General features: G+C 61.9%; 419 protein-coding genes, 6 tRNA genes, 8 rRNA genes, 1 other RNA gene and 2 riboswitches (1 of these 436 cut by a window edge). Of the genes, 272 read left to right on the top strand and 162 right to left on the bottom strand.

From position 1 onward, the window contains the following. From ubiE to C8C89_RS02050, 20 genes are all read left to right on the top strand, one after another. Positions 1-128: the 3' portion of a bifunctional demethylmenaquinone methyltransferase/2-methoxy-6-polyprenyl-1,4-benzoquinol methylase UbiE gene (gene ubiE / locus C8C89_RS02145; RefSeq protein ID WP_034753359.1), read on the top strand. It extends 607 nt beyond the left edge of the window; only the last 128 of its 735 coding nucleotides appear in the window; the start codon falls outside the window, past its left edge; its stop codon occupies positions 126-128. 31 nt (positions 129-159) lie between these two features. After that, the gene (locus C8C89_RS02140) at positions 160-1,107 is read left to right on the top strand and encodes a Tim44-like domain-containing protein (protein WP_133988792.1); all 948 of its coding nucleotides are present in this window, start codon (positions 160-162) and stop codon (positions 1,105-1,107) included. 152 nt (positions 1,108-1,259) lie between these two features. Then, complete coding sequence (locus C8C89_RS02135) at positions 1,260-1,898, top strand: SCP2 sterol-binding domain-containing protein (RefSeq protein ID WP_166674655.1); 639 nt, start codon at positions 1,260-1,262, stop codon at positions 1,896-1,898. Beyond that, positions 1,895-3,466, top strand: coding sequence for a ubiquinone biosynthesis regulatory protein kinase UbiB (ubiB, locus tag C8C89_RS02130; protein ID WP_101483640.1), 1,572 nt, complete (start codon positions 1,895-1,897; stop codon positions 3,464-3,466). Before C8C89_RS02135 ends, ubiB begins: the two co-directional genes overlap by 4 nt. A gap of 19 nt (positions 3,467-3,485) precedes the next feature. Then, positions 3,486-4,088: a methyltransferase gene (locus tag C8C89_RS02125; protein WP_101483641.1), complete on the top strand. Its 603-nt coding sequence runs from the start codon at positions 3,486-3,488 to the stop codon at positions 4,086-4,088. 91 nt (positions 4,089-4,179) lie between these two features. Further along, positions 4,180-4,488, top strand: a complete 309-nt coding sequence (locus C8C89_RS02120) for an FmdB family zinc ribbon protein (protein WP_101483642.1) — start codon at positions 4,180-4,182, stop codon at positions 4,486-4,488. A gap of 41 nt (positions 4,489-4,529) precedes the next feature. After that, entirely contained in the window at positions 4,530-5,171 is a 642-nt protein-coding gene (locus C8C89_RS02115) for a DUF502 domain-containing protein (protein ID WP_101483643.1), read from the top strand. Positions 5,172-5,234: 63 nt separating this feature from the next. After that, positions 5,235-7,037, top strand: a complete 1,803-nt coding sequence (gene aspS, locus C8C89_RS02110; RefSeq protein ID WP_166674654.1) for an aspartate--tRNA ligase — start codon at positions 5,235-5,237, stop codon at positions 7,035-7,037. An 85-nt stretch (positions 7,038-7,122) separates the two neighbouring features. Beyond that, entirely contained in the window at positions 7,123-7,587 is a 465-nt protein-coding gene (gene nudB, locus C8C89_RS02105) for a dihydroneopterin triphosphate diphosphatase (protein ID WP_133988791.1), read from the top strand. Between the two features lie 19 nt (positions 7,588-7,606). Further along, a complete protein-coding gene (locus C8C89_RS02100; RefSeq protein WP_046682130.1) occupies positions 7,607-7,900 on the top strand; it encodes a hypothetical protein in 294 nt (97 codons plus the stop codon). A gap of 108 nt (positions 7,901-8,008) precedes the next feature. After that, entirely contained in the window at positions 8,009-8,272 is a 264-nt protein-coding gene (locus C8C89_RS02095) for a hypothetical protein (protein ID WP_133988790.1), read from the top strand. 71 nt (positions 8,273-8,343) lie between these two features. Continuing rightward, on the top strand, positions 8,344-9,165 hold the full coding sequence (locus C8C89_RS02090; protein ID WP_101483646.1) for an endonuclease/exonuclease/phosphatase family protein: 822 nt from the start codon (positions 8,344-8,346) through the stop codon (positions 9,163-9,165). A 9-nt stretch (positions 9,166-9,174) separates the two neighbouring features. After that, the gene (gene clsB, locus C8C89_RS02085; RefSeq protein WP_133988789.1) at positions 9,175-10,338 is read left to right on the top strand and encodes a cardiolipin synthase ClsB; all 1,164 of its coding nucleotides are present in this window, start codon (positions 9,175-9,177) and stop codon (positions 10,336-10,338) included. After that, on the top strand, positions 10,335-10,724 hold the full coding sequence (locus tag C8C89_RS02080; protein WP_077398991.1) for an RNA-binding S4 domain-containing protein: 390 nt from the start codon (positions 10,335-10,337) through the stop codon (positions 10,722-10,724). The genes clsB and C8C89_RS02080 overlap by 4 nt, the downstream gene beginning before the upstream one ends. A 257-nt stretch (positions 10,725-10,981) precedes the next feature. Next, on the top strand, positions 10,982-11,584 hold the full coding sequence (locus C8C89_RS02075; RefSeq protein WP_070278980.1) for a TetR/AcrR family transcriptional regulator: 603 nt from the start codon (positions 10,982-10,984) through the stop codon (positions 11,582-11,584). Between the two features lie 79 nt (positions 11,585-11,663). Beyond that, a complete protein-coding gene (locus C8C89_RS02070) occupies positions 11,664-13,454 on the top strand; it encodes an acyl-CoA dehydrogenase C-terminal domain-containing protein (RefSeq protein ID WP_034753387.1) in 1,791 nt (596 codons plus the stop codon). 14 nt (positions 13,455-13,468) lie between these two features. Next, the gene (locus C8C89_RS02065) at positions 13,469-15,868 is read left to right on the top strand and encodes a 3-hydroxyacyl-CoA dehydrogenase/enoyl-CoA hydratase family protein (protein ID WP_101483648.1); all 2,400 of its coding nucleotides are present in this window, start codon (positions 13,469-13,471) and stop codon (positions 15,866-15,868) included. Between the two features lie 62 nt (positions 15,869-15,930). Next, positions 15,931-16,377 (top strand): YiiD C-terminal domain-containing protein, encoded by a 447-nt coding sequence (locus C8C89_RS02060; protein WP_101484831.1) that lies wholly within the window; start codon positions 15,931-15,933, stop codon positions 16,375-16,377. A gap of 60 nt (positions 16,378-16,437) precedes the next feature. Beyond that, positions 16,438-17,634 carry an acetyl-CoA C-acyltransferase gene (locus tag C8C89_RS02055; RefSeq protein WP_133988788.1) on the top strand — a complete coding sequence of 399 codons (1,197 nt, stop codon included), beginning with the start codon at positions 16,438-16,440 and terminating at the stop codon, positions 17,632-17,634. Between the two features lie 73 nt (positions 17,635-17,707). After that, entirely contained in the window at positions 17,708-18,487 is a 780-nt protein-coding gene (locus tag C8C89_RS02050; protein WP_101483650.1) for an enoyl-CoA hydratase, read from the top strand. Between the two features lie 157 nt (positions 18,488-18,644). Here the strand turns inward: C8C89_RS02050 and C8C89_RS02045 are convergent, their stop codons facing one another. Next, a complete protein-coding gene (locus tag C8C89_RS02045; RefSeq protein WP_133988787.1) occupies positions 18,645-19,577 on the bottom strand; it encodes a LysR family transcriptional regulator in 933 nt (310 codons plus the stop codon). A gap of 148 nt (positions 19,578-19,725) precedes the next feature. Here C8C89_RS02045 and C8C89_RS02040 point away from each other — a divergent pair, with 148 nt between their 5' ends. From C8C89_RS02040 to C8C89_RS02025, 4 genes are all read left to right on the top strand, one after another. Further along, positions 19,726-21,123, top strand: coding sequence for an amidohydrolase family protein (locus C8C89_RS02040; protein ID WP_133988786.1), 1,398 nt, complete (start codon positions 19,726-19,728; stop codon positions 21,121-21,123). A 208-nt stretch (positions 21,124-21,331) separates the two neighbouring features. After that, complete coding sequence (locus tag C8C89_RS02035) at positions 21,332-21,940, top strand: TetR/AcrR family transcriptional regulator (protein WP_133988785.1); 609 nt, start codon at positions 21,332-21,334, stop codon at positions 21,938-21,940. Between the two features lie 81 nt (positions 21,941-22,021). Continuing rightward, positions 22,022-23,185: an iron-containing alcohol dehydrogenase gene (locus tag C8C89_RS02030; protein WP_133988784.1), complete on the top strand. Its 1,164-nt coding sequence runs from the start codon at positions 22,022-22,024 to the stop codon at positions 23,183-23,185. A gap of 22 nt (positions 23,186-23,207) precedes the next feature. Next, a complete protein-coding gene (locus C8C89_RS02025) occupies positions 23,208-23,885 on the top strand; it encodes a type 1 glutamine amidotransferase domain-containing protein (protein WP_133988783.1) in 678 nt (225 codons plus the stop codon). Between the two features lie 49 nt (positions 23,886-23,934). Here the strand turns inward: C8C89_RS02025 and C8C89_RS02020 are convergent, their stop codons facing one another. Then, positions 23,935-24,522, bottom strand: coding sequence for a helix-turn-helix domain-containing protein (locus C8C89_RS02020; RefSeq protein WP_166674653.1), 588 nt, complete (start codon positions 24,520-24,522; stop codon positions 23,935-23,937). 40 nt (positions 24,523-24,562) lie between these two features. On the opposite strand from C8C89_RS02020, the gene C8C89_RS02015 reads away from it, so the two are divergent. After that, positions 24,563-25,090, top strand: coding sequence for a dihydrofolate reductase family protein (locus C8C89_RS02015; RefSeq protein WP_101483655.1), 528 nt, complete (start codon positions 24,563-24,565; stop codon positions 25,088-25,090). Here the strand turns inward: C8C89_RS02015 and C8C89_RS02010 are convergent. After that, complete coding sequence (locus tag C8C89_RS02010) at positions 25,087-25,890, bottom strand: metallophosphoesterase family protein (protein ID WP_133988781.1); 804 nt, start codon at positions 25,888-25,890, stop codon at positions 25,087-25,089. The genes C8C89_RS02015 and C8C89_RS02010 overlap by 4 nt on opposite strands. A 140-nt stretch (positions 25,891-26,030) precedes the next feature. On the opposite strand from C8C89_RS02010, the gene bla reads away from it, so the two are divergent. After that, entirely contained in the window at positions 26,031-26,975 is a 945-nt protein-coding gene (gene bla / locus C8C89_RS02005; protein ID WP_133988780.1) for a subclass B3 metallo-beta-lactamase, read from the top strand. A gap of 307 nt (positions 26,976-27,282) precedes the next feature. Beyond that, the gene (locus C8C89_RS26880; protein WP_166674652.1) at positions 27,283-27,456 is read left to right on the top strand and encodes a hypothetical protein; all 174 of its coding nucleotides are present in this window, start codon (positions 27,283-27,285) and stop codon (positions 27,454-27,456) included. Here C8C89_RS26880 and C8C89_RS02000 read toward each other — a convergent pair. Both C8C89_RS02000 and C8C89_RS01995 read right to left on the bottom strand, forming a co-directional pair. Then, positions 27,453-28,256 carry a metallophosphoesterase gene (locus C8C89_RS02000; RefSeq protein ID WP_133988779.1) on the bottom strand — a complete coding sequence of 268 codons (804 nt, stop codon included), beginning with the start codon at positions 28,254-28,256 and terminating at the stop codon, positions 27,453-27,455. The two genes, C8C89_RS26880 and C8C89_RS02000, sit on opposite strands and share 4 nt — an antisense overlap. Before the next feature lie 46 nt (positions 28,257-28,302). Next, a complete protein-coding gene (locus C8C89_RS01995; protein WP_133988778.1) occupies positions 28,303-29,208 on the bottom strand; it encodes a LysR family transcriptional regulator in 906 nt (301 codons plus the stop codon). Between the two features lie 118 nt (positions 29,209-29,326). Between C8C89_RS01995 and C8C89_RS01990 the strand changes: the two genes are divergently transcribed. Beyond that, positions 29,327-30,193, top strand: a complete 867-nt coding sequence (locus tag C8C89_RS01990; protein WP_133988777.1) for a pirin family protein — start codon at positions 29,327-29,329, stop codon at positions 30,191-30,193. Positions 30,194-30,401: 208 nt separating this feature from the next. Here C8C89_RS01990 and C8C89_RS01985 read toward each other — a convergent pair whose 3' ends face one another. Then, on the bottom strand, positions 30,402-31,163 hold the full coding sequence (locus C8C89_RS01985; RefSeq protein WP_133988776.1) for a transporter substrate-binding domain-containing protein: 762 nt from the start codon (positions 31,161-31,163) through the stop codon (positions 30,402-30,404). A 135-nt stretch (positions 31,164-31,298) separates the two neighbouring features. On the opposite strand from C8C89_RS01985, the gene pnuC reads away from it, so the two are divergent. Both pnuC and C8C89_RS01975 read left to right on the top strand, forming a co-directional pair. Continuing rightward, entirely contained in the window at positions 31,299-31,901 is a 603-nt protein-coding gene (gene pnuC / locus C8C89_RS01980) for a nicotinamide riboside transporter PnuC (RefSeq protein WP_101484834.1), read from the top strand. 332 nt (positions 31,902-32,233) lie between these two features. Then, positions 32,234-34,801 carry a TonB-dependent receptor gene (locus C8C89_RS01975; RefSeq protein ID WP_133988775.1) on the top strand — a complete coding sequence of 856 codons (2,568 nt, stop codon included), beginning with the start codon at positions 32,234-32,236 and terminating at the stop codon, positions 34,799-34,801. On the opposite strand, the gene C8C89_RS01970 is transcribed toward C8C89_RS01975, so the two are convergent. After that, positions 34,798-35,604 carry a response regulator gene (locus C8C89_RS01970; protein ID WP_133988774.1) on the bottom strand — a complete coding sequence of 269 codons (807 nt, stop codon included), beginning with the start codon at positions 35,602-35,604 and terminating at the stop codon, positions 34,798-34,800. The two genes, C8C89_RS01975 and C8C89_RS01970, sit on opposite strands and share 4 nt — an antisense overlap. A gap of 12 nt (positions 35,605-35,616) precedes the next feature. Continuing rightward, entirely contained in the window at positions 35,617-35,745 is a 129-nt protein-coding gene (locus tag C8C89_RS27480; protein WP_257561356.1) for a hypothetical protein, read from the bottom strand. A 208-nt stretch (positions 35,746-35,953) separates the two neighbouring features. On the opposite strand from C8C89_RS27480, the gene C8C89_RS01965 reads away from it, so the two are divergent. The 4 genes from C8C89_RS01965 (at position 35,954) to C8C89_RS01950 (ending at position 40,669) form a co-directional block, all read left to right on the top strand. Continuing rightward, the gene (locus C8C89_RS01965) at positions 35,954-36,484 is read left to right on the top strand and encodes a spore coat U domain-containing protein (protein ID WP_101483663.1); all 531 of its coding nucleotides are present in this window, start codon (positions 35,954-35,956) and stop codon (positions 36,482-36,484) included. A gap of 36 nt (positions 36,485-36,520) precedes the next feature. Then, positions 36,521-37,225: a fimbria/pilus periplasmic chaperone gene (locus C8C89_RS01960; protein ID WP_243857872.1), complete on the top strand. Its 705-nt coding sequence runs from the start codon at positions 36,521-36,523 to the stop codon at positions 37,223-37,225. A gap of 64 nt (positions 37,226-37,289) precedes the next feature. Continuing rightward, complete coding sequence (locus C8C89_RS01955; RefSeq protein ID WP_133988773.1) at positions 37,290-39,665, top strand: fimbria/pilus outer membrane usher protein; 2,376 nt, start codon at positions 37,290-37,292, stop codon at positions 39,663-39,665. Continuing rightward, positions 39,665-40,669 (top strand): spore coat U domain-containing protein, encoded by a 1,005-nt coding sequence (locus tag C8C89_RS01950; RefSeq protein WP_133988772.1) that lies wholly within the window; start codon positions 39,665-39,667, stop codon positions 40,667-40,669. Before C8C89_RS01955 ends, C8C89_RS01950 begins: the two co-directional genes overlap by 1 nt. Here C8C89_RS01950 and C8C89_RS01945 read toward each other — a convergent pair. Beyond that, complete coding sequence (locus C8C89_RS01945; RefSeq protein WP_101483667.1) at positions 40,666-40,902, bottom strand: hypothetical protein; 237 nt, start codon at positions 40,900-40,902, stop codon at positions 40,666-40,668. The two genes, C8C89_RS01950 and C8C89_RS01945, sit on opposite strands and share 4 nt — an antisense overlap. A gap of 253 nt (positions 40,903-41,155) precedes the next feature. Between C8C89_RS01945 and C8C89_RS01940 the strand changes: the two genes are divergently transcribed. The 3 genes from C8C89_RS01940 (at position 41,156) to C8C89_RS01930 (ending at position 43,380) form a co-directional block, all read left to right on the top strand. Beyond that, on the top strand, positions 41,156-41,713 hold the full coding sequence (locus C8C89_RS01940; protein ID WP_101483668.1) for a helix-turn-helix domain-containing protein: 558 nt from the start codon (positions 41,156-41,158) through the stop codon (positions 41,711-41,713). Positions 41,714-41,887: 174 nt separating this feature from the next. Continuing rightward, positions 41,888-42,325, top strand: coding sequence for a CHRD domain-containing protein (locus C8C89_RS01935; protein WP_133988771.1), 438 nt, complete (start codon positions 41,888-41,890; stop codon positions 42,323-42,325). A 101-nt stretch (positions 42,326-42,426) separates the two neighbouring features. After that, positions 42,427-43,380 carry an AEC family transporter gene (locus tag C8C89_RS01930; protein WP_101483670.1) on the top strand — a complete coding sequence of 318 codons (954 nt, stop codon included), beginning with the start codon at positions 42,427-42,429 and terminating at the stop codon, positions 43,378-43,380. On the opposite strand, the gene C8C89_RS01925 is transcribed toward C8C89_RS01930, so the two are convergent. Both C8C89_RS01925 and C8C89_RS01920 read right to left on the bottom strand, forming a co-directional pair. Next, positions 43,364-44,014 carry an FMN-binding negative transcriptional regulator gene (locus C8C89_RS01925; protein ID WP_133988770.1) on the bottom strand — a complete coding sequence of 217 codons (651 nt, stop codon included), beginning with the start codon at positions 44,012-44,014 and terminating at the stop codon, positions 43,364-43,366. The genes C8C89_RS01930 and C8C89_RS01925 overlap by 17 nt on opposite strands. After that, positions 44,015-44,476, bottom strand: coding sequence for an OsmC family protein (locus C8C89_RS01920; protein WP_133988769.1), 462 nt, complete (start codon positions 44,474-44,476; stop codon positions 44,015-44,017). A gap of 110 nt (positions 44,477-44,586) precedes the next feature. On the opposite strand from C8C89_RS01920, the gene C8C89_RS01915 reads away from it, so the two are divergent. The 11 genes from C8C89_RS01915 to C8C89_RS01865 all read left to right on the top strand — a co-directional run bounded on the left by C8C89_RS01915 (position 44,587) and on the right by C8C89_RS01865 (position 55,950). Further along, entirely contained in the window at positions 44,587-46,071 is a 1,485-nt protein-coding gene (locus C8C89_RS01915) for a PLP-dependent aminotransferase family protein (protein WP_133988768.1), read from the top strand. Positions 46,072-46,109: 38 nt separating this feature from the next. Further along, entirely contained in the window at positions 46,110-46,673 is a 564-nt protein-coding gene (locus C8C89_RS01910; RefSeq protein ID WP_133993084.1) for a DNA-3-methyladenine glycosylase I, read from the top strand. Beyond that, positions 46,673-48,304, top strand: a complete 1,632-nt coding sequence (gene mnmC, locus C8C89_RS01905; RefSeq protein ID WP_133988767.1) for an FAD-dependent 5-carboxymethylaminomethyl-2-thiouridine(34) oxidoreductase MnmC — start codon at positions 46,673-46,675, stop codon at positions 48,302-48,304. Before C8C89_RS01910 ends, mnmC begins: the two co-directional genes overlap by 1 nt. Positions 48,305-48,501: 197 nt before the next feature. Beyond that, the gene (locus tag C8C89_RS01900; protein ID WP_133988766.1) at positions 48,502-48,999 is read left to right on the top strand and encodes a rhodanese-like domain-containing protein; all 498 of its coding nucleotides are present in this window, start codon (positions 48,502-48,504) and stop codon (positions 48,997-48,999) included. A 19-nt stretch (positions 49,000-49,018) separates the two neighbouring features. Then, positions 49,019-50,005 carry a serine O-acetyltransferase EpsC gene (gene epsC, locus C8C89_RS01895; protein WP_133988765.1) on the top strand — a complete coding sequence of 329 codons (987 nt, stop codon included), beginning with the start codon at positions 49,019-49,021 and terminating at the stop codon, positions 50,003-50,005. Between the two features lie 7 nt (positions 50,006-50,012). After that, positions 50,013-50,237 carry a helix-turn-helix transcriptional regulator gene (locus tag C8C89_RS01890; RefSeq protein WP_101483677.1) on the top strand — a complete coding sequence of 75 codons (225 nt, stop codon included), beginning with the start codon at positions 50,013-50,015 and terminating at the stop codon, positions 50,235-50,237. A gap of 104 nt (positions 50,238-50,341) precedes the next feature. Further along, entirely contained in the window at positions 50,342-51,271 is a 930-nt protein-coding gene (locus C8C89_RS01885; protein WP_034753448.1) for a family 2A encapsulin nanocompartment shell protein, read from the top strand. Continuing rightward, the gene (locus C8C89_RS01880) at positions 51,246-53,051 is read left to right on the top strand and encodes a family 2A encapsulin nanocompartment cargo protein cysteine desulfurase (RefSeq protein ID WP_133988764.1); all 1,806 of its coding nucleotides are present in this window, start codon (positions 51,246-51,248) and stop codon (positions 53,049-53,051) included. The genes C8C89_RS01885 and C8C89_RS01880 overlap by 26 nt, the downstream gene beginning before the upstream one ends. A gap of 157 nt (positions 53,052-53,208) precedes the next feature. After that, a complete protein-coding gene (locus C8C89_RS01875) occupies positions 53,209-53,928 on the top strand; it encodes a HAMP domain-containing sensor histidine kinase (RefSeq protein ID WP_133988763.1) in 720 nt (239 codons plus the stop codon). Between the two features lie 11 nt (positions 53,929-53,939). After that, positions 53,940-55,670 carry a response regulator gene (locus C8C89_RS01870; RefSeq protein ID WP_101483680.1) on the top strand — a complete coding sequence of 577 codons (1,731 nt, stop codon included), beginning with the start codon at positions 53,940-53,942 and terminating at the stop codon, positions 55,668-55,670. A gap of 16 nt (positions 55,671-55,686) precedes the next feature. Further along, positions 55,687-55,950, top strand: a complete 264-nt coding sequence (locus C8C89_RS01865; protein ID WP_225317168.1) for a hypothetical protein — start codon at positions 55,687-55,689, stop codon at positions 55,948-55,950. Positions 55,951-55,970: 20 nt separating this feature from the next. Here C8C89_RS01865 and C8C89_RS01860 read toward each other — a convergent pair whose 3' ends face one another. Next, the gene (locus C8C89_RS01860) at positions 55,971-56,678 is read right to left on the bottom strand and encodes a PhaM family polyhydroxyalkanoate granule multifunctional regulatory protein (protein WP_133988762.1); all 708 of its coding nucleotides are present in this window, start codon (positions 56,676-56,678) and stop codon (positions 55,971-55,973) included. A gap of 149 nt (positions 56,679-56,827) precedes the next feature. On the opposite strand from C8C89_RS01860, the gene C8C89_RS01855 reads away from it, so the two are divergent. From C8C89_RS01855 to C8C89_RS01820, 8 genes are all read left to right on the top strand, one after another. Then, positions 56,828-57,946, top strand: a complete 1,119-nt coding sequence (locus C8C89_RS01855; RefSeq protein WP_133988761.1) for a DUF3108 domain-containing protein — start codon at positions 56,828-56,830, stop codon at positions 57,944-57,946. Next, positions 57,947-58,711 carry a DUF3108 domain-containing protein gene (locus C8C89_RS01850; RefSeq protein WP_101483684.1) on the top strand — a complete coding sequence of 255 codons (765 nt, stop codon included), beginning with the start codon at positions 57,947-57,949 and terminating at the stop codon, positions 58,709-58,711. A gap of 211 nt (positions 58,712-58,922) precedes the next feature. After that, positions 58,923-60,305: a hypothetical protein gene (locus C8C89_RS01845; protein WP_243857871.1), complete on the top strand. Its 1,383-nt coding sequence runs from the start codon at positions 58,923-58,925 to the stop codon at positions 60,303-60,305. Next, positions 60,298-61,032 carry a hypothetical protein gene (locus tag C8C89_RS01840; protein ID WP_101483686.1) on the top strand — a complete coding sequence of 245 codons (735 nt, stop codon included), beginning with the start codon at positions 60,298-60,300 and terminating at the stop codon, positions 61,030-61,032. Before C8C89_RS01845 ends, C8C89_RS01840 begins: the two co-directional genes overlap by 8 nt. A gap of 8 nt (positions 61,033-61,040) precedes the next feature. After that, positions 61,041-63,872 carry an ATP-binding protein gene (locus tag C8C89_RS01835; protein WP_133988760.1) on the top strand — a complete coding sequence of 944 codons (2,832 nt, stop codon included), beginning with the start codon at positions 61,041-61,043 and terminating at the stop codon, positions 63,870-63,872. Then, positions 63,809-64,876, top strand: coding sequence for a DUF4424 family protein (locus tag C8C89_RS01830; RefSeq protein ID WP_133988759.1), 1,068 nt, complete (start codon positions 63,809-63,811; stop codon positions 64,874-64,876). The genes C8C89_RS01835 and C8C89_RS01830 overlap by 64 nt, the downstream gene beginning before the upstream one ends. Positions 64,877-64,888: 12 nt before the next feature. Beyond that, positions 64,889-65,494: a nucleotidyltransferase family protein gene (locus C8C89_RS01825; RefSeq protein WP_243857870.1), complete on the top strand. Its 606-nt coding sequence runs from the start codon at positions 64,889-64,891 to the stop codon at positions 65,492-65,494. 67 nt (positions 65,495-65,561) lie between these two features. Beyond that, positions 65,562-66,371 (top strand): hypothetical protein, encoded by an 810-nt coding sequence (locus tag C8C89_RS01820; protein WP_133988758.1) that lies wholly within the window; start codon positions 65,562-65,564, stop codon positions 66,369-66,371. 12 nt (positions 66,372-66,383) lie between these two features. On the opposite strand, the gene C8C89_RS01815 is transcribed toward C8C89_RS01820, so the two are convergent. Then, on the bottom strand, positions 66,384-66,902 hold the full coding sequence (locus tag C8C89_RS01815; RefSeq protein WP_101483690.1) for a hypothetical protein: 519 nt from the start codon (positions 66,900-66,902) through the stop codon (positions 66,384-66,386). Positions 66,903-67,091: 189 nt separating this feature from the next. Between C8C89_RS01815 and C8C89_RS01810 the strand changes: the two genes are divergently transcribed. Genes C8C89_RS01810 through C8C89_RS01805 form a run of 3 tightly spaced genes read left to right on the top strand, consistent with a single transcriptional unit; the run spans position 67,092 to position 70,072 of the window. Beyond that, positions 67,092-69,599, top strand: a complete 2,508-nt coding sequence (locus tag C8C89_RS01810) for a prolyl oligopeptidase family serine peptidase (RefSeq protein ID WP_166674651.1) — start codon at positions 67,092-67,094, stop codon at positions 69,597-69,599. 56 nt (positions 69,600-69,655) lie between these two features. Continuing rightward, positions 69,656-69,808, top strand: a complete 153-nt coding sequence (locus tag C8C89_RS26875) for a hypothetical protein (RefSeq protein ID WP_166674650.1) — start codon at positions 69,656-69,658, stop codon at positions 69,806-69,808. Positions 69,809-69,832: 24 nt separating this feature from the next. Further along, positions 69,833-70,072, top strand: coding sequence for a hypothetical protein (locus C8C89_RS01805; protein ID WP_133988757.1), 240 nt, complete (start codon positions 69,833-69,835; stop codon positions 70,070-70,072). A gap of 170 nt (positions 70,073-70,242) precedes the next feature. Here C8C89_RS01805 and C8C89_RS01800 read toward each other — a convergent pair whose 3' ends face one another. Beyond that, complete coding sequence (locus C8C89_RS01800; protein WP_133988756.1) at positions 70,243-74,667, bottom strand: translocation/assembly module TamB domain-containing protein; 4,425 nt, start codon at positions 74,665-74,667, stop codon at positions 70,243-70,245. After that, positions 74,667-76,589 (bottom strand): autotransporter assembly complex family protein, encoded by a 1,923-nt coding sequence (locus C8C89_RS01795; protein WP_133988755.1) that lies wholly within the window; start codon positions 76,587-76,589, stop codon positions 74,667-74,669. Before C8C89_RS01795 ends, C8C89_RS01800 begins: the two co-directional genes overlap by 1 nt. A 223-nt stretch (positions 76,590-76,812) precedes the next feature. Here C8C89_RS01795 and queC point away from each other — a divergent pair, with 223 nt between their 5' ends. Together queC and C8C89_RS01785 are read left to right on the top strand one after the other, a co-directional pair. Then, the gene (gene queC / locus C8C89_RS01790) at positions 76,813-77,526 is read left to right on the top strand and encodes a 7-cyano-7-deazaguanine synthase QueC (protein ID WP_101483693.1); all 714 of its coding nucleotides are present in this window, start codon (positions 76,813-76,815) and stop codon (positions 77,524-77,526) included. Between the two features lie 89 nt (positions 77,527-77,615). Next, complete coding sequence (locus tag C8C89_RS01785; protein WP_133988754.1) at positions 77,616-78,521, top strand: sterol desaturase family protein; 906 nt, start codon at positions 77,616-77,618, stop codon at positions 78,519-78,521. Here C8C89_RS01785 and C8C89_RS01780 read toward each other — a convergent pair. Next, positions 78,518-79,261, bottom strand: coding sequence for an AraC family transcriptional regulator (locus C8C89_RS01780; protein WP_208327663.1), 744 nt, complete (start codon positions 79,259-79,261; stop codon positions 78,518-78,520). The genes C8C89_RS01785 and C8C89_RS01780 overlap by 4 nt on opposite strands. Positions 79,262-79,460: 199 nt before the next feature. On the opposite strand from C8C89_RS01780, the gene C8C89_RS01775 reads away from it, so the two are divergent. Next, positions 79,461-82,505 (top strand): CHASE domain-containing protein, encoded by a 3,045-nt coding sequence (locus tag C8C89_RS01775; RefSeq protein ID WP_243857869.1) that lies wholly within the window; start codon positions 79,461-79,463, stop codon positions 82,503-82,505. Here C8C89_RS01775 and C8C89_RS01770 read toward each other — a convergent pair whose 3' ends face one another. Beyond that, complete coding sequence (locus tag C8C89_RS01770; RefSeq protein WP_133988753.1) at positions 82,506-82,880, bottom strand: hypothetical protein; 375 nt, start codon at positions 82,878-82,880, stop codon at positions 82,506-82,508. 211 nt (positions 82,881-83,091) lie between these two features. Here C8C89_RS01770 and C8C89_RS01765 point away from each other — a divergent pair, with 211 nt between their 5' ends. Together C8C89_RS01765 and C8C89_RS01760 are read left to right on the top strand one after the other, a co-directional pair. Further along, complete coding sequence (locus C8C89_RS01765; RefSeq protein WP_101483697.1) at positions 83,092-83,328, top strand: hypothetical protein; 237 nt, start codon at positions 83,092-83,094, stop codon at positions 83,326-83,328. Positions 83,329-83,450: 122 nt separating this feature from the next. Beyond that, positions 83,451-83,960 carry a hypothetical protein gene (locus C8C89_RS01760; RefSeq protein ID WP_101483698.1) on the top strand — a complete coding sequence of 170 codons (510 nt, stop codon included), beginning with the start codon at positions 83,451-83,453 and terminating at the stop codon, positions 83,958-83,960. 73 nt (positions 83,961-84,033) lie between these two features. Here C8C89_RS01760 and C8C89_RS01755 read toward each other — a convergent pair whose 3' ends face one another. The 5 genes from C8C89_RS01755 to C8C89_RS01735 all read right to left on the bottom strand — a co-directional run bounded on the left by C8C89_RS01755 (position 84,034) and on the right by C8C89_RS01735 (position 91,751). Then, on the bottom strand, positions 84,034-87,213 hold the full coding sequence (locus C8C89_RS01755; RefSeq protein WP_133988752.1) for a CusA/CzcA family heavy metal efflux RND transporter: 3,180 nt from the start codon (positions 87,211-87,213) through the stop codon (positions 84,034-84,036). A gap of 25 nt (positions 87,214-87,238) precedes the next feature. After that, complete coding sequence (locus C8C89_RS01750) at positions 87,239-88,441, bottom strand: efflux RND transporter periplasmic adaptor subunit (protein ID WP_133988751.1); 1,203 nt, start codon at positions 88,439-88,441, stop codon at positions 87,239-87,241. 12 nt (positions 88,442-88,453) lie between these two features. Further along, on the bottom strand, positions 88,454-89,692 hold the full coding sequence (locus tag C8C89_RS01745) for a TolC family protein (protein ID WP_133988750.1): 1,239 nt from the start codon (positions 89,690-89,692) through the stop codon (positions 88,454-88,456). 106 nt (positions 89,693-89,798) lie between these two features. Continuing rightward, a complete protein-coding gene (gene czcI, locus C8C89_RS01740; RefSeq protein WP_101483701.1) occupies positions 89,799-90,161 on the bottom strand; it encodes a cation efflux protein, CzcI family in 363 nt (120 codons plus the stop codon). A 42-nt stretch (positions 90,162-90,203) separates the two neighbouring features. Continuing rightward, positions 90,204-91,751 carry a C13 family peptidase gene (locus C8C89_RS01735; protein WP_133988749.1) on the bottom strand — a complete coding sequence of 516 codons (1,548 nt, stop codon included), beginning with the start codon at positions 91,749-91,751 and terminating at the stop codon, positions 90,204-90,206. A gap of 186 nt (positions 91,752-91,937) precedes the next feature. On the opposite strand from C8C89_RS01735, the gene C8C89_RS01730 reads away from it, so the two are divergent. Continuing rightward, positions 91,938-93,884, top strand: a complete 1,947-nt coding sequence (locus tag C8C89_RS01730; protein ID WP_133988748.1) for a GAF domain-containing sensor histidine kinase — start codon at positions 91,938-91,940, stop codon at positions 93,882-93,884. Between the two features lie 284 nt (positions 93,885-94,168). Here the strand turns inward: C8C89_RS01730 and C8C89_RS01725 are convergent, their stop codons facing one another. After that, positions 94,169-95,680, bottom strand: coding sequence for a response regulator (locus C8C89_RS01725; protein ID WP_133988747.1), 1,512 nt, complete (start codon positions 95,678-95,680; stop codon positions 94,169-94,171). A 434-nt stretch (positions 95,681-96,114) separates the two neighbouring features. Between C8C89_RS01725 and C8C89_RS01720 the strand changes: the two genes are divergently transcribed. After that, positions 96,115-96,618, top strand: a complete 504-nt coding sequence (locus C8C89_RS01720; RefSeq protein ID WP_101483705.1) for a DUF3016 domain-containing protein — start codon at positions 96,115-96,117, stop codon at positions 96,616-96,618. A gap of 19 nt (positions 96,619-96,637) precedes the next feature. Here C8C89_RS01720 and C8C89_RS01715 read toward each other — a convergent pair whose 3' ends face one another. From C8C89_RS01715 to C8C89_RS01705, 3 genes are all read right to left on the bottom strand, one after another. Continuing rightward, positions 96,638-97,426 carry a transporter substrate-binding domain-containing protein gene (locus C8C89_RS01715; protein WP_133988746.1) on the bottom strand — a complete coding sequence of 263 codons (789 nt, stop codon included), beginning with the start codon at positions 97,424-97,426 and terminating at the stop codon, positions 96,638-96,640. A gap of 71 nt (positions 97,427-97,497) precedes the next feature. After that, positions 97,498-97,941 (bottom strand): thioesterase family protein, encoded by a 444-nt coding sequence (locus tag C8C89_RS01710; protein WP_071079638.1) that lies wholly within the window; start codon positions 97,939-97,941, stop codon positions 97,498-97,500. 146 nt (positions 97,942-98,087) lie between these two features. After that, the gene (locus C8C89_RS01705) at positions 98,088-99,539 is read right to left on the bottom strand and encodes a PQQ-dependent sugar dehydrogenase (RefSeq protein WP_133988745.1); all 1,452 of its coding nucleotides are present in this window, start codon (positions 99,537-99,539) and stop codon (positions 98,088-98,090) included. Positions 99,540-99,807: 268 nt separating this feature from the next. Here C8C89_RS01705 and C8C89_RS01700 point away from each other — a divergent pair, with 268 nt between their 5' ends. Next, on the top strand, positions 99,808-100,914 hold the full coding sequence (locus tag C8C89_RS01700) for an S-(hydroxymethyl)glutathione dehydrogenase/class III alcohol dehydrogenase (RefSeq protein ID WP_133988744.1): 1,107 nt from the start codon (positions 99,808-99,810) through the stop codon (positions 100,912-100,914). Positions 100,915-101,058: 144 nt separating this feature from the next. After that, the gene (locus tag C8C89_RS01695) at positions 101,059-101,292 is read left to right on the top strand and encodes a hypothetical protein (protein WP_133988743.1); all 234 of its coding nucleotides are present in this window, start codon (positions 101,059-101,061) and stop codon (positions 101,290-101,292) included. Between the two features lie 12 nt (positions 101,293-101,304). On the opposite strand, the gene C8C89_RS01690 is transcribed toward C8C89_RS01695, so the two are convergent. Beyond that, on the bottom strand, positions 101,305-102,309 hold the full coding sequence (locus C8C89_RS01690) for a helix-turn-helix domain-containing protein (protein WP_133988742.1): 1,005 nt from the start codon (positions 102,307-102,309) through the stop codon (positions 101,305-101,307). 354 nt (positions 102,310-102,663) lie between these two features. Between C8C89_RS01690 and C8C89_RS01685 the strand changes: the two genes are divergently transcribed. From C8C89_RS01685 to C8C89_RS01675, 3 genes are all read left to right on the top strand, one after another. Continuing rightward, on the top strand, positions 102,664-105,495 hold the full coding sequence (locus C8C89_RS01685; RefSeq protein WP_166674649.1) for a DUF6701 domain-containing protein: 2,832 nt from the start codon (positions 102,664-102,666) through the stop codon (positions 105,493-105,495). A 98-nt stretch (positions 105,496-105,593) separates the two neighbouring features. Further along, positions 105,594-106,292, top strand: a complete 699-nt coding sequence (locus C8C89_RS01680; protein WP_101483712.1) for a dienelactone hydrolase family protein — start codon at positions 105,594-105,596, stop codon at positions 106,290-106,292. A 153-nt stretch (positions 106,293-106,445) separates the two neighbouring features. Then, on the top strand, positions 106,446-106,862 hold the full coding sequence (locus C8C89_RS01675) for an SRPBCC family protein (RefSeq protein ID WP_101483713.1): 417 nt from the start codon (positions 106,446-106,448) through the stop codon (positions 106,860-106,862). Positions 106,863-106,937: 75 nt separating this feature from the next. Here the strand turns inward: C8C89_RS01675 and C8C89_RS01670 are convergent, their stop codons facing one another. After that, positions 106,938-108,554 carry a M28 family peptidase gene (locus C8C89_RS01670; protein ID WP_133988740.1) on the bottom strand — a complete coding sequence of 539 codons (1,617 nt, stop codon included), beginning with the start codon at positions 108,552-108,554 and terminating at the stop codon, positions 106,938-106,940. 133 nt (positions 108,555-108,687) lie between these two features. Between C8C89_RS01670 and C8C89_RS01665 the strand changes: the two genes are divergently transcribed. The 3 genes from C8C89_RS01665 (at position 108,688) to C8C89_RS01655 (ending at position 114,071) form a co-directional block, all read left to right on the top strand. After that, entirely contained in the window at positions 108,688-109,533 is an 846-nt protein-coding gene (locus tag C8C89_RS01665) for an alpha/beta hydrolase (RefSeq protein ID WP_101483714.1), read from the top strand. A 281-nt stretch (positions 109,534-109,814) separates the two neighbouring features. Continuing rightward, complete coding sequence (locus C8C89_RS01660) at positions 109,815-111,977, top strand: DEAD/DEAH box helicase (RefSeq protein ID WP_101484840.1); 2,163 nt, start codon at positions 109,815-109,817, stop codon at positions 111,975-111,977. Between the two features lie 438 nt (positions 111,978-112,415). Then, positions 112,416-114,071: a PAS domain-containing methyl-accepting chemotaxis protein gene (locus tag C8C89_RS01655; RefSeq protein ID WP_133988739.1), complete on the top strand. Its 1,656-nt coding sequence runs from the start codon at positions 112,416-112,418 to the stop codon at positions 114,069-114,071. A 109-nt stretch (positions 114,072-114,180) separates the two neighbouring features. Here the strand turns inward: C8C89_RS01655 and C8C89_RS01650 are convergent, their stop codons facing one another. Genes C8C89_RS01650 through C8C89_RS01630 form a run of 5 tightly spaced genes read right to left on the bottom strand, consistent with a single transcriptional unit; the run spans position 114,181 to position 117,630 of the window. Beyond that, positions 114,181-114,489, bottom strand: coding sequence for an outer membrane protein assembly factor BamE (locus tag C8C89_RS01650; protein ID WP_133988738.1), 309 nt, complete (start codon positions 114,487-114,489; stop codon positions 114,181-114,183). Further along, complete coding sequence (locus C8C89_RS01645) at positions 114,486-115,286, bottom strand: hypothetical protein (protein ID WP_133988737.1); 801 nt, start codon at positions 115,284-115,286, stop codon at positions 114,486-114,488. The genes C8C89_RS01650 and C8C89_RS01645 overlap by 4 nt, the downstream gene beginning before the upstream one ends. Positions 115,287-115,334: 48 nt before the next feature. Beyond that, on the bottom strand, positions 115,335-115,694 hold the full coding sequence (locus tag C8C89_RS01640; protein WP_133988736.1) for a nucleotide pyrophosphohydrolase: 360 nt from the start codon (positions 115,692-115,694) through the stop codon (positions 115,335-115,337). Beyond that, positions 115,691-116,152, bottom strand: a complete 462-nt coding sequence (locus C8C89_RS01635) for a GNAT family N-acetyltransferase (protein WP_133988735.1) — start codon at positions 116,150-116,152, stop codon at positions 115,691-115,693. Before C8C89_RS01635 ends, C8C89_RS01640 begins: the two co-directional genes overlap by 4 nt. A gap of 35 nt (positions 116,153-116,187) precedes the next feature. After that, a complete protein-coding gene (locus C8C89_RS01630; protein ID WP_243857868.1) occupies positions 116,188-117,630 on the bottom strand; it encodes a cytochrome P450 in 1,443 nt (480 codons plus the stop codon). Between the two features lie 114 nt (positions 117,631-117,744). Here C8C89_RS01630 and C8C89_RS01625 point away from each other — a divergent pair, with 114 nt between their 5' ends. Then, the gene (locus C8C89_RS01625) at positions 117,745-118,611 is read left to right on the top strand and encodes an AraC family transcriptional regulator (protein WP_243857867.1); all 867 of its coding nucleotides are present in this window, start codon (positions 117,745-117,747) and stop codon (positions 118,609-118,611) included. A 91-nt stretch (positions 118,612-118,702) separates the two neighbouring features. On the opposite strand, the gene ilvB is transcribed toward C8C89_RS01625, so the two are convergent. Beyond that, positions 118,703-120,451, bottom strand: coding sequence for a biosynthetic-type acetolactate synthase large subunit (gene ilvB / locus C8C89_RS01620; protein WP_133988733.1), 1,749 nt, complete (start codon positions 120,449-120,451; stop codon positions 118,703-118,705). Between the two features lie 99 nt (positions 120,452-120,550). On the opposite strand from ilvB, the gene C8C89_RS01615 reads away from it, so the two are divergent. After that, the gene (locus C8C89_RS01615; protein ID WP_101483722.1) at positions 120,551-121,012 is read left to right on the top strand and encodes an Lrp/AsnC family transcriptional regulator; all 462 of its coding nucleotides are present in this window, start codon (positions 120,551-120,553) and stop codon (positions 121,010-121,012) included. Positions 121,013-121,105: 93 nt separating this feature from the next. Continuing rightward, positions 121,106-123,598, top strand: coding sequence for a TonB-dependent receptor (locus C8C89_RS01610; protein WP_243857866.1), 2,493 nt, complete (start codon positions 121,106-121,108; stop codon positions 123,596-123,598). Positions 123,599-123,726: 128 nt separating this feature from the next. On the opposite strand, the gene C8C89_RS01605 is transcribed toward C8C89_RS01610, so the two are convergent. Both C8C89_RS01605 and C8C89_RS01600 read right to left on the bottom strand, forming a co-directional pair. Beyond that, a complete protein-coding gene (locus C8C89_RS01605; protein ID WP_243857865.1) occupies positions 123,727-124,401 on the bottom strand; it encodes a response regulator transcription factor in 675 nt (224 codons plus the stop codon). Continuing rightward, positions 124,398-125,306, bottom strand: a complete 909-nt coding sequence (locus tag C8C89_RS01600) for a histidine kinase (protein WP_166674648.1) — start codon at positions 125,304-125,306, stop codon at positions 124,398-124,400. Before C8C89_RS01600 ends, C8C89_RS01605 begins: the two co-directional genes overlap by 4 nt. Positions 125,307-125,591: 285 nt before the next feature. Here C8C89_RS01600 and C8C89_RS01595 point away from each other — a divergent pair, with 285 nt between their 5' ends. The 3 genes from C8C89_RS01595 to C8C89_RS01585 are packed head-to-tail and all read left to right on the top strand — an operon-like array spanning position 125,592 to position 127,636. Next, positions 125,592-126,245: an AIM24 family protein gene (locus C8C89_RS01595; RefSeq protein ID WP_101483725.1), complete on the top strand. Its 654-nt coding sequence runs from the start codon at positions 125,592-125,594 to the stop codon at positions 126,243-126,245. An 8-nt stretch (positions 126,246-126,253) separates the two neighbouring features. After that, the gene (locus C8C89_RS01590) at positions 126,254-126,895 is read left to right on the top strand and encodes an AIM24 family protein (RefSeq protein ID WP_101483726.1); all 642 of its coding nucleotides are present in this window, start codon (positions 126,254-126,256) and stop codon (positions 126,893-126,895) included. A gap of 3 nt (positions 126,896-126,898) precedes the next feature. Then, positions 126,899-127,636 (top strand): AIM24 family protein, encoded by a 738-nt coding sequence (locus tag C8C89_RS01585; RefSeq protein ID WP_133988730.1) that lies wholly within the window; start codon positions 126,899-126,901, stop codon positions 127,634-127,636. Between the two features lie 6 nt (positions 127,637-127,642). On the opposite strand, the gene C8C89_RS01580 is transcribed toward C8C89_RS01585, so the two are convergent. Continuing rightward, the gene (locus tag C8C89_RS01580; protein WP_133988729.1) at positions 127,643-128,449 is read right to left on the bottom strand and encodes an enoyl-CoA hydratase; all 807 of its coding nucleotides are present in this window, start codon (positions 128,447-128,449) and stop codon (positions 127,643-127,645) included. Between the two features lie 43 nt (positions 128,450-128,492). Further along, positions 128,493-129,122, bottom strand: a complete 630-nt coding sequence (locus C8C89_RS01575; protein WP_133988728.1) for a head GIN domain-containing protein — start codon at positions 129,120-129,122, stop codon at positions 128,493-128,495. A gap of 178 nt (positions 129,123-129,300) precedes the next feature. Here C8C89_RS01575 and C8C89_RS01570 point away from each other — a divergent pair, with 178 nt between their 5' ends. Then, a complete protein-coding gene (locus tag C8C89_RS01570; protein ID WP_101483730.1) occupies positions 129,301-129,858 on the top strand; it encodes a flavin reductase family protein in 558 nt (185 codons plus the stop codon). 60 nt (positions 129,859-129,918) lie between these two features. On the opposite strand, the gene gdhA is transcribed toward C8C89_RS01570, so the two are convergent. The 4 genes from gdhA to C8C89_RS01550 form a co-directional block, all read right to left on the bottom strand. Beyond that, positions 129,919-131,262, bottom strand: coding sequence for an NADP-specific glutamate dehydrogenase (gene gdhA, locus C8C89_RS01565; protein WP_133988727.1), 1,344 nt, complete (start codon positions 131,260-131,262; stop codon positions 129,919-129,921). 248 nt (positions 131,263-131,510) lie between these two features. Next, complete coding sequence (locus C8C89_RS01560) at positions 131,511-132,758, bottom strand: DUF819 family protein (RefSeq protein WP_101483732.1); 1,248 nt, start codon at positions 132,756-132,758, stop codon at positions 131,511-131,513. Positions 132,759-132,941: 183 nt separating this feature from the next. Continuing rightward, positions 132,942-134,303, bottom strand: a complete 1,362-nt coding sequence (gene yegQ / locus C8C89_RS01555; RefSeq protein ID WP_133988726.1) for a tRNA 5-hydroxyuridine modification protein YegQ — start codon at positions 134,301-134,303, stop codon at positions 132,942-132,944. A gap of 89 nt (positions 134,304-134,392) precedes the next feature. Next, on the bottom strand, positions 134,393-135,031 hold the full coding sequence (locus tag C8C89_RS01550) for a TetR/AcrR family transcriptional regulator (protein ID WP_133988725.1): 639 nt from the start codon (positions 135,029-135,031) through the stop codon (positions 134,393-134,395). Between the two features lie 105 nt (positions 135,032-135,136). Here C8C89_RS01550 and C8C89_RS01545 point away from each other — a divergent pair, with 105 nt between their 5' ends. After that, positions 135,137-136,357 carry a TCR/Tet family MFS transporter gene (locus tag C8C89_RS01545; RefSeq protein ID WP_133988724.1) on the top strand — a complete coding sequence of 407 codons (1,221 nt, stop codon included), beginning with the start codon at positions 135,137-135,139 and terminating at the stop codon, positions 136,355-136,357. Between the two features lie 29 nt (positions 136,358-136,386). On the opposite strand, the gene C8C89_RS01540 is transcribed toward C8C89_RS01545, so the two are convergent. The 4 genes from C8C89_RS01540 to C8C89_RS01525 all read right to left on the bottom strand — a co-directional run bounded on the left by C8C89_RS01540 (position 136,387) and on the right by C8C89_RS01525 (position 139,897). Further along, complete coding sequence (locus C8C89_RS01540; RefSeq protein ID WP_101483736.1) at positions 136,387-136,638, bottom strand: DUF1059 domain-containing protein; 252 nt, start codon at positions 136,636-136,638, stop codon at positions 136,387-136,389. Between the two features lie 66 nt (positions 136,639-136,704). After that, entirely contained in the window at positions 136,705-139,059 is a 2,355-nt protein-coding gene (locus C8C89_RS01535) for an acyl-CoA dehydrogenase (RefSeq protein WP_133988723.1), read from the bottom strand. A 123-nt stretch (positions 139,060-139,182) separates the two neighbouring features. Beyond that, complete coding sequence (locus C8C89_RS27475; protein WP_101483738.1) at positions 139,183-139,542, bottom strand: hypothetical protein; 360 nt, start codon at positions 139,540-139,542, stop codon at positions 139,183-139,185. A gap of 279 nt (positions 139,543-139,821) precedes the next feature. Beyond that, positions 139,822-139,897, bottom strand: a tRNA-Phe gene (locus tag C8C89_RS01525). A gap of 117 nt (positions 139,898-140,014) precedes the next feature. On the opposite strand from C8C89_RS01525, the gene C8C89_RS01520 reads away from it, so the two are divergent. Next, positions 140,015-140,785 (top strand): hypothetical protein, encoded by a 771-nt coding sequence (locus tag C8C89_RS01520; protein ID WP_143452638.1) that lies wholly within the window; start codon positions 140,015-140,017, stop codon positions 140,783-140,785. A 42-nt stretch (positions 140,786-140,827) separates the two neighbouring features. On the opposite strand, the gene C8C89_RS01515 is transcribed toward C8C89_RS01520, so the two are convergent. The 5 genes from C8C89_RS01515 to C8C89_RS01495 form a co-directional block, all read right to left on the bottom strand. Continuing rightward, a complete protein-coding gene (locus C8C89_RS01515; RefSeq protein ID WP_101483740.1) occupies positions 140,828-141,265 on the bottom strand; it encodes a hypothetical protein in 438 nt (145 codons plus the stop codon). 172 nt (positions 141,266-141,437) lie between these two features. Then, positions 141,438-143,855, bottom strand: a complete 2,418-nt coding sequence (locus tag C8C89_RS01510) for a S9 family peptidase (protein WP_166674647.1) — start codon at positions 143,853-143,855, stop codon at positions 141,438-141,440. A 104-nt stretch (positions 143,856-143,959) separates the two neighbouring features. Next, a complete protein-coding gene (locus C8C89_RS01505; protein WP_243857864.1) occupies positions 143,960-146,251 on the bottom strand; it encodes an EAL domain-containing protein in 2,292 nt (763 codons plus the stop codon). An 86-nt stretch (positions 146,252-146,337) separates the two neighbouring features. After that, on the bottom strand, positions 146,338-146,748 hold the full coding sequence (locus C8C89_RS01500) for an energy transducer TonB (protein ID WP_101483742.1): 411 nt from the start codon (positions 146,746-146,748) through the stop codon (positions 146,338-146,340). 90 nt (positions 146,749-146,838) lie between these two features. Beyond that, positions 146,839-147,144 (bottom strand): PsiF family protein, encoded by a 306-nt coding sequence (locus tag C8C89_RS01495; RefSeq protein WP_101483743.1) that lies wholly within the window; start codon positions 147,142-147,144, stop codon positions 146,839-146,841. A 265-nt stretch (positions 147,145-147,409) separates the two neighbouring features. On the opposite strand from C8C89_RS01495, the gene C8C89_RS01490 reads away from it, so the two are divergent. From C8C89_RS01490 to C8C89_RS01480, 3 genes are all read left to right on the top strand, one after another. Then, entirely contained in the window at positions 147,410-147,949 is a 540-nt protein-coding gene (locus tag C8C89_RS01490) for a DUF2058 domain-containing protein (RefSeq protein ID WP_010393404.1), read from the top strand. A 246-nt stretch (positions 147,950-148,195) separates the two neighbouring features. Then, complete coding sequence (locus C8C89_RS27575) at positions 148,196-148,345, top strand: DUF2256 domain-containing protein (RefSeq protein ID WP_101484844.1); 150 nt, start codon at positions 148,196-148,198, stop codon at positions 148,343-148,345. Continuing rightward, positions 148,342-149,691 (top strand): DASH family cryptochrome, encoded by a 1,350-nt coding sequence (locus tag C8C89_RS01480; RefSeq protein WP_133988722.1) that lies wholly within the window; start codon positions 148,342-148,344, stop codon positions 149,689-149,691. Before C8C89_RS27575 ends, C8C89_RS01480 begins: the two co-directional genes overlap by 4 nt. Positions 149,692-149,804: 113 nt before the next feature. On the opposite strand, the gene C8C89_RS01475 is transcribed toward C8C89_RS01480, so the two are convergent. Continuing rightward, positions 149,805-149,880 (bottom strand) — tRNA-Phe (locus C8C89_RS01475). Between the two features lie 186 nt (positions 149,881-150,066). Between C8C89_RS01475 and dkgB the strand changes: the two genes are divergently transcribed. The 9 genes from dkgB (at position 150,067) to C8C89_RS01430 (ending at position 160,795) form a co-directional block, all read left to right on the top strand. Then, entirely contained in the window at positions 150,067-150,891 is an 825-nt protein-coding gene (gene dkgB / locus C8C89_RS01470) for a 2,5-didehydrogluconate reductase DkgB (RefSeq protein ID WP_101483745.1), read from the top strand. A 7-nt stretch (positions 150,892-150,898) separates the two neighbouring features. Beyond that, positions 150,899-151,834 (top strand): LLM class oxidoreductase, encoded by a 936-nt coding sequence (locus C8C89_RS01465; protein ID WP_101483746.1) that lies wholly within the window; start codon positions 150,899-150,901, stop codon positions 151,832-151,834. A gap of 66 nt (positions 151,835-151,900) precedes the next feature. Then, positions 151,901-153,133, top strand: coding sequence for an FAD-dependent monooxygenase (locus C8C89_RS01460; protein ID WP_243857863.1), 1,233 nt, complete (start codon positions 151,901-151,903; stop codon positions 153,131-153,133). Positions 153,134-153,282: 149 nt separating this feature from the next. Then, complete coding sequence (locus C8C89_RS01455) at positions 153,283-153,999, top strand: DsbC family protein (RefSeq protein WP_101483748.1); 717 nt, start codon at positions 153,283-153,285, stop codon at positions 153,997-153,999. Positions 154,000-154,131: 132 nt separating this feature from the next. After that, the gene (locus tag C8C89_RS01450) at positions 154,132-154,590 is read left to right on the top strand and encodes a (2Fe-2S)-binding protein (RefSeq protein WP_034753534.1); all 459 of its coding nucleotides are present in this window, start codon (positions 154,132-154,134) and stop codon (positions 154,588-154,590) included. A 10-nt stretch (positions 154,591-154,600) separates the two neighbouring features. Then, positions 154,601-156,865, top strand: a complete 2,265-nt coding sequence (locus C8C89_RS01445; protein ID WP_133988721.1) for a xanthine dehydrogenase family protein molybdopterin-binding subunit — start codon at positions 154,601-154,603, stop codon at positions 156,863-156,865. 13 nt (positions 156,866-156,878) lie between these two features. Continuing rightward, the gene (locus C8C89_RS01440; protein WP_133988720.1) at positions 156,879-157,457 is read left to right on the top strand and encodes a nucleotidyltransferase family protein; all 579 of its coding nucleotides are present in this window, start codon (positions 156,879-156,881) and stop codon (positions 157,455-157,457) included. A 48-nt stretch (positions 157,458-157,505) separates the two neighbouring features. After that, a complete protein-coding gene (locus C8C89_RS01435) occupies positions 157,506-159,404 on the top strand; it encodes a M61 family metallopeptidase (protein WP_279587373.1) in 1,899 nt (632 codons plus the stop codon). Positions 159,405-159,619: 215 nt separating this feature from the next. After that, the gene (locus C8C89_RS01430) at positions 159,620-160,795 is read left to right on the top strand and encodes a GGDEF domain-containing protein (RefSeq protein ID WP_101483750.1); all 1,176 of its coding nucleotides are present in this window, start codon (positions 159,620-159,622) and stop codon (positions 160,793-160,795) included. On the opposite strand, the gene C8C89_RS01425 is transcribed toward C8C89_RS01430, so the two are convergent. The 7 genes from C8C89_RS01425 to rpe all read right to left on the bottom strand — a co-directional run bounded on the left by C8C89_RS01425 (position 160,746) and on the right by rpe (position 166,868). Next, entirely contained in the window at positions 160,746-161,219 is a 474-nt protein-coding gene (locus tag C8C89_RS01425) for a hypothetical protein (protein ID WP_133988718.1), read from the bottom strand. The two genes, C8C89_RS01430 and C8C89_RS01425, sit on opposite strands and share 50 nt — an antisense overlap. Before the next feature lie 20 nt (positions 161,220-161,239). Next, the gene (gene trpC / locus C8C89_RS01420; protein ID WP_133988717.1) at positions 161,240-162,040 is read right to left on the bottom strand and encodes an indole-3-glycerol phosphate synthase TrpC; all 801 of its coding nucleotides are present in this window, start codon (positions 162,038-162,040) and stop codon (positions 161,240-161,242) included. Positions 162,041-162,074: 34 nt separating this feature from the next. Continuing rightward, positions 162,075-163,118, bottom strand: a complete 1,044-nt coding sequence (trpD, locus tag C8C89_RS01415; protein WP_133988716.1) for an anthranilate phosphoribosyltransferase — start codon at positions 163,116-163,118, stop codon at positions 162,075-162,077. Between the two features lie 65 nt (positions 163,119-163,183). After that, entirely contained in the window at positions 163,184-163,747 is a 564-nt protein-coding gene (locus tag C8C89_RS01410) for an aminodeoxychorismate/anthranilate synthase component II (protein WP_101483754.1), read from the bottom strand. Position 163,748: 1 nt separating this feature from the next. Beyond that, complete coding sequence (trpE, locus tag C8C89_RS01405; protein ID WP_133988715.1) at positions 163,749-165,245, bottom strand: anthranilate synthase component I; 1,497 nt, start codon at positions 165,243-165,245, stop codon at positions 163,749-163,751. A 232-nt stretch (positions 165,246-165,477) separates the two neighbouring features. After that, the gene (locus C8C89_RS01400; protein WP_133988714.1) at positions 165,478-166,194 is read right to left on the bottom strand and encodes a phosphoglycolate phosphatase; all 717 of its coding nucleotides are present in this window, start codon (positions 166,192-166,194) and stop codon (positions 165,478-165,480) included. Next, a complete protein-coding gene (gene rpe, locus C8C89_RS01395; RefSeq protein ID WP_133988713.1) occupies positions 166,194-166,868 on the bottom strand; it encodes a ribulose-phosphate 3-epimerase in 675 nt (224 codons plus the stop codon). The genes C8C89_RS01400 and rpe overlap by 1 nt, the downstream gene beginning before the upstream one ends. Before the next feature lie 169 nt (positions 166,869-167,037). Here rpe and apaG point away from each other — a divergent pair, with 169 nt between their 5' ends. Further along, positions 167,038-167,412, top strand: coding sequence for a Co2+/Mg2+ efflux protein ApaG (apaG, locus tag C8C89_RS01390; protein ID WP_034753698.1), 375 nt, complete (start codon positions 167,038-167,040; stop codon positions 167,410-167,412). A gap of 24 nt (positions 167,413-167,436) precedes the next feature. Here the strand turns inward: apaG and C8C89_RS26870 are convergent, their stop codons facing one another. Further along, positions 167,437-167,583: a hypothetical protein gene (locus C8C89_RS26870; RefSeq protein ID WP_166674646.1), complete on the bottom strand. Its 147-nt coding sequence runs from the start codon at positions 167,581-167,583 to the stop codon at positions 167,437-167,439. Between the two features lie 97 nt (positions 167,584-167,680). Here C8C89_RS26870 and C8C89_RS01385 point away from each other — a divergent pair, with 97 nt between their 5' ends. Continuing rightward, the gene (locus tag C8C89_RS01385; protein ID WP_306821374.1) at positions 167,681-168,862 is read left to right on the top strand and encodes a murein transglycosylase A; all 1,182 of its coding nucleotides are present in this window, start codon (positions 167,681-167,683) and stop codon (positions 168,860-168,862) included. Between the two features lie 40 nt (positions 168,863-168,902). On the opposite strand, the gene C8C89_RS01380 is transcribed toward C8C89_RS01385, so the two are convergent. Continuing rightward, entirely contained in the window at positions 168,903-169,340 is a 438-nt protein-coding gene (locus C8C89_RS01380) for a universal stress protein (RefSeq protein ID WP_101483758.1), read from the bottom strand. 137 nt (positions 169,341-169,477) lie between these two features. After that, positions 169,478-170,779: an MFS transporter gene (locus C8C89_RS01375; protein WP_243857862.1), complete on the bottom strand. Its 1,302-nt coding sequence runs from the start codon at positions 170,777-170,779 to the stop codon at positions 169,478-169,480. 76 nt (positions 170,780-170,855) lie between these two features. Here C8C89_RS01375 and C8C89_RS01370 point away from each other — a divergent pair, with 76 nt between their 5' ends. The 7 genes from C8C89_RS01370 to rrf (C8C89_RS01340) all read left to right on the top strand — a co-directional run bounded on the left by C8C89_RS01370 (position 170,856) and on the right by rrf (C8C89_RS01340) (position 177,502). Then, complete coding sequence (locus tag C8C89_RS01370) at positions 170,856-171,632, top strand: enoyl-CoA hydratase (protein ID WP_133988712.1); 777 nt, start codon at positions 170,856-170,858, stop codon at positions 171,630-171,632. 403 nt (positions 171,633-172,035) lie between these two features. Continuing rightward, positions 172,036-173,566: ribosomal RNA gene (locus tag C8C89_RS01365) — 16S ribosomal RNA — on the top strand. A gap of 81 nt (positions 173,567-173,647) precedes the next feature. Next, a tRNA-Ile gene (locus C8C89_RS01360) sits at positions 173,648-173,724 on the top strand. Between the two features lie 25 nt (positions 173,725-173,749). Next, positions 173,750-173,825, top strand: a tRNA-Ala gene (locus C8C89_RS01355). Between the two features lie 243 nt (positions 173,826-174,068). Then, positions 174,069-176,958 (top strand): 23S ribosomal RNA (locus C8C89_RS01350). Between the two features lie 138 nt (positions 176,959-177,096). Further along, positions 177,097-177,209, top strand: a 5S ribosomal RNA gene (gene rrf / locus C8C89_RS01345). Between the two features lie 180 nt (positions 177,210-177,389). After that, a 5S ribosomal RNA gene (rrf, locus tag C8C89_RS01340) occupies positions 177,390-177,502 on the top strand. A gap of 60 nt (positions 177,503-177,562) precedes the next feature. Here rrf (C8C89_RS01340) and C8C89_RS01335 read toward each other — a convergent pair. The 4 genes from C8C89_RS01335 to C8C89_RS01320 form a co-directional block, all read right to left on the bottom strand. Next, positions 177,563-177,907, bottom strand: a complete 345-nt coding sequence (locus C8C89_RS01335; RefSeq protein WP_133988711.1) for a DUF1840 domain-containing protein — start codon at positions 177,905-177,907, stop codon at positions 177,563-177,565. Between the two features lie 180 nt (positions 177,908-178,087). Continuing rightward, the gene (locus C8C89_RS01330; RefSeq protein ID WP_133988710.1) at positions 178,088-178,633 is read right to left on the bottom strand and encodes a hypothetical protein; all 546 of its coding nucleotides are present in this window, start codon (positions 178,631-178,633) and stop codon (positions 178,088-178,090) included. A 64-nt stretch (positions 178,634-178,697) separates the two neighbouring features. Further along, entirely contained in the window at positions 178,698-180,218 is a 1,521-nt protein-coding gene (locus C8C89_RS01325; protein WP_133988709.1) for a YifB family Mg chelatase-like AAA ATPase, read from the bottom strand. 111 nt (positions 180,219-180,329) lie between these two features. Beyond that, positions 180,330-180,578, bottom strand: coding sequence for an accessory factor UbiK family protein (locus C8C89_RS01320; protein WP_102122177.1), 249 nt, complete (start codon positions 180,576-180,578; stop codon positions 180,330-180,332). A 269-nt stretch (positions 180,579-180,847) separates the two neighbouring features. Between C8C89_RS01320 and C8C89_RS01315 the strand changes: the two genes are divergently transcribed. The 13 genes from C8C89_RS01315 to C8C89_RS01255 all read left to right on the top strand — a co-directional run bounded on the left by C8C89_RS01315 (position 180,848) and on the right by C8C89_RS01255 (position 193,623). Beyond that, entirely contained in the window at positions 180,848-181,615 is a 768-nt protein-coding gene (locus tag C8C89_RS01315) for a TorF family putative porin (RefSeq protein ID WP_133988708.1), read from the top strand. An 11-nt stretch (positions 181,616-181,626) separates the two neighbouring features. After that, positions 181,627-181,965, top strand: coding sequence for a P-II family nitrogen regulator (locus C8C89_RS01310; RefSeq protein WP_010393464.1), 339 nt, complete (start codon positions 181,627-181,629; stop codon positions 181,963-181,965). A gap of 11 nt (positions 181,966-181,976) precedes the next feature. Further along, the gene (gene amt, locus C8C89_RS01305) at positions 181,977-183,512 is read left to right on the top strand and encodes an ammonium transporter (RefSeq protein WP_101483764.1); all 1,536 of its coding nucleotides are present in this window, start codon (positions 181,977-181,979) and stop codon (positions 183,510-183,512) included. Positions 183,513-183,717: 205 nt separating this feature from the next. After that, entirely contained in the window at positions 183,718-185,016 is a 1,299-nt protein-coding gene (gene gshA / locus C8C89_RS01300) for a glutamate--cysteine ligase (RefSeq protein WP_101483765.1), read from the top strand. Between the two features lie 97 nt (positions 185,017-185,113). Continuing rightward, positions 185,114-186,082: a glutathione synthase gene (gene gshB / locus C8C89_RS01295; protein WP_133988707.1), complete on the top strand. Its 969-nt coding sequence runs from the start codon at positions 185,114-185,116 to the stop codon at positions 186,080-186,082. Between the two features lie 2 nt (positions 186,083-186,084). Further along, complete coding sequence (locus C8C89_RS01290; protein WP_029496035.1) at positions 186,085-186,489, top strand: PTS fructose transporter subunit IIA; 405 nt, start codon at positions 186,085-186,087, stop codon at positions 186,487-186,489. A 92-nt stretch (positions 186,490-186,581) separates the two neighbouring features. Beyond that, complete coding sequence (locus C8C89_RS01285) at positions 186,582-186,851, top strand: HPr family phosphocarrier protein (RefSeq protein WP_034749416.1); 270 nt, start codon at positions 186,582-186,584, stop codon at positions 186,849-186,851. 44 nt (positions 186,852-186,895) lie between these two features. Continuing rightward, positions 186,896-188,638, top strand: coding sequence for a phosphoenolpyruvate--protein phosphotransferase (gene ptsP, locus C8C89_RS01280; RefSeq protein ID WP_101484849.1), 1,743 nt, complete (start codon positions 186,896-186,898; stop codon positions 188,636-188,638). A gap of 134 nt (positions 188,639-188,772) precedes the next feature. After that, a complete protein-coding gene (locus C8C89_RS01275) occupies positions 188,773-189,972 on the top strand; it encodes a homoserine O-acetyltransferase (protein ID WP_101483767.1) in 1,200 nt (399 codons plus the stop codon). Then, entirely contained in the window at positions 189,969-190,580 is a 612-nt protein-coding gene (metW, locus tag C8C89_RS01270) for a methionine biosynthesis protein MetW (RefSeq protein WP_070222822.1), read from the top strand. Before C8C89_RS01275 ends, metW begins: the two co-directional genes overlap by 4 nt. Next, positions 190,580-191,839, top strand: coding sequence for an AmpG family muropeptide MFS transporter (locus C8C89_RS01265; RefSeq protein ID WP_101483768.1), 1,260 nt, complete (start codon positions 190,580-190,582; stop codon positions 191,837-191,839). The genes metW and C8C89_RS01265 overlap by 1 nt, the downstream gene beginning before the upstream one ends. Then, positions 191,820-192,722: a M48 family metallopeptidase gene (locus C8C89_RS01260; protein WP_101483769.1), complete on the top strand. Its 903-nt coding sequence runs from the start codon at positions 191,820-191,822 to the stop codon at positions 192,720-192,722. The genes C8C89_RS01265 and C8C89_RS01260 overlap by 20 nt, the downstream gene beginning before the upstream one ends. A gap of 1 nt (position 192,723) precedes the next feature. Continuing rightward, entirely contained in the window at positions 192,724-193,623 is a 900-nt protein-coding gene (locus tag C8C89_RS01255; protein WP_133988706.1) for a pseudouridine synthase, read from the top strand. Between the two features lie 6 nt (positions 193,624-193,629). Here the strand turns inward: C8C89_RS01255 and C8C89_RS01250 are convergent, their stop codons facing one another. Next, complete coding sequence (locus C8C89_RS01250) at positions 193,630-194,406, bottom strand: exodeoxyribonuclease III (RefSeq protein WP_101483771.1); 777 nt, start codon at positions 194,404-194,406, stop codon at positions 193,630-193,632. 108 nt (positions 194,407-194,514) lie between these two features. On the opposite strand from C8C89_RS01250, the gene pyrE reads away from it, so the two are divergent. Next, positions 194,515-195,177 (top strand): orotate phosphoribosyltransferase, encoded by a 663-nt coding sequence (gene pyrE, locus C8C89_RS01245; RefSeq protein WP_010393161.1) that lies wholly within the window; start codon positions 194,515-194,517, stop codon positions 195,175-195,177. Here pyrE and C8C89_RS01240 read toward each other — a convergent pair. Next, positions 195,174-195,419, bottom strand: a complete 246-nt coding sequence (locus tag C8C89_RS01240) for a GNAT family N-acetyltransferase (protein ID WP_166674644.1) — start codon at positions 195,417-195,419, stop codon at positions 195,174-195,176. The two genes, pyrE and C8C89_RS01240, sit on opposite strands and share 4 nt — an antisense overlap. Beyond that, positions 195,416-196,159: a sulfite exporter TauE/SafE family protein gene (locus C8C89_RS01235; RefSeq protein ID WP_133988704.1), complete on the bottom strand. Its 744-nt coding sequence runs from the start codon at positions 196,157-196,159 to the stop codon at positions 195,416-195,418. Before C8C89_RS01235 ends, C8C89_RS01240 begins: the two co-directional genes overlap by 4 nt. A 124-nt stretch (positions 196,160-196,283) precedes the next feature. On the opposite strand from C8C89_RS01235, the gene C8C89_RS01230 reads away from it, so the two are divergent. The 5 genes from C8C89_RS01230 to C8C89_RS01210 all read left to right on the top strand — a co-directional run bounded on the left by C8C89_RS01230 (position 196,284) and on the right by C8C89_RS01210 (position 199,203). Further along, positions 196,284-197,177 carry a LysR substrate-binding domain-containing protein gene (locus C8C89_RS01230; RefSeq protein WP_070222806.1) on the top strand — a complete coding sequence of 298 codons (894 nt, stop codon included), beginning with the start codon at positions 196,284-196,286 and terminating at the stop codon, positions 197,175-197,177. A gap of 21 nt (positions 197,178-197,198) precedes the next feature. Continuing rightward, positions 197,199-198,074, top strand: a complete 876-nt coding sequence (locus C8C89_RS01225) for an alpha/beta fold hydrolase (RefSeq protein WP_133988703.1) — start codon at positions 197,199-197,201, stop codon at positions 198,072-198,074. Positions 198,075-198,167: 93 nt separating this feature from the next. Next, positions 198,168-198,359 (top strand): YqaE/Pmp3 family membrane protein, encoded by a 192-nt coding sequence (locus C8C89_RS01220; protein WP_092716721.1) that lies wholly within the window; start codon positions 198,168-198,170, stop codon positions 198,357-198,359. A 65-nt stretch (positions 198,360-198,424) separates the two neighbouring features. Then, positions 198,425-198,889 carry a carboxypeptidase-like regulatory domain-containing protein gene (locus C8C89_RS01215; protein ID WP_101483775.1) on the top strand — a complete coding sequence of 155 codons (465 nt, stop codon included), beginning with the start codon at positions 198,425-198,427 and terminating at the stop codon, positions 198,887-198,889. Further along, entirely contained in the window at positions 198,889-199,203 is a 315-nt protein-coding gene (locus tag C8C89_RS01210) for a hypothetical protein (protein WP_101484850.1), read from the top strand. Before C8C89_RS01215 ends, C8C89_RS01210 begins: the two co-directional genes overlap by 1 nt. Before the next feature lie 21 nt (positions 199,204-199,224). Here C8C89_RS01210 and C8C89_RS01205 read toward each other — a convergent pair whose 3' ends face one another. From C8C89_RS01205 to gatC, 6 genes are all read right to left on the bottom strand, one after another. Then, positions 199,225-200,262, bottom strand: coding sequence for an oxidoreductase (locus C8C89_RS01205; RefSeq protein ID WP_133988702.1), 1,038 nt, complete (start codon positions 200,260-200,262; stop codon positions 199,225-199,227). A gap of 97 nt (positions 200,263-200,359) precedes the next feature. Then, on the bottom strand, positions 200,360-201,607 hold the full coding sequence (locus tag C8C89_RS01200; protein WP_133988701.1) for a M56 family metallopeptidase: 1,248 nt from the start codon (positions 201,605-201,607) through the stop codon (positions 200,360-200,362). Next, positions 201,604-201,987 (bottom strand): BlaI/MecI/CopY family transcriptional regulator, encoded by a 384-nt coding sequence (locus tag C8C89_RS01195; protein ID WP_133988700.1) that lies wholly within the window; start codon positions 201,985-201,987, stop codon positions 201,604-201,606. The genes C8C89_RS01200 and C8C89_RS01195 overlap by 4 nt, the downstream gene beginning before the upstream one ends. 189 nt (positions 201,988-202,176) lie before the next feature. Next, positions 202,177-203,652, bottom strand: coding sequence for an Asp-tRNA(Asn)/Glu-tRNA(Gln) amidotransferase subunit GatB (gatB, locus tag C8C89_RS01190; RefSeq protein WP_279587407.1), 1,476 nt, complete (start codon positions 203,650-203,652; stop codon positions 202,177-202,179). 35 nt (positions 203,653-203,687) lie between these two features. Then, positions 203,688-205,172: an Asp-tRNA(Asn)/Glu-tRNA(Gln) amidotransferase subunit GatA gene (gatA, locus tag C8C89_RS01185; protein ID WP_133988698.1), complete on the bottom strand. Its 1,485-nt coding sequence runs from the start codon at positions 205,170-205,172 to the stop codon at positions 203,688-203,690. A gap of 177 nt (positions 205,173-205,349) precedes the next feature. Further along, positions 205,350-205,652, bottom strand: coding sequence for an Asp-tRNA(Asn)/Glu-tRNA(Gln) amidotransferase subunit GatC (gatC, locus tag C8C89_RS01180; protein WP_101483781.1), 303 nt, complete (start codon positions 205,650-205,652; stop codon positions 205,350-205,352). A gap of 351 nt (positions 205,653-206,003) precedes the next feature. Here gatC and C8C89_RS01175 point away from each other — a divergent pair, with 351 nt between their 5' ends. The 6 genes from C8C89_RS01175 (at position 206,004) to C8C89_RS01150 (ending at position 212,879) form a co-directional block, all read left to right on the top strand. Then, positions 206,004-207,047: a rod shape-determining protein gene (locus C8C89_RS01175; RefSeq protein ID WP_010393186.1), complete on the top strand. Its 1,044-nt coding sequence runs from the start codon at positions 206,004-206,006 to the stop codon at positions 207,045-207,047. A gap of 104 nt (positions 207,048-207,151) precedes the next feature. Continuing rightward, a complete protein-coding gene (gene mreC, locus C8C89_RS01170; RefSeq protein ID WP_101483782.1) occupies positions 207,152-208,219 on the top strand; it encodes a rod shape-determining protein MreC in 1,068 nt (355 codons plus the stop codon). Then, the gene (gene mreD, locus C8C89_RS01165) at positions 208,216-208,728 is read left to right on the top strand and encodes a rod shape-determining protein MreD (protein ID WP_035824494.1); all 513 of its coding nucleotides are present in this window, start codon (positions 208,216-208,218) and stop codon (positions 208,726-208,728) included. The genes mreC and mreD overlap by 4 nt, the downstream gene beginning before the upstream one ends. A 12-nt stretch (positions 208,729-208,740) precedes the next feature. Then, on the top strand, positions 208,741-210,711 hold the full coding sequence (gene mrdA / locus C8C89_RS01160) for a penicillin-binding protein 2 (protein WP_133988697.1): 1,971 nt from the start codon (positions 208,741-208,743) through the stop codon (positions 210,709-210,711). Positions 210,712-210,720: 9 nt separating this feature from the next. After that, positions 210,721-211,836 carry a rod shape-determining protein RodA gene (gene rodA, locus C8C89_RS01155; protein ID WP_133988696.1) on the top strand — a complete coding sequence of 372 codons (1,116 nt, stop codon included), beginning with the start codon at positions 210,721-210,723 and terminating at the stop codon, positions 211,834-211,836. Continuing rightward, a complete protein-coding gene (locus C8C89_RS01150) occupies positions 211,836-212,879 on the top strand; it encodes a septal ring lytic transglycosylase RlpA family protein (RefSeq protein WP_101483785.1) in 1,044 nt (347 codons plus the stop codon). Before rodA ends, C8C89_RS01150 begins: the two co-directional genes overlap by 1 nt. Here C8C89_RS01150 and C8C89_RS01145 read toward each other — a convergent pair whose 3' ends face one another. The 7 genes from C8C89_RS01145 to argS are packed head-to-tail and all read right to left on the bottom strand — an operon-like array spanning position 212,880 to position 219,092. After that, entirely contained in the window at positions 212,880-213,572 is a 693-nt protein-coding gene (locus C8C89_RS01145) for an SPOR domain-containing protein (protein WP_133988695.1), read from the bottom strand. Beyond that, entirely contained in the window at positions 213,566-214,324 is a 759-nt protein-coding gene (locus tag C8C89_RS01140) for a type III pantothenate kinase (RefSeq protein ID WP_133988694.1), read from the bottom strand. The genes C8C89_RS01145 and C8C89_RS01140 overlap by 7 nt, the downstream gene beginning before the upstream one ends. A 4-nt stretch (positions 214,325-214,328) precedes the next feature. Continuing rightward, on the bottom strand, positions 214,329-215,123 hold the full coding sequence (locus tag C8C89_RS01135) for a biotin--[acetyl-CoA-carboxylase] ligase (RefSeq protein ID WP_133988693.1): 795 nt from the start codon (positions 215,121-215,123) through the stop codon (positions 214,329-214,331). Positions 215,124-215,138: 15 nt separating this feature from the next. Then, positions 215,139-215,921, bottom strand: coding sequence for an SDR family oxidoreductase (locus C8C89_RS01130; protein ID WP_101483789.1), 783 nt, complete (start codon positions 215,919-215,921; stop codon positions 215,139-215,141). 37 nt (positions 215,922-215,958) lie between these two features. Then, the gene (locus tag C8C89_RS01125) at positions 215,959-216,630 is read right to left on the bottom strand and encodes a thiol:disulfide interchange protein DsbA/DsbL (RefSeq protein ID WP_101483790.1); all 672 of its coding nucleotides are present in this window, start codon (positions 216,628-216,630) and stop codon (positions 215,959-215,961) included. A gap of 9 nt (positions 216,631-216,639) precedes the next feature. Further along, positions 216,640-217,362, bottom strand: a complete 723-nt coding sequence (locus tag C8C89_RS01120) for an SPOR domain-containing protein (RefSeq protein WP_133988692.1) — start codon at positions 217,360-217,362, stop codon at positions 216,640-216,642. Positions 217,363-217,382: 20 nt separating this feature from the next. Next, positions 217,383-219,092, bottom strand: a complete 1,710-nt coding sequence (gene argS, locus C8C89_RS01115; protein ID WP_133988691.1) for an arginine--tRNA ligase — start codon at positions 219,090-219,092, stop codon at positions 217,383-217,385. Positions 219,093-219,468: 376 nt separating this feature from the next. Between argS and rsmB the strand changes: the two genes are divergently transcribed. The 8 genes from rsmB (at position 219,469) to C8C89_RS01075 (ending at position 227,697) form a co-directional block, all read left to right on the top strand. Further along, positions 219,469-220,896, top strand: a complete 1,428-nt coding sequence (rsmB, locus tag C8C89_RS01110) for a 16S rRNA (cytosine(967)-C(5))-methyltransferase RsmB (protein WP_133988690.1) — start codon at positions 219,469-219,471, stop codon at positions 220,894-220,896. Positions 220,897-220,939: 43 nt separating this feature from the next. Further along, the gene (locus tag C8C89_RS01105) at positions 220,940-221,500 is read left to right on the top strand and encodes a DUF4390 domain-containing protein (protein WP_243857861.1); all 561 of its coding nucleotides are present in this window, start codon (positions 220,940-220,942) and stop codon (positions 221,498-221,500) included. Continuing rightward, entirely contained in the window at positions 221,500-223,797 is a 2,298-nt protein-coding gene (locus C8C89_RS01100; protein WP_101483796.1) for an ATP-binding protein, read from the top strand. The genes C8C89_RS01105 and C8C89_RS01100 overlap by 1 nt, the downstream gene beginning before the upstream one ends. A 98-nt stretch (positions 223,798-223,895) precedes the next feature. Then, on the top strand, positions 223,896-224,615 hold the full coding sequence (locus tag C8C89_RS01095) for a response regulator (RefSeq protein WP_133988689.1): 720 nt from the start codon (positions 223,896-223,898) through the stop codon (positions 224,613-224,615). Then, complete coding sequence (locus C8C89_RS01090) at positions 224,612-225,013, top strand: GTPase (protein ID WP_101483798.1); 402 nt, start codon at positions 224,612-224,614, stop codon at positions 225,011-225,013. Before C8C89_RS01095 ends, C8C89_RS01090 begins: the two co-directional genes overlap by 4 nt. A gap of 151 nt (positions 225,014-225,164) precedes the next feature. After that, positions 225,165-225,422: a DUF3567 domain-containing protein gene (locus C8C89_RS01085; protein ID WP_071079509.1), complete on the top strand. Its 258-nt coding sequence runs from the start codon at positions 225,165-225,167 to the stop codon at positions 225,420-225,422. 77 nt (positions 225,423-225,499) lie between these two features. Next, entirely contained in the window at positions 225,500-226,279 is a 780-nt protein-coding gene (locus C8C89_RS01080) for a class II glutamine amidotransferase (protein WP_101484851.1), read from the top strand. A gap of 137 nt (positions 226,280-226,416) precedes the next feature. Continuing rightward, positions 226,417-227,697 carry an EAL domain-containing protein gene (locus C8C89_RS01075; protein ID WP_133988688.1) on the top strand — a complete coding sequence of 427 codons (1,281 nt, stop codon included), beginning with the start codon at positions 226,417-226,419 and terminating at the stop codon, positions 227,695-227,697. 329 nt (positions 227,698-228,026) lie between these two features. On the opposite strand, the gene metH is transcribed toward C8C89_RS01075, so the two are convergent. Continuing rightward, a complete protein-coding gene (gene metH / locus C8C89_RS01070; RefSeq protein ID WP_243857860.1) occupies positions 228,027-231,821 on the bottom strand; it encodes a methionine synthase in 3,795 nt (1,264 codons plus the stop codon). Between the two features lie 640 nt (positions 231,822-232,461). Here metH and C8C89_RS01065 point away from each other — a divergent pair. Then, positions 232,462-234,939 carry an IPT/TIG domain-containing protein gene (locus C8C89_RS01065; RefSeq protein ID WP_133988687.1) on the top strand — a complete coding sequence of 826 codons (2,478 nt, stop codon included), beginning with the start codon at positions 232,462-232,464 and terminating at the stop codon, positions 234,937-234,939. Between the two features lie 78 nt (positions 234,940-235,017). On the opposite strand, the gene fmt is transcribed toward C8C89_RS01065, so the two are convergent. Continuing rightward, entirely contained in the window at positions 235,018-235,974 is a 957-nt protein-coding gene (fmt, locus tag C8C89_RS01060) for a methionyl-tRNA formyltransferase (RefSeq protein ID WP_133988686.1), read from the bottom strand. A 97-nt stretch (positions 235,975-236,071) separates the two neighbouring features. Next, on the bottom strand, positions 236,072-236,614 hold the full coding sequence (def, locus tag C8C89_RS01055) for a peptide deformylase (RefSeq protein WP_133988685.1): 543 nt from the start codon (positions 236,612-236,614) through the stop codon (positions 236,072-236,074). A 302-nt stretch (positions 236,615-236,916) separates the two neighbouring features. On the opposite strand from def, the gene dprA reads away from it, so the two are divergent. From dprA to C8C89_RS01040, 3 genes are all read left to right on the top strand, one after another. Further along, a complete protein-coding gene (dprA, locus tag C8C89_RS01050) occupies positions 236,917-238,020 on the top strand; it encodes a DNA-processing protein DprA (protein ID WP_133988684.1) in 1,104 nt (367 codons plus the stop codon). Positions 238,021-238,114: 94 nt separating this feature from the next. After that, on the top strand, positions 238,115-238,579 hold the full coding sequence (locus tag C8C89_RS01045; protein ID WP_101483804.1) for a DUF494 domain-containing protein: 465 nt from the start codon (positions 238,115-238,117) through the stop codon (positions 238,577-238,579). A 373-nt stretch (positions 238,580-238,952) separates the two neighbouring features. Further along, complete coding sequence (locus tag C8C89_RS01040) at positions 238,953-241,619, top strand: DNA topoisomerase III (RefSeq protein ID WP_101483805.1); 2,667 nt, start codon at positions 238,953-238,955, stop codon at positions 241,617-241,619. An 80-nt stretch (positions 241,620-241,699) separates the two neighbouring features. Here the strand turns inward: C8C89_RS01040 and C8C89_RS01035 are convergent, their stop codons facing one another. The 3 genes from C8C89_RS01035 to C8C89_RS01025 all read right to left on the bottom strand — a co-directional run bounded on the left by C8C89_RS01035 (position 241,700) and on the right by C8C89_RS01025 (position 245,353). Further along, a complete protein-coding gene (locus C8C89_RS01035; RefSeq protein ID WP_133988683.1) occupies positions 241,700-242,425 on the bottom strand; it encodes a hypothetical protein in 726 nt (241 codons plus the stop codon). Positions 242,426-242,498: 73 nt separating this feature from the next. Next, complete coding sequence (locus tag C8C89_RS01030; RefSeq protein WP_243857859.1) at positions 242,499-243,923, bottom strand: alkaline phosphatase; 1,425 nt, start codon at positions 243,921-243,923, stop codon at positions 242,499-242,501. Positions 243,924-243,952: 29 nt separating this feature from the next. Next, entirely contained in the window at positions 243,953-245,353 is a 1,401-nt protein-coding gene (locus C8C89_RS01025; protein ID WP_243858226.1) for an alkaline phosphatase, read from the bottom strand. Positions 245,354-245,708: 355 nt separating this feature from the next. Here C8C89_RS01025 and C8C89_RS01020 point away from each other — a divergent pair, with 355 nt between their 5' ends. The 4 genes from C8C89_RS01020 to C8C89_RS01005 all read left to right on the top strand — a co-directional run bounded on the left by C8C89_RS01020 (position 245,709) and on the right by C8C89_RS01005 (position 249,368). Further along, positions 245,709-246,578: an MBL fold metallo-hydrolase gene (locus C8C89_RS01020; RefSeq protein ID WP_166674643.1), complete on the top strand. Its 870-nt coding sequence runs from the start codon at positions 245,709-245,711 to the stop codon at positions 246,576-246,578. Positions 246,579-246,598: 20 nt separating this feature from the next. Further along, positions 246,599-247,255 carry a DsbA family protein gene (locus C8C89_RS01015; RefSeq protein ID WP_133988681.1) on the top strand — a complete coding sequence of 219 codons (657 nt, stop codon included), beginning with the start codon at positions 246,599-246,601 and terminating at the stop codon, positions 247,253-247,255. A 93-nt stretch (positions 247,256-247,348) separates the two neighbouring features. Continuing rightward, a complete protein-coding gene (locus tag C8C89_RS01010; protein ID WP_133988680.1) occupies positions 247,349-248,812 on the top strand; it encodes a catalase in 1,464 nt (487 codons plus the stop codon). Between the two features lie 172 nt (positions 248,813-248,984). Beyond that, positions 248,985-249,368, top strand: coding sequence for a hypothetical protein (locus C8C89_RS01005; RefSeq protein ID WP_101483810.1), 384 nt, complete (start codon positions 248,985-248,987; stop codon positions 249,366-249,368). Positions 249,369-249,417: 49 nt separating this feature from the next. On the opposite strand, the gene C8C89_RS01000 is transcribed toward C8C89_RS01005, so the two are convergent. From C8C89_RS01000 to C8C89_RS00985, 4 genes are all read right to left on the bottom strand, one after another. Next, positions 249,418-252,996 (bottom strand): M1 family aminopeptidase, encoded by a 3,579-nt coding sequence (locus tag C8C89_RS01000; protein ID WP_133988679.1) that lies wholly within the window; start codon positions 252,994-252,996, stop codon positions 249,418-249,420. Positions 252,997-253,006: 10 nt separating this feature from the next. Next, complete coding sequence (locus tag C8C89_RS00995) at positions 253,007-253,900, bottom strand: ABC transporter ATP-binding protein (protein ID WP_133988678.1); 894 nt, start codon at positions 253,898-253,900, stop codon at positions 253,007-253,009. A 191-nt stretch (positions 253,901-254,091) separates the two neighbouring features. Then, the gene (locus tag C8C89_RS00990; RefSeq protein WP_101483813.1) at positions 254,092-255,288 is read right to left on the bottom strand and encodes an ABC transporter permease; all 1,197 of its coding nucleotides are present in this window, start codon (positions 255,286-255,288) and stop codon (positions 254,092-254,094) included. Between the two features lie 3 nt (positions 255,289-255,291). Then, complete coding sequence (locus C8C89_RS00985; RefSeq protein WP_101483814.1) at positions 255,292-256,071, bottom strand: ATP-binding cassette domain-containing protein; 780 nt, start codon at positions 256,069-256,071, stop codon at positions 255,292-255,294. Positions 256,072-256,219: 148 nt separating this feature from the next. Between C8C89_RS00985 and C8C89_RS00980 the strand changes: the two genes are divergently transcribed. Together C8C89_RS00980 and coq7 are read left to right on the top strand one after the other, a co-directional pair. Beyond that, complete coding sequence (locus C8C89_RS00980; RefSeq protein WP_101483815.1) at positions 256,220-256,651, top strand: hypothetical protein; 432 nt, start codon at positions 256,220-256,222, stop codon at positions 256,649-256,651. Positions 256,652-256,736: 85 nt separating this feature from the next. Continuing rightward, positions 256,737-257,381 carry a 2-polyprenyl-3-methyl-6-methoxy-1,4-benzoquinone monooxygenase gene (coq7, locus tag C8C89_RS00975; protein WP_133988677.1) on the top strand — a complete coding sequence of 215 codons (645 nt, stop codon included), beginning with the start codon at positions 256,737-256,739 and terminating at the stop codon, positions 257,379-257,381. Between the two features lie 75 nt (positions 257,382-257,456). Here the strand turns inward: coq7 and C8C89_RS00970 are convergent, their stop codons facing one another. Then, the gene (locus tag C8C89_RS00970) at positions 257,457-257,879 is read right to left on the bottom strand and encodes an OsmC family protein (protein WP_133988676.1); all 423 of its coding nucleotides are present in this window, start codon (positions 257,877-257,879) and stop codon (positions 257,457-257,459) included. A gap of 225 nt (positions 257,880-258,104) precedes the next feature. Between C8C89_RS00970 and rplM the strand changes: the two genes are divergently transcribed. From rplM to erpA, 5 genes are all read left to right on the top strand, one after another. Further along, the gene (gene rplM, locus C8C89_RS00965) at positions 258,105-258,533 is read left to right on the top strand and encodes a 50S ribosomal protein L13 (RefSeq protein ID WP_010393282.1); all 429 of its coding nucleotides are present in this window, start codon (positions 258,105-258,107) and stop codon (positions 258,531-258,533) included. Positions 258,534-258,542: 9 nt separating this feature from the next. Further along, positions 258,543-258,935, top strand: coding sequence for a 30S ribosomal protein S9 (rpsI, locus tag C8C89_RS00960; RefSeq protein WP_010393285.1), 393 nt, complete (start codon positions 258,543-258,545; stop codon positions 258,933-258,935). Between the two features lie 168 nt (positions 258,936-259,103). Beyond that, entirely contained in the window at positions 259,104-260,141 is a 1,038-nt protein-coding gene (argC, locus tag C8C89_RS00955) for an N-acetyl-gamma-glutamyl-phosphate reductase (RefSeq protein ID WP_101483818.1), read from the top strand. A 91-nt stretch (positions 260,142-260,232) separates the two neighbouring features. Next, positions 260,233-260,622 carry a polymer-forming cytoskeletal protein gene (locus C8C89_RS00950; protein ID WP_101484855.1) on the top strand — a complete coding sequence of 130 codons (390 nt, stop codon included), beginning with the start codon at positions 260,233-260,235 and terminating at the stop codon, positions 260,620-260,622. A 98-nt stretch (positions 260,623-260,720) separates the two neighbouring features. Beyond that, positions 260,721-261,083 carry an iron-sulfur cluster insertion protein ErpA gene (gene erpA / locus C8C89_RS00945; protein WP_029496047.1) on the top strand — a complete coding sequence of 121 codons (363 nt, stop codon included), beginning with the start codon at positions 260,721-260,723 and terminating at the stop codon, positions 261,081-261,083. 65 nt (positions 261,084-261,148) lie between these two features. Here erpA and C8C89_RS00940 read toward each other — a convergent pair whose 3' ends face one another. Next, positions 261,149-262,243 carry an anhydro-N-acetylmuramic acid kinase gene (locus C8C89_RS00940; RefSeq protein ID WP_133988675.1) on the bottom strand — a complete coding sequence of 365 codons (1,095 nt, stop codon included), beginning with the start codon at positions 262,241-262,243 and terminating at the stop codon, positions 261,149-261,151. A gap of 146 nt (positions 262,244-262,389) precedes the next feature. Then, on the bottom strand, positions 262,390-263,757 hold the full coding sequence (locus tag C8C89_RS00935) for a M23 family metallopeptidase (RefSeq protein ID WP_133988674.1): 1,368 nt from the start codon (positions 263,755-263,757) through the stop codon (positions 262,390-262,392). Positions 263,758-263,911: 154 nt separating this feature from the next. Between C8C89_RS00935 and tyrS the strand changes: the two genes are divergently transcribed. The 11 genes from tyrS (at position 263,912) to C8C89_RS00880 (ending at position 273,151) form a co-directional block, all read left to right on the top strand. Further along, positions 263,912-265,177, top strand: coding sequence for a tyrosine--tRNA ligase (gene tyrS, locus C8C89_RS00930; RefSeq protein ID WP_133988673.1), 1,266 nt, complete (start codon positions 263,912-263,914; stop codon positions 265,175-265,177). Beyond that, positions 265,174-265,623 (top strand): D-aminoacyl-tRNA deacylase, encoded by a 450-nt coding sequence (dtd, locus tag C8C89_RS00925; protein WP_133988672.1) that lies wholly within the window; start codon positions 265,174-265,176, stop codon positions 265,621-265,623. Before tyrS ends, dtd begins: the two co-directional genes overlap by 4 nt. Positions 265,624-265,648: 25 nt before the next feature. After that, positions 265,649-266,281: a YbhB/YbcL family Raf kinase inhibitor-like protein gene (locus tag C8C89_RS00920; protein WP_133988671.1), complete on the top strand. Its 633-nt coding sequence runs from the start codon at positions 265,649-265,651 to the stop codon at positions 266,279-266,281. Between the two features lie 3 nt (positions 266,282-266,284). Beyond that, a complete protein-coding gene (locus tag C8C89_RS00915) occupies positions 266,285-266,929 on the top strand; it encodes a histidine phosphatase family protein (protein ID WP_133988670.1) in 645 nt (214 codons plus the stop codon). 162 nt (positions 266,930-267,091) lie between these two features. Next, positions 267,092-268,132: a tRNA dihydrouridine synthase DusB gene (gene dusB, locus C8C89_RS00910; protein ID WP_133988669.1), complete on the top strand. Its 1,041-nt coding sequence runs from the start codon at positions 267,092-267,094 to the stop codon at positions 268,130-268,132. A 178-nt stretch (positions 268,133-268,310) separates the two neighbouring features. Then, a complete protein-coding gene (locus tag C8C89_RS00905) occupies positions 268,311-268,544 on the top strand; it encodes a helix-turn-helix domain-containing protein (protein ID WP_008445162.1) in 234 nt (77 codons plus the stop codon). Between the two features lie 106 nt (positions 268,545-268,650). Then, positions 268,651-270,237, top strand: coding sequence for a bifunctional phosphoribosylaminoimidazolecarboxamide formyltransferase/IMP cyclohydrolase (gene purH / locus C8C89_RS00900; protein ID WP_133988668.1), 1,587 nt, complete (start codon positions 268,651-268,653; stop codon positions 270,235-270,237). Between the two features lie 182 nt (positions 270,238-270,419). After that, positions 270,420-270,959, top strand: coding sequence for a crossover junction endodeoxyribonuclease RuvC (gene ruvC, locus C8C89_RS00895; RefSeq protein ID WP_101483826.1), 540 nt, complete (start codon positions 270,420-270,422; stop codon positions 270,957-270,959). A gap of 42 nt (positions 270,960-271,001) precedes the next feature. Continuing rightward, positions 271,002-271,580 (top strand): Holliday junction branch migration protein RuvA, encoded by a 579-nt coding sequence (gene ruvA, locus C8C89_RS00890; RefSeq protein WP_070222695.1) that lies wholly within the window; start codon positions 271,002-271,004, stop codon positions 271,578-271,580. 6 nt (positions 271,581-271,586) lie between these two features. Next, positions 271,587-272,642: a Holliday junction branch migration DNA helicase RuvB gene (ruvB, locus tag C8C89_RS00885; RefSeq protein ID WP_101483827.1), complete on the top strand. Its 1,056-nt coding sequence runs from the start codon at positions 271,587-271,589 to the stop codon at positions 272,640-272,642. A 32-nt stretch (positions 272,643-272,674) separates the two neighbouring features. Continuing rightward, entirely contained in the window at positions 272,675-273,151 is a 477-nt protein-coding gene (locus C8C89_RS00880; protein WP_133993064.1) for a YaiI/YqxD family protein, read from the top strand. Between the two features lie 46 nt (positions 273,152-273,197). Here the strand turns inward: C8C89_RS00880 and C8C89_RS00875 are convergent, their stop codons facing one another. Both C8C89_RS00875 and C8C89_RS00870 read right to left on the bottom strand, forming a co-directional pair. Next, the gene (locus C8C89_RS00875) at positions 273,198-273,665 is read right to left on the bottom strand and encodes a DUF2147 domain-containing protein (RefSeq protein ID WP_101483828.1); all 468 of its coding nucleotides are present in this window, start codon (positions 273,663-273,665) and stop codon (positions 273,198-273,200) included. A gap of 114 nt (positions 273,666-273,779) precedes the next feature. Continuing rightward, a complete protein-coding gene (locus C8C89_RS00870) occupies positions 273,780-276,587 on the bottom strand; it encodes a valine--tRNA ligase (RefSeq protein WP_133988667.1) in 2,808 nt (935 codons plus the stop codon). 493 nt (positions 276,588-277,080) lie between these two features. Here C8C89_RS00870 and C8C89_RS00865 point away from each other — a divergent pair, with 493 nt between their 5' ends. After that, positions 277,081-278,130, top strand: a complete 1,050-nt coding sequence (locus C8C89_RS00865) for a porin (protein ID WP_133988666.1) — start codon at positions 277,081-277,083, stop codon at positions 278,128-278,130. Here C8C89_RS00865 and C8C89_RS00860 read toward each other — a convergent pair. Next, complete coding sequence (locus C8C89_RS00860; RefSeq protein ID WP_133988665.1) at positions 278,127-280,211, bottom strand: EAL domain-containing protein; 2,085 nt, start codon at positions 280,209-280,211, stop codon at positions 278,127-278,129. The genes C8C89_RS00865 and C8C89_RS00860 overlap by 4 nt on opposite strands. Before the next feature lie 237 nt (positions 280,212-280,448). On the opposite strand from C8C89_RS00860, the gene C8C89_RS00855 reads away from it, so the two are divergent. The 12 genes from C8C89_RS00855 (at position 280,449) to C8C89_RS00800 (ending at position 292,247) form a co-directional block, all read left to right on the top strand. Further along, positions 280,449-281,189, top strand: coding sequence for a Crp/Fnr family transcriptional regulator (locus C8C89_RS00855; protein WP_133988664.1), 741 nt, complete (start codon positions 280,449-280,451; stop codon positions 281,187-281,189). A 56-nt stretch (positions 281,190-281,245) separates the two neighbouring features. Beyond that, positions 281,246-283,489: a PAS domain-containing hybrid sensor histidine kinase/response regulator gene (locus tag C8C89_RS00850; RefSeq protein WP_133988663.1), complete on the top strand. Its 2,244-nt coding sequence runs from the start codon at positions 281,246-281,248 to the stop codon at positions 283,487-283,489. Between the two features lie 28 nt (positions 283,490-283,517). Then, complete coding sequence (locus tag C8C89_RS00845) at positions 283,518-284,324, top strand: response regulator (protein WP_101483834.1); 807 nt, start codon at positions 283,518-283,520, stop codon at positions 284,322-284,324. Between the two features lie 39 nt (positions 284,325-284,363). Beyond that, positions 284,364-284,618, top strand: coding sequence for a hypothetical protein (locus C8C89_RS00840; RefSeq protein WP_101483835.1), 255 nt, complete (start codon positions 284,364-284,366; stop codon positions 284,616-284,618). 107 nt (positions 284,619-284,725) lie between these two features. Then, a riboswitch (TPP riboswitch) is annotated at positions 284,726-284,841 on the top strand. Between the two features lie 90 nt (positions 284,842-284,931). Continuing rightward, the gene (gene thiC, locus C8C89_RS00835) at positions 284,932-286,845 is read left to right on the top strand and encodes a phosphomethylpyrimidine synthase ThiC (protein WP_101483836.1); all 1,914 of its coding nucleotides are present in this window, start codon (positions 284,932-284,934) and stop codon (positions 286,843-286,845) included. 11 nt (positions 286,846-286,856) lie between these two features. Then, entirely contained in the window at positions 286,857-287,069 is a 213-nt protein-coding gene (gene thiS / locus C8C89_RS00830; protein ID WP_170840567.1) for a sulfur carrier protein ThiS, read from the top strand. A 14-nt stretch (positions 287,070-287,083) separates the two neighbouring features. Next, positions 287,084-287,878 carry a thiazole synthase gene (locus C8C89_RS00825; protein WP_133988662.1) on the top strand — a complete coding sequence of 265 codons (795 nt, stop codon included), beginning with the start codon at positions 287,084-287,086 and terminating at the stop codon, positions 287,876-287,878. Between the two features lie 32 nt (positions 287,879-287,910). Further along, the gene (locus C8C89_RS00820) at positions 287,911-288,654 is read left to right on the top strand and encodes a hydroxymethylpyrimidine/phosphomethylpyrimidine kinase (protein ID WP_101483838.1); all 744 of its coding nucleotides are present in this window, start codon (positions 287,911-287,913) and stop codon (positions 288,652-288,654) included. A gap of 10 nt (positions 288,655-288,664) precedes the next feature. Beyond that, complete coding sequence (thiE, locus tag C8C89_RS00815; protein WP_133988661.1) at positions 288,665-289,288, top strand: thiamine phosphate synthase; 624 nt, start codon at positions 288,665-288,667, stop codon at positions 289,286-289,288. Positions 289,289-289,365: 77 nt separating this feature from the next. After that, positions 289,366-289,998, top strand: a complete 633-nt coding sequence (locus C8C89_RS00810) for a response regulator (protein WP_096233822.1) — start codon at positions 289,366-289,368, stop codon at positions 289,996-289,998. 100 nt (positions 289,999-290,098) lie between these two features. Then, positions 290,099-291,205, top strand: coding sequence for an S-(hydroxymethyl)glutathione dehydrogenase/class III alcohol dehydrogenase (locus C8C89_RS00805; protein WP_034749160.1), 1,107 nt, complete (start codon positions 290,099-290,101; stop codon positions 291,203-291,205). 187 nt (positions 291,206-291,392) lie between these two features. Beyond that, positions 291,393-292,247: a hypothetical protein gene (locus C8C89_RS00800; protein WP_133988660.1), complete on the top strand. Its 855-nt coding sequence runs from the start codon at positions 291,393-291,395 to the stop codon at positions 292,245-292,247. 13 nt (positions 292,248-292,260) lie between these two features. Here C8C89_RS00800 and C8C89_RS00795 read toward each other — a convergent pair whose 3' ends face one another. Further along, positions 292,261-292,785, bottom strand: coding sequence for a GNAT family N-acetyltransferase (locus C8C89_RS00795; protein WP_166674642.1), 525 nt, complete (start codon positions 292,783-292,785; stop codon positions 292,261-292,263). Then, positions 292,782-293,060, bottom strand: coding sequence for a hypothetical protein (locus C8C89_RS00790; RefSeq protein ID WP_133988658.1), 279 nt, complete (start codon positions 293,058-293,060; stop codon positions 292,782-292,784). Before C8C89_RS00790 ends, C8C89_RS00795 begins: the two co-directional genes overlap by 4 nt. 109 nt (positions 293,061-293,169) lie before the next feature. Here C8C89_RS00790 and C8C89_RS00785 point away from each other — a divergent pair, with 109 nt between their 5' ends. Next, a complete protein-coding gene (locus C8C89_RS00785) occupies positions 293,170-295,479 on the top strand; it encodes a UvrD-helicase domain-containing protein (protein WP_133988657.1) in 2,310 nt (769 codons plus the stop codon). Between the two features lie 114 nt (positions 295,480-295,593). On the opposite strand, the gene C8C89_RS00780 is transcribed toward C8C89_RS00785, so the two are convergent. The 3 genes from C8C89_RS00780 to C8C89_RS00770 all read right to left on the bottom strand — a co-directional run bounded on the left by C8C89_RS00780 (position 295,594) and on the right by C8C89_RS00770 (position 297,823). After that, positions 295,594-296,385, bottom strand: coding sequence for a BPSS1780 family membrane protein (locus C8C89_RS00780; protein WP_101483845.1), 792 nt, complete (start codon positions 296,383-296,385; stop codon positions 295,594-295,596). 2 nt (positions 296,386-296,387) lie between these two features. After that, positions 296,388-297,344: a homoserine kinase gene (locus C8C89_RS00775; RefSeq protein ID WP_133988656.1), complete on the bottom strand. Its 957-nt coding sequence runs from the start codon at positions 297,342-297,344 to the stop codon at positions 296,388-296,390. An 83-nt stretch (positions 297,345-297,427) separates the two neighbouring features. Beyond that, on the bottom strand, positions 297,428-297,823 hold the full coding sequence (locus C8C89_RS00770; protein ID WP_101483847.1) for a hypothetical protein: 396 nt from the start codon (positions 297,821-297,823) through the stop codon (positions 297,428-297,430). Positions 297,824-298,123: 300 nt separating this feature from the next. Between C8C89_RS00770 and polA the strand changes: the two genes are divergently transcribed. Both polA and C8C89_RS00760 read left to right on the top strand, forming a co-directional pair. Next, positions 298,124-300,883: a DNA polymerase I gene (gene polA / locus C8C89_RS00765; RefSeq protein WP_133988655.1), complete on the top strand. Its 2,760-nt coding sequence runs from the start codon at positions 298,124-298,126 to the stop codon at positions 300,881-300,883. Positions 300,884-301,017: 134 nt separating this feature from the next. Beyond that, complete coding sequence (locus C8C89_RS00760; protein ID WP_101483849.1) at positions 301,018-301,902, top strand: dienelactone hydrolase family protein; 885 nt, start codon at positions 301,018-301,020, stop codon at positions 301,900-301,902. Between the two features lie 145 nt (positions 301,903-302,047). Here the strand turns inward: C8C89_RS00760 and C8C89_RS26865 are convergent, their stop codons facing one another. Further along, positions 302,048-302,248 carry a hypothetical protein gene (locus C8C89_RS26865; RefSeq protein ID WP_166674637.1) on the bottom strand — a complete coding sequence of 67 codons (201 nt, stop codon included), beginning with the start codon at positions 302,246-302,248 and terminating at the stop codon, positions 302,048-302,050. Here C8C89_RS26865 and C8C89_RS00755 point away from each other — a divergent pair. Further along, complete coding sequence (locus C8C89_RS00755; protein WP_101483850.1) at positions 302,160-302,918, top strand: ZIP family metal transporter; 759 nt, start codon at positions 302,160-302,162, stop codon at positions 302,916-302,918. The genes C8C89_RS26865 and C8C89_RS00755 overlap by 89 nt on opposite strands. A 276-nt stretch (positions 302,919-303,194) precedes the next feature. Beyond that, a complete protein-coding gene (locus tag C8C89_RS00750; protein ID WP_133988654.1) occupies positions 303,195-304,931 on the top strand; it encodes an ATP-binding cassette domain-containing protein in 1,737 nt (578 codons plus the stop codon). A 43-nt stretch (positions 304,932-304,974) separates the two neighbouring features. Here C8C89_RS00750 and C8C89_RS00745 read toward each other — a convergent pair whose 3' ends face one another. The 3 genes from C8C89_RS00745 to C8C89_RS00735 are packed head-to-tail and all read right to left on the bottom strand — an operon-like array spanning position 304,975 to position 307,919. After that, on the bottom strand, positions 304,975-305,826 hold the full coding sequence (locus C8C89_RS00745) for a sulfurtransferase (protein WP_133988653.1): 852 nt from the start codon (positions 305,824-305,826) through the stop codon (positions 304,975-304,977). A gap of 13 nt (positions 305,827-305,839) precedes the next feature. Beyond that, the gene (locus C8C89_RS00740; protein WP_133988652.1) at positions 305,840-306,763 is read right to left on the bottom strand and encodes a DMT family transporter; all 924 of its coding nucleotides are present in this window, start codon (positions 306,761-306,763) and stop codon (positions 305,840-305,842) included. Between the two features lie 55 nt (positions 306,764-306,818). Further along, positions 306,819-307,919: an aromatic ring-hydroxylating dioxygenase subunit alpha gene (locus tag C8C89_RS00735; protein WP_101483854.1), complete on the bottom strand. Its 1,101-nt coding sequence runs from the start codon at positions 307,917-307,919 to the stop codon at positions 306,819-306,821. Between the two features lie 405 nt (positions 307,920-308,324). Between C8C89_RS00735 and C8C89_RS00730 the strand changes: the two genes are divergently transcribed. From C8C89_RS00730 to C8C89_RS00695, 8 genes are all read left to right on the top strand, one after another. After that, a complete protein-coding gene (locus C8C89_RS00730) occupies positions 308,325-308,576 on the top strand; it encodes an exodeoxyribonuclease VII small subunit (protein WP_010394784.1) in 252 nt (83 codons plus the stop codon). Continuing rightward, a complete protein-coding gene (locus C8C89_RS00725) occupies positions 308,573-309,484 on the top strand; it encodes a polyprenyl synthetase family protein (RefSeq protein ID WP_243857858.1) in 912 nt (303 codons plus the stop codon). The genes C8C89_RS00730 and C8C89_RS00725 overlap by 4 nt, the downstream gene beginning before the upstream one ends. Continuing rightward, the gene (gene dxs, locus C8C89_RS00720; RefSeq protein WP_133988651.1) at positions 309,485-311,353 is read left to right on the top strand and encodes a 1-deoxy-D-xylulose-5-phosphate synthase; all 1,869 of its coding nucleotides are present in this window, start codon (positions 309,485-309,487) and stop codon (positions 311,351-311,353) included. Between the two features lie 191 nt (positions 311,354-311,544). Then, entirely contained in the window at positions 311,545-313,632 is a 2,088-nt protein-coding gene (locus C8C89_RS00715) for an FUSC family protein (protein WP_133988650.1), read from the top strand. An 87-nt stretch (positions 313,633-313,719) separates the two neighbouring features. Beyond that, on the top strand, positions 313,720-314,859 hold the full coding sequence (locus C8C89_RS00710) for a cytochrome c peroxidase (protein WP_208327662.1): 1,140 nt from the start codon (positions 313,720-313,722) through the stop codon (positions 314,857-314,859). Between the two features lie 309 nt (positions 314,860-315,168). Next, entirely contained in the window at positions 315,169-315,546 is a 378-nt protein-coding gene (locus C8C89_RS00705; RefSeq protein WP_133988649.1) for a glutaredoxin family protein, read from the top strand. Positions 315,547-315,577: 31 nt separating this feature from the next. Then, positions 315,578-315,769, top strand: a complete 192-nt coding sequence (locus C8C89_RS00700; protein WP_101483857.1) for a hypothetical protein — start codon at positions 315,578-315,580, stop codon at positions 315,767-315,769. A 91-nt stretch (positions 315,770-315,860) separates the two neighbouring features. Then, positions 315,861-316,061 carry a hypothetical protein gene (locus C8C89_RS00695; RefSeq protein WP_101483858.1) on the top strand — a complete coding sequence of 67 codons (201 nt, stop codon included), beginning with the start codon at positions 315,861-315,863 and terminating at the stop codon, positions 316,059-316,061. A gap of 53 nt (positions 316,062-316,114) precedes the next feature. Here the strand turns inward: C8C89_RS00695 and C8C89_RS00690 are convergent, their stop codons facing one another. Beyond that, positions 316,115-316,669, bottom strand: a complete 555-nt coding sequence (locus C8C89_RS00690; RefSeq protein WP_101484860.1) for a cob(I)yrinic acid a,c-diamide adenosyltransferase — start codon at positions 316,667-316,669, stop codon at positions 316,115-316,117. A 151-nt stretch (positions 316,670-316,820) separates the two neighbouring features. Between C8C89_RS00690 and C8C89_RS00685 the strand changes: the two genes are divergently transcribed. From C8C89_RS00685 to glcF, 3 genes are read left to right on the top strand one after another with little or no spacing between them, the layout of a single operon-like run. Beyond that, positions 316,821-318,311, top strand: coding sequence for an FAD-linked oxidase C-terminal domain-containing protein (locus tag C8C89_RS00685; RefSeq protein ID WP_133988648.1), 1,491 nt, complete (start codon positions 316,821-316,823; stop codon positions 318,309-318,311). Positions 318,312-318,326: 15 nt separating this feature from the next. Continuing rightward, positions 318,327-319,397, top strand: a complete 1,071-nt coding sequence (glcE, locus tag C8C89_RS00680; RefSeq protein WP_101483860.1) for a glycolate oxidase subunit GlcE — start codon at positions 318,327-318,329, stop codon at positions 319,395-319,397. 6 nt (positions 319,398-319,403) lie between these two features. After that, complete coding sequence (gene glcF / locus C8C89_RS00675; RefSeq protein WP_133988647.1) at positions 319,404-320,627, top strand: glycolate oxidase subunit GlcF; 1,224 nt, start codon at positions 319,404-319,406, stop codon at positions 320,625-320,627. Positions 320,628-320,684: 57 nt separating this feature from the next. Here glcF and C8C89_RS00670 read toward each other — a convergent pair whose 3' ends face one another. The 4 genes from C8C89_RS00670 to C8C89_RS00655 form a co-directional block, all read right to left on the bottom strand. After that, the gene (locus C8C89_RS00670) at positions 320,685-322,784 is read right to left on the bottom strand and encodes an EAL domain-containing protein (RefSeq protein ID WP_133988646.1); all 2,100 of its coding nucleotides are present in this window, start codon (positions 322,782-322,784) and stop codon (positions 320,685-320,687) included. 185 nt (positions 322,785-322,969) lie between these two features. Beyond that, positions 322,970-323,455 (bottom strand): glutathione peroxidase, encoded by a 486-nt coding sequence (locus C8C89_RS00665; RefSeq protein ID WP_133988645.1) that lies wholly within the window; start codon positions 323,453-323,455, stop codon positions 322,970-322,972. A 1-nt stretch (position 323,456) separates the two neighbouring features. After that, complete coding sequence (locus C8C89_RS00660) at positions 323,457-324,596, bottom strand: PilT/PilU family type 4a pilus ATPase (protein ID WP_133988644.1); 1,140 nt, start codon at positions 324,594-324,596, stop codon at positions 323,457-323,459. 3 nt (positions 324,597-324,599) lie between these two features. Further along, positions 324,600-325,643 carry a type IV pilus twitching motility protein PilT gene (locus tag C8C89_RS00655; RefSeq protein WP_133988643.1) on the bottom strand — a complete coding sequence of 348 codons (1,044 nt, stop codon included), beginning with the start codon at positions 325,641-325,643 and terminating at the stop codon, positions 324,600-324,602. A gap of 70 nt (positions 325,644-325,713) precedes the next feature. Here C8C89_RS00655 and C8C89_RS00650 point away from each other — a divergent pair, with 70 nt between their 5' ends. Next, positions 325,714-326,418 (top strand): YggS family pyridoxal phosphate-dependent enzyme, encoded by a 705-nt coding sequence (locus C8C89_RS00650; RefSeq protein ID WP_133988642.1) that lies wholly within the window; start codon positions 325,714-325,716, stop codon positions 326,416-326,418. 18 nt (positions 326,419-326,436) lie between these two features. After that, positions 326,437-327,267, top strand: a complete 831-nt coding sequence (gene proC / locus C8C89_RS00645) for a pyrroline-5-carboxylate reductase (protein ID WP_133988641.1) — start codon at positions 326,437-326,439, stop codon at positions 327,265-327,267. Positions 327,268-327,274: 7 nt separating this feature from the next. On the opposite strand, the gene C8C89_RS00640 is transcribed toward proC, so the two are convergent. The 8 genes from C8C89_RS00640 to C8C89_RS00605 all read right to left on the bottom strand — a co-directional run bounded on the left by C8C89_RS00640 (position 327,275) and on the right by C8C89_RS00605 (position 332,404). Beyond that, positions 327,275-327,991, bottom strand: a complete 717-nt coding sequence (locus tag C8C89_RS00640; protein WP_208327661.1) for an anti-sigma factor — start codon at positions 327,989-327,991, stop codon at positions 327,275-327,277. Next, entirely contained in the window at positions 327,988-328,563 is a 576-nt protein-coding gene (locus C8C89_RS00635; RefSeq protein ID WP_243857856.1) for a sigma-70 family RNA polymerase sigma factor, read from the bottom strand. The genes C8C89_RS00640 and C8C89_RS00635 overlap by 4 nt, the downstream gene beginning before the upstream one ends. Positions 328,564-328,637: 74 nt before the next feature. Then, on the bottom strand, positions 328,638-329,195 hold the full coding sequence (locus C8C89_RS00630) for a DUF3455 domain-containing protein (RefSeq protein WP_133988640.1): 558 nt from the start codon (positions 329,193-329,195) through the stop codon (positions 328,638-328,640). A 91-nt stretch (positions 329,196-329,286) separates the two neighbouring features. After that, positions 329,287-329,637, bottom strand: a complete 351-nt coding sequence (locus C8C89_RS00625; protein WP_133988639.1) for a hypothetical protein — start codon at positions 329,635-329,637, stop codon at positions 329,287-329,289. Beyond that, complete coding sequence (locus C8C89_RS00620; protein WP_101483871.1) at positions 329,634-330,020, bottom strand: phage holin family protein; 387 nt, start codon at positions 330,018-330,020, stop codon at positions 329,634-329,636. The genes C8C89_RS00625 and C8C89_RS00620 overlap by 4 nt, the downstream gene beginning before the upstream one ends. 56 nt (positions 330,021-330,076) lie before the next feature. Then, the gene (locus tag C8C89_RS00615) at positions 330,077-330,433 is read right to left on the bottom strand and encodes a DUF883 family protein (protein WP_046683402.1); all 357 of its coding nucleotides are present in this window, start codon (positions 330,431-330,433) and stop codon (positions 330,077-330,079) included. A gap of 107 nt (positions 330,434-330,540) precedes the next feature. Continuing rightward, positions 330,541-331,395 (bottom strand): 4-hydroxybenzoate octaprenyltransferase, encoded by an 855-nt coding sequence (gene ubiA / locus C8C89_RS00610; protein WP_133988638.1) that lies wholly within the window; start codon positions 331,393-331,395, stop codon positions 330,541-330,543. A gap of 76 nt (positions 331,396-331,471) precedes the next feature. Beyond that, positions 331,472-332,404 carry a hydrogen peroxide-inducible genes activator gene (locus C8C89_RS00605; RefSeq protein ID WP_101483873.1) on the bottom strand — a complete coding sequence of 311 codons (933 nt, stop codon included), beginning with the start codon at positions 332,402-332,404 and terminating at the stop codon, positions 331,472-331,474. Positions 332,405-332,538: 134 nt separating this feature from the next. Between C8C89_RS00605 and C8C89_RS00600 the strand changes: the two genes are divergently transcribed. From C8C89_RS00600 to C8C89_RS26855, 8 genes are all read left to right on the top strand, one after another. Next, positions 332,539-332,784, top strand: a complete 246-nt coding sequence (locus C8C89_RS00600; protein WP_101483874.1) for a DUF3717 domain-containing protein — start codon at positions 332,539-332,541, stop codon at positions 332,782-332,784. A 29-nt stretch (positions 332,785-332,813) separates the two neighbouring features. Beyond that, positions 332,814-333,296: a D-glycero-beta-D-manno-heptose 1-phosphate adenylyltransferase gene (rfaE2, locus tag C8C89_RS00595; RefSeq protein ID WP_133988637.1), complete on the top strand. Its 483-nt coding sequence runs from the start codon at positions 332,814-332,816 to the stop codon at positions 333,294-333,296. 124 nt (positions 333,297-333,420) lie between these two features. After that, a complete protein-coding gene (locus C8C89_RS00590; RefSeq protein WP_133988636.1) occupies positions 333,421-334,905 on the top strand; it encodes a hypothetical protein in 1,485 nt (494 codons plus the stop codon). Beyond that, a complete protein-coding gene (locus C8C89_RS00585) occupies positions 334,902-336,371 on the top strand; it encodes a hypothetical protein (RefSeq protein ID WP_133988635.1) in 1,470 nt (489 codons plus the stop codon). Before C8C89_RS00590 ends, C8C89_RS00585 begins: the two co-directional genes overlap by 4 nt. 44 nt (positions 336,372-336,415) lie before the next feature. Continuing rightward, positions 336,416-336,883 (top strand): hypothetical protein, encoded by a 468-nt coding sequence (locus tag C8C89_RS00580; RefSeq protein ID WP_133988634.1) that lies wholly within the window; start codon positions 336,416-336,418, stop codon positions 336,881-336,883. Positions 336,884-336,920: 37 nt separating this feature from the next. Then, positions 336,921-340,616, top strand: a complete 3,696-nt coding sequence (locus tag C8C89_RS00575; protein WP_133988633.1) for a tubulin-like doman-containing protein — start codon at positions 336,921-336,923, stop codon at positions 340,614-340,616. Positions 340,617-340,955: 339 nt separating this feature from the next. Then, a complete protein-coding gene (locus C8C89_RS26860) occupies positions 340,956-341,885 on the top strand; it encodes a hypothetical protein (protein WP_166674641.1) in 930 nt (309 codons plus the stop codon). Between the two features lie 15 nt (positions 341,886-341,900). Further along, a complete protein-coding gene (locus C8C89_RS26855) occupies positions 341,901-342,647 on the top strand; it encodes a hypothetical protein (RefSeq protein ID WP_166674640.1) in 747 nt (248 codons plus the stop codon). Here the strand turns inward: C8C89_RS26855 and trmL are convergent. Next, positions 342,644-343,114: a tRNA (uridine(34)/cytosine(34)/5-carboxymethylaminomethyluridine(34)-2'-O)-methyltransferase TrmL gene (trmL, locus tag C8C89_RS00555; RefSeq protein ID WP_133988631.1), complete on the bottom strand. Its 471-nt coding sequence runs from the start codon at positions 343,112-343,114 to the stop codon at positions 342,644-342,646. The two genes, C8C89_RS26855 and trmL, sit on opposite strands and share 4 nt — an antisense overlap. A gap of 36 nt (positions 343,115-343,150) precedes the next feature. Further along, positions 343,151-343,906, bottom strand: coding sequence for a ComF family protein (locus tag C8C89_RS00550; protein WP_133988630.1), 756 nt, complete (start codon positions 343,904-343,906; stop codon positions 343,151-343,153). Positions 343,907-343,963: 57 nt separating this feature from the next. Between C8C89_RS00550 and C8C89_RS00545 the strand changes: the two genes are divergently transcribed. Beyond that, the gene (locus C8C89_RS00545; protein WP_243857854.1) at positions 343,964-344,887 is read left to right on the top strand and encodes a methyltransferase domain-containing protein; all 924 of its coding nucleotides are present in this window, start codon (positions 343,964-343,966) and stop codon (positions 344,885-344,887) included. A 159-nt stretch (positions 344,888-345,046) separates the two neighbouring features. On the opposite strand, the gene C8C89_RS00540 is transcribed toward C8C89_RS00545, so the two are convergent. After that, complete coding sequence (locus C8C89_RS00540; RefSeq protein WP_133988629.1) at positions 345,047-345,274, bottom strand: hypothetical protein; 228 nt, start codon at positions 345,272-345,274, stop codon at positions 345,047-345,049. A gap of 78 nt (positions 345,275-345,352) precedes the next feature. On the opposite strand from C8C89_RS00540, the gene coxB reads away from it, so the two are divergent. From coxB to C8C89_RS00515, 6 genes are all read left to right on the top strand, one after another. Continuing rightward, a complete protein-coding gene (gene coxB, locus C8C89_RS00535; protein WP_101483885.1) occupies positions 345,353-346,561 on the top strand; it encodes a cytochrome c oxidase subunit II in 1,209 nt (402 codons plus the stop codon). Between the two features lie 13 nt (positions 346,562-346,574). Next, positions 346,575-348,161, top strand: coding sequence for a cytochrome c oxidase subunit I (gene ctaD / locus C8C89_RS00530; RefSeq protein WP_133988628.1), 1,587 nt, complete (start codon positions 346,575-346,577; stop codon positions 348,159-348,161). A gap of 68 nt (positions 348,162-348,229) precedes the next feature. Then, complete coding sequence (locus C8C89_RS27220) at positions 348,230-348,346, top strand: cytochrome oxidase small assembly protein (RefSeq protein WP_216350353.1); 117 nt, start codon at positions 348,230-348,232, stop codon at positions 348,344-348,346. A gap of 13 nt (positions 348,347-348,359) precedes the next feature. Continuing rightward, the gene (locus C8C89_RS00525) at positions 348,360-348,920 is read left to right on the top strand and encodes a cytochrome c oxidase assembly protein (RefSeq protein WP_101484862.1); all 561 of its coding nucleotides are present in this window, start codon (positions 348,360-348,362) and stop codon (positions 348,918-348,920) included. Between the two features lie 9 nt (positions 348,921-348,929). Beyond that, positions 348,930-349,136, top strand: a complete 207-nt coding sequence (locus C8C89_RS00520) for a DUF2970 domain-containing protein (protein ID WP_101483887.1) — start codon at positions 348,930-348,932, stop codon at positions 349,134-349,136. A 40-nt stretch (positions 349,137-349,176) separates the two neighbouring features. Continuing rightward, complete coding sequence (locus C8C89_RS00515; RefSeq protein WP_101483888.1) at positions 349,177-350,037, top strand: cytochrome c oxidase subunit 3; 861 nt, start codon at positions 349,177-349,179, stop codon at positions 350,035-350,037. 123 nt (positions 350,038-350,160) lie between these two features. Here C8C89_RS00515 and C8C89_RS00510 read toward each other — a convergent pair whose 3' ends face one another. Then, a complete protein-coding gene (locus tag C8C89_RS00510) occupies positions 350,161-350,361 on the bottom strand; it encodes a twin transmembrane helix small protein (RefSeq protein WP_101483889.1) in 201 nt (66 codons plus the stop codon). Between the two features lie 36 nt (positions 350,362-350,397). Here C8C89_RS00510 and C8C89_RS00505 point away from each other — a divergent pair, with 36 nt between their 5' ends. From C8C89_RS00505 to C8C89_RS00480, 6 genes are read left to right on the top strand one after another with little or no spacing between them, the layout of a single operon-like run. Beyond that, the gene (locus tag C8C89_RS00505; protein WP_133988627.1) at positions 350,398-351,153 is read left to right on the top strand and encodes an SURF1 family protein; all 756 of its coding nucleotides are present in this window, start codon (positions 350,398-350,400) and stop codon (positions 351,151-351,153) included. Then, complete coding sequence (locus C8C89_RS00500) at positions 351,134-351,763, top strand: cytochrome C oxidase subunit I (protein WP_101483891.1); 630 nt, start codon at positions 351,134-351,136, stop codon at positions 351,761-351,763. Before C8C89_RS00505 ends, C8C89_RS00500 begins: the two co-directional genes overlap by 20 nt. A gap of 18 nt (positions 351,764-351,781) precedes the next feature. Then, positions 351,782-352,951, top strand: a complete 1,170-nt coding sequence (locus C8C89_RS00495; protein ID WP_101484863.1) for a COX15/CtaA family protein — start codon at positions 351,782-351,784, stop codon at positions 352,949-352,951. Beyond that, positions 352,952-353,851, top strand: a complete 900-nt coding sequence (cyoE, locus tag C8C89_RS00490; RefSeq protein ID WP_101483892.1) for a heme o synthase — start codon at positions 352,952-352,954, stop codon at positions 353,849-353,851. It begins immediately after the preceding gene. Further along, entirely contained in the window at positions 353,848-354,441 is a 594-nt protein-coding gene (locus C8C89_RS00485) for an SCO family protein (protein WP_101483893.1), read from the top strand. Before cyoE ends, C8C89_RS00485 begins: the two co-directional genes overlap by 4 nt. 42 nt (positions 354,442-354,483) lie before the next feature. Continuing rightward, the gene (locus C8C89_RS00480; RefSeq protein ID WP_101483894.1) at positions 354,484-355,560 is read left to right on the top strand and encodes an AI-2E family transporter; all 1,077 of its coding nucleotides are present in this window, start codon (positions 354,484-354,486) and stop codon (positions 355,558-355,560) included. Here C8C89_RS00480 and C8C89_RS00475 read toward each other — a convergent pair whose 3' ends face one another. Then, positions 355,561-356,901 (bottom strand): hemolysin family protein, encoded by a 1,341-nt coding sequence (locus C8C89_RS00475; RefSeq protein ID WP_101484864.1) that lies wholly within the window; start codon positions 356,899-356,901, stop codon positions 355,561-355,563. Between the two features lie 120 nt (positions 356,902-357,021). Continuing rightward, a complete protein-coding gene (locus C8C89_RS00470; protein WP_133988626.1) occupies positions 357,022-358,356 on the bottom strand; it encodes an MFS transporter in 1,335 nt (444 codons plus the stop codon). A 183-nt stretch (positions 358,357-358,539) separates the two neighbouring features. Between C8C89_RS00470 and C8C89_RS00465 the strand changes: the two genes are divergently transcribed. Beyond that, positions 358,540-359,559, top strand: coding sequence for a serine hydrolase domain-containing protein (locus tag C8C89_RS00465; protein ID WP_133988625.1), 1,020 nt, complete (start codon positions 358,540-358,542; stop codon positions 359,557-359,559). 11 nt (positions 359,560-359,570) lie between these two features. On the opposite strand, the gene nhaR is transcribed toward C8C89_RS00465, so the two are convergent. Then, complete coding sequence (gene nhaR / locus C8C89_RS00460) at positions 359,571-360,473, bottom strand: transcriptional activator NhaR (protein ID WP_133988624.1); 903 nt, start codon at positions 360,471-360,473, stop codon at positions 359,571-359,573. 115 nt (positions 360,474-360,588) lie between these two features. On the opposite strand from nhaR, the gene C8C89_RS00455 reads away from it, so the two are divergent. The 5 genes from C8C89_RS00455 to C8C89_RS00435 all read left to right on the top strand — a co-directional run bounded on the left by C8C89_RS00455 (position 360,589) and on the right by C8C89_RS00435 (position 364,191). Further along, positions 360,589-361,668, top strand: a complete 1,080-nt coding sequence (locus C8C89_RS00455) for a DUF475 domain-containing protein (RefSeq protein WP_101483898.1) — start codon at positions 360,589-360,591, stop codon at positions 361,666-361,668. Between the two features lie 143 nt (positions 361,669-361,811). Continuing rightward, positions 361,812-362,387, top strand: coding sequence for a TerD family protein (locus C8C89_RS00450; RefSeq protein WP_034784897.1), 576 nt, complete (start codon positions 361,812-361,814; stop codon positions 362,385-362,387). Positions 362,388-362,575: 188 nt separating this feature from the next. Continuing rightward, positions 362,576-363,271 carry a TIGR00266 family protein gene (locus C8C89_RS00445; RefSeq protein WP_101483899.1) on the top strand — a complete coding sequence of 232 codons (696 nt, stop codon included), beginning with the start codon at positions 362,576-362,578 and terminating at the stop codon, positions 363,269-363,271. A gap of 39 nt (positions 363,272-363,310) precedes the next feature. Continuing rightward, positions 363,311-363,892: a TerD family protein gene (locus tag C8C89_RS00440; protein ID WP_133988623.1), complete on the top strand. Its 582-nt coding sequence runs from the start codon at positions 363,311-363,313 to the stop codon at positions 363,890-363,892. A gap of 80 nt (positions 363,893-363,972) precedes the next feature. Next, on the top strand, positions 363,973-364,191 hold the full coding sequence (locus tag C8C89_RS00435; protein ID WP_101483901.1) for a YqaE/Pmp3 family membrane protein: 219 nt from the start codon (positions 363,973-363,975) through the stop codon (positions 364,189-364,191). Between the two features lie 70 nt (positions 364,192-364,261). On the opposite strand, the gene C8C89_RS00430 is transcribed toward C8C89_RS00435, so the two are convergent. From C8C89_RS00430 to C8C89_RS00410, 5 genes are all read right to left on the bottom strand, one after another. Further along, on the bottom strand, positions 364,262-365,914 hold the full coding sequence (locus C8C89_RS00430; RefSeq protein WP_166674639.1) for a patatin-like phospholipase family protein: 1,653 nt from the start codon (positions 365,912-365,914) through the stop codon (positions 364,262-364,264). Between the two features lie 67 nt (positions 365,915-365,981). Then, positions 365,982-368,306 (bottom strand): CPBP family intramembrane glutamic endopeptidase, encoded by a 2,325-nt coding sequence (locus C8C89_RS00425; protein ID WP_133993057.1) that lies wholly within the window; start codon positions 368,304-368,306, stop codon positions 365,982-365,984. Continuing rightward, positions 368,306-369,037 carry an ABC transporter ATP-binding protein gene (locus C8C89_RS00420; protein ID WP_101483904.1) on the bottom strand — a complete coding sequence of 244 codons (732 nt, stop codon included), beginning with the start codon at positions 369,035-369,037 and terminating at the stop codon, positions 368,306-368,308. Before C8C89_RS00420 ends, C8C89_RS00425 begins: the two co-directional genes overlap by 1 nt. 73 nt (positions 369,038-369,110) lie before the next feature. After that, positions 369,111-369,965, bottom strand: coding sequence for a DUF3667 domain-containing protein (locus tag C8C89_RS00415; RefSeq protein WP_243858224.1), 855 nt, complete (start codon positions 369,963-369,965; stop codon positions 369,111-369,113). A gap of 139 nt (positions 369,966-370,104) precedes the next feature. Continuing rightward, positions 370,105-370,803 carry a helix-turn-helix transcriptional regulator gene (locus C8C89_RS00410; protein WP_133988621.1) on the bottom strand — a complete coding sequence of 233 codons (699 nt, stop codon included), beginning with the start codon at positions 370,801-370,803 and terminating at the stop codon, positions 370,105-370,107. 76 nt (positions 370,804-370,879) lie between these two features. On the opposite strand from C8C89_RS00410, the gene C8C89_RS00405 reads away from it, so the two are divergent. Then, on the top strand, positions 370,880-371,995 hold the full coding sequence (locus C8C89_RS00405; protein ID WP_133988620.1) for a cytochrome P450: 1,116 nt from the start codon (positions 370,880-370,882) through the stop codon (positions 371,993-371,995). Next, positions 371,992-372,339 (top strand): antibiotic biosynthesis monooxygenase, encoded by a 348-nt coding sequence (locus C8C89_RS00400; protein WP_101483906.1) that lies wholly within the window; start codon positions 371,992-371,994, stop codon positions 372,337-372,339. The genes C8C89_RS00405 and C8C89_RS00400 overlap by 4 nt, the downstream gene beginning before the upstream one ends. Positions 372,340-372,342: 3 nt before the next feature. Here the strand turns inward: C8C89_RS00400 and C8C89_RS00395 are convergent, their stop codons facing one another. Continuing rightward, complete coding sequence (locus C8C89_RS00395; protein ID WP_101483907.1) at positions 372,343-372,795, bottom strand: hypothetical protein; 453 nt, start codon at positions 372,793-372,795, stop codon at positions 372,343-372,345. 172 nt (positions 372,796-372,967) lie between these two features. Here C8C89_RS00395 and C8C89_RS00390 point away from each other — a divergent pair, with 172 nt between their 5' ends. Next, complete coding sequence (locus tag C8C89_RS00390) at positions 372,968-373,234, top strand: hypothetical protein (RefSeq protein WP_101483908.1); 267 nt, start codon at positions 372,968-372,970, stop codon at positions 373,232-373,234. 89 nt (positions 373,235-373,323) lie between these two features. Here C8C89_RS00390 and rpoH read toward each other — a convergent pair whose 3' ends face one another. From rpoH to C8C89_RS00365, 5 genes are all read right to left on the bottom strand, one after another. After that, entirely contained in the window at positions 373,324-374,223 is a 900-nt protein-coding gene (gene rpoH / locus C8C89_RS00385; protein WP_170932923.1) for an RNA polymerase sigma factor RpoH, read from the bottom strand. Positions 374,224-374,747: 524 nt separating this feature from the next. Next, positions 374,748-375,668: a permease-like cell division protein FtsX gene (gene ftsX, locus C8C89_RS00380; RefSeq protein ID WP_101483909.1), complete on the bottom strand. Its 921-nt coding sequence runs from the start codon at positions 375,666-375,668 to the stop codon at positions 374,748-374,750. Beyond that, positions 375,665-376,408, bottom strand: a complete 744-nt coding sequence (locus C8C89_RS00375; RefSeq protein ID WP_133988619.1) for an ATP-binding cassette domain-containing protein — start codon at positions 376,406-376,408, stop codon at positions 375,665-375,667. The genes ftsX and C8C89_RS00375 overlap by 4 nt, the downstream gene beginning before the upstream one ends. Positions 376,409-376,416: 8 nt before the next feature. Then, positions 376,417-377,475, bottom strand: a complete 1,059-nt coding sequence (gene ftsY / locus C8C89_RS00370) for a signal recognition particle-docking protein FtsY (RefSeq protein ID WP_101483911.1) — start codon at positions 377,473-377,475, stop codon at positions 376,417-376,419. A gap of 165 nt (positions 377,476-377,640) precedes the next feature. Beyond that, a complete protein-coding gene (locus C8C89_RS00365) occupies positions 377,641-378,591 on the bottom strand; it encodes a MerR family transcriptional regulator (RefSeq protein ID WP_101483912.1) in 951 nt (316 codons plus the stop codon). 202 nt (positions 378,592-378,793) lie between these two features. Here C8C89_RS00365 and C8C89_RS00360 point away from each other — a divergent pair, with 202 nt between their 5' ends. The 10 genes from C8C89_RS00360 to C8C89_RS00315 all read left to right on the top strand — a co-directional run bounded on the left by C8C89_RS00360 (position 378,794) and on the right by C8C89_RS00315 (position 388,467). After that, positions 378,794-380,104, top strand: a complete 1,311-nt coding sequence (locus C8C89_RS00360; protein WP_133993055.1) for an FAD-dependent oxidoreductase — start codon at positions 378,794-378,796, stop codon at positions 380,102-380,104. Beyond that, complete coding sequence (locus tag C8C89_RS00355) at positions 380,094-380,888, top strand: DUF1365 domain-containing protein (RefSeq protein ID WP_133988618.1); 795 nt, start codon at positions 380,094-380,096, stop codon at positions 380,886-380,888. The genes C8C89_RS00360 and C8C89_RS00355 overlap by 11 nt, the downstream gene beginning before the upstream one ends. Before the next feature lie 26 nt (positions 380,889-380,914). Then, entirely contained in the window at positions 380,915-382,141 is a 1,227-nt protein-coding gene (locus tag C8C89_RS00350; protein WP_166674843.1) for a cyclopropane-fatty-acyl-phospholipid synthase family protein, read from the top strand. 2 nt (positions 382,142-382,143) lie between these two features. Continuing rightward, complete coding sequence (locus C8C89_RS00345) at positions 382,144-382,692, top strand: chalcone isomerase family protein (RefSeq protein ID WP_101483914.1); 549 nt, start codon at positions 382,144-382,146, stop codon at positions 382,690-382,692. After that, positions 382,689-383,951 (top strand): MFS transporter, encoded by a 1,263-nt coding sequence (locus C8C89_RS00340; protein ID WP_133988617.1) that lies wholly within the window; start codon positions 382,689-382,691, stop codon positions 383,949-383,951. The genes C8C89_RS00345 and C8C89_RS00340 overlap by 4 nt, the downstream gene beginning before the upstream one ends. 14 nt (positions 383,952-383,965) lie before the next feature. Beyond that, a complete protein-coding gene (locus C8C89_RS00335) occupies positions 383,966-384,517 on the top strand; it encodes a DUF3833 domain-containing protein (RefSeq protein ID WP_243857852.1) in 552 nt (183 codons plus the stop codon). After that, complete coding sequence (locus tag C8C89_RS00330; protein ID WP_101483917.1) at positions 384,514-385,281, top strand: SDR family NAD(P)-dependent oxidoreductase; 768 nt, start codon at positions 384,514-384,516, stop codon at positions 385,279-385,281. The genes C8C89_RS00335 and C8C89_RS00330 overlap by 4 nt, the downstream gene beginning before the upstream one ends. Beyond that, positions 385,278-385,733 (top strand): nuclear transport factor 2 family protein, encoded by a 456-nt coding sequence (locus tag C8C89_RS00325; RefSeq protein WP_101483918.1) that lies wholly within the window; start codon positions 385,278-385,280, stop codon positions 385,731-385,733. Before C8C89_RS00330 ends, C8C89_RS00325 begins: the two co-directional genes overlap by 4 nt. A 973-nt stretch (positions 385,734-386,706) precedes the next feature. Next, complete coding sequence (locus C8C89_RS00320) at positions 386,707-387,771, top strand: porin (protein ID WP_101483919.1); 1,065 nt, start codon at positions 386,707-386,709, stop codon at positions 387,769-387,771. A 150-nt stretch (positions 387,772-387,921) separates the two neighbouring features. After that, a complete protein-coding gene (locus tag C8C89_RS00315; protein ID WP_133988616.1) occupies positions 387,922-388,467 on the top strand; it encodes a hypothetical protein in 546 nt (181 codons plus the stop codon). A 73-nt stretch (positions 388,468-388,540) separates the two neighbouring features. On the opposite strand, the gene C8C89_RS00310 is transcribed toward C8C89_RS00315, so the two are convergent. Then, positions 388,541-390,244, bottom strand: a complete 1,704-nt coding sequence (locus C8C89_RS00310) for a thiamine pyrophosphate-binding protein (protein WP_133988615.1) — start codon at positions 390,242-390,244, stop codon at positions 388,541-388,543. A 235-nt stretch (positions 390,245-390,479) separates the two neighbouring features. Here C8C89_RS00310 and rnpB point away from each other — a divergent pair. From rnpB to C8C89_RS00225, 17 genes are all read left to right on the top strand, one after another. Continuing rightward, an RNA gene (gene rnpB, locus C8C89_RS00305) (RNase P RNA component class A) lies at positions 390,480-390,819 on the top strand. 662 nt (positions 390,820-391,481) lie between these two features. Beyond that, positions 391,482-391,910 carry a division/cell wall cluster transcriptional repressor MraZ gene (gene mraZ / locus C8C89_RS00300; protein ID WP_101483922.1) on the top strand — a complete coding sequence of 143 codons (429 nt, stop codon included), beginning with the start codon at positions 391,482-391,484 and terminating at the stop codon, positions 391,908-391,910. A 9-nt stretch (positions 391,911-391,919) separates the two neighbouring features. Continuing rightward, positions 391,920-392,897: a 16S rRNA (cytosine(1402)-N(4))-methyltransferase RsmH gene (gene rsmH, locus C8C89_RS00295; protein ID WP_101483923.1), complete on the top strand. Its 978-nt coding sequence runs from the start codon at positions 391,920-391,922 to the stop codon at positions 392,895-392,897. Further along, the gene (gene ftsL / locus C8C89_RS00290) at positions 392,894-393,163 is read left to right on the top strand and encodes a cell division protein FtsL (protein ID WP_034748894.1); all 270 of its coding nucleotides are present in this window, start codon (positions 392,894-392,896) and stop codon (positions 393,161-393,163) included. The genes rsmH and ftsL overlap by 4 nt, the downstream gene beginning before the upstream one ends. Next, the gene (locus tag C8C89_RS00285) at positions 393,163-394,941 is read left to right on the top strand and encodes a penicillin-binding protein 2 (protein WP_101483924.1); all 1,779 of its coding nucleotides are present in this window, start codon (positions 393,163-393,165) and stop codon (positions 394,939-394,941) included. Before ftsL ends, C8C89_RS00285 begins: the two co-directional genes overlap by 1 nt. Positions 394,942-394,949: 8 nt before the next feature. Then, positions 394,950-396,458 (top strand): UDP-N-acetylmuramoyl-L-alanyl-D-glutamate--2,6-diaminopimelate ligase, encoded by a 1,509-nt coding sequence (locus C8C89_RS00280; protein ID WP_133988614.1) that lies wholly within the window; start codon positions 394,950-394,952, stop codon positions 396,456-396,458. 11 nt (positions 396,459-396,469) lie between these two features. Beyond that, entirely contained in the window at positions 396,470-397,900 is a 1,431-nt protein-coding gene (murF, locus tag C8C89_RS00275; protein WP_133993052.1) for a UDP-N-acetylmuramoyl-tripeptide--D-alanyl-D-alanine ligase, read from the top strand. 2 nt (positions 397,901-397,902) lie between these two features. Continuing rightward, positions 397,903-399,078 (top strand): phospho-N-acetylmuramoyl-pentapeptide-transferase, encoded by a 1,176-nt coding sequence (mraY, locus tag C8C89_RS00270; RefSeq protein ID WP_101483926.1) that lies wholly within the window; start codon positions 397,903-397,905, stop codon positions 399,076-399,078. After that, positions 399,078-400,634 (top strand): UDP-N-acetylmuramoyl-L-alanine--D-glutamate ligase, encoded by a 1,557-nt coding sequence (gene murD, locus C8C89_RS00265; protein WP_133988613.1) that lies wholly within the window; start codon positions 399,078-399,080, stop codon positions 400,632-400,634. The genes mraY and murD overlap by 1 nt, the downstream gene beginning before the upstream one ends. Next, positions 400,634-401,845, top strand: a complete 1,212-nt coding sequence (ftsW, locus tag C8C89_RS00260; RefSeq protein ID WP_101483928.1) for a putative lipid II flippase FtsW — start codon at positions 400,634-400,636, stop codon at positions 401,843-401,845. The genes murD and ftsW overlap by 1 nt, the downstream gene beginning before the upstream one ends. Next, entirely contained in the window at positions 401,842-402,936 is a 1,095-nt protein-coding gene (murG, locus tag C8C89_RS00255) for an undecaprenyldiphospho-muramoylpentapeptide beta-N-acetylglucosaminyltransferase (protein WP_133988612.1), read from the top strand. The genes ftsW and murG overlap by 4 nt, the downstream gene beginning before the upstream one ends. 10 nt (positions 402,937-402,946) lie before the next feature. Then, positions 402,947-404,350, top strand: a complete 1,404-nt coding sequence (gene murC / locus C8C89_RS00250) for a UDP-N-acetylmuramate--L-alanine ligase (protein ID WP_101483930.1) — start codon at positions 402,947-402,949, stop codon at positions 404,348-404,350. A 1-nt stretch (position 404,351) separates the two neighbouring features. Further along, positions 404,352-405,320 carry a D-alanine--D-alanine ligase gene (locus tag C8C89_RS00245; protein WP_243857850.1) on the top strand — a complete coding sequence of 323 codons (969 nt, stop codon included), beginning with the start codon at positions 404,352-404,354 and terminating at the stop codon, positions 405,318-405,320. 1 nt (position 405,321) lies between these two features. Then, positions 405,322-406,140, top strand: coding sequence for a cell division protein FtsQ/DivIB (locus C8C89_RS00240; protein WP_101483932.1), 819 nt, complete (start codon positions 405,322-405,324; stop codon positions 406,138-406,140). 45 nt (positions 406,141-406,185) lie between these two features. After that, entirely contained in the window at positions 406,186-407,418 is a 1,233-nt protein-coding gene (gene ftsA, locus C8C89_RS00235; RefSeq protein ID WP_010394955.1) for a cell division protein FtsA, read from the top strand. 154 nt (positions 407,419-407,572) lie between these two features. Further along, positions 407,573-408,781 carry a cell division protein FtsZ gene (gene ftsZ / locus C8C89_RS00230; protein WP_101483933.1) on the top strand — a complete coding sequence of 403 codons (1,209 nt, stop codon included), beginning with the start codon at positions 407,573-407,575 and terminating at the stop codon, positions 408,779-408,781. 234 nt (positions 408,782-409,015) lie between these two features. Continuing rightward, positions 409,016-409,522: a peroxiredoxin gene (locus C8C89_RS00225; protein ID WP_101483934.1), complete on the top strand. Its 507-nt coding sequence runs from the start codon at positions 409,016-409,018 to the stop codon at positions 409,520-409,522. A 65-nt stretch (positions 409,523-409,587) separates the two neighbouring features. Here C8C89_RS00225 and C8C89_RS00220 read toward each other — a convergent pair whose 3' ends face one another. After that, a complete protein-coding gene (locus C8C89_RS00220) occupies positions 409,588-410,355 on the bottom strand; it encodes a class I SAM-dependent methyltransferase (protein ID WP_133988611.1) in 768 nt (255 codons plus the stop codon). Positions 410,356-410,459: 104 nt separating this feature from the next. On the opposite strand from C8C89_RS00220, the gene C8C89_RS00215 reads away from it, so the two are divergent. The 3 genes from C8C89_RS00215 (at position 410,460) to lpxC (ending at position 413,247) form a co-directional block, all read left to right on the top strand. Next, entirely contained in the window at positions 410,460-411,233 is a 774-nt protein-coding gene (locus C8C89_RS00215) for a helix-turn-helix transcriptional regulator (RefSeq protein ID WP_133988610.1), read from the top strand. A gap of 160 nt (positions 411,234-411,393) precedes the next feature. Next, positions 411,394-412,236, top strand: a complete 843-nt coding sequence (locus tag C8C89_RS00210) for a DMT family transporter (RefSeq protein ID WP_101484870.1) — start codon at positions 411,394-411,396, stop codon at positions 412,234-412,236. Between the two features lie 75 nt (positions 412,237-412,311). After that, on the top strand, positions 412,312-413,247 hold the full coding sequence (lpxC, locus tag C8C89_RS00205) for a UDP-3-O-acyl-N-acetylglucosamine deacetylase (protein ID WP_133988609.1): 936 nt from the start codon (positions 412,312-412,314) through the stop codon (positions 413,245-413,247). Between the two features lie 146 nt (positions 413,248-413,393). Here the strand turns inward: lpxC and C8C89_RS00200 are convergent, their stop codons facing one another. Further along, the gene (locus tag C8C89_RS00200; RefSeq protein WP_101483938.1) at positions 413,394-413,903 is read right to left on the bottom strand and encodes a DciA family protein; all 510 of its coding nucleotides are present in this window, start codon (positions 413,901-413,903) and stop codon (positions 413,394-413,396) included. Positions 413,904-414,181: 278 nt separating this feature from the next. Here C8C89_RS00200 and secA point away from each other — a divergent pair, with 278 nt between their 5' ends. The 6 genes from secA (at position 414,182) to C8C89_RS00170 (ending at position 420,515) form a co-directional block, all read left to right on the top strand. Further along, a complete protein-coding gene (gene secA / locus C8C89_RS00195) occupies positions 414,182-416,950 on the top strand; it encodes a preprotein translocase subunit SecA (protein ID WP_101483939.1) in 2,769 nt (922 codons plus the stop codon). A 140-nt stretch (positions 416,951-417,090) separates the two neighbouring features. After that, positions 417,091-418,329 (top strand): bifunctional glutamate N-acetyltransferase/amino-acid acetyltransferase ArgJ, encoded by a 1,239-nt coding sequence (argJ, locus tag C8C89_RS00190; RefSeq protein ID WP_133988608.1) that lies wholly within the window; start codon positions 417,091-417,093, stop codon positions 418,327-418,329. Beyond that, positions 418,326-419,192: an ATP-binding protein gene (locus C8C89_RS00185; RefSeq protein ID WP_101483941.1), complete on the top strand. Its 867-nt coding sequence runs from the start codon at positions 418,326-418,328 to the stop codon at positions 419,190-419,192. Before argJ ends, C8C89_RS00185 begins: the two co-directional genes overlap by 4 nt. After that, positions 419,189-419,623 (top strand): NUDIX domain-containing protein, encoded by a 435-nt coding sequence (locus tag C8C89_RS00180; protein WP_101483942.1) that lies wholly within the window; start codon positions 419,189-419,191, stop codon positions 419,621-419,623. The genes C8C89_RS00185 and C8C89_RS00180 overlap by 4 nt, the downstream gene beginning before the upstream one ends. 259 nt (positions 419,624-419,882) lie before the next feature. Continuing rightward, entirely contained in the window at positions 419,883-420,092 is a 210-nt protein-coding gene (locus C8C89_RS00175; RefSeq protein WP_101483943.1) for a DNA-binding protein, read from the top strand. Positions 420,093-420,098: 6 nt separating this feature from the next. Continuing rightward, entirely contained in the window at positions 420,099-420,515 is a 417-nt protein-coding gene (locus tag C8C89_RS00170) for a VapC toxin family PIN domain ribonuclease (RefSeq protein WP_133988607.1), read from the top strand. A gap of 3 nt (positions 420,516-420,518) precedes the next feature. Here C8C89_RS00170 and yacG read toward each other — a convergent pair whose 3' ends face one another. From yacG to C8C89_RS00140, 6 genes are all read right to left on the bottom strand, one after another. Continuing rightward, positions 420,519-420,707: a DNA gyrase inhibitor YacG gene (gene yacG / locus C8C89_RS00165; RefSeq protein ID WP_101483945.1), complete on the bottom strand. Its 189-nt coding sequence runs from the start codon at positions 420,705-420,707 to the stop codon at positions 420,519-420,521. 11 nt (positions 420,708-420,718) lie between these two features. Beyond that, positions 420,719-421,474, bottom strand: a complete 756-nt coding sequence (zapD, locus tag C8C89_RS00160; RefSeq protein WP_133988606.1) for a cell division protein ZapD — start codon at positions 421,472-421,474, stop codon at positions 420,719-420,721. 62 nt (positions 421,475-421,536) lie between these two features. Further along, on the bottom strand, positions 421,537-422,184 hold the full coding sequence (coaE, locus tag C8C89_RS00155) for a dephospho-CoA kinase (RefSeq protein WP_133988605.1): 648 nt from the start codon (positions 422,182-422,184) through the stop codon (positions 421,537-421,539). 34 nt (positions 422,185-422,218) lie between these two features. Beyond that, positions 422,219-423,088 (bottom strand): A24 family peptidase, encoded by an 870-nt coding sequence (locus C8C89_RS00150; RefSeq protein WP_133988604.1) that lies wholly within the window; start codon positions 423,086-423,088, stop codon positions 422,219-422,221. A gap of 107 nt (positions 423,089-423,195) precedes the next feature. Then, complete coding sequence (locus tag C8C89_RS00145; RefSeq protein ID WP_101483948.1) at positions 423,196-424,392, bottom strand: type II secretion system F family protein; 1,197 nt, start codon at positions 424,390-424,392, stop codon at positions 423,196-423,198. Positions 424,393-424,465: 73 nt separating this feature from the next. After that, on the bottom strand, positions 424,466-425,938 hold the full coding sequence (locus C8C89_RS00140) for a DHA2 family efflux MFS transporter permease subunit (RefSeq protein WP_243857848.1): 1,473 nt from the start codon (positions 425,936-425,938) through the stop codon (positions 424,466-424,468). A 207-nt stretch (positions 425,939-426,145) separates the two neighbouring features. Between C8C89_RS00140 and C8C89_RS00135 the strand changes: the two genes are divergently transcribed. After that, on the top strand, positions 426,146-427,300 hold the full coding sequence (locus tag C8C89_RS00135) for a hypothetical protein (protein WP_133988603.1): 1,155 nt from the start codon (positions 426,146-426,148) through the stop codon (positions 427,298-427,300). Between the two features lie 3 nt (positions 427,301-427,303). Here the strand turns inward: C8C89_RS00135 and C8C89_RS00130 are convergent, their stop codons facing one another. From C8C89_RS00130 to cobT, 13 genes are all read right to left on the bottom strand, one after another. Continuing rightward, positions 427,304-428,758: a cobyric acid synthase gene (locus C8C89_RS00130; protein ID WP_133988602.1), complete on the bottom strand. Its 1,455-nt coding sequence runs from the start codon at positions 428,756-428,758 to the stop codon at positions 427,304-427,306. Further along, on the bottom strand, positions 428,755-429,552 hold the full coding sequence (locus tag C8C89_RS00125; protein ID WP_133988601.1) for an ABC transporter substrate-binding protein: 798 nt from the start codon (positions 429,550-429,552) through the stop codon (positions 428,755-428,757). Before C8C89_RS00125 ends, C8C89_RS00130 begins: the two co-directional genes overlap by 4 nt. Next, positions 429,549-430,448: a cobalamin-binding protein gene (locus C8C89_RS00120; RefSeq protein ID WP_133988600.1), complete on the bottom strand. Its 900-nt coding sequence runs from the start codon at positions 430,446-430,448 to the stop codon at positions 429,549-429,551. Before C8C89_RS00120 ends, C8C89_RS00125 begins: the two co-directional genes overlap by 4 nt. Further along, complete coding sequence (gene cobD, locus C8C89_RS00115) at positions 430,445-431,431, bottom strand: threonine-phosphate decarboxylase CobD (protein WP_133988599.1); 987 nt, start codon at positions 431,429-431,431, stop codon at positions 430,445-430,447. Before cobD ends, C8C89_RS00120 begins: the two co-directional genes overlap by 4 nt. Beyond that, complete coding sequence (cbiB, locus tag C8C89_RS00110; RefSeq protein WP_101483955.1) at positions 431,424-432,377, bottom strand: adenosylcobinamide-phosphate synthase CbiB; 954 nt, start codon at positions 432,375-432,377, stop codon at positions 431,424-431,426. The genes cobD and cbiB overlap by 8 nt, the downstream gene beginning before the upstream one ends. Then, complete coding sequence (gene cobU / locus C8C89_RS00105; protein ID WP_133988598.1) at positions 432,371-432,937, bottom strand: bifunctional adenosylcobinamide kinase/adenosylcobinamide-phosphate guanylyltransferase; 567 nt, start codon at positions 432,935-432,937, stop codon at positions 432,371-432,373. The genes cbiB and cobU overlap by 7 nt, the downstream gene beginning before the upstream one ends. 7 nt (positions 432,938-432,944) lie before the next feature. After that, positions 432,945-433,589 carry a cob(I)yrinic acid a,c-diamide adenosyltransferase gene (gene cobO / locus C8C89_RS00100; RefSeq protein WP_133988597.1) on the bottom strand — a complete coding sequence of 215 codons (645 nt, stop codon included), beginning with the start codon at positions 433,587-433,589 and terminating at the stop codon, positions 432,945-432,947. 2 nt (positions 433,590-433,591) lie between these two features. After that, a complete protein-coding gene (locus C8C89_RS00095) occupies positions 433,592-434,359 on the bottom strand; it encodes an ABC transporter ATP-binding protein (protein WP_101483958.1) in 768 nt (255 codons plus the stop codon). Beyond that, a complete protein-coding gene (locus tag C8C89_RS00090) occupies positions 434,356-435,381 on the bottom strand; it encodes an iron ABC transporter permease (protein WP_101483959.1) in 1,026 nt (341 codons plus the stop codon). Before C8C89_RS00090 ends, C8C89_RS00095 begins: the two co-directional genes overlap by 4 nt. An 89-nt stretch (positions 435,382-435,470) precedes the next feature. Next, entirely contained in the window at positions 435,471-437,342 is a 1,872-nt protein-coding gene (locus C8C89_RS00085) for a TonB-dependent receptor (protein ID WP_133988596.1), read from the bottom strand. 126 nt (positions 437,343-437,468) lie between these two features. After that, positions 437,469-437,710, bottom strand: a riboswitch (cobalamin riboswitch). A 44-nt stretch (positions 437,711-437,754) separates the two neighbouring features. After that, the gene (locus C8C89_RS00080) at positions 437,755-438,309 is read right to left on the bottom strand and encodes a histidine phosphatase family protein (protein WP_133988595.1); all 555 of its coding nucleotides are present in this window, start codon (positions 438,307-438,309) and stop codon (positions 437,755-437,757) included. Between the two features lie 4 nt (positions 438,310-438,313). Beyond that, a complete protein-coding gene (locus C8C89_RS00075) occupies positions 438,314-439,120 on the bottom strand; it encodes an adenosylcobinamide-GDP ribazoletransferase (protein WP_133988594.1) in 807 nt (268 codons plus the stop codon). Between the two features lie 4 nt (positions 439,121-439,124). Continuing rightward, positions 439,125-440,165: a nicotinate-nucleotide--dimethylbenzimidazole phosphoribosyltransferase gene (gene cobT, locus C8C89_RS00070; RefSeq protein WP_133988593.1), complete on the bottom strand. Its 1,041-nt coding sequence runs from the start codon at positions 440,163-440,165 to the stop codon at positions 439,125-439,127. Positions 440,166-440,628: 463 nt separating this feature from the next. On the opposite strand from cobT, the gene C8C89_RS00065 reads away from it, so the two are divergent. From C8C89_RS00065 to rrf (C8C89_RS00045), 5 genes are all read left to right on the top strand, one after another. After that, positions 440,629-442,159, top strand: a 16S ribosomal RNA gene (locus C8C89_RS00065). 98 nt (positions 442,160-442,257) lie between these two features. After that, positions 442,258-442,334 (top strand) — tRNA-Ile (locus C8C89_RS00060). Between the two features lie 67 nt (positions 442,335-442,401). Beyond that, positions 442,402-442,477: transfer RNA gene (locus C8C89_RS00055), tRNA-Ala, on the top strand. A 249-nt stretch (positions 442,478-442,726) separates the two neighbouring features. After that, a 23S ribosomal RNA gene (locus tag C8C89_RS00050) occupies positions 442,727-445,616 on the top strand. 138 nt (positions 445,617-445,754) lie between these two features. Continuing rightward, positions 445,755-445,867 (top strand): 5S ribosomal RNA (gene rrf / locus C8C89_RS00045). Positions 445,868-446,272: 405 nt separating this feature from the next. On the opposite strand, the gene C8C89_RS00040 is transcribed toward rrf (C8C89_RS00045), so the two are convergent. Then, a complete protein-coding gene (locus C8C89_RS00040) occupies positions 446,273-447,529 on the bottom strand; it encodes a DUF4214 domain-containing protein (protein ID WP_133988592.1) in 1,257 nt (418 codons plus the stop codon). 798 nt (positions 447,530-448,327) lie between these two features. Here C8C89_RS00040 and C8C89_RS00035 point away from each other — a divergent pair. The 4 genes from C8C89_RS00035 (at position 448,328) to C8C89_RS00020 (ending at position 452,558) form a co-directional block, all read left to right on the top strand. Continuing rightward, complete coding sequence (locus tag C8C89_RS00035; RefSeq protein WP_243857847.1) at positions 448,328-448,519, top strand: histidine kinase dimerization/phospho-acceptor domain-containing protein; 192 nt, start codon at positions 448,328-448,330, stop codon at positions 448,517-448,519. Between the two features lie 327 nt (positions 448,520-448,846). After that, a complete protein-coding gene (locus C8C89_RS00030) occupies positions 448,847-449,536 on the top strand; it encodes an acid phosphatase (protein WP_133988591.1) in 690 nt (229 codons plus the stop codon). 62 nt (positions 449,537-449,598) lie between these two features. Continuing rightward, positions 449,599-451,077, top strand: coding sequence for a DUF2868 domain-containing protein (locus tag C8C89_RS00025; protein WP_133988590.1), 1,479 nt, complete (start codon positions 449,599-449,601; stop codon positions 451,075-451,077). After that, positions 451,074-452,558 (top strand): DUF3482 domain-containing protein, encoded by a 1,485-nt coding sequence (locus C8C89_RS00020; protein WP_133988589.1) that lies wholly within the window; start codon positions 451,074-451,076, stop codon positions 452,556-452,558. The genes C8C89_RS00025 and C8C89_RS00020 overlap by 4 nt, the downstream gene beginning before the upstream one ends. Positions 452,559-452,562: 4 nt before the next feature. Here the strand turns inward: C8C89_RS00020 and C8C89_RS00015 are convergent, their stop codons facing one another. Then, positions 452,563-453,462, bottom strand: coding sequence for a LysR family transcriptional regulator (locus C8C89_RS00015; RefSeq protein ID WP_133988588.1), 900 nt, complete (start codon positions 453,460-453,462; stop codon positions 452,563-452,565). Positions 453,463-453,565: 103 nt separating this feature from the next. Here C8C89_RS00015 and C8C89_RS00010 point away from each other — a divergent pair, with 103 nt between their 5' ends. Then, positions 453,566-454,645: a tartrate dehydrogenase gene (locus C8C89_RS00010; RefSeq protein ID WP_133988587.1), complete on the top strand. Its 1,080-nt coding sequence runs from the start codon at positions 453,566-453,568 to the stop codon at positions 454,643-454,645. Positions 454,646-455,048: 403 nt separating this feature from the next. Further along, positions 455,049-455,254 (top strand): 16S ribosomal RNA (locus C8C89_RS00005); the annotation flags it as partial.

Raw genomic sequence — 455,254 nt, 5'->3', positions numbered from 1 at the left:
AATCGATCCGCATGCACCCGGACCAGGAAACGCTGAAGACCATGATGGAAACGGCGGGCCTGGAGCGCGTGCAGTACTACAATTTGACGGCAGGCATTGCCGCTTTGCATACCGGCATCAAGATGTAGTTCACCCTTGCCGGTGATTTTAGGAGATGGAATGAAACTGAAGAAATTTATGGTTGGCATGATGCTGGCCGCGACCACGGTATCCATGCTGGGCGAGGCGCTGGCCCGTCCGATGGGCGGTGGCCGTTCGTTTGGCCGCCAGTCGCAAAACGTGGGCCGCCAGGCGCCCGCCCCGGCACCGACCCCGGCACCGGCTGCCACGCCACGCCAGGCGCAACCTGCGCCAGCCCCCGCACCGGCCCCTGCCGCCAAGGCACCGAGCCGCTGGAAGGGCTTGCTGGGCGGCGCCTTGCTGGGCCTGGGTCTGGGCGCGCTGCTGTCGCATTTCGGCCTGGGCGGCGCCCTGGCCAGCATGATCAGCACCCTGCTGATGGTGGCTTTGCTGGCCGGTGTGGCCTTCTTCATCTACCGCATGGTGCGCGGCAAGCGCGACAGCAACGGTAACGCGGGCAATGCGCCGTTCGCGGGTTTTGGCGGCAACCAGCCGGCACCGGCCGGCAACGTGCCCGACATCGGTTCGCGCATCCCGCCGCTGCCGTCGCTGCAGCCCGTTTCGTCCGGCGTCGGCCTGGACAAGCCGGCACCGGCTGCTGCGCCATGGGGCGTGCCTGCCGATTTCGACAAAGATGCCTTCCTGCGCCACGCGAAAAGCAATTTCATTCGCCTGCAAGCGGCCTGGGACAAGGCGGACGTCAACGATATCCGTGAATTCACGTCGCCGGAAGTGTATGCGGAACTGCGCATGCAAATCCAGGAACGGGGCGCGCAGCCAGACTTTACCGATGTCGTCACCATCGATGCCGAACTGCTGGGCATCGAGACGAGCGTCAACGATTACCTGGCCAGCGTGAAGTTTACGGGCCTGATCCGTTCGGCGCCGGGCGCCGCGGCCGAGCCGTTCGCGGAAGTATGGAATATGTCGAAACCCGTCAGCGGCAATAGCGGCTGGGTCTTGGCAGGCATCCAGCAATTGAATTAATTGTCAAAACTTGCTGAATCATGGCTTAAGTCCATGCGGAATGCATGATGCTTGACAGATATTTCCTGCCGAACTGGTAAGATCGAAACCGCCCACGTTGTTTTACGGGCGGTTTTTTCTTTTTTGGGGCGCGCGCGGCGCGCGGTATAGACATGTCACCACTTTCCGATCTCTCCCTGATGACGCCCGTCATCGCGACCATCAACCATTTGCTGGCGCAGGAGCCGTGGGCGCGCCAGCAGTTGGCACTGCACGCGGGCAAGCTGGCCTGCATCGACACGGGGGCAGTGGCTTTGCGCCTGCGGGTAGACAGCGCAGGCATGCTGGAAGCGGCGCCGGCCGATATGCCGGCTAACGTCACCATCCGCGTGAAATTGTCCGATGTGCCGCTGATCCTGCAAAACCGCGAACGGGCGTTTTCCTACGTCAAGATCGAAGGCGATGCCGAGTTTGCCAATGCGATTTCGCAATTGAGCAAAGGCTTGCGCTGGGAAGCCGAGCATGACCTGGAAAAGGTATTCGGTCCCATGCTGGCCACGCGCCTTGTTTCCGGGGCGAAAGATGCGGCCGCTTTTGTGCGCACGGGCCAGCAGAAGCTGGCGGAAAGCGTGGCTGAATATTTTCTCGACGAAGAGCCCATGCTGATCCGTCCTTCTACCTTGCAAGAGTATTCCGCGGGCGTGACGCGCGTGCGCGATGACGTCGAACGCCTGGCCAAGCGCCTTGCCCGGCTGGAAAAGGCGGCAGCCGCCGCCCAGCCTTTGTCTCCCACACCGGATTTGTCTACATGATATTGAAATTCCTGCGCCTGTTTAAAATCATCCGTGTTTCCATCAAGTACGGTCTGGATGAGATAGCGATTTCTGGTCTGCAAGTTCCCCGCACCGCCAAATTGATCGACACCCTGATTTTCTGGCGCGACCTGTCGTCGCCACGGGGTTTGCGCCTGCGCCTGGCGCTGGAAGAGCTGGGTCCCATTTTCGTGAAATTCGGCCAGGTGCTGTCGACCCGGCGCGACCTGATGCCGCTCGACATCGCCGAAGAACTGGCGCGCCTGCAAGACCGCGTGCCGCCCTTTGATTCCGACCTGGCCATCGCGCAAATCACCAAGTCGCTCGGTGCGCACCCGGACCAGCTGTTTGCCAGCTTCGAGCGCGAGCCGGTGGCTTCGGCCTCGATTGCCCAGGTGCACTTCGCCACCCTGAAAGATGGACGCGAAGTGGCCGTGAAGGTCTTGCGTCCAGGCATGAAAAAGCTGATCGACGAAGACGTGGCCCTGATGCACATCGCCGCCGACTGGACCAGCCGCCTGTGGGCCGACAGCAAGCGCCTCAAGCCGAAAGAGGTGGTGGGCGAGTTCGACAAATACCTGCACGACGAGCTGGACCTGATGCGCGAGGCAGCCAATGCCAGCCAGCTGCGCCGCAACTTCGCCAACTCGGACTTGCTGCTGGTGCCGGAAATGCACTGGGATTATTGCTCCAGCAGCGTCATCGTGATGGAACGCATGGTTGGCATTCCCGTGTCGCAGATCGACCGCCTGGTGGCGGCCGGGGTGGACTTGCGCAAGCTCTCCAGCGATGGCGTGGAGATTTTCTTCACGCAAGTGTTCCGCGACGGCTTTTTCCATGCGGATATGCACCCGGGTAATATTCTCGTATCGATCGCGCCCGAATCGTTCGGCCGCTACATCGCCCTGGACTTTGGCATCGTGGGCACCCTGAACGACTACGACAAGGATTATCTGTCGCAAAACTTCCTCGCCTTCTTCCGCCGCGACTACAAGCGCGTGGCCGAGGCGCACATCGAATCGGGCTGGGCGCCGAAGGATACGCGCGTCGATGAGCTGGAAGCGGCCGTGCGCGCCTGCTGCGAGCCGATCTTCGACCGCCCGCTGAAGGATATTTCTTTTGGACAAGTTTTGCTGCGCCTGTTCCAGACCTCGCGCCGCTTTAACGTGGAAGTGCAGCCGCAACTGGTGCTGCTGCAAAAGACCCTGCTCAATATCGAAGGCCTGGGCCGCCAGCTCGATCCGGAACTGGACCTGTGGCAAACGGCCAAGCCTTATCTGGAAAAATGGATGAGCAACCAAGTGGGGCCGCAAGGCTTCATGGAGCGCCTGCGTGCCGAGGCGCCCCGTTATGCGCATATCTTCCCGCAACTGCCGCGTTTGCTGCACCAGGCCTTGACGGTGCATGGCGAACCGCGCGAAAACGACGTGGAATTGATGAAAACCTTGCTGGCAGAGCAACGCCAGACGAATCGATTGCTGAGCTTTATCGTGTACTTCGTGGGTGCCTTTGCCCTCGGTGCGCTGGGCTTGCAAGTGTTCATGCGCTGGCATCAACTGCCGTTTTAACTGGCTGAGGACGTAAGTGATGGCTGACTTTCAAACCCGCGATCCGCTCTCGCCCGCCTTCTGGGACGAGCGTTTCGAGAAGCAATTTACGCCCTGGGACCAGGGCGGCGTGCCCGCGCGCCTGCGCAGTTTCGTTGCCGGCAGTCCCGCGCCGCTGCGCTGCCTGATTCCCGGCTGCGGCTCGGCCTATGAACTGGTCTTCATGCTCGATCACGGCTGGCATGCCACGGCCATCGACTTTTCACCGGCCGCCGTGGCCGCCGCGCGCGCTGTCGTCGGTGCGCGGGCAGGGCAGGTGATGGAAGCCGATTTCTTTGCCTGGCAGCCAGAAGCGCCTCTGGACCTGATCTATGAGCGGGCTTTCCTGTGCGCCATGCCGCGCGCCATGTGGCCGCAAGTGGCGGCCCGCTGGGCGCAGCTGCTGGCGCCGGGCGCCATGCTGGCCGGTTACTTTTTCTTCGACGACAATGCCAAGGGGCCGCCATTTGGTATTTCGCGTGAGCAATTGCAGGCCTTGCTTGCGCCGCATTTCGACTGCCTGGCCGACGAAGCCGTGGACGATTCCATTGCCGTCTTCGCAGGCAAGGAGCGCTGGATGAGCTGGCGCCGCCGGGCGGACTGAGCCTGGCAGGCCGAGCGAGCGGGCATTTTCCGCTGGGAAGGGCGGAAAAGCTTTATAATTCAGGGTTTTTGATGATTTTCTCGGAGTAGAGATGCCGATTTACGCTTACCGTTGTGACGAGTGTGGTTTTGCCAAGGATGTCTTGCAAAAGATCTCCGATCCAGTACTGACGGTGTGCCTGTCGTGCGGCAAGCCCAGTTTCAAGAAACAATTGACGGCCGCCGGTTTCCAATTGAAGGGCACTGGCTGGTACGCGACCGATTTCCGCGGCGGCACGGCGCCCACCACAGCTATTCCGACCGGCCCGGCCGATAACGCCAAGCCCGCCCCAGCCGCCGAGAGCGCGCCTGCCGCGGCGCCTGCGTCCACCCCGGCTGCTGCTGCGCCGAAAGCGGATTGAAAAAGCGCGCCGCGCCGATACGATCCATTACCGAGAAACCGATGCGTAAATACTTTATTACCGGATTACTGATTTTGGTTCCCCTGGCCATTACCGCCTGGGTCTTGAATCTGGTCATCAGCACAATGGACCAGTCGCTGTTGCTGGTGCCCGGCAGTACGCAGCCCAGCGTATGGTTCGGTCACAAGGTTCCCGCGCTGAGCACCATTCCCGGCCTGGGGACGGTATTGACGGTACTGATCGTTTTCTTCACGGGCTTGCTGACGAATAACCTGGTCGGCAATTACGTGGTGAAACTGTGGGAAAAATTGCTGCAACGCATACCCATCGTCAATTCCCTGTATTCAAGCGTCAAGCAAGTGTCCGATACCTTGTTTTCCCCTTCGGGCAATGCCTTCCGCAAGGCTGTGCTGGTGCCGTATCCGCACCAGAACTCCTGGACCATCGCCTTCCTGACCGGCGTGCCGGGCGGCGATGCGGCGAACCACCTGGTGGGCGACTATGTCAGCGTGTATGTGCCGACGACGCCCAACCCGACGTCAGGCTTTTTCCTGATGATGAAGCGTAGCGATGTTGTCGAACTCGACATGAGCGTCGATGCGGCGCTCAAATATATCGTCTCGATGGGCGTGGTAGCGCCTGCGGAAGTTGTTGCTGTACCGGCCCCGGCAGCCAAAGAATAAAGGCAGGCGTCCCACGAGGGACGTGGCCGGATTGAACACTCACTAACCTGAACTGAGAATTTTATGTCTATGCGTACTGAATACTGCGGCCTCGTTACCGAAGCCATGCTGGGACAAACCGTCAGCCTGTGCGGCTGGGTACATCGCCGCCGCGACCACGGCAGCCTGATTTTCATCGACTTGCGCGACCGTGAAGGCCTGGTGCAAATCGTCTGCAACCCGGAACAAGCGGAGATGTTCAAGGTCGCCGAAGCCGTGCGCAACGAATTCTGCCTGCGCGTGACGGGCGTCGTGACCAGCCGTATCGACGGCACCATCAACAACAACCTGAAATCGGGCAAGATCGAAGTGGTCTGCTCGGAACTGGAAGTGCTGAACCCTTCCGTACCCGTGCCGTTCCAGCTCGATGACGACAACCTGTCGGAAACGACGCGTCTGACGCACCGCGTGCTGGACCTGCGCCGCCCGCAAATGCAAAACAACCTGCGCCTGCGCTACAAGGTGACGATGGAAGTGCGCAAGTACCTCGACGCGCTGGGCTTCATCGACATCGAAACGCCGATGCTGACCAAGTCCACGCCAGAAGGCGCGCGCGATTACCTGGTGCCGTCGCGCGTGAACGCGGGCAGCTTCTTCGCCTTGCCGCAATCGCCACAGTTGTTCAAGCAACTGCTGATGGTCGCCAACTTCGACCGTTACTACCAGATCACCAAGTGCTTCCGCGACGAAGACTTGCGCGCTGACCGCCAGCCTGAATTCACGCAGATCGATTGCGAGACCTCGTTCCTGACGGAACAGGAAATCCGCGACCTGTTCGAAGACATGATCCGTGTCGTCTTCAAGAACACCTTGAACATCGACTTGCCGAACCCGTTCCCGGTGATGGATTTCGCCGAAGCGATGGGCCTGTACGGTTCCGACAAGCCGGACATGCGCGTCAAGCTGGCGTTCACGGACTTGACCGAAGTCATGAAGACGGTCGAATTCAAGGTCTTCAACGGCGCCGCCAACATGAAGGGCGGCCGCGTGGTGGCCCTGCGCGTGCCGCAAGGCGGCAGCATGCCGCGTTCGGAAATCGACGCTTACACGCAGTTTGTCGCCATTTACGGCGCCAAGGGCCTGGCTTACATCAAGGTCAACGAGAAAGCCAAGGGTCCTGAAGGCTTGCAGTCGCCGATCGTCAAGTTCCTGCCTGCCGACGTGCTGGCCACGATTCTCGAGCAGACGGGCGCGCAAGACGGCGACTTGATCTTCTTTGGCGCGGACAAGGCCAAGGTTGTCAACGACGCCATCGGCGCACTGCGCGTAAAAATCGGTCACAGCGAGTTCGGCAAGAAAGCCGGCCTGTTCGAGGACGTCTGGAAGCCATTGTGGGTGGTCGACTTCCCAATGTTCGAACACGACGAAGAAGCGGACCGCTGGACGGCGACCCACCATCCGTTCACGGCACCGAAAGACGGCCATGAAGACATGCTGGAAACCAATCCGGGCGCCTGCATCGCCAAGGCCTACGACATGGTCTTGAACGGCTGGGAACTGGGTGGCGGCTCGATCCGTATCCACCGCGAAGAAGTGCAAAGCAAGGTCTTCCGCGCATTGAAAATCGATGCCGAAGAAGCGCAGCTGAAGTTCGGCTTCCTGCTTGACGCCCTGCAATACGGCGCGCCACCGCATGGCGGCCTGGCATTCGGCCTGGACCGAATCGTGACCATGATGACGGGTTCCGATTCGATCCGCGACGTAATCGCCTTCCCGAAAACCCAGCGCGCCCAGTGTCTGCTGACACAAGCGCCGTCGGAAGTGGACGAGAAGCAATTGCGCGAACTGCACATCCGTTTGCGTGGCGCCGAGCCTAAAGTAGCGTAATGCAGCATGCGGCCGCTGCGGCGGCCGCTGTTTGATAATGCTATGCAAAAAGAGGCGCTGACGAGGCGCCTTTTTCATTGTTGATATGAACCATAAAATTCCCGTTTCCGTCCTGGTCGTCATTCATACGATTGATCTGGACGTCTTGCTGATCGAACGCGCGGGCCAGCCTGGTTTCTGGCAATCGGTGACCGGTTCCGTCGACGCCGTCGACGAGCCGCTGCTGCAGACGGCCGCGCGCGAATTGTGCGAGGAGACCGGTATCGTCGTCGATGGACACGACATCGTGCTGCGCGACTGGAACTTGTCGAATGTGTACGAGATCTATCCGATCTGGCGCCACCGCTACGCCCCCGGCGTGACGCGTAACACGGAACACGTGTTCAGCGTGCAAGTGCCGCGCGATACGGTGATTACGCTCAGTCCCCGCGAGCACTTGCAATACGCGTGGCTGCCCTATCTGGCGGCGGCCGACCGCTGTTTCTCGTCGTCCAACGCGGAAGCGATTTTGCAATTGCCGGCCATGACGGGCCTGGCGCGCCCTGCCTGATTTCCCTAGAAAGCATTCCATGTTGAACTGGTTACATTTGACTGCGCAGCAAAAACTGCTGGGCACCCTGGGCATTGTTTTTTGCCTGTGCTTCATTTTTCTGCTGTTTAGCTCCACCGTGCCTGGCCGCACGCCGCCCATCGGCATGCCGCTGATGGCGATCGGCTGGCTGCTGCATCCGGGCGCCTTTGCCAAGGGCAAGCGCACCGTGGCCTGGCGCGGCGCACCCTTGCTGGTCAAGATTGTCTGGGCTGCCGGCATTACCGCGCTGATCGTCAGCGTGACGGCAGGCGTGGGACGCATGCTGGCTTGATCCACTGCAAATATTGTCACATGGTATTATTGCCTTAATGGTAATTTCACTTGATGACGCAAGGCTAACATGCTGAACTGGGCTCAACTTTCTTTTCAACAGCGCCTCTTGGGCGCCATATTCCTGTCCTGGATTTTTGGCGCCCTGTATGCCGTGTGTTTTCCCGATCAGCCACATGCCCGCTTGCCACAGGCAGGCTTGCCCTTGCTGATGCTGGGATTTCTCCTGCACCCCCGTTGCTTTGCCGGGGGACGGGGCGCTTTTAGCTGGAGCAGCGCCCCCAGGCTGGTGAAGGGCTTGTGGGTAATCGGCATCGTGGTGGGCAGCATCAGTGCCGCCGATAGTTTGCTGCAAGCGATAGCCGGCAAATAATGTGGGACATGGGTGCGCACGCGCACCTATGCTGGCGCCGCAGGAGACCCGTCAGGGAGTAGAATCGATGCATGAAAATCCGCGTAGCAACTTATAATATACACAAGGGCGTCTCCTCCGTTCGTGGCTTGCCCAGAGTGCATGCCTTGAAGCAGGCAATCGCTCTGTTCAATGCCGATGTCGTCTTTTTGCAGGAAGTGCAAGGCAAGCATGACCGTAATGCGGCCCGCTATGGCGCCGAGAAGAATGGTCACAAGCATTGGCCGGAAGCGTCGCAGCATGAATTCTTTGCCGGCGCCGAACACCATTCCGCGTATGGCATGAATGCCGTGTATGACCATGGCCATCATGGCAACGCCTTGCTGAGCAAGTTTCCCATCGCCTCGCAAACCAACCACGACGTGTCCGACCATGCCTACGAGCAGCGCGGCATCCTGCATTGCGTGCTCAAGACGCCGCAGGCCGACGTGCATTGCTATGTCGTCCACCTGGGCCTGTTCGAATCGGGACGGGGCCGCCAGACGCAGGCGCTGATCGACGCCGTCATGGAATCGGCGCCGAATGGCGAGCCCGTCATCATCGCCGGCGACTTCAACGACTGGCGCAATACGCTCAGCGACAAGCTGCGCAATGCGCTGGGCGTGGTGGAAGTATTCGACCAGCGCGCGTCGAACTCGGCTCTGGGCGACCTGGTGCGCACCCTGGCGCGGCGCCAGACGAAAACACCCGTGCCCGTGCCGGCGCGCACCTTTCCCGCCGCCTTGCCTTGGTTCCGCCTGGACCGCATCTATGTGCGCGGTTTCCACGTGGAAGGCGCGCAAGTGATGCACGGCACCTTGTGGGCAAAATTGTCGGACCACGCGCCGATCGTTGCTGCTTTAAAACTCGCGTAGACTGCCGGCATGCGCACAGTCAATTTCATCGCCCACAACGACATCCAGCTGCTGTATTGCGGCACCGATTACTTTCCTGCCTTGATAGCCGCCATCGACGGCGCACGCTCGGAAGTGTATTTCGAAACGTATATCTTTGCCGACGACGCCACGGGCACCCTGGTGCTCGATGCGCTCAAGCGTGCTGCCGCGCGCGGCGTGCTGGTGTGCATGATCACGGACTGGTTCGGCACCGGCAACCGCCGCGTGAAAGCCATGCATGCGCAGCTGGAAGCGGCCGGCGTGCACCACCGCATCTTCAACCCGTGGTTCCGGCGCGGCATCACGCGCACGCACCGCAAGATCTGCGTTGCCGATGGCGAGATCGCCCTGGTGGGCGGCATCAATATCAACGATGACATGTTTTGCGACTACGACCACAATATCAGCCTGGAAGCGCCGCGCTGGGACTTCGCCGTGCAGGTGAAGGGGCCGCTGGTGGATGCCATCCATGAGGAAGTGCAGGCCCAGTGGGCGCGCTTGGGCAAGATGAACCTGGTGCGGCGTATCAAGCTGTACCGCAAGATGCGGGTCGTCAGCAAGGAGCTGGCGAAGAACCCCGTCGTGGCCGGCTTCGTCGTGCGCGACAACTTGCGCAACCGCCGCACCATCCAGCGCGCCTACTTGCAGGCGCTGGGCCAGGCGCGAAAAAGCGTGATGCTGGCCAATCCGTATTTCGCGCCCGGGCACAAGCTGCGCCACGCCCTGGCCCAGGCGGCTCAGCGGGGCGTCGACGTGGTCTTGCTGATCGGCGTGGGGGAGTTCCGCATGCAAGATGCCGTGGCGCACTCGTTTTATCCGAAACTGCTGGCTGCCGGCGTGAAAATCGTTGAATACCGCAAGACGCAGCTGCACGCCAAGGTGGCCGTCGTCGACGATGATTGGGCGACGGTCGGCTCCAGCAATATTGATGCGCTGAGCCTGTTCCTGAACCAGGAAGCCAACGTGGTCATCAAGGACGTGGCCTTCGCGCAAAGCTTGCGCCAGCATATCGAGCAGGGCGTGGCGGACGGCATCGTGATTCACCAGGATGATTTCAAGCACATCGGCCGTTTCCGGCGCATCGGCTACGAAGCCGCCTTCCTCCTGTACCGGCTGGTGATGCGCATTTTTTCAGTAGGCAAGTACGCATGAACGAGATGACAACGGTAAGGCTGGACAAATGGCTGTGGGCGGCGCGCTTCTTCAAGACGCGCTCGCTGGCCAGCGAGGCCGTCGACACGGGCAAGGTGAAAGTGGGCGGCGAACGCGTGAAACCGGCGCGCAGCCTGCGCGTGGGCGACGAGCTGGCCATCGACAATGGTGCGGAGACATGGGAAGTGGCCGTGCTGGGCCTGTCCGACAAGCGCGGTGCAGCACCCGTGGCGCGCCTGCTGTACGGGGAAACGCCGGCCAGCATTGCCCGCCGCGAGCAGCTGGCCGAGGAGCGCAAGCTGTTCCGCGAGCCAGGTACCACCATCAAAGGGCGGCCGACCAAGCGCGACCGCCGTCAACTGAGCAAGGCAGGCGACCTTTCCTGAGGCGCAGCTGTTGTTGTAAGGCAATGGCGCGCAACGCTTTTGTCCTCGTGAAATTGCTATAAACACTTAGCCAAAAAATGCTGCGCTGCACCAATAGAACGCCGGCTCTAAAGTTCCCGTTTGACTTTTACGTGGTAGTGGATAATAGTACGAGCGTTCGGATTTTTTCGGAGCGTGCTTTTTTTACCCGCGTTCCCATCCGCCAGACCGGCAACATCACTTTTAGAACGGACCTCTTGAATACTTCAGTCAAATTCATGCGCAAGGGCGAACTGACCCGTGCAGCCATCCTCGACGTGGCGCTGGACCTGTCCAGCCGCGACGGCCTGGAAGGCCTGACCATTGGGCTGCTTGCGGACAAAATGAACATGAGCAAGTCGGGCGTGTTTGCCCACTTTGGCTCGCGCGAAGACTTGCAGATGGAAGTGCTGAAGCTCTACCACTATCGTTTCGAGCAAGAAGTCTTTTTCCCCAGCATGAAAGAACCACGCGGCATCCAGCGCCTGCAATCGATGTTTGCGCGCTGGGTCAAGCGGGTCAGCGTGGAAATCGCTTCCGGCTGCATCTATATCAGCGGCGCCGTCGAGTATGACGACCGTCCCGGCCCCATCCGCGAGGCCCTGGTGGCCATGGTGCGGGCCTGGCAGGGTGCGCTGCTGCGCTGTGTCGAGCAATCGATCGCCACGGGCGACCTGAAAGCGGACACGGACGCCCAGCAGCTGGTATACGAGATGTATGGCCTGATCCTGGCCCTGCATCACGACGCGCGCTTCCTGCGCGTGCCAGGCAGCATCGAACGGGCGCAGGCCGGGTTTGTCCGCTTGCTGGCGTCGTACCAGAATTCTGTAACAAGCAAATAAGCCGTCAGGCAGTATCCGCAGCAACGCACACGCAGTTCACAAGTACAACACTTTAGCTAAACGCCTTCAGGAGAAAATTATGGGTCAATACGTCGCGCCAATCCGGGATATGCAATTCGTTCTGCATGAGTTCCTGCAAGTGGAAGAAGAACTGAAGCAAATGCCGTCGTACGCCGACGTCGACGCCGACATCATCAACCAGGTACTGGAAGAGGGCGGCAAGTTCACTTCCGAGGTATTGTTCCCCCTGAATCACTCCGGCGACCGCGAAGGCTGTCACCACGATCCTGTCACGAAAAGCGTGACCACGCCTAAAGGTTTCAAGGAAGCGTATAAACAGTACGTCGAAGGCGGCTGGGCGGCCTTGGCTTGCGATCCGGAATACGGTGGCCAGGGCTTGCCGGTCGTGCTGAACAATTCGTTCTATGAAATGCTGAACTCGTCGAACCAGGCCTGGTCCATGTACCCTGGCCTGTCGCACGGCGCCTACGAGTGCCTGAAGGAGCACGGCACCGACCACCAGAAGGAAGTGTATCTGCCGAAACTGGTGTCGGGCGAATGGACGGGCACCATGTGCCTGACCGAGCCGCATTGCGGCACCGACCTGGGCCTGCTGCGCTCGAAGGCATTGCCTGAAGCGGACGGTTCCTGGACCATCACCGGCAACAAGATCTTCATCTCGGCCGGCGAGCACGACATGGCGGAAAACATCCTGCACCTGGTGCTGGCCCGCGTGCCGGACGCGCCGGAAGGCTCGAAAGGCATTTCGCTGTTCCTGGTGCCGAAATTCCTGCCGAATGCGGATGGCACGGTCGGTGAGCGCAACCCGATCACCTGTGGCGCCATCGAAGAAAAAATGGGCATCCATGGCAATTCGACCTGCCAGATGAACCTGGACGGCGCAAAAGGCTGGATCATCGGCCAGCCGAACAAGGGCCTCAACGCCATGTTCGTCTTCATGAACGCGGCCCGCCTGGGCGTGGGCATGCAGTCGCTGGGCCTGACGGAAATCGCCTACCAGAACGCGCTGATCTACGCCAAGGACCGCACGCAAATGCGTTCGCTGTCCGGCATCAAGAACCCGGAACTGCCGGCCGACCGCATCATCGTGCACCCTGACGTACGCCGCATGCTATTGACGGGCAAAGCCTATGCCGAAGGCGCGCGCGCTTTCACTTCCTACGTGGCGCTGCAGATTGACCGCGAACTGCACCATCCGGACGCCGATGTGCGCAAGGAAGCGGCCGACGAAGTGGCGCTGCTGACCCCTGTCATCAAGGCTTTCATCACCGACAATGCCTGGATCGCCACCTCGGACGCGATGCAAGTGTTCGGTGGCCACGGCTACATCTCGGAATGGGGCATGGAGCAGTATGTGCGTGACGCGCGCATCAACATGATCTACGAAGGTACGAACACGATCCAGTCGCTGGACCTGCTGGGCCGCAAGATCCTGGGCGACAACGGAGCCAAGCTGCGCAAGTTCGGCGAAAAGATCAAGGCTTTCGTCGAGGACAACGGCACCGATGAAGCGATGAGCGAATTCGTCACACCACTGGGCGACCTGGGCGACAAAGTCACCAAGCTGACCATGGAAATCGGCATGAAGGCATTCCAGAATCCTGACGAAGTGGGCGCGGCATGCGTGCCTTACCTGCGCGTCGTCGGCCACATGATCTACAGCTACCTGTTCGCGCAGATGGCCAAGATCGCCCTCGAAAAAGAATCCAGCGGCGACAAGTTCTATACCGCCAAACTGGCTACCGCACGTTTCTACTTCGCCCGTTTGCAGCCTGAGACGGCAACCCTGATCCGTCAGGCACGTTCCGGTTCGGCCAACCTGATGGCACTCGACGCAGACCTGTTCTAAGACTTGAGGAAAATATGACCAATTTCATCGTTAAAAAAGTAGCCGTCCTCGGCGCCGGCGTGATGGGCGCGCAGATTGCCGCCCATTGCATCAACGCGAAAGTGCCGGTCGTGCTGTTCGACCTGCCGGCCAAGGAAGGCCCGAAGAATGGCATCGTGCTGCGCGCCATCGAGAACCTGAAAAAGCTGTCGCCTGCGCCGCTGGGCAACAAGGATGACGCCGCGCTGATCCAGGTGGCCAACTACGAAGACAACCTTGACCTGCTGGCCGGTTGCGACCTGATCATCGAAGCCATCGCCGAGCGCATGGACTGGAAACACGACCTGTATCAAAAGGTCGCGCCGCACATCGGCCCGAACGCGATCTTCGCCTCGAACACTTCGGGCCTGTCGATCACCAAGCTGGCCGAAGGCTTCGACGCCGACCTGAAAGCGCGCTACTGCGGCGTGCACTTCTTCAACCCGCCGCGCTATATGCACTTGGTCGAGATCATCCCGACCGCGTTTACCAAGCCTGAAATCGCCGACCAGCTGGAAGGCTTCCTGACCACCACCCTGGGCAAGGGCGTGGTACGCGCCAAGGATACGCCGAACTTCATCGCCAACCGCGTTGGCGTGTTCGGCATCCTGGCCATCGTGCACGAAGCCGAGAAATTCGGCCTGTCCGTGGACGTCGTCGATGACCTGACGGGCTCCAAGCTGGGCCGTGCCAAGTCGGGCACCTTCCGCACCGCGGACGTGGTCGGCCTGGACACCATGGGCCATGTGATCAAGACCATGCAGGACTACCTGCCGAACGATCCGTTCGCTGCCGTCTACAAGACGCCAGCCGTGCTGGCGCAACTGGTGGAAAAAGGCGCGCTGGGCCAGAAGAGCGGCGCGGGCTTCTACAAGAAAGTCGGCAAGGAGATTCAGCGCCTGGACTTCGCCACCGGTGAATACGTCGCCGGCGGCGCCAAGGCTGCCGACATCATCGCCCGCATCCTGAAGGAAAAGGATCCGGTCAAGAAGATGAAGGCGCTGCGCGAATCGACGAATCCGCAAGGCCAGTTCCTGTGGGCGATCTTCCGCGACGCTTTCCACTACATCGCCATCCACCTGGACACCGTGGCCGACAATGCGCGCGATATCGACTTCGCCATGCGCTGGGGCTTCGGCTGGAACGTCGGTCCGTTTGAAACGTGGCAGGCATCGAACTGGCTGCAAGTGGCCAACTGGGTCAAGGAAGACATCGACGCCGGCCACGCGCTGTGCAACGCACCGCTGCCAGCCTGGGTCTTCGAAGGTCCGGTCGCTGAAAAAGGCGGCGTGCATACGCCGGAAGGTTCCTACTCCGCCGTGTCGAACAGCTTCGTGCCCCGTTCGACCCTGTCCGTGTATGACCGCCAGCCATTCCGCGCGCCAGTACTGGGCAGCGGCGCCATCGACGGCAAGACCGCCGGCACCACCGTCTTCGAAGACGAATCCGTGCGCGTCTGGCATACGGGCGACGATGTCTTGATCATCTCGTTCAAGACCAAGATGCACGTGATCGGTGAAGGCGTGATCAATGGCCTGAAACTGGCCCTGGCCGAAGCCGAAAAGAATTTCAAAGGTTTGGTGATCTGGCACGCCGACGCAGCCGAAGGCGGTGCCTTCTCGGCCGGCGCCGACCTGCAATCGGCCCTGCCAGCGTTCATGCAAGGCGGCGTGAAAGCCGTCGATCCGATCATCGCCGAACTGCAGAACACCTTCATGTCGCTGAAATACGCGAACGTGCCGGTGATCGCCGCAGTCGCTGGCCTGGCCCTGGGCGGCGGTTGCGAACTGGCGCTGCACGCGTCGAAGCGCGTGGCCTCGATCGAGTCCTACATCGGCCTGGTGGAAGTGGGCGTGGGCCTGATTCCTGCCGGTGGCGGCTTGAAGGAAGCAGCGCAGCGCGCCTACAAGGAAGCCAAGGGTAACGACATCCTGCAATTCCTGAAAACGGGCTTCACCAATGCGGCCACCGCCAACGTGTCGAAATCGGCACTGGAAGCCAAAAAAATGGGCTACCTGAAGGAAGACGACGTGATCGTGTTCAACGCCTACGAGCTGCTGCACGTGGCCAAGGTCGAAGCGCGCGCCATGTTCGACGCGGGCTTCCGTCCCCAACTGCCGTCGCTGATCCAGGTCACAGGCCGTTACGGCTGGGGCACCATCAAGGCGCAGCTGGTCAATATGCGCGACGGCGGCTTCATTTCGGCGCACGATTTCAAGCTGGGCGAGATGATCGCCGAGATCGTATCGGGCGGCGACGTGGACCAGGGCAGTTTCGTCAGCGAACAGTGGCTGCTGGATATGGAACGCAAGGCATTCCTGGAGCTGTTGAACCATCCGAAAACCCAGGAACGGATCATGGGCATGATGCAGACCGGTAAGCCGGTACGCAACTAAGCCCATCGTCGATGAAGATCCTGTCGTTGGTATTTAAAGTATTACTGCGCGTGAGGCCAAGCATGGTGTATGACCGTATCAAACAACAGATGATGGACACCTTGCCCTTCGTGCGGCTGCTGGGGATCAGCATCGACGACATCGGCGCCGGCACCTCCAGGGTGTCGATGCCGGAAGATCCAAAACTGAATAATCACCTGGGTACGCAGCATGCGGGCGCCTTGTTTACCCTGGCCGAAACGGCTTCCGGCGCGGCCATGGCTGGCGGCTTCGCCGAGCTGATACTGGGCTTGCGCCCGGTGGCCAAGGAGTCGCGTATCGCCTACCAGAAGCTGGCCCGGGGCGCGACGCGCGCCGAAGGCCGGGTACCGGGCGACCTGGCTGCCTTGAAGGCGCAGCTGGCACAGGACGGCAAGGTTGCGTTTCCCGTGGAAGTCGATATCTTCGACTCTGAAGGCACGCTGGCGGCACAGGTGACGGTGGACTGGTATTTGTCGCAGAAGCGATAGACCAGCATCCCGGACATTCGACAGAACACGAACCTCGTTCAACATCTTTGAAAGAATAAAATGAGCAAACAACTTCAAGACGCTTACATCGTCTCTGCAACCCGCACCCCGATCGGCAAGGCGCCGCGCGGCATGTTCAGAAACACCCGCCCGGACGACCTGCTGGTGCGCGTGCTGCAATCGGCCCTGGCGCAAGCACCTGGCCTCGACCCGGCGCTGATCACCGACGCCATCATCGGCTGCTCGTTCCCGGAAGCGGAGCAGGGCTTCAATATCGCCCGTAACTCGGTGCTGCTGGCCGGCTTGCCGAAAACCGTGGGCGGCGTGACCGTCAACCGTTACTGCGCTTCGGGCATCACGGCCATTGCCATGGCGGCCGACCGCATCCGCGTGGGCGAGGCCGACGTCATGATTGCCGGCGGCATCGAATCGATGTCGATGGTGCCGATGATGGGCCACCACCCATCGATGAACCTGGACATGTTCAGCGATGAAAACATCGGCATGGCCTACGGCATGGGTCTGACGGCCGAAAAAGTGGCGCAACAATGGAAAGTGTCGCGCGAACAGCAGGACGCGTTCTCGGTCGAGTCGCACCGCCGCGCCATCGCCGCGCAGCAAGCCGGCTTCTTCAAGGCCGAAACGACGCCCGTGGAGATCATCACGCGCACGCCGAACCTGGCTACCGGCCAGGTCGATGTGACGCGCCGCACGGTCGACACCGACGAAGGCGCGCGCGCCGATTCGACGATGGAGTCGCTGGGCAAACTCAAACCCGTGTTTGCCGCCAAGGGTACCGTCACGGCCGCGAACAGCTCGCAGATGTCCGATGGCGCTGGCGCGCTGTTGATCGTCAGCGAAAAGATTTTGCGCGAGCATAACCTGACCCCGCTGGCGAAATTCTCTTCGTTCGCCGTGCGCGGCGTGCCGCCGGAAATCATGGGCATCGGTCCGAAATTCGCGATTCCTGCAGCGTGCGCCGCTGCCGGCATCACGCAAGACCAGCTGGACTGGATCGAACTGAACGAAGCATTTGCCGCACAGGCGCTGGCAGTCATCGGCGACCTGGGCCTGGACCCATTGAAGGTCAACCCGATGGGCGGCGCTATCGCCCTGGGTCACCCGCTGGGCGCCACAGGCGCCATCCGCGCGGCCACCGTGATCCACGCACTGCAGCGCACCAAGCAGAAGTACGGCATGGTCACGATGTGCGTCGGTGCCGGCATGGGCGCCGCCGGAATCTTTGAGCGCGTATAAGCTTGACGGGCTGAAGCAATAAAACAGGGCGCTGCGGGATTACCCCGGCGCCCTTTATATTTTTGGAGACGACATGGATATTTTGTGCAGCAAGAGCGAGGGCATCCTCACCCTGGAATTCAACCGCCTGGAACGCAAGAATGCGATCACGGGCGCCATGTACCAGACCCTGGCCGATGCGCTGGTGGCTGCCGAGACGGACAACGACGTGCGCGCCATCCTGATCTGCGGCAAGCGCGAGATTTTCACGGCTGGCAACGACCTCGATGACTTCATGAAGACGGCGCGGCCGAAGGATGGCTCGCTCGACCATGACCGTCCCGTGTTCCAGTTCATGCGCGCCCTGTACGGCAGCAGCAAGCCCGTGGTGGCAGCGGTCTCCGGCCCCGCCATCGGCATCGGCACGACGCTGTTGATGCATTGCGACCTGGTCTACGCGGCCGACAATGCCAGCTTCTCGATGCCGTTCACGCAGCTGGGCCTGTGCCCGGAATTCGGCTCCAGCCTGTTGCTTACGCAACTGGCCGGTTACCCGCGTGCGGCGGAAAAACTGATGCTGGGCGAGTCGTTCCCGGCACAGGAAGCGCTGGAGATGGGCTTGGTTTCGAAAGTCGTGCCCCTGTACGAATTGATGACGTACGCGCAAGGCCAGGCCGCCAAGCTGGTGGCCCTGCCAGCCGCATCCATCCGCGCCACCAAGCGCCTGATGAAACAAAGCCGCATGGAACCGGTGAAGGCGGCCATCGCGGAAGAAAACAAACTGTTCAGCGCCATGCTGGGCGGCGCCGAAGCGAAGGAAGCGTTTACGGCCTTCTTTGAAAAGCGCAAGCCGGACTTCAAGAAGTTTGCCTAGGCTGGATGCCGACCATCTGCTGCACCTGGACGCAGACTGGGATAGCATCCCAGCTGCTCCAAGATGCTGGTGATAACGTCGAAGGCAATTCGGCAAGCGTCCAGTCAGGGATGCGTATCGGTACTGCCGCATTCGCAAAGTGCCGATGGATGCGCAGTCAGATTTTAAGTGTAGTGTGACGAAGCGATTGCTCTAATGTGGCGTTGCTGAACAGCTCAATAGTCCAGTCGGTGAACGCTCGCATCGCCGGGGACAGAAAGCGGTGATGGGGGTAGAGTAGTGATACCGGCACCGGCGCTGGCCGCCTGTCGGCCAGCACCTCGACCAAATCCCCGGCTTGCAAATGGTCGGTCACCAGGATCTCGGCCAGCTGCATCAAGCCGTGGCCGTCGAGGCCCAGCTTGATGTACAGCCCGGTCTCGTTGACCGCTACCGTGCCCGGCACCGGGACGGCAATGCTGATGCCCTCGTCGACGAAATGCAGATCGCTCCCCCGCCGCGCGGTACTGGAAAAATAATGGACCGCCCGGTGTCGTTGCACATCCTCCAGGACCTCGGGAACACCCAGCTCGGCCAGGTAGGAAGGGGCTGCGCAGGTGATCCAGCGCAGTTCGCCCAGGCGGCGCGCGACCAGCGTCGAGTCATCGAGGCTACCGGTGCGGATGACGCAATCGACTCCCTCCTGTATCAAGTCCACCTGGCGATCATTGACGCCGATCATCAGGTAGATATCCGGGTAGCGCTGCTGGAATTGCCGTAACTGCGGCAGGATTAGGGCATGGGCAATGCCGCCAGGCATATCGACGCGCAATCGTCCTTGCGGGCGCTCGTTTGAGCCTTGCAGGCTGGCTTCGGTGTCGGCGATCAGGTCGAGTATTTCGCGGCAGCGGTGGAAGTAGCGCTCACCTTCCGGTGTCAGGCTGAGGTTTCTGGTGGAACGATTCAGCAAGCGCGTCTGCAAATGTTTTTCCAGCCGCTTGATGACGCCGGTGACCGACGATGCCGGCAAGCCCAGGGTCTCTGCTGCGCGCACAAAACTCCTGCTCTCGACCACGCGAAGGAATACCTGCATTGCTTGTACGCGATCCATGGCTTGTCCGTATGGCGGTAAAGGAAACGGCACTATAACCCAACATTGTTCCGATTTTCTGCATGGTGAAAACCTCCATGCCTACTTTTTCTGCATGCTTGCCTGCACTAGACTGGGTGCAACTCATTACCTATGGCAGGAATCAATCATGCTTGAACAAACCCCTCAATTGCAGGCTCTGCTTGCGCCGCTGGCCGCAGTCCCACACAAGATGCTGATTCGAGGCGCAACGATCATCAGCATGGATGGCAATGTTGGCAATTTGCCCAAGGGCGATATCCTGATTGCCGATGGCGCCATTGCCGCCATCGGCTTGCACCTGGAGGCTGATGGTGCCGAAGTGATCGATGCCGCGGAGATGATTGCCATTCCGGGCATGGTCGATACGCATCGCCATTCCTGGGAAGGCCAGCTGCGCCGCATCAACCCGAATGCGGCAACGCTTGAGGACTATTGCAACGCCACGCATTTCTCGTTTGCCAAATACTACAGGCCGCGCGACATCTACGTGGGCAACCTGCTCACGGCCTTGGGCTGCATCGATGCCGGCATCACGACCGTGATCGACAACTCCCACAACAGCCGCACAGGGGCGCACTCCGACGCGGCAGTCGAAGCACTGCTCGATACGGGCATCCGCGCGGTGCACGCCTCCGGAGCACCCGTATCGGGTGTCTGGGATGAGGCGCACTGGCCTGGCAACCTCGCGCGCCTGCAGGCCAAGTATTTCAGCAATCCTGACAGCCTGGTGACACTGGCCATGATGGCGCAGCTGGAACCTGAGCAGTGGGCCGTCGCGCGAGCACTGGGTATTCCCATCGTGACCGAGTTTTTTGGCGGTGGCATGGCAGCCGAGCTCGAAGGCTTGCACCAGCAGGGGCTGCTTGGCAGCGACAACATCTTCAACCACTGCACCTGCCTGCCGGAATCGGGCTGGAAAATCTTGCGCGAGGCAGGTGTGCGCGTCAATGTATGCCCGCGTTCGGATGCCCACTACGGTATCGAGGATGGCATGAACGCCTGGCAGGCCGCGTTCCAGCACGGCATACGCCCCGGTCTGAGTGTCGACAACGAGACTTCATATAGTGGCGACATGTTCATGGAAATGCGCGTGGCGTTCTACCTGCAAAGGGTCATGGGACATAGCCAGCGCCTCCATGGTCATCACCATGTGGCGGCGCCCACCGATGCGTTTCGCTTGCTGGAGGCTGCCACGATTGACGGCGCCGCTTGTGCGGGGCTGGAACAACGCATTGGCAGCTTGAGCCCAGGCAAGCAGGCCGACCTGGTACTGATACGCACCAGCGACCTCAACCTGTACCCGGTCAACAACGCCATCGGTACCGTAGTGCACGCGGCGGAGCGCAGCAATATCGATACCGTCATCATCAAGGGGCGCGTGCGCAAACGCGGTGGCGTCGTGCTGGGCGTGGATCAGGCAAAGCTGCGCGCCGCCATCGACGAGTCCTGTGCCCATCTGTTCAATGCCGCCGGTTACCAGCCCGATCTGTTTGGGGTATCGTTCGCACCGATCCACCATGCGTAAGCGGTGCCTGATGAATGCGATACTGTTAACGTGTTTTCTACCAGCCGCGCCAATGCCCGTTCATTCATGGCAAGAAGGTCAGCCCATAGACGAAGGGGCGTGCGATCACAGGGATAGGCGATGAGGGTATCGGGGAGGCGCCTGATTTTCGGATGGTTGGACATCGGCAAATGTAGACGACTGGTCTAATTGTGCTATCATGCAGCGCATGAAAGCTGAATACACCGACGTGCGCCAGCACATTATCGACCAGGGCAAGGCCATCATCACGCGCAAGGGCTTTGCCGGCGTGGGGCTGAACGAGATTTTGTCGGCCGCCGACGTGCCCAAGGGTTCGTTCTACCATTACTTCAAGTCCAAGGAATTGTTTGGTGAATCGATGCTGGAAGATTACGTCACCGGCTACCTGGCCGGGATGGAAGACGTGCTGGGCCAGCCGGGCCAGAGCGCGGCGCAGTCGCTGATGGCGTATTGGGCCAGCTGGACCAGCGAGAGCCTCGATGGCAGCGGTTGTGACTGCCGCTGCCTGGTGGTCAAGCTCAGCAGCGAAGTGGCGGACATGTCCGAACCGATGCGCGTGGCGCTGCTGGACGGTACCCACCGCATCATCGCCAGGCTGGCCCAGGCCATCGCACGGGGCAGGGCGGACGATTCGCTGCCATCGGTGGCCGATCCCGCGCAGATGGCCGCCACCTTGTACCAGCTGTGGCTGGGCGCGGCCCTGCTGACCAAGCTGCGGCGCGACGCCAGCGCCTTGCAAACGGCCTGGCAGGCGACCCTGGACATGTTGCAGCTGTCGCCGGACAGCTACCGATAGCCAGCAAGCAAGCGGACGCACCACGTCCGCGTTTTTTTGAGTGAATCGTAGACGACCAGTCTAATAATAAGGAGCGACAGCATGAAAAATTTTGAATTCCATAACCCGACCCGCATCGTGTTCGGTGCCGACACTGTCACCACATTGTCCACCCTGGTGCCGCACGATGCGCGCGTGCTGATTTTGTACGGCGGCGCCAGCGCGGAAAAGACGGGCACCCTGGCCGAAGTGCGAACTGCTCTTGCGCTGGGCCAGCGCAGCGTGCAGGAGTTTGGCGGCATCGAACCCAATCCCAGCTATGAAACCCTGATGCGCGCCGTGGCGCAGGTGCGTGGCGCCAAGCTGGACTTCCTGCTGGCCGTCGGTGGCGGCTCTGTCATCGACGGCACCAAGTTCGTCGCCGCTGCCGCCCTGTACGACGGCGAGCCATGGGAAATCGCCGAACGCGGCGGCGCCAATGTACGTCAAGCCCTGCCTTTTGGCACGGTGCTGACCTTGCCGGCCACGGGTTCGGAAATGAACAGCGGCGGCGTGGTGACGAAAAAAGCTACGCATGACAAGCTGAGTTTTCGCAGTCCCCTGCTGTACCCGCAATTTTCCGTGCTCGATCCGAGCAAGACTTTCACGTTGCCGGCCAGACAGGTGGCCAATGGCCTGGTCGACGCCTTTGTCCACACCACGGAACAGTATTTGACCTATCCGGCGCAAGCGATGGTGCAGGACCGCTTTGCCGAAGGCTTGCTGCAGACCCTGGTCGAGATCGCGCCGCAAGCGGTGGCCGCGCCCGACGATTATGCCACCCGCGCCAACCTGATGTGGACGGCCACCCTGGCCCTGAATGGCCTGATCGGCGCGGGCGTGCCGCAGGACTGGGCCACCCACATGATCGGCCATGAACTGACGGCCCTGTACGACATCGACCACGCACGCACCCTGGCCCTGGTGCTGCCGGCACTGCTGGACGTACAGCGCGAGCAGAAACGCGGCAAATTGCTACAGTATGGCGAGCGTGTCTGGAACATCACCGTCGGCAGTGAAGACGAGCGCATCAGCGCCGCCATCGCCAGCACCCGCGCCTTCTTTGAAGGCCTGGGCATCCCGACCCGCTTGTCCGCTTACCAGCTGGGGCAGGAAGCGGTGGAAGCGGTCTTGACGCAACTGGAAGCACATGGCATGACCTCCCTCGGCGAACACCGCGATATTGACCTCGCGCGTAGCCGCCGTATCCTCGAAGCAGCACTGTAACCCTGACATAAAAGGACACAAGATGAACATCCTGATGGTACTGACCTCGCACGATCAACTCGGCGACACCGGCAAGAAAACCGGCTTCTGGCTGGAAGAATTCGCCGCGCCTTACTATGTCTTGCAGGAAGCGGGCGCAAAGCTGACGGTCGTTTCGCCCAACGGCGGCCAGCCGCCGCTGGACCCGAAAAGCGACGAGCCCGATTCGCAAACGGATGCCACGCGCCGTTTCAAGCTGGACGCCGATGCACAAGCCGTGCTGGCCAACACGGGCAAGCTGTCCGAGGTGAAGGCGGCCGACTTCGACGCCGTGTTTTACCCGGGCGGCCATGGCCCGCTGTGGGACCTGGCCGAAGACCCGCACTCGATCGCCCTGATCGAGCAGATGATTGCCGCCGGTAAGCCGGTCGCCGCCGTCTGCCACGCGCCCGGCGTGCTGCGCCACGTGAAGGCAGCCGACGGCACGCCGCTGGTGCGCGGCAAGCAGGTGACGGGCTTTACGAATACCGAGGAAGACGCCGTCGGCTTGACGGCCATCGTGCCTTTCCTGGTCGAGGATATGCTCAAGCAAAACGGCGGCGTCTACTCCAAGCTGGGCGACTGGCAGCCGTACGCCGTCACCGATGGCTTGCTGGTCACGGGCCAGAACCCGGCATCGTCGGAAGCAGCCGCCCAGGCGCTGCTCAAGCTGCTGGCCTGATGGCAGATGTCCGGCTGTGCGTTCGTCGAGGAAGCCGGGCTTGAATGCTTTATGCCCCGGCGGCCATGCCAGCAAGGATCAGGCCGACCGAGGCGTGCCATTGCGTCTCGCTGGTCGGCCTGCCCGCCAGCGCATAGCCGTGCAGGAAATCGACAAGCGCATCGCGCCCGCGCAGCCGGATTTTTTTCTCCAGCGAGAGACCGTCGACGGCCAGCTCGAACAGCGCCGTAAACCGCTCGGCCACGTCGTCTTGCGTCACCAGCCCGCGCGCCATCAGGCGCACGAAGTAGGGCGTGGCGCTGATCAGTTCCAGGTACAGCGCGCACAGCGCGAGCAGGCGCCGCAGGGGCGTCTGGCGCCGCGTAAACGGCGGCTGGCGCGGATCGAGCGCGGCAAAACGCTGCACCATCAATGCCAGCAATAACTCCTCTTTTCCTGCGTAGTAGTGATACAGGGCCATGGCATCGACGCCCAGGCCTCGCGCCAGCGCGCGCATGGAAAACGCCTCGCCTTGCTCTTCCAGCAGGGCCAGGGCAGCGTGCAGGATGCTGGCGCTGTCCAGTGCGGGCGCGGCGCGGCGCGGACGCCCCGCGCGGCGCACGGGAGATTCTATGGCTTGAAGTTTTGGAGTTTTCATGGGCATAATTCTACACTGTAGAATTAATTGAGGGAGCACCATGCAAAAAACTTCTGTCAGCGTTTTTCTCGGCATCAGCATCGATGGCTGCATCGCCGGAGAAAACGGCGACCTGTCCTGGCTGGCCGAACTGGCCCCCGACTCGCCCGACGCCACCGGCTACACGGCCTTGATGGATCAAGTCGATACCCTGCTGATCGGCCGTACCACCTATGAGGCCGTGCTGGGGTTCGAGCCGTGGCCGTATGCGGGCAAGCGCGTGGTGGTATTGAGTCACCGCGACTTCGCGCCACGGCATGGCGAACAGCGCCGCGAAGGCAGCGTGCGGGAAGTGCTGGAGGGGCTGGCAGAGGAGGGTTGCCGCCACGTGTATCTCGATGGCGGCGCCGTCATCCGCGCCGGCTTGCGCGAGGGCGTCATCGACAGCCTGACCTTGTCCGTGCTGCCCGTGGTGCTGGGCAAGGGCGTGCGCCTGTTCGATGACGCGCTGCCGCGCAGCGACTGGCGCCTGGAAGATACGCGCCCGCTACCGAGCGGCGTGATGCAGCTGCGCTATCGAAAAAATTAAACCGTGCTGGCGATGTCGACGATGAAGCCGGTGTCAAAGCGTTCGTTTTCGGGCGTGCCGTCCGGCTTCTTGTAGCCGCAGGGGTTGCACACGACGCGGCACTCGCCTATCTGGTAGTCGAGCGATGCGTGCATGTGGCCATGCACCCACAGGTCAGCTTGCGTCACCAGCGCGTCCAGCTGCGAGGCGAATGCGGGCGAGCCCAGGTTCGTCGCGTATTGCTCTTCCACCGACAGCATCGATGGCGCCATGTGCGTGATGACTACGGTTTTCCCGGCGAACGGCTGCGTCAGCTGCTGTTCCAGCCAGCAGCGGTGCTGTGCGTGCAGCTGCGCCGTGTCGCTGGCGCACAAGAGGCGCGGCGTCTCGCCACCTGTACTGATGTGCTTGTAGTCGGGCATGTAGGCTTGCGCCGCGTTAAGCGCTTCTTCCTGGCGCTCGGCACCGAACAGCAGAAAATCCGTCCACAGCGTGATGCCAAGGAAGCGTACTCCATCGATTGTCACGGCGTCGCCGTCGAGCAGGCGGATGTTGGCGCCGTGCGCATTCGCGCTGGCGCAGGCATCGCGCACGGCGTCCTGCATGTGTTCGAGCTGGTGGCCATAGCCTTCGTGGTTGCCGTGCACGTACAGCACGGGCAGGGCGCCGAAGGTGCGCGCGGCCCAGGCGATGGCATGGTTACCTGTAGCGATGTCGCCGGCCAGGATCACCACGTCGGGGCGGCTGGCGGCAAGGTTGATGGCGGGTGTGTCTTCACCCCAGACTTCCAGGTGCAGGTCGGACAGGATCAGCAAACGCATGGCAGTGGGCGCGGCAAGGCGCACGGCAGGTCTATGGGCCTCTATCGTAGCGCAAGTCGCAGCGCCCGTCTGCTTGACCGCGCCAGGCTGGCGACGTTACCCTATGGCATCGATTACCACACACTCATTCCTGGAGCCGCATGCCGCCTTTCTTCATTCCCAAGACCTTGCTGAACATCGCGCTGGCCGCCATGGCGCTACCGTTGACGGCGCATGCCGCCACGCCCGCCGTCGATCCTCTGACGCAGCCGATTGCCTCACCCTATGCGGCGCAGTGGAACCGCCCGCAGCAACCGGCGCGCATCCATGGCGACACCTATTACGTGGGCGTGGGCGGCTTGAGCGTGGTGCTGATAGACACGCGTGCAGGCTTGATCCTGATCGACGGCGCGTTGCCGCAATCGGTGGCCGCCATCAAGGAGCATATCCTCGAGCTGGGCTTTCGCCTGGAAGACATCAAGTTCATCCTGAATACGGAAGCGCATTTCGACCATTCGGGCGGCATCGCCGCCCTGGCCCGCGACAGCGGCGCGCAAGTGGTCGCCAGCCCGCTGGGAGCGGAGGCGCTGCGCGCGGGAGCGGTGCTCGCCGCAGATCCGCAAGCGGGCGAAATCGATCCCATGCCGGCCGTGGAAAACGTGCGCGAGATCGCCGATGGCGAAACCCTGCAACTGGGCGACGTGACCATCACGGCGCGCTACACGCCTGGCCATACGCCGGGCAGCACCAGCTGGACCTGGGTTTCATGCGAGGATGCAGAGCGTCAGGAATGCCTGAACGTGGTGTTCGGCGCCAGCCTCACGCCGGTGGCGGCCGACGATTTTCACTACCTGGCCGATGAGCGCCATGCGGACCTGACGCCGGCCTTCCGCCGCGTCATGCAGGACTTTGCCAGGCTGCCGTGCGACATCCTGATCTCGGCCCATCCTGACCACTCCGGCGGCGACAGCAAGCTGACGCAGTTGCTGGAAGGCGTCACACCGAATCCCTTCATCGATACGCAAGCGTGCAGCAACTACGCTGCCAAAAATGAAGCCAAGCTCGATGCCCGCATTGCGAAAGAAAAAACAGATGCGAAAAAATAGCAAGCTTGGAGCATGCGCCATGAAAGGTGGTTGACGCACTGCAGCATACGGTGCAGAATCAGCGTCCGTAGTGCACATTAAACAAACGAAAGAAAGGAAACCCATGTTCGAGCAGGCTGGCAGCAAGTTGACTTAGCACTAGCCCCGCGCATGACGCTCGGGGCCATCGGCAGCATTGCCGATCCCGAGCCGGTGTCCTTCAAACCCCGGTGAGGAAACTCGCCGGGTTTTTTTTGTTTTGGGCGACCCCGGCATAAGGACAGGAAATACCGTGATGCCGATGCATCAAGGGTTGAAAGGAGACACCATGAAAATCAAAGTGAAAGCCACGCCCAAGCCGCGCAATCCGCTGGTGGCGGCCGCCAGGTTGCGAGGCGGCGCCGGTGCGCACCAGTCGGAGTCCTCGCCGCGCGCGGCGCGCCGGGCCGGCAAGCACCGCCTGCAGCAATGGCTGGCGGGCCGGCTCAAACCTGACGATTAGCGGGCCGGCAGCTCGACGATGAAGTTCGGATCAAAATCGGGATTTTGCGGCGTGCCGCTGCGCGTCTTGTAGCCGCAGGGGTTGCTCACCACGCGGCACGGGCCGATCCGGTAGTCGCGTGAAGCATGGATGTGCCCATGCACCCACAGGTCCGCCTGCGCGGCCAGGTCGTCCAGGCGCGAAGCGTAAGCGGGCGAACACGCCTCGCTGCCATACGCGCCGTCGATGGATTGCAGCGACGGCGCCATGTGGCTGATGACGACGGTCGCGCCATCGAAGGGTTGCGCCAGTTCGCGCGACAGCCAGGCTTTTTGCTGCGCGTGGAACATGGCCGTGTCGGCCGCGCGCAGCTTGCGAAAGCCCATGTTGGCCAGGCGGATGCGCTTGTAGTCATTCATGGCGGCTTCCGCGTCGCGCATGGCCGACTGGCGCGTATCGTCGCCCAGCAGGCGGAAATCCGTCCATAGAGTGGCGCCCAGGAAGCGCACGGCGTTGCCCGCCTGGTCGGCGATGACGTGGCTATCGGCGTCGAGAAAATGCACGTTGTCCGTGGCGGCGCAGGCGCTGCGCAGCTCCTGGCGCACCTTGTCCAGATGGTGGCCATAGCCTTCGTGGTTGCCATGCACGTACAGCACCGGCAGTCCCGCGAATGCGCTGGCGGCCCAGGCGACGGCGCGGGCGCCCGTGTCGATGTCGCCGGCCAGGATGACGGCGTCGGGGCAGCTGAGCGCTAGGTCGCCTTGCGGCGCTTCGTCGCGCCATAACTCATGGTGCAGGTCCGACAAAATCAGTAAACGCATGCGGTATCCAGGCGATTGGAGAGTACGCCATCGTACCTGAAAACCCTCACTCTTCCTCCAGCGCGGCGAAGCTGTGCGCCAGGTAGTCGATCAGCGCGCGCACGGCCGGCAGCAGGCCGCGCCGTGAAGGAAACACGGCGTGGATGATTTCGCGCTGCGGCCGCCATTGTTCCATCAGCGGCAGCAGGCTGCCATTGGCCACCTGCTCGGTGATCATCATGGTCGGCAACTGGACCACGCCCACGCCGGCCACGGCCGCGTCGCGCAGGGTCAGCATGTCGCCCGTGACGAAGCGCGGCGTGTGGCGCAACTGGGCGCGCGCGCCATCGGGGCCGTACAAATCCCACTGGTAGTGTTGTTGCGGCATGCCCAGGGCCAGGGTGGGCCAGTCGGCCAGGTCGGCCGGCGCCTTCGGCACGGGCGCGCCGGCGAACAGCAGCGGGCTGCCCACCATGCACTGGCTGCGTTCGGCCAGCACGCGCAGCACCAGATCGCTGTCGGGCAGCGGCGGCGGACGCACGCGGATGGCCACGTCGATGCCTTCGGCCACCAGGTCGACACGGCGGTTGCTTGCTTCGAGCAGCAGGGTCACTTGCGGATGCGCGCGCATGAAGCCGGCCAGCATGGGCGCGACCAGGGAGTGCAGCAGGGCGATGGGGCAGGACAGGCGCACCGTGCCGCGCGGCGCGGCCCGCGTCAGTTCGATCGCTTCCTGCGCCGCCTCCGCTTCCACCAGCATCGCCTTGCAATGCTCGTAAAACGTCTGGCCCACGTCGGTGACGGAAAAATGCCGCGTCGTGCGCTGCAGCAGGCGCGCGCCGAGGCGCTCTTCCAGCAGCGCGATGCGCCGGCTCAGTTTTGATTTCGGCATGCCCAGCGCGCGCCCGGCCGGCGCGAAGCCGCCATGGTCGACCACTTGCACAAAGTAATACAAGTCATTCAAGTCCTGCATGCCACCTCCTTGATCGTTCTATTTTTAGAACGCTGATGGCATATTTTACCTTCTACCCGCTTCATCGTTGCAAGCGTATTCTGTCTCCATCGTCATGCACACCCCACAGGAGATCGAGATGAACACAGTCACAGGTATCTACAGCGCACCGCGCCAGCACTGGGTCGGCGACGGTTTTCCCGTGCGCTCGATGTTTTCGTACAACGGCCATGGCAAGCAGCTGAGCCCCTTCCTGCTGCTCGACTATGCCGGCCCGGCCGAATTCGCGCCCGGCACGCGTCCGCCCGGCGTCGGTTCGCACCCGCACCGCGGCTTTGAAACGGTAACCATCGTCTACAAGGGCGAAGTGGCGCACCGCGATTCGACGGGCCAGGGCGGCCTGATCGGCCCCGGCGACGTGCAGTGGATGACGGCCGGTGCCGGCATCCTGCATGAAGAGTTTCACTCGCCTGCCTTCACGCAGTCCGGCGGCACCCTGGAAATGGTGCAGCTGTGGGTGAACCTGCCGGCCAAGAACAAGATGACGGCACCGGGCTACCAGGCCATCACCAGCGACACCATTCCCACCGTGGCGCTGCCCGATGCCGCCGGTTCGGTACGCGTGATCGCCGGCACCTTCGATGGCCAGCATGGCCCGGCCCGCACGTTCTCGACTATGCAGGTGTGGGACCTGCGCCTGGCCCAGGGCAAGCTGACGGAACTGCCCGCACACGCCGGCTGGAGCACGGCGCTGATCGTCCTGCATGGCACGGTGCTGGTGAATGGCGAGAGCGTGGTGCGCGAAGCGCAGATGGCGCTGTTCGAACGCGATGGCGACAGCATCACCGTCGAGGCGAACAGCGATGCCGTGGTACTGCTGCTGAGCGGCGAACCGATCGATGAGCCCATCGTCGGCCATGGCCCCTTCGTCATGAATACCGAAGCGGAAATCGCGCAGGCGTTCGAGGATTTCAACAGCGGCCGCTTTGCCCGCATCGCGACGTAATGCCGGCCATGCTCAAGGGTATCGAGCATGGCCGTGAAACCAGGCTGGTGATACTGGAGACGGCTGGCAAGATGCCGCTTCAGCGTTCCAGCATCTGACAAAACTGTAGCGAGTGGCAGTGAGTTGTGGCTGGGAAGTGGGGCAGTGCGCATGCACAGTGAGCATTGCAAGCCGCATTTTGCGGCGCGCAGCAGGTTGGATGGATGTTCTACGGTGCTTCATAGCGGGCGCGTATCGCCGCCAACACGCCGCGCTGTTCCAGGTGCGTGATGGCGGCGTTCAGGCGCGCCAGGTCGTCGGCGCTGGTCGTGCGCACATTGAGCATCAGGTGCACGGGTGCGCGCAGGACCAGGAAGGGCAGGCTGCTCAAGGCGACGCCCTGCAGGTGCGCTTCGTGGCGTACGGCCAGCACGTCGCCCAGCAGCAGGTCGGCGCGGCCCGCGTCGAGCATGAGGATGCCCTGCCGGAAGTTGCCGAAGGTATTCAGGCGGCCGGCCTTTTCCAGCGCCGGCCGGGCCGCCGCATACTGCGCGCCATACCAGCCCACCTTGGGCGCCAGCAAGGTTGACTTGCCGCGGGCCAGCTGGCCAAAGCTGCCGACATGGCGCTGCGCGGCGGGCGTGCCGGCCTTGCCGAAGATGCCCACGGTTTCGTCGCGGTAGCTCACGGTGAAACGCGCATACGCATGGCGTTCGGACGTGTCGGAGGCGGCGGGCAGCAAGTCCAGTTCGCCTTTCTGGAACAGCAACTGGCGCCGCGCCGTGGGCAGCTCCGGCACGCTCAGCAAGGTACAGCGCGCTTCCTTGAAGATGGCGCGCAGCAGCTCCAGGTCCAGCCCCGTGTAGTTGCCTTGTGCATCGCGATACAGGTAGGGCGGCCATTGCTCGAGCGCCATCGTCATGCGGCAGGCCTGGGCGGGCAGGACGCTGCCGAGCAGCGTTGCCGCAAGCAGTACGTGGCGCAAGCGCATGGAACATCTCCGCAGTGGTTCTTGGGTACTGTTACCCAATTTGCCAGAATGGCCAGGGAAGTCAAGCAGTGCGTGGCTGGTTTCGGATATCAAATGGGCTATAGTGGCAGCGTGCCTTCATTCAAAGGAATCCGCTTGACTCCCCCGCTCGAGATCGCCGCCAATGTCTTGATGACTGTTTCCATCATCCTGGCCGGACGCAATAATATTCATTCCTGGTGGATAGGCATCGTCGGCTGCGTGCTGTTTGCCGTGCTGTTTTTCCAGGTTAATCTGTATGCTGACGTGATGCTGCAGCTGTTTTTCATCGTCACCTGCGTCATCGGCTGGCTGCAATGGCGGCGCGGTGCCAGCGGCAAGCCGTTGCCGATCACGCGCACGGGCTGGCGCAGCCTGGCCTGGGTGGTGCCGGCAGGCATCGCCTCCGTGGTCATCTACGGCATGCTGCTGCACCGGTTTACGAATGCCTACGCGCCCTTCATCGATTCGGCAGTGTTGGTATTTAGCATCATCGCGCAATTTTTGCTGATGAGCCGACGCATCGAAACCTGGGCCTTCTGGCTGTTGGTCAACACCGTGGCCGTGCCGCTCTACTACAGCCGCGGCCTGCACCTGACGGCCGTGCTATATGCGGCCTACTGGGTCAATGCCCTGATTTCCTGGTACTGGTGGGGCGTCCAGGCACGCCGCGCGGCGCTGGCGCCCGCAGCGCCGTCCACGGCGATCGCCGACGCCTGATGTTGCCAAACGCCAAGTCCTTAGATTCAAATCATATATACAATCAATTTTTAATTCGTTCACGCCATAAATACACCGGGATATAGTGGTCTTTCCCCGCTTACCGGTGTCTTTTATGTTGCGCTTTAGTCTTTCTACCTATTTTTACGCCGCCCGGCACCTACTGACCATGCAATGCATGGCGCAGTGGATGCCGATGCGTGCCCGTCCACGCATCCCCTAAGTCATTCCCATTCATTTCGTTGTCGTTTGCCCGCTGGCCCACCCGGTCCGCGTGCCCCTGCTCGGCCTTTTTTATCGGAAAAAGGCTGCAATCCCAATAAGAGGAAACCATGTTCAAACCACTCGCCATCAGTCTTGCCATCGCCGCCGCCTTTCCCGCTTTCCCCACCCTTGCCCACGCCGGGGACGACATGCTGCGTGTTAACGTCACCGGATCGAATATCCGCGTCAGCGAAAAGGAGGGCGCCAGCGCCGTGCAAGTCATCACGGCCAAGGAATTGAAAGCCAGCGGCAAGACCAGCGTGTCGGACGTGCTGCGCGCCATCTCCGCCAACAGCGGCAACAGCTACAACGAACAATATACGGGCAGCTTCTCGGCCGGTACTTCGGGCCTGTCGCTGCGTGGTATCGGCCAGAAAAATACCTTGATCCTGGTCAATGGCAAGCGCGTGGCCAGCTATGCGACGGCGCAAAACCTGCAGGAAACCTTTGTCGACCTGAATAGCTTGCCGATGGCGGCCGTGCAGCGCATCGAGGTGCTCAAGGATGGCGCCTCGTCCGTCTACGGTTCCGACGCCGTGGCCGGCGTGGTCAACATCATCCTCTACAAGGAATTCACGGGCACGGACATCACGGCGCAATGGGGTGGCTCGACCGAAGGCACGGGCCAGCATGAAAAGAGCGCGGCGCTGCAAACGGGTTTTGGCAAGCTGGAGGAAGACGGCTACAGCCTGGTCTTCTCGATAGATGCACAGCAGCGCGACAAGCTGCAGCAGAGCGACGTGGAGTGGATGCGCGATGCGGACTTCCGCAACCAGCAGCGCGGTAGTCTGGGCTGGGCCATCACCAACTATGCGGGCACCGACCCGACCAGGACCTTGGGCGGCGTGCGGGGACCATTGCAGCTGGTCAATTATGGCGACATCACGCCCGGCAAGACGGGACAAGTGCTGGCCTACAACCCATCGCCGTACAAAACCCTGATTCCCGGCATCCAGCGCGTGCACACGGCCGCGCGCGCCACCGTCAAGCTGAACGCGGACACGGAAGCGTATGTCGATTTGCTGCACAGTTATTCGCGCGCCGACCAGACTTTCAGCGCGCCGTTGACGGTGAACAATGCCACGCGCGTGTGGAACAACGCCACCCAGGCACTCGACACCATCCCCGTCGTGCTGCCCGTGGGCCATCCGAACAATCCGGGTACCGCGCCCCTGCCGTTCACGGCCACCCTGTTCGACCTGGGGCCGCGCCTGAAGCAGGACAAGGTCACGTTCTACCGTGCGCTGGCCGGCGTCAAAGGCACGCTGGCGGGCTGGGACTGGGATGCAGCCGTGGGCCACTCCAGCAGCAAGCTGGAAGAAACGGTGCAGAACTTCGTCAACCGCTATGAATTCCAGAAAGTGCTGGCCGATGGCAGCTACAATTTCTTTGATCAGTCGCAAAACAGCGAAGCCGTGCGTAACCGCCTGCGCCTGTCGACCCTGCGTCCGGCCGAATCGACGCTCGACACGCTCGACTTCTCGGCGGCCAAGGATATCTGGGACTTGCCCGCCGGCCCGCTGGGCTTTGCCGCCGGCGCACAGTGGCGCCGCGAAAAGATGGATTCGCAAACCTCGACTGCCGTGCTGTCGGGTACGGAGCTGCGCCCGGCCATCAACATCATCAACGGTACGCGCAGCGTCTCGGCCCTGTTTGCCGAATTCAACGTACCTGTAGTGAAAGACCTGTCTGTCAACCTGGCGGGCCGCGCCGACCATTACAGCGATTTCGGCAATGCATTTTCGCCGAAAGCCAGCGCCCGTTACCAGGCGGCGCCGTGGCTGCTGGTGCGCGGCACCGTGTCGCGTGGCTTCCGCGCGCCATCGCTTCCGGAAATCACGCAAAGCACGGCCGTCAGCTATGTCAGCGTGCTCGATCCGCGCGACCCGATCACGCCGACGCAGACGCGCGGCGTGACGGCCATTACCATTGCCAATACGGCGCTGCGTCCCGAGCGCTCGAACAACCTGAACCTGGGCGTGGTGGTCTCGCCGACCAGCAGTTCGAGCATCGGCCTCGATTATTACCGCATCAAGCAGGAGGGTGTGATCGGCACGGAAAGCGCCACCACCACCATCGCCAACGAAGCGACGGCGCCGCAAAAGGTCACGCGCGACGCCGATGGCCGCATCACGACCTTGTACCGCCAGTACCGCAACCAGGGCCAGCGCGAAGTGTCGGGCATCGATATCGACCTGCGCCAGCGCTTCGTCGACAAGGACTGGGGCAAGCTGACCCTGGCCGGCCAGCTGAGCCGGGTGCTGCGCTTCGCCGAACCGCTGTCGGACGGCGCGCCGCTCACGGATGGCGCCGGCACCAATTACTTCGGTTCCATCCCGAAATGGCGCGGCGTCAGCTCGGCCACCTGGGAGCAGGGCAAGTGGTCGTCCACGCTCACATGGAATTACGTGGGCAGCTATGCGCAAAACACGCATCTCGATGAATCGGTGGCCGCCTTCAGCACCTTTGACGTGACCAGCAGCTGGCAGGTGACATCAAAGGCGAACGTCACGTTCATCGTGCAAAACCTGGCCAACAAACGTGCGCCCTGGGACTATGCGTCCACCGGCTTTGACTTTACCCAGGCCGATCCGCGCGGACGCGTTGCGGCGCTCAAGCTGAACTACAAGTTCTAGTAGCCGCCCGCCGCCTGCCGCTGTCCTGTTTGCTCCTGCAGGCGCTGGCGGTAGGCGCTGGGCGTGACGCCCATGCGTTCTCGGAAGGCCGTGGCGAAGTTGCCCGCGTTGTGAAAGCCAATCAGCAGGGCGATATCCTGCACGTCGATTTCCGTCTGCTGCAGCAGTTCCACGCCGCGGGCGATGCGCGCTTCGCGGATGAAGGCGAAGACCGTCATGCCCGTCTGCTCGCGGAACATCAGGGTCAGCTTTTCGCGGTAGGTGCCCACGCTGCGGGCGATGTCGGACAGGTTGGGCAGGCTGCCCAGGTTGTCGAGGATGAGCTGTTTGACGGCATTGACGAACACCAGGTCGGGATGCTGCAGTTTGTCGCGGATCAGCGTCGTGGCTGGCAAGGTACTGTTGCTTTTACGCATCAACCCCAGGTGGATATGGATGCGTGCGGCCAGTTCTTCCGGCGTGAACGGCTTCGAAATGTAGTCGACGCCCCCCACCTGCAAGCCCATGATGCGTTCCTTGGCGGAATCGGCGCCGCTGAGAAAGATCACGGGTATCTCTTCCGTTTCGGGATTGGCCTTGAGCAAACGGCAGGCCGTGTAGCCATCCATCTCTGGCATGCGCACGTCGAGCAGGATCAGGTCGGGATGCGTGGCCAGTGCCAGCTGGTAGCCCTGGTAGCCGTTGAACGCGATGCTGAAACGGTAGGGCTGTTCGCCGAGCAGGTCCATCAGCATGCGCTGCTCGAACGCGGAATCGTCCACGATCAAGATGTTTTTTTTGATGGTTTCGCTGGTCAATGGCATGGCATGGATGACTTAACCAAATAGCAAGTAGTGGCTTATTATGCCTCGCTTTTTCTTTTTTTTCTGCTTTTCTCGTGTTTCAAAAGAGGTTTCTCCGCCAGAAGAAGCGCGGATTTTCCAGATCGCCAATAATTCATTCATGCATTGATTTTAAGCAATGTCGATTGCCAAAAAATCTGTTTTGCCAATGCTGCAAAAAGTGCCGGAGTCCCCGGGTTCCTGACTCTCGGCACAGGTATTTTGTCGTCCTGGTTTGCGTGCCCCAAAAAACGCCGGCAATACCGTGACTATCCTCGATGCCCTTCATATTGGCGGGCTCATTAATGATGTTCCATCATCAGGAGGTATCATGTTGCGAGTCATTTTCCCCCGCCTTGCCGTTGCCGCCAGCGTGGCTTTTGCCAGCACGGCGCTCATGCCTCGCGTCGCCGACGCAGCCGTGTATCTGAACGGCAGCAACACCGCAACCTTTGATGTCACCCTGAAAATCATCGCCAATTGCACCATTGCGGCGGCCGGTCTCGACTTTGGCCAAAGTCAGGGTGTACTGGCTACTGCCGTGAACGTCAATACGACCGTGAATGTCACCTGTACCAGTACCACCCCGTATAACGTGGGCCTGACGGCGGGCACGGGCACGGGGTCGAGCGGCACCACGCGCTACCTGAGCGGCACCGGCGGCAACGTGGGGACGGTGCAATTCAACCTGTACCAGACCGCTGGCAGCACCTTGTGGGGCGATACGCAGGGAACGAATACCGTCAGCGGCACCGGCAATGGCGCATCGCAGCCGATCACGGTGTACGGCAATATTCCGCCGCAAGCGACACCGGCGCCCGATACCTACAAGTCGACCATCACAGCCACCGTTTACTTTTGAGCGGGGGGCTGCGTGAAGGCCGGTTTCGCTTCCCTGATGAAAAACATGCTGGCGCTGCTGGCCTGCTGCGCGGCGGGCGTGCACGGCGCCAACTTGCAGATTTCGCCGGTGACGCTCAATTTGCGCGCCCCACAGAGTGCGGCCGGAATCAACCTGCAAAACCTCGGTGATCAGCCCATGTACGGGCAGGTGCGGGTGTTCGCCTGGGAGCAGCGCGACGGCGATGAGGTACTGGCACCGACGCAGGAACTGGTGGCCAGTCCGCCGATCGTCGAAATCGCCGCCAACAGCCGGCAGACCATCCGCCTGGTGCGTGCCCAGGGCGGCCCCGTCGCGCAGGAAAAGACGTATCGCGTACTCATTGATGAAGTCGGCCGCGACGATGATCCGGGCCGCAGCGGCGTCGATATCCGTCTGCGCTACTCGGTGCCTGTGTTCGTGCTGCCGGCCGGTGCGCCGGGCAAGGAAATTCTCGACTGGCAAGTCTTTCGCGAGCAGGGTGCATGGATGTTGCGTATCAAGAACAGCGGCAACGTCCATGCGCAGATCGGTGCGATGACATTCACGAATCAGGCGGGCAAGGTGTTTGTCATCAGCAAGGGGCTGTTTGGTTATGTCCTGGCGGCACGCATGCGCGTATGGCGCCTGCCCGTCGCCGGGGAGGCTGAACTGGATGGGCCGTTGAGTATTGCGGTGCATGTGAATGCAAAGGCGCTCGTTGCCACGAATTCGACACCTTGAACATGGCCACCATGACGGGCGAGCTTGTCGCGCGCCTTCGGCATGGGCGCAACCGGCTTAAACCATGAGACGCGTACTGACATGGCGGATTTGCTGGACTTTGCTGCTGCTGGCCATGGCGGCACTGGCCAGGGCCGATGGATCGGCCGCCGTGACGGGCGCCGACCCGGGGCCGGCCAGCTTGCCCAGCGATCCGATGGCCCCGAATGAACTGTATCTGGAGGTGAGTGTGAATGCTGTATCAACCGGGTTGATCTTGCGTTTTACCCAGGTGGGTAAAGGCTTGCTCAGCAGTGTGGCGAACTTGCAGCAGCTTGGGCTGGACCCGGCGCGCCTGGGTGCGCCCGCTTGGGCCGACGTGGCGCTCGATGCGATTCCCGGGCTCAGCTATGATTATGATGCGGCGCGCCAGAGCGTGTCGCTGCAGGTCGCGGACGACTTGCGCTCACCGTTCCGCATCAACGCGCGCCTGGCGGCGCAGGCGCCGCCGTCGCGCGTCACGCCCGGCGCCGTCCTCAATTACGAAGCCTATGCGGAACTGGGGCAAACGCGGCGCGCCGCCATCTTCAACGACTTGCGCTATTTCAATGACAGCGGCGTCTTCAGCAATACGGGCACCGTGAACCTGGGGTCGGACCAGCACAAGTACATGCGCTTTGACACTTTCTGGAGCCACGCCGACCCCGAGACCCTGCAAACGTGGCAAGTGGGCGACCTGATTTCCTCCTCGCTCAGCTGGAGCCGCGCCGTGCGCGTCGGCGGTGTGCAGTGGCGCAAGAATTTCCAGCTGCGTCCCGACCTGCTGACCTTTCCCGTCGCCTCCGTCGATGGCACGGCGCTCGTACCCTCGTCGCTGAGCCTGTATGTCAATGGCGTGCAGCAATATGCTGCCAGTGTGCCCAGCGGTCCGTTTGTGCTGAACCAGGTGGCGGGCATCAATGGTGCCGGGCAAGCCACCATCGTCACGCGCGATGCTCTGGGGCGTAGCGTGACGACCGTGCTGCCCCTGTATGTCGATACGCGCATGCTGGCCAGCGGCTTGAGCGATTACTCGGTCGAGGCGGGCGCCATGCGGCGCGGCTATGGCCGACGCCTGTTCGGCTATGAGCGGCAACTGGTCGCCAGCGCTTCCGGCCGCCATGGCGTCAATGACAGCGTCACCCTCGAAGGCCACGCGGAACTGGCTGCCGGCCTGTACCAGGCGGGCGCGGGCGTGCTGGTGCGCCTGGGTCAGGCGGGCGTGCTGAACGGTTCGCTGTCGGCCAGCGGGGGACAGCGCCGCGGCGCGCAACTGGGCGCCGGCTACCAGTACATGGGGCCAAGCTTCAGCGTCGATGTGCAAAGCGTGCGCGCCAGCGCCGCGTTTGGCGACCTGGCCTCGCGCGACGGCAGTGCCGTGGTGCGCGCGGCGGACAGATTCACCGTCAGCCTGCCACTGCCGGCAGGAAGCAGCATCAGCAGCAGCTACATCAGTTACCGCACGCCCGGCGCACCGCCATCGAAGCTGGCCACCGTGGGCTATTCGGCTACCCTGTTTCACGGCTTGTTCCTGAATGCCAGCCTGTTCCAGGACTTGCTCCAACGCGAGAAGCGGGGGTTTTACTTCGGCCTGAGCATGGCCTTCGACAACAATCTGGCCATCAGCACGACCAGCAGCCGGCAAAACGGCGAGAGCGGCCGCAGCGTCAGCGCGCAGCGCCCGGCGGACTTTGGCGGCGGCTTCGGCTGGAATTTGCAGGCTGGCACGGTGGGCGGCAACACCTACCGGCAGGCGCAAGTGGAATACCTGGGCAATGGCGGCCGCGTGAGCGCGCGCACGCAAAGCAGCGGCATGGGCAATGTTTCCTCGCTGGGCGCGGCTGGTGCGCTGGTGCTGATGGATGGTCATGTCGAGGCGGCACGCCAGGTGGGCAACGGTTTTGCGCTGGTGTCCACTGGGGGCGTGGGCAATATTCCTGTGTTGCATGAGAACCGCCAGATTGGCGTGACGGGTAGTAGCGGTTATCTGCTCGTGCCGAATTTAAATCCTTATGGCAATAACCAGATCAGCATCGCCACGGAGGAACTCGACGTCGATGCGCGGGTGCCCGTGACGAATATCAATGTCGTGCCGCGACACCTGGCCGGTGCGCTGGCCGCTTTTCCCATCGAACGCTACAGCGCGGCCACCGTCATCGTGCAGGGCGCCGATGGCAAGCCGCTGACGACGGGCTTGCCCGTGCTGCACGTGCAAAGCGGCAAGCGGACGGTGGTGGGATTTGACGGCATCGTTTTCGTCGATGATCTGCTGGAGCAGAATCAGTTGCAAGTCGGCGAGGGCGACAGCGTGTGCACGGTGCGTTTTGCCTATGCGCGTCCGGCGGCGGGCGGCTTGCCCGTGATCGGCCCGCTACGCTGCGCTGCCGCTGCCGCTGCCGTTGGCGCCGGGGGAGGCCGCTGATGCGCCGCCTGCTGCTATGGCTGACCCTGCTGCTAGGCTGTGCCTGGGGCGGTACGGCGCAGGCCGATACCTGCTCGGTCAGCATGACGAATATCGATTTCGGCGCTGTCAGCCCGATTTCCGGTACCGATCACGTAGCGCAGGCAACGGGCACCTTCAGCTGCGTGTTTTCCTCGCTGAACCTGGGACAGTTGCTCACGCCGAATGCGCAAGTGTGCATCTCGCTGGGGCTGGGCACGAATTCCACCTCGGCCTTGCCGCGCAAGCTGGGTAATGGCAGCAATCGCATGGAGTACAACGTGTATGTGGACAGTTCCTATGCCACGGCGAAGATATGGGGCGGCGCCGGCGTGACTGGCGCGCCAGCGACCTTAGGCATGACTTTGTCGGCCGGCTTGCTGGCGCCGCCCGGCACGTATTCGACGACGTTTACCGTGTACGCGAAGATCCCTGCCGGCGCCGCCCTGGCGGCCGTGCCCACGGTGGGTAACGCCAATACCGTGTATACCTCGAGCTTTGCCGGGCAGGGCACGTATACCTACACCACGTATGGCCTCGTCAACTTGTTTGGCTGCACGGTCAACAGCGGCAGCTTCGGTTTTACGGTGAATGCCACGGCCGTCAACGATTGCACCATCACCGCCACGCCGATGGCGTTTGCGAACGCCACCATCCTGACGGGCAACTTGCGCAGCACCAGCACCTTGTCGGTGCGCTGCGTCAATAACAATGCCTATCAGATTGCCCTGAACGGCGGCAGCGTGGCACTCAATGTGGCCAACCGGCAAATGAAGAATACGGTGACGACGGAGAAGGTCAGTTACCTGTTATCCGCCACCCTCGATGGTGCGCCATGGGGCGATGGCACGGCAGGCACGAGCATGGTGACTGGTACGGGCACGGGCGCGAGCGTGCCGCTGACGATCTACGGTCGCGTGCCGGCGCAGGTGTCGCCGCGCCCCGGTGACTACAAGGATACGGTGACGGCAACGATTTATTTTTAGAACGTGACGGTGACGAGGCCGGCGCCTGATGGCGTTGCCTGCTGGAGCAGCAGATACGGTGTGTTGTGCTGGCAGCGCACCCGGGCGCTGCTGCGCTGCGAGACGATGGTGCACGCTTCGTTGATGACGAAGGTGGCCTGGAGCGTCGCGGAAGACATGGTGCCGGCGGTGGTGGTCTGGCAAAGGGACAGGGCGAGCAGGGCAGGCAGTACGGCAAGCTTCAAAGGGGTCATCGTAAACGCAGCGAGTGAAAACGGGCGTGGGCAGCAGCGCTGGAAGGCGTGGCTGGCACCGTTTTTCGCACCGGGATTGGGAGAACAGAACCAGCCATGATTGTACTTGAAGTAGGAAAGTGTGAGTTTTCGCGTATTTTCAGGCCGTCGGCATGGTGGGTAGGTGACTTTGCTTTTGATAGTAACTGATGTTTCCGTGTTGCAACTGAGATATTTTTCGATTGTTGTGTTGAATCAACGTGAGGAGATGGTCATGAAACATACCAACTTTAATAATTTGCCCTGCCCGATCGCTCGCAGCCTGGGCAAGGTGGGCGAATGGTGGAGCATCCTCATCCTGCGCGAGGCGTTTTATGGCAAGACGCGCTTCGACGAATTTGAAAAAAGCCTCAAGATCGCGCCCACCATCCTGACGCGCCGCCTGGCCGATCTGGTGGAAGGCGGCTTGATGACGCGCCGCCTGTATTGCGCCAAGCCGCCCCGCTACGACTATGTGCTGAGCAAGTCCGGGCGCGCCTTCAAGCCGGTCTTGCTGGCCTTTATTGCCTGGGGAAATGAAAACTTTGCGCCGGAAGGTGCCAGTCTCGTCATCGCCAGCCGCGACACGGGCCTGGCCGCCGATCCCGTGCTGGTCGACGCCATGACGGGCTTGCCCATCAATGACGAGTATTACGCCTTCGCGCCAGGGCCGGCCGCCAGCGACAGCATGCGCAGCATCATCCTCGATGCGGAAAAAAGCAGCGGCATCGCGCCCAAACCGAAGGCCGCGCCCGCCAATCGGGGCTGGGTGGCAGAAGGTCACCTGGCCTGAAGACGGGCCGGCAGGCGAGCAGCAAGTTTGGCGAAAAGCAAAGCGGACAAGGCGGCATGGCCTTACAGTCGCACTATGCAACACCAGAGTGGCGCAAGCCCGGTTGTGCGGGGCCGGGCGCCCTTCGTGACCCGCTGTCCGCTGTCCGTTACTGTCCGTTGAAGGAGACCTGCGATGAGCACATTGCAACAACACCTGCGCCGCGCCGCCACCGTGCTGGCGCTGGCAGCCCTGCTGGGCGCCTGTTCCCATGGTCCGCATCATCCGGGCGGCCATGACGTCACCTTGACGGGCGCGCAGGAGGTGCCGGCCAACACCAGCACGGCCAGTGGCAGCAGTACTATCCGCGTCGCCCAAGACCGCAGTGTCAGCGGCGGCGTGCGCTACACGGGCATGCTGGCGACCGTCGCGCATATCCACGAAGCGCCGACCGGCGCCAACGGCCCTGTCATCTTGCCGCTGGTGAAAACCGCCGAAGGCATGTTTTCCGTGCCGGACGGCACCCTGCTCACGCCGCCCCAGTATGCGAGCTACCAGGCCGGCAAGCTGTACGTCAACGTGCACAGTGCCGCCTACCCGGCGGGCGAGATCCGCGCCCAGCTCACGCCATAGCCTGCCAGCGGCGCTTTCCCCCGAAACCTCCTTGGGCCGCGTGAGCGGCCTTTTTTTTACGTCCGGCGGCCAGCCAGAGCAGCGCGCTACAATGGCGCTCCATGCTGACCATCCTTGCCATCACCTTTCCCTTCTTCGCCCTGGTGCTGTGCGGCTATCTGGCCGTGCGGCGCAAGCTGCTGCCGCTGGCCGCCATCGGCGGCTTGAACAGTTTTGTCCTGTATTTCGCGCTGCCATGCATGTTGTACCGTTTCGGCGCCGCCACGCCCATCGCGCAGCTGCTCGACGCCAGCGTGTTTGGCGTCTACCTGCTGTGCGCCCTGATCATGGTGGGCGTCACCATGGCCATGACCCTGAGCCACCGCATCGACTGGAACAACGCCGCCTTCGGCGCGCTGGTGGCCGCCTTCCCGAACACGGGCTTCATGGGCGTGCCCTTGCTGTTGACCTTGCTCGGACCCCGTTCTTCGGGACCCGTCATCGTCACCATCGTCGTCGACATGCTGATTACCAGCTCGCTGTGCATTGCCCTGTCACGCATCGGCAGCGGCGGCGCGCACGGCAGCCGCGCCGCCGTCGGCAACGCCTTGAAGGGCATGGCGGGCAATCCCATGCCGTGGGCGATCGTGCTCGGCGCCCTGTCGTCGTGGCTGGAACTGGCCTTGCCCAAGCCTTTGACGCAGACGGTGGGCTTGCTGGCCGACGCCGCCTCTCCGGTCGCCCTGTTTACCATCGGCGCCGTGCTGGCCCGTTCGCAGATGAGCACGGCCGATCCGGCGCCGCTGGGGGAGTATGTGCCGGTGGCGCTGAAAAAACTGCTGCTGCATCCGCTGCTGGTGTGGTCCATCGGCCACGCGGCCATCGCGCTGGGTGCGCCGCTCGATCCGTTCGCGCTGACCTGCATGGTACTGGTGGCTTGCCTGCCCAGCGCCAGCAATGTGTCGCTGCTGTCCGAGCGCTTCGGGGCAAACACGGCGCGCATCGCCCGCATCATCCTCGTGTCGACGGCGCTGTCGTTCCTGACGTTTTCGGCGGCTGTCAGCTGGCTGGCGTGACGTTGGCGGCGATCAGTGCGCCCAACGCCCGGGCCGCGCCGGGTTGAGTGTCCAGCGCCAGGCCATGCGCCATGCTGGCCTGGTCTTGCAGGCTGCGGTTCTGCCCCAGCTTCCATTTTCCCGTGATGCGCGTGAGGGGGATTTCGATGCCGACGATGGCTTTGAGCATCTTGTCGATGTAGTCGGCCGGCGCATCGCTCACCCGCCATGGTGCGGCTTGATTTGCCTCATGGCGCGCCGTCAGCCGCTCCAGCAAGTCCATCAGCCACGCCGCGTCATCGATGGCGCGCAAGGGGCCGTGCGTGTGCACGACCGCATAATTGAAGGTCGGCACTACCTTGCCGCTACCCTGCTTTTCCGCATACCAGGCGGGCGTGATGTAGGCGTGCGGCCCCTGGAAAATCACCATGCAGTCATCGTCCCCGCCGGCGCGCCACAGCGGGTTGGCACGCGCCACGTGGGCGCGCAGGATGCCGAACGGGGCCTCGGGCGTGGGCGCGGCGATCTCGAACGGCACATGGTCGGCGCATAATCCATCGGCGCCGTGGCGTACCAGCGCGCCCAGGGGATGTGCCTGGATCAGGCCATGCAGCACGTCGAGGCGCTCTTCGCGAAAACTGGCGGGCGTGTACATCTAGGGCGCTCCTTCCACGACCACATCGGCCGTGAGCGAATTGGCGATGTAGCAGCGTTCGTGCGCGTCGTGGTGCAGGGCGGCCAAGGCCTCTGGCGAGGGTGCCGCGCCTGAAAACACGATGCGCGGGCGCAGCACGATGCGCGTCATGGCCAGCCGCCCCGCAGCGTTTTTTCCCAGCTCGCCGACGGCATCGTCGCGGTAGTCGTCGATGACGTAGCCGCGCTGCGCTGCCAGCGACAGGAAGAACAGCATGTGGCAGCTCGACGTGGCGGCCACCAGCGCTTCTTCCGGGTCGATATTTTCCGCCACCGACATGGGCAGCGGCACGGACAAGGGAGACGACGAGGCGGGTACGTGCAGGCCGCCGTCGAACTGCCATTCATGGCCGCGGCTGTAGCGCTGGCCGGCGAAATCCTGGCCGTCGCGCTGCCAGGCGACGGTAGCGAAAAACTGATGCATGGGTGCTCCGCAAGAGTCGAAAGGGAAGCGCCATCTTAGCGCTTGTTTTGGCTATTTAAAACAGCCAATAAGTGCTATCTTGAAGATACCAATTCAAGAGCCATTGCGCCATGCCAGCTTCCCACCTGAATCAGATCATCGCCGCCTTGCCGCTGCAACGCGGCGCCATCGAGCCGCTATTTCGCCAATTGTATGCTGCCATCAAGGCAGCCATCCTCGATGGCCGCATGAGTCCCGGCATGCAGTTGCCACCCACGCGCGACTTTTGCCATCTGCTGGCCGTGTCGCGCCAGACGGTGCTCAATGCCTATGCGCTGTTGACGGCGGAAGGTTATCTCGATGGCGCCGTGGGACGCGGTACTTTTGTCAGCGTCGACGTGCCTGTGGCCGCGTCGGCCGGCAAGACCGAGGCGCCGGGTCTGCTACGGCCCCTGTCAGCGCGCGGGCAGGGAGTGGTGACGGCCATGCGCCAGGTGGCATACCACCGTGGCCCATTGCGCGCTTTCCGCGTCGGCATGCCGCGCATCGACCATTTTCCGTTTGACGTGTGGAACCGCCTGGAAGCGCGGCGCTGGCGTCGCCCCGACCACCAGTTCGGCTACAGCGATCCGGCCGGCTACCTGCCACTGCGCGAGCTGCTGTGCGTGTACCTGAAGGCGTCGCGCGGCGTGCATTGCACGCCGCAGCAGATCGTGATTACCTCGGGCTCGCAGCAGGCGCTGTTCTTGCTGTCGACCATCCTGCTCGCGCCGGGCGATGCGGCCTGGATGGAGTCGCCCGGCTACCGGGGCGCCAGCGGCCCGCTGCGCGCCGCTGGCGCGCGCGTGTTTCCCGTTCCCGTCGATGCGCAGGGACTGGATGTGGCATATGGCGTGGCGCACTGTCCGCAGGCGAAACTGGCCTACGTGACGCCATCGCACCAGTTGCCACTGGGCGTGAGCATGAGTTTGCCCCGCCGCCTGGCCTTGCTGGCCTGGGCCGCACAGAACAAGGCCTGGCTGGTGGAAGACGATTACGACAGCGAATACCGCTACACGGGCGCGCCGCTGGCCTCCCTGCAAAGCCTGGACCGGGCCGGCTGCGTGGTGTACGTGGGCACCCTGTCAAAAGTGATGTTCCCCGGCCTGCGCCTGGGCTATATGGTGGCGCCGCCCGCGCTGGCCGAAGCGCTGGTGCAAGCCAAGGCCGTGATGGACCGCCACACGGCCATCGTGCCGCAGATGGCGCTGGCCGACTTCATCGCCGAGGGCCATTTTGGCCGGCATATCCGCCGCACGCGCGACAGCAATGCCGAGCGGCGCGACCTGCTGGTGCGCGGTATCGCGCGCGAACTCGACGACCAGCTCGCATGCGGGCCGGCCGACAGCGGCCTGGAATTGTGCGCGTATTTTCGCGGCGGCCACGATGAAGAAACGGTCTCGCGCGAGGGGCTGGCACGGGGAATTGAATTGCGCCCGCTGGGGCACTATGCCGACCCTGACGCCGGCGTCGCCTGCGCCACCCCGCCAGGACTGCTGCTGGGCTTTGCGGCGATTCCCCCGGCCGAGATGGCGCACGGTTTGCTGGAACTGGGGCACATCCTGCGCGGCCGATAAACTATACTGGCGTTTGCCCGCACATGAAGAACACGACCATGACCACCATCCGCTGCTCCTGGGCCAATCCGGCCAATCCCCGCTATCTCGCGTATCACGACACGGAGTGGGGCGTGCCCTGCCACGACGAGCGCCAGCTGTTCGAGATGCTGAACCTGGAAGGTGCGCAGGCGGGACTGAGCTGGGAAACCATCCTCAACAAGCGCGACACTTACCGCGCAGCCTTTGACGGCTGGGACGCGGAAAAGATCGCCGCCTATGGCCCGGAGAAGGTGGCGCAGCTGCTGGCCGACCCCGGCATCGTGCGCAACCGCCTGAAGGTGGCGGCAGCCATCACGAATGCGCAAGCCTATTTGCGCCTGCGCGCGGAAGGCCAGACCCTGGACAGCTTTCTGTGGGCCTACGTCGATGGCCAGCCCATCGTCAACAGCTGGCAGCCCGGCGACTTCCCGTCCAAGACGGCCTTGTCGGACAGGCTCTCGAAAGACCTGCTCAAGCGGGGCTTCAAATTTGTCGGCTCGACCATCATCTACGCCTACATGCAGGGCATCGGCATGGTCAACGACCACGCGCCTTCCTGTTTCTGCCGCGCGGGGCGCTGATGGCCCACGTGCTCGTCGTGCTCGACACGGATTTCGACGGCGCGCGCTTTGGCGCCGCCTGTGGCGCCCATGGCGGGCGGCGCCTGCACTACATCGCGCTGGCGCCGCGTCCCGTCGATGCCAGCCATTTGCCGCAGGAATGGCGCGTGCAATGGCCGCCCTGCGTGCCTGGCCAGCACCGCATGGTCTCGCGCGATGGCCTCGTCACGCTCGATGTGCTGATCGGCCAGCCCGATGCCTGCCTGGCGCAATTGGCGGCGCGTGTCGATGAAGTGCACCTGGCCTGGGTGCCGGCAGCCATGCCGGTGCTGGCGCGCCTGATGGTCGATGGCGCGCGCCTGCAGGCCGTGCACCTGGACGAGGCGCAGCGCGCGGAGTTGCAAAAAAACGGCTTTGTTTTTGACGAGAGCCGATTGCGTGCCGTGTTTTATGCGCGTCGCGGCGAGCACGCAGCCTTCACCGCGCCCGAGCGTCGCGCCATCGTCATCGGCGCGGGCGTGGCCGGCGCGGCCGCCTGCGAACGGCTGGCCGCGCGCGGCTGGAAGGTGACCCTGGTCGAGCGCCACGCGCAGCCTGCCAGCGAAGCGTCGGGCAACCTGGCCGGCATCTTCATGCCGCTGATGTCCAAGGATGACAATATCGCCACGCGCCTGGTGCGCGCCGCCTACCTGTATTCGCTGGGCCGCTGGAAAGACCTGGGCGGCATCGGCGCCGCCATCGAGGGTGTGCAAAGCGGCGTGCTGCACCTGGCGCGCGACGGCGCGCATGCGCAGGTGCAGCGGCAGATCGCCGCCAGCGGCTTGTATCCGCGCGAATTCGCCCGCTGGCTCGAAGCGCCCGAGGCGACCGCCATGCTGGGCGCACCGGCGCCCGATGGCGCCTGGTGGTTCGAACAGGGCGGTTGGGCGCGCCCGTCTTCCATCTGCGCGGCCATGCTCGCCGCCTGCGGCGCCTTGCTCACGCGGCGCTTTTCCAGCAGCGCCCTGCGCCTGGAGCGTGGCGATGAGGAATGGCTGGTGCGCGATGCGGACGGTGCCCTGATCGCTGCGGCACCCACCGTCATCCTGGCGGCAGGCACGGGTGCCGTGGATTTCGAACAGGCGGCCGGTCTGCCGCTGGACGCCGTGCGCGGCCAGGTCACGCACCTTGCCGAAGGCAGTCTGCCATCCTTGCCGTTTGTTGTCTGCCGCGAAGCCTACATGACGCCGGCGCACCAGGGCATCGTGTGCGTGGGCGCCAGCTACGATGCGGACGCGGATGCCGAGGTACGCGCATCGAGCCAGCACGAGAATATCCACAAGATCGCCGCTATCCTCGATGTGCCGGCGTTTGACGCGCCGCTGGCCGGGCGCACGGGCTTTCGCTGCATGGCGCCGGACCGCCTTCCGCTGGCGGGCGCCTTGCCCGACCCGGGCGTGCCGGGCCGCTGCGAACGCTTGCGCGACGTGCCCCGCTGGCCAGGCCTGTTTGGCTTGCTCGGTTACGCCTCGCGCGGCCTGATCTGGGCGCCGCTGGCGGCCGAGTTGCTGGCTTGCCAGCTGGAGGGCGAGCCGCTGCCGCTGGAGAGTCAATTGGCCGCTGCGCTTGACCCAGCGCGCTTTTTATTACGAGAGCGCCGTAGAGCATATTGATTCTGGTCTTTTTCTAATTCACCCCCCAAACAAGTTCCGGGGTCAGACGCGGCGGGTCTGACCCCGGATTTACGCTGCAATATCTCCATATACGTTTTTCAGCTTTCCAAACTCTTTTTAATTTGTTTTCCGAACAACATAAGTTCGCTACAGTGGACGTGTGCTGGTTTTTGACGACGGAATAAAGAGGTGGAACGATGGCTGCTGCAGAACTGATTTTCGACCCTCGTGCCGCGCACGGCGAGGCGGCCTTTGATGAAGTGCTCCATCTCGCGCGTGTCCAGGCGCAGGCCCAGGGCTTGCCGTATGCGGGCATCGTCAGTGCGCAGGATGCATGGCAGCTGGTGCAGGCTGGCAAAGCCGTACTGGTCGATGTGCGCACCAACGAGGAACGCACTTTTGTCGGCTACGTTCCCGCCTCGCTGCACGTGGCGTGGGCGACCGGCACGTCCATGAACCGCAATCCCCGCTTTGTGCGCGAACTGGAAGCGAAGGTGGGTGGCAAGGATGTCGTCGTGGTGCTGCTGTGCCGCAGCGGCAAGCGCTCTGCCGCAGCAGCCGAAGCGGCGGCCAAGGCGGGTTTCACGCACGTCTTTAATATCGCGCAAGGCTTCGAGGGCGATCTCGACGCGCAGCAGCAGCGTGGCCACAGCGGCGGCTGGCGCTGGCATGCGCTGCCCTGGCTGCAAGATTAAACCTCTTCCCGGGACCACCATGAACCAGCGAGCCCTTCCCCCTGCCTCCCTTGCCGCGCAGCCGCAATGGGAACTGCACCAGATCGTCGATGAATTGCGCGCCGTGCGCGCGCAGTGGCGCCTGGGGCTGGCCAGCAGCCAGGAGTGCGGCGCGCGCGAATTCCCGTCGCGCCAGCACCTGCGCGATATCGTCGGCGCCCTGTGCGCGGCCCTGTTTCCCATGCGCCTGGGCCCCCTCGACCTGCAGCAGGAGAGCGAAGATTTCTTCGTCGGCCATACGCTCGACACGACCTTGACGGGCCTGCACGAACAGGTGCGGCGCGAACTCAGTTACCACGCGCGCCAGCACGGCTTGCAGCAGACGGTCTCCATCGAACAGCAGGCGCTGGCCATCGTGCAGCGCTTCGCCCGCGCGCTGCCGCGCATCCGCGCCCAGCTCGACACGGACGTGGCGGCTGCCTTCCATGGCGACCCGGCCGCGCACAGCGTCGATGAAGTGCTGCTGTGCTATCCGGGCATCCTGGCCATCATCCACTACCGCCTGGCCCATACCTTGTACGCGCTGGGTGCGCCTCTGGTGGCGCGCATCATCGCCGAAGTGGCCCATTCGCAGACGGGCATCGACATCCATCCTGGCGCCATTATCGGCAGCAGTTTTTTCATCGACCATGGCACGGGCGTGGTGATTGGCGAGACGGCCATCATCGGCGAAAGGGTGCGCATTTATCAAGCGGTCACCCTGGGCGCCAAGCGCTTTCCCGCCGGCGCTGACGGCGTGCTGAAGAAGGGACTGGCGCGCCACCCCATCGTGCAGGACGACGTGGTCATCTATGCGGGCGCGACGATCCTGGGACGGGTGACCATCGGTCAGGGCTCCGTCATCGGCGGCAATGTCTGGCTGACCCGCAGCGTGGCACCGGGCAGCCATGTCACGCAAGCGCACAACCAGCAGGAGGCACCGGACTTGTCGGCGCCATCCCAACCCGCTTTTGCCCACCACCCATGAGGACAGCATGTTGATCAAACAGTTTGGACTGGCCGTGCGCCAGTTGCGCGAAGGGCAAGGCTGGTCGCAGGAACGCCTGGCCGAAGCGGCCGACTTGAACCGCTCCTTCATCGGCGAAATCGAACGTGGCGCCGCCACGCCGTCGCTGCTGACGGTGGAAAAACTGGCCGGCGCCCTGGGCATCGGCCTGGCGGGATTGATGGCCCGCTGCGAACCGGAACTGGTGGATTAAAACGCCGCGTTGGTGGCGATAGCATGTTGAGAGAAGAGGGGAGACGTCCGATACTTTATTCGTTTTTCAGATAAGCATATTCACTTTTCTCATCAGGAGTAGTCATGGCAGAAGCAACAGAGAGCCAGTTTGCGCTGGGCGATAACGCCGCGCGCCAGCTGGCCAATGCAAGCAAGAGCGTCCCCCAGTTATCCACCATCACGCCGCGCTGGCTGGTGCACCTGCTGCAATGGTTGCCCGTGGAAGCGGGTATCTACCGCCTGAACCGCGTGAAAAACCCGAAGGATGTGCGCGTGGCCTGCTCGCAGCGCGACGAGTCGGAATTGCCGCAAACCTTCGTCGACTACGACGACCAGCCGCGCGAATATTTTCTCAATGCCGTCAGCACGGTGCTCGACGTGCACACCCGCGTATCGGACCTGTACAGCAGCCCGCACGACCAGATCAAGGAGCAACTGCGCCTGACCATCGAAACGATCAAGGAGCGCCAGGAAAGCGAATTGATCAACAATCCCGACTACGGCCTGCTGGCCAGCGTGCATGACGACCAGCGCATCTTCACCCTGACGGGCGCGCCCACGCCGGATGACCTCGACGAACTGCTGACGAAAGTGTGGAAGGAACCGGGCTTTTTCCTCGCCCACCCGCTGGCCATTGCCGCTTTTGGGCGAGAATGCACGCGCCGCGGCGTGCCGCCTCCCACCGTCAGCCTGTTCGGTTCCCAGTTCCTCACGTGGCGCGGCGTGCCTCTGGTGCCGTCCGACAAACTGCCCATCGAAGACGGCAAGACGAAGATCATTTTGCTGCGTGCGGGCGAACAGCGCCAGGGCGTGATCGGCTTGTTCCAGCCTGGCCTGGCGGGCGAGCAAAGCCCGGGCCTGTCCGTGCGCTTCATGGGCATCAACCGCCACGCGATTTCGTCCTACCTGATTTCGCTGTATTGCTCGCTGGCCGTGCTGACCGACGATGCGCTGGCCGTACTGGAAGACGTGGAGATCGGTAAATACCATGACTACCCAGACACCTACAAGTGATGGCGCGGCGGGCTTGCCTGCCGTCCCGTTTTTACCCGATGAAGCGACCCTGAACCGGCTGGCGGGCGAGTTTTTCGCGCGTTTGCCGGGGGTGCCCCCTGCGTTGGACAAGCCTCCCAGTCTCGGTGGCTCCGGCAGCGTGCTCGATGCGGCGCCCCGCTATGCGAACCGTCCGCCGCCGCAGCCCGGCCCTTCGTTCGCCGCCATCGCCCCCGGCGTGGCGACGGCGCAAGTGCCGCCCGTGACGGCGCCCCTGGAGTCGCCGATTGCACCGGCGCCTGCTTCCGTGCCGACGCCACGCTTGTCCGCCCTCGGTGCACCGTCGCCCTACTATTTTGTCGGCGGCGCGCATGGCTATCCCGTGTCGAACGGCAAGCTCGATGGCCTGGCACAGCAGGGGTTGGGACAGGCTGCTCCCGACGATTTGCGGGGACTGTTTGCCACGCCGCAACAGGCACCCGCGCGCCAGCTGCCCGTATCGCCGGCTAACAGCCAGCCCGTGTTTTATTTCCAGACCGAGCTGCCTTCAGCGACGAAACCGGGCCAACACCAGGCGCCGGCACCGTTCGACGTGCATGCCGTACGGCGCGACTTCCCCGTGCTGGCCGAACGGGTCAATGGCAAGCCGCTGGCCTGGTTCGACAATGCGGCCACCACGCACAAGCCGCAGTCGGTGATCGACCGGGTGTCGTATTTCTATGCGCACGAGAATTCGAACATCCACCGCGCCGCCCACGCGCTGGCTGCGCGCGCCAGCGATGCGTACGAGGCGGCGCGCGCCAAGGTGGCGAACTTCCTGGGCGCCGCGTCGGCCAATGAAATCATTTTTGTCCGTGGCGCCACCGAGGGCATCAACCTGATCGCCAATACCTTTGGCCGCAAGGTCATCGGTAGCGGCGACGAAATCATCGTCTCGCAGCTCGAGCACCACGCCAATATCGTGCCATGGCAGCAACTGGCGGCGGAAAAGGGCGCGATCCTGCGCGTGATTCCTGTCGATGACAGCGGCCAGATCCTCCTCGATGAATTCCGCAAGCTGCTCAATGGGCGCACCAAGCTGGTGTCCGTGACGCAGGTGTCGAATGCGCTGGGGACGGTGACGCCCGTGGCGCAGATCATCGCGCTGGCGCATGCGGCCGGCGTGCGCGTGCTGGTCGATGGGGCGCAAGCCGTGTCGCACCTGCGCGTGGACGTGCAGGCGCTGGGCGCCGATTTTTACGTGTTTTCGGGGCATAAAGTGTTCGGCCCGACGGGCATCGGCGCCGTATACGGCAAGGCGGACTTGCTGGAGCAGCTGCCGCCATGGCAGGGCGGCGGCAACATGATCGCCGACGTCACGTTCGAGCGTACCGTCTACCAGGGCGTGCCGAACCGTTTCGAGGCGGGCACGGGCAATATCGCCGATGCCGTGGGCCTGGGTGCGGCCATCGATTACGTGCAGCGCATCGGCCTGGACAACATCGCCGCCTATGAGCACGCGCTGCTGGAATACGCCACCCACCATTTGCAGGCCATTCCCGGCGTGCGCCTGATCGGTACGGCGCTCGAGAAGGCCAGCGTGGCCTCGTTCGTGCTGGCCGGCTACGAGCCGGCGGAAGTGGGGCGCGCTCTGAACGACGAGGGCATCGCCGTGCGCTCGGGCCACCACTGCGCCCAGCCGATTTTGCGCCGCTTCGGCGTGGAAGCGACCGTGCGGCCATCTTTCGCCTTCTACAACACGTATGAGGAAATCGACCGCATGATCGTCGTGGTCAAACGCCTGGCGGGCGCGCGCCGCTGATCTTGCCGGCTTATCAAGACTATGCCGCCCTTGCGCAAGCGGGGGCGGCATTGTTGCGTCAGCTCACGGTCTTTGCGCGCGGCTGGCTGGCGCCGGCATGCTGGCGGTATAATTTATCCTTGGCAATAATCAAGCTGCGGCCCCAAGGAGATATCCGGTGGAAGATCAACACAGCTCGCCCGAGCTTTTCCTGTTCCTGGCGTCGACCGTGCACGACATGAAAAACTCGATCAGCGTGGTCAGCGGCACCCTGGAATCCTTGCTGGCGGCCGAGCAGGCCAAGCCCGCGCCCCAGGCCGACCCCGCCTATCTGCAAATGGCGCAAATGCTATACCAGACCAAGCGCCTGAACGATAACCTGATCCAGCTGCTGGCCCTGTACAAGGAAGTGGGCAAGCCCGGCTACCCCTTCGACGTGCAGCCGCAACTGGTGAGCCAGGTAGTCGACCAGGTGGTGGACCAGGAAAAGATCCTGCTGGCTTCGAAAGGCATCCGCCTGGAGACAGTCTGCCCGCCGGAGCTGATCTGGACCCTGGATGAAGACCTGGTCATCGGCGTGCTGGCGCATGCCATCAACAACGCCATCCGCTACACGAAAGACACGATCCGCCTGTCGGTGCGCCAGGCGGACGCCTTGCTGGAGCTGCGCGTGGAAGACAATGGCGACGGCTACTCGCAGGCGCTGCTCGATGCGGGCAGCGCGGCCATGGATGGCATGGCGGCCGGCGTGAACTTTTCCACCAACAGCACGGGCCTCGGCCTGTATTTTTCCAGTGTGGTGGCGAAGATGCACAAGCACCGGGGCAATAGCGGCAGCATCGCCCTGGAAAATGGCGGCGTGCTGGGCGGCGGCTGTTTCATCCTGCGCCTGCCCTGAACGAGGAATTCATGACAACAGACAGCCACGCCACCGCCGCCGAAGCGGGCAGCACCGACTGGGCCGACAAGCATTATCTGCTGGTCGATGACTTCATCGGCATTCGCATCCTGCTGCGCGAATCGCTGCGCAACCTGGGCGCGCGCCATATCGACCAGGCGGCCAGCGGCGGCGAAGCCATGAAGCTGCTGGCCAAGACGCGCTATGACGTGGTGCTGTGCGACTACAACCTGGGTGAAGGCAAGAATGGCCAGCAAGTGCTGGAAGAGACGCGCGTGCGCAACCTGACGGCGCCGTCGAGCGTGTGGCTGATGGTGTCGGCCGAGAAAAGCGTGGAATCGGTGATGGGCGCGGCCGAGCACCAGCCCGACGCCTACCTGATCAAACCGATCACGGAAGGCGTGCTGCTGACGCGGCTGAACCGCGTGTGGCACAAGAAGCAGGTATTCCGCGAAATCGACCAGGCCTGCATGGAAAAGGATTATTTGCGCGCGGCCAAGCTGTGCGACGCGCAGATCGAGCTCAACAAGCTGCACGCGCTGGAACTGCTGCGCATGAAGGCATCCCTGCTGCTGAAAAGCGGCGAGCCGGAAAAGGCCCGCGCCGTGTACGAAAAAGTGTTGGCCGAGCGCGATTACAGCTGGGCCAGGGCAGGATTGGGCAAGATTCGCATGAATAACGGCGAACACGAGGCGGCGCGGCAGATCTTCCAGGGCGTGATCGTCGAAAACAAGTATTACATCGACGCCTACGACCAGATGGCCGTGGCTTACCAGCTGATGGGCCAGCACGAGGAAGCGTGCGGGGTACTGGAAAAGGCGGCGCGCCTGTCGCCCAATTCCGTGCCGCGCCAGCGCAACCTGGGACTGGCCGCCTTGAAAGTCGGCAATGTCAGCATGGCGGAAAAGGCTTTTCGCAAATGTATTGCCATCGGTGAATTTTCCGTCATGAAGACGCCTGACGCGTATCTGGGGCTGGCGCGCGTGTGCGGCCTGAAGAAGGATGCCAAGGAGGCGCTGCAATGGCTGCTGCTGGCGCAGCGCGAATTTCCGCCCGAGAAAATTGGTTTGCGCGCGAAGATCACGGAAGGCATGGTGCACCACGAAACGGGCGATTACCGGCGTGCGCGCAAGTGTGGCGACGAACTGGAAGTCATGCTGCTTGACGACCCGGCGCGGCCCGAGAAAAGCATTTGCATGGAACTGGCTACCTTGCTGTTCGCCGTCGGCGTCAAAGATGCACCGTCCAGCCTGCTGTGCTATGTGGTGAAGAACAACCACGACAACCAGGTGGTACAGGACGAGGTGCAAAAAATCTTCGACAAGGCGAAGATGGGCGACGAGGGCACCAGCCTGATCATCGCTTCGCGCAAGGAAGCATCGGATTTGATGAACAAGGGCGTGCTGCTGTGGAAGACGGACAAGCTTAACGAGGCGGTCGCCTGGATGCGCGCGGCGCGCGAAAAGCTGCCGAACAACCTGCGCATCCTGTTCAACTCCGCGCAGATCATCGTGTCTTTCCTGGAGCAGCGCGGTTACCAGGCGGAATTGGCGGCCGAAGCCATGGAAGTGTTGTTGTATGTAGACAAAATTGCACCAGGACAGCAGCGCTTCGCGCAATTGATGGAGCAACTGGTGCAGCTGACGCCGCCGCCCGGGCCGGAAGTGGCCGTCGAGGTGCCGGATAAAACGCCGCCGGCGCCGGAAAAAGGGGGAAAATCCGTGCGCGAGCGTGCCGGATGATAAACTAGGGGCCAGCGTGGGTTCGCCCGTGCTTGAGTTGCTTTACAACAATAAGGAAGAAACTATGCGTGATGTGGTCAATGAAGTGTACAAAAAAATGAAGGTCGGCAGTATTGCCTGGGTACGCCCGGTCGCCGCCAAGGGAGACACGCTGGAAACATTCCAGTCTTCGTACGAGCACGCCAAGGCGCTGGCCGACGAAGGCCTGATCACGATCGGTGACGTAAAACGCCAGGCCGACAACATGATCGAGGCGATCCGCATTCATCGTATCGCCTGATCATATCGCCGGCTTGCGTATCAGGCCTTGCCTGGTGCTTTGGACTTGGGCGCTGCGCGTTTTGCGGGCGCCTTGCGCAGCGGGGCCTTGGCCTTGGCTGCCGTGCCTGCTTCCGCAGGCTTGCCAGCGGCAGGTTTGGCCTTGCTGCCCTGGCCTAAGCTGGCTGCTGCTGCACCGGCGGCGTCGGGCGACATGGCTGTCGATACCGCCTGCTTGAACTGATCTTGTAACAAATTCCACCAAGCACTTGGATTGGCCAGCTGGGCTGCCGCCTGGCTGCCGGCATCGTCGGGCGCCGCCGCAGCGGGTTCTGGCGCGGGTGCCGGTGCCGGTTTCGGCGCAGGCGCGGGTGCAGCAGGCGCTGCCTGCTGGAAAAACGCGGAAGCGTAGGGCACCGATTCAAATACGGTTTTCTCGCTGGCGCCGGGCTGGGTGATGGCCGCCGCCAGCGAAGCACCCATCGATTTCAGGGTGGCGATGGTGCCGCGCTGTACTTCCAGCGCCTGGATACTGCCGCGCAGCATGCTGGTATTGAGGTTCAGCCATGCTTCGACGGCTTTCAGGTCGCTGATCTTCTTGTCCAGCTCTTCCACCGACATGGTGGGCGCCGTGATGCCGGGCATACCCATGCCGGGCACGCTCATGCTGCCCCACAGGTTCTTGACGAAGTCGAGGGTATCGGTCACAACTGCTGCGCCCGGCATTTGGGGCATTTGCGGGTTTGCCATGCGAAATCTCCTGGTAGGTGGATGTCCCTAGCGTAGCAGATATCAGCTTGCAACTGACGCAAGCTCACCAACATTTTCTTACATAAAACATCAGGAGTTGAGCACGGGCAAGAAGCGGGAAGCGGGGCGGAGGCGTTACACTACGGCCTATGATGCCCGATTCCTTCTTTTCGCGCCCGCGCCGCCGTACCGTCATTTTTGTCGCGGTCATCGGCGCACTGCATTACATGGCGCTGGAATGGCTCACCTCGCGTGCCAGCATGGTGGCGCTGGGGCAGGATCATGGGCAGGTGGTCAGCATGGCATTGATCGCCGAAGCACCCAAACCCCAGCCGGTGCTGGCGCCGCTTCCGCCGCCCAAGCTGCGGCCCGTTCCCGAGCCCCGCCTGCCGCCACCGCCGCCGCCGACGGACCTGCCGTCGAGCGAGATAGCCCAGTGGACGGCGCCCGCCAGTGACGTGCCGGAAGGTCCGGTTACGTCCGAGCCGGCTGCTGTGGCCGCCCCCGCCATCACGGCGCCTGCGCCCGCCGTGGCCGCCGTGCCCGCACCGGCCAGCGCGCCGCCGCCAGCCGTCGAGCAGGCACGGCACTACAAGACGAATGTGCCTGCCTCGGCCCAATTCGACCTGCACGTGGACCGGCGCGATGCCGACGGCACCAAGTGGCAGGGCGTGGCGGCCATGGCGTGGGAAAACAGGGGCGATACCTACCAGCTGAAACTGGAAGTGGGCTTGAGCATGCTGATCACGCGCATCAACCTTCTGGTGCTGACCAGCGAGGGCGTGATCGATGCCAGCGGTATCGTGCCCGTCACGGCCACGGAGAAGCGCAAGGGCCGCGCGCAAACGGCCACGCATTTCAACCGCGACGCCAAGGCCATCACGTTTTCGGCCGTGACAGCCACAGCGCCGTGGCAAGAGGGGGCGCAAGACAAGGCCAGCGTGCCGTTCCAGCTGGCCGCCATCGGCCGCGCCGACGTCAACCAGCTGGCGGGCAACATCGATATCCTCGTCGGCGAGGAAAAGGAAGCGACCGTGTTCCGCTTCCAGCTGGTGGGCGAGGAAGAGCTGGATACCAAAATGGGGCGCCTGGTGACCTGGCATGTGCGCCGGCCACCGAAGCCCGGCACCTATTCGTCGCAGCTCGACATCTGGCTGGCGCCGTCCATGCAATGGTATCCGGTACAAATACGCAATACAGAAGCGAACGGGGCGCTGACCACGCAAACCGTGACCAAGATCTCCGTAAATGATTCAACAGGAAAATAAATGACTACTTTGACTACTTTGAAACGCGTCCTGGCTGCCAGCCTGCTGGCTGCCACCCTGACGCCCGCCATGGCGGCGGACGAGCCCGTGGACCACCCCGTCATCAAGCGCCCATACAAGCTGGCGCCATCGGCAGACCTCGTGTATTCGATCAAGGCGAAGCAGCGCGGCATTGCGCTGTCCGGAGAATCGGTCAGCAACTGGCGCGCCGGCGAAGGCAAGTATTCGCTGCTGGCCGAAACCAAGGCTGCGCTGTTCGGCAAGATCCTCGAGCAGCGCAGCGAAGGCACGGTCGACGATTACGGCCTGGCGCCTGCCCAGTTCGTGGAAAAACGCTTCCGCAAGGAAGCGGCCACGACCACGTTTAAGCGCGACAGCAAGACCATCGTCTTCAGTGAGGGCGATGACAGCTATCCGTTGAAGGGCGGCGAGCAGGACCGCAACAGCACCGTCTGGCAACTGGTCAGCGTGGCGCGCGCCACGCCCGAGAAATTTACGCCGGGCTCGGAATGGAGCTTCTTCGTTGCTGGCCGCCACGACGCCGAGCCGTGGACCTTCAAGGTCGTCAAGCAGGAGACCGTCGCCACCGGCCAGGGTTTGGTGGAGGCCGTGCACCTGGTCAAGGCGCCGCCGCCGGACAAGAAGGGCCAGCAAGTGGACCTGTGGCTGGCGCCGTCGCTGGAATGGTATCCCGTGAAGGTGACGTTCGCCGATGAAGATGGCGATTATGTCGAGCAAACCTTGCAGAAGATCATTAAAAAGTAAGTGCTCACCAATGTGCAGGGCCAGGCATGCCGGGTTTGCTTCCCTGTTTTGCCATCCTGGCCCGGCATGGCGCCGCGGCTGTGTTGCGCCGCGTCCGCAGCACCCCCTCCCGCACGCTAAATTGCATGTCAGAACTGATATACTGACGCCCCCGCCCCGCAGCGCCGCGTTAGCCCGCTGCGCCGCCCGCTGAACACTCATCCGGAAAAGAATGATTGATATAATGGCAAGTGCAGCCGTGGCTACGGATGCAAATCAGACAGAGCAAGAGCATCACGATTCCTTGCAGGCGCATTTCCAGCCCAATATTTCGGCCGATGAAATTGAGCAAGTTTTTCACTTGAAGCGGGCGCAGCCCTTGCTGCAAGTGTTTACGGCCCTGTTCCATGGTGGTTTCGATGGCGTGCTGGTGCGGCTGCTGGTGTTGCGCGAGCTGGCGTCCGATGCGGCCACGTCCGCCTATACGCGCGCCGATATCAATACGAAACTGGCGTATCTATTGCCGGAAAGCCTGGAAACGGTCTTGCTGCGCCTGCGCTCGAACCAGTTGCTGGCATGGGATGCGCAGCAGGGCGTGTACCGCGTCACGCCCATGGCGCGCAATGTGCTGTCCGCCATCGACAGCTTGCTGGGCCTGGGCCAGACGGAAGATGAAGCGGAAATGGGTTTCCTGCTGTCGCAGGTGGCCGGTGCGCAAGCCGTGGGCGGCGTATCCGTTGAACAACTCCAGCATTTGCTGGGCCGCCTGGTGGACTTGACGGAAGAATTCTCCGACGCCATCGCCTCCGGTTCCGAATTCCGTTTGCGCACGGCGCAGGCGAAGTGGAACATGGCGTGCGACTGGGTGGAAAAAGGTTCGGAAATTCTGGTGGCCATCACTTCCGATGAAAACGCGGACAGCGCCACGCACAAGGCAGCGCAGGCGATCGGCCGCGCGCAAAGTAAATTGTTGAACATGCAAGGCATGTTTTCGCGCGCGCTGAACCAGATCGAGCGCCAGCGCGTGCACCTGGGCCAGTCGGGCCTGTCGACCACCGACATCAAGCGCTGGCTCTTGCTGCATGAAGACCTGGCCAGCCTGGCCGAGGGCGCCATCGACCAGCCTGTCGTGCCCCTGTTCTCCACGCCGGCCGAGATGATCGACGTGGCCGAAACGGAACTGCTGTCCGAACGGGCGGCGGGTGTCATCAACACGGGCCTGCCCAGCGGAGAGGACGCGCCCACTACCATCAGCGACGGTCCCGCCATGCAACTCGAACTCGATGACTTGCTCGAACGCCTGTCGAACTTCGCCAGCCTGGGCAATTTCCCCAGCATCGGCGAAGAAGGGCCGAAGTCCGTACCGGTGCAGGACTCTCTGCTGCCGGCCAGTTTTGCCGTGGCGTCCTACCGCGCCTCGATGCTGCCGCTCCTGGGCGATGTGTCCGAAGCGAGCTTGCAAGGCTCGACGGCCGAACTGGCGCGTTTGCCGATCACCTTTACACCGACCGACGAGATGGTCCAACTGACCGACCCCCACGTGGCGGCCATGTCGATCGCCTCGCTTTCACTGAATGTTTCACTTGATTTAGATAGCGGCACAGCCGATGAATGACGATTCCCAAATCCTGATTGCGCGCCTGCTCACGCATCAAACCCTGCGCCGCGACGACAAGCTCGTCAAGCGTGTGCTATCCGACGAGCTGTTCCGCGCCGAAATCGATGCGCGCCTGCTGGCCTGCGGCTTGAAATTGCTCGACAACGTGTACGCCGACCATGTCACCCTGGCCCTGACGCGCACCATCGAACCGAAGATTTTCGGCGCGCGCGACGTGTGGCAAAACAATAATTTTGGCCTGGCACGCGATGGCGTGGCCTTGCTGGTGGTGCTGTGGGCGCAGATCATCCTGCCCAAGCGCGAACGCCAGGAAACGCACCAGCATGCGGATGATGATCAGAACGATATGTTTGGCACGGAAAAGCCCCTGCCGCGCGCGGAAGACGCATCGATCGGCATTTCCTACAAGGCGCTGCTGTCCGACTTCGGCGACAAGCTGGGCAAGAAGACGCGCATGGACATGAATCTGGGTACCCTGGCCAAGCTGGGCTTCATCGAGCGGCGCGGCGACTTTATCCTGGAAGGTCCGCTGCTGGACTTGATGATGGATACAGACGTCCTGAAAGAGCGCATCATCAACGGCGCCCTGGCCGACGTGTTCAAGCGGGCGCCTGCGCGCCTGGTGGCTGTCGACCCCGATGCCGACCTGGCAGACGACCTGTCCGCCGACATCGGCGACTTGCCCGACGCCGGCGACGAGCCCGTGTCCGACCTTCCTCACTGAAAGCACCCATGTTTCATATCAAATCACTTGAACTGGTGCACTGGGATTACTGGCAGCGCATCAAGAATATTCCGCTCGACGCGAAGATCATCACCATCGCGGGGCAGAACGGCTCGGGCAAGACCACCTTGCTCGACGCCTTGCGCACCTTGTTCGGCCTCGACTGTTCGATGGGGCGCACCTATAAACACTATGCGCGCCACTCGGGCCAGCAAACGGCATGGCTGCGCGCCGTGGTCGACAACAAGAACGTGGGCAAGCAGCTGTCGAACCGTCCGTTCCGCAGTTCCGGCTTCTTCAGCGACGATGAAGTGACCCTGTTTTGCCAGATCCAGAAGAATGGCGGCGACTGGAAGCGTCAGTATCTGATGCGTCCGGGCAATGTGCAGATCGAAGACATCACGGATGCCAACGACTGGCTGGGCGTGGAAAACTACCGCAAGCGCCTGGCCAATGCGGGCCTGTCGCCCGCCATGTCGAAAGTGCTGGCGCTGGAGCAGGGCGAGACGGACAAATTGTGCGAATACGCGCCGCGCCAGCTGCTCGACCTGGTGTTCCAGGTGTTCGGCGACAAGGAAGTGCTGGATGCCTACGATGAAGCCAAGCGCCACCAGCGCGATACGGAAGTGGAGCTGAAGCGCTTCGAGACGGAACTGGAAGCGTCCAAGACCAACCTGGAAGGCTTGCGCCTGCGTGTGGCCAATTACCACCAGTGGGAAAGTCTGCACAAAGAGCGCCGCAACTTGCTGGAAGAAGTGCTGCCCAGCCTGCAATACCACGAGGCGCGCGAAAAGGCGGCCACGGCCAGCCGGCAATTGCGCGATGCGCGCAAACCGATGGCGCAGGCGGATCAGCAGCTGACCGACAAGCGCAATGCGCTGGCCGCGCAAGCGAAGGCCCTGTCCGACGCGCAAATGAACGAAACCCTGCTGGAGCAGGAATCCATAGGCCTGCAGAGTCGCCTTTCACTGATCAATGTAAAACTGAAACCGCTGGACAGCCTGCTGGAACAGAAAGACCGTTTGCAGAAGCTGGCGGCCGACTCGGGCAGCGATATCGCCGAAGTGGCTGCCCAGCTGGAACAGAAGGAAGCACAATTGCTGCAGCAGCGCCAGCAGCGCGACGCCTTGTCCGCCCGCATCGCGGGTGAGCAGGCGACGATTGCCGCGCTGCAAGGCAAGACGGCCATGCCGGAGCCGGACAATGTGCGCGGCATGCGCCGCGCGCTGCGCGATGCTGGCATTGCACATGCGATGTTGTCGGACATCGTCGAAGTGACGGACAGCCGCTGGCAGGGTGCCGTCGAAGGCGTGCTGGGCGGTTACGCCTCGGTCGTCCTGCTCGATAAAGCCAAGGATGCGGCCGCTGCCTACCGCCTGGCCGAGAAAGAACGCTATCGCCACTTCATCGTGCCGGAGCTGGTCACGGCACCTGTCGCCAACGACGAAAGCCTGCTGGCCGTGGTGAAATTCTCCGCGCCCGTGCCTAGCTGGCTGATCGAGCAACTGTCGCGCATTGCGCGCGTCGATTCCGTCGAAGCGGGCTTCAAGCTGGGCAACCACGAAGAGTGGATCACACCCGAGGCGTATCACCGCGAACGCCGGGGCGGACGCTCCCTGTTCGTGGAAGCATCGCGCTACCGCTTCGGCCAGGCAGGCCGCAGCGGCCGCCTGGAAGCGCTGCTGCGTTCCTTGCCGGGCCTGGAAGGGCAGGAAGACACGCTCACCCTGGCGATCTCGAAGCTGGCGGCGGAAGTGGGCGCTTTAAAAGCGCGCATCGCCGGCGTCGACGCGGCCAAGGAACTCAGTGCGCGCCAGGAAGAATTCGCCGAAGCGCTGCGCAATTCGAAACCGCTCAAGGAAGAGCGCCTGGAAGTCGGCGGCCGCCTGGGCGAGCTGCAGAATCTGACCAAGAACGCCACCGTGGCGCGCACGCGCGCCGATACCGTGTGGCAAAACGCGCGCCTGGCCCTCTCGGAAGCGGAAGCCGGTTCGCGCCTGGGCTACAAGAAACAAATTGAACAGCGCGCCGAGCACGCGCGCGCCTTGCTGGCTTTGCGCCATGCGTGGCGCCATCTGCCGAAAAGCTGGCGCCGTCCCGCGCGCCGCGCGGCCCTCGTGGCCGAACACCAGAATGCGCACCAGGTCGACTTGCGCGTGGCCAGCCTGCAAAACAGCCTGGCGCGCGACGACTGGGAACTCGACGCCACCGTCATCGACCAGCACCACCGCCTGTCGGACCAGTTGCATGGCCGCCAGTCGGAAACGGACGAGCGCCGCTACCAGAACAACCGCGCCATCGAAGCGACGGGCAATGCGCGCGGCGCCTACATGGAGCGCTTGCGCTACACCATCAAGACTTATAGCAAGAACATCAAGGAGCTGGGCGAGCTGGCCGGCATCGAAGTGCATGCGGACCCTGTGCGCCTGGAAAATGACGACGTGCAACTGTCGCAGGCGGGCTTGCACGTGCGATTCAAGTTTGACGGCAAGGGCGTGATCGGCATGAACGATGGCGAAGCGTCGGGCGGCCAGCAGGTGATGAAGTCGCTGGTGCTGCTGATCGGCTTGCTGAAATCGGAAGACGGTTCCGGCGGCTTCGTCTTCATCGATGAACCGTTTGCCCACCTCGATATCCGCAACATCCAGCTGGTGGGCGAGTTCCTGAAAAACACGGAAGCGCAATACCTGATGACGACGCCGTTGACGCACAACACGGATGTCTACGATCCATCGGAGCTGACGCTGATCACCAGCAAGAAGAAAAAGGATACGCAATGGGCGCAACCGATTTTCGTGCTGCAGCGCAGAGTCGAACCCGTACCGGGCAAGGCCGCGTGATGGCCGTGCGCAAGCTCGTTTTGGCCGCTGCCCTGTCGCTGGCCTTGGCCGGCACGGCCGTGGCCAACGACGGCATCGGTTCCGTTAGCGCGGGCGGCATCCTGTTCGGCAAGACCGATGCCGTGGCCATGAAAAAGGAAGTGCTCAGCGTGAGCACGGACTTGATCAAGGTCGAATACGAATTCCTCAATGAATCGGCGAAGGATGTGGAAGAGACGATTTTCTTCCCGCTGCCCGAATACGCGGCCGGCTACCATGGCTCGCCCACGTATTATGGCCAGCCGCAGCAGTTTACTGTCGACGTGGACGGCAAGCGCAAGGACTATAAAACCACCTTCGTCGCCAAGCTCGACAGCAACGATGTGACGGCCCGCTTGCGCCAGCTGGGCTTGTCGGACGCGCAGATCGCCTATTTCCCCTCGCACACGCCGTTCGACAGGAAAGTGGCGCCGCTGACGGCCGCGCAGAGCAAGATCATGATCGGCGAAGGCTTGCTGGCGCAGTTGTATGACGAAGAATGGGTGCCGGCCTGGACCGTGAAAGTCATCTACCTGTGGCAGCAGAAATTTCCCGCCGGCAAAGTCGTGCGCGTGCGCCATCAATATGCGCCATTCGTCGCGGCCGGGCCCGGCGCTTCCTACCTGGGCGATGGCAATGCATTTGAAAAGAAATACTGTGGCGACCAGGCCTTCTACAAGACGTGGAACCGCCTGGCGGCCAAGCAGGGCGAAAGCGGCTTCGTCAATGCTGTCTGGGTGTCGTATATTTTGACGACGGGCAACACCTGGAAGAATGGCATCGAAGACTTCACCTTGAACCTGATCAAGGGCAAGCCGGATGAGCTGATCAGCCTGTGCTTCCCTGGCACGTTCACCAAAATTAACCCCACCACCTTGCAAGTCAAGCTGCGCAACTTCCATCCGAAGCAAGACCTGGATGTGTACTTCGGCAATGTAGAAGGGACGGTTAGCCACGACGGCGTGGCGCCGCAGATCCGGCCATAGCAGAATGAGCACATGAGTGGGCAGGAGGCACTGGCGGCGCGCCTGCGCGCCATCGCCCGCGCCACGCCGTGGTGCATGCAAGCCTTGCAGGCCGTGCAGCAGTTGGGCTTGCCCCACTGCTGCATCGGCGCCGGTGCCGTGCGTACGCTCGTGTGGGATGCCTTGCACGGCTACGCACAAGCGTCGGCACTGAGCGACGTCGACGTGGCGTATTTCGATGCGCACGATGTGCAAGCCCGGCGCGAGGTGGAACTGCGCCAGCGCCTGGAAACCCTGCTACCCGGCGTGCCGTGGGAAGTGTGCAACCAGGCCAGGGTGCATCTGTGGTTTGAAGACGCGTTCGGCTATGTCGTGCCGCCCTTGCTGTCGCTGGACGACGCCATCGCTTCCTGGCCCGAGTTTGCCACGGCCGTCGGCATTTATCTGCAGCCTGATGGCGAGATCGGCATCATCGCGCCACACGGCCTCGATGAGCTGTTCGCCATGGTGGTGCGGCGCAACCCGGCGCGCATCAGCCTGGATGGGTATGTGCAGCGGCTGGCCAGTAAAAACTATGCGGCGCACTGGCCGCGCGTCACCATCATCGCCCCCGAAGATGATGGTGTAAAACACAATTAAATGCACCGTGGATACATTTTTCATATAATTGCCAATTATCCAATAGTGCTTTCAGCATCCTCATCCAATGTCCTTATCGATTTCCACGCCGCTGCGCCGCATCGGCCAGCTGTTCTTCCTTTCCTCCGCCTTCGTGGTGCCCGCCGCCTGGGCCGACAGCTACGGCGATTTCCAGCAAGCCAGCGGCCAGCTGGAAGCGCTGATGGCCAAGGCGACGACGCACAGCGGCTTGCCGCGCCTGGGCGACCCTGACGTGGCAGCATTGTTTGCCCGGATTACCGATGCGCCGCGCCTGTTCCAGGCGCCCGTCGCCGCGTTGCAGGACATGAATCAGAGCGTGGCCCTGTGCGAGCGGGCGACCAAGCTCGGCAAGGCGTATTACGCGTTTGACTTGGAGCGGCCGTTGCCGCTGTCGGGGGCGGAATTGCAGCAGGCGCGCGCGGACCAGGTAAGGCAGAACCTGGCCAATTATGGCGATGAAATGAGTACTTTTTTTGCCTTTGGCATGCATTGCCATGGTCATTTGATTCAGCTGATGGAGCAGGAATTCAGTGCCCTGCCCGCCGATGCGGTGAGCGGGACCGAGCGTCTGCGCGCGCGCGCCTTCAGCAAGGGCTCGACCACCATGTATGTTGGCGTGGTGCAATTCGTGCAAGTGCCGTACTGGAACGTGGCGCAAAAGAAGCGGATGCTGGAAGCGGCGGCACAGCACGCCACGGCGAATGTTGCGTTGATGCCGCCGCCGTTGCGCGAGCGTTTGCTGGGTACTCTTGCGCAGGCGGACCAGGACCTCGATCCAACCCTGGCGCCGGCGCTGGCGACGATACGCCAGGCGCTGTCCGTGACGACGTGCGAAGGCCTGTGCCAGTTCTATTGAGCTAGGGCGGACTTACTCGGGTGCCTGCAAAGGCTTGTTGCGCTTGCGCCAGCGCAGCAAGCCCCAGGCGTAGACGGCGTAGTAGCCGATGACCAGGCCGTAGGCGGCCATGGTCAGCGGGCTCTGGCCGAACGGCGGCGGCGGCACGGGCACGTCCAGGCGCGTGTTCAGGTAGATTTCCATGCCACGGTACAGCAAGCGGGCGATGAACAGCATCGTGATGGCCAGGCCAAGGTAGCGGTGCTGGGTAAAAAAGAAATCTTGTCCTACTTGCTCGAAGCGCGTCAGCTTCAAGCCCAGCACGCCCAGCCAGCCACCGGCCAGCGCGCCTGCGCCCAGGCTGGACAGGGGCAGGACCTCGAATTTCGTCGTCGTCGCCAGGAACAGCAGCAGCGCGGGAAACGCGACCGCCACGCTCCAGTGCCGCCACAGCTGCGACTTCTGGCGCGCCACCAGTTTCTTCAGGCGCGAATAAATGCGCCAGACCAGCAGCGGGACCAGGAACAGCAGGGCGAGGGTAGTGGTTTCCATGTAGGCATTCGGGTGCGGGTAAAACAGCGATTGTAAGCGAGATGGGGGCGGCCGGCGATGCTTGTCAAACAGTAAAAGTTGCTGGTTGACATTTACATGGCATGAACGCACTATGCCTTGTCACAAAGCGCCGCCATGAGCGGTGCCGTGCGCTCGCTGCCTGTCACCACCTTCATACACTGGAGTCCCATGTCTACTCGTTTGCCTTTGCTGCCTCTCACTGTTGGCCTGATGGCCTCGTCTTCCCTGGCCATGGCGCAAGATGGCGCTTATCAAGCCCCGCCGGCGCCCCTGCAAGCCATCGTCGATGCGCCGCGCGCGCCGACCCTGAGCCTGAGCCCGAAACGCAACCTGGCCGCCGTGCTGCCCACGCCATCCTTGCCCAGCATTAGCGAAGTGGCGCAGCCAGAACTGAAGCTGGCGGGCTTGCGCATCAATCCGCGCACGTATTCGGCCAGCCGTTTCAGTTTTCACACGGGACTGGGCTTGCTCGACATCGATACGCAGAAGGAAATCAAGGTCAGCGGCTTGCCCGCCTCACCCCGCATCGCCGATCTGGCCTGGTCGCCCGACCAGCGATACCTGGCGTTTACGCACATCGCCTTTGCCGATCCCGCCAGGGGCGTGAAGGAGTCCGGCGTGGAGCTGTGGCTGCTCGACGTGCAGACGAAAGCGGCGCGCAAGCTGGGCAATCAATCGCTGTCGGCCGTTTATGGTCGCGGCTTTTCCTGGATGCCCGACAGCAAGACCTTGCTGGTCCAGCTGAAACCGGCCAAGCTGGGAGCGGCGCCCGTGGCGAGCGGCATTCCGACGGGCCCATCCATCCAGGACAGCGTGCCGGGCAGCGGCGTCAAGCAATTGCGCACCTATCCCGACTTGCTGAAAAACGAACAGGATGCGCAGCTGTTCGAACACTACATTACCGTCCAGCTGGCCTTGCTGGACGTGGCGGGCAAGCAGCGTCTGGTTGGCCAGCCGGGCCAGTTCTCGCGCGTGTCGGCCTCGCCCGATGGCAAGCACCTGCTGACGACCAGCATCGTGCGTCCGTATTCCTATATCGTGCCGGCGCATGACTTCGGCCATAAAATCGACGTGCGCGACCTGAATGGCAAGGTGGTGCATGCGGTGGCGGCCCTGCCGCTGGAAGAAGGGCTGCCGCCAGGCAATGATGCCGTGTCCGCCGGCGTGCGCTCCGTCAGCTGGCGCGTCGATGCGCCCGCCACCCTGGTGTGGGCTGAAGCGCAGGATGGCGGCGACCCGGCCAAGGCGGTCGAGATCCGCGACATCGTCTATACGCAGGCGTCACCGTTCACCAACAAGCCGGCCGTGCTGGCCAAGCTCGGCTCGCGCTATGCGGGCGTGGCCTGGGGCCGCGGCGACCTGGCCCTGCTCAGCGAAGCGTGGTACAAGACGCGCGCCGTCAAGCAATGGCGCATCCAGCCGGATCAGCCGTCCGCCGTGGCGGGCACGCCTGGCGACCTCGTGTATGCCGGTTCCTTCGAAGACCGCTACAACGATCCGGGCCAGCCCGTCATGCGCGCGGACGCTGCCGGCTTGCCGCGCCTGCTCATCGCCGCCGATGGTTCCATCCTGCTTGACGGCCAGGGCGCTTCGAAGGAAGGCGACCGTCCCTTCATCGACCGCCTGAACCTGGCGACGAAACAGAAGGAGCGGCTGTTCCAGAGCGCCGCACCGTATTATGAAAATGTGGTGGCCGTGCTGGACGAGGATGGCAGCCGTTTGCTGTCGACGCGCGAATCGCCGACCGAGCAGCCGAATTTCTTCGTGCGCAACCTGAAACAGCAGGGCGCCGCGCAATTGACGGCCCTCACGCATTTCCCCCATCCGTTGCCGCAACTGAAGGACGTGCAGAAAGAGCTGATCCGCTACAAGCGCGCCGATGGCGTGGACTTGACGGCCACCCTGATGCTGCCGCCAAACTACGACGCCCGCCGCGACGGTCCGCTGCCGACCCTGATGTGGGCGTATCCGCAGGAATTCAAGACGGCCAGCGCGGCCAGCCAGACCAAGGGTTCGCCGTACAAATTCAATGCCGTCAGTTACTGGGGCCCGGCCGCCTTTCTGTCCATGGGCTACGCCGTGCTCGACAATCCATCGTTCCCCATCGTCGGCAATGGCGAGCAGGAGCCGAACGACACCTACCTGCCGCAGCTGGTGGCTGACGCCGAAGCTGCCGTCGACGAGGTGGTGCGCCGTGGCGTGTCCGACCGAAACCGCATCGCCATCGGCGGCCACTCGTATGGCGCCTTCATGACGGGCAATTTGCTCGCGCACACACGGCTATTCCGCGCCGGCATCGCCCGCAGCGGCGCCTATAACCGCACCTTGACGCCGTTCGGCTTCCAGGCGGAAGAGCGCTCGTTCTGGCAGGCGCCGGCCGTCTACCAGGCCATGTCGCCGTTTAATTATGCGGACAAGATCAAGGATGCGCTGCTGATGATCCATGGCGAGCAGGACAACAACTCGGGCACTTTCCCCATCCAGAGCGAGCGCATGTTCCAGGCCGTCAAGGGACTGGGCGGCACGGCGCGCCTGGTGATGCTGCCGAACGAAAGCCACGGCTACCGCGCGCGCGAATCGATCATGCAGATGCTGTATGAAAGCAACAACTGGCTGGAGAAATATGTGAAGAACGCGGCGCCGCCGGCCGCCGACGTCAAGCCGGCAGGCAAATAAGGGCAGCGGCACGCATCTCGTGGTATGGTCTTCCTTTGTCTGCAGGGAGGCCAGCCATGTCAGTCATCAACGCCCACCGCGCGCCCGACCCGGCGCCAGTCGATGAACCCATGCCGGCGCCGGAGCCGCAAGAAGCACCCGGGCGCCAGCCGGGGCCCGTGCATCCGGTGCCGCAGGACGATCCTGTGCCGCACCCGCATCCCAGTTAATCTCGTCAAGAAAGGCTGTTTTAGATGGCAATTGTCAAGGAAGTCTACACACGCAAAGTCAGCGGAGAATCGTTCGACTATGAACTCGATTACACCCAGGGCGCGGACGTGGCCTGGATTGCGCGCGTGTACCACGACGGCGTGCTGAAAGGCTCGCCGCACGGCGCGCTGACGGCCAACGTGCTGTCCGGCCCCGCGCTGGAACAATATCTGCGCGCCTACGTCGAAGGCATGATCGAGCGGGGGCTTGACCTGGCCGAATAAACTGTTTGTGGTAGAGCAAAGAAAAGGGCGCCGAGGCGCCCTTTGTTGTTTCTGGTGGTGTCGGATTACGCGGCTGCGCCGCTAATCCGACCTACGCACTTTGTTGTTTCGTGGCGTCGGATTAGCGCGGCAACGCCACGCGTAATCCGACAACATTGTTGGCCGCCACTCTAGTCAAACGCCCACGTGTACAACACGTCCAGTGCATTGTTCGTGCCCGTCTGGAATTGCAGGGTAATGCGGCGGTTCAGCTTGTAGCGCAGCTTGACCAGGCTCGTCGCCGTGCTCGTGCCTTGTTCGAACGTCAGGTAGGCGCGCGACGACAGGCGCTTGCCGACAGTGACGACCGTGCTTTCCAGCCCTTGCGCCTGCGACAGGCCCACTTCGTCGAGGCCCAGCGAATTGGCCAGCTTGCCCTGCAAGCCGCCGCCGGAGCCGCCGAAGAGGGCGCCTGCGGCCGTCGTCAGCAGGGCCATTTCATCGCCGGCCGCCGTTTCCGCGCCGTGGCCGAGGATCAGCCAGGCCAGCTTGTCGCTGTCCGACACGCTCGGCGTGGAGACCAGCTTGGCCGTCGGCGACTGCGCCGTGCCGCGCACTTCCACGCCCGCTTCCACATTCGTTTCCGACAGCGCTTCGCCCTCGGGCCGCTTGCGCACGGCCAGGATGTTCAGGGACGGGTTGTCGTAGGCGCCCGTGAAGGCGATCAAGCCCCGTTCGATCGACAACTTTTGCCCATAGGCCGCGTACTGGCCGTTGCTGACTTTGATGCTGCCCGTCACGCGCGGCGCGGCGCGGTTGATGACGCGGGCGCGTATATTGCCCGCCAGGTCGGCGTCGAGGCCCATGCCGCGCAAGTGGAAGGCATTGCCCAGGTCGAACTCGAGGTCGATATTCAGGGGCAGCGAAGGCGCTTCCTTGCTGCCCTTGACTTCCTTGCCCAGCACCACCACGTCGCTGCTTTGCGTGGGGGTATCTTGCGGCGCCAGTTCGATCAGCGCACGGTTGGCCTTGAACTTGCCCTCGAAGCTGAAGCGCTTGTCGTTGCGCACCAGGGTACTGTTGCCCGACAGGATCAAGGTGCGGTCGGGACGCGACAGCGCCTGCAGGCGGTCGGCCATCAGTTTCAATTCCAGGCTCGCTTCGCCATTCGCAAAGCGTACCCAGCCATCAGCCTGCACCTTGCCATCGCCGCCGTCAAAGCTCAGGCGCTGCAATTGCAATTGATCGCCGGCCAGCTTGGCTTGCAGCACGCCATTGCGCAACTTCAAGCCCTGGTCGGCCCAGTTCACCAGCAGCTTGCTGCCATTGATGTCGCCATTCAATTGCGGCGCGCCGATGCTGCCGCTGCCGGCCAGCGCGATTTTCAGGGCGCCGCCCAGCTCCAGGCCTGGCTGGCCCGTCAGCGGCGCCAGCCAGGCCAGTGTATCGACGTTGGTGGTGGCCGTCAGCGAGAGGGCACTGTCGTTGCTGATGCGTCCACCCAGCATTTGCACGGTGGCATTGATATCGCTCTGGCCTGCGCGCGCGCCATCGAGTTTTACGGCCAGGCGCAGTTGCTGGTTCGCTACATCCACGCGGGCATCGAAGGTGCGCAAGCCCAGCGCCAGCGGCTGTTCCACGCCCACCGTCACGTCGCCTTTTTCGCGGTAGATGTGCAGCATGCCGGCCAAAGACGGATCTTTCTGCTTGGCCGTCGGTACCTGCATGTCGAGCGACCATTGCGCGCCCAGGGTCAGGTCGCTGCGCGCATTGGCTTGCAGCGAGGGTATCACTTGCGCCAGATAGGTCAGCGCCACGCCGGCCGCCTGGCCGGAACTGGTCCAGCGGGGGCCGTTCTTGACCAGGCTTTGCATGGTGATGCTGCCTGCGGGTAATTTGATGACGGTGTTGCCCACGCTGATCTGTTCAGGCTGGCCCAGGCCCGCCACGCCGCTGCCGGCGGGACCGGCCACTTTCACGGGCACGGGCGCTTGCAGCACCAGCGCATAACGGCCCTTGTTTTGCAGGCTGTCGATCGTGCCTGTCCAGTTGGCACCGCTCTGGCTGCCCCGGATTTGCACGGTGGCATCGAAATCGTCATTGCGCGCCGTCAAACTGACCGTATGGCTGCCGCGCGTGCCCGTCGTACCCAGGCGGGCGCTGGCCAGCTTGAAGGTGGGCGTGCTGTAGCCCGTGATGTCCAGGCTGCTGACCATGGGGTCGAGCGCGCCCTGGCCGGCGCCCACGCTGGCGCTGCCTTTGATGGCTTTCAATTGCTGGTCGCCAAAGAAGGTCAGGTCACGGCCATCGAGCGTCAGTTGCGCGGCCGGCGCATCCATCTTGCCGCTCACGGAACCGGCTGCCTGCAGCACGCCGGCAAAGCGCGGACCCAGGGTCGACAGTTGCGGCGCGTCGAGTTTCCACGCCAGCTTGTCCGTGGCGCCGCCCAGCGCGCCCTTGGCCTGCAGGCTGTTCGGCCCCAGGCGCAGTTCCGCATCCACGCTGTCGACGCGTTTCGCGTTGGCCGACAGCCTGGCATAGCCGGCCAGCGGCGCGTTTTGCAGCGTCGATTCGCGCAAGCCGAGGTTCAGGGCCACTTGCCAGTCGCCGCTCAGGCGGCCGCTGCCGTTGAAATCCGCATTGACGTTGCCGTTGGGCAGTGATGCGCCAAACGCGGCCGGGTTGATCTTTTGCAAGGAACCCGTCATCTTCAATTCCGCTTCCTTCTTCGGTCCCGTCAAGCCCACGTCGCCGCTGGCGTGGATGGCGCTGTCTGGCGCGGGGCGCTTGCCGCTGGTGAGGCCCAGTCCTTTTGCATCGGCAACAAAGCTCGTGCGCGGTTGCTGCAGGGTGCCCTGCACCACGCCGCTGGCCAGCACGCTGCCCAGCAAGTCGCCCTGCAGGGCGGAAAGTTGCCGTGCATCGACGTTCCAGTTGAGCTTTTCGCCGGCGCCGCCAAAGTTGCCCTTGGCCGTGAGATTATTCTTGCCCAGCGCCAATTGCACGTCGATGCCGCTGAAATGAGCCGCATCGGCCGTCAGCTTGCCCTTGCCGGACAGGGGTTGGTCGAGCAGTTTGCTGGGGCGCACGGTGAAGTCCGCATTGGCCAGCCATTGTGGCGCCACGTGGCCGCTGGCGCGCACGTCGAGGTTCAGGTCGGCCACGGGGAAGGCGCCGAAGTCTGCGGGATTGAGGCGGCTGGTATTGGCCACGGCCTTGAATGGCTGTTCATCCTTCAGGCTGATCTGGCCCGTCGCGTTGACGCTGCTTTTGCCTGCTTGCAAGGTTGCCTTGCGTAGTTGCACCAGGGAATCTGCCAGGGTGGCTTCCACGTCCAGGCGCAACTTGGCTTCACCGAGCCTGGCGCGCAGGGTTTGCGTCTTGCCGTCGCTGTCGAGCACGATATCGCCGACGATCTTCGTGCTATTGATGCTGCTGTAAATATGCTGCAAGTCGATCTTGTCCGTGTGCAAGGTCAGCTGCGCAGTGCCGATGGGAGCATCGGCCGCATCGCGGTTGAGTTTGCCACTGCCCGTGAATTTGCCCGCGTTGCCGAAATCGATGATGGCCGACTCCAGGGTGGTGGCTGTCAGGGTGCCGCCCAGGCGCGCTTCGAACTGGCGCAGCGGCAGCTTTTGCTGGTCGATGGGGCCGGGCGGGGCGTGGTTGAGGATGGCCAGCTTGCCCGACACGGTTTGCGCATTGGGCCGCGTGTCGATGGCGGCATCGAGCTCCAGGCTCAGGTCCGCCTGCGGCAGGGTCGCGTCGAACTTGCCCGGATTGATGTTGCGGCCTTTGATGCTGGCCGAGCGCAGGATGATGACGGGGTCGAACGGTACCAGCGCCAACTGGGCGTCGGCCGTAGCAGCACCCGCGCTGCCCTTGGCTGTCACGTTCAGCACGTTCAAGTCGCCGCCCAGCTGCAGGGTCAGGGCGGCTGGTTTTTCACCGGCAGCGGCATTGAGCTGCGTCAAGCCCGCCTTGCCGCTGAGCTTGAACGGCTGCGTGGCGGCAATCGTCGCGCTGGCCGTGGCCTGGCCGAACGGCGTCAAGGCCGAGGCGTCTTCCAGCTGCCATTGGGTCTTGTCGCCCGACAAGGTGAAATGAATTTTTTCAAATACCGTGTTGCCGCCCGCGCTGATGAGGGTGACCTTGTCCAGGCGCGCGTCGGAAATGCCGATCTTGAACGGCGACGCCAGGCTGGCGGGCATGGTCGACGGTTCATCGGAGGGCGCCGTACTCTCCACGGACAGGCTGGCCACATGCAGTTCGCTGATGGCGATGCCTTCCGAAAAGAATTGGAAGGGTGACCAGTTGATATCGATATTGTCGGCCGTGATGTGCTGCGTCTTGCTGCGGTAGCTGACGTGGCCCAGGTGCATGCGATTGTAGAGCGAGCCGGACACGCCCGACACTTCGATTTCGCCGCCGCTGGCACTGGCCACTTTTTGCACCAGCATCTGCAAGGTCGATTCGCGGCCCAGGAACCAGAAGGCACCACCCAGCAGCACGGCCAGGCTGGCAACGGCGATCAGGAGGTAGCGCAGCGCCCGGCGCGGTTTTTTCGCCGGCGGTGGCGGCGCGGTGTCGTGGGACTCGGTAGTAATATCAGACATCAGAAAGTGAATCCCAGAGAGAAGTGCAAACGGTATTTTTGGACGGCATGGCCATATGCCACGTCGACATTGATGGGGCCGACGGGGCTCTTGTAGCGCCCGCCCAGGCCGTAGCCCGATTTCGGCGTCATGGCCGCTTTCACGGTATCGGCCGCGTTACCGGCGTCATAGAAGGCGGCAATCGCCCATTTCGGCTTGAACCAGTATTGGTATTCGGCGCTGCCGGTCAGCATGTAGCGTCCGCCGACGGTGGCGTCGCCTTCCTTGACGCCCAGTTCCTGGTAGCCATAGCCGCGCACCGACTGGTCGCCGCCCGCGCGGAACAGGTAGACGGCCGGCACGCCGCGCTTTTCCTTCGAACCCAGCGCGCCCATTTCGCCACGCACGATCAGCTCGCCTTTTTCGCCCAGCGGACGGTAATACACGGCCTTGCCGGCCACACGCACGAAGCGCTCGTCCGTCAGCACGGGCAGCAGGGCGCCGCCCACCTGGGCATTGATGACATAGCCCTTGGTGGGGAACAGCAGGCTGTCGAGGCTGCGCTTGGTGATGGCATAGGTCAGGGGCAAGCTCTTGCTGCGCGTCTGTTCCAGGCCCACGACGGTCTTGTCTTCGCTGAGGAACTCGAACGTCAGGCTGCGTTCGAGGTTGGTGCCGCCCCAGTTACGCTTGGCCGAGATGGTGGTGACGGCCGTGATTTCATTGGAAATGTCGCTGCGTTCGAACGAAGCGCCCGCGCTGTCGTTGTAGCCGCGTTCGGTCGTCGGAAAGTAAAAATTGGCGTGCGCCGCCTGTTTCTTCGTTTCCATGGTGAGGGCGCTCTTGAAGCGCGTGCCCCACACGTTCAGGTTGTCATAGTTGAGCTGGGCGCGATTGCCCGTATTCGTACTGAAACCAAGGCCGGCGCTGACGTTCTGCTGCTTGTTTTCCGTCACGCGCACCACCAGCGGCAGCTGCGGCGCGGGGCCGCGGTTGACGGGCCTGGCTTCGGGGACGGCGCCGGAGGCCTCGGCTTGCTGGCTTTCCTGGCCCGCCTCAATCTGCTCGCCCAGGATGCTGCTCATGTCGGCGCTCACCTCCACGCTGGCAAAGTAGCCCGTGTCCTGCAGGCGAGCCTGCAACGATTGCAACGCCGATTCGCTGTAATAGTCACCCGGGCGTATCTTGTCGAGGTTGCGGATGATGGCTTCCGGGTAGCGTTTCAGGCCTTCGATGCGCAGTTCGCCAAAGCGTAGTTCAGGGCCGCTGTCGAGCACCACCAGCAAGGATACCTTGTGCGTTTCCGGGTCGACCACGGCTTGCGTATCGACCAGTTGGGCGCGCGGATAACGCGTCTGCACCACTTCGCGCAGCAGCGCGCGCTTGGCCGATTCCCAGTCGGCCTGGCGAAACACGCTGCCTGCCTTCAGCGGCCAGCTGCGCTTGAGCGCTTCCGTATCATATGGTTCGGATGCGGCCAGCGGCGGCGTGGGATCGAAGCCGCGCAATTCCAGCTCGACCTTGTCAATGGTCACCGGTGCACCCGGCTCGACGTCGACGATGACGACAGGTTTGGCGCCCGTCGTATCGACGCGCACCGTGACGACGGGCGTATAGTAGCCAGCCGTGGCGACGAGGTTCCTGGCTTGCTCAGGCGTATCACGCACGAGGCGCTGCAATTGCACACGGTCCATGCGCGGGTTGCCGCGGAAGCGTTCCAGGTCCAGGTTTTTTTCCAGCAAGTCATCGAGGTCACCGGGCGCGTTGACCTTGACCTCGTACTGCAGCGGGGCGGGAGCCGCTTCCGTGCTGACGGGGCCGTCTGCAACGGCGTCTTGCGGACGCTCTTGCGTGCGCTCCTGTGTTCCGTCCTGCGCGCGGGCCTGGGCGATCGGGCATATCAAGATGACACTACCAGCGGCCGCCAGTGTCAGTTGACCCATTACTTTTGTCACTACTTGTGCCAAAATTCGTGGTCGTATCGCCTTGCCGGCAGCCGTATGCCGTATGGGTCGTGCAGAAAACATGGTGCTCCAGATGAGTAAATGCTGACTGCATGTTACCGGAATCGGTAAACTGATGGCGGACGAATAAGTATTTTTTGCGCAGGGAATCATGTTTCCCCGCGCACGATTGCAACAGAGTAAAACTGAAAAGAAAGAAATTATGCTAGCAACTGATTCCGCACTGGTGCTCTTTAGCGGTGGGCAAGATTCCACCACCTGCCTGGCCTGGGCCCTCAAGCACTATAGCCGCGTGGAAACCATCGGCTTTGACTATGGACAGCGCCATGCGATCGAGCTGACCGTGCGTCCGGGCGTGCTCGAGCAGATGCGCCAGCAATCGCCCGAGTGGGACAGCCGCCTGGGCCAGGATCACATGATAGACCTGTCCCTGATTTCCGCCATTTCCGATACGGCCATGACGCAGAACGTCGAGATCGTCATGCAGGAAAACGGCTTGCCGAACACCTTCGTTCCTGGGCGCAACTTGCTGTTCATGACGGTGGCCGCCACCGTGGCGTACCGCCGCGGCTTGACGGTCCTGGTAGGCGGCATGTGCGAGACGGATTTTTCCGGCTATCCGGATTGCCGCGACGACACGATGAAGGCCCTGCAAGTGGCGCTGAACCTGGGCATGAACACGCGTTTGAAACTGGAAACGCCGCTGATGTGGCTGGACAAGGCGCAAAGCTGGGACCTAGCGGAAGACCTGGGCGGCCAGCCGCTGGTCGACCTGATCCGCAGCGGCACCCACACCTGCTATCTGGGTGAGCGGGGCGAGCTGCACGACTGGGGCTATGGTTGCGGCACTTGCCCCGCCTGCGCCCTGCGCGCCAACGGCTACCAGCAGTACGCTGCGCGCAAAGCCCTGAAGTAAGCAAGTTGTAACGAAGTTGCGTCGTTTCTTCAAGCGGCGCGGCAGGGTTGACGGTCATGCTGTGGTTTTTGCCACAGGAGCGTCTTGCCATGAAATCTCTCTTCGCCGCGCTGTACGGCCCCGTCTTCTGGGCCGGCTTCATCGGCGCCGCCGCCTGCTTGGTGGCGGCTTGCCATTTTTCGCTCTGGGTCTTGCCGCCCTTGTTGCTGCTGGCCCTGCTCACTTCCTTGTTTGCCGAACGCTATCTGCCGTATGACGGCGCGTGGAACCGCGATCATGGCGACGGCTGGCGCGACAGCCTGCATGCGCTCGTCAACGAAGCGCTGTACCTGCTGGGCCTGGCGGCTTTCCCCTTGCTGGCTGGCCATCTGGCGCTGGGGCCACTCTGGCCCGGCCAGTTGCCATTCTGGCTGCAACTGCTGCTGGCCATCCTGATCGCCGATTGCGGCATTACCTTGGTGCATTACCTGAGCCACCGTTATTACTTTCTGTGGAAATTGCATGCAGTACACCACAGCGTGCAGCGCCTGTATGGTTTTAATGGCTGGATGAAACACCCGCTGCATTTGCTGCTGGAAGCGGCGGGCGGCATGCTGCCGCTGTTGCTGTTGGGCATACCGGAAGCTGTCATGGCCGTGCTGGCGTTTGCCGTGGCGGTGCAATTGTTGTTGCAGCACGCGAATGTCGACATGCGCATGGGGCCGCTGCGCCACGTGTTTGCCTGGGCGCCATTACACCGTTTCCACCACATGAAATACGGCACGGCGGGCGACGTGAATTTCGGCCTGTTCTTTACCTGCTGGGATCGCCTGCTGGGCACAGCCTTCGACGCGCCCGGCTACCGCATGCGGGGCGAGGACCTGGGCATCGGCAGCCGTCCCGACTATCCCGTGGCCTACCTGCGGCAATTGATCGAACCGTTCCGCGCGGAAGAGGGCGTGCGCGCACCCGAGCTGCCGGCCAGCTTGCGCCACGGGCCTCAATCGACAAGTTAATCAAGCAGCTTGACGTTGAGCTGGCGCAAGCTGCGGTCGGCGCGCACGCCGAACAGGGTGCGCATGGTGCGCGAAAAATGCGCTGCATCGGCAAAGCCGGCGCCGTGGGCTGCCTCCGTCAGGGTGCTGCCGAGCAAGATGAAACGGATGGCCAGGCGCAAGCGGCGCCACAGCACGAGACGCCGCACGGGCAAGCCCAGCTGGGCGCTGAACAGGCGTTCCAGCTGGCTCAGCGACAAATGCGCCGCCTCGGCCACGGCCGCCGCGCTGACCTTGCCGGACAACAAGACATCGACCTGGTCCAGCGCGCGCTGAACGCGTGCGTCGGCCAGGATTTCGCGCGGCTGTGCCTGCAGCGCGGCTGCCAGGCTGTCCAGGCTGGGCGCGCCTGCGCTGCCGGCGGCCGCCAGCAAGGCCGCGCCGCCCAGGCGCTGCGGTTCCGCATAGATGGTCAGCACGGGTGACGGTGCAGCAACGATGGCGTGCGGGTGCAGGCTCTCGACCAGTAAGTGCTGCGCCGTATGGACGATGCCGTCGAGCTCGGCCGTGAAGGGCGCCCCGGTGCTCAGCATCAGCTGGTGCGCGTAATGGGCGTGGCTATCCGTGGCGCCCGCTGCGCCATGCAAGATGGCAAAGTCCGGCGCCAGCCATAATGTTCCCTGCCAGCTATCGTGCTGCAAACGCGGCTCCTTGGTGATGACTGCGGGGCGATCATACCAGCCGCTGGGGATGGTTTTCACGGCATCGAATTTTCCTGGAGTACGCATCATTGCATTGACGAAATATGTGATCTTTTTAATACAATATTCAGTATTGCAAGGGCGCCCGCTGTAACGTACTATCATTCTCATCGACTACCGATGGTAATCGTGCAGCCCGCTGCCAGCCATGCTGCTGAGCGTGTAGCGGTTTGAGGTCCGTTCTGCTTGTCCGCCTGTCATGCCTACACGCGCGCCTACGTCGTGGTTTGCTCGCTCAGTGTCGCACTGGGTGGGGCCGCGCGTGCTGGCTGCGCTGGTACTGGCACTATGCCTGGGACTGACGTATGGCGCCTGGCGCAATGCCCGCGACGCCAGCGAACAGCAGGTACAGGCCGATTTTGACTTCCGCGTGCGCGAACTGGTGGGCAACATCGTTGTCCGCATGCAGACCTATATCCAGGTGCTGCACGGGGTGCAGGGACTGTATGCCAGTTCGCAGGACGTCGCGCGCCGCGAATTCCAGGCCTATCTGGCGGTGCAGCAGGTGGACCGCCACTTTCCCGGCATTCACGGCATCGGCTACCTGCCCCTGTTGCCGGTTGCCGGGCTGGCGCGGCACGAAGCCCGCGTGCGCGCGGAAGGCTATCCCGGCTATGCCGTGCGTCCGCCCGGCCAGCGCGCCTGGTACGCGCCCATTACCTATCTGGAACCTTCAAGCGAGAGCAACCTGCTGGCCATCGGCTACGACATCGGGTCCGAAGCCGTGCGCCGCGCAGCGCTCGAGCAGGCACGCGACACGGGCCAGGCCGCCATGACGGGCAAGATCCACCTGGTGCAGGATGGCGGCAGCGCGCAGGCGCATGGCTTCCTGGTCGTGTTGCCCGTCTATGACAATGGCTTGCCGCATGCCAGCCTGGCGCAGCGGCGTGCCGCCTTGCGCGCCTGGGTGTTTGCGCCGTTCCGCATGGGCGACCTGATGGCGGGCGTGGGTGGCGAGGGGGCGCGCCAGCTGGACCTGGAAATCTATGATGGCGCGCAACTAACCGAGGCGGCCCTGATGTATGACAGCTTGCCGGGCGCGCAGTCGTCTGCCGCGTCGGACAGCCTGGTGTCGCAGCAGGCGATCAGCATCGCAGGCCATGCCTGGACCTTGCGCATGCGCGCCATGCCGGGCTTCGATGGCGAGCTGCTTGCGCGGCCCCGCCTGGTGGCCTGGGCCGGCTTGCTGGCCAGCGTCGTGCTGGCGCTGGCGGCCTGGCTGCTGGCGGCGGGCCGTGCCCGCGCCCAGGCGGCGCTGGCGCGATCGAGCGAGCTGACTGGCCAGCTGGAGCAGGGGCAGGCGAGCGTGCTGGCGATGGCCGAGGCAGCGCAGCGTAGCCAGGCCATGCTGCGCAGCATCCTCGATTCGACCATCGACGGCATCCTGGTCGACAACGTCGATGGTCGCATCTTCACCTCGAACCGGCGCTTCCGCGACCTGTGGCAAGTGCCCGATGCGCTCGACTGGCAGGCCGATGGCGCGGCGCTGGTGCGCCATGTGGAATGCCAGCTGGAGCAGGCGGCGCCTTTCCTGGGAGCACGCGCCCACGCGCCGCATGGCCACCGCGAGCGGCGCGACGTGCTGCATCTGCGCGATGGCCGGGTGGTCGAGCAATACGTGCGCAGCATGCAGCTGGGCAATGAACAGGCGCGCTTGTGGACCTTCCGCGATATCAGCGAGCGCAGCCAGATGGAGCGGCGCGAGCACACGCGGCGGCAGGTGCTGGAAATGCTGGCCACGGGCGCGCCGCTGGAACGGGTGCTGGAAAGCGTGGTGCTGAGCGTGCAAGCCGACCATCCTGCCATGCTGTGCAGCATCTTGCTGCTCGATGAAAGCCGCCACCGCCTGGTGCTGGGCGCGGCGCCGAGCTTGCCCGCGTTTTTCAATTTGGCCAGCCATGGCCATGACCTCGACACCCTGCAGGGCGTGCATGGCATCGCGGTGCAGGCCTTGCGCGACGGCCAGCGCGTGATCGTGGGCGACCTGCATGCCGCTGCCGATGCGCAAGAGACGATGGAACTTGCGTGGCGAGCCCAACTGCAATCGTGCTGGGCCGAGCCCGTACGGGGCGGCTCGGGCAAGCTGCTGGGCGTGATGATGGCGTATCACCGCCAGCCCACGCTACCGGGCGCGGCACATCTGGCGCGGCTCAGCGAGGCGGCGCATCTGGCCGGCATGGCCATCGAACAGGCGCAGGTGGCGCTGGCCCTGCGCGCCGGCGAAGCGCGTTTCCGCAGCCTGTACGACCATGCACCCGTGGCCCTGTGGGAACAGGACTGGTCGGCCGTGCGCGCTGCGCTCGATGCGCTCGAGCAAGCGGGCGTGCGCGACCTGGGTGCCTACTTCCACGCCAATCCGGACGCGCTGCAGCGGCTGGCGGGGCTGGTGCGCATCATCGATGCGAATGGCGCCGCGCTGGCGCAGGTGCGCGCCAACGAGGATGACCAGCGGCGCGGCGCGCTGGGCCTGGCGCAGAATTTCGATGATAGCGCCTTGCCCTGTTTTGGCGATGCGCTGCTGGCGCTGGCTGGCGGCGCCCACCTGTACGAGTGCGAGAGCAGTTTTGTGCGTCTCGATGGTGCGGCGCGGCAAAATGAATTGAGCTTGCTGGTGATGCCCGGCCATGCGGACAGCCTGGACTTTGTCATGGTGTCTACGCTCGATATCACCGAGCGCAAGCGCATGAACGCGGAATTGCTGCAGCTGGCCACCACCGATTTCCTGACTGGATTGCCGAACCGACGCCACTTCATGGCGGCGTTGGAAAACGAGCATGCACGGCTGCAGCGCGAACTGGCCAGGTGCGCCAGCGTGCTGATGCTCGACATCGATCATTTCAAGCGTGTCAACGACGAGTATGGCCATGCGGTGGGCGATGCCGTGCTGCGCCACTTGGGCGCGCTGATGTGCCAGGCGCTGCGCAAGGTCGATGTGCCAGGCCGCGTGGGCGGCGAAGAATTCGCCATCTTGCTGCCGGGCACGGACCTGGCGGCGGCAGCCGTGTTTGCCGAACGGCTGCGCCGGCGGGTGGCGGAAAGTTCGCTGACCACCGATGGCGGCATCCTGATCACCATTACGGTGAGCATCGGCATGGCCGCCATGGCCGGCACCGATGCCGATTGCGACGCCGTGCTGGCGCGCGCCGACGAGGCGCTGTACCGGGCCAAGCGTGGCGGGCGCAACCGTATCGAACAGAATGATGGCGGCAGCGACGGCGTGCTCAGCAAGTTCATGGCGCAGTGATTACAGGCTGTGCTGACGCGCTTGCGCCTGCTTGTGCTTGCGGCTGAGGATCAGCCAGACGATGGCGACGGGTATCAGCAGCGGCAGCAGCACGGGCGTGCTCAGCGCCAGTACCAGCACCACGCAGAAGGCCACCACGGCGATCAGCACCACGCCCACGCCAGCCAGGACGACCCCTGTCACGACGGCGGCACACACCAGCGCAATGGCGGCGATCAGCAAGCCGCCACCGGCAAACACCAGGCCGAACAGCCATTCCAGAGGACCGTCGACATCGTCGCCGTTGAACTGCATGTGCATGTCGCTGCCGCTTATCTTGTCGAGGAACAGGCAGGCGAGCATGACGATGAGGACGAAGGTGAGCAATTTTTTCATGGTAAGCCTCAGTGGGTGTGTGATGGGGTGTTGCATGGTCACACTGTAGGGGGGCGCCGGGCTGGCCGCCAGCAGTGTGCGACAGGCGGTTGTTTTCACGGTATGGGAGGTCTGTACGGGCAGAAAACGCTGATCTGGAACAAGATTTCTTTTCTTGTAAAACGCGCAAGCCGTCCTATACTGAACACCTCAGTCTCGCAAGGAGGGCAACATGCTTTTGTTTGCAGATACCGGGGATCAATCGCTATCCCTTTCCCACCATCGAACCACGCGCCAGCCTGGCGCCACGCAGTCCTGCGCCGAGCCCGTCGGCGCGCCATCGGCGATACCGCCGATCATCATCAACCCCTTTAATTACCACGCGCCGCTGCCAGCCATCGACCCGCGCTGGGTGCCGCCCGGTCCGCCGCTGACCTGGCCCAACCGGCCTGCCATGTCCATGTGTTGATCGCCGCCGTGGCGGCAGGCTGGGCCGTGCTGTGTGACGTTCCGTCGCCATTGCGGCAAGGCGGCACGGGAGGGCGTTTTCGACTATCATGCTAGCCCCGACCCTCCATCACGAGCACCGCCATGAGTACCGATTTTCCCGACTTTTCCGACGAAGCAGCCGAGCAAGACAATGATGCCCCGATCCAGGAGCCGCGCCTGTGGGTAGGCAATGGCTGGACGGCGCGTGTGATCAAGAACGAGGAAGATGAAGGTTGGGCCGTGGCCATGATCAAGGATGGCGAACCGGAGCCGGCGCTGGTGGGCCCGTGGACCATGGGCCGCGACAAGAAAAACCCGAAGCCGCTCGACGTCAACGCGTTTAATACGCTGGTCAAGACAGCTTCGGAAGTGCTGCGCCGTCACGAGCAGCAGCTGCATGCACAATTGCACAAGAACCTGTTTGTCGCCACCGACGAGGGTCAAATCAAGGTGATGTTCGACATCGTGCCTGATGAAGACCACCCGTACGCGGAACTGAGCGCCTACGACGCGGACGGCGAACAGATCGCCAAGGTACGCACCTCGGCGGCCTTCAAGTTCAATGCCACTGCAGCAGCGAACTGGATCGAGGGCGGCTACCGCAAGCCATGACCAGGTAGGTCGGATTAGCGGGGCTTTGCTCCGCGTAATCCGACACCACCACCGGCGCCAACAATGTGTCGGATTACGCGTGCCCTTCGGCCACGCTAATCCGACCTACCTCCTCTTCCTCCTCCTCTTGCCGGCGGTATGCCAGCCGGTACAGCAATGGCAGCACCAGCAAGGTCAAGGCCGTCGACGACAGGATGCCACCGATCACCACGGTGGCCAGCGGGCGCTGCACTTCGGCGCCCGTACCCGTGGCAATGGCCATCGGCACGAAGCCCAGCGACGCCACCAGCGCCGTCATCAGCACGGGCCGCAGGCGGGTAATGGCGCCTGCACGTATCGCTTCCTGCAGCGGCATGCCCTGTTCGCGCAGCTGGCGGATGTAGGCGATCATCACCAGACCATTGAGGACGGCCACGCCGGACAGGGCGATGAAGCCCACTGCTGCCGAGATCGACATGGGAATGTCGCGCAGCCACAGGGCGACGATGCCGCCCGTCAAGGCGAACGGGATGCCGCTGAACACCAGTAGCCCATCCTTCACGTTGCCGAACATGGCGAACAGCAGCACGAAGACGAGCGCCAGCGCCACGGGCACCACCAGTTCCAGGCGTTTCGTGGCCGACTGCAATTGCTCGAACTGGCCGCCCCAGCTGGTCCAGTAGCCGGGAGGGATGGCCACCTGCGATTGCAACTGCTGCGTGGCGTCGGCCACGAAGGAGCCGATATCGCGTCCGCGCACGTTGGCGCTGACGACGATGCGGCGCTTGCCGTCTTCGCGGCTGATCTGGTTCGGCCCCGGCGCCACTTGCAGGCTGGCGACTTCACCGAGCGGGATGAAGCGCGCGCGGCCTTCCGCCGCCGCCCCCACAGGCAGGGCGATGGGCAGGCGCTTCAATTGCTCCAGGTCGCTGCGCAGACTGTCGGGCAGGCGCACGACGATGTCGAAGCGGCGGTCGCCCTGGAACAGGGTGCCTGCCTCTTGCCCTCCGATGGCCGTGGCTATTGCCGATTGCACGTCAGCAATGTTGAGGCCGTAGCGGGCCGTCTGCTCGCGGTCTATCTGCACCGTCAGCATGGGCAAGCCCGTCGTTTGTTCCACTTTCACTTCGGTGGCACCCGGAATCTTGCCCAGTACGCCCGCGATCTTCGCCGCCGTGCTGTCGAGCACGGCCATATCGTCGCCGAACAGTTTCACGGCCACGTCGCTGCGCACGCCGGAAATGAGTTCATTGAAGCGCAGCTGGATCGGTTGCGAAAACTCATAGTTATTGCCCGGCAAGCTCGTGGCCGTCGCTTCGATTTCCGCCAGCAGTTGCTCGCGCGATTTTGTCGGCTGCGGCCATGCGTCGCGGGGCTTGAGCATGATGTAGCCGTCGGAAATGTTCGGCGGCATGGGGTCCGACGCGATCTCGGCCGTTCCCGTGCGGGCGAACACGCGCGCGATTTCCTTGTGGTTTGCCATCAGCTTGCTTTCCAGTTGCTGCTGCATGGCCAGCGATTGCGTCAAGCTGGTGCCGGGGATGCGCAAGGCCTGGATGGCGATGTCGCCCTCGTTCAGGCTGGGCACGAATTCGCTGCCCATGCGCGTGGCCAGCAAGCCTGACAGCAGTACGGCCACCGCCGCGCCCGTCAGCACCACGGGCGTATTGCGCATCACCTTGCCCAGCAGCGGCGCATACCAGCGCTTGGCGGCGCGCATGATGGCGTTTTCCTTCTCCGCCACCTTGTCGCCAATAAACAGCGCCACGGCGGCAGGGATGAAGGTGATCGACAGCAGCATGGCGCCCAGCAGGGCGATCACCACCGTCAGGGCCATCGGCGTAAACATGCGGCCTTCCACGCCCGTCAGCGCGAAGATGGGCAGGTACACGACCATGATGATCAGCTGGCCATACAGCAAGGGCCGGCGCGCTTCTTGCGATGCCGCAAACACTTCATGAAAACGCTCCTGCAAGGTCAGCGGCCGTCCCAGTTTTTGCTGCGCATGGGCCAGGCGGCGCACGCAGTTTTCCACGATCACCACGGCGCCATCGATGATGATGCCGAAGTCCAGCGCCCCCAAACTCATCAGGTTGGCGCTCACATGGTATTGCACCATGCCCGTAAACGTGAACAGCATGGCCAGCGGAATCACCATGGCCGTGATGAGGGCCGCGCGGATATTGCCGAGGAACAGGAACAGGATGGCGATCACCAGCACGGCGCCTTCCAGCAGGTTTTTCTTCACCGTATTGATGGCCTTGTCGACGAGGACCGTGCGGTCATACACGGTGACGGCGTGCACGCCTTTCGGCAGGCTGCGGTTGATTTCCACCATCTTCTTGTCGACGGCTTGCGAGACGGCGCGGCTGTTTTGTCCGATCAGCATGAAGACCGTGCCCAGCACCACTTCGCGGCCGTTTTCCGTGGCCGCGCCCGTGCGCAGCTCGCGCCCCAGCACCACATCGGCCACGTCGCGGATGCGGATGGCCACGCCCTGCACATTGGCGACGACGATGTTGCCGATGTCGTCTTTCGATGCCACCTGGCCCGGCGCGCGTATCAGCAGTTGCTCGCCCTGTCTTTCGATATAGCCGGCGCCCACGTTGCTGTTGTTGCGCTCGAGCGCAGTCACCACGTCTTGCAGGCTGATGCCGTAGGCGGCCAGTTTTTCCGGGTAGGGCGCTACCTGGTATTGCTTGGCGTAGCCGCCGATGGCATTGATCTCTGTGACGCCCGTGACGTTGCGCAATTGCGGTTTGATGATCCAGTCCTGGATTTCGCGCAAGTCCGTGGGCGTGTACGGCGTGCCATCGGGCTTCTTCGCGCCGTCTTGCGTCTCCACCGTCCACAGGTAGATTTCGCCGAGGCCCGTGGAGACGGGCCCCATCTTTGGCGTGATGCCAGCGGGCAAACTTTCCTTGGCTTCCTGCAAGCGCTCGTTGATCATCTGGCGCGCAAAATAAATGTCCGTGCCATCCTTGAAGATCACGGTCACTTGCGACAGGCCGTAGCGCGACAGTGAGCGCGTCTGTTCCAGGTTCGGCAAGCCGGCCATGGCCGTCTCGATGGGGAAGGTGACCCTCTGCTCGGTTTCCAGCGGCGAATAGCCCGCGGACTGGGTATTGATTTGCACCTGCACATTGGTGATATCGGGCACGGCGTCGATGGGTAGCTTTTGATAGCTGTAGATGCCCAAGCCGGCCATGGCGGCCACAGCCAGCATCACCAGCCAGCGCTGGTCGATGGCGAAGCGGATCAAGCGTTCAAACATGATGGTTTCCTTAGCTTTGACGTGATCAATGTTCGTGGCCGGCGGAATCTTTGCCCAGCTCGGACTTCAGCACAAAGCTGCCTTGCGCCGCGTACGGCGTGCCGGCGGCCAGGCCCTGCTTGATATGCGTCAAGGTGCCATCGCTGCGCCCCAGCACCACGGGCGTGGCCTGGTAACCCTCCTTGACTTGCACGAAGACGACGGGCTTGTCTTCCACCGTCTGGATGGCCGTGCTGAGCACGGTGACGGGCGCGTCCGCTTCACCGGACACCACTTCCACCGTGACGAACAGGCCCGGGCGCCAGGCCATGTCGGGGTTCAGCAAGCTGATGCGTGCCTTGGCCGTGCGCGTCTGCTCGCCCAGCAGCGCGCCCACATAGGTGATCGTGCCTTGCGCGCTGGCATCAAAAGCGCTGGCTTTCACTTTCGCCTTGCCTCCCATGCGCACGGTGGCCAGGTCTTTCGCTGGCACGGCGATTTCCGCCCACACGGTCGAGAGGTCGGAAATGACGAAGATGTTCGCGTCTTCCTTGACGGCCTCGCCCAGGGTGATGTGTTTTTCCAGCACCATGCCGTCGAACGGCGCGCGGATGTCGTAGCGGTTCAGCGGCCCTTTGCCGGAAGCACCGGCGCCCAGCGCGCTGAGCTTTTGCTGCGCATTATGAACGGCGATTTCCGCCTCGCGCCACGTTTGCTGCGCTTGCAGATAATCTTGCTCCGCCGAAATTTTCTCGCGCCACAGTTTTTCTTCGCGTTCATACGTGGAGCGGGCCAGGGATAAACGCCGCTGCGCCGACAGCAATGCGCTGCGCTGTTCCGACAGTTCCGTGCTGGCGATGACGGCCAGGATCTGCCCCTTTTTCACCAGCTGGCCCAGGTCAGCCTGTACGGCTTCCACCACGCCTGCCAGGCGCGGCACGACGTGGGCCGTGCGGTCTTCATTGAAACGGATTTCGCCGGGCAGGGCGATTGTCGTCTTGATGCGGCCTGGCGCGGCCGTGGCGGTGACGACGCCGGCTGCGCGGCTTTGCGCAGCCGTCAATTCCAGCCTGCCTTCCACTTCCTCGTGGCCATGTTCGTCTTTCTTTTCCGCATGTGCTTCCGCCTTGACGGCAGGCGGCGGTGTCTTGGATGTGCCCGTGCCGAGGATGAGAATGGCCAGGACGATGCCGGTGGCCGCGATGGAAGCGATGGCAATCGCCTGCTTTTTATTCAGTGTGATATTCATGGCTGGTGTTCCTTACAGGGAGGAGGGGGCGCCCAGCAGGCGCTCGATCTCGGCAGCGGCGTGCTGCGCTTCGGTCAGCGCGCGCAGGTATTGGTTTTTGGCTTGCAGCAAGGTGCGCTGGGCATCGAGCACGTCGAGGAAGGCGAACTTGCCGAACTCAAAACCCTTGCTGGCCGCGTCGTAGGCGCTTTGTGCGCCAGGCAAAATGTCCTGGCGCAAGCTTTCCACGTCAAGCCGGGCCGTGGCCAGCCGTTCGCTGGCGGCGGCTACATTGGTCTGCACGGCGATGCGGGCGGCGGCCAGCTCGTCGCTGGCCTTGTCGCTGCGGCGCAGGGCGTCGAGCCTGTTGCCGGCATTGCGGTCGAACAGGGGCAGCGGCAAGGCCAGGCCGATGATGGCCTGGTTGCGGCCCAGCTCTTCCGAGCGCTTCATGCCGATGCTGACCGTGACGTCGGGCGTGGCGCGCCGCTGTTCCACGTCCAGCATGGCTTGCCGCTGGGCCAGCGCGCTGTGCGCCTGGCGCACGGCCGGGGCCTGGTCCAGGCGTGCCGCCAGTTCGCTGGCGGATGGCAGCTCCGGCAAGGTTTCCAGGCGTCCTTCCGCGACGCTGAAGCGCGGCGTGGCATTGCCCCACAGGGCGGCCAGGCGCTTGCGGGCGCTGGCCAGGGTACTGCGGGCCAGGTTCAGCTCCAGCCGCACGCTCGCTTCGGCAACCTTGGCACGCGTTTCTTCGACAGGGGACGCCTTGCCGGCCGTGACCCGGCGCGCCGTGATGTCGCTGGCGCGCGCGGCCAGCGCCTGCGCGCTGTCGGCCAGGCGCAAGCCTTCCTGGGCGGCCAGCACGTCGACAAAGGCGGTGGTGACGGCGGCGCGCGTGTCGGCTTGCTGAAGGAACAGGCCCGCTTGCGCCAGGTCTTCGCCGCGCTGGGCGACGACCGTGCGGGCACCGCGCTTGCCGCCCAGTTCTATGAGCTGGTTGAGCTGCACGGTGGTGCTGCGCGTGGCGCGCCGCGTGTCTTCCAGCACGGTTTGCAGTTCCGGATTGGGCAGGGAGCGCGCCTGTTGCAGGGCGCCCCCTTGCGCCGCCAGTTCATGGCGGGCGGCCGACAGGGTGGCGTTGCCGCCTTCGGCGAGCAGCAGCGCGGCGGGCAAGGTCAGGGGTCCGGCGGGCTCCGCAGGTGTTTGCGCATGGGCAAGATTGCCGGCCAGCAGGCCGGCGGAGAGCAATAACAGATGAATGGATCGGTACATCGAATTCTCCAAAAGCATGGAAAAGAATTCGACGGGACGCGCAGGCTGGCGCCCAGGTCAATCAGGCGCGTGTATTGCGATCAGTGGAATGAAATGTCCCGTCGGCCTAAATGGCCGACGACCAGTCAGGGCGCTTGGGAGCGTCCGGGATGTGAGACGCGTAAAAGAAGGGGGAAGTGTCCGCGTTGACGGAGGCCATGTCGCCGACCGGCAGGCTGGAGCCGGCCGGTAGCCACGCATGGCCGATGCCATGGCAGACGTTGCAATCGCTGTGCGGCTGGCCTTTTTTCTGCTGGTCAGCTTTGTCAGCCACGGGTTTCTTGTCAGCATCCGCCTTGTGCTGGTGGCTGTGGTGGCCCAGGTGCTGCGCCGCCTTGCCTTCTTCGTGCAGGCAATACGCGCTCGCCGCAGCCCAGGACATCTGGAGCGGAAGCACGAACAGCAGCAAAATGAGGAAGAATCGTCGCATAGTGAAGGCTATTGTACAGAAAGGCGGGCGACCGTGCCCAGCTTAGCGCGGCTGGGCGCGCCACGCCTTCAGCTGCGCGGCGATGGCCTTGCCCTGGAACATTTGCGGCTCGGAATGCTCTTCCGCTTCCATGCCGCCTTCGCGGAAATCGGCCGCCTCGCGCGCCTGCACCAGCACCCTGGCCTGGTCGAACGCTTCGGCAAAGCCGGCACTCTTTGGCAGCGCTTCCTTGAAATACGCTTCGCTGAAATACGTGAAATCGCTCTGGTCGTCGCACCCGAACGAGGTGCGGTCGCTGCGCGCGGCCGTGATGACCAGCGTCTGATCATCCTTCAGCGCATCGATGAAACCGCCCGCGTAGCAGGCCGAGATCACGATGACCTTCCAGCGGATGCCGCTGTGCTTGAGCATGGTGGCAAGCTCCTGCGCGGGCAGGCTGTGCAAGTCCATGCCGTTCTGCGCCAGCGCCAGTTCGTGCTCGGGCGAGCCGTGGCTGGTGAGGAACAGGAACAGGATGTCGTTCCGCTTGTCCATCTTCGCGCCCAGGGCGTCGAGGCTGGCGGCTATGCTGGTACGCGTGGCCATCGGCTGCTGCGCCACCGTGTTGCGGCTATTGACCAGCATCAGGGAGCGGCCTACGGTGCCGTAATCGCGGTCGAACTGGCGCTGCACGAAGGCCGTTTCGCGGTGAAACACTTCCTGCGCGCCATCGCCCGCCACGCCCAGCAAATACAGATTGATCTTCTTCGCCGCATCGCGCGGCGCGATGCGCGCCAGGGCACCGTCGAGCAGGGTGCGCTGGTTATACAGGGCCAGTTCGATATTGTCGCGCGTGAGCTTATCCAAGGCCGGGTCGTCCAGCTGGCCTTCGGTCCAGTTGCCGCTGTCTTCGCGCCGGCCATCGGCCTGTGCGACGGCGTAGCGCAGCACGCCCTTGCCGTCGAATTGGCCATTCTTGAAACTGCCCCGGTATTCATCGCCGTCGGCCGTGCGCAGCACGCCTTCGCCTTCGAATTTCCAGTCTTTCAGCTCGCCTTCGTAGTGGATGCCGTCGCTGGTGCTGACCTTGGCCTTGCCCTGCAGCTGGCCCTGTACGAAGTCGCCTTCGAAGACGGTGCCGTCCGTGTCGGTCAGCTTGCCTGCGCCGTGCGGGCGCCAGTGTTTGAAATGGCCTTCGAAGGTGGCGCCATCGGCGCCCTGGAAGCGGCCTTGTCCTTCGAAGCTGCCCTTGACGAAGTCGCCCGCATAGATCTCGCCCTTGGGCGAGGTGTAGCGGCCGATGCCATCGAAGGCACCCTGGCGGAAGGCGCCCGTGTATTCGACGCCGGACGCCTGGCGCAGCGTGCCCTGGCCGGAAAACACGCCGCGCGCGAAGCCCCCTTCGTAAAACGCACCGCTCGCGTACTCGAGCCGGCCCTGTCCGTGCATCTTGCCCGCGACGAGGGGGCCAAAATAGCGTCCGCCATCGGCCGTTTCCGCTGCCGGCGCCTTGGCTGGCGCGGCGCACAGCGGCGGCATGCCCAGCGCGGCAAAGGCCAGCAGGCCAGCGAGGGTATAGGGGCGAAGCGAGGCGCGTAGCGTGGCAGTCATGAGGACGGTCTGGTCTGTAGGAAGGGGCCTAGTCTGCCACTGTATCGCCAGCGTGGCAAATGCCGGCGTTGCGTGTGTTGCTCTGCCTTAAGGCAAGATTGTGCGTTTTATGCCGTGCCAAGGCTGGGCTGAACTGATAATATTGATTTTCAGAACATTATATGTACACAAGGCACACAGTTACCCATGGAAAGCCGTCTTAGCCGCCTGGAAGCCGTCCAGACCGTGTTGCTGGAAATCGGGCAGCGCTCGAGCACCTGCAGCGATATCAGCGAATTCCTGCAGGCGGTGCATGCGGCGCTGGGGCGCATCATGTATGCGGCCAATTTTTATGTGGCCCTGAGCGACCGTGACGACGGCCTGGTGCGCTTTCCCTATTTTGTCGATGAATTCGATGCGGCGCCCGACCCGGACATCGGCGTGCGCCTGGCCAGCGCCGCGCAATCGCCCACGGCGTGGGTCATCGTCAACCGCAAGCAACTGGTGATGACGGCCGACGACGACGCCATGCGCGCCATCGGTGGCGGCGCATGGGGCGGCGGCACGGCGGCCGAGCACTGGATCGGCTGTCCGCTGCTGGACCAGCAGCACCAGGTACTGGGTGCCATCGTCATCCAGAGCTATGACGCGCAGCACCGCTTCAGCCTGGAAGACCAGGCCCTGTTCGCGCTGATCGCCACACACGTGTCGAGCGCCCTGCAAGGCATGCAAAGCATGGACCGGCTGGAAAAGGCGGTGCAGGAGCGCACGGCCCTGCTGGCGCACGAGGTGGCCGAGCGGCGCCGCGCGGAAAACCTGCAGCATGCGCTATATGAAATCGCCAACCTGTCGGCGCAGGCGTCCGATGCGACGACCCTGTATGCGCGGCTGCACGCCATCATCAGCGAGCTGGTGACGGCGAAGAACTTCCTCATCGCCCTGTACCATCCGGACAACAAGGACATCACGATCCCGTATTTTGTCGATGAAAAGGACGCGCAGGCGCCCGTGAAGCGCTTTCATTACGGCATCGGCATGAGTTCGTACGTGCTGGCGCGCCGCCAGGCCTGCCTGCTCGATGCGGACAGCTATGCGGCGCTGGTGGACAGTGGCGAGATGGACGAGCCGCTGGGCAATGTGGGCATCGCCAGCTGGATGGGTGCGCCCATGCTGCTGGGCGAGCGGAAATATGGCGTGATCATCGTGCAAAGCTACGATACTTCCGTCGTGTATGGGCAGGCGGAACTGGACGTGCTGGCCTTCATGGCCAGCCATGTGGCCGTGGCGATGGCCCGTATTCAGGCCGACAGCGCCATGCGCCAGGCCAAGGAAGCGCTGGAAGAGCAGAACGCGGCCCTGAACAGCGCCCTGAGCGCCTTGCAGGAGGCGCAGTCGGAACTGGTACGCCAGGAAAAGCTCGCCTCGCTGGGCCGCCTGGTGGCGGGCGTGGCGCATGAAATCAATACGCCGCTGGGCATTTGCGTCACGGCCACCAGTCACCTGGTGCAGGAATTGAAGCTGACGCGCGAAGACCTGGACGGCGGCCAACTCGATGAAGACGGTTTGCGGCAGTTTTTCGACATCATCGACCAGACCCTGCGCATCATGACGACGAATACGCAGCGTGCCGCGGCGCTGGTGCGCAGCTTCAAGCAGGTGGCCGTGGACCAGTCGTCGGATGAGTTGCGCAGCTTTAATTTGCGCAAATATCTCGATGAAATCCTGCTCTCTCTGCAGCCCAAGCTGAAGGGCAAGCCGATCAAAGTAGACATCGATTGCGCGCCCGAGGTGCAGCTGCGCAGCTATCCGGGCGCTGTCTCGCAGATCGTCACGAACATGGTGGTCAATTCACTGGTGCACGGCTTTGTCGAAGGCGAGCCGGGCAAGATCAAGATCAGCGTGCGGACGGCCGGCGAGATGCTGGAACTCGACTACAGCGATGACGGCATGGGCATGGATAACGCCACCCTGGGCCAGCTGTTTGATCCCTTCTTCACGACGAAGCGGGGCTCGGGCGGCAGCGGCCTCGGTGCGCATATCCTGTACAACCTGGTGACGGGGCCGCTGGGCGGCACGGTGAAGGTGGTCAGCGCGCCGGGCATGGGATTGCATTACAAGATCCGTTTCCCACTCGAACCACGTAGCTCGGATTAGCGGCAAGGCCGCGTAATCCGACGCCGGCGGCGGTTTCAATGATGTGTCCTTGAAAACCTAAAACGGCGGGCCGGAGACGCGGGCCTGAGAAAATGCCGATGGCGGCGTTGCAGCTCCTTGCCGTACATGCGTACTGTCTGCGTCGCTGCGCCTTGCCCTCGACATTTTTCAGGCCCGCTTGGCCCGGAACGCCCGTATTGGGGGCTAGTGCCGAAGCGTGTTTTGCCGGCGTGCGTATCGCTCTGGGGCACTTGGCTTTTTGATGAACCGCGTAATCCGACCTACTAATCAGGGAAACGCTGATTCAACGCAAGCGCTTCGTCGAGATTCGCAATCAGCAACTCCACATACTGCGGGTCGAGGTGGCTGCCGCTCACTTCGCGCAGGTAGCTGACCACGCGCTCCAGGGGCCAGGCGTCCTTGTAGCAGCGCTTGTGCATGAGGGCGTCGAAGACATCGGCGACGGCGGCGATGCGCGCGTATTTGTGGATGTTTTCGCCGACCAGGCCTTGCGGATAGCCGCTGCCGTCGTACTTTTCATGGTGCTGGTGGGCGATCACGGCCGCTGCTTTGAGCAGCGGGCGCTGCGAGCCGTCGAGGATGGACATGCCCACCGTCGGATGCTGCTTCATGATTTCCCATTCGGCCGCGTCGAGCTTGCCCGGTTTGAGCAGCACGGCGTCAGGCGTGGAAATCTTGCCGATATCATGCATGGGCGCCGCGTGGCGCAGCACCATGGTTTCCTCTTCCGACATGCCGGATGCCTGCGCCAGCAGCTGGCACACTTCGGCCATGCGGCGCACGTGGTTGCCGCCTTCGTGCGAGCGTGATTCGACCACGTCGCCCAGGCGCAGGATCAGTTCGGCCTGGGTATCGGTGATTTCCTGCGTCAGCAGGATGTTGTCGAAGGCGATCGCCACGCCGGAGCAGAATACTTCCAGCAATTGCGCATCGAGGTCGGAAATCTCTTCCACGCCTTTGAGTACCAGCAAGGATGCCTTGCCGCTGCTGTTCGGAAAATAGCCGACATAGGTGTCGCCGTGCAGGCGCGAGATCTTGTTGCTCTTGGCATCGTCCAGCTGCGACAGCAGTGACGGGCTGAGGATGCCGCCATCGGCTTCATGGTCGCCGATCTGCGCAAGGATTTCATAATCCTGTTCGCCCGTGATGGCGCTGGCGCCGCGCAGGCGCAGCAGCATGCTCGTTTCCAGGCGCAGCAGGGCGACGACTTGCTGCAGCAGGCCGCTGGCGAAGTCGCGCAGGTTGCGCTGCTTGAAGATATGCGCCGACGCCGCGATGACTCTTTCCAGGCCTTCGCGATAGTGCAGCTGGGCCAGGCGCGCCTCTTCCACCTTCATGATGTCGCGGTAGGCGCGCAGGGCGGCAAAGGTGGTGGTGAACAGCTTGGTGCGGTCCAGTTCCGTCTTTTCCTTATAGTCGTTGATGTCGTAATTGACGATCACCCGTTCTTCCGGCGCCTGTCCCGGCTGTCCCGTGCGCAGCACGATGCGCGTAAACTGGTTGCCCAGGTCTTCGCGCATCCAGCGCGCCACCTCCAGGCCGCTGTCTTCGCGTTCCATCACCACGTCGAGGAAGACTAGCGCGATGCCTTCTTCGCGCGCCAGCACCTGCTTGGCTTCGGCGCCGCTATACGCATGCACGAAGCTCAGGGCGCGGCCCTCGAGGCGGAAACGGCTCAGTGTCAGTTTGGTGATGTCGTGGATGTCGGGTTCATCATCGACGAGCAAGACTTTCCAGGGGAGTAACTTGGGTGAGGCTGAAGACAAAAATGACATAAGGGCGAGTTCCGCTAAAAGGCATAACTGACGCAATGCTGAGACGCCCGCGCCAGGCTAGCCTGTGCGCCACGACTGGCGTTGCGCGTTTTTTGGGCGCATTTTATCGATTGTAGACTGACGGCCAAGTATTAACAATAAGCAAGAAAAATTGACCAACAACATGCAACACAGCTGCTAAAAAAACACTTTAAATGCCTGCTGCTGACACTATCTATACTTTATCGCTTAGGCAACTATATTTTCAAGACAATACTTTGTTTTAATTAATATTGCCAATGAATCTGCAAAAAAATACGCCGTTCCGCCTTTCTCACGGAAAATCAGAAAAGTAACAAGGTATGAATTTCGCGTCAGAATGGGGTGGAGCGCGCTATATTGAATAGGCATAAGAAGTGGCCCCATGCCACTCACTTTTCCTGAAAGGGTACATCATGCAAAAGCAAACGACGCGCGCCCTGATCGCCGGCCTGGCCTTGCTCGCCAGCAGTGCGGCCTGGGCAGGAACCGAGGTGCATTTCAGCAAACCGGATCAATTCACGGATGTCCCGTTCAATCCGCACGAACGGGAAGAGGCGTTAAAGGAACTGAGTCGGCATTTCGCGAAGCTGGGCGCATCGCTGCCACCCGGGCAGACCTTGAAAATCGACGTCACGGACGTGGATCTGGCGGGACGTGAAGATCCCGCGCTGCGTGCAGGCCAGGATATCCGCGTCATGAATGGCCGGGTCGACTGGCCGCGCATGCGCCTGCACTATGTGCTGGAACAGGATGGCAAGGTCATTCGCAGTGGCGATGCAGCCTTGTCCGACATGTCGTACCTGACCCGCATCAATCATTACTTCAGCAATGAAAAGCTGCGCTATGAGAAGCTGATGATCGATGACTGGTATGGTGACACCTTCGGCATCAAGGTGAAGCGCCAGGCGCGCAAGTAAGCGAGCATGCACCGCTATGTCAGCGCAGGTACGCCCCTTCGATGCGTGCCAGCTGGCCGTTCTGCCGCATGGCAAGCAGGGCCGCATTCATCTTGTTGATGAAGTCGGCCTTGTAGGCGGGCGTATTGCGCGCGCTGTAGGCAATGTAGGTGGCTTCGGATGACAGTTCCAGCACTTCGTGCAATTGAAAGGCGTATCTGTCCAGTTCGCCTTGCAGTTGGCGCGCCGTGTGGCGTGCCGCGCCGCGGTCGCTGGCGTAGCAATCGATGCGCCGCAGTGCCAGTTTCTTCAGATTGGCTTCATTGCCCTTGGCCGCTTCCAGGTGCAGCAATCCCTGGCGGGCCGGCGCCATCAATTTTTCCGACAGCAAAAAACCCGTGTTGACGCCTATGGTCAGGCCGGCGAAATCGGCAGGAAAATGCGTGCGCGGCGTGCGCATCACGGCATCATGGCAAAACAACACCACCGATTCGCGGTACAACATGGTCGAATACGGTTGCACGTACGGCCGTTCCGTCTTGTACCCGGGCGGGAACAGGCCGAATACCTGGCCTTTTTCCAGCGCATCGAGACCCCGTTTCCAGGGACGCGGCTGCAGTTCCAGCCGGTAGTCGGGCATCGTGCTGGCTGCCAGGCGCAGGATATCGATGTACATGCCCTTGAAGACGCCGTTTTCCACATAGCTGTACGGGGCATAGTCGTCGTCGCCGTACAAAATGACGGTTTGCGGCGCGGCCAGGGCGGTCGTCGGCCACAGGCCCGGCAAGGCCAGGGCCAGGCATAGTCTTGCCGTTATCGCTGCTTGCATGCCGCTCCAGTGTTAATGTCTTCCTGGCAAGCATACAGCATGGCGGCAAGGCGACCCGCTTAATCCAGCCCTTAATCGATCCAGTTCACCTGCGGGAACTTGCTACCGAACTCTTCCGGCATCGGCACGACCTGGCTGCGCTTGTAGTTGAAAAACACAAAGCCGGACTTTGCCATCGCGATCAGGGTGTTGTCGCGAGGACGCGTGATGCGGAAGGTGATGTCGCCCCCATATTTATTAAAATCCATGACGCCCACTTCGAACAGCAGCTGGTCGCGCGCATGGGCTTCGGCACGGTAGGTAGTGGCCAGGTCGGTGACGATGATGCCGGTGCCGTCCGCTTCGATGTCGCGCACGCCGAACTCGAACAGGAAGCGGGCGCGGGCCTCGGAAATCATGGAAATCATGGAGTCGTTGCCGAGATGGTTGCCGGCATTGATGTCCGTGGTGCGTACCGTCAGTTGCGAGGAATAGCAGTACTGGTCTTCGGGAAATTCAAGTTTCAAACGGGCCATGGTGTTCTCTTGGGCTGATGCGCAGGGCGCGGCGTAAAAAAACCATTTTAGCCGGTTCCCCGCGCCCCGTCGAAAAACGCCCTCAGCCGCGTGCGCCACCATGTCCGCCTGCGCACGCTTATTTGCGTACGCTTATTTATGTACGCTTATTTACGGACGATCTGGTAGACCTTGCCCGTGCCGCTCAACATGTACAGCTCGTTTTGCGCATCCTGGCCAAACGACAGGATATTGCCCACGTTAGTGATGCCCCAATCTGTCACGGCGGAAGCCGTGCCATTGCCGTAGCTGAAGCTTTTTAGCCAGCCGCTGCAGTAGTCCGAATACAAGTACTGCCCGACCAGTTCCGGCAGGGCCGAGCCCCGGTATACATAGCCGCCCGTGACCGAGCAACCGCCGGCAGCATCGTGGCTGTATTCGATGGCGGGCAGGACCAGAGCCGCCTGCGTGCAACTGCTGCTGTTGTAGCAGTGCGCGCCTTCCATGATGTTCCAGCCGTAATTGTTGCCCGCCTGGCCCATGGGGCGCACATCGACCTCCTCCCAATTGGCCTGGCCCACGTCGGCGATATACAGCAGCTGGGCCGGCATGTCGAAGGCGTAGCGCCACGGGTTGCGCAAGCCATACGCCCAGATTTCCCCGCGTGCGCCGGGCATGCCGGCAAACGGATTGCCAGGTGGAATTGCGTACGGCTGGGCCACCGTGCTGGCGTTGACGTCCAGGCGCAGCAGTTTTCCCAGCAGGACGTTCGTATTTTGCGCATTGCCGGACGGATCGCCCGCGCTGCCGCCGTCACCCGTGCCCGCATACAGGTAGCCATCCGGGCCAAAGCTGAGCAAGCCGCCATAGTGGTTGCTGAACGTGGGGTGGGGTATCGTGAGGATGGTCAGGGCGGACAGGGGATCGGCCACGTTGGCGTTGCCCGCCGACACTTGTCGGCGCTCGATGACGATATCGCCGGCCAGGTTGGTGTAATACAGGAAGAAATAGCCGTTGCTGGCATATTGCGGATGGAAGGCCATGGATAACAAGCCCCGTTCGCCGCTGGTGCTGGTCAGGCTGCTGATGTCGAGGAAGGGCGTGGCCAGCAGGCCGCCGTTCTGTACTACGCGGATGCGGCCGGGGCGTTCGAGAATGAAGAGGCGGCTGTCGCCGGGCGGCGCCGTCAGGAAGATGGGCGCGCTCAAGCCGCTGGCCACTTCTTGCAGGGCCAGGGCCAGCGGTGCCGTGGCTGCATAGGTGACGCCGGCGCTGGCCGTGGCGTCCGCATTGATTTGCACCTGCTGCGTGACGGGCGTGGGGGCCAGCGTTACCGTGCCTTGCGCAACGCTGGCGGCGCTGAGCATGTAGGCGCCGGGCGCCAGCTTGGTGAGCGTGGTGCTCGCCGTCAGCAGCTTGCTGTAGGACGCGGGCCCCGTGACCGTGACTGCGCCCGCCACGCCGGCCGGCAAGCCGCCGATGGTGACTGCCAGGCTGCCGGTGGTGGCGCCGGGTGGTGGGTGGTCTTGGCCGCCGCCACAGGCGGCCAGCAGGGCCAGGCAGCATGCCAGCAGCAGCGCTGGCCAGGTGATGGGCAGTCGAAATAGCGAGTTGCGCATGTCAGTCTCCTGCGGGAACGATGAAATGGCGAGTCAGTGAGATGCATCAAGGGAATGCTGTTACGTCAAGAATGCACGTTTTTGTGCCCGCAAGATTGAGCTTGCGCAAGCGTACGCCTGTCATACACCGCGCTTCCGTGCGCTGCTGCACGGTACGGCGGCATCGGACAAATGCGCCGCGTTTTCAGACAAGCACGGGGCCAGCTGCCCCATCGCGTCCGCCGGCGCCCGATAATGGCGAATCTGAAACCGAGCAGGAAGAATCCCCATGAAAACCAAAGCCGCGATTGCCTGGAAGGCGGGTGCCCCGCTGACCATTGAAGAAGTCGACCTGGCCGGCCCGCGCGCCGGCGAAGTGCTGGTCGAGCTGAAAGCCACTGGCATTTGCCATACCGATTACTACACCCTGTCGGGCGCCGACCCGGAAGGTATCTTCCCGGCCATCCTGGGCCACGAAGGCGCCGGCGTCGTCGTCGATGTGGGTCCGGGCGTGACGACCCTGAAAAAGGATGACCACGTTATCCCCCTGTACACGCCGGAATGTCGCCAGTGCAAGTTCTGCCTGTCGCAAAAGACGAATTTGTGCCAGGCCATCCGCTCCACGCAGGGCCGCGGCCTGATGCCCGATGCCACCAGCCGCTTTTCGCTGAATGGCCAGCCGCTGTTCCACTACATGGGCACCTCGACCTTTTCCAATTACATCGTCGTGCCGGAAATCGCTCTCGCCAAGATCCGCGAAGATGCGCCGTTCGACAAGGTCTGCTACATCGGCTGCGGCGTGACGACGGGCGTGGGCGCGGTATTGTTCTCGGCCAAGGTGGAAGCGGGCGCGAATGTGGCCGTATTTGGCCTGGGCGGCATCGGCCTGAACGTGATCCAGGCGGCGAAAATGGTCGGCGCCGATAAAATCATCGGCATCGATATCAACCCGGCGCGCCAGGCCATCGCGCGCAAGTTTGGCATGACGCATTTCATCAATCCTAACGCGGTGGAAAACGTCGTCGATGCCATCGTGCAATTGACCGATGGCGGTGCCGATTATTCATTTGAATGCGTCGGCAACACGACGCTGATGCGCCAGGCGCTCGAGTGCACGCACAAGGGCTGGGGAAAATCGTTCATCATCGGCGTGGCGGCAGCGGGCGAGGAAATTTCCACGCGGCCATTCCAGCTGGTGACGGGGCGTGAATGGCGCGGTTCGGCCTTCGGCGGCGCACGGGGCCGCACGGACGTGCCGAAGATCGTCGACTGGTACATGGAAGGCAAGCTCAATATTGACGACCTGATCACGCACCGCTTGCCGCTCGAACGCATCAATGAGGGTTTCGACCTGATGAAGAGCGGAGAATCGATCCGTTCCGTGGTGCTGTATTAATCTTCTTGTATTAATCTTCCTGTATTGATCGCACCGTAATGTACTCAATGCGCAACACTTGACGGACGGGGCAGGGCGGCAGGCTGTACTTCGCTGCCTGCGCCTGCTAGTGTGAAGGCATCCGCCTTGCTTTGGGAGCCGTTCATGTTTGCCACTGCCTACCTCGCCACGTTGCGCCGCATGCTGCCCATCTTCTTCGGCGCGGCCCTATCCTCCCTGCTGGCCTTGTGGTGGAGCAATGCCGCCATCCTCGCCTCGCCCGCCATCTGGCTGGCGCTGCTGGCCACCTATCTGCTGTGCGCGCTGATGTTTACGCCGCTGGCCTGGCACCGCCAGCAGTTGGCCACGCGCCACGTGCGTACCAAGAAGTCGCGCTGATTCTCGCTGCGCCTAACGCGCCGTGCTGGAAAAGCGTTCGCGGTAGTCGCGTGGCGTGATGGCGAGTTTCTTTTGAAACAGGCGGCGCAGCCTTTCCTCGCTGTGCAAGCCTGCCTGCACTGCCACCTGTTTTAAGGAGGACACATTGTCTTCCAGCAAGCGGCGCGCCACTTCAAAGCGGGCCGTTTCGATGAATTCCGTGGGGCTGCTACCCGTTTCGCGCTGGAACACGCGCGTAAAATTGCGCTCGCTCATGGCCAGCCTGGCCGCCAGCAGCGGTATGCCGAGTTCTTCGTCCAGGTGTTCCATGATCCAGCCCTGCAACTGGCGGATGGTTGGGTGCGTGGTCATCTGGCTCGACAGGTGCACGGAAAACTGCGACTGGCCGCCGGGCCGTTTCAGGTACACCACCAGGTCGCGCGCCACTTCCAGCGCGATATCGCGGCCGAAATCGTCTTCCACCAGGGCCAGGGCCAGGTCGATACCTGCCGTCACGCCGGCCGACGTCCAGAATTTCCCCTCTCGCACGAAAATCGCATCGGCATTGACCTGTATCAAGGGATAGCGCTGACGCAGGCTGTCCACGGCGCTCCAGTGCGTGGCGGCGCTCTTGCCGTCGAGCACGCCCGCTTCGGCCAGGAAGAAGCAGCCCGTGCACAGGGCCGCCAGGGTCGTGATGCGCGGCGCCGCCTCGGCCACCCAGGCGGCGAGGGCGGGGAGGTCCTGCAAGACTTGCTCGACATGGTGGCAGCCGACGATGACGGCCAGGTCGGGAAGGCGGCTGGCATCGAGCGCCTTGCTGGCGTGCAGCGACATCAGGGTGTCGGACTCGACGGGGCCGATGGCCGTCGACGCGATGCGCACGTCGTAGCCACCGGGCAGATTGCGCAGGCGCAAATGGGTGTTGGCGTAGTCAAACACTTTCATGGCGCCGATGGCTTCGAGCGCCTTGAAGCCTGGATAGACGATGATGTCGACGGTGCGCAGGGGGAATTCTTTGGGGCTTTGCTTGATCATGCGAAGTACGTGTGGGTGGAAAACACTGCCATAATGCAACACCTGCGATGGTACAGCTTAGCATGAGATAGTTAATGTGCCGCCCGCCACCTCCCATTTATCCGATTTCTGAACATCGTGCGCATACACATTTTTTTCCTTGGTTTGTTCTTCTTGTTATCGACCGGCATGGCCCAGGCGGCCACCCTTAATTTCGATGGCGGCGCTGTCGCTGGCTGCAACGTGAACGAAGCCAGGACAGAGTATACCTGCGCGTCCCTGGCGATGGAGTGGAACGACGCCGTCGTTATTGCCACTGGCATCAGCGTTGTAGTCAACAGCCCTGTGACCATAACGTATAACCAAGGCTTGACGATGAGAGGCACAGCTACCCTGACGGCCAAGGGAGATATCAATGTCAGCGACAACCCGCCATCGAGTTTGAAAATAAGTGGCGGTACCATTATCGCCAATGGCGGCACCTTCATCGCAGGCGGGCAGAACGGGCAAAACATAGTCGCCAATATCATAGCGTCGTCGATCAAGCTGGGTGGTAGTCCGATCAGCGTGACAGGCAATCTTAATACAACGGGTGCCGTCACTATCTCTGCCCGTTCGACCGTGAATGGCGCTATCCAAGGCGGCTCCGTGGCCATCGAGGCTGATTCCAAGGTCACAAACGGTATTAGCTCGACAGGGCCAATAAATCTCGCATCGAGAGTGAATGTCACGGGGGCTATTACCGGTACTACCATCGTTACCGCTTCCGCTGTCGTTATTGATGGCAGCATCACCGCCAGCACCTCGCTCTTGATCGAGTCTGCAAGCAAGGTGACGGGCAACCTGACTGCCCCTTCCATCCAACTCAAGTCGACGGACCTGGTTGTGACGGGCGATGTGAAGGCATCCCAGACGCTGGTCGTTGAGAACAAAGCTACCATCAAGGGCAATGTAGAAGGTGGAAACGTGACCCTTGGGAATTCCGATGCGACCATCACCGGCAACGCCTTGGTCGATCACATTACATTGGGATATCACGGCCGGGTGCAGCAGACCATTACCTGCAAGGCCTACACGCCGTCCAATCCGTGCAGCTGCGTGACGAACAACAGTGGCTGGGCCTTCAATGAACCGATGGGGCCGAAGTGCGGCCCTGGCACCCAGGCGGGGCCGCATCATTTCCAGATCACGCATCCGCCCTCGGCGCTGAGCTGCGCGCCTGCGCCCGTGACCGTGACGGCCTGCGCCGACGCGGCCTGCAGCGCCATCTACACAGGCGCGGCCGAGGTCACGCTGACGCCGGGCGGCGCGGTGGCGCAAATCAACGCCACCCAGCCGGCGACGGGCACGGCCACGTCCAGCGTGGCGCAGACCACGCCGGCCAGCAACGTTCCCCTGAGCCTGAGCAGTACGCTGGCGACGACGGGGGCGCTGGTCTGCAAGAGCAGCGTCGACGGCAGCATGACCAATTGTCAGATGGCATTTGTGAGCAGCGCGCTGCAGGTGAGCGGCATACCCCGTTATGCCGAGGTCGAGGAGCGCATCGCCATCAGCGCGCTGCAGGCGTCGCCATCGAATCCGCGCGCCTGCGTGCCCCTGTTTGCCAACCAGAACAAGACCTTGCAGCTGCGCTGCACCTATGCCAATCCCGGCACGGGCACCTTGCCCGCGCGCATACAGGACAAGGATGGCACCTACATCCCCCTGGCCGCCAATACGGGCAGTGCCTGCAGCGCGGGCGGTGCCGCCGTGCCGCTGGCCTTCGATGTCAACGGCCAGGCCACGCCGAACATGCAGTACGCCGATGCGGGCGCGCTGGGCCTGACGGCCGCGTATGCCTCGACCAGCGGCAGCGACAGCGGCTTGAGCATGACGGGCAGCGGCAATGTCATCGTGGGTCCCAAGCGTTTCGCGTTCAGCGCCATCGCCACACCGCAGCGCGCCGGGCTGGCCGCGGTGCCGGCGGCGCCGGCCACCCGCATCAGCGTATCGGCCTTGAACGCGGCCGGTGCCGTAACAGGTAACTTTGGCCGGGAAACGACGGCGCAGACGGTGATGCTGGGCAGTATCCTCGTCGCTCCCACTTTTGGCGCGGCCAACCCCGCAGTCGCGGGCAGCCTGGCCTTCAACAATGGCAACGGCATAGGCACCGCCAGCAACATGAGCTGGCCGGAAGTAGGCACTATCCAATTTACCGCCACCTTGCCTGCCTACCTGGGGTGGACGTTGCCACCTGTCAATGGCATCACGCCACCGGTGGCAACAGGCAATAGCGCCAATGTGCAATTCATTCCCCACCACTTTGCGACGGCAGTGACCGGGACGGTGCCCATGCCATGCGTTGCGCCACTGACGTGCGTGGGTGCGCAGGCGGGCCAGACCGCGGGCAAATTTGTGTATTCCAGACAAGCGTTTGGCTTGCGCATCACGGCGCAGAATGCATCGAATGCGACGACGATCAATTTCGACGGTCAGGACAAGAGCTTGCCGGCGAACGTGGCTTTGCAGGCCTATGATGCAGCCACTGGCAAGACGGCTTTGCCACCGGTCGATCCTGCGGGTAGCCAGCTCACCGATGGCACCGCCGCGCAGACTGTCGTGAGCGGCATCGCCGCAAGCAATTTCAAAAAAGGCGTGGCCGACACCGTCATCGCTTATCGCTTTCCCGGCGCCTATGCGGTGCCAGCCGGTGCTACAGTGCTGGCGCCACCCACCGACGTGCTGTTCCGCGCCACCACCACGTACCCAGGCGTCGGCGTCGTGACGTCGGCGCCGTCCGCCTCGGGCACGGAAGGAAAGTTGACCGTCCTGACGGGCCGCATGATGGTGCCGAACAGCTATGGTTCCGAGCGCCTGCCCATCCGGCTGCCCGTGCAAGTGCAGTACTGGAATGGGCGCTGGGTGAGCAATACGTCCGACAGCGTCACTACATTTACCCAGGCCGCCGTCGTTCTGGCCAACTGCCGCAAGATGCTCACTTCCGGGGACGGCGTGTGCAATGGCGCCACGAAGGTGCAGGGCGGGACCTATGCCTTTGTCGCAGGGCTTTTGCCTCCCAACGGGAGCCTGATGTTGCTGGCCCCTGGCGTGCCGGGCAGCGTCGATGTCTCCGTGCCCGGCCTGACCTACCTGCCCAGCACGGTGGGCAGTGTCGTGTTTGGTGTCTTGCGATCCGGTCCCGTTATTTATTTGCGCGAGATGTATTAACTCCTGGCCAAGAGCCGAGAGGTGCCGGCACGGGAAGGGAGAAAAACCAGTAACATGCCTGGCTGTGGCATTCCCCTCAACCTCAGACTGGAGTTTCTATGAGCACAACTTCGCAGTGGATCGATATCGCCGGCCCGGACGGCAGCTTCCAGGCTTATCTGGCCGTGCCGCATGTGGGCAAGGGCCCCGCCATCATCCTGTTGCAGGAAATTTTCGGCGTCAACGAGCACATCCGCGCCGTGGCCGATCAGTACGCGGCCGATGGTTACGTGGTGCTGGTGCCCGACCTGTTCTGGCGCGCTGGCGCGCACATCGAGCTGGGCTATGACGCGGACGGCTGGAAGCGCGCTGTGGAATTGATGCAGGCCACCGATAATCCGCATGCCGACGCCGATATCGCCGCCACCGTTGCCGTCTTGCGCGCGCGCCCGGAAGTGACGGGCAAGCTGGCCTCGGTCGGCTACTGCTTCGGCGGCCGTTTGTCGTTTCAAACGGCTGCGGCCGGCCTGGTCGACGCGGCCATCGCTTATTACGGCGGCGGCATCCAGAACAAGCTGGACCTGGCCGACCGGATCAAGGTGCCGCTGCTCATGCATTTCGGCGACCAGGACAGCCACATCCCGCTTGACGCCGTGCAAAAGATCGCCGAACGCTTCGACGACCGGCAAGACGTGGAAATCCATATCTACCCGGGCGCCGAGCACGGTTTCAATTGCACCCACCGCGACAGCTACCAGCAGCGCGCCGCAGCCCACGCGCACGGCAATTCCTTGATTTTCCTGGCGGAAAACTTGTAAGACTTCCTCGCCAGGCTGGCCAGCCGCTATTGTCTAGCCCAACGCGCGCTCAGCAGCAAAGCCGCATGGGCGCTAAAATAGCGGCTGTGCCGGGCAACTCCGGCCGGCCGGGCGGAGTTGCCCGGCAAACCTGGATGAGGAACCGAATTAAAGATGGCCCAAGTAATTGTTTCTGTAACATTGGCGGCAAGCGCCGAACGCGTGTGGGATTTTATCGGCGGCTTCCAGTCGCTGGCTGAATGGTCGAGCTCGATCAAAACCAGCCTGTCCGAGCATGGCGGCCGCGTGCGCCGCCTGAAAACCACGGACGGCGCCATCATCGCCGAACGCCTGCAAAGCTACAGCGAGGCGGACAAGAGCTACAGCTACACCATCGTCTCGGGCCCGATCCCCGTCAAGAATTACCGTTCCACCTTGCGCGTCACGGGCGAGCCGGGCGCAAATGAGTGCGTGGCGGAATGGTCTAGCGAGTTCGACGCGGCCGAGGGCGTGGAAGAGGTCATGGTGGGCGCGTTTCAACATTTGTATGAAACGGCGTTCATCGACTTGAAACGCATCATGGCGATTTGAATCAACCAGTGTAGGTCGGATTAGCGGCTACGCCGCGTAATCCGACACCACCGCTAATCCGACCTACGCTAGACGTTACCGCTTCACCTTTCCAAACGCCTCGCCCTTGTTCCAAGTAGGCAAGTTCTTGTCGTTTGCGACTTCATAGCCGAGGTTCAGTGTGAATTGCGCCTGCTGCACCATGCCCGACAAGTCCCACGACGGGTGGTATTCATCCGTTACCTGATGGTAATCCTTTTTAAACGCGACCAGGCGCTCGCCGGAGGCTTTCGGCTCCTGCACGAAGTCGAACGAGCCGTCGCCGGAAAACACGGCCGAGCCCACGTTGAAGGCGGGCACGCCAGCCTTGGCGAAGGCAAAATGGTCGGCCCGGTAAAAGGCGCCGGACAGGTCGGGTATCGTCGGCGCCAGGCGCAGGCCCATGCGCTTGGCTACCTTGGCGGCGCTCGCGTACAGGCTGCTGCGCTCGGCGCCGGCCACGCCGATGTCGTGCGTCTTGCCGACGAAATTCATGCTGTCGAGGTTCAGGTCGGCGGCCGTCTTGGCCAGCGGCCACAGGGGCGCGCGCGTGTAGGCCGTGCTGCCCAGCATGCCCGTTTCCTCGCCGGCCGGCCACAGGAAGATCTGCGTGCGGCGCGCCGGCTGTTTCACGGCCACCTGCGCCATGGCCAGCAGGGCCGCCGCGCCCGAAGCGTTGTCGATGGCGCCGTTGTAGATATGGTCACTCTGGCCGCTGCGGCCGTTGCCTACGTCATCCTTGCCCAGGTGGTCCCAGTGGGCCGAGTAAATGACGGCTTCGTCCTTCAGTTTCGGGTCCGTGCCTGGCACGATGCCGGCCACGTTGAATTGCTCGATGCTGCGGATCTGGCTGTCGACTTGCACTTTGACCGTGGCATTCAAGGCCACGGGGCGGAACTCGCGCGTTTCCGCCTGTGCGCGCAAGGCGTCCAGATCCTGTCCGCCCGCCTGGAACAGGGCGCGCGCCGTGTCTTCCTGCAGCCAGCCTTCCATGGCATTACCCGCGCCAGCCAGGCTGAAGCGCTCGTGGCCGAAGCCATTGGCGGGCACCGACCACGGATACGAAGCGGACTCGGTCGTATGGATCAGCAAGACGCCGGCGGCGCCCTGGCGCAGCGCTTCCTCGTACTTGTAGACCCAGCGGCCGTAATATGTGAGGGACTTGCCGGCAAAGCGCTTCGGCTCGGCAGCGGTCGGCTGCGGATCGTTGACCATCATGATGAGCAACTTTCCTTTTAAATCTACACCCTTGAAATCGTCCCAGCGCTCTTCGGGAGCACGGATACCGTAGCCGGCAAACACGACGGGCGCGTCGAATGCCACCTTGTCCTTGCCATTGGCGGCACCAAAGACGATGTCCTTGCCGAATGCGGGAGCGAGGGTCTTGCCGCCGACGCTGAACGTCACCTTGCTCGATGGCAAGGCCTTGCTGCCGACGATGCTCAGCGCCTGGCGGTACGTGCCATCCTTCAATGGCTGCAAGCCGGCCACGGCCGCCTGGGTTTCCAGGTAGCGCACGGCCAGGTCGCCGCCGCGCTGGCCCGTGCCGCGTCCTTCGAGCAAATCGTCGGCCAGGAAGGACAGATGGGCGCGTAGGGGCGCTTCGGCAACGAGCGGTTGGGCGAGGGCGGCCGTGCTGAACAGGCTGGCGGCGAGGACGTAGGGAAAACGCATGACAACTCCAAAAGTGAATACGGGAAAGCAAAGCAGCGGCAATCTTACTCTACCGCAATGCCCAGCGTAGCGCGCGGCGTGTGCGCGACATTGCGGCCACAATGGCAGTTGGCCCACCGACAAGGAGCGTTCCATGACTGCCACTGACTTGCAATCGAGCAATACCCTGCGTACCGCCGACGGCACCCTGATCTACTACAAGGACTGGGGCAGCGGTCCGCCCGTCGTCTTCAGCCACGGCTGGCCGCTGTCGTCCGACGCCTGGGAAGACCAGATGTTTTATTTGGCCTCGCATGGCTACCGCGTCATCGCGCACGACCGGCGCGGCCATGGCCGCTCCAGCCAGCCCTTCGACGGCAACGACATGGATACTTATGCCGATGACCTGGCCGCCCTGATCGAGGCGCTGGACTTGACGGGCGCCACCCTGGTCGGTCACTCGACGGGTGGCGGCGAGGTGGCGCGCTACATCGGCCGCCATGGTACGGACCGCCTGGCGGGCGCGGTGCTGGTAGGCGCCGTGCCGCCCCTGATGCTGCAGACGCCGGACAACCCGACGGGCTTGCCGCTATCCACCTTTGACGCCATCCGCGCGGGCGTGCAGGCCGACCGCAGCCAATTCTTCCGCGACTTGAGCGAGGCCTTCTATGGCTACAACCGCCCCGATGCAAAGCCGTCGCAGGGCGTGCGCGACAGTTTCTGGCGTCAAGGCATGCAGGCCGGCATGCCGGCATCCTATCTGTGCATCAAGCAATTTTCAGAAACGGATTTCACCGGCGACCTGGCCAGGTTCGACGTGCCGACTTTGGTGATCCATGGCGACGACGATCAGATCGTGCCCATCGCCGCCTCCGCTCGGCGCACGGCTGAGCTCGTCATCGGCAGCAAATTGCTCGTGTATGCGGGCGCGCCGCACGGCCTGGCGACAACGCACAAGGACCGCCTGAATGAAGACTTGCTGGAGTTCCTGCGCACCTGAAAAGGGGCGGGCGCCTTAGTCGCGAGGCGCCCGCCGTTGCCGTTGCTGCGCAGAACAGGCGCAGGCGGCACATTGTTGTGTATCGTTTAATGTTGGCAAAAGTTAGCTAAATCACGCGCCAATTGCGTGCGGATCACCGATTTTTCTGCCTTTTTTCGGTCCATATGCCGCAAAAAACGGCGTTCTGCGGCATGCAGCCACCCGGTAAGGTCCAGTAAAGAGTAAACTAGCAGATACACTCTTTCGCATTGGGCGATTCGAGCGAACTTGTGAGTGATTTCATGTCTGATACACCAATTTCCTTATTTTCCGACCTCAACCTGAGCGAGCCGCTGATTCGCGCGCTCAAGGATGTCGGTTACGAAACACCGTCGCCTATCCAGGCGGCCACGATTCCATTGTTGCTCGCTAACCGCGACGTGCTGGGCCAGGCGCAAACAGGCACGGGTAAGACCGCCGCCTTCGCCTTGCCTATCCTGTCGCGCATTGATCTGAAACAAAGCTCACCCCAAGCCCTGGTCCTGGCACCGACGCGCGAACTGGCCATCCAGGTCGCCGAAGCGTTCCAGGTGTACGCTGCCCACATCCCCGGCTTCCATGTACTGCCGATCTACGGCGGCCAAAGCTACGGTCCGCAACTGTCGGCCTTGCGCCGCGGTGTGCACGTCATCGTTGGCACCCCTGGCCGCGTCATCGATCACCTGGACAAGGGTTCGCTCGACCTGTCCAAGCTGAAAACGCTGGTGCTCGACGAAGCCGATGAAATGCTGCGCATGGGCTTTATCGACGATGTCGAACGTATCTTGAAAGAAACGCCGGATGGCCATCAAACGGCCCTGTTCTCGGCCACCATGCCTTCCGTCATCAAACGCATTGCCACGACGTACCTGGTGAACCCGGCCGAAGTGACGGTTGCCGCCAAGACGGGCACGGCCGACAACATCCGCCAGCGCTACTGGCTGGTGTCGGGCATGCACAAGCTCGACGCGTTGACCCGCATCCTGGAAGCGGAAGCGTTTGACGGCATGATCATCTTCGCCCGCACCAAGCTGGGCACGGAAGAGCTGGCTGGCAAACTGCAAGCCCGCGGCTTCTCGGCTGCCGCCATCAATGGCGACATCCAGCAAGCGCAGCGCGAGCGCACGATCCAGCAGTTGAAAGACGGCAAGATCGACATCCTCGTGGCAACCGACGTGGCCGCCCGCGGCCTGGACGTCGAGCGCATCAGCCACGTCGTCAACTACGACGTGCCGCACGATCCGGAAAGCTATACCCACCGCATCGGCCGCACTGGCCGCGCTGGCCGCAGCGGCGAAGCGATTCTGTTCATCACCCCGCGTGAAAAGAACTTGCTGAAAGCCATCGAACGCTCGACTCGCCAGCCGATCAGCATGCTGGAACTGCCAACGATCCAGGCCGTCAACGACGTGCGTATCGCCAAGTTCAAGGAACAGATCAGCGAAACCCTGGCCCTGGGCGAACTGGAGCAGTTCCAGTCGCTGATCGAAGATCTTGAACGCGAAAAGAACATTCCCGCCATCGAAATCGCCGCCGCCCTGGCGAAGATGGCGCGTGGCAATGTGCCTTTGTTGCTGGACAAGAACAAGGCGCGCGAGCAAGCCACGTGGCAAGACGACCGTCCTGTGCGCCAGGACCGTTTCGAGCGCAACGATCGTCCGGAACGGGGCGACCGCTTCGAGCGTAACGAGCGCAGCGAGCGTGGCGAACGCCCGGCCTTCCCGAAAAAGGAACGCATTCAACGTCCAGCCGACGCCGGCATGCAAACTTTCCGTATTGAGGTAGGTCATCAGCATGGCGTGAAACCGGGCAATATCGTGGGCGCCATCGCCAACGAAGCGGGCATCGATTCTAAAAATATCGGCCGCATCGAAATCTATGACGATTACAGCGTCCTGGACTTGCCAGACAGCATGCCGAAAGAATTGCTGGACCAGCTGAAAACCGTGTGGGTAGCGGGCCAGCAGCTGCGCATCAGCCGCGACGGCGATGCACCTGACCTGGCGCCGCCAGCCGCGCCGCGCAAGCCGTTTGCCGCCAAGTCCGCGCCAGCGTTCAAGGATGCCCCGGCCGACGCGGGCGACGCAGCACCAGCGCCGCGCGCGCCGAAGAAGGAACGTCCACGCCCGGGCGTGACGGCTTACCGTATCGAAGTGGGCCGTGAGCACGCCGTGACGCCAAGCAACATCGTCGGCGCCATCGCCAACGAAGCGAACCTGGAAGCCAAGCATATCGGCCGCATCGATATCTTTGACAACTACAGCGTGCTGGACCTGCCGGAAGGCATGCCGCCGGAAATCCTCGACCACCTGAAATCGGTCGTGGTCTCGGGCCAGAAATTGCGCATCAGCCTCGATGACGGCACGACGGAACGCAAGCCTGCGGCTCCGCGTCCGAAGTCGCCACCGCGTAAGACATTCAAGTAAGCCATCCCCACGGGCGCTCCGGCGCCTGTGTCGCGGATTGGAGACATATCCCCCACTGGCGCGTTCGCGCCAGTTTTTTATTTTCCCTCAGTAAATGTTCATGATGGCTAAGTCATGCCTGCCGGCAGGCGTCGCCAAGTGCCGCCAGTGATTGCAATGCTTCCGCGTCTTTTTATCGGCATACACACCATATTTATTGTCTGCCGCATCGTTACATAAATTTTTATTAATTATTGTGTGTGCACGCAATTTGAATATCGCATTTCAATAAAATCAATTAAGTTGAATCAAAGTAAATTGTAAAACATAAATAAATTAACTTTTATTAAATTGTTTGACCAGCATCACTGTCGCCTTGGCGATATCTTGCCGGTGCTTGATGTGGTATATTGTTTTTATGTTTTTGTTATGCTAGTTGAAAAAAATAGAGGAGCGACGATGCGGGTCAATACGCCAATCACGCAAAATGAATACGTATTAAATGAAGGCATGACGATTGTTTCCACCACGGATTTAAAGGGAAACATCAATTACGCCAATCAGTATTTCATTGAAGTCAGCGGTTTTTCAGAAATGGAACTGCTGGGTGCGCCACAGAATATCCTGCGTCATCCCGATATGCCGGCCGAAGCCTTTGCCGACCTGTGGGATACCATCAAGACGGGCATGCCATGGACTGGCATGGTCAAGAACCGCTGCAAGAATGGCGATTTTTATTGGGTCTTCGCCAATATCACCCCCGTCATTGAAAACGGCCGTCCGATCGGCTATATGTCCGTGCGTACCAAGCCCACGCGCGAGCAGATCAATGAAGCGGCAGCCCTGTATAAAAGTTTTAAAGATGGCAATACCGCCAGGCTGGCGATTCGCAAGGGCCGCGTCGTGCGCCAGGGCTGGGCCGCCAAGCTGGCCGAATGGCGCAAGCTGAGCCTGTCGCAAGACCTGGCCCTGCATTGCATCGTCTTTGGCGTGGTGCTGGCCATCCTCGGCTGCGCCGTGTGGAATATCGATGGCGATACGAGCACGGCCACGCGCAGCTGGCTCAGTGGCGCGGCCGCCGCGGCTGTCGCGCTGATGCTGTATTTCTGGGCCCATCTGCACAATTCGCTGGTCGCGCCGCTGGGCGACGCCATCACGGTGGCGCGCAAGATGGCAGGTGGCGACCTGACGGGCGTGATCGACAAGGTGCGTGATGATGATATGGGTCAATTGATGGCGGCCTTGCGCCAGACCAACATCAACTTGCACAGCATCATCGGCGACGTGCGTGCCAACTTCGAGGATATCCGCGTCACTACGGCGGAAATTGCCACCGGCAATATGGACTTGTCCAGCCGCACGGAATCGCAGGCTTCCAGCCTGGAGCAGACGGCGGCCAGCATGGAGGAATTGACGTCCACGGTGCAAAACAGCGCCGACCACGTCGCCACGGCCAACGACCTGGCAGTGCAGGCATCGACCGTCGCGGCCAAGGGCGGCACCATCGTCAGTGAAGTGGTCACCACGATGAATGAAATCAGCACCTCGTCGCGCAAGATTCTCGACATCATCGGCCTGATCGACGGCATCGCTTTCCAGACGAACATCCTGGCCTTGAACGCGGCCGTGGAAGCGGCGCGTGCGGGAGAGCATGGCCGCGGCTTCGCCGTCGTGGCCGGTGAAGTGCGCAGCCTGGCGCAGCGCTCGGCAACGGCGGCCAAGGAAGTCAAGAATCTGATCGACCATTCGATCGCCACCGTGAATGCGGGCAGCGTGCTGACCAGCAATGCGGGCGCCACCATGGCGGAAGTGATTGCCTCGGTGGCCCGCGTGACGGAAGTGATGGACGAGATTTCTTCCACCACGCGCGAGCAGAACCAGGGCATCGGTCAAGTCAACCAGGCCGTTATCCACATGGACGGCATCACGCAGCAGAATGCGGCGCTGGTGGAGCAGGCCGCTGCGGCTGCCACCAACCTGGCGCGGCGCACCGACAGCGTGGCCCAGTCGATCGGTATCTTTAAATTGAAGGCATCGCCCAAGCGCAAGGCTGCCGGCGTGGGCCGCAGCGTGGGTGCGGGCGTGACGGCAAGGGCACTGTTAAAGGCGAGGTAGCAAAATGCCGGGGTCAGTCACTGCGTGATCGGTATGCTCCCCATTGGGGCGCATACCCCCCGTCGGGTCTGCCCCCAATTTACCCGCCTTCAGCTACGCGCTACAGTCATTACCTCTTTACCCGATACACTTCCCCGCTGCGCACCTTCTGCACCACCCCATCCCCGCCAAACAAAATCACATATTCTCCCTGCGCGCCCGCAGCGGCGGGGTAGTTGTACATCCACACTTCATTGCCGCTGTCGAAACGGATGGACGTGCTGTCGCCTAGCGCCGTGCGCACCTGTTCGCGCGTGCTGCTGCCCGGCTGCACCGTCTGCTCCAGGGTGGCGTAAGGCACAGTCTTGCTTGCCTGTAATGCGCGCGTGCCGGAGCAGGCGGCCAGCGTTGTCAAGATGATCAGTGACAGCCATTTCATGGCGCCACCTCGTCCATGTAAGTAAATTCCAGCAAGGTATCGTCGGGCCAGCTGGCGTCCCACAGGGGTGCGTAATACGTGCGGTCGAGCAAGACCTGGCAATCGCAATAGGGCAGCGAGGCGGGCGTTTGCTCGCCGCCCGCGTACAGCATGGTGAACGGCAGGGCAAGGCGGCGCTCGCCATGCACGAGGGTTACGCCAAACAGGGGACGGTCCGTGAAAAACAAATAATTGCCGTCCGCTTCGGAACACACCTTGTCGGTGCTGTAGAGCATGCTGGACAGCCAGGCGATGATTTGCGGGTTGTTTGAAATCAGGCCCGAATCCATGCCGGCGCGGCATTCCAGGCGCAAGTCGCCCAGGCGCCGCGTGCCGGGCGGCAAGCCGGGCGTGATGACCTGCGCGCGCCAGCTCATGGTGGAAGCCCTGCGGTTGGCGATCAGGATGGCATCCTCGCGCGCGGCTTGCGCGTTGCGCACGGGGGCAAAGCTGTTGTCCTCCGCCAAGGGCAGAGGAATGCTGATGGTGTCGCCGGCGATGCGCAGCTGCACGCCTCTCATGTCCACGCCAGGTTGGCGCGGCAGCAAACGGAAGCGCAGTGTCGCCTGCGGCGCCAGCGCATGGTCGCGCTCGAAGCGGTCCACGCCCTGCAGCATCTTGCGGTAGGATTTGTCGACGGGGTCGCGCGTGGCGTCCACTTTCACTTGCGGCACGGACGCGGTTTGCGCCAGCGCAGCAGCGCTGGACAGTGAACCAGCGAGCAAGCCAGCAAGCAGCAGGGAGAGAGGGATGCGCATGGCTTGATGCTACGCCTTTTTTGCGCGGCAGCCACGCACGCATGGTTGTCAGTATTGCGTCGATTTGCGCGCGTCGCCGCGGACCTGCTGCGCCGGGTACTTCTGTGCGTTGAGCAGCATCTTTTCCAGCACGGCCGCATGCAGGTCGACGCCGCTCTTGTCGGCCAGGCGCACCAGGTACATCAGCACGTCGGCCAGTTCGTGGCGGATGCCCGTGCGCGACGCTTCGTCCAGCTCGCTGTCCGCACCCGTGGGCAGCCACTGGTAGTGCTCTGCCAGTTCCGCCACTTCCACGGACAAGGCCATGGCCAGGTTTTTGGGCGTGTGGAACTGGTCCCAGTCGCGCTCGGCGGCAAAGGCGCGCAGGCGCGCGCGGATGTCGAGCAGGCTGTCGGATGGCGCATTCATGCGGCCACCTGCAGCGGTTTTTCCATGAAGACACTGAACGGATCGTCGGGGTAGTCGCCGTACGGTCCGCGCTGTTGATAGCCGTGGCGCGCGTACAGGGCGATGGCTGCAGGCTGGTGGATGCCCGTCTCCAAGGTCAGCAAACGGCAGCCGCGCGCCAGCGCCTGTTCTTCCAGCAGGGCCAGCAGACGCCTGGCCAGGCCCTGGCCGCGGCTGTCCGGGTGCACATACATGCGCTTGACTTCGCCGAAATCGGGTGTGACGACGATGGCGCCGCAGGCGCGCGCCGTGCCTTCTGCATCGCGGGCAACGGCAAACAGCAGGCTGTCCGGCGGCACGGACGCCAGGTCCAGCGAGTACACGCATTCGGCCGGATACAGGGTTTGTTGATAGGCATCAAGCTCGGCGATCAGGAGCTGCACATCGGCTTGCTGCGGCGATTCCAGGCGGATTGTCATGGGGAATTCAAGTAGATGAGATGTTCTCCATGGTATCACTGTGGTCGCGCCAGGCGCATGGACAGGCCGATGGGCGACATCACAAAGCCCATCAGTTCCTGTGCCTCGCCGCCATCGGGCGTATCGACGCCAGCGATGTCGAAGCTGCCCAGCAGCATGGCCATGGCGATCTTGATTTCCAGCAAGGCCAGATAGCGGCCGGGGCAGGTGCGTAGCCCGGCGCCGAAGGGCATGGCGGCGCGCTTGTCGTTGGCTTCTTCATTGCCGGCCAGCCAGCGCTCGGGCCGGAAAGCCTGGGCGTCGGGAAAGTGCGCATCGGACACGCTGTCATGGCGCATCACGCACCACAGCATGCTGCCGGCGGGGACGGCCACGTCCCCCACCACCGTGTCGCGCAGCGCTTCGAGCGGGATGTAGGGCGCCACCGGCTTCAGACGCATGGCCTCGCTGGCGCAGGCGCCAAGATAGTCGAGGCTGTCCATTTGCGCCAGGCTGAAGTGCGCCACGTCGGGCGCCAGACGCCGCACTTCCTCGCGCGCCTTGGCCAGGGTGTGCGGATGGCGTTGCAGCAGGTAAATCATCCAGGACAGCGTGTTGGCCGTCGTGTCTTCGCCCGCCAGCAGCATGGTCAGCACATTGCCGGCCACGGCGCGGTCGTCCACGCCACTGTCGGCTTCGTCGGCGGCGGCGATCATGGCTTCGAGCAGGTTGGGCGGGCGCACGCGCCGCGCGGGATCGTGCTCCAGGCGGGCCCGCGCTTGCCGCACCAGGTCGGCCACGGCCACGTCCAGCGCCGCCACGTCGCGGTCCAGGCGCCGGTCGACGGGTAGTTTGACATAGCGCCAGTACGGCAGCATCGACAGGCTGCGCCGCGCCACGGCAGGCAGGATCGAATCGAGGTGGCGCTGGATCACGTCCTCGCCCGATTCGAGCGTATTGACTGCCGTGCCGAAGGCCAGGCCGGCGATGATGTCGACCGTGTAGCGTTTCAGGTCGCCATCGAGGCTGATCGTCTGGCCTTGCGTGGCGGCAATGTGCCAGCGTCGCTGCAGGCGCTGCGCCACCGTCACCAGCGCCGGGAAGTAGGCCTTGATGGCGCCCGGCGCCATGCCGGCCATGACCATGCGGCGCTGGTTGCGCCATTGCGTGCCCTCGGCCAGGAACAGGCCCGGGTTGCCGCCCATTTCCACCGAAACCGTATAGCTCGACAAGGGGCGCCGGAAGCCATCCGGGCGGTCGCGCAGCACGGCAGCCACGACTTCGCTGTCGGCCACCACCAGCACCAGGGTGCGGCCGAACCAGGCGCGCACGTAGGGGCCATAGCGCCGGACCCAGCCTTCCACGTCGCGGTGGATACGCGGCAGTTTCACTTGCAGCGCGTTGCCGATAATGGGCAGGGCAAACGGCCCCGGCAATTGGCGGATCTGCCGCAGGGGCGGAGTGGTGGCGGGCGCGGCGGCGTGGTCGAGTGGTGGCATGACAAGCTCCTGTTTCAGTGGGAACGATGACATGACTGTAGCGCGCTTGCGTTCGCGCGTCTTGAACGAATACGACATCGCGCGGCGCCCGCAATTGCCGGTACAATCGTCGCCATGCCTGCCGCCCAGACGCCCCCACCGCCCCTGACCCGCCTGATCGCGCCGCGCACCGCGCTCGCTTCCTGCGTGCGCGCCTTCCTCGTGCGCGACACCACCGGCTGTGCGCTCTTGCCGCCGGCGCAGCGCCTGAACCGTTTCCCCGCCACGCCCATGTGCTGCCTGCTGTGGACCGTCGCGGGCGAGGTCGAGGCGGCGGCACCTGGCCCCGACCTGCTGCATGTGCGCATGCCGCCAGCCCTGTTCAGTGGCCCGCGCGGCTATCCGCTGGTCAGCTACAACCCCGGCCCCGTGCACTCGTTCATGGTGATGCTGTATCCGGCCGCGCTGCACGCGCTGACGGGCATCGACATGGCAGTTATGTTCGACCAGGTGCGCCCGCTCGAACCGCTGTTCGATGCCGACTGGCTGGCGCTGTCCGATGCCGTGCTGGCCGCACCCGACGACGCGGCACGCATCGCGCTGGTGGAGGCCTTCCTGGCGCCGCGCTGGGCGGTGGCGCGCGGAAATGGCGACCATCCGGCCGGCGCCATGCAGGACTGGGTGCGCCGCCTGGGTGTGCAAGCGGCATCGACGGGCCTGGCCAGCGGCGTGCGCAATATCGAGCGCCGCATCAAGGCCTGGGCCGGCCAGCCCATGCGCACCTTGCGCCGCATGCGCCGCGCGGAGCAGTCGTTTCTCGACGCGCGCGAGGCCATGCTGCAAGGCAATGCTTCATGGAGCGATATCGCCGCCGAGGGCGGCTACGCCGACCAGGCCCATCTGTGCCGCGAGGTGCGCGCCATCACGGGCTTGAGCCCCACCGAACTGGCGCGCGCCAGCCGCGATGATGAAAGTTACTGGGTCTACCGAGTGTGGGCGTAGGTCGGATGAGGTCCGAAGGGCCGTCATCCGACAACGTCGTTGGCGAGGCCGGTGGTGGTGTCGGATTACGCGGCGTTGCCGCTAATCCGACCTACCGTTCGCTGTACACTTTTCCCTTGGATAGGGTGACTTCATGGTGGCCCGCGCCGGGCGCCATCATGGGGAAGCAGTTTTCTGCGCCGTGCACGCGCACGTCGAGGAAGCAGGGGCCTTCGGATGCCAGGCAGGCGGCCAACGCTGCATCGAGTTCCTCGCGCCGGCTCACCGTGTGCGCTTGCCAGCCAAACGCACGCGCCAGGGCGACGAAATCGGGCAGCGCTTCCGTGTAGCTGTGGCTGTAGCGCTCGCCGTGGTGCAGCTCCTGCCACTGGCGCACCATGCCCATATAGCCATTGTTCGACAATACCACTTTGACGGGCAGGCGGTGCTGCACTGCCGTCGCCAGTTCCTGGATATTCATCAAAATCGAGGCGTCGCCGCTGACACACACGACGCGCTTGCCGGGATGGGCGACCTGCGCGCCGATGGCGGCCGGCAAGCCATAACCCATGGTGCCGGCGCCGCCCGAGGTGAGCCAGCGGCGCGGCTGCTCGAAACGCAAGTGCTGCGCCGCCCACATCTGGTGCTGGCCCACGTCGGTGGATACGATGGCGTCCTGTCCGTCCAGGGCCGCCTGCAGCCGCTGCATCAGCGCCTGCGGCGCGATCACTTCCGGCGTGTCGTCGAAGGCCAGCGAATTGTGCGCGCGCCAGCCATCGATGCGCCGCCACCACGGCTGGCGGTCCGCCAGCAAGCGTCCGCGCAGCTGCGCCAGCAGGGCGGTGAGCACGGGCGCGCAGTCGCCGCGCAGGGCCACGTCGGCGCGCACCACCTTGTCTATCGACGCCGGGTCGATATCGACGTGGATGATCTTTGCGCCAGGACAAAAGGCATCCAGGCGCCCCGTGACCCTGTCGTCGAAGCGGGCGCCGACGCAGACGATCAGGTCCGCATGGTGCATGGCCAGGTTCGCTTCCAGCGTGCCATGCATGCCCAGCATGCCCAGGAAGGCGGGGTGCGAGGCGGGAAAGGCGCCCAGGCCCAGCAGGGTCAGGGTACAGGGCGCGGCAGCCAGTTTCACCAACTGCCCGAAGGCGGCGCAGGCGTCCAGGCCGGAATTGATGAGACCCCCGCCGCCATAGAACACGGGCTGGCGCGCGCCCGCGATCAGGCTGGCGGCCCGTTCCAGGTCGGCGCTGGCGGGCAGGGGAACCCGGGCGGCGGCGGGTGGCAGCGGCGTGTGGTGCGTGACGGGCGCCAGCTGCATATCCTTGGGAAAGTCGATCAGCACGGGGCCGGGCCTTCCCTGCGTGGCTTGCGCGTACGCTTCCTGCACCACGGCCGCCGTTTCTTCTGCCGTGCGGATCTGCCGGTTCCACTTGGTGACGGGGCGCGAAATGCCCAGCGCATCGCATTCCTGGAAGGCGTTTGTACCGATGCTGGTGGTGGCCACCTGGCCACTGATGCAGATGACGGGAATCGAATCGCACAGGGCGTCGAGCAAGCCCGTGGTGGTGTTGCTCATGCCGGGGCCGGAGGTGACGAAGACGACGCCGGGCCGGCCCGTGCTGCGCGCATAACCTTCGGCCGCGTGCACGGCTGCCTGTTCGTGGCGCACCAGCACGTGGCGCAAACGGGGCTGGGCGTGCAGCGCGTCGTACAGGGGCAGCACGGCGCCGCCCGGATAGCCGAAGACGGTGTCGACGCCCAGGGCGAGCAGAGTGTCGATGAGGGTGCTGGCGCCGCTGCGCGGCGCAAGATCGTGGGCGGGAGCGAGGAGGGGGGCGGGATCGGGTTTCATGGGTCTATTTTCTGCTTGCCCTGGCAGAAAAGGCTGCTGGTTTTCTCGGATAGAATGTAATATTCAGTAAAATTTGCTGTGAAATAAGGATATGACAGAATGAAGCTGGACAAATTCGACCTCGCCATCCTGACGGCCTTGCAGCAGGATGCCCGCATCAGCCTGCACGAGCTGAGCGCCAGGGTGGGCCTGACCTCGTCACCATGCTGGGCGCGCATCAAGCGCATGGAAGACGATGGCGTCATCGAGGGCTATACGGTGAACGTCAACGCGGCCAAGGTGGGGCTGGCCGACACCGTCATCGTGCAAGTCACGCTGGACGACCATTCGGACCAGGCCCTGTTCGAATTCGGCCACGCCCTGGCCATGATCCCGGAAGTGCTGGAAGCGTTTCTCGTCTCCGGCGACTACGATTACTACCTGCGCATCGCCGTCAGCGACACGCGCGACTACGAACGCCTGCTGCGCGAGCGTTTATATAAAATCCCCGGCATCCGCCACAGCAAATCGAGCTTTGTCTTGCGCCAGCTCAAACAGAGTTACTTGCCACTGCAACGTTAATCCCCTGCACGGCGGGAGTTTTTCCCTAGTCCATTGGTGGCCGCTGCCTGATACTGGACAGTAATAAAAACCATGATAAAACTGGGGACCCGCATGAAATTGACTTTATTCGCTGCCGCCGCCATGGCGCTGTGCCAGGCGCAGGCCGCCGACCTTGCCGCTGACGCCAGCACGATCATCGCCGTCGACTTGCCCACCGTCATCATCACGGGCAGCATGCCGCTGCCTACCGTGGATCAGCCGCGCGATACCTTGGCCGCACCCGTGCAGACGGCCAGCGCGCAGCAGATCGCCCGCAGCGATGCGCTCGACATTTCAGCCTTCTTGCGCCGCAACCTGGGCAGCGTGGTGGTGAACGAGGTGCAAAACAACCCGTTCCAGCCCGACGTCAGCTACCGCGGCTACACGGCTTCGCCCTTGCTGGGCACGCCGCAAGGCCTGTCCGTGTATCTGGACGGCATGCGGCTGAACCAGCCCTTTGGCGATGTCGTCAGCTGGGACTTGATCCCGCGCATGGCGATAGCCTCTCTGACCCTGATGCCCGGCTCGAATCCCCTGTTCGGCCTCAACACCCTGGGCGGCGCGCTGGCCCTGCAAACCAAGGATGGCAAGAGCAGTCCCGGCACCGCCATCGAAGCGCGCCTGGGCTCGAACCAGCGGCGCGCCGTCGAGTTCGAGCATGGCGGCAGCAATGCGCAGGGCTGGCACTGGTATGGGACGGGCAACCGTTTCAAGGAAGATGGCTGGCGCGACGATTCACCGTCCGACGTGCGCCAGGTGTTCGGCAAGCTGGGCTGGAGCGATGCACGCACGGACATTGCCGCCACCGTGGCGCACGCGGACAATGCGCTGACGGGCAATGGCTTGCAGGAACAGCGCCTGCTGGCGCGCGACTACCGCAGCGTGTACACCAAGCCCGATTTGACGCAGAACAAGTCGACCCTGCTGAACCTGTCGGGCAAGCACCAGGCCAGCGATGCCTTGCTATTGTCCGGCAATGTGTACTACCGCAAGATCGACACGCACACCTTCAACGGCGACTTGAACGACGAGTCGCTCGACCAGTCCGTCTACCAGCCTGGTGCGGCCGAGCGGGCGGCGCTGGCGGCGGCCGGCTACACGGGTTTTCCCGCCAGCGGGGCGAATGCAAGCAATACGCCTTTCCCCAAGTGGCGCTGCATCGGCAATGTGCTGCTGAACGATGAGCCAGCCGAAAAATGCAACGGCATGATCAACCGCAGCCACACGCAGCAGGAAAACTATGGTTTTTCGGGCCAGTTCACCGTGCTGGCCGACGTGGCCGGCGCGCGCCATGCCGTCACGGCCGGCGCCGCCTTTGATGCGAGCCACGCTACGTTCCGCCAGAGCAGCCAGTTCGGCTATCTGAATCCGGACCGCAGCATCACGCCCGTCGCGTTCTTTGCCGACGGCACGGAAATCGATGACGACGGCACGCCCGTGGACAACCGGGTCGACTTGAGCGGGCGCATGCGCACCTGGAGCGTGTATGCGAGCGATAGCATTACGCTCAATCAAGATTTAACGTTGACCGTTTCCGGCCGCTACAACCGCAGCACGGTGCGCAACCGCGATGCCATCACGCCCGGCGGCGGCAGCGGTTCGCTCGATGGCGACCACCGTTTCAGCCGCTTCAATCCCGCCATCGGCCTGGCTTATGCGCCGGCCGCCGGCATCGGCGCCTACCTCGGTTACAACGAAGGCAGCCGCACGCCGACGGCCATCGAACTCGGTTGCGCCGATCCGGAAAACCCATGCCGTTTGCCCAACGCCATGGCCGGCGACCCGCCATTAAAACAGGTGGTGACGAAGACGTGGGAAGCGGGTGTGCGCGGCAAGCTCTCCAGCGTGGCCCGCTGGAGCGCGGGCGTGTTCCGCGCGGAAAACCACGACGATATCCTGTTCGTGGCCGATAACCAGGCCGGCTTTGGCTACTTCAAGAATTTCGGCAAGACGCGCCACCAGGGCGTCGAGCTGGCGGTCGATGGCAAGGCGGGCGCGCTGGATTTCGGCGTCAATTACACGTGGTTGCAGGCGACGTATCAAAGCCGCGAGCTTGTCAACGGCAGCGCCAACAGCAGCAGCGACGCGCAAGCGCCCGGCCTCGAAGGCAATATTGTCATCACGCCGGGCAACCGGATTCCCCTGACGCCCAGCCATATCTTCAAGGCGCACGTGGATGTCCAGGGCGGACGCGACTGGACGGTGGGCCTGGCCATGACGGCCGTCTCCAGCGCCTATGCGCGCGGCAATGAAAACAACCAGCACCAGGCAGGCGGACCAGCGTATCTGGGATCGGGCAAGAGCGGCGGCTATGCCGTGGTCGAGCTGAATGGCAAATACCAGCTGACGCCGCGGCTCAGCATATTTGCCCAGGTGAATAACCTGCTCGACCGGAAATATGCGACGGCGGCCCAACTGGGCGCGACGGGTTTCGATGCCAGCGGCAATTTCAGTGCCCGGCCGCTGCCCGCCGTGAACGGCGCGTATCCGATGGTCAACGCGACCTTCTATGCGGCCGGGGCGCCGCGCAGCGTGAATGCGGGCTTGCGCTATGTATTTAATTAGGTTTTCTTGACACTCAAGATGCCTGACAAAACCGTAGCGAGCGGATGGGATTTGTGGCTAAGAAGCGCAACCGTACTCTAGTACGGTGAGCATCGCAGGCCGCAAAGCGTGCCGCGCAGTAGGTTTGGTCAGGCATTCGGCAGAACGTGTTCGATGACCCCGTTGCGTAAGGCCAGGTGGACCAAAGCGGCGGGGCCGGGCACGTCGAGCTTTTCCTTGATGCAGGTCTGGTGGTTGGCCACCGTCTTGCTGCTCACGTGCAGCAGGCGGGCGCAGTCGGCGGCGCTGCGGCCTTCGGCCAGCAGGCGGAAGATTTCGAATTCGCGCTGGCTCAGACTGCTCAAACGCTGCGCTTCCATGCGGGCCGTACCCTGTAGCATGGCGGGGGCGCTACGCGGGTCGAGGTAGCGCCGGCCTGCGTGGGCGGCGCGCACGGCATCTACCAGGTGCTCCGGGTCGGCTTGCTTGCTGACGAAGCCGCAGGCACCACCATCGAGTGCACGCGCGATCAGCTGCGGCGTGTCGTGCATGCTGAATACCAGCACGCGCGCGTCGGCATCGCGGGCCAGCAGCTTGCGCAGCAATTCCAGGCCGCCGATGCCGGGCATGGACAAATCCGTCACGCACACATCGGGGTCCTGCTCCAGATACAGGGCATACGCCGTTTCGCCATTTCCCGCCTCGGCCACGACGGCGATGTCGCCGCCCTGTTCCAGCAGGCGCCGGTAGCCCGTGCGCACCACCGGGTGGTCATCCACCAGCATCACGCGGATCGCTTGCAGGGCGCTGTTCATGGCGTTCATGCCGCGCACCGTGCCGCCAGGGCCACTTCGATGCGCAAGCCGTTGCCCAGCGCGCTGATCCAGCGGATATGGCCGCGCAGGCCCGCCACTCTTTCACGCATGCCCAGCATGCCGAAGCCATCTGCTGGCGTTTTTTCCTGGGGCAAACCCTGGCCATTGTCTTCGATGGCCAGGTGCAGCAAGCCGTGCGTATCGGCGCGCAATTCCACCGTGGCCTGGTCGGCGCCCGCGTGGCGCGCCACATTCGTCAATCCTTCCTGCACCAGGCGGTAGATGGCCGTGGCGACGCTGTCGTCTAGGCTGGCGGGAATGGCGTGCGGCGCAAAACGGCAAACGATGCCGTGCTGCTGCGCCCAGCTGTCGCACAGCGTCTGCAGGGCCGCTTCCAGGCCCAGGCTGTCGAGTACGGGCGGGCGCAATCGGCGCAGCATGGTGCGCACCATCGCATGCAGCGTTTCCGCCGAGCGGGCGATACTGGCGGCGCAGGCTTGCACGTTCGCCTGGTCGCCATCGCGCGCGCGCAGGATGTAGCTGGCGGCGGCGCGGATGGCCGTGCAGTCTTGTCCCACTTCATCGTGCAGCTCGCGCGCCAGCGCGCAGCGCTCCTCCTCCTGCGCGCGCAGCAGGCGCTGCGTGAGGGCGCGGTTCTGCGCCAGCAGCAGGGCCACCTGCCGCCCGCGCCGCACGGCAAAGGCAGCCATCGCCAGCACCAGCAGCAGCAGGCTCAGGGCTAATTCGTCGAGTTGCCAGTGTTCTTGGCGCCAGAGGGCGTGCGTCAGCCGTTCGGCCAGGTCCAGCCTGGCGGCCAGCAGGAAAAAAGCCAGTGCCAGCGCGCAGCACACGATGCTGCGCCGGACCGGCCGCGTGCCTGAGCGGCCGCTGCCGGCCAGTTGGTAGTGTTCCATGATGCGGCTCCCTGAGCACGGTCGATCCCCTTGTTGTGCAAGCTTCATGCCATCGGCACAGGAGGGGGCTGGGGCGCAAGTGGTGCGTCTGGCGGAGCGCCGGCGGACCAATACCTGTTCCAGGATGGAACAGGTGTACCGCGATGTGACGGTGCGGCAAGCGCGGCATTTCAGGCGCGAGCGCAAGGCACGCCTCCGGGCACGCTTTTTTCTATTCAAACACCCCCGTCCGGGAGGAATAGCACTTGCATGGCGCTAAGGCCCCCGGTATCTTGTCGGATAGCCATGGCTTTGTGCCCTGGCATTCTTGGGGAGTCGCGCGTGACCAGTTTCCGCACCAATACCGACCGCCTGCTGGAAGTGCGCCTGCAGGATGAAAAAGTGCTGGCGATCGCCGGCGCCATGGTCGCCTATACGGGCAGCATCAAATTTGAAAAATCCTTGCTCGGTGGCGAGGGCATCTTCGGCGCGCTCAAGCGCAAGGTGACGAACGAAGGCATGCAGGTGATGCAGGCCGCCGGCACGGGCACCGTGTTTTTTGCGCAGAATGCGGCCGAGATCACCGTCATGGCGCTGGCCGGCGAAAAGCTGACCATCGAAAGCAGCAGCCTGCTGGCCTACGACACGAGCCTGAAGACGGGCACCAGCTTTGCCGGCCTGCGCGGCGCCAGTTCGGGCCAGGGCCTGTTTTCCACCACCGTCGAAGGTCACGGCAACCTGGCCGTCATTTCGCGCGGCAACCTGATCATGCTGGAAGTGACCCCCGCGCACCCGCTGCGCGTGGACCCGGACGCCTTCGTCGGCTTCAAGGGCGATATTCGCCAGGAATTCGTCTTCGACGTCAACTGGCGCACCATGATCGGCCAGAGCTCGGGCGAATCGTACCAGCATAAATTCACAGGCCAGGGCGTGGTGTTCATCCAGCCCGCCGAACGCTAGGAGTCGCCATGCCTGTCTATCAGCAAATCAACGAAAAGATGCTTGAGGTCAAACTCGGCAATGAGGAAGTGTTTGCGCGCAAGGGCGCCATGGTGTCTTACCAGGGCGACGTGGCGTTTAGCCGCTCCTTCCTGGCGGGCCAGGGCGTGCAAAGCCTGGCCATGCGCGCCGTCACGAATGAGGGTTATGCCCTGATGTCGGCGCGTGGCACGGGCAGCGTGTTTTATGCGCAGGGAGGCCTGTTCGTCAGCATCGTGCCCGTGCGCGGTGAAACGTTTTATGTGGAAAGCGATTCCCTGCTGGCCTTCGATGCGCGCCTGACGGCCGGCACCATGTTTCTGGGCAACCAGGGCGGCGTGCAGGGCGTGGTGCGCGGCATGGCCTCGGGCCAGGGCTTGTTTACCACCACCTTGCAAGGCACGGGCGAAGTGGCGATTTTGTCGGATGGCAATGCCATCGGCTTGCCCGTCACGCCGGACGTGCCCGTGTTTGTCGACCCGCAAGCGTATATCGGCCACACAGGGCAGCTGAGTTCAACCATCGTCACGGACCTTAACTGGAAAACCTTTGTCGGCCAGGCGTCGGGCGAGTCGTACCAGGTGAAGTTCACTGGCCAGGGTACGGTCTACATCCAAGCGAGCGAAAGGTAAGCCATGACGATTTACAATCCCGATACCTTGCCGAAGAACGATAATCTGAACCGCTTTTCGTATGTCATCGACGTCAAGGAACAGATCTTCATCCGCAAGGGCAAGATGATCGCCTTCTATGGCGAGTTGCGCTTCGAATCCATGGGCAGCAGCGTGCTCGACTTGATCGTGCGCAATGCCTTCAATGCGCCCAAGTACGTGCATCACTTTGTCGTGGCGCAAGGCCAGGGCCAATTGATTTTGGGCGACAACGGCAATGACCTGGCGTGCTACGACCTTGACAGCGCCAACATGACCATCCGCGCGAAAAACCTGCTGGGCTTTACCAAGGATGTGATTTGCCAGGAATCGACCCTGCCCGGCTATCTGACCATGATAGGCACGGGTAAAGTCATCGCCTCGTCGAACGGTCCCGTGCACTTCCTGGAGTTGCCTTGCCGCGTGGATGAGCAGGCCGTGCTGGGCTGGGCCGACTGCCCCAGCCCTTCGTATCACTACGACTATGCCCACGTTCAGGGCTGGGCCTCGGCCGCCGGCGCGCTCACGGGTTTTACCCTTTCGGGCGAGGAAAAGCAGATCGACTTCACGGGCGTCGGCACGGTGCTGGTGCAGTCGTCCGAGCTGGACGTGACGGGCAGCTCGGCCCTGATGCAGCTGCTGGCGCAATTGCCACTGCTGGGCAAGGAAGACCTGGGGACCTTGAGTCTTTCCGTCCAGCAGCAGATGAAGCAAGAGCGTTAAACTACTTTACGGCCGCGCCCAGCTGGGCGGCCGTTTCTCCAGGAAGGCGGCGACGCCTTCGTCCGCATCCTCTTCCATCATGTTGCGCGCCATCACGTCGCCCGCATACGCATACGCGTCGTCCAGCGGCAGCTGGCGCTGCCGGTAGAACATGGCTTTGCCATAGCGGATGGCTGTCGGGCTTTTCGCCATGATTTGCTGTGCCAGGCGCGCCACGGCTTCGTCGAGCGCCGCGTCGGCCACCGTTTCATTGATCAGGCCCCAGTCGACGGCCGTGTCGGCATCGATGAAGCGGCCCGTCACCAGCATGTCGAAGGCCCGCTTGGGCGAGACATTGCGCGACAGGGCCACGGACGGCGTGGCGCAGAACAGGCCCACGTTGATGCCGGACACGGCGAAGCGGGCGGACGCGCCCGCCACGGCCAGGTCGCAGCTGGCCACCAGCTGGCAGCCGGCCGCCGTGGCGATGCCATGCACGCGGGCAATCACGGGCACGGGCAAGGACTGGATGGCTTGCATCACGCGCGAGCATTGCGCGAACAGGGTTTGATAATACTCAAGCTCACGCGTGGCTTGCATCTGGCGCAAATCGTGGCCCGCGCAAAAGGCCTTGCCTTCGGCGGCCAGCACCACACAGCGCACCTGCGGTTGCTGCGCGATGCTATCGAACGCCTCTTGCAACGCCGCCAGCATGGCGACGGACAGGGCGTTGAATTGCAGCGGGCGGTTCAGGCGCAGGGTGACGAGGCCATCGTGCTCCTCGCGCAGCACCAGCGGTGCGTCGGTATCTTGGGTATCGGGTGTTGCGCTCATGCGGTCTCCAGCGGCTTGATGGCCTTGTTTTTGTCAGGAAGTCTTACTTGGCGGCGTTGACGCTGCCGATGCCGGCGATCGATTTGTGCACGATCTTCGGCTTGCCGTAATACGTCAGTTCGCCCATGCCGCGCACCACGGCGTTCAGTTCGCCCGAGGAATACACCTTGACGGAGCCGATGCCGTCGAAATTGACATCGACGTTTTTCGCCAGCAAGGCTTTCGTATCGACTTCGCCCACGCCTTGCGCCTTCAAGCGCAGCCAGTCGACCTGGCCTTCGGCGGTCAGGCGGCCCGCGCCCTTGTAGCTGATGTCGACCCTGGGGCCATTGAGCTTGGTCAAGATCTTCTCGCCTGCGCCTTCCGCGATCAGCTTGCGCAAGGCGGGCATGGTGATGATGACCCGCGGGTCGCCCTCGGTCTTCTTGATATCCTTGTCTTTCATGGAAATTTTCAACTCGCCATCGACCACCTCCGTGATCACGCCGCTGAGGAACTTATGGTCGCCGCGCAGCAGCAGGCTTTGCTCCTTGCCCGATTCCACCTCGATGCTGATGGGGCCACGGATGTCGATGGCGTTGAAGGCGGCGACCGTGCGGCTTTGCTCGTCGGCATGCGCGAGGGTGGAGAGGCAAGCGAGGGACAGGACTGACAACAGGAACAGAGGACGCATGGCGGTTTCCTTGAGTAGTTGATCAGTGTATTCTAGGGCGCAAGTTCTCCGAGAGGGAGAAATTTGCGATGAACTGCACAAATCTCGGCGCGGATGCCACCGCGCGGCCATCGGCCAGGCGCGCGCCCGCCGAGGCGCCATTGGTCTATGCTATGGCGTACCGCGTCCTGGAGAGCAGATGAAAAATTACCACAAAGAAGATTATCCCGTCGCCGATATCCGGCGCTTCCTCGAGCCCGGGCCGGTGGTGCTGGTCAGCTCCACCTGGAAGGGCGAGAGCGACGTCATGACCATGGCCTGGCACATGCTGATGGAATTGTCGCCATCGTTGCTGGGCTGCTTCATTTCCGACGCGAATCACAGCTATGAAATGATCAAGCGCAGCATGGAGTGCGTGATCAACCTGCCCACGGCCGACATGGTCGACCAGGTGGTGGCCATCGGCAATTGCAGTGGCGAAGACACGGACAAGTTCACGGCCTTCGGCCTGACGCCGCAGCCGGCCGAACGGGTGGGCGCGCCCCTGATCGCCGAGTGCTACGCCAACTTCGAATGCAAGCTGGCGCAGGTGGCGGGTAATCCGAAGGGCGGCTTTTTCATTTTCGAGTGCGTGAAGGCCCACGTGGCCACCTCGCCCAAGCTGCCCGAAACCCTGCACTACCGCGGCAACGGCGAGTTCATGGTGTCGGGCCGCACCATCAGCCGCAAGAGCCTGATGAAGCCTGAAATGTTGTAGGCCGGCGTAGGTCGGATTAGGCGCAAGGCGCCGTAATCCGACAACACCGTTGGCCGATGATTAAATCACCCCTTGCGCCAGCATCGCATCGGCCACTTTGACAAAACCGGCGATATTGGCGCCATCCACATAGCTGACGGTGCCGTCAGGACGCGTGCCGTACTGCTTGCACGCCGCATGGATGCCTTGCATGATCTGCAGCAAACGCGCGTCGACTTCTTCGCGCGGCCACGCCATGCGGGCCGCGTTCTGGCTCATTTCCAGGCCCGACGTGGCCACGCCGCCCGCATTGCTGGCCTTGCCCGGCGCATACAGCACGCCGGCCGCCTCGAACGCCTTGGCCGCCTCGATGGTGGTGGGCATGTTGGCGCCTTCGGCCACGCACTGCACGCCATTGGCGATGAGAAGGCGCGCGTCGTCGATGTTTAATTCATTCTGCGTGGCGCAGGGCAGGGCGATGTCGACCGGCACGTGCCATGGCGACACGCCCGCCTCGAAGCGCACGCCCGTGCGCTCGGCGTAATCGCTGACGCGGCCGTACAGGTGGTTCTTGATTTCCATCAGGATGGCCAGCTTTTCCGGCGTAAAGCCGTCTTCGTCGATGACGGTGCCGCTGGAATCGGAGACGGTGATGACTTTCGCGCCCATTGCCATGGCTTTCTCCACCGCGTACTGCGCCACGTTGCCCGACCCGGAAACGGACACGCGCATGCCTTCGAACGAGCGGCCCTGCGTTTTCAGCATTTCTTCGGCGAAATAGACGGTGCCGTAGCCCGTCGCTTCAGGCCGCATCAGCGAGCCGCCAAAGCTGGCGCCCTTGCCCGTAAACACGCAGTCGGCGCGGTTGCTGAGCTTTTTCATCATGCCGGCCATGTAGCCCACTTCGCGGCCGCCCACGCCGATGTCGCCAGCCGGCACATCCGTGTCCGAACCCACATGGCGGAACAGTTCACTGACGAAGGCTTGGCAAAAGCGCATCACTTCGCCCGGGCTCTTGCCCTTCGGATCGAAATCGGCGCCGCCCTTGCCGCCGCCCATCGGCAAGGTCGTCAGGGCATTCTTGAACGTTTGCTCGAAGGCGAGGAATTTCAGCACCGACAGGGTGACGGACGGATGGAAGCGGATGCCGCCCTTGTACGGCCCGATGGCCATGCTGTGCTGGATGCGGTAGCCGCGATTGACTTGCACCTGGCCATGGTCATCGACCCACGAGACGCGGAACATGACCACGCGTTCCGGCTCGATCAAGCGTTCCAGCAAGCCTTGTTCCGCGTATTTCGGGTGCTGCTCGAGGAACGGCCACAAGCTCTCCATGACTTCGGTGACGGCTTGCAGAAACTCGGGCTGACCTGGATTGCGTGCGGCGACATGCTGGACATACTCGTGAGCAGATGCGTATTTCATCAGAATTCCATGGAGGTGATCGGTTATTTGGGCAACTATCATCGCAGATTTTGCACGAAAATAGTGCAAAAATTTGGTTTTGAGGGGTTTCTGCTACATTTTGGGGATTTTTTGGAGGCTCTCAGGCCGAAGCAAGGGCGAATGCCTTATTGCGAAAAAACACGTGACGAGGCGGTTTCAGCGGCATGCCAGGCCCACAAACGACAACGCCAGCCCTAAGGCTGGCGTCGTTGTCATGGCCGGGTGAATCACCCCGCCATGGCGCGCAATATCAAACCCGTGATGTAAGCGCCATAGGTGCCCAGCGCGTAGCCGAGCACGGCCAGCAGCACGCCGACGGGGGCCAGGGCCGGGTGGAAGGCGCTGGCGATGACGGGGGCGGAGGCGGCGCCGCCGATGTTCGCTTGCGATCCCACGGCCATGAAGAACAGCGGCGCACGTATCAGCTTGGCGACGAGCAGCATCAGGCCGCCGTGCACGGCGATCCAGATCAGGCCCAGCAGGAACAGGAATGGCTTGTCGAACAGGGCTTTCAAGTCCATGTGCATGCCGATGGTGGCCACCAGCACGTACAGCATGGCCGAGCCGATGGTCGAGGCGCCCGCGCCTTCCAGGCTGCGCGCCCGGGTAAAACTGAGCAGCAGGCCGAAGGTAGTGGCGAGCACGACGATCCAGAAGAAGTTCGACGTCAGGCTGTAGTCCTGCAGGCGCCATTCGGCGGGCAGGGTGTTGATCCAGCTGATGATGGGGCCGGCCAGGAAGTGCGACAGGCCCGTCACGCCCAGGCCCACGCCGAGGATGATCATGATGTCGGTCAGGCTGGCAACGCGCGCGTGCTGGGCCCGGTAGCTCTCGATGCTGTCCTTGAGCGCATTGATGGCTGTCAAGTCGGCGCCCGTCCAGCGATCGAAGGCGCCCGCGCGGCCGGCCAGGAACAGCAGCACGGCCGTCCAGACGTTGGCCACCAGCACGTCGACGGCGACGAACTGGCCGAACAGGGTGGCGTCCACTTCAAACACTTCCTTCATGGCTGCCTGGTTGGCGCCGCCGCCTATCCACGAGCCGGCCACGGTGGTCATGCCGCGCCAGGTGTCGCCCGCCACCGTTTCCGGGTGGATCAAACGCAAGGCTTCGAACGAGACAAGGGCGCCCAGCATGACGCCAAGCGTGCCAGTGAGAAACATGATGATGGCTTTGGGCCCCAGGCGGATGATGCCGCCGAAATCGATGGCCACGCACAGCAGGACCAGCGCGCTGGGCAGCAGATAGTCGCGCGCCACGGCGTACAGGCCGGACGTGTTGCCATCGATGATGCCGAAGGTGTTGAGCAGCGCCGGGATCAGGTAGCACATCAGCAGCGACGGGATATACGTGTAAAACTTTTTCCAGAAGCCGTTCGTTCGGGAAGCGGTCCAGAAAACGGCCCCCAGGGTCATGGCGAGCAGGCCGAGGACGACGGCGTCATTGGTGATCAGGGCAGGTGTGGCAGGTGGCATCGGGGATTCCGGTGAACGTGTCAGGAACGCCCGGGATGCCGATAAGGCTCCCGGACGCAGGGTGGCCGTATCGTATAGTAATGTTGAGGCTTAAACAAATTGTTTAAGCGGTGCTGTGTGGATTTTTACTTGTCAAATCAAACACTTAGAAACTGCTCGCCACAGCACGCGCTAGACTGGTGGTTACAAATAGCGGGCCAGCAAAGCCTTGTCGAGGGCACCGTCGAGTTCGATGCGCACGAAGTGGCCGCTGCCGGGCGCAACCTGGATTTCCTTGCCGTCATCGCTGAGCATGCGTGCTAGGGTGAAATCGCGGTTGCCGCCCGGATGCAGGGCCTCGATGCGGTCGCCCACGGCGAAGCGGTTTTTCACTTCCACCCTGGCCCAGCCGTCCGCCACGCCCAGCACGTCGCCCACGTACTGGCTGCGGTCCGCTTCCGAGGCGCCGCGCATGTAGTTCTGATGTGTTTGCGTGTGGTGGCGCTGGTAAAAACCATCCGTGTAGCCGCGGTTGGCCAGGCCTTGCAGCTGGCCCAGCAGGCTGATGTCGAAAGGACGGCCCGCCACGGCGTCATCGATGGCCTGGCGGTAGACTTGCGCCGTGCGCGCCGCGTAGTACAGCGACTTGGTGCGGCCCTCGACCTTTAGCGAATCGACGCCGATCTTGACCAGGCGTTCGATATGCTCGACAGCGCGCAAGTCCTTCGAGTTCATGATGTAGGTGCCGTGCTCGTCTTCGAGTATTGGCATCAGCTGGCCAGGGCGCTGTGCTTCTTCAATGAAATAGGGCTGGTCGGCCAGCGGGTGGCGCGGCTGCTGGTGCAGGGCCGAAAACGCGTTGTTGTCGGCCTCGGCCAGCGCCTGGTGAAATTCCAGCGGCACCACCTGCATGCCGCCCAGATCGCCGCTGGCGTCTTCCGAAGCATTTTTCACCTTGTAATCCCAGCGGCAGGAATTCGTGCACGTGCCCTGGTTCGGGTCGCGGTGGTTGAAATAGCCGGACAGCAGGCAGCGGCCAGAGTAGGCGATGCACAGGGCGCCGTGGACGAACACTTCCAGTTCCATCTCCGGGCAGCGCTGGCGGATTTCCTCGATCTCGTCGAGCGACAGTTCGCGCGACAGAATCACGCGCGTCAGGCCCATGCGGTGCCAGAATTTTACATCCGCCCAGTTCACGGCATTCGCCTGCACGGACAGGTGGACGGGGACGTCCGGCCACTTGTCGCGCACCATCATGATCAAGCCCGGGTCGGCCATGATCAGGGCGTCGGGACGCATGGCGATCACAGGTTCCATGTCGCGCAGATAGGTTTTCAGCTTGGCATTGTGGGCGAAGATATTGCTGGCGACAAAGAACTGCTTGCCACGCGCATGGGCGCCATCAATTCCCTCCTGCAAGGCTTGCAAGGTTGAAAAATCGTTATTGCGCACGCGCAAACTGTAGCGCGGCTGGCCCGCGTAGACGGCATCGGCGCCATAGTCGAAGGCGGCGTGCATCTTGGCCAGGGAGCCGGCAGGAAGGAGGAGTTCGGGAGCGTGGCGCATGGAGGAGGAGCAAAGCCGGCGATTGTAGGCGGCTTGGCGCCAGATTGCCTTGCCTTGGGTCAAGGGATTGACAGCCGGCACCAAGGCGCTCAGGCGTAAGGCGTGCCCGCCAGCGCCGCGTTCAAGCCGATATGTCCCTGGTCCAGCAGCGCGAGAAAGCTGGCCTTGGCCTGCCGCGCGTCGCCATGCTGGCGAAAGTGCCGGTGCGCTTCGATGAGGGCGGTGCTCCAGGTTGCCAGCAGCAGGCTGGCCGCCAGTTGTGCCAGAGGATCGTGCGCGTCGCGCCCGGTGCTCTCGGTCAGTGCCTGCGCCACCACGTGCGCCAGCTCGTCGCGTATCGCCCGCGCCCGCGCCTTCAGGGTATCGCTGGCCTCGATGGTGGCAATGAAGCCCTGGCCGGCGGCGGAAAATGTGATGTAGGGACTGTCCTCCAGTACCAGCCGGTGCGCCAGCAGGCGCAGGGTGTCGATAGGCGCGATGGCGGGATCGCGCTGGCGCAAGGCGGCACGCAGCAGTTCGCGTCCCTCTTCCTCGCGGTCGAAGAACATGTCTTCCTTGCGCGGGAAGTGGTTGAACACCGTCATGCGTCCCACGCTGGCGGCCGCTGCGATCTCGTCCACCGTCACTTGCTCGAAGCCGCGTACGAAGAACAGGCGCGTGGCGGCATTCGAGATGGCTTGCCGGGTGGCAAGGCGTTTGCGGGAGCGGAGGTCGGCAGGAATCGTCATGTTGCCGCAATCATACACCAGGTGTACTGAGTACAGATAAGGCTTGATGACACAGTCAGGCGGGGCGTATTATTTATGTACTGAGTATATATTTGGATTGAGTATATGAAGCCATCCGTTCCGACGACAGCGCTGTCTGTCATCTTCGCCACGGTCGTGCTCGATGCCGTCGGCATCGGCCTGATCTTCCCCATCCTGCCTGCACTGCTACGGGATGTCACGCATGCCGCCAACGTGGCGCCGTATATCGGCATCATGACGGCCTTGTACGCGCTGATGCAGTTCATCTTTGCGCCCGTGCTGGGAGCGCTGAGCGACCGCCTGGGGCGGCGCCCCGTGCTGCTGGTTTCGCTGGCGGGCGCCGCCGTCAACTACCTGTTCCTGGCGTTTGCGCCCAGCCTGTGGATGCTGTTGCTGGGGCGCGCCATCGCGGGGCTGACGAGCGCCAACGTCTCCGTGGCCACGGCTTACATCACCGATATTTCGGCCGAGAAGCAGCGGGCGCGCCGCTTCGGCTTGCTCAACGCCATGTTCGGCGCAGGCTTCATCATCGGCCCCGTGCTGGGCGGTGCGCTGGGCGATTACGGGCTGCGCCTGCCGTTCATGGCGGCGGCCATCTTGAATACCGGCAACCTGTTGTTGACGTTTCTTACCTTGCCCGAGTCACGTCCCCCCATGCGCCAGCCCACGCGCGCGAAAATTGACCTGGCGGCATTGAATCCCTTGCGTCCGCTGCGCTGGGTTTTCTCGCAGAAAACCTTGCTGCCGATCACCGTCATCTTTTTTACCTTCAGCGCGGCCGGTGAAGTGTATGGCGTGTGCTGGGCCTTGTGGGGCCACGATGCGTTCGAGTGGAACGGCCTGTGGATCGGCCTGTCGCTGGGCGCCTTTGGCCTGTGCCAGGCGCTGGCACAGGCCTTCTTGCCCGGCCCGGCCGTGAAACTGCTGGGCGAGGGCGCCACCATCCTGACCGGGGTGGCCTGCGCCTGCCTGGCGCTGGTCGTCATGGCCTTTGCCAGCCGCAGCTGGATGATCTTCGCCATCATGCCTGTGTTCGCCTTGGGCGGCATCGGCGCGCCGGCCCTGCAGTCGCTGGCCACGCGGCAAGTCGCCGACGACCGGCAAGGCCAGTTCCAGGGCGTGCTGGCCTCGTCCGTGAGCCTGGCGTCCGTGCTCTGCCCGCTGGTGTTTTCCAGCCTGTATTTTGTGTTCAAGGAACACTGGCCCGGCGCCATCTGGCTGTCGGTGATCGTCGTGTACGCGGCGCTCGTGCCGCTCGTACTGGGTCTGGACATCAGGACGCCAGCCAGCAAGCTGGCATCCTGAACTAGCAAGCCGGCGTGGCCGGCACGGACTTAATGTGTGTGCGTGTGCGCGGCGCTACTGCTGCCGGCCTGTCCCGCCATGGGCAGGTGTTCGGGCGGCATGCCGTCCTTGAACAATTGACGCAGCTGCTGGCGCAGCTCCGGCGTGTCGTGGTGATGGTGTACCGAAACCGCGTGTTCCACAGCAATTCCCAATAGCTCTTCCTCGCTGTCGGCCGAGATGGCCACCGAGCAATGCGTGTCGCTTGGAAATTCCCGGCAATCGATGAATTTGCGTGTCATGATCGACTCCTTTCTGCCAAGAGCGGGTACCGCACCCGCCCCCTTCAGTATAGGCCGCAATCTGGCCTAGGCCACGCGGCTGCTGGCATTCGTCCTGTGCGCAGGCAAGTGTCTGGGCTGTGCCGTATCGGCGGGGAAATCGTTGACCTGTATCAAGCCATCGACCAGGCACGCATATTCCAGCAAGGTATTGTGCTCCTGGCAGCTGACCAAGTTTGCTGGCTTGGCCGCAGCCAGCCACTGTTGCATGGCAGACAGGCTTTGCGGCAGGCGCCTGAGGGACGCCCCTTCGGGCGTGTCTTTCAGGCGTTTTTCGATGTGCAGCACGTCGGGCAGCAAGGCCAGCGCCCGTTCGGCGCAAGCCAGCGTATCGTCGGTGTCGCTGGCGACATGGTCGTCGGCCAGCAGGCGCTCGCGGTCGGCGCCCGGCGTTTGCAGGGCCAGCGCCACCTCGCTGCCCAGTTCGTCGGACGGCGGACGATGGGGCAGGCCGAAGGGCAAGAGCAGCATGCGCAGCAACACCGCCAGCACGCGTGCGGGAAAATTGTCCAGTACGCCCGTCAAGCCCTGCTGCGCCTTGACCAGCGCATCTTGCAGCGCCCAGTGCACGTAAGGCAGGTCGGCGGCGAAACGGCCATCGTCCTCGTAACGCTTCAGCACGGACGACGCCAGGTACAGTTGCGCCAGCACGTCGCCAAGGCGGGCGGACAGCCGCTCGCGGCGCTTGAGCTCGCCACCGAGCACGAACATCGACATATCCGTCATGACGGCAAAGGCCGTCGACATGCGCGTCAGCGCGCGGTAATAGGGAGCCAGTACGGGTGCGCTGGCGTCGGGCACGGCCACCAGGCGCGCGCCGCCCAGTGCGTACCACAATCCCCTGGCCAGGTTGCCCAGCACAAAGCCTACGTGGCCAAAGAAGGCTGCATCGAAATCGCGCACGGCTTTGCGGCCATCGCTTTCGCTGACGGCCGCCATTTCCCGGAGTACATATGGATGCGCGCGGATGGCGCCCTGGCCAAAGATGATCAGGCTGCGCGTGAGGATGTTGGCACCCTCAACGGTAATCGCGATGGGGATTTGCTGGTAGGCGCTGGCGAGGAAATTGTCCGGCCCCACGCAGATGCCCTTGCCGCCCAGGATGTCCATGCCGTCATTGACGAGCGCGCGTCCCCGTTCCGTGACGTGGTATTTGACGATGGCGGAAATGACGGCCGGCTTTTCGCCCAGGTCGACGGCGTGCGCAGCCAGGGTGCGGGCCGCGTCCATCAGGTACAGATTGGCGCCCATGCGGGCCAGCGCTTCCTGTACCCCCTCGAATTTGCCGATAGCCATGTTGAACTGGCGCCGCACGGCCGCATATGCGCCGGTGCCGCGCACGGCCATCTTGCCCATGCCCACGCTGGACGAGGGCAGGGAAATGGCGCGCCCGGCCGCCAGGCATTCCATCAGCATGCGCCAACCTTTACCCACTTGCGCCTGGCCGCCGATGACCCAGTCGATGGGGATGAAAACATCGTTACCGGACGTGGGGCCGTTCTGGAACGCGGCGTTCAAGGGGTGATGGCGGCGGCCGATCACCACGCCGTCGTGGCTGGCGGGGATCAGGGCGCAGGTGATGCCCGGCGCATCGTTGTCGGAGAGCAAATGATCGGGGTCGCTGGTCTGGAATGCCAGCCCCAGCAAGGTCGCCACGGGTGCCAGGGTGATGTAGCGCTTGTTCCAGCTGAGGCGGAAACCCACAGTGGCGCGCCCTTCATGCATGCCCATGCACACGATGCCAAGGTCGGGAATGGCAGCCGCATCGGAACCCGCATACGGGCTGGTCAGTGCAAAGCAGGGAATCTCCGTGCCGGAAGCCAATCGCGGCAGGTAGTAATCCTTTTGTTCTTCGGTGCCGTAGTGCAGCAGCAGTTCGGCCGGTCCCAGCGAATTGGGCACCATCACGGTCACGGCCAGCGCCGAGCAGCGGCTCGACAATTTCATCACCACCTGCGAATGCATGTAGGCGGAGAATTCCTTGCCGCCGTATTGTTTCGGGATGATCATGCCGAGGAAACCCTGCGCCTTCATGTAGGCCCAGGCTTGCGGCGGCAAATCCTGCGCCTGCTGCGTTTCCCAGTCGTTGACCAGTTCGCACAGCCGCTCGACGTCGTGGTCAAGAAAATGGCGCTCGTCGGCAGTGAGCGAGGCGCGGCCATAAGCCAGCAGCCTGGACCAGTCGGGCCGGCCGGAAAACAGCTGGGCATCCCACCAGGTGGTGCCCGCCTCAAGGGCGTCGCGTTCCGTGTCGGACATGCTCGGCAAGATGCGCTTGAACAGGGCCAGCAAGTGTGGGGTAATCAGGGCGCGGCGCACGGGGCCGGGCGCGAACAGTGCAAGCAGGCCCAGCAGGGCCACCATCAGTACGATCATCAGCATGCGATATCTCCCTGTGTAATAAGTACAGGGTAGGCCGATATGGCCGATGTTACTGTGCGGTACTGCGCATACGCACAACGCCAACCGGATGGGTTGGCGTTGTGGTGTGTGGCGTGAGGCGTATTAGCGTTGTGGAACGACAATCACCGTGTCGCCTGTCTTGCCCTTGGCACCGTCGTCGCCCTTGGCACCGTCGTTGCCTTGGACACCATCGTTGCCTTGAACACCATCGTTGCCTTTTGCGCCAGTGGCGCCCTTGGCGCCATCATATCCGGCGGCACCGCTGTCGCCGGTCTGGCCAGTGGCGCCGGTCGCACCGGTTGCGCCGGCAGGAGCTTCGGCACCCGTGGCACCCGTTGCGCCGGCTGGACCAGGCGCGCCGGCAGGGCCGGGGACGACTTGCACGACGGGTGGCGCTTCGCGCTGGCAAGCGGTCAAGGCGAGGGTAGAGGCGAGCGCGAGCAATATCAGGGTTGTTTTCATGATGCATCCTTTGGAGTGTGCCGTTATGTACGGAACGGCTCGACGGCGTCGGGCGCGAGTTTCGCATGGCGGGGAGAGATGACCAGTTGACCCGTCTGCCGTGTTGCGCATGGCGCGGACGGCGGGAAGGGAATTAGTGGTCTGCCTGCAGCATGTGCTCCTGGACGGCTGCAGTCCGTACGTTTGCGTACACAGCGGTGGGCGCGATGGTGGTTTTGTGCAAAGACAAACAAAAACGCCACCCGAAGGTGGCGTTTTTGATAAGTTCTGCTGAATTCTTGGTGGCCCGGGGCGGAATCGAACCACCGACACAAGGATTTTCAATCCTCTGCTCTACCGACTGAGCTACCAGGCCAAGGCGGCGAATTATAGCAGAAAGACTTTCCACCTGACCAGAGCTAGCTGTGTTCAAATGCAACAGATGGCCAAAACATAGTGTTTTGGCATCGATATGCGACATAAGGATGCGACGATGCAGCGACGTATTGGAGTGCAAGGCTTGGCGGTGGCGGGCTTGTTCAGTTTGTTTTGCAGTACGGCGCGGGCCGACGGGCTGGCCGATTTGAATGCGGCGCTGGCGCGCTTGCAGGGGCAGATGCCTATCAAGGCACAGGTGGAATCGAAAACCTGGCGCCGCGAGGGCGAAGGCAAGGCGGCGGAAGAGGATAGCGGTCAGGCCATGGTGACTGTCGACGGCGGGTCGGCGGGCTTGCAGGTGCTCTACGGCAAGGATTTGCTGGCGAAAGTGGAAGCCGAGCAGCGCGCCAAGGTGAAGGATCCCAAGGTCAAGACGCCGATCGGCTTTGCGCTGGGGGAAATGAAGGCGACGGAGCTGCGTTCCATGGTGTCGGCGGCGGACGCCCTGTCGCGCGAGATCGAGGAAGCCGTGTTCAGCGGCGAAAAAATGGATAGCTACAAGGGCAAGCCGGCGCGCCTGATCAGCTTTACCCTGTCGCTCGACAAGGTGCCTGAGAAAGACCGCAAGTATGTGAAGAAGTTCGAAGGCGGCATCGAGGTGTGGATCGCTGCAGACGGCACGCCGCTGGCCAGCCATTTCCACGTGGATGTGAGCGGACGCGCCTTTGTCGTCATCAGCTTTACGCAAAAGACGGATGAGACGCGCCAGTATGGCGTCAGCGGTGACCATTTATTGTTGCTGCGCAAGGAAAGCAAGAACGCCACCTCGGGTGCGGGCGAGAAGGTGGAAAGCAAAATTATCAAGACCTTGCAGCTGCAATCCTGAAGCGTTGCAAAACCTCCCAAGCCGCTGATCCAGTGGCTTTTTTTACATCGCCGAGCTGCCGCCCATGACGCTCTTTTGCAGTACGCATCGTCCCGCTTCGCAGGTGGCGCCCGGGTCCGTGACGATGGAGCAGGTCGACATCATGCCATCCGCCTGCTGCTGCTTGCGGCTGGCCTCGGCTTGCGCCTGGGCCAGTGCCTTGAGTGTCTTGCCGTCATGGTCCTTGCTGGACCACGCCAGATAGCGCTCGGGCCCACCGCAGGCCTTGGCGCCGATGGCGAGGGTGTGGCATTGCTGGGTGGAGTCGCAGGCGGCGGCACCCACTTCCGCCTGGATTTGCGCCAGCAAGCCGGCATTGCCGGGGGCGGGCGGCGCATCCTGTGCGGGGGCGCTGCCACAGGCACTGGCGGCCAGCAGCACGATGGAGGAGCACGCGGCGCGCAGCAGTGGTAACAGGATGGGGGAGGTAGGTATATGCATGCCTTCATCATGTGCCACGCTTGCCCGAATGGCAAGCGCGATTCGCACGCTGGACGCACATGCTGTTGCCGATCCTGCCGTCATCGAGCGACACGACGCCGCGGCCCCTGCCGTTTGACTGACGTCAAGATGCCGTACATAAAAATGCCCGCATGAAAGCGGGCAGTTAAACTTACTTCAGCGTGCGCTGGAACAACTGATAAATCCTGCGGTACTCGTCATACCACGCTTCGGGCTGCACGAAGCCGTGGCGCTCCATGGGGTAGCTGGCCATTTCCCAGTTATCCTTTTTGAGCTCGATCAAACGCTGCGACAGGCGCACGGAATCCTGGTAAAACACGTTGTCGTCGATCATGCCATGGGCAATCAAGAGGTTGCCCGTCAGTTTGTCAGCGTATTCGATCGGCGAGGAGATTTTGTACGCTTGCGGATCGATGTCCGGCGTGTTCAGGATATTGGCCGTGTACTCGTGGTTGTAGGTAGTCCAGTCCGTCACGGGACGCAGCGCTGCGCCGGACTTGAACACGTCCGGCGCGCGCATCAGGGCCATCAGGCTCATGAAGCCGCCATAGCTGCCGCCATAGATGCCCACGTTCTTGATGTCCCCCTGGTGCTGCTGTGCCAGCCAGTTGGCGCCGTCGAGGAAATCTTCCAGTTCCGGGTGGCCCATCTGGCGGTAGATGGCCGTGCGCCACGCGCTGCCGTAGCCCATCGAGGCGCGGTAGTCGACGTCGAGCACGATATAGCCTTGCTCCACCAGCAGGTTGTGGAACATCTGTTCGCGGAAGTACACAGGGTAGCGCTCGGTCACGTTCTGCAGGTAGCCGGCGCCGTGCGCGAACATGACGATGGGATAGCGCTTGCCCGCTTCCAGTTGCGCAGGGCGGTACAGCTTGGCCCAGATGGGCGCCGCGCCATGCGTGGATGGCACTTGCACCAGTTCCGGCATGACCCAGCTGCGCGCCTTGAAGGCCTCGCTGCGCGTATCGGTCAGGATAGTCGCCTTGCCGCCTGCAACGGAAATCGTCGCCAGCTGGGCCGGCAGGTAGCTGTTCGAGTAGCGCAGCAGCAGCTTGCCGTTATCCGGCGACAGGCCGAAGTTTTCCACGCCTTTCAAATTTGTCACTTCGCGCACGCCGCCCTCCCTGGCCGTGCTGGCGCACACTTCATAGGTGCCGGGCGCCTGCGGGTTGCACATAAAGTAGGCGGTCTTGCCGTCGCGGCTCCACTCGACGGCGCTCACTTCCCATTGGCCTTGCGTCAACGCGCGCGCCGGAGCCGCGCCCGTTTTTGTGTACAAGTGGGCGTAGCCGCTTTCCTCGGACAAATACCACAGGGTGGCGTTGTCGGCCAGCCAGCCGAATTCGTCGGCGCGGCGGTTCACCCACGCCGTGTCGCTCATGCGGTGTACGGGCAGGAGGGCGCCATTGGCCAGGTCGACGTTGGCGATCCAGCGGTCCTTGTTGTCGATGGCGCGCACGCGCACGGCCACGCGCGAACCGTCATCGGTCCAGGCGATGCCGTCGCGCTGGGCGTCGATGCGCACGGGACGGTTGCCTTTCAGTGGCGGCAGCTTCTGTTCGGCGCGCAAGGCCGCCAGCGGATCGGTGGCGATGCCGGGCAGGCTGTCGAAAGCGATCTCGCGCACCTGGCCCGTGCGCAGGTCGGCCAGTTTCAGGCTTTGCGCGATGGGCATGTTGCGGCCCACGCGCGTACGCTCGTCATCCGCTTCCGGGTAGCCTGTTTCCGTGACGTAGCGGGCCAGTTTGCCCAGCTTGCCTTTTTCGGCGGCCTTGTCTTGCGTGACGAACAGCAGCCAGCGGCCATCCGGCGACAGGGCGCTGCCCGATATCGTCACTTTTTCGCCCAGGTAAATCGGTTCCGGCGCGCGCGTGGCGTCCAGGCGGCGCTCTTCGTGGCGGCGCTCGCGGCTTGCATCGCGATCTTCCTTCTGGCGCGCCAGGTTGACGATCAGGCGCAGTTGCAGCTCGCGCAGGGCGTCCGCTTCGGGCTTGGCATCCGGGTCTTTGGCTGTGCGCAGCAGGGCGACGGGTGCACTCAGGCGGTCAACGCGGCTCCAGCTGAACCAGTCGCTGCCGCTACGGTACTGCACCGCGCTGCCGTCGGCGGAGTATTGCGGGTCGCTGATGGCCGAGACGCCGCGCGTGATCTGGATCAAGGCGCCGTTTTTCAGGTCGCGCTCGAACAAGTCGCCATTGCGCAGCAGGATGGCGCGCGTGCCGGCCCGGTTGACGACCATCTGCTGGCCATCGAGGTTCGCCAGTTGCGCATCGGCAACCTTCTTGCCGCTATTGAGCTTGGCGTTCGCGCCTGGCAATTGATAGGTGTCGCGCAGAGGCGAACCAAGGCGTTTTTGCTTGTAATACAGCTGCCCATTCCAGCCCCACCACGCCGCTTCGACGGGTGTGCCGATCCAGTCGGGATCGGCCATGGCCTGGTCCAGGGTGATGGACGTGGGAGCTGCGGTAGTGGATGGGGCCGCATGCGCGGCGGGCAGGGCGGTGGCCAGCAGAGACAGTAGCAGAGGTGTCAGCAGGGGTTGGGCCAACAGGGGAAGAACCAGACGCATCGGGGATCGCTTTATTTGACGAGATGATAAAAGGGGATGGTGAAGGTACAGGCCATGAGGCCGGTATTCTAGCGGAGGAGTTTCGTGCAGGAAATGTCGGAAAGCTAAGCTTGATGTTGGGCCAGCCAGGCGAGAAAGTCATCGAGCGGCATGGGCCGCGCATACAGGTAGCCCTGCAAGCCATCGCAATCGTGGGCGACCAGGAAGTCGGCCTGCTCCTGCGTTTCCACGCCTTCGGCCACGACGCGCAAGCTCAGATGGCGCGCCATGGCCAATATCGCTTGCACGATGGCCGTATCGCGCGCATCGCGCGGCGTGTCGTCGATGAAGCGCTTGTCGATTTTAAGTTCGTACAGCGGCATCGAGGTCAGGTAGGCGAGGCTGGAATAGCCGGTGCCGAAATCGTCGATGGAAAAGCGGATGCCCAATGCCGCCAGTTCGCGCATGCGCGCCAGCGAGGCGTCGCGCTGGTCGATCAGCAAGCCTTCCGTCAATTCCAGGATCAGGGCGCCGGCCGGCGTGCCGTACTCGGCCAGCGCCGCCTGCACACGGGCGGCGAAATCAGGCTGGCGAAATTGGGCCGGACTCACGTTTACCGACAGCGCCACGGGCGATCCCGCCTGCGCCAGCAGGCTGGCGGCGCGGCACGCTTCGCGCAGGGCCCAGTGCCCCAGCCTGACGATCAGTCCCGATTCCTCGGCGATGGGGATGAAGACACCCGGCCCGATATGCGTGCCGTCCGCCTGTGGCCAGCGCATCAGCAGCTCGGCCCCCGTCACCCGGCCTTGGCGGTCGACCTGCGGCTGCACGTGCATGCATAATTCATGCTCATCGAGGGCGCGCGCAAGCGCCCGTTCCAGGGTCAGGCGCCGTTCCACGCCTGCCTGCATGGCCGCTTCAAAGAAGGCGATGCCGTTGCGCCCTTCCGCCTTGGAGCGGTACATGGCGATGTCGGCTTCGCGCAGCAGGTCGTGCGCCTGTTGGCCCGTTTTTGGCAGCAGGGTCACGCCGATGCTGGCGCTGCAATGATAGGACTGCCCCTCGATATCGAAGTCGCGCGCGATGGCGGCGCGGATTTTCTCGGCCACCTGGGCTGCCGCGCGGGCGGCGCAGTCCAGGTCATTGGCCAGGTGCGCCAGCAGCACGACGAATTCGTCACCGCCGATGCGCGCCACCGTGTCGGCTTTGCGCATCAGCTGCGCCAGTCGTTCACCGGCCAGGCGCAGCAGCGCGTCGCCGGTGGCGTGGCCGCGCGCGTCGTTGATGTGTTTGAAGTGGTCGAGGTCGATGAACATCAGCGCGCTGATTTTATTGTCGCGCGGCGCGGCGGCCAGCAGGTGGGCGATGCGGTCCATCAGCAGGCGCCGGTTGGGAAGGCCCGTCAGCACGTCGTAGAAGGCCAGGCGGTGGATGTCCGCTTCCGATTTCTTGCGCTCGTCAATTTCGCGCTCGACAGCCACCCAGTGCGTCTGCCTGCCGTCCGCATCCGTAAACGGCACCAGTTCCGCTTCGACCCAGTACGCCTTGCCGGCCTTGTTGTAGTTCAGTAACTCCGCCCTGGCCGGCTGGGCGCTGGCCATGGCGGCGGCGACGCGGGCCAGTTCGTCCGCATCGGTGGCGGGGCCCTGCTGGAACAGCAGGCTGCGGCCCAGCACCTCGGCACGCGTATAGCCGCTGCTGCGCGTGAAGGCGTCGTTGACGAAGATGATGCGCGTGGCCGGCACCGCGCCGGGGCCGGGCGGGCCGTCCAGCACTTCGGCGATCATCACCATGTCGTTCAGGCGGGCCAGCGCCGTGGCCGTCAAGCGCAGCTCGGCGTTGCGTTGCGACAGGGCCTTGCTGCTGTCTTCCAGGTGGCGCAGCAGGAAGGCGCAGGACAGGGTCAGCACGGCGGCGATGAACAGGAAATTCAGGGCCACGATCAGCGCGCGCAGCGCGGGAGAATCAGGCGTGCCCGGCAAGTGCAGGGCGACGTCGGGATACAGGCCCAGGAAAAAGATGGTCAGAGACGTCAGGGCCAAGGTTGACAGGGCTGGCCGCATGCCCAGCAGCAGTGCCGCCAGTACGGGCATGAGCATCATGTAGATCTGGCTGACGGGGCCGATTTTCAGCAGCAGGCCCACGCCCACCAGGTAGGCGACGATCAGGAACTGCCACACGCGCCAGCGGTAGGACATGGCACGCAGATGCCAGATGACGCCGACCCAGCCGATGGCCAGCAGGTCGAGGACGACAATGGACCAGATGGCTTCGCTCGCGGCCAGCAGTGCGCTGGGAATGGCCGTCACGAAGCCAAGCAGCAGAACCACCTGCAGCAGGCGCTTAAAGACCTGGCCGCGCCAATGCGCGAGATCGTTCGACGCCACCACGCTGCCGTCCTTTCTCCAGAATGCCATGTAACCGTACTGAGCAGTAGGTTGATTAAATACTACGCGCTATCTTTCCTCATGTCATCTTGATCATTCATCATGATTGCCGGCGTTCAGCGTTCAGCGTTGTCGACGGATTCATTGATCCATTGGTAGGGCATGATGACCTTGCTGGCGACGGGCTTGCCGTCCAGCGTTTCAGGCTGGAAGACGCACTTGCCCAGCGCATCGCGGGCCGCCTGGTCGAGAGCGGGATAGCCGCTGGAGCGGATGACAGCCGCTTTGCTGACCTTGCCGTCTGCTTCTACCGTGAAGTGCAAGGTCACTCTGCCTTGGGCGCCGCGACGTTTCTCGCCCGGGGGCCAGGCTGGCTGGGTGCAAGCGGCCGGCATGCTGGCTGGCACGCGCACGGCCGGTGTCGAAATGGGCGCCGGCGTGCTTGTGTGACAGCCTGGCAAGAGAATGGCGAGGCAGGTGGCGGCCAGCAGGCTGCCGGCAGTGGAAGGGGACAGGCGATAGGGCAAGAGGAGACTCCAGGTGGTGGGAACAAAAAAAAGCCAGCCTTTCGGCTGGCGCTGTGGGGTGAAGCGCACACTGGCGCTTCGAACCGGCGCTTATTTCTTGGGCGCGCTCAGGCATTCTTTCATGAACGCCTTGCGCGCGTCGCCCTTCATGTCCTTGGCGTCGGCATTGCACGTTTTCATCTTGGTTTGCTGCGTCATGGCCGGCGCCGGCTTGGCGCTCAGGCATTCCTTCATGAAGGATTTGCGCTCATCGCCTTTTTTGCCTGCGGCATCGGCATTGCAGGTGGTCATTTTCGACTGTTGCGCCGTCTTGGCGGCGGGGGCCGCTTCCGGTGCGGCGGCAAAGGCGGTGCTGGCAAACGCGGCAGCGATGCAGAGGGCGATTAATTGTTTCATGGCAAATCCTTGTAGACGCAGGCGATGGAAGGGGACAGGCAATCGGCAGCTCACTGCCGATATACAGAACGTAACTAACTATATGACATTTATCAACAAAATTTCCAATCGAGTGTGTCTTTTTGTTACTGCCGGGCGCCAGGCGTCGACCGGCAGGCCCGGCCAGTCATTCTGCGGCGGCAGCGGCCCTGTTTTTTGCTATGCTAACGTCTTTCCACCGGCCGATGCCGCAGTCTCGGCTGGCGCACCCTCATACGGAGTAGTTATGGTCTCGTTGCAAGAGCAGTTTTTAAAGGCCGGCCTGGTCGACAAGAAGAAGGTCAAGCTGGCCAACCAGGACAAGAGCAAGCAAAAAAAGGACGAGCGCAAGAGCGGCACGCAAAGTGTCGACGAGGTGCGCCTGGCCGCGCTCGAGACGCAGCGCAAGAACGCCGAGCGCGCGCGCGAATTGAACGCGCAGCGCGACGCGGCCGCCAACCAGAAGGCCATCGTGGCGCAGATTGCGCAAATGGTGCAAAAGAACCGTCAAAGCAAGGGCAACCACGGCGAGCTGCCGTACAACTTTACTTTTAACAACAAAATCGAGCGCATCTATGTGACGGCTGCCGTGCAAGCCCACCTGGTGGCGGGCCGCCTGGTGATCGTCTGCCTGGGCGGTGCCGTGGAGCTGGTGCCGCGCATCATCGCCGACAAGATCGCCGAACGCGATCCGGCCATCGTCGTACGTGTAAAACAGGCCAGCACCGAAGTGGACGAGGACGATCCGTATGCGGCGTTCCAGATTCCTGATGATTTGATGTGGTAAAGCGGATTGCCCGGCGCCAGGTGCGTCGGCTGATGTAGCGAGCGGGCCGGAGATGGCTCGTTCAGGACGGCGCTTATAGCAGCGCCAGATCCGTTTTTTCCGTAAGATTGTGGCACCGCCAGAATGTGGCATGCTCGATCGTGCTGGCCGTCAGGCCGTCCAGTGGCGGCCGGTTTCTGCTTCGGTTGCCTCCTGCGACACCCTGCGTCCTTCGTCCTTCGTTCTACGTTAGCCAGAGTGATCAACATGCGTATGCGAAAAAAATCTGACCTTCCGACCAAACGCTGTCAGCAATGCCAGTTGTCGTTTGCATGGCGTAAAAAATGGGAAAAGGTCTGGGACGAGGTGAAATACTGTTCAGATCGCTGTCGCCAGGATAGCAAGCGTCAGACATGAATACCGACCCCGCCGCAAGGTCGGCACAAACGCATATTTACTGGTTCCGCAATGATTTGCGGCTCGAGGATAATCCGGCTTTGCGCCAGGCCTGCCAACGCGCCGGCCATCTGTTGTTTGTGTATTGCCATCGCAGCGCGCCGGTCGCGACGCGCTGGAATGTGCCGCGCACCAGCCCGCATCGCCAGCATTTTCTCCGCTCGGGCCTGGCGGACTTGGCGACGCAGCTGGGGTCGTACGGCAGTCAGTTGCTGGAGGTCGAGGGCGACCCCGCCCAGGTGTTGTTGGCACTGGCGCACTCCATCGGCGCGACGACTATCCATTGCGAGGAGATTGCCGCGCCAGAAGAGCAGGGCGACCTTGCCGCACTGCGTGCTGCAGGCCTGACAGTTGAAGCGCTGTGGCAATCGAGCTTGCTCGATCCGGCCGCGCTGCCGTTTCCGTGCGCTGCCTTGCCTGATGTATTCACCAACTTCCGCATACTCGTAGAGCGAGAGCAGGTGGCGCCGTCGGCCCCGCTCGCGCGGCCGACGACGATTCCGCCCTTGCCGCCGGACTTCGAAGCACTGGCTGAAACCTGGGCTGTGGTGCCGGACGTGCTCCAGGACGCGCATCTTGCCACCGCACGGTCGTCGTTCCCGTACGCGCTACCGGCTTTTTACGGTGGCCCGAGTGCCGCCGCTGCACATCTGCGCCAGTATTTCGGTGGCGAGCTGGCGCACACCTACAAGCTCACACGCAATGGTTTGACCGGCGTGGACTACTCCACCAAATTTTCTCCATGGCTAGCCTGCGGCGCACTATCCGCGCGCGTGGTGTGCGCCGCGCTCAGGCAATTTGAAGCAGAGCACGGCGCCAACGACAGCACATACTGGATCTGGTTTGAATTGATGTGGCGCGACTATTTTCGCTTTCTGCACCTGCAGCATGGGGGCGCGCTGTACCGGGCGCAAGGCTTGAGCAGCCTGGGCCAGCCCAGTCACGATGCGCATCGATTCGAAGCATGGTGCCAAGCCCGCACCAGTGAACCGCTTGTCAATGCGGGCATGGCCGAGCTCAGTGCCACCGGTTATCTCTCCAACCGGCTGCGTCAAATTGTTGCCAGTTACCTAGTGCACGATCTGGGCTGCGATTGGCGCGCCGGCGCTGCCTGGTTTGAAGCGCAACTGATCGACTACGACGTTTACAGCAATCAGGGTAACTGGCTGTACGTTGCCGGCCGAGGAACCGACCCGCGCAATGGGCGACGGTTCAACCTGCAAAAGCAAATGCGTGACCATGATCCAGACGGGGCCTATCGGCGCCTCTGGGCGACGCAAGGCACGGCGCAGGTCGAGCTGAAGTGAGGGATGTCAACGGGGCGCAGCTTTTGCGCCGGAAATGAACCGGCGCCAAGGACTGCGCACCCCGGAAACGACAACGCCCACTAGCATGAGTGGGCGTTGCGTGAACGAATTCTTGGTGGCCCGGGGCGGAATCGAACCACCGACACAAGGATTTTCAATCCTCTGCTCTACCGACTGAGCTACCAGGCCAAGGTGGCGAATTATAGCAGACCAAAACGGGAATGCAAGAGCCGGCTGTGACTTTTCCCGGATTTCTTGCAGCGGCAGGTCTTTACTTGCCTGTGGGTCAAATATTATTTGAGGTAAGCGGTATTTTTCTCAACAAAAGAACGGTGCATAGTGTGCTCATCGTTACTGATTTGAGAGGACTACCGCATGAACGCCACTACCAATCGCACCGCCATCCCCGCCATCGGCCTGGGCACTTTCCGCCTGCAGGGGCAGGTCGTCATCGATTCCGTCGCCACGGGCCTGGACGTCGGCTACCGCCATATCGATACGGCGCAAATCTACGGCAATGAAGCCGAAGTGGGCCAGGCGATTGCCGCCAGTCCCGTCCCGCGCGACGAACTGTTCGTCACCACCAAGATATGGATCGACAATCTGCAGCGCGACAAACTCATTCCAAGTTTAAAAGACAGCCTGCACAAGCTGCAACTGGAGCAGCTGGACCTGACCCTGATCCATTGGCCGTCGCCGCAGGACGCGATTCCCGTCGCCGACTACATGGCGGCGCTGCTGGAAGCCAAGGCGCAAGGGCTGACCAGGGCCATCGGCGTATCGAATTTCACCAACGCGCAGCTGCGGCAAGCCATCGCTACCGTGGGCGCCGGGCAAATCGCCACGCAGCAGGTCGAGATCCACCCGTTTCTGCAAAACCGCACCGTCATCGATTTCGCGCGCAGCCAGGGCATCCACATGACGGCCTATATGCCGCTTGCGTATGGCAAGGTGGTGATGGACCCCGTGATTGCGGCCATCGCCGCCAAACACGGCGTGACGCCAGCGCAAGTGGCACTGAGCTGGTCGCTGCAGCAGGGCTTTGCCGTGATCCCGTCGTCGACCAAACGCGCCAACCTGGAAGCAAACCTGCATTTCCAGCGCATTACCCTGTCGCCGGACGAGATGGCGCAGATGGCAACTCTGGAGCGTGGCGAGCGCCTGGCCAACCCTGACGGCCTGGCGCCGCAGTGGGATTGAGGAGAAGATGATGACTGCGATGAACAAGCTGGGGCAGGGCGGCGGATTGAGTATCGGCCTGGAATTGCCGCTTGATAATGACTGGTCGTCCACGGGGCGCCAGGCGAATGCGGCGTCCGTCCGCGTGCCGGGCGAGCCTGACATGAAGCAGCACGCGGCGCTGGCGCAGCTGGCCGACCGCCTGGGTTTCAGGGCCCTGTGGCTGCGCGACGTGCCCCTGTATGACCCCTCGTTCGGCGACGCGGCCCAGGTCTTCGAGGTGTTTACCTACCTCGGCTACCTGGCTGGCATCACCGAGAACATCTTGCTGGGCACGGCCGCCGTGGTGTTGCCGCTGCGCGAACCCGTATTGACCTTGAAGGCGGCGGCCAGCGTCGACCAGTTGAGCGGCGGGCGCCTGCTGTTGGGCGTGGCCAGCGGCGACCGGCCCGTCGAGTATCCCGTGTTTGGCCGCGACTTCGACCAGCGCGGCGCCGCCTTCCGCGAGCAGGTGGCCATGCTGCGCGACTGGGGCGTAACGCGCCTGCCGTCCGGCATCCGCCTGTTGCCCAGGCCAGCCGCGCGCTTGCCGCTGCTGGTGGCAGGGCTGGCGCAGCAGTCGCCCGCCTGGATCGGTGAACAAATGGATGGCTGGCTCGCCTATCCGGGGACGCCCGACGACCATGCGCGCCGTTCGGCACAATGGCGCGCCGTGGCCGGTGGCGACAAGCCGTATGTCAGCTTCATCCACCTGGACCTGGACGAAGATCCCGCCATGCCGCTGCAGCGTTTCCGCTTTGGCGGGCGCACGGGGCGTGATGGCCTGATCGCGGAGCTGCACGCGATGCGCGAGGCCGGCGTGCGGCATATCGGCCTGCAACTGCGGCAGAACCGCCGCCCGCTGGCCGAGACCTTGCAGGAGATCGCGGACCACGTGCTGCCTGTATTTCATGGAGCCGCTTGATCTGGGGCACGCGTCCTGTACTTCCGGACTATCTGAAAAGGGTGGGGCAAACGCTATAATGGCCGTATGAACAGTCCCACTCCCCCCACCATGCGGCGCTTCATGCATAGCCACAGCGACGTTTGCATCGTCGGCGACGGCGCCATCGCGAAAACCACGGCGCTGGCGTTTGCCCAGGCAGGACAAAGCGTCACCCTGTTATCCCCGGTGAGCCCTCCGGCACCCACCGTCAAGCCGGTCGAAGCCAGCTGGGATGTACGCGTGTATGCGCTCAATCACACGGCGCACCAGTTGCTGTCGTCGCTGAAGGTGTGGGGCGCTTTGGCGGCCGACAGGGTGGCGCCCATCGATGCCATGCTGGTCAACGGCGACGGTGTGCAGGCGGGCGGACTCGGTTTCGACGCTTACGGCGCCCATGTGGGCACGCTGGCGTGGATCGTCGAGGACCGCAACCTGGGCCAGGCGCTGGACGCCGCGCTGAAATTCGCACCTAACGTCAATGTGGTGCAGGGCCGCGCCAGCCGCCTGGAATGGACGAATGATACGGCCATCGTGCACCTCGATGGCGGCGACACCATCACCTGCGCGCTGGTGGTGGGCGCGGACGGCGCCCAATCGTGGGTGCGGGGCCAGTGCGACATCGGTCTCGATTACCGCTCGTATGGCCAGCGCGGCGTGGTCAGCAACTTCGCCTGCGAAAAGCCGCACCATGGCGCGGCCCACCAATGGTTTACCGGCAGCGAAGGCATCGTCGCGCTGCTGCCGCTGCCGGGGGACCGCGTTTCGCTGGTCTGGTCGGCGCCCGATGCGCTGGCCGATACCTTGATGAGCGAATCGGCCGACGCCCTGGCCGAGCGCCTGGCCGCGTATTGCCACGACAAGCTGGGCAAGCTGATACCTTTGCAGCCGGAACTGGTGCGCGCGTTTCCACTGACCCTGATGCGCCCGCACGCCATGGTGGCGCCACGCGTGGCCCTGGTAGGCGATGCCGCCCACGTGGTGCACCCGATGGCCGGCCACGGCATGAACCTTGGCTTTGCCGACGTGGCGCAACTGGTCAAGACGATCAGCGAACGCGAGGCGCACCGCGGCATCGGTGACGAGCGCGTGCTGGCCCGCTATGCCCGCGCGCGCAAGGAAGACGTGCTGCTGATGCAGCTGGCGACCGATGGCCTGGCGCGTTTGTTCGGCGCCGATCTTGAACCGTTGCGCGTGGTTCGCAATTTGGGATTAAACTTGCTGGATAAATTACCTGCCCTGAAGCGAAAAATGATTTCTCACGCGTTGGGACATCATTAAGTCTTAAGATATCGCTGGATAATGGAAGCAGTGAAAATTCAAGGTCGCCGCAGCTGGTCTGCGGCGCTCGTTTTGTTAAGAAGATAGTTGCGCCGGGCCAGAGGCCAGTTCCGCCAGGCGTTTCAAGTGGAGAAGTGATAGTGATAAAAATGAGTAGAATCGCATTAGTGCTGGCCTCGGGCCTGATGATGTCGTGCGCCGGCGCGGAAACGCCTACGGAAGCGAGCATTAAAAAGCTGATCGAACCGCGCCTGGGCGAAGGCGCCAAGGTTGATTCGGTCAAGGAAACCCCGTATGGAGGCCTGTACGAAGTGCGCACGGGTGGCGATATCCTGTACACGGACAAAGCCGCGCAATACCTGTTTGTTGGCCACGTCTTCGACGCCAAGACGTCGCAAGACCTGACCAAGGTGCGCCTGGACGAAGTCAACCGCATCAAGTTCTCCGACCTGCCGCTCGATTCGGCCATGAAATCCGTCAAGGGCAATGGCAAGCGCGTGATCGCCGTGTTCGAAGATCCGAACTGCGGTTATTGCAAGCGTTTCCGCCAGAATGCGCTGAAGGAAATCGACAACGTCACCGTCTACACCTTCATGTACAACATCCTGTCACCGGACTCCATCGTCAAGTCGCGCAACGTGTGGTGCGCGCCGGACCGCAACAAGGCCTGGGACGACTGGATGCTGAACGGCAAGGCGCCAGCCACGGTCGCTGCCAATTGCGCCAACCCGCATGAGAAAATCCTGGCCCTGGGCCAGCAATTGCGCGTCTCGGGCACGCCTGCCATCTTCTTTGCCGACGGCAGCCGCATTCCGGGCGCAGTCGATGCGAAAACGCTGGAACAGAAATTCTCGACCATTAAGTAATCCGGGCTGTCGCCAGAAAGGCTGGACGGCGCGCCCTCGCAAGGCGCGCTTTTTTTTGCACTTTTTTCCGCTGTCGTATTATCAAGTGTTGTTTGTAGACGCCATAACAATCCAAAAAAGGGGAAGCAGCAGATGATTACCTTGAATATCAACGGACGAGACACGCAGGTCGATGCCGATCCTTCCACGCCCATTCTGTGGGCGCTGCGCGATAACCTGAACATGACGGGCACCAAATTCGGTTGCGGCGCGGCCCTGTGCGGCGCCTGCACGGTGCACCTTGACGGCCAGCCTATCCGCTCGTGTATCACGCCGATTTCCTCGGTCGGCGCGCAAAAGATCACCACCATCGAAGCGATGGAAAACGACCAGGTGGGCAAAGCGGTGCAGGCGGCGTGGGTGCGCCACGACGTGCCGCAATGCGGCTACTGTCAAAGCGGCCAGGTGATGAGCGCCACAGCGCTGCTGCGCACCAACAAGGCACCCAGCGATGCCGACATTGACGGCGCCATGAGCGGCAATATCTGCCGCTGCGGCACCTATCAACGGATCCGCGCAGCCATCAAGGACGCGGCCAAGACCCTGGCCTGAGGAGAGAGACATGCGTATCGAATGGTTGAATCAGGAAGCATTGCAGCATGGCGGGGTGACCCTGGGCGCGGCGCTGGCATCGGCCCCGGTGGCGCTTGCAGATGGTGTGTCGCGGCGCGGTTTCATGAAAGCCGGCGCGGTGGCGGGCGGCGGCTTGATGCTGGGCTTTTTCCTGCCCGGCGCAGGGAAACTGGCACAGGCGGCCGATGCTGCATCCGCCAAGCCCGCGTACGCGCCGAACGCCTTTTTGCACATCGCCCCCGATAATATGGTGACAGTACAGGTGAACCGCCTGGAATTTGGCCAGGGCGTGCAAACGAGCTTGCCCATGCTGATCGCCGAGGAACTCGACGCCGACTGGAGCCTGGTGCATGGCGCGCTGGCGCCAGCCGGCGAACAGTACAAGGATGCCGCCTACGGCATGCAGATGACGGGAGGCTCCGGCAGCATCGCCCATTCGTTCACCCAGTACCGCGAAATTGGCGCCAAGGCGCGCGCCATGCTGGTAGGCGCCGCCGCCGCACAGTGGAAAGTCAGTCCCGACCAGGTGCGTGCCGCGAAAGGCGTGCTGTATGGCCCCGGCGGGCAAAAGGCGACATATGGCGAGTTTGCCGACGCGGCCATGCGCCAACCCGTACCTGCCAGCGTCATGCTGAAGGACCCACGCGACTTTTCCATCATCGGCAAACCCGTGAAACGGCTCGACGCGGCGGCCAAGTCCACAGGAAAACAGCAGTTCGGCATCGACTTCAAGCCGCCTGGCGCGAAAGTGGCCATGGTGGCCCGCCCGCCCGTGTTTGGCGCCAAGGTGGCGAAATTCGACGCCAGCAAGGCCAGGGCTATCAAGGGCGTGCTGGAAGTACTGGAAGTAAAGACCGACCGTGGCGGTAGCGGCGTGGCCGTCATCGCCGACGGCTACTGGCCCGCCAAACAAGGGCGCGACGCGCTGGTGATCGAGTGGGATTCGAGCGCCGTGGAAAAAGTCAGCAGCGCCCAGCAACTGGCCGCCTTCAAGGCGCTGGCCAAAACGCCGGGCACTGTCGCCAAACCTGCCGACATGGGCAAGTTGGCCTCCGCGCCGAAAAAGATCGAGGCCGTCTATGAATTCCCTTACCTGGCACATGCGCCGATGGAACCGCTCAATTGCGTCGTCGACCTGCAGACCGACAAATGCACGATGTGGGTGGGCTCGCAATTCCAGACGGGCGACCAGGCGGCGATTGCTGCCACCTCTGGCCTGAAACCGGAGCAGGTGACCTTGCATACGATGATGGCGGGCGGCGGCTTCGGCCGGCGTGCCGTGCCATCTTCCGATTACGTGGTCGAAGCCGTCAACGTCGCCAAGGCTTATCGCGCGGCGGGCAAGAGCGGTCCATTGAAGCTGATGTGGAGCCGCGAGGACGACATCAAGGGCGGCTACTACCGGCCGTCGCATGTGCACCGCGCGCAGATCGGCCTCGACGCCAAGGGCAAGATACTCGCCTGGGACCACACCATCGTGGGCCAGTCCATCATGGCCGGCACGCCGTTCGAAGCCTTCATGGTGAAAAATGGCGTCGACGGCACCATGGTCGAAGGCATGGGCGAACCGTACACCCTGCCGATGAAGCTGTCCGTGCACACGGCCAAGGCGAACGTGCCCGTGCTGTGGTGGCGTTCCGTCGGCTCGACGCATACGGCCTTTGTCATGGAAACCCTGATCGACGAAGCGGCGCACGTGGCGAAGATGGACCCCGTCGCCTACCGCAAGCAGCTGATCGACGCCAAGCATACGCGCCACATCGCCGCGCTGGACCTGGCCGTAGCCAAGTCCGGTTATGGCAGGAAGAAGCTGCCGAAGGGACAGGCCTGGGGTGTGGCCATGCATGAATCGTTCAATTCCGTGGTCGCCTACGTGGTGACGGCGTCGGTGGTCGAGGGCGCGCCCAAGCTGCACCAGGTATGGGCGGGCGTGCATTGCAACCTGGCCGTCAACCCCCTGACGATCGAGGCGCAAGTGCAGGGTGCCGCGCTGATGGCGCTGGGCATGACCATTCCCGGCGCGGCCATCACGCTCAAGGATGGCTTGGTGGAGCAGCAGAACTTCGGCGACTATCCGGTGCCGCGCATGCCCGACATGCCGGTGATCGAGGTGCATCTGGTACCGTCGGGCGACGCGCCGACGGGCATGGGTGAACCCGGCGTGCCGCCGCTGGCGCCCGCTTTCGCCAATGCGTTGTTCGCCCTGACGGGCAAGCGCCTGCGCAAGCTGCCGTTTGATCTGGCGGCCGCATGACGGTAGCAGTTTTTTGAGTACGGTCGGCATCCTGCTGGCAGCCGGAAGGGGACGCAGGTTCGACCCTTCCGGCGCACAGAACAAATTATTGCAGCCTTTGACGGAAGGCCCGCATGCTGGCTTGCCGGTGGTGGTGGCGGCCGCAAAGTCCATGCTGGCGGCCTTGCCGCGCGTGCTGGCCGTGGTGCGCGCCGACGACACGCAGGTGGCACGCGCACTTGGGGCGCTGGGCTGCGAGGTGCGCGTCTGCCATGATGCCGACACGGGCATGGCGGCCTCGCTCACCTGCGCCATCGATTACGTGCGCGGCGCGCCGGGTTGGCTGATCGCCCTGGGCGACATGCCTGGTGTGGAAGCGGCTACAATCGCCGCCTTGTCGCAAGCCATCGGCGATGGCGCACACATCGCCGTGCCCGTCTTTCAGGGGCGGCGCGGCAATCCTGTCGCGTTCAGTGCCTTTCACTTGCCGCTGCTGCTGGCGCTCGATGGCGACCAGGGTGCGCGCAGCATCGTCAACAGCCATGCCGTATGCGAAGTGACAGTGGACGACTGCGGCATCTTGCGCGATATTGATACACCTGACGATTTGTAAGGCGGGGCAGTGGCGCTCCCGGGAAGACAAGCCAGACACGAGGAAAACATGAAAAAAGCTCCAATTAAAAAAAGCATCGCCAAGGCAGGAGCCAAGGCGAGCGGCAAAGCCACAAGCAAAGCCGCGGCGAAAACCGCAGTGAAAACCACACCGGCCGCCGGCATCATCTACAGCATCGCCGCCCTTGATCTGGCGGGCCACATGTTCAAAGTGACGTTGACAGTCAAGTCGCCGGCCGCCATCGGCCAGGTCTTGTCCCTGCCGGCCTGGATCCCGGGCAGCTACATGATCCGCGAATTTTCGCGCAACATCGTCAGCATCCGCGCCGAGTCCGGGGGCAAGGCAGTCGCGCTGACCAAGCTGGACAAGCACTCGTGGCAAGCCGCGCCTTGCCAGGGCGCCCTGACGGTCGAATATGACGTCTACGCCTGGGATTTGTCCGTGCGCGCCGCTCACCTGGACCAGAATCATGGCTTCTTCAACGGTACCAGCGTGTTCCTGCGCGTGCTGGGCCAGGAATCCGACGCCCATGAAGTGCACATCGTGCAGCCGAAGGATGCGGCCTGCAAGACCTGGAGAGTCGCCACCACCCTGCCGGAACTCAAAGCGAAGCGCTATGGCTTCGGCAGCTACCAGGCGGCCAACTACGATGAGCTGATCGACCACCCGGTGGAGATGGGCGACTTCGCGCTGGCCACCTTCAGCGCGCATGGGGTGCCCCACGATATCGTCGTCACGGGCAAGGTGCCGAACCTGGACCTGGACCGTCTGTGCCGCGACCTGAAAGCCATCTGCGAAACGCAGATCGCCTTCTTCGAGCCGAAAACCAAAAAAGCGCCGATGGACCGCTATGTGTTCATGACCATGGCCGTCGGCGACGGTTACGGCGGCCTGGAACATCGCGCCTCGACGGCGCTGATCTGCGCGCGCGCCGACCTGCCGACGACGGCTTCAAACAGCACCGAGATCGGCGACGGCTACCTGAAATTCCTGGGCCTGTGCAGCCACGAGTACTTCCATACCTGGAACGTCAAGCGCATCAAGCCGGCTGCCTTTGCGCCGTATAACCTGCAGGCGGAGAGCTACTCGCCGCTGCTGTGGCTCTTCGAGGGTTTCACCAGTTATTACGATGACCTGATGCTGGTGCGCGCGGGCCTGATCGACGAGGCAGCCTATTTCAAATTGCTCGGGAAAACCGTCAACAGCGTGCTGCGCGGCAGCGGCCGCACCAAGCAAAGCGTGGCCGATTCCAGCTTCGACGCCTGGGGCAAGTACTACCGCCAGGATGAAAACGCGCCGAACGCCATCGTCAGCTACTACACCAAGGGTTCGCTGATCGCGCTGGCATTCGACCTGACGATCCGCGCCAAGACGAACGGCGAAAAATCGCTGGACGACGTGATGCAGGCTCTGTGGCAGCGCTATGGCCGCGATTTCTACAAGGGCAAAGCGCGCGGCGTGACGCCGGCTGAAGTCGAAGCCCTGTTCGATGAGGTTTCCGGCACGCGCATGAAACCGTTCTTCGAGCGCTACATCCGCGGCACGGACGACGTGCCACTGGCGCGCCTGCTGGCGCCATTCGGCGTGAAATACAGCGACGCGCGCAAGGCCGAAAAAGCCAGCCTGGACGTCAACCTGGGCCGCGACGGCAACGATGCCAGGCTGGCGCAGGTGCACCAGGGCGGTGCCGCCCACCTGGCTGGTCTGTCTGCCGGCGACGTGCTGGTGGCTGTCGATGGCTTGCGCGTGACGGGCAACCCGGCCAACCTGGACACTTTGCTGGGTCGTTACGCCGTCGGCGCCAGGGTGGCGATCCATGCTTTCCGCCGCGACGAGCTGATGACGTTTGCGGCCGTGCTGCAAGGCGACCGCGTGCCGGGTGTCAGCCTGGCGTTGCTGCCGGCGCCAAAGAAAGCCACGGGACCGAAGCGTCCTAGCGCGGCATGATGCTGTTTGTCGTGCAGTAAGACAGAAAACCGGCCTTTACTGGCCGGTTTTTTCTTTCAGGATATATTTCCTCAAATGTAATTCACCTGCCGACACTGCCGGGTTGCCATCATATTTCCTGCAAATGAACTAATTTTTCTTTAACTAAACTAAAATTGCCGCACTGTCTCTTTTAGATCGCGCCCAACGTGCAAACCCTCGATCCACGAACGATTATGTTGATGACGACCCTGATGTGCGGGGCGATGTGCATCGTCATGTTCTCGGTCTATCACAGCTTCCGGCGCGAGGTGCATGGCCTTGGGCATTGGGCGGCCGGTTTGCTGTTGCTGGTGTGCGCGTCCCTGCTGTTCGGCACCCGCGAGGTGCTGCCGCCTGAATTGTCCATGATCGCGGCCAATGCGGCGCTGGTGGCCGGCATCGGCCTGTCGATGCTGGGCACGGAGAAATTCTTTGGCCTGGCGCCCAGCCGCCGCGCTTATTGGCTGATACTTGCCCTGGCCATCGCCGGCAATAGCTGGTGGCTGCTGGCGCGCCCCGATTTCTCGGCGCGCGTGGCGGTCTTCTCCCTGCTGGTCTTCCTGTTTTATGCGCGCCAGGTGCAACTGGTGTGGCACCATGGCGAGCGCCATTTCTCAAGTTTTTTCTTTGGGGCGCTGATGCTGCTGCAAGCTGTCGTGGTGCTGGCGCGCGGCGTGTCGGCGTTGCTGCATGGCGGCGCCAGCGTGAACCTGGCGGTGGCAAGCACACCGGCCGGCATCTATCTGGCGGTCGCCAATTTCATGGCGCTGCTGCTGACGGTGGGCTTCATGACGGTGGCGACGCGCCGTCTGCAGCAGATACTGGAGCGCCGCTCGACCCACGATCCATTGACGCAGGTGCTGAACCGGCGCGGCTTTGGCGATGCCTATGCCCGCGAGATAGGCAATCTGCGCCGCCGCCGTTTACCGCTGACACTGCTCAGCATCGACCTCGATTACTTCAAATCGATCAATGACCGCTACGGTCACGCGGTGGGTGACCAGGTGCTGGCGCATGTGGCCACCGTCATCGGAGGCGCCCTGCGCGAATCGGATTGCGTGGCGCGTTTCGGCGGCGAGGAGTTCGTCGTACTGATGCCGGATATGCCTGTGCATAATGCCTTGGGCGTGGCCGAACGCATTCGCACCTTGCTGCGCGAGTCCAGTCATGCGGGACTGCCTTCGTGTACCGTCAGCATTGGCGTCGCTTGCCAGGCATCGGTGGTGGAGGGGCTGGAAGGATTGCTGTCGCGCGCCGATGCGGCCCTGTACCTGGCCAAGGAGCGGGGACGCGACCGCATCGAGCTCGATGCTGCCGCGTTTACTGAGGACCGGACAATGTCCGCAGCTGGAATCGGTACTGCTCGTTGAACAGGAAGGTTTCGGAAAAATCGAAGGTTTTGGCGCGGCTGTGCATCAGGTGTGCGGCCGGCGGAAAGAGGGTTTGCACGCGCCGCACGGCGGCCAGCGCCACGGCCGATGCTTCGCTGTCGCGTGAACGGTGTACATGCACGCTTTTCAGCGCGCCGTCTGGGCCAACGCTCAGGTCGAGTACGACGATGGCCGGCAACATGGGCGGCAGGCGCCCGCTGAATGTGTATTCCACATTGGCCGCCATGATCTGCTGGGCCACCAGCGACTTGTAGGCGTCGATGTTGGCGGCAAGCTGTATCGCGGCTGGCGTGCCAGGGGGCGTGCGCTCCAATGGCGAGGGTCTGCGCTCCCCTGGAGGGGATGCAGTCTGGCAAGCCGACAGCAGGACAGTGGCGGCAAGGGCGATGATCGCGTGTCTCATGGCTGCCAGACTAGCATGTTTTAACTAAACAGGCGTTCCAGCTCCACGCCGGGGTCTGGTGCGCGCATGAACGCTTCGCCCACGAGGAAGCTGTGGATGTGCGCATCGCGCATGCGCTTCACGTCGGCCGTGCTGTGGATGCCCGATTCCGTGATGATCAATTTGTCTTGCGGGATGCGCGGCAAGAGATTGATGGTCGTGTCGAGCGAGGTCTCAAACGTGCGCAGGTTGCGGTTGTTGATGCCGATCAGCGCGCTCTTGAGCTTGAGCGCTGCCGTCAGTTCTTCGCCGTCGTGGCTTTCGATCAGCACGTCCATGCCCAGTTCGTGGGCGCACGATTCCATTTCGGCCATCAGGCCGTGGTCGAGCGCGGCCACGATCAGCAGGATGCAGTCGGCACCCATGGCCCGCGCTTCATAGATCTGGTACATGTCGACCATGAAATCCTTGCGCAGCACGGGGATGGCGCAGGCGGCGCGCGCCTGCTGCAGATAGTCCACGGCCCCCTGGAAGAACTGCTCGTCTGTCAGCACGGACAGACAAGCCGCGCCATGCGCCGCATAGCTGGCGGCGATGTCGGCCGGGCGGAAGTCCGCGCGGATCACGCCTTTCGATGGCGACGCCTTTTTTACTTCGGCGATGATGCCGGGTTTGCCGGCGGCGATGTGCTGGCGCAGGCTCGCTTCAAAGCCGCGCAGGCCGGCGCGCAGAGCACTGTCGCTTTCCACGTCGCCGCGCAGGCTGGCCAGGCTGCGGTGGGCTTTGGCCTTGGCCACTTCGTCGGCCTTCACGGCCAGGATTTTATCGAGTATGTCGGACATGATGGTCGCTATTCTAAAAAGGAGGGCGGGGAGCTTACGCCTGCGCCGGGGTGCCCAGTTGCTGCGTCACCTGCACGAACTGATCGAGTTTCGCCAGCGCGGCGCCCGAGCTGACGGCCTTGCGCGCACGGGCCAGGCCGTCTTCGATCGAACTGGCCACGCCGGCCGCGTACAGCGCCGTGCCCGCATTCAGGGCGACGATGTCAGCTGCCGCACCGGGTTCGCCGCGCAGCGCTTCCATCATCTTGGCTTTCGATTCGATGGAATCGGCCACCTTCAGGTTGCGGCTGGCGATCATCGACATGCCGAAATCTTCGGGATGGATTTCATACTCGCGGATCTCTCCGTTGATCAATTCGCCCACCATGGTGGCTGCGCCCAGCGACACTTCATCCATATTGTCGCGGCCATACACGACGATGGCATGCTGCGCGCCCAGGCGCTGCAGCACGCGTACCTGGATGCCGACCAGGTCGGCGTGGAACACGCCCATCAGAATGTTCGGCGCGCCGGCCGGGTTCGTCAGAGGCCCCAGGATATTGAAAATCGTGCGCACGCCCAGTTCCTTGCGCACGGGCGCCGCATGCTTCATGGCCGCGTGGTGGTTCGGTGCGTACATGAAGCCGATGCCCGTCTGCGCGATCGACTGGGCGATCTGCTCGGGCTGCAGGTTGATGTTGACGCCCAGGGAGTCCAGCACGTCGGCGCTGCCGGACGAGGACGAGACGCTGCGTCCGCCATGCTTGGCCACGCGCGCGCCGGCTGCCGCCGCCACGAACATCGAGGCGGTGGAGATATTAAAAGTGTGCGCGCCGTCGCCGCCCGTGCCGACGATGTCGAGCAGGTTGGTGGTGTCGGCCATGGGCACCTTGGTGGAAAACTCGCGCATCACTTGCGCGGCGGCGGCGATTTCGCCGATGGTTTCCTTTTTCACGCGCAAGCCCATGGTGAGCGCCGCGATCATGGTGGGCGACATTTCGCCGGACATGATCTGGCGGAACAGGTAGAGCATTTCGTCGTGAAAGATTTCGCGGTGTTCGATGCAGCGCAGCAGGGCTTCTTGTGGGGTGATCGGCATGATGCTTCCTTCTTCAATGATGGCGCAGGAGGACACTGATGGCACGCCGTGGCGTGCGCATGGAATCAGCGCTCGAGGAAATTCTTCAGCAGGGCGTGGCCGTGCTCCGAGAGGATCGATTCGGGGTGGAACTGCACCCCCTCGATATCGTATTCCCGGTGGCGCACGCCCATGATTTCGCCGTCGTCCGTCCACGCCGTCACTTCCAGGCAGGAAGGCAGCGAGGCGCGTTCGATCGCCAAAGAGTGGTAGCGGATCACTGTGAAGGGGCTGGGGATGTCCTTGAAGACACCCACACCCGTATGCGCGATGACGGAAGTCTTGCCATGCATGACCTGCTTGGCGCGGATGACCTTGCCACCAAATGCTTCGCCGATGGCCTGATGGCCCAGACAGACGCCCAGTATCGGTTTCTTGCCGGCGAAGTGCTTGAGCACTTCCACCGAAATACCCGCCTGCTTTGGAGCTTTCGGGCCGGGCGAGATGCAGATGCGGTCCGGGTTCAGCGCTTCGATCTGTTCGATCGTGATTTCATCGTTGCGGTAGACCCGCACGTCTTCGCCCAACTCGCCGAAATACTGCACGATGTTGTAGGTGAAGGAGTCATAGTTGTCGATCATCAGCAGCATCTTAAAACTCCCCATCCAGGCCATCTTGCACTTGTTCGGCGGCGCGCAATACGGCGCGCGCCTTGTTTTCGGTTTCCTGCCATTCCATTTCGGGGATGGAGTCGGCCACGATGCCGGCCGCAGCCTGCACGTACAGCATGCCGTCCTTGATCACGCCCGTGCGGATGGCGATCGCCACGTCCATTTCGCCGCCAAACGACAGGTAGCCGCATGCGCCGCCATAGATGCCGCGCTTGGTGATTTCCAGCTCGTCGATCACTTCCATGGCGCGCACTTTCGGCGCGCCCGTCAGGGTGCCGGCCGGGAAGGTGGCGCGCAGCACGTCCAGGTTCGACAGGCCGTCTTTCAAAGTGCCTTCCACGTTCGAGACGATGTGCTGCACGTGCGAGTATTTTTCGATGACCATGCGGTCGGTGACTTGCACGCTGCCCGTTTCGGCGATGCGGCCGATGTCGTTGCGGGCCAGGTCGATCAGCATCACGTGCTCGGCGATCTCTTTCGGATCGGCCAGCAGTTCGGCCGACAGCTCGGCGTCGCGCTCTGGCGTGGCGCCGCGAGGACGGGTGCCGGCGATGGGGCGCAAGGTGACTTTCTTGCCGCCGTCCGCCAGCTTCTCGTTGCGCACCAAAATCTCGGGCGAGGCGCCGATGATCTGCATGTCGCCGAAATTATAGAAGTACATGTACGGCGACGGATTGAGCGACCGCAGGGCGCGGTACAGGGTCAGCGGAGAATCGACATACGGTTTGCGGATGCGCTGGCCGATCTGCACTTGCATCAAGTCGCCGGCCATCACGTATTCGTGCGCCTTGGCCACCGCCTTCAAATAGTCTTCCTTGGAAAAATCGCGGATGGTTTCCGTACGCACGGAGGCGCTGGTAACGGGCGCATCGACGCCGCGGCGCAACATCATGCGCAAGTCTTTCAGGCGCTGGCGAGCCTTGCTGAACGACTCGGGCTGCGCCGTGTCGGCGTAGACGATCAGGTACAGTTTGCCGGACAGGTTGTCGATGACGGCCAGTTCCTCCGTCACCATCAACTGGATGTCGGGCAGGTTCAAGTCGTCTTTCGGCGCGCCCCCTGCCAGTTTTTTCTCGATGTGGCGTACGGTGTCGTAGCCGAAGTAGCCAGCCAGGCCGCCACAGAAACGCGGCATGCCAGGGCGCAGGGCCACCTTGAAGCGAGACTGGTACTGTTCGATGAAGTCGAGCGGATTGCCTTCGTGCTCTTCGATCACGGCACCGTTCTTGACGATCTCGGTGCGGTTGCCATGGCTGCGCAAGACGGTCGTGGCGGGCAAGCCGATGAAGGAATAGCGGCCGAAGCGTTCGCCGCCGACGACGGATTCGAGCAGGAAGGTGTTCTTGCCGCCTTGCTGGGTTTGCGCCAGTTTCAGGTACAGCGTGAGCGGGGTTTCCAGGTCGGCAAAAGCTTCAGCGATCAGGGGGATGCGGTTGTAGCCTTGTTGGGCCAGCGATTTGAATTCGAGTTCGGTCATGTGTCTCTCCATGCCGCCAGGGTACGCGTGTGCGTCGTGCTTATAAAACACAAACCCTGCGGTGGGTTATCAAAAAACCTGCCGGTGCGCGCGCGCAGCCGACAGCAATCTTACACGGCTCGGCCCTTAGGCCTGCCAGGATTGCCAGCGTCGCCAAAGCCAGGCCTCAATCGAGCCGGTTTGGGTGACATTGTGTTTTTTGATGAGAAACGTGTTCACGATGTGGTGTTGGTCAGTATGCTGGTCTGTTGTGCATGCTTATAAAATGCGCTGCTTCGAGCAGCGTATTTACTATACCATCGGAATCGGTGTCGTGTATAGAGTGTCCGTGGTTGTAACCATACGGTACGGTCAAGACGGGGCAAGCCGCAGCCCGTGCCGCTTGCGCGTCATTCGAGGAGTCGCCGATGGCCACCACTTTGGCGGGCGCCAGATCGAAGTCCGCGCACACTTGCAGCAGTGGCATGGGGTGTGGTTTTTTCTTCGGCAGCGAATCGCCCCCGTAGACGATCTCGAAATACTGTGCCAGGTTTTTCTGCTTCAGCAGGGGCAGGGCGAAGGCGATCGGCTTGTTGGTGACGCAGGCCAGGCGCAGGCCCGCCGCCTTCATTGCCCCCAGCCCTGCTTCCACGTCCGGATACAGGGTGCTGAACTGGCCATTGATGGCCAGGTAGTGGCGCTGGTAAGCCTCCATTGCCTGCTCGAAACGCTGTTCCACGCCGGCCGCATCGAAGTCGAGCGCCAGCACGGTGCGGATCAGGTTTTCCGAGCCCTTGCCCACCATCAGTTTGATGGCGTCGGCGCTGATGGGCGCCAGATCCAGTTCCGCGCGCATGCCATTGATGGCGACATGAAAATCGGGCACGGTGTCGAGCATCGTGCCATCGAGGTCGATGATGGCGGCGCGCACGCCGGCCAGTACGTGGTCTTTCACCGTGCCCGCTTGCATCAGGCGCCCTTCACTTTTGCCAATTCGGCACGCATGGCGTCGATGACTGCCTTGTAGTCAGGCTTGCCGAAGATGGCCGAACCAGCGACGAAGGTGTCGGCGCCGGCAGCGGCGGCCGCGGCGATGTTGTCGATCTTGATGCCGCCATCGACTTCCAGCATGATGTCACGTCCGGATTCGTCGATCATGCGGCGTGCTTCTGCGATTTTCTTCAGCGCTTGTGGAATGAAGGACTGGCCGCCGAAGCCCGGGTTGACCGACATGATCAGGATGATGTCGATCTTGTCCATCACGTGTTCCAGGTAGTGCAGCGGCGTGCCAGGGTTGAAAACCAGGCCTGATTTGCAGCCATTGTCGCGGATCAGCTGCAAGGAACGGTCAACGTGATCCGACGCTTCCGGATGGAAGGTGATGATGTTCGCGCCAGCCTTGGCGAAATCCGGGATAATGCGATCGACAGGCTTCACCATCAGGTGCACATCGATGGGTACTTGCACGTGCGGGCGGATAGCCTCGCACACCAGCGGGCCGATGGTCAGGTTCGGCACATAATGGTTATCCATCACGTCGAAGTGGATGATGTCGGCGCCGGCGGTAACGACGTTGCGCACTTCTTCGCCCAGACGGGCAAAGTCGGCGGACAGGATGCTGGGAGCGATACGGAATGTTGTCATGGTGGCTAAGGGCTTAGAGTAGAAAATGCGAAGATGCGCTATTTTACGCTTGGCGCCGTTACCATGCCTCATTGAAGTACAGTGAAACACAGAATACGCATCGCGCGATGGCCAATGCGGCGCGCGCGACACACAATATACGACTGGCAATGTCTGAATAGGAATGACGATGGCGACTTATGAATTTACGGTAACGGTCAAGACGCAATATCTGCCCGAGCAATCGGCACCGGACCAGGGGCGGCACGTGTTCAGCTACACGATACGCGTCGTCAACACGGGCACAGCTGGCGCGCAGCTGATTTCGCGCCACTGGGTCATCACGGATGCGAACAACAAGGTGGAAGAGGTGCGCGGCCTGGGCGCCGTCGGCCACCAGCCGTTGCTGCAGCCGGGCGAGCAGTTCGAATACACGAGCGGTACCATGCTGGGTACGCCGCAAGGCTCGATGCACGGCGAATACTTTTGCGTGGCCGAGGATGGCCATCAATTCGAAGCGCCGATTCCCGAGTTCGTGCTGTCGGTGCCGCGCACCCTGCATTAACGAGTGACGTGGGGCTCGCGCCCCTTATTTCAGTTTTTCGGTGCGGTCCTGTTCTTCGCTGAGCTGCTTGCGTGCAGGTGGCGCGGGTTTTTTACCCGAATACATGGTCCACCAGACTATAAATGCCAGCAAGAAGAACGCCACCAGCGCCTCTATCATCAAGATCCACATACGCACCCCTATGTTATTTACCCGCAGCTTAGTATTTACCCGCCGTCTACTGACACGCGGTAGTCTACCCGTTTCAATCGGCGCCGTCGCGCTTGCTTTGTCCGCATGCACCACGCCGCCCACGCCGTCCGCTGCCTCCAGCGGTAAGGCGCCCGCCATTGCTCCGACCGTCGTCAAGCCTGTACCTGCCAAGCCGGCGGATGCCAAGGATGCCACGGATGTGGCGGCGCCCACTTTTGTGCCCGCCAAGTTTGCCGCCTTGCCAGGTTGGGCCCGCGACGACATGCGCGCCGCCTGGCCAGCGTTCATGGCTTCGTGCGGGGTGCTGGTGAAACGCCCGGACTGGAAGGAGTCGTGCACGATTGCGCGCCAGGTGAATGCGGATAGCGACAAGGCCATCCGCCTGTTCTTCGAGACCTTCTTTGTGCCCAATCAAGTCGTTACCGCCGATGGCGCCAGTACCGGTTTGGTGACCGGCTATTACGAACCGCTGCTGCACGGGGCGCGCAAGCGCGGCGGTCCATATCAGACACCGCTGTACAAGGTGCCCGACGATCTGGTCTCGGTCGATTTGTCCGGCGTATATCCGGAATTGAAGAATATGCGCTTGCGCGGCAAGCTGGTCGGCAAGAAGGTGATACCGTATGCGACCCGTGCCGACATCGAGCGCGCCACGTCCGTCACGGGTAAGGAATTGCTGTGGGTGGATGACGAAGTCGAAGCGTTCTTCCTGCAGGTGCAGGGTTCCGGGCGCGTGCAGCTGACCGATACGCAGGAAACCGTGCGCGTGGCGTACGCGGACCAGAACGGTCACCCGTACAAATCGATCGGACGTTACCTGGTCGACAAGGGCGAGCTGACGCTGAGCCAGGCGTCCGCGCAGGGCATCAAGGCGTGGATCGCCGGCCATCCCACGCGCAAAGATGAATTGTTCAACGCTAACCCGAGCTATGTCTTCTTCAAGGAAGAGCGCCTGCCCGATCCCAAAGTGGGACCGAAGGGCGCATTGGGCGTGCCGTTGACGCCGCAGCGTTCGGTCGCCATCGATTCGCGCTTCCTGCCGCTGGGTGCGCCCGTGTTCCTGTCCACCACGCAAGCCAACAGCGAGATTCCCATGCAGCGCCTGGTGATGGCGCAGGATACGGGCGGCGCCATTCGCGGGCCCATCCGGGTCGATTACTTCTTTGGTTTCGGTGCGGAAGCGGCGGAGAACGCGGGCCGCATGAAGCAGAGCGGCGCCGTGTGGGTGTTGCTGCCGAAGCAGGCGCCGGCGCGCTGAGTTTGTCGCGGCGCCGGACGGGGATTGCGCTAGCGCAAGGTTAGCGCAGGACCATGACTGGCAGCTGGGTATGCGCCAGTACTTTTTGCGTTTCGCTGCCCACGAACAGCTTGTTCAAGCCTTTGCGGCCATGCGAGGCCATCAGGATGATGTCGCAATGGTAGGTTTGCGCCGCATTGACGATTTCCTCGTGTGGGCTGGGCGAGACGACGACTACGCCTTCGAAGGGCACGCCGACAGCGCGCGCCGCTTCGCCGATCTTGTCAACGGCGCGTTGCGAGGATTCCTGCATTTGTTGCTCGTACAAACCGGCGTCGAGCACGATGCCGCCATCGGCCATCGGCGAGAATGGGAAGGGCTGCACCACGCTGATGGTAACCAGCTTGGCCTTGTTCAATTGAGCGAAGGCGAGGGCCGTCTCGGCGGCTTTGTCGGACAGCGGCGAACCGTCGGTGGGAAATAAGATGGTGTTAAACATGACGTGCTCCTAGAGTGATGTAAGACAGCTTATGGATTTACATCAATGAAAACCTTGATGTAAATCAAACCTCACAGGCTTTGGCATGAATAGTGTCGCCAAGGCAATCTTTCAGCAGTGTATGCCCGTTCGTCGCTTCAGGTGCGCACGCTACGCAGCGGCGTGCCCCACACCATGGCGATGGTCAGTGCAATGCCGCCTGCCGCGATGCACGCCAGGCCATTGCGCACGCCAAAGTGTTGCGCTACCCAGCCGGCAGCCAGCGCGCCCAGCGGCGCCGTCGCCACCGTCAGGAAACGCATGGTCGAGGTCATGCGGCCCAGCATGGGGTCGGGCGTAACCTTCTGGCGCAAGCCCAGGTAGGGAATAAAGAACAGCATCACGCCGCAATCAAAAAAGAACATCAGCACGGCATATGCCACGGCGCTGGCAGCTGTGCTGCCGAACAAGGCGGCGGGGATGGTGGGCGTCAGGGCAAAGCACACGGAGGTGGAAGCGAGTCCGATCAGGATGGTTCTGCCGGCGCCATAGCGGCGCGTCAGCGGCTTGACGATAAAGGCGCTGAGCAGTACGCCGGCGCCACCGAGCATCTGCGTCATGCCCAGCACGCCAGGACTCATGCCCAGGTCGCGCGTGGCGAACAGCACCGTCAAGGCCATGCTGGCGTAAAACAGGAAGTGCCAGATGCCGGCGCCCCAGGCCAGCGCGCGCAGCAGTGGTTCACGCCAGACAAACAGCAAGCCGTCAGCGATGTCGCGCAGGGCGTGCTTGTCGGACGGCGCGGGACGCGGGTCGCGCACGCTCATGGCGCGCAGGTTGCAGACCGAAACTAAATAGCCACAAGCCGTGCACAGGATGGCGACGGGCGCCGACAAGACCTGAACCAGCACGCCGGCCAGGCCGGGACCGATCAGGCGCGAAGTCGATTCGGTGGCGGCAAATTTCGACTGCGCATCGATCAAGCCATCGCGGCCCACCAAAAAGGTCAGGAAAACCTGTTCGGCGCCGCCACCGACGACAAAGCCCGTGCCGATGATGAATCCCACTATATATAACCACGGCATCGACAGCACGCCGCACCAGTAGGCGACCGCCACGCTGGCCAGGGCCAGGCCCGACATGCTTTCGCTGAGCAGCATGATGGGGTGCTTGCTGCGCCGGTCCAGCAGTACGCCGACGGGCAAGCCGAAGAGGGCGAACGGCAGCGCCTGCAGGGCGACCAGCACCCCCATCTGTTCCGGCGTCGCATGCAGTAGCAGCACCGCGCACAGGGGCAGGGCCAGCGAGGTGATCTGGGCGCCGAAGCAATTGAGGCCGTTGCTGAACCATAGGCGGCGAAAATTGACGCTGGCGACGCTGCCGTCGCCGCGCAGGTAGCGGGCGCAGTACTGGAAGAGGGAGGTGAAAATACGCTGCTCGATAAAGGTGATCGGGCTCACAATAATAGCAGTGCGCCTGTCGTATCGCCGCCGTTAGCCGCTACAATCGTCACACCGTTCATCGAGAGGAGACACTATGCAATACGAAGACCTGATCATCGACATCCAGGACAAAGTGGCGGTCATCCGCCTGAATCGCCCGAAGGCGCTCAACGCCTTGAACGACAACATGATGAATGAGCTGGGCGACGCCCTGTTGAAGTTCGACGCGGATGACAATATCGGCTGTATCGTGCTCACGGGCAGCGAAAAGGCGTTTGCCGCTGGCGCCGACATCGCTGCCATGGCCGATTACACCTATCCGGACACCTTCACCCAGGGTTATATCAGCCGCAACTGGGAGCATATCTTGCGGGTGCGCAAACCCGTAGTGGGCGCCGTAGCGGGTTACGCACTCGGTGGCGGCTGCGAACTGGCCATGATGTGCGACTTCCTGATCGCTGCCGACAGCGCCAAATTTGGCCAGCCGGAAATCAAGGTGGGTGTCACGCCAGGTGCTGGCGGCACGCAGCGTCTGCCGCGCGCCATCGGCAAGGCCAAGGCCATGGATCTGCTGCTGACGGCACGCACCATTGATGCAGTGGAAGCGGAACGCATCGGCCTGGTATCGCGCGTGGTACCGGCCGATAAATTGCTGGAAGAAACGCTGGCCGCTGCCAAGACCATCGCCGCCATGCCCACCTCGGTCGCCATGATGATCAAGGATTGCGTCAACCGCGCCTTTGAAACCACCCTGACCGATGGCGTTGCCTACGAGCGTCGCTTGTTCCAGGCCGCCTTTGGTACGCCCGCGCAAAAAGAAGGCATGCACGCTTTCTTGGAAAAGCGCTTGCCAAACTTCGGCGGTCTTTGATATGATTCGCCTCCCCGATGAGACGCACTAGTTTGCGGCGCAAAGGGGACAGCCTTCCGGGGCTGGATAGTAAAAAGTTTTTAAGCGCAATGCGCTGAAAAACGGGGGTTGACGGACGTAGCAAAATGCTTCATACTCTTCCTTCTTCGCAGCTGACAAACACAACGCTTTGTCGATAGCGCGAAAGCAGTACCGAATACCGTTCTTTAACAATTAACAGTCGATAAGTGTGGGCATTTGATGTAAGTGCAGCAGTGATCTTCGGATCGCTGTAAAACTTAAAATATCAAATGTTCACAAGAAATAATGAAATAGGATACTTCTTCGGAAGTAGCCTGTCAGTTTTTTGAGTGAGCGACCCGTCGCAAGACGGTGCCAATAAAATGGCAAAGTAACAGAGATTAAACTGAAGAGTTTGATCCTGGCTCAGATTGAACGCTGGCGGCATGCCTTACACATGCAAGTCGAACGGCAGCACGGAGCTTGCTCTGGTGGCGAGTGGCGAACGGGTGAGTAATATATCGGAACGTACCCTAGAGTGGGGGATAACGTAGCGAAAGTTACGCTAATACCGCATACGATCTAAGGATGAAAGTGGGGGATCGCAAGACCTCATGCTCGTGGAGCGGCCGATATCTGATTAGCTAGTTGGTAGGGTAAAAGCCTACCAAGGCATCGATCAGTAGCTGGTCTGAGAGGACGACCAGCCACACTGGAACTGAGACACGGTCCAGACTCCTACGGGAGGCAGCAGTGGGGAATTTTGGACAATGGGCGAAAGCCTGATCCAGCAATGCCGCGTGAGTGAAGAAGGCCTTCGGGTTGTAAAGCTCTTTTGTCAGGGAAGAAACGGTGAAAGCTAATATCTTTTGCTAATGACGGTACCTGAAGAATAAGCACCGGCTAACTACGTGCCAGCAGCCGCGGTAATACGTAGGGTGCAAGCGTTAATCGGAATTACTGGGCGTAAAGCGTGCGCAGGCGGTTTTGTAAGTCTGATGTGAAATCCCCGGGCTCAACCTGGGAATTGCATTGGAGACTGCAAGGCTAGAATCTGGCAGAGGGGGGTAGAATTCCACGTGTAGCAGTGAAATGCGTAGATATGTGGAGGAACACCGATGGCGAAGGCAGCCCCCTGGGTCAAGATTGACGCTCATGCACGAAAGCGTGGGGAGCAAACAGGATTAGATACCCTGGTAGTCCACGCCCTAAACGATGTCTACTAGTTGTCGGGTCTTAATTGACTTGGTAACGCAGCTAACGCGTGAAGTAGACCGCCTGGGGAGTACGGTCGCAAGATTAAAACTCAAAGGAATTGACGGGGACCCGCACAAGCGGTGGATGATGTGGATTAATTCGATGCAACGCGAAAAACCTTACCTACCCTTGACATGGCTGGAATCCCGGAGAGATTTGGGAGTGCTCGAAAGAGAACCAGTACACAGGTGCTGCATGGCTGTCGTCAGCTCGTGTCGTGAGATGTTGGGTTAAGTCCCGCAACGAGCGCAACCCTTGTCATTAGTTGCTACGAAAGGGCACTCTAATGAGACTGCCGGTGACAAACCGGAGGAAGGTGGGGATGACGTCAAGTCCTCATGGCCCTTATGGGTAGGGCTTCACACGTCATACAATGGTACATACAGAGCGCCGCCAACCCGCGAGGGGGAGCTAATCGCAGAAAGTGTATCGTAGTCCGGATTGTAGTCTGCAACTCGACTGCATGAAGTTGGAATCGCTAGTAATCGCGGATCAGCATGTCGCGGTGAATACGTTCCCGGGTCTTGTACACACCGCCCGTCACACCATGGGAGCGGGTTTTACCAGAAGTAGGTAGCTTAACCGTAAGGAGGGCGCTTACCACGGTAGGATTCGTGACTGGGGTGAAGTCGTAACAAGGTAGCCGTATCGGAAGGTGCGGCTGGATCACCTCCTTTCTAGAGTTTGCACGAATCATGTAAATGATTCACGCATCAAATGTTCACACTTATCGGCTGTTAATATAAAGAACAGCATTTGGGGCTGTAGCTCAGCTGGTTAGAGCACCGTGTTGATAACGCGGGGGTCGTTGGTTCGAGTCCAACCAGCCCTACCAGTTTCTGCAGTCTGGAAATACCCTAGGGGGATTAGCTCAGCTGGGAGAGCACCTGCTTTGCAAGCAGGGGGTCGTCGGTTCGATCCCGTCATCCTCCACCAAAAGTTCAAACGTAAATCAGTGCTGATTAATGCACCGGGATTTAGGTTTGGTCTTTTCGAGATCAAGTGCTGTATGTTCTTTAACAATCTGGAAGAAGTAAAGATTATTTATTGATTGATTTGCCGTAAAAAGCAAATCGATGGGTAATGATTGTATGTATCAACAAACAAGCAACAACGTTGTACTTTCTTATCCCTGTAGCGCTCTTTCATTATGCAAATGATGAGAGGCTAACGTTATAGGGACAAGCGAATAAGTGCACATGGTGGATGCCTTGGCGATTACAGGCGATGAAGGACGTAGTAGCTTGCGATAAGCTGCGGGGAGTGAGCAAACACACTTTGATCCGCAGATTTCCGAATGGGGCAACCCACCCTTTTAGGGTATTGCATACTGAATACATAGGTATGCAAGGCGAACGCGGCGAACTGAAACATCTAAGTAGCTGCAGGAAAAGAAATCAACCGAGATTCCCAAAGTAGCGGCGAGCGAAATGGGAAGAGCCTGTACGTGATAGTCGGACCGATAACAGAATCCTCTGGAAATAGGAGCCATAGTGGGTGATAGCCCCGTATGTGAAATTGGACCGGTGATACTAAGCGTACGACAAGTAGGGCGGGACACGTGACATCCTGTCTGAATATGGGGGGACCATCCTCCAAGGCTAAATACTCGTAATCGACCGATAGTGAACCAGTACCGTGAGGGAAAGGCGAAAAGAACCCCGGAAGGGGAGTGAAATAGATCCTGAAACCGTGTGCATACAAACAGTAGGAGCGGACTTGTTCCGTGACTGCGTACCTTTTGTATAATGGGTCAGCGACTTACATTCAGTGGCAAGGTTAACCGAATAGGGAAGCCGTAGAGAAATCGAGTCCGAATAGGGCGATCAGTCGCTGGGTGTAGACCCGAAACCAAGTGATCTACTCATGGCCAGGATGAAGGTGCGGTAACACGCCCTGGAGGTCCGAACCCACTAATGTTGAAAAATTAGGGGATGAGCTGTGGGTAGGGGTGAAAGGCTAAACAAACTTGGAAATAGCTGGTTCTCTCCGAAAACTATTTAGGTAGTGCCTCAAGTATCACCATCGGGGGTAGAGCACTGTTATGGCTAGGGGGTCATTGCGACTTACCAAACCATTGCAAACTCCGAATACCGATGAGTGCGAGCTTGGGAGACAGACGTCGGGTGCTAACGTCCGGCGTCAAGAGGGAAACAACCCAGACCGCCAGCTAAGGTCCCAAAGATTGGCTAAGTGGAAAACGAAGTGGGAAGGCTAAAACAGTCAGGATGTTGGCTTAGAAGCAGCCATCATTTAAAGAAAGCGTAATAGCTCACTGATCGAGTCGTCCTGCGCGGAAGATGTAACGGGGCTAAGCCAGTCACCGAAGCTGCGGATATTGTTCTGTGATTTATCACAGATATATATGGTAGGAGAGCGTTCTGTAAGCCTGCGAAGGTGTCTTGTAAAGGATGCTGGAGGTATCAGAAGTGCGAATGCTGACATGAGTAGCGATAATGGGGGTGAAAAGCCTCCACGCCGTAAGCCCAAGGTTTCCTGTTCAACGTTCATCGGAGCAGGGTGAGTCGGCCCCTAAGGCGAGGCAGAGATGCGTAGCTGATGGGAAGCAGGTTAATATTCCTGCACCGTCGTATGATGCGATGGGGGGACGGATCGCGGAAGGTTGTCCAACTGTTGGAATAGTTGGTTTTTGGCTCATAGAAGGCACTTAGGCAAATCCGGGTGCGGAATTCAAGGGGTTGAGACGAGTGAACTTGTTCACGAAGCAATCGGAAGTGGTTCCAAGAAAAGCCTCTAAGCTTCAGTCATACGAGACCGTACCGCAAACCGACACAGGTGGGCGAGATGAGTATTCTAAGGCGCTTGAGAGAACTCGGGAGAAGGAACTCGGCAAATTGGTACCGTAACTTCGGGAAAAGGTACGCCCCGGTAGCTTGATTGGTTTACTCCATGAGGGTGAAAGGGTTGCAATAAACTGGTGGCTGCGACTGTTTAATAAAAACACAGCACTCTGCAAACACGAAAGTGGACGTATAGGGTGTGACGCCTGCCCGGTGCTGGAAGATTAAATGATGGGGTGCAAGCTCTTGATTGAAGTCCCAGTAAACGGCGGCCGTAACTATAACGGTCCTAAGGTAGCGAAATTCCTTGTCGGGTAAGTTCCGACCTGCACGAATGGCGTAACGATGGCCACACTGTCTCCTCCCGAGACTCAGCGAAGTTGAAATGTTTGTGATGATGCAATCTACCCGCGGCTAGACGGAAAGACCCCATGAACCTTTACTGTAGCTTTGCATTGGACTTTGAACCAATCTGTGTAGGATAGGTGGGAGGCTTTGAAGCGGGGACGCTAGTTCTCGTGGAGCCAACCTTGAAATACCACCCTGGTTTGTTTGAGGTTCTAACCTTGGTCCGTTATCCGGATCGGGGACAGTGCATGGTAGGCAGTTTGACTGGGGCGGTCTCCTCCTAAAGTGTAACGGAGGAGTTCGAAGGTACGCTAGATACGGTCGGACATCGTGTTGATAGTGCAATGGCATAAGCGTGCTTAACTGCGAGACTGACAAGTCGAGCAGGTACGAAAGTAGGACATAGTGATCCGGTGGTTCTGTATGGAAGGGCCATCGCTCAACGGATAAAAGGTACTCTGGGGATAACAGGCTGATTCCTCCCAAGAGTTCATATCGACGGGGGAGTTTGGCACCTCGATGTCGGCTCATCACATCCTGGGGCTGTAGCCGGTCCCAAGGGTATGGCTGTTCGCCATTTAAAGTGGTACGTGAGCTGGGTTTAAAACGTCGTGAGACAGTTTGGTCCCTATCTGCCGTGGGCGTTGGAAATTTGAAGGGGGCTGCTCCTAGTACGAGAGGACCGGAGTGGACGAACCTCTGGTGTACCGGTTGTCACGCCAGTGGCATTGCCGGGTAGCTAAGTTCGGAAGAGATAACCGCTGAAAGCATCTAAGCGGGAAACTTGCCTTGAGATGAGATTTCCCAGAGCCTTGAGCTCTTTGAAGGGTCGTTCGAGACCAGGACGTTGATAGGCTGGGTGTGGAAGTGCAGTAATGCATTAAGCTAACCAGTACTAATTGCCCGTACGGCTTGTCCCTATAACCTTAGCAGGTACAGAGGATAAGACGGTACAACGTTGTGAGTTTGTTGATACTACTATTCATTACCCCAATCTTTGCTTCTTCCAGATTCAGGCTTTGTCGCTCAATTGAGGACAAATGCCAGTACAAGTTATGCCTGATGACCATAGCAAGTTGGTCCCACCCCTTCCCATCCCGAACAGGACCGTGAAACAACTTTGCGCCGATGATAGTGCTGCAACCAGTGTGAAAGTAGGTTATCGTCAGGCTTGTTATTCGTAGTAGAGAAAAACCCCACCAGCAATGGTGGGGTTTTTTTTCGTCTGGAGATTTATTTCAATAAAAACCGGGGCTTTTGGCACCGCATTGAGGCGAATTGCTATATAATTCGCCTCCTCAGATCAGATGGTTTGCTGCCCCGTTGGGAGCAGGCTGTTGAAAAAGTTATGCCTGATGACCATAGCAAGTTGGTCCCACCCCTTCCCATCCCGAACAGGACCGTGAAACAACTTTGCGCCGATGATAGTGCTGCAACCAGTGTGAAAGTAGGTTATCGTCAGGCTTGTTATATAAAAAAACCCCGCGTGCGCGGGGTTTTTTTTCGTCTTCAGTGTTCATCGAACTAGATGCCCCAGGTGATGCTTTCACCTTCCGCCTTGGCTGAGCGCAGCATTTCCATCAATGGGTAGGCACGCTGCGAAAAATGCACTTTCTGTGCGCGCGCATGGGTGCCCGTTTCGCCATCTTCCAGCGATTCAGGCGTATGCGCATCGTGTTCGATGTCGTTCTCCGGATGCAGTTTGCTTTCCGCGACTTCCTTTTCCAGCAAGGCCAGGGCATCTCCCGCTTCCATCGGCGTGATCACGCCGCGGGTGGGGTTTTTGTGCAGGATGTCGAGGATACGCTGGGCATGTTCCTGGTACATCAGCACTTCAGGGGAGGATTTGGATTTGAATGAGATCAACATAAGCGCTTTCTGAAACTTGTTGTTAGTGTCGAAACAATATCACGACTTGAAATATTGCACAGGCTGTCCGATTGCCCGGATGACGCATTTGCGAGCCGGATAGGGCTATCTGTTGGACAGCACACGTATTTACAAGGGCGGCTGCTCCAGGCAGCTGCCTGTTTAAGCGATCATTAAGTCTCAATCCAGTTTCACTGAGTCCATGAAAGTGTCGATGGTGTCACGCGACAGCTTGCGCTCTTCACCGAGAATGATGATCTGGAAGATGTGCTTGTCCTGTGCCACGAAACGGCCGACCAGCAAGACAGGCTTGCCTTGCTGCGTGCCGCTCGTCTCGATGCTGAGCGAAGTGCGCTGGCGCGTTCCGGAAGCAGTGCTGCTGGCCGCCGATGCGGTTTTTTCGCTGCGCACGGTGCCGTTGATATTTTTCAACAGAGCTGTCTGCATGGCGGGCAGGGCAGCTTGCGCCTGTTCTGCGCTGTCGAGCACCGCGCTGCCGATGGCGAAGGTATTGCCATCGATTTCGCTCGCTGTCATGGTCAGGCTGACTTTCTTGCCATCGAGATCGATCTCGCGCGTCAGCACGGCCGGCTTGCCTGGAAACAGGGCCGTGAACTGGGCGTCGGGGCTGCGATAGTCGCGCCAGTCGAATTTCGGACTGCAGGCGGCCAGCGTGCAGGCTGTAGCGAGCATGGCAAGGAAGAGGGCAAGTGATGGTTTTTTCATCAGCAGATGGTAGCAGTGCCGCCAATCACGCGCAATCGCGCACGTGTGGCGGTCACTGGCCGCTTTATATCTCGCGCAGCACGCGCCGGTACTGGATCGCTTCGGCGACATGCGGCTGCGTGATAGCGGGGCTGCCCGCCAGGTCTGCGATGCTGCGTGCCACGCGCAGTACCCGGTGGTAGGTGCGTGCCGACCAGTGCAGGCGGGACATGGCGCCATGCAGCAACTGCTCACCATGTATTTCCAGATGACAATGTTGTTCGATTTCCATGCTGCTCAGGTGCTGGTTTGCTTTCCCCTGGCGTGCCAATTGCAGAGCAAAGGCTGCCGCCACCCGGGTGGCGATGGCTTGCGTGCTTTCGCCAGCGCCTGCGTGCCTGCCCAGCGCCGCAGGCGGCATGGCGGCAACTTCGATTTGCAAGTCGATACGGTCGAGCAGCGGGCCGGACAGGCGACTGTGATAGCGCAGCACGGCGTCCGGTGTGCAGCGGCAGCGGCCGGAAGCGTGGCCCAGATAGCCGCATGGGCAGGGATTCATGGCGGCGATCAACTGAAAGCGGGCAGGAAATTCGGCCTGGCGGGCCGCGCGCGAAATGCTGATGACGCCCGATTCCATAGGCTGGCGCAAGACATCGAGTACCCGGCGCTGGAATTCGGCGATTTCATCGAGAAACAACACGCCGCAGTGGGCCAGCGAGATTTCTCCTGGGCGCGGCACGTTGCCGCCACCCACCAGGGCCACGCCGGACGCCGTCTGGTGCGGGGCACGATAGGGACGACGTTTCCAGTGTTCCACTTTGAAGTGGCCGCTCAGGGAATGCACGGCGGCCGATTCCAGCGCCTCTTCATCGCTCATGGGCGGCAGCACGCCGGGGAAGCGGCTGGCCAGCATGGTTTTGCCCGCGCCCGGTGGCCCCACCATCAGCACGTTATGGCCGCCTGCGGCCGCTACCTCCAGTGCGCGCCGCGCCTGCTGCTGCCCCTGTACGTCAGCAAAGTCGGGATACGCAAAAACCTGCGCTGCCAGCACGGGCTGATGGCGCTGCAGCGCGGTCTTGCTGGCATGCGCGGCAAAATGGGCGCAGACCTCGAGCAGGCTGTGGGCGGGATAGATGCAGGCATCACTGACCAGCGCCGCCTCGTCCGCGTTCGCCTGCGGCAGGATGAAGGCGCGTGGCGCGCCAGCCTGGCTGCGCTGCATGGCAAAGGTCATGGCCAGTGCGCCACGGATGGGGCGGAGCTGTCCCGATAGCGACAGTTCCCCCGCGAATTCGTAATGGTGTAATTGGTCGCCTGGCAACTGGCCGGAGGCGGCCAGGATGCCCAGCGCAATGGGCAAGTCGAAGCGGCCCGATTCCTTGGGCAGGTCCGCAGGCGCCAGATTGGCTGTAATGCGCCGCGCCGGCATGTCAAAGCCACAGTTTTGCAGCGCGGCACGGACGCGGTCGCGCGATTCCTTCACTTCGGTGTCCGGCAGGCCGACTATCGTAAAGGAGGGCAAGCCATTGGCAAGGTGGACTTCGACACTTACCTCGGGTGCCTCCATGCCGGCCAGGGCGCGGCTTTTCAGGACGGCCAGACTCATCAGACTCCCCTTTAGCGCGGGCGCGGTCAGGATCAGTCTAGTCCTTGAAAAGGTGTCAGGCTTGAGGTATGCCAGCAAGGTTGTCAATAACGCGACCTTGCTGGCGATACTTTATGCCTTTGCTTCGTTCAGGCGCGTTTCCAGTTCGATCAGGCGCAATTCCAGTGCGTCCAGCTTGGCGCGGGTCTTGGCCAGCACTTGTGCCTGGATATCGAATTCCTCGCGCGTGACGAGATCGAGACGGGCGAAGCCCTGGGTCATCATCGATTTCACGTTTTTCTCGATATCCTTGGCAGGCGAGTTTTCGATGGCTTGATGGATCTTGCCTTGCAAGTCGTTAAAGAAGGTATTCATGTCCATGGTCAGTCCTTTTATGGTGCGGCCTGTGCATCGCACCATTGCGGTGCACAGCGGCGTTAATCTGGTGCGAAACTGGGCGGTTCATTGTGCTTCAGCAGTCCATTAGCGCAGTCCTGGCGGCTTGCAGGGTATGTATGGACGGAAATGCACCTGTCAAGGTGGCAAGAGAGCTGGCACGTATTCTGCTAAAGAAGCTATGAACGCTTTGTGATCTCCAGCCAAGATTTTAAACCTCAACCGCTTTAAAAGTTCAATAAAAGGGAATCGCCATGAAGAATCTGTCCAAGAACATGACTTTAGTAGCAGCGTTGACGCTGGCCATGACCGCCGTGTGCGGTAGCGCCATGGCCCAGGATGCAGTGGCAGCGCCTGCTGCGGCCGAAGCCGTACCTGATAACGTGGTGAGCTATAACGTGGCGCTGACCAGCGACTATCGTTACCGTGGGATCTCGCAAAGTCGACTCGATCCTGCCATCAGCGGTGGTGCCGACTACACCCACAATCCGACGGGCCTGTATGTAGGCACCTGGCTGTCGAGCATCAAATGGATCAAGGACGGCGGCGGCGATACCAACCTGGAATGGGATATCTACGGCGGCAAGCGTGGCGAGATCAGCAAGGACTTCACCTACGATGTGGGCGGCCTGTACTACTTCTATCCCTCGAATGGGCTGAGCACCAACGCGAACACCTTCGAGCTGTATGGCCAGCTCGGCTATGGTCCGGCCTACATCAAGTACTCGCACTCGACGACCAATCTGTTTGGCGTGGCTGACAGCAAGAACAGCGGCTACCTCGATGTGGGCGCGAATATCGATGTATACGAAGGTTATCTGCTGAACCTGCATGTGGGCCGCCAGAAAGTCGAGCACAACGATTCCCTCAGCTATACCGATTACAAGCTGGGTGTCACCAAGGATTTCGGCGTGGCAACAGTCGCCCTGGCCTACGTCAAAGCCAATATCACGTCGCTGGCGCCGAATGGCAAGAACCTGGCGAAATCCGGTCTCGTGCTGACCGTGTCCAAAACCTTTTAAGCGAGAATGCCATGAAAATGATTACAGCAATCATTAAACCGTTCAAACTGGACGAAGTGCGCGAAGCCTTGTCGGCTATCAATGTGCAAGGCATTACCGTCACCGAAGTCAAAGGGTTCGGTCGCCAGAAAGGTCACACGGAACTCTACCGTGGCGCTGAGTATGTCGTCGATTTCTTGCCAAAAACTAAGATTGAAGCGGCCGTGGATGACGCCATTGTCGACCAGGCCATTGAAGCGATCGAAGGTGCCGCGCGTACCGGTAAAATCGGCGATGGCAAGATCTTCGTCTACAACCTGGAACAAGTCATCCGCATCCGTACCGGTGAAACCGGCAACGAAGCGCTCTAAGGGGAATATTGATGCGTAAAAATATAACAAAATTGCTCGCTGGGATAGCCTGTCTGTGTGCTTTTGGCCTTGCCACGCCGAGCTTTGCCGATGCCCCCGCCAAGGCGGAAGAGGCCACGACTACTGTCGTCGCCGCTCCCGCCGTGACGCCGGTTCCTGACGCAGCGCCCGCAGCTGCCGCTCCGGCACCGGCAGCTGCCGCGCCAGCAGCTGCGCCCGTCGCCAACAAGGGCGATACCAGCTTCATGATGATCAGCACCTTGCTGGTGATTTTGATGACCATCCCCGGCCTGGCCCTGTTCTACGGCGGCCTGGTGCGGTCGAAGAACATGCTGTCGGTGCTGATGCAAGTGTTCATGGTGTTCGCGCTAGTGATCGTGCTGTGGTGTATTTATGGCTACTCGATCGCCTTCACGGAAAAAACCGCCTTCTTCGGTGGCTTCGACCGCCTGTTCCTGAACGGCATCTGGGATCCGGCCAAGGGCACGTTTGCCGCCGCCGCCACCTTCAGCAAGGGCGTCGTCATTCCCGAGTTCGTCTTCGTGGCTTTCCAGGGCACGTTTGCCGCCATCACGTGCGCACTGATCGTCGGCGCCTTTGCCGAGCGCGCAAAGTTTGCCGCGGTGCTGGCCTTCGTCGTGCTGTGGTTCACGTTCGCCTACCTGCCGGCCGCCCACATGGTGTGGTTCTGGACCGGTCCTGACCTGATCACGAATGCCGCCACCTCGGCCAGTGAAGCCCTGAAGGCTGGCTGGATCTGGCAAAAAGGCGCGCTGGACTTCGCCGGCGGCACCGTGGTGCACATCAATGCCGCTGTCGCCGGCCTGGTGGGTGCGATCATGATCGGCAAGCGCGTTGGCTACGGCCGTGAATCGATGGCGCCGCACTCGCTGACGATGACCATGATCGGCGCCTCCCTGTTGTGGGTGGGCTGGTTCGGTTTCAATGCCGGTTCCTCGCTGGAAGCGGGCGATGTGGCTGCCTTGGCCTTCGTCAACACACTGCTGGCAACTGCTGCCGCCACCCTGTCGTGGGTATTTGGCGAGTGGATCAGCAAAGGCAAGCCATCCATGCTCGGTGGCGCATCGGGCGCCGTTGCCGGCCTGGTGGCGATCACCCCGGCGGCCGGCTTTGTCGGCCCGATGGGCGGCCTGGTCATCGGCTTGCTGGCCGGTGTCATCTGCCTGTGGGGCGTGAACGGCTTGAAACGCCTGATCGGCGCCGACGATTCGCTCGACGTGTTTGGCGTGCATGGCGTGGGCGGCATCCTGGGTGCCTTGTTGACGGGTGTGTTTGCTGCACCACAACTGGGTGGTCAAGGCATCTTCGACTATGTCACCAACAAGATGTCGGCTGACCCGTATTCGATCGGACACCAGGTATGGGTGCAGGCGCAAGCGGTCGGCACCACCATCATCTGGTCGGCCGTGGTCTCCCTCATCGCGTATAAGCTGGTCGACATCGTCATCGGCCTGCGCGTACCGGAAGAAGAAGAGCGCGAAGGCCTCGATATCACCAGCCATGGCGAACAGGCATATCATGGCTAAATGATAATGATCTGGCATGTCAGCGCCCCGGCGCGGCATGCTAGGCTTGAAAAGGCGCCTCTTTGAGGTGCCTTTTTTTTCGTTGTGGGAATGGAAAAGGTCTTTAAAACAAGGCTTTTGCCCCGATTTGGGGTACTTACACGGTAATATAGTCGGCAGTTCTGTGTGCTTTTTTGAATACTGCACATAATTTAAGGATGTAACTATGGTTCCCCATCTCGTCACGGCCCTGACCGGACCGCTGCTCGACCTCGAAAAAAAGATTCTGGCCGCGACGCCGGCCATTGAGCGCTGGTTCCGCATGGAGTGGCAAGAGCACACGCCGCCCTTCTATTGCTCGGTGGATTTGCGTAATGCGGGCTACAAGCTGGCGCCCGTCGATACCAATTTGTTCCCCGGCGGTTTTCATAACCTCGCCACGGAAATGCTGCCCTTGTCAGTGCAGGCGGCCATGGCTGCCATCGACAAGTATTGCCCGGACGCCCGCAACCTGCTGATGGTGCCGGAATTGCACAACACCACGCCGCAATACTTGCAAAACGTGGCGCGATTGATGCAGATCTTCCGCCAGACGGGACTGCACGTGCGCCTGGGCTCGTGGTCGCCCGAGATCACCCAGCCGACACCGCTGGCGTTGCCAGATGGCAACATGCTCGTCATCGAGCCGCTCGTGCGCCTGAATAACGGCCGCCGCCTGGGCTTGAAGGATTTCGATCCGTGCACGATCTTGCTGAATAACGACTTGTCGGACGGCATCCCCGATATCTTGCAAAATATTCATGAACAAAGCCTGCTGCCGCCTTTGCACGCGGGCTGGGCCCTGCGCCGCAAGAGCAACCACTACACGGCCTACGATGAGGTGGTGAAAAAATTCGGCAAGATGATCGATGTCGATCCATGGATGCTCAACCCGTTTCACGCCAAGTGCAGTGACGTCAACTTCCAGGAAGGCGAGGGCGAAGATGCGCTGGCCGCCAGCGTCGACGTGCTGCTGGCCAAGATCCGCAAGAAATACAAGGAATACGGCATCAAGGAAAAGCCCTTCGTCATCGTCAAGCCCGATGCGGGCACGTATGGCACGGGCATCATGACGGTGCGCGACGCCAGCGAAGTGCGCGACTTGTCGCGCAAGCAGCGCGACAAGATGTCCATCGTCAAGGACGGCAAAGTCGTCACCGACGTCATCATCCAGGAAGGCGTGCCCACGTTTGAAAGCATCAAGGATGCCGTGGCCGAGCCTGTTGTCTACATGATCGACCGCTACGTGGTGGGCGGTTTCTATCGCGTGCACGCGGAGCGGGGCGTGGACCAGAACCTGAACGCGCCCGGTTCGCAGTACGTGCCGCTGGCGTTTGCCCAGCAGCATGCCGTGCCGGACTTGAAGGCCAAGCCGGGCACGGCCGCGCCGAACCGCTTCTATGTGTATGGCGTGGTGGCGCGACTGGCCTTGTTGGCTGCATCGCTGGAAATGGAGCGCACGGACCCGAATCCCGAGGTGTATTGATCGATCCCAGCAGCTTGCCGGGCGCGGTGACTACTGCGCCTGGCGATCTCGGCTAGAATCAAGCATTCCTTATCCAGGCTCCCCGATTGGACGCACCATGAAAATTGCATTCCTTGCCGACCCGCTGGCAGGCTTCAAGACTTACAAAGATTCCACTTTCGCCATGATGCGCGAAGCGGCCAAACGCGGCCACGCCGTCTACGCCTTCGAGCAGAAGGACATGGCGCTGGAAGAGGGCATCGTCACGGCCCATGTGCAGCACATCGAGCTGACCGGCGACGAGCACGACTGGTACAAGGTTGTCTCGCGCGAGGAAGTGCGCCTGTCGGCCTTGGACGCCATCATCGAACGCAAGGACCCGCCGTTCGACATGGAATACGTGTACGGCACGTATCTGCTGGAACTGGCGGAAAAGCAGGGCGCGCATGTCTTCAACAAGCCGTCCGCCATCCGCGACAACAATGAAAAGCTGGCCATCGCCCAGTTTTCCGAATTCACTTCGCCCACCCTGGTGACGTCGAATGAAGCGCGCCTGCGCGCCTTCCACGCCAAGCACCAGGACGTCATCTTCAAGCCGCTCGACGGCATGGGCGGCACGGGCATCTTCCGCGTCAAGGCCGATGGCCTGAACCTGGGCGCCATCATCGAGACCTTGAGCGAGAACGGCGCGCAAACCATCATGGCGCAGCGTTTCATTGCCGACATCGTCAAGGGCGACAAGCGCATCCTCGTCATCGGCGGCAAGCCGGTGCCATTTTCGCTGGCGCGCATCCCGCAGGCGGGCGAAGTACGCGGCAACCTGGCGGCCGGTGGAACGGGCGTGGCGCAGCCCTTGACGGCGCGCGATCTGGAAATAGCAGAAAAGCTGGGCCCGATCCTGGCCGCGCGTGGCCTGATGCTGGTAGGATTGGATGTGATCGGCGACTATCTGACGGAAGTCAATGTCACCAGCCCGACCTGCTTCCAGGAAATCATGCAGCAGACGGGTTTTGACGTGGCGGCCATGTTTGTCGACGCCGTCGAACATGGCGTCGCACAAGCGCAGCAGCGCCAGAAGGTGAAATGACTATGGTAGGGATTTTGCTCATGACACATGCCCCGCTGGGACAGGCGTTCATCGCCGCCTGCGCGCATGTGTTTCGCGGGCCAACAGAACGTTTTGAAGCCATCGATGTCGTCGCCGACCAGGACCTGGCGGAAGTGCAAAAGCTGGCTTCCGAAGCCATTTGCCGCCTCGACGACGGCTCCGGCGTGCTGGTAATTACCGATGTGAAGGGCGGCACGCCGTCGAACTGCTGCAACAAGCTGGCCGATGCTGGCCGGGTGGAAGTCATCGCCGGCATCAGCCTGCCGATGCTGCTGCGCGCCATCACGTATCGCCGCGACACGCTCGACGTGGTGGTGGAGATGGCGCTGGCCGGTGCGCAAAGCGGCGCCGTGCGCGTCGATAACCGCATCCGTGTGGGCGAATAAGGAAGTGCATGGCCGCCGCCCTGAAGGCGGCGGGTTTTATAGGCCAAGATTGTCATCAGCGTAGTGCATTCAGGGATAGAGACCATACAAAAATGATTCAAAGAGAACTCGAAATCATCAACAAGCTGGGACTGCACGCACGCGCCTCCGCCAAATTTACCCAGCTCGCCGCCAAGTTCAAGAGCGACGTCTGGCTGACACGCAACGCGCGCCGCATCAACGCCAAGTCCATCATGGGCGTAATGATGCTGGCCGCCGGCAAGGGCGCGAAAGTGACCCTGGAAGCCGAGGGCGATGATGAGCAGGCATGTGTCGATGCGCTCACCGCCCTGATTAATGACAGGTTTGGCGAAGGCGAGTAATGCCCGCCGAACGCAGCCGCAGCCGCATTCCGACAGGTCACCCCATGGCATCTTTCACGCTCCACGGCATCCCGGTCTCCCGCGGCATCGCCATTGGCCGCGCGCATCTGCTGGCGCCGGCAGCCCTTGACGTCAAACATTACCTGGTCGCCCAGGAACAGATCGAAGCCGAAGTCCAGCGTTTGCAAAACGCCATCGCCGCCGTCCACAAGGAACTGCAAACCCTGTGGAACGAGCTGCCGAAAGATGCGCCCACCGAGCTGGGTGCGTTCATCGATGTGCATGCGCTGATCCTCTCGGACCCGATGATCGCCGAAGCGCCGCTCGACATCATCCGTTCGCGCCATTACAACGCCGAATGGGCGCTGCTGACGCAAATCGATGAATTATCGGCGCAGTTCGACGAAATCGAAGACCCGTATTTGCGCGAGCGCAAGGCCGATATCCAGCAAGTGGCCGAACGCGTGCTGAAGGTCTTGCTGGGCACCGAACAGCTGCTGCCCAAGGCGGCAGCCGAAGATGAGGTGCTGGCGCAGATGATCGTGGTCGCCCACGATATTTCGCCCGCCGACATGCTGCAATTCCGCGACCGTTCCTTCATCGGCTTCATTACCGACGTGGGCGGACAGAACTCGCACACGGCCATCGTCGCGCGTAGCCTGGATATCCCGGCCGCCGTTGGCATGTCGCAGGCGTCGATGCTGATCGAGCAGGACGACTGGCTGATCATCGACGGCGACGCCGGCGTGGTCATCGCCAACCCCAGCGCCCTGGTGCTGGAGCAGTACCGCGAGCGCCAGGTGGCCATGCAGCGCGCGCGCAAGAAGCTGGGCAAGCTGAAAAAGACGCCGGCCGTCACCAAGTGCGGCACCCCCATCACCCTGCTGGCGAATATCGAACTGCCCGAGGATTGTCCGTTTGCGCTGGAATCGGGCGCCAGCGGCGTGGGCCTGTTCCGTTCTGAATTCCTGTTCATGGGCCGCGCCCACAAGATTCCTACAGAGGACGAGCAGTTCGAGGCTTACCGCAGCACGGTGCAGTCGATGAAAGGGCGCGTGGTGACCATCCGCACGCTCGACATCGGCGCCGACAAGCCGCTCGATCAGTCCGACCATACGGCCTTGAATCCTGCCCTGGGCCTGCGCGCCATCCGTTACTGCCTGGCCGAGCCGCAACTGTTCCTGACGCAGCTGCGCGCGATTCTGCGCGCCTCGGCCTTTGGCAAGGTGCGCATCCTGATCCCCATGCTGGCGCATGCCTTCGAGATCGATCAGTCGCTGGCCATGATCGCCCAGGCGAAGGCCAGCCTGCGCGAGGAGGGCGTCAAGTTCGACGACGCCGTCGAAGTGGGCGCCATGATCGAGATTCCCGCCGCTGCGCTGGCCTTGCCCATGTTCGTCAAGCGCATGGATTTCCTGTCGATCGGCACGAATGATTTGATCCAGTACACCCTGGCCATCGACCGCGTCGATTACGAAGTGGCGCATTTGTACAATCCGCTGCACCCGGCCGTGCTGCAGCTGATCTCCATGACGATTGCGGCTGGCCACAAGGCGGGCATCGACGTGGCCGTGTGCGGCGAAATGGCGGGCGACGTGAAGCTCACGCGCTTGCTGCTGGGTATGGGGCTGCGCGAGTTTTCCATGCATCCGGCCCAGCTGTTGGCGGTCAAGCAAGAGATCCTCAACAGCGACCTGGGTCTGATCGCACCACAAATGCGCAAAATTATGCGCTCCATGGAACCAAATGTGATCGCGGAAGCCGTACAACAGTTGCAGCTCATGTAAACTGTCGCTTTATCAGCACCAGGAGGCATCGCGCGCGGCAAGATGTTTCCTGGTGTTAAAGTTGCAGAACCTATCATCGCGGTGCTGCATCGACCATGGCCCGTGGGGCCACCCCCTTTTATAAACCGACACACATGTCATCCATTGGAATCGTTTCGCCGCAAACCATGTATTTTGCGCAACCCCTGCAGCTGCAAAGCGGAGCATCGCTGCGGGACTATATGTTGATGTATGAAACCTACGGCACCCTGAACGCCGACAAATCGAACGCGGTGCTGGTTTGCCACGCCCTGAATGCCTCGCACCACGTGGCCGGCGTGTATGCCGACGAGCCGAAGAGCACGGGCTGGTGGGACAATATGGTGGGGCCGGGCAAGCCGCTCGATACGAACAAATTCTTTGTCATCGGCGTCAACAACCTGGGTTCCTGCTTCGGTTCGACGGGCCCCATGCACACCAATCCCGCCACCGGCAAGCCATATGGCGCCTCTTTCCCTGTCGTGACGGTGGAAGACTGGGTCAGCGCGCAGGCGCGCCTGGCCGATGAGCTGGGCATCAGACAGTTCGCCGCCGTGATGGGCGGCTCGCTGGGCGGCATGCAGGCGCTGGCGTGGAGCATCATGTTCCCCGAGCGGTTGAGGCACTGTGTGGTAATCGCCTCGACGGCCAAGCTGTCGGCGCAGAACATCGCCTTCAATGACGTTGCGCGCCAGGCCATCCTGTCCGACCCCGATTACCATGGCGGCGACTTCTATGCACACGGCGTGGTGCCGAAGAACGGCTTGCGCGTGGCGCGCATGGTGGGCCACATCACGTATCTGTCAAATGACGACATGGCCGAAAAATTCGGCCGCAAGCTGCGCGATGCGGCGCAGACGGGCGACTACAAATTCGGCTTCGGCATCGATTTCGAGATCGAATCGTACTTGCGCTACCAGGGCGACAAGTTCTCCGAGTACTTCGACGCGAACACCTATCTGCTGATTACCAAGGCGCTCGATTATTTCGATCCGGCGCGCGCGCATGGCGGCGACCTGGCCAAGGCCCTGTCGGGCACCCAGGCCAAGTTCTTCCTCGCCTCGTTTTCCACCGACTGGCGTTTCTCGCCCGAGCGCAGCCGCGAAATCGTCGAGGCGCTGGTGTGCAACCGCCGCCAGGTGACCTATGCGGAAATCGACGCGCCGCACGGCCACGACGCTTTCCTGCTGGAAGATGCGCGCTACATGAACATGGTGCGCGCCTATTATGGCCAGGTATGGAATGACATCAACGTGGGCGCGCCCGCAGCAGCCAGGAACACCGCCGTCCGCCAGGGCGCCAAGGAGATAGCATGACTTTTGACGAATTGAGCGCGTTGCGCCCCGACCTGGCCTTCATCGCCCACTGGGTGCCGAATAACGCGCATGTGCTGGACGTGGGCTGCGGCGAAGGCGTGATGCTGCAGTACCTGCAAAGCGACAAGGAGTGCAGCGGCTATGGCATCGAGATCGCCGACGACAAGGTATTGGCCAGTACTTTACGCGGCGTCAATGTGATCCAGCAGGACATGGAAAAAGGCCTGGCCATTTTTGGCGACAACAGCTTCGACACGGTGCTGTGTCTGTCGTCCTTGCAGATGATGAAGCAGGTCGAGCCGCTGCTGCGCGACATCGTGCGCGTGGGCGCCGAGGCTATCGTCTCGTTTCCCAATTTCGCCTACTGGCCGCACCGCGTGGCGCTGCTGAAAGGGCGCATGCCCGTGTCGAAATCGCTGCCTTACCAGTGGTATGACACGCCCAACGTGCGCTGCGCTACCATCAATGACTTCCGTGAACTGGCCGAAGAATGCGGCCTGGAAGTGATCGAATGCGTGGCCCTTGCCGAAGGCAAGATGGTCTCCGTGCTGCCGAACCTGCGCGGCGACCTGGCCGTCTTCCGTCTGCGCAAAAAAGCGGTGCATTGATGACGACAAGTCCGGCGCCAGGCTGGCGTTCCTACGCCAGCGGCCGTATGCTGGCCGTGCTGGTGCTGGGCTTCAGTTCCGGCCTGCCCCTGTTCATCCTGCTGTACCTGCTGCAGGCATGGCTGGCCAAGTCGGGCCTGAACGTAAAAGCGCTGGGGCTGTTCGCCCTGGTGCAGTTCCCCTACATCTGGAAATTCCTGTGGGCGCCTCTGATGGACCGCTACCGCATCCTGGGACTGGGTCGCCGGCGCGGCTGGATGGCACTTACGCAGGTGGCGCTGTTCTTTTCCATCGGCGGCATGGGCATGCTCGATCCGCTCACGCAGATCGGCCTGATCGCCGCCGCTGCGGGCGGCGTGGCCTTTCTGTCGGCCAGCCAGGACATCGTTATCGACGCCTACCGACGCGAAATCCTTTCCGATAACGAGCAGGGCCTGGGCGCCGCCGTCATCGTCAACGCCTATAAAGTGGCGGGCATGGTGCCGGGTGCGCTGTCGCTGATCCTGGCCGACCGCATGCCGTGGCAGCCCGTCTTCTGGATCACGGCCGCCTTCATGTTGCCGGGCCTCGTCTGTACCTTGCTGATCAAGGAACCCACCGTCTACGGTTCGCCGCCGAAGACCATGCGCGAAGCGATCATCTTGCCGTTCCAGGAATTCATCGCGCGCGATGGTTGGCGTAACGCAATGTGGATCCTCGCCTTCGTACTACTCTACAAAATCGGCGACAGCATGGCCACGGCGCTGGCGACGAAGTTTTACCTGGACCTGGGGTTTAGCATGACGCAGATCGGCCTGGCCGCCAATACCACGGGTTTCTGGGCCAGCCTGGCCGGCGGCGTGGTGGGCGGCGTGTGGATGCTCAAGCTGGGCATCAACCGTGGCCTGTGGGTGTTTGGCGCGCTGCAGGCGATCGCCATTCTCGGCTTTGCCTGGCTGGCGCAGGTGGGGCCGAACACCATGCTGCTCAGTGCCGTGATCGGTTTTGAAGCATTTGCCAGCCTGGGCCTGGGTGCTGCCGCCTTTGTCGCGTTCCTGTCGCGCACCACGGATCCGCGCTACACGGCCACGCAATATGCGCTGTTTTCCAGTTTGAGCGCCGTGCCGCGCACCCTGATCAATGCCTCGGTGGGCTTTCTGGTTGCCGAGCTGGGCTGGTTCTCGTTTTTCATTGTTTGCTTCTTCCTGGCCTTCCCGGCCATGATGATGTTGCCTAAAATTGCCCCATGGAGGTCTGCCAATGGCACCAATATCCCTTAAACGTTATACCGTCCTGGCCAGCCTGTGCGCGGCCACCGCGCTGGCGCCCCTGTCCGTCTTTGCCCAGCAGGCGACGGTACAGGATGGCATCAAGGTGCGTCCTTTGTCGACCTCGCGCATCTTTGCCGGCGGCGCCGATTTCAACGCACAATCGAAGCAGCAATATACGCAGCTGGTCAACGAAGCGAAGGAAAAAAATGCGCTGGTGCCGGACAGCGACCCGCAAGTGAAACGCCTGCGCGCCATCGCCCAGCGCATCATCCCGTTCGCCACGCGCTGGAACGAGGCGGCGGCTAACTGGAACTGGCAGGTCAACCTGCTCAACTCGGATGAGGTCAACGCCTTTTGCATGCCGGGCGGGCAGATCGCTTTTTACAGCGGCATTATCACGAAGCTGAATTTGACCGACGATGAAGTGGCCGTCGTCATGGGACATGAAATTTCGCATGCCTTGCGCGAACACGCGCAGGCGCAGGCAGGCAAGGGCAACCTGGCCGCCGTCGGCGCCAAGCTGGCCGGTGCCGGCCTGTCGGCCTGGCTCGGCGTCGACCCGAATCTGACCAGCACCGCCACGAATATGGCGGCCAAGGGCGTGATGCTGAAGTTCTCGCGCGACGATGAACGCGAGGCGGATTTGATCGGCATGGACCTGGCCGCGCGTGCAGGTTTCGATCCGCGCGCCGGCGTCATCCTGTGGCAGAAGATGGCGGCCGCAAGCGCGGGCGCGCCGCCGGAATTCCTCTCGACCCACCCGTCGGGCAAGGACCGCATCTCGCAGATGAACAGCCATATGGCGCAGGTGCTGCCCCTGTACGCGCGCAGCAAGGGCGTCAGTGTCGAGGCATTGCCGCCCTACCGCAGCAACGCTATCGCGCAGCGCTAGGATGTCCAGCCGCCACGCTGCCTCACCCTTGCCCATGCGCGATGGCGTGGCGCCCAGCTACCTGTGGCTGCCGGAAGGACAATGGCCCGACATGCTGTCGTTTCTGCTTGATCGCTATCCGCAGATCAGCGCCGCGCAATGGCAGGACCGCATGGCGCGCGGTGACGTGGTCAATGGCGACGGCGCCGTGCTGGCGCCCGACAGCGCATACCGGCGCGGCATGCGCATTTTTTACTACCGCGAGCTGGAGCGCGAAACGCCGATCCCGTTCCAGGAAGAGATCCTGTTCCAGGACGAACACCTGGTGGTGGTCGACAAACCGCATTTCCTGCCCATGACGCCGGCCGGGCGGTTCGTGCAGGAGACCTTGCTGACGCGCCTGAAGAAAAACCTGGACTGCGCCGAGCTGACGCCGATCCACCGCCTCGACCGCGAGACGGCCGGCGTGGTGATTTTTTCGCGCCTGGTAGCCAGCCGTGGCGCCTACCAGTCGCTGTTCCAGCGCCGCGAAGTGCGCAAGACGTATGAGGCACTGGCGCCGCACCTCGATGGCCACGATTTTCCGTTCACCTATCGCAGCCGCATGGTCGAGGGCGAGCAGTTCTTCCTCATGCGTGAGGAGGCGGGCGAGCCGAACTCGGAAACCGTCATCGACGTGATCGAACGGCGCGGCGAGGTGAACCTGTACCGGCTGTACCCGCACACGGGGCGCAAGCACCAGCTGCGCGTGCACCTGGCTTCACTCGGCATCCCCATCGTCAACGATGCGTTTTACCCGCTGGCCCTGCAGTGCAAGGAAGATGACATGTCGCAGCCCTTGCAGCTGCTGGCGCGGGCGATCGATTTCACGGACCCGTTGACGGGCGACCTGCGCCATTTTGAAAGCCGGCGCAGCCTGTAGCAGTGCTTACGCCTTGATCGTGTAATCGATGATCAGTGGCGCATGGTCGGAGAACCGCTCGTCCTTGTAGACGCTGACCGTATGCGCCTGGGCCGCGATACCGGGCGTGGCGACATGGTAGTCGATGCGCCAGCCCACGTTCTTCGCGTAGGCCTGGCCCCGGTTGCTCCACCATGTGTACTGGTCTTCGCGCTTGTCCAGGCCGCGGTGCACGTCGACAAAGCCCACTTCGTCGAAGACGCGCGTCAGCCACGCGCGCTCTTCCGGCAGGAAGCCGGAATTCTTCTTGTTGCCCTTCCAGTTCTTCAGGTCGATTTCATGGTGAGCGATATTCCAGTCGCCGCAGATGACCACTTCGCGGCCCAGCGCCTTCAATTCCAGCAGATGCGGCAGGAATAGCTCCATGAAACGGAACTTGGCTTCCTGGCGCTCCGGGCCGGACGAGCCGGAAGGGCAGTACACGGAAATGACGGACAGCTTGCCAAAATCACAGCGCACGTAGCGGCCTTCGGCGTCGAATTCCGGGCTGCCGAAGCCGATATGCACGGCGTCCGGTTCGACCTTGCTATATATGCCCGTTCCCGAATAACCCTTCTTCTCGGCATAGTGGAAATGGCCATGATAGCCGTGGGGATTGAGGAATTCCGGCGTCATGTCGGGCAGTTGCGCCTTCAATTCCTGCACGCAGATGAAATCGGCCGTCTGCGTGCCCATCCAGTTGAAAAAGCCTTTTTTGGCGGCGGAACGGATGCCGTTCAAGTTGGCGGAGATAATTTTTGGCATAAGTCGAGAGTGAAAGGGCGCTGGACGGGGCCGGCGGGCGCGGCATGGCGATTGTCTCGCCGGTGCGCGCGGATTAAAATACAGGCACTTTTAAAAAATGAGGCTAATGTGAATAATTTACGCCAGCAGTTTATCGCGTTTTCAGTATCCAAGGGAGTCTTGCGGTTTGGCGAGTTCACCACCAAGGCCGGACGCCAGTCGCCATACTTCTTCAATGCGGGCCTGTTCCATGATGGTGCTACCCTGGCCGAGCTGGCGCAGTTCTACGCGCAGACCCTGCTCGACTCGGGCGTCGAATTCGACATGCTGTTCGGCCCCGCCTACAAGGGCATCACCCTGGCATCGGCCACCGCCGTGGCGCTGGCCGGCAAGGGCCGCAACACTTCGTTCGCCTTCAACCGCAAGGAAGCCAAGGACCATGGCGAAGGCGGCACCATCGTCGGCGCCAAGCTGCATGGCAAGGTTGTCATTATTGACGATGTGATCTCGGCCGGTACCTCGGTACGCGAGTCGGTGGACATGATCCGCGCCGCCGGCGCCGAGCCATGCGCCGTGCTGATCGCCCTGGACCGCATGGAGCGTTCGGGCCCGGACGGCCAGCTGTCGCCAAGTTCGGCGGTGCAGGAAGTGTCGAAACAGTATGGTATTCCCGTCATCTCAATCGGCAACCTGGACGACTTGTTCGGCTACCTGAATGGCGCGGGCGCCGATCCGGAACTGCTGAAATATAAAGAGGCTGTTTCCGCGTACCGCAATCGGTATGGAATTTAAGTAGTCCTCTCCAGCAGCGCCCGCAGCCGCGGGTCGCTGCAGGTAGCGCTGGCCGATGGGTGGCATTGCAACAAGCGCCGCAACAGCGCGCCGCCGATGCCGCGCCGCCGGAACGGCGGTTTCACGAACAGCATGTTCACCGTCACTTCATCGGCGCGCCTGCTGATATCGAGCATGGCCACTTGCTGGCCGTCGATCCACGCGCACAGCGCGCTGTCCCCTTGCCACTCTATCTGCATCATGCCAGCCATGGTTTCAGCGCGGCATGCAGGCCCAGGGCGAACAGCCCGACAAAAAAGCACCGCTTGAATACTTGCTGCGCGATGCGCCCGCGCAGCCATTGGCCGGCCAGCATGCCGACCAGCGCCGGCAGCAGCGCATACGCGGAAGCGGCCGCCGCGCCCAGGCTGAAGTTGCCGTGCAATGCCAGGCTGGCCGCCAGCGCCACGGTCGATGCCGTAAACGCCAGGCCCAGCGCCTGCACCAGCGCGTCGCGTGCCAGCCCCAGTCCCTGCAGATACGGCACGGCGGGGATCACGAAGACGCCCGTGGCGGCAGTCAGCAATCCCGTCACGGCGCCTGCCATGGGCCCCAGCCAGGCTTCGTGCCGCGTCGGCACGCGCAGTTGCAGCGAGAACAGTCCCGCCAGCGCGTACAGCATCAGCGCCACGCCCAGCGCAACGACGGCCCAGGCGCCGCTGTCCTGCGGCAGCAGGGCGCCGCCCGCCAAGGTGCCTGCCATGACTGCGGCCAGCATGGGCCACAAACGGCGGAGCAGGGCGCGCAGGCCCGGGCCGGCCGCCAGCTGCCATACATTCGTCACCATCGACGGCACGATCAGCAGGGCTGCCGCCTGCACGGGTGGCATGACGAGGCTGAGCGTGCCCATGGCCACCGTCGGCAGCCCCAGTCCGACTACGCCCTTGACGAAGCCAGCGACGAGGAAGCTGGCGCCGACAGCCAGCAGAAATGATGTCTCCATTTTTTATTCCACAGTGGTTTTGCAAGGATTCTGCGCCTGCCCGCGCCTTTCGCCAAGGTGGATTATCTTGAGTCAGCCTTAGGGATGGACGAAGGCTGATAAGATGGCGAAAAGGAGAGCTGCCATGCGTTTTGATCTGGTCGATTTGCAGCTGTTTGTCAACGTGGTGGAGGCGGGCAGCCTGACGGCGGGGGCTGCGCGCAGCCACCTGGCGCTGGCCTCAAGCAGCGCGCGCGTGCGCGGCATGGAAGAGATGCTGGGCATGCCCCTGCTGCTGCGCGGGCGGCGTGGCGTTGAGCCGACACCGGTAGGGCAGACCTTGCTGCATCACGCGCGCCTGGTACTGCTGCAAATGGAGAAAATGCGCGGCGAGTTAGGTGAATTTGCGCGCGGCTTGAAAGGACAGTTGCGGCTGCTGTGCAATACGGCGGCGCTCAGCGAATTTTTGCCTGAGGCACTCGGTGCTTTTCTCGACCGCCATCCGAACCTGACCATCGACCTGGAGGAGCGCCTCAGTTACGATATCGTCAAAGCCGTTTCGGAAGGGCTGGCCGACATGGGCATCGTGTCCGACTCGGTCGACATGCGCGGCTTGCAGACGTTTTTGTTCCGCCCCGACCGTTTAGTCGTCATCGCGGCAGCCGACGGCGTGCATCACCGCGCGCTCGGCCAGGATGGCGTCGTCGCGTTCTCCACGCTGCTGGATCACGATTTCATCGGCCTGGCCGATGACAGCGCGATGCAGCAGTACCTTGGCATGCATGCGGCGCGCCTGGGTCGTCCGTTGAAGGTGCGCGTGCGCCTGCGCAGTTTCGATGCCGTGTGCCGCATGGTCGCCAGCGGCGTGGGCATCAGCGTGGTGCCGCTGGCGGCGGCCAGCCGCTGCCAGCAGACGATGGCGCTGCGCTGCCTGGAATTATCCGATCCCTGGTCGGTACGCAATCTGACGATTTGCGTACGCCAGTTCAGTGAATTACCCCTGTACGCGCGCCAGTTGATCGATCATCTGAAGGCGTAACAGGGCACGACAGGAGCAGCGATGCGTTTCTCAGAAGACAAGATGGCCTGCCTGCTGTGCAGCGACCAGGTCGAGCGGCCCATTCATATCTGGCAGCCGCCACAGCCCCAACGCCCCCGCGCCGTGATCCTGGCGATCCACGGCGGCATGGCGCACGCGGGCGATTACGTCACGCCGGCGCTGACCTTCCGCCAACATGGCTTCGCCACCGTCAGCTTCGACATGGTGGGCCACGATGGCAAGCGCAAGGTGGATATCCCTTCGTTCGAGGCCTTCCTCGACGACGAGGAACTGTTCCTCGCCTGGATCAAGCAGGCGTATCCGGGCTTGCCGATTTTCGTCATGGGCCATTCCATGGGGGGCTTGATCGCCACGCACCTTGGCCTGCGCCGTTTTGCGGGCGACCCGGCCATCCGGGGTTTCATTATCTCCTCGCCGTATTACGTGAATGCGATTCCCGTGCCGAAGGTGCTGCAGATGCTGTCCGGCTGGCTGGCCAAGCGCTACCCCACGATGAAGGTGCCGCTGGGCAACCTGACCATGTTGCTGACGCACGATCAAACCATCACCGCGCGCCATTTTCAGGATGAGCGCGATGGCATACGCGCCAGTGCAGCGTCGGTGCGCTTCGCCCATGCCTTGACGTCGGCGCAAAAGGAACTGGCGGGCGGCTTGTCGGATTGGCGCTTCCCCCTGTTTGCCGTGGTGGCGGGCGACGACAAGCTGGCCAACAGCCGCGCCACGGAAAGCCTGCTGCGCAGCGTGCCCGAGGGCCTGCTCGACTATCATTACTATCCGGCCAATTACCACGAGAATTTCAATGAAGTGAACCGCGACGTGATCTTTGCCGCCATCCTGGCCTGGATCGAAAAGCTGCTCCCACCCGTGCCGGCGTGAGTCGCAGGTATCGTTATAATCGGATAAATTGATTTTATCGCCGGCGCGCCGGCCCGGTCCCCGCGGCACAGGGGAATACTCAAGGAACGAACGATGCGCTTGCTGATTGCCCTGATACTCCCGTGGCTGACCTTTTTCACCATCGGCCGCCCCATTGCCGGCATCATTTGCCTGATCCTGCAAATCACCTTGATCGGCTGGCTGCCAGCCACGATCTGGGCCGTGTATGCGCTGAGCCAGTACAAGACGGACCAGAAGATCGCCGAAGCCATGCGCCGGCGCTGATCGTGTTCTAAGGCTGGCCTAAGCTGCGCTTCCTATCTTGATTCAAGCAATATGAGGAGAGTGAGATGGCACCAGACAGACGCGGTACCCTGAGCCTGGCGGCGGTAATGCTGGCAGCCGGGCTGTTGCTGGGAAGTGCGGTGCAAGCCCAAACCGACAGCGCACTGCCGCCCGTGCAAAAGAGCGGCGCGGTGGAATATCTGAGCGGCGGTATCGGCCTCGACGAGTCGACTGCCATCAAGAGCGCCAGCCGGCATTGGCCCTTGAGCCTGGTGTTTTCCGTGCAGGCGGGGGGCAAGGCGGAATTTGCCTCCGACGTGAAGCTGGAAATACACGATGCCAAGGGCGCGCAGGTGCTTGAAACGACGGCCAGCGGACCGTTCCTGCTGGCGAAACTGCCGCCGGGCAGCTACAGCTTGCGCGCTACCTTGGCCGGCAATACTTTGGCGCGCAAGGTGCAGGTCAAGGCGGGATCGTCCGCGCGCGTTGAGCTGGTCTGGGCGGCGGGAACGAACCAGGGCCGGCCTTGATGCCAGGCGACGGCAAGGCGTCCGAACGGGGCTTGTCGGCGCATATCCTGCCCACATCGGCGACGATGGTCGGCGTGTGCATGACGGTGCTGTCGATCGGGCACCTGGCGCCGCGCGGCGAGGTGCGCGTGGCCATCGACAAGCTGCTCGCCGTCGATGCCATCGTCTTTCTCGTCAGCGCCGTGCTTTCGTTCATGTCGCTGCGCCCGGGCCAGTCGCGCTTGCGCTACGAATGGTGGGGGGAACTGCTGTTCATTTGCGGCCTGGCCCTGCTGGCGCTGGGTGCCGTGGTGCTGGCCTTCGTCATCAACTGACCTCGGTCAGTTGACATCGAATCAGCTGACTGCGAGCACGCGTCCTTCGGCGGCGCTTTGCAGCGCCAGTTCGATCAGGCGTATTGTCGCTGCCGCATCCTCGGCTGCTACGGGCGCCGGTGCGCCGTGGCGGATGGCGTCGGCCATGCCCTGGTAAAAGTCCTGGTAGCGGCCCGCCTGCATGTCGAGGTGTTCAAAATGTCCGTCCGGCTGGGTGCCCAGGTGCAGCGCGCCGCGCACGGGGTCCACGCCCCAACCGGGCTGTCCCGGCCTGCCGCCCGCCTTCAGGGCATCTTCCTGCGGGTCGAGGCCAAACTTCACGAAGCTGCCTTGATCGCCATGCACGGCGAAGCGCGCCGTCGGCGCCTTCACCAGGCAGCCGGCTTGCAGCACCACGCGCAAGCGGTCGTAGTACAAAACGATGTGCATATAGTCGACTGCTTGCGCCCCATCGCGCTGCAGGACGATATCGGCGTACAGTTTTTCCGGCTGGCCGAACAGCTGCATGGCCTGGTCCAGCATGTGCGGGCCCAGGTCGTACAGCAAGCCGCCACCGGGTGCGCCAGACTCGCGCCAGCGCTGGCGGATCTCGGGGCGGAAACGGTCGAAATGCGATTCGACGCTGGCGATGCGCCCCAGGGTGCCCTGTGCCAGCAGTGTTTTCAGGGTCAGGAAGTCGCCATCCCAGCGCCGGTTGTGATACACGCTGAGCACCAGCTTGCGTTCCTTGGCCAGGGCGATCAGGGTCTGCGCCTCGGCGCTGGAAATGGTAAATGGCTTGTCGACCACCACGTGCTTGCCCGCCTGCAGGGCCGCCAGGGCCAGGCTGAAATGCGCTTCATTGGGCGCGGCGATGACGACCAGCTCGATCGACGCATCGGCAAACAGCTGCGCCGCTTCCGCATACACGGTCGTATTCGGCCAATCCTTGTGCACGAGCTCCGGTTTGCTGGAGGCGACGGCGGCCAGTTCCAGGGCAGAGACGGTAGACAGGACGGGGGCGTGGAAGGTGGAGCCGGCAAAGCCGTAGCCAACCAGGCCGGTTTTGATCTTGTTCATGGCGGGTTCACAGGTGCGTGGAAGAATCCATGATCATACCCGCAAGCGGGCGGCGGCAGCGCTGCTGCAATGTTGCTACGATGCCGCCGCGCATACATTAGTTCAGGCTCCAGACGTATTGCACCTTGACGCTGGCGCTGACAGGCTTGCCGCCAGCAAGGGCAGGCTTGAACGTACACTTGGCAATGCCGCTGCGCGCCGCCTCGTCGAGGGCCGGATGGCCGCTGCTTTTGACCACGCTCGAGCCCAACACCTTGCCGGAGGCATTGACGTCAAAGGACATGTTGACCGTGCCCTCTTCTTTCGCCTGCAGCGATGCGGCTGGGTAGACCGGTTTGCCGCAGACGCCAAAGTCGATGATGGGCCGGCGCTCCAGTACAGGTGCACTGTCGGCGGCGACGGCCTGGCCGTAGATGCCGAGGCAGGCGCCGGCGAGGGCCAGCAGCGGCACGGCCGCTTTCCAGTTCAAGGTTTGTGGTGCAGGGCGCAGCAATCGTTTGATACGTGACATAAGATCTCCTCCGTTGGCCGCTTGGGCCAGGTGGTGGGTTGAGAACTGGAGACGTTCCAGTTCCGAGAGTGCAAGAGCCAGACGCCGCGGTTCGCCCAGTTGTCTTGCTGCGAAATCATCTGCAATATGTTCGCGTTCGAGGCGCACGCCGCGAGAGATCCACCAGACGGCAGGGTGGAAGAACAGCAGCGTCTCGATGGCGTTTTGCAGCAGGTTGATCAGATAATCGTGGCGCCGGATGTGCGCCAGTTCGTGCGCCAGCAGCGCATCGAGCAGGTGCGGCGGCATGCCGGTGATCAGCGCTGCAGGCACCAGCACCATGGGGCGCCAGATGCCGGCCGTGAGCGGGCTGGCAATGTTGTCGAGCACGCGCAGACGCACGGGCCGTCCCACGCCGGCATGCTGCGCCATGCGCGACAGCCTTGTCTGCAGTTGCGGGTGCGTGGCCCCGGTGTTCCTGGCGCTGCGCTCTATCCACAGCATGCCCAGCGCCATGCGCACGGCCAGCACGGCGGCGCACAGGGCCCACACGCCGACGACGGCGCGCAGCAGCAGGTCCAGGTCGGGCAAGCTGTCGGGCGCCAGCAGGGCGGCCGGCAGCAAGGCACTGGAGAACAGCGCGCCCGTGGCATCGCCGCCGGCCAGGCGCAGATACAAGCCCGCCGCCGGCCATGCCAGGCTGGCCAGCAAGGCGCCGCAACCGATGGCGTAGCGCGCCTCGGGACGCGCGTTGCGCAGGGCCGCCCACGCCAGCGCCGTGGCGCAGCCGATCAGCAAGCCTTGCCACAGGAAGTGCAGCAGGGTCCAGCCCAGCGCTGGCACGAAGCCGTTCATGATTGATCCTCCTTGAGCATTTTTTCTATCTCTTCACGTTCTGCGCGCGACACGCCCGTGCGCAGCGCCGCCAGCACCAGCGCCTTGGCCGAACCGGCAAAGGCCTTCTGCATCAATTCCTTGAGCAGGTTCGTCTGCAGGCTGTCCTGCGCCTGGGCCGGCGCATACACGTGCGAACGCTGGCTTGCGTCGCGAATCAGCAAGCCCTTGGTGTGCATGATCTGCATCAGGCGCAGCACGGTGCCATACGTGATGGCCGGCTTGGCCAGGGCCATCGCCTCGTGCACCTGCTTGGCCGTGGCGGCGCCCAGCGGCCACAGTGCCTGCAGCAGATCGAGTTCGGCTGCCGTCGGTTTCGGGATGTCGTGCGTCTTGGCCATGCTGTTTTCCTCTTGCCTGAAAATCAATAAGGTTAGAATAGTCGTTGTAGACAGAAATGTATACTTTAATTTTATGTGCCGCATAAACGCCTTCCAGCCATGCGGGAAAAACTAGACAAGCTTGTTTATGAGTGAAGTGGCCAGGCAAAAAAAAAGACGCCGCGGCGTCTTTTTTGGGGGGCGTGGGAATTATCCCGCCAGCTTGGCCTTCAGCAGTTCCGTCAGCTGGGCCGGGTTGGCCTTGCCCTTGGACGCTTTCATGGCCTGGCCGATCAGCGCGTTGATGGCCGCTTCCTTGCCGGCGCGGTATTGCTCCACCGACTTGGCGTTGGCCGCCAGTACTTCATCAACGATGGCTTCCAGAGCGCCCGAGTCCGAGATCTGTTTCAGACCCTTGGCGTCGATGATGGCGTCGACCAGGTTCTCGTCGCTGGACTTGGCTTCCCACATGCCGGCGAAGACTTCCTTTGCCGCCTTGTTCGAGATCGTGCCATCGGCGATGCGCTTGAGCATGGCGGCCAGCTGCGCGGCGGAGACGGGGGCGTCGTCCAGGTCCACGCCTTCGCGGTTCAGGGTCGACGACACGTCGCCCATCAGCCAGTTGGCGGCAGCCTTGGCGTTTTCCTTGCCGGCCTTGTCCACCACGGCGACGAAATAGGTCGCCATGGCTTTCGATTGCGTCAGCACCAGCGCATCATATTCAGGCAGCGCGTATTCGCTGATGAAGCGCGCGCGCATGGCGGCCGGCAGTTCCGGCATCGAGGCCTTGACGGTGTCGATCCACGCTTGCGAGATGACCAGCGGCGGCAGGTCGGGGTCCGGGAAGTAGCGGTAATCCTGGGCGTCTTCCTTGCTGCGCATTTCGCGCGTTTCCTTGCGATCCGGATCGTACAAACGCGTGGCTTGCACGACCTTGCCGCCGTCTTCGATCAGCTCGATCTGGCGGCGCACTTCCACGTGCACGGCTTCCTCGATGAAGCGGAAGGAGTTCAGGTTCTTGATCTCGCAGCGGGTGCCGAATTCTTTCTGGCCGACAGGACGCACGGAGACGTTGACGTCGCAGCGGAACGAGCCTTCCTGCATGTTGCCGTCGCAAACGCCCAGCCACATGACCAGCGAGTGCAGGGCCTTGGCGTAGGCCACGGCTTCGGCAGCGCTGCGGATCTCCGGTTCCGAGACGATTTCCAGCAGCGGCGTGCCGGCGCGGTTCAAGTCAATGCCGCTCATGCCTGCGTAGTCTTCGTGCAGGGATTTACCCGCGTCTTCTTCCAGGTGGGCGCGCGTCAGGTTCACCGTCTTGGTGACGAATTCGCCATCCTTTTCATAGCCGAAGGTCAGCGCACCGCCGATGACGACAGGGTCCTCGAACTGGCTGATCTGGTAGCCCTTGGGCGAATCCGGATAAAAATAATTCTTGCGCGCGAAGACCGAGTGCGGCGCGACGGTGGCGCCGACGGCCAGGCCGAAGCGGATTGCGCGGTCGACCGCTTGCTTGTTCATGACGGGCAGCACGCCTGGCAGCGCCAGGTCTACCGGGCTGGCCTGCGTGTTGGCTTCGGCGCCGTACTTGATCGGCGAACCGCTGAAAATTTTGGATTCGGTCGTGAGCTGCACGTGGTTCTCAAGACCGATGACGACTTCCCATTGCATAGTGTTCTCGCTTATTTTTTAGTGGCGCCGCCAGGGCGGCGCGTCTGTTCTTAAATGCCGGCAGGGCTGCGCGTATGCCAGTCCGTCACTTGCTGGAACTGGTGGGCCACGTTCAGCAGCTTGGCTTCGCCAAAATAATTGCCGATGATTTGCAGGCCAACGGGGCGCTTGGCGTTTTTCTCGCCGGTGCCGAAACCGCAAGGGATCGACATGCCGGGCAGGCCGGCCAGGCTGGTCGACAGGGTGTAGATGTCGGCCAGGTAGTTCGCCACCGGGTCATCCGTCTTGTCGCCCAGGTCCCAGGCGACAGTTGGCGCGACCGGTCCCATGATGACGTCACAGACGGCGTTCGGACCATTTAATACGGCATCGAAATCCTGCGCGATCAGGCGGCGGATCTTTTGCGCCTTCAGGTAGTAGGCGTCGTAGTAGCCGTGGCACAGCACATAGGTACCGACCATGATGCGGCGCTGCACTTCCGGGCCGAAGCCCTGTGCGCGCGATTTCTTGTACATGTCCTGCAAGTCCTTGTACTCGGCGGCGCGGTGGCCGTAGCGCACGCCGTCGTAGCGCGACAGGTTCGACGACGCTTCAGCCGGGGCGATCATGTAGTAGGCGGGAATCGACAGGGCCGTGTTCGGCAGCGAGATGTCGACCAGGGTGGCACCCAGTTTTTCATACTGCGCCAGTGCGCCGCGCACGGCCGCTTCCACGTCCTTGGCCAGGCCCTCGCCGAAGTACTCGCGCGGCACGCCGATGCGCAAGCCCGTCAACGGCTGGCCCAGTTCACGCGAAAAATCTTCCGCCACGCCGCCTTGTTCCGGGGAGAGGCTGGTCGAGTCGCGCTCGTCGAAGCCGGCCATGGCGGTGAGCAGCAGGGCGCAGTCTTCGGCCGAGCGAGCCATCGGGCCACCCTGGTCCAGCGACGAGGCAAAGGCGATCATGCCGAAGCGCGACACGCGGCCATAGGTTGGCTTGATGCCGGTGATGCCGCAGAAGGCGGCAGGCTGGCGGATCGAGCCGCCAGTGTCGGTGCCGGTTGCCGCTGGTGTCAGGCCTGCAGCAACGGCGGCGGCCGAGCCGCCGGACGAGCCGCCCGGCACTGCTGTTGTATCCCAGGGATTCTTCACGGCGCCGAAGGCCGAGTTTTCGTTGCCGGAACCCATGGCGAATTCATCGCAATTGACCTTGCCCAGGGTGACCATGCCAGCCGCCAGGAATTTTTCCACCACGGTGGCGTCAAACGGGCTGGCGTAGTTGGCCAGCATTTTCGAGCCGGCCGTGGTGCGCCAGCCACGGGTCACGAACAGGTCCTTGTGCGCGATCGGCACGCCCGTCAATGGTGTGGCCGTGCCGGCGGCGATGCGCGCGTCGGCCTCTGCAGCTTGCGCCAGGGTCAAGGCACGGTCGACGTGCAGGAAGGCGTTCGAGTTGTCCGCTTCGATGCGGTCGAGGAAGTGCGTCGCCAGTGCAACGGCGGAAATTTCCTTGTTCTGCAAAAGCGTGGACAGCTGTTTGATGGATTTTGTATGCATGGCGTTTCTATTTTTATCTATTCGCAAGGTTGTTTTTCGTGCACTGCGCCGTTCTAGCGCCTGACAGAAGCGTAGCGAGCGAAAGTGAGTTGTGGCCGAGAAGCGGAGCTGTGCTTTGGCACAGTGAGCATCGGAGGCCGCAAGTCGCGACGCGCAGTAGCTTATGTCAGGTGCCAGTTATTCGATCACTTTCGGCACCAGATACAGGCCATCCTGGACTTTCGGTGCCACTGCCTGGTAGGCGTCGCGGTGATTTGCTTCGGTGGCGATGTCCTCGCGCAGGCGCAGGGCGATATTGTCCATGTGGGCGGCCAGCGGGTGGCTCAGGGGGGCCACGCCATCGGTATTGACGGCTTGCATTTGTTCCGCCAGTGCAAAAATCTTGTTCAATTGGGCCAGCGACGTGACGGCCTGATCGTCGGCCATTTCAAGTTGTGCCAGGTGGGCGATGCGTTTTACGTCGGATAGTGTCAGGGACATGGCGAATGGCGCGGAGTGCCGCGCATGAGTATTAAGTTGGCGTTTTGTTAAAACGCGGGTATATGCTGCTTTTTTGCTCACAAAAGCCAAGGAATGCCGCGTAACTCGCGGCTGCAAGAGTCGCACTTTTCCATGGTTTTTGAGCAAATCGCATTCAAATTATAAGGTAGAATGGCGGGTTAATGCGTTGCCGGCGCTGATGGACTGCTGCCGCAGCATAGAAAAGATTGCGCAAGCGCCAAGCGAAACCCGGGAAAATCGCCTTCATGGATTTTCAGGGTGCCTGAAAGCGCCCGCTTTGAAACTCCCCATAAACAGCTTTTGCGCAGCTCGATGCGCTACAGGACACTCATGTTTGGTTTTTTACGCAGGTATATCTCCACCGATCTGGCCATTGACTTGGGCACGGCCAACACCCTTATTTATGTGCGCGGCCTCGGTATCGTCCTGGACGAGCCATCCGTCGTCGCCATCCGCCAGGAAGGCGGTCCGAATGGCAAGAAGACCATTCAGGCAGTCGGCAAGGAAGCCAAGCAGATGCTGGGCAAGGTGCCGGGCAATATCGAAGCGATTCGTCCGATGAAAGATGGCGTGATCGCCGACTTCACCGTGACCGAACAGATGCTCAAGCAGTTCATCCGCATGGTGCACGACTCGAAATTCTTCCGTCCTTCGCCACGCATCATCATTTGCGTGCCGTGCGGTTCGACCCAGGTCGAGCGCCGCGCGATCCGCGAATCGGCCCTGGGCGCCGGGGCCTCGCAGGTATACCTGATCGAAGAACCGATGGCAGCGGCCATCGGCGCGGGCTTGCCCGTGTCCGAAGCGACCGGCTCGATGGTGGTCGACATCGGCGGCGGCACCACGGAAGTGGGCATCATCTCGCTGGGCGGCATGGTCTACAAGGGTTCCGTGCGCGTGGGCGGCGACAAGTTCGATGAAGCCATCGTCAACTACATCCGCCGCAACTACGGCATGCTGATCGGCGAACAAACGGCCGAAGCCATCAAGAAGGCCATCGGTTCGGCTTTCCCGGGTTCGGAAGTGAAGGAAATGGAAGTCAAGGGCCGCAACCTGTCCGAAGGCATCCCGCGCTCGTTCACCATTTCCAGCAACGAGATTCTCGAAGCGCTGACCGATCCGCTGAACAACATCGTCTCGGCCGTGAAGAACGCGCTGGAACAGACACCGCCGGAACTGGGCGCCGACATCGCCGAAAAAGGCATGATGCTGACGGGCGGCGGCGCACTGCTGCGCGACCTGGACCGCCTGCTGATGGAGGAAACCGGCCTGCCGGTGCTGGTGGCCGAGGACCCGCTCACCTGCGTGGTGCGTGGTTCCGGGATGGCCCTGGAGCGTATGGACAAGCTCGGCTCGATCTTCTCCTACGAATAATCTGACAGAAGGGCCGGAAACCAACTCCGGCCTTTTTTTGGTTTTGGCGCCGGCGTTCGACCGGGCCTTGCACGTTGGCGCACTGCGCCTGATTATTGGATGTCATGGAATACAGTCCTCCGCCACTTTTCAAACAAGGCGCCTCCGCCCGCGTCAAGATGATGGTGTTCGCCGGCATTTCTATCGCCCTGTTGCTGGTCGATTCGCGCATGCACGCCTTGACGGCCGTGCGCCAGGCAGTCGGCACCGTGCTGTATCCGGTGCAGATGGCAGCCCTGGTGCCGCGCGATGTGGCGCTTGGCGTCGGCAACTACTTTTCTTCGCTGTCTTCCCTGGAAAAACAGGTGCGCGACCTGAAGCACGAACAAATCGCTTCGGCGCAGATCATGCAGCAGGCGCAGCTCAATATCGTTGAAAACAACCATTTGCGCAAATTGATGGAGGCGCGCGAAAGAGTCCCCGTCAAGACCCTGATGGCTGAAGTGCTGTATGACACGCGCGATTCTGCCACGCGCAAGATCGTGCTGGACAGGGGCATCCAGAATGGCGTCGAACTGGGCCGCCCCGTGATCGACAACCTGGGCGTGGTGGGACAAGTCACGCGCGTGTTCCCGTTCACCTCGGAAGTGACCTTGCTGACCGATGAAGAACAAGCCATTCCCGTGCAGCTGCTGCGCAATGGCGTGCGCAGCGTGGCCATCGGTCGCGGCAAGTCCGGCACCATGGAGCTGCGTTTTACAGCGCCCACCGCCGATATCCAGATCGGTGACATCGTCATTACCTCTGGCCTCGACGGCCTGTACCCGGCCGGCCTGGCAGTGGCGCGCGTGACACTGGTCGAGCGCAACGCGCATGGCCCGTTTGGCCGCGTCGTGTGCCAGCCGCTGGCCGGCATCGAACGCAACACCCAACTGCTTATCTTGATGACGTCGCCCGAGATGCCCGCCCGCCCGCCGACCGAAGAAGTCAAGACGGGCCGCAAGATCGCCGGCAAGATGGCGCCGATCAAGGACCCTGTCAAGGAGGCTGCCGCCGGCGGGGCGGCGACAGCGCCGGCCACCGCACCGGCCACACCGGCCGCGAAGCCGTCCGCTAGCCCGGTTCCGAAACCGGCGGCGCCGGCCGCTGCCACAACACCTGCTGCCGTGCCACCGAAGGAAGCGACACGATGAACCGCCCGCATTACATCCTGCTGCCGGTCAGCCCCCTGTTCATCGGATTTTCCCTGCTGTGCGCTTTTCTGCTGAACCTGCTGCCATGGGGACAGTTTGTCGGCGTGCCCGATTTCGTCGCCCTGGTGCTGGTCTTCTGGGGTATCCACCAGCCGCGCAAGGTCGGCATCGGCGTGGCATTCTTCATGGGTTTGATGATGGACGTGCACGACTCGACCCTGCTGGGTGAGAATGCGCTGGCCTACACCTTGCTGTCTTATTTCGCCATCATGATGCACCGCCGCGTGCTGTGGTTCCCCATCCTGACGCAAGCGCTGCACGTGCTGCCGCTGCTGCTGCTGACGCAGGCGCTGCAATTGCTGACGCGCCTGATCGTCTCGGGCCGTTTCCCCGGATGGCTCAATTTCATCGAGAGCTTCGTCGCCGTGGCCCTGTGGCCCTTCGTCACGTGGATCTTGCTGGCGCCGCAGCGCCGCGCCGTGGACCGCGACCATAACCGGCCGATTTGACGGGCGCCTGCCATGACTGAACTTAAGAATACCGAGCGCGAACTGCATTTTTTCCGCATGCGCCTGACCATCCTGGGCGGGCTTGTCTTCGTCTGCTTTTCGCTGTTGCTGGCGCGCTTCATCTGGCTGCAGGTGATCAAGCACGAGGACTACGCGACCAAGGCCGAGGACAACCGCATCGCCGTGGTGCCCATCGTGCCCACGCGCGGCCTGATCCTCGATCGTAACGGCGTGGTATTGGCGCGCAATTACTCGGCCTATACGCTGGAAATCACGCCATCGAAATTGAGTGCCAGCCTCGATTCGGTGATCGACGAGCTGTCGACACTGGTGCAGATCGACATCAAGGACCGCCGCCGCTTCAAGAAGCTGCTGGAAGAGTCGAAGAACTTCGTCAGCGTGCCGCTGCGCACGCGCCTGACGGACGAGGAAGTGGCGCGCTTCACGGCGCAGCGCTTCCGCTTCCCCGGCGTCGAGGTGCAGGCGCGATTGTTCCGCCAGTATCCGATGGGCGAGGTGGCGTCGCACGTGGTGGGCTTCATCGGGCGCATCAACCGCAATGAAGCCAAGGCGCTGGAAGAGGGCGAGGACGCGGCCAACTACAACGGTACCGACCATATCGGCAAGGAAGGCCTGGAAAAAAGCTACGAAAAGCAGCTGCATGGCACCACCGGCTACGAAGAAGTGGAAGTGTCGGCTGGCGGGCGCGCCATGCGCACCCTGTCGCGCACGGCAGCGACGCCTGGTAACAACCTGATCCTGTCGATCGACATTGAACTGCAAAAAGTGGTCGAGGAAGCGTTTGGGGAATGGCGTGGCGCAGCCGTGGCGATCGACCCGGCCACGGGCGACATCCTGGCTTACGTCTCCAAGCCCGGCTACGACCCCAACTTGTTCGTCGACGGCATCGACCAGCAAAGCTGGAATGAACTCAATACCTCTCTGGACCGGCCGATGGTGAACCGTCCCCTGTCCGGCACCTACGCGCCCGGCTCGACCTTCAAGCCCTTCATGGCGCTGGCCGCACTCGAATTGGGCAAGCGCACGCCGAGCCAGTCGATTTCCGATCCCGGTTTCTTCATCCTCGGTGGCCACACCTTCCGCGACGACAAGGTGGGCGGCCATGGCACGGTGGACATGCACAAGTCCATCGTTGTCTCCTGCAACACCTATTACTATCAGCTGGGCCGCGACATGGGCATCGATGCCATCCACGACTTCATGAAGCCGTTCGGTTTCGGCCAGTTGACGGGCATCGACCTGAATAATGAAAAGACGGGCGTGCTGCCGTCGACGGAATGGAAGCGCAACCGCTTCAAGACGCCACAGCAGAAAAAATGGGTGGGCGGCGACACGATTTCGGTGAGTAACGGCTCCGGCTATAATTCCTACACGCCGCTGCAGATCGCCCACGCGACAGCCAACCTGGCCAATAACGGCGTGGTGATGAAGCCGCATCTGGTGAAGATCATCGAAGACGCCGCCACGCGCGCGCGTACCCTGACGGTACCGAAGGAAAGCTACCGCATCGCGCTCAAGCAGGAAAACATCGACACCATCAAGCGCGCCATGGTGGGCGTGACCAGCGAGCAGGGCGGCACGGCCGCGCGCATCTTCGCCGGCGTGCAGTACACGGTGGGCGGCAAGACGGGTACGGCGCAGGTGGTAGGCATCAAGAAAAACGAGAAGTACAATGCCAAGCTGCTGGCCGAACGCCTGCGCGACAACGCCTTGTTTACGGCCTTCGCGCCGGCCGACAAGCCGCGCATCGCGATTGCCATCGTGGTGGAAAATGCGGGCTTCGGCGCCGGCGTGGCTGCGCCGATCGCGCGCAAGGCACTCGACTACTACCTGCTGGGCAAGCGCCCGAGCGACAAGGAAAGGGACACTACCAAGGTGCCCAAGGAAGATGTCGACGAAGTGCGTACCCTGGAAGAAATCACTGACGAGCAGGCTGCCCCGGCGCCGCCTGCCAGGCAATAAAGGAAGCACATGCCCATTAACGAGAGGCGCTCGCTGTGGCGGCGCGCCAAACCCTATCTGGCGGTGTTCGATCCACCGCTGATGATCATCATCCTGATGTTGCTCAGCACCAGTCTGCTGACCCTGTATTCGGCCAGCATCGGCATCCCCGGCAAGATCGAGGACCACCTGCGCAACATCCTGTTGTGCTTTTTCGTCATGTGGGTGGCGGCCAACGTCACGCCGCAGATGATGATGCGCATCGCCGTGCCGGCGTACACGGTATCGGTGATACTGCTGGTGGCCGTGGCGCTGTTCGGCACCATCAAGCTGGGCGCGCGGCGCTGGCTGCATATCGGCGTGATCGACATCCAGCCCTCGGAATTCCTGAAGATCGCCACGCCCCTGATGCTGGCCTGGTTCTTCCAGCACAATGCGGGCGCCCTGCGCTGGAAATCGTTCCTGATTGCGGCCGTGCTGTTGCTGGTACCCGTCTACCTGATCGCGCGCCAGCCCGACCTGGGCACTGCATTGCTGGTGGTGGCGGCCGGCTTTACCGTCATCTTCCTGGCCGGCCTGTCGTGGAAGGTGCTGGCCGGCTTGCTGATCACCTTTGTTTCCTGCCTGCCGATCGCCTGGTCGCATCTGCATGATTACCAGCGTGACCGCGTGATGATGCTGATCGATCCGACCAAGGACCCGCTGGGCAAGGGCTTCCATATCATCCAGTCCATCATTGCCATCGGCTCCGGCGGCATGACGGGCAAGGGCTGGACGCACGGCACGCAGGCCCACCTGGAATTCGTCCCGGAGCGCACGACCGACTTTATCTTCGCCGTGTATTCGGAGGAGTTTGGCCTGGTGGGTAATCTGATTCTGATGCTGATGTATTTGCTGCTGGTGGGACGGGGCATGATGATTGCCGCCAACGCCCCCAGTTTTTTCACTCGCCTGCTGGCAGGAGCGATAACAATGATTTTCTTTACGTATGCGTTTGTAAACATGGGCATGGTCAGCGGCATCGTGCCGGTGGTCGGCGTTCCCCTTCCTTTCCTCAGCTATGGCGGCACCGCGCTGCTGACCCTGGGCGTGGCCACCGGTATCTTGATGAGCATCCAGCGTCATCGCAAGCTGGTGCAGACCTGATGCGCGCGCCTTTCGACACTCTCGCCATGCGCGGACTGAGCCTGGCGGTCTTGCTGACCCTGGCCGCCTGCGGCACCACGCCGCACAAACCGGCATCGAATAACGTGCCGCTGCCGTCAGGCGGCAAGGTCAAGTCCCCCGTGCGCCAGGACCCTACCTTGCCGGCGCTGCCGGCGGCCGGCTCCGGACGCGGCGGCTACTACAAGGACGATGGTCCGGGCGACAATCCGCCTGCCAACCTGCGCGACGTGCCCGACGCGGAAGTACGCAACGAGCCGTATTCGACGCGTTCGAACCGTCCCTACGTCGTGTTTGGCAAGACGTACACGCCGATCACCGACAACGAACCGTTCAAGCAGAAGGGCACGGGGACCTGGTATGGCAAGAAATTTCATGGCCAGCGCACCTCCTCGGGTGAAATCTACGATATGTACAAGATGACGGCGGCCCATCCCACCTTGCCGATTCCGTCGTATGCGCGCGTGACGAGCATCGACAGCGGCGAACAGGTGATCGTGCGTATCAATGACCGTGGCCCCTTCCACGCCACGCGCGTGATCGACGTATCCTACACGGCGGCGCTGAAACTGGGCTTCCTGGGCAAGGGCAGCCACCAGGTGGTCGTCGAACGCTTGCTGCCGGCCGATATCGACGCCATCCTGGCTGCCAGAGCGGCGCCCAAGCCGGTGCCTTCCGTGGTGGCCATCTCCATCGACACGCCGGTGGAAACGGGCGCCGTGGTGCAGCCGGAAGTGTCGTCGCAGATGTTGCCCGTCGATGCGACGGTGGCCATGCCTGCCCCGGCGGCGCTGGCCAGCGGCTTTTATTTGCAGCTGGGCGCTTACTCGCGCGCCGACAATGCGGAAACGGGGCGTACGCGCCTGGCGCCATACGCGGCGGCCCTGGGTACGCTTGGGGTGGTGCAGACCGGTAACCTGTTCCGCCTGTACGGCGGACCGTTCTCCAGCCGTGCCGAGGCGGCACGCGCGGCGGCTAATTTACCGGAATCGACTGGTATCAAGCCTATCGTTATTCAAAGGTAGTTATTTGCAATTACGCAATTCCTGCTCCGGGAATTGCGCTTTGATTTTCTCCAGCCGCGCGCGCGTGGCGGCGTCGAGGTCGCGGAATTGGTAGGCCATCTGCTTGCTGGCGCTGTAGCGCGGCGCGATGCGGGCGCTGTGCACGCCCTGCTTGTTGAGCGATGCCAACTGGCTTTGCGCGCTGTTTTCCGACTTGAATACGCCCAAGGAAATGCCCCAGCGCAGCGGGCTGCTGTCGTTCATGATGAAGTAATTCGTCACGCCCAGCTGCTTCAATTCGCCTGCCTTGCGGTCCGCGCCTTCCTTGCTGCCCTGCGGCGGGATGTACACCATGTAGCTGGAAATCTCCTGGCCGGCCACGTTGCGGCGCGACTGCCGGTCGCCCAGATCCAGCGCTGCCACTTGCGCTTCGAAGCGGCGTCCGTCGGCCAGCAGGAAATTGCCCACCTCCGTACAGGCATACGTAGGCTGCGGCGCCGGCACTGCGGGCGTCGCCGCCGCCTCGGCGGCTGGCGGCGCGGCTGCCGCCGTGGCCTGCTCCTGCGTGAGCAAGGTTAGCTTGGTCACCTGCAGCTGGTTTTTCAGACGCGCCGGTTCGCGCGTCTCGCTGCGAAAACTGCCTAGATAACCCTGGCCGATGGCCAAGACCAGCAGGTTGACGCCGGCCAGCAGCCAGAAGACGAATTTCAGCATACGTGGTTTCCTTGTGTTCCTGCCGCGCCGGCGCGCGCGGCTGCCTGCAGGCCGATCATGACGATATTGTCCACCAGATTCAGCGGTACCGGCAGTGCCAGGGCCGGTGCGATACGCGGCGCGGCGCCGCCTGACAATACACAGGTGCTGGCGCCGTGCATGCGCACGGCCCGTTCAATGGCGCCCGCCTGGGCCGCCAGGCAACCACTCAAAATCGCGTCGTCCGTGTTGTCGGCAAAGCCGGCCGGCAGCATGGTGTCGCCGGCGATTTGCGGCAGCTGTGCCGTATTGCGCGCCAGCGAACTGGCCATCAATCCCAGCCCGGGCAAGATCATCCCGCCGAGGAAAACGCCGTCGGCGGTGATGGCGTCGATGGTGGTGGCAGTACCGCAATTGGCGACGATGACGGCCTGGTCAGGCGTCAGCGCCCGTGCGCCGATGGCGGCGGCAAAACGGTCGCAGCCCAGTTGCGAAGGCGCGCGGTAGGCGTTCGTCAGTCCGGCCAGCTGCGGCAGCGAGGCGAAGTCGCGGGGCACCACCGGCAGCATGGCGCGCAGGCGCGTGCCGATGACGCTGCCTGCCACGTTCGACAGCAGCACCTCATTGATGGCGAGTGTCTCCCACTGCGTAGCCAGCGTATCGATCTGCGCATGCGTGACGGCGCCGCTGGCCAGCCAGCCGCCGAGGGGGCTATCGGCGGCCACGAGTGCCCATTTGATGCGCGTATTGCCGGCGTCTATCAGCAGTAGCATGCGCTTACTCCCCGGCCAGGCGCAAGGACACATCGCCGGACATGATTTCCTGCAAGCCGCCGTCGGTACGCAGCAGCAGGCGGCCCAGCTGGTCCACGCCGGCGGCCACGCCTTGCTGCATCAGCTGGCCGTTGTCGAGGATTTTCACGTGCTGGCCCTGCCAGGCATGCAGCAGGTTCCAGCGTTCGGCAAAGGGCGCGAAGCCCGTGTCGTCGAATTCGGCCAGCACGCCAGCGAGGCGGCTGAGCAGGGCTGCCACCAAGGTATTGCGCTCCATCTGCGCCAGCCAGGGCACGGCCGAGGCGCTGCGGCCGATCTGCCGCTCCAGCGCATCGGGCATCAACAAATTGATGCCGCAGCCGATGACGGCCCACACGCCGCCATCCGCTGCCTGCTGCGTCTCGACCAGGATGCCGGCCAGTTTATGGCCATCCCTGAGCATGTCGTTCGGCCACTTCAGTTGTACCGGCACGCCCAAGGAAGTCATGCTTTCGGCCAGCGCCACGCCGACGGCCAGTGGCAGGCCGACCAGTTGATGCAGCGGCCCCTTGAAGCGCCAGGCCAGCGAGAACATCAGGCTGGCGTCCGGCTGCGACACCCACGGCCGTCCGGCGCGTCCGCGTCCGGCCGTCTGCTGGCCGGCGATGCGCAATGTCGGCCCGCCCAGGGTGGCGCAGCGCGCCAGCAGGTCGGCGTTGGTCGATCCCGTTTCGTCGACCACTTCGATGGCCACGTGGGAAGCGCCCGTGGCGCAATGGGCGGCGATGGCCGCGCTGTTCAGGTCTGTGTGCTTCGTCATGGGGATCGTAGAGTTTTACTGGCTGTCGCCGGAGGGCTTGTTGCGCGCCTTGTGCGGCGCATTCGCGAAGGCCCGGTCGTACACGGCATTGGGCAGCGCGCGCAGCAGCTTGGCGACGACGCCCATCTGCCACGGGATCACGCGGTAGCTGTCGCCGTCGGCGATGGCGCGCGCGGCGCGCACGGCGAATTTTTCGGCCGGCATCAGGAAGGGCATGCGGTAGGCGTTATGGCGCGTCATCGGCGTGTCGATGTAGCCGGGCGTGATGGTGACGACCCTGATGCCGGCGGGCTTGAGTTCCAGGCGCAGCGATTCGCAGTAGCTGATCACGGCCGCCTTCGAGGCGCTGTAGGCTTCGGCGCCGGGCAGGCCGCGGATGCCGGCCACGCTGCCGATGCCCACCAGGCGCCCGCTGCCCTGGGTTTTCATGGCGGCGATGAAGGGCGCGAAGGTGGCAACGGTGGCCGTGACGTTGATGGCCATCAGGCGCGCGAAGGCGTCGAGGTCTTCCGCGTGTTCAGTCAGGGTGCCGAACGATACGCCGGCGCTGGCGATGACGACGTCGATGCGGCCAGCGTAGCCGATGAAGTCCTGCGCCGCGCTTTTCAGGGCGGCGTGGTCGCACACATCGACGGCGTAGGCGCGGTGGCGTTCAGGGTGGGGCAGGGAGGCGATCAGTTGCTGCAGGGTGTCGCCGCGGCGGGCCAGCAGGCCCAATTTGGCGCCCTGGCGTGCGTACTGCAGCGCCAGGGCGGCGCCCAGTCCGCTCGACGCGCCCGTGATGAAAACGCTGTGCATCAGGCGATGCCCGGGCGCGCCAGGGAAGTGGCCATGCTTATTTCTTTTCCGCTTTGGCTTTCGCAACCAGCACGTCCATCACGCTGAGCGCCTGGGCGTTCAGCTGCTCTTCGTTCTTGGCCGACTTGCTGCCCTGGTCGGCCTGCGATGGCGAAGTGATGTAGCGGCCATCGATGGCGATCATGGGCCAGAACGTCACGTTATAGCCCTGCATCATGGCGTCCGCACGGCGCACGCGGGCCGAGATCCCCATCGAACGGTAGGTGTCGATGAATTTCTGGCGGTCCACGCCCTGCTTGGCGACGAAGTCGAATACGGCGTCATCGGTATTGAGGCGGTTGCGCTCCACGTGCATGGCGTGGAAGACGCTGGTGTGCAGCTTGTCGAGCAGGCCCATGGCTTGCAGGGTGAAGAACAAACGCTGCTGCGGCGCCACGCTGTCATCGCGCGACACGTGCACGCGCTTGAAGACGATGTTGTCGCCTTGTTTCTTGACCCAGGCCGCCAGTTGCGGTTCAAGCACGTTGCAATGCGGGCAGTAATAGGCGAAGAATTCAGTCACTTCGATTTTCTTGCCCGATTCCGTTGCCTGCGGCGTGGCCAGAGTTTCGTATTCGACGCCATTCTTCGGCTCGGCCGGCGAGGCCGATGCGCCCATGGCGGCCGTGCACAGGGCGGCGGCGAACAGGATTTTCTTCAGAAAACGCATGCTGGTTCCTTATTTTTGGTTGCGGACGACGGCGACATCGATGCCGTTTTCAGACAGTTTGGTGCGCGCGCGGTTCATCGATTCGAGCTGGTTGAACGGCCCGATGCGCACGCGGTGCAGCACGCCGGCATCGGTGCTGCGGTCACTGATGGCCGCTTCGAAGCCAAGCAGCGCCAGTTTGCCGCGCGTGCTTTCGGCGTCCGACATGTCATGGAATGCGCCGGCCTGCAGATAATAAATCCATTTGTCGCTGGCTGCATCGGCCTTGGCTTCGGTTTTCACGTCGGCCTTGGCTTGCGCTGCCGGCGCTGCCGCTGGCGTTTTCGGTGCCGGCTTGTCCTTCAGGGTGCCGATCAATTCCTGCAACGCGTCCGGCGGCGGTGCCTTCGGCTGCTGCGCGGTGCTTGGCGAGGGCGCTGGCGCGACTGGCTGCGTCGGCGTGACGATCTCGCGTGGCTCCTTGGAGAAGTCGCGCGCCGCTTCCTTGGCCGCTTCCTTGTTGCCGTACATCGGCTTGTTCGGGTCGGCGATCTGGCCGGCCGTCGGTTCGGCCGATTTGCCGGCCTTGCCCGACTTGTCGGTGAAGGGCGAGGCGCCCTTGGTGATCACCAGGGCGACCACCACGGCGATGCCCAGACCGATGACCAGGCCGATGATGATGCCGACCAGGGTATTGCCCTGCTGGCGCCGGGTCGAAGAGAAGCGGGAAGCGTGGGGAGAAGCGTGACTCATTGACGGTTTGACCTTCGCGATTACATTTTGTTTGGCGCGGACACGCCGATCAGTGCCAGGCCGTTGCGCAGCACCTGGCGCGCGGCGATGACGAGGGCCAGGCGGGCCATCTTGACGGCTTCGTCCTCGACCAGCACTTTTTCGGCGAAGTAGAAGCTGTGCAGGTTGGCAGCCAGGTCGCGCAGGTAGAAAGCGACTTGATGCGGTCCCAGTTCCGCTTGCGCGCGCGCCAGCATTTCCGGATAGGCAGCCAGGGTTGCCAGCAGGGTCGCTTCGGTCGGTGCCGTCAGGGGAGACAAGTCAACGCCGGCGACCGTGCTTGCATCGCCGCCCCAGTTTTCCAGGATGCGGCAGATGCGCGCATGCGCGTACTGCACGTAATACACCGGGTTTTCATCGGTGGTTTTCAGCGCCACGTCGACGTCGAAGACGAATTCCGTGTCGGCCTTGCGTGAGATCAGGAAGAAGCGCACCGCGTCGCGGCCCTTGGCGATGTCGCCGCCGCCCGACCATTCGATCAGGTCGCGCACGGTCACGTAGGAGCCGGCGCGCTTCGAAATCTTGACTTCTTCGCCGTCTTTCATGACGGTGACCATCTTGTGCAGCACGTAGTCGGGGTAACCTTGCGGGATGCCCATGTCGACCGCCTGCAAGCCGGCGCGCACGCGCGCGATGGTGCCGTGGTGGTCGCTGCCCTGGATATTGATGGCCTGTACGAAGCCGCGCTGCCATTTCACCAAGTGATATGCCACGTCCGGCACGAAATACGTGTAGGTGCCATCCGTCTTGCGCATGACGCGGTCCTTGTCGTCGCCGAAGTCGGTGGTGCGCAGCCACAGCGCGCCATCCTGCTCGTAGGTGTGGCCCGCCTTGATCAGCATTTCCACGGCGCTATTGACCTTGCCGTCCGCGTACAGCGACGATTCCAGGTAGTAATTGTCGAACTTCACGCCAAACGCCTGCAAGTCGATATCCTGCTCGTTGCGCAGGTAGGTGACGGCGAATGGGCGGATCGAATCGATGTCGTCGATGTTGCCATTGGCCGTGGCAGGCAAGCCATCGCTGGCCGAGACGGTCTTGCCGGCCTTGAAATCGTTGGCGATATCGGCGATGTAGTCGCCGTTGTAGGCCGACTCGGGCCATTCGGCGTCGCCCGGCTTGAAGCCGCGCGCGCGCGCCTGGACGGAATTGGCCAGGGTCTGGATCTGCACGCCCGCGTCGTTATAGTAGAACTCGCGCGTCACTTGGTAGCCTTGCGCGTCAAACAGCGAGGACAGGGCGTCGCCCAGGGCCGCCTGGCGGCCGTGGCCCACGTGCAGCGGGCCGGTCGGGTTGGCCGAGACGAATTCCAGGATGACCTGCTTGCCGGTGCCTGCCGTGCTGCGGCCATAGCTGTCACCTTCACCCAGGATGGTCTTCACCACGGCCTGCTTGGCGGCGGCGGAGACGCGCACGTTGATGAAGCCGGGACCGGCGATTTCCACTGCCTCGATCAAGCCCTGGCCAGCCGGATTGGCCAGCACGGCCGTGACGATGGTTTGCGCCAGTTCTCGGGGATTCTGTTTCAGCTGCTTGGCCAGTTGCATGGCGATGTTGCATGCGACGTCGCCATGCGATGCGTCGCGTGGTCGCTCGAGCACCACGGATGGCTCAAGCGAAGTGCCGGCCAGGACGGGAGCGAGGGCGGCCTGGAACAGGGCGATGATTTCTTGTTTCTGTTGGGCGAGCATGAGCAGGATGGCGGTGGAACCGCGTTAAGAATGAATAGAATGAATCAAAAAGCAAAACGGACGGCCAGTACCCAAGCCGCCCAGACTGCGTCAATTATACTGGTTTGCCGGCGGGAACAATACGCTTGCCGGCAAGGTCCCCGTGCCGGCGCATTTCACGATATTATCAGGAGTACATGCCCATGTTGGTGCATGAAAACATCAGCATGGCGCATTCTGCTTGTATATATGCAGTTTTTTGCCCCAAATTGCCCATATCGCTGCAATCGCTTGGGCCAGAGAGCGCCACAAACGCTACAATCGACCCTTTATTGATGACGCGCGGCCGCGTATTTGCTTCCATGCCGCCAGCCGCGCGCAGCCACACCGGATAATTATGAACAAGCGCCCCACGCTGAAATTGAAAACCAAGCCGGCGCCAGGCCAGGCTCCTGCCCCTGCCGCACCGAAATTGCGTCCCAGCTACCATCCCGACCTGAAACCGGTCTTGCAGCCAGGCTTCCAACCCGATTTGCGCGCCGACTCGCTGGCGTTTTGCCTGCTGGGCGCCGCCAATGCCGTGTCGCAGGTGCGCACGGGCACGGCCCTGCCGCAGGCGCTGGCCAAGGTGTTTACGCAATCGAACGCCAGCCCGCAGGCGCGCGGCGCCATCCAGGATATTTCCTACCGCACCATGCGCCAGCTGGGCCGCAGCGAAACCCTGGTCGGCCTGATGACGTCGAAGGCGCCCGAGCCGCCGATGCTTGCGGCGCTGCTGTGCTGCGCGCTGTCGCTGATGTCCGCCGAGCCGGGCGAGCAGCCCTACGAAGAGTTTACCGTTGTCGACCAGGCTGTCACGGTGGCCACCTCGCATCCTGACCTGGCGCATGCCAAGGGCATGGTGAACGCCGTATTGCGCCGTTTCTTGCGCGAGCGCAAGTCCTTGCTGGAAGCGGCCCTGCAGCAGCCTTTGGCGCAATGGAATTATCCGCAATGGTGGATCGATTCGCTGCGCCTGGCCTATCCCCGCGACTGGCAAGCCATTTTGACAGCCGGCAATGCCGTGCCGCCATTGACCTTGCGCGTGAATCGCCGCAAGAGCACGGTTGTAGCGTATCTGGCCGTGCTGGCAGAGGCGGGCATCGCCGCGCGCCAGGTGGGGCCGTTTGCCGTGCGCCTGGACAAGCCCATCGGCGTGGCGCTGATCCCCGGCTTCGAGCAGGGAGTCGTCTCCGTGCAGGATGCCGGCGCGCAACTGGCGGCCCCGCTGCTGGACTTGCAAGATGGAATGCGCGTGCTCGATGCCTGTGCGGCGCCCGGCGGCAAGACGTGCCACATCCTGGAACTGGCCGATGTGCAAGTCACCGCCATCGACGCGGACGCCAAGCGCCTGCCGCGCATCGCGGAAAACCTCGAGCGCCTGGGCCTGGATGCCACCTTGAAGGCGCAGGACGCGCAATCGAGCGCGTGGTGGGACGGCCAGCAGTACGACCGCATCCTGGCCGACGTGCCTTGCACGGCTTCGGGCATCGTGCGTCGCCATCCGGACATTCGCTGGTTGCGCCGCAAGGGCGATGCGTTCCAACTTGCAACACTTTCCTCCAAAATTCTGGACAACCTGTGGCAGATGCTGCGTCCCGATGGTAAATTGCTATTCGTGACATGTTCATTGTGGCCGCAGGAGTCCGAGGCACAGGCGGCGGCATTTGCGGTGCGCAATAATGCGACCCGATTGACAGCGCCTGGCCAGCTGTTGCCGACTGGCAGCGCGGAGCAGGACCATGACGGTTTGTTCTATGCTCTATTCCAAAAAAATGCGGCTTGAACGATTCGTCGAACCTTTTCTTACGGACACCACCGGCACACTTGTGACAACACGACTCTTCCGACTCCTGACCCTGCTGCTGATGCTGGCATGTACCATGCCACGCGCGCATGCTGGCGATATGGTCGAGATTACCCGTGCCTACATCGAGTCGAGTGAAGAGGGCTACAAGCTGGCCGCCACCTACTCCTTTGATCTCAATCACGACCTCGATGATGCCGTGCAGCATGGCGTGCCGCTGTTTTTCACGACGGAAATCGAACTGACCCGGCCCCGCTGGTACTGGTTCGATGAAAAGGCCATCGTGGCGCGCCAGACCAGCCGGCTGTCGTACAACGTGCTCACGCGCCAGTATCATGTGTCGGGCGGTGGCTTGCAGCAAAGTTTCCCCACGCTCGACGATGCGCTGTTCCTGATTCGGCGCCCCAGCCGCTGGCTGGTGGCGCCGCGCGGTGCGCTGAAAGTGGGGCAGACGTATAACGTCACCTTGCGCATGGGCATGGACCGTGACTACCTGCCCAAGCCGATACAGGTCAATGCCTTCAATAACAGCGACTGGCGCCTGGCTTCGAATAAGAAAACCTTTTTGTATACGGCGGAGTAGTGAGTCAAGCATTGCGCTATCTGCTGGTGGTAGGCGGCGGCATTGTCAGTATTTTGCTGTTCCTGCTGGCGTCGGCTTCCGACAATTCCGGCTTTTTCGACCGTTATTACACCTGGCTGCTGGGCCTGAATGCGGCCGTGGCAGTGTCGCTGCTGGCGCTGGTGGGCATTTCCCTGGGCCGCCTGTACGTGCGCTACAAGAGCGGCAAGTTCGGCTCCAAGCTGATGACACGCCTGGTGATGCTGTTCGCCGCCGTCGGCATCCTGCCGGGGCTGGTGATTTTTCTTGTCTCTGTGCAATTCGTCTCCCACTCCATCGAGTCCTGGTTCAACGTCAAGATCGAAGCGGCGCTGGAGTCGGGGATTGAGCTGGGCCGTGCCGGCCTCGATGCGGCGCTGGTCGAGCTGGACCACCGGGGCCACAAGGCGGTCGAAGAACTGGGCGCCGACCCGGTGGCTGGTCCGGCGGTGCTGACGAGCCTGTTACGCGAAGAAGGCATGCAAAATGTCATGATCGTCAGCGGCGACGGCGTGCTGCTGGCCAGCGCCGGGCCGCACAGCGCGGCCGACTTGCCCACGCCGGCCATGCTGGTGCAGGCCGCCTTGCCGGCCGGTTATGCCTCCGCCGAAGGGGGGCTGGAGTTGCACGATGATGGCACGGAGTCGGGCGGAGGCGGTTTTCGCGCGGGTACGTCGGCATCGCTGGAAACGGCGGCGAGCCTGCGTTTGCGCGTGCTGGTGGCCGTGCCGGGCCCTTCCGTCTCTCCCCGCTACCTGCAACTGCTGCAGGCGGTACCGCCCAAGCTGGCGACGAATGGAGAGGTGCTGCGCGCCGCCTACAGCGAATACAAGGAACGTTTCGTCGCGCGCGTGGGCTTGCGCAAGATGTACATGGAAATCCTCACCTTGACCTTGCTGCTGGCCATCTTTGGCGCCATCGGCAGCGCTTTTCTGATCGCGGGTAACCTGGCCCAGCCGCTGCTACTGCTGGCCGAAGGCACGCGCGCCGTGGCCGAGGGTGACCTGTCGCCGCGCCCCATCGTCGCCACCAAGGATGAACTGGGCACCCTGACGCAGTCGTTCAACATCATGACGCGCCAGCTGCTCGACGCGCGCACGGCCGTGGAAAGCAACCGCGCCGCGCTGCAAAACGCCAAGGCCCACCTGGAATCGGTGCTGGCGAACATGTCGGCCGGCGTGATGGTGCTCGACGGCGATTTCAAATTGGTGACGTGCAACGAATCGGTCGAGCGCATCTTGCAGCATTCGGGCATGAGCATGGTAGGCCAGCCGCTGGCACATATTGCTGGAATGGAAGAGTTTGGCGGTGCCATCATCAGCGCCTTCACGGCGCAAAGCGCGCAATCGGCGTCGGGTCGCAACCAGCAGCGCCTGCACTGGCAGCGCCAGATCGAGATTCCGCGCCGCCTGGGCAGTAGTGCCGACGAGCATGACATCACCTTGCTGGCGCGCGGTTCGCGCCTGCCGCTGGAGTCCGGCAGCGGCTACATCGTCGTCTTCGATGATATTTCCGATGTCATTTCCGCGCAGCGCTCGATCGCCTGGGGCGAGGTGGCGCGCCGCCTGGCGCATGAAATCAAGAATCCGCTCACGCCCATCCAGCTGTCGGCCGAGCGCCTGCAGATGAAGCTCGAAGGCAAGCTTGAGCAGCCTGATGCAGATTTGCTCAGCCGCGCCACCACCACCATCGTCAAGCAGGTCGATGCTATGAAGCGCATGGTCGATGACTTCCGCGACTATGCGCGCACGCCGCCGGCCGTGCTCACGCCTTTGCGCCTGAACGAACTGATCGAAGAAATCCTGAACCTGTACCTGCGCGGTGATGATGGCGACATCATCCACCCGCAGCTGGCGCAGAATCTGCCGATGGTGATGGGCGATCCGACCCAGTTGCGCCAGGTGATCCATAACTTGCTGCAGAACGCGCAGGACGCCATGGCCGACTTGCCGCCGGACTCGCCGCATCCGCGGATTGACGTAAGGACGGAAGCAATTCATTATCGCAGTGCGGACGGCGGCGTGAATATCGCCGTGCGGCTGGCCATCACCGACAATGGCCCTGGTTTCGCGCCAAAAATCCTGGCGCGCGCCTTCGAACCCTATGTGACGTCGAAGGCGCGCGGTACGGGATTGGGCCTGGCGATGGTAAAGAAAATTATCGATGAACATGGCGGACGCATCGATATCGAGAACCGGGTCGACGGCAATGGCGCTTCGGTGGTCATTTTGCTGTTAAAGTTAGCTCCCGACACTCCTGCCCAGGAATTCCTGGCGTGAGGGTCTGGTTTAGTATTTAAAACACTAATAAAATCATAGCTGTCCGCCGTGTGCATCTTGTGCGCGAGGGCCGGCGAAATGAGGAAGGCAAGACACGAATGGCAAACATACTCGTAGTGGATGATGAAATGGGTATCCGTGAGTTGCTCTCGGAAATATTGGGCGACGAAGGACATGCTATCCAGCTGGCCGAAAATGCGCAGCAGGCGCGTGAAGCGCGTGCCGCCGGTGCGCCGGATCTGGTATTGCTCGATATCTGGATGCCCGACACCGATGGCGTGACCCTGCTCAAGGAATGGCAGCGTGACGGCTTGTTGACCATGCCGGTGATCATGATGTCGGGCCACGCCACCATCGATACGGCGGTCGAGGCGACGCGCATCGGCGCCATGAACTTCCTGGAAAAACCGATTGCCCTGCAAAAACTGCTGAAAGCAGTCCAGCAAGGCTTGACGCGGGCACAGGAAACCGTGCGCGCGCCGAGTGTGGCGCCGCGTCCCGTGGCAGCCGTGGTGGCCGAGGAAAGCAGTCATCCCGTGCCCAGCTTTGGCGGCAGTGCACCGCAGCAGCTGATGGTGCGCCCAGGCATCGCCGTACCGGCGGTGGCCGAAGGCCATGGCTACAACCTGTCATTCGACTTGCCGCTGCGCGAGGCGCGCGACGCGTTCGAGCGCATGTATTTCGAACACCACCTGGGCCGTGAAGGCGGCAGCATGACCCGCGTGGCGGAAAAGACAGGCCTGGAACGTACCCATTTGTACCGCAAGCTGAAACAGCTGGGCGTCGAACCGGGCAAGCTGGCCAAGAAAAGCCTGTGACGGCAGCAGTGCGGCGTCCGACGCCGCTGACCCTGGTCAGCGGTGGACGCGCCGCCGAGCGCGAGGCAGCCATCGCGCGAGCCTTGGCACCGGACCAGCCGGCCGCCGTGATCCTCGAGGGACTGGCTGACGGCAGCGCGATCCTGGCCGACCTGGCCGAACAAGTTTCCCCTTCTCCATCGTTTCCATTGCAACTTTTGCGCATTGCGCCTGGTTGCCTGTGCTGCAGCGGCAATCTCGTATTGCGTGTAACATTGAATCGTCTGCTGCGTCATCCTCCCGCACGCTTGTTCATCAGCCTGGCCGATGCCACGCATATCGAACAATTGCGCGCTTGGCTCACTGCCAGTCCCTACGACGTCCTGTTGGCGCTGCAAGCCGACATAGTGGTTGCTTGACGATCTCCTGATGGTATTACCGCACTTGCCTTTGCATCTCGTTACAACTCTGTAGCCCGCCGGGTGGCATGGCGCTTGAAATGGCGCCGTATCAGCCCCACCTCTGTTCTGAAACCGCAGGAGGCTCTCCTGCTTGAGCGAAGGATGCAAAATGAATCTGATCTATAACAGCGAACAATACAGCGTCGTGGAATTCGGCGCCGACGTCGACCTGGAAGCCCTGCGCTTTGGCGGCTATGAAATCGTCGACAAGGGCGGCAAGCGCGAAACCTTTATCGCCGGCATCCTTGCGCAAAACTTCCGCCGTGACGTCACGGAATTGATCGCCAGCGAACCCAGCATGGAAGAGATCGATGAATTTTTGGGCAGCTACGATTCCCTCATGAGCCAGCCCGTGCTGTTGCACTGACCGGATGGCTATCGCCACCATACCAATCCGTCTGACGGCATGGTATGGTGGTTGTGTTATCCAGCTGCAAACAGACCATGTGCCAACTTCTCGGAATGAATTGCAATGTCCCCACGGACATTGTCTTTAGTTTTACCGGCTTCGCCATGCGCGGCGGCCATACCGATACCCACCATGACGGCTGGGGCATCGCTTTTTTCGAGGGCGCCGGCGTGCGCCATTTCGTCGACCACCAGGCGGCCATCGCCTCGCCAGTGGCCGAACTGATCAAGCGCTATCCCATCAAGTCGCGCAATGTCATCGCGCATATCCGCAAGGCCACGCAAGGCCAGGTGGCGTTGGAAAACTGCCATCCCTTCGTGCGCGAACTGTGGGGCCGCTACTGGGTATTTGCCCACAATGGCGATTTAAAGGAATTCCATCCCGTGCTGACGGGCAGTTACCGCCCTGTCGGCTGCACCGACAGCGAGCTGGCCTTCTGCTATCTGCTGCAGGAACTGCATGCGCGCTTTGGCGATGCCCCGCCAGCCTTGCCGCAGCTGCATGCTGCCCTGGCGGAGTTGTTGCCCAGCATTGCCGCCCACGGCACATTCAACATGATGCTGTCGAGCGGCGAGGCGCTGTTCGCCCATTGCTCGACCAGCTTGCATTATCTGGTGCGACAACATCCGTTTCCAACTGCTAAACTCTCCGATGAAGACCTGAGCGTCGACTTTTCCCAAGTGACGACGCCCCAGGACCGCGTGGCCGTGATCGTTACCCAGCCGCTGACGACGAATGAGCAATGGACGGCGTTTGCACCGGGCGAATTGAAATTATTTGTCGACGGGATGGTGCAAGACACGCCAGTGGCCTAATTTGTTGACGACAATACGCTTGATTGCTGCCAAAATACCCACAGCGCGGGCGAAATTCAGCTAAAGTATTGTCAATAGTGAACCTTGATGCGGGCGCGGCGCGGCCGGTGTCACTCGACCTGATTGATGAAGACTTAATGATCGATATTTCCAGCAACGACATCACCCCGAAACCCTTGCGTGTGCGCGAGTTCTATCTGGGTCGACAACCTATTCTTGACCGCAATCAAGCGCTGTTTGGCTATGAGTTGCTATTCCGCAACGCTCCGGTCGGCCCCGCCAACATTACCAGCGACCTGTCCGCCACGGCGTCCGTGATCGCCCATGCGTCCCAGCTGGGCATGGAAAAGGTCATCGGCGACGCGCTCGGTTTCGTCAACGTCGATGCCGACGTGATCATGAGCGATATCTTCGTTTTCCTGCCGCGTGAAAAAGTCGTGCTGGAAATCGTCGAATCGATGCCCGTCACACCGGAAGTGCGCGCACGCATCAGCGAATTGGTGGGCCATGGCTTCACCTTCGCGCTGGAAAACGTCGTTTCCGACACGGTGCAAGTGCAGGAGCTGCTGCCGCTGGTGCAATACGTCAAGATGGACATGAGTACCGTCGATCCGAAAGTGCTGGCAGCCCTGGCGCCCCGTTTCAAGCGGGAACAAAAGAAACTGGTGGCGGAGAAGGTCGAGACGCGCGAAGAATTCAAGTCGGGCCTGGACTTGGGCTTCGATTATTTCCAGGGCTATTATTTCGCCAAGCCCGCGATCATGACGGGCAAGAAGCTGTCGCCGTCGCAACTGGCTGTCATGGAACTGATGACACTGGTGACGTCCGACGCCGATAACATGGATATCGAGCGCGCCATCAAGCGCGACGTATCGCTGGCCCTGAACCTGTTGCGTTTGGTCAATACGCCCGCCGTGGGCGCCCGCCAGCGCATCGATTCGCTGAGCCAGGCCGTGACCGTGCTGGGCCGCCGCCAATTGCAGCGCTGGCTGCAAATCATGTTGTATGCGGAGCCAAGCAAACGCGGCCATAGCATGACGCCTTTGCTGATGCTGGCCACCACGCGCGGCCGTTTGCTGGAGCTGCTCGCGCATAAACTGCGCCCGAACCATGCCCATTCGGCCGATATCGCCTTTACGGTTGGCATCATGTCCCTGATGGATACCCTGTTCGGCGTGCCGATGTCGGAAATCCTCAGCCAGATCGAAGTCATCGATGAAGTGGCCGAAGCGCTGCTGTCGCGCGAGGGCTTCTACGGCGACCTGCTGCGCCTGGCTGAATGCATCGAGCGCATCGAAGACATGGAAGGCGAGATCGTGCCGACCCTGCGCGAGTTGGCCATGTCGCCGGACGACCTGGTGGAACTGGAAATGGCGGCCTATGAATGGAGCGACAACGTCGTAAGGTATGCGTTGTAGGTCGGATTAGGTGGGGCCGCCGAGGCCCGCAGGGCCGTAACCCGACAACATTGTTGGCGCTGACCGGTGTTGTCGGATTACGTGCAAGCGCTAATCCGACCTACCCGCTGTCGTAGCATCCCTTAAAAAGCCCCGTACGGCGTCGCCGTAGCGGGGTTTTTCTTAGGCTGCCGCGCCGGGCCAGTGCTTGTGCAGCTCGGGGGTGTTACGCAACTCCCACAGGGCCAGCACGGCGACGGCGATACCGACAAGCAGCTCGTTCCGCATGAGGACGCGCTGTTCGGTTAGTGCGCTGCGGCGCGCGATAAGTTCCGCGCGCCTTGCGCCTATCAGGACAGATTGGGTGCCAGCCAGCGTTCCACGTCCTCGATGCTGGCGCCGCGGCGCTTGGCCATGTCTTCCACCTGGTCCATGCCGATCTTGCCGACAACGAAGTATTTCGACTCCGGGTGGGCAAAATAGAAGCCGGAAACGGCCGCGCCAGGGAACATGGCATACGATTCCGTCAGCTGCATGCCGATTTCCTCGGCTTGCATGACCTCGAACATCTCTTTTTTGACCGTGTGCTCGGGGCAGGCGGGGTAGCCGGGCGCGGGGCGGATGCCGACATATTTCTCGCCGATCATGTCGTCGTTGTTCAGCTGCTCGTCCGGCACATAGCCCCACAGGTCTTTGCGCACGCGCTCATGCAGGTATTCGGCAAACGCCTCGGCCAGACGGTCGGCCAGGGATTTGAGCATGATGGACGAGTAATCGTCATGCGCATCTTCGAAGCGCTTCTCGTATTTCTCGATGCCCAAGCCGGACGTGACGGCGAACATGCCGATGTAATCCTTCACCCCCGATGCCTTAGGCGCAATGAAATCGGCCAGGCACTGGTTCGGCCGTTGCACGCCATCGACCACGGGCTTGACGCCCTGCTGGCGCATGCCGTAATAGGTGAACGCCACCGTACTGCGCGTATCGTCCGTGTACACCTCGATATCGTCGTCATTGACGCTGTTTGCCGGCAGCAGGGACACGACGCCGTTGGCCGTCAGCCAGCGCCCGTCGATGAGTTTCTTCAGCAAGGCCTGGCCTTCGGCGTACACCTTGGTGGCCGCGTCGCCCACGACTTCATCCGTCAAAATGGCGGGGAAGGGGCCGGCCAGATCCCAGGTCTGGAAGAACGGGCCCCAGTCGATATAGTTGGCCAGGGCGGCCAGGTCGACATTTTTAAAGACGCGGCGGCCGATGAACTTCGGTTTCACGGGTGTGCAGGGACCGTCGAAGGGCACGATCATCTTGTTGGCGCGCGCCTGCGCCAGCGGCAGGATGGGCAGGGCCTTCTTGTTGGCGTGCTGCTCGCGGATGCGTGCGTAGTCGAGTTCGATGTCTTCCACGTATTTGTCGCGCTGCTCCGGCGTCAGCAGCGATTGCGCCACGGACACGGAACGCGAGGCGTCCGGCACGTAGATCACGGGCCCTTCGTAGTTGTGGGCGATTTTCACTGCCGTGTGGGCGCGGCTGGTGGTGGCGCCGCCGATCAGGAGGGGGATTTTCAGCATGCGGAAATGTTCATCGCGCTGCATTTCCTTGGCGACGTACGCCATTTCTTCCAGCGACGGCGTAATCAGACCCGACAGGCCGATGATGTCCGCGTTTTCCACCTTGGCGCGCGCCAGGATTTCCGAGCACGGCACCATCACGCCCATGTTCACCACTTCAAAGTTATTGCACTGCAGAACGACGGTGACGATGTTCTTGCCAATGTCATGCACGTCGCCCTTCACGGTGGCCATGATGATCTTGCCCTTCGGCTTGGCGACGATGCCCGTGCGTTTTTCTTCCAGCAGCTTTTCTTCCTCGATGAACGGAATCAAATGGGCCACGGCTTGCTTCATCACACGGGCCGATTTCACCACTTGCGGCAGGAACATCTTGCCCTGGCCAAACAGATCGCCGACCACGTCCATGCCGGCCATGAGCGGGCCCTCGATCACGTGGATGGGACGGCCGCCATTGTGCAATAGCTCCTGGCGCGCCTCTTCCGTGTCTTCGACGATGAATTGCGTGATGCCGTGCACCAGCGCGTGCGACAGGCGGGCCTGCACCGTGCCTTCGCGCCAGGCCAGGGTTTGCGCTTCGGCCTTGCCGCCCGCCTTCAGGGTGCCGGCAAACTCGATCATGCGTTCGGTGGAGTCTTCGCGGCGGTTCAGCACCACGTCTTCCACGCGCTCGCGCAATTCCGGGTCCAGATTGTCGTACACGCCCACCATGCCGGCGTTGACGATACCCATGGTCATGCCGGCCTTGATGGCGTGGTACAGGAACACCGTGTGGATGGCTTCGCGGGCCGGATCGTTGCCGCGGAAACTGAAGGACACATTCGATACGCCGCCCGAGATCTTCGCGTACGGCAAGTTTTCCTTGATCCAGCGCGTGGCGTTGATGAAGTCGACGGCGTAATTATTGTGCTCTTCGATGCCGGTGGCGACGGCAAAGATGTTTGGATCGAAAATGATGTCTTCCGGCGGGAAGTCCAGCGCATCGATCAACAGGTGATACGCGCGTGCGCAAATCTCGATCTTGCGCTCGAAGGTATCGGCTTGCCCCTTTTCATCGAAAGCCATGACGATCACGGCCGCGCCATAGCGGCGGCACAGTTTCGCCTGGCGCAGGAATTCTTCCTCGCCTTCCTTCATCGAGATGGAATTGACGATGGCTTTGCCCTGCACGCACTTCAGGCCCGCTTCGATGACGGACCATTTCGAGGAGTCGACCATGATGGGCACGCGCGAAATATCGGGTTCCGAGGCGATCAGGTTCAAAAAGCGCGTCATGGCGGCCAGCGAATCGAGCATGGCCTCGTCCATGTTGATGTCGATCACTTGCGCGCCATTTTCCACTTGCTGTCGTGCCACGGACAGGGCTTCGTCGTATTGCTCGTTAAGAATCATGCGCGCGAACGCCTTCGAGCCCGTGACGTTGGTGCGCTCGCCCACGTTGACGAACAGCGATTCTTCGTTGACGACGAACGGTTCGAGGCCGGCCAGGCGCAAGTCATGCGACGGTGCAGGCACGGTGCGCGGCGTGTTTTTCGACAGCAACTCTCCGATGGCGGCGATGTGCTCGGGCGTGGTGCCGCAGCAGCCGCCCGCCATGTTCAAAAAGCCCGCGTCGGCGAATTCGCGCAGCAGGGCGGACGTGTCGGCTGGCAACTCGTCAAAGCCCGTGTCGCTCATGGGATTGGGCAAGCCCGCGTTCGGGTAGATGCACACGAAGGTGTCGGCGATCTTGGCCAGCTCTTCCGCGTACGGGCGCATCAGGGCGGCGCCCAGCGCGCAGTTCAGGCCGATGGTCAGCGGTTTCGCGTGGCGCACGGAATTCCAGAAGGCGGGCACGGTCTGGCCCGACAGGATGCGCCCCGAGGCGTCCGTGACGGTGCCGGAAATCATCAGCGGCAGGCGCACGACGGTCGGATTTAGCTCGTAGAACAGGTCGATGGCGAACAGGGCCGCCTTGCAGTTCAAGGTATCGAAAATGGTTTCCACCAGCAGCACGTCGGCGCCGCCTTCCACCAGGCCCTGCGTCTGCTGCAGGTAGGCGGCCACCAGCTGATCGAAACTGACGTTGCGCGCGGCCGGGTCGTTGACGTCGGGCGAGATCGATGCCGTCTTTGGCGTGGGGCCCAGGGCGCCGGCGACGAAGCGCGGCTTGTCCGGGGTGGAATACTTGTCGCAGGCGGCACGCGCCAGCTTGGCCGCCTGGACGTTCATTTCATAGGCCAGGTGGGCCATGTGGTAATCGTCTTGCGCGATCGTCGTCGCGCCGAAAGTATTCGTTTCGATCAGGTCGGCGCCCGCCGCCAGGTAGCGCTCGTGGATTTCCTGGATGATGTGCGGCTGCGTCAGGGTCAGCAGCTCGTTATTGCCCTTGACGAACAGTTCACGCGCGCCACTATCGGCCGGCGCGGCGAAATCGATGAAGCGGCCAGCGGGGCCGCCGCGGTACGCTTCTTCGTCGAGCTTGTATTGCTGGATGATCGTGCCCATGGCGCCGTCGAGTATCATGATCCGTCGCGCAAGAATGGCGCGCAAGGTGGCTTCGGTCGGGGACATGGCGGGGATCACGGTATCGTTCATTTCATGCTTTCAATAGGCAAACGGGCGGCGGCGCGGCGACAAGACTTTACGAGGCGGATGCGGGCCAGCAGGATCAGCTGACGGAGAGTTGCCGGCCGGGTAGGGCAGGCAGAAGGTGGCAATCGCCTGATTTCACCGGGTCTAAAATTATACGGCATCAGGCTGCTTTGGTTTTAAGCAAAATCGGCCGTTCGCGCCACGGCAGGCCTTCTTGCAACACATCACCTTCCACCTGGCCTGCTTCTGAAATTACATTTCTGAAAATCTTACTCAAAATGTTAATTCTTCCAATAAAGTTGGCAGGAAAATACGGTGTCTGGGCTGTGGAAAAATTTCCACATTATTTGTGCTGTCTGAGGATATTTTTAATGAATTGAATGGCAATAGCTGCAAAGGAAAATAATTGTGACTTAAGTCAATGCAGAGCGAAGCGAATAGTTCTCAACATAGCGATTGCCAATCAGATACGTTATTTATTATCAAAACCAATTGAATCAAAAGCAGCAATAGTTGTCGCTAGGAATCGAGTTAGCCCATAATATTGGTTCCTCGAAAGTAAATTCTCACCAAAAATCTCCAATATGTCACATTTCCTTCGTGTCCTCCCCGGCATCGCGCTACACCAACATGGTTGCCAGCCATGAAAAACCATTTGCTTGTTGCATTGTTTGTCGTGCTGGGCCTGTCCGCTTGCGGCGGGGGAGGCGGTGGCGGTGGCGACACGGTGGTGGCGACCACCTCGGGCAATCCTGTCGTGATGCCTGCCGTGACGGCCGTCTCGGCGGCGAATCTCGCCGTTGGTGGCAGCTTGGTGGTGACGGGTACGAATCTGAGCCGCGTGACGGCCTTCCAGGTGGGCGGCGTGAAGCTTGCCACCAGCGCCGCCAGCGATACCAGCGTGACCCTGGCCATGCCGGGCGTGCCCGTCTCTGGCGCCTTGAGCCTGGTCAGCGCCAGCGGCACGGCGGCCACCAGCTATAACGTCAATGTGTACCTGCCATTGAGTGTGGTCAGCGTCGCACCAGCGACGGGCGGCGTCGGTTCCAGCGTGACGATCGCGGGCGCTGGTATGGGTGCCGTGACGGCGGTGCAGTTTGGCAATGGCGCAGCAGCAACGCCGCAAAGCCAGACGGCCGGCAGCGTGACCGTGCTGGTGCCCTTGGGTGCGGCAACGGGGGCGCTGACGGTGCGCGGTCCTTACAATGATGCCATCAGCAGCGATACGTACAAGGTATTGGCGAGCGTAACCGTGACGTCGATCACCTCGGCCGTCAACGGCGGGACCTTGTCGGTGACGGTGCAGGGCAGCAATCTTGACCAGGTCAGCTCGGCATCGGTGGGCAATACACCGGCCGTGATCGTCAGCGCCAGTGCCAGCCAGCTGCTGTTGACTGCACCAGGCTCGGCAACGGGCGATGTGATGCTGTCAGCCGCTGCGCGCGTTGCCGTCAATGCGGGCGCGGTGTCGGCCTTTACCCTGGGCAGCATTGATTTCGCGCAAGTACTGAATTTGAACGCCAGCAATACGGCCTTGCGCCTGACGCGCGGCAAGCCGGCCGCCGTACGCGTGTCCGTGCTGGCCCCGCAGGCGGGCCAGGCCAGTCCCGCCGTGACCTTGAATGCGACCACCGCCAATGGCAGCAACCTGGGAAGCATCAGCATGAGCGGCCCGTCGGTTTTGCCGACGCAAAAGAACGATGACAGTTTCAACGGCAATTTCAGTGCCATCCTGCCTGCAGGCTGGATCTTGCCGGGCGTGCGCGTGCGCGTGACGGCCATCGGCAATAACGGCGTGCAAGTGAGCCAGGAAGCGGCGCCCGTGGTGGCCAGCTTGGCCAGAATCCGCTTGGTGCTCGTGCCCTTGAGCACCGACGATGGCGTGGCGCAACTGCCTGACGCCGCGATGATCCGCGCCGCGCTGCTGCGCGTGTATCCGTATGCGACGGAAAATATCAGCATCACCACGCGCGCGGCGCTGAGCATGCCTGGCAGCAGCACGGCTGACAGCTGGTGGAGCGATGCCCTGGGCAAGCTGGAAGACAAGCGCGCGCTGGAAGACAGCGGCGCTTATTATTATGGTTTCGTGCCGAAGATGTCTTCCACGCGTGCCGCCGGCCTGGCCTACATCAACCTGACTGGCAATAGCCACGACTTCACGTCGGCCATCGGCCTGGACGCCAAGGCCAGCAACATCGCATCGGTCGATCCCTTCGGTAATCAATGGCCTGAATGGCTGACCACGCTCGTGCATGAGCTGGGCCACAACCATTCGCTGCAGCACGTTGCCTGCGGCGGCGCGGCCAATGCGGCTACCGACTACCCGTATGTCAATGGCGATCTGGGCCCGCAACCTCTGTATAACAGCGACTATGCGGGCAACATTGGCCAGCTGAGCAAGGCAGTCTATGGCAGCACGCCGATGAAGGATGTGATGAGCTATTGCAGCGGCGCCTGGTTCTCCGATTACAGCTATGCGCGGGTACAGCAATTCCTGGAAAAACGCAGCACGCAAGTGACGGGCAGCAATGTGCTGGCCGCCAGCATGTCCGTGGCCCAGCAGGGCTATCTGACCATTTCCGGTCGCATCACGCCGACCGGCGTGGCCTTGCGCCCAGCCGTTGCCTCGTCCTCGCGTGTGGGCGCAGTGGCCAGCGGCAGCGGCCAGGCGTACACCCTGCGGGTCCTGACGGCGTCGGGAGCGACTATCGACTTGCCCTTTGATGCCGTAACCGTGGCTGACCATGGCGGCAGCGCCATGAGCCACTTCCGCGTCAGCTTCGCCAACCCGGGAGAAATCAGCGACGTGCAGGTGCTGGCAAATGGCAAGGCCTTGGCCAAGCTGGAGCGCCCGGCGCGCCGCAGCAAGGCCGCCGCCAACGATGCCACGTTTGATGCGACACAAAGCGGCGGCAAGCTGGTGCTGACCTGGAATGCCCAGGCTGAACCGTACGCCGCCGTGCTGCACGTAGCCGCAGATGGCCGCAAGACGGTGGTCGCCAGTGACTTGACTGGCGGAAACGCCAGCGTCGATGTCAGCGCCTTGCCGGCCGGTGGCCGCTTCGAGGTCAGTCTGTCGTCGTCCCTGGGCGCACGCCTGATGAAAGTGGCGCGCCGGTAAACACGGGTGCCGGATGCAAAAAGGGCTTGCCGCGGCAAGCCCTTTTTTGATGGCCGTCGACAGGACGACGCCGTGCCATCAAGTAAAACGTTTGCCTTCCAGCGGGAAGCCCTTGATGAACTCGGCCGCAGGCAGGCGCTTGCCGCCCGGTTTTTGCAGTTCCGTCAGGCGCAGGGAGCCATTGCCGCAAGCCACAACGATGCCGTGCTGGGCGTCGGCTGCCAGCAGCTGGCCAGGCGCTTCCTTGCTGTCCGCTTCGAGCACGTCGGCGGCCCAGATCTTGATGGTTGTGCCATCAACCTGGCCGCAGGCGCCGGGAAATGGATTGAAGGCGCGGATTTTCAGGCCCAGTTCCAGCGCAGGCTGGCTGAAATCGAGCGCCGCCTCGTCCTTGGCGATCTTTGCCGCGTAGGTCACGCCTGCTTCCGGCTGCGGCACGGCTTCCAGCGGCTGATGCTGCATCTTGCGCAGGGTCTCGACGATCATTCTGCCGCCCAGGGCGGCCAGCTTGTCGTGCAGGCTGGCGGTGGAATCGCCCGCCTCGATGGGCGTGCGCTCGATGGCCAGCATGGGGCCCGTATCGAGGCCTTCTTCCATCTGCATGATGGTCACGCCCGTTTCATCGTCACCTGCCTCGATGGCGCGGTGGATGGGCGCGGCACCGCGCCAGCGTGGCAGCAATGAACCGTGGATATTGATGCAGGGTTTGATGTCGAGCGTGCTGCGCGGCAAGATTAAGCCGTAGGCCGCCACCACCATCACGTCGTAATCCGTGGCCAGCAGGCGCTCGTGGGCCGCTTTTGCCTCGGCGGCGCGCTGCGGGTCCTTGCTGTCCATGCGCAGGGACAAAGGCTGCAGCACGTCGATGCCATGCTGCTGCGCATACTGCTTGACGGCCGAGGCGTGCAATTGCATGCCGCGTCCGGCAGGGCGGTCGGGCTGGGTCAGCACCAGCGGAATGTCAAAACCCGCTTCGTGCAAGTCTTTCAAGGCCGTGGCGGCGAATTCAGGCGTGCCTGCGAAGATCACTTTCATATGGTTCCTTGACGTGAGGTGCGCAGGCCCGCGCCCGAGGGCGCCAGGCTGGCGTGGTGTAACGAGTACTGTTGTTGCTTAGTCTATCAGCAGTGGCTTAAAAACGGCGGTTCTGTGCGCGCAGGCTCGCTTCGCGCTCGAGACCACGGATTTCCTTGATCATCTTGGTCTTGATGCGGTTGCGCTTGAGCGGCGACAGGTATTCGACGAATACCTTGCCCAGCAGATGATCCATCTCATGCTGGATGCAGACGGCCAGCAAGCCATCGGCTTCCAGCTCGAACTGCTTGCCGTGACGGTCCAGGGAGCGCACCTTGATGCGGGCAGGGCGCTCGACGCCATCGTAGACGCCAGGCACGGACAAACAGCCTTCGTCGTAGACCTGCTTTTCTTCGCTGGCCCAGGTGATTTCCGGATTGATGAACACTTGCAGCTGGTTTTTCTCTTCGGTGATGTCGATCACCATCATCTGGATATGCTCGTCCACTTGCGACGCGGCCAGGCCGACGCCAGGGGCGTCGTACATGGTTTCGGCCATGTCGTCGATCAGGGTTTGCAGGCGCGCGTCAAATTCGGTGACGGGCTTGGCGATCGTGTGCAGGCGAGGATCGGGGTAACGCAGGATATTTAATATGGACATACTGATTCGACTGGTTAAGGTGGACGCCGGTGCGCCGGATTATTCATGCCTGGGCCATGCGAACGATGGCAGGGCTATTTTATTTGAGTACGCTACGGTTGGGCGCGTATGGCACAACGGCGCGGCAGATGCGTTTGCCAGTGCGCTTCGTTTGCTGCAAAGGGAAATTTTATCACAGACGCCCATGGCCCTGTGGACGGCGGGCCGTTTGGCACGGCCATTGCACGCATCCTTGCGCGCGTCGGTATCGCGTGCGCGCCATGGCGCTAGCATTGGGGGGCACAGTACACAGTGAGGTTGTCATGCATGCAATTGCAACGACGGCAGACACGGCCACGGAACTGGCGGGCTGGCTGCGCCTGCAGCATCTGCCCGGCGTGGGGCCGGTGGCGGCGCGCGCCTTGCTGGCCCGCTTCGGCTTGCCGCCGCAAATCTTTGCCGCGCCGTTCGATGCCTTGCGCGCTGTGGTGCCGGCCAGCGTGGCGCGTGCCATCGTGCAACCGCCCAAACCGGTGGCCAACAGCCAGCTGGCGCTCACACTGCAGTGGTTGCAGCGGCCCGGCAATGCCGTGCTGACCCTGGCCGACGCCGCGTATCCGCCCCTGCTGCTGGAAATTGCCGATCCGCCGCTATTACTATATGTACGGGGGCGGGCGGAACTGCTGTCGCGCCCCGGCGTGGCCATTATTGGCAGCCGCAATGCCAGCGCGCAAGGCATGCAGAATGCTGCCGCCTTTGCCCACGCCCTCAGCGCGGCAGGCTTGACCATCATTTCCGGGCTGGCGCTGGGCATCGATACGCATGCGCACGAGGGCGGTTTGCGCGGTGCGGGCGCCACCGTGGCCGTGATCGGCACGGGCGCCGATCTGGTGTATCCACGACGCAACCTTGATCTGGCGCAAAGAATTGCCGAACAAGGCTGCATCGTCAGCGAATACGCGCTGGGCTTGCCGGCCATGCCAGCTAACTTTCCGCGCCGCAACCGGCTGATCAGCGGTCTGGCGCGCGGCGTGCTGGTGATCGAGGCGGCGGCCCAATCGGGTTCCCTGATCACGGCGCGCCTGGCCGGTGAACAGGGGCGCGACGTGTATGCCTTGCCCGGTTCCATCCATGCCACCCTGTCCAAGGGTTGCCATGCGCTGATCAAGCAGGGCGCCAAGCTGGTCGAGTCGGCCGATGACGTGCTGCAAGAGTTGCAGTGGCGAGTCGGCGTGCCCGTTGTACCGCCCGCGCTGGAAGACGAAACACCGCTGCTGGCCGCACTGGGCCACGATCCCCTCGATGCCGATACCCTGGCCGCGCGCAGCGGCCTGGCCATGGGTGCGCTGATGGGCGAATTGCTGGCGCTGGAGCTGGCGGGCCTGGTCGAACGCTTGCCAGGAGGACTGTTTCAACGCTGCAAATGACAGCTTGTCACTTGTGTGGCGGCCTTGCCGCACGGGGGCGCTTTGTCGGCGCGCACCCTTGTGTCGCAGCGAACTTAGCTGATAGAGTAGAGCCATGTTCGATATCCTGGTGTACCTCTACGAGACTTACTATCGCCCCGACGCCTGCCCCGAGCCGGCAGTCCTGGCGCGCAAACTGTCGGCCGTCGGTTTCGACGACGTGGAGATTTCCGAAGCGCTGGTCTGGCTGACGGACTTGAACGCCATGGCCGGCGTCGAGCAAACCCTGACGTCCAGTTCCACGGGCACGCGCTTCTATGTGCAGCAGGAAAGCGACGTGCTGGGCACGGCAGCCATCGGTTTCATCCAGTTTCTGGAAAGCGCCAAGGTGCTCTCGCCGCTGCAGCGCGAAATCGTCATCGAACGGGCGCTGGCGCTCGACGAGGCGCCCGTGTCGCTGGGCAAGCTGAAAGTCATCGTGCTGATGCTGCTGTGGAGCCAGGGCAAGGAACCGGATGCCCTGATGTTTGACGATCTGTTCGTAGACGACGAAGACCTGCCTCCCCGCCTGCTACACTAATAAAAATGTCCATGGCGGCGTTACAGCGTCTTGCCGTACTAGCGTACTGTCTGCGCCGCTGAGCCTTGCCCTGAACATTTTTATGCTGTCTTGCTGGCTGCCACTGCAGCCGTTGGCCCGACCCTGGCGCCGCTGCCGCGCCATCCCCTTTAAGATGCACTGCACCAGCGCGCACGCCGGACCATTGTGTTTGCGCCTGCGCATTCTTGCTTGCAGATAACTTGCCGAATTCTTCAATAGGCGCTTATCATTGGCCGCTTGACAAGACCACAAGTCACAAGGCCTTGCTCAGACAAAAGCGTCGGCGCCTGGCAATGCACTGTATGATGCGCATGCTGAAACTATCCTAGAGCATTTTTCGAGACCAAAAAATATGACAAAAACCCTCATCATCGCCGAGAAGCCTTCTGTCGCGAACGATATCGCGAAGACGCTTGGCGGCTTCACCAAGCACGATGAGTACTTTGAATCGGATGAATACGTCCTGTCGTCGGCGGTTGGCCACTTGCTGGAGATCGCCGTACCGGAAGAATTCGACGTGAAGCGCGGCAAATGGAGTTTCGCGCACTTGCCGATGATTCCACCGTATTTCGCGCTGAACCCGATCGCCAAGACGGAAGCGCGCCTCAAAGTATTAAACAAGCTGATCAAACGTAAAGACGTCACTACCCTCATCAACGCATGCGATGCGGGGCGCGAAGGCGAGCTGATTTTCCGCCTGATCGCGCAAAACGCGAAAGCCAAGCAACCGGTCAAGCGCCTGTGGCTGCAGTCGATGACGCCGGGCGCCATCCGCGACGGTTTCTCGCATCTGCGCAGCGACGAAGAAATGCTGCCGCTGGCGGACGCGGCCCGCTGCCGCTCGGAAGCCGATTGGTTGATCGGTATCAATGGCACGCGCGCCATGACGGCGTTTAATTCGAAAGAAGGCGGCTTCTACCTGACCACCGTGGGCCGCGTGCAGACGCCAACCTTGTCCATCGTGGTCGAACGCGAAGACAAGATCAAAAAATTCGTGCCGCGCGACTTCTGGGAAGTGCGCGCCGAATTCGTTTGCGCAGCCGGCATCTATGAAGGCCGCTGGCTCGACACCAAGTTCAAGAAGGACGAGAACGACCCCGAGAAGCGTGCCGAGCGCCTGTGGAGCAAGACGGCTGCCGATTCGATCGCCACCGCCTGCCGTGGCCGCCAAGGCATCGTCACGGAAGAGTCGAAACCGACCACCTCGATGGCGCCGGGCCTGTTCGACCTGACCAGCTTGCAGCGCGAAGCAAACTCGCGTTTTGGCTTCTCGGCCAAGAACACCCTGGGCCTGGCCCAGGCGCTGTATGAAAAGCACAAGGTATTGACCTATCCGCGTACCGATTCGCGCCACCTGCCGGAAGACTACATGCCGACCGTGCTGCAGGCGCTGGAAACGGTCAAGGAAAACAGCAACTACCACCAGTTCGCCAAGCAGATCATCGACAAGGGCTGGGTCAAGCCGAACAAGCGCATCTTCGACAATACCAAGATCTCGGATCACTTCGCGATCATCCCGACGACGATCGCGCCGAAGAATTTGTCCGAGCCGGAACAAAAATTGTATGACTTGGTCACGCGCCGCTTCATGGCCGTGTTCTTCCCGCCTGCAGAATTCCAGGTCACCACGCGCTACACGGAAGTGTCCGGCCATCAGTTCAAGACTGAAGGCAAGGTCATGACCAATCCGGGCTGGCTGGCCATCTACGGCAAGGAAGCATCGACGGACGCGGACAAGGAAAGCAATGGCAATGGCAACCTGGTGCCCGTGGCCAAGGGCGAGAAAGTGCAGACGGAAAGCGTCAGCGCCAACGGCCTGGTAACGAAACCGCCAGCGCGCTTCACGGAGGCGACCTTGCTGTCGGCCATGGAAGGCGCCGGCAAGCTGATCGACGACGACGAGCTGCGCGATGCGATGGCCGGCAAGGGTCTTGGAACCCCGGCAACGCGCGCAGCCACCATCGAGGGCTTGCTGACAGAACGCTATCTGATACGCGAAGGCCGCGAACTGATTCCGACGGCCAAGGCTTCGCAGTTGATGACTTTGCTCAAAGGCCTGGGCGTCAATGAATTGACGGCACCGGAACTGACGGGCGAGTGGGAATACAAGCTGTCGCAGATGGAAAAAGGCAAGATTTCGCGCGAAGAATTCATGCGTGAAATTGCGCAGATGACGCAAATCATCGTCAAGCGCGCCAAGGAATACGACAACGATACTATCCCCGGCGACTATGCCACCCTGGAAACGCCTTGCCCGAATTGCAGTGGCGTGGTGAAGGAAAACTACCGTCGTTTCGCCTGCACCAAGTGCGAATTTTCGATGAGCAAGACACCGGGTTCGCGCCAGTTTGAAATCGCCGAAGTGGAACAATTGCTGAAGGACCGCACCATCGGCCCGCTGCAAGGCTTCCGCTCGAAGATGGGCCGTCCGTTCGCCGCCATCCTGCGCATCGTGCGCGATGAAGAGATCAAGAATTTCAAGCTGGAATTCGATTTCGGCCAAAACGACGAGAGTGAAGATGGCGAAGGCGTCGATTTCACGGGCCAGACGCCCGTGGGACCTTGCCCCAAGTGCAATGCCGGCGTGTATGAAATGGGCCTGGCCTATGTGTGCGAACACAGCATGGCCAAGCCGAAGACGTGCGATTTCCGTAGCGGCCGCATCATCTTGCAGCAGGAAATCTTGCCGGAACAAATGGCAAAACTGCTCAACGATGGCAAGACGGACTTGCTGCCAGGCTTTGTTTCGCAGCGTACCCGTCGCCCGTTCAAGGCTTTCCTCGTACGGGGCAAGGATGGCAAGGTGAGCTTCGAGTTTGAAGAGCGCAAGGCCAAGCCGGGCGCCAAGTCCAAAGCGGCAGCGACCGAGGTCGAAGGCGAAGAAGGCGCGGCGCCAGCGAAGAAAACGGCCGTCAAGAAAGCGGCAGCCGTCAAAAAAGCGCCAGCCAAGAAAGCCACGGCCGTGAAAAAGCCGGCCGCCAAGAAGGCGCCGGCTAAGAAAGCGGCAGCGGCGGAGTAATCCGGCGCCGGTCAAACAAAAGCCAGGGATTTTCCCTGGCTTTTTTTACGTCCCGATGCTGCCTGTTGCTAGCCTGGCGCTTAGTCCAGGTAGTCGGAATACTCGCGCTGCGCGTAGTGCTGCAGATTGGCCCACGGCTGCGCCTTGCTGACGGTCGGCTGCAACTTGACGTCGACTCGGCGATAGAAGGTATTCGCGCGGTCGCCGCTTTCGATGACCAGGGGAATCTGTTTTTGCTCGTCCCACAGGATGCGCTGGAACACGCCATTCTTTTCCACTTCGCGCCAGCGCGCGCCCGTCACAGTCGACGCCTGTTTCGACAGCGGCATGGCGGCCACCAGTTTCGGGTCCAGCAGATAAAAACTGTTTTCCCAGGAACCGTCGAAATTGACGTTTTCGTACTCGGCTTTCGGGATGGAGACGACGATCTTGTCATGCGCATCGATGTATTCCACGCGCACGGTGTTCTTTTCCAGCATCACGTGGCGAGGTATCAGCACGGGATTGAAATGCTTGTGTTCATGCTGGGTGGCCTTCAGCGCCACTTTGGTGTTGTCGCCATGCTTGTGGCCCGCATGCGCGTCCGTCGATGGCGCCAGCACGCGCTCGACCCACACGTGGCCGGGGCGGCGCAGCATCTTTTCTTCGTAGCGGCTCTCGCGCGTCACGCCTTCGGGCGTCAGGACGCGGCTGTAATAAGTGATGCCGAGGTCCAGGTCGACAGGGGCGGAAGGCGTGGCAGGCGCTGCCTGGGCGCTGGCGGCAAAGCCGGCGGCAAGGAGGACGGCGATCAGGGACGATTTCATGGTGTTGCCTTTACGTGCAGAGGGGCGGAGGGCAGTGCCATCCGCCCCGGTGGGGTTACCGTGTTGATGCGGATCAGAAGCCGAAAGCCGCCTTCAGCAAGTCGAACACCTTGGTGTTGTCCAGGGTGCCCTTGAAGGTCTTGGCGCCGGCGCCCGTGGCCAGCAGCTTGACGTCGCCGCCGCCGTGGGTTTCGCTGGCCAGGCGCACGCCTGTTTCTTGCAGGTAGTTGTCTTTCAGGGCCGTGGCGCTGTCGACGTTGCTGCGCAGGGCAGGGCGGTTCGGGCCGTTGCCGAACACCAGGGTGGTGTAGGTATTGCCGTCCGCATCCTTGCTCGGCTGGTTATCCTTGTAGCCGCGGTTGATGTCGAGGATAGGGTTGCCGCGCTTGCCGTAGCCGTTGAAGGCCAGCGTGTGGTCATGGTCGGCCGTGACGACGATCAGGGTATTGGCCAGGGTCGGATCGGTTTCCTTGATCTTCGCGATGGCCGCCTTGATGGCGTCGTCGAAGGCGATGGTGTCGGTCAGCGCGCGCTTGGCGTTGATGCCGTGCAAGGCGTGGTCGATACGGCCGCCTTCGACCATCAGGAAGTAGCCGTTCGCGTTTTTCGACAGCAAGTCGATGGCTTTCAGCGTCATTTCCGACAGGCTAGGCTGGGTCGCGCCTTCGCCCAGTGGCGGCGTGGCGGTGCGGTCCAGTTCATATTCCAGGTGGCTGCGCGTGCTGTACAGACCGATGAACTTCTTGCCGCTCGGCGCTGCCGCCATTTCCGCTTTCGTCGCGGCCACGGTGTAGCCCTTGGCGGCAAATTCCGTCAACAGGTTGCGGCCATCGGCGCGGCCATACTTGTTGCTTGCCGACCATGGGGTGAAGTGGTTGCGTCCGCCACCCATCAGCACGTCCACGCCGTCGCCCAGGGCGGCGTTGTAGCCTGCGCCGCCTGGCGCCGTTTGCGCGGCGATCGCGTATTGGGCGTTGCGGTTGCAGATGTGCGAGAAAGTCGTCGCTGGCGTGGCGTGCGTCAATTCCGTGGTGGTGATGGCGCCCACGGCCTTGCCCTTGGCTTTTGCCAGTTCCAGGATGGTCGGCACGGTCTTGCCGCCGGCCGGGCAGTTGTCCACGCCCAGGTTGCCGTTGGCGTCGCGGCCGGGTTCCTTGGCGATGGTGTCCTGCGCCATCGAGATGACTTCATTGTTCATCTTGACGCCGGTCATGTAGGCGGCCATCGATGGCGCGCTGTCCGTCGTTTGCGCATCGTTCGAGAACGTTTTGATGCGCGCCGTGCGCTCCAGCGTGTCCATGGTCAGGCTGCCTTCTTCCTTGTACTGGTAGATGCGCGCCGCCGTCACGACGGACGGGCCCATGCCGTCGCCCAGGAAGAAGATGACGTTCTTGGCGTCGGCGGCGTAGGCGCTGGTAACGCTGGCGGCCACGAGCGTGGTCAGCAAGGAGAGTTTCAGGGCCGATTTCAGTGCGGCGGGTTTCGATGCAAGTTTCATGTGCTTGTCCAATTCTTGTCTCTTGGGGATTACAGACCGCCGGCGGTCTTGACCAGGCCGAATACTTTGGTGTTGTCGATGGTGCCAAGGAAGGTTTCCGAACCCTTGCCGATGGCGCCCAGGAAGACGTCGGTGCCGCCGTGGGTTTCATTGCCTGCCGTGGTGCGGATTACCGCTTCCTGGTGGTAGGTGTTGGCGCTGGTGACGGTTTCATCGAGGCTGGCCATGGCGGCGCGGCTCGATTGCGTGCGGTTTTCGCCATTGCCGAAGCCGATGATCGAATACGGTGCGCCGTCCAGGTCTTTCTCGACCGCGCCGGTCACGTAGTTCTTCACCACGCCCAGCACGCCAGCGTTGCCGGCAGCCGTCTTGCCCGTGCGCTTGGCGTAGCCGTTCAGCACCAGCGTGTGATCATGGTCGGCCGTGACGACGATCAGGGTATTGGCCAGGGTCGGATCTGTCACCTTGGCTTTTTCGATGGCGGCCTTGATGGCGTTGTCGAAGGCGACGGTATCTTGCAGCGCTTTCTTGGCCGTGGTTTCGTGCAGCGCATGGTCGATGCGGCCGCCTTCGACCATCAGGAAATAACCCTTCTTGTTCTTGGCCAATACATCCATGGCCTTGGTGGTCATTTCCGCCAGGCTAGGCTCCTTGGCTGCATCGCGGTCCAGGTCGTAGCTCATGTGGCTGGAAGTGAACACGCCGAACAGGCGGTCCGTCTTGGCAGCATCGACAGCCTTGAAGTCGGTGGCGTTGTTGGCCACGGTGTAGCTCTTCGCTTTCAGCTCGGCCACCAGATCGCGGTCGTCGGAACGCTTGCCGCCATTCTTGAATGGCGTAAAGAATTGCGCGCCGCCACCGAGGACTACTTCCAGGCCGGTGGCGCCCAAGGCGCTGTTGTAGCCCGTGCCGCCTGGCACGAGGGCCGCAGCGATATCGTTTTCCAGGTCGCGGTGGCAGATGTGCGAATAGGTCGCGGCCGGCGTGGCGTGCGTCACGCGCGCCGTGCTGACGACGCCGGCGGCAAAGCCCTTGGCCTTGGCCAGTTCCAGCAGGGTGGTGGCGGGCGTGCCGTTACCGGTACCGCATTTGTTGACCAGCTTGTTGCCGTTCGCATCCGTGCCCGGATCGATGGCAACCGTGTTGGCCGACATGGAAATGACTTCGTTGTTCATCTTCACGCCCGTCATGTAGGCAGCCATCGATGGCGCGCTGTCGGTGACTTGCGCGTCGTTCGAGAAGGTCTTGACGAAGGCCGTTTCCGGCAGGGTGTCCATGGTCAGCGCACCGTCTTCGCCCACCGAATAGATGCGCGCGGCCGTCATGGTGGTCAGGCCCATGCCATCGCCGAGGAAGAAGATGACGTTTTTCGGTGGCGCTTCTGGCGTCACATCTTCTTTTTTGGCGTCGCTGCCGCAGGCGGCTAGCATCAGGGTAATGGCGACGCTGCAGCCAGCGACGGAAATTTTTCTGCGTGTCATGTGGTTCATCCGGCTAGGTTTGAAAGAGCTAGCAAGATAACAATCCAATGTGACACCCTCATGACGTTGTGACACGTTTTGCGACGGCGCTACGCCGACGCCTGTGGCGCGGTTTTTGCGCACGTTATCGCTGGAAAAATACAGCGTATCGCGCAAGCGGTCCTGCCCGCCTTTGCCTGGCATTTCTCTGTTGTATCGTTTATTGCACCGAAATATGCAACAAACTATTGCGTTTTATTGGGTTTTTCTACCGGATTAGGCAACGTAAGATGCAGGCATCCCAATCATCTTGTGAAGGCACATCATGTTCTCCAAATCCATCAGCAGCGTTCTTGTTTCCACCCTGTTTGCCGCCGGCGCCGCCTCGGCCGCCGCCAGCGCCCCACTGACCCTGGACGTGTTCAATCCGGGCGAAGCGGCCATCTTCCCCGTCGCTTCCGTGCTGGTCGCGGGCAAGCATGATGCCGTGCTGATCGATGCGCAGTTTTCGCGCGCCGAAGCGCAAAAACTGGTGGAGAAGATCCGCGCCAGCGGCAAGAAACTGACGACGGTGTACATCAGCCACAGCGATCCCGATTTTTACTTTGGCCTCGACGTGATCAAGGCTGCGTTCCCGCAGGCAAAAATCGTCGCCACGCCGGAGACGGTGGCGGAAATCCGCCGCAAGGCCGATGCCAAGGTCGCCTACTGGGGCCCGATTTTGAAGGATAACGCGCCGCACAGCATCGTCATTCCCGAAGCGCTGAAAGGCCATCGCATCAGCCTGGAAGGCCAGTCGCTGACCATCTCGGGGCCGACGCCATCGCGTACCTATGTGTGGATTCCATCGATCAAGGCCGTCGTCGGCGGCGTGGTGCTGTTTGGCAATCTGCACGTGTGGACGGCCGATACGCAAAGCCTGCAATCGCGCCAGGACTGGCTCAAGACACTCGATGGCATCGCCGCGCTGAAACCCGTCACCGTCGTGCCGGGCCACTTCAAGGTCGGTTCCAGCTTGACGCCCGACAGCATTGGTTTTACGCGCGACTACCTGGTGACGTTTGAAGCGGAAACGGCCAAGGCCGCCAATTCGGCCGCCCTGATCGAGTCCATGAAACAGCACTACCCGAGCCTGGGCCTCGATGGCGCCTTAGAGACCAGCGCGAAGGTCGCCAAAGGTGAAATGAAATGGTAAGCGGAAACAAGGAGGTCGTCATGCCCACACTGCACTACATTTTCGATCCCCTGTGCGGCTGGTGCTACGGCGCCGCGCCGCTGGTCGAGGCGGCGCGCGCCGTACCTGGCCTGACAGTGGCCTTTCACGGCGGCGGCATGATGACGGGCAGCAATCGCCGTCAGATTACGCCCGCCTGGCGCGGCTACGTCTTGCCGCATGACCGCCGCATCGAGCAATTGTCTGGCCAGCCATTTGGTGACGCCTACGTCAACGGCTTGCTGAACGACACCACGGCCATGATGGATTCCGAACCGCCGATCACGGCCATCCTGGCGGCCGAATCGCTGGCCGGCAAGGGCCTGGACATGCTGCAGCGCGTGCAGCGCGCCCATTACGTGGACGGCTTGCGCATCGCGGACCTGCCCGTGCTGGTGGCGCTGGCGCAAGAACTGGGCATGGATGGCGCTGCCTTTCAGGCCGAATATGCGCAGCAGGCGGGTACCGCCACGCAGCAGCATATCGATGCCAGCCGCGCCTTGCTGGCGCAGGTGGGCGGGCAGGGCTTTCCCACGTTCGTGCTCGACGATGGCAGCGGCGCACTGTCCGTGATCGATATCGGCGATTACCTGGGCCAGCCGGCGAAGCTGCAGGCGCAGCTGGGCGGCGTGTGCGACGCTCACGGTTGTACATTGTAAATATCTATCGCTTCGATAAAATCAATTATCTTTTCCTTTGTTGTCGACCTCGCTACACTGCTTTCATCAGTCAACAACGAAGGAAAAGCAGCCATGAGCCAACAGCCGCCATTCAGTACCGCCTCGGGCATCCCCGTCGCCGACAATCAGAATTCCATCAGCGCCGGCCCCCGCGGCCCCCTGCTGCTGCAAGATTTCCACCTGATCGAAAAACTCCAGCATTTCAACCGCGAGCGCATTCCCGAGCGCGTGGTGCACGCGAAAGGCTCGGGCGCCTATGGCACCTTTACCGTGACGCATGACATCGCGCGCTACACCAAGGCCAAGCTGTTCAGTGAAGTTGGCAAGCAGACGGCGACTTTCGCCCGCTTTTCCACCGTTGGCGGCGAACGCGGCAGTGCCGATACGGAACGCGACCCGCGCGGCTTTGCCGTGCGCTTCTATACGGAAGAAGGCAACTGGGATTTGGTAGGCAACAACACGCCGATGTTCTTCATCAAGGACCCGATCAAGTTCCCCGATTTCGTCCACACGCAAAAGCGCGATCCGCAAAGCAATCTGAAATCGGCCGAGATGATGTTCGATTTCTGGAGCCATGCGCCGGAAAGCCTGCACCAGGTCACCATGCTGTTCTCGGACCGCGGCACGCCGGACGGCTACCGTCATATGGATGGCTTCGGCAGTCACACGTATAGCCTGATCAATGCCGACGGCCAGCGCGTGTACGTGAAATGGCATTTCAAGACACGCCAGGGCATCAAGAATCTGCCTGCCTCGGAAGCGGGCCGCCTGGCCGGCCTTGATCCCGACTACGCCCAGCGCGACCTGTTCGGCGCCATCGAACGCGGTGATTTCCCGCAGTGGGAAGTCAAGCTGCAGGTGGCAACGCAGGAGCAGCTCGATGCATGGGAGCAGCGCACGGGCTGGAACCCGTTCGACCTGACGAAAGTCTGGCCGCATGCGGACTTCCCGCTGGTGCCGGTGGGTATTTTCGAGCTGAACCGTAACCCGGACAATTACCACGCGGAGGTCGAGCAGGCGGCCTTTTCGCCGGCCAATGCCGTGCCGGGCATGGGCTATTCGCCGGACAAGATGCTGCAAGGCCGGCTGTTCGCCTACCACGACGCCCAGCTGTACCGAGTCGGCACCAACCACCAGCATCTGCCCGTGAATGCGGCCCGCTGCCCCTTCCATAACCAGCAGCGCGACGGCAGCATGGCGATCAACAATGGCGGCGCGGCGCAGAATTACGCGAACGTGGCGGCGGCAGGCACGCAGCCGCAAGGCCTGGGCCATGGCGAGGGGGCGCTGGCGCTCGATGGTGGCGCGGCGCGCTACGATGGGCGCGGCGTGGAAGACGATTACACGCAGGCCGGCAATCTGTTCCGTCTGATGTCCGTCCAGGCGAAACAGAACCTGTTCGACAACCTGGCCGGTCCCTTGAGCCAGGTGCGCGCAGAAACCTTGCAGCGTCAGCTGGCTCACTTCGACCAGGCCGACCCGGCCTATGGCACCGGCGTACGGGCAGCCTTGCAGGCGCGTGGCGTGACCCTGTAAGTGTGTCTGTGGCAGACGGACCTACCCTGTTCCGTCTGTTGTTGATATAGCACAAATTGGTGGTTGATATTAAATATTGCCGTATGGACATATTTGTCTTCCATGCGTAGACTTGTCGGTCTGATGATTGCGCCGTCTTCCTGGCGGCATCCTGACTAGAAAGTCTTGCAATATGAATATGGTGAAGCTGTCGGTGCATGGGGATGACCCCACGCTCAAATCCATTCTCGAAGTCTTGCCCACTGATCCGGAACGGCAATGGCGCAAGGGCGAGGCGAAGGGAGCGGGCCGCGTGCATCTCGATTCCGGCTTTGAAGTGCTCATCGCGCAGGCGTCCAAAGCGCAAGTGCTGCCCTCGCGCATACGCACCTACCTGGCCGAATGCCGTTCGCGCGGCGTCACGTTCACCATGCCGCGCATTGTGGCCGAGCTGCAACTGGAGTTGAATGGCGATGACACGGTCGATGCGCCGCTGGACCTGACCCTGGCCGACATGCAGCACCTGACGGAAATGGGCATCAGCCTGAGCCTGGTGACGCGCTGCGCCGCAGTCTGACATCCAATGATACCGAAAATGGCCGCCCTGAACAGGCGGCCATTTTTCGTCACGGTTCTTCGAGCTCGACGGTGACCATATTGTCGTCCGGCTTGCGGTCGATCAGCTTGTTGTCGGGATCGATGCCCGCCTTGCCGGGCCGGCTGCTGACGATTACGGTATAGCTCGCTTCACGGGCCGTCATGCGCAGGCGTTCGCGCAGCAGCGGATAGCCATTCGCATCGTCGACGCCGATCTCGATCCAGTCGTGCAGGGGGGCGTCGTGTTCCTCTCCTTGTTCGCCGGCCGTCAATTTGCTCGCCTGCACCTTGAGGGTGACTGCATACTTGCCATCGCTGCGTTTGATGGCCGTGGCCGACAGGGCGCGGTTGTCAAACAGCACGATTTTCTCGAACAGATCGTCGATCAGGTAAGCCTGCTCGGGTGGCGTGACCTTGCGCAAGCCGTCGATCAGCGCCGTCACGCTTGCATACGGCGGCCCCTTCTGGCCGTAAGTCTTCAGCAGCTCGCGCAGCACGCCGTTGACCTTGTCTTCGCCGATGATGTCCTGCAGCAAATACATGGCCAGGCTGCCCTTGTTGTAATGGATGTAGGTCTGGTTTTCATTCTCGGCCAGCGGCAGTTCCTTCTTGCGTTCTTCGCTGCGCCCCATCAGATATTGATTCAGGTCATAGCGCAGGAAGCGGCGCATCTTTGCCGGCCCCGTGGTTTTTTTCATGACCATCAGGGCCGAATACTCGGCCAGTGTTTCGCTGAGCACGGTGGCGCCGCGCGTGTTGCCGCCCACCAATTGATGCGCCCACCACTGGTGCGCCACTTCATGCGCCGTGACGTAGAACGGATAGTCGAGGTCTTTCGGATTCTTGTCATCTACCTTGGCGATGAAGCCCAGGCCTTCCGAGTACGGAATCGTGTTCGGGAACGATTGCGCAAACGTGGCGTAGCGGGGGAATTCGACGATGCGCAGGACCTTGTGCTGGTAGGGACCGAAGTTTTTCGTGTAGTACTCAAGCGCTTCCTTGCTGCCACGCACGAAACGATCGAGGTTGTATTCATGGCCAGGATGGTAATACACGTCGATGGCCACATCCTGCCAGCGCTCATGCCTGACGGCGTAGCGGGCCGACTGGAACGCGTAGAAATTCAGGATCGGCTGGTCCATTGTGTAATGGAAGTAATGGCGGCCCTTGGCGATCCAGTCGTTGTCCAGCATGCCGGGCGCAATGGCCGTCTGGCCGTCGACGGTGCTGACGGTGGCGTCAAAGTTGATGCGGTCGGCGTCAATGCTGACGTAATTGTCCGCCAGTCCCCGTGCATCGTCGCGCGGCAAGGCCCGTTCGCGCGCCGGCAAGCCGTGTTTCTTGCGGTCGCGCGGGTCCGTCAATTCCAGCTGCGGCTGGTAGCCGATGTGCGGCAGCACGGCATTCGTGAAGAAGGTGCCGTTGGCCACCACGGGCGTGTCCTGGCCCAGGCCGAAGATGCCGCGCGGCGCATAGGAAATGTCGAAATCGAGGCCCAGGCTGGCGCCCGGCGCCAGCGGCGCGGCCAGGCGGTAGCTGTAAAAACCCAGCTTGCTGTCATCGAGGCCGGGATGTACGCGCGCATCAAAACGCAGCCGCATGGTGGAAGTGGGGTCTTGCTGCACAAAAATGTGGCTGATCGGCAAGCTGGTCTTGTTTTGCAGCATATAGCGGCCCGTGACGGCCAGGCTGCGCTGCGCCGGGTAGATGGCCACGTCGAGTTTCACGTCGGTGATTCTCGGCTGCGGCGTGGCGGCAAACTTGCGGTACTGGCGCTCGGCACTGGCGCGGTCCGCATCGCGGGAAAATTCGGATTTGTAATCGTTGGCCACGTGGAAGACGTAGAACAGCACGCCGCCTGCGCCGACGAAAATCAGGGCGCCGCCGGCAAAGCTGGCCAGCACGCCCTGCGTCAGGCCGTGGCGCGCCAGGCGCAGCCGGATGCGCCAGCTATCGTGCGCGCCGCGAGGCCAGAACAGCAGCGACAGCACCGCCAGCATGACGGCCGCGCCGCTCCAGTACAGCAAGTACCAGCGCTCGCGCAACACATAGTGGCCGGCGCCGTTCATGGCCGAATACACGAAATCCGGTGTGCTGCCGTACAGCAGCAGCGGGTCGCCCAGGCCCAGCGAGGCAAAGCTGATGCTGGCGATGTGGTACAGAATCATGGCGAAATACGCCAGATACTTGTGATTGATCACCACTTGCAAAAAGATGGCCAGCACGGCGATCAGAGCGTAGTAGGGCAAGTGCGACAGGAACAGCGATTCCAGGTACAGGCCGGGATCGAGGCGGTAATAGCCCTTGAAGACCTGGATCGACATGCCGCACAGCATGATGACCAGGCTCAACAGTGCTTGCAGGCCGATCAGGGCGAACAGCTTTGACAGCAGCGGCAGCCAGTTCGGCACGGGCAGGGCGTCGAGCATCAGGTGGATGCTGGTCTCGCGTTCGCGCCACACCAGCTCTCCCGCGTAGAAGGTGGTAATGATCAGCATGAACAGGGCGAACGAGGCGCTGACCATTTCCAGCACTTTTTCCGTCACCGGATAGGTATTCGTGCCGTAGATGGAACCCATGTCGAGCGCGCCGCCATACATGGTCAGCACGCCGGCCAGCACGATGACGACAAAATAAATGTTCTTGATGGTTTCGCGCAGGTTCAGCCAGCTCATCTTGACGAGCAAGGCGGCCAGGTTGCGCTGCGCGAAGTCCGGCGCTTCCTGCGTGGACAGCGAGGCGTTCGACAGGCGCAGCGGCACGTCGCCATCGCTGCGGCGCTTGCTGGCGCCCGCGTCCGTCGTGGCGTGGAACTGGAAGCGCCAATAGCCGAGCAGCAAGGCCACCAGGGCGAAGCCGGACCAGATGGCGCGGTTCAGCAAATACACGCCCTCCAAGGTCACCAGGCGCGTGTTGCGCTCCGCGTTCGGCCAGTATTCCGTCAGGCGTATCAGTGCCGTGGTGCCGAAGGGGTCGATCAGGGCGGCCAGGGTCTTGTAGTCGAGGTCGCGCGCCAGCGAGGGCGCCACCAGATAGCCGATCAGCATCACCACCGAGCTGATGTACACAGGCAGCATGCGCCGCGTCAGGGCGGCGATGACGAAGAAGATGGCGCCGAAGATGAACAGGTTGGGCAGCAGGGTAAACACGTAGGGCATCAGGTAGGCCAGCGCGCGCTGCGGCCCCAGGCGCTCCGGGTCGATGCCGGGCAGCCAGGCGCCGAGCCAGGCGCCGATGACGATGCTGGAAAACACCACGGCCAGTACCAGGTAGGCGCCGAGGAAACGGCCAAATACATACTGATATTTTTTGATCGGCGCGCTGAAGAAGAAATGCTGCATGCCGTATTCGAAATCCTGCTGTACCGAGCGGCCCATCATGGCGGCCACCACCACGGCGCCGAAGCAGCCCAGCAGGCTGCACGTGAACGCCAGCGAGCGGGGCGCGTTGATCAGGAACTTGCCGCCAAAACTGATGCTCGCTTCCTTGAAGACGCCGCCGGCGGCAGCCATCCACAGCATGGCCAGGGCCAGGAACATGGCGAAATACACCCAGGTGGACAGCAGCTTGAGCCGCTGTCGCGCTTCAAAGCGGGCGATGGCAAACATGGCAGCCCCCTCAGTCGCACTGCGGGGCGACGCGGTGGCGCCCTGCAATGGTGGCGAAATACAGGTCTTCCAGGTCGCCGATGGCTTCCTCGAAGCCGTCGCCCGGGTCGTCGTCGCTGTAGACGTGGATCAGGGTGCGGCCTGATAGCAATCGCGTGGAAATGACGGCGTGGCGCTGCTGGAAGCTGGCCAGTTCTTTCTTTTCGACAAAGCGTGCCCAGATCTTGCAGCTGACTTCATCGATGAGTTCCTGGGTCTTGCCGCACAGCAGCAAATGGCCCTTGTTGATGATGGCCATGTTGGCGCACAGGTCGGCCACGTCGGACACGATGTGGGTCGACAGGATCACCGTCTTGTCTTCGCCGATGTCGGACAATAAATTGTGGAAGCGCACGCGTTCCTGCGGGTCGAGGCCAGCCGTCGGCTCGTCGACGATGATCAGTTTCGGGTCGCCCAGCAGGGCCTGGGCGATGCCGAAGCGCTGGCGCATGCCGCCGGAAAAGCTGCCCAGGCGCTGGTGGCGCACGTCGAACAGATTGGTTTGCTGCAACAGACCATCGACTACCTCGCGCCGGCGCGCCTTTTGCGACAGCCCTTTTAACATGGCGAAGTGGTCGAGCAATTCGTAAGCCGTCACTTTCGGGTACAGGCCGAAGTCTTGCGGCAGGTAGCCCAGCATGCGGCGGATCTCGTCCTTGTCGTCGAGCACGTCGTAGTCGCCGAAGAAGATGGAGCCGGAATCGCATTCCTGCAGTGTGGCCAGGGTGCGCATCAGGGTCGACTTGCCGGCGCCATTCGGGCCCAGCAAGCCAAACATCCCGGGCGGTATTGTCAGCGATACGTTATCCAGCGCCACCACGCCATTCGCGTAGGTCTTCGACAATTTGCGAATCTGCAATTCCATACAACTCCTAACTCATGCGTTGCAGCCCGATGGTGCAGGGCTTCTCTATGCTGGCATTGTATTGAATTTAAGACGTACTGGGCAGTTGCATGCGATACACGGCATTTTCGCGTGCCCAGAGTGCGGATGGGCGGGGTGGATGGCGCGCCATATCGGGGACTGTTGTACCCCGCTGGCGCGCCGCGTGACTATCAATTACGGAAGAGGACCGATTCGCGGTTAAACCACCAGCGGCACAGCATCAAGAGGGCGCCTGCGATCACCGTGGTCGAAGCCAGGATCACGCCGAACATGCGGTAATCCATGGTGCCTTTCACCAGTTCCTTCATGGCCAGAGACACGTTCGTCAGCGGCACCATGGCCCATATCCAGTTCAGCTCCACGCCGGGCAGCATGGCCGCTACCGTGGGCAGGATGACGAACAGCATCAGCGGCGTGATCATGCCGGCCGCTTCCTTGTAGCTTTTTGCGTAGATCGAGATCGACAGCAGCAGCGAGGCGAAGATGGCGGCCGTCGGGACCAGCATCAGGGTCACCATGGCCAGGTCGGGCAAGCCGATGCTGCGCACCATGACGGCCATGTGGCCCTCGAGCGAACTGCCGAAGATGGCCAGCAGGGCGCCCATGCTGCCGACCATCAGCACGGCGGACGTCATGCCGACGGTAAATAGCACGAGGAACTTGGCCAGTACGATGGCGCTGCGCGGCACGGGCGCCAGCAGCAGGGTTTCCAGGGTGCCCCGCTCCTTTTCGCCGGCGCCCAGGTCGATGGCCGGATACATGGCCGCCGTCAGGCACACCATCAGCAGCAGATAGGGCAGCAGGCCGCCGATGACGGCGCCCATCTGCTCTCGCTCGTTGGCAGTCGATTGCTTGTCGAGCACGATGGGGTGCAGGGCGAAAGCCAACTGGGCCGGACTCAGGTTCAGGGCCGACAGCGCCCCCTCGCGCAGACTGGCGTTGTAGGTGTCTACGATTTCGCGCACCCTTTGCTGGGTCACGTCGACCGTGCTGGCGCTGTTGTAATGCAGGGTCACCTTGGCTTGCTGTTGTTGCTGCAGCGCTTCTTCAAAGTGGGGTGGGATGACGACGGCAAACTTGATGGTGTCGTCGCCGATGGCGCGGCGGATGTCCCCCTCGCTGGCCAGCGGCACTTCGCGCAGGTTGTTCTGTTGGGCAAAACGCGCGCTCAGGCCCGGCGAATGGTCCTTGCCGAACAAGCTGTAGCGCATTTCCGCCGTCTTGGCGTTCTTGAACATATTGTTCGAGACGTAGGCGAAGCCGCCAAAGATCAGCGGCATGGCAAAGATGGGGATGAGGATGGTGAAAATCAGCGTCTTGCGGTCGCGCGTGAGCTCCAGCAACTCTTTCAGATAAATGGTCCACATGGCTCAGGCTCCCTGGTTGATGACGCTGACAAAGGCGTCGTACAGATCGGTACTGCCGCCCAGGTGGCGCAGTTCCTTGACTGTGCCATTGAAAGCGGTGGTGCCGCGGTTGATGATGCAGACGCGGTCGCACAGCTTTTCCACCTCGTGCAGGTGGTGCGTGGAAAAGATCAGTGGCACGCGCAGCGCCTTGTAACTGGCGATGAAGTCGAGCAGGATCTTGGCCGACATCACATCGAGGCCTGTCGTCGGCTCATCGAGGATCACCACCTGCGGCTCATGCACGACGGTGCGGGCGATTGCGCACTTCTGTTTCATGCCCGTCGACAACTGATCGGCCCGCTTGCCGCCGTATTCCTCCATTTGCAGCAGGGAAAACAGCTCATCGCAGCGGCGTTTCAGCTTGTCGGCCGGCATGCCATGCAAGCGGCCAAAGTACTCGACGTTTTCGCGCGCCGTCAGGCGGCCATACAAGCCCGTCGAACCGGAGAGGAAACCGATGCTCTGGCGCGCCACCAGCGGCTGGCGCAGCACATCGACGCCGTTGACGAGGGCGCTGCCGGCGTCCGCCTGCAGGGCCGTCGACAGCAGGCGCAAGGTGGTGGTCTTGCCGGCGCCGTTCGGACCCAGCAGGCCCAGCACCTCGCCCGGGGCGCAGCTGAAACTGACGTCGCGCACGGCGTGAAACCAGCCATCATGTTCGCGCGGATCGCTGACGTGCACGCCCTTGCCCTTGTGGGGCGGCATGCGGAAACGTTTTGCCAGGTGTTTGACCTCAATCATGTATTTCATCCATTCAAAGGTGAAGAACGAGAGTAGCATGCAAAAAATGTAACTTGCAAGATGGAAATATCGTTTGGTCTATTGAAAAAAACAGCATCTTCATGCAAGCTGGCCCGGTAGGCGCCGGCGGACGGCGCGGGAGAGCGCAATGCAAACGATCGATCAGGCAATGCAGGACAAGGTACTGGCCGTGGCGCGCGCCGGCATGACCAGTGCCGAAGCCATCGGTTTCTTCCGCGTCAGCCTGGGCTTGTACTACCTGGCCGGCCTGATGACGGAAGAAACGCTCGACTTCAAGCAGATCGACGCCAGGTACAACCGCTTTATTTATCACTCGATAGGTGGCGGGCACAGCATCGCCAGCGTGCTGCAATTCATGAGCGGCGAGAAAGTCTTGCGCGTGCTGCAGTCGGAGCGCTTTCTCGCCGCGTTTGCCGCGCACTGCCCGGATATTCCCGTCGACAGCATTTCCTTCCTGGTTTCACTGAACCTGGGCGTGGCGAAAAGCCTGTCCGGCCTGGACGCCGTCGGCCCCGTGGTCGATTGGATCGAGCGGGAAAAAGCGCGCACAAGTCAATAAAGCCCCGTTCACCCTGCGCGCGGCGTGGGTACGGCTGGCCCTGATCGTCCTATAATCCATGTTTTCCCTTACATGAATAGCCACGATGACCGCGAACCGCCATTTTGACCCCCTGGATCGTTTGATTGTTGGCGCCGACAAGGCCCTGCGCGTCATCGCGGGCGTGGCTTCGGCCTCGCGCCCTACGCCGGCTGCGCACGCGCCCGATGCGGAGCTGAGCGCGGCCGAGCAGCGCCACAGCGCCGGCTTGATGCGCGTCAATCACGTGGGCGAAGTATGCGCGCAAGCCCTGTACAACTCGCAGGCGCGCTTTGCGCACAGCCCGGCCATCCGCGCCCAGTTCGATGAGGCGGGACGCGAAGAGGAAGACCACCTGGCCTGGACGGCGCAACGTTTGACGGAGCTGGGCTCGCGTTTGAGTCTGCTCAATCCCCTGTGGTATGCGGGTTCCTTTGCGTTGGGCACCATCGCCGCGCGCATGGGCGACGGCCGCAGCCTGGGTTTTGTGGTGGAAACAGAGCGACAGGTGGAAGCGCACCTGGCCAGCCATTTGCAGGAATTGCCGCCGCAGGACGCCAAGTCGCGCGCCATCGTCAAGCAGATGGCGATGGACGAAGTGGAACACGGCGCCGCCGCCCAGCGCCTGGGCGCCATCGATACCCCGGCGCCCGTGAAGGCGTTGATGGGCATCATGGGTAAAGTGATGACAAAAACGGCTTACTATATTTAGGCGCAGAAAATAGCCGGGGTCAGACCCGTCGGGTCTGACCCCAGTTTTCTGCTGCATCCAAGCAAATTGTGCCGATTATTCCTCGATGATTTCGAACGAGTGCGTGATGTCCGCCGTCTTGGCCAGCATGATCGACGCCGAGCAATATTTGTCGTGTGATAACGAAACGGCCCGTTCCACGGCCGCCGGTTTCAGGGCCTTGCCCCGCACGGTGAAATGGAAGTGGATCTTGGTAAATACTTTCGGATCGGTGTCGGCGCGCTCGGCCTTCAGGGTCACTTCGCAGCCACTGACGGCTTCGCGCCCCCGTTTCAGGATCAGCACCACGTCATAGGCGGTGCAGCCGCCCGTGCCCAGCAAGACCATTTCCATGGGGCGTGGCGCCAGGTTGTGGCCGCCGCCATCGGGCGCGCCATCCATGGTCACCATGTGGCCGGAACCGGTTTCTGCCCGAAAACTCATGCCCGACGGGCCGTTCCAGCTGACTTTGCATTCCATCGTACTCTCCGAAAATTGTAAGCGTTTTGTATTGTAATAGAGGAATGCCTGTCCATGTGCCACCCGCCAGCCCGCAGCCGGTCTGCATCGTGGCTTGACGCGGCAAGGCAAAGCCGCTTATACTTGTCGGCTTTCCGTTCGCTCAGGAAAAGTAAATAAGGCAGAGTCCGCATAGCAACATCGGCGGAACCACCATTTGAGCGTGTAATCTATTAGGAAGTCAACATGAAAACATTTTCCGCTAAAGGACATGAAGTCCAGCGCGATTGGTTCGTGGTTGACGCGACGGACAAAGTCCTCGGACGTGTTGCCAGCGAAGTGGCACTCCGACTGCGCGGCAAACACAAACCAGAATTTACTCCTCACGTCGATACCGGCGACTTTATCGTCGTCATCAACGCAGGCAAACTGCGTGTGACCGGTACCAAAGCTACTGAGAAAATTTACTACCGTCACTCTGGCTATCCAGGCGGCATCTACGAAACCAACTTCCAGAAAATGCAACAGCGTTTTCCAGGTCGCGCGCTTGAGAAAGCGGTCAAGGGCATGCTGCCTAAAGGCCCACTCGGCTACGCAATGATCAAGAAGCTGAAAGTGTACGCGGAAGGTTCCCATCCGCACGCTGCTCAGCAACCTAAAGCACTTGTTCTCTAAGGAACTGACATGATCGGTAATTACAATTATGGAACCGGCCGTCGCAAAAGTGCAGTGGCTCGGGTTTTTATCAAAGTTGGCACAGGCTTGATCGTTGTTAACGGCAAACCAGCAAACGAATACTTTTCGCGCGAAACGGGTCTGATGGTCATCCGTCAACCACTGGAACTGACCGGCAATGTCGAGCGTTTCGACATCAAAGTCAACGTCCATGGCGGCGGTGAGTCGGGCCAGGCTGGTGCAGTTCGTCACGGCATCACCCGCGCACTGATCGACTACGATGCAGCGTTGAAACCGGAACTGGCTAAAGCCGGCTTCGTTACCCGCGATGCACGTGAAGTCGAGCGTAAAAAAGTTGGTCTGCGCAAGGCACGTCGCGCAAAGCAATTCTCGAAGCGTTAATTCTTACGCTACAGCACCTTCGGGTGCTGGTCGAAAAGCCGCTGGACTTTGGTCTCGCGGCTTTTTTGCATTTCAGCGGGATGCGCCGTTGCGCTGTAAAATACGCGGAAAACCCGCTGGGGTAGCATTTCCCCTCATCTTTATGCAATCTATACACAAGGAAAGAACATGATCAAAGTTGGCATCGTCGGCGGCACTGGATACACGGGCGTGGAATTGCTGCGCTTGCTGGCAACCCATCCAGATGTCGAGTTGACGGCGATTACCTCGCGCAAGGAAGATGGCTTGCCCGTTGCTGACATGTATCCTTCCCTGCGTGGCCACGTGAGCCTGGCGTTCACTTCGCCAGACAAAGCCAACCTGGAACAGTGCGACGTGGTTTTCTTTGCCACCCCGCATGGTGTTGCCATGGCGCAAGCGCCAGCCCTGCTGGCCGCCGGTGTGAAAGTCATCGACCTGGCGGCTGATTTCCGCCTGAAAGACCAGGCCAAGTTCGAGCAATGGTACAAGATTGCCCACACTGCGCCCGAGTTGATCGAGCAAGCCGTGTACGGCTTGCCGGAACTGAACCGCGAAGATATTAAAAAAGCCAGCCTGATCGCCAATCCCGGTTGCTACCCGACCACCATGCAGCTGGGCTTTTACCCCTTGCTCAAGGCGGGCCTGGTCAACGCGGGCGGCTTGATCGCCGACTGCAAGTCGGGCGTGTCGGGTGCCGGCCGCAAGGCGGAAATCGGCATCCTGTTCTCGGAAAGCAGCGACAGCTTCAAAGCATACGGCGTGGCCGGCCACCGCCACCTGCCGGAAACGGCGGCGCAATTGCAGCGTTTCACGGATGAGAAAGTGGGGCTGACCTTTACGCCGCACCTGGTGCCGATGATACGCGGCATGCATTCGACCCTGTACGCGCAGCTGAACAAGGACGTCAGCAATGAAGCATTGCAAGCCTTGTTCGAAGAGCAATACAAGGATGAGCCTTTCGTCGACGTGATGCCATTCGGCTCGCACCCGGAAACCCGCTCCACGCGCGGCTCGAACATGCTGCGCCTGGCCTTGCACCGTCCTGAAGGCGGCAATACCGTCATCGTGCTGGTGGTGCAAGATAATCTGGTCAAGGGCGCGTCGGGCCAGGCTGTGCAATGCATGAACTTGATGTTTGGCCTGAAAGAAACGGCCGGTTTGCAACATATCGCCGTGATGCCTTAAATATAGGCACTAGCGTTTGCGGAGGTCCGGCGTCTTTTTGCCGGACCTGTGATAAATTGGGCTGCCACGTACACCGGATAGGATGACGTTCATGTTCGAGCGCAACGCGAAAAACCCCATCGATACCCTGATCGGCGCCTCCACGCGGATCGAGGGTGACTTGCTGTTTTGCGGTGGCCTGCGCATCGATGGTCAGGTGCGCGGCAATGTCACGGGCGAGCCGGGCGAGCCCACGTATGTGGTGCTGGGCGAGGCGGGGCGCATCGATGGCGAAGTGCGCTGCTCCAGCCTGGTCGTCAGCGGCGAGATCAACGGCCCCGTGTACGTGTCCGAAATGCTTGAAATCCAGCCGAAAGCCCGCATTGTAGGAGAGGTCTATTACAAGGTGCTGGAAATGCACAGCGGCGCCCTGGTGCAAGGCAGGCTGAGTCGCCACGACAGCGCCGACCCCGTGCTGCACCTGGCCGTGTCGGAAATGTGAGCAAGAACAACACCGTCCAGCCGCCTCAGTGGCTGTCGCAGCGCGAGTTGCGGCAACAGTCTATAATGAGTTAATGTTTTCTAGTAGGAGTGTCCAATATGAATGCCGTCGCTGAAATGCAAGATGTGATCCCTTCACCCATTATCTTTACCGATAGCGCCGCTGAAAAAGTCGCGCAGTTGATCGAAGAAGAAGGTAATCCCGACCTGAAATTGCGCGTTTTCGTGCAGGGTGGCGGCTGTTCCGGCTTCCAGTACGGTTTCACCTTCGACGAAATCGTCAATGAAGATGACACCACCATGGTCAAGAACGGCGTCCAGCTGTTGATCGACTCCATGAGCTACCAGTACCTGGTCGGCGCGGAAATCGATTACAAGGATGACCTGGAGGGTGCGCAGTTCGTGATTAAAAACCCAACGGCTACTTCTACCTGCGGTTGCGGCTCGTCCTTCTCCGTTTAAGTATTCGGCGGAGCAAGCAAGAAAATAGCGGATCGTTGATCCGCTATTTGTGTTTCTACGCATGATCAACGGGGATACAGCGCACCCAATACTCGCAAACCCTGCGCGCCCGTCACGGCCGGCAAGTTGCCAGGCTTGCGCTGTGTAAAACGCCAGGCCAGCCAGGCAAAGGCCAGCGCCTCGACCTGGCTGGGCGCCACGCCCAGCGCTTCCGTCGATGCCACCGCGATGCCCGGCAATTCAGCGGCCAGGGCAGCCATCAGGCTGGCGTTCTGCGCGCCGCCGCCACATACATACACGTTTTCCGCCTGCGCCCCGTCGCGCGCGATGGCTTGCGCCAGGCTGGCGGCCGTCAGCTGCGTCAGGGTCGCTTGCACGTCGGCCGGCCGGGCAGCTGTATGCCTGGCCAGCTTGGCTTGTAGCCAGTCGGCATGGAACAGGTCGCGCCCCGTGCTTTTTGGCGCCGGCAAGTCAAAATACGGTTCATTAAGCAATTCTGCCAGCAGGGCGGGGATGACCTGGCCTGTAGCGGCCCAGGCGCCGTTGGCGTCGTACGGTTGGCCCTGGTGCTGCAAGACCCAGCCATCCATCAGCGCATTGCCCGGGCCTGTGTCGTAGCCCGTCACCGTGCCATCCGCATGCAGCACGCTGATATTGCTGATACCGCCGATATTGGCCAGCACGCGCGTGTGGCCGGGAAGATTGAAAATGGCTTGATGGAAAGCTGGTACCAGCGGCGCGCCCTGGCCGCCGGCAGCCACGTCGCGGCTGCGCAAGTCGGCAATGACATCGATGCCCGTCAGTTCGGCCAGCAGAGCCGGGTTGTTCAGCTGGCGCGTAAAACCCAGTTCGGGGCGGTGGCGGATGGTCTGGCCATGCGCGCCGATGGCGGTGATGGCGTCCGGGGCAATGCCGGCGTTGCTCAATAGCATGGCGACGCAGTCGGCGTAATGGCGCACCAGTTGATTGGCCGCCAGCGCTTCGCGTTCGATTTCATTCTGGCCCGCACTTTGCAGGGCCATCAGGTCGGCGCGCAGGCTGGCGGGAAAGGCAATATAGCTGTCGCCAAGGCTGCGCACGCCGCCATCGTCGGAAAAATCGACCAGCGCGCCGTCGACGCCATCGAGGCTGGTGCCCGACATTAAACCGATATATAGCATGGGTGTTTCCTCGCGTGCGTAAGTGATGAGGTGCATTGTGCCGCATTTGTGCCGTACGCAAAAGCGCGGGGGAAAAAACAAAGGCACCGGCCATCTGCATGGGCGGTGCCTTTGTGTATTGCCCGAAGGCAGTGTCGCAGTGTTGCTTAGCGCGACGCCAGTGCCGTGTCGTTCGGACGCAGCAGGGTGAAGCGGTGCATCATGTCAGCGGAGACCATGCGGAAGCGGCTCAGCTCGGCGGCCGTCAGCGGCGCCTGGGCTTGCACGTTCAGCTTGCTTGGGTCTTGTGCCACGCCGCCGACGCGGAATTCATAGTGCAAATGGGCGCCCGTGGACCAGCCGGTGGTGCCGACATAGCCAATCACATCGCCCTGGCTTACTTTTTGACCCTTTTTCAAGCCCGAAGCGAAGCGGCTCATGTGGGCGTAGGCGGTACTGTAGTTGGCCCAGTGTTTCAGGACAACAACATTGCCGTAGCCATTTTGGCTGCCAACGGAATCGACCACGCCGTCGCCCGAGGCGCGGATAGGCGTGCCAGTTGCTGCGGCGAAATCGATGCCCTTGTGCGCTTTCCAGTTGCCGGAAATCGGGTGCACACGCATGGAGAAGCCGGACGAGATGCGGGAAAATTCGAGGGGGGATTTCAGGAAGGCTTTTTTGAGGGACTTGCCGTCAAAACTGTAGTAGCCGCCGCCTTGCTTGCTGGCTGGGTCTTCGAACCAAACGGACTGGTAGGTCTTGCCGCGGTTGGTGAATTCACCGGCCAGGATGCGGCCCGCGCGGACAAATTCGCCATCTTGCCAGAATGTTTCGTAGACAACGTTGAACGAATCGCCGCGTTTCAGATCGGAGCGGAAGTCGATATTGGTGGAGAACATTTCCACGATTTGCGCGGAAATCGTGTCTGGCAGGCGGGTGCCGTCCAGGCTGGAATCGGTGGCGGCAAACAGGGTGGAGGTAATCTTGCGCGCGTGCATTTCAACGCGGCGTTCCAGCTGGGCTGCCACTTCCGTGGCCACGAACTTGTCGCCCTTGCGGGTGATCAGGATGTTCTTGACCGATTTGTCCGTGCCATCGACGAGAGTGGCGCGCATCCAGTTGAGGTCGCCGTTTTCGGACGTTTGCGCTTGCACGCGCTTGCCCGATTTGAGCAACATCACGCCGCGCGCGATCTTGTCGGTCTTGATGAAATTGGCGGCCGCCGGATCATTCACGCCGAGACGGGTCAGCAGGGTGGCGAGGGTATCGCCAGCGCGGACTTTTTCTTCGTGGGTGAAATTCTGGTCTACCTGTTCCATCGCGGAAATTTGCGAGGCGAGATCAGGCATTTCCAGGTTCTGGGCGATGGACGTGACCGGCAAGTCGGATGCGTCGGGCGCCATGGGCGACACAGCGACAGCGCCGAAGGCGGCGACGGCGAGCAGCACGGCGGACGCGCCGATAATGCGTGCCTTGCGTGTCGTCGTCAGCTGTGTGTACAAGCGTGAGCTTGTGATTTTATGTATAGGGTTCATGCAATCAGTTAAAATTTGCCCTTGAACGATTCGTGAACTAGTGCTCTTTGTTATTGTTATTTTGGTTCGTTTTCATACGGCAAGATTGATGGGATCGAGCATTATAGCAAACTCCGCAAACCTACTACCATTTTGAGATCTACAGTCAAATTTTATGGAAATCAACACCACCGCATCGCCTACAAAGGCTAACGCCGCTCAGACCGCGCTTGTGCTGTCGGACAGAGTACAAGAAGCCCTCGCGATTACCAAGCGTGGCGTCGACGAACTCTTGATCGAAAGCGAATTTGCGCAAAAATTAGCACGCTCCGAGAAAACCGGTGTTCCACTGCGCATCAAACTGGGCCTGGACCCGACTGCACCCGACTTGCATCTGGGCCACACTGTCGTGCTGAACAAAATGCGCCAGTTGCAAAACCTGGGCCATCAAGTCATTTTCCTCATTGGCGACTTCACTTCGATGATCGGCGACCCTTCGGGCCGCAACGTCACGCGCCCGCCTTTGACCAAGGAACAGATCGAGATTAACGCGATGACGTATTTCGCGCAAGCATCTTTAGTGTTGGACGCCAGCAAGACCGAAATCCGATATAACTCCGAGTGGTGCGATCCGCTGGGCGCGCGCGGCATCATTCAGCTCGCTTCCCACTACACGGTGGCGCGCATGATCGAGCGCGACGACTTCACCAAGCGCTTCCAGGGCGGCATTCCTATTTCCGTGCATGAATTCCTCTACCCGCTGATGCAAGGCTACGACTCGGTGGCCCTGAAGTCGGACCTGGAACTGGGCGGCACGGACCAGAAGTTCAACCTGCTGGTGGGCCGCGAACTGCAAAAGCAGTATGGACAGGAGCAGCAATGTATTCTGACCATGCCGTTGCTGGAAGGTTTGGACGGCGTGGAAAAAATGTCCAAGTCGAAGAATAACTACATCGGCATCACGGAACCGGGTAACACCATGTTCGCCAAGCTGATGAGTATTTCCGACGTCATGATGTGGCGCTACTACGAGTTGCTGTCGTGGCGTTCGATCGCCGAACTGGCCCAGCTGAAGCGCGAAGTCGAGGAAGGCCGCAATCCACGCGATGCCAAGGTTGCGCTGGCGCAAGAAATCGTCGCCCGTTTCCATTCGCAGCAGGCGGCGGAAGATGCGCTGGCCGACTTCGTCAACCGCTCGAAGGGCGGCATTCCCGACGATATCCCGGCAGTGGCGCTGGCTGGCGCACCGCTGGGCATCCCGCAATTGCTCAAGCAAGCAGGTCTGTGCCCATCGACCTCGGAAGCCATGCGCAAGATCGACCAGGGCGGCGTGCGCATCGACGGCACCGTCATCAGCGACAAGGGCTTGCAAGTGGCGGCCGGCGAATTCGTGTTGCAAGTTGGCAAGCGCAGTTTCGCGCGCGTCACCTTGACGGCATGATTGCGCTGCTGCAAAGAGTCACGCAGGCGAAAGTCGACATTGCCGGCGCCACCATCGGCGCCATTGACGCCGGCCTGATGGTGCTGGTGTGTGCGGAGCGGGGCGATACGGAGAAGGAAGCGGACGCCCTGCTGACCAAATTGCTTGGCTATCGCGTGTTTGCCGACGAAGCGGGCAAGATGAACCGCAGTGTGACGGACGTGGCCGGCGGCTTGCTGCTGGTGCCCCAGTTTACGCTGGCGGCCGATACCAAGTCCGGTACGCGCCCGTCATTTACGCCGGCAGCCGCGCCGCAGGATGGCTTGCGCCTGTTTTCGCATTTCGTGGAACAGGCGCGCAGCCGCCATGCGACCGTGCAAACGGGACAGTTTGGCGCCGACATGCAAGTGTCGCTGACGAATGACGGACCCGTCACCTTTTGGCTGCAAGTGAATGCAAAGCAATAACTAAAAAGATAAAAGGGAGCAAGCGATGATTTTGTGGAGCGAGACGTTTCGTGATGGCGGTCTGATGCCGGCCGACTATGCGTTTGCCGAGATCGATCCGGCCAGCCGCGTGCGCCTCGCCGGCAACCGCAATCCCCATCTGGCCTGGGATGAGGTGCCTAGCGGCACCGAATCGCTGGCCCTGTTCTGCATCGACCCCGATGCGCCGCAAGACGCCAGTCTGGCCAACCGTGATGACCAGGCTCTGCCGCTGACGGCGCCGCGCGGCGACTTTTATCACTGGAGCTTGCTCGACTTGCCGCCGGACATGCGGGTCATAGCCGCCGGAGAGTTTTCCAGCGGCATCACGCCGCGCGGCAAGCCTGCTGGTACTGTGTTGCGCCAGGGCATCAACGACTACACGGGCTGGTTTGCCGGCGATCCTGACATGGCCGGCGATTATTACGGTTATGATGGCCCGTGCCCGCCGTGGAATGACGAGCGCATCCACCACTACATCTTCCGCCTGTATGCGCTCGACGTGCCGCGCCTGGCCTTGCCCGAGCGTTTTACGGGGCAGCAAGCCCATGCCGCTCTCTACGGCCACATCCTCGACGAAGCCCAGCTCGTCGCTGCCTACTCGCTCAAGCCCGAGCTGGCACTTACCCTGAAGAAATAAAGCATGAGCACCACGATTTTACTGATACGCCATGGCGAAACGGCCTGGAACGCGGGTCGCCGCCTGCAGGGCCATATCGACATCGCCTTGAACGAGGCGGGTCTGGCGCAAGCGGCCGCGCTGGGGCGGGCGCTGGCGGACGAACCGCTGGCCGCCATCATTGCCAGCGACTTGCAACGCGCGCAGCAGACGGCGCAAGCCGTAGCCGATGTGAAAGACCTTCCCGTGCAGGCAGACCCCTTGCTGCGCGAGCGCTGCTATGGCGCTTTCGAAGGCTTGCTGTATGCGGACATCGCCGCGCGCTATCCGCATGAGTATGCGCAATGGCAATCGCGGCAGATCGATGCCGTGATGCCCTCCGGCGAGCGCGTAGCGGAGAGCTTCCGCCAGTTCTATGCGCGCGCAAATGGCGCCATCGCGCGCTGGGCCCAGCGCTATGAAGGCCAGACGATAGCCATCGTGGCACACGGCGGCGTGCTCGAATGCGCCTACCGCGAGGCGATCGGCATGGCGCTCGACAGTCCGCGCGACTTCCAGGTTCAAAATGCCAGCGTCAACCGTTTTTCGTATGCGGATGGCAAGCTGCATTTGGTGCACTGGGGAAATGTCGAACACTTGAACGCGCCCGCAATGGACGAGCTGGGCTAACAGTCGGGGCGAGCTGCCGGACCGGGCCGCCAGCGGTCCGTTTTGCTGTGCTGCACAAGCGCGGCGCCCACTCTGGCGCACTGAAACAAAAAAATAGTGCTTATTAAATAGGCAGGGAATCGGTTAAAATAGCAGGTTCCTCCGTCCATTCCAGGTTCTTCAGTGCAAATCGGCCCTCACATTCTGCGCAATAACGTTTTCGTCGCTCCCATGGCGGGCGTGACGGATCGGCCTTTCCGCCAGTTGTGCAAGCAGCTGGGTGCCGGCTATGCCGTGTCGGAAATGGCGGCGTCGAATCCACGCCTGTGGGCGACGGAAAAAAGCGCGCGCCGCACGGACCACGAAGGCGAAATGGAGCCGAAAGCCGTGCAAATCGCCGGTGCCGATCCGCAAGACCTGGCCGATTGCGCCAAGTTCAACGTGGACCGGGGCGCGCAGATCATCGACATCAACATGGGTTGCCCCGTGAAGAAGGTGTGCAACAGCTGGTGCGGTTCGGCCCTGCTGCAAAACGAAAGCCTGGTCGAAAAGATCCTGCACGCCGTCGTCAATGCCGTCGACGTGCCCGTCACCCTGAAATTTCGCACGGGCTGGAACCGCGAAAACAAGAATGCCCTGAAAATCGCCCGCATCGCCGAGCAGGCTGGCATCCAGATGCTGACCTTGCACGGCCGTACGCGCGCCGATGGCTACAAGGGCGATGCCGAATATGAAACCATTGCCGCCGTGAAAGCATCAGTGGGTATTCCCGTGGTGGCCAATGGCGACATTACCAGTCCGCAGAAGGCCCGTTTTGTGCTCGATCAAACGGGCGCCGATGCCGTCATGATCGGCCGCGCGGCGCAGGGCCGGCCGTGGATTTGCCGCGAAATCGACCATTTCCTGCGCACCGGTACCGTGTTGCCGGCACCTTACGTGGATGAAGTGCGTGCCCTGATGGATGAGCATTTGCGCGCCCATTACGCGTTTTACGGAGAATTTCTCGGTGTGCGCACGGCGCGCAAGCACATCGGCTGGTATGTGAAAGACCTGGAAGGCGGCGAAGCGTTCCGCCAGCAAATGAACTTGCTGGAGTCGACGGACGCGCAATTGCTGGCCGTCGATCAATTTTTTGAGTCGCAATGGAAATTTGGCGAGCGGTTACAATACCGCCTCTCCGAATCCAGTGAAAGTGGCCTGCTAGAAACGGCCACGGCAGCATGAGCAGATAGCAACGCAGTGATATAAGTTACAAGCAATAGTTGCGAGAAGTACAAGGGCGAGCGCCTATACAGAGCGTCATGCAATATTAATTACAACACCGAGGCAAGAGGGCAGCACGCGGACCGCATGAGCGGCGCGGCACCGCATTGCCAGGTGTTCAGCCGGTTGAAGCATAAAAATGAGCAAAGAAAGCATTCAGGAAGTCGTACAGAAAAGTCTAGAAGATTACTTCAATGACCTGGGCGAACAGCAAGCATCGAATATCTATGACATGGTCGTGCTGACCGTGGAAAAGCCCATCCTGGAAGTCGTGATGACACGCGCCGATGGCAACCAGTCGCACGCCGCGCAGATGCTGGGCATCAACCGCAATACCCTGCGCAAGAAATTGCAGGAGCACGGTTTGCTGTAATGCCGGCATGCAAGTGACGCCAAGATTTGAATCCGCCGCAGCGGGCTTAGCCTGAAGCTGAGCGCTGCGCCATTCTCCAAGAACACTTAACCACCTAGCCACAGCCATGATCAAACAAGCTCTCCTCTCCGTTTCCGACAAGACCGGCGTTCTCGAATTCGCCCGTGCCCTGTCGGCCCTCGGCGTCAACCTCCTGTCCACCGGCGGTACCGCAAAATTGCTGGCAGACAACGGTGTTCCTGTCACGGAAGTTGCCGATTACACGGGTTTCCCGGAGATGCTCGATGGCCGTGTGAAAACCTTGCACCCGAAAGTGCATGGCGGTATCCTGGCGCGCCGCGATTTCCCTGAGCACATGTCGAAACTGGTCGAGCACGACATGCCGACCATCGACATGGTGGTGGTCAACCTGTACCCGTTTCAGGGCACGGTTGCCAAGGCCGATTGCACGCTGGAAGACGCCATCGAAAACATCGATATCGGCGGCCCGACCATGCTGCGTTCGGCGGCCAAGAACCACAAGGACGTGGTCGTCATCTGCGATCCGACCGACTACGACGCCGTGCTGGCGGAAATGCGCTCGGCCGACGGCAAGGCAGGCGACGTCAGCTACGACACCAAATTCATGCTGGCGAAAAAAGTCTTTGCGCACACGGCGCAATACGATGGCGCCATCACCAACTACCTGACCAGCCTGGGCCCGACGAAAGTGCACGCCGAGCGCGGCGCTTATCCGCAAATCCTGAACGTTGCCTTTGAAAAAGTGCAAGACATGCGCTACGGTGAAAACCCGCACCAGAGCGCCGCCTTCTACCGCGACCTGGTGACCATCGATGGCGCGCTGGCCAACTATCGCCAGCTGCAAGGCAAGGAATTGTCGTATAACAACATCGCCGATGCCGATGCAGCCTGGGAATGTGTGAAGAGCCTGGGCGGCTTCGAGCAAAGCGCCGCCTGCGTGATCGTCAAGCACGCGAACCCATGCGGCGTAGCCCTGGGCAAGAATGCGGCCGAAGCGTATGCGCGTGCCCTGCAGACGGACCCGACCTCCGCGTTTGGCGGCATCATCGCCTTCAACACGGAACTCGATGGCGCCACCGCCGGCGAAATCGCCAAGCTGTTCGTGGAAGTGCTGATCGCCCCATCGTTTTCAAAGGAAGCGAAACAGATTCTGTCGAGCAAGCAAAACGTGCGCATGCTGGAAATCCCACTGGGCAATGGCGTCAACGCCATGGACTTCAAGCGCGTGGGTGGCGGTCTGCTGGTGCAATCGCCGGACGCGAAAAACGTCGGTATCGGCGACTTGCGCGTGGTCAGCAAGCTGCAGCCAACACCGCAGCAATTGTCTGACCTGATGTTTGCCTGGAAAGTGGCGAAATTCGTCAAGTCGAACGCCATCGTCTTCTGCGGCAATAACATGACTCTGGGCGTGGGTGCTGGCCAAATGAGCCGTATCGATTCGGCCCGCATCGCTTCCATCAAGGCGCAAAACGCGGGCCTGTCGCTGACCGGTTCCGTGGTGGCGTCGGACGCCTTCTTCCCGTTCCGCGACGGCCTCGACGTCGTCGTCGATGCGGGCGCGACCTGCGTCATCCACCCGGGCGGCTCCATGCGTGACCAGGAAGTGATCGATGCGGCGGACGAGCGCGGCGTGGTCATGCTCTACACGGGCACGCGTCACTTCCGTCATTGATCGATGGAGAAAGTAGGTCGGATTAGCGGGGCCGCAGGCCGCGCGTAATCCGACAAGCGCAGTTGGCAACGCATGTCGGATTACGCGTACCGCTAATCCGACCTACAGCCTCTCTAAAAAGTACTCAGCGGCAGGCATCGGTTATTCACCGGTGCCTGCCGTATTCATTATAGAATCTGGCGATGATTATTCTTGGCATCGATCCTGGCCTGCGCACGACCGGCTTTGGGGTCATTGAAAAACACGGCAACAAGCTGCGCTATATCGCGTCAGGGACCATCAAGACGGGTTCCGAAGGGCAATTGCCACCGCGCCTGAAGATCATCCTGCAGGGCGTGAGCGAAATTGTAGGTACCTACCAGCCCGATTGCGCGGCCATCGAAAAAGTGTTTGTCAACGTCAATCCCCAATCGACCCTGCTGCTGGGCCAGGCGCGCGGCGCGGCCATCTGCGCGCTCGTGCATGCCGACCTGTCGGTGGCCGAATATACGGCGCTGCAAGTGAAACAGGCCGTCACGGGCCACGGCAAGGCGGCCAAGGAGCAGGTGCAGGAAATGGTGTCGCGGCTGTTGTCACTGCCCGGCTTGCCCGGCACGGATGCGGCCGATGCCCTGGGCGTGGCCATTTGCCACGCCAACAGCATCGATGCGCTGGCCATGATAGGCGCACTGGCGCCCCAGTTGCAGGGCTTGCGCATGAAGCGCGGCCGTTTAGTGGGGTAAACGCATGGCCCATAACTATATACACAACATTAGGAACACGCGATGATAGGTCGTCTCTCCGGTATTTTGCTTGAAAAGAATCCGCCACAATTGCTGGTCGATTGCCAGGGCGTCGGCTATGAAGTCGACGTGCCGATGAGCACGTTTTACAACTTGCCGCACGTGGGTGAAAAAGTCGTGCTGTTCACGCACCAGGCCATCCGCGAAGATGCGCATCTGTTGTTTGGCTTCGGCAATGCGGCTGAGCGGGCCGTGTTCCGCCAGTTGATCAAGATCACGGGCGTGGGCGCGCGCATGGCCTTGTCCATCCTGTCGGGCATGACGATTGCCGACCTGGCGCAAGCGATCACCTTGCAGGATTCGGGCCGCCTGGTCAAAGTACCTGGCATCGGCAAGAAGACGGCCGAGCGTCTGCTGCTGGAATTGAAGGGCAAGTTGGGTGCCGATATCGGCGCCGGTGGCGCACACGCGGCGCCGGACGCGCAATCGGATATTTTGAACGCGCTGGTGGCGCTCGGTTATTCGGACAAGGAAGCGCTGGCTGCCGTGAAAAACGTGCCGGCTGGCAGCGGCGTCTCGGACGGCATCAAACTGGCGCTGAAAGCGCTGTCGAAAGGCTGATAAGGCATGAGCATCCAGACCGACAGCTTCACGGAACAGCGCATCATCGACGCGGCGCCCATCTCGCACAACGAAGAAGCCATCGAACGGGCTTTGCGCCCCAAGCAGCTAGACGAGTATGTGGGGCAGGAAAAGATCCGCGACCAGCTGGAAATCTTCATCACGGCGGCGCGCCAGCGCAAGGAAGCGCTCGACCATACCTTGCTGTTCGGGCCGCCGGGCCTGGGCAAGACGACCCTGGCGCACATTATCGCGCGCGAAATGGGCGTCAACCTGCGCCAGACGTCCGGCCCCGTGCTGGAGCGCCCGGGCGACCTGGCGGCGATTTTGACGAACCTGGAAGCGAACGACGTCCTGTTCATCGATGAAATCCACCGGCTGTCGCCTGTCGTGGAAGAGATTTTGTATCCGGCGCTTGAGGATTATCAAATCGATATTATGATCGGCGAAGGTCCGGCTGCCCGTTCCGTGAAACTCGATCTGCAACCGTTTACCCTGGTCGGCGCCACCACGCGGGCCGGCATGTTGACCAACCCGCTGCGCGACCGCTTCGGCATCGTGGCGCGCCTGGAGTTTTACAACACGGGCGAACTGACGAAGATCGTCACGCGCAGCGCCGCCTTGCTGAAAGCGCCCATCGACCCGGAAGGCGCGCACGAGATCGCCCAGCGCGCCCGTGGCACGCCGCGTATTGCCAACCGCTTGCTGCGCCGCGTGCGCGATTTTGCGGAAGTCAAAAGCAATGGCGAGATCACCAAGGTGGTGGCCGACCGCGCCTTGGCCATGCTGGACGTCGATTCTGTGGGCTTCGACGTGATGGACCGCAAGCTGCTCGAAGCCGTGCTGTTCAAGTTTGGCGGCGGTCCCGTCGGCATCGGCAACCTGGCGGCCGCTATCGGTGAAGCGGCCGATACCATCGAAGACGTGCTGGAACCGTATCTGATCCAGCAAGGCTTCTTGCAGCGCACGCCGCGTGGCCGCGTTGCCACGCCGGCCGCCTATTTGCACTTCGGCGTCAGCGCACCGCGCATGGGCCCCGGCGGCGAAGCGTGGGAACTGTGATGGCGGACGGTAGTCAGCAAGCCATGCCGGGCATGCAAATCTGGATCGACGCCGATGCCTGCCCCGTGGTCATCAAGGAAATCCTGTACCGCGTGGCCGATCGCCTGGAGTTGCCGCTCATCCTGGTGGCCAACCAGGGCTTGCGCGTGCCGCCGTCGCGCTTCATCCGCACCGTGCAAGTGCCGTCCGGCGCCGATGTTGCCGACCAGGAAATCGTGCGCCTGCTCAATCCCGGCGACCTCGTCATCACGGGTGACATCCCGCTGGCTGCCGACGTGCTGACCAAGGGCGGTTTTGCGCTGAATCCCCGTGGCGAGTTTTATACGAAAGATAATATCGCCCAGCAACTGACGATGCGTGCCTTCATGGAAGAATTGCGCAGCGGTGGCGTGGACACGGGCGGCCCGGCCGCCTTCAGCCAGTCCGACCGGCAGCAGTTCGCCAACAGCCTGGACCGGCATCTGAGCAAGCATCACCGCAAGCCGGCGCCAGCCGTGCGTCAGACGTAAAAAAGCCGGCGCAGGGCCGGCTTCATCAGGGCAGGGCGTGCGCTGCTTATTCTTCGCGAACCCACGTCTGCGAGCGGCCAAACATTGGTACACCGATGTAGCCGCGCACTTGCAACTTGGTGCCGCCTTCCATCAGTTCGGCCTTGCTCTTGTAAGTCTTGCCATTGGCCGGGTCCGTGATTTCGCCGCCCGTCCATTCCTTGCCGTCATACTTCAGGCCGGACAGGATTACCAGGCCGATGATGGGCTGGTCCTTGTTGGCGCCCGTGCACTTGTCGCACTTCGGGTTTTGATCTTCATTCGGGGCGCGGAACAGCTTGTCGATCTTGCCTTGCAAGACACCGTTGTTTTCCGTGATGACGACGAGCGATTTCGGCTTGCCGGTGGCGTCGTCGATGGTTTTCCACGTGCCTACGGGCGTGTGGTTATCGTCGCGCGCTGTGGCGCTGCCGGCGATGGCCAGGGCGGCCATCATGATGCTTGCTGTGACGCTTGCTTTGAATATTTTATGCATTGCTAGTCTCCAATGGTTTTTTTGATCGGGTCACGAACAGTTTATATACCAAGGCAAGACCAGCGGTACTGCGCGGCGTCACGGATGACGCCGCGCAATCCTTCCAAACTTGCCTTATGCGCTGGCTAGTTTAGCAAACTGTTCGCGCAATTTTTCAATTGTGGCCGAAAAACTGAGCAAACGCTCGTTTTCTTGCGCAACGATGGCGGCCGGGGCGCGCGCGACAAAGCTTTCATTGCCTAATTTGCTATTTACTTTGGCAATTTCCGCTTCGATGCGGGCGATTTCCTTGCCCAGGCGTTCGCGTTCGGCGGCCACGTCGATTTCCACTTTCAGCATCAGCTTGGTGGTGCCGACGATGGCGACGGCCGCAGGCGAGTCCGGCAGCGCATCGACGATCTGCACTTCGGCCAGCTTGCCCAGCGACTGGATGTAGGGCGCATACGATGCCAGCGCTTCTTTCTCGCTGGCATTGCCCGCTTCGACGATCAGCGGCACGCGCACGGAAGGAGAAATTTGCATTTCGCCGCGCAGGTTGCGCGTCGCATCCGTCAAGGCTTTCAGTTGCTGCATCCATGCTTCGGCCGACTCGTCGATCTTGTCGGTATTGGCGATCGGATACGGCTGCATCATGATGGAATCACCTTCCGCCTTGAGCGTCCTGCCGGCCAAAGGCGCCACCGTTTGCCACAGCGCTTCCGTGACAAACGGGATGATCGGATGGGCCAGACGCAATACCACTTCCAGCACGCGCAGCAGGGTGTGGCGGGTGGCGCGTTGCTGGCCTTCCGTGCCCTGTTGCACTTGGACTTTCGCCACTTCCAGGTACCAGTCGCAATACTCGTCCCAGACGAATTTGTAGATGGTGGCGGCGATGTTGTCGAAACGGAAGTCTTCAAAGCCCTTGGCCACGTCCAGCTCGGCCTTTTGCAGCAGGGAAATAATCCACTTGTCCGCTTGCGACAGGTCGGCGTCATTCGGCGTGCAATCCTTGCCTTCCGTATTCATCATGACGAAACGGGTAGCGTTCCACATCTTGTTGCAGAAGTTGCGGTAGCCTTCGCAGCGGCCCAGGTCGAAGTTGATGTTGCGGCCCAGGGAGGCATAGCTGGCCATGGTGAAGCGCACGGCGTCCGTGCCGTAGGCCGAAATGCCTTCCGGGAATTCCTTGCGCGTCGCCTTGGTGATTTTTTCCGCGTCGCGCGGGTTCATCAGGCCCGTGGTGCGCTTGACGATCAAGCCTTCCAGGTCGATGCCGTCGATCAAGTCGATCGGGTCCAGCGTATTGCCCTTCGACTTGGACATCTTCTGTCCCGTCGAATCGCGCACCAGGCCGTGCACGTAGACAGTTTCAAACGGTACCTTGCCCGTGAAGTGCGCCGTCATCATGACCATGCGCGCGACCCAGAAGAAGATGATGTCGAAACCCGTCACCAGCACGGACGACGGCAGGAACGCCTTCATGTCCGGCGTTTCTTCAGGCCAACCCATGGTCGAGAATGGCACCAGGGCCGACGAGAACCAGGTGTCGAGCACGTCGTCATCGCGCTTCAAGGGCCCCGTGCTGCCGGCGGCCACGGCCTTGGCTTGCGCCTCAGCTTCCGTCTTGGCAACGAAGATATTGCCCTTGTCGTCGTACCAGGCCGGGATTTGATGGCCCCACCACAGCTGGCGCGAGATGCACCAGTCCTGGATGTTGTTGAGCCACTGATTGTAGGTGGTGCTCCAGTTTTCCGGCACGAACTTGATTTCGCCATTGGCGACCTTGTCCAGTGCCGTTTCGGCGATCGACTTGCCTGGGAAGAAAGTGCCTTCCGGGGCCGGCTTGCTCATGGCGACGAACCACTGGTCCGTCAGCATCGGCTCGATGACGACGCCAGTGCGGTCGCCGCGCGGCACCATCAGCTTGTGCGGCTTGACTTGCTCGAGCAGGCCTTGCGCATCGAGGTCGGCGACGATTTGCTTGCGTGCGGCGAAGCGGTCCATGCCGCGGTAGGCTTCAGGTGCGTCGTCGGTGATCTTCGCGTCCAGGGTCAGAATGACGATCTGCGCCAGTTTGTGGCGCTGGCCGACGGCGTAATCGTTCATGTCGTGCGCGGGGGTAATCTTCACGCAGCCCGTGCCGAATTCCTTGTCGACGTATTCGTCGGCGATGATGGGAATTTCACGGTCCGTCAGTGGAAGTTTCAGCATCTTGCCCACCAGCGCTGCGTAGCGCTCGTCCGTCGGGTCGACGGCCACGGCCACGTCGCCCAGCATGGTTTCAGGACGGGTGGTGGCCACCGTCAGGAAACCGCTGCCATCGGCCAGCGGGTACTTGATGTACCACATGGAGCCGTCTTCTTCCTCGGACACCACTTCCAGGTCGGACACAGCCGTACCCAGCACGGGGTCCCAGTTGACGAGGCGCTTGCCGCGGTAGATCAGGCCTTGCTCGAACAGGCGCACGAAGACGTCGGTGACGACTTTCGAGCGCGGTTCATCCATCGTGAAGTATTCGCGCTGCCAGTCGGCCGAGGCGCCCAGGCGGCGCATTTGGCCGGTGATGATGGAACCGGATTTTTCTTTCCATTCCCACACTTTTTCCACGAATTTCTCGCGGCCCAGGTCATGGCGTGAAATCTTTTGCGCGTCCAGCTGGCGTTGCACGACGATTTGCGTGGCGATGCCCGCGTGATCGGTGCCGGGAATCCAGGCCGTGTTGTGGCCCAGCATACGGTGGTAGCGGGTCAGGCCATCCATGATGGTCTGGTTGAACGCATGGCCCATGTGCAGGGTGCCGGTGACGTTCGGCGGCGGCAACTGGATGCTGAAGGAAGGTTTTCCGGCATCGAGGGTGGCGGTAAAGTAACCGCGCTGTTCCCACTCGGTGCGCCAGAATTGTTCAATGTCGGCGGGCTCGAAAGACTTGGCTAATTCCATGATTTGGCGTGTGATTGGCAAAAGGAACCATTATAGATGACGCGGCATCGCCCGCAGCGTGGCAACTGGCCTTTTTCAGTGTTTTGGCGGCTTTGCGGGCCGTTTTCCCGCAACAGAACGGGGATAAACGCGCTGCCGATGTTATAATGCCGGCCTCGGCGCCTCCTGCCCCATCTTTGCGGACGGCGCCTGCAGACGCAGTTTTATCCAACTCCCGTCCGCGCCACAAGGCCAGTGCATCAGCGATGCCTGCCATTTCAGAGCGTCCCCTTCGGGCCGGGCGCCTGAGCCACGCGCACCCTCAGCGGTGCACCATTCACGGCGGAATCAAAGCGGCTCGTTATTGCGCGCCGCTGCCGCCACAGCTTAGCCAGGAATGTTGTTATCTGGCCCGTCGTCTTTCGATACGGCATGTCACTACAGCGCGCCTTGACGCCTGTGGCCATGCCATGGCCGCGCGCTTTCCCGGTTTTGCTTTTACAAGGAAACCACCATGAAGAAAATCTCGTTCACCATCCGCCTTGTTTCGACCATCGCCAGCCTGGGCGCCATTCCCCTTGCCTATGCTCAGTCGTCCGTCGACGTGTACGGCCTGATGGATGCGGGCCTGGTGCAGGAAGGCGGCATTAGCAAGCTCACCAGTGGTGTGTCGGCCGGCTCGCGCCTGGGCCTGCGCGGCACGGAATCGCTGGGCGAAGGCTGGCAAGCCGTGTTCACCCTGGAAGCGGGTGTGCAGGGCGATACGGGCCGCTCGGACCAGGCGGGGCAATTGTTCGGCCGCCAGGCTTTTGTCGGCCTCGACAGCCCGCTGGGCATGCTGACCGTGGGGCGCCAGTACAACCTGCAAAGCCAGGCGCTGACCGACGTAGCCGATCCGTTCGAGGGCGGCCTGGCCGGGGCGGCGACCAACCTGGCCGGCTATTCGGCCACGCGCATCGACAACACCGTGCGCTACACCTCGCCCGAGCTGCGCGGCGTCACGGCCACCGTCATGTTTGGCTTTGGCGAACATACGGGTGTTGTGGCCGATCAACGTTCGCTGGGTCTGGCCCTCGGTTATGTCAACGGCCCCCTGACCCTGCGCCTGGCGCGCCAGAGCCGTGCCGGCGAGCCGGGCAAGGCCGACGTGAACAACACCATTTTGGCCGGCAACTACAACTTCGGCGTGGCCACCGCGTTTGCCGGCTATGGCCGCAACACGGGCGATGGTAGCACCATGTTCTTTGCGGAAAACCCGTATGGCGCGGCGCAGGCGCCAACCCGCTCAAGCGACAGCCGCGACGCCATCGTCGGCGTGTCCGTGCCGCTGGGCGCGACCACCTTGCTGGCCTCGTACGTGCGCAAGGATGACCGCGACGCGGCCAACCGCGATGCGCAGCAGCTGGCCATCGGCGCCACGTATGCCTTGTCCAAGCGCAGCAAGGTGTATCTTGCTTACGCGCATATCCGCAACCGCAACGACGCTGCCTACATGGTGGGCAATGCCACGGAAGTGGGCACGGGCAACCGCGCGCTGAATATCGGCTTGCGTCACGCGTTTTAAGCGGCCAGCATTTTTCTCTGCAGCAACAGTTCCTCGAAGGCGTCTGCGGTCAGCGGGCGGCTGAACAGATAGCCCTGCATCTGGTCGCAGCCGTGCTGGCGCAGGAAGGCCAGCTGCTGCGGCGTTTCCACGCCTTCGGCGATCACTTTCAGGCGCAGGCTGTGCGCCAGCGAAATGATGGCGCGCACGATGGCCACGTCATCGTCGCTGTTTGTGATGTCGCTGACGAAGGTCTTGTCGATTTTCAGCACGTCGATGGGGAAGTGGCGCAGGTAGGCCAGGCTGGAATAGCCGGTGCCGAAGTCGTCGATGGACAGTTGCACGCCCAGCGCCTTGAGATTGCTCATGATGGCCGTGGCTTGCTCCACGTCATGCATGACCATGCTTTCCGTCAATTCCAGTTCCAGATGGGTGGCATCGAGGCCTGTCTCGGCCAATGCCTGCGCCACCGCGTGCAGCAGATTCCTTTGTTTGAATTGCCGCGCCGACAAGTTGACGGCCAGGCGCAGCCGGCCATGGCCGGCCAGTTGCCAGGCGCGCGTTTGGGCGCACGCCGTGTGCAGCACCCAGTCGCCGATGGGGGTGATCAAGCCCATTTCCTCGGCCAGGCCGATGAAGCTGGCGGGTGGAATACGCCCCAGTTGCGGATGGTGCCAGCGCAGCAGCGCTTCCATGCCCACCACCTTGCCGCTGGCCAAGTCCAGCTGGGGCTGATATTCGAGGTGAAACTGTCCCCGTTCCAGGGCGTGGCGCAACTCGCTTTCCAGTCCCAGCCGCTCCAGAGTGCCCGCGTTCATGCTCGATGCATAGAATTGCCAGTGGCCCCGTCCCTGTTCCTTGGCGCGGTACATGGCGATGTCGGCATGCTTGATCAGGGTGTCGGCATTCTGGCCATCGTCGGGATACACGGCCACTCCCATGCAACAGCTGAGAAAAAATTCATATTCGCCCAGTTGCAGCGGCTGCGCCACGGCGTCCTGGATGCGCTGCAGGATAGCCGCGCCCGGTTCTCCATTGCCATGCTGGGGTAGCAGCAGCACGAATTCGTCGCCGCCCAGGCGCGCCACCGTGTCGACTTCGCGCGTGGCGCCGCGCAGGCGCTCGGCCACGTTTTTCAGCACGCTGTCGCCCGCATCGTGGCCCAGGGTATCGTTGACGAATTTAAAGCGGTCGAGGTCGATGAACACCACCCACAGGGGCATGCCGCTGCGCCGCGTCACGGCCATCGCCAGTTCCAGCCGTTCTCGCAGCAGGGCCCGGTTGGCCAGGCCCGTGAGGATATCGTGCCGGGCCTGGAATTCCAGCTCCTGTTCGAAGCGCATGACGGTGCTGATGTCGTATTGCTCCACGACAAAGTGGCTGACGGTGCCATCGCCATCGTCGCGCACGGGAGCGATGAACAGCTCGCTCCAGTAGCAACTGCCATCCTTGCGGAAATTGCGCACGATGGCCTTGCCTTCGCGCTGTTCGCGCAGGGCCGCCGTAATTGGGTGCATGTCTTGCCGCCCTTGCGCGGGACCCTGCAAGTCTTCCAGGCGCTGGCCGATGACTTCCGCGGCCACATAGCCGGTGATGCGTTCGAAGGCGGGATTGACGTATTCGATCAGGTAGCCCGGTGCGTCGGCGCTGCACAGGATGATGGCATTGGCCGACACTTCGATGATGCGTTCGCGCAAACGCAACGACTTCTCATTGTGCATGCGCGCGGCAATGTCTTCGGACAGGCGCAAATTGGCAAACTGCAGCGCCACCGTGCGTTCGCCCGTGATGCGGGCAATCACGGAATTGCGCGTCACAAGCTGAAAGACATAGGCGGTTGCCAGCAGGCTCGACAGTAATCCGCCCAGCAGTACATACAGGGAGCCGCGATGGTTCGCATTGAAGCTCATGCCGCTGGCTGGCAGCAGGGCGGCGCCCAGCGTGTGCCCGCTGGCGTGGTATTCCAGCAGCAGCCGGGTGCTTTCCGACTCGATCTGGCGCGCCGAGACATAGCACAGGGCCGTCAGGCACAGCCCGACCGCCAGGGTGATCAGGGCCGAGGTGGAAACGGAAATGGAAATACGTTTGAAGAATGATTGCATGATGGCGTCCGGTAGCAGTGCCGGTGCCGATCCATGATCCGGCAGCCCTGGCAGTGATGCCGACTGTAGGGCGCGCGGCACATGGACGTCCGTTCGCTGGCGAACGGACAAGCATGCCTACAAGAAATATAGTGGGCACTGTGCAAGCGCTGTGTTACGCTGCTGCATATGGCGCCCCTCGTTCGGACGTCTTACCTCTATCCCCTAGCTGACGACTGGAAACCAGGAAAACTGCCCATGTCGAGTCCGCATGCCCAGCTGCACAACCCGAATCAAAACCATTTGCTCGCCGCCATGCTAGACGCCGATTTCGCGCGCCTGGCCCCCCACCTGGAGCAAGTCTCCATGTTGCTCGGTGACGTGATCTACGATTCGGGCGATAAGCTGCAGCATGTGTACTTTCCCACCACGGCCATCGTTTCACTGCACTATCTGCTGGAAAACGGCGGCTCGTCGGAAATCGCAGGCGTGGGCAATGAAGGCGTGGTGGGCGTGTCTCTGTTCATGGGCGGCAACTCGACACCGAGCCGCGCCGTGGTGCAGACGGGTGGCGTCGGCTATCGCCTGAAGGCGCATTTGCTGATGGAAGAATTCGACCGCGCCGGTCCCGTCATGCGTTTGCTGCTGCGCTATACGCAAGCCTTGATCACGCAAATGTCGCAGACGGCCGTGTGCAACCGCCACCATACGGTAGAGCAGCAGCTGTGCCGCTGGCTGCTGCTGACCATGGACCGGCTGCCGAACCGCGAGCTGACCATGACGCAGGAACTCATCGCCAACATGCTGGGCGTGCGCCGCGAAGGCGTGACGGAAGCGGCGGGGCGCTTGCAGGCGCGCGGTTTCATCAGTTACCGGCGCGGCCATATTTCCGTGCTGGACCGCGCCGGCCTCGAAGGCCATGTGTGCGAATGCTATGGCGTGGTCAAGAAGGAATTCACGCGCCTGCTGTCGGACGTGCGCCAGCGCCAGGCGCAGTGAACACCGCACCTGATACCGCATTTCCCTTCTTATCGTTGTCATTGCCCAGGCTCATCATGCAATCTGTCGAAAACATCCCCCCGCGCGCGCCGTCGCGCTGGCCCATGGCGCTGGCGTTTTCGTTCAGCGCCGTCGTGTTGCTGGCCGTCGGCGTGCTGGCCTGGCGCGCGCCGTTCGAGACGGCATGCGTCATTGACGCGCTGGTATTTTTGCTGCTGATGCTGCTCGCGGCGCTGTACCGGCGCACGGTGTCGGCCAGCCTGCCACGCCAGTTGCTCAAGGCGGGCGCCTTGCAGGATGCGATTTTCAACAGTGCCAATTTTTCCTGCATCGCCACCGATGCGCAAGGCGTGATCCAGATTTTCAATGTGGGCGCCGAACGCATGCTCGGCTATGAAGCCAGCGACGTGGTCGACAAGCTGACGCCGGCCGGCATTTCCGACGCGCAAGAAATCGTTGCGCGCGCTGCCGCCCTCAGTGCCGAACTCGACACCGTTATCACGCCGGGCGTGGAAGCGCTGGTGTTCAAGGCCTCGCGCGGCATCGAAGACATTTACGAATTGACCTATATCCGCAAGGATGGCAGCCGCTTCCCGGCCATGGTTTCCGTGACGGCCCTGCGCGACGCGCAGAGCAAGGTCATCGGTTACTTGCTGATCGGCACCGACAACACGGCGCGCAAGCAGGTCGAGGCGGAACAGGCGCAGCTGGACCAGCGCTTGCGCGAGCAGCAGTTCTACACGCGCTCTCTGATCGAATCGAATATCGATGCCCTGATGACGACGGACCCGCGCGGCATCATCAGCGACGTCAACCAGCAGATGGAAGCGCTGACGGGCTGCACGCGCGACGAATTGATCGGCGCGCCGTGCAAGAATTACTTTACGGAACCAGAACGGGCCGAGGAAGCCATCGCGCGCGTGTTGCGTGAAGGAAAGTTGACCAATTACGAGCTGACGGCCCTGGCGCGAGACGGCAAGCAGACGGTGGTGTCGTACAACGCGTCGACCTTCCATGACCGCGACCGCAAGCTGCAGGGCGTGTTTGCCGCCGCCCGCGACGTGACGGAACGCAAGCAGTTCGAGCAAGCCTTGCAAGACACGAATATCGAAATGGAAAAGGCCCGCCAGGCGGCGGAAAAGGCGAACCTGGCGAAGTCCGAGTTTCTGTCGAGCATGAGCCATGAATTGCGCACGCCCTTGAACGCCGTCCTGGGCTTTGCCCAGCTGATGGCGTCCGAGACGCCGGCGCCAAGCTTGCCGCAACAGCGCTCGATCGACCAGATCCTCAAGGGCGGCTGGTATCTCTTGCGCTTGATCAATGAAATCCTCGACTTGGCCATGATCGAGTCGGGCAAGGTCACCATGTCGCAAGAGGCGATGTCCCTGCTCGACGTGCTGCAGGATTGCCAGGCGATGATCGCGCCGCAGGCGGAAAAGCGCGGCATCAGCATGCATTTCCCCCGCTGCGGCAAGGCCTTCTATGTGCATGCGGACCGCACGCGCGTGAAACAGGTGATGATCAATCTGCTGTCGAACGCCATCAAATATAACCAGAGCGGCGGCAGCGTGAAGGTCGAGTGCAGCCGCCACGGCGACCGGGTGCGCGTCAGTGTCACCGACAGCGGCGCCGGCCTGAATGCCGAACAGATGAGTCAGCTGTTCCAGCCCTTTAACCGCCTGGGCCAGGAAAGCAGCACGGAAGAGGGCACGGGCATCGGCCTGGTCGTCACCAAGCAGCTGGTCGAATTGATGGGCGGCACCATCGGCGTCGACAGCACGGTGGGCGTGGGTACCACTTTCTGGGTCGAATTCAAGGCCTCGCGCGCGCCGGAGCTGCATCTGGAAGAGGGGGCAGTGCTGCCGGTGGTGCAGGAGAACCAGGAAAGCCAGCGTACCCTGCTGTACGTGGAAGACAATCCCGCCAACCTGGCACTGGTGGAGCAACTGATCGCCCGTCGCAGCGATTTGAAATTGCTGACGGCCGTCGATGCGCACCTGGGCATCGACCTGGCGCGCACGTATCAACCGGACGTGATCTTGATGGATATCAACCTGCCCGGCATCAGCGGCTATGGCGCCCTGCACATCCTGCACGACGATCCGCTCACCAGCCACATTCCCGTGATGGCCCTGTCCGCCAACGCCGTGCCGCGCGACATCGAGAAAGGCCTGGAAGCGGGCTTCTTCCGCTACCTGACCAAGCCGATCAAGGTCGTCGAATTCATGGATGCGCTTGACGTGGCCCTGCACCATGCGGCCGAGCACGGCCTGGCCGACGACATTCACACAGTACGCTAATTCAGCACTTCATTTTAGGAACACCGCCATGCTTCAAGCCACCGAGATCCTGAACGCCAGCATTCTCATCGTCGATGACCAGGAGGCTAACGTCATGCTGCTGGAACAGGTGCTGCGCAATGCCGGATATACGCGCATCACTTCCACCATGGACCCGCAAGCCGTGCGCGCGCTGCATCAGCAGCACCGCTACGACTTGATCCTGCTCGACTTGCAGATGCCGGAAATGGATGGCTTCGAAGTGATGGAAGGCTTGCGCGACATCGAGGCCGGCAGTTATCTGCCCGTGCTGGTGATCACTGCCCAGCCAGGCCACAAGCTGCGCGCGCTGCAGGCGGGCGCCAAGGATTTCGTCAGCAAGCCCTTCGACCTGGTGGAAGTGAAGACGCGCATCCACAATATGCTGGAAGTGCGCTTGCTGTACCAGAAGCTGGCCGAATACAACAAGTCGCTGGAACTGATGGTGGAAGAGCGCACGGCGGAGTTGCGCGAAAGCGAAGCGCGCTTCCAGCGCTTCACGGAACTGTCGTCCGACTGGTACTGGGAACAGGATGCGCAAGGCAATCTGACGCGCTTTTCCGGTCCCGTGGCTGAAATGCTGGGCATCGGCAGCGAGGAAGAGCCGCAGCGCTGGAACGCGGCCGAGCGCGCCTTGCTCGATGCCAAGATTGCTGCGCGCGAACCGTTTCTCGACTTCATCTACAGCCGCGCCAACCTCGATGGCAGCACGCAGTACCTGCAGGTCAGCGGCGAACCGATGTTCGACAATGGCAGCCGCTTCATCGGCTACCGCGGTATCGGCCTCGATGTCACGGAGCGTCATCGCAGCGCCTGATTTATACTTGCTGCTATCGACATCCACAAGGAAAGCACCATGGCTGACAAATCTCCCTCCTACTGGTTTCCCGCCAAGACCTATGGCTGGGGCTGGGGCTTGCCCATCACGTGGCAGGGCTGGCTGGTGTTCCTGGCCGCGTTGGCGCTGTTCGCCTGCGGCGCCTTCCTGTTTCCCCCGCAAACCATGCTGGCAGGCTATATCGTGTATGAAGTGGCCATCGTTGCCGCGCTGATCGCTGTGTGCCAGTGGAAGGGCGAACCGACCGCCTGGCGCTGGGGCAAGAAGAAATAGACGTGCCGGCATCTGCTGCATTGCAGCAGATGCACATAGGCGACAAAGCAAGAAATCATCTGGCCACGCGGCGCGAACCGCGTATAATTGGCTCGCTGCCGCAAGGCGGCAAACGCTAGGGGTCCTGCCTTTCGCTGTGGAAACACAGTGCAAGCGCGGGTGAGAAATACCCTCCGAACCTGATCTGGATAATGCCAGCGAAGGGAAGCTTTAGGATGAACGCACCCCGCCTTTCCGCGTGCGCAATTCCGAACCTCCTTAGCTGGCTCCAGGCTATAAATAGTCTAGCTGCAAGTCTAGCCAAGGAGCCAAAATGAACGCCAACCCGAAATTCCTCTCTGCCACCGCCACGGTCGACGAAGCCGCCATCGCGCCACTGCCCAATTCGCGCAAGATCTATGTGGAAGGCAGCCGCCCCGACATCCGCGTGCCCATGCGGAGAATCAGCCAATCCGACACGGAAGCGTCGTTCGGCGGCGAAAAGAATCCGCCGATCTACGTGTACGACACGTCCGGCCCCTACACGGACCCGGACGTGCAGATCGACATCCGCTCGGGCCTCGATACGCCGCGCCTGCCGTGGATCATGGAACGTGCCGACACGGAAGAATTGCCCGGCCCCACCTCCGATTACGGCATCGCCCGCCTGGCCGACCCGAAACTGGCCGAGCTGCGTTTTAATTTGCACCGCAAGCCGCGCCGCGCCATTGCCGGCAAGAACGTCACGCAAATGCATTACGCGAGGCGCGGCATCATCACGCCGGAAATGGAATTCGTCGCCATCCGCGAAAACATGCGCCGCCAGGAGTATTTGCGGGAACTGAAAGCCTCCGGCCCCATGGGTGAACGCCTGGCCGAGCTGATGGGCCGCCAGCACCCAGGCCAGTCGTTCGGCGCCAGCATCCCGGCCGAAATCACGCCGGAATTCGTGCGCGAGGAAATCGCCCGCGGCCGCGCCATCATCCCCGCCAACATCAATCACCCGGAAGTCGAACCGATGATCATCGGCCGCAATTTCCTGGTAAAAATCAACGCCAATATCGGCAATTCGGCCGTCACCTCGTCGATAGGCGAGGAGGTGGAAAAAATGACCTGGGCCATCCGCTGGGGCGGCGATAACGTGATGGACCTGTCTACCGGCAAGCACATCCACGAAACGCGCGAATGGATCGTGCGCAACAGCCCCGTGCCCATCGGCACCGTGCCCATCTATCAGGCGCTGGAAAAGGTCAATGGCAAGGCTGAAGATCTGACGTGGGAAATTTTCCGCGACACCCTGATCGAGCAGGCAGAGCAGGGTGTCGACTACTTCACCATCCACGCGGGCGTGCTGCTGCGCTATGTGCCGATGACGGCCAAGCGCCTGACGGGCATCGTCTCGCGCGGCGGCTCCATCATGGCGAAATGGTGTCTGGCGCACCACCAGGAATCGTTCCTGTACACGCATTTCGAAGACATCTGCGAAATCATGAAGGCGTATGACGTGTCGTTCTCGCTGGGCGATGGCTTGCGCCCCGGTTCCATCTACGACGCCAACGATGAGGCGCAGCTGGGCGAACTGAAAACCCTGGGCGAACTGACCCAAGTGGCCTGGAAGCACGACGTGCAAGTGATGATCGAAGGCCCGGGCCACGTGCCCATGCAATTGATCAAGGAAAACATGGACTTGCAGCTGGAGCAGTGCGGCGAAGCGCCGTTCTACACCCTGGGGCCGTTGACGACCGACATCGCGCCTGGTTATGACCACATCACGTCGGGCATCGGCGCGGCCATGATCGGCTGGTATGGCACGGCCATGCTGTGCTATGTGACGCCGAAGGAACACCTGGGCCTGCCCAACAAGGCCGACGTCAAGGACGGCATCATCACCTACAAGATCGCTGCGCACGCGGCCGACCTGGCAAAAGGCCATCCGGGCGCACAAATCCGCGACAACGCCCTGTCGAAAGCCCGCTTCGAATTCCGCTGGGACGACCAGTTCAACATCGGCCTGGACCCGGACAAGGCGCGCGAATTCCACGATGAAACCTTGCCCAAGGATTCGGCCAAGGTGGCGCATTTCTGCTCCATGTGCGGCCCCCACTTCTGCTCGATGAAGATCACGCAGGAAGTGCGTGAATACGCGGCCGGCATGGGCATCGCGGAAGACAAGGCGCTCAAGCAGGGCATGGAAATCAAGGCCATTGAATTCATCAAGAACGGCGCCGAGCTGTACCGCAAGGTCTGAAGGAGAGCGTGATGCCAGCATTGATATCCATCACGCTCAACGGCGCGCCGCACCAGGTGCCGCCGGGGCAAACCCTCGATCAACTGATCGCCGCGCTGTCGCTGGAAAACCAGGCGCTGGCGCTGGCCGTCAACCGCAATGTGGTGCCGCGCAAGGCGTGGCCGGGACAGGTCTTGCAGGTACAAGACCAGGTTGAAATAGTCCGCGCCATCGGCGGCGGCTAGACTAAGGAAAAGCAATGACAAGTAATAACAACGACGACTTGCTGACTATCGCAGGAAAACAGTACCAATCGCGCTTGCTGGTGGGTAGCGGCAAGTACAAGGACTTGCCACAGACGCGCGAGGCGACGGACGCGGCCGAAGCGCAGATCATCACGGTGGCCATCCGCAGGGTGAATATCGGGCAAGATCCGAACGCGCCCAGCCTGCTCGATTTTGTGCCGCCGGACCAGTACACGATCTTGCCGAACACGGCCGGCTGTTACAACGCGAAAGATGCCGTCTACACCCTGCAACTGGCGCGCGAGCTGCTGGGCGGGCGCAATCTGGTCAAGCTGGAAGTGCTGGGCGATGAAAAGACCCTGTTTCCGCATATGCCGGAAACCCTGATCGCGGCCGAAGCGCTGGTCAAGGATGGCTTTGACGTAATGGTCTACTGCAGCGACGACCCCATCCAGGCGAAGATTTTGGAAGACATCGGCTGCGTGGCTGTCATGCCGCTGGCGTCACTGATCGGTTCGGGCATGGGCATCTTGAATCCGTGGAATTTGTCGCTGATCATAGACCAGGCGAAAGTGCCCGTGCTCGTCGATGCTGGCGTGGGCACGGCGTCGGATGCGGCCATTGCCATGGAACTCGGTTGCGATGGCGTGCTGATGAATACGGCCATTGCCGGCGCGCGCGACCCCGTGCGCATGGCGCATGCGATGAAGCTGGCCGTGCGGGCCGGGCGTCTAGCGTTTCTGGCGGGCCGCATGCCCCGTAAATTCGCCGCCTCGCCGTCGTCGCCGATGGCCGGCCGCCTGGCGTGACGGGGCGACAGCGTCTGCCGTGTCGTCCGGTTGTGCTGGTGTTTGCCGGCCTAGATCCTTCCGGCGGCGCCGGCATCGCCGCCGACATTGTTGCCATTGCGGCGCAGGGCGCGCATGCCTTGCCCGTCATCTCGGCGCTGACGGTGCAGGACAACGACCGCGTGTTTGCTGTCGAACCGGTGGCGCCGGAATTGCTGCGGCGCCAGGCGCAGGCGCTGATAGCCAAGATCGCCATTCACGCCGTCAAGATCGGCATCCCCGGCAGTGCCGCGAATGCAGCCGTCATCGCGCAACTGATCGCGCAATTGCGGCTGGCTCGGCCGGATTTGCCTGTGGTGCTCGACCCCGTGCTGGCCAGCGGCCATGGCGATGTGCTTAGCCGTGACGACGCGGTGATGGCGCTGGCGCCCTTGCTGCCGCTGACGACCGTCATCGTGCCGAACGGGCCGGAAGCGCTGGCACTGGGCGGCGAAGAAAACCTGCGCGCGCAAGGCTGCAAGCACGTGCTGGTGACGGGCGGCCATGGCGAGGGCGAGGTGATCGTCAACCGCTGGATAGACGCGAATGGCGGCGAGCGAGCGTGGCGCTGGCCACGCCTGCCTGGCCAATTCCACGGCAGCGGCTGCACTCTGGCGTCCGCCATCGCGGCGCGTCTGGCGCTGGGAGAGGCGCTGCCGGACGCGCTTGATCTGGCGCAAGCCTATTGTCATGCGGCCTTGTCCGATGCGTATGCCATTGCGCCAGGCCAGCTCATGCCCCAACGATTCATTCAATAAGGAAAACATCATGCGTGGACTGTATCTGGTCACCCCGAACTGGGATGACACCGACCGCCTGCTCGACGTGAGCGAGCAAGCCTTGCAGGAAGGCGTGGCTCTGCTGCAATACCGCCACAAGAGCGCCGAGGCGCAACAACGGCGCGAACAGGCGGGCGCCCTGCTGGCCCTGGCCCGCAAGTATGGCGTGCCCTTCATCATCAATGACTTTATCGAATTGTGCGAAGAGCTCGACGCCGATGGCGTGCACGTGGGCGGCACGGATGCATCCGTCGCACAGGTGCGCGCGCGCCTGGGCAAGGACAAGATCGTTGGCGCTTCCTGCTATGGCGACATGGCCCTGGCACGGACTGCCGAGGCGGGCGGCGCCAGCTATGTGGCCTTCGGCGGTTTTTATCCGTCGCTGGTGAAAAAATATCCGGTAACCACGCCCCTGGATATGGTGCTGCAAGCCAAACGCGAGATAGCCTTGCCGTGCGTGGTGATCGGCGGCATGACGCCGGAAAACGCGGCACCGCTGGCAGCGCGCGGCGCCGACATGGTGGCGGCCATCAGCAGCGTATTTGGCAAGGCAGGCCAGGCGCACGATGTGAATATTGCAGTGCAGCAATTCAACCAATTGTTTGCGGCGTGAGCATGGGCATGGGGGCTGATTTGGGGGAATAATCGGCATATAATAAGAGCATCTTCATTACCGAGGTTCCTTTACCCATGAGTCAGCCAGCCGCCGCGAAACGCCTAATCCTGATCGTTGACGATGACCAACTCCTGTTGGAATTCCTCGGCGAAATCCTGCGCCATGCCGGCTATGAGACGGCCCTGGCCAATTCGGCCGAAGTGGCGCTGCAAATGGTCGCCCAGCGCGAGCCGGACCTGGCCTTGCTCGACATCCATATGCCGGGCATGTCGGGCCTGGAACTGGCCAAGCGCCTGCATGGCGAGACGGGCGTGCCATTCATGTTCCTGTCCGGCAGCGGCGACAGCGAATCGGGCAAGCAGGCGGCCGCCTACGGCGCCGTCGGCTACGTGGTGAAACCCGTCGATGAAGGCCGCTTGATGCCCGCCTTCGAAGCGGGCCTGGCGCGCGCCGATGAAATCCGCCAGCTCCGGCGCACCGAGCTGAACCTGAACGCGGCCCTGGCCGCCGGCCGCGAAACCAGCCTGGCCGTCGGCTTGCTGATGGGCAAGTTCCAGACGGACCGCAACACGGCTTTCGAGGTGCTGCGCGACCACGCCCGCTCCAGCCGCCGCAAGATCAATGAAATCGCCAGCCAGCTGCTGCTGGCCGAAGAAACCCTGAACGGCTTGCATGGCGCCTTCCTCAACAGGGCGAAAACCAAGTAAGCGTTGCACCGGCGCCGGCGTGGCACGTCGGCGCCTGCCTTGTTATGATGTGACGATATGGCGCGCTGGCGCGCCTGGTTCAACCATAGACAGGACATACATGAAAACCAAAGCAGCGATTGCATGGAAGGCGGGCGCGCCTTTGACCATCGAAGAAGTCGACCTGGCGGGCCCGCGCGAGGGCGAGGTACTGGTCGAAATCAAGGCCACGGGCATTTGCCACACCGATTACTACACCCTGTCGGGCGCCGATCCGGAAGGCATTTTCCCATCCATTCTCGGTCATGAAGGCGCCGGCATCGTCGTCGATGTGGGGCCGGGCGTGAAAAGCCTGAAAAAGGATGACCATGTCATCCCCCTGTACACGCCGGAATGCCGTCAGTGCAAATTCTGCCTGTCGCAAAAAACCAATCTGTGCCAGTCGATCCGCTCGACCCAGGGCCGCGGCCTGATGCCGGACGCGACGTCGCGCTTTTCCATCGACGGCAAACCCATCTTCCACTACATGGGCACGTCCACCTTCTCGAACTACATCGTCGTGCCGGAAATTGCGCTGGCGAAGATCCGCGAAGACGCGCCTTTCGATAAAGTCTGCTACATCGGTTGTGGCGTCACGACGGGCGTGGGCGCCGTGCTGTTTACGGCCAAGGTTGAGGCAGGCGCCAACGTGGTCGTGTTCGGCCTGGGCGGCATCGGCTTGAACGTGATTCAGGCAGCCAAGATGGTGGGCGCAGACAAGATCATCGGCGTGGATATCAACCCGGCGCGCCAGGCCATCGCGCGCAAGTTCGGCATGACGCATTTCGTCAACGCCAACGAAGTGGAAAACGTGGTCGACACCATCGTGCAGCTGACGGACGGCGGCGCCGACTACAGTTTTGAGTGTATCGGCAACACCACCACCATGCGCCAGTCGCTCGAGTGCTGCCACAAGGGCTGGGGCCAGTCCATCATCATCGGCGTCGCCGCGGCCGGCCAGGAAATTTCTACGCGTCCGTTCCAGCTGGTGACGGGACGCGTGTGGAAAGGTTCCGCCTTCGGTGGCGCGCGCGGCCGCACGGACGTGCCGAAGATCGTCGACTGGTATATGGAAGGCAAGCTCAATATCGATGATTTGATCACGCACCGTTTGAAACTGGACGATATCAACCAGGGTTTCGACTTGATGAAGAGCGGCGAATCGATCCGCTCCGTCGTGTTGTACTGATAAACATACGCCGTACCACGGCGTTTTTGCGGAGGCTGCGGCCTCCGTTTTTTTCGTCCGTGGTTTGCCATTCATCGCGCAAGCCTGCCGTCCAGGCCAGCCTTTGTGCAGCCTGTCGCACCGCGCTGGAGACGTGATTCATCCGCCGTTAAAGTCAACGCTCCACTACTTTTGCGACGAGGCAGCCATGTCCACTTCCTATCGTTTGATCCTCAGCCTGGCCGGTATCGTGCTTGGCGGCAGTGCACTGGCCGTGCAGCCGCCCGAGCCGCCCGCGCCACCGGCCGCCCCGGCCGCACCCAGCAAGAAAATCACTATCTCCATGGACAGCGGCGATGGCTATGCGCTCGTCGACAGCAGCGAGGATAGCGTCACCATGGCAGGCAGCGATGTCGATGGCCAGCAGATTAAACAGCTGCAGCGTTCGCTCAAGGGGCATTTCCTGTGGTTCCGTGACCAGGGCAAGGGCTATGTGACGCAGGATGCCGCGCTGTTGGCCCGCGTCCGCGACGCCTGGAAGCCATCGCAGCAGCTGGGCTTGCAGATGAGCGGTCTGGGCAAGCAGATGAGCGAGCACGGCAAGGCGATGGGCGAACTGGGCAGCAAGATGGGCGTTCATGGCGCTGCGCAGGCGAATGGCGGTACGCGCGATGCGCAGCAGCTGCAAACGCTGGGCCGCCAGCAGCAGGAACTGGGCCGCAAGATGGGCGAGGCGGCGCGCCGCCAGGCGCAAGCGACCACAGAGACAGCGCGCCGTGCGGCAGGGCGCGAGGTGGAACGCCTGCAGCAGCAGATGGAGGATGCGCAGGATGCCATGGAAGAGGTCAACGATCGCATTGCCGCCACGCAAGAGCGCGAAGCGGCCAAAGTGGATGCGCTGTCGCGCCAGATGGATCAGCGCGGCAAGCCGATGGAAACCCTGGGCAAGCAAATGGAAGCGCTGGGACGCCAGCAGGAAAAGGCATCAAAAGCAGCCGACAAGACCACGCGCCAGGTGATCGCCCAGGCGCTCAGCGAAGGCAAGGCAAAGCTGGTGCGCTGAATGGTGTGCTGAATCAGCGGGCCAGCGGCTTGCGCATCAGGCAGCGCAGCGCCGGATCGTGCCCGTCCTGCGCTTCGCGCGCCAGCTTGAGCGCGTGACCCGCGCCCAGCGCTACGGCATCGATTTCGCTGAAACCGTGACGCGCATAGTAGGGCGCGTTCCAAGGCAGATGGCGGTGGGTGCTCAGTGTCAGGCTGGCGCAGCCCTGCGCCCGGGCGTGGGCCTCCGCCGCGTCAAGCAGGCGCGCGCCCAGTCCCTGCCGTTGATGCAACAGGGCAACGGACAATTCCACGATGAATATCTGGCCGTCAAGCGGCTGGGCTGCCAGGAAACCCGCGGGCCTGTCCTGCCCATCGGCAGCCACCCACACGCCGCCATGCTGCTGCAGCGCCTGCAAGGTGCGCAGTGCCAAGGGTTCACCGTGCGCCAGCCACGCCAAGTCCGCCCCGGCCTGCGCAAACAGGGCCGCGGCACTGCGCTCGACCTGGGCCAGCAGGGGCAAGTCGACATGGCTGGCCGCACGGATGGCGTAGCTCACGGCGTATGGCAGGTGGCGGCCACGGCGCGGTATTGCGCCGGCAGCTGCTCCCTGGCCTCTTCCACGCTGGCATACACCTCATCCTGCACCGTTTCCCAGCGCGCATCGCAGCAGAAGCGGTAGGCGCACGCCTCGTCACCGTAGCGGCACACGGCCAGGCCATGAATGGCGATGGGGGCTGCGCCAGCATGCTCATCGGTGACGTGGCCGAAGGGCAGGTCGGACCAGGCCCAGGCCAGCACGCGGGCGCCGTCGAGGTGAGTGGGTGGTGTCATGGGATACGGGCTGCTGTGTCGGGACGCCGATTGTAGCGCGCACATGGAAAACTGGCGCGACCGCTGGACAAATGCACAGTATTTTTAGCCATGCCGGTATAATCACGGCATGCAAAATCTTCTTCACAACCTCAATCCCGAACAATTGGCTGCCGTCACCTTGCCGGCCCAGCATGCGTTGATCCTGGCTGGCGCCGGTTCGGGCAAGACCCGCGTGCTGACCACCCGCATCGCGTGGCTGATCCAGACTCAGCAGGTATCGCCGCCCGGCATCCTGGCCGTGACCTTTACGAACAAGGCCGCCAAGGAAATGCTCACGCGCCTGTCAGCCATGCTGCCGATCAACACGCGCGGCATGTGGATCGGCACCTTTCACGGCCTGTGCAACCGCTTGCTGCGCACGCATTACCGCGATGCCGCCTTGCCGCAGACCTTCCAGATCCTCGATTCGCAGGATCAATTGTCGGTGATCAAGCGCTTGTTGAAGGCGAACAACATCGATGATGAGAAATTCCCGCCGAAGACGGTGATGTATTTCATCAACAATGCCAAGGATCAGGGCTTGCGCGCCACGGACGTGGAAGCGTACGACGCGCACGAGCGCAAGATGGTCGAGCTGTACCAGCTGTATGACGACCAGTGCCAGCGTGAAGGTGTGGTCGATTTTGCCGAATTGCTGCTGCGCACGTACGAATTGCTCAGCCGCAACCAGCCGCTGCGTGAACACTATCAGGCGCGCTTCCGCCACATCCTCGTGGACGAGTTCCAGGATACGAACAACCTGCAATACAACTGGCTCAAGTTGCTGGCCGGCCACGGCAGCCGCGATGGCGGCGCCCTGTTTGCCGTCGGCGACGATGACCAGAGCATCTACGCGTTTCGCGGCGCCAACGTGGGCAATATGAGCGCCTTCGAGCACGAATTCCAGGTCAAGAACTTGATCAAGCTGGAGCAGAACTACCGCTCGCATGGCCACATCCTCGACAGCGCTAACGTGCTGATCGCGAACAATAGCAAGCGCCTGGGCAAGAATCTGCGCACGGACGCGGGCCATGGCGAGCAGGTGCGCGTGTACGAAGCCAGTTCCGACTTGCAGGAAGCGCAGTGGATCATCGAAGAGGCGAAAAGTCTGATCGCCGATGGTGCCTCTCGCAGCGAAATCGCTATTCTCTACCGCTCGAACGCGCAGTCGCGCGTGATCGAACATGCGCTGTTTTCAGCCAGTATTCCGTACCACGTGTATGGCGGCCAGCGCTATTTCCAGCGCGCCGAGGTCAAGCACGCGATTGCTTATTTGCAATTGATGGACAACCCGCACAATGACTCCGCTTTCTTGCGCGTGGTCAATTTCCCTACGCGGGGCATCGGCATGCGCTCGATCGAGCAATTGCAGGCCGCGTCGGAACAGTACGGCATCTCGCTGTACGCGTCCGTGCCCTACGTGGCGGGCAAGGCGGGCAGCGTGCTGGCCGGTTTCGTCAAGCTGATCGAGGGCGTGCGTTTCGAAACGCAGCAATTGTCCTTGCCCGAAATGGTGCGCGTGGTGCTGGAAGCGAGTACTTTGCTGCAGCATTATCAGAATGAAAAGGAAGGCGCCGACCGCATCGAAAACCTGGAGCAGATGGTCAGCGCGGCCAGCCAGTTCGTTTCCGAAGAAGGTTTCGGCCAGGCAGCACCGGCCCATCTGGGGCCAGCCGCCCAGGCGCAGTCGGGCGCGCCCGTCGTCAACCAGGATGGCATCGAAATTCTGGATGCCGATGCGCCGCTGCCGGCCGTGATGTCGCCGCTCTCCGCTTTCCTGTCGCACGCGTCGCTGGAAGCGGGCGATAACCAGGCGCAGGCGGGCCAGGATGCGCTGCAGATGATGACGGTGCACTCGGCCAAGGGCCTGGAATTCGACAACGTGTTCATTACCGGCCTGGAAGAGGGCCTGTTCCCGCACGAAAGCAGCTCGAAGGAAGACAACGGCGTGGAAGAAGAACGCCGCCTGATGTACGTGGCGATCACGCGCGCGCGCAAGCGGCTATATATGAGCTTTTCGCAGACGCGCATGCTGCACGGCCAGACGCGCTATAACATGAAGTCGCGCTTCTTCGATGAATTGCCGGAAGAAGCGCTGAAATGGCTGTCGCCCAAGGTACAGGCGAACTGGTTCGGTAACCGCAAGTCGGCCTGGGACGAGGCGCCGCGCGTTGCCAGCCTGGGTTCGGACAATGCGATTGCGCAAAAGATCGCGCAAAAAGCCACGGGTGGCGGCTGGCGCATCGGCGAATCGGTGGCGCACGCCAAGTTCGGCGAAGGCGTGATCGTCAATATCGAAGGCGGCGGCGGCAATGCGCGCGCGCAGATCAATTTTGGACAGCACGGCATGAAGGTGCTGGACCTGGGGATTGCGAAACTGGAACGGCTGGGACGGTGATCTGGCCGGGTGCGTAGGTCGGATTAGCGTAGCGTAATCCGACACCATTGTTGGCCTCGCAGCGTCGGATTACGCGGCGTGCCGCCGCTAATCCGACCTACGCCTGACCGGCGATCACTCGCCGGTCTTGTCCAGCGACACCGTCTTGCTCTCATCGACGGGCACGCCGAAGATCTGGCGGTAGGCGGCGTAGAACGAGCAATGCATGATGATGGTGAGTAGCATCGACAGCGGCATCATCAGTTGCATCATCAGCGGCGTGCGGCCAAAGATGACGGCCAGCAACTGGCTGGTGACGACGCTGATGGCGAACCAGGTGGAAGCGAAGACGATGAAGGCCGACAGCGAACGCCAGACGGCGAAAAAGCTGAAGAACAGCGCCTTGCCCAAACCGGTTTTTCTCCAGTAGATCAGCGGCGCGGCAAAGCAGAAGGCCATGGCGGCCGGCACATACAGCACGATGGCCAGCAGGATGCCCAGGCCCAGGCGAGATTCGGGGATGGCGGTGCGCGCCGCTTCTTCCGTCAGTTGTCCCGTGACCAGTTGCCACAGCAAACCGTCGTCCACCAGAGTCGAGGCGCCTATGGCCGCGATGGCCATCAGGATGTACAGCACGCCCAGGCCCAACAGGGAAGGAAACGCCGGCTTGCGGAAGCCCGAGATCAACAGGCTGGGCAAGACGCGCTTGCCTTGGTCGATATTCAGGCAGCCTTGCACGAAGGCCACGGAAAACACGGGGACGAGGATGACGGGCAGCAATTGGCCGAGCAGGGGCACGATGCTGACGGCCAGCATGCAGAACATATAGCCGAGAAACAGCATCGACATGCCGCCAGGTTGCTTGCGAAACAGGGCGAAGCCTTGTTTCACCCATTGCCAACCTGTACTTGCAGGTAATTTTTCCATGTTTAAAACAGTTCCGGAGCAGGTGTGGCGATACGTTCGCGCAGAATGCGTTCGAAATGCGCCGGATCGTGCGGGGTCAGCATTTCCGCTTCGCGCGGCTGGTAATAATCGTACAGGCGCGACAGCCAGAAGCGCAGCGCGGCGGCGCGCAGCATTGCTTGCCATGCCGTCTGTTCTTCGTGCGTGAACGGGCGCACGGCCCGGTAGGCGTCGAGCAGGGCGCGCACGCGCACCGTGTCGAGTACGCCCGTGGCCAGGTCCACGCACCAGTCGTTGACGGTGACGGCCACATCGAACAGCCAGGTGTCGCAGCCGGCAAAGTAAAAGTCGAAAAAGCCCGTCAGTTGCTCGCCGTCAAACATGACATTGTTGCGGAACAAGTCGGCATGCACGGGGCCGCGCGGGATGGCTTTATACGTAGCGCAGGCAGCGAAGGCATCCTGGAAATGGATTTCCGCGCGCAGCAAATGCGCCTTGGCATCGTCGAGGTGGTGCAAGACCAGCGGCGTGGTGGTGTTCCACCAGTCCAGGCCGCGCAGATTTGGCTGCTGCAGGGGGAAGTCCTGCCCCGCCAGGTGCATCTTCGCCAGCATGGCGCCGACAGCCGCGCAATGCACGGCTTGCGGCGCCATCTGCGAGCTGCCGTCGAGTTTGCTGACGATGGCGGCCGGCTTGCCCTGCAGGGCCGTCACCAGTTCGCCATCGGCATTGGCGATCGGTGCGGGCACCAGCACGCCCCGGTCCGCCAAATGGCGCATCAGTTGCAGATAGAACGGCAATTGCTCGAAGCTGAGGTTTTCAAAGATCGTCAGCACGTACTCGCCGCGCTCCGTGCTCAGGAAGAAATTGCTGTTTTCGATGCCGGACGCGATGCCCTTGAGCGCCAGAGGTTTGCCGAGTGGAAACTGCATGAGCCACGGGCCGATATCGTCCAGGTGTAGCGCGGTAAAAACTGCCATGGGAAAGAGAGGAATGGTCTAAAAGGTCAAAAAAAGCCGGCTGTCCCGCAGGTGGCCGGGACAGGGCAGAGGAGAGTGGCTGCTTACTTCGCTGTTGCGGGCGGTGCTGGCGCGTCCGCTGCCTCTTCATCGCGTTGTTTCTGTTTCTTCTTGCCCAGGTCGAATTCCAGCACTTTCCATTGCGGGCCGCGCAGGGCGTTGCCGTTGGCCTGGTCGGCGCCGGCGGCCGGCTTCATGTAATAGGTGCTGCCGCCCGTCGTCACTTTCACTTCGGACGTCACGCCGGCTTCGCGTTTTTCGGTAATCTGCTGCTTGGCGGGGGCCGGCGCCACGGTGATGGGCGCTTCGCCCATTTCCTCGATACGCTCGAGCTTTGGCGGCGCTTCGCTCGGTTTGGCCGGCGTCTGGGCGCTGGCGATGGCCGAACATGCCAGCAGGGGCAGGGCGAGGAATGTCCAGAGTGTCGATGTACGCATCATGATGGGTTCGCTTCCATGTGTGGGACTGCAGCGCGTGCAGTGCTGTATTGCCGTCAATTTATCTATAGGGCATTGTAACAAACTGGTAGGCAATGCTGCTTAACACGGCTGATTAAATGCGCGGAAATAGGCCCTGGCCGCCGTGCAGGCGGCCAGGCGGGGGCTTCGCCATGGCAAACGGCGCAAAAACGGGGGCCGCGTCCCCGGTGGCGCGGACCTAAACTCTGCGATAATTGTGCGATATTCCGCCCGCCGCTGTTTCTTCCCTGCTGGCGCGGCTCACCTTATTTTATTGGCATTATGCAAAACACCCTGCTGTTAGTCGACGGTTCCAGTTACCTTTATCGCGCCTTCCATGCGCTGCCAGACCTGCGCAGCCCGGACGGCTATCCCACGGGCGCCATGCACGGCATGGTCAATATGCTGCGCCGCCTGCGCGCCGATTACCCGGCCGCCTATATCGCCTGCGTGTTCGATGCCAAGGGTAAAACTTTCCGCGATGACATGTATCCCGAGTACAAGGCCACGCGCGCCTCGATGCCGGACGACCTGCGCCTGCAGATCGAACCCATCCACGAAGCCGTGCGCGCCATGGGCTGGCCTATCTTGATGGTCGACGGCGTGGAAGCCGATGACGTGATCGGCACCCTGGCCGTGCAGGCTGCGGCAGCGGGCATGAACGTGGTGGTCTCCACTGGCGACAAGGACCTGGCGCAGCTGGTCAACAGCCAGGTGACCCTGATCAATACCATGAGCAATGAAAAGCTCGATGAAGCGGCCGTGCTGGCCAAGTTCGGCGTGCCGCCGAACCGCATCATCGATTATCTGTCGCTGATCGGCGATACGGTGGACAACGTGCCGGGCGTATCGAAATGCGGCCCGAAAACGGCCGTCAAATGGCTGACCTTGTACGACAGCCTGGAAGGTGTGATGGAAAACGCGGCCAAGGTGGGCGGCGCCGTGGGTGAACACCTGCGCACGGCCTTGCCCTGGCTGCCGCAGGCGCGCGCCTTGATCACCGTCAAGACGGATTGCGATTTGTCCGGCCACATGACGACGATCGCCGACTCGCTGGTGGCGAAACACGAAGACAAGGAAGCGCTGCTGGCCTTCTTCAACCGCTACGGCTTCAAGGCCCTGCTGCGCGAACTGGGTGCCACGCCGCCGCCGATGTCACCAGTCGGTGCGCCAGTTGCGGCCGGTGCTGCCGCCAATACCACGGGCGACATGTTTGCCGACGCCTCGCCAACGGTGGAAGCCGTGTATGAAACCGTGCTGACGGACGAGCAGCTCGATAAATGGCTGGCCCTGATCGACGCTGCGCCCCTGACGGCCGTGGACACGGAAACCACCTCGCTGGAACCGATGACGGCGCAAATGGTTGGCATTTCCCTGTCCGTTGCCGAGCACGCCGCCTGCTACATCCCGCTCGCCCACGACTATGCGGGCGCGCCCGAGCAATTAACGCGTGAACACGTGCTGGCGAAACTGCGTCCATGGCTGGAAGATGCGAACAAGCCCAAGCTGGGCCAGAATCTGAAGTATGACAGCCACATCTTCGCCAACCATGGCGTGATTCTGCGCGGCATCGCCCACGATACCCTGCTGGAATCGTATGTGTTCGAATCGCACAAGAAGCACGACATGGACAGCCTGGCCCTGCGCCACCTGAATTACACGACGATTCCGTTCGAAGACGTGTGCGGCAAGGGCGCCAAGCAGATCACCTTCAATCAGGTTGAGCTAGGGCAGGCTGCCAAGTATGCGGCCGAGGACGCCGATGTGACTTTGCGTTTGCACAATGCCATGTGGGGCAATGTGGCGAACGATGACAAGCTGACTTTCATCTATGAAAAGATCGAGATGCCGACGGCCGTGGTCTTGCAAAAGATCGAGCGTAACGGCGTGCTGATCGATGACGCATTGCTCAACATCCAGTCGGCCGAACTGGCCGTGAAAATCCTCGAACTGGAAAAGAAGGCGTATGAACTGGCCGAGCAGCCGTTTAACCTGGGCTCGCCCAAGCAGATCGGTGAAATCTTCTTCGAGAAGCTGAAGTTGCCAGTGGTCAAGAAGACGCCGACGGGCGCGCCATCGACCGATGAAGAAGTGCTGCAAAAGTTGGCCGAGGATTATCCGCTGCCGAAGGTGCTGCTGGAATACCGCGGCATGGCCAAGCTGAAATCGACTTACACGGACAAATTGCCGAAGATGATCAACGTCACCACGGGCAGGGTGCACACGAACTACGCGCAAGCCGTGGCCGTGACGGGGCGCCTGGCGTCAAACGACCCGAACTTGCAGAATATTCCCATCCGCAGCGCGGAAGGCCGCCGCATCCGCGAAGCCTTTATCGCGCCGCCCGGCAGCCACATCGTCTCGGCCGACTATTCGCAGATCGAATTGCGCATCATGGCGCACATCTCGGGCGACGAAGCCATGCTGCGCGCGTTTGCCGACGGCATCGACATTCACCGGGCCACGGCCGCCGAAATCTTTGGCGTGCCGGCCGCGGAAGTGCAGAGCGAACAGCGCCGCTATGCGAAAGTCATCAACTTCGGTTTGATCTACGGCATGAGCGCGTTTGGCCTGGCCGGTAACCTGGGCGTGGACCGCACGGCCGCGCAAAGCTATATCGACCGCTACTTTGCGCGTTTTTCTGGCGTGAAACAGTATATGGAAGACACGCGCCAGCAAGCCAAGGCGCGCGGCTACGTGGAAACGGTGTTTGGTCGCCGTTTGTGGTTGCCGGAAATCAATTCGCCGAACGGTCCGCGTCGCCAGGGTGCGGAACGGGCGGCGATCAACGCGCCCATGCAGGGCACGGCCGCCGACCTGATCAAGCTGGCCATGATCGCCGTGCAAGGCTGGCTGGAAACGGACAATTTGCAGACGAAGATGATCATGCAGGTGCACGATGAACTGGTGCTGGAAGTGCCGGACGCCGAGCTCGAATTGGTCAAGCGCAAGCTGCCTGAGCTGATGGCCGGCGTGGCCGAGCTGAAAGTGCCGCTGACGGCCGAGGTAGGAGTAGGCAAGAACTGGGACGAAGCGCACTGATGCGGTGTCGGCTTACGCGGGGCATGCCCCGCTAAGCCGACCTACATGTTTAACATTAGCAATGACCGTAGGTCGGCTTAGCGCGCAGCGCGTAAGCCGACATTTTTTGTCAACACACCTTTCAGGAGAGACGCATGAGCAACATGATCACCGATTGTGAAAGTTTGCTGGGCCAGAGCAGCTTGTCCGGGCCGGACGGCCGGCGTGGTTTCCTGAAGGTGGCGCTGGGGACCGGTTTTGCCGTGGCCGTGCTGCCCGTGGCGGCGCAAAACGTCATCAAGACGGATTCTGCCGGACTCGTCACGGGCACCATGTCGGTGATGGTCGATGGCCAGGCCGTGCCCGTATATGCGGCGCAGCCTGAGGGCAAGACGGGCTTGCCCGTGGTCCTGGTCATTTCGGAAATCTTTGGCGTGCATGAACATATCGCCGACATGGCGCGCCGCTTTGCCAAACAGGGTTATCTGGCGCTGGCGCCCGACTTGTTCGTGCGCCAGGGCGATCCTACCAAGGTCAGCAGTATTCCGGAACTCATGAAAGGCATCATTGCCAAGACGCCGGACGCGCAAGTGATGGCGGATCTCGATGCTGTTGTTGCGTGGGCGAAACAGAATGGCGGCGACACCAGCCGCCTGGGCATCACGGGCTTTTGCTGGGGTGGGCGCATCACCTGGCTGTACGCGGCGCACAATCCGGCCGTCAAGGCAGGCGTGGCCTGGTATGGCCGTCTGGTGGGCGAACCGACTCCCTTGCAGCCAAGCAACCCCATCGATTTCGCCGCCACCTTGAAGGTCCCCGTGCTGGGCTTGTATGGTGGCAAGGATACGGGCATTCCGCAGGAATCGATCGCCAAGATGAAAGACGCGCTGGCCAAGGGCGGCAACAAGTCGGAATTTGTCGTCTACCCAGATGCGGGCCACGCCTTCAACGCCGATTACCGCCCCAGCTATGTGGCGGCCGATGCGAAAGACGGCTATGTCCGTTGTTTAGCCTGGTTCAAAAAGCATGGCGTTGCCTGAGGTTGCAAGCTTAAAAGTGCCTGATTGGCACATTTTTTCCATCCCTTGACGCGAAAGGCGCACCGGGCTGTAAAATGCCCGGTGCGCGTCAATGCAGTACAATTGCATCTTCATCGCGCTACGCTGCCGCCAAACGCGCAAAAAATTAAATAATAGATAACAACGCATTCATCAGGCCAGACGCCAGCATCGCGGGCGCCAGTGACCCGGCGCCATTTTGAGGTAAGAAAATCATCGATCCCGTCCTTATATCCATTTTGCTCGCGACCACGATCGCGGGCGTCTTCAGCATTACTGCGGCGGCGATCTTTTCGTTTGCATTCCTGTCCAAGGTGGTCGAGCGCATGGTCAGCTTGTCCGTCGGCATCATGCTGTCGACGTCTCTGCTGCACGCCTTGCCCGAAGCGTTCGAGTCGCAGGCGGATCCGCGCAGCCTGTTCGCCACCCTGCTGGCGGGCTTGCTGGCCTTTTTCATGCTGGAAAAGTTCGCCATCCTGCGCCATTCGCACCACCATGAAGGCGATGGCCACCACCATGCGCACGGCCACGACAAGCACGAGGCGGGCAAGTCCGGCTGGATGATCCTGGTCGGCGATGGGATGCACAACTTCACGGACGGCATTTTGATCGCCGCCGCTTTCCTGGCCGACCCGAAGCTTGGCCTGGTCACTGGCCTGGCCATCATCGCGCATGAAATCCCGCAGGAAATCGGCGACTTCATCGTGCTGCTCAATGCGGGTTTCTCGCGCCTGCGCGCCTACGTCTTCAATCTGCTGTGCAGCCTGATGGCGGTGGCGGGTGGCTTGCTTGGCTATTTCACCCTGGACCGCGCCAGCAACCTGATTCCTTATGTGCTCGTGTTCGCCTCGTCCGGCTTCATCTATATTGCCTTGTCCGACCTGATGCCGCAGATGCAGCGCCGCGCCACCTTGCGCGAAACCATCCCGCAAGTGCTGCTCATCGCGCTGGGCGTGTGTATCGTGCTGTTCCTCACGCACAAGCGCCACGGCGGTTGAGGCGCGGTTCTACCGGCGCAGTGTCACCTATGCTATATTGCCTTTTTGATTAACTTGAACAGAAAGGAGGAAAATATAATGGAAGAAAACCTGTTGCTCGCCTTGTGGCGCGCACGCTCTTTAAGCGCATTTGCCAGCTCTTGCCCACGTTCTATCGCGCTGCGATAACCTGGCCAGAGCAAAGTTACCCTCCTACACGAGTCCTTTCCTGGTACTCCGTTGTCGTTAGCGCTCCTGTTAACGCGGATGCTTGCATCCCGAACAAAGACAAGAGCCATGACTACCCTTATCTCGACACAAGCTTTACAGCTGGATACCCACGACGGTTTCCTCTTCAACGAACTCGCCTTTACCTTGCGCCAGGGCGACCGCATCGGCCTGATCGGCCACAATGGTTGCGGCAAATCTACCTTGCTGGGCTTGCTCAGCGGCGCGCGGGAAGCGACTGCAGGCACCATCCATGTCGCCCGTGCCTGCCGCTTGCAGCACGTGGAACAGCACTTGCCGGCCGAACTTGCCAGCCTGAGCCTGTACGACGCCTTGCTGGCGCCCGTGCTGGAGCAGCCCGAGCTGCATTGGCGGGTCGACAGCCTGCTGGCCGAACTGGGTTTCGACCCTGATACGGCGCAAGTGCCCGTGCATGCGCTGTCCGGCGGCCAGCACACGCGGCTGCTGCTGGGGCGCGCCCTGCTGCAGGAACCGAATGTGCTGCTGCTGGACGAGCCGAGCAATCACCTGGACTTGCCGTCGCTGCTGTGGCTGGAGCAATTCCTGCTGACATGGCGCGGCGCCTTCATCCTTGTCTCGCACGACCAGCGCCTGCTCGACAACGTGGCCACGCGCAGCTGGATCTTGCGCGATAGCCGCCTGTACGACTTCGACTTGCCTTGCGGCCCCGCGCTGGCGGCGCTGGCCGAAGCCGATCTTGCCGCTGCCGCCCGGCATGCGGCCGAGCAGAAGGAAATCGACCGCCTGTCCGCCAGCAGCGCCCGCCTGGCCCTGTGGGGCCGCACCTATGACAATGAAGATCTGGCGCGCAAGGCCAAGACCATGCAGCGGCGCATCGACAAGTTGAAGGATGCGCAATCGTTCGTCAGCGATGGTGCGCCCTGGCTTTTGCGCTTGCGCGGCAAGGCGCTGGCGGCCGACCAGCTGCTGGCGCTCGATGGACTGGACGTGCGCGCCGTAGCTGCCTCGCCGCTGCTGTTCCACGTTGATCAGCTGTGGCTGAAACCGGGCGACCGCATCGCCTTGCTGGGCGCCAACGGCAGCGGCAAGTCGTCCTTGCTGCGCCTGTGCTGGCAAGCGATCCAGGCGCAGCAGGAGCGCGGCGACTTGCGCTACCACCACGCCGCCAATATCGGTTACTACGACCAGTCGCTCAGGCAACTGGCGGATACGGCTGACTTGTCCGACGCCTTGTACCCGTTTGCCGTGCAAAACGAGGCCGCACGCAGCCAGGTGGCGCGCAAGCAAGCCTTGATTGCGGCCGGTTTTCCGTATGCGCGCCATGGACAGACGGTGGCGACCCTGAGTGGCGGCGAGCGGGCGCGGCTGTTGTTCCTGGGGCTGTCCCTGGCCAGTTATCACTTGCTGCTGCTCGACGAACCGAGCAACCACCTGGACATGCAGGGCAAGGCGGAACTGGGCCAAGCCCTGCGCGGCTTTGAAGGGGGCTGCCTGCTGGTATCGCACGACCGCGACCTGATCGAGACAGCGTGCAACCGTTTTTGGGTGGTGGCCGATGGCCAGCTGGAAGAGTGGCCCGATGCCGCCAGCGCGTATGCACGGCTGAGTGCGGAAGATGGGCAGGCGCTGACACCGGCTCCGCGCGTGGAGAATGCGTCTGCGGTACTGACGGACATCGACGTGCAGCTGGAGCGTTTGTGCGAACTGGAGCAATTGCTGGCCGAAGACCTGGCCCGCAAGGCGCGCCATCAGAAGCCGGCCAGCCAGCAGGCATGGCTGGCGGAACTGGAGCGCTTGAATCAGTCGCTGGGGATAAGCTCGTAGTTATCCACCGGACATGAAAAAGCGGACCGTGGTCCGCTTTTTTTTAGTTGCCCGTTGCCACGGGTCGTGCCGGATCGGCGCACCATTCGCTCCACGAGCCCGGGTACAGGGCCGCGCCAGGCAAACCGGCCACTTCCAGTGCCAGCAAGTTGTGGCAAGCCGTCACGCCGGAGCCACACTGCATGACGGCCGTTTGCGGTGAGGCTATCAAGGCGCTGAAGTCGCGCTGCAGTTCATCGGCGCTTTTAAAACGGCCATCCGCCTGCAAGTTATCCTTGAAGAAACGGTTTTTTGCGCCGGGGATGTGGCCGCCCACGGGGTCGATGGTTTCGTTCTCTCCGCGATAACGGTCGGGGGCGCGCGCGTCGATGACGTTCAAGGCCTGGTTTTCCAGGTTGGCGATGAGCTCTTGCACGCTGACCGTGCGCGTCAGGCTGGGTTTTTCCGTGAGCTTGCCCGCCGCGCGGGGCGCCACGGGCGTGACCAGGGGCAAGCCTTGCGCTTGCCAGGCGGCAAGGCCGCCGTCGAGCACGGCGACGGCCGGATGGCCGAGCCAGCGCAGCAGCCACCACAGACGGGCGGCGAACATGCCGCCCTGGCCATCATAGGCGACCACTTGCGTGTCGTCATTGATGCCCCAGCCGCGCAAGGTGGCCAGCAGGGCGTTGCGGTCGGGCAAGGGATGCCGGCCCGCAAAGTCCACACCCCGCGCCGTCTTGGGGGCGGACAGGGCCGTGTCGATGTCGGCGAACTGTGCATTCTGGATGTGGCCGGCGGCAAAGGCATCGCTGCCGGCTGTCGGCTTGAGCAAGTCGTGGCGGCAATCGAAAATGACCCAGTCGCTGTCATTCAGGTGGCTGGCCAGTTCGTTGGCCTGGATCAGGGTGGTGTACATCAGGAACGCTCCTTTACACTTCGCTGGCGATGGGATCCGTGCGCGCGATGGCGGCGCCACGGGTCGTGTTGCGGGTATTGTAATAGGTCGCGGCAATGCCGGAAGCGAGAATGATGCCGATGCCGGCCCAGCCGTGCCAGTCGAACAGGTCGCCAAAGATCACCACGCCCCAGAAGCTGGAAAAGACGATGCCAGTGTATTGCAGATTTGCAACCACGAGGGTCTTGCCCAGGCGATAGGCGCGCGTCATGGCCATCTGCGCCATGGTGGCGCACAGGCCGATGGCGGCCAGCAAGCCGATGCCGTAGCCGCTCGTGTGCGCGTGCCAGACGACGGGGCCGCCGCCGGCGCTGGCCACGTGGCCGATCACGCCGGCGAGGAAATTGACGACCGAGAAATAAAACACGACGCGGTATTCGGGTTCGCCCAGCAAGCCCAGCTTGCGCACTTGCAAGTAGGCGAGCGCAGACAGCATGCCGGAAATCAAGGCCGTGATGGCGCCAGCCAACTGGTCCGTCTCGAACACGGGTTGCAGCAGCAGGGTCACGCCGACAAAGCTCATGGCAATCGCTGCTACCAGCGGCCACTCGACTTGTTGCGTCGCTTTCCACCAGCCGCCCGCCAGCAGGATCACGGCGATCCAGATGGGCGCCATGTAATTGAGCGTCATGGCCGTGGCCAGCGGCAGGATGGCGATGGCATAAAACCACAGCCACAGGGCGATCACGCCCACCACGCCGCGCCACAGATGCTGGCCCGGCATCGTGGTTTTAAAGCTGCCGCCCTGGTACAAAATCGTGCAGCTCATGACGGTCATGCCGATGATGCCGCGGTACATGACGATTTCGGAGGTCGAATACATATCCGACGCCAGCTTGACGCACACGCCCATGATGGCAAACATGAAACTGGCGAATAACATCCATAGCGATTGCATGAGTAATCCTGGTGATGAAAATGAAAAAGGCCGCGCAATGCGGCCCTTGAGGGAATTACAGTTCGATATTGTTGCGGTACCACTCGTGGAAGTGCTGCATGCCGTCTTCCATGGGCGACTGGTAAGGCCCCACTTCGTTCTCGCCGCGCGCCATCAGGGCCTTGCGGCCGGCGTCCATGCGCAGGGCGATTTCATCGTCCTCGACGCAGGTTTCCATGTAGGCAGCCCGTTCCGCTTCGACGAAGTCGCGCTCGAACAGCACGATTTCTTCCGGGTAATAGAACTCCACCACATTGCGCGTTTTTTGCGGGCCGTCCGGCCACAGGGTCGAGACGATCAGCACGTGCGGATACCATTCGACCATGATGTTCGGATACAGGGTCAGCCAGATGGCGCCATACGGTGGCACTTCGCCACCACGGAATTGCAGCACCTGCTCCTGCCATTTTTTATAGGCGGGCGAACCGGCTTGCTGCAGGCCGCGGTGCACGCCTACCGTCTGCACGCTGTAATCCTTGCCGAATTCCCAGCGCAGGTCGTCGCAGCTGACAAAGCTGCCCAGGCCCGGGTGGAACGGTTCCACGTGATAATCCTCGAGGTAGACTTCGATGAAAGTCTTCCAGTTGTAATCGCACTCGTGGATTTCCACGTGGTCGAACATGTAGCCGGAAAAATCGAGGTCTTTCGAGACGGATAAATCTTTCAATTTTTCCATCACGTTGTAGCCATTTTGCTCGAATAACAAGCCATTCCAGCTTTGCAGCGGCGTTTTCGACAGGTTCAGGCACGGCGTCTCGGGGAAATGCGGCGCGCCGATCAATTCACCCTTGAGGTCGTAAGTCCAGCGGTGCAGCGGACAGACGATATGGTTCGCATTGCCGCGGCCATTGAACATCAGCGCCTGCCGGTGGCGGCACACATTGGACAGCACTTCGATGCCATTGGCGTTGCGCACGAGCATGCGCCCTTCGTTCTCAGACGCCAGGGTCGCAAAATCGCCGGTTTCCGGCACCATCAGTGCATGCCCGACATAGCGCGGGCCGGCTTGGAACAATTGCTGCATTTCACGCTGCAACAGCGTTTCGTCAAAATAGACGTGGACCGGAAGTTGCGCGTTTGAACGCGCCAGCTTGGCGTGAGTAGCCAGATCGGACATCCCAACCCCCCATAAATGTACAACGGTCAGCAGTGCCCCAGGCCATTCCCTGGGCAACCGCTACAGAGAGAAAGAATCCGCAAAGACCTGAATTCAAATTTGTTGAAACGGTATTTCGGACAGAACCGGCGATTATAGCGCGTATCGGCCTCGGCATTGCCAATCCCCCCCGGTAAATACGCTATTAATGAGAAACATTGTCATTTACCGTCTCATTTCCAGCGAATAGGGGCGATTGCGCTAGAATTCACTGCCAAGCTGGTAACGTCTTCCCCGTTGAGCACGCCGATTGCGCTTTAGTTTTCACTTAATAGTGTGGTTTGTTCTAAAATAACGCTTCTATGCTGGCCGGGAGTCCCCGGCGTCTCCCTACATACCCCTCGTGCCACGAAGAGATCTGAGTCTATGTCGAAGAAATTAACTGCCGCTGCCGCAGCGCCGGCCTCGTTTGAAGAGGCAATGGCGGAACTGGCGCAGCTGGTAACGCAAATGGAAGCGGGCCAGTTGCCGCTGGAAGCATCGGTCGCGGCGTATCAGCGCGGCTCGGAACTGGTCAAGTATTGCGCGACCCAGCTCGATAGCGTCGAAGCGCAGGTGAAAGTACTGGAAGGCGACATGTTGAAACCGTTCGTGGATGCCGGCGAGGCCGCACTATGATGGCCAGCGTACAACAGGACGGCGTGACTTTCGGCGACTGGATGCAAAGCACCCAGTCCGGCGTGGAAGGCAGGCTCGACCAATTCCTGCCTTCGGCCGATACCGTGCCGCACAAACTGCACGCGGCCATGCGCTATGCGCTACTGGGCGGTGGCAAGCGCGTGCGTCCGCTGCTGGTGATGGCGGCCGGTGAACTGTTTGACGCCGATCAAGATACCCTGGCGCGCGCTGCTTGCGCGCTGGAAATGATTCACGTGTATTCGCTGGTGCACGACGACATGCCTTGCATGGATGACGATGCCTTGCGCCGTGGCAAGCCCACCGTGCACATCGCCTACGATGAAGCGACGGCCCTGCTGGTGGGCGACGCGCTGCAATCGCAGGCGTTCATGCTGCTGGCAGACGGCGCGGCGATTCCTCCGGCGCGGCAAATGGCCATGATCAAGCTGCTGGCGCACGCCTCCGGTTCCTTTGGCATGTGCGGCGGCCAGGCGATCGACCTCGACAGCGTCGGCCAGGCCTTGACCTTGCCGCAGCTGGAACAGATGCATCAACTGAAAACGGGTGCCTTGCTGCGTGCGGCCGTGATGCTTGGCGCGCTGGCAGGCAAGGACTTGACGCCAGACGAGATGACGGCGCTGAACGCGTATGCGCGCGCCGTGGGACTGGCGTTCCAGGTGGTCGACGACGTGCTCGACGCGACGGCCGATTCGGCCACTCTGGGCAAGACGGCGGGCAAGGATGCGGCGGCCAACAAGCCGACCTACGTATCGATTCTGGGGCTGGAGCCATCGAGAGCCCTGGCAGAACAATTGCGGTGCGACGCCCATGCGGCGCTGGCGCCATTCGGGGACAAGGCACGCCGTTTGCGCGAGCTGGCGGACCTGGTCGTGCAGCGGAAGGCATAAATGAAACTGTTAGAAACCATCAATGAACCAGCGCAAGTGCGCAAGCTGGCCCGCTCGCAACTGGTGCCGCTGGCCCAGGAATTGCGCAGCTTCCTGCTCGACTCCGTTTCCAAGACGGGCGGCCATCTGTCGTCCAACCTGGGCACGGTCGAGCTGACTGTCGCGCTGCACTACGTCTTCAACACGCCGCACGACCGCATCGTCTGGGACGTGGGCCACCAGACCTATTCGCACAAGATCCTCACGGGCCGGCGCGAGCGCATGCATACCCTGCGCCAGAAAGACGGCATTTCCGGCTTCCCGAAGCGCGACGAGAGCGAATACGACACCTTCGGCACGGCGCACTCGTCAACGTCCATTTCCGCAGCGCTGGGCATGGCGCAGGCCGCCAAGATCAAAGGCGACCCGCTGCACGCGATCGCCGTGATCGGCGACGGTTCGATGACGGCCGGCATGGCCTTCGAGGCGATGAACAATGCCGGCGTGCAGGAAGACGTCAACCTGCTGGTGATCTTGAACGACAACGATATGTCGATCTCGCCGCCCGTGGGCGCGCTGAACCGCCACCTGGCGCGTTTGATGTCGGGCCAGTTCTATGCGGCGGCTAAAAATGTCGGCAAGTCCGTCTTGCCCGGCCCCGTGCTGGAACTGGCGAAACGCTTCGAAGAACACGCCAAGGGCATGGTCGTGCCCGCCACCATGTTCGAGGAATTCGGTTTTAACTATATCGGTCCCATCGATGGTCACGACCTCGATTCGCTGATCCCGACCTTGCAAAATATCAAGCAATTGAAGGGTCCGCAATTCCTGCACGTGGTCACCAAGAAGGGGCAGGGCTACAAGCTGGCCGAGGCGGAGCCTATCCTGTATCACGGCACGGGCAAGTTCAACCCGGCCGAAGGCATCAAGCCGGCGACGGCACCGGCCAAGATGACGTACACGGAAGTGTTCGGCAACTGGCTGTGCGACATGGCTGCGCACGACAAGCGCCTGGTGGGCATCACGCCGGCCATGCGCGAAGGCTCGGGCATGGTCAAGTTCGAACAGCAATTCCCCAACCGCTACTTTGACGTGGGTATTGCCGAGCAGCATTCGGTCACCTTCGCCGCTGGCCTGGCTTGCGAAGGCTTGAAGCCCGTCGTGGCCATTTATTCAACTTTCCTGCAGCGCGCCTACGATCAGCTGATCCACGACGTGGCGCTGCAAAACCTGGACGTGACGTTCGCGCTGGACCGCGCCGGCCTGGTGGGCGCCGACGGCGCCACGCACGCGGGCAACTACGACATGGCGTTTTTGCGCTGCATTCCGAACATGGTCGTCATGGCCGCGTCCGATGAAAATGAATGCCGGCAAATGCTCACCACGGGCTACCACTATCCGGGCCCGGCCGCGATCCGCTATCCGCGCGGCGCCGGTGCCGGCGCGGCCATCGTGCCGGAACTGACGGGCATTGAGATTGGCAAGGGCGAGCTCAAGCGCCACGGCAAGCGCATCGCCATCCTGGCTTTCGGTTCCATGGTGGCACCTGGCGTGGCGGCGGGCGAGAAGCTCGACGCGACGGTCGCCAACATGCGCTTCGTCAAGCCGCTCGACGTGGCGCTGGTGAAACAGCTTGCCGCTGAGCACGATTACCTGGTGACGGTGGAAGAGGGCTGCATCATGGGCGGCGCCGGTTCGGCCGTGGCGGAAGCGCTGGCGGCCGAAGGCATCGTCAAGCCGATTTTGATGCTGGGCTTGCCGGACGTCTTCATAGACCATGGCGACCCCGTACAGCTGCTGAAAAGCGTGGGCCTCGATGCCACCGGTATCGCCGCCTCGATCGAGCAGCGCTTTGGCGGCAGCCAGCCGCGCCTGTCCGCCGTCAGCTAAGTTGGCTTGCATACGGAAAAGCGACACTGCGGTGCCGCTTTTTTTTCGTCCAGCGGGATTTTACGCTGCACTGCAACATTATTCACCCGGGAATGCTACGATGACGCTTTGATACTCTTTCAAAGTCAAACTTGCATTTCAGGAAACTTCACCGCCGTTCACGCGCACTGGCCGGCCGCTGGCTGACTGGCATGCACGCCTATACCGACAAACTGGTACAACGCCGTCCCCTGTGGATGGTCACCCTGGCCATCGACGAAACGAATCTGTCCGAAGGATTGCGGGCGGCTTGCGCCTCGAGCGCCATGTTGCTCTTGGGCCTGCTGTTCGACCACCCCGATTTTTCCTGGGCCGCCATCGGCGCCTTCTGGACTTGCCTGGCCGATGCGGCCGGAACGCGGCGCATGCGCTTCGTCTCGATGGTGGGCTTCGGCCTGCTGTCGACGGTGGCCGGCGGCCTGACGGCGCTGGCGGCCGGCCATGGCGCGGCGGCCGCCGCCGTTGCCGTGCTGCTGTTTTCCTGGGCCGGCGCACTGGCGCGCATCTGGGGCGCGGCCACGGCGCAAGTGGCCATCCTGGCGGCCACGGCCTGCGTCGTGATGGTCACGCATCCGCTGGCATCGATGACGCAGACTGCGCCTTTCCTGGGGCTCTACATGTTTGGCTGCCTGTTTGCCACCGTGCTCAGTTTTACGGTCTGGCGCATCCACCCGTTTAGCCCGGCCCGGCGCGCGATACGCGCCGCGTACTCGCGCCTTGCCGGTATTGCGCGCGACAATGCGCGCTTCCTGGCGCAAGGTCTGGCATTGCCGGACGCGGCCGCGCATGGCGCCAGCTACCGTTCGCAGGCGCGCGCTGCGCTGGAAGCGGCGCGGGTGGCGCTGGCCGCCGTGCCGCCCGCGCGTGCGGGCCGTAGCGCCCTGTACGACAACCTGCTGCTGGCGCTTAGCGACGCCGAGCGCGTCTTCGCCTATCTGATCGCTGTCACGCATACGTGCGAGCGCGATCAGCAGCGTCTGCGCCAGGACCCGCGCGCGCGGCGCAGCCTGGAAGTGATGGCCGTGCTGTTGCGCCGCCTGGGGCAAGCCGTGCAGCGCCAACCGGAAACGCCGCCTCTGGAATTGCAGCGCCGCCTGGCTGGCTGCGGACGGCGCCTGGAAGCGGCGCTTGGCGCCTTGCTGCCCTTGCGCCTGAACGTGGACTTCATGGAACTGGGCTTGCCGCGCGCGGCGCAGCTGCCGTGGCGCGAGGCGGCTTTCCTGGCGCTGGGGCAGGCGTGGCAGACGGCAAAAGTCAACGCCACGCCGCAGTCGCTGAGCTGGCGCCATGCGGCGCGCGTGTCGCTGGCGACGACGGCCGGCTTCCTGCTGGTCGAGGCCTTGCATATTCCATTCGGTTACTGGGCGACCATGGCCACCTTGCTGATCTTGCAGCCATCCGTATCGACCACCTGGCCGCGCGGCATCGAGCGGGTCGCTGGCAGCGTGCTGGGCGCCGTGCTGGCCGTGCTGATCGGCCTCGCCGTGCACACCCCGCTGGCGATCTCGCTGGTGGTGTTTCCCCTGATCGTCGCCACCATGGCCTTGCGCCGCGTCAGCTACAGCCTGCACGTGCTGTTCATGACGCCGGCTTTCGTGCTGGTGGCCGACTATGCGGCGCCCGCCAGCGAGATGGTGTATGCCGCGAGCCGCCTGGGCAACAATGTGCTCGGTTGCATGCTGGCCCTGCTGGCCACGTTTTTCCTGTGGCCGGACCGCGAGGCGGACGACCTGGACCAGCGCCTGGCGAAAGCCGTGTCGGCCAACCTGAAATACCTGCTGGCCGTGCTGGCGGCGGGCGGACGCTGGGATAGCGCCATCGCGCGCTTGCGCCGCGAGGCGGGGCTGGCCAGCAATAACGCGGAGCAGGTGCTGCAGCGCCTGCGCATCGAACGCCGCCTGGACCGCAGCAGCGGCGTAGGCCTGGCGGCACTGCGCACATTGCCGCTGCTGCGCCGCGTGGCGGGCAGCACGGCGCGCATCAGTTTGAGTCCCCAGGCCGAGCCGGCGCCGCCCCAGCTGCAGCAATGGATTGCCGCCGTCAGCGGGGAAATCGATGCGCTGCTGCGCGGCGAATCGGGCACGCCTTCCCCCGCGCCCTGCGCCAGCGACGGCTTGACAGCCCTGCAAGCCGACGCCGTGGCTCAGGTGCAGCTGCTGCGTGGCTTGCTGCGCGAGCATATGCAGGCGCAAGCGCAAGCGCAGGGGAAGCGGGAAAAATTGACGCAGGTCGCCGAATAGACTACGGCTGTCCGGTTTCGCTTTGTCGCTGCCAGGCTTGATGGTTATCATTTGTCGATGCCAGCGTATAAAACAGGAATGAGCGACGTGGATAGATTGACAGCGGGGAAGACATGCCGGGTGGCCGCTGCCGTGCTGGCCATGGTCTTGGGATTGCCGGCAGGCGGCGATGTCGCGGCGCGCGAGGACCCAGCTGTCGTTTGCGCCAGCGCAAGCGGCTGGGACATGGCCTGTTTGCGCCAGGTCTATGTCCAGCCCATCGCCAACTGGCCTGGTCCTCAGTTACCCGCTGGCGTGGCGGCTGCGGAAATGGCGCCCGTCTCCGCCATTCCCGTGGTCCCCGTGGCGCCGGCCATCGTGGCGCTGGGGCAGCGCCTGTTCAATGATCCCCGTTTGTCGCGCTCGAATGCGGTGGCCTGCATTAGCTGTCACAGTCCAGCCTACAGTTTCGCCGACAGCAAGCGAGTTTCCGTGGGGCACGAAGGGCGCCTGGGCCAGCGTAATGTGCCGGGCTTGCTGGGCGTGGGCCAGATCACGCCGCTGTTCTGGGATGGCCGCGCCAGTAGCCTGGAAGAGCAGGCGCTGGGACCTTTGCAGCATCCGGATGAAATGGCGGCCGTGGCTGCGCAATTGCCCGCCAAGCTGGCTGCGCTGGACGACTACGCGGCGCAATTCGATGTGGCCTTCGGTCAGGGCGCGGGCGTGACCCTGTCGCGCATGTTGACGGCGCTGGCCGATTACCAGCGCACCCTGCTGCCGCCCGTCACGCGCTTCGATACTTTCCTGGAAGGCGAACGCACGGCCTTGACCGATCGCGAACTGCTGGGCCTGCACCTGTTTCGCACCAAGGCGCGCTGCATGACGTGCCACAGCGGCGCCTTGCTGACGGACCAGCAATTCCACAACCTGGGAATGAGCAATTACGGCAGCCGCAAGTATGAAGATCTGGGGCGCTACCTGGTGACGGGCAAGAATGAGGATGTGGGCAAGTTCCGCACACCGGGCCTGCGCGGCGTGGCGCAATCGGGGCCGTGGATGCACAATGGCGCATTCGCGCAGATGGTGGGCATGTTGAATATGTACAACGCGGGCATGTCGCGCCCCGAGCCACAAAACGCGCAGCAGGCGGCCGATCCGAAGTTTCCCGTCACATCGACGCTGCTGCAGCCATTGCAGCTGACGTCCGATGAAATCATTGCGCTGAAGAGCTTTCTGGAAGCCCTGTAGCCGCTCGGCCGGTTGCGCCCGCAACCGGCCTTTTCCTGCCTGCGGCGCCATATTGTATAGACGTTTGGCGCGCCGTAATCTCTCCAAATGCCACATTCCACAGGCTTCGCCGATATATTTTCTAAAATAGAAATTTATCTATAGGAAATGTTGACTCTAAAATAAGTGCGGTCTATAGTCGATTTTGTAGCAAGCTTATTCGGTATGCGCAGCAGCCGGACACGGGTTGTGGACAGGACGGTGCCTTTGTTGGCCGTGATTTTTTTTCAACCATAGTAGATGTCGTCGCAGACAAGGGAAGCGCTCACGATGCAGAAAAAACTGAAAACCACGGCGCTGTACCTGGTGATCCTGGCCGCCGGCCTGGGCAGCGGTTATGGCCTGTCCTTGCTGCCTGGTCTATTCAAATCGACTTACACGGAAGGTAATTACGCCGCGTATCTCCCGAATGCCCAGGCGAAGGTGGTGTTGTACGGCACGGACTGGTGCGGCTATTGCGCCAAGACCCGTGCGTATTTCAAGGAAAACAAGATCGAATTCGTCGATCTCGATATCGAGAAATCCCCGGCAGCAAAAAAAGCCCATGAGGAACTCGGCGGCGGCGGCGTGCCCGTGGTGCTGATCGGCAACCGCAAGATCCAGGGTTTCAATACGGGTGCGCTGGAAGCGGCGCTGAAGAAAATCTGACGTTACAGTTTTTTAACTTGAAAGGCTCGCCATGTTCAAAAAGATTGCCGTTTTCCTGTTTGCCGCCGGCGCCGCGCTGTCCTTCAGTGCCCAGGCATTTGGCCCGGACTGCACCTTTGTCTGCGATCGCAACCTGCTCGATTGCGTGGAATTCGGCCAGCCGGCCTGCATCGAAAACTATCAGGCTTGCCAGAAGGAATGCCTGCGCCCACCGCGTCAGTGACGCGCGGATGCACTACCAGCTGATGGATGGCGCGTAAGAGACGGCGCGCCATGGATGTCTGTGATCGTCTGTCAATTCAACAGGAGTACTTATGTTCAAAAAACTGGGTTTCTTTTTGTTTGCCATGGGCGTCAGCGCCTCGTACGCGATGGCCGGTGGCGGCGAGGCGGAATGTTATACGCAATGCGATGAGGGGCTGGAGCAGTGCATGATCAACCGGCCGACGTCGTCCGGCGCCTGTACCAAGATTCATCGCATGTGCTATCAACGCTGCGACCAGGTAAATCAATAAGCACGGCGCGCGGCGAGGCCTGTTCTTGCAGGCCTGGCCGCGCCTATTTTGTCTCAGCCCCGCGTGCGGTCATGCCGCCACAGTACATCGCTGCCGCCGGCAAATCGGTTCAGCACGCGCGACAGCACGAACAGCAGGTCCGACAGGCGGTTCACGTACTGGCGCGGATGCTCATGAAGGGTTTCCGCATTGGCCAGCGTGACGATGCTGCGCTCGGCGCGGCGGCATACGGTGCGGCACACATGCGCCAGCGAGGCGGCGCGCGAACCGGCCGGCAGGATGAATTCACTCAAGGCCGGCAAGTCCGCATTGTATTTCGCCAGTAAATCATCGAGGCGCAGCACGTGCTCTTCCTTGATCAGCTGATAGCCGGGGATGCAGATTTCGCCACCCAGGTCGAACAGATCGTGCTGGATGGCCACCAGCTCCTCGCGCAAGGCGTCGGGCATGGCTTCGCACAGCAGCAAGCCGATATTTGAATTGAGTTCGTCCACGTCACCCATGGCGTGGATGCGCGCGCTGTCCTTGCTGGTGCGGCTGCCGTCGCCCAGGCCGGTGCTGCCATTGTCGCCCGTGCGCGTGGCGATTTTCGAAAGTCGGTTACCCATGATGCCGATCCTGTCAAAGAAGAATGGGGGCAGCATACGACACTGCGCGCCGCCTGGCTGCGGATTTGGCTGCAAATCGGACAAAAAATGCGCTGCGCGCCACTTTTGTGCTTACAATCGTTGCACGCCCATGCCTTTTTGCCCCCATCTTATGCTCAATGCTGCCCCTGAATCCGGATTGACCGCTGCGCGCCAGCAAGCCGTCGTTGCGGCCCTGCTGGCCGTGCTGCCTGCCCGCTGCGTGCTGTCCGACGCCGAAGATACGCGCCCGTATGAATGCGACGGCCTGGCCGCCTATCGCCAGTTGCCGATGGTGGTCACCCTGCCGGATACGGAAGAGCAGGTCATCGCCATCCTCGGCGTCTGCCGGGAACTGAAGGTGCCGATCGTGCCGCGCGGCGCCGGCACGGGCTTGTCGGGCGGCGCCTTGCCCATCGCCGATGGCGTGGTGCTGTCGACGGCGCGCCTGAACCGCATCGTGCGCCTGGATGCCTACGCGCGCACGGCCGTGGTCCAGCCGGGCGTGCGCAATCTGGCCATTTCCGAAGCGGCCGCGCCCTACGCGCTGTACTACGCACCCGATCCGTCCTCGCAGATCGCCTGCAGCATCGGCGGCAACGTAGCGGAAAATTCGGGCGGTGTGCATTGCCTCAAATACGGCTTGACCGTGCACAATGTGCTGCGCGTGCGCGTTGTTACCATCGCTGGCGATGTGCTGGAACTGGGCGGCGAATGCCTGGACTCGCCCGGCCTCGACCTGCTGGCCGTCTTCATCGGCTCCGAAGGCATGCTGGGCATCGTCACGGAAGTGACGGTCAAGCTGATACCGAAACCGGCTACGGCGCGTGTCATCATGGCCTCGTTCGGCGACGTCGTCACGGGTGGCAATGCCGTGGCCAACGTGATCGCCGCCGGCATCATTCCGGCCGGGCTGGAAATGATGGACCAGACGTCCTCGCGCATGGTCGAACCGTTCGTCAAGGCCGGCTACGACACCGACGCGGCGGCCATTTTGCTGTGTGAGGCTGATGGCACGCACGAGGAAGTGGAAGAGGAAATCGCCCGCATGACGGCCGTGCTGGAAGGGGCGGGCGCCAGCGCCATCGCCGTCTCGCAGTCGGAAGCGGAGCGCATGAAGTTCTGGTCCGGCCGCAAGAACGCCTTTCCCGCCGCTGGTCGCATCTCGCCCGACTACTACTGCATGGACGGCACCATCCCGAGAAAAAAACTGGCGGAAGTCCTGACGGGCATCGCCGGCATGGAAACGACACATGGCTTGCGCTGCGCGAATGTGTTCCACGCGGGAGATGGCAATTTGCACCCGCTGATCCTGTTCGACGCCAACAAGCCCGGTGAATTCGAGCGCGCCGAAGCGTTTGGCGCGGACATCCTGGCTCTGTGCGTGGCCGTCGGCGGCACCATCACGGGCGAGCATGGCGTGGGCATGGAAAAGATCAATTCCATGTGCGTGCAGTTTACGCGCGCCGAACTCGATGCCTTCTTTGCCGTCAAGCGCGCGTTTGATCCTCACACCTTGCTGAACCCGGACAAGGCGATCCCCACCTTGAACCGCTGCGCCGAATTCGGCAAGATGCATGTGACCGCAGGACGCCTGCCGTTCGCCAACCTGCCCCGTTTTTAACCGCCGGAGACTCCCTTGCAAGCAATCGTGGAACAATTCAGGCAGACCATCCTGGCCGCCAGCGCAGCGGGCAGTCCCGTGCGCCTGCGCGGCGGCGGTACGAAAGACTGGTATGGCCAGCAATTCGACGGCGAGGTGCTCGATACGCGCGCGTATGCGGGCATCATCGACTATGAACCAACGGAGCTGGTGATCACGGCCCGCTGCGGCACGCCGCTGGCGGAGATCGAGGCGGCGCTGGCCGCGCGCAACCAGATGCTGGCCTTCGAACCACCGCATTTCGGCTCGCAAGCCACGGTGGGCGGCGTCGTCGCCAGCGCGCTTTCCGGGCCGCGCCGCGCCAGTGCGGGCGCTTTACGTGATTTTGTGCTGGGTGCCGTGCTGATGGATGGCCATGGCGAACGCCTGGCGTTTGGCGGGCAGGTGATGAAAAACGTGGCTGGCTACGATGTCTCGCGCCTGCTGGCCGGCTCGCTGGGGACCTTGGGCCTGATCCTGGAAGTGTCGCTGAAGGTGCTGCCCTTGCCCTTGCGCGAAGCGACGTTTCGTCTGGCGTGCGCTGAAATCGCCGCCTTGCGCCTGCTCAATGAATGGGCGGGCAAGCCGCTGCCGATATCGGCCAGCTGCTGGCACGACGGCGTGCTGACGGTACGCCTGTCCGGCGCCGAGGCGGCCGTGTCGGCGGCGCTGCGCACGCTGGACGGCGAACTGCTGGCAGCCGATGACGCGGCGGCCTTCTGGCTGGACGTGCGCGAACAGACGCATGCTTTCTTTGCGGGCGCGGGCAGCCTGTGGCGCTTGTCTCTGCCGCCGCACGCCAGTGCCGTGATTTTAAAGGGGCGCCAGCTGATCGAGTGGGGCGGGGCACAGCGCTGGTTGAAGCTCGACGGCGACGCCGATGCCGATAGCGCCCGGCACATTCGCCAGGCGGTGGCTGCGCTTGGGGGCCACGCCACCCTGTTCCGCGGCGGCGACAAGGCGGTGGGCGTGTTCCACCCGCTGGCGCCGGCCGTTGCCACCATCCACCAGCGCCTGCGGCAGGCTTTCGACCCTGCCGGCATCTTTAACCCGCACAGAATGTATTGAGCGCGCATGCAAACCAATCTCGCTGATTTCATCAAGAACACGCCGGCAGGCGACGAAGCCGAAGCCATCTTGCGCGCTTGCGTGCATTGCGGTTTTTGCACGGCCACCTGCCCCACCTACCAGTTGCTGGGCGATGAACTCGATGGCCCGCGCGGACGCATTTACCTGATCAAGCAAGTGCTCGAAGGCGCGCCCGTCACCGCCAAGACGCAGATGCACCTGGACCGCTGTCTGACCTGCCGCAACTGCGAGTCGACCTGCCCCTCGGGTGTGCAGTACGGGCGCCTGGTCGATATCGGCCGCAATGTCGTCGAGCAGCGCGTGCAGCGCCCCTTGCGCGAACGGGCCTTGCGCTTCGCCCTGAAGGAAGCCTTGCCACGCCGCTGGCTGTTTACGCCCGTGTACAAGGCGGGGCAGGCGCTGCGGCCCTTGCTCTCAAAAAGTTTGCAGGACAAATTGCGCCCGGGCGCCACCGCCGGCGCATGGCCCACGCGCCAGCACGCGCGCAGCATGCTGCTGCTTGACGGCTGCGTGCAGCCGGCCATGTCGCCGAACATCAACGCGGCCACGGCGCGCGTGTTTGATGCCCTGGGCGTGCAGCTGATCGTGGCGCCGAAGGCGGGCTGCTGCGGCGCGCTGCGCCATCACCTGAATGACCAGGAAGCGGCGCTGGATGACATGCGCCGCAATATCGACGCCTGGTGGCCGTATGTGGACAGCGCAGAAGCCATCGTCATGACGGCATCCGGCTGCGGGGCCACGGTCAAGGAATATGGACATCTGCTGGCGCACGATGCCCACTATGCGGAGAAGGCGCGGCGCATCGCCGCACTGACGCGCGATTTGTCCGAGATCATGCCGGCGTTTGAAACGGAGCTGGTGGACCTGCTGAAAGGGCGCATCGGCAAGCGAGTGGCGTATCACCCGCCCTGCACCCTGCAGCACGGCCAGCAGGTGCGCGGCAAGGTGGAGCAGGTGCTGCGCGCCGTCGGCGTCGATGTGCGCCTGTGCGCCGACAGCCATTTGTGCTGCGGTTCGGCGGGCACGTATTCGATTCTGCAACCGGCACTGTCGCAGCAGCTGCGCGACAACAAGGTGGCGAACCTGGAAGCGTGCGAGCCGGACATGATCGTGTCGGCGAATATCGGCTGCCTGAGCCACCTGCAGTCTGGCACCGAGACGCCCGTGCGGCACTGGATCGAGCTGATCGACGCGGCCTTGAACCCCTAAGAGCCTATTCCGGTAGGGAGCGCCAGCAGGAGATGTATTCATCTGCTGGAATCAGCTCTACATAGGCACTTCGCTGTACTGCGCGATGCGCCATTGCGGGGCTGGGACGAAATTGTTCGCCCATTCCACCACGGCGTCGGCCGGCATGGGGCGGGCGATGCCGTAGCCTTGCGCCAGGTCGCAGCCCAGCTGGATCAGGCGCGCGCCATGCTCGACGCTTTCCACGCCTTCGGCGATCACCGTCAAGCTGAATGACCGGGCCAGGCCGATGACGGCGCGCACCAGGTGCAGGTCGTCGCGGTCGTTGAGCATATTGCGCACGAAGCTCTGGTCGATCTTGACGATGTTTGCCGGCAGGCGCTTCAAGTAGGACATCGATGAATAGCCGGTGCCGAAATCGTCGAGGGCAAAGGTGATGCCCAGCGCCTGGCAGGCGCGGATGATGCGACGCACGTCCTGGATGTCGTGCAGGGCAGACGATTCGAGGATTTCCAGTTCCAGCATGCTGGCGCACACGCTGGGAAATTCGCCGAGGATGGTTTCCAGGCGCGAGACAAAGTCGGGTTGCTGGAAGTGGCGCGCCGCGATATTCACGCTGACTACCCAATGCTTGCCGCAAGCCGCCCAGCGATGCGTCTGCCACAGGGCCTGGCGCAGCACCCATTCGCCGATGTCGATGATCAAATCCGTCTGCTCCACCAGCGGCAGGAATTGCGCGGGCGCCAGCAGGCCGCGACGCGCATGCTGCCAGCGCAGCAATGCTTCCATGCCCACCACCGTGCCGGCGCGCATGTTCACCTTGGGTTGGTAATGCAGCCGCAGTTCGCCGTTGATCAGGGCCTGGCGCACTTCCGTGCGCTGGTTGTGCTGGGTACGCACTTCTTCATCGAGATTGGTGTCGAAGAAGTGGTACTGGTTGCGCCCCGTCAATTTCGCCTGGTAGACGGCGTGGTCGGCGTGGCGCAGCAGGCTTTCCGTATTCAAGTCCTTGCCCGCATAGACGGCGATGCCGACGCTGGCCGTCATGTGCAGCGCCTGCTGGTCGCACTGGTAGGGGTGGCTCAGTTCCTGCATCAATTGCGTGACGTTCTGTTCGATGCTGGCGATGTTGGCCTGGCCGCACAGCAGCATGACGAATTCATCGCCGCCCAGGCGCGCCGCGTAGTGGACCTGGCCCGTAAAACTGTGCAGGCGGGCAGCCACCTGCTTGAGAATTTCATCGCCCGCTTCGGCGCCGTGGCGGTCGTTGATGGCCTGGAAGTGGTCGAGGTCGAACAGGCAGACGGCCAGCAGGCGCTGGCGTTCGCGCGCCAGGAACAGTTCCTGTTCGAAGCGTGCGGCCAGCGCGGCACGGTTGGGTAAACCCGTCAGTACATCATTGTAGTTTTGCCACGACAGTTTTTGCAGCGCCTGCTGCATGTGCATGGTTTCGTTCAGCTGTTCGCCCAGCTGGCGCTGGCTGGTCTTCAGTGACGTCAACAGCTCTTCGACATCGCCCGCCATGCTGTTGAACGAGTCCGACACGGCTCGCGCTTCGGGCGTGGCGCCGACTGCCAGGCGCACGGCGAAATTGCCTTCGCGGAAGCGATCGGTCGCTTGCACGAGCCGCGCCAGCAGCCGGCGGTGCGACGCCAGGATCAAGCCCAGCAGGAGGAAGACCAGGGCGATATTGATGGTGCTGAGGACGGCCTGTTCGCGCACCCGGTGCCATACCTGCTCCAGAGGCAGTGCGGGCGTGTAGTGCAGGGCGAGGATGCCGTCGCCGCCGTCCGGCAGCGCCACCGTCAGGCGGCTGCGGATGGGCGTGATGCCAGCCAGGCGCGCGAACCAGGCGGGCACGCTGTCGGCCAGCGGTTTGTCGGCCAGCACTTCGACATGCCCGCCAGTTGTATCCCAGTGCGCGGAGGCGAGGCTGCGGTTCAGCGGCAGGGCGCTGCGCAGCACCTGGCGCACCTTGTCGTGCATCGCGTGACTGTTCGTGTGCACGGTCAGCGGCAGCACGCTATTGGCCAGGAACAGGTCGAGTTGTCGGGCATCGCTCTGATAGCGCGCGTTGGCCAGCGCGCTTTCCGTACCGAGCAGGGCGTGGTAGCGGACAGCGCAAACGGCGAGTATCAGGAAGAAAATAGGAATGAATAGGCGGGAATAAATGCCCATCCGCATCCATGAAGATATTATTTTCCCAAAGACTGGCATCGTTTTTTGATCGATATCTGCGAATAATTATGTCAACATTATCACCGAAATTTGCTATTGGAAACACAATATTGATATCAAGCATGAAATAAATGCAGATTGATTGATTTCAGCATTTATTGTTATAAATTAAAAGCATCGCATTGCTATTCCTGTAGCAATTGGCGAATATCGTCCGCCAGGCCGGCCGGTTTGCTGGCCGTCGCGTAGCGGCGAAATACGCTGCCATCCTTGCGCACCAAAAACTTGGTGAAGTTCCATTTGATCGATTGCGTGCCCAGTATGCCGGGCGCCGCCTGTTTCAATTGCGCAAACAGGGGATGGGCATGCGGGCCATTCACATCAACCTTGGCAAACAGGGGAAAGGTGACGCCGAAATTTTTTTCGCAAAAGGCTTTGATATCTCCGCGCGAACCCGGTTCCTGCTGGCGGAATTGATTGCAGGGAAAGCCCAGCACGACCAGGCCCTGCTCATGGAATTCGCGGTACAGCGCTTCCAGGCCCTGGTATTGGGGCGTGAAACCGCAGGCGCTGGCCGTGTTGACGATCAGCAGCACCTTGCCTCGGTATTGCGCCAGATCGACGGGCGTGCCGTCCAGCGCCTCGGCCTGGAAATCGTGGATGCTGCTCATGTCAGAGGAGTCCCAGTGTGGTGGCGTTCGCCGACGGCGCCGCTGCCGGTGCCATTGTGCCCTTCAGTTTGATCGCCAGGCGCAGGTCGTTGACGGAGTCCGCATTGCGCAGCGCATCTTCATGGCTGATGGCGCCCGCTTCGTGCAGGTCGAACAGGGCCTGGTCAAAGGTCTGCATGCCATGCTCGCGCGATTTTTTCATCAATTCCTTGATCTCGTGCACCTGGCCCTTGAAGATCAGCTCGCTCATCAGCGGCGAATTGAGCAGGATTTCCAGCGCCGCCTTGCGCCCGCCGCCTTCCTTGTTGGGGATCAATCGCTGCGAAATCATGCCCTTCAAATTAAGCGACAAGTCCATCAACAGCTGCTGGCGCCGCTCTTCGGGGAAGAAATTGATGATGCGGTCCAGTGCCTGGTTGGCGTTGTTCGCGTGCAAGGTCGCCAGGCACAGATGGCCCGTCTCGGCAAACGCGATGGCGTGGTCCATGGTGTCGCGGTCGCGGATTTCCCCGATCTGTATCACGTCGGGCGCCTGGCGCAGGGTGTTTTTCAGGGCCGTGGCCCAGTCGTCCGTATCGACGCCCACTTCGCGCTGGGTGACGATGCAGTTGCCGTGCGGATGGATGAATTCCACGGGATCTTCGATGGTGATGATATGGCCGTGGCTGTGGGCGTTGCGGTGACCCACCATCGCCGCCAGGGTGGTCGACTTGCCGCAGCCCGTGGCGCCCACCATGATGACGAGGCCCCGCTTGCTCATCACGATGTCTTGCAGGATGGCGGGCAAGCCCAGCGCGTCCAGGGAGGGGATGGCGGTATTGATCAATCGCAAGACCATGCCTGCCTGGCCCATCTGCACGAAGGCGGACACGCGGAAACGCCCCAGGCCTTCCGGGCTGATGGCGAAATTGGCTTCGCGGCTGGACTCGAACTCGGCGGCCTGGCGCGCATTCATGACGGCGCGCACGTAGCCTGCCGCCTGCTGCGCGGCGAGCGCGCCGCCGGCCAGCGGCGTCAGCTTGCCATCGAGCTTGATGGCGGCAGGAAAGCCTGCCGTGATGAACAGGTCCGAGCCGCCCCGAGCGCGCATCTGCGCCAGCAGCGCGTGCATGGCTTCATAGTGTTCGTGCGTCGTTTGCATGGCTTATCCGGGGAAGTTTTCAGGCGACTTGGCGGCCGCGCGGGCCGCTTCTGCGGAAATCGTGCCGCGCCGCACCAGGTCGGTGAGACATTGGTCCAGCGTCTGCATGCCTACGTTGCTGCCCGTCTGGATGGCCGAATACATCTGCGCCACTTTCGCTTCGCGGATCAGGTTGCGCACGGCCGGCGTGGCCAGCATGATTTCATGCGCGGCTACGCGGCCGTTGCCGTCCTTGGTTTTCAGCAAGTTTTGCGAAATGACGGCTTGCAAGGATTCTGACAACATGGCGCGCACCATTTCCTTTTCTTCGGCGGGGAAGACGTCGATGATGCGGTCGATCGATTTTGCCGCCGAGGAGGTGTGCAGGGTGCCGAACACCAGGTGGCCCGTCTCGGCCGCCGTCAGCGCCAGGCGGATGGTTTCCAGGTCGCGCAATTCGCCCACCAAAATCACGTCCGGGTCCTCGCGCAGGGCCGAACGCAGCGCGCTGCTGAACGAATGCGTGTGCGAGCCCACCTCGCGCTGGTTGATCAGGCATTTTTTCGGTTCATGCACGAATTCGATCGGGTCTTCGATGGTGAGAATATGGTGGTTCAGGCGTTCGTTGACGTGGTTCACCATGGCCGCCAGGGTGGTCGACTTGCCGGAACCCGTCGGGCCCGTCACCAGCACGAGGCCGCGCGGGCGCATGGCCAGCTCGCCGAAGATGCGTGGGGCGTTGAGTTCGTCCAGGGTCAGCACTTTCGACGGAATCGTGCGCAGCACGGCCGAAGCACCCCGTTCCTGGTTGTAGGCGTTGACGCGGAAGCGGGCCAGGCCAGGAATCTCGAACGAGAAGTCGCATTCCAGCGCTTCTTCATAGACCTTGCGCTGGCTGTCGTTCATGATGTCGTAGATCATGCTGTGCACTTCCTTGTGCTCGAGCGGGGCCACGTTCAGGCGGCGCACGTCGCCATGGACCCGTATCATCGGCGGCAGGCCGGAAGACAGATGCAAGTCGGAAGCCTTGTTGCTGACGGAGAAAGCGAGTAATTCGGAGATGTCCATTTATAATCCCTGTGCCTGCATTGATGGGCTGGCGCACTGTGCCGCCGCCCCTATACACTAGAAAATGATTATGTCCACAATCGAACAGAACTTGCAAGCCGTGCGCGACAGTATTGCGCAGGCCGCCTCTGACGCGCAGCGCGCGCCGACCGACGTGACCCTGCTGGCAGTCTCGAAGACCTTTGGCGCGGACGCCGTGCTGGCAGCGATGCGCGCGGGCCAGGCGGCGTTTGGCGAAAACTATTTGCAGGAAGCGCTCGACAAGATCGCCGCCGTCAAGCTTGCGCTGCCGCAAGGCGCACCCGTCTGGCACTTCATCGGCCCCATCCAGAGCAACAAGACGCGCCCCATCGCCGAACATTTCGACTGGGTGCACACGGTGGAACGGGAAAAGATCGCCGCGCGCCTGTCCGAACAGCGCCCGGCCGGCTTGCCGGACCTGAATATCTGTCTGCAAGTCAATATCAGCGGCGAGGCCAGCAAGAGCGGTGTGACGCCAGCGGAATTGCCGGCGCTGGCGCGCGCTGTGGCGCAGCTGCCCCGCTTGCGCCTGCGCGGCCTGATGGCGATTCCCGAGCCGGAAACGGATGTCTCCCTCCAGCGCCGGGCCTTTGCGCAATTGCGTGCGCTGTACGAACAATTGAAGGCTGAAGGGCTGGCGCTCGATACCCTGTCCATGGGCATGTCGGCTGACATGCGCGCCGCCGTGCTGGAAGGCGCCACCATCGTGCGCGTGGGCAGTGCCATCTTCGGTTCCCGTAATTACTCTCACTGATTGAATGAAAGCATCGCCATGACGACAGAATTGAATATCGCATTTGTGGGCGGCGGCAATATGGCTGCGGCTCTGATCGCCGGCCTGGCCGGCAAGTTGACCTTGGGCGGCAACATCCACGTGATCGACCCGCACGCGCCAGCGCTGGAAAAATTGCAGGCCCAATTCGGCGTCACGACGGCGATGCTTGCGGACGAAGCGCTGCGCGCCGTGGACGTGATCGTGCTGGCAGTCAAACCGCAAAGCATGCGCGAAGTGGTGGCGCAGTTGCTGCCCTTCCTCGATGGGGAACGGGCGCCATTGATCCTGTCGATCGCCGCCGGCATCCGCGCGCAAGACCTGTCGCGCTGGCTCGGTGATTATCCCGCCATCGTGCGCTGCATGCCGAACACGCCGGCCCTGATCGGCATGGGCATCACGGGCATGGTGGCCAGCAGCGGCGTCAGCGAGGAACAGAAAAAGACGGCGGACGCCATCCTGCGCGCCGTCGGCCAGACCGTCTGGCTCGACGACGAGGCGAAGATCGACCCTGTGACGGCCGTGTCGGGCAGCGGCCCCGCTTACGTGTTTTACTTTATCGAAGCGATGCAGCAGGCGGCCGCAGAACTGGGCTTGACGCCGGAGCAGGGCACGCAGCTGGCGATTGCCACCTTTACGGGCGCCGCGCAGCTGGCGGCGAACTCCAGCGAACCCGTGTCGCTGCTGCGCGAGCGCGTTACCTCGAAAGGGGGCACCACGTATGCGGCGCTGACCAGTATGGAAGAGAGCGGCGTCAAGGCTGCCATCGTCAAGGGCATCAAGGCGGCCGCGCAGCGGGGGCGCGAGATGGGGGACGAGCTGGGCAAATAAGTTCCGCTTACATCACCTTGACGGCGCGGCCGATGTATAAAATCGGCCCCGTCGGCCGACCCGTGGGCGAACCCGTAGCCGGTTCCAGCGTGATTTCAAACAGTTGCTCCGGCTGCAGCGGCGGCAGCTTGTCCAATGTCAACTTGACGGATTGACCCGGCTTGACCAGGCCCAGCGAGACGGGGGCGCCCCAGTCCTTGCCCTTGGTCCAGAATTGCAGGGCTTTTTGCTGCGGCACGCTAGTCGGGCCCAGCGGGATCAGGCTCAGGTCGCGGTTCTTGCCGCCGCGTCCGCCCGCCTGCACGATCCAGCCCGGCGATTTATCCTGCGGCGCCACCAGCACCACCAGGTAGCCGGGTCCGCTTGGCGCTTGCAGCTGCACCGTGACCAGCACGGCCAGCGCTGCCGTGGCCACCAGGCCGCCGCCGGCCAGCACGCGCCAGAAAGCCAGGCTGTTCCACCACGCTTGCCAGCCGCCCGCCTGCTGCACGGTTTTCGGCGTGAACAGGCTGGCGCTGATGCGTGGCCACAGTTGCGCAGAGGGCGCTGCGGGCGGCGCCAGCGTGGTCAATGGCAGCAGACGCTGTTCCCACGCAGCAACCGCGTCGCGCAGCGCTGGCTCGCGCGGCAAGCGCTGTTCCACTTCCGCGCGCTCGGCCAGTTCCAGGGTACCCAGCACGTATTGGCTGGCCAGCCTTTGCAATTCCTCGTCGCTATTCATCATCCCATGCACTCCCGCAAGGCGGCCAGCCCACGCTTGACCCAAGCCTTGACGGTGCCCAGCGGCGCTTGCAGGCGCTGCGCGATTTCGCTGTGGGAACAGCCATCCACGTAGGCGTACAGAATGCTATTGCGTTTGGATTCGTCCAGGTGACCGAGGCAATCGTGCAGCTTGCCCATGTCCGCCTGAAGGGCGTAGGCGTCGCCGGCATCATGGCCTTGTCGTTCGTGCAGCAGGGTTTCCACGGTATCCTCGTCGGCCGATACTTCATGGGCGCGGGCGCGCGCCACGTTCAGCGCCTGATGCCGCACCACCACATAGATCCAGCCCTTGCCGCTGCCGCGCGTGGCGTCGAAACTGCCGGCGCGGCGCCAGATGTTCAGGAAGGCGTCGTGCAGCACGTCTTCGGCCAGTGCCCGCTGGCGCACGATGCGCAGGGCCACGCCCAGCAGATAGCGGCTTTCTTGCTGGTACAGGCCGTGCAAGGCCTGCTGCTCGCCCCTGGCGCAGGCGCGCAGGGCGGCATCGTAATCGAACGGGGTGGCTAGCGTTGGCAAGGTGGGCGCAATCGTCAAGAGTTAACGGTTAGCAAGTTTTCAGTGCCGAGTATAGGCCAGAAACGGGCTTGCCAACCATCGTTTTCACTGATTTATGCGGCTTTCCAGAAGATATAGTCAGCCTGGTAGGGCACCCATTGCTTGACGCCAACGGTGTCCATGCCGCACGGCGTTGCCGGGGCCACGCCGCCGCTGGTGGCCACGCGCTGGATGTAGCTGACGCCCTGCATGGCGCCGCTGCCCGTGGCCGGATTGGCTTTCACCAGCTGATACGGGATATTGCCCGCGCCGGCGGGCGCCACGGCCACTTGCGTCGCCGTCACTTTCGAACCGTCCAGGTTGGCCCAAGTCGCAGGCGGACCGACATACGTGCCCACTTGCATGCCGCTGCGGTCGTTCAGGGCCGCATCCGGGCCCACGAAGACCCATTCATGGCCCGTCATGTCTTTTTTTACCTTGCATTCGTAGGCGATCTTGCCCACGCCTACAGTCTGCATGGCGACTTGGTGGCCATCGGGTACTTTAACGGCGTTCGGTAATTGTTCCTGCGAATAGCGCGCGCTCATGGGGGCGCAGGCGCTCAGCAGCAGGGCGGCGCTCAGCAGGGCGAAGGCGGGAACGGCGTGGCGTGGTGCGGTGTGGGCAAGCATGGCGAACTCCTGGTAGTTGGCTCAACCGGCTGGTTGATACCATGACTACCCATGGGCCTGTCATTTGGATGCAGCCAGGTAAAAATATTTTTCAGGGCGGAGGCGGCGCCTGCTTGCCGACGCGGTGCAACAGGGTGCGGATCAGGGGCAGGGCAGCGTTCGCATGCTTGAGCAGCGAGGCGCCAGCCAGCAGCAGCGGCACGAAACGCCGCGGGCGTACCAGCAGCAGGCCCAGCGCGGCGCCGCCCAGCATCAGGGGAATCTTGAAACGCGTGGCCAGGGTGTGGCGCAGATTGCCGCCTGTCAATGGTTCCAGCAACTGGCGCGTCTGCACGCCCAGGGCCAGACGCTGCAGCGTGCATTCGGCCAGCAGCGCGTCGCGCCGCTGCGCCAGGCTGGCGGCCGTGTGAACATGCGACAGTTTGGTGGGATGCGTGGTCATGGCCGCTCCGATTCCCGGCGCGCCAGCAGTTGCAGCTCGTCCAGGTCTTTGTTCAGTTCTGAAAGTGTGAAGGACAGCAGTTTCGGCTTGCTGCGGAAGCTGGCGCGCACGCCCAGCAGGGTGGCGAGGGCGGCAGTGATGAAGACGGCGGCCGTGATGGCGATGGCGGCAATGCGATGCGTGTCCCAGAATACGACGATGACGAGGAAGACCAGCAGCACCAGGCCGACAAACAGGCACAGCAGTGCCAACATGGCCAGCGCCAGATAGGACAGGAAGCGCAGCGACTCTTCTTCCATTTCCACGGCCGCCAGGGCCAGACGGGTCTGGACGATGGCGGCGAGGGTCGCTGCGACTTGGGCGACATGGTGCACGATAGCCATATGCTGCCTTTCGCGTCAGGAGACGGCCTAGGCCGTCGGTACGGCGTCGTTACTGTTTAGCGGCGTGACGAGGAGAGCAGCAGACCGAACAGCACGCCCACGACGGCGCCCGCGCCCACGGCTTTCCATGGATTGTCCTGCACGTATTCATCGGTGGCCTTGGCCGCCTTCTTGGTACGTTCGAGCAAGTCTTCTTCCAGCTTGATCAAGTCTTTCTTGGCCGTTTCCAGGGTGGCGATGAACTTGTCCTTGACGGCTTTGACATTCTCGCCCGTCTGATCCTTGGCGCCATCGAGCCAGCCTTCCGCTTCATTGATGACGGTTTTCAGGTCGCCGACCAGTTTGTCGCGGGCCTTGTCGGCGTCGGCGAGGATGCTGTCGCTGCTGGATTTTCCGGTATGTATCGAGCTCATGTATTACCTCATGGAAGTGAAACTGCACAGTGAAATACCAGTGTAGGCAGCAGCGGACAGGCTAGTCTTGCGCCGCCTCAAGGGTTGCCGCAGCGCAAGATCATTGATTAACGGAAAGCAAAGTCCAGCACCACGCCCGCAAACACCGCTGCTCCTAGCCAGTTATTATGCCGGAACGCCGCAAAACACGGCATACGCTCGCGTGCGCGGATCAGGGTGTAGTGGTAAACGGCGCAGCCGGCCGCCACCAGCAAGCCCGCCACATACCAGTAGCGCAAGCCCAGGTGCCAGCCGCAGACCAGCCACAGCAGCAGGAAAGCGGCATAGCACAGCATGATGATGGCCACGTCGTAGCGGCCAAAGGTGATGGCCGAGGTCTTGATGCCGATTTTTAAGTCGTCGTCGCGGTCGACCATCGCGTACTCCGTATCGTAGGCCACGGCCCAGAAGACATTACCCAGCAGCAGCAGCCAGGCGACGACGGGCACGCTATCCGTGATGGCGGCAAAGCCCATGGGGATGCCGAAGCCGAAGGCGATACCCAGGTAGGCTTGCGGAATCGCAAAGAAGCGCTTGAAGTAGGGGTAGGTGCCGGCGATGATGACGGCGGCCACCGACAGCTGCTTGGTCAGCGCATTCAAGGGCAGGATCAGGCAAAAGGCCAGCACGCTCAGTACGCCGGCAACAGCCAGCGCTTCCTTGCCGCTGATCCGCCCGCTGGTGATGGGACGGTCCACCGTACGCTTGACGAATTTGTCGATATCCTGATCGGCGTAGTCGTTGATGGCGCAGCCAGCCGAGCGCATCAGGAAAGTGCCGAGGGTGAAGATGAGCAGCAGCCGCCAGTCCGGCACGCCCTGCTGCGCCAGCCATAGCGCACACAGGGTAGGCCACAGCAGCAATACGGTACCGATAGGCTTGTCCAGCCGTATCAGGCGGAAATACAGCGCCAGCTTGTTCATGGAAGACTCGATCTTGTTGAAGAGAAAGATCGATTATCGCAAAATAGTGCGTGGTCTACTATTTGACGCCGCCGACCTACTCCTCGCAGAGTGGTGTGATGCCGGGCAAGTCGCAGCTGGCGATGGCTGCGCAGAGGGCGTCGATGGCGGCCTTGCGCGTAAAACTCTTGCGCCAGAGCATCACCACCCTGCGTGATGGCACGGGGGCGGCGAATGGCCGGTATTCGAGCATGCCCTCGGTGGTGTGCATATTTGACACGGAGGCGCGCGGCAAGACCGTCAGGCCGATGCCGCTGGCCACCATGTGACGGATGGTTTCCAGGGAGGAACCTTCAAACGTGCGCTGCATACCGTTGCCGGGCGAGGAAAAGCGTGCCATTTCGGGGCACACTTCCAGCACCTGGTCGCGGAAGCAATGGCCATTGCCCAGCAGGAGCATGGTTTCCGATTTCAAATCTTGCGCGGCGATTTTTTCACGCGCTGTCCACGGATGCTGGCGCGGCATGGCCACGACGAACGGTTCATCATACAGTTCCTGCATGGACATGCCGTGGTCGGGCAGCGGCAGGGCCATGATGGCCACGTCCAGTTCGCCCTGGCGCAGCAATTCGAGCAGGCGAACCGTGAAGTTTTCCTGCAAAATCAAAGGCATCTGCGGCACCTGGTCTATCATGGCCTTGACCAGGGGCGGCAGCAGGTAGGGGCCGATCGTATAGATCACGCCCAGGCGCAGGGGGCCGGCCAGCGGGTCCTTGTTTTGCTTGGCGAGTTCCTTGATGGCGGCCGTCTGTTCCAGCACACGCTCGGCTTGCGCAATGATCTGCGCGCCCAGGGGCGTGACGGAGATTTCCGCGCCGCCCCGTTCGAACAGGACCACACCCAATTCGTCTTCGAGTTTCTTGATCGCCACTGACAGGGTGGGCTGGGCAACGAAGCAGGCTTCGGCAGCATGCCCGAAGTGCTTCGCTCGCGCGACTGCAACGATATATTTCAGTTCAGTCAGTGTCATAGTCCGATTGAAACACAGGAAGTGCTTACTTGCAATGAATGAAAGGTGGCGCAAACGTGAAACTGTGGCGCCGATGGCGTATTGTAGCGGATCGCCCCCTATAATGCGGGACCAGGCAGCGAAGGGAGAGGGCGATGGAACTGCAGATGCAGGCGCTGGAAGCGGCAATCAACTACTGGCGTGCCAGGCAACCGGCGCGCGGCAATGAATATGCGCTGTCGCCGCCCGTCAGCCGCCTGGCCAGCGTGTATGCGCTGATGATTTACTACCGGCAAGATCACATCGCCGAAGAGGGCCTGGAACCGGCCATCCTGGCCTTGATCGATGCCTGGCGCCACGATGGCGGCGGCATGCAAGGCGATAGCCACGCCGGGTCGTGACCACATATATAACCCAACAAGAGATATCCATGCCTGATTTTGAAAACAAACTGTGCGGCCGTGACGAACTGCGCGCCCGCGCCGCGGCCCTGCCGAAACCGGTGGTGGTGACGAATGGCGTGTTCGACATTCTGCACCGCGGCCACGTGACCTATCTGGCGCAGGCGCGCGCGCTGGGCGCCTCGCTGGTGGTGGCCGTGAACACGGATGCCTCGGTGAAACGCCTGGGCAAGGGCGACGACCGTCCGTTGAACAGCTGCGAAGACCGCATGGCCGTGCTGGCCGCGCTGGAAGCGGTGAGCCTGGTGGTGCCGTTCTCGGAAGACAGCGCCCTGGAAGTGGTGCAGGAGATCGAGCCGGAAATCTATGCCAAGGGTGGCGACTACGATATGGCGGCCATTCCTGAAGGCAAGGCCGTGCTGGCGTATGGCGGCCAGGCCGTAGCCATCGATTTCGCACACGACCGCTCGACCACGAAGCTGTTGACGAAAGTGCGGACGCAGCAGGGCTGAGGAACGCCGTCAATGTTTCCATACAGATAAAAAGACGTTACTATGAGAACTGCCAGGGCTGCGACCTCGTTGCGTCAGCCCCAGCACACGTTACACCATATGCATTGTTTGTCATAGAAAATACATGGATCTTAAAACTTCTGGGGATTGGGGCGTGCCCTCTGGCGTCTGGTTCGTCGATGACGATGGCGCGTGGACCATGCAGCGCAGCGCGGACGGCCAGAACGTCTCGCCTTTGCTGAGCCCTGCCGATATCGGCCTGCTGATGCACGCGCGGCGCCTGCCCGCTGCCGCCGGCGCGCCCGTGCGGCAGTTTCCGCCTGAATTCTCGTTCGACCCTGCCACCGGCACGGCCTTGCAGGTGCCGCCCGACACGGCCGTCACGCCGCCGTGGGTGCCGCCCTACGGTGCGCATCCCGTCAGCGAGGTGCCACCGGCTGGCGCGGCCGGCTTGCGCCAGGCCAGCGTGCCTTTGAAACTGGCCGACCAGCGCGCGCGCGAAGAGCATGCGCAGGCCGACGCCTCGCTGCCCATGCCGCCGCCGGGCGAGTATGAATTTTTTTCCGCCCAGTTTGGCACCAGCGCTGCCGCGCTGCTGGCACTGGACCCGCGCAAGGCGGTCTTGCACGCCTGGCTGCCCGCCTCGAAACGCTGGCTGGCGCTGGACCCCGCGTATGGCGGCTTGCTGGCTGAATCGGACCTGGTCCACGGCGCCTGGCGCGCCGAGCTGGTGCCGGAATTTAACAGCGTGCTGGTCTTGCCGACGAGTCACGGCCTCGCTTGCCTCCGTCCCGACGTGCCTTCGCTGAGCTACGTGGTCGAGCATGTGGGCGGCGCGCCTTGCGCGGCCGCGCCCGTCTGGTTCCAGAACCGCCTGTGGGCGCCGCTGCGCGACGACGATGGCCGTATCCGCTTCGTCAACCTTGACGCAACGCAAAAGCCGGGCAGCGACGTGCTGCTCGACGGCGTCGTGGACCTGGGCGCCGTCAGTGCGCCCGTGGCTTACAACCGCATGGCCGTGTGGCCCTGCGCCAACGGCCAGCTGCGGCTGCAACTGCAGCCGGACGGCAACGTGGCCGCTTCGTTTACGCCCTGGCCCGAAGGACTGGTGCCGCACTTCGAATTCGGCAGCCCCTACCTGTCGCGCGACGGTGGCCTGTGGCAACTGTGCTTTGAAAACCGCCGCGGCACCTACGTGTATGTGAAACTGGGTGTCCAGGTCGAGAAGGCCGACGCGCTGGCGCCGCGCCTGTGCTCGGGCAGCTTCAATTACCGCTTCGCCACCAAGCTGAAGACGGCGCCGTGGGAAGAGCCGGAACACGGCGACGATGGCGGCAAGAACCAGGCTGTCATGCCGCTGCTCGAATCGGGCGGGGGCAACAGCGTCTTCGGTGTCAAGTTCGCCACCAGCGCGGGTCTGTCCAGCGTGCTGCGCTCGAATGAACGCCTGGCAGCCCAGCTGGTGCAGGACGATGAATTGCGCGAAACCGTGTTTCATACCTTTGCCGTCAGCGAGCCGTGGCGAGTACGCCTGTTTATCCATGAACGCACGCTGTGGGGGTACCACCCGCTGCTGTCGCGCATCGATGGCTGGACCTTGCAGGCATGAAGGCGCGCGTCCTGATCGCGGCCTGTGCCGCTTTGCTCAGTGCAGCCGGCGTGCAGGCCGCGGGCATCCAGCAAGCGTTTCTGGTGCAAAACTCGGGCTGGATGGAACCGTTCTACACGGACGAGCATTCGCAATTGAAGGCATTGGTGGGCGCCGTGGCGCAGGCCGCCACGAACCCGTCCGATAAAGTCTATACCTTGGCCTTCAGCCAGAGCAGCGGCGCGCACGTGTCGCCGTCGCTGCTGGGGCAGGGCCAGGGCGGCGCCGGCGTGGCGGGCCAGCTGGCCAGCCTGGGCCTGGCGCGCAAGGGCAATGGCGGCGCACTGGCTGACACGGATTTCCAGGAAGCCGTCACAAAAACCATCACGGGGCCGTTTCAGTCCGCCTCCGGCATCGTGTGGATCTTTACCAATAACAAGAACAGCCCGAACAACGACAGCCAGACGGCCGAGCGCAACCGCGACTTTTACCGCTTGCTGCATTTGGAACCATCGATCACCAAGACCTTGGTGTTTCCGCTGCGCATGCCCGTGCAGGGCAAGCTGTACAGTGCCAAGGGCTTGATGGTGTATGCGCTGGCGTATGGCCAGCCCGCGTCCGAGGCGTTGACCCGCATCCTGGCTGAAGGGCGGTTGTCGCAAGTGCTGACGCGTCCGCCCGCACGATTAAAACCGGTGGACCAGGATGCCGTGCGCATCGTGCCCCAGTCCGTCAAGAACAGTCCCAACGTGCACGCCAGCCTGGGCCGCGACGGGCGCACCATCGTGCTCGACGTCGATGCGGCGAGCCTGGTGCCGCAAGTGGTGCTGCAGGCGTCCCTGCAAAACATGTTTTTCCCGTACGTCATCGATAGCGCCAAAGTGCACGCCAGTCTGGCGGGCCAGAATGCGCCCCTGCACGTGGCGCCCGATCAAATCCGCCAGCTGCAGCCGGGCGCCAGCCAGGCCGTGCAGGTACAGTTTGCGTTGCCGATGGCGCAGATTCCCTCGCCGTGGTCGGCGCAGGCGATCGCCGCCATGGGCAAGCAAGTGATGCTGCCCATGCAGGCGCAAGTGAGCTTGTCGGAACAGCGGCTGGCGCTGGCCGGAAGTTTTGGCAAGGATTTGCAGGAACTCTTCCCCGGCGACCCGATCTCAAGCATGTTTACGCCGCCAGACAGCGTGCGCGCCTCGCAGGCGACGATTCCCCTGCTGGTGCGCATCCAGTATCCGCTGCTGCCCGTGCTGGTGATATTGGGCGGCGTGCTGGCACTCGTGCTGGGTCTGCTGGCGCTGGGTTTGCTGGGTACGCGCGCCACGCGCTACAAGGTGATGGTAGACGGCCTGCAGCGGCAAGTGTTAATGAAACCATTTAAAAGCGTGCAGATCCGCGATGATAACGGCCGCGACATCGGCGAACTCAAGCGTGGACTGGGCAAGCCGGCCGTCGTGCGCGTGGCGGACGGCCATACCCTGAGCCTGGCCTGAACAACGAATCCTTAAAAATTACTCCCATTCAACAGAGGCATACCATGGCGCAAGATACTCCAAAAGACAACACAGGCTTTACTTTGCCGGTCCCGGTCCCGGTCCCGGTGACGGCCCCGGCATCCGTGCCGCCCGCCGCCGACGCTTCCGCCGCCAGCGCTGCCAGCAGCACCACGGCCACCACCGAAGCTGCGCCCGCATTGGATCCTGCCAGCACGACCGATACCTCGTCGCGCGACACCCTGGTCGGCGGCGTGGTGCTCTTGCTGCTGTTCATCGCCTTTTTCTTTGCCAAGAATGCCTATGCGAATGGTTTGGTGGCCAAGCGCGTTCCGCCGAACAAGGCCAATGCTTCAGGCTGGTGGCTGTTCATCTTCCTGGCCAGCCTGGCCACGGGCGTGGTGCTGGCCGCCGTGAACGCGCATAAATTCCTCGCGCCACTATTCATGGGACCGCTGGTGCTGGTGGGCCTGGTCGCGTTACTGTTGACCTTTACATCGAGCCGCCGCTAAGCCGCACGCCGTCGTACGCATCATCGAAGGAATCACCATGGCAGAGAACCTGAACCAAACCATCACCGGCGGCGCCAGCGAGCGCAAGCAGGACAAGATCATCGAGCTGCGCCCGACCCTGTTCATCGGCATCGGCGGCACGGGCATGCAGGTGCTGATGCGCGTGCGACGGCGCATCCTCAACACCCTGTGGGGCGGCGCGGGCAACCGCACGCGCATCGAGGGCTTGGCGGACTTTCCCATCGCGCAATTCATCCATTTCGACCTGGACAATGGTGCCGTGATCGAAAGCGGCGAATCGCAGGCCAAGGACTTGCAGTTCGACCAGGTGAAGTTCACGGATGACGACAAGGTGGTCGAGGCGTTCGACATGGACAAGTACAGCCGTGATGAAGATTCCTTGGAAAAATATCCGCACATCAAGGAATGGCTGCCGCTGACGCCGCAGCGCATCCGCGAATTGCGTTTCGACATGAGCAGCGGCGCGGGCCAGATCCGCGCCGTCTCGCGCCTGTATTTCTTTGACAAGTATGCGAAGATCCGCGACAAGATCCGCTTGAAACTGAAAGCCCTGAAGGCGGGCTTGTCGCACGAGCGCCAGCTGGCCGAGCTGGGCTTGCGCATGGAAACGAACCGTTTTCGCATCGTCATCGTCGGTTCCGTGGCGGGCGGCACGGGTTCCGGTTCCTTTTTGGACATGGGTTTGCTGGCGCGCTGGCTGGCGCGCAGCGAAGTGGGCGCGGCCGACGTCGAGCTGATGCTGTTCTTGCCGACCGGCTATACCAAGGCCAACAAGGACCGGGTCGAGGCCAACGGCTATGCGGCGCTGATGGAGCTGGAATCGGCGATGATGGGCAACAAGGGCTATGTGGGCCGCTGGGATGCGTATGACCGGCCGGAACTGACGCGCGAGCCGTACAGCGAGGTTTACCTCATCGATTCGGGTAATCTTGCCCAGCAGCACACCAAGGAAGTCAGCGACGTGTACCACATGGTGGCCGACTCGCTGTTCGAGGATTTCGCCTCGGCCGACTTCGCGCGCGCCAAGCGTTCGATCGCCGTCAACCAGGCGCAGCACAAGAATTCCCTGTACAACGCGCCCGTGCCGCAAGACCGCTTCGGCGACATGCGCCTGTATTTCTCGAAGCGTTTTTCCTCATTCGGCATGGCCGTGCTCGATACGCGCCAGGAAGCGGCGCGTGATGAGCGGGCCCATCGCTGGGCCGGCGCCATGCTGCAGGCGTTCTTTGGCGTGGGCGGCACGGATGCGGGCGCCAACCGCGCCACCGATACGCAGCGCGATAATTTCCTCGCCGCCAATATGTTCCTGAAAGGAACGCCATTCAGCGATTTCCCCGAGTTTTCCGACAAGAGCATCGAACTGAAGCGCTCCAGCGGCGACTTCATCGATTTTCGCGTCGTCGACGAATTGCTGGAAGACCGCCACGGCCACTTGCTGGCCGGCGTGGAAAACAGGGTCAATACGCGCATCAACGATATCCGCACGGGTTTCGACCGCAGCGAATGGCCGGCGCAAGTGCGCGACGCCATGAAACACCTGGAACGCGACGCCGTGCGCGACCAGGATTCCACGGCAGACACGACGGAAGACCGCATCAGTAAGCGCCGCCGCGAAGTGCTCGACGATGTCAAGAAAGTCGTGCGCGACCAGCTGTATGGCTATCTTGACAATAAAGAGTTCGGCGGCCTGGAGTACGTGCTGTCGCTGGTGGAACAGATCAAGGACCGTATCGAGGCGCCGGGCAGCGGCTTGACGGCGCAGATCGGCGCGAATGCCGAGCGCTACCGCGAAATCAAGGAAGCCGTGCGTTCGCGCGAATACGAGCGCCTGCTGAACAACCTGGAGCAGACGCGCAGCACCTTCGGTTTCCTCAGCAATGGCGAAAAGCAGGCTGGCGTGGTGATGGACCATTTGCGCACGGAAATGGCGAATGCCCTGAAATTCCATTTGCGCGCCAAGGCGGCGGACGAGTCCGTCATCCTGCTGGGCGAACTGTCGCGCTGGCTGGGCAACCGCGTGGGCGTCGATGCGCAAGGCCGCGCGCAGTGGAATGGCCTGGTGGGCGAGCTGCAATCGGGCCGCGAAGGCGTGCTGGCCATGCTGGCGGAATTGAAAACGGCCAATACCATCCTGCAAAAGGACTTGGACAAGGAACATGCGACCCTGATCGTAATTCCCGTCACGGAAAAAGACATAGCACTGCCGTCGGCGGCCACCTTGCGCCAGTGGGCCGATGAAGCGTTCAAGGACATGGGCGGCTCGAAAGCGCTGTTCCCCATGTTGGGCGAACCGGCGCAACGGGGCTTGATCCTGGCCAAGGTCACGCGCATGGCCGAAAACATGATCGCCACGGCGGGCCTGGCCGAAGGGGTGACGAGCACGCCCGACCCCTTGTTCGAGGCATTGGAACAGATGGATGTGTCCGAGCGCCTGGACCGCTTCCGCAAGTTGCTGGCCTGCTCCATGCCATGGATCGACGCCAATATGGCGGGCGATTTCACGGTCGTGTCGGACCAGTTCAAGTGCGTGATCGGCGTGGCCAACGCGGCCGCTTTCAAGGCGAAGTTCGGCGCCGAGCTCGAATCGTGCGTGCCGACCCAGGTGGGTATCACGGTGAGCCAGCTGGAAATTGTCGAGACGGGCATACGCGGGCGCGCCGTCTGCTATTGCGAACTGGCCGGCGTGCCGATGACGGTGCTGCGGGGCCTGGAAGGCTGGCGCACCAGCTACCGCAAGGAGGGCGACAACGACAAGGCGCCGACGCACACCCATATTGACCCAACGCAATTCACGCACCCTATCGCACCGAACACGGACGAAATGAAGCGCCTGGCGGAAGATTTCGGCGAATTCCTGCAAGCGATTATGCTGGGCATACTGACGCGCCACACGGGCCGCGTCGTGCCGCCGGGCCAATACCAGTTTGCGGTCGAACCGGGCGACTTGCGCCGCATCGGCAATGAACGGGCCATCCGCCAGAACGGCATGCCCGCTTCATACGAGAAAAATATCGCCCTGCGCATCGAAGAAAAATTGGCTGCGCTTGACGCCGTGCAGACGGCGGCCCTGGCGGCGCTGGCAAAATATTATGAACGGGGCGTGTATGCGCCCAGGCTGGTGGCGCAGGCCGATGGCTCGCAACTGCCGTATATCGGCTTTGGCAGCGCCATTTCCGCTGAAGTGGGCGCGCGCCTGCGCGAGTCGGCGCGCCGCAAGGGCATGACCAGCGATGAGCTCGACCGCACGGTGCAAGACTTGCTGGGCCGTCTGAAGGAGTGGGCGAATGTCATCGGCGACTCCGACAGCGATGCCTACGATTGGGAAGTGCGCGAGCCGGAAGCGGATGGCCAGCCCCGTTTGAAATATGCGATCAAGGGGGAAATGCTGGAAGCGGGGCGCCTCGAGCAATTGCTGCGCCCTGCCGGCGCCGCCGCCCCCGTTGCAGCCGCGTTCGGCATGGCGCCGCCACCGCTGGGCGGCATGCCGCCGCCCTTGGTGGAATACCAGTATTTCCTGGGCATCAACGGCCAGCAGCAGGGACCGTTCACGGCCCAGCAGATCGTGCAGTACGTGCAGGCGGGACAAGTCGTGCCGGCCACCGCCAAGGTATGGCGCGCCGGCTTGCCGGCCTGGGTCGACCTGGCCCAGTTCCCCGAGCTGGCACTCCTGTTCCTCAGCGCGCCGCCACCGTTGATGCCGCCGCCCCTGTGAACGCTGGAATGACGCTGGAATGAAGGATTAGTTTTGGATATCTGCAACAAATGTAAAACGGGCCTGTGGACCGCTGTCAGTCATTGCCCGTACTGCGGACAGGCGCAGGCTGGCACGGCCCGGCCAGCTGTGGCCGTGCCGCCACCGCGGCCTGTGCCCCGGCCTTTGCCAGCTTCACCGCCTGTGGCGCCCAAGCCGCCGCCCGTGCCGGTAGCCCCGGCGCCTGCGCCGAAACCGCCGCCGCAACCGGCTTCCGCGCAGCCGCGAGCCATGCCAAAGCCCGTACCTGCGCCTATGCTTCCACCGGCGCCTCCACCGGCGCCAGCCCCGGCAACACCAGTGCTGCCGTCACCGCCGCGCAAGTGGCTGCGCTGGCTGGGCGGAGCCGCCGTGCTGGCGGCCGTCATCGTCTACATGAATGGCAAGCCGGGCGGCAAGAACGATGCAGCCTGCAATGACGCCATCGATAGCGGCCTCAAGTTGGTAGCCAATGGCAGCCTGGACGGTGCCCGCCAGAAGCTGGCGACGGCGAAAAATGTGTGTGCGGGCAAGTCCAGCGCCAAGGCGGACGATTTGCAGGCGGCGATCGGCAAGGCGGGCGCCGCATCGGGCAGTTGCCAGCGGGGCGTGCGCGTCATCGAGCGCAATATTGACGGCCATCAATTGCAAAGCGCCGCCACGGGCATCGCCGCGCTCGACGTTGATTGTGCGGGCGCATCCAGCGTGGCATCCTTGCGCAAGCAGCTGGCGCGCCAGCAGGCGGCAGCCGCATCGGTGCTGGTAGGGGTGCGCCAGGCGCTCGATGCCAAGGATGCGGCAGCGGCAAGGAATAGCATCGCCCGGCTGGAAGCGATCGACCGCGAAGCGGTGGAGTTGCCGCAGTTGAAGGCCGACGTGCAAGCGCTGTCGGCGGCCGCGGCGCCTGCACCCGCGCCCGTTTCTGCACCGGCACCGCTGGAAACGGCGCCGGCCCGCATCGTGCCAACGGAACCGGCGCCCGTGCGCGCGGTCGAACGTTCAGCGGCGGCCGAACGCCGTCCGCTGGACACGTCGCCCGTCGATAGCGGCGCGGCCATGCGCAGCGAGATGGCGCAATCGTTCCTGCGCGATGCCGAACGCTCTTTGCTGGAAGGCAAGTTTGATGCGTCCAAGACCTATCTGGAAAGCGCGCGCCGCGTCGATCCCGGCAATGCGCGCATTGACAATCTGTCGCGCCGCATCCGCGAGCGCGAACGGCAAGTGCTGCAGACGGAAACAACGATCAATTAGTTATCAGGGGGCACCATGCTGAATCACACCACCTTGCGCGCGGTCGCTGCGCTGACCATCGCGGCCATGCTGGCCGGCTGCGCCACGGCGACCATGCAACCGAACGGCGTGCGCCAGGACGGTTCCTATACGCAAGGTGGCGCCCAGGCGGCAACAGATCAGGACCCGTGCAGCGTGGGCACGTCGGCTGCGGCCGGCGCGGCCGTGGGGGCGCTGCTGGGCGCGCTGGCGGGCGGCAAGAATGGCGCGCTGAAGGGCGCGGCCATCGGGGGCGGCCTGGCGGCGGCCGGTTGCCTGGCCATCAACGTCAATTCGCGCCAGACCAAGACGGCGGCGCAGGCGGACCGCGACTACATCCGCGCGCGCGGCGCGCTGCCGCGCGAGCCGCAAGTGGTGTCGTACACGCCGCAGCTGAGCGCATCGACCGTCAAGCGGGGCCAGCCGTTCAAGGTCACAAGCGTGGTGGAGCTGGTCAACGGCAGCGCGCAGAGCGTCAATGACGTGCGCGAAGAACTGGTGGTGCTCGACCCGCAAGGCCAGCCATTCAAGTCCGGCTCGAAAGCCCTGGCCAGCAGCAACAAGTCGGGCGGACGTTTTGAAAACTCCTTCGAGCTGACCTTGCCGGCCGGCGTGTCGCAGGGCGTGTATGGCGTCAAGACGAATCTGTACGTGAACGGCAAGCTGGCCGCCACGCGCGACTTGCGCACGCAGCTGGTGATGCTGGACGCGGACGGTGCCGCAGTGCAGCTGGCGCAGCGTTAAGCTCCACCACTGTAGCCATGTTGGCGCCAGGCCTCGTAGACCACGACGGCCACCGTATTCGACAAATTCAAACTGCGGTTATCGGGTCGCATGGGCAGGCGGATGCGTTGCTCTGCCGGAAAGCCGTCGCGCAGGGCCGGATCCAGGCCTTTTGTTTCCGAACCGAACACGAATACGTCGCCCGGCAGGAAGGCCACGTCGCCGAACGGGCGCGAACCGCGCGTGGTCATGGCGAACATGCGGGCCGGGTCGGGCTGGGTGTCAGCCAGGAACGCTGCCCAGTTCTTGTGCACCTTCATCTTGGCGTAGTCGTGGTAATCGAGGCCGGCGCGCTTCATCTTGGCGTCGTCGAGCGGAAAGCCCAGCGGTTCGACCAGGTGCAGCTGCGCGCCCGTGTTGGCGCACAGGCGGATGACGTTGCCCGTGTTGGGCGGGATTTCAGGTTCTACCAAAACAACGTGAAACAAAATGCTCTCCTTGGGTCTATCTCTCATATAGTTCATTCAATGCGGCGGCGTGCGCGCCACGACCAGGATGCTGACCTTCGCCGCCCCCCCGCGCTTGCAGGCGGTGGCCAGGGCGTTGACGGTATGGCCGCTGCTCATCACGTCGTCGACGATGCCGACATGGCATCCTTGCAATAGCGCCCCGTGTTCGGGCGCGATGGCGAAGGCATGCGCCAGGTTGGCTTGCCGTTCCTGTGGCGCCACGCTGCTTTGCGCCCTGGTGTCGCGCACGCGCAGCGCCAGGCGGGGCTGCAAATGTACGTCCAGCAGGCGCGCCAGCGGGCGGGCAATTTCCAGCGCCTGGTTGTATCCCCGTTCGGCCAGCCTGGCCGGTCCCAGTGGTATGGGGCACAGCAATTGCGGCGCGCCCCAATCTGCTTGTTGCTGAATGGCAACATGCAGCAGTTGCGCAAACAGGGGCGCCAGCGCCAGGCGCGCGCCGAATTTCAGCTGCAACAGCAACTGGTCGACAGGCGCCGCATAATCAAACGCCGTGATCGTGGTGTCATATGCGGGCCTTTGGCGCAAACAGCGTCCGCACAGCAGAGCCACATCAATGTCTGCGAGCGGATTGGCGCATTGGCGGCAGCGGTGGCGCAGCAGCCCCAGGTATTGTGCGCGGCAGGGCAGGCACAGCACTTCCGGGCAGCCGATGCCGCACAGCGCGCACTGGGCCGGCAGCACCGTGGCGCCCAGCCAACGGTGCAGCGCCTGCCAGGCGGCATCAAGCCGGGGCCGGATGGCGGTCCGCATCGCGATGGCGTCGTTCCATGTACACTGCCGACATTATCTCACCTCCCCCGATTCAACATGCCAGTTCCCACCAGTCCGCCCAAAATGAGTGCGCCCATCGATGCGGTGCAAGTACGCGATTTCTTTTCCCGTCCGGCGCGCAGCGCACCGTCGGACTTCCTGCGCCGCGAAGTATCACAGCGCATGCACGAGCGCCTGGAGCTGGTGAAAATCACGCCGCATCGCGTGCTCGATGCTGGCTGCGGCCCCGGTGCGGACCTGGCGCAGCTGCAAAAGGATTATCCCGCCGCGCAGATTATTGGTCTCGATGCAGCGCAAGCGATGATGCAGGCGGCGCGCGCGCCCGCGTCGAAACTGGCCGGCCTGAACCAGTTCCTCAGCAAGTTGCTGCCGGCCAAGGCGGGCGTGGATCTGCTGTGCGGCGACCTGGGCGACCTGCCGCTGGCGCAGGGCAGCATCGACCTCGTGTGGTCGAACCTGGCGCTGCACTGGCATGCCCAGCCAGACCGCGTGTTCGCCGAATGGCGGCGCGCGCTGCGCCTCGATGGCTTGCTGATGTTTTCCTGCTTCGGTCCCGACACCTTCCGCGAAGTGCGTGACGCTTTTGCCGAGGCGGACCTGTTTCCGCACGCCTTGCCCTTTGTCGACATGCACGACTTTGGCGACATGCTGGTTGAGACGGGTTTTTCCACGCCCGTGCTGGACATGGAAATCATCACCGTCACTTACGATACGGCGGAAAAACTGCTGGCGGACGTGCGTGCCTTTGGCGGCAACCCGCTCACCACGCGCCGGCGCGGCCTGATGGGCAAGGCTGCCTGGCAGCGCATGCTGGCCGCGCTGGAAAAGATGCGTCGTCCCGACGGCAAGCTGGGCCTGAGTTTCGAGGTGATCTATGGCCACGCCTTCCGTCCCGCACCGCGCGTGACGCGCAATGGCGAGGCGATCATCCGCTTTGATTTACCCAGAAAACCTCGATAAAAGGGGAAAGAAACCGACACTTGGTCGGCATCCGTGCGTCAATGCTGCAGTAACCGTTGCAAAGCGCGCGGCGGCCGGGAGAAGGGCGCGCACAAAGCGGATTATTGCTTGATGGATTCAAGTTTACTTGATTATAATCGTTGATTGTTTGTCAGCTTGTTAAGTAGAAAAAACAAGGGCTGCATACAAAATAAAAAAAACAAAGCAAGACTTATTCGAAGTTACTGCATTAGTATAGTAACCATCTTCCACGCGAGGCCATTTCAAGGTGGGGAAGAAAAACAGGGTTCCAGCATGGTTGCGCGCCGCCGTTTTTGCTGCGGCAGCCAGCATGGAATTCGCTGGTGCTTGACGCACATGGCCGTATTCTGGCCGTGTTGCTTTCATGGAGGAGCGGCAGCGGTCCAGTACGGAGAAGTCCGCAGCCGTTTAAAATATCATTATTTTTGGGTGGTTGGGGAAAACATGACACATGCAAAGCGACTTCAATCGTTGCTGCTCGGGCTGTCTTTGACAGCGTTTGGCATCGGGCGATGGGCCACGGCGGCACCGGCTGCCGGCACCTATCCCGGCACCGGCGGTCCCGTGCCGTTCGAAATGAATCTGCAACCGCCGGCGACACAGATCGCCCATGAAATCTACGATTTGCACACCCTGATGATGATCATCTGCCTGGTGATCTTCGTGGCCGTGTTCGGCGTCATGTTTTATTCCATCTTCAAGCACCGCAAGTCCCTGGGCCACAAACCGGCCACCTTCCACGAAAGCACCACCGTCGAGATCGCCTGGACCGTCGTGCCTTTCCTGATCGTCATCGGCATGGCCCTGCCTGCCACGCGCACCGTGGTGGGCATGAAGGATACCTCGAACGCCGATATCACCATCAAGGCCACCGGCATGCAGTGGAAATGGGGCTATGACTACCTGAAAGGCGAGGGTGAAGGCATTTCCTTCCTCTCCAACCTGTCCACGCCCCGTTCGCAGGTGGGGGCGCCAGGCGCGCCGCCGACGGAAAAACGCGGTGAAAACTACCTGATCGAAGTCGACAACGAAGTCGTGGTGCCGGTCAACAAGAAGATCCGCATGGTGCTGACGGCCAACGACGTTATCCACGCCTGGTCCGTGCCCGCCTTCGGCGTGAAACAGGATGCGATTCCCGGCTTCGTGCGCGACACCTGGTTCAAGGCCGACCATATCGGCACCTTCCGCGGCAATTGCGCCGAACTGTGCGGCAAGGAGCACGCCTTCATGCCCATCGTCGTCAAGGTCGTATCCAACGAGGACTACAAGGCCTGGGTTGATGTAAAACAAAAGGAAATGGCGGCATTGGCCGATGATCCAAGCAAGGTGTGGACCATCGACGAATTGAAGGTCAAGGGCGAGAAAGTGTATACGGCCAACTGCGTGGTCTGCCACCAGGCGACAGGCAAGGGCGTGCCCGGTGCCTTTGCAGCGCTGGACGGCTCTGCCGTGGTGAACGGTCCGAAAGCGGAACAGATTCATGTCTTGCTGAACGGGCAAAAGAGCGGCAAGTATCCAGCGGAAATGCCCGCCTGGAAACAGCTGTCCGACACGGAAATTGCCGCAGTGATCACTTACACGCGCAATTCCTGGTCGAACAAGGCCGAAGAGAACATCGTTCAACCAGCCGAAGTCGTGGCTGCACGCAAGTAATTAGGAGCCGTACATGAGCACTAGCACCTTGGACCACGCCGGTCACGACCATGCCCACGACCATCCCACTGGCTACCGCCGCTGGCTGTTTGCCACCAACCACAAGGATATCGGTACCCTGTACCTGTGGTTCTCGTTCATCATGCTGCTGTCGGGCGGCGTGCTGGCCCTGATGATACGTACGGAACTGTTTCATCCCGGCTTGCAATTTTTTCACCCTGAATTCTTCAACCAGCTGACCACCATGCACGGCCTGGTGATGGTGTTTGGCGCCATCATGCCGGCCTTCGTCGGCTACGCCAACTGGATGATCCCGCTGCAAGTGGGCGCATCCGACATGGCCTTCGCCCGCATGAACAACTTCTCGTTCTGGCTGCTGCCACCGGCCGCGCTGCTGCTGGCCACGTCCTTCCTCGTGCCGGGCGGCGCCACTGCTGCCGGCTGGACCCTGTATGCGCCGCTGTCGACGCAGATGGGCCCCGGCATGGACATGGCGATTTTTGCCATGCACCTGATGGGCGCCTCGTCCATCATGGGTTCGATCAACATCATCGTCACCATCCTCAACATGCGCGCTCCCGGCATGACCCTGATGAAAATGCCGATGTTCTGCTGGACCTGGCTGATTACCGCTTACCTGTTGATCGCCGTGATGCCCGTGCTGGCCGGCGCCATTACCATGACCCTGACGGACCGCCATTTCGGCACGTCCTTCTTTAACGCTGCCGGTGGCGGCGACCCCGTCATGTACCAGCACATCTTCTGGTTCTTCGGCCACCCCGAGGTCTACATCATGATCTTGCCGGCCTTCGGCATCGTCTCGCAGATCCTGCCCGCGTTTGCCCGCAAGCCATTGTTCGGCTACGCCTCGATGGTCTACGCCACGGCCTCGATTGCGATTCTGTCCTTCATCGTCTGGGCGCATCACATGTTTACCACCGGCATGCCGGTGACGAGCCAGCTGTTCTTCATGTACGCGACCATGCTGATCGCCGTGCCGACGGGCGTGAAAGTGTTCAACTGGATCGCCACGATGTGGAAGGGTTCCATGACGTTCGAAACGCCGATGCTGTTCTCGGTGGGCTTCATCTTCGTCTTTACCATGGGCGGTTTCACGGGCCTGATCCTGGCGGTGACACCGATCGACATCCAGTTGCAGGATACCTATTACGTGGTGGCGCACTTCCACTACGTGCTGGTGGCCGGTTCGCTGTTTGCCCTGTTCGCCGGCTTCTACTACTGGTCGCCGAAATGGACTGGCCACATGTACAACGAGACGCGCGGCAAGATTCACTTCTGGCTGTCCTTGATCACGTTCAACGTGACCTTCTTCCCGATGCACTTCCTGGGCCTGGCCGGCATGCCGCGCCGCTACGCCGACTATCCGGCGCAGTTCACCGATTTCAATATGATCGCCTCGATCGGCGGCTTCGGTTTTGGCCTGATGCAGGTGTACTTCCTGTTCTTCGTGGTCTTGCCGACCATCCGCGGCGGCAAAGCTGCGCCAGCGAAACCATGGGAAGGCGCGGAAGGCCTGGAATGGACCGTGCCGAGCCCTGCGCCGTTCCACACGTTTGAAACGCCGCCAACCGTCAAGTAGTCATCATTAATTTATGCCAGTGTCACGGGCCGGCGCTGCTGCCGGCCCCTTTGAATAGAGTGCCTGCCATGACCGAAGTAAAAACTGAGCGCAAGAAACCCAACAACCTGCGTACGGGGCTGATACTGGGGGCCCTGGCGGCCTTCTTCTTCCTGTCCGTATTCGTCAAGCGCATGTGGCTCTGACGTGACGACGCCGATGCAACAGGAAACACGCGGCCTGAACCGCAAGATGCTGGGCAAGCTGATCGTCATTGCCATCCTGATGTTTGGCTTTGGCTATGCCCTGATTCCCGTCTACAAGCAGATTTGCGAAGTGATGGGCATCAACGTGCTGACGCAAAAAGATGGCACGGTGGCCTACGATAACAATACGCAGGTCGATACGACGCGCAGCATCACCGTCGAGTTCGACGGCAATGCCCAGGGGCCATGGCGCTTCCGCCCGACCGTGTCGAGCATGCGGGTGCATCCGGGCGAACTGGTGACCGTCATGTATGAAGTGGTCAACACGCAAAACCGCGTCGTCAATGCGCAAGCCATTCCCAGCTATGCGCCGCAGAGCGCCACGCCGCATTTCAAGAAGGTCGAGTGCTTCTGCTTCAAGCAGCAGACCTTGAAACCCCACGAAGCGCGGCAGATGCCGGTGGTGTTCTTCCTCGATCCGGCCCTGCCGAAAGAGGTGAAAACCATCACCCTGTCGTACACGTTTTTCGAGATCGCCGGTCTGAGCCAGGCTCAAACGCCGGCCGTCCAATAGGAGAGTGTCATGGGCGAACCCAAGCAGCCTGAAAAAGCGTCGTTCCTGTATTCGCTGCGGGCCGTGGTGTGGTCATTCACGGGTCTGCGCCGCAAGAGCGATTTCGACACGGATTCGGCCAAGCTCAATCCCGTGCACATCGTCATCGCCGGTTTCCTGGTGGTGGCTTGCCTGATCGGCATCCTGATTTCGATTGTTAAATTCGTCGTTTTATAAATTATAAAAAACCACCCTATAAGTTTTTGAGGAGATGATGATGAGTTCCAACCACGCCGCCGTACCTTATTATTTCGTGCCCGGCCCGTCGCGCTGGCCCATGCTGGGCGGCGCCAGCCTGCTGCTGACCATGATCGGCGCCTCGGCCTGGGTCAACGACGTCTCCTGGGGCCCGTACGTGAATTACCTGGGCATCGCCGGCATCCTGCTGGTGCTGTATTTCTGGTTCGGCGACGCCATCAGCGAATCGGAGCAGGGCCTGTACAGCGAGCGCATCGATCACTCCTTCCGCTGGAGCATGAGCTGGTTCATCTTTTCGGAAGTCATGTTCTTCGCCGCCTTCTTTGGCGCCCTGTTCTATGCGCGCAGCATCTCGATGCCATGGCTGGCTGACCTCGACCACAAGGTCATCTGGCCCGATTTCGCCGCCCAATGGGGCAATACGGGCCCGGCAGGCACGGTGCAGGAATTTACCACCATGACGCCGTTCTGGATTCCGACCATCAATACGGCCTTGCTGCTGACGTCGGGCGTGACCCTGACCATCTCGCACCACGCGCTGCGCGCCGGCCACCGCGCCATGACGGCGCTGTTCCTGTTCGCCACCATCGTGCTGGGCGCCGTCTTCATGGGCTTTCAGGTGTATGAATACATGCACGCCTACAGCGAACTGAATTTGAAACTGACGTCCGGCATCTACGGCGCCACCTTCTTCATGCTGACGGGCTTCCACGGCTTCCACGTGACTCTGGGCGCCATCATGCTGTCCGTCATCCTGTACCGCGTGCTGAAGGGCCACTTTACGCCCGACCACCACTTCGGCTTCGAAGGCGCGGCCTGGTACTGGCACTTTGTCGATGTCGTCTGGCTGGGACTGTACGTGGTCGTGTATTGGTTATAATGGCGGGGCAGGGCGTGCGTCGTTGACGCTTGCGCCTGCACCACAAAAAAAAGCCGTACCGGGACATCCTGGGTACGGCTTTTTTCTTAGCGTGAAGAATTTGCCAATCAGGCAAGAAGAAGCTTAATGTATGCCGGTCGGCTGAATGTAACCCAGATGATGCGCCAGCAGGATCAGCAGGAACAGCGTGATCGAGAAGCCCACGCGCATGGCCAGCGCCTGCACGGTGCGGTTGCTCTTGCCCTTGTCGCGCATGAGGAAGAACAGGGCCGAGCCCAGGCTGCCCAGAATCAGGATGAAGGCAATGGCAACGAGGATTTTCATGGATGGTAGCGCCAGGCTTGAGGAGGTTTCATTGTAATGCGTATCCGCTTCCATTTTAGATGGATTCCATTTGTTGTAATGCTGCTACTGGTGGCGCTGGGTATTTCTCTGGCGCAATGGCAGCAGCGCCGTGGCGACGAGAAAATCGCCCGCGCCGCCCGGCTCGAGGCTGGCAACCAGGCCGCACCGCTGGCATTGACGGCCGTGCCCTTGCTGCCGGCCGATGCGCAAGCGATCGAATACCGCCGCGTCACCGTCACGGGCCGTTTCCTGCCCGCCTGGACGGTCTACCTGGACAACCGTCCCTACAAGGGCCAGGCCGGCTTCCATGTGCTCACTCCCTTCCAGATCGACGGTTCCCGGATGCACGTGCTGGTGGCGCAGGGCTGGTTGCCGCGCAACAACGCCGAGCGCACGCGCATCCCCGACTACGCCACGCCCACGGGCACGGTGACCATCAGCGGCATCGCGCGCCTGAACGCTGGCCATGTCATGGAACTGGGCACGGCGCCGCCCCTGGCGCCGCACGCCATCGTGCAAAATGCCGACATCGGCCAGCTGGCACAGGCCAGCAGCCTGGCCTTGCAGTCCTTCCTCATCGAACAAACAGTCGCCCCAGTTGATCTGACAGCGCCGCCAGCGGCCAGCGCGCTTCCCGTGCGTGACTGGCCGGCACCCGACCTGGGCGCGGACAAGCACCGCGGCTACGCATTCCAGTGGTATGCACTGGCACTGATGGCTTTTTTATTTTTTGTCTTTACAGGATTTCGACGTGCAAACAAACAGCCCTGAAACAACACAAGACAGCACCGGCAAGCAGCTACAGAACACGGGTCGGTGGAAACTATTGGCCGTGGTGGCCGTGTGCGCCTTTCCCATCATCGCCTCGTATTTCACGTACTACATCATCAAGCCCACGGGCCGCAACAATTACGGCGCCCTGATCGACCCGCGCCTGCATCCTATACCGGAGGAGGCGTTGCAGGTGACAGAACTCGACGGCAAGGCCGCGCCGCTGGCGCAGTTCAAGGGCAAGTGGGTGCTGCTGCAAACGGGGCCGTCCGATTGCCAGGAAGCATGCAAGAAGCAATTATTTGACATGCAACAACTGCGCCTGATGCAGGGCAAGGAGCGCGAACGCCTTGAACGGGTCTGGCTGGTGACGGATGCGCAGCCGCTCGACACGCTCGTGATGCGCGAATTCGACGGCACCAGCATGCTGCGCGTGAATAACGACGCCCTGAAAGCCTGGCTGCCCGTGGAGGCGGGAGGCAAGACCAGCGACCACCTGTATTTGATCGATCCGCTGGGCAATTTGATGATGCGCTTTCCGAAAGATGCGGACCCGAACAAGATCAAGAAAGACATCGCCAAGCTGCTCAAAGCTTCGGCGATCGGTTAAGGAGTCTGCATGCCGACGATGCATCTCTCTGCGCTGGCCCAGCTGGGCTTGACGGGTCTGCTGGTGGCGCTGCTGCCGTTGACCATGGTCTGGGTGTCCGCGGACGCCAACAAATACCGCAAGCTCGTGTGGATCGCCGTCTTTTTGACGGTCGACCTGATCATGTTTGGCGGCTTTACGCGCCTGTCCGATTCGGGCCTCGGTTGTCCTGACTGGCCAGGCTGCTATGGTTCCGCCAATCCTTTCCTCGCGCACGAGCACATCGTGGCGGCGGAAACCCTGATGCCGACGGGACCCGTGACGGTGGTCAAGGCGTGGATCGAAATGACGCACCGCTATCTGGCCATGGCCATTGGCGTGCTGATCGTGGCGATGATGGTGCAGGCGTGGCGCCAGTGGAAGAAAAGCAAACGCCAGGAATTTGCCCCGGCGTTGCCGACGGCGCTGTTTTTGTTCGTCTGCCTGCAAGGCGCGTTCGGTGCCTGGACCGTCACATTGAAGCTGCAGCCGGTGATCGTCACCATCCACTTGCTGCTGGGCATGGGCTTGCTGGCCATGCTGACGTGGCTGGGCGGGCGCCAGGACCATGCCGTCAAACCCTTGCTGCGCGCCGATGCGGATGCGTCCGTGCTGCGCCCCGTGCGCGCGCTGGCCGTCATGTCGCTCGTGCTGCTCACCATGCAGATCGCGCTCGGTGGCTGGGTGAGCACCAACTACGCCACCCTGGCCTGCACGGATTTCCCCCTGTGCGGCGGCAAAGTCATTCCGGAGATGGATTTCGAGCATGGTTTCCATTTGTGGCGCGAACTGGGCAAGACGGCCGCCGGCCATTACTTGCCGTTTTCAGCGCTGACAGCCATCCACTGGGTGCACCGCAATTTCGCCTTCATCGTGCTGGCCGGTGTCGGCTATACAGTGTTGCGCGCGTGGAAACTTCCATCCTTGCGCGGCACAGCCCGCTGGCTTGCCTTGGTGCTGGCCTTGCAGGCGGCCACGGGCCTGGCGACGATCTACCTGAGCTGGCCATTGTCGATTGCCGTCCTGCATAACGGCGGGGCGGCGCTGCTCGTGTTGTTGCTGACCATGTTAAACTACAAGGCTAAATTCCAACTCGATGTAGCGCGGAAATCTGCTTCCGCCTCCGCGCCAGTGCCCTCGGCACCAGCCAGTTCTTCCCGTATCGCATAAATGACTACTCAGACCATCAGCCGTAAACCTTCCCCCCGCATCGCCCAGTACTGGGCGCTGACCAAGCCCCGCGTGACGCAACTGGCCGTGTTTTGCGCCGTCATCGGCATGTTCCTGGCCAGCGAGGAGTTGCCGGACTGGCGCGCGGTGGTGTTTGGCACCGTCGGCATCTGGCTGCTGGCAGGCGCCGCGTTTGCCGTCAACTGCCTGGCCGAGCGCGAAATCGATGCGCGCATGGCCCGCACGGCGCGCCGCCCGATGGCCATGGGCGACATCACCGTCAAGCAGACGGTGGTGTTCGCGCTGGTGATCGGCGGCCTGGGCATGGCGATTCTGTATAACCTCGTCAATCCGCTGACCATGTGGCTGACCTTTGTCACCTTTGTCGGCTACGCCTTGATCTACACCATGGTGCTGAAACCGGCCACGCCGCAAAATATCGTCATCGGCGGCCTGTCCGGCGCCATGCCGCCTGCGCTGGGCTGGGCTGCCGTCGCCAACGACGTGCCGATGCAGGCCTGGCTGCTGGTCTTGATCATTTTCGTGTGGACGCCGCCGCACTTCTGGGCGCTGGCCATGTACCGCCGCGACGATTATGCGCGTTCGGGCTTGCCCATGCTGCCCGTCACGCACGGCTTGAAATTCACGCAATTTCACGTCTGGCTGTACTCGATCGCGCTGGCCGCCACCACCTTGTTGCCCTTTGCCGTGCGCATGAGCGGCCTGATCTACCTGGTCTCGGCCGTGCTGCTCAATGCCGGTTTCCTGTATTACTCGTGGAAAATGTACCGCCACTACACGGACTTGATCGCGCGCAAAGCTTTTACGTATTCCATCATTTACCTGGCATTGCTGTTCGCAGCCTTGCTGGTCGACCACTATATTCCCCTCGGAACATGAAAAAATACCTGACCTTGTTGTTGGCGGCCGCCCTGGTCGCCGTCCTTGCCGGCTGCGGCAAGCCGGCCGCGCCCAAGCTGGCATTCAAGAATACGGACGTGACGGGCCTGGGCTATGCGCGCGAGTTCGCGCTGACGGACCACACGGGCCACCCGCGCACCCTGGCCGATTACAAGGGCAAGCTGGTGCTGATGTTCTTCGGTTACACGCAATGCCCGGACGTGTGTCCCACTACCATGGCCGACATGGCGCAAGTGATGCGGGAAATGGGGCCGCAGGCGGAGCAGGTGCAAGTACTGTTCGTCACCGTCGACCCCGAGCGCGACACGCAGCAATTGCTGGCGCAGTATGTGCCCGCCTTCGACAAGCGCTTCGTGGGCCTGTATGGCGACGCCGCCGCGACGGCCAAGGTAGCCAAGGAATTCAAAGTGTATTACGCCAAGGTCGAGGGCGAAACGGATAGCAGCTACACGGTCGACCACACGGCCGGCACCTATGTGTTCGACCGCGAAGGCAAGATCCGCCTGTTCGTGCGCCACGGCGAAAAACCTGCCCTCATCGCGCACGATCTTAAACTTCTGCTATCCTGATCCGGTCGCGCCCCCGGGCGCCATCTTCAGGATTTGCAGTACATGGATAAACGTTTCGAGCCTCACGCACGCCTGGCAGCCATCATCTTCTTGCTGATCGGCTGCTTTTTCGTCCTGCGGCCCTTCCTGGCCGCCATGCTGTTTGCCGCCTGCGTGGGCATTTCCAGCTGGCCCCTGTATATCCTTCTGCTGGAGCGTCTGAAAGGCCGGCGCAACTGGGCGGCCGCCATCATGACCGTGTCCCTGATCCTCGTCATCGTGCTGCCGCTGGCCCTCGTCACTTACAACCTGGCCGACAATGTGTCGCGCGTGTACGAGCAGATCCGCGTCGCGCTGGAATCGGGCGGCCTGCATCCTCCGGCCTGGCTGTCCAGCATTCCCGTGGTGGGCGAAACCATCGATGGCTATGTGCGGCGCCTGCTGGAAGACCGCGAAGAATTATTGAATTTGGGTAAGACCATGCTGGAGCCGGCGCGCCATTTCCTCGCTTCCGGCGGCATCTTGCTGGGCACGGGCCTGGCGCAGACCAGCTTGGCCGTGTTTGTCAGCTTCTTCCTCTACCGCGACGGCCAGCAACTGAGCCGTGCCCTGATGACGGGCGCCGGCCGCATCATCGGCGACAGCGCACCGGGCGTGGGCCTGACCATCAGCCGCACCGTGCGCGGCGTCATGTACGGCTTGCTGGGCACGGCGCTGGCGCAGGCTTTGGTGGCCGTGGTGGGTTTTTTGATCGCCGGCGTGCCGGCCGTGGCGCTGCTGGGCGTGGCCACTTTCATCTTTTCGCTGATCCCCGTGGGGCCGCCCCTGATCTGGGGCGGTGCCGCCATCTGGCTGTTTACGGAAGGGCAGACGGGCTGGGGTATTTTCATGGTGATGTGGGGCGCGCTGCTGATCAGCGGCGTGGACAATGTCGTCAAGCCCATGCTGATCAGCCGCGGCAGCAGCCTGCCATTTTTGCTGGTGCTGCTGGGCGTGCTGGGCGGCGTACTGGCCTTCGGCTTCGTCGGCATCTTCATCGGCCCGACCCTGCTGGCGGTGCTGTACAGTTTGCTGCAAACGTGGACGGTGGGAGAGACCACCGTGCCACAGGGCAAAGATACGCTGACGCGCAAGAAGTAATCAGTCTCTTAAATCCGCATCCAGATCCCGCTCCTGCTTGGGGATTACCTTGATCAGTACGATGCGGGGCCCGTTCATTTTCTTGACGACGATGTCGAAGTCGACAAAGGTGATGCGCTGGCCCTGCTTCGGAATGTCCCCCAGCTTGACCATGATCAAGCCGCCCACCGATTCCACATCGTCCAGCCCCAGTTCCTCGTTTTCAATATCGATGCCGAGGATGCGTTCGAGCGAAAAGATGGGCAGGCTGGCCTTGCCGATCAGGGTGCCGTCGCTTTGTTTGAGCCAGTCGTTTTCATTGCGGCGGAATTCATCGCGGATTTCGCCCACCATGGCGCCAAGCAAGTTATCCAGGGTGATGAAACCCAGCGGGCGCTTGCCCTTTTCGCCGATCAAGGCGAAGTGGGGCGCGCCATCTCGGAACCGGCGGAACAGTTCCAGCGCCGGCGTGCGCGCGGAAATGATATCGACGGGACGCAGGAAGGGCGTAAACGAGGTGATCGGTTTACCCGCCTGCTGGGCAAAGAACAGGTCTTTCAGGTGCACCACGCCCAGCACATCGTCTTCATTCATGTCGAAATACGGGTAGCGGCTGAAGCGGTTGCGCAGCACCGTGTCGAGGTTTTCTTCCAGGGTGCTCGACGCGTGCAGGGCGATCACTTCATTGATCGGACGCATCAGGTCCGACACCGTCATTTGTTCGAAATCAAGCGACTGGGCCAGGATGTTGCGCTCGTCGCGCGTAAATTTTTCGCCCGGCTGGCTGGTGCGCAGGATCAGTTTCAGCTCTTCGGACGAGTAATGGGCGTCGTGGCCGCCCTTGCCGGACAGGCCCGCCATGCGCAGCACCCAGTTGGCGCTGGCGTTGAGCAGGTAAATGGCTGGATACATGGCCCAATAGAAACCATACAGGGGAATCGCGCTCCACAGGCCGACGGCTTCCGGATTGCGGATGGCCATCGATTTGGGCGCCAGTTCGCCCACGACGATGTGCAGGAAGGAAATGACGCTGAAGGCGACGACGAAAGACACGCCGTGGATCAGTTCTTGCGAAGTGACGCCGACGGCGCCGAACAGCGGCTCCAGCAAGCCGGCAAACGCCGGTTCGCCGACCCAGCCCAGGCCCAGCGAGGCCAGGGTAATGCCCAGCTGGCAGGCGGACAGGTAGGCGTCCAGCTGGCCATGCACCTTGGACAGGATGCGGCCCCGTAGTCCCTGTGTCTTGGCGATGGCGCGAATGCGCGTGCGCCGTAATGTAACGATGCCAAACTCGGCGGCAACAAAAAAACCGTTCAGCGCGACCAGGAAGAGGGCGAGCAGGACTAGCAAGACATTGTGCATGGGGGCGCTGAAGATGGGCTGTAAAAACGTCATCTTAAACGACGAAGGGCGGCATAACCTAATTTAGCCGCGCCCCCCGCCCCTGCAGGCGGTGGCGCGCGCTGGGTTATTCCCGCTTTTTCAGCCTTTGGCCGCCGTTTGCGGTCCTCCGCGCATGGCAAAGACCATGACGGCCGAGACGATGGCGGGGATGGCGACGACGAGGAAAATCGTGCTGTTGGGCCAGTTCAGGCGGATCAGTTCGCCACCGAGCACGGGGCCGATGATGGAGCCGATACGCCCGATGCCCAGGCTCCAGCCTATGCCCGTCGAGCGCAAGGTGGTCGGGTAGTAGCTTGCCGCCAGGGCGTTGACGGCAGGTTGGCCGCCCACCACGCAAAAGCCCGCGATGAAGATGGTGATGAAGAGGAAGGCCAGCGACACGTCGGGACGGCCGATCAGGGCAATCGCCACGGCGGCGACTAAAAAGCATGGCAGCAGGATGCGGCGGAAGCTGGAGCGGTCGATCAGCTGGCCCATGACGAGCGTGCCGATGGTGCCGCCCACTTGCAGGGCCGTGCCCGCTAGCACGGCGTTGGCCGTGGACAGGCCCGCTTCCTTGGCGATGGTCGGCAGCCAGTTCGACAGGAAATACAAATTCAGCAAGTTCATGAAGTTGATGACCCACAACAGAATTGTCATCTTCGCGCGGCCACCCGTAAACAATTGCAGCACGGGCGCGCCCTTGTGTGCCTTCTCATGCACGACATATTGCGTGTCGGCCGTGATGGTGACCGTCGGATCGATACGTTTCAACCACTGCGCCACTTTGTCGAGCTTGCGTTTCTTCAATACCAGGAATTGCATCGATTCCGGCAACAGGAAGAACATCAGCACGCCGATCACCAGCGGCACCACGCCACCCACGTAAAACACGGATTGCCAGCCGAATGCGGGAATCAGCGCGGCGGACAACAGGCCACCGAGCACGGCGCCCAGGGTAAAGCCGCACGAGACCAGCATCATCAGCGTGACTTTCTTGCGCAGGGGGCTGTATTCGCCGGCCAGCGCCATGGCGTTCGGCATCACGGCGCCCAGGCCCAGTCCCGTGATGAAACGGATCAGCTGCAATTGTTCGATGTTGGTCGCCAGCGGTGTGACCAGCATGCACAGCGAAAAGAAGATGGTCGAGCCGATCAGTACGGGGCGGCGGCCGAACTTGTCGGCCGTGATGCTGAAGACGAGCGAGCCAACCAGCATGCCCAGCAGGCCCGCGCCAAACACGGGGCCCAGGTTGGCCTTGCTGACATGCCAGTCGGCAATGATGGCTGGCGCCACATAGCCCATCGCCTGCACGTCGAAGCCATCCATGATGACGCACAGCCCGCACAGAATCAGCATGCCGATCTGGAAGGAGCCGATCTTGTTGTTATTGATGAGATCGGGAATATCGATCGTCTTGCCTGCCGTGGACATGGTGCCGCTCCTGTTTTTTTATGGTGGTCGCGCCCCTCCGGCGAGGGATAGGCGCGTGTTTGTCTCAGGCTTCATTACAATCGCTTTTGATTGATTATTCAAACGTTATTTTCGAATGGATTTATCGGATTAACTAATGAATATGGCGCGGAAGTAACCTTGTCTACATGCTAATATCGCGCCATGAAAAATCTTGTTAGCCACTTTCTTGCCCTGCAAGCCAGCCTGCCGGCGCACGGCCCCGGTTTCAGCGCGCTGATCCTGCGCGACGGCGAGACCGTTTTGGAGCTGCATCACGGCCTGGCGTGCCTGGAACTGGGCGTGCCCCTGACGGCGCAGTCGCGTTACTACCTGGCTTCGGAATCAAAGCAATTCACGGCAGCCTGCGTGCTCGACCTGGTGCGCCGGGGCACCATTGGCCTCGACGATGACGTGGCGTCCCATCTGCCCGAGGTGCGGCAGTTCGGCGCCATCATCACGGTGCGCCAGTTGCTCAATCACACCAGCGGCATTCCCGATTATTTTGACTACCTGGCGTGCCAGCTGGGTCGCCACGACGGCGATTACTTTGACAATGCGCTGCTGCTGCGCCTGATCGCCCGGATGGACGCGCTGACGTTCCCGCCCGGCAGCTCGCATGCCTACAGTAATTGCAATTACATTTTGCTGGCCAAACTGGTGGAGGTGGTATCTGGTCAGCCGCTGGCCACGCAGGCGCGCGAACGCCTGTTTGCGCCGCTGGGCATGCACGCCACGGCATTTGATGTCGACCGGCAAGCTGTCATGCCGCAGCGCGTGCGCAGCTATACCGTTGATCCTGCGCAAGCGTGCGCCTATCGCCAGCACCTGGGCAATGCGAATACGGTCGGTGACGGCGGCGTGTATGCCTCGCTGCACGACCTGGTCTTGTGGGAGCGCGACTGGCAGCGCCAGTACCACGACCCGGCCAGCCTGGTGCGTGCGCAGCTGGCCGAAACGCCGGGCCCCGATGGCCAAAGCTGGTCCTACCGCTTTGGCCTGGAGCAAATCGAGCATGGCGGACGTGCGGTGGTGTTCCATGACGGCGGGCTGTGGGGTTTCCGTGCCTTGCTGCTGCGCGTGCCCGAGGCAGGCCTGTCCGTGATCCAGCTGGCGAACGTGGATAGCTGCGAGCCGGACCAGGCGGCCTGGCTGGCAGCCATCGCCACCGATCTGGACGCCTGATCAGTGCCGCTTCAGTGCACGGCGCGGCCGGGCACGGCCGCTAGGATCACGTCCAGCGCCGGGTGCATGATCTTGCGTTCGTTCGAGATGACGTAAAACTGCTCGCGCAGGGACGAGGCGTCACCGACCAGCACGGCGCCGAATTGCTCCTCGATATCGGCCGCCAGGCTGGCCGAGGCGAAGAACAGGCCCAGGCCCTTGCGGCCGAAGGCGTTGAGCATGGCGTTGTCTTCGAATTCACCGACCACGTCGGGGCGCACGCCCTGCTGCACCATCCATTCGTCGATGCGTCCGCGCAGGGCGTTATTGCGCGCGGGCAGCAGAAATGGCGCACCGTGCAGGCTGTGCGGGAAATTATCGCGGTATTGTTCGGCCAGCGCGGGGATGGCGAACAGCTTCATGGCGCTTTCGCCCCACAGGTGGCTGGACACGCGCAGGCTGGCGCCGGCCGGCACGGCGCGGTCCGTCAATACCAGGTCCAGCTTGTGCAGGGCCAGGTCGGCCAGCAGGGACTCGAATTCATCTTCCAGGCACACCAGCTTGACGGGCTTGTCCAGGCTGCGCGTGGCGTCGAGCATGCGGTAGGCCATCAGTTTCGGCAGGGAATCGGAAATGCCCACGGTCAGGCGCATCTTTTCCGCGTCGGTGTCGGCCAGCGCTTCCTGCATCTGTTCACCGAGCAGGAAAATCTGGTCCGCGTAGCCGAGCGCCAGCCGGCCCGCTTCCGTCGGCACCAAACGCCGTCCCTGCGGCTGCAGCAGGGACTTGCCCAGTTCCTTTTCCAGCAAGGCCAACTGGGTGCTGATGGTTTGCACGGCCAGGCCCAGGCGTTCGGCCGCGCGCGTCACGCCGCCTTCCTTGGCGACTACCCAAAAGAAATACAAATGGCGGTAATTGAAACCGGTAGTTTTCATCGTGAGGGCCTATCTTCTGTTTTTACGAAGTAATACTTCCATTATCTTCTATTTTTAAATGTGTCACACATCCCTATACTACGTTCCATTGAATTTGGATAAAGGGGAACTATCGATGAAACATTTCAGAGTGTCATTTTTAGTGACATTTATCTGCTTGGGAATTTCCGCCTGGTGGGGTTACACGCACGGTGGCGTGTCGACCATGCTGTCGGCATTGGGCATTGCGGTGATCCTGGGCGTGATGGAAGTGTCGCTGTCGTTTGACAACGCGGTGGTCAATGCCTCGGTGCTGAAGAACTGGGACAAGTTCTGGCAGAACCTGTTCCTGGGCGTGGGTATCATCATCGCCGTCTTCGGCATGCGTCTGCTGTTCCCGCTGGTCATCGTGGCGCAAGCGGCGGACCTGGGCTTGATGGAAGTGTGGAATCTGGCCCTGAGCAACCCGGAACAGTATTCGATGCACCTGACGAATCACCATGCGGAAGTGGCGGCTTTCGGCGGCATTTTCCTGCTGCTGGTGTTCCTGAACTTCCTACTGGACTCGGAAAAAGAAACGCACTGGCTGGGCCGTATTGAAGAAAAACTGGGCGCGCTGGGCAAGATCTCCTCGATTTCTGTGATGATCGCGCTGGGTACCCTGATGGTCAGCCTGTCGATGATCGAAGAAGGCCAGAAGCTGGTGGTCTTGACGGCCGGCTTGTGGGGCATCCTGACCTACGTGGGCGTCGATGTGATCAGTGGCTTGCTGGAAGGCGATAACGGCGACGGCAACATGGGCGACATCATTAAGCGCGGCGGTATTGGCGGCTTCCTGTACCTGGAAGTGCTCGACGCCTCGTTCAGCTTTGACGGCGTGATCGGCGCGTTTGCCATCACCAAGGATGTCGTGATCATCATGCTGGGTCTGGCGATTGGCGCGATGTTCGTGCGGTCGATGACGGTGTTCCTGGTACGCAAGGGTACGCTTGACGAGTTCGTTTATCTGGAGCACGGCGCGCACTATGCGATCGGTATCCTGGCCGTGATCATGTTGGTCAGCATGAAGTTCCACATTCCCGAGATTTTCACGGGTCTGATCGGGGTAGCCTTCATTCTCGCCTCGCTGTGGTCGTCGATCCGCTACAAGCGCAGGATGGCCCTCGAAGAAGGCAAGATGGAAGCGCTGGAACCAGTCAAGGCAACAGTAGCGTAAAGAATGCGCGGCAAACGACTACACCGGTTTGTCGGCAAGTTGTAGCAAGCGTCGCCGCCGGCCTGGGGAGTCAGGCCGGTGGAGGGCGCCAGGTGTTATTTATTTCATTAGCTGGACTTTATTTCACATAGGAGAAATACATCATGGCAATCAGTCTGCAAAAAGGCGGCAACGTCAACCTGAGCAAGGAAGCTCCTGGCATTTCGAAAATGATCATCGGCCTGGGCTGGGATGCCCGCGCCACCGACGGCGCCGCCTTCGACATCGACGGTTCCGTGTTCCTGCTGAAGGCCGATGGCAAGGTACGCGCCGACGTCGACATGATTTTCTACAACAACCTGAAATCGAGCGACGGCTCCGTCACCCACTCGGGCGACAACACCACCGGCGCCGGCGATGGCGACGATGAAACCGTCATCGTCGACCTGGCCACCGTGCCAGCCGAGATCGACAAGATCGCCGTCTGCGTGACGATCCACGATGCCGAAGCGCGCAAGCAAAACTTTGGTATGGTATCGAAGGCTTACGTGCGTTGCGTGAATGCCAACGGCAACACGGAAATCGCCCGCTTCGACCTGTCGGAAGACGGTTCGGCGGAAACGGCCATGGTCTTCGGTGAAATCTACCGCAATGGCGCCGATTGGAAATTCAAGGCCATCGGCCAGGGCTACAAGGGCGGTCTGGGTCCTTTGGCAGCCTCGTTCGGCGTCGGTGTGTAAGGTAGCCACACCAAACCTACTGCGCGGTGCGCTTTGCGGCCGGCGATGCTCACCGTACTAAAGTACGGTTGCGCTTCTCGGCCACAAATCACATCCGCTCGCTACGGTTTTGTGCGGCACCGTTATTCTGTAGTAAGGGCGGCGGTTTAGCCCGACACCATCATCATCGTCAAGGAAGGAACAGTCGTATGCCAGTTTTCAATATTACCGGGGACGTCGACCCGTTCCTGCATGTGTCGCTTGCCAAAGGCGAGAAGATTTATTGCGAATCCAACGCGATGGTGATGATGGAAACCAATCTTGAGCTGAAAGGCAAGATGACTGGCGGCATAGGCGCGGCGCTGATGCGCACTTTTGCCAACGGGGAATCGTTCTTTCAGCAGCATATCGAGGCCATGCGGGGCGACGGCGACTGCCTGCTGTCGCCCACCTTGCCCGGCGCGATGCGGGTGCTCGAGGTGGGCGCCCAGCAATACATGATCAGCGACGGCGCCTTCGTGGCGGCCAGTGCTGGCGTGGAATTGAAGGTGCGCACGCAAAGCCTTGGCAATGCGCTGTTTGCCCAGAGCGGTGGTTTTTTCATCACCGAGACGGCAGGCAGCGGCCAGTTGGCGGTATCCGGTTTTGGCGCGATGTCGATACTGGAAGTGACGCCTGGCAAGGACGTGGTGATCGATAACGCCCACGTCGTGTGCTGGGATAACCGCCTGCAATACGAAATTTCCATGACGACCGGCAGCAGCGGCGGCTTTCTGGGTAATTTGATCAATAGCCAGACCAGCGGCGAGGGCATGGTGCTGAAGTTTTCAGGCACGGGGAAAATCCTCGTATGCTCGCGCAATCGCGCGGCCTTCCTCGCCTGGACCCAAAGCAAGCCGGCGTAACACGTAGTTGATGTAACCAACCAAACAGGAGCAATGCGTATGTCTGTCAATTTGAGCAAAGGCCAGAAGATTTCTCTGGACAAAGAAGCTGGTGCCACCCTGACCCGTATCACCATGGGCCTGGGCTGGGATGCCGTGAAGACCAAGGGTTTCCTGGGTTTCGGTTCGAAGACGGAAGCCGTCGACCTGGACGCCTCGTGCGTCATGTTCGATGAAAACAAGAGCACGTCCGACATCGTCTGGTTCCGCCAGCTGAAAAGCAAGGACGGCAGCATTGTCCACACGGGCGACAACCGCACGGGCGCGGGCGATGGCGACGACGAACAGATCAATGTCGATCTGTCGAAAGTGCCGGCGAACGTGAAAAGCCTGGTCTTCACCGTCAACAGCTTTACTGGCCAGAACTTCTCGCAGGTGGAAAACGCCTATTGCCGCATCTTGAATGCCAGCAATAACCAGGAAGTCGCGCGTTTCAATCTGTCTGTGCAAGGTTCCCACACGGCACAGATCATGGCCAAGCTGTACCGCCATAACGGCGAATGGAAGATGCACGCCATCGGAGAAAACGGCAACGGTCGCACTTTTGACGACTTGATGCCGCAAATTTCCGTGCATCTATAAGGAGCAGTACGCAGCGGGCGGGGGACGGACCGGATACCGGCCCTTGTCCGCTGCTCTATATTGAAGGAGAGTATGTCGTGATGCGATTGCTGATAGCCTTGCTATTTCCGTGTCTCACGTTTTTCATGCTGGGGCGCACGCTGGCCGGTGCCGCCGCCTTGATTTTGCAGTGCACTGTGATCGGCTGGGCGCCGGCGGCCCTGTGGGCCCTGTACACGGTGAACCAGCATAAAACGGAGCAGGAACTGGAAGGTGCATTAAGCCGCAGCTACATGCGCAGGCGTAGTCGGTTGATCTAAGTCAACCGGGCGCTTGGAATCCTTGCGCTAAAGCCCGCACGAGCGATCGTGCGGGCTTTTTTGTGCGCGCTCACTTCTTGCAGCGTATCGGCACATTCACAGAATTGCCGTCCGAACTCAGGTTGCGGTACTGCAAATCTTCGCTTTCGATGGCAAAGCGGGGCACGGCGTGCACATAGCGCTGCTTGCAGACGGTGTCGTCATTGATCAGCCGGCCCGCCAGCATGTAGTCGCACAGGGCGAAGCGCGATTCCTCATCGTCGAGGATCAGTACGCGCGCGGCGCTGTACAGGGCCGATTGCAAGACGTCCGGGCTGCAGTTTTCCGGGCCCGTCAGTTTCAAATGAGTTTTTGTCTGCGTGGCCAGGCGTTGCAGCTTGACGAGGGCGGCGCGCTCTTCCTTGCGCGCCCCATCGACTCGCGCATCGCCGCTGGACAGGCGCAGCGCCAGCGAGGCGATCTGGTCGATGGAAATATGCCAGGCAAAGCCTTCCAGCCGCGTGCGGATCTGGCCGGGCAAGGGATCGGCCGCATCGACTTCGCAGCGGTACTGGCCCAGGTGGGGGCGGCACAGCACGGGAATGGCAAAGGCCGAAGTGCGTTTACCCTTGACGAATTTCTGGCTCAGGTCGCCAAAGTTTTCATGCGTGATGGTGTCGAAGCGGGCTTGCCCAAAGCCCATCTTGACGAGGTTTTCCTTGCGCTGGCGTGAAAACAGCGCGTCGACGGCATCGTAGATATTCTTGTTGAAAATGCGGTCCAGCGGCTGGCGTTCGTCCGACATCTTTTCAAACACGGCGCTGGAATTGGGCGCGTTGGCATCGATGGAAATGAGGATGAAGGGCTTGCTGTTCAGGCGCGGCGGCACGACGGCCATGTCGTTGCCATACAGCTGCGTCAGGGCCACGTCCCACAGGGTTTCCACGCCCAGGTTATCCGCCGCACCGCCGTCGAACAGATGCACGTAGGACGGCGATTCGCGCGATTCGGAACCGAGTTCCGGCACGAAACTGTTTTTTGGCCGGAAACGCTCGAAGGTGACGGAATCGAACACGCCGGGAAAAGCGGCCGAGGTGGCCACAGCCGTGGCCAGGCGGATATCCTGGATCGGCGAATGCAGGGTGCCGTAAAAATACTCATAGGAAAACACCACGCGCTTGCCGCCATCGGTGGCGTCCGTCGCATTGGCCAGGAAGATGGGGCCGTCATGCGGCAAGTCCTGGTAGGTTTTTTTATCGTACAGCACATCGTCAAACACGTCGGACAGGAACGATGTGCGCGTCTTGTTCGTCAACAACATCGTCGTCAGGTTGGCGGGTTTCAGGATGGTCTGGCCGAAGAAATCCGTTTTCAGCTTGCTGCGCAGCAAGGGCCAGTCCGTCTGCTTGCCGTGCAGCGCATAGTAGCCGCCCGCGATGGCGCCGCCCGAGACGCCGGAAATGGCCGAGGCGCCGCTGACGAGGCCGAATTCTTCCAGCTGCTCCAGCGAGGCGGCCGAGAAATTGGCCGCCCGGCTACCGCCGCCGGACAGGGCGATGCCGATGAAGTGGTCGTTGGGCATGGGCTTCTGGATGCGCGCCTTGGGCGCGTCAATGCGCAGGCGCGGTGCTTCCTGCACGGTAAATGTGCGGTTTTCGACGCCGCTGTTGGGTCGCAGGGCGAGTACCGTGCAGCCGCTCAGCAGCGCAAGGAGGATAAAGGATGCGAACAAAGGTGGATGCATGCGTGGTCTGTGCGTAGTCATTGCTTGGGATACGGACGGAAACGTGTGCGATTCTAGCAAATAAGCATTACCTGCCCAGCTGAAACGCCAGAATGGCCGCGTTATAGCCCGCATGCACGAGCATGGGCGCCAGCAGCGATCCGCTGCGCTCGTACGTCAGTCCCGTGCAAAGGCCCAGCACGAACACGGGCAGCATCGACGCGGGAGGATGCACGATGGCAAACAGGGCGGCGGCGATACCGATCGCTTGCCAGGCGGGCAGCGAGCGGCGCAGGCCGCCCTGAATCAGGCCGCGGAAGATGAATTCTTCGCACAGGGGCGCGGCCAGCACCGTCAAGCCCAGCAGCCACATGCCGTTCCACGGATTGCCGCCCAAGGGCGCTGCCGCCGGCGGCTGCAGTAGCAGTGCGTAGGCGATGCCGCAGAGGGCCGCCACGGCCGCGCCCGCCGCACCCCAGCGCCCGGGGTGCCGGCCTGCTCCGATGCGCGGCACGTCGGCCGTCTTGCTGCGCCAGTACACGAGGCGCACCAGCGCGTACGTGAGCGCGCCGGCGCCGCCGAAAGCGATGGCTACTTGCGCCAGTGGTTCGGCCACTTTGCCTTTGAGCAGGAGCAAGGCCAGGGTCTGCAAGGTGAAAAACAGCATGGCGGCGATCAGGCCGTCCGACGCGGAAACTTTGGCTGGCGGCGAGGCGGCCGGGTCGAGCAGGTAAGGCACTTCATCGCGCGCCTTTTGCCACAGGGCCACAGCCAGCGCCGCCGTCAGCACGACGAAGGCCAACTGCTGCGCCAGGCTGCCGGCCGCCAGCGCGGCGACGTACAGGCCGGTGAGCAGCAAATACAGATACATATACGTGGGGCGCATCTTCGCCGTTGCCTCGGTGGCCAGCGGGTCGCTGGCAAATACACCCAGCGCCACGGCGATCACCGCGTACATGGGAATGCCGGCCAGGGCCAGCAGCATCAGCCCCGCCGTCTGCCAGGACCAGGCTGGCAGCCAGGCCAGCGCCGCGCCAAACAGCATCACCGGGTAGAGCAGGGCCAGCACGGCCCAGAGCTGCGCCTTTTGCCGCAGCGCCTGCTCGACGCTGACGGGAAAGGTGTACAGCAGCCACAGCGCGCCGCCTTCCTTGTTGAGGGTCTGGAAGGCCGACATCATCAGCACATAGGTGCCGAGGAAAAAGCCGGTGGAGACCAGCAGGACGGGATGCTCCAGCAGCGCGTGCAGGTTGCGCGCCTGGCCCGTAAACAGGGCCTGGCCGCCGAGGATCAGCAGGGGCAGCAGCAGGGTTTGCACCATGAAGTTACGGTCGCGTGCCAGCAGCGTCAGTTCACGGCGCTGTATCACCGTGCCGATGCGCGCGAAGCACGTGCCGGCAGGCAGCGCTATCGGGGCACTCTTGCGGCTGGCCTCGCGCTGGCCCGCGCCGACCACGCCGTGACGCAGCTGGTGGCGCAGGATGGCCATGCCCAGCCACATCAACAGCAGTACTTGCGCCAGCAGCAAGACGGCTGGCAGCAGCATTGCTGCCACGTCGGATGCATTGAGCAGGCGCAGCAGCAATCCCGGCGGCGTCCAGGCGCTCCAGGCGGGCATGGTGGTCGCCCACGTATACGCGTAGCCGCCCGTACCTACGCCGAAGGACATGCCCATATACATGGGAAACAGGCCGGCTACCGAGATCAATGCCTGCAGGTTGCCCAGCTGGGCAGGGCTGAGCGACAGGCGCAAGCCCGTGTCGACCAGGGTGCGCAGCATGGCGGCCAGGGCCAGCAGGAGCAGGCTGGCGAGCAGTCCGGACAGTGGTGCAAGCCAGCCCTGGCCCGAATACCAGGCGATCACGGTGGTGCTGGGCCACAAGGCCAGCAAGCCGGCTGGATTGACGACCGTGCGTTCGAGCACGCGCGCCCACAGCATGGTACTTTTCTCGACGGGTAGGGTGACCAGCCATTCCAGGTCCCAGTCCGGCTTCGACAACTCTCCCATACCCAGCGGCAGCAGGACGCTGACCAGCCACAACAGCGCCAACTGCAGGGTCAGGCCGCCCATCAGCAGCGCGCTGAAGGGAGTGTGGATGAGCTGGTTGATGACGGGGTCGAGCAACTGGCTGCTGGTTTGCATGCTGCCTTTGGCCTGGCAGGCGGCCACCTGGTCCAGCAGGCAATGCATGTTCAGCAGGCTATGGCGGGCGATATTGCCGAAGGAAAAGAGCATGGGCAGTACCAGCAGCACGCCCAGCAGCCAGCGCCCCCGTCTCTTGCCGGGCGTGGCGGCGCGGCTTGTATTGTTTTTCTGGAAGGAAAAGCCCCGGCCGCTGACGTTGAGCAGGCGCTGCAGGCGCAAGCGGGTCAGCAGCCAGACGGCGCGCCAGTTGTCGGGTGGCACGGGCATCACGCGGTGGCCGTTTCATCGGTGAGTTGCAGGAAAATGTCTTCCAGGCTGCCCTCGCTGGATAGCTGATGGCGGATATCGTCCAGGCTGCCCGTGGCAACGAGGGCGCCCCGATGAATGATGGCGACGCGGCTGCACAGCTTTTGCGCCATGTCGAGCAAGTGCGTGGAGACAAAAATCGTGGTGCCGGCCGCAGCGATGCGCAGCAAGCGTTCCTGTACGTCGCGCGAGGCGCGCGGGTCGAGGCCGTTGATCGGCTCGTCGAGGATCAGCACGGCCGGATCGTGGATCAGCGCACAGGCCAGGCCCAGTTTTTTTTTCATGCCCAGCGAGTAGTTGACGGCAAAATCTTCGCTCGCCTCGTCCAGGCCGAACTCCTTCAGCAGCCGCGCCGTGCGCACGGCGGCCTCGGCGCGTGGATAGCCATGCATTTCGGCCACGAACTGCAGGATTTCACGGCCCCGCAAATAATCGTAAAAGATGGGATTGTCGGGCAGATATCCCACCTTGCGCTTGACGGCGGCGCCGTCGCTGTGGCAATCGAGGCCATCGACCAGGACACGGCCGCTGCTGGGAACGAGTATGCCCATCAGCATGCGGATGGTGGTGGTCTTGCCGGCCCCGTTCGGACCCAGGAAGCCGAAGACTTCCCCCTTGCCTACCTGCAAGGTCAGCGGCTTGACGGCCTCGAACGTGCCGTACTGTTTGGACAAGCTTTCAAAGGCAATCATCAAGCATCCCGCAAAAAAGGTCGATGGCAGGATGATAGCCTGACACTCGCCGTCCGCAGGGATGCCTGCGCCTTTAATGGTGCAGCATGACGCCTGTGGCGATGCAGGAGATGATCGCCACGCTCATGGTCAGGCCATATGCCGTTATCAGGAGCGCCCAGCGGCAGAGGGTAGCGAATTTTCCGCTCGGATACACCCGCCACATGGCCCAGGGCAGATAGGCCAGCAGCCAGGCGCCGAGCATGAGGCGGACGAAATCGATGGGGATCAGGGTCATCAGCGCCATCGTGACGAACGCGAAGGCATTTGTATGCAGGGCGAACAGGAAATGCTCTCCATAGCGGCGCCCGCTGCCCAGGTAGAGGATCTTCAGATACAGGCCGAACAGCGGCATCAGGCAAAACATGGCGTACGGTGCGTAATGGAAAAAGCTTTCCCTGATGAGCTTTTGTTTTCCGGCCGCGGGCAGTTGCTGAAAGTCCTGCCACTGATGTGGCAGCGTGGGTGTCTGGCCCAGGATGCGTATCTGCATCTGCGATGGCCGGTTTTCTGGCGCCGCAGGGGAGACGTGGGCGCTCTCCTGGACTTGCACGCCATTGTGTACCTGCAGGAATTCGAAGTCGCCAAATTTGAGGATGGCAAAGAACAGGATGCTGAAGGTCAGGTAGACGCGCAGCGGCTCGACGTAACGCACGCGGCGTCCTGTAATGTACTCATTCGTCAGCGCGCCGGGGCGAAACAGCAGCAGGGCCAGGGTACGCCAGAGCTTGCCTTCGAGCGCCACATAATGCGCGACAAATTCATGCAGGAATTCGCGCGCGCTGGGCACATGCAGGGTAGTAGCCTGGCCACAGGCGCTGCAGAAGTTGCCTGGCGCGTCGGTGTTGCAGTTATGGCAGGTGCTGGCGGGACTTGCGCTGGACGACACTGTTTTCAAGATGGACTCTTTCTATAGCCGAAAGGGAAAAATGAGCGCTCAAGAGCGCAGCATATGATGAATGAAAACAATGATAAAAGGGCATTTTTCTCGCCGTAGTTGCTCCAGAGATACAAAATACCTACGCCGTTCAGCCGCCAGCGAAGGCGGCCAGCAGGCGACGTTCGCCAGCCGGTGTGAGGTGCAGGGCGCGGCTGTCGAGTTCGCGCTCGGCCCAGCGCTGGCGCAGGGCCAGTTGCAGGATGGCCGCCCCCAGCGCGCCACCCAGGTGGGCGCGCCGTTCGCTCCAGTCCAGGCAGGCACAGGCGAAGCGGCGGCGCTGCAGCTGCAGTTGCAGCACGTCGATGCCCAGGGCCGCGATGCCGGCCGCGCCCGCTTCGGACAGGCGATATTCTCCGCCATCGTCCAGCAGCCAGCCTTGCGCGTGCAACTGGTCGTGCAGGGTGACAGCGACGGTGCCGGCCATGTGATCGTAGCAGGTGCGCGCATGGCGCAAGCGGTCCGGCGTGGTGGGCGTAAAGGGCATTGCCGGCACGCCGGCCACCACCAGCAGCGCTTCCAGCGCCCGTGCCACCTCTGCATTGGCCAGGCGGTAATAGCGGTGCTTGCCCTGCGCCACCATCGACAGCAAGCCATCGTCGCGCAAGCGCGCCAGATGGGCGCTGGCCGTCGAAGCGCCGGCCTCGGCCAGTGCCGCCAATTCCGTGGCCGTACGCGCGTGGCCATCGAGCAGGCTGCACAGCATGCGCGCGCGCGCCGGTTCGGCGATGGCGCCTGCCAGTTGTGCCAGGCGTACATCGGCCGTGTGGGGAAGGGTGCTGTCATCCATGATTCGTTTGCGGGCGAAGTGTTGTAGCGGGAGGAGCAGCATACTCGTGTCCCTATCTCACTGCAATGGAATGCGCATGCCGCTCGCTGATCCCACCGATCCTTTTTCTGCCGTCACCCACGCGGCGCCGTATGACTACTATCGCCGCCTGGCGGACGGTCCGCCCCTGCGATTCGAGGCGCAGCTCGATGGCTGGCTGGCGACGGGCATGGCCGGCGTGCAGGCCGTGCTGGCGCATCCCGCCTGCCGCGTGCGCCCGCCTGGACAGGGCGTGCCGCACAAGCTGGCGGGCACGCCGTGCGGCGCGATTTTTGCCGAACTGGTGCGTATGAACGATGGCGAGCGGCATGCCGGGCCGAAACAGGTGCTGGCGCGTGCGCTGGGCCAGGTGGACCTGGCGCGCCTGCATGCGCGCACCCTGCATCTGGCGCAAGAGCAGCTGCCCGGCAGCGCCACCCGGCTGAATGATGCGTTGTTCGAACTGCCCCTGTTCGTCATGGCGGACTTGCTGGGTTTTGCGCCAGCGCAATGGCCGCTGCTGGCCGTCTGGACGCGCGATTTCGTCGCCTGCCTGTCGCCGCTGAGCAATGGCGCGCAGCTGGCCGGAGCGCAGGCGGCAGCCGAGGCGCTATTGCAACGCTTCACGGTGTTGCTGTGGGAGGGAGAGGTGCTGCCCGGCAGCTTGCTGGACGATATTGTCGCCGGGGCGCGGCAGGCAGGCTGGCACGCATCGGGCGGCGTGCTGGCCAATCTGGTGGGTCTGCTGTCGCAGACCTGCGACGCCACGGCCGGCTTGCTGGGCAATGCGATCGTGGCCTTGCGCACCCAAGCGGATTTTCTGCCGCGACTGCGTGCGGCGCCACAGCTGTGGCCAGCCATGTTGCGCGAGGTCAGCCGGCAGGATCCCTCCATTCACAACACGCGCCGCTACACGGTGGAAGACGTGGAGTTCAATGGCGTGTGCGTGCCGGCCGGGCAGATGATCGTCGTCGTGCTGGCCAGCGCCGGCCATACGGAGGCAGGCTTTGGCCATGGCCGCCACGCCTGTCCGGGCCAGGCCATCGCGCACGTGATCGCCACGGCATGCCTGCAGGCATGGGCGGAGGGCCTGGAGCGCATGCCGCTGGCGTGGGGTTATTTGCCGTCGCTGAACGCCCGCATCCCTGTCTTTTGCGCGGGAGGAATAGCATGATCGCCGTGATTTTCGAAGTCTGGCCCAGTGCCGGAGGGCGCCAGCAGTACCTGGACCTGGCAGCCGCGTTGCGGCCCCTGCTCGACGAGGTCGACGGTTTCATTTCCATCGAACGCTTCAGCAGCCTGAGCGAGCCAGGCAAATTGCTGTCGCTATCCTTCTTTCGCGATGAAGCGGCGCTGGCGCAGTGGCGGCAGCGCGAGGCGCACCGCGCGGCGCAGTCGGCCGGCCGGTACGGCGTGTTTGATGATTACCGGCTGCGTATTGCCGCCGTGGTACGCGATTACGGCATGCTTGACCGGCAACAGGCGCCCACCGACAGCCGCCAGCGCCACGATGCCTAGCGTTTAGCGGGGCAGCGCCCCCTGCGTGATTTTTACTTTGACCCGGTACGTGGGCTCGGCCGCGTTCAGGGCGGGCGGCGTGGCGGGGTCGACGTCGAGCAGCGTGAACGTCAGGTGCCTGATGCTGACGGAACTGGCGGCGCCGGGCATGGAATCGGACAAGACGATGTCCGTGGCGCCCGCGCTGTTGAGCAAGCTGAAACTGTAGCTGACGTAGCCTTTCCACACGCACACGGCACCCTTGCGGCAGCGGCTGTCGTTGACACGCTCCAGTTTCAGGGTGTCGGTGGCTGTAATGGCGACTTGCTGGCCTGGCGAGAGCACGTGGGTGACGCTGCGCGGCGTGTTTTCCGCGTCGCCGGTGCTGCCGGCCGCGCCGCAGCCAGCCAGCGCTGCCAGGAAGGCAAAAAACAGGGGAAGTAACAGGGTAGGGCAAAAGCGGGTCAGATTAGGCATGTTTTTCCTTTCAGGTAGAACGTCCCTGGCGCGGCGTCCACGCATGGGATAATAATAACAAAATGATATTTTCCTGGCGCACCATAGGCGCGTTGCGGATGAATTGATGCGCCGGCCACGCGGCGCGCCGATTACTGCGTAGAATGGCTGTTTTGAAAATCAGGAAACAACCATGAAAAAAACTGCCCTGGCGAAAAGCGATGCCAAGAAACTGATGGGAAAGATGAATGTTCCCGGCGCCGGTGCATTCGGTAAGGAAGCGGTGGTCGTCGACCGCCGCGAGCAGCGCAAGCGCGATCAGGCCCTGGGCCTGGTGCCATTCGCCGTCAAACTGAACAGCGATCTGGTCTTGCAATTGCAGACCCTGGCCAAGGAGCGCGGCGCGGATCTGAATGAATTGGTCGCCGAAATCCTGGTCAAGGGCTTGGCTGCAGCTTAATGAGCTGCCATGTTTATCTGTTGATAAACATCAAGTAATAAAACTAAAAGGCGCCTTGCGGCGCCTTTTGCATTGCGGAATTGCTTTCTTTATACGTAAGCTGCCAGCGCGCCCTTCATTTTTTTCAGCGCCGCCACTTCGATCTGGCGGATGCGCTCGGCCGATACGCCGAACTCTTCTGCCAAAGCGTGCAAGGTGGCGCCGGAACCGTCGTCGTTGGCCAGCCAGCGCGCTTCGATGATGCGGCGCGAACGGGCGTCCAGCTTGGACAGTGCCGTTTCCAGGCCTTCCGATTGCAGGCGCGTCACTTGTTCCGCTTCCAGCACCTTGGTCGGTTCGCTTTGCTCCGACGACAGGTAGGCGATCGGCGAAAACTTGTCGTCTTCATCGTCGGTCGGCGATTCCAGCGCGATGTCGCGGCCGCTCAGGCGCGTTTCCATCTCGATCACTTCTTCGCGTTTCACGTCGAGCAGCTTGGCCAAGGCATCGATCTGTTTCGGCGTCATCGCGTCCAGGCCCGTCTTGTGGCTGCGCAGGTTGAAGAACAGCTTGCGCTGTGCCTTCGTCGTTGCAACCTTGACCAGGCGCCAGTTTTTCAGGATGTACTCATGCATCTCGGCTTTCACCCAGTGCATGGCGTACGACACCAGGCGCACGCCCTGGTCCGGATCGAAGCGTTTCACGGCTTTCATCAAGCCGATATTGCCTTCCTGAATCAGGTCGGCATGTGGCAAGCCATAGCCCAGATAGCCGCGGGCAATCGAGACCACCAGGCGCAGGTGCGACAGCACCAGCTCTTGCGCGGCGGCCAGGTCATTTTTTTCGCGCAGGCGTTTCGCCAGCGAAATTTCTTCGTCGTGGGTCAACATGGGCAGGCGGTTCACGGCCGAGATATAGGCGTCGATATTGCCCAGATTGCCAGTGAACCCGAGGCCCAGCGCATTACTTTTGGTCGGAACCAATGCGGATGTTGCGGACATCATAGTCATGTTTTCTCCCTCGTAGTCTTGCTTTGTTCCAGTTGGCCATGTCACGCGACGTGGCCCGATAGTCTGTTCGTTTTGCGTATTCGGTCTTGCACTTGCAGATCGCGGCTCCATCTATATCTGGCGCTCATGGCGGTTCTGCTGTTGGTATGTCCCTATATTAGCACTCTCTGCTTGAGAGTGCCAATCAGCACATTTAATCGTCCTGATAGCCTAAATGCTATGGCGGTTTGCTAGTTGATAATTTATCTAAAACGCGCCGCCAAAGCGCATGGTTGCTGCGGTGTGTGCGCCTGCCCCCTCGCGCCTGAGAGGGCTGCACGGCTCGCTACGACAACATGGCTAGTCTACGGCCTCTGGCTGAAGCGAACCTTAAGAATACTTGCTAAATATCAAGATAACCACAACATGGCGTGGATGGTAAAAAACAAGGAGAGGGTGAGGCGCACGGCGGCGCCTGGGGCGCCGCCGTGGAACTGACCGTCACTTCCACGGCGGCGCCTGGGGCGCCGCCGTGGAAGTGACGGTCAGTTCAGGCGCGCCAGGTGGCGCTGTACGCAGAGGAAGGCGCCAATCAGGCCCAGGCCGGCGCTGACGGCCAGCAAGCCGGCCATCGGCAGCGGTGCCAGCGGCACCAGCTGGAATTCGGACGCATACAGGCGGGCAAACTCGGCAATCGCCGTGTTCAGCGGATGCAAGGCCAGCGCCACGGCGCCCAGGGCCAGCGCGCCGGCGCACAAGCCCAGCAGGGCGCCCGTGTAATAGAAGGGGCGGTGAATGAAGGTGTCGGTGGCGCCGATCAATTTCGAGATGCTGATTTCATCGCGCTGCTGCATTACTTGCAGGCGGATGGTATTGAAGACAACAGCGATCACGGCCACGCCCAGGGTAATGGCCAGCAGCAGCAGCACCAGGCGCAGCACGCCCAGCAGAGCCGCCAGGCGCTTGACCCAGGCCGAATCGACTTGCGCCGATTCCACGAATGGCAGATGGCGCAACTGTTCCGCCACCGCATCGACATCCTGCGCTTCGCTGGCGCTGCTGAATGCGTCCAGTTTCAGCACATAGCTGTCGGGCAGGGGATTGTCGCCCAGAGTGCTGAGCACGTCGGCCAGGCCGTTCTTGTTTTTCAGGGTGTCGAGTGCCTGTTCGCGCGGGATGAAGACGATCTTCGCCTTTTGCTCGCCCACGATCTTGCGCATGGCGCTGGCCAGGGCCACGGCTTGCTCGCGCGGCGTATCGATCTTCAGGAAAACGCTGATTTCCGGATCGACCGACATCTGTTCCGACATGGGGCGTACATTATCGAGCATGGTCAGGCCGGCGAACGGCAGCGACAGGGCGATGGCGACGACCAGCACGTTCAATAGGAAGCCGCCCGGCGACTTGCGCAAATGAATCAGCGCCGAACCCAACGCGAAGCGGTGTTGACGGAACCAGCCTCTCATGCCTGTTCTCCCTGCGTGTCATCCGGGCCAGGTGGCGGGGCAAAATCGGGATCGGGCGGCGCGAAGACGGGTGCTTGCGTGGCCTTGTCGATGGCCACCAGCTGGCCGTTTTTCAGGTGGATCACGCGGGCGGCGGCGTCGAGCATCTGTTCGTCATGGCTGGAAATGAGGCAGGTCACGCCCACGGAATGAAAGGCTTTCAGGGCGTCGAGCACCTTGTTGGCGCTGGCGCGGTCCAGGTTGGCCGTCGGTTCATCGGCGAGGATGATTTGTGGCCGGTTGACGATGGCGCGCGCGATGGACACGCGCTGCTGTTCGCCGCCCGACAGCGACAGGGGACGCGCCATGGCGCGGTCCAGCAATCCCACTTTGTCGAGCGCGGCGCGCGCGCGCTGCTCGGCGGCCGCCTTGTGTGCGCCGACGACGAGCAGTGGCAGCATGACATTGGCCAGGATGGAGCGGTCGTTCAATAGTTTTTGTTGCTGGAAGATCAAGCCCATGTTACGGCGCAAAAACGGCACGCCAGCCGGCTTGATCTTCGCCATGTCCTGGCCATTGACGATCAGCTTGCCCGAGCTGGGGCGTTCCATGGCGGCGATCATTTTCAGCAGGGTGGATTTGCCGGCGCCGGACGGGCCGGCCAGAAAGACCAGCTCGCCTTTGGCAATACTGAGCGAAATGTCGCTAAGCGCCACGGCGTCGGGGGAGTATTGCTTGGAGACGTGCTGAAATTCAATCATGTATAGGCTTATCCGAGCAGCGCTTCGACAAATTCGGCAGCCACGAAAGGCTGCAAGTCTTCAATTTTCTCACCGATGCCGATGAAATACACGGGCACGGGGCGCACGCGGGCGATCGCCGCCAGCACGCCGCCCTTGGCGGTCCCGTCCAGCTTGGTGATTACCAGGCCGCTCAACTGCAGGGCATCGTCGAAGGCCTTTACTTGCGTCAAGGCGTTCTGGCCCGTGTTGCCGTCGATGACGAGCAGGGTTTCATGGGGCGCGCCCTCCATGCCTTTGCCGATCACGCGCTTGATTTTCTTTAATTCTTCCATCAGGTGCAGCTGCGTCGGCAAACGGCCTGCCGTGTCGACCATCACCACGTCGATGCCGCGCGCTTTTGCCGATTGCACGGAGTCGTAGGCCACGGCGGCCGGGTCGCCCGATTCCTGCGAAATCACGGTGACGTTGTTGCGCTCGCCCCAGACCATCAGCTGCTCGCGCGCGGCGGCGCGGAAGGTGTCGCCGGCGGCCAGCAGCACGGACTGGTTGTTCGATTGCATGTGCTTGGCCAGCTTGCCGATGGTGGTGGTCTTGCCGGCGCCATTCACACCGGAAATCATCATCACCAGGGGCTTGTGACGGCCCAGCTCGAAGCGCTTTTCCAGCGGGCTCAGGAGGTCGATCAGCAGCACCTTCAGCGCGGCCTTCACGGCGGCGGCGTCGAGCAGCTTGTCTTCCTTGACTTTTTTCTTCAATTCCGTGAGCAGGAATTCGGTGGCGTCGATGCCCGCGTCGGACATCAGCAGGGCCGCTTCCAGCTCTTCGTACAGGGCGTCGTCGATCTTTGCGCCGACGAACAGCACGGATAAGGTGTTCGAGGTTTTCGACAGGCCGGCCTTGAGGCGCGTCATCCACGATTTTTTCTCGGGTTCAGCGGCCACGATGACGGGCACGAGCTCGGCCGGCGCGCCGCTCAGCGGCGCAGCGGCAGGCTGCGGGGCAGGCGGCGTGGCGGCGGGAAGGACGAGGGGCTCGGCTGGCGCAGCCTCGGGAGTGACGGGTTTTTTCTTGAAGAAACTAAACATGGATGTGTGGTGGCGGGTGCTGACCTAAGGCCCGGCGGCGCCGGACACTGTTGTTACGGGCTATTCTACCAGAGCGCGCCCGGCCCTTCACGCTTTACTGTTCGATTGGCAACATTGCGCGGCTATCCACGGAGATCGCCGCAGTTGCTCCGCTTTCCAGCCGGTTCAGTGTGTTTGCAGGGCGCGCGCCTGGTGGCGGCGGCGCCAGTCGGCGATGCTTTCGTCGACTTGCCGCAAGTCCAGCACATGCAAAAAGGGCGGCGGTTGCCTGGTCAGCACGGGACTGCGTCCGCCAGCCCACAATTCCATGTCTGGCGGCAAGCACCCGTGCAGCTGCTGCAGGCTGTCGCGCGTCTGCTTTTGCTTGCTGGCGCTGGAAAACGACAGCGCCACGATGTCGGCCCGTTGCACGCGGGCGGCCGCGACGATGTCGGTCAGCGGCGTTTCCACCCCCAGCGACATGCAATGGGCCCCGGCCGCCGCACATAGCGCCTCGGCCATCAGCAGCCCCAGGCCATGACGTTCCTGCGGCAAGGTACTGAGGACGATGCGCGGCGTGCGCGTGGACGGGCTGCTTGCCTGCGGCAGGGAAAAAATGGCATGGCGCATTACCGTCTGCAAGGTTTCGCTATATAGATGCTCTTCATACACGGCCAATTCGCCGCAGGCCCACGCTTCGCCAACCATGGCCGTGAGGGGCGCGATGACGTCGATGGTAAAGGCTTTCAAGCCCAGCACGGCCAAGGCCTGGCGCAGGGCACCGGCCAGTTCCGCCATCTGGTGGCCACGGCACAGGGACAGGTAGTACGCCAGTTGCGGTTGCGGCGCAGGCGGCGCCGCGTTGCCGGCGCTGGCTAGTTGCTGCAGTTGTAAGGTGCTGTGCTGCATGATTTTTCCCGGGCGAAATCCGAGATCTAGGAGGCGCTTGACCATGCGCAATTTTTGCACTTGCTCGGCCGGATAGCTGCGCTCGCCAAAGGCATCGCGCTGTGGCTGGGGAAAGGCGTAGCGGCGTTCCCAGACACGCAAGGTTTCCTTGGCCAGCCCCGTGTCGCGCTCGACGTCGCTGATGCTGAAGGCGGAAGGGGGGTGCAGCGGTTGCAAATCAGTATCCATACAGAGGGCTTGCTCGCATGCCAAAAGAACGTGGGAAGCATTTTACGCCTTCCATCGCCCGGGACCAAATAGCTGAATCCGATTGAAAGTTGCCAGCGTATAAGTTTGTGAGCGGCAAGCGCCCTCATTGACATAGATCAATATTTGACTGACTATGCAGAAAACTTATTTTGTCCAGGACAAATATGAAACGGGTGCAGCCATGAAGATCGCCGTCGTCGGTGCAGGAATAGCAGGTTTGTCGTGTGCCTATCGCCTGGCGCAGGCCGGCCAGGACGTGACCTTGTATGAGGCGGGTGACTATTTTGGCGGTCACAGCCATACGGTGGACGTCACGCTTGATGGTGTCACGCATGGCGTCGACACGGGTTTTCTCGTGTTCAATCACGCCACTTACCCGAACCTGGTGCAACTGTTCCGGGAACTGGGCGTCGAGGCGGCCGACAGCGATATGTCGTTTTCCGTGAAAATGCCCTTGGGCACTACGCCCGATGCCCGCGTGCTGGAATGGGCGGGCGCCAATTTTGATACCGTGTTTACCCAGCGCAGCAACCTGCTGCGCCCCGCCTTTCTGCGCATGCTGCGCGATATTGTGCGCTTCAACCGTCAGGCCAGCGCCCTGGCCACGGCGAGCGTTCCGGCGCCGGCCATGTCACTGGGCGAGTTCCTGGACCTGCACGGCTATGGTGACGAATTCCGCCACTGGTACCTGTTGCCGATGGCTGCCTGCATCTGGTCGTGCCCGGCGCGCCAGATGCTGGCCTTTCCCTTGGCGACGTTTATTCGTTTCTGCCACAACCATGGCTTGCTGCAAGTGAGTGACCGGCCCCAGTGGCGCACGGTGCGCGGCGGCTCGCGTGTTTACGTGGAAAAACTGCTGGCGGGCATCCCTCAGCAGCGCCTGGCGTGCCCGGTGCTCGCCGTGCGCCGCCAGCCGCACGGCGGCGCGCGCATGGTCGAGCTGCACACGGCCGCTGGCGTCGAGCATGTTGATCATGTGGTGCTCGCTTGCCACAGCGACCAGTCGCTGGCCTTGCTGGCCGATATCCGCGACGACGAGCGCGGTGTGCTCGAAGCCGTGCGCTACCAGCCCAATCGCGCTGTGCTGCATACGGATGCATCCTGCCTGCCGCAGCGTCGCAAGGCCTGGTCGGCCTGGAATTATCAGGGCAGGCCGGCTGCGCACGGCGATGCGCCGCAGGTATGCGTACATTATTTGCTGAACCAGTTACAGCCGCTTCCATTCAGCACGCCCGTGATCGTCTCGCTCAATCCGCTCGACGAGCCCAATCCGGCGTCCATCATCGATGAGTTTTCCTATGCCCACCCCGTGTTCGACGGCGCCGCCATTGCCGGCCAGGCGCGCCTGGCCGGGTTCCAGGGAGCGCAGCACACGTGGTTTGCGGGTGCCTGGACGGGCTACGGTTTCCATGAAGACGGCTTGAAGTCGGGCCTGGGCGTGGCCGAAGCGCTGAACGGCATGGCGTCGGCGGAGCTCGGCCATGCCGCGTGATCCCTCGCCGCCCGTGCCGCCGCAGCCGCAGCTGTGTCTCGGGCGGGTGCGCCATGCGCGGCTGCGTCCGCGCGCGCATGCTTTTAGTTACGGCATGTTTTATCTGCGCCTGCCCTTGCGCAGCATGGGCGCGCACGACTTTCCTGCCCGCCTGATCTCGCGCAATGGCGCCAACGTGCTGGCCTTCCGCGACAGCGACCATGGCGATGGCACGACGCCGCTGCTGGAGTGGATCGATGGCGTGCTGCGCCAGCATGGCGTGCCGGACGCGGACGGCGAAATCTGGCTGCAAACCATGCCGCGCATGTTCGGCTATGTCTTTAATCCCGTCAGTTTCTGGTTTTGCCACCGCCCGGATGGCGCGCTGCGCGCCGTGTTGTGCGATGTGCGCAATACCTTTGGCGAGCGCCACCTGTACCTGCTCGAACAGGGCGGCGCCATCGCCTATGGCAGTGAGTTGCGTGCCAAGAAGATTTTCCATGTCTCGCCATTTTGCAAGGTGGAAGGACAGTACCGATTCCGTTTCCTGCGCAACAACGACAAGGGCGGCGAGCGCCATCTGGCCCGGGTCGATTACGACGACCTCGACGGTCCGATTCTGGAAACGAGCTTGTCCGGCACGGCGCAGCCGCTGCGCGACGGCGCCATTGCCTGGGCCTTGCTGCGTTACCCCCTGATGACGTTTGGCGTGATGGTGCGCATCCATTGGCAAGCTTTGCGCCTGTGGCTGCGCCGCGTGCCGTTTTTCAGCAAACCCCACCCTCCACAAGAAAAGGTCTCCTGATGAGCTCTGACTCCCTACCGACCGGCATGCATGCGCGCAGCAGTGTACGTCCTGATCTCCTGACCGACCACGCGCATCTGGACCTGCCCGCCACCGGGCGCATGATTCTGCGCCTGCTGCAGAAATTACAATATGGCGCCCTGCGCCTGCGCACGCCGGATGGCAGTATCTTGTTGTACGGCGATGGCAGCCACCCCGTCACCCTGGATTTGCACAACTGGCGCCTGTGCTCGGCCGTTTTGCGCTCGGGCGACATCGGCTTTGCCGAAACGTTTATCGCGGGCGACTGGCGCACCGACAATTTGCCGGGCTTGATCGAATTGATGATACGCAACCGTGCGCAGATCGAGTCCTTGATCTATGGCAACTGGTGGGGCAACCTGATCTATAAGGTGCGCCATCTGCTGCACCGCAATTCGCGCGCCGGCAGCAAGAAGAATATCCACGCCCATTACGACATTGGCAACGCCTTTTATCAGCTGTGGCTGGACCCGTCGATGACGTATTCGAGCGCGCTGTTTACTGAAGGCGCCAGCCTGGAACAGGCGCAGGTGGCGAAATACCGGCGCATCGCCGACCAGCTGCAGCTGCAGCCCCAGCTGGGCCAGCGCGTGCTGGAAATCGGTTGCGGATGGGGCGGCTTTGCGGAAACGGCGGCGCGTGACTATGGCGCCCACGTGACGGGCCTGACCTTGTCGACCGAACAGCTGGCGTATGCGCGCCAGCGCCTGCACGAGGCGGGGCTGGCCAGCCTGGCCGATTTGCAGCTGTGCGATTACCGCGACAGCCACGGCCAGTACGACGCCATCGCTTCGATAGAGATGTTCGAAGCGGTGGGGCAAAGCTACTGGCCCGGCTATTTCGCCTGCGTGGCGCACAACTTGAAGCGCGGCGGGCGGGCCTGCATCCAGACCATCGTCATCGCCGATGAATTGTTCGAGCGCTACAGCAAGAGCACTGACTTCATCCAGCAATACATTTTTCCGGGTGGCATGCTGCCTTCGCCGGCTGAGTTTCGCCGCGCCGCCGAGGCGCAGGGCTTGCGCGTAGTGGACGCCTTCAGCTTTGGCCTCGATTACGCGGAAACCTTGCGCCTGTGGCGCGCCAGCTTCCTGGCCCAGCGCACGGCGCTGGAAAAGCAGGGTTTTGATGGCCGTTTCCTGCTGACCTGGGAGTTTTACCTGGCCTATTGCGAAGCGGCCTTCCAGGCGCACAACACGGACGTCATGCAATTTACCCTGGTCAAGGAGTGATCATGCGCCGCTTGCTTACTGCTGTTGTGCTGTCCTTGACCATGTACGGTGCCGTGGCCGCGCCCCCGGCCTTTGTGAATGTGGACGTGCCCGAGGCCCGCCTGGCGGGGGAGGGCGACTATACGTGGTTCGGCATGCGTATTTATCGAGCGCAACTGTGGGTGGGCGCACAAGGCTACCAGGGCGCTGCGTCGGCAACGGCGCCTTTTGTGCTGGAATTGCGCTACGCGCGCGCCCTCGATGGCAAGAAGATTGCCGAGGCCAGCTATGAGCAGATGCAAAAACTGGGCGTGGGAACGGAACAGCAGCGCCTGGCGTGGCTGGCCACCATGCAGCGCATCTTTCCGGACGTCAAGGAAGGCCAGCGTATCGCGGGCGCCTATCGGGCCGGCATCGCGCCCGGCGTGCGCTTTTATCTCGATGGCAAGATGCTGGCCGATGTGAGCGATGGCGACTTCGCGCGCGCTTTCTTCGCCATCTGGCTGTCGCCCGAGTCGACGGCGCCGAAGCTGCGGGCGGCCTTGCTGCAGAGTGCGGCGCCGCTGCCATGAGCAGCGGGACCAGCGCCTTGACCTTGCCTGCCTTGTTCAGTTATGGCCTGTTCGGTTTGCCGCTGGCCATGCTGGCGCTGCCCATCTATATATATGTTGCGCCATTTTATGCGCAGCGCAGCAGCCTTGATCTGGCGCAAATCGGCGCCGTGCTGCTGGCGGCCCGCATTGCCGCCGCCTTCATCGATCCCGCCATGGGCGCCTGGATGGCGCGCGGAGGGCGCAGCTATGCCGTACTGGTCGGTGCCGCGCTGCCCTTGCTGCTGCTGGGCTTTGGCGCCCTGTTCCATCCGCCGCTCCTGTCGCATGGGGCGACCCTGGCATGGTTCCTGGCGTCCTTGTTGCTCGTGTATTCCGCCTATGGCCTGGCCGGCATCGCGCACCAGAGCTGGGGCGCGGCGCTGAGTCAGGCGCCCACGCAGCGGGCGCGGGTGGCGGCCGTGCGCGAAGGCTGCGGCTTGCTCGGCGTTATCCTGGCGGCGGCACTGACTTCCGTGCTCGGCTATGACGGCTTGTCGCTGGCCTTTGCCGTCTGCCTGCTGGCGACGGGCGCGCTGTTGCTGGCGCGCGCGCCGCGGCCGACCTCGCGCAGTGCCGGGGACGTGATCGTCGGCAGTGGCTGGAAAGTCCCGTTGCACCAGCGCGCATTTCGCTGGCTGTTCGCCGTCTTGCTCGTCAATGGCGTAGCCGCCGCCATCCCCGCCACCCTGTTCCTGTTCTTTGCCGGCGATTATTTGCGCCTGGGGCATTACGCGGGGCCGTTCCTGATTGTGTATTTTTGCGCGGCAGCCGCTTCGATGCCCCTTTGGGTGGCGCTGGCGCGCCGCTTTGGCGAAGCGCGCGCCTGGGGCGGCGCCATGCTGCTGGCGGCCAGCGTGTTTGTCTGGGCGTATGGCTTGGACGCGGGCGCCGCCTGGGGCTTTGCCAGCATCTGCTTGCTTTCGGGCTTGGCGCTGGGTGCCGACCTGGCCTTGCCGCCGGCCCTGCTGGCAGGGTTGATCGGCGCGGCGGGCCACGCCGGGCGGCATGAGGCGGCGTATTTCGGCTGGTGGAACTGGGGCGTGCAGATGAGCCTGGCGCTGGCGGCCGGCATTGCCTTGCCCCTGCTGGCCTGGCTGGGTTATGTGCCGGGCAGCAGCAGCGGCTTGCCAGCCTTGTCGGCAGCCTACGCCTTGCTGCCCTGCGCCCTGAAACTCCTGGCGGCGCTGCTGCTGTGGCGCGCGCCTTTACAACATATATATAGTGAAACCAGGGAGTAGCGACTATGCACCTCATGAGATCCTGCCAACGCGGCATTACGGCGACGGCCTTGCTGCTGGCACTGGCCGCCTGTTCCACGCCACCCACACCGGCCATGTACGCGCAGGAACTGCCCGTGCTGGATCTGCAACAGTACTTCAATGGCACGCTCGATGCCCACGGCATCTTCCAGGACCGGTCGGGCAAGGTGGTCAAGCGCTTCACGGTGGTGATGCGGGCCAGCTGGGCGGGCGAGACGGGCACCCTGGACGAGGATTTCACGTATTCGGACGGCAGCCGCCAGCGGCGCGTGTGGACCCTGCGCAAGACGGCGCCCGGGCGCTTCATCGGCACGGCGCCCGACGTGGTCGGCGAGGCCATCGGCGAAGTGGCCGGCAATGCGCTGCGCTGGCAATACGTGCTGGCGCTGCCCGTCGATGGCACGGTCTACCACGTCGACTTCGAGGACTGGATGTTCCTGATGGATGACAAGGTCATGCTCAACCGCGCCGCAATGAGCAAATTCGGCTTCAGCCTGGGCGCCGTCACTTTATCGTTCAGCAAGCGTCCACAGGCGGTCCCATGAATCGCAAGATCACCAGCTGGGCCGGCAAGCGCGTGTGGATCATCGGCGCGTCCAGCGGCATCGGCGCCGCGTGCGCCACCTTGCTGCTGGAGCAGGGCGCGTGCGTAGCCTTGTCGGCCCGCCATCGCGCCAGCCTGGAGCAGCTGTGCCAGGGACAGCCGCTGGCGCAGGCATTGCCGCTCGATATCACCCAGCCCGCGCAGCTACGGGGCGTCTGCGCGCAGCTGCAGCTGCAGTGGACGCATATCGACCTGATACTGGTGGTGGCCGGCGGCTATCAGGCCATGCGCGCCGATAGTTTCGATCTTGAGGCTGCCCAGAGCTTGCTGGCCTTGAATGTGGGCGGCGTCTTCAATTGCCTGGAGCAGGCCTTGCCGTGGTTGTTGCGCCAGGGTAGCGGCGGCATCGGCATCGTCGCCTCGGTGGCCGGCTATGGCGGCTTGCCCAAGGCGCTCGCGTATGGCGCCAGCAAGGCGGCGCTGATCAACCTGACGGAGTCGCTGTATCTGGATTTGCATCCACGCGGGATTGATGTGTATCAAATCAACCCGGGTTTTGTCGCCACGCCCCTGACGGCGGACAATGATTTCAAGATGCCCGCCCTGATGACGGCGCACGACGCCGCCGCCGCCATGCTCGACGGCATCGAGCGGGGCCAGTTTCACATCCACTTTCCCAAACGCTTTACGAATACCCTGCGCCTGGCGCGGCTGTTGCCGTACCGCGCCTATTTTTGGCTGATCCGCAAAGTGACGGGTGTATGAGCGCAAGCATGCCGGAGACGGAGCGCGTGGAGGAGGCGTTGGCGCGCCTGGTGGCGTTTTATGAGCACCTGAGCCTCGAAAACCTGGCGCAACTGGGCGCCGTCTATGCGCCGGACGCCCATTTCAAGGATCCTTTCAACGAGGTGGTGGGGCATGCCGCCATCCTGGCCATCTTCGAGCACATGTTCGTGCAAGTCGACGCGCCCCGGTTTGTCGTGCTGGAAAGCCTGGGGCAGGGGCAGCAGGCGTTCCTGACGTGGGAGTTTCGCTTCCGCATGAAACGACTGGTCTCTGGCGATCAATGTATTCGTGGCGCAACCCATGTGCGCTTCGATGCGCAGGGACGGGTGCTTATGCATCGCGATTATTGGGATGCGGCGGAAGAATTGTATGAAAAATTGCCGTTGCTGGGCGGCCTCATGCGCCTGCTCCGGCGGGCCAGCCAGCGCTAGTATTGTTTCTTGATGCTTTAAGCAAAAAATGCGAAAAAGAAAAAGTAAATTGTGCGGATTCGGGCGCGTAAAAACTTGATTTCGCTCAAAGTGTCGTTTTTTTGACACAAATTTGTCAAAATATTTAGAAGGCAACATTGTAAGAAATTGTTTCAATTGATGCGCAATTTGCAAGCAAGAGTCGTCCTCATCCGCTTCGCTCTGGTCGCCGGCGCATGCGCTGGTAAACATGGAAAACATTTCTATGTGAGCAATTTAAATTACCGGAAAGTCAGTAATTTCATTGTCACTCTGGCTATTTTTTGGGAGCCTACGTCGACGTGAAAATTTGCGCCTACGCCCCTGAATAATGCGGCAACGCACCAAAAAAGCGCGCATTATTTCCCGTTTTTGGGCATTCGGCAGCAAACATCGGCGATGCCGTGTATGCTTCGTCCCGTTTATCCATTATCGCCTGACAAATTGTGCGCTTTGTCGCGTAAATCTTTGAGGGCAAATGACGGGTAAAGCATGTTGACGTTTTAATCACTCGCCTGATACTGTTGCACTAATACAACGGGTGCCAGCATGCCATGCGCTATGATGGAATGGTCAATCAGGCCAATGCATTGGTTGGCAAGGGGCACTGGCTCTGTCGCGTAGTACGGTTGGCGATGGTCGGGATGCCTGAAAAAGCCCCTGGCCTGGTACCGGAAGTAACATGTTGGAACTTGATGGAATGTGAAACGGTCGTTATAGTGCCGCTTCCGGTGCCCTTTGAGCACCGAACCGGCGCACGAATGACGGTCGTTATGCAGCCTTCAAGCTTATCGGTGCAATAGCGTGCCGATACCGATATGAATGTTCCCCTGACCGGAACAGCAATGTGGCAGGTGGAGACCTTGCCCTCACTCATAAAAAGCGCTCTGCTAGAGCGCAGCTCGAGATGCATAGGCTGTATTACTTTTTGCTTCAAAAATTAAAGGAAATTGCAATGAAAAAAACTCTGATCACCCTGGCAGTTCTGGCAGCAGCCACTGGCGTAGCTCAAGCTCAATCGAGCGTTGTTATCTACGGTACCGTTGACGCAGGTTTCGTCAGCGAGCGCGGCGGCGTTAAAGGCAATGTAAACAAGCTGGACAGCGGCGTTGCTTCGGCTTCCCGTCTGGGCTTCAAAGGCACCGAAGATCTGGGCAGCGGCCTGTCGGCTCTGTTCCTGTTGGAATCGGGCTTCAGCGTTGACAACGGTCAACAAGACGTTGCAGGTACCTTGTTCAACCGTCAAGCTTACGTTGGTCTGAGCAGCAAAACGACCGGTACCCTGACCCTGGGTCGTCAATACACCCCTTGGTACAACACCCTGTCGAAAGTTGCTGATCCATTCGCAGCTGGCTACGCTGGTTCCGCTAAAAACTTGTTCCCAGCGAACACCCGCACCAGCAACACCGTGCTGTACACCTCGCCAAACTTCAACGGTTTTGACGGCGACGTAGCGTACACCTTCGGCGAAAACGCTGATTCGAACAAAATCGGCCGCAAAATCGGCGCGTCGGTTGGCTACTCGAATGGTCCTCTGAATGCACGTCTGGCTTACAACAACACCAGCAACGACACCGCGACCATCGAACAAGGTAGCGGCCGCAACTGGTTGGCTGCAGCTAACTACGACTTCGCAGTTGCTAAAGCTTACGTCGCATACGGCGTGAACAAAGGTGCACAAAGCGCCAACCTGAACAACGGTAACGTACAGAACTACAACTACGCTCCTGCTGCTCTGAGCACCGACAGCAACAACATCCTGGTCGGCGCAACCGTACCAGTCGGCCCAGCTGGCACCGTAATGGCTTCGTTCATCCGTACGAACGACAAAACCGCTGCTAACGCTGATGCTGATCAATGGGCACTGGGTTACTCCTACGCTCTGTCGAAGCGCACGAGCACCTACGCTTCGTACGCCAAGATCAAGAACAAAAACGGCGCTAACTACACCGTTGGTAACAACAGCAATGTTGGTACGGGCGACAAAGCCTTCAACGTTGGTGTTCGTCACTCGTTCTAATATTCGCGCAAGCGAAGCTTAGTACCGCCAAGGCATCCCCTCGGGGATGCTGCAAGCAAAGAAACGCGCTGTCTGGCTTCGGCCTGGCAGCGCGTTTTTGCATGTGCGGCGCCAGTTATAATGGCGCCGTTACTCAAGTAAAGGAATGCCATGAATTCATACACCTCGCCGCGTCTGGCTGCCATGCTGGCCGCGCTGCTGCTGCTCGCCAGCGCCACCGGTGCCGCCTTCGCGGCAGTCAAGGGAAAGAAGCCGGTTGGACTGGAGCGCTATGGCGTGGCCGTCTACTCGGATCTATGTCTGCAAAAGGATAGCGGCGAGATCGGCGGCCAGCGCGTGACCCTGCACCGCTTCGCCGAGGCTGATTCCGTCATCTACGAATTCACGGCGGGTGCCCTGAGCTGGCCTATCGTGGCCAACGACGTCAACCTGGACACCGCCACGGGCGCCTTCGATTTCACCATCGCGGGCGCCGACAATGAAGAGCGCACCATCGTCGGCAAGTTTTCCAAAGATGGGCAAACCCTGACACTGGAAGGTGATTACTGCGGCGGCAATGTGCGCATGCCCATGAAACTGAGCCGCGTGCGCGATTTCGGCCGTCCCCTGAAAAATTGCACGCCATGCCCGCCGATGCCGGAAGCGCCGGCGGAGGCCGTGCCTGCCGAGGAAAGTGCGCCCGTGCCCGCTGCCTGAGCGATTGCCTCTGTCAAAAAGAAAAAGGCCCGGTATCGACCGGGCCTTTGTTGTTTCTCGCCTTGCAAGGGGCTTATTTGGCCGCCTGCGCCTTTTCTGCCGTGGCACGGATGGTGGCCAGGGTGGCATTCGGCGTGATCAGGTTGCCGTCGTAGCGCAGCTCGATCAGGGCCGGCAAGCTGTGCGTCCTGGCGTGTGCCAGCGCCCGTTGCAGCGCAGGGGCGAATTCTTCTGTCGTATTCACCACTGCGCCATGCGCGCCATACGCTTGCGCCAGCGCCGCGAAATCGGGATTGTGCAAGGTCGTGCCAGAGACGCGGCCCGGGTAGTCGCGCTCCTGGTGCATGCGGATGGTACCGAACATCTGGTTATTGAAGACGATGATGACCACGCCCGCCTGGTATTGCACGGCGGTGGCCAGTTCCTGGCCATTCATCATGTATTCGCCATCGCCGGCAAAGGTGATCACGGTGCGCTCCGGATGCACGATCTTTGCCGCCACGCCGGACGGCACGCCGTAGCCCATGGCGCCATTCGTCGGTGCCAGTTGCGTGCGCATGCCGCCATAGCGGTAGAAGCGGTGCGCCCACGAGGCGTAATTGCCGGCGCCGTTCGTCAGAATGGTGTCGGGGGGCACCTGTGCCATGATTTCCTGCGTCACTTGCCACAGGTCCAGCGGCGCCTGGCCATCCTGGAAGATGGGTGGGCGCTCTTGGTAGGCTGCCAGCTCGGCCTTGGCTTCGGCCGGCGACTGTTTCCATGTGGAAGCGTCCACGGGGTCCATGGCAGCCAGCATGGCGCAGACCTGCGGCATGCCGCTGTTGATCATCAGCTCAGCCTGGTAAACGCTGCCCAGCTCTTCGGCGTCCGTGTGGATGTGCACCAGACGCTGGCGCGGCACGGGCGAGTCGAACAGGGTGTAGCCGCCCGTCGTCATTTCACCCAGGCGCGGGCCGATGGCGATGACGAGGTCGGCATTTTTCACGCGCGCGGCCAGTTTCGGGTTGATGCCGATGCCGACGTCGCCGATATAGTTCGGGTGGGCATTGTCGAGCAAGTCCTGGAAACGGAAGGCGCAGGCGACGGGCAAGTGATTCGCCTCGGCGAACTGTTGCAGGTCGGCGCACGCCTGCGGCGTCCAGGTGGTGCCGCCCAGCAAGACCAGCGGCTGTTTCGCCGTGGCCAGCATGGCGCGCAGCTGCTGCAACTGCGCGTCTGATGGCGCAGCCTGCACGGGCTGGTAGGCGCGCGTGTCTGCGACAGTCGCCATGGAAATGAGCATGTCTTCCGGCAGGGCCAGCACCACGGGGCCGGGGCGGCCGCTGGTGGCCACCTGGAAGGCACGTGCCAGGTATTCGGGAATGCGCTCGGCGCGGTCGATCTGCGCCACCCACTTGGCCATCTGGCCGTACATGCGGCGGTAGTCGATTTCCTGGAACGCTTCGCGGTCGACAAAATCATTGCCGACCTGGCCGATGAACAGGATCATCGGGGTGGAATCCTGATACGCCGTGTGCACGCCGATCGAGGCATTGGTGGCGCCCGGTCCGCGTGTGACGAAGCAGATGCCCGGCTTGCCCGTCAGCTTGCCGTAGGCTTCGGCCATGAAGGCGGCGCCGCCTTCCTGGCGGTTGATGATGAAGCGGATGCCCGAATCGTGCAGTGCGTCGAGCACGTCCAGGTAGCTTTCGCCAGGCACGCCAAAAGCGGTGTCGACACCATGGATCTGCAGGGCATCGACCAGGATCTGGCCGCCGGTACGGGATTGTTGCGTCATGTTCGGCTCTTTATATTCTAGTGGGTGGCAAAGAAGTGGGGCAAGCGGTGCGCATGCGCTTGCATGCAAGCAGCTTGCCTCATTCTATGTGAGCCGATTTGGCCCGGCTTTTGAAATGGCGACACCGAATTACACAATCCCCCGGGCCGGGGCCCGACGAGGGGGCCGGCGAGCGGTTTCGCGCCTGCACAGGCCTTTTTGCAGAAACATGCTGCGGCGCGGTACAATGGCGGGTGAAGCAGGCCAGACAGTCGCTGGCTGGTGCAGCAATGCACTAGCGGGAGGAAGGTCCGGACTCCATAGAGCGGGGTGACGGTTAACGGCCGTCCGCTGAAAGCCGCAAGGTATAAGGCGAGGAATAGGGCCACAGAGACGAGCGTATTAAGTTACGGTGAAACGCGGTAACCTCCACCTGGTGCAATTTCAAATAGGCACGCGATGATGCTGCTCGCGGAGCGTGCGGGTAGAAAGCTTGAGCGCCCGAGTAATCTGGCGCCTAGAGGAATGACTGTCATAGCGCCAACCTGCAAGGGAAGGCGCCGTAACAAAATCCGGCCTATCGGCCTGCTTCACTTGAATTTGTGTTCCCTGGTCTGCCGGGGAGTGTATCGGACACAGCGGCTTGCCTGCTGCGCGCCACCAAAAAGCCCCCCGCAAAGGGGCTTTTTTTGTTTCTAAAAATATAGCAGTTAAGATAAAGTTGTATATACAACTAAAAATGAACAATTGGTTAAAGTTTCTTCTTTTCAATTAATTGCTGCATTGCAAAAATAGTTTGTCTGCATCAGGCTAGCCCCGGAAAACCGGGCGGGAGCGCGTCATGGGCGAATTTTTTTTGCCTTAAACCAAGTCTTTTGCTGTGGCTGCTTGCTGTTGTGCCTGGATGACGAAAGTATTGTCATGTGTCAACTAACTGTAAAAAATTCAATTTTTCGATTTCGTCTTTTTCGATGTTTACGGTAGGAAAACACATGTGTGCAGATGAGGTAGCACATTCACTATCTTTCATAAGTATCTAATTTATCGATATATTTTTATTTGAGACTGCTTCAACGATATGCGCTAAGTCCTTAATTTCATTAATAAAATTCCTGTTTTACCAATCGGAAACCGCTTGACCACTATCTTTGCTTACTCTAAAGTGGGCAACTGTGTGAAAAAGTGTGTTTTTGTGGGAAATTTCCCCTTTTCATCGTGATGCGCAAGCGTCGCAACCCAAGCTCAAAAAAGGTCTTCCGTGTTTCAAGGCGCGTCCGCAATCAATCTCGATGCCAAAGGCAGGATGTCTATCCCTGCCAAGCACCGTGACGCGCTGGCGATTCAATGCGAAGGCCGTTTGACCTTGACCAAACACCCCGATGGCTGCCTGCTGTTTTTCCCCCGTCCCGTGTGGGAAAGCCACCGCCAGCAAATCGCCGCCTGGCCCATGTCGGCGCGCGCCTGGCAGCGCATCTTCCTCGGCAACGCCGTCGACGTCGAGCTGGACTCGGCTGGCCGCGTGCTGATCTCGCCCGAATTGCGCAACGCCGTGGGGCTGTCGCGCGAAGTCATGATGATCGGCATGGGCAGTCACTTTGAAATATGGGATGCCGTCAAGTTGGCTGATAAAGAACAGCAGGCGATCGATGCCGGCACCCCCGATGTACTTTCCAATTTTTCTTTCTAAGGCTCCGTAATGACACAACTCACGGTGCCGGAATTTCAGCATCGCACGGTGCTGCTCGATGAAGCGGTCGATGCGCTCGACCTCACGGGCGACCGCGCGCACGGCATTTACGTCGATGGCACGTTTGGCCGCGGCGGGCATAGCCGATTGATTTTGTCGCGCCTGGCCGCTGATGCGCGCCTGATCGGCTTCGACAAGGATTTGCAAGCCATCGCCACGGCCGAACAGATCGGCGACCCCCGCTTTGAAATTGTCCATGACAGCTTTGCCACCATGACGGCCAGCCTGGCCGCGCGTGGCGTCCGGCAGGTGGACGGCATCTTGCTCGACCTGGGCATCTCGTCGCCGCAGGTCGACGATGCAGCGCGCGGTTTCAGTTTCCGCAACGACGGACCGCTGGATATGCGCATGGATACCACGCGCGGTATCTCCGCGGCCGAATGGCTGGCGGTGGAAACCGAGCAGAATTTAGAGAAAGTGATACGCGATTATGGGGAAGAACGGTTTGCTTTTCAGATTGCAAAGGCGATTGTTGCTGGCCGGGCAGTCCAGCCAATTTCAAGCACACGACAGCTTGCCAGCATCGTGGCAGGCGCCGTCAAGACCCGCGAGAAGGGTAAGGACCCCGCTACCCGCACCTTTCAGGCCATACGCATTTTCATTAACAAAGAGCTCGAGGATCTCGAGATCGGGCTGAGCCAGGCGTATGCCTGCCTGGCGCCCGGCGCGCGCATGGCCGTGATCAGTTTTCATTCGCTGGAAGACCGCATGGTCAAGCGCTTCTTCGCCTCGAAGGCGAACGTGGAGCAGCCTGACCGCCGCCTGCCGATCCGCGCGGTCGACTTGCCGCAGCCGGAAATGAAGCTGATCTTGAAGATGAAGCCGTCCGATGCCGAGATCGAGGGGAATCCCCGTTCGCGTTCGGCCGTGATGCGCGTGGCGCAGCGCCTGCCGCTGGTCGCCCCTGCGAATGGCGGCTCCCGATGACTGGCAAGCTTTGTGTCGTGCTGTCGGCCCTGCTGGTGTGCTGTGGCCTGTCGCTGGTGAACGCGCAGTACCAGTCGCGCCACCTGCTGATCGACCTGGAGCGCGCGCAAGCGCTGTCCCGCCAGCTCGACATCGACTGGGCGCAGCTGCAGCTGGACCAGTCGACCCTGGGCAAGCATGAGCGCATTGAATCGATTGCTCGGCGTGACCTGAGCATGACGCCGCTGACGGCGGCGCGTACGCAGTACCTGACGGAGGGCGAATAATGAAGTTGGGCGGTAACAGCAACGGCAGGGTGGCGGCATCGAAAGGCGTGCCATTCTCGAAGAACCCCGTACTGGCGGTGCGACTGCCCGTCTGGCGTTCGCGCGTCGTGCTGTTCCTGCTGTTCTTCGCTTTCGCCGGCCTGGGCGTGCGCGCCCTGTGGCTGCAGGGCGTGTCGACGCAGTTTTTGCAAAAGCAGGGCAAGGCACGCTACGAACGCACGCTGGAACTGCCGGCCACGCGCGGCAAGATCACCGACCGCAACGGCCAGGTGCTGGCCTCGTCCGTGCCCGTGAAAGCCATCTGGGCCATTCCCGACGACGTGCTGCAGGCGTCACCCGAGAAAATCAACGCGTTGGCCGGCTTGCTGGAAATGAATGTCAACGAATTGCGCAAGAAGCTCGATTCGGACCGCAGCTTCGTTTACCTGAAACGCCAGGTCGAGATGGACGTGGCCGACAAGATCTCCAAGCTGGGCATCGACGGCATCGACGAGCGCAAGGAATACAAGCGCTTTTATCCACAGGGCGAAGTGATGACCCACGTGGTCGGTTTTACCAATGTGGAAGACGTGGGCCAGGAAAGCATGGAACTGGCGCAGCAGAAAACCCTCGTCGGCACCACCGGCAGCCGCCGCGTGATCAAGGACCGCCTGGGCCACATTGTCGAAGATATCGGCTTCATCCACGAACCGCATGACGGCAAGGACCTGACCCTGTCCGTGGACAGCAAGATCCAGTACATCGCCTTCACGCAGTTGAAGGAAGCGGTGGAAAAATTTAATGCCAAGGCTGGCGGCGCCGTGGTGCTCGACGTGCACACGGGTGAAGTGCTGGCCCTGGCCAACTACCCCAGCTATGACCCGAACGACCGCCGCAAGCTCACGGGCCAGCAGCTGCGCAACCGCGTCATGACCGACACCTTTGAGCCCGGTTCGACCCTGAAACCGATCACCGTCTCGCTGGCGCTCGATACGGGACGCGTCAAGCCGACCACCCTGATCGACACGGGGCCGGGCCGCTACACCATCGCCGACCGAACCATTACCGATACCAAGCCGCACGGCGTGATCAATGTCTCTGAAATCATCGAGATGTCGTCGAACATCGGCACCTCGAAAATCGCGCTGGGCATGCCGTCGCAGGAAATGTGGGAAATGTTTACCAAGGTAGGCTTCGGCCAGCAGCCGAAATGGGGCTTCCCCGGCGCTGTGGCCGGCCGCGTGCGTCCATATAAATCGTGGCGCCCGGTGGAACAGGCCACCATGAGCTACGGTAACGGCATTTCCGTGTCGCTGATCCAGCTGGCGCGCTCTTACATGATGTTCGCCCGTGATGGCGACACGATTCCATTATCGTTCCAGAAGGTCAATGAGCTGCCTGTGGGCCAGCAGGTGATCAAGCCGAAGACGGCCGCCGAAATGCGCGCCATGCTGGAACTGGTGGTCTCCGGCGCGCACGGCTCGGCCAAGCGCGCCCAGGTCGCCGGTTACCGCGTCGGCGGCAAGACGGGTACCGCCTACAAGGTGGAAAACGGCCGTTATGCGATGCCGCGCAAATATATTGGCTCTTTCGTGGGCATGGTGCCGATGTCGGCGCCGCGCTTCATCATTGCCGTGATGATCGATGAACCGACCGGCCCCGCCCACTACGGCGGCCAGGTGGCCGCTCCCGCTTTCGCGGCGATTGCGACCAACGCGCTGCGCGCGATGAACGTACCGCCCGATTCCTCCGTTACCGAAATCGTGGTCCCGGCCAATGCCGGCCCGGAGGCCATGTGAAGTCACTCATGACCATACAAGACATCAGTTTGTGGATCAAAGCGGCTGCCCCGTCCGGGCAGCTGACGTCCGATTCGCGGCGCGTGCAGCGCGGCGACGTGTTTTTCGCCTACGCTGGCGCCACCCATTTCATCGACGCCGCTATCGAGCAGGGCGCCGCCGCCATCGTGCATGACGCCGTGGAATGGAACGCCGCATGGAATGTGCCGCATCTGCTGGTCGGCGACCTGAAGCGCCTGGCTGGCCCCGTGGCACATGCTGTTTACGACATGCCCGACAGTGCCATGTTCAGCGCTGGTGTGACGGGCACGAATGGCAAGACCTCGTGCGCCTTGTGGCTGGCGCAGGCCTTGGCGCGCCTGGGCGAAACATCGTCCGTCATCGGTACTTTGGGCGTGGGCCTGTGCAGGCCGCGCGGCGCCATCGAATTCGACGTCACCGGCTACACCACGCCCGACGCCGTGCTGCTGGCGCGTAAACTCGCCGCCATGCGCGACGCTGGCGCCAAGGCTGTTGCCATCGAAGTGTCGTCGATTGGCCTGGATCAGGACCGCGCGGCCGGCATGCATTTCGATGTCGCCATGTTCACCAATTTGACGCGCGACCACCTCGATTACCATGGCGACATGGCCACTTACGAGGCGGCCAAAGTCAAGCTGTTCGACTGGCCCGGCCTGAAGACGGCCGTCATCAACCTGGACGACCCCATGGGCTTGCGTCTGGCGCGCCACGTGGACGGCAAGCTGGCGGGCGAGTATCCGGTCATCGGCTACACCTTGCAGGATGCGGCGGCCTTGCCCGACCTGCCGGGCGTGCTGATGCTGCGTGCCAGCCAGTTCCGCAGCCGCAATGCCGGCACCGACTTCCATCTGGAATGCGCGCTGGGCGTGGCGCTGGTCAAAACGCAACTGGTGGGTCACTTCAATATCAGCAACGCGCTGGCCGTGCTGGGCGCCTTGCTGGCGCACGGCACCGGCCTGCGCGCCGCCATCGACGGCATCGAATCGCTGCAGCCGGCTCCCGGCCGCATGCAGCAGGTGGGTGGACAGGAAGCGCCGATGGTCGTCATCGATTACGCGCATACGCCGGACGCGCTGGAAAAAACCCTGGCCGCCTTGCGCCAGGTGGCGCAGGAACGGGGCGGCCAGCTGTGGTGCGTGTTCGGCTGCGGTGGCGACCGCGATCCGGGCAAGCGTCCGCAGATGGGCGCCATCGCGCAGCTGGCCGATCACGTGCTGGTTACCAGCGACAATCCGCGCAGCGAAGACCCGCACGCCATCATCGCGCAGATCGTCGCCGGTATGCGCACAGACGGACCGCAGCCGCAGGCTATCGAAGACCGCGCCGCAGCCATCCTGTCGGCCATCAAGCATGCCGCCAAGCCGGACGTGATCCTGCTGGCGGGCAAGGGCCATGAGCCGTACCAGGAAATCAAGGGCAAGAAACTGCCGTTCTCCGATGCCGATCATGCGCAGCTGGCCCTGTCCGCGCGCCTGACCATGATGAGGACGAACTGATGGACCGCCTCATGCACGCGACCCTGGCCGAACTGATGCCTGCCCTGCATGGCGCGCAGATGACGGGCGACACCGTTTTTGACGGTGTATCAACCGACAGCCGCAGCGCGCCAGCCGGCTCGCTCTTCGTCGCCTTGCGCGGCGAAAGTTTCGACGCCCATGACTTCCTCGACCAGGTGGCCGCCAGTGGCGTTGCCGCCGTGGTGGTCGAGCGCCTGCCCGCAGGCTGGGATAGCAGCAAGGTGCCGGCCATCGTGGTCGCTGATACCCTGGTCGCGCTGGGCCGCATCGCCAATTACTGGCGCGGCCGTTTCAACCTGCCCGTCATTGGCGTTACCGGCAGCAATGGCAAGACCACCGTCAAGGAGATGATTTCGTCCATCCTGGCGACGGCCTTTGGCGAAGAAGGCCGCCTGGCCACGCGCGGCAACCTGAATAATGAAATCGGCGTGCCATTGACCCTGTTCCGCCTCAGCGATCAGCACAAGGCGGCCGTGATCGAGATGGGCATGAACCATCCGGGCGAAATCGCGCGCCTTGCGGCAATCGCCGCGCCGACGCTGGCGATGGTTAACAACGCGCAGCGCGAGCACCAGGAATTCATGCACACGGTGGTAGCGGTGGCGCGTGAAAACGGCGCCGCGCTGGCTGCATTGGCCGACGACGGCGTGGCTGTTTTCCCGCACGGCGACGAATTCACGCCCCTGTGGCGCGAACTGGCCGGCGCGCGCGCCGTCATCACCTTCGGGCTGTCGAAGGATGCCGACGTAAGCTGCACGCATCGCGTGGCCGAGGATTTTGGCAGCGACATGTTCGTCAGCGTGCGCGCGCAGGATGGCAGCTTGCGCCAGTTCTTCGTCGGCTTGCAGGCGGCGGGCGAGCACAATGTGCGCAATGCGCTGGCTGCGGCGGCATGCGCCATTGGCGCCGGTATCGCCATCGAGCATATCAAGCAGGGCCTGGAGGCGTTCGCGCCCGTGAACGGTCGCCTGCAGAAAAAACGTGCCGTCAACGGCGCCACCATCATCGACGACACGTATAACGCCAATCCGGATTCGGTGAGGGCGGCCATCGACGTGCTGGCGCAGGCCGCGGCACCGCGCATTCTGGTGCTGGGCGAGATGGCGGAAGTTGGCACGCAGGGGCAGCAGTTCCACGAAGAGATCGGCGCCTACGCCGCCGCCAAAGGCATCGAACACGTGCTGGCGACGGGCGGCCTGGCGCGCCATCTGGTGAATGCGGCGCAGGCTGCCGCCAGCCAGGAATCGGGCACGGTCGTGGAGTATTTCGAACAGTTCGACGGCTTGCTGGCAGCGCTCGATGCGCATCTGTCCGGCCGCTCGGATGCAACAGTATTAATCAAGGGCTCCCGCTCCATGAAAATGGAACGGGCCGTGCAGCATTTGATTGGTTCAAACAACAAAAACAAGGAAGCTCACTAATCATGCTGCTCTGGCTCGCTCATTATTTCCAGGACGACATTGGCCCACTGCGGGTCTTTAACTTCATCACTTTCCGCGCCGTCTTCGCGACCCTGACCGCGATCCTGATCGGCCTGTGCGCCGGTCCCGCCGTGATCCGCATGCTCACGCGCATGAAGGTCGGCCAGGCCGTGCGTACGGACGGCCCGCAAACGCATCTGAAAAAACACGGCACCCCGACCATGGGCGGCGTGCTGATTCTCATTGCCATCGGCATTTCCACCTTGCTGTGGGCCGACTTGTCGAACCGCTTCATCTGGCCAGTGCTGATCGTCACCCTGGGCTTTGGCGCCGTCGGCTGGGCTGATGACTACCGCAAGGTGGTGCACCAGGACCCGGAAGGCATGCGCTCGCGCGAAAAATACTTCTGGCAGTCGCTGATTGGCATCGCCGCCGCGTTTTACCTGGCGTTTTCCGTGTCCATCTCCGAGCCCAATGCTGGCCAGGTGTGGAATCTGATCTACGCCTGGGTGCAGTCCGGCTTCGCCATGGACTTGCCGCCCAAGGCCGACCTGATTGTCCCGTTCTTCAAGACCATCAGCTATCCGCTGGGCGTGTGGGGCTTCATTGCGCTGACCTATTGCGTAATCGTCGGCACCAGCAACGCCGTCAATTTCACGGATGGTCTCGATGGCCTGGCCATCATGCCGACCGTGATGGTGGGTACGGCCCTGGGCCTGTTCGCCTACCTGACGGGCAACGCCACGTATGCGCGCTACCTGTTCATCCCGCATATTCCGGGCGCCGGCGAACTGGTAATTTTCTGCGGCGCGCTGGCCGGTTCCGGCCTGGCCTTCCTCTGGTATAACACGCACCCTGCGAAAGTGTTCATGGGCGACGTGGGCGCGCTGGCACTGGGCGGCGCACTGGGCACCGTGGCCGTCATCGTGCGCCAGGAAATCGTCCTGTTCATCATGGGCGGCATCTTCGTCGTCGAAACACTGTCTGTGATCATCCAGGTCGTCTGGTTCAAGTACACCAAGAAGCGCTACGGCACGGGCCGCCGCGTCTTCCTGATGGCGCCACTGCATCACCATTTTGAACAAAAAGGCTGGAAAGAGACGCAGGTTGTCGTGCGTTTCTGGATCATCACCATGATGCTGGTGCTGCTCGGCCTGACCACCTTGAAGCTGCGCTAATGATGTACGACGCTAAAACCGCACTGGTACTGGGCCTCGGCGAATCGGGGCTGGCCATGGCCCTGTGGCTGGCCCGCAGCGGTGCGGCCGTGCGCGTGGCCGATACAAGGGAAGCCCCGGAGCGCCTGGCCGCCTTGCAGGCCGCCGTGCCGCAGGCGCGCTTCATCGCTGGCGCCTTCACGGCCGAATTGCTCGATGGCGTCGACTTCGTCGCGGTCAGCCCCGGCCTGGCGCCGGGCCGCGAACTGGCGCAGATTGCACCTGCCGCTGCCGAGAAAAATATCCCCGTATGGGGCGAGATCGAACTGTTCGCGCAAGCGCTGGCGGCGTTGAAGGCGGAACGCGGCTATGCGCCGAAAGTCATCGCCATCACGGGCACCAACGGCAAGACGACGGTGACCAGCCTGGTAGGCTTGCTGTGCGAACGCGCGGGCCTGGCCACGCGCGTGGCCGGCAATATCAGCCCGGCGGCGCTGGATGTGTTGCGCGAAGTGCTCGATGCCGAGCCTGCGCCGCAGCCGGTGGATGCGGAAGCTGACGTGGCGGAAGCTGTCGCCAGCACCTTGCCGCAGGCGTGGATTTTGGAGTTGTCCAGCTTCCAGTTGCACACGACCTTCAGCCTGCAGGCCGATGCGGCCACGGTCCTAAATCTGTCGCAGGACCACCTGGACTGGCATGGCGACATGGCTGCGTATGCCAAAGACAAGGCGCGCATCTTCGGCGACCAGACAGTACGCATCCTGAACCGCGACGATGCCGCCGTGATGCACATGGCCGATCCGCTGACCGAGACCGTTACCTTCGGCACGGGCGAGCCGGCGGAGGTGGACAGCTTTGGCCTGGTCAATGAACGGGGTATTTTCTGGCTGGCGCAAGCCGTGCCCAGCGAAGAGGTCATCGAGAAGAAACGCAGGAAGAACGATCCGGCACCGGAACCGGTGCCGACGATGGCCAAGAAACTGATGCCGGCCGATGCGCTGAAAATCCGTGGCCAGCACAATGCCTCGAATGCGCTGGCGGCGCTTGCCCTGTGCCGCGCCATCGGCCTGCCGTTCGCGCCACTGCTGCACGGCTTGCGCGAGTACCAGGGGGAGCCGCATAGGGTGGAACTGATCACGGCCGTCAATGAAGTCGAATACTACGACGATAGCAAGGGCACCAACGTGGGCGCGACAGTGGCTGCGTTGTTCGGCCTGGGCAAGGCGTTTGGCGGTGCGGAACAACGCCTGGTGCTGATCGCCGGCGGCGATGGCAAGGGGCAGGATTTCTCGCCGCTGGCTGAACCCGTGTCGCGCTATGTGCGCGCCGTGGTGCTGATCGGCCGCGACGCGCCGGCGCTGCGCACGGCCCTTGAGCCGGCCGGCGTGGACATCGTCGACTGCGCCACCTTGCCGGAAGCCGTCAAGCGCGCCAGCAGCCTGGCGCTGGCCGGCGATGCCGTGCTGCTGTCGCCCGCTTGCGCCAGCCTGGACATGTTCAAGAACTATGCGCACCGCGCGCAGGTGTTTGTCGACGCCGTGCGCGACATCGCGCTGGAAAACGGACAGGATATCTGATGGCCTTCCAACTGCCCTTCAGCTTTGGTTCCGGCTCGGCTGCCAAGCCGCTGGATAGCCGCGCGCGGCAGTCGAAGATGATGGACTATGACAAGCCGCTGGTGTGGGTGGTCCTGTTGCTCATGCTGCTGGGCATGGTGATGGTGTATTCGGCATCGATTTCGCTGTCGGACGCGCGCAAGTTCGCCGCCTACACCAACAATTATTTCGTTGTGCGTCAGGCGCTGTTCATCGGCGTATCGATCATCGTCGCCGCAATGGTGTTCCGCATCCGCATCGCCACCTGGCAAAAGATCGCGCCGTGGCTGTTCATCGGCACGCTGGTGCTGCTGGTAATGGTCTTGATACCTGGCCTGGGCGTGTCGGTCAATGGCGGGCGCCGCTGGCTGAACTTGCCGGGCCTGCGTCCGCAGCCGTCCGAACTGATGAAGGTAGTGATGGTGCTGTACGCCGCCGACTACACCGTGCGCAAGCAGGAGTACATGCACAAATTGACCAAGGGCTTCATGCCGATGGCGCTGGCCGTCAGCTTCGTCGGCCTGCTGCTGCTGATGGAACCCGACCTGGGCGCTTTCGGCGTGATCGTCTGCATCGCCATGGGCATTCTGTTTTTGGGCGGCGTCAACGCCATCTGGTTCGGCGGCATCGGCGCCATGCTGACGGCGATCTTCGTCACCATCATCGCCTTGTCGAAATTCCGCCGCGAGCGGTTTTTTGCGTATCTCGATCCGTGGCAGGAAGATAATGCGCTCAACAAGGCCTACCAGTTGACGCACTCGCTGATCGCCTTCGGGCGCGGCGAACTGTTTGGCGTGGGACTGGGCGGCAGCGTGGAAAAACTGCACTACCTGCCCGAAGCGCATACGGACTTCTTGCTGGCCGTGATCGGCGAGGAACTGGGCCTGGTGGGCGTGCTGATCGTGATCGGCATGTTTTACTGGATTATCAAGCGGGCCTTCGACATCGGCCGGCAGGCGATCGCCATCGACCAGACCTTCGCCGGATTGACGGCGAAAGGCATCGCCATCTGGATCGGCGTGCAGACCTTCATCAACATGGGCGTGAACCTTGGCCTGCTGCCGACCAAGGGGCTGACTTTGCCCCTGATGAGTTATGGCGGCACGGGCGTACTGATTAACTGTATCGGCCTGGCGATTTTGCTGCGCATCGATTACGAAAACCGGATCCTGATGCGCGGAGGCCGGCTATGAACAATGTGACGAACTTGAAAACGACGAAAAGACTGATGATCATGGCGGCCGGTACTGGCGGCCATATTTTCCCGGGCCTGGCGATTGCGCAGACGATGCGCGCGCGCGGCTGGGAAGTGAGCTGGCTGGGCACGACCCACGGCATGGAACAGGAACTGGTGCCGAAAAGCGGCATTCCCATGGATGCCATCGCGTTCTCAGGCATGCGTGGCAAGGGCCTGGCGCATACGGTCAAAGGCGGTTTCAAGATGCTGGCGAGCTTCTTTGCCATTCGCCGTTTTATCGCCAGCCGCAAGCCGGACGTGGTGATGGGCATGGGCGGCTACGTGACCGTGCCGGGCGGCCTGATGGCGCGCCTGAAGGGCGTGCCGCTGGTGCTGGTCAATGCCGACGCGGCGCTGCTGCTGTCGAACAAGACGCTGGTGCCGCTGGCGCAAAAGGTCTGTTTCGGTTTTCCCGCCGATTTCGGCAGCGCTGCGGGCAAGGCCGTCGTCACGGGCAATCCCGTGCGCGCGGAGATTCTCGCCATGGCGCCGCCGGCGTCCCGCTTTGCGGGCCGCAGCGGGCCGCTGCGTATCCTGGTGGTGGGCGGCAGCCTGGGCGCGAAAGCGCTGAACGACAATCTGCCCGCCGCGCTGGCCTTGATGCCGGAGGGCGAACGTCCGCTGGTGACGCACCAGTCGGGCAAGAAGAATATCGACGCCCTGCATGCAGCGTATGCGCAGGCGGGCGTGCAGGCCGATGTGGTCGACTTCATCGACGACATGGCCAAGGCCTATACCGAGGCCGACCTGGTGATTTGCCGTGCTGGCGCCATCACCCTGTCGGAACTGACGGCGGCCGGCGTGGCCAGCGTGCTTGTGCCGCTGGTAGCGTCAACCACCAGCCACCAGCGCGACAACGCGCAATGGATGGCGAAGCAGGGCGCGGCGATTCATCTGCCGCAGACGGAAATGAGTGCGGCGTCGCTGAGCGCCTTGCTGGCGTCGCTGAGCCGCGATACCTGCCAGCAGATGGCGCAAGCGGCACTGGCAGCAGGCAAGCGCGACGCCAATGAGGCGATCGCACACGTATTGGAAAAATTGGCATGAGGTTAGCTCTGTGAAGCATAAAGTAAACAATATCCACTTTGTCGGCATTGGCGGCAGCGGCATGAGCGGCATCGCCGAAGTGCTGGTCAACCTGGGCTACAAGGTGTCGGGCTCCGACCTGGGCAGCAATGCGGCGACGCAGCGACTGGCGAGCCTTGGTGCGACCGTCATGCTCGGCCACGCGGCCGAGAACATCGGCGACGCCGATGCGGTGGTGACCTCGGGCGCCGTCCCGCAAGACAATCCGGAAGTTGCGGCTGCGCGCGCGCGCAAGATCCCGCTGGTGCCGCGCGCCGTGATGCTCGGTGAATTGATGCGTTTGAAGCGCGGCATCGCCATCGCCGGCACGCACGGCAAGACGACGACGACCAGCCTGGTCGCGTCCGTGCTGGCGCAGGGCGGCCTCGATCCTACTTTTGTGATCGGCGGACGCCTGACCAGCGCCGGCGCGAACGCCAAGCTCGGTTCCGGCGACTACCTGGTGGCCGAAGCCGATGAGTCGGACGCCTCGTTCCTGAACCTGACGCCGATGATCGAAGTGATCACGAATATCGATGCCGATCACATGGACACCTATGAGCACGATTTCGAAAAGCTCAAGCAGGCGTTCGTGCAGTTCACACACCGTCTGCCTTTCTATGGCCGCGCCATGCTGTGCATCGACGATCCGCACGTACGCGCCATCATCCCGTCCGTCACCAAGCCGGTCACCACCTACGGTTTCGCTGAAGACGCGCAAGTGCGCGCCATCAACGCGCGCGCCGTCGGCCTGGAAATGCATTTTACGGTGCTGCAGGAAGGCTATCCCGACCTCGACGTGGTGCTGAACCAGCCCGGCATGCACAACGTGCAAAATGCCTGCTCGGCGATCGCCATCGCGCGCGAAATCGGCATCGCCGACAGCGCCACGCAGCAGGGCCTGGCCGAGTTTTCCGGCGTGGGCCGGCGCTTCACGCGCTATGGCGACGTGGCGCTGCCAAATGGCGGCAGCTTCTCCCTGGTCGACGATTTCGGCCATCATCCGGTGGAAACGGAAGTGACCCTGGCTGCCGCGCGCGCTGCCTATCCTGGCCGCCGCCTGGTGCTGGCGTTCCAGCCGCACCGCTACAGCCGCACGCGCGACCTGTTCGAGGATTTCGTCAAGGTGCTGGGTGCACCCGACGTGCTGCTCTTGTCCGAAGTGTATGCGGCAGGAGAAGCGCCTATCGTCGCCGCCGACGGCCGCGCCCTGGCGCATGCGCTGCGCGCGCGCGGCAAGATCGAACCGATTTTCGTCGAGTCCATGACGGACATGGCCGACACCATCATGAGCGTGGCGCGCGACGGAGACGTCGTGCTGACCATGGGAGCTGGCTCGATCAGCGGCATCCCGCAACAACTGACAACGTATCAATCTCACACTGTAAAGGCCTGACGTGAACCAAGCTTCAGCTATCGACGTTAAACAATTGGGCAAAGTCGGCGTCCTGTTCGGCGGCCGCTCGGCCGAGCGCGAAGTGTCGCTGATGTCCGGTGCCGGCGTGCTAGCCGCTTTGAAAAGTCATGGCGTGGATGCGCATGGCTTCGATACGGGCGAACGCAGCCTGGCCGAACTGGCCGCTGAACAATTTGATCGCGTCTTCATCGCGCTGCACGGCCGCTTCGGCGAAGACGGCAGCCTTCAGGGCGCGCTGGAGCAGCTGGGCATTCCCTACACGGGCAGCGGCGTGATGGCGTGTTCGGTGGGCATGGACAAGGTTTACACCAAGATGATCTGGCTGATGCACCAACTGCCGACGCCAAAATACGCGGTGCTCGATGGTAAATCGGACCTCGCCAAGGTGGCCTCCGAACTGGGCTTGCCGCTGATCGTCAAGCCGCCGCATGAGGGGTCGAGCATCGGCATTACGACGGTCAACGAAGCGTCGGCCTTCCAGGCAGCCTACGACATCGCCGCCGGTCTCGATGATTCGGTGCTGGCCGAGGAATTCATCAAGGGCCGCGAATTTACTGTGGCGATCCTGGGCAAGGGCGCCACGGCGCGCGCGCTGCCGCCGATTGAAATCGTCGCCCCGCAAGGTAATTACGACTATCAGAACAAGTACTTCACGGACGACACCAAGTACTTCTGCCCGCCGCAGCTGGACCCGGCGATCGTGGCCGAAATGGAGCGCATCGCCCTGGAAGCGTACCGCGCGCTCGGCTGCGAAGGCTGGGGACGTGTGGATGTGCTGATGCGCGCTGCCGACAGCAAGCTGTTCCTGCTGGAGGTGAATACCTCGCCGGGCATGACCGGTCACTCGCTCGTACCGATGGCGGCGCGCGCGGAAGGCACCAGCTATGAAGACCTGTGCCTGGAAATCGTTTCCGGCGCAAGCCTGAAAATGCACAAGGGACAGCGCTGATATGTGGCATGACGCTAAAAGCCTCAATACGACTGCCAACGGCTTGCTGGCCGCGGTTCTGGTCGTGTGCGTGGCGGCCGGCGTCTGGTGGGTGTCGCAGCGTCCCATGTTCGACCTGCGCACGATCAAGGTGGAAAGCGCGGACGACAAGGGCCTGCGCCACGTGAATTACCTGACCCTGCGCAGCGGCACCCTGGGGCGCATCAAGGGCAATTTCTTCACGACCAATCTGGAAAGCGTACGCGGGGTGTTCGAATCGGTGCCCTGGGTGCGCCGTGCCAGTGTGCGGCGCGAGTGGCCTAACCAGCTGATCGTGGCGCTGGAAGAACACGAGGCGCTGGGTACCTGGGGCGAGGATGGACGCCTGCTGTCGGTCAAGGGCGACGTGTTTACGGCCAATGTGGCCGAAGCCGAAGACGACCATGAATTGCCTGCCTTCGCCGGCCCCGATGGCAGCGAAAAGGAAGTTCTGGCGACCTACGTGCAGCTGGCAAAGTGGTTTTCGCCCCTGAAAATGGTGCCTGAATCGCTGTCGCTGTCGAGCCGCTATGCGTGGACCGTGAAACTGAACAACGGCATGAGCGTGGCGCTGGGGCGCGAGCAGAATCATACGACCCTGAAGGCGCGGGTCGACCGGCTGGTGGGCATCTACCCGCAGCTGGCGAGCCGGCTGGAGAATATCGACACGATCGATATGCGTTACCAGAATGGCCTGGCGCTCAGTTCCGCCGGCCTGGTGATACCGGCCGAAGGCAAGGATGGCAGGCCGGCGCCAGCGATCAAGAAGAAAAATGGCAGTCCGATTAAAAAACCGACTTAACCGAATAATCAATTTAACAATAGCCCAAAAAACTAGGCGACAGAAATGACAAAAGACGCGAAAAACCTGATCGTCGGCCTCGACATCGGCACCTCGAAAGTGGTGGCGGTGGTAGCCGAAGTGATGTCCGACGGGCGCCACGAAGTGATCGGGCTGGGCCAGCACGAATCGAAGGGCCTGAAAAAAGGCGTGGTGGTCAATATCGAGGCCACGGTGGAGTCCATCCAGCGCGCGCTGGAAGAGGCCGAGCTGATGGCTGACTGCAAGATCCGCAATGTCTATGCGGGCATTGCCGGCAGCCATATCCGCAGCTTCAATTCCAGCGGCATGGTGGCCATCAAGGACAAGGAAGTGACGGCGACCGACGTGGCGCGCGTCATCGAGACGGCAAAAGCGGTTAACATTCCGACCGATCAGCAATTGCTGCACACGGTGCCGCAAGAGTTTATCGTCGACAGCCAGGAAGATGTGCGCGAGCCTATCGGCATGAGCGGCATCCGCCTGGAGGTGAAGGTGCATATTGTCACCGGCGCCGTGTCGGCGGTGCAGAACATCGTCAAGTGCGTGCGCCGCTGCGGCCTGGAAGTGTCGGACCTGATCCTGCAGCCGATGGCGTCTGCCGATGCGGTGCTCACGCCCGATGAGAAGGAACTGGGCGTGGTGTTGATCGACATCGGCGGCGGCACGACCGATGTGGCGGTATTCTCCGATGGCGCGATCCGCCATACGGCAGTCATTCCCATCGCCGGCGACCAGATCACCAACGACATCGCCATGGCCTTGCGTACCCCGACCGCGGAAGCGGAAGAAATCAAGATCCGCTATGGCGTAGCCAAGCAGGTCCTGGCCGACCCCGGCGAATCGCTGGAAGTGCCGGGCCTGGGCGACCGTGGCCCGCGCAACCTGTCGCGCCAGGCGCTGGCGGCAGTGATCGAGCCGCGCGTCGAGGAGCTGTTCGCGATGGTGCACCAGGTGGTGCGCGAATCCGGTTATGAAGGCGTGCTGTCGTCGGGCATCGTGCTCACGGGCGGCACTTCCATCATGCCCGGCATGGTGGAAATGGCGGAAGACATTTTCCTGAAACCGGCGCGCCTGGGCACGCCCGAGTATCGGGGCCAGCTGGCCGACGTGGTGCGCAGTCCGCGCTATGCCACGGTATTGGGCCTGCTGCTGGAAGCGAAGAAGCAATACCTGCGCGGCCACATTGTGACGCGTCAGGACGGCTCGGTGAAGGCAGTCTGGCAGCGCATGAAGGAATGGTTTTTAGGGAATTTTTAAGGGCGTATTTCAGGCCCGGCAGCACAGGTTTTTTGGCAGCATCGCAGGTACACACACATAACTTTATTTTATATTTAACCGCAGTTTTCAATCTCCAGTTCTCCTACCAATATGAGGCCTGGCGCTTGGAAACCGCATCTGATAGGAGCACATCATGGAGTTCGATATGGTCGATAACACAGCTATAGGTACCGTCATCAAGGTCGTCGGCGTCGGCGGTGCGGGTGGCAATGCAGTCCAACACATGATCAACAAAGGCATGTCGGGTGTGGAGTTCATTGCCGCCAACACCGACGCACAGGCCCTGTCGACATCGAAGGCGCACAACATCATCCAGATCGGCGATACCGGTCTGGGCGCCGGCATGAAGCCTGCCGTCGGCCGCCAGCTGGCCGAAGAATCGCGCGCGCGCATCGCCGATGCGCTGCGCGGCGCGCACATGGTTTTCATCGCTGCCGGCATGGGCGGCGGCACGGGCACGGGCGCCGCTCCTATCGTCGCCGAAGTGGCCAAGGAACTGGGCGCGCTGACGGTGGCCGTGGTATCGAAGCCATTCTCGTACGAAGGCCAGAAGTGCATGGACATCGCCGACGAAGGCCTGGAGCAGCTGTCCTTGCACGTCGATTCGCTGATCATCATCCTCAATGAAAAACTGGAAGAGATCTACGAAGACGAAAGCATGCTGGAATGGATGCAGCACGCCGATGATGTGCTCAATAACGCGGTGGCCGGCATTGCCGAGATCATCAACGTGCCGGGTCATATCAATGTCGACTTCAACGACGTGAAAACCATCATGGGCGAGCAGGGCAAGGCCATGATGGGCACGGCGACCGCTTCCGGCGTTGACCGCGCGCGCATCGCCGCCGAACAGGCTGTCGCTTCGCCGCTGTTGGATGGCATCGACCTGTCCGGCGCGCGCGGCGTGCTGGTCAACGTCACGGCCAGCCGTGGCTTGAAGGGTAAAGAGATCAAGGAAGTCATGGCTGCCGTGCGCGCCTTTGCCGCACCGGACGCGTCGATCGCGCAAGGTATCGCCTACGACGACGCCATGGGCGACGATATCCGCGTTACCGTGGTGGCCACTGGCCTGGGCCGCGCGAAGAAGAACATCCAGCTGGTACCGCAGCAAGTGCTGCGCACCGGCACCCACAACAGCCCGCTGACCCCGTCAGCGGCGATGGGCGGCGCGCAGGCAGCGACGACCACCGTGGGTGTGGCCACGCCGGCTGCCGGTTTCGACGGCATGAAGGCGCCGGCAGTATGGCGTCGCGAATCGGCTTCCGAGCAAGTGCGCGCGATGGAAAAGAATGGCATGGAGACGTATGACATTCCAGCCTTCCTGCGTAAACAAGCGGATTAATATGAGCTAAGGTGATCTGATGTCAGCAAAGATGACGGCGGCCTGAGGGCCGCCGTTTTTTTTTGCCGGGTTTTGACTTTTGCGTTTGCCTTTCCGGCCACTTTCTGCACAAATACGGCAAGTCAGGCATACTATCGCGCAGTGTCGGCATCATGCCGGCAGAACCAGATCCCGGGCGCTGTCCGCTCCACGGAACGGGCGGCGTCCATAACCGACAGTACACAAGGAGTCAACATGACCATCAAGATCGGCGACACCCTGCCAGAAGGCACCCTGGCCGAATTCATCGAAAGCGAAACCGAAGGTTGCGCACTGGGCCCGAACACGTTCAACGTACAAGACCTGGTCAAGGGCAAGAAGATCGCCATCTTCGGCCTGCCCGGCGCCTACACCCCAACCTGCTCCGCACAGCACGTGCCAGGCTACGTGCAGCACGCTGCCGACCTGAAAGCTGCGGGCGTCGATGAAATCTGGTGCATCTCCGTCAACGACGCGTTCGTGATGGGCGCCTGGGGCCGTGATCAGAAAGCCACCGGCGTCGTGCGCATGATGGCTGACGGCAATGCCGCCTACAGCAAGGCCCTGGGCCTGGATGCTGATTTCTCCAAGCACGGCATGGGTACGCGCTCGCAGCGCTACTCGATGCTGGTCGACAATGGCGTCGTGACGCAATTGAACATCGAGCAGGGCGGCAAGTTTGAAGTATCGAATGCCGAGACGCTGCTGGGCCAACTGGCTTAAGTTACATGGGGTCAGACCCGGCGGGTCTGACCCCTTCAAAAAACGGCGCCATCGGCGCCGTTTTTTTATTGCACCTGAGGTTTCGTCGCCTCGAACATGGCCGCATCGATACTGAACGAATAATCGTCCTGCAGCGCAAAATATCGCCGCGCTTCATCGGGCGCGCCATCGAACAGATTACGGATGGCCGCTACGCGTTCGGCGGGAGTGCGCATGCGCGCCACCCACTCGTCAAACTGCATGCTCAGTTTCCATACACTGCGCAAGCTGTGCGTGAATCCTGCATGGTCGAACTTGGCGCCCCATTCGCACGTACGGTAGTCGCGTACGTGCGAGGCGTCGCGCAGCATTTCCACCGCCTGCAGGGTGCTGTCGTACAGGGCCGTCTTGGGCGCCACGATGTCGACCACTAATAAGGTGCCGTTGGGACGCAGCACGCGCCAGGCTTCCGCCAGTGCGCCCGCCACGTCGTTCCAGTGGTGGGCGGAAAAGCGCGTGACGACCATGTCGAAGCTGGCGTCGGCAAACGGCAGGCGGGCCACATCGCCCACTTGCGTGCAGATGTTGTGCAAGCCGCGCTGCGCCTTGGCGTAGTCCACCACGTCGAGCATCGGCTGCGCCAGGTCGTAGGCGACGACTGACTTGGCCACGGGAGCGACGGCGAAGCTGGCGTGGCCGGCGCCGCAGCCCAGGTCCAGGACGACTGGCTTGCCATGGCGGCGCGCACATTCCTGCATCAGCACCAGGTCGGCGCCTTGCGCGTGCACCGCGCTGCTCAGGTAGGCGTTGGCCGTCTTGCCAAACTGTTCGGTGACAACATCGTGCTGCTGCATGGTTTTCTCCTGTTGATGGGTGAGTTCCTGCAGAATAGGGATAAAATTATCCTGTAACAAGACCATAACTTATACTGGTATATCCACTACCATGCATCCCTGCCATGTCGAACAAACTCGCTGAATTCATCCGCGCCCGGCGCGAAGCCGTCACCCCCGCCATGGCTGGCTTGCCCGGTGGCGGGCGGCGGCGCACGCCTGGCTTGCGGCGCGAAGAGCTGGCGCAGCTGTGCGATGTCAGCCCTACCTGGCTGACCTGGCTGGAGCAGGGGCGCCCCGTGTCGGCGTCGGCCAAGATGCTGGCCCGCCTGGCGCAGGTGCTGCAGCTGAGCGCGGCAGAGCGCGCCTATCTGTTCGAAGTGGCCGACAAGCATGACCCCAGCCACGGTATAGGCGAAGGCGAGGGGCCAGCCGCCGCCGAGCTGGCCGCCATCGTTGCCGCCATCGACGCGCCCGCGTACATACTGGACCGGGAATGGAATGCCGTGGCGTGGAACGGGGCGGCGTCCGCTTTGTTCACGGGCTGGCTGCATGGCGAAGCGGCCGCACCGAACCAGCTGCGCTTCATGTTCCTGGCCCCTGGAGCGCGTGAGCTGATCGTCGGCTGGCCCGAGCGGGCGCAGCGCCTGGTGGCGGAGTTCCGTGCCGATATCGGCCGACAGGCGGACCAGGCGCCGCTGGCCGGCCTGATCGGCGAACTGACTGAGGCCAGCCTTGAATTTCGCCAGTGGTGGGACGCGCAGCAGGTGCAGGGCCGCGATGGCGGCTTGCGCCGCTTCCAGCATCCGCAGCAGGGCTTGCTCGGCTATCACCAGGTAACCTTGCACCTGGCGCGCCAGCATGAATTGAAACTGGTGATGCTGTTGCCTGTGTCATAAGGGAAAACAGCCGGGCTTGCTATAATCTGGCCGACCGCCTGGCCCTGCCTTTCCAAACCATGCTGTCCTGGCTCCGGCCGTCGCCATGATGACGGTCCCGCTCTTTCGCCAGGAGTCTGTCCTGCTACCCCGCAACCAAAACCTGCGCAGCATCTATGTGATGCTGGTCGCCGTCGCCATGTTTTCCCTGATGGACACGGCCATGAAGCTGCTGTCCGCCCATTATCCGCCGATGCAGGTGACGGCCTTGCGTGCCCTGTCGTCCCTGCCGCTCGTGTGCCTGTACCTGCTGTACCGTGGCGCCTTCAAGAACTTGCTGAAGGTGCGCTGGCCGCTGCACTTGCTGCGCGGCGCGCTGGGCGTGCTGATGATTACGCTGTTCGCCTACGGCTTGAAGCGCATGTCGCTGGCCGAGACGTATGCGCTGTTCTTCGTCGCCCCCTTGCTGATTACGGTCTTGTCGGTGTTTATCCTGAAGGAAAAAGTTGACTTCGCGCGCTGGTGCGCCATCGCCGTGGGGTTGCTGGGCGTGCTGGTGGCGCTGCGTCCCGACGGTTCGGGTTTCTTTTCGCTGGCCGGACTGGCCGTGCTGGGTTCTGCCGCCTGTTACGCCATTTCAGCCGTCACGGGGCGCATCCTGAGCCGCACGGACGCCAGCGAAAGCATGGTCTTCTGGCTGATGGTGATGATGGCCATCGGTGGCGTGGCCCTGTCGGCGCATGAATGGGTGAGCATCCGGCGCGAAGACTGGTGGCTGCTGGCTGGCCTGTCACTGAGCGGTTTCCTGGGCCAGCTGGCCATTACGGAGGCATTTCGCTTTGGCAAGGCGTCCAGCGTGGCGCCGTTCGAATACTCGGCCCTGGCCTGGGGCATGGCCCTGGACTGGATGCTGTGGCGCGCCCTGCCTGACGAATACACCCTGATCGGCGCGGCCATCATCATCGGCAGCGGCATTTACCTCGTGCGCAGGGAGGCTGTCCATGCCGAGAGCGAGCATCCATAAGTAACGGTTGTGGTATTTCTGGCGTGAGCCATGCCGCGCCGCAACGAAAATCCGGCAAATAGATATAATCGACAGATGTTAAAACAACGCACTATCAAACAACAGGTCCGCACCATCGGTGTCGGTTTGCACTCTGGCACCAAGGTCGAGCTGATCTTGCGCCCTGCCGCCATCGACACGGGCATCGTGTTTCGCCGCATCGACCTCGATCCCATCGTGGAGTTCCCCGCCAGCGCCATGGCTGTGGGCGATACGCGCATGGCTTCCGTGCTGATCAAGGATGGCGCCAGGGTGTCCACCGTGGAACACCTGATGTCGGCTGCGGCCGGCCTGGGCGTCGACAATATGGTCATCGACGTGAATGCAGAAGAAATTCCCATCATGGATGGTTCCGCCTCGTCCTTCGTCTATCTGCTGCAGCAGGCTGGCGTGGAAGAGCAGCAAGCGCCGAAGAAATTCATCAAGGTCATCAAGCCGGTGGAAGTGCGTCACGGCAAGGGCGACGCGGAGAAATGGGCGCGCTTGTCGCCGTACGACGGCTTCAAGCTCGATTTCTTTATTGAATTCAATCATCCGGCCGTCGATGGCACGATGCAGCGCGCCTCCGTCGACTTTGGCGACGTGTCGTACGTGCACGACGTGGCGCGCGCGCGCACCTTTGGCTTCATGCAGGACGTGGAAAGCTTGCGCGGCATGGGCCTGGCCCGTGGCGGTTCGCTGGAAAACGCCATCGTCATGGATGAATACCGTATCTTGAATGCCGATGGCTTGCGCTATGAAGACGAGTTCGTGCGCCACAAGATCCTCGACGCCATCGGCGACCTGTATCTGGTGGGCCACCCCTTGCTGGCGTATTACACGGCGCACAAGTCGGGCCACGCACTGAACAACCAGCTGCTGCTGGCGCTGCTGGAGCAGCCGGAATCGTATGAAATTGTCTCGTTCGATACCAACGAGGCGGCGCCGCAATCCTACCTGCGCCAGATGGAGCGCGAGTGGTCGTTGACCTGATCTGAGCGACACCTCATTAAACCTACTGCGCGTCGGCATAGGCGGCCTGCGATGCTCACCGTACCTTCGTACGGTTGCGCTTCTTAGCCACCTCTCCCTTCCGCTCGCTACGGTTTTCTGAGGTGTCAAAATGTTGCCGGGCAGTCTTAATCTTTAGGTTCGCGGTGGTGGCGGACCATGTTGCGCAGCGCCGCGATCAATTGCTCGTTCTGTTTCGACGCGGGCAGGGCCGTGCTCAGTTCTTCCAGGGCCGACATGGCCTTTTCCGGCAAGACCAGCGCGCGTGTATGCACGATGGGCGCGATGCTCTTGATCACTTGCACTTTCAGCTTGATGCCTGAAATCTGCCAGCCTTTCCTTTCCAGTTCCCCTTGCAGTTTCGGCAATTGCTGTTTGAGCTTGGCCGCCAGCGCCGCGTTCGGCGTTGCCAGCACCAGTTGGCCGCCTTCGAATTGCAGGATGTCGCAATGCTCGAACATCGCCGGCAATGCCTTGGCGCAATCTTTTTGCAGGGCGGCCAGGCGCGTGACGGTGGGCATCAGGGAGGCCATCGTCGCGTTGCCACGCAGAAAATCGGTCGCGCCCGTGACGGCCGGGCCCGAACGGGCAAAGCCGTAGCCGCGGCGTTCTGCCTTCGAGTAAGTGGGAGTTCGCATGGCCGAAACATAGCACACTCGCCCGCGCATGACGAGTGCGGCGACAGATACGGAGCAAGCTGGCTGGTCGTATTGCTTTACAGTATGGAAAATGTCCGCAATTTCTGCCATTTGTTTGTCATTAAGCTATTGTTATATGGTGCATTAGCCCAACCTTGGCGGGACGCATGATAAAATCATCGTCTTTTGCCATAGTCGAACTCCGTGCGGTCACGCGATTGTTACCTCGTTGTTACCTACCGAGCTTTTTTTAACGGCGTTTTTTCAAGAATTCAAGCATGTCATTACTGACCCAGATTTTCGGTAGCCGCAACCAGCGGCTGCTCAAGCAATACCAAAAAACGGTACGCGAGATCAATGCGCTCGAGCCGGCCATCGAAAAGCTGTCGGATGCCGAGCTGCAAGCGAAGACGCCTGCCTTCAAGGAACGCATCGCCGCTGGCGAATCGCTTGATGCCTTGTTGCCGGAAGCATTTGCCGTCTGCCGTGAGGCCAGCAAGCGCGTCCTGCGCATGCGCCACTTCGATGTGCAGATGATCGGCGGCATGGTCTTGCACTTTGGCAAGATTGCGGAGATGGGCACGGGCGAGGGCAAGACCCTGATGGCAACCTTGCCGGCCTACCTGAATGCCTTGTCGGGCAAGGGCGTGCATATCGTTACCGTCAATGATTACCTGGCGCAGCGCGATGCCGAGACCATGGGCCGCCTGTATGCATGGCTGGGCCTGTCGACAGGCGTGAACATGTCGCAGATGGAGCACAGCGCCAAGCAGCAGGCGTACAACTCCGACATCACGTATGGCACGAATAATGAATTCGGTTTCGACTTCTTGCGCGACAACATGGTCTATGAAGCGCGCGAAAGAGTGCAGCGCAGCCTGAACTTCGGCATCGTCGATGAAGTCGACTCGATCCTGATCGATGAAGCGCGTACGCCTTTGATCATTTCGGGCCAGGCCGAGAACCACACTGACCTGTATTACAAGATCAATGAAGTGCCTGCGCTGTTGACTTTGCAGATCGGCGAAGAAACGCCCGATGGCAAGGGCAAGGTTGACGTGCCGGGCGACTACACCAAGGATGAAAAGGCGCACCAGGTGCTGCTGACGGAAGCGGGCCATGAAAAGGCCGAGCGCATCCTGATGGAAATGGGCCTGCTGCCGGAAGGCGCCTCGCTGTACGATTCGGCCAACATCACCCTCGTGCACCACCTGTACGCGGCCCTGCGCGCGCACGCGCTGTACTTCAAGGATCAGCACTACGTGGTGCAGAACAGTGAAGTCGTCATCGTCGATGAATTCACGGGTCGTCTGATGACGGGCCGCCGCTGGTCCGATGGCTTGCACCAGGCAGTCGAAGCGAAAGAAGGCGTCAAGATCCAGAACGAGAACCAGACCCTGGCCTCGATCACCTTCCAGAACTACTTCCGCATGTACGCCAAGCTGGCCGGCATGACCGGTACGGCAGATACCGAAGCGTACGAGTTCCAGGAAATCTACGGCCTGGAAACGGTCGTGATCCCGCAGAACCGTCCGCTGCAGCGCAAGGACCGCCAGGATCAGGTCTACAAATCGTCGGCGGAAAAATACAACGCGATGTTGAACGACATCCGTGACTGCTACGAGCGCGGCCAGCCCGTGCTGGTGGGTACGACCTCGATCGAGAACTCGGAACTGTTGTCGGGCATCCTGACCAAGGCCGGTTTGCCGCACAACGTGCTGAACGCAAAACAGCATGCCCGCGAAGCGGAAATCATCGCTCAGGCAGGCCGTCCGAAAGCCATCACCATCGCCACCAACATGGCCGGTCGCGGTACGGACATCGTGCTGGGCGGCAACGTCGAGAACCAGATCAAGTTCATCGAAGCCAATCCTGAACTGAACGATGCCGACAAGGTCGCCCAGTCGCAGACCCTGCGCGATGAATGGCAATCGCTGCATGACCATGTGGTCAATGCTGGCGGCTTGCACATCATCGGCACCGAACGCCATGAATCGCGCCGCGTCGACAATCAGCTGCGTGGCCGTGCCGGTCGCCAGGGCGATCCGGGTTCGTCGCGCTTCTACCTGTCGCTCGACGACGCGCTGCTGCGCATCTTCGCCGGCGACCGCGTGCGCGCCGTGATGGACCGCCTGAAAATGCCGGAAGGCGAACCGATCGAGGCAGGCATTGTCTCGCGTTCGATCGAATCGGCCCAGCGCAAGGTTGAAGCGCGCAACTTCGACATCCGCAAGCAATTGCTGGAATACGATGACGTCGCCAATGACCAGCGCAAGGTGATTTACCAGCAGCGTAACGAGCTGCTGGAAACGACCGACATTTCGGAAATGATCGGCTCGCTGCGCCACGGCGTGTTCACCGACCTGGTGCACGAGTACGTGCCGCACGAATCGGTGGAAGAGCAGTGGGATATCAAAGGCCTGGAAAACACCCTGTCCAGCGAGTGGCAGCTCGACTTGCCGCTGCGTTCCATGCTGGAAGCCGATTCGAGCCTGACGGACGAAGAGATCCTGGAAAAAGTGCTGGTCGCAGCCGATGCCGTGTACCAGTCGAAGATCGATATCGTCGGCAAGGAATCGTTTGGCGGCTTCGAGCGCAATGTCATGTTGCAAAGCGTGGACAGCCACTGGCGCGAACATCTGGCGGCGCTCGATCACCTGCGCCAGGGTATTCATCTGCGCGGTTATGCGCAGAAGAACCCGAAACAGGAATACAAGCGCGAAGCGTTTGAACTGTTTGGCCAGATGCTCGACATGATCAAGAACGACGTCACGAAGCACGTGATGACGGTGCGTATCCAGTCGCGCGAAGAAGTCGATGCGGCCGAACAGGCGCTGCAGCAGTCGCATGTGGAAAACGTGCACTACCAGCACGCTGAATTCGACCCGAACGCGGCGCCGGAAGAACTGCTGGCGCCTACGGCTGGCGGCAACACGGACAACGTTGACGACATGAGCGTGAGCATGGGCGTCAAAGTGGGCCGCAACGACCCATGTCCTTGCGGCAGCGGCAAGAAGTACAAAGCCTGTCATGGAAAATTGGCGTAAAGCCGGTTTGGCAGCTTGAACAAGAACGGAGACTGCGGTCTCCGTTTTTTTATGCCGTTTCAATTTACGGGCGCGCATGTTCAACGGCGCCGCGAAGGCGCTACAATAGCGCTTCCATTTTCCCTCGCAGAAGAACTCCTATGGCCGTCAATTCTCCCAAGCCCGTCGCCGCCGACTTGAAAGCCGTCGCCGGCATTGAAATCGGTGTTGCCGAAGCCGGCATCAAAAAACCCAACCGCAAGGATTTGCTGGTATTGAAACTGGCACCGACGGCCACCGTGGCTGGCGTGTTCACCCTGAACCGCTTCTGCGCTGCGCCCGTGCAAATCTCGAAAGCCAACCTGGCCGCCGTGACGGCTGGCGCCGCGCCGATCCGCGCGCTGCTGGTCAACACGGGCAACGCGAATGCGGGCACGGGCGAATCGGGCCTGGCCGATGCGCAGGCCAGCTGCGCGGCGCTGGCCGAGCTGCTGGGCTGCGCGCCGCAGCAAATTCTGCCGTTTTCCACCGGCGTGATCCTCGAACCCCTGCCCGTGCAGCGCCTGGTCGCCGGCTTGCCGCAAGCCGTGGCCGCGCTGACGTCGGACAACTGGTTCTCGGCCGCCGAAGCCATCATGACCACTGACACGCAGCCAAAAGCGGGTTCGCGCATGGTCACCATCGGTGGCCACACGGTCACCTTGACGGGCATCAGCAAGGGCGCCGGCATGATCAAGCCGAACATGGCCACCATGCTGGGCTTTTTGGCGTTTGACGCCACCGTGGCCCAGCCCGTGCTCGACCAGCTGGTGAAGCAGGCGGCCGACAAATCGTTCAACTGCATCACCATCGACGGCGACACGTCCACCAATGACTCGTTCATGCTGGTCGCCACGGGCGCCGGCAGCCTGGTCATCGATTCGATCGATTCGCCACACTATGCGGAACTGGCCGCTGCCGTCACCGAACTGTCGACCTTCCTGGCGCAAGCCATCGTGCGCGATGGCGAAGGCGCCACCAAGTTCATGACCGTGACCGTGGAAGACGGCCGCAACGTGGAAGAATGCCGCAAGATCGCCTATTCCATCGCCCATTCGCCATTGGTGAAAACGGCCTTCTTCGCCTCCGACCCGAACCTGGGCCGCATCCTGGCCGCCATCGGCTACGCGGGCGTGGACGACCTGGACGTGGGCCAGTTGAACCTGTACCTGGACGACGTGTGGGTGGCCAAGAATGGCGGCCGCAACCCGGACTACCAGGAACAGGATGGCCAGCGCGTGATGCAGCAAAGCGAAATTACCATTCGCGTGAAGCTGGCTCGCGGCGAAGCCAAGGCGACCCTGTGGACATGCGACCTGTCGCATGACTACGTGTCGATCAACGCCGACTATCGCTCATGACCAGTCTCGATCTATTCCTGATCCGTGCCGAGGCCTTGCTGGCCAGGGTGGAAGCGATCTTGCCGCAGCCGATGCCCGCGCCGGACTGGAGCAGCTTTGCCTTCCGCTGGCGCCGGCGGCAGGGCGCAGCAGCGTATTTGCAGGCCGTGGCCCACGTGTCGTCCATCGCTTTGGACGACTTGCACAATATCGGCCCGCAAAAAGCGCAAATTGAACAGAACACGCGCCAGTTCGTTGCCAGCCGCCCGGCAAACAACGTGCTGCTGACGGGTGCGCGGGGTACGGGCAAGTCTTCCTTGATCAAGGCGTGCCTGAACCAGTTCGCTGGCCAGGGCCTGCGCCTGATCGAGGTGGACAAGGCCGACCTGGCCGACTTGCCCGACATCGTCGACCTGGTGGCGGCGCGTCCTGAGCGCTTCATCATCTTTTGCGACGACCTGTCGTTCGAAGAGGGCGAAAGCGGCTACAAGGCGCTGAAAGTGGCGCTCGACGGCAGCATCGCCGCACAATCGGACAATGTGCTGATCTACGCCACGTCGAATCGCCGTCACCTGATGCCGGAACGCATGTCGGACAACACCAGCTACAAGACGGACGACGATGGCGATTTGCATCCAGGCGAGACGGTGGAAGAGAAAATCTCGCTGTCCGAGCGCTTCGGTCTGTGGCTGTCGTTCTACCCGTTCAAGCAGGACGACTATCTCGATATCGCCGCGCACTGGCTGGCCTCGTTTGGCTGCACGCCGGAACAGATCGCGCAAGCGCGCGGCGACGCCCTGCGCTGGGCCTTGCAGCGCGGTTCGCGCTCGGGGCGAGTGGCCTGGCAATTCGCGCGCGATTACGCGGGAAAGCTGCCGCAATGAGCGAAGTGAGTTTGAAGGATAAAGTCCAGCCTGTTGATGTGGCCGTTGGCATCCTGATGAAGCCGAATGGCGATGTGCTGCTGGGCCAGCGCCCGGCAGGCAAACCGTATGACGGCTATTGGGAATTTCCTGGCGGCAAAGTCGAGCCGGGTGAGGCGATCCTCGATGCCTTGAAACGCGAGTTTGTCGAAGAGTTGGGGCTATATATCGACAGTGCAGAGGCCTGGTGCGGCATAGAATATGTGTATCCTCACGCCCATGTGCGCCTGCATTTTTATATCAGCCGCGATTGGCGGGGCGAGCCGCAAAGTCTGGAAGGGCAGGCGTTCGCCTGGCAGGGCACAGTCGGTGTGGAGCCCTTGCTGCCGGCTACCATTCCCCTGCTGGAATGGCTCGATGAGGTGCGCCGGGAATCCCTGGCGCCTGCTTAGTACACCTATCAAAACCTGCTGCGCGTCGGTATAGGCGGCCTGCGATGCTCACCGGCTCGGCGCCCCCGTACCTTCGTACGGTTGCGCTTCTTGGACACCTCTCCCTTCCGCTCGCTACGGTTTTGTTAGGGGTTGTCAATCTCTACTTGTGCCAGCGGGCAGCGCCATGCTGCGCGCTGGCGCAAACTATCCCCTTGCTTTCCTTGTATCGTGCGCGCTTTGCGCTACAGTACTTGCATCAAGCACCGGGGAGTTTCGCATGCCGCTGACACTGACCTTTACCGATACCGATGAATTGCTGATCGCCGCGTTGCACAAGCGTGCCCGTGCGCATGGGCGCAGCATCGAAGATGAGCACCGCGACATCTTGCGCAGCGCCTTGCGGCCCCTGCCGAAGCGCCCGCTCGACGATATTTTGCGCAGCATGCCCGACGTGGGACCCGACACGGATTTCGAACGCCGCTCCTGAGCCGCCATGCCCGCCTACCTGATCGATACGGATGTGATCATCGCGGCGCGCAAGGGCGGCGCTGCGCCGGCAGACGTGGTCACTTTTTTCGAAAGGGTGCCGCCTGAAGCGCGCTATGTGCCGGTGCAGGTGATTGCGCAATTGCGCGCAGGCATACAGCGCAGCTGGCGGCGCGAAGCGGCGCTGGAGGCACTGGCACTGGAAGGCTGGCTGCAAGCCGTGCTGGCAGAGTACGCGCCGCGGCTGCTGGAATTCGACCTCGATTGCGCGCTTGTGTGCTCGCGCGTGCATGGTCGCGGCCACGCGCACGGCGTGGATGGACAGATTGCTGCGATGGGTATTGCCTATGGCTTGACGGTGCTTAGTGGCAGGCTCGACGGTTTCAGGGCGAAGGGTTTGCGCCTGGAAAATCCGTTCCGCTGAGAATTACTGCGGTTTGTTGTCTTCGTCAGCCAGCGGATCTTCGAATGGATCGGCGGCGGGGATCGTGTATTTTTCTTCGGCCCAGGCGCCCAGGTCGATCTGCTTGCAGCGCTCCGAGCAGAAGGGGCGGAATTTGTTGGCCTCAGTCCATTCGACTTTGGCGGCACAGGTAGGGCAGTTTACGACGGTCATGGTAATAACAGTTAAAAATTACAGAGCGTGAGCTCGAACGGGATATCTTCTTCCAGCGGCTTGGGCTTCAGGTCGCCGCCCTGGGTGGTGAAGCGTACCCACAGCATATATTTGTTGGCGGAAATTTCCGGGATGGCGCCGCTGTTTTCATCCAGGCTCAAGCGCAGCATCTGATACACCTTGCCTTGCAGCATCTGCTGGTAGCTGCCGCCATTGGCGATCAGTTTAACGGGTCCGCCGGAATCGCGCAGCAGGCGCAATACCAGGGCCAGTGCATCGAACAGCGGTGCCAGCGGGGCAAACCAGGCGTGGATGTCGGTCAGGCGTTGCTCGGAACTGCGTTTTTGCCAGGCAAAGTAGGACGGCAAGTCAAATTCGCAGGCGCCGCCCGGGATGATGGTACGGCCGCGGATGCTCATCAGCCATTCATTGTCGCGGATATTCTGGCCCGTCTTGCCTTGCGCCGCCACCAGGGCGCCGCTGACACTGTCGAGTTCACCAAGGATGGCGTCCAGGGTTTCCGGCTCCACATTCGGATTGCTGCGGTAGCCCAGCAGGCTCTGGCGCTGGCGCTCGAGTTCCTGCAACAGGTCGGACTTCAGGTCGGCGCGGCCGGCCACTTCGAGCATGTCGAAAATAGTTGCCAAGGCAACATGATGCTGCATTGCGTGCTCTTGCTGGATGAAGAACTTGAATTTGTCGTACAGGTCTTCCAGCCGCAACAAGGTACGTATGCGTTCGTTGAAAGGGTATTCGTAGACAATCAAAATAATTCCCTTAAGTAAGGACCTGCAAACAATCCCGTGATTTTGAACCAAGCGTCGACAAATTACAAACGTTGCGGCCCGATTCCGGCCATTCTTTTTGAAAATGCCAGATATAAATCGTGCAACTGGGCAATCTGCGGCTCCAGGGCGGCCAAATCGCCGTTATTGTCGATCACATCGTCCGCCGCCGCCAGGCGCATGGCGCGCGTGGCTTGCGTCGCCATGATGGCGTTGACTTGTTCTTCCGATAAACCATTGCGCGCCATCACGCGCGACACTTGCAGGCTTTCCAGGCAATCGATGACCAGCACGCGGTTGACACGCTCCACCCATCCGCCGGACTCGACGAGCAAGGGCACGGCAAAGATCACATAGCTGCCCTTCGCTGCGGCGGCGGCCGCCAGGGTGGCCTGGCGGATGCGCGGATGCAGGATGGCTTCCAGTCTTGCCTTGGCGGCGGCGTCGGAAAACACGAGCTTGCGCATCCTGGTACGGTCGAGGGCCCCGCGCGCATCGGCGTAGTCGGGACCAAATTCCGCCACCAGGGCTGGCATGGCCGCGCCATTGGGCGCCGTCAGGCTGTGCGCGATCAGGTCGGTGTCAACAATGGTGGCGCCGCGCGCGGCGAACAGGTCGGCCACCGTGCTCTTGCCGCAACCGATGCCGCCGGTGAGTCCCACGCTGAAATAAGGGGCGTCTTGTCGTTGCATGTGTTTATCCATAGGGTGTGCAGCGCCGTGCGGGTCAGCTGGTCAGCCCGAGCGTGAGGCGCGATAGGGGCGTGCCGTACAGCAGCGCAATCAGGCCTGCCGCCGCCAGGTAGGGGCCGAACGGAATCGGTTTGTCGCGTCCCCGCTTGGCAAACACGATCAGGCCGATGCCAACCACGGCACCGACCAGCGACGACAATAATATGATCGTCGGCAGCATGGTCCAGCCGAGCCACGCACCGAGCGCCGCCAGCAATTTGAAGTCACCATAGCCCATTCCCTCCTTGCCTGTCGCCAGCTTGAAGGCCCAATAGACGGCCCACAGGGTCAGATAGCCGGCGGCGGCGCCGATGACGGCATCCTGCAGGGGCACGAAGGTGCCATTGATATTGACCAGCAGACCCGCCCACAGCAAGGGAAAGGTCAGGTCGTCCGGCAGCATTTGCGTGTCGGCATCGATGAAGGTCATGGCGATCAGCAGCCAGGCAAACACGAGGGTGGCCAGGCCCGTCCAGCCGCTGCCGAAGTGCCAGATCAAGATGGCCGACAGTGCAGCCGTCAGCAGTTCCACCAGCGGATAGCGCACGGAGATGGGCGCCTGGCAGGCGCTGCACTTGCCGCGCAGCAGCAGGTAGCTGATGACGGGGATATTTTCCATGGCGGTGATGCGGTGGCCGCAAGCGGTGCAGTTCGAATGCGGTAGCATCAGGTTGTAGCGGTCCGTATGCGGCAAGGGCAAGCCGCTTTCTTCCGCCACGTAATTATCGGATTCACGCTGCATCATTTTTGGCACGCGGTGGATCACCACATTCAGGAAGCTGCCGACGATCAGGCCGAACAGGGCGGCGACAAGGGCGACGGGCAGGGTGCCGGGCGCAGCGAACAGCAGGGTATCTTGCAGCATGGTGGATTTGTCTGAGGTGAAGATCGTTGCCGCGCAAACATTGCCTGGCATTGCCGTAGTGTAAAACATCTGCCAGCACGTGGGGACGTTTTGCGCGGGGCGCGATGTCAAATCACGGCGCCCAGCTTGAAAATCGGCAAATACAGGGCAATCACGAGTGAACCGACCAGCACGCCCAGCACCACTATCAGCGCCGGTTCCAGCAGCGCGGAAAGGGTGGCCACCGTGGCGTCGATGTCCGCCTCGATGATCTCGGCAGCGCGCGACAGCATGGCGTCGAGGGCACCCGATTGCTCGCCGATCAGGGCAAGTTGCGTCAGCAGCGGGGGAAACACGGCGCTGTGCTCCATGGCCAAGGCCAGGCTGCCGCCGGCGCGGATTTCACGCTCGATGCGCATCGTTGCCTCCTGGTACAGCGCGTGGCCGGAGGCGGCGCCCACCAGGCCGAGCGAGTCGAGCAGTGGCACGCCGGCGGCAAACATGGCGGCCAGGGTGCGCGTCCAGCGGGCAATCGCCGCCTTGCGCAACAGTGGGCCGAACACGGGCAGGCGCAATGCCCGCAGTTGCACGTTGCGCCGCAAGGCGGGCCAGCGGCGCCAGGCCAGGTGCGATAACAGGCAGGCCAGCAGCAGCGTCGCGAGCAAGGCCAGCCAGTAGCGCACGAGAAAGGCCGACAAGCCCATGACGACCAGGGTGGGCAGGGGCAATGGCGCACCGAAGCTGTCGAATACCTGGCGGAAGGCGGGCACGACCACGCTCATGATGATGGCCGTGACGACGATGGCGACGAGTACGATGGCCAGCGGATACATCAGTGCGCCGCGTACTTGCCGCCGCAGCACGATGGATTTTTCCTGGTGCGTGGCCAGGCGCGCCAGCAAGTTCTGCACGATGCCCGCCTGTTCGCCGGCCGCCAGCAGGTTGCAATACAGCTCGTCAAACAGTAACGGAAACTGGCGGAAGGCCTGCTGCAGGCTGCTGCCCGCTTCGATGTCGTGGCGCAAGTCTCGCATCAGCTCGGTGACGGCGGGTTTGGCATGGCCCTTGCCGGCGATGTCGAAGGCGTGCAGCAGTGGCACGCCGGCCGCCATCATGGTCGACAGCTGGCGCGTGAACAGTGCAATATCCTTATGCGTGATGGCCTTGCCTGGCGCGGCGCGAGCAGCCTGTACCCTGGTGGCGAGGATGCCCTGGCGCCGCAAGGCCATGCCGGCTGCGGTGGCATCGGCGGCGCGCAAGATGCCATCGACCGCCTTGCCATGGCGGTCGGTGCCCTTCCATGCAAACCGCCGCTCGACCACCATGCGCACCTCCTGCCATCACGGTAGCAGCGTCAGGCAAAAGCACCAGCCGCGCTGGCGGCAAGCTTGATCTGGCTCAGCTTTTTGTGGTTTGTACTTCCGTTTGCACAAGGGCCTGGGCTTTCACGTCGGCCGCTTCTTCCTCGTCGCTGTCCGTGCCCTTGCTGATGCTTTCGCCATCGTCGCGGCGCAAGGTCCAGAACGTCAGCGAGGACAGCACCGTCAGGGCAGCGAGGGTGAGGAAGGCGTGGTGCAGGGCCGTGCTGAGCATGGCGCGGTCCGACTGCGGCATGTCGCCAAGGTACCAGCCCGTGATCAGCGAACCGAAGGCCAGGCCAAAGCTCATCGACAGTTGCTGCATCGAGCTGGCGATGGTGCTGGCCATGCTGGAGTCGGCCTTGTCGACGTCGGCATACGCGATGGTGTTCATGCTGGAAAATTGCAGCGAATTGAAAAAGCCCATGCACAGGCTGATAGCGACGATCACGTACAGCGGTGTACCCGCGCCTACTTGCGAAAACATGGCGATGGTGATGCCGATCAGCACAGTATTGACGATCAATACCTGGCGGTAGCCGAAGCGGGCCAGCACGCGCGCGGAAATGAATTTCATGCCCATGGCGGCAGCGGCCGACGGCATCATCAGCAAGCCCGACTGCCAGGCGGGCAAGCCCAGACCCAGCTGGTAAAGCAGCGGCAAGAGAAAGGGTAGGCCGCCCACGCCCAGGCGGGTGACGAAGCCGCCTACCACTGAGACGCGGAAGGTGCGGATCTTGAACAGGGTCAGGCGCAGCAGCGGGTGCAGCACTTCGCTCGAATGCCAGGCGTACGCGGCGAGCAGGCTGATGGAAATGAACAGCAGTACGGCCGCCGAGGTAGGGTCGATCTTGTGCTCGCCAAAGATTTCCAGCAGCCAGGACAGCAGCGCGATGCCCGTGCCGAACAGCACCAGGCCGATCAGGTCCAGCGGACGGGGTTTGTCGCCGTAGTAATCGGGCATGTAGCGGTGCGCCAGGTACAGCGCCGCCAGGCCGACGGGGACGTTGACGAAGAAAATCTCGCGCCACGACAGCCAGTGCACGATCAAACCACCCACCGTGGGGCCCAGCAGGGGCCCGATCAAGGCGGGGATGATGACGAAATTCATGGCCGCCAGTAATTGCGACTTGGGAAACGTGCGGATGATGGTGAGCCTGCCCACCGGCATCATCATGGCCGCGCCCACCCCTTGCAGCAGGCGCGCGGCCACCAGCATGGGCGCATTCACGGACAGACCGCACAGGATGGAGGCGATGGTGAAGATGGCAACGGCGGCGGAAAACACGCGCCGCGTACCGAAGCGGTCGGCCATCCAGCCGCTGATGGGAATGCACACGGCCAGGCTCAGGATGTAGCTGGTGACGACAGCCTTGAGACTGAGCGGCGTCACATGCAGGCTGGCGGCCATGGCGGGGATGGCGGTGTTGACGATGGTGGAGTCGAGTTGCTCCATGAATAGGGCGGTGGCAACCACCCAGGGAAGGTAGCTTTTAACGGGGGAACTGGTCATGGATGCGAGCCTGAGGAGGAGAAACGGAGCCGACAGTACGATGAATTGTCACATAAATGGCGCAGGCGTGCCGCCCGCGCCATCCATTTTGACAGCGTGCCGGTGGCAGAGTCCATGGAACATTTGTTCCATGGCAATAGATTGCGGGCAAGGCTAGCATGTGTTTTCTGGCAGCTCCGGCCTCCTCCTTTCCCGAAAGTCACATACATGAAAAATGCACTTACCTTCCTTGTCCTGGGCGCGGCCCTGTCCGCATGCGGTGGCGGCAGCGATGGCGGCACGCCGGAAGCACCCGCCAAGCCACCCATCGTGGTGACGCCTCCCGTCATCCCTGCCGACAGCGTGACGGTGGCATCGGCAGCCGTGGCGAAAGAGGCTGGCCTGAATGTCATTGCCGGTGCCAGCGCTGACGAAAGCGTCTATGACGTGGCCGCCGATATCGGCGACACCTGGCGCATCACGTTTGACAGCGTCAAGAAAACCTATGCCATCCGCGTGTTGTCGACGCAGTTCGGCTTGAGCGACCGCAGCGGCACGTTCAGCGCTACTACCACCGGCAATTTGACCACCTACACGGCGACAGATTTCAGCGTTACTGTCGATGCACGCACGCGTCTACTGTCGGGCAATATCAAATTGGGTAGCATGGTCTCAACCGTCAGCGGCAGCGGCTATGCGGTCGGTGACGTGGCCAAGCTGGCCGGCAGCTATATTTTCCTCGGTGCCATGCGCAATGCATCGAACGGCGCTGACCGTTTCAATCCGAAAGGCAGTCTCAAGATTGCAGCCGACGGAGCGGCCCAATTGTGCAATGGCGGCGTGTTTAATGCGCAAGGCGTGTGCTCTGCAGTATCGCCGCAACTGGAAGCGGAAAACGCCAGCCTGACTCTGGTCAAGGATGCAAAGAATGGCTTGCTCGTCGCCCGCCAGGGTGGCCAGGACTTCGGCATCGTGCATGTGCATGCGGGGGACCGCGGGCTGGCGCTGTTCATCGACCGCTATAGCCGGAACCAGGAAAACGTCATGCGCGTGGGCACCATCGTGGCTGCGAAACAACAGAAGATCGGCACGGAAATCAATGGCAGCTACGCTTGTGCGGCGCAGGGCATCAGCGCGAACATCGTCGTTGCCGGCAGCACCGCCACCCTGACGAACAACACCACCGGCAAGGCGCATGCGGAAACCATCACCGTCAACAAGCTGGGCCTGGGCGGGCAAGCCGTCGATTTCGATGGCATCGCCGTGTTCAAGGACCCTGCCGATGTGCCAGCCGACTATTCGATGTTCATGCCCGTGTCGTCGAGCTTGGCAATCGAGTTTTCGACCGACCGTTCGTACATGGGCATGTGCCTGAAAAAGTAGTCACTAGCGTCTGATTTGCTCCAGGGCGGCCAGCAGCGGCAGCGCCGCGTCGGCGATGCGCTCCAGGCTGGCTTCGCGCAGGGCGGCGGTGTCTACCGTGTGGCCGGAGTCCAGCCCCGCCCAGCGCAGTAGCGCCGAACATGCGGCGGGCGTATCGAACATGCCGTGCAAATAGCTGCCCAGGATTTGCCCGTCGCCCGATACGGCCCCTTCCGGTCGTCCATCGATCATGAACGCCGGCTGCCGCAGGGCGGCGCCCTGCGAGACGCCCATGTGGATTTCGTAGCCGGCTACGGGTGCGCCGGCCGCGCCGGCAAAGACGCAGTGCCCGGCCACCTGTTGCAGGCGTTTTTCCGCCGTCAGTTCAGTCATCATGTCGAGCAATCCCAGCGCCGTTGACTCTCCCGCTGCGCCTTCCACTCCCAGCGGGTCGTGTACGGACTGCCCCAGCATCTGGAAGCCGCCGCAGATGCCCAGCACCTTGCCGCCGTAGCGCAGGTGCTTCGCCAGATAGGCGGGCCAGCCCTGCTGCTGCAGCCAGGCCAGGTCGCCGCGCGTGTTCTTGCTGCCGGGCAGAATCACCAGGTCGGCAGGCGGAATCGGCTGTCCTTGCTGGATGAATTGCAGGTCGATGCCGGGGTGGGCGCGCAGCGCATCGACATCCGTGTGGTTGCTGATGCGCGGCAGTTGCGGCACCACCACCTTGAAGGCGCCGCGTTCTGCCTGCATCGCTTCCACGGCATCTTCCGCGTCTAGGAACAGGCCTTGCAGATAGGGCAGCACGGCCAGCACGGGCTTGCCCGTCTGCTGCTCCAGCCAGTCGATGCCGGGTTGCAGCAGCGAGACGTCGCCGCGGAAGCGGTTGATGACAAAGCCGAGGATGCGCGCGCGCTCGCTGTCGGACAGACAGGCCAGGGTGCCGATGATGTGGGCGAAGACGCCGCCCCGGTCAATGTCGGCCACCAGGATCACGGGGCAGTCGACGGCTTCGGCAAAGCCCATGTTGGCAATGTCGCGCGCGCGCAGGTTGACTTCGGCGGGGCTGCCCGCGCCTTCGACGACGACAGCGTCGTACTGCTGGCGCAGTCGCGCGTACGACTCCAGCACGGCACCCATGGCGATGGTCTTGTATTGCTGGTAGTCGCGCGCATCCATTTCGGCGCGCACCCTGCCATGGATGATCACCTGCGCGCCCGTGTTCGACGAAGGCTTCAGCAGCACCGGATTCATGTCGGTGTGCGGCGCAATGCCGCAGGCCAGTGCCTGCAAAGCCTGGGCGCGGCCGATTTCTCCGCCGTCCGCCGTCACGGCGCTATTCAATGCCATGTTTTGCGGCTTGAACGGCGCGACAGTCACGCCACGGCGCTTCAATAGTCGGCACAGGGCCGCGACGACGGTGCTCTTGCCCGCGTCGGACGTCGTGCCTTGCACCATCAGGGCGGGGAAGGGGCTTATCATGGTTGTCGCTTCTGCCACTGCGCGACGATATCGCTGATCTGGCGTAAGCCTTCTGTGATGGCGGCCGGACCGGGAGAAAGAATGTCGGGCGACTTGATTTCGAACAGCATCTGGTTCTGTACGGCGGGAATCGCGTCCCAGCCCGGGCGTGCCGCCAGTTGCGCGGCTTGGAATTTCTTGCCGCACCAGCTGGCGATGACGATGTCGGGCGCGCGCCGCACCACGGCCAAAGGATCGGCGATGATGCGCTCCCTGGCGCCAGCATGGGCGGACAATTCCGGGAAGGCGTCAGTGCCGCCAGCGATGCCGATCAATTCCGCTGCCCAGCCGATGCCGCTCATCAGGGGATCGTTCCACTCTTCAAAGTAAATCACAGGCTTGCGCGCCCAGGAGGCGGCGCGGGCTTGGACGGCGGCGATGTCGGCGCGCAGGCTGGCGATCAGTACACGGCCCGCTTCCTCGCGCTGCACCAGCGCGGCCAGCACGCCGATCATGCGCAGGATGCCGTCCACCGTGCGCTGGTTGAACTGATGGACTTCGATGCCGGCCTTGACGAGGTCACGGCAGATATCAGCCTGCATGTCGCAAAAGCCGATCACCAGGTCGGGCCGGATGGCCAGGATGCGTTCCAGGTTCGCGGACGAAAAGCCGCTGATCTTGGTTTTTTCCTCGCGCGCCCGTGGCGGACGCACGGTGAAGCCGGAAATGCCCGCGATAACGTCTTCCGCACCCAGCGCATACAGTGTCTCCACGGCTTCCGTCGACAGGCAGGCGATGCGTTGGTAGTGACTCATTGAGCAGCTTTGGTACGGCGCTGGCGGGCCACTTCCAGCTGCTCGCACATGGCGACCGTACCTTCGATCATGCGCGGGCCGGCGCGGTTCAGCAGGTCGCCATTCAGGCGGAACAGGTTATTCTTGCGCACGGCAGTCATGGAGGGGAAGGCACGCCACATGCTCAGGCCGCCTTCGCTGCGCGGATCGCTTTTTTCGCTGGTGCCGAAAATGACTTCCGGGTCTTCCTGCAGCACGCCTTCCGGCGTGACGACGGGTGCCACCACCTTCATCCCGGCAAACACATTCTGGCCGCCGCACACGCGCATGGAGTCGCTGATGATGCTCGCGCCGCTCAAGGTGTACAGGGGTTTATCCCACACCTGGTAAAACACGCGCACGGGCGGACGCTGCGCGTATTGCGCCGTCAGGCTGGCCAGCTTGGCGCGCAGCAGGGCGGCGGCCGGTTTGGCGGTTTTTCCCGTGCCCATCAGCTGGCCCAGGCGCTCCATGCTGTCGGGGATGTCGGCCAGTTTGCGTGGCTCGCTGTGATAGATGGGCACCTTCAGCTGGCGCAGCATGGCGATCTGGCGCTCGGCGCTGCCATGCATCCAGACGACGATCAGGTCCGGTTTCATGGCGATGATGCGCTCCATGTCGTACTGGCGGTTGTCGCCCACTTGCGTGATCTTCTTTGCCGCTTCCGGGTAGTCGCTATAGCTGACGACACCGGTGATCTTGTCGCCGCCACCGGCCGCGAACAGCAGTTCCGTCACATGCGGCGCCAGCGCCAGGATGCGCTGCGCCGGTTTTTCCACGGTGACGGTATTGCCGTCGTCGTCGCGCACGGTGATGGCGGCATGCGCCTGCAGCGAGATCAGTCCGGCCAGCAGCAATGTGGTTTTCAAGTGGTTCATGTGTGATTCCATGTAGTGAGGGTCTGCTGCAGGCGCAGCCAGGCGTGTTCGTCGGGGGGCAGGCCCAGGCGGATGCCATGAGCGGCGTGGCGGAACAGGCGCACCCAGATGCCTGATTCTGCCATGTGGCGCCAGAATGCCTCGGCGCGTTCTTCTGGCCACCACTGAAACAGCGCCGTGCCGCTGCTGGGGATACTGTGCGCGACCAATAGCTGGCGCAGGCGGGCGCCTTCGCCACGCAGGCGTTCTCGCATTACCGCCTGCCAGTGCGTATCGCTCAAGGCCGCCAGCGCCACGTGTTGTGCCGGGCCGCTGACACTCCACGGTCCCAGCATGTCGGCCAGCTGGGCCAGCAGCGCAGCATGGGCGGCGACAAAGCCCAGGCGCAGTCCCGCCAGGCCAAAGAATTTGCCGATGGAGCGCAGCACGATCAGGCCTGGTCGATGCGTATGCGGACCCAGGCTGGCTTGCATTTCCGTGTCGCCAAACGCTTCATCGACAACCAGCCAGCCGCCGCGCGCAGCCAGCTTGCCGGCCCAGTCCAGCAATATCTCGGGCGCGATGCGCTCGCCCGTGGGGTTGTTCGGGTTACAGATGACCAGCACGTCGCAGTGGTCGACGGCATCGGCCAGCTGCGCATACGGCACTTGGCGTAATGCGTGGCCGTGCTGGCCCCAGTGGTGCGCATGTTCCGCATACGATGGTGCGGCCACCACCACGCGTGACGCTGGTCGCAGCCGGGGCAGGGCCTGGATGGCGGCCTGCGTGCCGGCAACCGGCAGCATGGCTGGCGCGTCGTAATACGCGCAGGCGGCGGCCACCAGCGCGGGATCGGCTTCCGGCAGCCGATGCCAGGCATTGGCGTCAGGCGCTGGCGCTACATACCAGTGCGGGTTGATACCGGTTGACAGGTCGATCCAGTCGGCGATTGGTCGTCCATACTCGCGCGCGGCGTCGCGCAGATTGCCGCCATGTTCAAGCAAGGTATTTCCCCCGCAGGTAGTACAGACCGGCCAGCAGCGCCACCCAGATTAGCCACAGCACGGCCGTTTCGGCCACCAGGCGCCAGGCGCGGTCGATATCGCGCGCTTCGGCGGGACGGCCGGCACCCAGCGGCGGGCGGCGTTCCAGCTTGCCGTCGTAGATGGCGTCGCCACCCAAGGCCAGGCCGAGGGCGCCGGCGCCGCTGGCCATCACGGGCCCCGCGTTTGGGCTGCCCCAGTCGGGGGCCTGGCTGCGCCAGCAGTGCCAGGCGCGCTGCTTGTCCGCCATGGTCTTGCCCAGCAAGACATAGGACAGGGCCGTCAGGCGCGCTGGTAGGTAATTGAGGATATCGTCGATGCGCGCAGCGCAGCAGCCGAACCAGTCGTAGCGCGCAGTGCGGTAGCCCCACATGGCGTCGAGCGTATTCGCCAGGCGGAACAGCACGGCGCCGGGGCCGCCCGCCACGGCAAACCAGAACAGGGTGCCGAAGACGGCGTCGTTGCCGTTTTCCAGCAAGGATTCCGTGCTGGCCTTGGCCAGGCTAGCCGCGTCGGCGTTGGCCGTGTCGCGGCTGACGATGCGCGCCGTCAGCAGGCGCGCGTTGTCCAGGTCATCGATGGCCAGGGCATCGGCGATCGGTTGATTGTGGTCGCGCAGGCTGCGCAAGCCCAGGCACAGATATAGCAGGAAGACATGCAGGGCCGCACCGGCCAGGCCGCACAGCCAGTAGGCGGCATAGCTGATCGGCAGCACGGCCAGCAGCCACGCCAGCGCGCCGCGCAGGAAACGCCCATGGCCCTGGTTCAGCAGGCGTTCGAGCGCGCTGGCGAGGCGGCCAAAGCCCACCAGCGGATGCCAGCGGCGCGTCTCGCCCAGGATCAGATCGAGCAGTACGCCGGCCGTCATCAGGCCTGCCAGCATAGACAGCGACAAGCCACTCAGCATGGGGCGCCTTTCAGGTACAGCGGCAGGCCGGCGGCGACAAACGCGGCCCTGTCGCAGATGGCCGCCACGGCCTGGTTCAGACGGCCCGCTTCATCGGTGAAGCAGCGCGAGATGGCGCCGTAGGGCACGATGCCCATGCCCACTTCGTTCGATACCAGCACGATGTCGCAGCCGGTATCGCCGATTTCGGCCAGCGCGTACAGCAGGTGCGTGCGCTCGCTGTGGAACAGTTCGGGCAGGGCGATGTCGCCCACGTCCGGATACGTCTCGCCGGTGGAAAACATCAGATTCGTCAGCCACAGGGTCAGGCAGTCAACCAGCAGCAGGCGGCCTGGCCGTGCTTCCCGCAGGATGGCGTCGCCCAGGCGCAGCGGTTCTTCCAGGGTGGCCCACTCGGCCGGACGCTGTACCCGGTGATGCGCGATGCGCGTGGCCATTTCGCCGTCGCCCGCCTGCGCGGTGGCGATATAGACGACTTCCTTGTCCGACTCGCGGGCCAGCTTTTCCGCATAGGCGCTCTTGCCGGAACGGGCGCCGCCGAAGACCAGGATGCGCGTCATGGCACTGTTACCACTCGGTGCCGATTTGTGCGCCGATGCCGGCCGCGTACGCATGTTTGACGACGGCCATCTCGGTGACGGTGTCGGCGATTGCGATCAGTTCGTCCGGTGCGCCGCGGCCCGTGATGACCACGTGCTGCATGGCCGGGCGTTCCAGCAGGTCGGCGATGACCTTGTGCACGTCGAGGTAGTTGTATTTGAGGGCGATATTGAGTTCGTCGAACAGCACCAGGCCGTAGCTGGGGTCGGCCAGGAAGGTCTTCGCCTGCTCCCATGCCAGTTCGGCCTTTTCGATGTCGCGTTCGCGGTTCTGCGTTTCCCAGGTATAGCCTTCGCCCATCGCATGAAAACTGATTTCGTCGGGGAAGCGGCGCAGGAATTTTTCCTCGCCAGTCGACATGGCGCCCTTGATGAACTGCACCACGCCCACTTTCATCCCGTGGCCCATGGCCCGGATGGCCATGCCGAAGCCGCTCGAACTCTTGCCCTTGCCATTGCCCGTGTTGACGATGATGATGCCGATTTCCTTGTCGGCCTTGGCAATGGCTGCGTCGATGATGGCCTTTTTTCTCTCCATGCGCACGCGGTGGCGTTCGTTGATGGCTGCGGTGTTGGCTGCGGTTTGCGCATCGACGGGTGTGTTGTCGCTCATGTTTAATCCTCTTTCGGTATGAATATCTTGCGTTTGCCGTGGGCGATGATCTCGATCGGGTGGCCCAGGTAGTCGCTCAGGATGGATGCCTGCATCACCTCGGCCACGGGGCCGGCCAGCCAGCCGCCGTCGCCCATCAGCAGCAGCGCATGGGTCGAGACGCTGTGCGCCAGGTTCAGGTCATGCCCCACCATCACCACGGTTTTATTCTGTTCGCGGCACAGTTTCGACAGCAGGCCCATGACGCTGACCTGGTGCGCCAGGTCCAGTGCATTGGCTGGTTCGTCTAGCAGCAGCAGGGGCGTATCCTGCGCCAGCATGGCGGCAATCGCCACGCGCTGGCGTTCGCCGCCGGACAGGCTGCGCACGTCGCGTTCGGCCAGCTGCTCCACTTCCATCGAGGCCAGCGCAGCCAGGGCGATGCGCTGGTCGTCGCTGCCTTCCCAGTAATGGTTGTCGTGATACGGGTGGCGCGCCGACAGCACGGTTTCGATGACGCGGTACGAGAACGCGTCATGCCGCGCTTGCGCCAGGAAGGCTCGTTCGCGCGCTAGCTCATCGAGCGGCCAGTCGATCAGGGCGCGGCCCTGTATCGTCACATGGCCCGCATCCGGTTCGCGCAAGCCTGCCAGGGTGCGCAGCAAGGTGCTCTTGCCCGCGCCATTGCGACCGATCACGCTCCAGCATTCGCCATCCTTGATGTGCCAGATGAGGTTTTCCACGAGGGAGCGCGTGCCTGCCTTCAGGCCGAGTTGGTAAGTACGTATCATGTGCGGCGCAATCGGTGCAGTTGGTACAGGAAGACGGGTGCACCGATCATGGCCGTCACCACGCCGACGGGCAACTGCAAGGGCGCAAGCACGGTGCGCGCCAAGGTATCGGCCAGTACCAGGAAGGTACCGCCGGCCAGTGCGGCCGCCGGTATCAGCAGGCGATGATCGGGGCCGCAGGCGAAGCGCAGCGCATGCGGCACGATCAGACCGACAAAACCCACGCTGCCGGCGCTGGTGACGGCGCTGGCCGTGAGCAGGCCGGAACAGAAGAACAGGCCCTTGCGCAGCGCGCCCACGCGCACGCCCAGTGTGCTGGCTGCTTCCGCGTGCAGGGCCATGACGTTCAGCGAACGCGCGCAGCGCAGTGCAAAGACCATGGCGCCGGCCAGGACCAGCCAGGGCATCAGCCGCGCGGGCGCACCGGACAGGTCGCCGATCATCCAGAACACCATGCTGCGCAAGCGGCTTTCCGGGGCGATGGAAAGCATCAGGGTGACGATGGCCATGCAGGCCGAGGCCAGGATCACGCCCGTCAGCAGCAAGAGCGAGGCGCCGCCTTCGGCAGCCGTGCCGCCGCGCAGGTCGCGGCGGGCAAACAGATACAGCAGCATGGACACGCCGACGGCGCCGGCAAAGGCGGCCGCGTCGACCACCCACAGCGCGCACATGAACAGCAGTGCGGCCAGCGCGCCCACGGAGGCGCCAGCGGAAATGCCCAGGACATACGGGTCGGCCAGGGGATTGCGCAGCAGGGCCTGCATCATCAGGCCCGCCAGCGACAGTGCCGCGCCCGTGACAAAGGCGGTCAGCGCGCGGCCCAGGCGCAGGTCGAGCAGGGTGGCGGCGAGGGTATCGGTCTTGCCCTGTATTACATGGAACAGGGCGGAAGGCAGGTCGGCGAGCGGAATCGCGATCGAACCGATCATGCCGGAGAAAATCAGGCTGGCAACGGCGCATACGACCAGCACCGTGAGGATCACGGTGGCGCGGTGGCGCATGTTGCGGAAAAATGGGTGCATGTACTGCCTTAAAATCGGGAACTGCAGAACTGCAACTGCGGGCGGTGACAACGATGCCATCGCCCGCAGTTTACATCATAGCCATGTGCTTATTTCATGCCGTAGCGTATGCCGACGAAGACTTTCGAACCTGGTGTCGCGTAGAAGCGGGCCAGTTCATAGTCTTTATTGGCGATGTTGTTCCAGCGTGCCAGCATCGACCAGTCGCGGGCGAACTGGTAGGTGGCGTACAGATTGACCAGGCCATAGCCGCCCAGGACATTCTTGTTGGCGGCATCGTCGTAGCGTTTGCCAGACAGCTGCCATTCGGCGCCCGAGGTCAGCGCGCCCAGCGTGTAGTCAACAGCGAAGTTGGCGTGCTGCTTGGCACGGCGCTGCAGCTGCTTGTCCTTGGTTTCGTCGCGTGGGTCTTGCAGGTCTATGTTGCCGCTGACATTGAAGGCGCCGAACTTGCGGCTGGCTGCCAGGGTCACGCCTTCGAGCAGGGCTTTGTTGACGTTGTAGGCGCAACCATAGCTGCCGTTGAACAGCGGGTCCGGGCATGGCGTGGTGTTGACCAGCAGGTCTGTGACCTTGTTATGGTAGTAGGTCGCGCTGGCTTGCGATACGCCGTCGTTGTAGTGCAGGCCAATTTCCGCATTGCGGCCAGTTTCCGGCTTGTTCGATGCCAGGCCGTAGCCGGGGTAGTACAGCTCATTGAAGGTCGGTGCGCGGAAGCTGGTGCCATAGCTGGCGTTTGCGCGCAGCGCATTGCTGATGCGGTAGCCGTAGGCGATGCTGCCCGTGTTGTGCGAGCCGAATGCCGAGTTGTCGTCGCGGCGGCCGCTGATATTGAACAGGTGCGCGCCGCGCACCATGTTGTATGCCGCTGCGTAGGACTTGGTATTGCGTGCGCCCGTCACTTCCGGCGTGCTGCTCGACATGACGTCTTCATCGCGGTAGCTGGCCAGCAGTTGCAGATTGTCGCGGCCGATACGGATGTCGTTCTGCCAGGTGATGTCGGTCTGCTTGGTGTCGATCTGGCTTTTGCCATACGATGCCGCGCTGCTGTCATCGCCCGACTTGTCGCGTGCTTCCGCGTAGCGCAATTCGCTGGTCCAGTTGGGCAGGAATTCGTTCTTCGTGAAGACGGAGACGTTTTGCAGTTTCTGGTTGCTGCGCGCATCGTAACCTGGGCCGGCGTCGTACTGGGCTTTCAGTTCGCTATTCAGGAATACCAGGCCGACTTCATGGCCTTTGGCCATCTGATAGCCGAATTGGCCGCTGACGCTTTCCTTTTCGTAGCCGTCCTTGTCCGGGTTGTAGGTGAACGAAGAGGCGCCCAGCTTGGAAGCGGAGTAGCCATCCGATTTTTCCTTGCCTGCTGCCAGTGCGTAGCTGAAGCTGTTTACTCCACCCGTCGAGCCGGCAACGCTGGCTTCAGCCTGGCGCGTGTTGTTGCTGCCGTAACCAGCGAAAGCGGAAAAGCGCGTGGCGCCGTCGCCTTTCTTGGTGAAGATCTGTATGACGCCCCCGATGGCATCGGCGCCATACATGGTGCTTAATGGACCATAGACGATTTCAACACGGTCGATGCTCGACAGGGGCAGAGCGCTCCAGTTGGCCGTGCCCAGGGTGGACGAACCGATGCGCACGCCGTCGACCAGGACGATATTCTGATTGCTGTTCGCGCCGCGGATGAACACGCTGGCCGAGGTGCCTGCGCCGCCGTTGCGGCTCACTTCAATACCGCGCTGCTTTTGCAGCAGGTCGACCAGCGAGCCAGCACCAGAACGCGCGATGTCTTCCGCGCTGATGGTCTGCGTATCGCTCAACACTTCGCTCAGGTGCTGTGGATAGCGGTTGGCGGTGACGACGATGGGGTCGAAGGTGTCCGGCGTGGATTGAGCGAAAGCGGCTGGTGCGGCAATAGCTAGCGCGAGCGACGTGAGCGCCGCGTGGCGGGAAACAGCATGGGTCATGATAATTTTCAGTTAGTAATATGCAACCAGCCGACGTCCCCGTAGGCCAGATTGAACAGAAGTGGGAACTGACGATGACGATCGAAGATGGCTAGCAGCCATTCGGATCGCGAACATCCCCGTTCGCACACTTCCACCTGTCCTGGCCGGTATCCGGGCTGGCAAGTACGGCTATCCCACCTTCCCATGCTTGATAATTGCGGCACAGTGGTTGTCAGAGATAGCTAGTCGACCGCTTCCTGTCGGGAGTGGCGACACTTGCTTACCGTTGCGGGGGCAGCACACGTTCGCCGCGGTTGCGGCATCGTGTTTCCCGTTTAACTGCGCTCATGGACATGAGCGCGAGCACCAAAACCCGGTCATTATACGTGCAGTGGGCGTAGACTGAAATGTCTGGCTGGACGATTCGATATCAGAAATCGACGACGACCGTCGCACCATAGGCGATTTTGTGGGCCGAATGAGCGGCCAGAAGGGCAGTTTCTTCCAATGGCAGCCGGGCTTGCAATGCTGACAGCAGGCGGATGGTGCCCGCATGGCAGATGATGACGGCTGTTTCGTGTTTTTCGCGCAACAGATCGCCTAAAAACGCATCGACGCGGGTGGCCATCGCCAGCACATTCTCGCCGCCGCCGGGGCGATAGTGGGCCAGGTCGGCAGCCCAGGCATCGATGTCCGCGCGCGCAATCGCGTGCCAGGGCTGCATTTCCCAGGCACCGAAATCCATCTCCGCCAGCCGCGCGTCGAAGTGCAGGGCGCTGGCAGGCAAGTCTTGCGCCAAGGCTGCCGCCAGGTCGGCGCAGCGGCGCAGCGGACTGGCGTAGAGCGGGACGCCGGTCGGCAAAGTGGCTTGCAGGCTGGCGCGCACCGTGGTTATTTCTTGCGGTGCCACCGCCACATCGCTGCAGCCATAGCAGGTGCTGCTGGTCACTTGCGGCGTGGGGTGGCGGACGAGGATCAAACGCATGCTGTTAATAGAAGCGTGTGGGTGGTTGGAAGCTGGACAGGATGGCCAGATAGACCGCCACTTCCGCCAATTGCTGCACGGCGCCAAGGCAGTCGCCCGTATAGCCTCGCAGGCGGTGCTGGCACTTTCGGCCCAGCCAGAAAGCGGCAGCTGCCGCCGCCACGACGGCAAAGGCCAGCGTGGCCCAGTAAAATATCCCCAGGGCGCCGCAGACGATGGCGGGCAGCAGGCCGCAGGTAGCGGCAATGACGAATTCACTGGTGCTCATCTCTTGTGCCATTGGCTTGGACTTGCCTTCGTCGCGCGCATAGTCCATGAGCCAGATCAGGGAAACGGCGGCCAGTCGTGAAAGTGGATGGGCGATGAATAAGGTCGCCACCACCGTGGCAGGTGGCAGCGATGCGAGGGCCGCGCACTTGATGGCCAGCAGGCAGACAATGCCGATGGCGCCATACGCGCCGATGCGCGAATCCTTCATGATTTCCAGCACCCGTTCGCGCGTCATGCCGCCGCCAAAGCCATCGCACATGTCAGCGAAGCCGTCTTCATGGAAGGCGCCCGTCAGATAAATGCCGGCGGCGACCGCCAGCAGCACGGCCACTGGTGCTGGCAGGAGCGAGCTCGCTACCAGATACACGGCGCCACTGATAGCTGCCACCACCACGCCCACCAGGGGGAAGTAGCGCGAGGCGTGCTGCAGCCAGTCCGGCTCGAAACCCACCCAGCGCGGGATGGGCAGGCGCGTGAAGAACTGCAGCGCAATGAAGAACAGGCGGCACTGGTGGACTGCGGCGGAAACGGGATTGGTCATGATCTTAGTCTGGCGTGGACTTTTCGCTGACCTGGGCCGAGGCGAAGGTCGCCATCTCGCGCATGAAGTTGACGGCTGCGTGCAGCAGCGGCAAGGCCAGGGCCGAACCCGTGCCTTCACCGAGGCGCAAATCGAGGTGCAGCAGCGGACGCGCGCCCAGGCTGGCCAGCAGCTGGCGGTGGCCGTTTTCATCGGAGCAGTGCGAAAACACGCAGTAATCGAGGATGGCAGGCTGCAGCCGCGCTGCCACCAGCAGGGCGCTGCTGACGATGAATCCATCTATCAGCAAAATCATGCGCCGCTCGGCTGCTTTGAGCATGGCGCCGGCCATCATGGCGATTTCGAAACCACCGAAGGTGGCCAGTACGTCGAGTGGCTCATTGACTGCCGCGTGATGCGCGATGGCCGCTTCGATCACATGCTGTTTGTGTAATATGCCCTCCTTTGACAGGCCGGTACCGGCGCCCACGCACTCGGCGACAGGCGTTTGCGTGAGCTTGTGCATCAGGGCGGCAGCAGCGGTGGTGTTGCCGATGCCCATCTCGCCAAAGCCCAGCACATTGCCGTCGAGCGTGGGGACCAGGTCCATCCCGGCCTGCATGGCGGCCATGCATTGTTCCTGGCTCATGGCGGGTTCGTTGGCAAAGTTGCGGGTGCCGGGACCCTGCTTGCGATCAAGCAAGCCGTCGCGCGGGCCGAAATCATGGTTCACGCCAGCATCAACTATATAGAGGGCGCAATCGGACTGGCGGGCAAAGACGTTAATGGCTGCGCCATTGCCGAGGAAGTTTTCCACCATTTGCCAGGTCACGCTTTGTGGATAGGCGGAAATGCCTTCGGCGACCACGCCATGGTCGGCCGCGAAAACGATGATGGCAGGCTGGCGCAATGCCAGTTGCGCGCTTTGCTGGATCAGGCCGATCTGGCGGGCCAGGGTTTCCAATAGGCCCAGACTGCCCAGCGGCTTGGTCTTGCTATTGATGGCGTGTTCGAGTGCGCTGGCCAGTACGGGATTGGCGGTGGGGGGGATGTGTGGGATAGGCATGGCAGTCAAGGTGGATGTGGCAGGGTATTTCCGGCGCTACGATATCACACAGCAATATTTGCTCAGCTGCAAAATAGCCCTTGCGGGGCGTGCGGGGCAGGGCTATAATTCGCCCCCTCGCTGAACGACGCATGCAAATGCCGAGTAAAGTGAGAAAAAAGAAGGAGTTGACGGACGTAGCAAAATGCTTCATACTCTTCCTTCTTCGCAGCTGACAAACACAACGCTTTGTCGATAGCGCGAAAGCAGTAACCGAATACAGTTCTTTAACAATTAACAGTCGATAAGTGTGGGCATTTGATGTAAGTGCAGCGTCAATCTTCGGATTGGCGTCTAACTTAAAATATCAAATGTTCACAAGAAATAATGAAATAGGATACTTCTTCGGAAGTAGCCTGTCAGTTTTTTGAGTGAGCGACCCGTCGCAAGACGGTGCCAATAAAATGGCAAAGTAACAGAGATTAAACTGAAGAGTTTGATCCTGGCTCAGATTGAACGCTGGCGGCATGCCTTACACATGCAAGTCGAACGGCAGCACGGAGCTTGCTCTGGTGGCGAGTGGCGAACGGGTGAGTAATATATCGGAACGTACCCTAGAGTGGGGGATAACGTAGCGAAAGTTACGCTAATACCGCATACGATCTAAGGATGAAAGTGGGGGATCGCAAGACCTCATGCTCGTGGAGCGGCCGATATCTGATTAGCTAGTTGGTAGGGTAAAAGCCTACCAAGGCATCGATCAGTAGCTGGTCTGAGAGGACGACCAGCCACACTGGAACTGAGACACGGTCCAGACTCCTACGGGAGGCAGCAGTGGGGAATTTTGGACAATGGGCGAAAGCCTGATCCAGCAATGCCGCGTGAGTGAAGAAGGCCTTCGGGTTGTAAAGCTCTTTTGTCAGGGAAGAAACGGTGAAAGCTAATATCTTTTGCTAATGACGGTACCTGAAGAATAAGCACCGGCTAACTACGTGCCAGCAGCCGCGGTAATACGTAGGGTGCAAGCGTTAATCGGAATTACTGGGCGTAAAGCGTGCGCAGGCGGTTTTGTAAGTCTGATGTGAAATCCCCGGGCTCAACCTGGGAATTGCATTGGAGACTGCAAGGCTAGAATCTGGCAGAGGGGGGTAGAATTCCACGTGTAGCAGTGAAATGCGTAGATATGTGGAGGAACACCGATGGCGAAGGCAGCCCCCTGGGTCAAGATTGACGCTCATGCACGAAAGCGTGGGGAGCAAACAGGATTAGATACCCTGGTAGTCCACGCCCTAAACGATGTCTACTAGTTGTCGGGTCTTAATTGACTTGGTAACGCAGCTAACGCGTGAAGTAGACCGCCTGGGGAGTACGGTCGCAAGATTAAAACTCAAAGGAATTGACGGGGACCCGCACAAGCGGTGGATGATGTGGATTAATTCGATGCAACGCGAAAAACCTTACCTACCCTTGACATGGCTGGAATCCCGGAGAGATTTGGGAGTGCTCGAAAGAGAACCAGTACACAGGTGCTGCATGGCTGTCGTCAGCTCGTGTCGTGAGATGTTGGGTTAAGTCCCGCAACGAGCGCAACCCTTGTCATTAGTTGCTACGAAAGGGCACTCTAATGAGACTGCCGGTGACAAACCGGAGGAAGGTGGGGATGACGTCAAGTCCTCATGGCCCTTATGGGTAGGGCTTCACACGTCATACAATGGTACATACAGAGCGCCGCCAACCCGCGAGGGGGAGCTAATCGCAGAAAGTGTATCGTAGTCCGGATTGTAGTCTGCAACTCGACTGCATGAAGTTGGAATCGCTAGTAATCGCGGATCAGCATGTCGCGGTGAATACGTTCCCGGGTCTTGTACACACCGCCCGTCACACCATGGGAGCGGGTTTTACCAGAAGTAGGTAGCTTAACCGTAAGGAGGGCGCTTACCACGGTAGGATTCGTGACTGGGGTGAAGTCGTAACAAGGTAGCCGTATCGGAAGGTGCGGCTGGATCACCTCCTTTCTAGAGTTTGCACGAATCAGTAATGATTCACGCATCAAATGTTCACACTTATCGGCTGTTTAATTAAGAAGAAACAGTAGTCGTAGTAGTTCCGCGTTGGGGCTGTAGCTCAGCTGGTTAGAGCACCGTGTTGATAACGCGGGGGTCGTTGGTTCGAGTCCAACCAGCCCTACCAGTAAAAACAGACCCGGGGGTAAGGTGGACGCTAGTCCAGCCAGACCTGCCAGTATGTAATACCCACAGGGGGATTAGCTCAGCTGGGAGAGCACCTGCTTTGCAAGCAGGGGGTCGTCGGTTCGATCCCGTCATCCTCCACCAAGTTTTACTCGAAAGTGCAAACGTAAGCCGGTCAACAAGACTGTGGTTTAGGTTTGATCTTTTAGCGATCAAAGCTGTTTCGTTCTTTAACAATCTGGAAGAAGTAAAGATTATTTATTGATTGGTTTGCCGTAAAAAGCAAATCGATGGGTAATGATTGTATGTATCAACAAACAAGCAACAACGTTGTACTTTCTTATCCCTGTAGCGCTCTTTCATTATGCAAATGATGAGAGGCTAACGTTATAGGGACAAGCGAATAAGTGCACATGGTGGATGCCTTGGCGATTACAGGCGATGAAGGACGTAGTAGCTTGCGATAAGCTGCGGGGAGTGAGCAAACACACTTTGATCCGCAGATTTCCGAATGGGGCAACCCACCCTTTTAGGGTATTGCATACTGAATACATAGGTATGCAAGGCGAACGCGGCGAACTGAAACATCTAAGTAGCTGCAGGAAAAGAAATCAACCGAGATTCCCAAAGTAGCGGCGAGCGAAATGGGAAGAGCCTGTACGTGATAGTCGGACCGATAACAGAATCCTCTGGAAATAGGAGCCATAGTGGGTGATAGCCCCGTATGTGAAATTGGACCGGTGATACTAAGCGTACGACAAGTAGGGCGGGACACGTGACATCCTGTCTGAATATGGGGGGACCATCCTCCAAGGCTAAATACTCGTAATCGACCGATAGTGAACCAGTACCGTGAGGGAAAGGCGAAAAGAACCCCGGAAGGGGAGTGAAATAGATCCTGAAACCGTGTGCATACAAACAGTAGGAGCGGACTTGTTCCGTGACTGCGTACCTTTTGTATAATGGGTCAGCGACTTACATTCAGTGGCAAGGTTAACCATATAGGGAAGCCGTAGAGAAATCGAGTCCGAATAGGGCGATCAGTCGCTGGGTGTAGACCCGAAACCAAGTGATCTACTCATGGCCAGGATGAAGGTGCGGTAACACGCCCTGGAGGTCCGAACCCACTAATGTTGAAAAATTAGGGGATGAGCTGTGGGTAGGGGTGAAAGGCTAAACAAACTTGGAAATAGCTGGTTCTCTCCGAAAACTATTTAGGTAGTGCCTCAAGTATCACCATCGGGGGTAGAGCACTGTTATGGCTAGGGGGTCATTGCGACTTACCAAACCATTGCAAACTCCGAATACCGATGAGTGCGAGCTTGGGAGACAGACGTCGGGTGCTAACGTCCGGCGTCAAGAGGGAAACAACCCAGACCGCCAGCTAAGGTCCCAAAGATTGGCTAAGTGGAAAACGAAGTGGGAAGGCTAAAACAGTCAGGATGTTGGCTTAGAAGCAGCCATCATTTAAAGAAAGCGTAATAGCTCACTGATCGAGTCGTCCTGCGCGGAAGATGTAACGGGGCTAAGCCAGTCACCGAAGCTGCGGATATTGTTCTGTGATTTATCACAGATATATATGGTAGGAGAGCGTTCTGTAAGCCTGCGAAGGTGTCTTGTAAAGGATGCTGGAGGTATCAGAAGTGCGAATGCTGACATGAGTAGCGATAATGGGGGTGAAAAGCCTCCACGCCGTAAGCCCAAGGTTTCCTGTTCAACGTTCATCGGAGCAGGGTGAGTCGGCCCCTAAGGCGAGGCAGAGATGCGTAGCTGATGGGAAGCAGGTTAATATTCCTGCACCGTCGTATGATGCGATGGGGGGACGGATCGCGGAAGGTTGTCTGACTGTTGGAATAGTCAGTTTCTGTCTCATAGAAGGCGCTTAGGCAAATCCGGGCGCGGAATTCAAGGGGATGGGACGAGTGAACTTGTTCACGAAGCAATCGGAAGTGGTTCCAAGAAAAGCCTCTAAGCTTCAGTCATACGAGACCGTACCGCAAACCGACACAGGTGGGCGAGATGAGTATTCTAAGGCGCTTGAGAGAACTCGGGAGAAGGAACTCGGCAAATTGGTACCGTAACTTCGGGAAAAGGTACGCCCCGGTAGCTTGATTGGTTTACTCCATGAGGGTGAAAGGGTTGCAATAAACTGGTGGCTGCGACTGTTTAATAAAAACACAGCACTCTGCAAACACGAAAGTGGACGTATAGGGTGTGACGCCTGCCCGGTGCTGGAAGATTAAATGATGGGGTGCAAGCTCTTGATTGAAGTCCCAGTAAACGGCGGCCGTAACTATAACGGTCCTAAGGTAGCGAAATTCCTTGTCGGGTAAGTTCCGACCTGCACGAATGGCGTAACGATGGCCACACTGTCTCCTCCCGAGACTCAGCGAAGTTGAAATGTTTGTGATGATGCAATCTACCCGCGGCTAGACGGAAAGACCCCATGAACCTTTACTGTAGCTTTGCATTGGACTTTGAACCAATCTGTGTAGGATAGGTGGGAGGCTTTGAAGCGGGGACGCTAGTTCTCGTGGAGCCAACCTTGAAATACCACCCTGGTTTGTTTGAGGTTCTAACCTTGGTCCGTTATCCGGATCGGGGACAGTGCATGGTAGGCAGTTTGACTGGGGCGGTCTCCTCCTAAAGTGTAACGGAGGAGTTCGAAGGTACGCTAGATACGGTCGGACATCGTGTTGATAGTGCAATGGCATAAGCGTGCTTAACTGCGAGACTGACAAGTCGAGCAGGTACGAAAGTAGGACATAGTGATCCGGTGGTTCTGTATGGAAGGGCCATCGCTCAACGGATAAAAGGTACTCTGGGGATAACAGGCTGATTCCTCCCAAGAGTTCATATCGACGGGGGAGTTTGGCACCTCGATGTCGGCTCATCACATCCTGGGGCTGTAGCCGGTCCCAAGGGTATGGCTGTTCGCCATTTAAAGTGGTACGTGAGCTGGGTTTAAAACGTCGTGAGACAGTTTGGTCCCTATCTGCCGTGGGCGTTGGAAATTTGAAGGGGGCTGCTCCTAGTACGAGAGGACCGGAGTGGACGAACCTCTGGTGTACCGGTTGTCACGCCAGTGGCATTGCCGGGTAGCTAAGTTCGGAAGAGATAACCGCTGAAAGCATCTAAGCGGGAAACTTGCCTTGAGATGAGATTTCCCAGAGCCTTGAGCTCTTTGAAGGGTCGTTCGAGACCAGGACGTTGATAGGCTGGGTGTGGAAGTGCAGTAATGCATTAAGCTAACCAGTACTAATTGCCCGTACGGCTTGTCCCTATAACCTTAGCAGGTACAGAGGATAAGACGGTACAACGTTGTGAGTTTGTTGATACTACTATTCATTACCCCAATCTTTGCTTCTTCCAGATTCAGGCTTTGTCGCTCAATTGAGGACAAATGCCAGTACAAGTTATGCCTGATGACCATAGCAAGTTGGTCCCACCCCTTCCCATCCCGAACAGGACCGTGAAACAACTTTGCGCCGATGATAGTGCTGCAACCAGTGTGAAAGTAGGTTATCGTCAGGCTTGTTATTCGCAGTAGAGAAAAACCCCACCGGACTCCGGTGGGGTTTTTTTTCGTCTGCTGCTTTTGTTTTGCATTCTTCAATTCTTCCAACAATGTGCCTATCCGGAGCCGAAGGGGCCTGCGCTCGATTCGGCCGTGAATGGCTATGCCGATTATCTGCTCAAGCCATTTTCGCTGCTGGAATTGGAAATCCGCCTGAAAGCCTTGCTGCGCCGCGCGCGGGTAAATGACGGCCGCCGCCGTGCTAGCCGTGGATGAGCTGCATTTCGAAGGATCGGCTACATCATTCTGAAGTGCCTGATGAGCGAGGCACCCAAGTTGGCGCCGCGCGAGATGCTCGGATCGAGGCCAGAAAGCCAGGCGCCAGAATAAGAGCATTTTTACGAGTCACGGATTAGTCCCGATTAATAGTAGAGTGGGTCGAAGCCTTGGCCAATCAGGATCGGCTCTACATCGCCCTGCAGCTTATTGATAACATCAACAGTCACGTTCAAAAGCTTGCCGTTCCTATAATCGTTTTCGCTGAAGAGGGACAGCCACTTGCGGGCGTTCAGCGCAGACTGGTTATTGCTGTACAGGTCCACCTCTCGCTGGGTATCCAGATTTCCGGTGAAGACGCGGGATGCCGCGACTTTTTCCACAATGGTTTTCGAATCGCTACCCTGTGCCGCGTTGACGACCGAGAAAGCGAGATCCGCAAGGGTCAAGGCCCCGGTTTCCAGGTGATGTGACCAGAATTCCAACCCCCCCTTTTCCGCGTCACGGTTGAACAGATGCTGGTACAGCGAATTGACGACTTCCATCGAGGTAGAGTTGCCGTACATACTACGGTATTCGGCACTGTTGCCAAAGTTGTTAATCATCGCAGTAGCATCGCCACCAGTGCGGTTGGTGGCGTCCACCCAATATTGCAGACCAGCAGTATCAGCTGGACGGCCAAAATACGCAAGATAGCCCTTAATGATTGCGTCGGAGGCAGGATCATTAAGCTGTGAGTAAAGCGGCAATTTCGCTTCCTGCTGGATCGCAGCATCAACGACACCATCTGCGTATGCCCAGGAACCGAAAGCCGACTTCATGTGCTCGGGTGTATCAATTCCGTACTGCAGGACCAGTTCCAGCATGTTCTGCAGTATTTCCTTCGAGGTCACGACCTTGTTCGTGGCAAAAAGGTCCGAGCCGAGCGCGACCGAACTAAGGGCGCCGTTGTAACACACTTTGAGTGCGTCAAAGTTGGTGCTTATCGCGACATCTTTGACCACCACGCCGGTATTGCTGATGGTGTCGGTATGTTGCGTGAACGGATTGTCCTTCTCGCCCCGCACGTAAGTGATCGAACCATGTTTTTTTAAATTCGTGTCCATGTGCGCTCGATATGGAACCATGTTGCCGTCGAATTTGTACGGTTCAATATTGCTATAGTTAATGGTCAGCGAGATAAACGGCAGGCTACCAGACGACAAAGTGTGCCCATCTTCGGGATTGTTTTTTAATACTTTAACAGCGATTTCCAGACTCGACCTATCGAGAGAAGCCAGCGAGGTCGAGCCAGGATTAGCGATTTCATCACGCAACATCATGACGATTGGATCTTGGGCGAGAGGACCAGATTTCCAACCGTCAAAACCGTATTGTTCAATGTAGTCAGCCAAAGTTTTCATTACATCTCCTACTGTGTTGTTTGCTTTGTTATTACTGCTACCGCAGCATAATTAAGATTGCCGAGTTAACTAGATTACTCATTTAATAAGTGCCATACGGAATTAGAACACATTTATTGGCAAGTGACAGCAGTTTGAATGAAGCAGCCTGGATTGCCGTATGCGACGGTCTTGCGGCTGGCAGCGCCTGGTGTTGCAGGGTTCATACAACGCGAGAGCTATCGGCTGAGTAGCAGTGAGGAATATCGTTGCCCCCGAAGTCCGATTGCTGCCCGTTCCCGACGACATTCATGCCCTGTGCTTGGCAGGAGCTGGCACGATTCCCTGGATTCGCGGCTAACGCCTGACCAGATTTGTCCGTACGGTTGTAGAACGTGCGCGAAGACGAAGTACAGCTTCCGCTGCTTGTATTGATGCTGCCATTTTTGCAGCTGGCGTACACGCTCCCGTTATTGTCGTTGGACGCGTTAACCCATCGACCCGCGCCGTGCGATATCGCTGTATTGTAGCTATTGCAGGATGCGGAGCTAGATCAATAGACCGTAGTTGCCGAGCAACCTGCAGGCGGTGACATACAGTTTTCCGACTGGAAGGCCCAGCTCCCTTTATTGCAAGAATAGACGGCATTTCCGGAGCCAGGGCTAATGCTGATATTTGCGGTTTGAGCATGCTGTGTGTATGGCACGCTGGCCCTCGCTTTTATCGTTTTATGGGTTTGCGCTTCGCTGCCTGGCGCCTTCATCGCCAATCGCCAATTGCTTGATCACGCCGATCATGTCGCTTACATAAGGCGGCCAGGTGGCCTTGCCACAGCAGGACAGCGCCGATGAATTGGGAATGCTGGTACGCACTTTTGCTGTACGTAAGGCGGAGTTGAGCGAAGTTGGTGATCGCGAATGCTTTTTTAGGGGCGATGTCAGTCATGAACTGCGCACGCCGCTGAGCGTGATCAAGGGCGCGGCGGAAATCCTGATGACGCAAGGCGCGTAAGCACCGCTGGTACGCTCCGCTTCCGGGCGCATCTACTTGGCTGCGCGCGGAACCGGGATTCATTGCCCGCCGCCTGGCGGCAGCGTGCTGCGGATTGATTTCATCTAAGCCTGCTTTTTGCATTTACTTAACGAAAAATGAATGCCCTGTCGACGCGTAATTCATGCGGGCACTTGTAAGGTGAGGCCGGAAGCTCGTCTTGCTCCGTCCGCGTGGTTAATGGTGGGGAACATCATGTTCTCTTCATATTGACACTGTACGATGACTTCCATGGCTACAGTCCTGTGTGGTCAGTACCTTTCATCTCACCAAATAATATGTGCACCCATGCTGGCCAAGCTTAAACTCGTCAAAACTCCCAAAGGCATCGATAGCGTCCTGATGCTGTCGGCCATGCTGATCCTCTGGATCGGCAATTACAGCAACCTCGATCTCATGATCGCCGACAGTATGTTCGACGGGGAGCGTGGGCACTTTGCCGGCGGTGACAGTGCGCTGGCCGGCAGTTTCCAGTTTGGCATGATCTTGCTTGGCGCCGCCGTGATAGGCCTGGCCATCTGGGACACCTTGCGTCCGCTGGCATGGCTTGCATCACGCCGCAGCGTCTTGCGCTCCGTGGCCCTGTCGGTCGTCTTGGTGCCGCCAAGCATCTATTTGCTCTCTTCCTTCAGCGATATGCCCTGTCCTACGGATTTGCTGCGCTATGGTGGACTGGAGCCGTACGCGCGCATGCTGGAAACGTTGCCAGCCAGCGCATCTGGCATGGTTTGCCTGCCCGCGATCCAGGCAAACACTGCCTGGTGGCTGCTGGCTTTGCCATTGTTCTGGCTGCCTGGACGGCCGCGCACTGCGCTTCTGCTCGCCGGTGTCATGCTGCTGTGCGGTTTGGCGTCAGGCTGGCAGCAACAGTTGCAAGGTGCACAATTTTTCACGCACACCTTGTGGTCTGCCTGGATCGCTGCTTTCCTGATACATCTGCTACATAACTTGTTCCGGACCGAGGACGCGTTGGCCTGAAATACAAAAGTACGTCACAATCTGCCTGTCGAGTTGTCGTTTCATACAAAAACAGGAGCACCATGAACGAGCAGATTGCGAGAGAAGTGGTATTGGTACGGGCCATTGAAACGGCCGACCAGAAAAAAGAAGTCCTCAGCGAGGACGACCGCATGTATGCCAGCCGCAGCGCGCGTGAGCTTGCGCAATGGCAAGCTTCGGGCAAGCAGGCCGAAGTGACGGGTGACGACTTCCTGCAGCAGCGGTCCGAGCTGATCATCAAGCGTATCACCGAGCGCACCCCCGCCTTCTCTTCCTTCGCGAAACGCCGCAACGGCATGAAGACCCTGGCACTGACCCTGCCATTGCTGGCCCTGCTGCTGGGGGCCGGGCTCGACCGCATCACCGATCCGCACCGCGTCGACTTGCTGTCGGCGCCCTTGCTGCTGATAATCGCCTGGAATGTGCTGGTCTACCTGGGCTTGCTGATCTGGCTATGCATCCCCTCGCACTCCCTGGGCTGGCCGAAAGCTGGACTGGTGCGCCACCTGAGCGTGGGCCGCCTGGCCCTGCCGCGCAAACTCCCGCACGCCTTGTCCTCGAGCTTGCTCAGCTTCATGGGGGAATGGGCGCACCTGAGCGCCAAGCTGACGGCCGCGCGCCTGGGCCGTACCATCCATTTGAGCGCCGCCATGTTTGCCATCGGCGCCGTGGCTTCGCTGTATGCACGCGGTTTCCTGTCGCAATACGCGGCCGGCTGGGAAAGCACCTTTTTGAGTGCCAGCCAGGTGCACAGCCTGCTTTCGACGCTGTTTGCACCAGCCATTGCCCTATTTCATTTGCAAGGTTTCTCCCTGGCGGAAATCGAAGCGTTGCGCTTCCCGCAAACGACGACCGTGGAAGGGGGCGCGCGCTGGGTGCATTTGTATGCGGCAACGATTTTCTTGCTGGTCGTGGTTCCCCGCCTGATCCTGGCTTTGGCCAACAACTGGCGCGCCGCACGGCTGGCGAAACATTTCCCGTTAGACCTGGATCAACCGTATTTCCGCAAGCTCAATGAAAGTATAGGCGTGGCCACGGGTGGCATGTTGCGCGTCTTGCCGTACAGCTTTACTGTCGATGAGGCGCGTCACAAGGGCTTGGGCCAGCTGTCCATCATGCTGTTTGGCGAGCAGGGGCGCATGATGCTGCGTCCATCGACGTCGTATGGCGAAGAGCCGCAGGACGTCTTGCGCGGCGCCGACCTGAATGATCCGCAAGTCAACGTCACGGCCGTGCTGTTCAATCTGACGGCGACGCCGGAAAAAGAAAATCACGGCGCCTTCCTCGATTACCTGGTGCGATCATCGACACGGGGCATCGCAGTCCTGATCGACGAGTCCAGCTACCTGGAGCGCGCTGGCGAGCAGGTGGATAATGCCGCCCGCTTGGCGGAAAGAGTCGCCTTGTGGCAACAGTTCTGCCTCTTCCATCAAACCCCGGCCACCCTGGTCAATTTGCTCAATCCTGCCTTGCACCCGCTCGATGCCGGTGTTGGCTTGAAAGTATCGGCAGCAGCATGAATGTGAATAAAGATGTCCAGGATGATGCGGTGCAAATTCAGTTTGCACTGATTTCGCATACGAATAATGGCAAGACCACCCTGGCGCGTACCTTGGCGGGCGTAGATATCGGCGAAGTGCGCGACGCTGCCCACGTGACCGTTTTTGCGGAATCGCATACCTTGCTGGCGACGCCGCAAGGCGATGCCCTGCAATTGTGGGACACGCCCGGCTTTGGCGACTCGGTGCGCCTGCTCAAGCGTCTGGGGCAGTCGGGCAATCCCATCGGCTGGTTCCTGCGTGAAGTGCTGGATCGTTATCGCGACCGTCCTTTCTGGCTCAGTCAGCAAGCGCTGCGCACGGCCAAGGACGCGGCCGACGTGGTGCTGTATCTGGTCAACTCGTCGGAGCATCCCAGTGATGCGGGTTACTTGCCGGCGGAAATGAAAATCCTCGAATGGCTGGGCAAGCCCGTGGTGGTCTTGCTCAATCAGATGGGGCCACCACGTCCAGGCAACGAGGAACACAGCGAGCAGGAGCGCTGGCGTGAGCATTTACAGCAATATCCGATTGTGCGCGACGTCCTGGCGCTCGATGCCTTTGCTCGCTGCTGGGTACATGAACGCGTGTTTTACGAAGCCGTTGGCAAGTTGTTACCTCAGTCGCAGCAAGCCGGCTATGCGCGTTTGTTTGGTACCTGGCAAGCGCAGAATACGGCACGTTTCCGGGAGGCCATGCATTTGCTGGCCACGCAGCTGGCTGCGGCAGCCCAGGATCGCGAAGCCATCGAGCCCGTCTCCAAGGGCTTGCTGAAATCGGCCTTGCAAGTAGTCGGCATAGGCAAGAATGCCGAGCAGCAACGCCAGGAGAAGGCGATGGCCAGCCTGGTGGCGCGGCTCAATACGCACAGCGGTGAGACGACGCGCGAACTGTTGATCTTGCACAAACTTGACCCCACAGATGCGCATAAGATCAATACACGGGTGCGCGATAATTTTGCCGTGCGCGCGCCGATTGACAAGGCGCAAGCGGGGCTATTGGGCGCCATGATTTCCGGTGCGGCGACTGGCTTGTCGGCCGACCTGATTTCCGGTGGCCTGACCCTGGGCACGGGCGCCTTGCTTGGTGGCGTGGTCGGTGCACTGACGTTTGCGGGCGCAGCCTGGGGATTTAATTCCGGCACGGAGCGCAATGAACCTACCATGCAATTTACGGATGCCTTCCTGCGTACCTTGGTGGTGGCGGGCGTGCTGCGTTATCTGGCGGTGGCGCACTTTGGCCGTGGCCGCGGCAACTTCGTGGAAGGCGAGGCGCCAGCATTTTGGCAAGATGAGGTCGAGCAAGCGGTCGCGCGCCATGACGCTGCTTTGCTTGAGTTGTGGAAAGATGTGCGCCGAGAAAAAGCACCTGAGCAAGCCTCAGAGCGTGTCGAACCCGTGATTGCCGCCATCGCCTCCGATACCCTGGCGCGTCTGTATCCGGATGTGGCGCGCCTGGTGTAGTTCATCACGCGGGGGCCTGCAGCCACTGCTGCAGGAATTGCACGCAGGCCCTGACCTTGGCTGAGCTCGACAGCCGCGAGGTGGTCACCGCCCACACATCGGCAGCCTGTTGATACGCGGGCAAAATCCGCACCAGCTTGCCTTGCGCCAGGCTGCTTTCCACATCCCATGCCGAGCGCAAAATGATGCCGTGGCCGTCCAGCGCCCATTGATGGACGATCTCGCCATTGTTGGCCGACAGCGCCCCGTCGACCTTCACCGTTTCCAGTCCGTGCGGCCCTTGCAGTTTCCAGCGTCGCCCATCCTGGTCGCGCTCGCGGATGACGATGCAGTCATGCTCGCGCAATTGCTCCAGGGTGTCCGGTGTGCCGCGTTGCGCCAGGTAAGCTGGCGCGGCACACAGCACGCGCTGGTTGCGGGCAATATGGTGGGCGATCAAGTCTGGTTCGTGCACCACGCCAACGCGAATGTCGAGGTCGAAACCTTCTCCCAGCAGGTCTACGGGGCGGTCGAGTAATTCCAGCTGTACTTTCAGGTCTGGATACTGCCATGCCAGCTGGGAGAGGGCTGGACCGAGGCGGTTGCGCCCGAAACCGGAACTGCAGCAAATGCGCAGCATGCCCTGCGGCTGCAATGTCGACTGCGCCACCGCTTCAGCCATCTGTTCGATATCTTCCAGGATGCGCTGTGCCCATTGCCGCACGATCTCGCCGTGATCGGTGACGCTGACCCGGCGCGTGGTCCGGTGCAGCAAACGGACTTGCAGCGCCGCTTCCAGCATGCCGATGCGCTTGCTGACGACCGCTTTCGAAATGCCCAGTTCCAGCGCCGTGGCGGCGAAGCTGGTTTTATGGGCGACCTGGCAAAACAGGCGCAAATCTTCAAGTACCGGCGTATTTTTCATTGATTGAGCACGAAATGTGGATACTGGGGTTATGAATCCACCGATTGTATTCTGATGCGGCGCCAGTATCATTAACGCTTCCATCTATCAACAGGAGAAGCGCATGCCCGCACACAGAATCGCAGTCATCGCCGGCGACGGCATAGGCAATGAAGTCATGCCGGAAGGACTGCGTGTTGTCGAGGCCGCCGCGCGCCGCTTCAATATCGACTTGCAGTTTACGACGATGGCATGGGCGAATTGCGATTATTACCTTGAGCATGGCCAGATGATGCCCTCGGACTGGTTTGCCCAACTCAAGGATTTCGACGCCATCTATTTTGGCGCGGTGGGCTGGCCGGACAAAGTACCCGACCATATTTCCTTATGGGGTTCCTTGTTGAAATTCCGGCGCGAATTCGATGAATACGTCAATTTGCGCCCCGTGCGGCTGATGCCGGGCGTGCCGTGCCCGCTGGCAAATAAAAAGCCGGGCGATATCGATTTCTATGTCGTGCGTGAAAATACAGAGGGAGAATATTCGTCCGTGGGTGGGCGCATGTTCGAGGGGACGGAGCGCGAAACAGTGCTGCAGGAATCCGTGTTTACGCGCAAGGGCGTTGACCGCATCCTGCAATATGCGTTTGAGCTGGCGCAAAGCCGGCCAAAAAAACACCTGACATCGGCGACCAAGTCGAATGGCATCGCAATCAGCATGCCATTCTGGGATGAGCGGGTGGAAGCGATGGCGCCGGAGTTTCCCGATGTGCGCTGGGACAAATACCACATCGACATCCTGGCGGCCCGTTTCGTGCTCAGCCCCGAGCGCTTCGACGTGGTGGTCGCGTCGAATCTGTTTGGCGACATCTTGTCCGACCTGGGCCCCGCCTGCACGGGGACGATTGCCATCGCGCCATCGGCCAATATCAATCCGGAGCGCACTTTCCCCTCCGTGTTTGAGCCGGTGCACGGTTCCGCACCCGATATCTATGGCCAGAATATCGCCAACCCGATCGGCATGATCTGGTCGGGCGCCATGATGCTCGATTTCCTCGGCAATGGCGACGCCCAATACACGGCAGCGCATGACGCGATTGTGCGCGCTATCGAGCAGGTGCTCGAGCATGGTCCACGTACGCCGGACATGGGTGGCAGCGCCAGTACGACCGAGGTGGGGATGGTGGTGGCAGCATTGTTGAAATAATGCTTGCCGCCCGTGGGCGGCTTTGCTATAGTTCGCCTCCCCAATGAGACGCACTAGTTTGCGGCACAAAGGGGACAGCCTTCCGGGGCTGGGTAGTAAAAGAAGGAGTTGACGATTGTGCTGAAATGCTTCATACTCTTCCTTCTTCGCAGCTGACAAACACAACGCTTTGTCGATAGCGCGAAAGCAGTACCGATCACAGTTCTTTAACAATTAACAGTCGATAAGTGTGGGCATTTGATGTAAGTGCAGCAGTGATCTTCGGATCACTGTAAAACTTAAAATATCAAATGTTCACAAGAAATAATGAAATAGGATACTTCTTCGGAAGTAGCCTGTCAGTTTTTTGAGTGAGCGACCCGTCGCAAGACGGTGCCAATAAAATGGCAAAGTAACAGAGATTAAACTGAAGAGTTTGATCCTGGCTCAGATTGAACGCTGGCGGCATGCCTTACACATGCAAGTCGAACGGCAGCACGGAGCTTGCTCTGGTGGCGAGTGGCGAACGGGTGAGTAATATATCGGAACGTACCCTGGAGTGGGGGATAACGTAGCGAAAGTTACGCTAATACCGCATACGATCTAAGGATGAAAGTGGGGGATCGCAAG

Source organism: Janthinobacterium sp. 75, assembly GCF_004365495.1.
In the GTDB taxonomy this organism is placed as follows: domain Bacteria; phylum Pseudomonadota; class Gammaproteobacteria; order Burkholderiales; family Burkholderiaceae_D; genus Janthinobacterium.
This window is presented reverse-complemented; position numbering and strand designations above follow the sequence as displayed.

Bases quoted from the DNA above. Each gene is read 5' to 3' on its own strand.
- C8C89_RS02140 (WP_133988792.1), top strand. From the start codon at position 160: ATGAAACTGAAGAAATTTATGGTTGGCATGATGCTGGCCGCGACCACG.
- C8C89_RS02135 (WP_166674655.1), top strand. From the start codon at position 1,260: ATGTCACCACTTTCCGATCTCTCCCTGATGACGCCCGTCATCGCGACC.
- ubiB (WP_101483640.1), top strand. From the start codon at position 1,895: ATGATATTGAAATTCCTGCGCCTGTTTAAAATCATCCGTGTTTCCATC.
- C8C89_RS02125 (WP_101483641.1), top strand. From the start codon at position 3,486: ATGGCTGACTTTCAAACCCGCGATCCGCTCTCGCCCGCCTTCTGGGAC.
- C8C89_RS02120 (WP_101483642.1), top strand. From the start codon at position 4,180: ATGCCGATTTACGCTTACCGTTGTGACGAGTGTGGTTTTGCCAAGGAT.
- C8C89_RS02115 (WP_101483643.1), top strand. From the start codon at position 4,530: ATGCGTAAATACTTTATTACCGGATTACTGATTTTGGTTCCCCTGGCC.
- aspS (WP_166674654.1), top strand. From the start codon at position 5,235: ATGTCTATGCGTACTGAATACTGCGGCCTCGTTACCGAAGCCATGCTG.
- nudB (WP_133988791.1), top strand. From the start codon at position 7,123: ATGAACCATAAAATTCCCGTTTCCGTCCTGGTCGTCATTCATACGATT.
- C8C89_RS02100 (WP_046682130.1), top strand. From the start codon at position 7,607: ATGTTGAACTGGTTACATTTGACTGCGCAGCAAAAACTGCTGGGCACC.
- C8C89_RS02090 (WP_101483646.1), top strand. From the start codon at position 8,344: ATGAAAATCCGCGTAGCAACTTATAATATACACAAGGGCGTCTCCTCC.
- clsB (WP_133988789.1), top strand. From the start codon at position 9,175: ATGCGCACAGTCAATTTCATCGCCCACAACGACATCCAGCTGCTGTAT.
- C8C89_RS02080 (WP_077398991.1), top strand. From the start codon at position 10,335: ATGAACGAGATGACAACGGTAAGGCTGGACAAATGGCTGTGGGCGGCG.
- C8C89_RS02075 (WP_070278980.1), top strand. From the start codon at position 10,982: ATGCGCAAGGGCGAACTGACCCGTGCAGCCATCCTCGACGTGGCGCTG.
- C8C89_RS02070 (WP_034753387.1), top strand. From the start codon at position 11,664: ATGGGTCAATACGTCGCGCCAATCCGGGATATGCAATTCGTTCTGCAT.
- C8C89_RS02065 (WP_101483648.1), top strand. From the start codon at position 13,469: ATGACCAATTTCATCGTTAAAAAAGTAGCCGTCCTCGGCGCCGGCGTG.
- C8C89_RS02060 (WP_101484831.1), top strand. From the start codon at position 15,931: ATGGTGTATGACCGTATCAAACAACAGATGATGGACACCTTGCCCTTC.
- C8C89_RS02055 (WP_133988788.1), top strand. From the start codon at position 16,438: ATGAGCAAACAACTTCAAGACGCTTACATCGTCTCTGCAACCCGCACC.
- C8C89_RS02050 (WP_101483650.1), top strand. From the start codon at position 17,708: ATGGATATTTTGTGCAGCAAGAGCGAGGGCATCCTCACCCTGGAATTC.
- C8C89_RS02045 (WP_133988787.1), bottom strand. From the start codon at position 19,577: ATGGATCGCGTACAAGCAATGCAGGTATTCCTTCGCGTGGTCGAGAGC.
- C8C89_RS02040 (WP_133988786.1), top strand. From the start codon at position 19,726: ATGCTTGAACAAACCCCTCAATTGCAGGCTCTGCTTGCGCCGCTGGCC.
- C8C89_RS02035 (WP_133988785.1), top strand. From the start codon at position 21,332: ATGAAAGCTGAATACACCGACGTGCGCCAGCACATTATCGACCAGGGC.
- C8C89_RS02030 (WP_133988784.1), top strand. From the start codon at position 22,022: ATGAAAAATTTTGAATTCCATAACCCGACCCGCATCGTGTTCGGTGCC.
- C8C89_RS02025 (WP_133988783.1), top strand. From the start codon at position 23,208: ATGAACATCCTGATGGTACTGACCTCGCACGATCAACTCGGCGACACC.
- C8C89_RS02020 (WP_166674653.1), bottom strand. From the start codon at position 24,522: ATGAAAACTCCAAAACTTCAAGCCATAGAATCTCCCGTGCGCCGCGCG.
- C8C89_RS02015 (WP_101483655.1), top strand. From the start codon at position 24,563: ATGCAAAAAACTTCTGTCAGCGTTTTTCTCGGCATCAGCATCGATGGC.
- C8C89_RS02010 (WP_133988781.1), bottom strand. From the start codon at position 25,890: ATGCGTTTGCTGATCCTGTCCGACCTGCACCTGGAAGTCTGGGGTGAA.
- bla (WP_133988780.1), top strand. From the start codon at position 26,031: ATGCCGCCTTTCTTCATTCCCAAGACCTTGCTGAACATCGCGCTGGCC.
- C8C89_RS26880 (WP_166674652.1), top strand. From the start codon at position 27,283: ATGAAAATCAAAGTGAAAGCCACGCCCAAGCCGCGCAATCCGCTGGTG.
- C8C89_RS02000 (WP_133988779.1), bottom strand. From the start codon at position 28,256: ATGCGTTTACTGATTTTGTCGGACCTGCACCATGAGTTATGGCGCGAC.
- C8C89_RS01995 (WP_133988778.1), bottom strand. From the start codon at position 29,208: ATGCAGGACTTGAATGACTTGTATTACTTTGTGCAAGTGGTCGACCAT.
- C8C89_RS01990 (WP_133988777.1), top strand. From the start codon at position 29,327: ATGAACACAGTCACAGGTATCTACAGCGCACCGCGCCAGCACTGGGTC.
- C8C89_RS01985 (WP_133988776.1), bottom strand. From the start codon at position 31,163: ATGCGCTTGCGCCACGTACTGCTTGCGGCAACGCTGCTCGGCAGCGTC.
- C8C89_RS01975 (WP_133988775.1), top strand. From the start codon at position 32,234: ATGTTCAAACCACTCGCCATCAGTCTTGCCATCGCCGCCGCCTTTCCC.
- C8C89_RS01970 (WP_133988774.1), bottom strand. From the start codon at position 35,604: ATGCCATTGACCAGCGAAACCATCAAAAAAAACATCTTGATCGTGGAC.
- C8C89_RS27480 (WP_257561356.1), bottom strand. From the start codon at position 35,745: ATGAATGAATTATTGGCGATCTGGAAAATCCGCGCTTCTTCTGGCGGA.
- C8C89_RS01965 (WP_101483663.1), top strand. From the start codon at position 35,954: ATGTTGCGAGTCATTTTCCCCCGCCTTGCCGTTGCCGCCAGCGTGGCT.
- C8C89_RS01960 (WP_243857872.1), top strand. From the start codon at position 36,521: ATGAAAAACATGCTGGCGCTGCTGGCCTGCTGCGCGGCGGGCGTGCAC.
- C8C89_RS01955 (WP_133988773.1), top strand. From the start codon at position 37,290: ATGAGACGCGTACTGACATGGCGGATTTGCTGGACTTTGCTGCTGCTG.
- C8C89_RS01950 (WP_133988772.1), top strand. From the start codon at position 39,665: ATGCGCCGCCTGCTGCTATGGCTGACCCTGCTGCTAGGCTGTGCCTGG.
- C8C89_RS01945 (WP_101483667.1), bottom strand. From the start codon at position 40,902: ATGACCCCTTTGAAGCTTGCCGTACTGCCTGCCCTGCTCGCCCTGTCC.
- C8C89_RS01940 (WP_101483668.1), top strand. From the start codon at position 41,156: ATGAAACATACCAACTTTAATAATTTGCCCTGCCCGATCGCTCGCAGC.
- C8C89_RS01935 (WP_133988771.1), top strand. From the start codon at position 41,888: ATGAGCACATTGCAACAACACCTGCGCCGCGCCGCCACCGTGCTGGCG.
- C8C89_RS01930 (WP_101483670.1), top strand. From the start codon at position 42,427: ATGCTGACCATCCTTGCCATCACCTTTCCCTTCTTCGCCCTGGTGCTG.
- C8C89_RS01925 (WP_133988770.1), bottom strand. From the start codon at position 44,014: ATGTACACGCCCGCCAGTTTTCGCGAAGAGCGCCTCGACGTGCTGCAT.
- C8C89_RS01920 (WP_133988769.1), bottom strand. From the start codon at position 44,476: ATGCATCAGTTTTTCGCTACCGTCGCCTGGCAGCGCGACGGCCAGGAT.
- C8C89_RS01915 (WP_133988768.1), top strand. From the start codon at position 44,587: ATGCCAGCTTCCCACCTGAATCAGATCATCGCCGCCTTGCCGCTGCAA.
- C8C89_RS01910 (WP_133993084.1), top strand. From the start codon at position 46,110: ATGACCACCATCCGCTGCTCCTGGGCCAATCCGGCCAATCCCCGCTAT.
- mnmC (WP_133988767.1), top strand. From the start codon at position 46,673: ATGGCCCACGTGCTCGTCGTGCTCGACACGGATTTCGACGGCGCGCGC.
- C8C89_RS01900 (WP_133988766.1), top strand. From the start codon at position 48,502: ATGGCTGCTGCAGAACTGATTTTCGACCCTCGTGCCGCGCACGGCGAG.
- epsC (WP_133988765.1), top strand. From the start codon at position 49,019: ATGAACCAGCGAGCCCTTCCCCCTGCCTCCCTTGCCGCGCAGCCGCAA.
- C8C89_RS01890 (WP_101483677.1), top strand. From the start codon at position 50,013: ATGTTGATCAAACAGTTTGGACTGGCCGTGCGCCAGTTGCGCGAAGGG.
- C8C89_RS01885 (WP_034753448.1), top strand. From the start codon at position 50,342: ATGGCAGAAGCAACAGAGAGCCAGTTTGCGCTGGGCGATAACGCCGCG.
- C8C89_RS01880 (WP_133988764.1), top strand. From the start codon at position 51,246: ATGACTACCCAGACACCTACAAGTGATGGCGCGGCGGGCTTGCCTGCC.
- C8C89_RS01870 (WP_101483680.1), top strand. From the start codon at position 53,940: ATGACAACAGACAGCCACGCCACCGCCGCCGAAGCGGGCAGCACCGAC.
- C8C89_RS01860 (WP_133988762.1), bottom strand. From the start codon at position 56,678: ATGGCAAACCCGCAAATGCCCCAAATGCCGGGCGCAGCAGTTGTGACC.
- C8C89_RS01855 (WP_133988761.1), top strand. From the start codon at position 56,828: ATGATGCCCGATTCCTTCTTTTCGCGCCCGCGCCGCCGTACCGTCATT.
- C8C89_RS01850 (WP_101483684.1), top strand. From the start codon at position 57,947: ATGACTACTTTGACTACTTTGAAACGCGTCCTGGCTGCCAGCCTGCTG.
- C8C89_RS01845 (WP_243857871.1), top strand. From the start codon at position 58,923: ATGATTGATATAATGGCAAGTGCAGCCGTGGCTACGGATGCAAATCAG.
- C8C89_RS01840 (WP_101483686.1), top strand. From the start codon at position 60,298: ATGAATGACGATTCCCAAATCCTGATTGCGCGCCTGCTCACGCATCAA.
- C8C89_RS01835 (WP_133988760.1), top strand. From the start codon at position 61,041: ATGTTTCATATCAAATCACTTGAACTGGTGCACTGGGATTACTGGCAG.
- C8C89_RS01830 (WP_133988759.1), top strand. From the start codon at position 63,809: ATGGGCGCAACCGATTTTCGTGCTGCAGCGCAGAGTCGAACCCGTACC.
- C8C89_RS01825 (WP_243857870.1), top strand. From the start codon at position 64,889: ATGAGTGGGCAGGAGGCACTGGCGGCGCGCCTGCGCGCCATCGCCCGC.
- C8C89_RS01820 (WP_133988758.1), top strand. From the start codon at position 65,562: ATGTCCTTATCGATTTCCACGCCGCTGCGCCGCATCGGCCAGCTGTTC.
- C8C89_RS01815 (WP_101483690.1), bottom strand. From the start codon at position 66,902: ATGGAAACCACTACCCTCGCCCTGCTGTTCCTGGTCCCGCTGCTGGTC.
- C8C89_RS01810 (WP_166674651.1), top strand. From the start codon at position 67,092: ATGTCTACTCGTTTGCCTTTGCTGCCTCTCACTGTTGGCCTGATGGCC.
- C8C89_RS26875 (WP_166674650.1), top strand. From the start codon at position 69,656: ATGTCAGTCATCAACGCCCACCGCGCGCCCGACCCGGCGCCAGTCGAT.
- C8C89_RS01805 (WP_133988757.1), top strand. From the start codon at position 69,833: ATGGCAATTGTCAAGGAAGTCTACACACGCAAAGTCAGCGGAGAATCG.
- C8C89_RS01800 (WP_133988756.1), bottom strand. From the start codon at position 74,667: ATGTCTGATATTACTACCGAGTCCCACGACACCGCGCCGCCACCGCCG.
- C8C89_RS01795 (WP_133988755.1), bottom strand. From the start codon at position 76,589: ATGGGTCAACTGACACTGGCGGCCGCTGGTAGTGTCATCTTGATATGC.
- queC (WP_101483693.1), top strand. From the start codon at position 76,813: ATGCTAGCAACTGATTCCGCACTGGTGCTCTTTAGCGGTGGGCAAGAT.
- C8C89_RS01785 (WP_133988754.1), top strand. From the start codon at position 77,616: ATGAAATCTCTCTTCGCCGCGCTGTACGGCCCCGTCTTCTGGGCCGGC.
- C8C89_RS01775 (WP_243857869.1), top strand. From the start codon at position 79,461: ATGCCTACACGCGCGCCTACGTCGTGGTTTGCTCGCTCAGTGTCGCAC.
- C8C89_RS01770 (WP_133988753.1), bottom strand. From the start codon at position 82,880: ATGAAAAAATTGCTCACCTTCGTCCTCATCGTCATGCTCGCCTGCCTG.
- C8C89_RS01765 (WP_101483697.1), top strand. From the start codon at position 83,092: ATGCTTTTGTTTGCAGATACCGGGGATCAATCGCTATCCCTTTCCCAC.
- C8C89_RS01760 (WP_101483698.1), top strand. From the start codon at position 83,451: ATGAGTACCGATTTTCCCGACTTTTCCGACGAAGCAGCCGAGCAAGAC.
- C8C89_RS01755 (WP_133988752.1), bottom strand. From the start codon at position 87,213: ATGTTTGAACGCTTGATCCGCTTCGCCATCGACCAGCGCTGGCTGGTG.
- C8C89_RS01750 (WP_133988751.1), bottom strand. From the start codon at position 88,441: ATGAATATCACACTGAATAAAAAGCAGGCGATTGCCATCGCTTCCATC.
- C8C89_RS01745 (WP_133988750.1), bottom strand. From the start codon at position 89,692: ATGTACCGATCCATTCATCTGTTATTGCTCTCCGCCGGCCTGCTGGCC.
- czcI (WP_101483701.1), bottom strand. From the start codon at position 90,161: ATGCGACGATTCTTCCTCATTTTGCTGCTGTTCGTGCTTCCGCTCCAG.
- C8C89_RS01735 (WP_133988749.1), bottom strand. From the start codon at position 91,751: ATGACTGCCACGCTACGCGCCTCGCTTCGCCCCTATACCCTCGCTGGC.
- C8C89_RS01730 (WP_133988748.1), top strand. From the start codon at position 91,938: ATGGAAAGCCGTCTTAGCCGCCTGGAAGCCGTCCAGACCGTGTTGCTG.
- C8C89_RS01725 (WP_133988747.1), bottom strand. From the start codon at position 95,680: ATGTCATTTTTGTCTTCAGCCTCACCCAAGTTACTCCCCTGGAAAGTC.
- C8C89_RS01720 (WP_101483705.1), top strand. From the start codon at position 96,115: ATGCAAAAGCAAACGACGCGCGCCCTGATCGCCGGCCTGGCCTTGCTC.
- C8C89_RS01715 (WP_133988746.1), bottom strand. From the start codon at position 97,426: ATGCAAGCAGCGATAACGGCAAGACTATGCCTGGCCCTGGCCTTGCCG.
- C8C89_RS01710 (WP_071079638.1), bottom strand. From the start codon at position 97,941: ATGGCCCGTTTGAAACTTGAATTTCCCGAAGACCAGTACTGCTATTCC.
- C8C89_RS01705 (WP_133988745.1), bottom strand. From the start codon at position 99,539: ATGCGCAACTCGCTATTTCGACTGCCCATCACCTGGCCAGCGCTGCTG.
- C8C89_RS01700 (WP_133988744.1), top strand. From the start codon at position 99,808: ATGAAAACCAAAGCCGCGATTGCCTGGAAGGCGGGTGCCCCGCTGACC.
- C8C89_RS01695 (WP_133988743.1), top strand. From the start codon at position 101,059: ATGTTTGCCACTGCCTACCTCGCCACGTTGCGCCGCATGCTGCCCATC.
- C8C89_RS01690 (WP_133988742.1), bottom strand. From the start codon at position 102,309: ATGATCAAGCAAAGCCCCAAAGAATTCCCCCTGCGCACCGTCGACATC.
- C8C89_RS01685 (WP_166674649.1), top strand. From the start codon at position 102,664: ATGAGAGGCACAGCTACCCTGACGGCCAAGGGAGATATCAATGTCAGC.
- C8C89_RS01680 (WP_101483712.1), top strand. From the start codon at position 105,594: ATGAGCACAACTTCGCAGTGGATCGATATCGCCGGCCCGGACGGCAGC.
- C8C89_RS01675 (WP_101483713.1), top strand. From the start codon at position 106,446: ATGGCCCAAGTAATTGTTTCTGTAACATTGGCGGCAAGCGCCGAACGC.
- C8C89_RS01670 (WP_133988740.1), bottom strand. From the start codon at position 108,554: ATGCGTTTTCCCTACGTCCTCGCCGCCAGCCTGTTCAGCACGGCCGCC.
- C8C89_RS01665 (WP_101483714.1), top strand. From the start codon at position 108,688: ATGACTGCCACTGACTTGCAATCGAGCAATACCCTGCGTACCGCCGAC.
- C8C89_RS01660 (WP_101484840.1), top strand. From the start codon at position 109,815: ATGTCTGATACACCAATTTCCTTATTTTCCGACCTCAACCTGAGCGAG.
- C8C89_RS01655 (WP_133988739.1), top strand. From the start codon at position 112,416: ATGCGGGTCAATACGCCAATCACGCAAAATGAATACGTATTAAATGAA.
- C8C89_RS01650 (WP_133988738.1), bottom strand. From the start codon at position 114,489: ATGAAATGGCTGTCACTGATCATCTTGACAACGCTGGCCGCCTGCTCC.
- C8C89_RS01645 (WP_133988737.1), bottom strand. From the start codon at position 115,286: ATGCGCATCCCTCTCTCCCTGCTGCTTGCTGGCTTGCTCGCTGGTTCA.
- C8C89_RS01640 (WP_133988736.1), bottom strand. From the start codon at position 115,694: ATGAATGCGCCATCCGACAGCCTGCTCGACATCCGCGCGCGCCTGCGC.
- C8C89_RS01635 (WP_133988735.1), bottom strand. From the start codon at position 116,152: ATGACAATCCGCCTGGAATCGCCGCAGCAAGCCGATGTGCAGCTCCTG.
- C8C89_RS01630 (WP_243857868.1), bottom strand. From the start codon at position 117,630: ATGCCACCACTCGACCACGCCGCCGCGCCCGCCACCACTCCGCCCCTG.
- C8C89_RS01625 (WP_243857867.1), top strand. From the start codon at position 117,745: ATGCCTGCCGCCCAGACGCCCCCACCGCCCCTGACCCGCCTGATCGCG.
- ilvB (WP_133988733.1), bottom strand. From the start codon at position 120,451: ATGAAACCCGATCCCGCCCCCCTCCTCGCTCCCGCCCACGATCTTGCG.
- C8C89_RS01615 (WP_101483722.1), top strand. From the start codon at position 120,551: ATGAAGCTGGACAAATTCGACCTCGCCATCCTGACGGCCTTGCAGCAG.
- C8C89_RS01610 (WP_243857866.1), top strand. From the start codon at position 121,106: ATGAAATTGACTTTATTCGCTGCCGCCGCCATGGCGCTGTGCCAGGCG.
- C8C89_RS01605 (WP_243857865.1), bottom strand. From the start codon at position 124,401: ATGAACGCCATGAACAGCGCCCTGCAAGCGATCCGCGTGATGCTGGTG.
- C8C89_RS01600 (WP_166674648.1), bottom strand. From the start codon at position 125,306: ATGGAACACTACCAACTGGCCGGCAGCGGCCGCTCAGGCACGCGGCCG.
- C8C89_RS01595 (WP_101483725.1), top strand. From the start codon at position 125,592: ATGGCTTTGTGCCCTGGCATTCTTGGGGAGTCGCGCGTGACCAGTTTC.
- C8C89_RS01590 (WP_101483726.1), top strand. From the start codon at position 126,254: ATGCCTGTCTATCAGCAAATCAACGAAAAGATGCTTGAGGTCAAACTC.
- C8C89_RS01585 (WP_133988730.1), top strand. From the start codon at position 126,899: ATGACGATTTACAATCCCGATACCTTGCCGAAGAACGATAATCTGAAC.
- C8C89_RS01580 (WP_133988729.1), bottom strand. From the start codon at position 128,449: ATGAGCGCAACACCCGATACCCAAGATACCGACGCACCGCTGGTGCTG.
- C8C89_RS01575 (WP_133988728.1), bottom strand. From the start codon at position 129,122: ATGCGTCCTCTGTTCCTGTTGTCAGTCCTGTCCCTCGCTTGCCTCTCC.
- C8C89_RS01570 (WP_101483730.1), top strand. From the start codon at position 129,301: ATGAAAAATTACCACAAAGAAGATTATCCCGTCGCCGATATCCGGCGC.
- gdhA (WP_133988727.1), bottom strand. From the start codon at position 131,262: ATGAAATACGCATCTGCTCACGAGTATGTCCAGCATGTCGCCGCACGC.
- C8C89_RS01560 (WP_101483732.1), bottom strand. From the start codon at position 132,758: ATGCCACCTGCCACACCTGCCCTGATCACCAATGACGCCGTCGTCCTC.
- yegQ (WP_133988726.1), bottom strand. From the start codon at position 134,303: ATGCGCCACGCTCCCGAACTCCTCCTTCCTGCCGGCTCCCTGGCCAAG.
- C8C89_RS01550 (WP_133988725.1), bottom strand. From the start codon at position 135,031: ATGACGATTCCTGCCGACCTCCGCTCCCGCAAACGCCTTGCCACCCGG.
- C8C89_RS01545 (WP_133988724.1), top strand. From the start codon at position 135,137: ATGAAGCCATCCGTTCCGACGACAGCGCTGTCTGTCATCTTCGCCACG.
- C8C89_RS01540 (WP_101483736.1), bottom strand. From the start codon at position 136,638: ATGACACGCAAATTCATCGATTGCCGGGAATTTCCAAGCGACACGCAT.
- C8C89_RS01535 (WP_133988723.1), bottom strand. From the start codon at position 139,059: ATGCTGATGATCGTACTGATGGTGGCCCTGCTGGGCCTGCTTGCACTG.
- C8C89_RS27475 (WP_101483738.1), bottom strand. From the start codon at position 139,542: ATGAAAACAACCCTGATATTGCTCGCGCTCGCCTCTACCCTCGCCTTG.
- C8C89_RS01520 (WP_143452638.1), top strand. From the start codon at position 140,015: ATGCAGCGACGTATTGGAGTGCAAGGCTTGGCGGTGGCGGGCTTGTTC.
- C8C89_RS01515 (WP_101483740.1), bottom strand. From the start codon at position 141,265: ATGCATATACCTACCTCCCCCATCCTGTTACCACTGCTGCGCGCCGCG.
- C8C89_RS01510 (WP_166674647.1), bottom strand. From the start codon at position 143,855: ATGCGTCTGGTTCTTCCCCTGTTGGCCCAACCCCTGCTGACACCTCTG.
- C8C89_RS01505 (WP_243857864.1), bottom strand. From the start codon at position 146,251: ATGGCATTCTGGAGAAAGGACGGCAGCGTGGTGGCGTCGAACGATCTC.
- C8C89_RS01495 (WP_101483743.1), bottom strand. From the start codon at position 147,144: ATGAAACAATTAATCGCCCTCTGCATCGCTGCCGCGTTTGCCAGCACC.
- C8C89_RS01490 (WP_010393404.1), top strand. From the start codon at position 147,410: ATGGTCTCGTTGCAAGAGCAGTTTTTAAAGGCCGGCCTGGTCGACAAG.
- C8C89_RS27575 (WP_101484844.1), top strand. From the start codon at position 148,196: ATGCGTATGCGAAAAAAATCTGACCTTCCGACCAAACGCTGTCAGCAA.
- C8C89_RS01480 (WP_133988722.1), top strand. From the start codon at position 148,342: ATGAATACCGACCCCGCCGCAAGGTCGGCACAAACGCATATTTACTGG.
- dkgB (WP_101483745.1), top strand. From the start codon at position 150,067: ATGAACGCCACTACCAATCGCACCGCCATCCCCGCCATCGGCCTGGGC.
- C8C89_RS01465 (WP_101483746.1), top strand. From the start codon at position 150,899: ATGATGACTGCGATGAACAAGCTGGGGCAGGGCGGCGGATTGAGTATC.
- C8C89_RS01460 (WP_243857863.1), top strand. From the start codon at position 151,901: ATGAACAGTCCCACTCCCCCCACCATGCGGCGCTTCATGCATAGCCAC.
- C8C89_RS01455 (WP_101483748.1), top strand. From the start codon at position 153,283: ATGAGTAGAATCGCATTAGTGCTGGCCTCGGGCCTGATGATGTCGTGC.
- C8C89_RS01450 (WP_034753534.1), top strand. From the start codon at position 154,132: ATGATTACCTTGAATATCAACGGACGAGACACGCAGGTCGATGCCGAT.
- C8C89_RS01445 (WP_133988721.1), top strand. From the start codon at position 154,601: ATGCGTATCGAATGGTTGAATCAGGAAGCATTGCAGCATGGCGGGGTG.
- C8C89_RS01435 (WP_279587373.1), top strand. From the start codon at position 157,506: ATGAAAAAAGCTCCAATTAAAAAAAGCATCGCCAAGGCAGGAGCCAAG.
- C8C89_RS01430 (WP_101483750.1), top strand. From the start codon at position 159,620: ATGTTGATGACGACCCTGATGTGCGGGGCGATGTGCATCGTCATGTTC.
- C8C89_RS01425 (WP_133988718.1), bottom strand. From the start codon at position 161,219: ATGAGACACGCGATCATCGCCCTTGCCGCCACTGTCCTGCTGTCGGCT.
- trpC (WP_133988717.1), bottom strand. From the start codon at position 162,040: ATGTCCGACATACTCGATAAAATCCTGGCCGTGAAGGCCGACGAAGTG.
- trpD (WP_133988716.1), bottom strand. From the start codon at position 163,118: ATGCCGATCACCCCACAAGAAGCCCTGCTGCGCTGCATCGAACACCGC.
- C8C89_RS01410 (WP_101483754.1), bottom strand. From the start codon at position 163,747: ATGCTGCTGATGATCGACAACTATGACTCCTTCACCTACAACATCGTG.
- trpE (WP_133988715.1), bottom strand. From the start codon at position 165,245: ATGACCGAACTCGAATTCAAATCGCTGGCCCAACAAGGCTACAACCGC.
- C8C89_RS01400 (WP_133988714.1), bottom strand. From the start codon at position 166,194: ATGCAAGCGGGCACGGTGAAAGACCACGTACTGGCCGGCGTGCGCGCC.
- rpe (WP_133988713.1), bottom strand. From the start codon at position 166,868: ATGACAACATTCCGTATCGCTCCCAGCATCCTGTCCGCCGACTTTGCC.
- apaG (WP_034753698.1), top strand. From the start codon at position 167,038: ATGGCGACTTATGAATTTACGGTAACGGTCAAGACGCAATATCTGCCC.
- C8C89_RS26870 (WP_166674646.1), bottom strand. From the start codon at position 167,583: ATGTGGATCTTGATGATAGAGGCGCTGGTGGCGTTCTTCTTGCTGGCA.
- C8C89_RS01380 (WP_101483758.1), bottom strand. From the start codon at position 169,340: ATGTTTAACACCATCTTATTTCCCACCGACGGTTCGCCGCTGTCCGAC.
- C8C89_RS01370 (WP_133988712.1), top strand. From the start codon at position 170,856: ATGCAATACGAAGACCTGATCATCGACATCCAGGACAAAGTGGCGGTC.
- C8C89_RS01335 (WP_133988711.1), bottom strand. From the start codon at position 177,907: ATGTTGATCTCATTCAAATCCAAATCCTCCCCTGAAGTGCTGATGTAC.
- C8C89_RS01330 (WP_133988710.1), bottom strand. From the start codon at position 178,633: ATGAAAAAACCATCACTTGCCCTCTTCCTTGCCATGCTCGCTACAGCC.
- C8C89_RS01325 (WP_133988709.1), bottom strand. From the start codon at position 180,218: ATGAGTCTGGCCGTCCTGAAAAGCCGCGCCCTGGCCGGCATGGAGGCA.
- C8C89_RS01320 (WP_102122177.1), bottom strand. From the start codon at position 180,578: ATGGACATGAATACCTTCTTTAACGACTTGCAAGGCAAGATCCATCAA.
- C8C89_RS01315 (WP_133988708.1), top strand. From the start codon at position 180,848: ATGAAGAATCTGTCCAAGAACATGACTTTAGTAGCAGCGTTGACGCTG.
- C8C89_RS01310 (WP_010393464.1), top strand. From the start codon at position 181,627: ATGAAAATGATTACAGCAATCATTAAACCGTTCAAACTGGACGAAGTG.
- amt (WP_101483764.1), top strand. From the start codon at position 181,977: ATGCGTAAAAATATAACAAAATTGCTCGCTGGGATAGCCTGTCTGTGT.
- gshA (WP_101483765.1), top strand. From the start codon at position 183,718: ATGGTTCCCCATCTCGTCACGGCCCTGACCGGACCGCTGCTCGACCTC.
- gshB (WP_133988707.1), top strand. From the start codon at position 185,114: ATGAAAATTGCATTCCTTGCCGACCCGCTGGCAGGCTTCAAGACTTAC.
- C8C89_RS01290 (WP_029496035.1), top strand. From the start codon at position 186,085: ATGGTAGGGATTTTGCTCATGACACATGCCCCGCTGGGACAGGCGTTC.
- C8C89_RS01285 (WP_034749416.1), top strand. From the start codon at position 186,582: ATGATTCAAAGAGAACTCGAAATCATCAACAAGCTGGGACTGCACGCA.
- ptsP (WP_101484849.1), top strand. From the start codon at position 186,896: ATGGCATCTTTCACGCTCCACGGCATCCCGGTCTCCCGCGGCATCGCC.
- C8C89_RS01275 (WP_101483767.1), top strand. From the start codon at position 188,773: ATGTCATCCATTGGAATCGTTTCGCCGCAAACCATGTATTTTGCGCAA.
- metW (WP_070222822.1), top strand. From the start codon at position 189,969: ATGACTTTTGACGAATTGAGCGCGTTGCGCCCCGACCTGGCCTTCATC.
- C8C89_RS01265 (WP_101483768.1), top strand. From the start codon at position 190,580: ATGACGACAAGTCCGGCGCCAGGCTGGCGTTCCTACGCCAGCGGCCGT.
- C8C89_RS01260 (WP_101483769.1), top strand. From the start codon at position 191,820: ATGGCACCAATATCCCTTAAACGTTATACCGTCCTGGCCAGCCTGTGC.
- C8C89_RS01255 (WP_133988706.1), top strand. From the start codon at position 192,724: ATGTCCAGCCGCCACGCTGCCTCACCCTTGCCCATGCGCGATGGCGTG.
- C8C89_RS01250 (WP_101483771.1), bottom strand. From the start codon at position 194,406: ATGCCAAAAATTATCTCCGCCAACTTGAACGGCATCCGTTCCGCCGCC.
- C8C89_RS01240 (WP_166674644.1), bottom strand. From the start codon at position 195,419: ATGATGCAGATAGAGTGGCAAGGGGACAGCGCGCTGTGCGCGTGGATC.
- C8C89_RS01235 (WP_133988704.1), bottom strand. From the start codon at position 196,159: ATGGAGACATCATTTCTGCTGGCTGTCGGCGCCAGCTTCCTCGTCGCT.
- C8C89_RS01230 (WP_070222806.1), top strand. From the start codon at position 196,284: ATGCGTTTTGATCTGGTCGATTTGCAGCTGTTTGTCAACGTGGTGGAG.
- C8C89_RS01225 (WP_133988703.1), top strand. From the start codon at position 197,199: ATGCGTTTCTCAGAAGACAAGATGGCCTGCCTGCTGTGCAGCGACCAG.
- C8C89_RS01220 (WP_092716721.1), top strand. From the start codon at position 198,168: ATGCGCTTGCTGATTGCCCTGATACTCCCGTGGCTGACCTTTTTCACC.
- C8C89_RS01215 (WP_101483775.1), top strand. From the start codon at position 198,425: ATGGCACCAGACAGACGCGGTACCCTGAGCCTGGCGGCGGTAATGCTG.
- C8C89_RS01210 (WP_101484850.1), top strand. From the start codon at position 198,889: ATGCCAGGCGACGGCAAGGCGTCCGAACGGGGCTTGTCGGCGCATATC.
- C8C89_RS01205 (WP_133988702.1), bottom strand. From the start codon at position 200,262: ATGAACAAGATCAAAACCGGCCTGGTTGGCTACGGCTTTGCCGGCTCC.
- C8C89_RS01200 (WP_133988701.1), bottom strand. From the start codon at position 201,607: ATGAACGGCTTCGTGCCAGCGCTGGGCTGGACCCTGCTGCACTTCCTG.
- C8C89_RS01195 (WP_133988700.1), bottom strand. From the start codon at position 201,987: ATGGCCAAGACGCACGACATCCCGAAACCGACGGCAGCCGAACTCGAT.
- gatA (WP_133988698.1), bottom strand. From the start codon at position 205,172: ATGCATACAAAATCCATCAAACAGCTGTCCACGCTTTTGCAGAACAAG.
- gatC (WP_101483781.1), bottom strand. From the start codon at position 205,652: ATGTCCCTGACACTATCCGACGTAAAACGCATCGCCCACCTGGCACAA.
- C8C89_RS01175 (WP_010393186.1), top strand. From the start codon at position 206,004: ATGTTTGGTTTTTTACGCAGGTATATCTCCACCGATCTGGCCATTGAC.
- mreC (WP_101483782.1), top strand. From the start codon at position 207,152: ATGGAATACAGTCCTCCGCCACTTTTCAAACAAGGCGCCTCCGCCCGC.
- mreD (WP_035824494.1), top strand. From the start codon at position 208,216: ATGAACCGCCCGCATTACATCCTGCTGCCGGTCAGCCCCCTGTTCATC.
- mrdA (WP_133988697.1), top strand. From the start codon at position 208,741: ATGACTGAACTTAAGAATACCGAGCGCGAACTGCATTTTTTCCGCATG.
- rodA (WP_133988696.1), top strand. From the start codon at position 210,721: ATGCCCATTAACGAGAGGCGCTCGCTGTGGCGGCGCGCCAAACCCTAT.
- C8C89_RS01150 (WP_101483785.1), top strand. From the start codon at position 211,836: ATGCGCGCGCCTTTCGACACTCTCGCCATGCGCGGACTGAGCCTGGCG.
- C8C89_RS01145 (WP_133988695.1), bottom strand. From the start codon at position 213,572: ATGCTGAAATTCGTCTTCTGGCTGCTGGCCGGCGTCAACCTGCTGGTC.
- C8C89_RS01140 (WP_133988694.1), bottom strand. From the start codon at position 214,324: ATGCTACTGCTGATAGACGCCGGCAATACGCGCATCAAATGGGCACTC.
- C8C89_RS01135 (WP_133988693.1), bottom strand. From the start codon at position 215,123: ATGACGAAGCACACAGACCTGAACAGCGCGGCCATCGCCGCCCATTGC.
- C8C89_RS01130 (WP_101483789.1), bottom strand. From the start codon at position 215,921: ATGCACAGCGTTTTCATCACGGGCGCGTCGAGCGGACTGGGCGCCGCC.
- C8C89_RS01125 (WP_101483790.1), bottom strand. From the start codon at position 216,630: ATGCGTTTTCTGAAGAAAATCCTGTTCGCCGCCGCCCTGTGCACGGCC.
- C8C89_RS01120 (WP_133988692.1), bottom strand. From the start codon at position 217,362: ATGAGTCACGCTTCTCCCCACGCTTCCCGCTTCTCTTCGACCCGGCGC.
- argS (WP_133988691.1), bottom strand. From the start codon at position 219,092: ATGCTCGCCCAACAGAAACAAGAAATCATCGCCCTGTTCCAGGCCGCC.
- rsmB (WP_133988690.1), top strand. From the start codon at position 219,469: ATGAACAAGCGCCCCACGCTGAAATTGAAAACCAAGCCGGCGCCAGGC.
- C8C89_RS01095 (WP_133988689.1), top strand. From the start codon at position 223,896: ATGGCAAACATACTCGTAGTGGATGATGAAATGGGTATCCGTGAGTTG.
- C8C89_RS01085 (WP_071079509.1), top strand. From the start codon at position 225,165: ATGAATCTGATCTATAACAGCGAACAATACAGCGTCGTGGAATTCGGC.
- C8C89_RS01080 (WP_101484851.1), top strand. From the start codon at position 225,500: ATGTGCCAACTTCTCGGAATGAATTGCAATGTCCCCACGGACATTGTC.
- C8C89_RS01075 (WP_133988688.1), top strand. From the start codon at position 226,417: ATGATCGATATTTCCAGCAACGACATCACCCCGAAACCCTTGCGTGTG.
- metH (WP_243857860.1), bottom strand. From the start codon at position 231,821: ATGAACGATACCGTGATCCCCGCCATGTCCCCGACCGAAGCCACCTTG.
- C8C89_RS01065 (WP_133988687.1), top strand. From the start codon at position 232,462: ATGAAAAACCATTTGCTTGTTGCATTGTTTGTCGTGCTGGGCCTGTCC.
- fmt (WP_133988686.1), bottom strand. From the start codon at position 235,974: ATGAAAGTGATCTTCGCAGGCACGCCTGAATTCGCCGCCACGGCCTTG.
- def (WP_133988685.1), bottom strand. From the start codon at position 236,614: ATGTCCATATTAAATATCCTGCGTTACCCCGATCCTCGCCTGCACACG.
- dprA (WP_133988684.1), top strand. From the start codon at position 236,917: ATGCATGCAATTGCAACGACGGCAGACACGGCCACGGAACTGGCGGGC.
- C8C89_RS01045 (WP_101483804.1), top strand. From the start codon at position 238,115: ATGTTCGATATCCTGGTGTACCTCTACGAGACTTACTATCGCCCCGAC.
- C8C89_RS01040 (WP_101483805.1), top strand. From the start codon at position 238,953: ATGACAAAAACCCTCATCATCGCCGAGAAGCCTTCTGTCGCGAACGAT.
- C8C89_RS01035 (WP_133988683.1), bottom strand. From the start codon at position 242,425: ATGAAATCGTCCCTGATCGCCGTCCTCCTTGCCGCCGGCTTTGCCGCC.
- C8C89_RS01030 (WP_243857859.1), bottom strand. From the start codon at position 243,923: ATGAAACTTGCATCGAAACCCGCCGCACTGAAATCGGCCCTGAAACTC.
- C8C89_RS01025 (WP_243858226.1), bottom strand. From the start codon at position 245,353: ATGCTAGCCGCCTGCGGCAGCGACGCCAAAAAAGAAGATGTGACGCCA.
- C8C89_RS01020 (WP_166674643.1), top strand. From the start codon at position 245,709: ATGTTCTCCAAATCCATCAGCAGCGTTCTTGTTTCCACCCTGTTTGCC.
- C8C89_RS01015 (WP_133988681.1), top strand. From the start codon at position 246,599: ATGCCCACACTGCACTACATTTTCGATCCCCTGTGCGGCTGGTGCTAC.
- C8C89_RS01010 (WP_133988680.1), top strand. From the start codon at position 247,349: ATGAGCCAACAGCCGCCATTCAGTACCGCCTCGGGCATCCCCGTCGCC.
- C8C89_RS01005 (WP_101483810.1), top strand. From the start codon at position 248,985: ATGAATATGGTGAAGCTGTCGGTGCATGGGGATGACCCCACGCTCAAA.
- C8C89_RS01000 (WP_133988679.1), bottom strand. From the start codon at position 252,996: ATGTTTGCCATCGCCCGCTTTGAAGCGCGACAGCGGCTCAAGCTGCTG.
- C8C89_RS00995 (WP_133988678.1), bottom strand. From the start codon at position 253,900: ATGGAATTGCAGATTCGCAAATTGTCGAAGACCTACGCGAATGGCGTG.
- C8C89_RS00990 (WP_101483813.1), bottom strand. From the start codon at position 255,288: ATGTGGACCATTTATCTGAAAGAGTTGCTGGAGCTCACGCGCGACCGC.
- C8C89_RS00985 (WP_101483814.1), bottom strand. From the start codon at position 256,071: ATGATTGAGGTCAAACACCTGGCAAAACGTTTCCGCATGCCGCCCCAC.
- C8C89_RS00980 (WP_101483815.1), top strand. From the start codon at position 256,220: ATGCAAACGATCGATCAGGCAATGCAGGACAAGGTACTGGCCGTGGCG.
- coq7 (WP_133988677.1), top strand. From the start codon at position 256,737: ATGACCGCGAACCGCCATTTTGACCCCCTGGATCGTTTGATTGTTGGC.
- C8C89_RS00970 (WP_133988676.1), bottom strand. From the start codon at position 257,879: ATGGAATGCAAAGTCAGCTGGAACGGCCCGTCGGGCATGAGTTTTCGG.
- rplM (WP_010393282.1), top strand. From the start codon at position 258,105: ATGAAAACATTTTCCGCTAAAGGACATGAAGTCCAGCGCGATTGGTTC.
- rpsI (WP_010393285.1), top strand. From the start codon at position 258,543: ATGATCGGTAATTACAATTATGGAACCGGCCGTCGCAAAAGTGCAGTG.
- argC (WP_101483818.1), top strand. From the start codon at position 259,104: ATGATCAAAGTTGGCATCGTCGGCGGCACTGGATACACGGGCGTGGAA.
- C8C89_RS00950 (WP_101484855.1), top strand. From the start codon at position 260,233: ATGTTCGAGCGCAACGCGAAAAACCCCATCGATACCCTGATCGGCGCC.
- erpA (WP_029496047.1), top strand. From the start codon at position 260,721: ATGAATGCCGTCGCTGAAATGCAAGATGTGATCCCTTCACCCATTATC.
- C8C89_RS00940 (WP_133988675.1), bottom strand. From the start codon at position 262,243: ATGCTATATATCGGTTTAATGTCGGGCACCAGCCTCGATGGCGTCGAC.
- C8C89_RS00935 (WP_133988674.1), bottom strand. From the start codon at position 263,757: ATGAACCCTATACATAAAATCACAAGCTCACGCTTGTACACACAGCTG.
- tyrS (WP_133988673.1), top strand. From the start codon at position 263,912: ATGGAAATCAACACCACCGCATCGCCTACAAAGGCTAACGCCGCTCAG.
- dtd (WP_133988672.1), top strand. From the start codon at position 265,174: ATGATTGCGCTGCTGCAAAGAGTCACGCAGGCGAAAGTCGACATTGCC.
- C8C89_RS00920 (WP_133988671.1), top strand. From the start codon at position 265,649: ATGATTTTGTGGAGCGAGACGTTTCGTGATGGCGGTCTGATGCCGGCC.
- C8C89_RS00915 (WP_133988670.1), top strand. From the start codon at position 266,285: ATGAGCACCACGATTTTACTGATACGCCATGGCGAAACGGCCTGGAAC.
- C8C89_RS00905 (WP_008445162.1), top strand. From the start codon at position 268,311: ATGAGCAAAGAAAGCATTCAGGAAGTCGTACAGAAAAGTCTAGAAGAT.
- purH (WP_133988668.1), top strand. From the start codon at position 268,651: ATGATCAAACAAGCTCTCCTCTCCGTTTCCGACAAGACCGGCGTTCTC.
- ruvC (WP_101483826.1), top strand. From the start codon at position 270,420: ATGATTATTCTTGGCATCGATCCTGGCCTGCGCACGACCGGCTTTGGG.
- ruvA (WP_070222695.1), top strand. From the start codon at position 271,002: ATGATAGGTCGTCTCTCCGGTATTTTGCTTGAAAAGAATCCGCCACAA.
- ruvB (WP_101483827.1), top strand. From the start codon at position 271,587: ATGAGCATCCAGACCGACAGCTTCACGGAACAGCGCATCATCGACGCG.
- C8C89_RS00880 (WP_133993064.1), top strand. From the start codon at position 272,675: ATGCAAATCTGGATCGACGCCGATGCCTGCCCCGTGGTCATCAAGGAA.
- C8C89_RS00875 (WP_101483828.1), bottom strand. From the start codon at position 273,665: ATGCATAAAATATTCAAAGCAAGCGTCACAGCAAGCATCATGATGGCC.
- C8C89_RS00870 (WP_133988667.1), bottom strand. From the start codon at position 276,587: ATGGAATTAGCCAAGTCTTTCGAGCCCGCCGACATTGAACAATTCTGG.
- C8C89_RS00865 (WP_133988666.1), top strand. From the start codon at position 277,081: ATGAAGAAAATCTCGTTCACCATCCGCCTTGTTTCGACCATCGCCAGC.
- C8C89_RS00860 (WP_133988665.1), bottom strand. From the start codon at position 280,211: ATGCAATCATTCTTCAAACGTATTTCCATTTCCGTTTCCACCTCGGCC.
- C8C89_RS00855 (WP_133988664.1), top strand. From the start codon at position 280,449: ATGTCGAGTCCGCATGCCCAGCTGCACAACCCGAATCAAAACCATTTG.
- C8C89_RS00850 (WP_133988663.1), top strand. From the start codon at position 281,246: ATGCAATCTGTCGAAAACATCCCCCCGCGCGCGCCGTCGCGCTGGCCC.
- C8C89_RS00845 (WP_101483834.1), top strand. From the start codon at position 283,518: ATGCTTCAAGCCACCGAGATCCTGAACGCCAGCATTCTCATCGTCGAT.
- C8C89_RS00840 (WP_101483835.1), top strand. From the start codon at position 284,364: ATGGCTGACAAATCTCCCTCCTACTGGTTTCCCGCCAAGACCTATGGC.
- thiC (WP_101483836.1), top strand. From the start codon at position 284,932: ATGAACGCCAACCCGAAATTCCTCTCTGCCACCGCCACGGTCGACGAA.
- thiS (WP_170840567.1), top strand. From the start codon at position 286,857: ATGCCAGCATTGATATCCATCACGCTCAACGGCGCGCCGCACCAGGTG.
- C8C89_RS00825 (WP_133988662.1), top strand. From the start codon at position 287,084: ATGACAAGTAATAACAACGACGACTTGCTGACTATCGCAGGAAAACAG.
- thiE (WP_133988661.1), top strand. From the start codon at position 288,665: ATGCGTGGACTGTATCTGGTCACCCCGAACTGGGATGACACCGACCGC.
- C8C89_RS00810 (WP_096233822.1), top strand. From the start codon at position 289,366: ATGAGTCAGCCAGCCGCCGCGAAACGCCTAATCCTGATCGTTGACGAT.
- C8C89_RS00805 (WP_034749160.1), top strand. From the start codon at position 290,099: ATGAAAACCAAAGCAGCGATTGCATGGAAGGCGGGCGCGCCTTTGACC.
- C8C89_RS00800 (WP_133988660.1), top strand. From the start codon at position 291,393: ATGTCCACTTCCTATCGTTTGATCCTCAGCCTGGCCGGTATCGTGCTT.
- C8C89_RS00790 (WP_133988658.1), bottom strand. From the start codon at position 293,060: ATGACACCACCCACTCACCTCGACGGCGCCCGCGTGCTGGCCTGGGCC.
- C8C89_RS00785 (WP_133988657.1), top strand. From the start codon at position 293,170: ATGCAAAATCTTCTTCACAACCTCAATCCCGAACAATTGGCTGCCGTC.
- C8C89_RS00780 (WP_101483845.1), bottom strand. From the start codon at position 296,385: ATGGAAAAATTACCTGCAAGTACAGGTTGGCAATGGGTGAAACAAGGC.
- C8C89_RS00775 (WP_133988656.1), bottom strand. From the start codon at position 297,344: ATGGCAGTTTTTACCGCGCTACACCTGGACGATATCGGCCCGTGGCTC.
- C8C89_RS00770 (WP_101483847.1), bottom strand. From the start codon at position 297,823: ATGATGCGTACATCGACACTCTGGACATTCCTCGCCCTGCCCCTGCTG.
- polA (WP_133988655.1), top strand. From the start codon at position 298,124: ATGCAAAACACCCTGCTGTTAGTCGACGGTTCCAGTTACCTTTATCGC.
- C8C89_RS00760 (WP_101483849.1), top strand. From the start codon at position 301,018: ATGAGCAACATGATCACCGATTGTGAAAGTTTGCTGGGCCAGAGCAGC.
- C8C89_RS26865 (WP_166674637.1), bottom strand. From the start codon at position 302,248: ATGCGCTCGACCACCTTGGACAGGAATGCAAACGAAAAGATCGCCGCC.
- C8C89_RS00750 (WP_133988654.1), top strand. From the start codon at position 303,195: ATGACTACCCTTATCTCGACACAAGCTTTACAGCTGGATACCCACGAC.
- C8C89_RS00745 (WP_133988653.1), bottom strand. From the start codon at position 305,826: ATGTACACCACCCTGATCCAGGCCAACGAACTGGCCAGCCACCTGAAT.
- C8C89_RS00740 (WP_133988652.1), bottom strand. From the start codon at position 306,763: ATGCAATCGCTATGGATGTTATTCGCCAGTTTCATGTTTGCCATCATG.
- C8C89_RS00735 (WP_101483854.1), bottom strand. From the start codon at position 307,919: ATGTCCGATCTGGCTACTCACGCCAAGCTGGCGCGTTCAAACGCGCAA.
- C8C89_RS00730 (WP_010394784.1), top strand. From the start codon at position 308,325: ATGTCGAAGAAATTAACTGCCGCTGCCGCAGCGCCGGCCTCGTTTGAA.
- C8C89_RS00725 (WP_243857858.1), top strand. From the start codon at position 308,573: ATGATGGCCAGCGTACAACAGGACGGCGTGACTTTCGGCGACTGGATG.
- dxs (WP_133988651.1), top strand. From the start codon at position 309,485: ATGAAACTGTTAGAAACCATCAATGAACCAGCGCAAGTGCGCAAGCTG.
- C8C89_RS00715 (WP_133988650.1), top strand. From the start codon at position 311,545: ATGCACGCCTATACCGACAAACTGGTACAACGCCGTCCCCTGTGGATG.
- C8C89_RS00705 (WP_133988649.1), top strand. From the start codon at position 315,169: ATGCAGAAAAAACTGAAAACCACGGCGCTGTACCTGGTGATCCTGGCC.
- C8C89_RS00700 (WP_101483857.1), top strand. From the start codon at position 315,578: ATGTTCAAAAAGATTGCCGTTTTCCTGTTTGCCGCCGGCGCCGCGCTG.
- C8C89_RS00695 (WP_101483858.1), top strand. From the start codon at position 315,861: ATGTTCAAAAAACTGGGTTTCTTTTTGTTTGCCATGGGCGTCAGCGCC.
- C8C89_RS00690 (WP_101484860.1), bottom strand. From the start codon at position 316,669: ATGGGTAACCGACTTTCGAAAATCGCCACGCGCACGGGCGACAATGGC.
- C8C89_RS00685 (WP_133988648.1), top strand. From the start codon at position 316,821: ATGCTCAATGCTGCCCCTGAATCCGGATTGACCGCTGCGCGCCAGCAA.
- glcF (WP_133988647.1), top strand. From the start codon at position 319,404: ATGCAAACCAATCTCGCTGATTTCATCAAGAACACGCCGGCAGGCGAC.
- C8C89_RS00670 (WP_133988646.1), bottom strand. From the start codon at position 322,784: ATGGGCATTTATTCCCGCCTATTCATTCCTATTTTCTTCCTGATACTC.
- C8C89_RS00665 (WP_133988645.1), bottom strand. From the start codon at position 323,455: ATGAGCAGCATCCACGATTTCCAGGCCGAGGCGCTGGACGGCACGCCC.
- C8C89_RS00660 (WP_133988644.1), bottom strand. From the start codon at position 324,596: ATGCAAACGACGCACGAACACTATGAAGCCATGCACGCGCTGCTGGCG.
- C8C89_RS00655 (WP_133988643.1), bottom strand. From the start codon at position 325,643: ATGGACATCTCCGAATTACTCGCTTTCTCCGTCAGCAACAAGGCTTCC.
- C8C89_RS00650 (WP_133988642.1), top strand. From the start codon at position 325,714: ATGTCCACAATCGAACAGAACTTGCAAGCCGTGCGCGACAGTATTGCG.
- proC (WP_133988641.1), top strand. From the start codon at position 326,437: ATGACGACAGAATTGAATATCGCATTTGTGGGCGGCGGCAATATGGCT.
- C8C89_RS00640 (WP_208327661.1), bottom strand. From the start codon at position 327,991: ATGATGAATAGCGACGAGGAATTGCAAAGGCTGGCCAGCCAATACGTG.
- C8C89_RS00630 (WP_133988640.1), bottom strand. From the start codon at position 329,195: ATGCTTGCCCACACCGCACCACGCCACGCCGTTCCCGCCTTCGCCCTG.
- C8C89_RS00625 (WP_133988639.1), bottom strand. From the start codon at position 329,637: ATGACCACGCATCCCACCAAACTGTCGCATGTTCACACGGCCGCCAGC.
- C8C89_RS00620 (WP_101483871.1), bottom strand. From the start codon at position 330,020: ATGGCTATCGTGCACCATGTCGCCCAAGTCGCAGCGACCCTCGCCGCC.
- C8C89_RS00615 (WP_046683402.1), bottom strand. From the start codon at position 330,433: ATGAGCTCGATACATACCGGAAAATCCAGCAGCGACAGCATCCTCGCC.
- ubiA (WP_133988638.1), bottom strand. From the start codon at position 331,395: ATGAACAAGCTGGCGCTGTATTTCCGCCTGATACGGCTGGACAAGCCT.
- C8C89_RS00605 (WP_101483873.1), bottom strand. From the start codon at position 332,404: ATGACACTGACTGAACTGAAATATATCGTTGCAGTCGCGCGAGCGAAG.
- C8C89_RS00600 (WP_101483874.1), top strand. From the start codon at position 332,539: ATGGAACTGCAGATGCAGGCGCTGGAAGCGGCAATCAACTACTGGCGT.
- rfaE2 (WP_133988637.1), top strand. From the start codon at position 332,814: ATGCCTGATTTTGAAAACAAACTGTGCGGCCGTGACGAACTGCGCGCC.
- C8C89_RS00590 (WP_133988636.1), top strand. From the start codon at position 333,421: ATGGATCTTAAAACTTCTGGGGATTGGGGCGTGCCCTCTGGCGTCTGG.
- C8C89_RS00585 (WP_133988635.1), top strand. From the start codon at position 334,902: ATGAAGGCGCGCGTCCTGATCGCGGCCTGTGCCGCTTTGCTCAGTGCA.
- C8C89_RS00580 (WP_133988634.1), top strand. From the start codon at position 336,416: ATGGCGCAAGATACTCCAAAAGACAACACAGGCTTTACTTTGCCGGTC.
- C8C89_RS00575 (WP_133988633.1), top strand. From the start codon at position 336,921: ATGGCAGAGAACCTGAACCAAACCATCACCGGCGGCGCCAGCGAGCGC.
- C8C89_RS26855 (WP_166674640.1), top strand. From the start codon at position 341,901: ATGCTGAATCACACCACCTTGCGCGCGGTCGCTGCGCTGACCATCGCG.
- C8C89_RS00550 (WP_133988630.1), bottom strand. From the start codon at position 343,906: ATGCGGACCGCCATCCGGCCCCGGCTTGATGCCGCCTGGCAGGCGCTG.
- C8C89_RS00545 (WP_243857854.1), top strand. From the start codon at position 343,964: ATGCCAGTTCCCACCAGTCCGCCCAAAATGAGTGCGCCCATCGATGCG.
- C8C89_RS00540 (WP_133988629.1), bottom strand. From the start codon at position 345,274: ATGAAAGCAACACGGCCAGAATACGGCCATGTGCGTCAAGCACCAGCG.
- coxB (WP_101483885.1), top strand. From the start codon at position 345,353: ATGACACATGCAAAGCGACTTCAATCGTTGCTGCTCGGGCTGTCTTTG.
- ctaD (WP_133988628.1), top strand. From the start codon at position 346,575: ATGAGCACTAGCACCTTGGACCACGCCGGTCACGACCATGCCCACGAC.
- C8C89_RS27220 (WP_216350353.1), top strand. From the start codon at position 348,230: ATGACCGAAGTAAAAACTGAGCGCAAGAAACCCAACAACCTGCGTACG.
- C8C89_RS00525 (WP_101484862.1), top strand. From the start codon at position 348,360: ATGCAACAGGAAACACGCGGCCTGAACCGCAAGATGCTGGGCAAGCTG.
- C8C89_RS00520 (WP_101483887.1), top strand. From the start codon at position 348,930: ATGGGCGAACCCAAGCAGCCTGAAAAAGCGTCGTTCCTGTATTCGCTG.
- C8C89_RS00515 (WP_101483888.1), top strand. From the start codon at position 349,177: ATGAGTTCCAACCACGCCGCCGTACCTTATTATTTCGTGCCCGGCCCG.
- C8C89_RS00510 (WP_101483889.1), bottom strand. From the start codon at position 350,361: ATGAAAATCCTCGTTGCCATTGCCTTCATCCTGATTCTGGGCAGCCTG.
- C8C89_RS00505 (WP_133988627.1), top strand. From the start codon at position 350,398: ATGCGTATCCGCTTCCATTTTAGATGGATTCCATTTGTTGTAATGCTG.
- C8C89_RS00495 (WP_101484863.1), top strand. From the start codon at position 351,782: ATGCATCTCTCTGCGCTGGCCCAGCTGGGCTTGACGGGTCTGCTGGTG.
- cyoE (WP_101483892.1), top strand. From the start codon at position 352,952: ATGACTACTCAGACCATCAGCCGTAAACCTTCCCCCCGCATCGCCCAG.
- C8C89_RS00485 (WP_101483893.1), top strand. From the start codon at position 353,848: ATGAAAAAATACCTGACCTTGTTGTTGGCGGCCGCCCTGGTCGCCGTC.
- C8C89_RS00480 (WP_101483894.1), top strand. From the start codon at position 354,484: ATGGATAAACGTTTCGAGCCTCACGCACGCCTGGCAGCCATCATCTTC.
- C8C89_RS00475 (WP_101484864.1), bottom strand. From the start codon at position 356,901: ATGCACAATGTCTTGCTAGTCCTGCTCGCCCTCTTCCTGGTCGCGCTG.
- C8C89_RS00470 (WP_133988626.1), bottom strand. From the start codon at position 358,356: ATGTCCACGGCAGGCAAGACGATCGATATTCCCGATCTCATCAATAAC.
- C8C89_RS00465 (WP_133988625.1), top strand. From the start codon at position 358,540: ATGAAAAATCTTGTTAGCCACTTTCTTGCCCTGCAAGCCAGCCTGCCG.
- nhaR (WP_133988624.1), bottom strand. From the start codon at position 360,473: ATGAAAACTACCGGTTTCAATTACCGCCATTTGTATTTCTTTTGGGTA.
- C8C89_RS00455 (WP_101483898.1), top strand. From the start codon at position 360,589: ATGAAACATTTCAGAGTGTCATTTTTAGTGACATTTATCTGCTTGGGA.
- C8C89_RS00450 (WP_034784897.1), top strand. From the start codon at position 361,812: ATGGCAATCAGTCTGCAAAAAGGCGGCAACGTCAACCTGAGCAAGGAA.
- C8C89_RS00445 (WP_101483899.1), top strand. From the start codon at position 362,576: ATGCCAGTTTTCAATATTACCGGGGACGTCGACCCGTTCCTGCATGTG.
- C8C89_RS00440 (WP_133988623.1), top strand. From the start codon at position 363,311: ATGTCTGTCAATTTGAGCAAAGGCCAGAAGATTTCTCTGGACAAAGAA.
- C8C89_RS00435 (WP_101483901.1), top strand. From the start codon at position 363,973: ATGCGATTGCTGATAGCCTTGCTATTTCCGTGTCTCACGTTTTTCATG.
- C8C89_RS00430 (WP_166674639.1), bottom strand. From the start codon at position 365,914: ATGCATCCACCTTTGTTCGCATCCTTTATCCTCCTTGCGCTGCTGAGC.
- C8C89_RS00425 (WP_133993057.1), bottom strand. From the start codon at position 368,306: ATGCCCGTGCCACCCGACAACTGGCGCGCCGTCTGGCTGCTGACCCGC.
- C8C89_RS00420 (WP_101483904.1), bottom strand. From the start codon at position 369,037: ATGATTGCCTTTGAAAGCTTGTCCAAACAGTACGGCACGTTCGAGGCC.
- C8C89_RS00410 (WP_133988621.1), bottom strand. From the start codon at position 370,803: ATGGATGACAGCACCCTTCCCCACACGGCCGATGTACGCCTGGCACAA.
- C8C89_RS00405 (WP_133988620.1), top strand. From the start codon at position 370,880: ATGCCGCTCGCTGATCCCACCGATCCTTTTTCTGCCGTCACCCACGCG.
- C8C89_RS00400 (WP_101483906.1), top strand. From the start codon at position 371,992: ATGATCGCCGTGATTTTCGAAGTCTGGCCCAGTGCCGGAGGGCGCCAG.
- C8C89_RS00395 (WP_101483907.1), bottom strand. From the start codon at position 372,795: ATGCCTAATCTGACCCGCTTTTGCCCTACCCTGTTACTTCCCCTGTTT.
- C8C89_RS00390 (WP_101483908.1), top strand. From the start codon at position 372,968: ATGAAAAAAACTGCCCTGGCGAAAAGCGATGCCAAGAAACTGATGGGA.
- rpoH (WP_170932923.1), bottom strand. From the start codon at position 374,223: ATGACTATGATGTCCGCAACATCCGCATTGGTTCCGACCAAAAGTAAT.
- ftsX (WP_101483909.1), bottom strand. From the start codon at position 375,668: ATGAGAGGCTGGTTCCGTCAACACCGCTTCGCGTTGGGTTCGGCGCTG.
- C8C89_RS00375 (WP_133988619.1), bottom strand. From the start codon at position 376,408: ATGATTGAATTTCAGCACGTCTCCAAGCAATACTCCCCCGACGCCGTG.
- ftsY (WP_101483911.1), bottom strand. From the start codon at position 377,475: ATGTTTAGTTTCTTCAAGAAAAAACCCGTCACTCCCGAGGCTGCGCCA.
- C8C89_RS00365 (WP_101483912.1), bottom strand. From the start codon at position 378,591: ATGGATACTGATTTGCAACCGCTGCACCCCCCTTCCGCCTTCAGCATC.
- C8C89_RS00360 (WP_133993055.1), top strand. From the start codon at position 378,794: ATGAAGATCGCCGTCGTCGGTGCAGGAATAGCAGGTTTGTCGTGTGCC.
- C8C89_RS00355 (WP_133988618.1), top strand. From the start codon at position 380,094: ATGCCGCGTGATCCCTCGCCGCCCGTGCCGCCGCAGCCGCAGCTGTGT.
- C8C89_RS00350 (WP_166674843.1), top strand. From the start codon at position 380,915: ATGCATGCGCGCAGCAGTGTACGTCCTGATCTCCTGACCGACCACGCG.
- C8C89_RS00345 (WP_101483914.1), top strand. From the start codon at position 382,144: ATGCGCCGCTTGCTTACTGCTGTTGTGCTGTCCTTGACCATGTACGGT.
- C8C89_RS00340 (WP_133988617.1), top strand. From the start codon at position 382,689: ATGAGCAGCGGGACCAGCGCCTTGACCTTGCCTGCCTTGTTCAGTTAT.
- C8C89_RS00335 (WP_243857852.1), top strand. From the start codon at position 383,966: ATGAGATCCTGCCAACGCGGCATTACGGCGACGGCCTTGCTGCTGGCA.
- C8C89_RS00330 (WP_101483917.1), top strand. From the start codon at position 384,514: ATGAATCGCAAGATCACCAGCTGGGCCGGCAAGCGCGTGTGGATCATC.
- C8C89_RS00325 (WP_101483918.1), top strand. From the start codon at position 385,278: ATGAGCGCAAGCATGCCGGAGACGGAGCGCGTGGAGGAGGCGTTGGCG.
- C8C89_RS00320 (WP_101483919.1), top strand. From the start codon at position 386,707: ATGAAAAAAACTCTGATCACCCTGGCAGTTCTGGCAGCAGCCACTGGC.
- C8C89_RS00315 (WP_133988616.1), top strand. From the start codon at position 387,922: ATGAATTCATACACCTCGCCGCGTCTGGCTGCCATGCTGGCCGCGCTG.
- C8C89_RS00310 (WP_133988615.1), bottom strand. From the start codon at position 390,244: ATGACGCAACAATCCCGTACCGGCGGCCAGATCCTGGTCGATGCCCTG.
- rsmH (WP_101483923.1), top strand. From the start codon at position 391,920: ATGACACAACTCACGGTGCCGGAATTTCAGCATCGCACGGTGCTGCTC.
- ftsL (WP_034748894.1), top strand. From the start codon at position 392,894: ATGACTGGCAAGCTTTGTGTCGTGCTGTCGGCCCTGCTGGTGTGCTGT.
- C8C89_RS00285 (WP_101483924.1), top strand. From the start codon at position 393,163: ATGAAGTTGGGCGGTAACAGCAACGGCAGGGTGGCGGCATCGAAAGGC.
- C8C89_RS00280 (WP_133988614.1), top strand. From the start codon at position 394,950: ATGACCATACAAGACATCAGTTTGTGGATCAAAGCGGCTGCCCCGTCC.
- murF (WP_133993052.1), top strand. From the start codon at position 396,470: ATGCACGCGACCCTGGCCGAACTGATGCCTGCCCTGCATGGCGCGCAG.
- mraY (WP_101483926.1), top strand. From the start codon at position 397,903: ATGCTGCTCTGGCTCGCTCATTATTTCCAGGACGACATTGGCCCACTG.
- murD (WP_133988613.1), top strand. From the start codon at position 399,078: ATGATGTACGACGCTAAAACCGCACTGGTACTGGGCCTCGGCGAATCG.
- ftsW (WP_101483928.1), top strand. From the start codon at position 400,634: ATGGCCTTCCAACTGCCCTTCAGCTTTGGTTCCGGCTCGGCTGCCAAG.
- murG (WP_133988612.1), top strand. From the start codon at position 401,842: ATGAACAATGTGACGAACTTGAAAACGACGAAAAGACTGATGATCATG.
- C8C89_RS00240 (WP_101483932.1), top strand. From the start codon at position 405,322: ATGTGGCATGACGCTAAAAGCCTCAATACGACTGCCAACGGCTTGCTG.
- ftsA (WP_010394955.1), top strand. From the start codon at position 406,186: ATGACAAAAGACGCGAAAAACCTGATCGTCGGCCTCGACATCGGCACC.
- ftsZ (WP_101483933.1), top strand. From the start codon at position 407,573: ATGGAGTTCGATATGGTCGATAACACAGCTATAGGTACCGTCATCAAG.
- C8C89_RS00225 (WP_101483934.1), top strand. From the start codon at position 409,016: ATGACCATCAAGATCGGCGACACCCTGCCAGAAGGCACCCTGGCCGAA.
- C8C89_RS00220 (WP_133988611.1), bottom strand. From the start codon at position 410,355: ATGCAGCAGCACGATGTTGTCACCGAACAGTTTGGCAAGACGGCCAAC.
- C8C89_RS00215 (WP_133988610.1), top strand. From the start codon at position 410,460: ATGTCGAACAAACTCGCTGAATTCATCCGCGCCCGGCGCGAAGCCGTC.
- C8C89_RS00210 (WP_101484870.1), top strand. From the start codon at position 411,394: ATGCTGGTCGCCGTCGCCATGTTTTCCCTGATGGACACGGCCATGAAG.
- lpxC (WP_133988609.1), top strand. From the start codon at position 412,312: ATGTTAAAACAACGCACTATCAAACAACAGGTCCGCACCATCGGTGTC.
- C8C89_RS00200 (WP_101483938.1), bottom strand. From the start codon at position 413,903: ATGCGAACTCCCACTTACTCGAAGGCAGAACGCCGCGGCTACGGCTTT.
- secA (WP_101483939.1), top strand. From the start codon at position 414,182: ATGTCATTACTGACCCAGATTTTCGGTAGCCGCAACCAGCGGCTGCTC.
- argJ (WP_133988608.1), top strand. From the start codon at position 417,091: ATGGCCGTCAATTCTCCCAAGCCCGTCGCCGCCGACTTGAAAGCCGTC.
- C8C89_RS00185 (WP_101483941.1), top strand. From the start codon at position 418,326: ATGACCAGTCTCGATCTATTCCTGATCCGTGCCGAGGCCTTGCTGGCC.
- C8C89_RS00180 (WP_101483942.1), top strand. From the start codon at position 419,189: ATGAGCGAAGTGAGTTTGAAGGATAAAGTCCAGCCTGTTGATGTGGCC.
- C8C89_RS00175 (WP_101483943.1), top strand. From the start codon at position 419,883: ATGCCGCTGACACTGACCTTTACCGATACCGATGAATTGCTGATCGCC.
- C8C89_RS00170 (WP_133988607.1), top strand. From the start codon at position 420,099: ATGCCCGCCTACCTGATCGATACGGATGTGATCATCGCGGCGCGCAAG.
- yacG (WP_101483945.1), bottom strand. From the start codon at position 420,707: ATGACCGTCGTAAACTGCCCTACCTGTGCCGCCAAAGTCGAATGGACT.
- coaE (WP_133988605.1), bottom strand. From the start codon at position 422,184: ATGCAACGACAAGACGCCCCTTATTTCAGCGTGGGACTCACCGGCGGC.
- C8C89_RS00150 (WP_133988604.1), bottom strand. From the start codon at position 423,088: ATGCTGCAAGATACCCTGCTGTTCGCTGCGCCCGGCACCCTGCCCGTC.
- C8C89_RS00145 (WP_101483948.1), bottom strand. From the start codon at position 424,392: ATGGTGGTCGAGCGGCGGTTTGCATGGAAGGGCACCGACCGCCATGGC.
- C8C89_RS00140 (WP_243857848.1), bottom strand. From the start codon at position 425,938: ATGACCAGTTCCCCCGTTAAAAGCTACCTTCCCTGGGTGGTTGCCACC.
- C8C89_RS00135 (WP_133988603.1), top strand. From the start codon at position 426,146: ATGAAAAATGCACTTACCTTCCTTGTCCTGGGCGCGGCCCTGTCCGCA.
- C8C89_RS00130 (WP_133988602.1), bottom strand. From the start codon at position 428,758: ATGATAAGCCCCTTCCCCGCCCTGATGGTGCAAGGCACGACGTCCGAC.
- C8C89_RS00125 (WP_133988601.1), bottom strand. From the start codon at position 429,552: ATGAGTCACTACCAACGCATCGCCTGCCTGTCGACGGAAGCCGTGGAG.
- C8C89_RS00120 (WP_133988600.1), bottom strand. From the start codon at position 430,448: ATGAACCACTTGAAAACCACATTGCTGCTGGCCGGACTGATCTCGCTG.
- cbiB (WP_101483955.1), bottom strand. From the start codon at position 432,377: ATGCTGAGTGGCTTGTCGCTGTCTATGCTGGCAGGCCTGATGACGGCC.
- cobU (WP_133988598.1), bottom strand. From the start codon at position 432,937: ATGACGCGCATCCTGGTCTTCGGCGGCGCCCGTTCCGGCAAGAGCGCC.
- cobO (WP_133988597.1), bottom strand. From the start codon at position 433,589: ATGAGCGACAACACACCCGTCGATGCGCAAACCGCAGCCAACACCGCA.
- C8C89_RS00095 (WP_101483958.1), bottom strand. From the start codon at position 434,359: ATGATACGTACTTACCAACTCGGCCTGAAGGCAGGCACGCGCTCCCTC.
- C8C89_RS00090 (WP_101483959.1), bottom strand. From the start codon at position 435,381: ATGCACCCATTTTTCCGCAACATGCGCCACCGCGCCACCGTGATCCTC.
- C8C89_RS00085 (WP_133988596.1), bottom strand. From the start codon at position 437,342: ATGACCCATGCTGTTTCCCGCCACGCGGCGCTCACGTCGCTCGCGCTA.
- C8C89_RS00080 (WP_133988595.1), bottom strand. From the start codon at position 438,309: ATGCGTTTGATCCTCGTCCGCCACCCCACGCCGCAAGTGACCAGCAGC.
- C8C89_RS00075 (WP_133988594.1), bottom strand. From the start codon at position 439,120: ATGACCAATCCCGTTTCCGCCGCAGTCCACCAGTGCCGCCTGTTCTTC.
- cobT (WP_133988593.1), bottom strand. From the start codon at position 440,165: ATGCCTATCCCACACATCCCCCCCACCGCCAATCCCGTACTGGCCAGC.
- C8C89_RS00040 (WP_133988592.1), bottom strand. From the start codon at position 447,529: ATGAAAACTTTGGCTGACTACATTGAACAATACGGTTTTGACGGTTGG.
- C8C89_RS00030 (WP_133988591.1), top strand. From the start codon at position 448,847: ATGCTGGCCAAGCTTAAACTCGTCAAAACTCCCAAAGGCATCGATAGC.
- C8C89_RS00025 (WP_133988590.1), top strand. From the start codon at position 449,599: ATGAACGAGCAGATTGCGAGAGAAGTGGTATTGGTACGGGCCATTGAA.
- C8C89_RS00020 (WP_133988589.1), top strand. From the start codon at position 451,074: ATGAATGTGAATAAAGATGTCCAGGATGATGCGGTGCAAATTCAGTTT.
- C8C89_RS00015 (WP_133988588.1), bottom strand. From the start codon at position 453,462: ATGAAAAATACGCCGGTACTTGAAGATTTGCGCCTGTTTTGCCAGGTC.
- C8C89_RS00010 (WP_133988587.1), top strand. From the start codon at position 453,566: ATGCCCGCACACAGAATCGCAGTCATCGCCGGCGACGGCATAGGCAAT.